Raw genomic sequence first — 461,373 nt, forward strand, 5'->3', positions numbered from 1 at the left:
AAAACAATTGGCTATTCTTTATCGAAATACTATATTTGCGCGTTAATTACAAATTGAAGATTTTTTAAATAGAAAAGAGAATGCAGAATAAAGGACTTATTAGAACATTAGCCATCATTTTTGGATTGATTTGTGTGTATTATTTATCGTTTACATGGGTAAATAACTCTATAGAAGATGAAGCTAAAGTATATAGTAATGGAGATGCTAAAAAAGAACAGGCATATTTAGATTCGATTGGCAATCTACCAATAGTCAACTACTTATATACCAAATACACACCAAAGGAAGTTCAAGATAAAGCAATAAATCTTGGTTTAGACCTTAAAGGTGGTATAGATGCTACATTAGAAATTGCAGTTAGAGACATCTTAGTCGGTTTATCTAATAATTCTAAAAACCCTGTTTTTAATAAAGCTTTAGCTGATGCAACTTCCGCTCAAACCAATAGCGATAGTGACTATTTAACATTATTCTTTGAAGCCTTTGATAAAGCTAGTGATGGTAATGTAAAACTAGGTGACCCTAGCATTTTTGGTAATAAGTCTTTAAAAGATAAGATCAACTTTAAAATGCCGGACAATGAAGTTAAAGCTGTTCTTAAAGAAGAAGTTAAAGGCTCAATCAACACTGCTTTCGAAGTATTACGTAGTAGAATTGACCGTTTTGGCGTAACACAACCTAGCATTCAACAAGTTGGCGAATCTGGTAGAATCTCAATTCAATTACCTGGTGCTAAAGATATAGATCGTGTAAAAAAATTATTACAAAGTACTGCTGAATTACAATTCTGGGAAGTATTTGAAAATACAGAAACTTCTAATTTCTTAATTCAAGCAAACACAACATTGGCTGAATTATTAAAAGATGAAACTCCAGAAGTAATACAAGACACAACCATTTCTAAAGATGCTGAAATTGATGAATTATTAGGCGAAGTTCAAGATTCCGTAGATACCAAAGCTGCAAATCCGTTGTTCTCAATAATGATTCCTAACATTCCACAGAATCAAAATCAACGTAGTTCTGCAATTGCTTATGCAAATGTAAAAGATACGGCTACAGTAAATAAGTATTTAGCAATGCCTCAAGTTAGAGCGTTATTGCCACAAAACATGACTTATGCTAAGTTCTTATGGGATGCCAAGCCAATTAATGATTCAGAATTAATCAATCTTTATGCTATTAAATCTAATCGTGAAGATGTAGCCCCTATTAATGGCGATGTAATTTCTGATGCTAGTCAAGTATTTGATCAGTTAGGTGTGAATCCTCAGGTTAGTATGAACATGAATAGTAAAGGTACTAAGCAATGGGGGAAAATGACCGAAGATAATGTAGGTAAATTCGTTGCTGTTGTACTTGATGATTATGTATACTCTGCACCTAATGTAAATGAGCCAATTCCTAATGGAAGAACTTCAATTTCAGGTAACTTTACAATAGAAGAAGCGCAAGATTTAGCAAATGCTCTAAAATCTGGTAAATTACCAGCTGCTGCCCGTATTATAGAATCTTCTGTAGTTGGAGCATCTCTGGGTCAAGAATCAATTGATAACAGTATTGTAGCCTTCTTAATTGCTTTAGGATTAGTACTGGTATGGATGTTATTCTACTATGGTAAAGCAGGTATTTTCGCTGACATAGCTTTAGTTTTAAATATCTTATTCATCTTTGGTGTATTAACTGCTTTTGGTGCAGTATTAACACTTCCTGGTGTAGCAGGTATTATTATTACAATTGGTATGGCGGTTGATGCAAACGTAATTATTTACGAACGTATTAAAGAAGCTCTAGCTCGTGGTAAAGTATTAAAAGAGGCAATTGTTGAAGGATTTAGTTTAAGAGGAGCTTTATCTGCAATTATAGATGCCAATGTTACTACATTTTTAACTGGTGTTATTTTATATGTTTTCGGTTCAGGACCAATTAAAGGTTTTGCTACTACATTAATGATTGGTATTGCAACTTCGTTAGTTTCTGCAGTATTTATTACAAGATTACTTGTTGATTGGGCTGCTAATAAAGATTATGGAATGACCTTCAATACTAATATCACTAAAGGATGGTTCCAAAATATTAGTGTAGAATTCTTAAAGAAACGTAAGCTTGCATATATCATTTCTGCTACACTAATTATAATTGGTTTAGCATCTATTTTTACACAAGGTTTTAACCAAGGTGTAGACTTTAAAGGTGGTAGAACGTATACCGTACGTTTTGATCAAGCTGTAAGTCCAGAAGAAGTAAGAACTTCGTTAAAAGAAGTGTTTGGCGATGCTCCAGAAGTAAAAACGTATGGAGGTGCTAATCAGTTAAAGATTACAACTGATTATAAAGTTGACGATAATGCAATCACAGTAAGTGATGAGATTCAAGGTTTGTTATTTCAAGGGTTACAATCGTATTTACCAGATGGCTCTTCGTTAAATAACTTTAAAATTGGTCCAGATCAAGCAGATGATAAGATTGGTATTATGAAATATTTCGAGGTAGGTCCAACTATTGCTGATGATATTAAGCAGAAAGCTGTTTGGGCAATCTTAGGATCTTTAATTGTAGTGTTCTTATATATCTTATTACGCTTTAGAAAATGGCAATATAGTTTAGGTGCTGTTGCGGCGGTTTTTCATGATGTATTAATTGTATTGGCTGTATTCTCATTGTTCTGGAAAGTATTACCATTTGATATGGAAATCGGTCAATCGTTTATTGCTGCCATCTTAACAGTAGTTGGTTATTCACTAAATGATACCGTGGTAATCTTTGATAGAATTAGAGAGTTCGCAGATAAACATCCTTCATGGCCATTTGCAAAAACCGTAAATAGTGCATTAAGTACTACATTAGGTAGAACTATTAATACTTCGTTAACTACATTAATTGTATTATTATCGATCTTTATCTTTGGTGGTGATTCTATTAAAGGATTTATGTTTGCAATGATTATTGGTGTTATAGTGGGTACGTATTCATCATTATTTATTGCTTCTCCTATTATGTATGATACAACTACTAAGTTGACAAAAAAGAAGTAATCTAAAATAAAATTTATGGCCAAACCGTTTTGCATATGCTGTTAATTCAGTAATTCAAAACGGTTTGATCATTTTAGAAATATGAGCATAATAAAATTACATGACAAGCATTTTAAGCCATTTATAACCGAAGAGCAAATTGCAGAAACGGTTAATAGAATGGTAAAATGGGTCAAAAATGATCTTGACGGAGAGATACCTCTTTTTGTTGGCATTATGAATGGATCGTTTGTATTTGCTGCAGATTTTATTAGAGCTTTTGAAGGTGATTGCGAAGTGTCTTTTGTAAAATTAACATCTTATAAAGGTGAGAGTTCTACAGGAGTAGTAAAGCAATTAATTGGAATTGACGAAGATCTTGAAGATAGAACTGTTATCATTCTAGAAGATATTATAGATACAGGTACTACTCTTGAAGAAATCTATGAAATTTTCAGAAATAAGAAAGTAAGACAATTAAAAATAGCCACACTATTTTTTAAACCTGATGTTTTCCGTAAAGGATTACCCATAGATTATATAGGTATTTCAATACCTGATAAATTTATTGTAGGATACGGATTAGATTATGATGGTTTAGGAAGAAATTTAAAAAGTATATATCAGCACACAACGCAACAAATGACAAACATAGTATTATTTGGCCCTCCAGGCGCCGGAAAAGGAACGCAGGCAGAAATCTTAAAAGAGAAATATAACTTAATCCATATTTCAACTGGTGACGTTTTTCGTTACAATATTAAAAACGAAACTGATCTCGGTATGCTAGCAAAATCATTTATGGATAAAGGTGATTTAGTTCCTGATAAAGTAACTATTGATATGCTCGAAGCCGAAGTAGATAAAAATGCTGATGCCAATGGGTTTATCTTCGATGGATTTCCAAGAACAGAAGATCAGGCAAAAGCTCTAGATGCTTTTTTAACCAAAAAAGGCGAAGCAATTAATGGTATGGTAGCACTAGAAGTGCCCGAAGATCTATTAGTAGAACGTTTATTAGAGCGTGGTAAAACAAGTGGTAGATCAGATGATCAAGATGAAAGTAAGATTAGAAATCGCTTTAATGAGTACAACACAAAAACTGCTGTTCTGCAACATTATTACCAAGCTCAAAATAAGTACTATGGTGTTGATGGTGTTGGTAGCATCGAAGATATTACTAAGCGTTTAAGTGAAGTAATTGATAAACTTTAATTAAGAGATTCCCACTTTCGTGGGAAGTAAGACATGACTGAAGGCAACTTTGTAGATTATATTAAGATTTTTGCAACTTCCGGAAAAGGAGGCAAAGGCTCTGTGCATTTACATCGTGAAAAATATATTCAAAAAGGAGGTCCAGATGGTGGAGATGGTGGTCGTGGTGGCCATGTTATTATTCGTGGTAATAAAAACATGTGGACATTGATTCACATGAAATTTAAAAAACACTTTAAGGCCGAACATGGAGGAGATGGTAGTAAAAGTAGAAGTACTGGTAAAGATGGTGAAGACATTTATATTGATGTGCCGTTAGGTACTATCATTAGAGATGGCGAAACTCAAGAACAACTTTTTGAAATAACTGAAGATGCCCAAGAAAAAATCTTGGTAGAAGGTGGTATGGGTGGTCGTGGTAATTGGCATTTTAAATCATCTACTAATCAAACTCCTCGTTATGCCCAACCTGGTATTCCTGGTCAGGAAGGTTGGTTTCAAATGGAATTGAAAATACTAGCAGATGTTGGTTTAGTAGGTTTTCCAAATGCCGGTAAATCAACATTACTTTCGGTAATTACAGCTGCAAAACCAAAGATTGCTGACTACGCATTTACCACTTTAAAACCAAACTTAGGTATTGTTGAATACCGTAATTTTCAAAGTTTTGTAATAGCCGATATTCCTGGAATTATAGAAGGCGCTGCAGAAGGAAAAGGTTTAGGTCATCGTTTTTTACGTCATATAGAACGTAACTCTACTTTATTGTTTCTAATTCCTGCGGACTCGGCAGATATTTCTAAGGAATATGATATTCTCTTAAATGAATTAAAAAAGCATAATCCTGAATTATTAGATAAAGATCGATTACTGGCAATTTCTAAATCTGACATGCTTGATGATGAGTTGAAAGAAGAAATCGAAAAAGAATTACCTAAAGATATTTCACATTTATTCATTTCATCTATAGCACAATCCGGCTTGACCGAATTAAAAGACAGATTGTGGCAAATGCTTAATGACTAAATCATTAGACTTATAGATTATCAAATTGTTAACAATAAAATTTATTAAAAAAAATACATTTTATTGAATTTCAATATACTACCTTTGCACTTTATTAATTTATTATTTTATTATCATGGGTAGAGGTACCGTAAAATTTTTTAATGACTCTAAAGGATTTGGATTCATTACCGAGGAAGAATCTGGAAAAGAGCATTTTGTACATGTTTCTGGCTTAATCGATGAAGTTCGTGAAGGAGATACTGTGGAGTTTGAACTTACTGAAGGCAGAAAAGGACTGAACGCTGTAAACGTAAAAGTAGTATAATATATTTCTATTACTGTATTGCAATTACAAGCCTATCATTAATTTGATAGGCTTTTTTATTTCTAAGAACTTAGTATCTTAGGCCATCAATCAACTAACTATGAGTAAGGATTTTAATAACCCTGCCTTTAAAAAATTACTGCAAAAACTTCAAGAAGAAAGCTGGCAATTAGAACTTCTAATTTCTGGTTTTGCCATATTCGGTTTGTTTACCGCATATGAACCTATAAACATACTCGCTAGTGAGGCTAAAAATAATGATCAAACTTATGCTGCGTTAATTTACACCTTTGTATCAATATCTATAGCAATTTTATTATTTAACCTTTTACTACATGTTATACTAAGAGGACTATGGATAGGAGCCTTAGGTCTTCGCTATGTTTCAGGAGATATTGACTATGAGGAGTTAAAGTATAGTCCAAAATTTACTAATTACTTAAAGAAAAAAATTGGCTCTTTTGACAAGTATATAGGTACGCTCGAAAATTATTGTAGCGTTATTTTTGCAATTTCTTTTCTACTCATTTTCTATGTATTAGCTTTTGCATTTACCATAATATTTTTAGTTGGCTCTATTAAATATCTAATTGACAATGACAATTTACCAGGATGGATCGGAAAGGGCATTGGCATACCTGTAGTTTTATTTATTCTTTTCGGTATGGTCTTAACTTTTATCGATTTCTTAACTCAAGGATTCTTAAAACGTAAAAAGTGGATTTCTAAAATCTACTTTCCTGTGTACTGGTTATTTAGTTTTATAACACTTTCATTTCTTTACAGACCGTTAGTCTATAATTTTTTAGATAATAAGTTTGGTAAGCGAATAAGTTTTGTTTTAGTACCAATCTATATTCTATTATTGTTTGGCACATCTATAGAGCATAAGCAATCTAATTACTTTAAGAAAAGTCATAATTCTAACGATTATATGGCGAATAAAAGGAACTATGAAGACATGCTTACAGAAAAAGGTGAGTTTATAAAATCAGTGGCTATCACTTCAAAAGTAATTAAAGACTCTTATCTAAAAGTTTTCGTTGTCTTTTCTGATGCTATCGAAGATAGAATGTTTAAAAGAAACAAAGGTTTAAAGCCCGAAAAAGATCAACGTGGATTAAACACTCAGATTACCTTTTCAAATACATTAATCAATTTTAACAAAAGAGATAGTTTGAAGAGAGAATATATAAAAACATTCAATAATACCTATAAAGTATTCATTGATACCACTCAATACAAATCTGATTTTATTCTTGGAGAAAGCAGTACTAAAGAGTTTGGCTTTGAGACTTATTTAAATATTAAAAACCTATCAGAAGGCAAGCATGTATTAAAGATAAAAAGAGATGTTTACAGAAAAAAAGATACGGTTATTCGTACTTTTACCACTATTCCTTTTTGGCATTTTAAAGAATAAATTGTCATAGAATGTATACCAAACCTACTCTACTTTTAGATAAAAATAAATGTAAAGCCAATATTAAAAAAATGGCCGATAAAGCCAGAAGAAATAATATTGATTTTAGACCTCATTTTAAAACACATCAATCATTAGAGATTGGTGAATGGTTTCGTGAAGAAGGAGTTTCAAAAATTACGGTTTCTTCTGTGGCAATGGCTAATTATTTTGCTCAAGGCGGTTGGAAAGATATAACAATTGCCTTTCCAGTAAATATTTTAGAAATTGAGGTAATTAACCGTTTAGCTTCTAAAATAACTCTGAATATCTTACTAGAATCTATTGAAGCTGCAACTTTATTAGATAACAAGCTATCTGCAAATGTAAATGCATATATAAAAATAAATATTGGTAACAACCGAGCTGGATTAGAGCCTAATGACATTGAAAACATAATCGATCTTTCAAAAACAATTAACGAAAGCAATAATATTTCGTTTAAAGGGTTTTTAGGTCATGCGGGGCATAGTTATAAATGCAGATCGAGATTAGAAATAGAAAATATTCACAAAGAAAGTATCACCAAGATATTACGATTAAAAGATCATTTAAAAAAAAAATACCCTAACCTATTAATTTCTGTTGGAGATACCCCAACGTGTTCTTTGGCCAAAGATTTTTCTATGGTTGATGAAATACGTCCTGGTGTTTTTACTTTTTATGATATCATGCAGTTACAAATTGGTGCTTGTCAACAAAATGAAATAGCTATTGCTATGGCTTGTCCAGTAGTTGCTATTCATAAAGAAAAGAAAGAAGTAATTGTGTATGGTGGTAGTGTTCATTTTGCTTCAGATGCTCTTACAGTAGAAAATGATAATAAAATTTTTGGCAAGGCTGTTGAAAATACAGCAACTGGATGGGGCCAAATAATTAATGATGTTTACCTAAAAAAAATATCGCAAGAACATGGTATTCTTAAAGCAACATCAGAATTTATTGAGGGTATTGCTATTGGCGATGTTATAAAAATAGTTCCGGTACACGCATGTACTACAGCAAATCTTTTTGATAATTATACAACATTAGAGGGTGAAAAAATTAGCAGATTTAGATTCTAGCAATCAAAACTTTAAATATCTTGAAAAGATCAAAGGATAAATTTTCAAAACAAGCTGTAATCTATAAAAGGTTTCGACCTACATATCCAACTGAGCTATACAATTACATCCTATCCTTTGTTAAAGAAAAAAATACTTGTTGGGATTGCGGCACTGGTAACGGGCAAGCTGCATTAGTACTAGCAGATTATTTTAAAAACGTATATGCTACAGACATCAGTGAAAACCAACTTAAAAATACCATCAAAAAAGAGAACATATTTTATTCCTTACAGCGAGCTGAGCAAACCAATTTTCTCGATAATAGTTTTAATCTGATCACTGTTGCCCAAGCAATCCATTGGTTTGATTTTAAGTTTTTTGGCAAAGAAGTAAAACGTGTGCTAAAGCCTAAAGGCGTGTTGGCAGTTTGGGGTTATGGACTTTTACGAGTTACTCCCGAAATTGACAAGCTCATAGATCATTTTTACACAAAAACTGTTGGAATCTATTGGAATGATGAGCGCAAACATATAGACACTAATTATCAATCTGTAGTATTAGGCCTCCAAGAAATTAATGTGAAGCAACAATTTTCTATCAGCTCGCAATGGACACTCAACCATTTAGAGGGCTATTTAAATTCATGGTCAAGCGTACAGAATTATATTGATGCGAAGGGTGAAAACCCTGTTCCAGACTTTATTAAACAACTAACTCCTTTATGGAAAGAAAAAACACAAACTATTAATTTCCCTGTCTTTTTAAGAGTTTTCAAAATTGATTAGTTTCCCTAACTTTAGGCTCCATAAATTTTTAACTATGCGCAGCTTATTTTTCCTCCTATTTCTTATTACAAGTTTTTCTCTTCAGTCTCAACAAAAAACAGTATTCAAAAATTTAGATGTTTTTGAATTAGAGTGGGCTAATAACCCACAAATATCACCTAGTGGCAATGCTATTGTTTATCAACGGAGCGGTTTTGACATTATGAATGATAAACGAGTTTCAAGTCTTTGGATGATGGGTAGTAATGGTCAAAACCACACTAAATTAACCAGTAACGATGTAAACGAATCGAATGCCAAATGGTCGCCTGACGGAACTCGAATAGCATTCACAAGTAGTACTAAGAATGGTTCAGAAATCTTTGTTTATTGGTTAAAAACGAATAAAATAGCACGTCTGACACAGCTCGAAAAATCACCTAGTGGACTTGCTTGGTCTCCTAACGGAAAACATATAGCTTTTACCATGAAAGTTGATAGCAAACAACCTTCTTTAGTAAAGCCTCCAAAAAAACCTAAAGGTGCAAAATGGGCAGATCACCCAAGAGTGACGACTAGGTTAAAGTATGAAGCCGATGGATCTGGTTATACCAAGCCAGGTTTTAGACATTTATTTGTAATTAATGCCGAAGGTGGTTCTGCAAGACAAATTTCAAGTGGTGATGTTAATTTTGGTACTCCTCAGTGGTCAAAAGATGGCAAATTTTTATTCTTTTCTGGCAATCAAAATAAAGATTGGCAGTACGAAACCAGAAATTCCGAAGTTTATGCGATTGATATCGCTTCAGGTAAAGTAAATGCCTTAACTGATAGAAACGGACCAGATTTTGGCTTAGCGCTTTCTCCTAATGGAAAACAAATCGCCTATCTAGGTTTTGATGATAAGATACAAACTTACCAGGTAAATAAAATTTATTTGATGAATGTTGATGGTTCTAACAAAAGAATGATCAGCACAAATCTAGATCGTGGTAAATCTAATTTAACCTGGAGTGCCGATGGTAAAGGAGTCTATTTTCAATATGATGATAAAGGAAATACAAAAATAGGCTACACTACCCTTTCGGGGAAAATAACTAAAGTCGCAGATAATGTTGGAGGTACTGCAATTGGTCGACCTTATGGTGGTGGTTCATATTCTATATCAAGTACTGGTAAAATAGCATATACATATGCAACGCCTTATCACCCGGCCGAAATTGCTGTAGTTTCTAAAGGGCAAAAACCACAGGTTATTTCACACCTTAATGATGATATTTTAGCCTATAGAAACTTAGGTAAAACAGAAGAAATTTGGTATAACTCTTCTGTTGATGATATTAAGATTCAAGGTTGGATCGTCTATCCACCCAATTTTGATGCTACAAAAAAATATCCATTGCTAGTAGAAAATCATGGCGGGCCGATTTCTAATTATGGTGATCGTTTTTCGCCAGAAATTCAATTATATGCTGCTGCAGGCTATGTAGTTTTTTATCCGAATCCTCGTGGAAGTACGAGCTATGGTGAAAAGTTTGGTAACCTACTCTATCATAATTATCCAGGCGAGGATTATAATGATGTTATGGATGGTGTTAATGCTGTAATTGCTAAGGGTAATATTGACGCAAACGAATTGTATGTTACTGGTGGTAGTGCTGGAGGTATTATGACAGCTTGGATGATTGGCAAGAACAATCGCTTTAAAGCTGCTGCTGTGGTAAAACCTGTAATGAACTGGATTAGTAAAACCTTAGTAGCTGATAATTATTTCTACTATGCAGACTATCGTTACCCAGGTCAACCATGGGAAAACTTTGAAACCTATTGGAAATTTTCGCCAATATCATTGGTTGGTAATATAGAAACGCCAACATTGGTAATGGTTGGTACATCTGATTTACGAACCCCATTATCTGAAGCCAAACAATTATACGGCGCCTTAAAAATTAGAAAAATACCAACTGCACTAGTAGAAATACCAGGAGCATATCATGGTATTGCTAGACGGCCTAGTCAATTAATTACCAAAGTAGATCATGTACTCGCTTGGTTTGAAAAATATAGAAAGAAATAGTGCAAACCTATATCTGTTTATTACGCGGTATTAATGTAAGTGGTCAAAAAAAGATCAAAATGGTAGAGCTTAAAGCTTCTTTTGAGGGCTTAGGTTTTACAGATGTAGTTACCTATATACAAAGCGGCAATATTGTTTTTAAGTCAAACGAGAGTGATTCTAAAAAACTAGAAAACACAATTCATCAGCTATTGTTAGATGATTTTGGTTTTGACATTACTGTAATTGTACTAACTCCAGATCAGATAAAATATGCAACCACCAATAACCCTTACGAAAAAGACGAGACTAAGGACCCAAAGAAATTTTATGTGGTGTTTTTACAAGAGCAACCTTTACAAGAAAATATTGATGTACTAGCCACTTATGACTATAGCCCAGAAGAATATCTTTTAGATGGCAAAGTCATTTTTTATTATGCCGCCAATGGCGCTCATAAGGCTAAAATGAGCAATAATTTTTTTGAAAGTAAACTTAAAGTAAGAGCTTCTACACGTAATTGGAGAACGGTAAATAAGTTGGTTGAACTTTCATGTTAAATTTTATTAAATAAAAGAATGAAAGATAAAGTTTATTGGTGTGGTATCGAATACGTATATAAAAAGGATGCACTAGATTATGAAAAACTAAATGGAGGGTTTGTTTATGCTTTTATTAAAACATTTGATGTACAAACCGCATTAAATTCTGTTTTAGATGAATTGAATATGAAAAATTTGAGCCCTGTTTTAATTGAGTTCATTACTCCTTATGAAGAGGGAATGGAATGGGAAAGTGAAGAAAAAACTCAACATTATATTCAAATCTTTGAAATAGCTTCTAATTCTAATGAGGTTGTATTTGATGACTTTTATGCATATGAAAAAGAGTAGAAAAGATTATAAATTAAAGCTTTTTATGGAATCATTAAAAAATTCAAACTCAAACTCAAATCCAGTATTCTTAATCTTATCATTTAATAGATACTGACTTTCTAGTGTAATCGCTGCCATTTCGCCTAAGACCAATTTAATAGCAAACTCAGGTACATTGGGTAGAAAAATAGATTTATTTAAGCTTTTAGCTAATGCTTTTGTAAGTTCAGAATTGCTTATCGGATTAGAGGCAACTGCATTGTAAACCCCTTCTAACTTATTTTCTATAATATGTAAAAATAGTTTTGCTAAATCTTTTATATGTATCCAAGACTGCCATTGGTTACCGCTACCAATTGCTGCACCAATACCTTGTTTAATGGGTTTGGCCATTTCTTCTAAAGCTCCACCTTTACTCGCTAAAACAATGCCTATTCTAATTTTACTTACAGAAATACCTAATTCTTTAATGGTCTCTGCTTCATCTTCCCAAGCTTTTACTACTTTTCCTAAAAATCCTTTATTAACTTTAGTCTCTGTTTCGTCATACTTTTCTGTTAATGAAGATGGATAAATACCTAATGCAGAAGCAGAACAGAACTGTGTTACTTGATGTTTGTTTTCAGAAAGTAGCTTGTATAGCGTTTGAATCGAGTCTATCCTACTTTGTAGAATTTCTTTTTTATAAGGCTTTGTCCATCGTTTCGAGATACTAGCGCCAGCTAGATTAACAATGGTATCTATTCCGTTAAGGCAATTTGTATCTACTTCCGCAGTAGCGGGATTCCAATAAAAACCTTTATAATTATCTTTAGTGACTTGTTTAGATTTATTGGTAGTTAGATAATGAACCGTATAATTTTTAGCTAAACATTGTTTAACCAATTCTGTACCCACCAAACCCGTAGCTCCTGTAATAAGTATATTCATCTTAAAAGAATCGAGCCAAGATGCTTTCTGCATTTCGCCATAAATAAATAGCTATTAATAAAGCAATAATCAATAAAAGAGGTCTTTTGCTATTAGACTTTCTTCTTTTTTTAAATCTTCCTAACTCCATAATATAAGGCAATTTAACTATTCAAAAATACGCATTTTTGTAGCTCGAATCTTATTTTGTGCACCGACTAATTTAAGTATCTTTGTGGGCTCAAAAGCCGATAGTTAAACGACGAATGAAAAATATTAGAAACTTCTGCATTATTGCACATATTGATCACGGTAAAAGTACCTTGGCAGATAGATTATTGGAGTACACCAACACTATTACCGATCGTGAAAAGCAAGATCAATTACTAGATAATATGGATTTAGAGCGTGAGCGTGGAATCACCATTAAAAGTCATGCCATTCAAATGGATTATGAGTTAAATGGTGAACAATATATCTTGAATTTAATTGACACACCTGGTCACGTAGATTTTTCATACGAAGTCTCTCGTTCTATTGCTGCCTGCGAAGGTGCTTTGCTAATTGTAGATGCTGCGCAAAGCATTCAAGCGCAAACTATTTCTAATTTATATTTAGCATTAGAGAATGATTTGGAAATCATTCCTGTATTGAATAAAGTTGACTTGCCAAGTGCTAACCCAGAGGAAGTTACAGATGATATTGTTGATTTGTTAGGTTGCGATGCCTCGGAAGTGATACCTGCTAGCGGAAAAACTGGCTTAGGTGTTGACAACATTTTAGAAGCCATTATTGATCGTGTTCCAGCTCCAAAAGGAGACCCAGATGCGCCATTACAAGCATTGATTTTTGATTCTGTTTATAATTCGTATCGCGGTGTTGAAACCTATTTTAGAGTGATGAATGGCGAGATAAAAAAAGGGCAACGCATTAAATTTATGGCTACTGATAATGAGTATTTTGCTGATGAAGTTGGTACATTAAAACTAAATCAAGTTGTTAAAAAATCTGTTAGTGCTGGAGATGTTGGTTATTTAATAACTGGTATAAAAACAGCAAGTGAGGTAAAAGCTGGTGATACTATTACCGATGCTGCAAAACCTACAGAAGCAGCAATTGATGGATTCGAAGATGTAAAACCAATGGTTTTTGCGGGTATTTATCCTGTAGACACTGAAGATTACGAAGAACTTCGTAATTCTATGGAAAAGCTGCAATTAAATGACGCTTCTTTGGTTTTTCAACCTGAGAGTTCTGCGGCTTTAGGATTTGGGTTTCGATGTGGTTTCTTAGGTATGCTACACATGGAAATTATTCAGGAACGTTTAGAACGTGAATTTAACATGACTGTTATTACTACGGTTCCAAACGTATCGTATCACGCATATACTCGAAAAAATCCAGATGAAATTCTTATTGTAAATAATCCATCAGATTTACCCGATCCTTCTAGTTTAGATAGAGTTGAAGAACCATATATCAAAGCATCTATAATTACAAAGTCTGATTTTGTTGGTAATGTAATGTCTTTATGTATTGAAAAGCGCGGACAAATTACCAATCAAACATATCTAACAACCGAACGTGTTGAATTAAATTTTGATATGCCTTTGGCAGAAATTGTTTTCGATTTTTATGATCGATTAAAAACCGTTTCTAAAGGGTATGCTTCTTTTGATTACTCGCCTATCGGAATGCGTGTTTCTAAACTAGTACGTGTAGATATATTATTAAATGCACAACCTGTTGATGCTCTTTCTGCTTTAATACATGCAGATAATGCACAAACTATTGGAAAAAAAATGTGTGAGAAATTAAAAGAATTGATCCCTCGTCAGCAATTCGATATACCAATTCAAGCTGCTATTGGTGCTAAGATTATTTCTAGAGAAACCACAAAAGCATTACGTAAAGATGTAACCGCTAAGTGTTATGGTGGTGATATTTCGCGTAAGCGTAAACTCTTAGAGAAACAGAAAAAAGGTAAAAAGCGTATGCGCCAAGTTGGTAATGTAGAAATACCTCAAGAAGCGTTTATGGCTGTATTAAAGTTGAACGACTAGGCGTTTATAGCTTTACCCATATAAACAAATTCATACCCTTTTTGGATATCGATTCCGTTTTTAGAAGTTGATATAATTTCTAGATCACCCGATTTTGTTTTTACAAATAATGGAACACTATTTTCATCTTTTCTGATTTTTTCTAGTAAATCACTATAATGTGAAGGTGAATCTATCTTGGTTTCATGAATCTTAGGAAACTCTCTTACAACACCTGAAAGTTTTACATAATCATCGGTATGAGAAAATAATCCTTCTTCTAGATTACTTTCAGGGTCATTCATTTCTGCAGAAGTAATTAAACGGAAACTACCATTTTCACCGAATTGATCTTTAAATTTATTGATGGCATAGGTATTAATTTCAGCGTTCCCTGTTAAAGCCAATAAAAAGCCTATATCATTCAACTCAATATTATTCGAAAGGTCATCAGAATAAATATCTTCTTTTGATGCTTCTAATCCTAAATCTACCGCCTTTTCTACGTTGCTAGCATTACTATCTACTAATACAACATGTCTATTATTATCTTTTAAATAGTTGGCTATTAAACGAGATAATTGACTAGCACCAATGATAAGTATTCCATCTGATTTTGACAGAAATACTCCTAAAGCCTTTGCAACAATTCTTGCAGTTGTAGCATTTAGTAATACTGTACCCAATACAACCATAAAAACGAGTGGTGTAATATATTCTGCACCTACAACATCTTCGGCCATCAATTTACTACCGAATAATGAGGCAATACCTGCTGCAACAATACCTCGCGGGCCAACCCAACTAATAAAAAGTTTCTCACTAGTATTTAAGGTAGAGTTTGTAGTGCTTAAAAAGACACCTAAAGGGCGTATTATAAAAATAACTATAGCAAATAATGCTGCTGTTTTCCAATTGGCTAATAATAATAAATTTTTGAAATTTATGTTTGCAGCTAATAAAATAAAGAGTACAGAAATAAGTAGTACACTTAATGATTCTTTAAAATATAATAGTTCTTTTAAGTAGGTAGCATTTCTATTACCTAGAACCATCCCCATTATAACAACTGATAATAATCCTGATTCGTGAGCGAAGCTATCAGATAAAACAAAAACGCCCAAAACCATTGCCAAGGCAAATACATTTATTAGATAATGAGGTATTAGTTTTCTTTTTATCAAAAAGTCGAATGCATGAGCGAAAGTAAACCCAAAGGTTAATCCAAATAAAACAATCTTACCAAACTCAACCAATGCTGTTTTGGTAAAGCCACCACCGCCGCCAACGAAAATAAACTCAAATACTAATACAGCAACCAACGCACCGATCGGATCAATTAAAATACCTTCCCATTTTAAAACTGCCGAAACATCTTTTTTAAGTGGAATATTTCTCAATATTGGTGTAATAACTGTTGGGCCCGTAACTATAATTAATGCAGAGAATAAGAAAGACAATTCCCAATCTAAATTAAATATGTAATGCACTGCTATAGCCGCACAAAAGAATGTTACTATTGACCCTAATGATATGAGTTTCGTAATAACCGGGCCAACATTTTTAATTTCGCTCATTTTAAGTGTTAGGCCTCCTTCAAAAAGTATAATACCTATTGCCAGAGAAACAAAATAATATAGACCTTCGCCAGGGAAAAGACCTTCTTCACCATTCCAAATAGGTTCAATCCATTTAGTTCCATCAGATGATAAAAACTCTGCTGCAATTGGGCCAACTAATAAACCAATTAATATTAGCGGTAGTATTGCAGGAATCTTAAATTTCCATGCAACCCATTGTGCTAGAATTCCTAAAATTATAATGCCTGCTAGCTCTAACATTTTTCAAATTTTTGTGAAAATAAGAATTTAAAGCTAAACTTAGTGAGATTAAGAAAGTTTAATAAAAAGAAAAGCATCATTCAAAAAATTTCGAATGATGCTTTTACAGTTAAGAACTGGTTAGTTTTCTTATAATTATTCTTGATTCCTTTTGTTTTCCATAACGCTATTAGCGATAAGTGCAATACCTCCAAAAAGGAAAATCATAGAAAAATAGCCTACTTCTTCAGGTAATGTAGTATACTCATCGATTAATGAACCTACCAAAATACCTAAGGCTACACCTACTAGTAACATACCAAACTTTAAAGTAAGATTTGCATAATTTCTTTTAGTAGCGAACATAGAAGCATCTGCTCCTTTTTCTATCATTGATAGACGTTCTTTATTGCGTGCTGTAAAGTATACATATAGAATTCCGAAAATAGATGCGAAAAACGCTAATGGAATTAATACCTCTTCTCCCATAATATTAGATTTAATTATTACTGATTTACACTACCTATGACGACAGCTTTTTAAAAATGGTTACATATTTAGTTTGTTTCTTATTAATTTTTCTTTGAACTTGCGCTTATCGTCGGATATAAATCATTAAAACGAATCATATCCTTAGAGTTGTGTTTAATTTAAAAAAATGATTGTAGAAGAAAATTATTTCCAAAAAGCTGGAGGAGATTCAGCTGATAATGTTACTATATCTGATATTAGAAAAGCTATATTGGAATTACCAAAAATGGACGATGAACATGGAGCATTTTGGGTTGGAATTTTTGGACCTGAAATTGATGAAGTTATTCTCGAAGTCCATAAAGATATGACCATGATTGGAAATTTTGACGGAACTGCTGAAAATGAGTTGAAAAAAGTAGCGGAAAATTGGAATGAAGTTGAATCTTGTTACGAATTATTATTGAAAGGAAATTTGACCGAATTAAAGAGTCGAATGAAAAACTAAACACAACAACGTGTATAGTTCATTGCTCGGAAATTCCTACTCGGAATTTCTCTCGCTTCTGAACAATGGGTTTCTTTTTATTTGCTAACTTAGTGCTAACGCAACGAAACCATACACGAACACGATAAGCGAAACCCTAAAAACACCTTCTACAAATTATACGTCACACTTAAAATAGCATAACGCGGTTGTACAATATAAGTCGATGTACTGTTCAATACATTTTCAACAGTATTATCACTATTTAGTGATTTAGTGTCTAAAATATTAGTAACGCTTAGTTTAAACTCCCAACTACTATCTTTCTTTTGATAGCTTAAGTGTGCATCCCAAAAGCTATAGTTATTAATGGTTCTATCTTCAGTTCTATAATTATTATAGGTATACTTTGTATTGAAAATAAAATCTCTTAAAATATAAGCATCAAAATTTATAGAAGGGCTATGCGTAAAAAATTTGTTTTGGATGTTTCCTTGGTTATAATCATTTACCATAAATGTATAAGCTATATCAAAATTAGGAGCATTTCTAAAGTTTGAACTTATTTTAGTTCGATAAGATTGTGTAAATGATTTTGATTCTCTATTTTCAGCTACTTGACTTTGAGAAGATGTAAATAAGTTATTGCTTTTACTATAAGACACATTTCCGCCTAAATTAACTTTTACTTTTCTAAAGCTCTTCTGAAAATCTGCATTTGCCGAAATACTTTCATCTGGAAACGCAGAATTAATAGAAGTAGATAGTTGATCTACACCCAATTGTTCTGTATTAGATTTTATACCATCTATTCGTTTATTATAATTTACAGAAGCAAATACATTGGTATAATTAAACATACTAAAACTAGAGTAGTTTAAATTAACATTATGAGACAATGAATTTTCAAGTGTTCTGTTACCAGCATATAATTGATTGTAATTATTTAGTACATACCCCTCGGCCAACTGATTAATATCCGTAAAACCTACTTGCATATTATAGGCTAAGCGCAAAGTCTCCGATTTTTTAAGATTTACTTTTACAAATGCGTCTGGTAATAGCTTGGTAAACTTATTAGTAAACTTACCACCTAGCTGAGTATTTCTAGCTGAATAGCCATGCAACGTAGCTCCTTGATTAAATGTAAATATACCTGAGACAAACTTATAGTGAAAACCTGCATACAAATCACTAAAAGTATATTCTATATTGTTTATTGTATTTTGCCCTAAATCAGTATTTAGATTTCCATTATCTAAAATTTGAAAAATAGTTGAGTTAAATTTCTGATTACTCTGTGTTGTGCCTAAACTCACGTTTAAATTACTTTTCTCATTTATCACATAGTAATAATCTAGGTTAGTATCTAGTTTATTGGTTTTTACACGATTGTTCTGAGAAACATTAAATTGATTCTGACCTAGGTCTAAATTCAACGTACTAGCAAAAGATAATTGCTCTAGTTGTGCATTATAAAAAGGGTCTTCATCTTGCCAAAGGTGCTGTGCTTCTAAAGCAAAAATATGTTTATCGCTCAATGTATAGTAATAGTTTAAATTCTGATTGATAGAAAAAGGTGATTGTGTTTTTTCCTCCAAAATTCCTCCGAGTTCAGACGAAAGAAAATCTTGATTCTGGCTGAGCTTAGAAATTTTACCAAAAACATCATAATCTAAATGATTGTTGCTGTTTGGCTTATAACTTGAGCTTAATTTTAGCAAGCCTAGATTATTTTCTTGTCTGGTTAAACTATTAGTAGTTTCTGTAATATCAGTATTGATATAGTTGCGTTCGCTCGTTTGTTCAATATCTGTTTTCATGCCAGAATAGATAGCAAATCCGCTTATATCCCAAGTCTTTTTTGGCGAATAACTAAAGTTTAAAGCACCAAATTCGGCTTCTATATTTTTAGCTCTATTATTACGCATTACCAAAAAGCCAAGATCATCGGTTACATTAATAGTTGTACCTCCATTTCCCAAGTTTCCAAATCCTCCAGTGAATTTATAATAGTCGCGCCATGTAAATGGAACATCACCAATATTATTAACATTAGCCATCACATTTAAACTATATTTTGGGCTATAGTAAAACAATTTGGGGTTAATGATATGCCTAGATTCATCTTTACCATCGCCACCACCAACTCTAACATCGCCAAACCAGAAGTTCTTTTTACCTTCTTTTAGTTTAATATTAAGTGCAATATTGTCTTCGTTATCGGTTACACTTCGTAATTGCCCTACCTCGTTAAAATTCTTCAATACCTCTACTTTATCGATGGCATTTGCTGGAATATTTTTGGTAGCCAATTTAGAATCGCCATCAAAAAAATCTTTGCCTTCTACCATTACCTTATCTACTGTTTTGCCTTCAATTTTAATTTCTCCTTCATCATTAATTTCAACCCCTGGTAGATTCTCTAAAACATCTCCTAATTTTTTCTCTCTCCCAGTTTTAAAAGAATCGGCGTCATAAACTATCGTATCTCCTTTTATAGTAACTGGCATCTTATAAGTAAGGTTTACTTCTTCTAGTGTGCTATCTTCTTGTAAAATAACTTCGTTTACAATATCAACTTCCTTGGTTTGCAGACTAATCTCTGCTGTTTTCATTCCAATATAGCTTACTTTAATAGTGTACCTGGCATTCTTATACAAATTCAATTTATAACGACCTTTTGCATCTGTAAACCCATGTGAATCCATTTCATTGGTGGTTTGATTAATTGCAATAATATTAGCCATTTCAAGGGCATTGCCAAGACTGTCTTTTACTGTACCAGTAACTGTAATTTGAGCAGTAGCCACCCAAGTAGTCATAAAAATGACCACAAATAAAAACTTATTCATTAATGTTTTTTGAGAGTTTAGTGGTATTCCGCTATAGCGAAAATTGTAATATTGTTAAAATGATGTATATTAAAATCTGGATCATATAATTAGCCTTGTATTTCTATACTCATGTTATGTCCGTCTTTAGATTTTCTTCTATTTCTAAAGCGTTCCATCATTTCTTTACTGTGGTCATCCATAATTTTATCAAACTTTTCTTGAGTGATTTTCTTTCCTTTAGTCGGTTCATCTATAGTTATCTTCTCAGAAGGGTTTAGAACAATTTCTGTGCAAACAATAGTTTCATTTCCTTCTTGAATTTCTAAAATCAACCCTGGTAACCCCCAATATTCTCTTGGGCCATTACTTACAGGTATATCTGGTGTATACCATGCAACAGTTTCTACAGTAACCATTTCTTTATTCTCTTTCTCTTCACCATTATTTACGGTTAAAGAAATACGTTCTTCTTCTCTAGATCTTGTTGCCTTATAACAAGTATAGTTGCCAATGTTTTTGGTTTCTCCAGACATTTTCCAATCAAGACCTTCTAGTTTATCTTGAATTAAAAAACGCTTACCGCTAATTTCCGTTTTATTCGCATAACGCTTTTCAGCTATGTTTTTATACAATAAATCAGTGCCGCCTCCGCCACCAACTTCCATAATCATAATTTGTGCGCCACCTGCTTGCGCTTTTGGTGCTTCTAATTTTTCGTTTTGTTTAAATGTTGATTCCGTTTTGGTAAAATTCAATGTATAAGTTCTTTGAAATTGTTTTTGCAATTGTGCCATTAGCTGTTTTTGAGTATCTGCATCTGGGGCGTTAGAAGAACTATCTAATTTAATATCTACTTTTCTATGCGTTTTATAAGTTGCTTTTCCAGAAAAATCTTGGGCATTAATTAATAATGAAAATAGTAAAGCAAAAAAGGTGAATGTGTTTTTCATGAGTTTAAAATTTATTATTACACCACAAATATGAGCTTGAAAAAAGACATTTTAGGTTAACGAGTGTTAACGAGTGTTAAGTGATCTCTTTTATAGCACATAACTAGCTATATTTGAAGCATGAACACCAAAAAATATAACTGGATACTGTATCTGATAACGGCAACTATTATTGCAACTATCGTAGTGCAATTGTATTGGAATTACAAAAATTATCAGCTTAACATGGACCGTGTTCAAAGTGAAATACAAATAAGTTTAGATAATTCTATAGAGCAATACTATGCTGATCTTTCAAAAAGAAATTTTTTGGCAATTGTTGAAACCGATTCTATAATAAACTATAATCATAAAAATAAAAGTGCTGTTAACAATGTATTTAAGCATATTCAAAGGGATACAGCTGATGTTGAAATTTCAACTATAGAGATAAGTACTGATACCAAGGCAGACTTTAAAGATTTCGATTCTCTTTTTAAAGGAGTAGAAGATAGATTACGAAAAAGTATTAAGGATACTTCTTTGCATTCATTTTCTAAGGTTAAAAAATTCACGCAACTTTCTAAAGATGGTAACACAGGACTTCATTTTGATTCAGAAAGTGGTGTTACAGATGTACGCGTTTTTAGAGGTAAGAGAGCTACAGATAGTTTAAAACTGATTACAGGTTTAAAAACTATTTTTGTTGCACTAGAAAATGATTCTATAGACCATTATAAATTAGACTCAATTTTAAAAAAGGAATTTAAGAATAAAAAGATTTCTACATCTTTTTATTTTAATCACAAAAAAGATGACACTCTTTTTTATTCTACGAAAGTTGAGCTTCAACCAGAATTCATCCTTGCGAGCAATGCAAAATCCACTTACTTAAAACCTAATGAGCAATTTACACTTCGTTACGATAACCCAAGTTACGAAGCTTTTAAAAGAAGTTTAACTGGAATTCTGTTATCTCTTTTATTGTCAATAGCAGTAATCTCCAGTTTGTTTTATTTGTTGAAAATCATCAATCAACAAAAACAATTAGCCGAAATAAAAAATGACCTAATCAGTAATATTACTCATGAATTTAAAACACCTATTGCTACGGTGTCAACAGCAGTAGAAGCTTTAGAAAATTTTAATGTCGTTAATGACAAAGAAAAGACAAAAAAATACCTCAACATTTCTTCAGTTCAGCTTAAGAAATTGCATGGTATGGTAGAAAAATTACTTGAAACGGCAACATTAGACAGTGAAAAATTATTACTCAATAAAGAAACTCAAGATATTATTGAATTAACTGAAAAAGTGGTTCAAAAGCATCAATTAATAGCAACAGAGAAAAATCTACATTTTTCAGCAAATACTCAATCTTTAACCATAGACGTTGATCCTTTTCATTTTGAAAATGCCATCTCAAACCTTATTGACAATGCCACTAAATACGGTGGTAATGATGTTCAAGTTACCATAACCTCTATTCTAAATACAGTCGAAATCACTATAGCAGATAATGGAAAAGGTATTGATAAGCACCAACGTGAAAAGATCTTTGATAAATTTTATCGCGTGCCAAAAGGAAACACGCATGATGTAAAAGGCTTTGGAATTGGACTATATTACACAAAAAAAATAATCGAAAAGCATGGTGGTACTATTAGTTTGAATTCAGATTCAAAAAATACTTCTTTTAAAATTTCTTTACCAAATGAGTGATACTATAAAAGTTATTTTAGCTGAAGATGAACCCAGTCTTGGGCAAATTGTTAAAGAAAGCTTAGAAACTCGCAATTTTGAAGTTTTTTTAGCAAAAAATGGTGAAGAAGCTTTACAAGCATACCATAAAGGAATACCCGATATTTTGGTGCTAGATGTAATGATGCCAAAAAAAGACGGGTTTACATTGGCGAAAGAAATTAGAGAAGAAAATTCAAATATTCCAATCATTTTTTTAACTGCAAAATCACAAACTAAAGATGTGGTAGATGGATTTAATTATGGCGGTAATGACTATCTAAAAAAACCATTTTCTATGGAAGAACTGATCGTACGCATCAATTCACTCCTTAATAGAATTAATTTAAAGCAAGACCTTTCTAATATTAGTATCGGTTCTTATCTATTTGATTATAAAAAGCAACTATTAAATTATAGAGAAGAATTCGAACCTCTTACACATAGAGAGTCTGAATTATTATTACATCTCACTCAAAAGAAGAATGAGGTACTAGATAGAGCATTTATCCTTAAAAAACTGTGGGGTAATGATGACTTTTTCAATGCCCGAAGTATGGATGTTTTTATTACTAAACTTCGCAGAAAACTAAAAAAAGATGATTCTATTCAGATTGTGAATGTTCGTGGTTATGGTTATAAGTTGATCTGTTAATCAAATAATTTAGTATTTTGCCTTTTGTGAGACTACTACTGTTTATCTTTTACTTTGCATTTATAAATGTTTCTCTTTCGCAGGAATCGATTACCACACAATTTATGGATTCTATTTCATTGAAAGCAGATGTATTTGTTGGTGTCGATGATTTTGAAAACTACTATTACACTAAAGGAAATACTTTTTATAAGAAGACTAATAAAGATATATTCTCCTACACTAATACACGAATTGGTGAAATAACTTCTGTGGATATAACAAACCCTTTAAAAATTTTATTGTTTTATCGAGATTTTAACACCATAGTATTGTTAGATAATAGATTGAATGAGTTGACAGATATTATAAATTTTTCAAGAGAGAATTTTACTAAGAATATAACATATGCTGGTATTTCTTCTAACAATAATCTTTGGTTGTATAGTTTAGATGACAATGTGCTCTCTTTATGGAATTATGAAACTAAAAAAACTGTTTTTGATTCACAACCTTTAAGTTTTTATAGCTTTAATTTTGAAGCCAATAATTTAATAAGTGATTATGAAAACTGTTGGGTATATTCAGAGAAAGAAATAGTTAAGTTTAATGAGTTTGGCAGTTATTTGACGACTATTTCTTTGCAAGAGTTTTCAAACATTCAACTATTAGATGATGATTTAACTTATTTTGAAGGTAAGGATCTATTTGTATTTAAAAACAACTCTATGATCAAGGTTGAACTCGTTAACAACAAACACTTATCAACAAATTATTTTGTTAATAAAAATAATCTTTATTTTTTCAAGGATGCCGTCATTTACAAGTATTCTATTTTAAAAAAATAAGTACCTTTAAGCTCTTTAAAAATCAAACAAAAACACCTAGAATGCACGTTGCAATTGCCGGAAACATTGGCGCTGGAAAAACTACCTTAACTAAACTTCTTGCCAAACACTATCGATGGAGCCCACATTATGAATCTGTAGAAGAAAACCCATATCTCGACGATTTTTACGCCGAGATGGAACGATGGTCTTTTAATTTACAAGTATATTTTTTGAATAGTAGATTTCGCCAGATTCTTGAAATACGTGAAAAGGGTAAAAACATTATACAAGATCGTACTATCTACGAAGATGCACATATTTTTGCTCCAAATCTACACGCTATGGGCTTAATGACCAATCGTGATTTTAGCAATTACTCTTCGTTATTTGAATTGATGGAAAAGCTAGTAGCTCCACCTGATTTATTGATTTATTTACGTGCTAATATTTCTACTTTAGTAGATCAAATACATAAACGTGGTAGAGATTACGAAAACACTATTAGTATTGACTATTTAAGTCGGTTAAATGAGCGATATGAAGCTTGGATATCTACGTATACAAAAGGTAAACTCTTAATAATTGATGTAGATAATTTAGATTTTGTAGACAAGCCTGAAGATTTAGGTTCTATTATTGATAAAATCGACGCTCAGATACATGGGTTGTTTTAATCTTAAAACCTAATCTGTAATCATTTAAATTTCTTCTCGACTTAAAGTTGTAACTTGGAATAACTATTTCTAATAAATCAACTTTATGAAAACCAACCTTATTGAAATAGCTAAAGTTTCAGAACTTAAGCCATTACAACCAACTTATGCATTAGTTAAAAAGACAGATCTAGTAATAATTAAACATGAAAAAGGCATTTCTGTTTTGTATGGAAGATGCTTACATCGCGGTGCTTTAATGGCAGATGGTCATATTGATGGTCACAATTTAATTTGTGGCGTTCACGGTTGGGATTATCGTTATGATACAGGTGTTTCAGAATATAACAATAGCGAAGTTTTACATAGGTTTCAAGAATATATTGAAGGGGATTCTTTATTGATTGATAAAGCGGAAATTGATGCTTTTGAAGCAGAACATCCTCAACCTTTTAATCGTGATGAATATTTGGGTACTTACGCCGATACACATCCAGAAGATACAGAACCTTATACTGGTTATATTAAAGAACTTGCCAAAAATGGTTTGAAAAATTTGGGGCATCATGGGTTTTCAGCTTCTATGGGTGTAGATAGAAATACACTTCCTAAATGGAGTGATATTCAATTTTTACCTGCTCAACTCGCAACCTTACCTTTGTTAGATAATGAAGAAGTTGTTACTAAAGTTGTAATAGGTCCAAAAGCTAAGAAACCTCTAGAATTAGATATTCCATTGTTTGTTTCTGATATGAGTTTTGGAGCACTTTCAAGAGAAGCTAAAATCGCCTTAAGTAAAGGAGCCGAACTCGCTGGTACTGGAATTTGTTCAGGCGAAGGAGGTATGTTACCACAAGAACAAGCGAATAATTCTAGATATTTTTATGAATTAGCTTCTGCTCAATTCGGATTTTCATGGGACAAATTAGATAATGTACAGGCCTTTCATTTTAAAGGTGGACAAGGTGCAAAAACTGGAACTGGTGGTCATTTACCTGGCAATAAAGTAAGTGCAGAAATTGCTAAAGTTAGAGGTTTAAAAGAAGGAGAAGCAGCGATTTCTCCTGCAGCCAATCCTAATTTTAAAAATGTGCAAGATTTTAAAGATTTTTCAGAAAAAGTTCGCAAACGTACTGGTGGAATTCCGATTGGTTTTAAAATCGCTGCTAGTCATATAGAAAAAGACATTCAGTTTGCATTAGATGTTGGTGTTGATTATATTATTCTTGATGGTCGTGGTGGTGGAACAGGTTCTGCACCGACCATATTGAGAGACAATATTAATGTACCTACTATTCCAGCACTAGCTAGAGCAAGAAAATATCTTGACAAACAAAACGCAAAAGACATTACTTTGGTTATAACTGGTGGCTTACGAATTGCTGAAGATTTTGCCAAAGCAATGATGTTGGGAGCAGATGCTATTGCAGTTTCCAATTCAGCATTACAAGCTATTGGTTGCCTCGGGATGCGTGCTTGTGGAACAAATAACTGCCCAGTTGGTATTGCAACGCAAAAAGAATCTTTACGTAGCAGATTAATTATTGAATCATCAGCTAAGCAGCTATATAATTATTTTGATGCAACCAATAATCTTATAAAAGTTATTGCTCGATCTTGTGGTTATGATGATATTTCTAAATTTAATCATAACGATTTATCAACCTTTGATTTTGAAATGCATAAATTATCTGGAATTAATTTCGCAGGAACTCACTAATTATGTTCAATATACTTATAGCAATTATCGCACTTGCTGCATTGTTAAGTTTTATAAATACCAAGTTTTTAAAACTCCCTGAAACTATTGGTGTAATGCTTCTTGCAATTATCATATCATTCTCAATAGGTAGTTCTATATATCTTTTTGACAAAGAATTATTTATGAAGTTATATCCTATAGTTGGTCAAATCGATTTTAAAACTATTCTTTTCGACTTTTTATTAGGAATCTTACTATTCGCAGGAGCAATTCATGTGAATTTAAAAGGCCTATTAGATGAAAAAAGTTCAGTAATTATATATGCGACTTTTGGAGTATTAGCATGTACTTTTTTTATAGGAACTGCATTTTACTTTATAACTTCTTTAATCGGATTTGAAGTTAGTTATTTATATAGCTTGGTGTTTGGCGCATTAATTTCACCTACAGATCCAGTTGCAGTATTGGCATTATTGAAAAAAGCAGGCGCACCGAAACACATGGAAATTAAAATTGTGGGTGAATCACTGTTTAATGATGGTGTTGGTATTGTGGTATTTTTATCATTATTATCATTGGCTACCATGGCTAAAGAGTTTGAGGTTGTTCATATATCTAAAGAATTTATAATAGAAGCCGGAGGAGGTCTTTTAATGGGATTTCTTTTAGGACATTTAGGAAAAATATTTATTAGAAGTGTCGCCAAAGAACCAGTAATAGCCGTACATATTTCTTTAGCTGTTGTTTTGGGTGGTTATAGTATATCATCAATTTTTCATGTTTCAGGAGCCATTGCGATGGTTGTTGCTGGCTTAATAATAGGAAATAGCTTGCATTCTCAGAAAATTTCCAAAGAACTAAAAAATCATATGAACATCTTTTGGAAAGTCTTAGATGAAATTTTCAATGCTGTTCTTTTTGTACTGATTGGCCTCATTATTATTACAGTAGATTTTAATATTCGCTATCTTTTATTGGGCGCAATAGCTATTCTTATTACTATCCTTTCGAGATATATTACTATTTATCTATCTAACTTTTTTCTAAAAAAAAAGAATCGAGCAAATGCAAAAGAACGGAACGTGTTGACTTGGGCTGGATTACGAGGTGGAATTTCAATTGCATTAGCACTTACGTTACCAGAAAGTGAAGTAAGAAATCTTATTTTATATGTAACCTATGTAGTCGTGGTGTTTTCAATAGTTGTGCAAGGATTAACGATTGAAAAACTCATTTTAAAAACGTTTAAAAAAATATAAATGGACAAAAAAATTATTTGGCATAAAGTCTTAGATAATAGAAATGAGCTTCCTGAAGGCCGTGTAAAAACCGTTACTGCAAACCATAAAGGTATTTGTTTAACACATTACAAAGGCAAATTTTCGGCACTGGATAATCGTTGTCCGCATCAAGGTGGACCTTTAGGTGAAGGTTCTATAGAAAATGGATTGCTGCGTTGTCCTTGGCATGGTTGGGATTTTGATCCTTGTTCAGGAAAACCTCCTGGAGGTTTTGACGATGGTATAGACACTTTTCCTGTTAAAGAAGAAGAAGACGCGATTTTTGTGGGTCTCGAAGAAGAGGCACCTCATGAAACCACAGTATCAGATATTATGGCAGAAACTATGGTCAATTGGGGAGTCACTAAAGTCTTTGGTATGGTGGGTCATTCCAATCTTGGTTTTGCTGAAGCCATGCGTCGTCAAGAAGAAAAAGGAAATCTTAATTTTTACGGTATTAGACATGAGGGTGCCGCCGCTTTTGCAGCTTCTGCCTATGGAAAATTGACTGGAAAGCCCGCAGCTTGCTTCTCTATTGCTGGTCCAGGTGCGACTAATATGTACACAGGACTTTGGGATGCAAAAGTTGATAGGGCCCCTATTTTAGCATTAACTGGGCAAGTAAAAACACAGGTTGTTGGAACAGGAAATTTTCAAGAAGTAGATTTAGTACAAGGTTTTAATACTGTTGCCGAATTCAACCAGCGTGTACAACATGATAGTCGTCATGCGGAGTTGATGTCCTTAGCTGTAAAACACGCTATTTTAAAACGTGATGTGTCACATTTAACGTTTCCTGATGAAGTACAAGAATTAAAAGTAAACTCAAATACGAAATCAAAAGGTCCAAAAAATAGAATTACAACATTAGAAATTGCACCTCCAAAAGAAGCCGTTAATCATGCAGTAGCATTAATTAAAACTGCCAAACGACCAGTAATTATTATGGGGCACGGTGCACGAGCGCACAAAAAAGCTGTCGTTGCTTTTGCTGAAAGTTTAAATGCTTGCGTTGTTACAACCTTTAAAGGTAAAGGATTAATTGCAGACAATCATCCACTTGGTGGAGGCGTTTTAGGTAGAAGCGGAACGCCAATCGCTTCTTGGTTTATGAATGAAAGTGATTTACTTATTGTCTTTGGAGCATCATTTTCTAACCATACAGGAATAACTCCTAAAAAACCAATTATTCAGGTAGACTTTGACCCTTTGGCTTTGAGTAAATTTCATCAAGTAGAAGTAGCAGTTTGGGGAGAAATATCAAGAACTTTAGAAATATTTAATTCAGAATTAAAAGAAAATATAAATTCTGAAGATCAACGTAGTGAAATTGCTTCTCGTTGGAAAATTTGGAAAGCAGAAAAAGCAAAACGTTTATTAGAAATATCCGATAATGGAATTAGTTCAATTGCAGTTTTTGAAGCTATGAACAAACTTACTCCAGAAAATGCCGTAATGTGTGTAGATGTTGGTAATAATGCTTATTCATTTGGTCGTTATTTTGAGCCAACAGATCAAGATTTCTTAATGTCTGGTTATTTAGGTTCCATTGGTTTTGCGTTGCCTGCAGCAATTGGTGCTTTTGCGGCCGTTGGAACGTCACGACCTATAGTAGCTGTAGCTGGCGATGGTGGTTTGTGTCAATATTTGGCGGAAATTACAACTCTTGTCAAGTACAATATGCCTGTAAAGCTAATTGTAATCAATAATCATGAGCTCGGAAAGATATCAAAAGAACAACGTGCGGGTGAATTTGATGTTTGGAAAACATCATTATCAAATCCAAACTTTGCAGAATTTGCACAATCTTGTGGTGCTTGGGGAAAACGTGTAGAAAACCAGGATGATTTAGAAGGTGCTATGGAAGAACTCTATACACAACCAAAAGCTGGTGTTTTAGAAATTATTGCAGATGTGAATTTAATTTAGCCTTTTTATATAAAAACATAAATTTTTTATTTAGAAATATTCTTAAGTAAAAAATGCGAACCATCAGGTTCGCATTTTTTTGTTTTTATGATGGACGGTAGAATCTCTATTCTTCGTGTTCTGCAATTAAATCATCCACTTTATCTCCTTCTACAGTTTCAACGGTAACTTCTTTTTTACCATTAACTTCAGTAGTTGTAATCACCGTTGCATTCTTTTCGCCATTCTCTTTCTTTACCAACACCTTCATTTCAGTATTTTCGGCTGTTACTTCATTTACAATTGTATCAGCACTTGCATGATCTTCAGAAACTGTATGACCTCCTAAAATTGGAGCAATCACTAAACCAATCAAACAAGTTAATTTAATTAAAATGTTCATCGAAGGGCCAGATGTGTCTTTAAAAGGATCTCCAACAGTATCTCCAGTTACTGCAGCTTTATGAGCATCTGAACCTTTGTACGTCATTTCTCCATTAATTTCTACACCTGCTTCAAATGATTTTTTAGCATTATCCCAAGCGCCACCTGCATTATTTTGAAAAATTGCCCAAAGTACACCAGATACTGTAACACCAGCCATATAACCTCCTAACATTTCAGCAATTGCTAAATTATCCATCCCAAATAACATTGGCACAAAAGCAATTACAAGTGGAAATCCTATAGTTAATAAACCTGGTAACATCATTTCTTTTAAAGATGCTTGTGTAGAAATAGCAACACATTTATCATATTCTGGTTTACCAGTTCCTTCCATTATTCCAGCGATATCTCTAAACTGACGTCTTACCTCATGTACCATTTCCATAGCAGCTTTACCAACAGCATTCATAGCCAATGCAGAAAATACTACTGGAACCATACCACCAACAAATAACATTGCTAAAACAGGAGCTTTAAAAATGTTAATTCCGTCAATTCCTGTAAAAGTTACATAAGCAGCAAACAATGCTAATGATGTTAATGCAGCAGAAGCAATAGCAAAGCCCTTACCAGTTGCAGCTGTTGTATTACCAACTGAATCTAAAATATCTGTACGCTCTCTTACAATTGGTTCTTGTTCGCTCATTTCAGCAATACCACCAGCATTATCAGAGATTGGTCCGAAAGCGTCAATAGCTAATTGCATAGCTGTTGTTGCCATCATTGCAGAAGCTGCTAACGCTACTCCGTAGAATCCTGCGAAAGCATAAGACGCCCAAATTGCTCCCGCAAATAATAATACTGAAGGGAATGTAGAAATCATACCTGTAGCTAAACCAGCAATAATATTTGTTCCTGCACCTGTGCTAGATTGCTGTACTATTTTTAAGATTGGAGGTTTTCCTAAGCCTGTATAATATTCAGTAACCGCAGAAATAACCCCTCCTACAATTAATCCAACTAACGTTGCGTAGAATACACGCATTGAAGAAATTTCTTGTAAGCCTTCTCCAAAGAAATTCATTTGCATTGTTTCAGGCAACATCCATGTACATAATGCAAAACAAGATATTGCAACTAATACGATTGAAGTTATATTACCAACATTTAAAGCGCCCATTACCTGCGCTTCTTTGGCGTCGTTATTTTTTATTCTTACTAACATTGTTCCTATTACAGAAATAATAATTCCTGCACCAGCAATTGCCATTGGTAATAAGATTGGACCAATACCTCCAAAAGCATCAGAGATAGCTCCACCCATATCTTTAATTACATAATTACCTAAAACCATTGCAGCTAAAACTGTAGCTACATAAGACCCAAATAAGTCAGCTCCCATACCAGCAACATCACCTACATTATCACCTACATTATCTGCAATAGTCGCGGGGTTACGAGGGTCATCTTCTGGGATACCAGCTTCTACTTTACCAACTAAATCAGCACCAACATCGGCAGCTTTTGTATAGATACCTCCACCAACACGCGCAAATAATGCAATAGATTCAGCACCTAAAGAAAATCCAGCTAAAGTTTCTAAAACAATAGTCATATCGGCAGTTGAAGTCCAAGCTCCATCCATAAAATAATTAAAGAAAAAGATGAAAAAAGCGGTTAATCCTAAAACAGCTAAACCTGCTACACCTAATCCCATTACGGTACCACCACCAAAAGAGATATTAAGCGCTTTTGGTAAACTGGTACGAGCTGCTTGTGTAGTTCTTACATTTGTTTTTGTTGCTATTTTCATACCAATATTTCCTGCGAAAGCAGAAAAGAAGGCTCCAAAAATAAAAGCAACAACTATTAGCCAGTGCGTTGTTGGCACTATAAAAGATACTGCTGCAAGTGCAATACTCACTATTACTACAAATATTGCTAGTAATCTATACTCTGCATTTAAGAAAGCTAAGGCTCCTTCGTAGATATGGTCAGAAATTTCTTTCATTTTACCATCTCCTGCATCTTGTTTCATTACCCAAGATTTCTTAATAAGCATATAAATTAAACCTGCTGCTGCCATTACTATTGGCATATAAATCATCATTGATTCCATTCTATAAATTTATTTAATTGACTTTTGTTTAAGCGATTGCAAAAGTAGTAAAAGAGAGGGGATTTAAAAAATAAAAACGCTAAGTAAACTAAGGTTTTAAGCCATATCGTTTGCTCTAATTACATTAGCTATTCATAAAACGACTTTAAATAACAAAAGCTTTAAACAAATATATTGTCAACATTCCCCAAAAGGTTCCTGTTGCCATACTCAGAATTGCTAAAATTATAGCATGAGGCATCCATTTTTTTTCATATGCAGCTGTTACCGCTGGTGCTGTAGCTATACCTCCAACATTTGCCATACTTGCAATTGGCACCCATGCCGTATTTACATTTAGTAGTTTGGCTATACCGAGCATTATAAAAAAATGACTCACTAACCAAAAAATTAAAAAGGACAAGAAATTAAAATCAAATTGGAATAAACTAAATTTTAACTTTAAACCTAAAACCGACATCACTATTAAAATTAATATTCCCCCTAATTTTAAAACAAAATTAAAATTCCATTTCTTGATTAAATTACTTAATAATAAACCAACTATTGATAAGATGATAATCTTAGTCACAAAACTATTAACTACTTGATTAGTAATAACTACACTTAGAAATAATATCAAGGAACATAAATAAGGGTTGATTACTGCTTCTTGACTGCGAGTTAAGCTTTTAGGCATAGAGAGGTTTGTAATCTTTAGTTTTTTATTAAGAAAATCACTTCTCTTAATTCCTTGAAACATAAGGATGGTCCATATATTTACCAAAATATTATCTAATATTAATACAGTTAAAAATATATCCTCAGGACACTCAACAAGCTCTTTGAGTACTAATTGACTTGTGCTTCCTCCAATCCAACTTCCAACAATTGGAGGAACTCCTTTCCAATAACTTTGATTAATAAAAGTTTCTGTAATTAATTCACTATCCACAAATAATAAAGCGAGCATTATTGGAAAGACAGCTATCCAAAAAGAACCAGACACAAAAACAATAATCGGTTTCCAACCAATAGATTTTAACTGATCAAGTGACAAGCTACTCATAACGGCTACAATTGCTAATGGAATAAAATAGAGCTTACTATATTCATGAATATTATCACCTGAAAAATCTTTTCCTATTAAAGCAGAAAGTCCAGCTGGAATTAAATAAGCTAGCAAAATTGCTGGGACCCAATCGAACAATGATTTAATATGCTTATTTTCCCATTTATCTAAAAAATAAACTGCTATAACTGTTAAAAAAACTATTATCCAAGGTGTCATTTATTATTCGCTATAGATTCACTTAAAATCGATAAACAAGATTGTATACCCTCTAAAAAATTACCCAGTCTTAAGTTCTCATTTGGGCTATGAATATTATTATCTGGATTAGGTATTCTAATTGATATTGCTGATACATTTAATGTTCTTATAAAAGCAGCTATAGGTTGAGAACCTCCAGTAGTTCTCATATTAATAAATTCATCTCCAAAAACTCTTCTCATGGCTCTATTAGCAATTATACCAATTGGAGAATCAAAAGGAGTTCTAAAAGGTTGAGAGCCTAATCTATAGTTGAACGAAGCCAATTTTGGATGATTCTTTCGATCTTCTTCTGAAGGAATTGAATCAACAAAATGAAAACCTTGATTTTGTATATGTTTTTTGAGCAATTCCATTAGTCTCTTACCATTAGATTCTGGCACCAAACGCATATCAATTTCTACAATAACGTCAGATGGAATAATAGTTCTCACATTTTTATCTACCCATGCTGCTTTTACACCTCTTATGTTTAAAGAAGGATACTGTAGTGCCTCTTGATATGTACTCCCTACAGAGTCAATAGTTGCCACTCCTATTCTTTTTTTAATAACATCTACATTTTCTGGAAGGTTATTTATTTTACTTTTCGTTTCTTCACTTAAAGCAATACCGTCATAAAATCCAGGAATAATGACCCTACCTTGTTCATCTTTTAAACTAGCAATTAACTTCGCCGCTTTAAAAACAGGATTAGGGGCAAAATTGCCATATTGTCCACTATGCAATGGATATCGTGATCCAAAAATCTTAAGGGTTGCAGTGGCAATTCCTCTTGCTCCATAAGTTAATGTGGGTAAATTAGACACATGCCTGGTGCCATCCATAATAAAGAGCATGTCAGATTGTAATAATTCTTTATTACTAACTACCGCTTCTCTTAAACTCGGAGAACTTAACTCTTCTTGAAAATCCATTATAACTTTTATGTTATATGCTGGTTTCCATCCTTTTTCCATAAAAATTTCTAATGCAGAAATAAAAGCAATTGCAGGACCTTTAGAGTCTGATGCAGATCGTGCAAAAATCCTCCAATCTTTGTCAAAATTATCTTCAATTTTAAAATAAATTATTTCCCAATCATTCAATCCTTTTCTTTTCTTTAAAACTGGCTTGTAAGGACTCTCTTGATTCCATTTTGAGGAATCTACAGGTTGCCCATCAATTTGAAGATAAAACAACACGGTCTTTGCTTTTTTATGAAACTTTTTTTGCGCAAATAACAGAGGTTCTCCTTTTGTTGTTAAAATCTTAGTCTCAAAATCGAGTGATTTAAAAGTTTTATTACACCAATTAAGATTATTTTGAATCTGTTCTGAAAATTTTCCATTATTAGGAATTTCTAAAAATTCTTTTAGTTTATAAGTAGCATCTATGAATTTTTCTTCACTCACTTTTTCAATTTCTTCCTTCGTTAAGTATTGGGCATTTATTAATTGAATAAAGAAAAATAGAAAAAACAATGTGTTAAGGGAGAAATAAAAAATTTTCATTTAAATGGTCTTGATTTATTTTGTTGTAACATATAGTGATCTACCATCTCGTCTTGGGTCTGCTGCACCAGTCCATACGTCATTTTCTTTGGCAATAGTATGCACTCCTCCAAAATATGGATTTAACCAATTTTTATTGATTAAACTTTTATCTGGAATTTTAATTGATAAACCATACTTATTGAGCATCTCTTTATTAAGCAATAAAGTGTCTGATTCTTGTTCTAAGTATAATTTATTTCTATTTACATGAGTCCTACTCGAACGTATTAGTTTCTCAATTGGCTCATTATTAATCCATCTTGCAGTTAATTGGGCAACTGTTGAGATAATTCTACTGCTGCCTGGGCTACCAATTACCAATTTATTTTTCCCATTCTTTTGAACAATTGTTGGTGACATAGAAGAATAGGCCATAGCATTGGGTCGAATAGCAAAAGGATGAAGTTCATCTTCAAAAATAAAATCATCCATATAAGTATTATAAAGAAAGCCTAACCTTTTTGACGTGGCTAATGCCCCAAAATATGCATTGATACTAGCCGTAATAGAAATGGCCGTTCCATCAGCATCAACCACAGAAAAATGTGTTGTTTCGCCTGATTTTTCATAATCTGTTATATCTATATCCGTATTAGTATCATTTAAAAGATTTAAAGCATAATCATCTGCAAGTTTAATTTCTGTAGTATTGTTGTAATTCTTTAAATTGGTTATAGGATTTTTTCTTCTATCATTTTGACCAAGATATAGTGCTTCAACAATTCTCGATAGTGAAATATCTTCTTCAGATTCATACTGCTTTAAAATATTCATTATAAGAAGTGAGGTCCAACCTCCACATGGTGGTGGTTGAGAATATATTTGATGCTCTTTATACTCTATTGAAAGTGGTTTTAGCTCTTGAGGGTCTTTGAAATTTTTTAAATCCTCTAGAGTAATCCAACCACCATTCTCTTTCATGTCTTTTGCAATTTCATCGGCAATTTCCCCCTTATAGAAATCATCCGCTCCATAAGATGCTAATCTTTTTAATGTCTTTGCTAAAATGGGTTGTCGAATAAATTGTCCTTTTGTTGGAATTTTATTTCCGTCTGTAAGAAAAAACTCCGTACCGTGATTACTATTTAATAATTTTTCTTTGTATTTATTATAGACTTTTGCTCGAAAAGGACCTACTTCAAAACCTTCCTCAGCAAGTTGGATGGCAGGTGTTATTAATTCCTCCCAAGCTAAATTTCCGCTACTATAATTCTTAAATAAATAATCAAGTACTTTAACGGTTGACGGAATGGTACTTCTTCGATGATATGTTAAAGTATCTTGAGTAATTACAGGTAATTGTCTTGGAGAAAATGTGGTTCCATTAATAGCGATCGGAGAGCTATTTCTAATAGATAACAGCACTTGTGTTCCCCCTCCAAGCCCCGACATAGCTGGCTCAGTAACAGCCAATGCAAACGACACCCCAATTGCCACATCAACAGAATTCCCTCCTTTTTTGAAAATCAATTCACCAACTTTTGAAGCTTCAGGTGTTGCAGATGATACGACTCCTAAAAACCGCTCATCTTTTTTTTGACTGCAAGAAATTAAAACAAGAATAGCTAATCCTATTAAGCTATTTATTTTTATAGAGACTCCGTCCATAATCTGATTTTTTGAATGGCTCCTACTATTTTAGGACAGTTTTTTTCTATAAATCTATGATCAAGTTCAAGTAGAGGATTTTCGTCTACAATTTTTAACAGTTCTTCTCCGTCAAAATCAACATAAGATAGTCTTGCGGTAAGGTATTCACCTAAAAGTCCAAAAGCGTCTCCAGGTAAAAGGGCTACACCTGTTTCTTCAAGTAATATATTACATAAATCCGTACTGGTGTATATATTCCTATCTTTAAAACTATCCTTCCATTTGGTAAAATTTGGAAATAAGTAAAACCCTCCCTCAGGTTTTGGCATAGTAATACCAAGATTTAAAAGTTCATTGTAAGCATAATTGCCAACAGCACGTAATATTTTTCTACAATTATTCAAATATTCATCAATAACGTAGTTTTGCTTGTAGGCTTCAATTGCAGCAAATTGTATTGGGGCACTTACTGAAGTAAAGGTTTCTGAAGCAATAACCGCCATTGCATCTTGTAGGTATCGTAACTCTTTAGGAAAAACAAGTAGGCCAAATCGCCAACCTCCTGCTCCTGCCCACTTACTTAGCCCTGTGCTTATAATTGTTCCCTCTGGGTAAAATTTTGCAATGGTACAATGATCACCTTCATGATGAACTTCTCCATATATTTCATCAGCAACTACCAGTATGTTATACTCTCTAAAAACCTCGGCCAATTCCTTTAGTTCATCTTCAGAATAAGTTATACCTAAAGGGTTTGAAGGATAATTTAAGATTATTACTCTATTTACATCTGGCGAGGTTTTGCAATGATCAAAAATTGTTTCGGCGTTTATTCTCCAATCATTCATTTCATTTGTTGGTAACCAAACTACTTTACGGCCGGTAAGTATTGCCTGAGGTTCATAGGAAACCCAGCTTGGAGAAGGCAATAGCAATTCTTCAAAATCATACACCAATTGAAAATCATATAGAAGTTCTTTAGATCCGGGGCCAATGATAATGTCTTCTGGTTCTCTATACAACTTATAATTTCTTTTAAAAAATTGAGCTATTTCACTTTTTAGAGTGGGTAAGCCTTTAGATGGCATATAATCCTTCTTACTGGCATTGTTTTTTAAAGCTTCAACTATTTCTTCTGGAACTGGAAAAGGAGATTGTCCAAATCCAAGCTTATAGATTTCTTTTCCTTCAGAAATTAATTTTTTTGAAAGCTCGTTAATTACTATGGTAGCCGATGGCTTAACTCGTTTCAATAATGGGTTTAATTTTTCCAGTGACATAATTGAAACAATTATTTAAGTAAAACTAGAATATATTAAAAGTACTATATATTTTCTATTATTTAACTAACGAACAGTCAATTAAATATTATCTTTTTTATCGTTAAGCCAGCATTGCTTTCAATTCTTAAAAAGTAAACCCCAAAAGGTTTTCCTTTAAAATCAATAAAAACTTTATCAGAAACATTATTTAGAGTCTTTACTTTTTGACCAAACATGTTATATGCTTCTACCTTTATAATTAAGCCTCCGTTAATGTTAATACCACCATTGGTAGGATTAGGGTATACAGAAATAGAAGTACTTAGGTCAAGTTCATCTACGCTTAAAGTGCTTTCAAAAACATTAGCTAAGGCATTATTCATTTTTACCCATTCAGTAGCACTATCTCTTAATTTTGTTCTTTCTTGTTCTATATGGATAAATCTTCCTGTTGTACTGACAGCTGAAGTATTACAGTAATCGGTTGAATTGTTTATCAGTCTACCTTGTGTATTTGTAAATCCGATAAGACGTGTCCAACTAGTATTAATATGTGCTATTTCAAAAGTAAGCGTATTGTCTTCTATTAATAGCGCATCTCTAATTTGAGCAGCATAATCCGTTGTTGGTGTTTCTCTTGTACCATTACTCATAATCACATAGGGGTCAGTCGAACGTTTACCGAAACCATGTAATTGAATAAATACTGAATTAGAAACTGCATTTAATAAATTCTCAGTTGTTTTTTGAAACATTGCATTAGTCACATGTGCCAGATCTGATATTCTGTAAGACTGCCCACTTGATCCACAAACGCCTGTAGTGCCAGAGCATGAAGAAAAACTGCTACTATTACAACGATGTGTTCCATTTATAAAAACTGCTCTAGCCACATTATTTTTAAAACAATATACCGCTTGCTTACCAGTATTGGTGTCAAATCTAGAATGAGGTGCTTGGATGATTAGATTATTTCTAGTAGGTGTCTTACTAAAAACATAAGTCCCCCAAAAATTTGATTGTGGACTTTTCTCTTCTAACACGTAAAATATTTGATTTGGAGATAGTGAAGTATCTGTAAATTCTGTTATTTGATAGTTAAGTGTATTAGCATTTGATCGAGCTGTAGTAATGTTTTCGTTTAATATATCAGTAACAATTCCATTCCATGTATTTAACTCTGAAGTATTTGGATTGTCATAATTATTTCCTCCACTTCCAGGAGCATTATCAATAATGTTTCCAATATACGTTTCAATATCCCCTGTTGCTGTTTGAGCAACAAGAGATATTGAACTAACTAAAACAAATATTAAAATGAAACTATTTTTAATCATATTTTACTTTCCTTTGAAAGGTGTTCAGTTTTAGCATTTTTATTGTTAAAATTCTGCATCAGCTGATACACATGTGGAATTTGTTTCTGAAAACGAGTAAGGATATCGTAAGATATATTCTCTCGGCTAAATGGTACTACCTTTACATATTCTTGAATTTCGCCTGTATTTCTACCATATTTATAATCATATGGAAAACGACCTTGTTCATCAATCAGATTATTAGCATTGTCTTTATTAGTTACACTTATATAGAACTCACTATTCTTAATATTTCCGTTAGGGTTAAATAAAGATTTCTCTTTTAAATGCTCATGTAATTCTTTAGCTGTATCTACAGCAGGGTCTATCAACTTAACATGTTCTACCATAAAATCTCTATATAAATGCTTGCCATCATTACCTTCGTAATTATACAATTCTTTTAAAATTACACCTATTTCATCGGTCATATAAGGATAATGAGTGCACCCTAAAATTATTGACTTTAATTTATTGGTAGTTTTAGATTGGCGTATTTGTTCCATTAAAGTTACTAAGTGATAACGGACATAATTTTGTGCATCATTTATTTGAAGTATTGAACAGTCATCTGTCTTTTCTGAATCACAAAGCATTTTACTATCGTCAAAATCGAAGTTATAAATATCAAATAATGTTTTATCTATTTTTATATCTCCGCCTAAGCTTGGCCCTTTGTAACTTTCTCTAGGTTTTTTAAGATTTTTATTAAAATAGTCTGGATCTTCATCCACAGCTTCAGCAATACCTACTCCACCTTGAGAAAAAACTTCTATATTGCCAGTATATCCCAACTCAGCCTTCATTTTTAAAATGGTATTGCGGTATCCCTTTGAAGCAACCGTTCCCGCGGTAGCTAAAACTCCAATAATGGCATCTTCATCTTTTTTAATCGATTGTAATGTTCCTCTAACTCCGGCATCAATTACTCCTATTACCTTAATGTCAGTATTTGCTTTTCTTAAAAATTCTTCAATATATTCTTTACCATAAGCGGTCGCAGTATTGCAAGCAATTACTAATGCTTTTACAGGTTGTTTATCTGTATTTACTAACTCATCATTTTCATCGGAATAGTATTTATTACTTAATAAAAACTGTGCATCTTTGATAATATGTTCATTCAAGAGATCAACCTTATTTTCTTTAGAATAGTTTCCATAAGGCATATTGGCTTGATCACCTAAATAGATAAAAGATTCTTTACCAAAATCTATAACCCCATCTTTTCCACCTTCATAATTATCATTATTATTTTCATCATAGTTAACAATGGCTTTTAGCACCGTTAAGCCGCCGGTACCAGAATCAAAAATACCAATGGGCAATGATGTATCTGAACTGGGGTAATTATTGAAATTAACATGATAAAAACTATCCTCATCATTGATGATAGTCTCAACTATATCCCCTTGTTGTACTTCAACTTTAGCTACCTCATCCTTTTTAGGATTCTGCTTACAACTAATTAACAGTAAAATTGTTAATGCTACAATTGTTAAACTCAATCGTTTCATAATATCTTATTTTTTTAAAACTTTGCCATTTAATTGTTCAGTAAACTTTCCGTTTTCTATGGATAATTTTCCGTTGATTATACTATACTCTAAACCTTCTGCTAGTTGAAAAGCATCTTTATAATCAGCTTTATCTTTAAATGTTTCAGGATTGAACATGATAATATCAGCGTAATAACCTTTTTTTAACTTTCCTCTTTTCGGAATTTTAAATATTTCTGAAGTTTTAGATGTGCTATTTTTGATAAATGTAGCAAGATCAATTACACTTTCTTGTTTTACATATTTATGATACTTTCGTGGAAATGATCCGTACTTTCTAGGATGACCAGTGTTACCATCTGAACCTGTAGTCACCCAAGGTTGTTTCATAAAGTTTTGAATATCATATGGGTTCATATTGAAAGAAGCAACACGCACATATCCTTTTTCTAAAACCTTAAAGACAGCCTCTTCCGGATTTACTTTAAGCATTTGAGAAACTTCTAATAGGTTTTTATTTACAAAACTAGAGTCGGGAGTCTTAACTAGTAAGAATTTTTCGGGCCCTCCACGGCGTGTAATGTTCTTTTTTGTCTCTTTTAATATTCGCTGCTTGAGTTTAGGGTTCTTTATACGTATAAATAAAGAATCTTTTCCTCCACTTTCTGCCCATCTTGGTACTACAGCGGCCTTTAATCCGGTTGCAGAAGCATCGTATGGATATTGATTTGCACTAACTTCTATACCTTCTTTTTGAGCTTTTTCAACTAGCATAACAATTGAATCGCTTTGTTTCCAAACATCAACTCCTAAACATTTTATATGTGAAATATGTATCGGCAGTTTAGCTTGACGTCCTATTTCTAGTGCCTCTTCAATTGCAGGTATAAGACCGACAGTATAGGAACTTTCATCTCTTAAATGTGTGTCATAAATTCCACTATTTTTACTCACTATCTCCGCTAATGCTATCACCTCATCGGTATTCGAATAACTTCCAGGTGAATAAAATAACCCTGTTGAAATTCCAAAAGCACCAGCATCGAGTTCTTGCTGAATCAATTCTTGCATTTTTTCAATCTCTTCTTCTGTTGCTTTTCTATCACTTTTACCCATCACTTGTTCTCGAATAGTTCCATGACCAACTAACAGAACTGTATTTGTACCTATACCGTGAGATTCATACATTTTTACATATTTAGATGTTGGATAAAAACTATCTCCATCATTACCAGTAACAACAGTTGTAATTCCTTGAAAAAGGAAAGGCATATTGTGTGATTTTAACGAATCTTTTAATTCTCTATCAGCATGCGTATGTGGATCAATAAAACCTGGAGAAACAACAAAACCAGAAGCATCGATAGTTTTATTTGCTGATATTTCTACATTTCCTGTTTCACCTATAAATACAATCTTATCACCTTTTACTGCAATGGAAACATTATTTGCTATGGAATCCATTCCATTATAAACAGTTCCGTTTTCAATTAAAATATCGGCATCTATTTTCTTTTTTGAACATGTAGAAAAAACCGTTAAAAAAATCACTAGGTATAAAATTCTTTTTATCATCATTATTTTGAGTCTATGGCTAGCATTATTTTCATCAACTGTTGAGCATACACTTTTGCTCTTTCTTTTATAATAGCTCTATCTATTTCATCTCCATCTTCATAGGTAACTGCCTCACATCCCATTTGATTAAAAAAATAGTTATAACAGTAGGGTAACTCTTGACTACGTCTTCTTGCCTCAACTTTAAACTGAGAGTTACTTTCTATGCTTTTAATCCAATTCGGAATAATTCCTTTTGTTTTAGCTTCATTAATAGAGTCTAGCACTAACATATACGCGCCAGAATGAGAAGTATGGAAGTCAAGGGCAAACTTAATTTTACTGCCCTCTTCAACTTTCTTTTCTATATACTCTTTCACCATCCGTGTTTCTGGTTGTGTAAAATCTATCCAGTCTCTATTGAGGTCAACACCATTGGCATTATGGCGCCAATTGCCCATGTCAGCCCCATCTGGGTTTAGCAATGGAAACGTAATAATATTGAATTGTTCTCTAAATGTTTTCGCAGTTTCAGAATTACTTAAAAGCTCTTCATAAAAAGCTATAAAGCCTATCGTACCTCCAGGGATTTCTGGTGGGTGTTGTCTCGCTATCAATACAATTGCTTCCTTCAAATCTTGATTAGAATTAACAACATAGTTGTCATTTCCCTTAACCGTTTTTCCTGCAATTTCTTTTTTTAGGAATAGTTTAAGCCCTAAAATTTCATCTAAGCATTCATATGTTTTTTTACTTGGTTCAAGTTCCTGGGCAGCAATGTATAATTTTTGAGGAGAGATGTTTAAGGTAAGAGTAGCATTTCCAGAAACAGTATCAATTTTAATATTTGAATCTTTAATTTTTTTCCAAGTTATTTTGTCTGAACTTAATTTAGGAATATATCGATGCTTGTATTTTCCATAATTAAGAACTACTTCAATCTCTTTTTCTTTTTCGGAGCTAACTCCAAAAGCAAACCAGGGGCTTTTATTAACTGGTTCAAAAGCTGGGTTTATGTAGGCTATATATCTATCATCACCCTGAAATACAGCACTGTCTAATCTTGCTCCAGCAAATGACGAATCAAAAACTACCTTATCTTTGACTTTATCTTTTGAACATGAAAAGCAGATAATAAAAATAATGGTTATTAAAAGTAATTTTCGCATTGTTACAAAAGATTCCTACTTACACAGGAATGACATTTTAATTAATATATCCTGGTACAGAAATATCTGCCATAGTGTGCAATCCAGGAGATGCTTTTAGTACACTTTTTATACTATTTATGGCTATAGCACAAGTAGCTATATCTCCATTAACCCCACCATCTATTTCTGAAGAAAAAGAAGGTGTTCCTTTAATGGTAATTCTATCAAAAGAACGTTGTTCTCCAATGGCGGCTTTAAAATGCATTTTTATCTTACAATCACCATTTTGATAACCATATGCTGTTTGTTCTACCCCTCTGGCATCACCAACAGCTATTTCTATTGCTTCTGTTTTAAAGGATTTTTCTGAAATAACAGGCTTAAGTTCTTCTGCTACATTATCTAGTTTTATACCTATGCTATTCGCAAGCAGATAAACTGATTCAGGTAAACCTACATGACGTAGCGAGCCTTCTTGTTCTTTGGCTTTAAATGCTTTTAAATCTAACCCAGCTCCTATTTTCTTTTGAAAAGGAATACGTCTTGGGGTAGCATCTTGAACACGTTCAACTATAATTTGTTCTACGTCTTTACAAACCGAACTCATTACTGAAGGTAAATAATCCATTAAAAACCCAGGATTAATTCCTGTCCCCAAACAAGCGATACCATTTTCTTTACAGATAGTATCTAATTGTTTACTTAAATTAGGTTGCAATTCCCAGGGATAAGAAAGTTCTTCACATGTGGAAATTACGGGAATTCCAAATTCAGCAACTTCCTTTACCTGTGGAATTAGTCTCTGCAAATCAGAAACTGTAGTAATAATAGCTACATCTGGTTTTATATCTAAAGATTTTATCGCGTCATTTACCGAACTATAAATGAGCGTATTATTAGCCAATGACTCATCTATCTTACTTAGATATTTTCCTTTAAACTCAATATTAATATCAACAACGCCAACAGTTGTAACTGTCGATTTTTCACTAATATATTTGGCTACCTGAACTCCTAAAGGTCCAAATCCAATTTGTAACACGCTTATCATAAGAGTTGTTTTAAGAAAAGAAGAGGCTGCTTAAACAGCATTTAAACAACCTCTTTACTAAACAAAATTTAGTTGGTAACTACTGATTTACCGGAGTTGCTGTAAACAAATCAGGTATCGGGCTTGGTGTATTACTATTATTGTTTATCTCATCTTGGGCATATAACAAACGTTGTGGGTTAACAGTTGTAGTTCCATTATTCAACGGAAACGGAACAATTAAATCACTATCAGAAGCTCTTAATCTTCTTGCATCATTCCAAGGTATATATGTACTGAAACCAGATACATAACGTTCTTGAATTATTTCTCTTAAAATTGCTCGTTCGGTGTCAATATTATCCATATTTTCCATTCCTCCAGCTTCAAAATCTGCTAATACATAATCGTCGTACAAAAATGGCTCTCCGTTTAAAATATTAAATGCATTACCTGATCTTAAATAAGCACGTAACTCATTTAATTTGTCGATTGCACCTTGAGCATCGTTATTCACTCTAATTAAGCATTCTGCCCAAATTAGTAAGTTTTCATAATAACTCACTAATTTCATTGGCGTATTAGCATCATCTATTCCTCCAGCTTGTTCTCCATCTCCACTTATATAAGAATAGACTCTTCGAGCAGTTTCATTGGTTTTTGCATTATTTCTACTATTTGGGTTAGCAGGGTCCAATAAATCTCTATAGAAGGTTCCAGCACCTGTCATATCTCCAGCACGACTACTATTAACAAAATTGAATAGTATATTACTATCGCCATTAACTTCTCCTTCTGGATTATAACTCATTGTTCCAGATCCACTGCTAATTCCATTAACTACATTAGCCAAAGCTTGCGCATAGTTTTTAGTTTGTAAATAATAACGCGCTTTCAAAGTATATGCAGCAGCTATCCAATCGCCTGCATTTCCTCCAAAATAATTATCTGCATCATTTGTATTAGAAGTTGTTGAACCGTTTTGTAATTTAGGAATGGCATTATCTAATAATGTTTGCATCGCAGCATAAACATCAGCTTGAGCATCAAATGTTGGGTCCGTAGATCCAGCTCCAGGATTATCAGGAACGGCAGTAGAATAAGGAATGTCTCCAAAAATTGAAGCAGCAGTTCCAACTGCTAATGCCTCATTCACATCTATAATTCCTTGCAAACGACCAACATCTGGAGAAATTCTTCGTATCTCTTTGTTCTGCACTAGTATACCATTATATAAATGACCCCAAACGGCATTAGAATCACCAGGGGTATAATCATAATTATATAAGGTTTCTTGTACTAATTGAAGGCCTATTAAACCACCTGTATAATACATGCTTGTTCTAGCCAATTGCCCTTGTTGTATTTGAGCATTTGCTAATAACGTTCCTCTAAGTAGTAAGTCTCCCGAAGGAACCGCTACCAGTTGATTTGGGTTATCATTTACATCTATGTAATTATCACATGCCACAGAAGATGTAAGAAAAACCAACGATAAAATTATTTTATATATAGATTTCATAATTTCTTACTAATTAATAATTAAACTTTATTCCAAAAGCATATGTTCTAGATCCTGGGTTAGAAAAATAATCTAAACCTCTTGCTCTACCAACACCAAATTGGTTAATATCTGGATCAATACCTACTACATCTGTCCAGATAACTAAGTTTCTACCAGAAGCTGTAAATTCAATCGATTGAAGCCCTGTCGATTTTTTCAATTTCTCTGAGTTCCAAATATAAGACAGTGATAATTCTCTTAAACGTGTCCAACTACCATCATCGACTGCAAACTCATTTAATTTACCGTCTCCAAAACCATATAATGAAGTGTAATAATCTTCATCTAATAACACATTACCTCCGCCAAAATTTCCAACATTACCTCTTACAACTGATCCTGCAGGAAATACGTCGCCGTCATAGTTTGTTAATTCTTCTGTTAAAGTAATTGTATTGCCTGTATCAGCATGAGTTCCGAAGAAAGTTGTAATAAATCTCGTTCTTTGTGCTAAATCATTACCTTGACTTGTATCAAACAATGCAGATAGTGATAAATTCTTGTAAGATAAGTCAAACTGTATACCTCCTCTCCAATCTGGATTTGGGTCTCCTACTATTAAATTTCCGCCTGTATCAACTTGAGGGAAGCCGTTAGCATCCAATGCCAGACTTCCATCCGCATTTCTAAGTGCTCCTTGAGTATACAATACTCCTAAAGGTTGCCCATCTATAGCCACAGATTGAATAGAACTTCCTTCAGAGAACTCATCAATAAATTCTCCTTCTCCCCTAGGGCCTCGAACAATATTTTTATTTGTGCTAAAGTTTACAGCAACTGAGCCTTTCCAGTCCTGCTTTTTGAGAAAGTCGTAGCGGAGCTCGGCTTCAAAACCATCATTCTCTATTGTCGCTCCATTTGCATAAATTTCTTCAAACCCTAGCGTAGGAGGTATTCTTAAAGTAAGTAAAACATCTTCTGTTTTATTTGTATAATAAGTAGTAGATAATGATAATCTATTTTTGAGAAATCTTAGATCTAGCCCAACTTCATACTCGGTTTTAATTTCTGGTTTTAGAAATGCGTTACCTAGACGCTCATCAAATTGAAAACCTCCACCAAAATCCTCTAATGCAATTGCATCAGAAAAAGTAGAAAATGTTCCAACCTCAAATACTGTCTCAGCTCTATGAGCGATAGGCACATTAGCTACCTGACCATAAGCTAGTCTTAGCTTGGCAAACGATAGCGTGCTAGTATCTTCTAATAATTTACTAAACGTCCATCCTAACTCCGCACTTGGATAAAAAACCCAATCATCATCTCTTGGTAAAGATGAGTGTCGCTCATAAGCTCCTCCTAATTGCAATACTAGTTGATCTGCATAGTCAAAATTTGCTGTACCATAAAATCGAATATTTCGAATCTTTCTTCTTGTGGTTTCTCCACCAATATTTTCTTTTGCAGAGAGTTCGGCAGCATCTAAAGGGCTTCTAAAATTGGCTATAAAATTATCTGCAGTTATATAATTGGTCTTACGTCTTCTATCATTCAAACCAAAACCAACAATAATATTGGAGTTTAAATTTTCAGTAAGTGCGTAATTAAAGTTAGTTATTAAATCACCACTAAACTCTTGATTATTAAACGTTTCATCATTTAATAAACCATATCTTCTAGCTGAACCAGCTGTATACCATGGGAAAAAATAAACTCTTGAATCTACATAAAAATCTACACCTCCACGTAAGATGGTACTTATATTATCATTCCATTGATATGATACTTCTCCACTACCAATTAAACGATTTAAGTTCGCCGTACTTTTTTGTTCGTTAATTGTCCATAAAGGATTATTGTAAATAGCATTGTCGCTATTTGCTAAGTATCTTCTATAAGCTCTATGTCTAAATGGCGTTACAGCACCTGAACTACTATGATAGTTGCCTATATAGTCAGATTGGTCAAAATCCGCTGGTGTTCTTAACAAACCTAGATATAAGCCTGCAGTATTTGATCCTTGCTGAATTCTGTTAGAACCTGTATGAATATAGTTTGCTTTGAAGTTTGTCTTTAACTTATCAGTTAAATTTTGAGTCATATTAATTGAAAAGTTAGTTTTTTTGTAAAAGCTACTTTCGATTATACCGTCTTGGGTAACGTGACCAGCACTTAAATAATAAGTTCCTTTTTCAGTTCCACTGCTCACTGTTATTCTATTATCATAAGTAATCCCGTTTCTAAAAACCTGATCAAAATTACGATCTGTGTATATCTCTCTTGAATTCTTTTGTGTTATTGGATAAATAATATTATCTGATACCAAAGATTCAAAAAACTGTCCTGAAGTATCTACACCATCGGCACCACCTGCTCTTTCTGATATTCTATCACCCCAAGATCTTTGAGCTGTCGGGCTATAACTACCATTATTACCTTGACCAAAAGAGGTTTGTAAAGGATGCTTGTATGAAATTTCATCTATTGATATCCCTGACGAAAACGTTGCACTAAATTTGCCTGCCTTTCCTTTTTTAGTGGTTATAACAATTACACCATTTAAAGCTCTCGAACCATAAAGTGCTCCTGCCGATGCTCCTTTAAATACTTGAAAAGATTCAATATCATCAGGGTTTAAGTCATTTAACCGTGATTGCTGTGAGACTCCCGCAGATTGATCACTATCTCCTGATCCAGCTAGGTTATCATTATTCAATGGAATACCATCTACAACAATTAGTGGTTGACTTGAGCCTCCTAACGAGCTTGCGCCTCTAATTGATATATTAGAACCAGCTCCAGGATCACCTGAAGTGGCATTAATACTCACACCAGCTGCCTTACCTGCAATACCATCAATGATTTTATTTTCTACGGGCTGTACTAATTTATCAGCTTCAATTTTAGAATACGTTGAAGCCATTTTGTCTCGTTTCTCAACAAAACCGAGCGCTGTTACTACAACTTCGTCTAACGCTTGTGCATCTTCTACAAGGGTAACATTAATTGTTGTTTGATTACCAACTGTGACTTCTTGATTTACATACCCTAAAAAGCTAAATATTAATACAGCTTCATTGCTTGGTACATTAATCGAATAATTTCCGTCGAAATCAGTAGTTGTTCCATTCGTAGTGCCTTTAACAACAACACTAGCTCCTGGTAAAGGCCCTGAAGCATCGCTCACAGTACCCGTTACTTCTTTTTGTGCTAGAACAATACTGCTAGATAGTAGTAATGCACACAAACATAAAAATAGTTTCCTAATCATAATTGATCGAGTTTAGTTAATAATTTATTTGTTTAGTAAAATGCTCATCATTTGTTCGGCAGTAACTTTGCCTATTAATTTTATTCTATCTCTTGGTGTTGCATCACCAATTTCATATGTAATTCCAACAGCATTATGTCCATACAAGAACCATCCTTTTGAAACTGGTTTGGTACTATTACCAGCAGCCTCATTTACTTTATAATTTGGTATACTACCCTCTAAAGCTGTAAACCAGTTTTCAATAAAATTTGGCAATGTCGTTTCTTTTCTAATTTTATTGGTATAGAAGATATCGTACCAAGTAGAATGGAAATCTAAGCCTAAAATTAGCTTAGCATTATTCTTTTTCATTTGATTTGTAATATATTTTACTGTTTGACGAATTTCGGGTTGACGATATTCAGACCAATCTCTATTAGTATCTACTCCACCCGCATTGTGACGCCAATGACCAAGATCAACCCCATCGGGATTCAAAATAGGGAATGCCAATACTCTATATTTATTACGAAATTTTTGTGAAAGTTTTGAATTATTCAAAATAGTTTGTAAAAACTCTTGAAAAGCAAAATACCCTGTAACTTCTGGTGGGTGTTGACGAGTTAATAATACTATAATTGACTTATCTTTCTTTTCACCTTTATATATATCTAATACAGGTAAATTTTTTCCTAATTTAGATTTTCCATAATTTTTAAGGTGTATATGGCTCTCTTTTCCTTTGATTAAATTAGTGTACCAATTCTTTACATCTGTTGATGATTGAATTTCCTGCGCAGCTATTATTAACGGTTGTTTATCTAAATTTACTTTTATAGTAACAATACTATCTTTTTTAAAAAAGTGAGTTGAATCTAATGCCCGCCAAGTGGCATCTTTTTTAAATTTAGGTAAATATCTATGCTTATATCCTTTAGGGTAATTAAACTCAAAATAAAAAGGTTTAGCATTGTTCGCCCATGTTTTAAAAGCAAAATATCCACTATTATTTATTGGGCTATTTTCAGGTTCAATAATTACTAATGCAGTACTATCATTGATTTTTTTGAATCCGTTTAAACGAGCTGCATCAAATTCATTGCTAGCATAAACTCCAACATCGTCTAGAGCATATGTTTGCTTTACTTGTTGAGAAATGGGCTTAGTTGTGGTGTCTACAGGAGTTTTAAAACCAACTTCCTTTACACTTCTACAACTAACTAGAGCAAAAAGTAATGTGCCTATAAATAGGTGTGATTTTATGCTATTGATTAAGGATTGCATCAATTAATTAGTTGAAAATAATATTAAAATTAACTCAAGAATACAGTATATTGCGCATACCAATTATAAACTATAAAGCATACCAATTTTGCATTTTAACATAAAAAGCATTTTAGAGAACAATGGTTTTGGGAGTAAAGAAGATTATCAAAACATCTACTTAAATCTTTATAATTCGTTGAAAAAAGCTATCATAAATAGATCTTTAGAAGAAGGTGTAAAGCTACCCCCTTCAAGAATACTGTCTAAAGATCTAAGCATATCCAGAAGTACTGTTTTAAAAGCCTATGACTTATTAGTACTAGAAAAATATGTGAAATCAATTAAAGGATCTGGCTACTTTATACTTCCTTCTAAGAGTAAAAAAATTTACTATAAACTAGGCTCAGAAAGTGTAAACGGTAAGTATCCATCTATTTCTAAAAGAGGAAAGGCTTTTAAAAAAAATATTCATGTAATTAATAAAGAATCGAATAAGGGAATTGCTTTTAGGCCTGGGCTACCTCCGTTAGACATTTTTCCAGTACAACAGTGGAAACAATTAATTAATCAATATTGGAGGTCTATTAAGTCTTCAGAATTATCATACTCTAATACGATTGGTTTACAAAGCCTTAGAGAAAATATTTCAAATTATCTAAAACTTTATAGAAATATTAATTGTAACGCTGATCAGATTGTAATTACAACTGGCTCATTACATTCTTTATATTTAATTTCAAATATATTAATTGATAAAAATGATGAAGTAATAGTTGAAAACCCAACTTATCCCCATGCTTATGGTTTATTTGATAGCCTCAAAGCAAAAATTTGTGCCGTTGACGTAGATAATGAAGGAATTGTTATTAATAAAGTTAAGTGTAAAAAACCCAAATTAATCTATACAACGCCCTCCAATCAATATCCATTAGGTATAAAAATGAGCATGAATCGAAGATTGGAATTACTTAAATGGGCTTCGATAAAAAACACATTTATTATTGAAGATGATTATGATCATGAATTCAGTAACTGGGAAAAACCATTAGCTTCTATTTATAGTTTAGATCAACAAGAGCGAATAATTTATCTAGGTACTTTTAACAAATTATTACACCCTTCTATTAGATTAGGGTATATGATAGTTCCATACTACTTATTAGATACTGTTGTCGCTTTATGTGAACAGTCAAGTAGATTTGTTTCGAGGTCTATTCAAAAAACAATGAGCTCCTTTATAGAAAGAGACTATCTAAATAAACATCTGAGAAACGTAATAGAAGTTTCCATAGAACGTAAAGAAGTATTTATCAATCACTTTATGAAAAACCTCAGTAATCAACTTTTATTAGATTCAACAAATACAGGTTTACATCTTATTGCTAATATCAGTCAAAATTTTAGAGATGTTGATTTATCGAAACAATTAAATAAAGACAATATTATTGCTCATCCTTTAAGTAAATATTTTTTAAATAAAGAAAAGAAAAACGGATTGGTTATGGGATACAGTTCGGTGAACACAAAATTAATAAAAGACAACTTATTAAAAATGGGTAAAAGTTTGGATCAATTCGTTAAAGATTCAACATAAAAAACCGAGTTAAAACTCGGCTTAAAAATGTACTCGAGGTGGGAATCGAACCCACACTCCCGAAAGAACTGGATTTTGAATCCAGCGCGTCTACCAATTCCGCCACTCGAGCATTTGAGATTGGGTTGCAAATCTAAAAAATATTTTTGCTTCTACCGCAGAAAATATATGATATGTGTAGTATAACTTTTTAAATAATTTCTACTTTTGTCATGATTTGAAAATCAACACATTTACTATCTAAAACACAACTACACAACATGAAACAAAAAGTACCTAAACCTAAACTTTTTGCTTGCTCTCAATCTTTAGAATTAGCCGAAAAAATTGCAAATGCCTTTGGTGCTGAAATTGGAAAATCTAGAAAGAATGTCTTTAGTGATGGCGAATTTCAAGTGTCTTTCGAAGAGTCAATTCGTGGAAGACGGGTTTTTATTATTGGCTCTACCATTCCACCAATGGATAATCTAATGGAAATGCTCTTGATGATAGATGCCGCTAAGCGCGCTTCTGCAAGACATATTACCGCAGTCATTCCTTACTTTGGATGGGCACGTCAAGATCGAAAAGATAAACCGAGAGTACCAATTGCCGCTAAAATGGTTGCAAATTTATTGCAAGCAGCAGGTGCAACTCGTATTATTACAATGGATCTACATGCCGATCAAATTCAAGGATTCTTTGAAAAACCAGTAGATCATTTATACGCATCAACTATCTTTTTACCAGAAATTAAAGCGATGCATTTAGATGATATTACTATCGCTTCCCCAGACATGGGTGGCTCTAAAAGAGCTTATGCTTACTCTAAATACCTTGAGAGTGAAGTAGTAATCTGTTACAAGCAACGTAAAAAAGCCAATGTAATATCTCATATGGAGTTAATAGGCGATGTAAAAGATAGAAATGTTATTCTTGTTGATGACATGATCGATACTGCTGGCACATTAACAAAAGCTGCTGACTTAATGATGGAAAAAGGTGCAAAAAGTGTACGTGCTATTTGTACACATGCTGTGCTTTCTGGTGAAGCTTATAAACGTATTGAAAATTCTAAATTACAAGAACTAATTATAACAGATACAATTCCTTTAAAAAAGCAATTATCTAAAATTAAAGTTGTATCTTGCGCCCCTTTATTTGCTGACGTAATGCACAAAGTGCAAAGTAATAAATCGATCAGTGATCAATTTTTAATGTAAAACAAATTTAAGTAATGAAATCAATTACGATCAATGGATCTCAAAGAGAAAGCGTAGGTAAAGTTTCGACTAAAGCCTTACGTAATGCTGGAAAGGTACCTTGCGTGTTATACGGAGGAGATAAACCACTACACTTTTCAGCTGATGAATTAGCCTTCAGAAATTTGGTGTATACTCCAAATGTTTACACGGCGTCAATTGAATTAGACGGTCAAAAATATGCTGCTATTATGCAGGATATTCAGTTTCATCCTGTAACAGATAAGATCTTACATGTAGATTTTTATCAATTGTTTGATGATAAAGAAGTTACCATGAATATTCCAGTAAAATTAGAAGGAAATGCACCAGGTGTTATTGCAGGTGGTGTTTTACGTTTCCCTAATAGGCATTTAAGAGTACGTGCAATACCTGCTAACTTACCAGATTTTATCAATGTAGATATTTCTAAATTAAAAATCGGAGATAAGAAGTTTGTTTCCGACGTAACAAATGAGGAATATTCTATATTGCATCCAGATAACATGGTTGTTTGTCAAGTAAGAATGGCTCGTGCCGCTGTAGTTGTAGATGATGAAGATGAAGATGAAGAAGGAGCTGAAGGTGAAGCTACTGAAGCTACTGCTGAAGGCGCAACTCCAGAAGCTGCTGCTCAAGAATAGATAATTATTCAATAAATGAATAGTAAAAAGCTTCGCTAATGCGGAGCTTTTTCATTTTTAAGAAATTGTATATTTACACAATGTCAATTATTTCTTTTTTAAAACTCTTTTTCAGGAAGAAAACTACACCAGAAGATAACATGAAAAAATACCTAATTGTCGGTTTAGGAAACATTGGAGTAAAATATGACGGTACACGCCATAATATAGGTTTTAAAATCTTAGACAAATTAGCTAAAAACGAAGATGTAACTTTTGAAACTAAAAAATTAGGCGATTTAGCTTCTTTTAAATTTAAGGGAAGAACCTTTATCTTACTGAAACCCTCAACATATATGAACTTGAGTGGTAAGTCCATTAAATATTGGCTTACAAAAGAAAAAATACCTTTAGAAAACCTCCTAGTAATTTGTGATGATCTGAATATCTTTTTTGGAACAATTCGTTTAAAAACCAAGGGAAGTGCTGGCGGACATAATGGCCTTCAAAACATTCAAGATATTTTAAATACTTCAAAATATACTCGTTTCCGTTTTGGAATAAGTGATGAATTTTCAAAAGGAAGACAAGTTGACTATGTACTTGGTAAATGGAATGATGATGAACAAAAAAAATTACCCGAGAGACTAGAAAAATCAATTCAGATAATTAAATCTTTTGGAACCGCTGGTATTGCTATTACTATGAACGAATTTAACGGAAAATAGTTATTCTACGGTAACAGATTTTGCTAAATTTCTAGGTTGATCTACATTACATTCTCTCATAACAGCAATATGGTATGATAATAATTGCAACGGAATTGTTGTTAGTAAAGGCGTAAATGCTTCTTCAGTTTCAGGTATTTCAATCACATGATCTGCAATTTCTTTTACTTGAGTATCGCCTTCTGTGACAACAGCAATAATCTGCCCTTTACGTGACTTTATTTCTTGAATGTTACTTACTACTTTTTCATAATGCCCTTTCTTAGTAGCAATTACAACTATTGGCATATTCTCATCTATCAATGCAATTGGGCCATGTTTCATCTCGGCTGCAGGATAACCTTCAGCATGAATATAAGAAATCTCTTTTAGTTTTAAAGCACCTTCTAAAGCCACTGGAAAATTAAATCCTCTACCTAAATATAAAAAATTAGACGCGCCTTTGTAAACAGCGGAAATTGCTTTAACATGCTCGTCAATACTTAATAATTTCTCAACTTTTCCGGGAATTAATTCTAATTCTTGTAAATAAAGTCGATAATCTGAGCTTGACATGGTTCCTTTTGCCCTAGATAATCGCAGAGCTATTAAGCTAAGAACTGTGATCTGTGTTGTAAAAGCTTTTGTAGAAGCAACTCCAATTTCTGGGCCAGCATGAGTATATGCACCTGCGTGTGTTTCTCTAGCTATAGAGGAACCAACCACATTGCACACACCAAAAACAAACGCTCCTTTTGACTTAGAAAGCTTAATCGCTGCTAAAGTGTCTGCCGTTTCACCAGATTGAGAAATAGCAATTACAACATCTTTCTCAGTAATAATTGGGTTCCTATATCTAAACTCCGAAGCGTATTCTACTTCTACAGGTATTCTAGCAAATTCTTCGAAAATATATTCTGCAACCAATCCTGCATGCCAAGAAGTACCACAGGCTACAATAATAATACGATCAGCATTTAAAAACTTCTTCATATTATCTTCTACCCCTGCCATTTTTATTAAACCTTCATTTCTCAATAAACGCCCTCTATATGTATCTGTAATAGCTCTTGGTTGTTCATGAATTTCTTTTAACATGAAATGATCATAACCACCTTTTTCAATTTGCTCAAGATTCATTTGCAACTCTTGAATATCTGGAGTTACTAGAGAATCATCTTTAATTTTTCTAATCTTTACGTCTTTACCTACTCGAATGATTGCCATTTCTTCATCTTCTAAATAAACAGCATCTTTAGTATATTCAATGAATGGAGAAGCATCAGAAGCAACAAAATATTCTTTTTTGTCCTTACCAATTCCTATAGCGATTGGACTTCCAAGACGAGCAACAACAATTTCATTAGGCTTGGCCTTGTCAAAAACAGCAATAGCATACGCACCTATCACTTGGTTTAATGCTATTTGAACCGCTTTACCAAGCTTTACATCATTTTGTTTTTTAACCTCCTCTATAAGGTTAACTAATACTTCTGTATCTGTATCACTTTTAAAAGTATAACCTCTTTTAATGAGTTCCTTTTTAATAGTATCATAATTTTCAATAATACCATTATGTATAATAACTATTTCACCAGACTGAGATACATGTGGGTGAGCATTAACATCATTAGGTACCCCATGGGTAGCCCAACGTGTATGACCTATCCCTAAATTTCCTTCTGTGGTAATTTCGTCTTTAACTCGTTTGAGAAGCTCGCTTACCTTTCCTTTAGTTTTAGACACTTTGACTTTCTCTCCGTTGTATAAGGCAACACCAGCACTATCATAACCTCTATACTCTAAACGCTGTAATCCGTTAATGATGATAGGATAGGCATCTCTATAACCTACATAACATGTAATACCACACATAGCAATGTTTTATTTAGTTATTATTTTGTTCTGTATAAAATATTCTAAGTTTTACTCTTTTACTGTAGTCTATATCCATAGCATCTATTTTATTTCCTTTTAACACAACTCCTTTTGGTTTCCAACTAAAATCTCTAATAATTGTATCTATAGCACTTGTAGGATTATCTGTTATATGGTGCGTTTTTATAGCAAATTTTGTTAGCGGCCTTGGATTTGTTTCTTTCAAAAGATCTGAGATATATTCCGTTATTACAAAACTATATTTTACAGGATTACCATTTTCATCTCTATCTAAAAAGCCACCCACGCCATCACCTACTGCGTCTTGAAGAGCTACTTGATCGTCTAAATTATAAATATACAACCTATTAGGTATAAGATCATTAGTAGATTTAGTATCATCTATGTAAAAATCTAATATAGCTCCATTAATAAGCCACTCTTCACCTCTAATTTGCCGAAGGTCAATCCCTTTAAAAAGCTCTAATTCAATATTAGAACCTGCAGCGCCCGAAACAAATAGTTCATTCTCACCAGTGTTAACTCTATTAGGGTTAGCAAAAGAGTTTAATAAACTTGTTGCTTGAGAATAATCTCTTTCATATGTTGCCGTTCTAATTCCTGTTAACTGAAGAATTAGATCCCTCTTAGTCTTAATTGGCACCTGCATATCATCGGTATCACCATCTCCGTTAAGATCCACAGTGGTCTCGTCTGTTAAGACCTCATTAGTATAATAGACAGTAATTGTAGCACTAGCCATGGGCAAAGTCATTATTGACCCCTCATTACCAATGGCCTCTACCATTATTCCTCTGAAATATTCATTAAACGCTTCGTTTGATTCAAAATTAGTAGAATTAATATTGTTAACAAGTAAATCCTCAAATTTTTGAGTATCTAAAGGCAGTTTAATAGATGGGCTTAAATCTTCTTTTTTTATCGTATCTATCATATTCTCTCCTTCAAACAACCTTCTTGTTATGTAAAGAACTGTATCATTAGTATTAGGTTTAAAATTCCCTGAATAGAACTCTTCTTCTACCTGATACGTTTCATCAGAAAAGTATCTTTTATTAAGAGTCGGGTCATTAGGGTTTAATGTGTTTAAAAAAGTACGAAGTCTATTTACTTTCAAAATATACTCTTGCTCAACATTGCCGAAAACAGAATCAAGTTCAAATTTAGGAGATCCATCGCTATTATTTTCAAGTTGTCTTGTAGCAAAATATGGAATATCTAGAATCACTGTATCTAAAACTGGATTGAGTCCAAAATCTATAGTTATACCTGGTCTTAGCACTTGAGAGATAAAAGATGCATTTAACTTTCCAAAATTAGGGTCATTTAAAATACCAATACTATACACCGGCAATCCATCGATCTGTTGAGTGGCCGCATTATCTCCGCTTACTTCAGATCTAATCACATTTTGATTATAAGTTATGACTTCAAATACCGAATCTTTAGTGGTGAAAATATTATTATCAACCAAATTAACTCCGACATCTTCAAAATCTTTTTCACAGGCAATGATACTTACCAATGTAAAACCAAATACAACAACAGTCTTAACACTGTTTATAATTTTACTCGTCATAAACAAATCTTAATCTTTAATAAATTTTATAAAACTTTGGTTAGGTAAAAATTGGAATATGCTTCCGCAAAATCATCAAAAGGTTGATAATCTAACACAGGTGTTTCTGAAGTTTTTATATGTTCTAAAACATCTTTAGGAAGTTCTTCACTTCCTTTAATAACAGCATCAGAATTTTCTATTGCAATTTTTATAAGGTTGGTATGATTTGCTTTATTTAGAGATTGTAACTTTTCTTCTGAAATAGAATCAAATTTAATTTTCTCTATCATTTCTTCTCCTAATGATCCTTTAAAGTCATTATTGTAAACTGATGTTACTATTTTACTTTCAGAAAATAATGGATCATTTTTATAATATTCTTTAAGATACAAAGGTAATAATGAAGCCATCCATCCATGAACATGAATAATATCTGGAGCCCAATTCAACTTCTTTACTGTTTCAACTACGCCTTTAGCAAAGAAGATTGCTCTTTCATCATTATCAGGGAATAAATTTCCATCTTCATCCGTATACAAAGCTTTGCGCTTAAAATACTCATCATTATCAATAAAATAAACCTGCATTCTCTCTTTAGGAATTGAGGCAACTTTTATGATTAGAGGCATATCCATATCATTTATAATCAGGTTCATACCTGACAACCGAATTACCTCATGTAATTGATGTCTACGCTCATTGATCACCCCGAATCTTGGCATAAAAATTCGAATTTGAGCACCGTTATTATGCATCTTTCTCGCTACTTCAAACGACATGCTTGCTGTTTCATTTTCTGGCAAATAGGGTGTTACTTCAGAAGAAACAAACAATATTCTCTTATCTTTCATAAATCCATCTATAATTAGGAATATGCAAAATTACGAAAATTTATGTAGATTTAGACGTAAAACAGTAAGTTTGCGTGCTTTTAACTTGTAATTAACACATCATTGATACGCGTTTTTCATACTACTTCAGAAACTCAAGCATTTTTAGATAAAAAGAGAGTTAACAAATCTATCGGATTTATTCCTACTATGGGTGCTTTACATCAAGGTCATTTATCATTAATTAAAAAAGCTCAAAAGGAAAATGATATTATTGTGGTTAGCATTTTTGTAAACCCTACTCAATTTGACAAAAATGAGGATTTAGAAAAATATCCTCGTATGCTTGATGCAGATATAAATTTGCTCAAGACTATAAAATGTGATGTGGTTTTTGCACCCTCAGTTACAGAAATATATCAAGGCAATCTCGAATCTCAAAAGTTCTATTTTGACGGATTAGAACATCAAATGGAAGGTAAACATCGTAAAGGTCATTTCGATGGTGTTGGCACAATAGTGAAGCGTCTATTTGAAATTGTGCAGCCTCATAATGCTTATTTTGGTGAAAAAGATTTTCAACAACTTCAAATAATTAAAAAATTAGTTGAAAAATATAACCTTCCTGTTAAAGTAATAGGATGCCCTATTCATCGCGAAGTAGACGGATTAGCTATGAGTTCTAGAAACACTCGTCTAACAAAAAAACATCGCCAAGCTGCGCCATTTATCTACGAGATTTTAAACGAAACGAAAAATAGATTCAAATCACAGTCAATTCCTTCAATCGAAAAATGGGTAAAAGAACAATACAAAAATAATTCTGACTTAGAACTCGAATATTTCGAAATTGCCAGCGTCAAAAACTTAAAACATGCTAAGCGAAAAATGAAAAAAAATAAGTACCGCGCTTTTGTGGCTGCCTATGCAGGAAAGATTCGCTTAATAGATAATATCGCATTAAATTAATTACTTTTGCTAGCGAAATTATCTTCCATTGAATCCTAAATTAAAAAAACTACTTTTCACAATCGTTCCTATTGCCTTGGGCATAGGTATTATTTGGTATTTCTTAGCTCAGTTAACATCTGAAGATAAAACAGATATTATTAATTCTTTTAAATCTGCCAATTATTGGTGGGTTGCACTATCGCTGGTCTGTGGTATATTAAGTCATTTTTCTAGAGCTTATCGTTGGCAATTTCTATTCGAACCCTTAGGCTATAAGCCAAAATTTGCAAACAGTTTTATGACTGTGTTAATGGCTTACTTGGTTAATTTAGCCATGCCTAGAGCAGGTGATGTTGCCAGAGGATCTGCTATTTCTAAATATGAAAAAATCCCATTTGAAAAAGCTATAGGTACCATCTTCGCAGAACGTATTGCAGATGTAATCCTGTTGTTTTTTATTATAGGAATTGCATTTATTTCTCAGGCAGAATTAATTAAAAGTTACCTATTTAAAGATGGTACATCTAGCGCAATAGTTGGTATTGTTCTTTTGCTAATAATAGGTTTATTGGCTTTTATTGGTTTTAAATTAATTCAAAAGGCTAAAAGTGGTTTTTTATTTAAAGTGAAAAATTTTGTTAATGGCTTATTTGAAGGAGCTATTAGTATTTTTAAAATGAAGAATAAATGGGCCTTTATTTTTCACACTTTTTTTATCTGGATCATGTATGTTCTTATGTTTTATGTAGTAACTTTTGCTCTACCAGAAACTACTCATTTACCATTTGAAGCTATTATAGTTGGATTTGTAGTTGGCGGCTTAAGCATGGCGCTTACTAATGGAGGGTTAGGCACGTACCCTGTTTTTGTTGCTGGAGCACTTGTTTTATATGGCGTTACTGAAAATCCTGCAAATGCTTTTGGTTGGATAATGTGGACCGCTCAAACGTTAATGGTGATTATTTTTGGAGGGCTATCTATGCTTTTATTGCCAATATATAATCGAAATAGAACCTAATGGATAGATTCTACAGCAATGGTAAATTATTGTTGACAGGAGAATATTTAGTTCTTGATGGTGCTAAGTCATTGGCCCTACCCACAAAAAAAGGACAATCATTAGAAATAAAACCGATAAAAGAATCTAAGCTCATTTGGGAAAGCTTTGATGAAAATAATAACCAATGGCTTCAAATTGAGTTTGACCTACCTCGTATACGTATTACTTCAGAAACATTTGATTCAGCAATTGAAAATGGAAGCGACTCGCTGGCCTTAAAACTTCACGAGATTTTATTAGTAGTTAAACAAATGAATCCAGGTTTTTTAGATTCTGGTGACGGATTTTATGTAAAATCGAAACTTGATTTTTTAAGAAATTGGGGCTTGGGTTCTTCGTCTACTTTAATTAACAATCTAGCTAATTGGGCAAATATTAATGCCTTCAGTTTGCAATTCAAAACCTTTGGTGGAAGTGCTTACGATATAGCTTGTGCTCAAAATAATTTTCCAATTGTTTATCAATTAGAAGATAAAACCCCTATAGTTGAGGAAGTTGGTTTTAATCCAGCTTTTAAAGATCAGATATATTTCATTCATCTAAATAAAAAACAAAATAGTCGAGAAGGAATTGCTCAATACAAAAATTTTAAAGGAAATATTAGCACTTATGTGAAAGAAATTTCAACATTAACTAATGAACTTTTAAAAGCAAATGCTTTAAATGGTTTTGAGAAAATTTTAGTTGAGCATGAGAAAATCATTTCTTCAATTATTAATCAAAAGCCCATTCAACGAACATTATTTTCTGACTACTTTGGGCAAACGAAAAGCTTAGGAGCTTGGGGTGGTGATTTTATTTTAGCCACAGGTAATGATGACACTACAAACTATTTTAAAAATAAAGGATTTAACATTGTAATACCATATCAAGAAATGGTTTTATGAAACAGCAAGTTATTATTATAGGTGGCGGTGCAGCAGGCTTTTTTGCAGCCATAACTATTGCTGAAACAAATTCTGATTTGAAAGTTATTATTCTTGAAAAAACTAATAAAATTCTTCAAAAAGTTAAGATTTCTGGAGGCGGACGCTGTAATGTTACTCATGCCTGTTTTGATCCAAAAGAACTAGTTGAGTTTTACCCTAGAGGGAAGAAAGAATTACTTGGACCTTTTCATCAGTTTATGACTGGAGATACCATGCAGTGGTTTCAAGATCGAGGTGTTCAATTGAAAATTGAAGCCGATAATCGCATCTTTCCTGTTACAAATTCTTCACTAACCATTATTGATTGTTTAGTTAAAAGTGCTACAAACGCTAGTGTAATATTGCAATTGAACCAAAATGTGAAGCAAATTTCAAAAGTTGATGAGCAGTTTATTGTTACAACAGATTCACAAGAATTTAGAGCTGATAAACTCATTATTGCTACCGGTAGCAGTCCAAAATTCTGGGAGTTACTATCTGGCTTAGGTCACACAATTATTCCACCTGTACCTTCATTATTTACTTTTAAGATAAACGATACTAGAATAAAAGAAATTCCGGGAATATCAGTTCCAAACGCTACAATAAAATTAGCAAATTCTTCATTTGTAGCTAACGGACCCTTACTCATTACCCATTGGGGCATTAGTGGGCCAGCAGTTTTAAAATTATCTGCTTTCGGAGCTTTATTTCTTGCCGAAAAAAAATACCAATACAATGTACTCGTCAATTGGATTTCAAAATCAAAAAATGAAGTTTTAGAAGTTTTGAAATCTGTTAAGGGTCAGCAGCAAAAAAAAGAGGCAGTTTTAAAATCTCCTTTTGAAGAAATACCAAAACGTTTATGGACAAAATTGACATCAGCTTCGCAAATTAATGCAAATCAAAAATGGGCTGAACTCAGCAATAAACAACTTGAAAATTTAGCTGAACAACTGACTAATACTTTATTTAACGCTAACGGAAAAACAACTTTTAAAGAAGAGTTTGTCACTGCTGGTGGAATTGATTTAAAGGAAGTTAATTTTAAACGTTTTGAGAGCAAGGTTCATAAAAACCTCTTCTTTGCGGGTGAGGTGTTGAATATAGACGCCGTTACAGGTGGTTTTAATTTTCAAAATGCTTGGACTGGTGGTTATATTGCAGGAAAAGCAATATCCAAAAACAACTAGATTTTTTTAGAAACTAGCATTTTATTAAAATATGAAGCCAAAATTCCACCCACAATAGGTGAAAGAATATACACCGTAAAAAAACTAAAATTTACAGCTGGAAAAGCAGCTGAATTCCACCCTGCGAAATAGGCAACAATTCTTGGCGAAAAATCACGAGCAGGATTAAATCCTCCTTGTGTAAATGGAGCAATTAAACAAATTAAAATGGTCACCGTTAATCCTATTAAAATTGGTGTTGCATTATTAATCTGTTCTGGTTTTTCAGTTAGTCTAAAAATTACAAATACTAAAATAAACGTCCCCAATCCTTCCATAACACAAGCTAGCACATGCGAAACTGATAATTTATCCTGAAAACCAGGATTTGGAAAATATTCACCAAACATCATAGCTGAACGATATGACTCGCTACTCCCTCTTATAATTCCATTGGTTTGTTCATAAAATTGAATAGCTTCCGCGAAAGCGAAATACAATATTAAAGCACCAACGAAAGCGCCGAAAAATTGACTCAAAACATAATACGGTAATTTTTTTAATGGCAATTGTTTTGAAAAAAACATGCCAACGCTTACCGCAGGATTTAAATGTGCAGGGCATATATTTCGAACAGCAAAAATGGCCATACTTACCCCTAATCCGAAAACAATAGCAACACCTAATAAGTTCAAAGCATCAAATAATACAGATACCGCAACAGCTCCGCAACCAAAAAAAACAAGTAGTAGTGTTCCTAAGAACTCACCAAAATATTCCTTTAAAACATTCATTATTGAATCATCGAAAATACATAATACATTTCAGTTGCTATTTGCAAGCTACGTTCTTGGTATTTTTCTGCTTGTATTGGTGTATTGTCGAATGCTTTAGGGTCTTCATATGTAACTGAAAGACGTTTTTCTGCATTGCTAATAAATGGGCAATTTTCTTCGGCTTCTGAACACACCATTACCGCTGCAAATTTCGATTTTGGATTAAACTCGTGATCATATGTTTTAGAGAAACCAATAACTGGATGCGAATTATCATCGAATTTTATGTTATAAACTGGGTTTCCTTTATCAGAAAGTTTTGAAATATTAAACCCGGTATTTCTTAACGTCTCCACAACCATAGGAAACATGGCAGTAGCTTCTGTTCCTCCTGAATAACAAGTCACATTTTTAACACTAAAATAAGCAGACATAATTTGTGCCCAAATCTGTGATAAATGACTTCTGCGCGAATTATGTGTGCAAATAAAGTTTAATAAAACTGATGAATTTTGATTTGTTTTATACTGAATAAAATCAACTAGAGGTTGTAATACCTTTTTTCTTTCTTCAGATATTTTAGAAATATCTAAACTTGATATTACATCCTCTAATTGATTAAAAAGTTTATTTTTCATGTACTCTTTAAATTAACAACAATTTGAATCAGAGCAACATGCAGCTTCTTCTGCTTCAGTCGCTACCAATTCTTTGTTAGGTGTTTCGCAAGTGCTTTTAGCCTTACAGTCTGTTTGCGATACAAATAACTTAATTAGTAATTTATCTGAAGTTAACTCAACGTTATGTATTTCGAGATTAGTCTTATGGAAATTATCATTACTATATTCAAAAAGTACTTGAGACTCTCTATCTATAGCATGAATTTTATCAACTTTTTCTATAATCGATAATGCCTTGCCAGCCTCCATAAAATTACGTTTACCAATTTCTTTAGGGCTCTCCCATAATTGGATGATCGTTTCGTTCCAAGCGTCGGATCTTCCACCACAGTCAACTGATTTAATTACTGTGTTTTTTACTTCTGTAATATGGTAATTTGTACCAACAAATTCTCCTTCTTTGTATTCAAAAACCAATTCTTTGCTTTGATTTTCTTTTAATAAATCTAATAAATTTTGCGTTTTCATATTTATATAATTTAATCTATTCCTATTGTTTTACTTCTTCTTTCTAGTATAATATTGTCTCGCCAAACGTCATCCATCTTCCCTATTTTTTCTCTAAATCCTATTTCTCTAAATCCTAATTTCTTGTGGATTTTTAAGCTGGCAATATTCTCAGGAAAAATACCTGATTGCAAGGTCCAAAAACCTGCTCTTTCACTTTCGTGGATTAAATTTTCTAATAATTTTGAACCAATTCCTTTTCCACCTTGAGTGATATCAACATAAACACTCACCTCGGCAACACCTCCGTATACACATCGACTTGAAACAGGAGATAGTGCTGTCCAACCAACTATGTTGTTATCTATAGTTGCTATTAGTCTGCATGTTTGCACATGTGTGGCATCCCAATGTTGCCATGTGGGCACATCGGTTTCAAAAGTGGCGTTACCTGTATCTATACCCATCTTATATATGTTGGATACAGTTTGCCAGTCTTGGGGATTCATCTTTCGTATTTCTATATTCATATCGTAATTTTACGATGATTAAATTCAAAAAAATAGCTTAGCAACATTGTATTGACTTAAAGTCTTTTTTAAACAATGTTGCAAATAAGTTCTTAGCCTTCTGCCAGTTTTCTTGATTGATACAATAGCGAATCTTAGGTGGATTAACCTCGCCATCTATTAAACCTGCATCTTTTAGTTCTTTTAAATGTTGTGAAATAGTTGATTGCGCCAACGGCAAAACCTCTACCAGATCACCAGTATAACAACAGCTCTGGTTGCTTAAATGCTTTAAGATTACCAAACGAACAGGATGCCCCAATGCTTTTGCGTAACGAGCTAACTCTTTTGAGTCTACTGAATATTCTATATGTTGTAATGTTTTGCTCATAATTCATCGCAAATATACGATAAATATTTTACTTAAAATGATTCTATATATTTGTTTTGATATAACGGTTAAGCAATATATGTGCAAATTCATCGAGAATATAATTATGAAAATCACAATCGTCATTCTTAGTTTAATCATATTTTCTTGCTCATCAAAAGAAAAGAAAACAGAAATTGTTAAGCCTACTAAAGCCCAAGCTATAACAAAAACAAATGAGGTTAAGGCAGGAATTAAACCCGAATTATCTTTTAAAAAAACACAAGACTCATTACTTAAAGAACTTCTAAAATCTAAACCTAATCAAAACCTGAAAGCAAGTATCCTTCGTGAATTATATATTAGAGGACTTGTTAACCAATCGGGTGATAAAATTTCCTTCGATCTTCCTTTTAATTTACACGGACTTGATTGTGGAGCTCCAGATTGTTACTCAACTAATATTAGTTTTGAAATTACATCTAAAAATCCAGTTGAATTTCCTGAAATTATAATGTTCAAACTTTTCGAACATGGATGTGTAGATCACGAAAAGTCAATAAATGGAGAATTTAAGTTGAGTGAAAAATCTGCGGAGTTTGTTAATTACTTTTCTAAGGAATTAAAAAGTAATCTAATTATTAAAAGAAAAGGACAAATGTATTATTATCCACATGAAGGAACCAATTCGGTAAGTATAGAAATAATAGATAGGAAATTTGAAAACAATGAATTTGAAGATTCAGAAATAGTTCCTTATCAGTCAACTATTATGACATCTCAATCTCAAAATTATGAATATTTTATAAAAACCAAATAAAACTTCTTTATATAACAATTACTTCTAAATTCACTATTCAATCACAGTAAAATCCTTAATCGCTTGGTTGGGTTCCATAATATTATAACCTTTCCAAAAATCTGGGTTGTATTTTGGCATGTAGGTTGGTAACATTTTATTATTTTCTTTAAAGGCATCAAATACAGAAATATTTACATTTTCAACATCAAAAACCACAACTTCATTTTTTTCAGAACTAGTAACTGCCATATCTAATTTTACATACAGTTCATTTTGTTTCCGTCTACCTCTAACATGTTTATTTTTCTCTATAATCTTTAAAGGGCGTCTAATGCCAAATCTACTAGCACTTTCTTTTTCTAAGTATTGTAAGTTATAACGATTGTCTTCTGCCTTATTAAATATTATTTTCCCTTTAGATTGGTAAATTCTATACGAAATGCCTAATAATTTAAAATTCTTTACTGCTTTAACATTTTCGTAATCTGCACGTATAATGGCAAAGTCTTCGGTGTTTATATAGAGTTTTCCTTTATAATCTTCAGATCGTTTAGGTTTAAATTCAAGTACGTAAACAGCGTCATTTCCTAAAAAAGTTAAATCGAGTAAGTTGAACTCATATCTGTTAGATTTATTGATAAAGTTAAGTTTTGATTTCTCATTAAAAAATAAACCATTCATCATATTAGCAAGACTTCTTCTTCTATTTTTAGCAAAATTCTTTTTACGGTCTTCCTTTCTCATCTTTTCTTCTTCTAATTGTTTGTTTAAAGCATCAGTATCTGTAGAATCTACTTTTTTATCTCCTTTAAACTCATCCATATCTACTTTATCTCCAAAAATGCCAGACTTGATTTTAAAATATGAGTTTGGTTTTACATTCTTTTCTAAGATCTTATTAAACTTATCTTCTAAAGCTGTTAGACCAACTTCATTATTTTTATCATACAACTCAGAGGCTTTAATTAATTCTATCTTTTGTTTTTCTTTGGTAAAATCACCATATAAATCTGCTAATATTTCTGTGTAATATGAGTTCTTTTTGGGTACACTATTTAACACACTATCTAAAAAAGGCTTGTTCAATTCTTTAATAGTAGATTTTTTAAGTGTATAATTAGATTTTACAAAGTTCTGATGTTGAGATTCTCTAAAAAACAGGCGCTTTTTGCTATAATCGAAATTGTAATTTTTGGTAATATTTACCTTTACTTTCTCTATAATCTCTTCGGCAGTATACTTTTTGTCCGTTAAAACCACTTCTTTTAGCTCAATAGTCTTGGGTGACATATAAATCAAGCTATCTTTAAACTGATTCAGAGGTTTTGCAACCGTTTTATAACCAATACAAGAAATGGTTAGTGTATCTGTTGGTTGCGCACCATTTTTATATAAAAAACTAAATCTACCCTCTTCGTTACTTATCATTCCTTTTTTCTTAAAAAGAATGGTGGCATACGGTATTGGTTCTTTAGAAATAGAATCTATAATCTTAGAACTAACAACTTGGGAATGTCCATTAAATGAGTAGAACGAAGTGATAAAAATAAGTCCTAAAACAACTTTATACATAGTTTCAATTATAATGAAAGCGAATTAAAGAATTCTTACCTGATTAACAATAGATTTAACCGTCTCTTATGACAATTTTATTCTTTTTTTAACGCTTTTATGGAAGCTTTTATTTGTTCAAAGACGAGTGAGTCTTTAAAAAGTAACATCTATTTTTCTTTATTTTGCAGACTAATGTTCAACAGATGATCAATAAAGTAACAACCAAAAAAGATATAAAAACCACTGCCAAACTAGCGCACAAAATTTGGAATCATCATTATGTGCCAATTATTGGTCAAGATCAAGTTGATTATATGCTTAATAAGATTCAAAGTGAAAAAGCAATAACTGAGCAAATTGATTTTGATTATGAATATTATCTACTTTATGATGAAGGTAAACCCATTGGGTATTTAGGGTTACGACCCAATCACCCTAAAGGTAAATTAATGATCAGTAAAATTTATGTAGATCATACAATTAGAGGAAAAGGATATGGCTACAAACTACTTGAATTTACTAAGCAATTGAGCTTTAAAAAAGGAATTGAAACTATTTGGCTTACGGTAAATCGACACAATGCCAATACAATTAATTGGTATAAAAAAAGAGGTTTTAAAATTACCAAAGAAAAACAATTCGATATCGGAAAAGGATATATAATGGATGACTATGTGTTAGAGGTAGACACAGAAAAATTATTGACTTAATTAGCTACTTCACCTCTATGGGGCTTAAGAGCATCTCTAACTATAACAATATCTTTTTCATCAATAATCATAAATGCTATTGACATAAAACCTGAAAGTTTTTCAGTAGCTATATCATGAGTATTAATATTTTCACTCTGAACATACTCTTTTAAATGAACTACATGGTGTTCAGCTGTTTTCTCAGCTGCCGGGCCTCTAAAATCCCAGATTAATTTTATTTTTCTATTCATCTTTTCATTTGAAGTGCAAAACTAATAATTCTATATTTGCACAAAACCAAAATAATTGGATACAAACGAATTCATCTATCAGCCTAAAGGTTCAAAAATATTATCTGATAGCAGCTTTACCTGGAAAGCACCAAGCAATATAGCATTGGTAAAATATTGGGGGAAAAAAGAGCCTCAACTCCCTAAGAATACTTCTATAAGTTTTACCCTTGACGCCTGCTATACTTTGACAACTCTAAAATTTAAAAAAAAGCAAGCAAATAAAGCTAGTTTTGAAGTTTATTTTGATGGAAAGAAAAAAGATGATTTCAAACCAAAAATCGCTACTTTTTTTGAAAGAGTTCAAAAATACATCCCATTTATTGAAGGTTATGACTTTGTAATCGAATCACGAAATTCTTTTCCACATAGTAGTGGCATCGCTTCCTCTGCCAGTGGTATGGCAGCCATAGCACTCTGTATCATGAGTATGGAAAAAGCATTAAACCAAGATATGTCTGATGAGTTATTTTATAGCAAAGCATCTTTTTTAGCTCGTTTAGGTTCAGGCAGTGCATCAAGAAGCATTAAAGGAAACTTGGTTGTTTGGGGTGAACATTCGAAAATTAAAAAAAGTTCAGATTTTTTTGGTGTTCAGTTTCCATATAGAGTTCATGGTAATTTCAAAAATTATCATGATACTATCTTGTTAGTAGATAAAGGTGAAAAGCAAGTATCGAGTACAGTTGGTCATAACTTAATGCATGAACATCCTTATGCAAGGCAAAGGTTTGAACAGGCAAATAACAATATTGAAAAGATTAGCGAAGTATTACAAAATGGAGATCTTAAAGCTTTTATTAAAATTATAGAGAGTGAAGCTTTAACACTGCATGCTATGATGATGACAAGTAATCCATACTTTATTCTAATGAAACCAAACACATTATCAATTATCAATAAAATATGGGAATTCCGTAAAGAATCAGGTTTGCATATTTGTTTTACACTTGATGCTGGAGCTAATGTTCACGTGCTTTATCCAGAAAAAGAAAAGGAACCCATTAACAAATTTATAACAACAGAGTTACTTCAATTTTGCCAAAAAAATCACTATATTTGTGATAGAGTGGGCTTTGGGGCCAAGCAAATGTAATTAGAAAACCCGCTACTAAATTTAATGTGCCCTACCATTAAATTTTGAAGATGTTAGAAACAAAAACTTAATAATACATAGTAGCTCTTGGGTCGCAAGAGAAGTTTTTGTGTTAATAGTAATTTTTAATCTTCAGAATTATGAAAACATATATTTCAATTTTACTTGTCGGATGTTTTGCTCTAGCAAACATAAATCTCAATGCTCAATCAGCAAAAGACACTATTTGGTATGATGCTAATTGGAATCCTGCTGAAAAAAAAATAGCTGCCTATTTTAGACCTGCACCAGAAAAAAAAGACAATGGCTATTGGCTAGTAGATTATTATTTATCTGGCGCTAAACAAATGGAAGCACTATCTAACGCTCCCAATACAGAATTTTTTGATGGCACTGTAACTTGGTATCATGAAAATGGTAACGTTATGCAAACCGTAAACTATAAAAATAATATTGTGGCAGGTGAGCGTAAAAACTATCATGAATCTGGGCCTTTAAAAAGCCAATATTCATATAATGATGATGGAAAAATCCATGGGGTTTGGGTAAGTTTTTTTGAAAACTCTAAGCCTGATGAAGAAGGTCAATTCGAAAATGATTTGCGTAGTGGTCTATGGAAAGAATATCATAAAAATGGCAAGCTTAAAGGTGAAGGAAAGTATAAAGATGGCAAAAAAGTAGGTGTTTGGAAAATGTACTTTTATGATGGCATCGAAGAAGACGAATAGTAAATAGTTTTAATAAATTAAAAATTTGATTTACAACAGAATCTGCTATATTTGCGTTATACTATGAAAAAACGCTAACTAAGTATATGAAGGGGCCATTATTTTATGCAAAAATTTTATTGTTTGGTGAGTATGGAATTATAAAAGATTCTAAAGGCTTGGCCATTCCATACAATTCGTATCAAGGGGCTTTAAAGACTGATACACATCAAAACGAAAATGCTAAATCTTCAAATAAAAATCTAGCAAAATTTCTTGACTATCTACAAAATTTAGATCAAGATCTTATACAATTCAGGTTGGATGAACTAAAATACGATATTGATGGCGGAATGTATTTTGATTCTAGTATTCCACAAGGATATGGTGTTGGTAGCTCTGGTGCTTTAGTAGCTGCAATTTATGATAAATACGCAGTCGAAAAAATTACCGTTTTAGAAAATCTTACACGTGAAAAATTACTCAAGCTAAAAGAAATTTTTTCTGCGATGGAATCATTTTTTCATGGTAAAAGCTCTGGTTTAGACCCATTGAATAGCTATTTGAGCCTCCCTATTCTTATTAATTCCAAAGATAATTTAGAGCCCACAGGTATTCCATCACAGAAGGAAGGCAAAGGCGCTGTGTTTTTATTAGATTCTCAACAAGTTGGAGAAACTGAGCCTATGGTCAACATTTTTATGAACAAAATGAAGAATGAGGGTTTTAGAAAAATGTTAAATGAAGATTTCGCAAAATATACAGATGCCTGTATTGATGATTTTCTGCATGGTAATGTAAAATCTTTATTAGGCAATGTAAAACAACTTTCTAAAGTAGTATTAAAGAATTTTAAGCCTATGATACCTAAGGCTTTTCATAAATTATGGCAACAAGGTATCGACTCTAACGCTTACTATTTAAAACTTTGTGGTTCAGGCGGTGGTGGTTATATTTTAGGGTTCACTCAAGATTATTCTAAAGCAAAAGAACTTCTTAAAGATTATAAATTAGAATTGGTGTATAGATTTTAATCCGTATTCTTATGGATGAGCTTAAATCTAATGTACAAAAGAAAGAATACTCAATTTTCTATAAATTTTTCAGTCTACTCTCTGTTGTAAGAGGTTACAATATTCTAATAGTTGCTGTTGCGCAAATCTTAGCTTCTATCTTTATTTTTTCTCCAGAAAAATCTTTAAAAGAGATAATTCTAAATTTAGATCTATTCCTAGTTGTTTTGGCAACAGCATGTGTAATTGCCTCAGGGTATATTATTAATAATTTTTACGATGCCGAAAAAGATAGGATCAATAGACCCTTAAAAGCAAAAATAGATAGTATGGTAAATCAGAAAACAAAGCTAAATATCTATTTTTTCCTAAATTTTCTAGGATTTGCATTAGGTCTTTTGGTATCATGGAAAGCTGCTTTGTTTTTTGGCATTTATATTTTCTTAATATGGTTCTATTCACATAAATTGACTAAATATCCATTAACAGGATTAATTGCTGCGACGATTCTATCTTTACTTCCTTTTTTTGTAATTTTTGTGTATTATCGTAATTTTTCAAAAGTTATTTTTGTACATGCGCTTTTTTTAGGAGTTATTCTATTGATTAAAGAACTTGTAAAAGAACTAGAAAATATCAAAGGCGATTTACTACAAGGTTACAAAACTGTTCCGGTTGTGTATGGAGAGAAATTTACAAAAACTTTAATCACAATCTGTGCCTTTGTAATTGCACTACCCGCTTATATTTTATGGGAATATCCAGAGATCGGTTACATGAAATATTACTTTTATTTAACAGGTTTGATATTAGTAGGTTTTGTAATTCTTCTTTGGTTTAAGTCTTCTAAAAAAAATTATGTGTTTTTACATAATGTAGTTAAATTCATTCTTATTTTAGGTGTTTTTAGTTTAGTTTTGATAGATACTTCGGTAATTATTAAACGAATTTTATAATATGGACCATCTTTTAAAAGTAGCACTTGCACAAATCTCACCGGTTTGGTTAAATAAGAATAAAACTTTAGAAAAGGTTAAGAATTCAATCGAAGATGCTGCAAAAGAGAAATGTGAATTGATTGTTTTTGGTGAAGGGTTAATTCCGGGATATCCATTTTGGTTGCCTTTAACAGGAGGTGCTGAGTGGGATACAAAAGTAAATAAAGAATTACATGCGCATTATGTAAGAAATGCTATTACAATTGAAGAGGGTGATTTAGATGCTGTTTGTCGAATGGCGAAAGAAAGTAAAATAGCTATCTATCTTGGTGTAATTGAACGACCTTTAGGTCGTGGTGGGCATAGTATTTATGCCTCTTTGGTATATATTAATGAAAGTGGTGAAATAAAATCTGTTCACAGAAAATTACAACCTACTTACGATGAGCGTTTAACTTGGGCTTCAGGTGATGGTAATGGATTACAAGTTCATTCTCTAAAAAATTTCACTGTTGGCGGATTAAACTGTTGGGAAAATTGGATGCCTTTACCTAGAGCTGCTCTGTACGGACTAGGAGAAAGCTTACATATTGCTGTGTGGCCTGGAAGCGATCATAACACAAAAGATATTACGCGATTTATAGCCAGAGAATCTCGCTCATTTGTCATTTCTGTTTCAAGTTTAATGACTAAAAAGAATTTTCCAAATGATACGCCTCATCTTGATAAAATTCTTGAGAATGCACCCGATGTCTTAGCTAATGGAGGGAGTTGTATTGCTGGTCCTAGTGGTGAATGGGTTATAGAACCTCAACTAAATAAAGAAGGATTAATTATTGAAACTTTAGACTTCAATCGAGTATTGGAAGAGCGTCAGAATTTTGATCCCGTCGGGCATTATTCGCGACCAGATGTTACACAACTGAATGTAAATAGGGTGCGACAATCTACAATTTCTTTAAAAGATTAAGGTCAACTAGTTTAAAGAAGTATCTTTGCCAAAATTTTTAATAAAAATGGCAACTAAAAAAAACTCGTCGAGAGGACGACACGCCAGCGATGCTTCTCGAAAATCAAATTCACAAAAGAAAACATTTGGCAAAAGTAAATCGAACTACAAAAAAGACATTCGAAAAATTACCGACACAAAAAAGAAACCTGAATCCGACACCATTCGGCTGAATAAATATATTGCAAATGCTGGTATTTGTTCGCGTAGAGAAGCCGATGTTTATATAAAGGCAGGTAGTGCAACTGTTAACGGAAAAGTGATAACAGAAATGGGTTATAAGGTACAACCAACAGATGAAGTTCGCTTTGATGGTTCGTTAATAAACCCTGAAACAAAACGCTACGTTTTGTTAAATAAGCCTAAAAATTATATAACCAATGTAGAAGATGAACGTGGTAGAAAAACTGTAATGGAATTAATTGCAGGTGCTACTAAAGAGCGTTTATATCCTGTAGGTAGATTAGACAGAAATACAACGGGTTTATTATTGTTTACAAATGATGGCGAAATAGCTAAAAAATTAACCCAACCAAAAGTACCTTTTAAAAAATTATACCAGGTTTCTTTAGATAAAAAATTAGCTATGAAAGATCTACAGAAGATTTCAGAAGATTTTAAAATCGAAGGTAAAACGGTATTTGTAGATGCAATTTCATATATTGATAATCAACCAAAAACCGAAGTAGGTATTGAGATTCATTCAGGCAGAAACCGCATTGTTCATAAAATATTTGAACATTTTGGGTATAAAGTTGCCAAATTAGACAGAGTCTTATTTGCGGAATTAACCAAGAAGAACTTACCTCGTGGTCATTGGCGTCATCTTACTCAGCAAGAAGTTAACAACCTTAAAATGATATAAAACCAAAAAAGCCGATCAGTTTGATCGGCTTTTTAGTGGTGGTGCCTCCAGGAATCGAACCAGGGACACAAGGATTTTCAGTCCTTTGCTCTACCAACTGAGCTAAGGCACCAGTTGCATAAATGCGGATGCAAATATATATTCATTTTTAAAATTGACAAAAAGAAACTTTATAAAAATTGCTTTTGTAAATTTACGCTATCTGTTTTTATTATGAATTTAATTATTGACGTTGGTAATACAAGAACTAAGCTTGCTCTTTTTCAAAGAGATAAACTTATAGAAGTTATTATTTCTACCCATAAACAAACCAATAAAAAAATTAAGTCCTTACTAAAGAATAAAAGTTTATCAAATATTATTGTTTCCTCTGTTGGACATCCAGATATAGTTGATGAAAACCTTTTTAAAACTCTCATGTCTTTAGATCATGATACCAAGGTTCCGTTCAAAAACAAATATAAATCCCCAGAAACATTAGGTGTTGATAGAATTGCATTGGTTTCTGCAGCAGCGATTCAATATGCCAAAAAAGATGTCTTAATTATAGATGTAGGCACATGTATTACTTATGACATTCTAACTAATAAAAATGATTATCTAGGTGGAGCTATCTCTCCAGGAATCAACATTCGATATAAATCATTACATGATTATACCGCCAATCTACCTTTGTTAGAAATTGGCCATTATTCCCTTACGGGGAAGACTACAAATGGTTCTATTCAATCTGGTGTCTTAAATGGAGTAGTTCAAGAAATTGATGGTGTTATAAATCAATATCTTAAAAAATACCCAAATTTAACAGTAGTTTTAACAGGAGGAGATGCAAATTACTTGGCTAAAAAGCTAAAAAGTAGCATATTTGCCAATCCAAATTTTTTGTTGGAAGGATTGAACAGTATTATGATACATAATTTAGACGAATGATTAAACAAATAATCGGGTTACTTTTTATACTAATTTCCCTAAACCTTTTTGCTCAAAGAAATAACAATTCCCCTTATTCTTTCTTCGGAATTGGAGATCAAGCTGGTGAAAAAACAGTAGAAGAACTTGGTATGGGTGAAATTGGAGGTGCTTTTAATAGCACATTTCAATTAAGTTTTACAAATCCTGCTTCTTTAGCTCATTTACAACTTACAAATTATTCTTTGGCTGGTCAAAATAGAGCTATTCAATTAAATGATGGTACTAATAAAGATTCAGGTTCAAACGCCGCACTTTCATATTTTGCACTAGCTTTTCCTATTGGGAATAATGCGGGTTTTGCCTTTGGGTTAAGACCTAGTACAACTGTAGGATATTCTCTTTTACAACAAATTTTTGTCGATGAAAATCTTGTAGAAATTAATCAATTTAGTGGTGAAGGTGGTACCAATAGAGTATTTTTAGCCTTTGGGCATAAAATAGGAAAAAACTTTAGCTTAGGTATAGAGGGTAATTATACTTTTGGAAGTATAGAGAATAATTTACTAAACAGAAGAGACGGTGTGCCACTAGCAACTTTATATAAATCTGACTCTGATGTTCGTGGGTTTAGTGTAAAAGGTGGTGTACAATATCAAACTGAAGTTACAGAAAACTTAACATTAAAGACAGGTGCAATTGTAGAGCTCAGTAATGAATTATCAAATGAAGGTGGTGAATATCTTATCTCTACTTTGAATATTGAGAACCCTACACCCTTTCAATATCGAGATACTACATTAAGTAATGATTTTGATAGAAATTTTAAAATACCCGTCAAAACAATCTTAAGTACAGGTATTGGTCAAGAGAATAAATGGTATGCTGGGTTAGAATATGAATTTCAAGAAGCATTAAGTGTAGACGATACATTTTCACAAGGCACAGTATCACTAAACTACAGAAGATCTAGTAGAATATCAGTTGGTGGTTATTATACTCCTAAATTCAATTCAATAACAAGTTATTGGCAGAGAGCTACTTACAGAGCTGGGCTAAAATTCAAGCAGACAGGATTGGTAGTTGGCAATACGGATATAAATGACTTTGGCATATCTTTTGGGGTAGGCTTACCAATGGGCAGACAACTATCTAAAATTAATATAGGTTTTGAATTAGGACAGAGAGGTGAAGTTAGTAATGGATTGGTTCGCGAAAATTATCTTAACTTTAGAGTTGGTTTTTCACTTAGTGACAGGTGGTTTAGAAAACGAAATATAGATTAACATAAATATTATAACCGAGATGAGAAGAAATGTTACAAATTTGATGTTGGGTTTATTCCTTTTGATAGGAATAAATCAAACTTACGCACAAGATAAGTATGGCGCTGATCCAGAAAAATGTAAAACTAATTTGTCTATCTTTTATGAATATGCAAAAGCTAAAAACTTTGATCCTGCATATGAACCATGGACTTGGGTATTAGAAAACTGTCCAAAAGGTTCAAAAAACATATATAGCCGTGGATTACAAATTGCTGAGCATAGATATAAAAATGCTTCTGGGGCTCAAAAAGAAACTGAAAGCGCTTTAATTGATAAGGTATATACGATGCGTGTTGAGCATTTTCCAGATAATCTTGGTAAAGTATATAGTGATTGGGCTACTTCATTGGAAGAAAGAGCTAAATCTAAAGGTGAAATTTTTGAAAAGTTAGAGAAAGCTTTTAAAACTGACCCTGCTAAAATGAGTATAAAGAACTTAGCAAAGTATTTTCAAGAAATGACCGATAGAAATAAAGATACTAATGCTCAAAAAGTTTTTGATACCTATGATGATGCCTTAGAAGCTGTGAATAAAAAGATTGACGTTCACTCTAAATCTGCTGATGTTTTAAATGCTAAAAAAGAAAAAGGACAAACATTATCTAAAAAGGAAGAAAGAAAACTTAAGAATGATGGTATCAACTTAAGAGGTTTAGGTCAGGTAGAAGATATTTTGGATAAAATTGTAAGTGATGTTGCGACATGTGAACGTTTAATTCCTCTATATAACAAAGGTTTTGAGGCTAATAAAACTAATGCAACTTGGTTGCGTAGAGCAGCTTCAAGATTAAATTCTAAAGAATGTACAGAAGACCCTATATACCCAAAAATGGTTGAAGCATATGTAAATGCTGAACCATCAGCTGATGCTTATATATTTTATGCAGGTATTTTAGAAGATAGAGGCAAAACTAATGAAGCGTTAGAATATAGAAATAAAGCAGTTGATCTTGAGACTGATTCATATAAGAAAGCAGATTACTTATATAGAATTGCTTTAACAATGCGTAATAGGAGTAAAGGGCAAGCCAGAGTTTATGCAAATAGAGCCTTAAAAGCAAGACCTAGTATGGGTAAAGCCTATATTTTAATTGCAAACTTGTATGCTAGTAGCGCAAATAGCTGTGGTACAGATGAAGTTAGCAAAAGAATGGTATTCGTAGCTGCTGCTAACAAAGCAAGACAAGCAAAAAATGTGGATCCAAGTTTAACATCTAGGGCTAATAGATATATCAAAAGTTATATGGCAAACGCACCATCGAAAAAGTTAATTTTCACCAAAGGATTAACTTCTGGAGCGACACATAAAGTTGGCTGTTGGATTGGTGAAACCGTAAGGATTCCATAAGGATAATCTTTAACAACATATAATCTTAAACATTATGAAAAAGCATTTTCAAAAAATCGTTCTACTAATTTGCATACTATTTTTTGGAGATGCTTTTTCGCAAGATAAGTATGGCAATAACCCAGATGTTTGTAAAGAAAAACTTTCAGAATTTTTCGAATATGCAAAGACAAAGGATTATGAATACGCTTATGAACCTTGGTTATGGTGTTTTGAAAACTGCCCAAAAGCTTCAAAAAACATCTACAAATACGGCTTAAATATCGTTGAAGATCGCTACCAAAAAGCTACGGGGAACCAAAAAGCTGTTGAAGCTAAAATGATCGACAAAATATATGAGCAGCGGATTCAACATTTTCCTGATAATTTAGGTAAGGTTTATAGTGACTGGGCATTGTCTCTCGAAAAAAGAGGTGCTTCACAAGAACAGCTATTTGAAAAGCTTGATGTAGCTTTCAAAGCTGGCCCAGAAAGTATGAGTATAAAAAATCTAGCAAAATACTTTCAAGAAGTTACCGATAGAAATAAAGAATCAAATCCTCAAGTTGTTTTCGACACATATGATGATGCTTTAGACGCTGTAAATAAAAAAATTGAAGTTCATACAAGATCTAAAGATCAGTTAGATAAAACTATAGTTGATGGTGGCACCTTAAATAAAAAACAAGCTCTTAAATTAAAAAATGACGAAATTAATTTAAAAGGATTAGGTCAAGTAGAAGGTTTATTAGATCAAATTCTTGGTGAAGTTGCAACTTGTGAAAGATTGATTCCTCTATATACTAAAAGTTTTGAATCTCATAAATCGGATGCTAAATGGTTACGTAGGGCTGCATCGAGATTAAACTCTAAAGAATGCACGGAAGATCCTATTTATCCAAAACTTGTTGAAGCATATGTTGCTGTAGAACCCTCGCCGGAAGCGTATGTTTTAATTGCAAGTATTCTTGAAGATAGAGGTGAAAAAACTAAAGCAACTGATTATAGAAAAAAAGCGGTTGATTTAGAAACTGATCCATATAAGAAGGCAAAATATCTTTATAAAATTGGAAGATCCTATATTAGAAGAAGTCCTGCCACTGCCACCTCTTATGCAAAACAAGCATTATCTCATCAACCAAGTATGGGTAGAGCATATCTCTTGATTGCAAGCGCTTATGCAGCTAGCGCTAATGCGTGTGGTACTGACGAACTTTCTAAAAGAATGGTTTTTGTAGCTGCAATGAATAAAGCTTCAATGGCTAAAAAGGCAGATCCAAGTTTGACATCTACGGCGAATAAGTATATTAAAAGTTATAGAGCTCAGGCACCGAATAAAAAATTAGTGTTCGGAAGTGATTACAAATCCGATCAAAACTACAAAATAGGATGCTGGATTGGCGAAACTGTCAAGATTCCTTAATTTTGTACTATGCGTAAACATTGTTTACATATATTAAATAAAATTGCTATCATATTTATGGTAGCATTCTTTTTTTCTTGTGAAAACAATATTAAAGAAGTTCAAGATTTTTTAGCAGATAAGAACTTACCTATTGGCGTGGCCAAGAACGTCAATTTGGTTCATACAGATTCAGGAAAAATTAAAACAAGATTGGTAACTCCTCTCCTGCACGATTTTGCAAACCGTGAAGCACATCCATATCAAGAATTTCCAGAAGGAATTCAAATCACCAATTATGAAAAAAATGGTGATTCAATAACTTTAATTGCTGATTATGCAAGAACTTTTAGTAAAACAGCTATTTCTGAAGTAAAAGGAAATGTAATAGTCATCAATCACGCTGATAATTCTAAACTCTACACCGAGCAATTATATTGGGATCAAAATACACACTATATTTATACCGAAGAAGATTTTAGGTTAATTGCAAAAACCGATACCATTAATGGTCGAGGTTTTGAATCTAATGAAGATCTTTCTAAGGTCACAATGAAAGACATAAGCGGTGCCGTTTATGTAAACGAAAACAACTAACTTACTATGGTAAAATATTTAAAATTCGCTGAAATCCTATATTTAGGATTGATTATTTTCTCTTTTTACATGTCATATAAAAGATGGAATATTGATAGAAATAATGCATACATATTTTTGTTTTTCTCTATTCTTTTAATAATAATGTTCTACTTTAAAAGAAGATTTAGAATCCGTTATGAAGAACGTAGAAAAAACCAAGATAAGAAAGAGTAAGATTTACTATATGAAACAAATAACATTTCTTGTTTTATTCTTTATTTCCTTTTACAGCTTTTCACAAATTTTATCACTTAAAGAGCGTTCTAAAGTTGAAGATGAGATTTTAAAAGATCGTTTCGATAATTTGTTGCCACAATTAATGGATCAAACAAATATTGATATGTGGATTCTAATCTCTCGTGAATATAATGAAGATCCTGTTCTACGAACCATGTTGCCTTCAACATGGTTAAATGCCCGCAGAAGAACCATCTTGGTTTTTATTAGAAATAAAGAAAGTAACACCATAGAAAAATTGGCTGTCGCCAGATATAATGTTGGTGAGAACATAAAATCTGCTTGGGATAAAGAACAACAACCAAATCAATGGAAAGCATTATTTAATCTCATAAAAAAGTATAATCCAAAAAAAATAGGATTAAATATCTCTGAGTATTTTGGTATAGCAGACGGGTTGGTAAAGACAGGTTATGACTGGTTTACAAAAGATTTACCTAAAGAATATAAAGACAAAATTGTTTCTGCAGAAAAATTAGCAATTGCATGGATAGAAACTCGAACAGTTAAAGAAATGAAATTGTTCGAAAAATTAACCAAACTAACACATGATGTTATAGCTGAAGCTTTTTCAAATAAGGTAATAACTCCAGGTAAAACTACTACAGAAGATGTGGTTTGGTTTTTACGACAGAAAGTAAATGATCTAGGTTTAAAAACATGGTTTCATCCTACCATAGATATTCAACGTAATAATGAAGTCTTAGCTAGTCATATTACCTCATTTTCAAAACGTCCAGATAAAAATATTATACAAAAAGGCGATCTTTTACATTGTGATTTTGGCATTACCTATCTTAGATTAAATACCGATTGTCAACAACATGCCTATGTGCTTAATGACGGAGAAACAAAAATTCCTTCTTATTTAGAAAAGGCTTTTAAAAAAGGAAATAGATTACAAGATATTTTAACTTCAAATTTTATTGAGGGTAAAACAGGTAATGAGATCTTATTAAAATCTCTAAATGAAGCTAAAGCGGAAGGTTTGCGTCCTTCAATCTATACGCATCCTCTAGGTTTGTATGGTCATTCTTCTGGGTCTACAATTGGTATGTGGGATTCTCAACAAGGTGTTCCGGTTAATGGAGATTATCCTTTACATAAAAATACAGCATATGCTATTGAATTGAATACTACTGTACATATCAAAGAATGGAATCGAGATATTCGAATTATGTTAGAAGAGCCTGGGTTTTTTGGTGAAGATAGTTTTAGATACATTAATGAAAGGCAAGAGCAAATTATTCCGATTAACACTAATTAAATGATTTTACAGATAAGCATAATTGTAGCTTCTATTTTACTTTCTGCTTTCTTTTCTGGGATGGAGATTGCTTTTGTATCTTCCAATAAAATGCACATTGAAATTGAGAAAAAAACCGATAATTTCTTCGCTAAAATATTAGCTATACTCACTAAAAACCCATCAAGATTTATTACAACAATGCTAGTAGGTAATAATATAGCTCTTGTGGTTTACGGCTATTTTATGGGTGAGTTATTAACACCTTATATTACCCCCTATATAACAAATAGTTTTTTAATTTTATTGATTCAAACTAGTGTTTCTACCTTAATAATTTTAGTAACTGCAGAATTTATTCCTAAAGCTATTTATAGAATTTATGCCAATGAAGCCTTAAGAACCTTTGCTTTGCCTGCGTATATTTTCTTTTTACTATTCTATTTTATTTCAGAGTTTATAATTGCTATTTCTGATTTTGTTTTACGCGTTTTTTTCAACACAAAGAAAGACCAAGCTCAGTCAGCTTTTAGCAAAATTGAGCTTGGTGATTATATTACCGAACAGTTAGAAACATCTGATGATGAGGCTATAGATTCTGAAATACAAATCTTTCAAAATGCATTAGAATTTCATAATGTAAAAGCACGTGAAGCCATGATTCCAAGAACAGAAATTGTGGCAATAGAAGTGCATGAACCAATAGAAAATCTTAAAAAACTATTTATAGAAACTGGTCTTTCTAAAGTGATGGTGTATCGAGATTCTTTAGATGATATTATTGGTTATGCACATGTTTTCGAGTTATTTAATAAGCCTAAAAACATTCGTTCTATGCTGGTTCCAATAGATATTGTTCCAGAAACGATGATGATTAACGACATTCTAAACGGACTTACTAAAAAACGTAAGAGTGTTGCTATAGTATTAGATGAATATGGAGGAACTTCTGGGTTAATAACCATAGAAGATATCGTTGAAGAGTTATTCGGTGAAATTGAAGATGAACACGATACAGTTGAACTTTTAGAACGAAAAATAAACGATCGCGAGTTTGAATTTTCCGCTCGCTTAGAGGTCGACTATATAAATGAAGAGTACAACTTAGAACTTCCTGAGAATGATGCATACGAAACCCTTGGCGGATTAATTATGCATCATACTGAGAATATTCCTGCTCAAGGTGAAATTGTAGAAATTGACAACCATCAATTTACTATAAAAGAAGTTTCATCTTCTAAAATTGAAAACATCTACTTAAAAGTTTTATTTAAAGAGGAATAGCTTTCTTTTTATCTTATTAATTTCATTGAATTTATCCTTTTTTTATTTAAAGGTAAATTGTATTTTCGCACACTAAATTTAAAATAACAGTAGAATGGCAATTTTAGGAAAGATTAGAGAACGCTCTTTATTTTTAATTATCATTATAGCAATGGCTTTATTTGCCTTTGTATTAACAGGTTTATTTGATGCCAATAGTCCTTTATTCAATAAAAGCACAAACAATATTGGTGAAATTAATGGTGAAACCATTTCACGTGAAGATTTTGCTCAATTAGTAGACCAACAACGTGCTCGTTCAGGTAACAGAACTTCACAACTACAAAATGTAAAAACTGCTTGGGATAACTTGGTACGTGAAAAAGTGTACGAAACGCAATTAGAAAAGTCTGGTATTGTAGTTGGTGAAAAAGATGTTTGGGATGAGATTTTAAAGCAACCTTTTATTCAAAGTAGCCCTTTATTTAAGAATGAAGCTGGTCTTTTTGATGAAGAAAAACTAAAAGAATATATTGCTACTCTAAAAGATAACTCCAGTGAAGATGAGCAAAGTGAAGCACAGTGGTTAGGGTGGTTAGAATATGAGCGTAATATTAAGTCTAATTTAGAATTAAATACGTACTCTAATCTAATAAAAGTTGGTCTAGGCGCTACTTTAAAAGAGGGAGAAAGAGATTATTTAGACAAGAACACAAAATTAGATTTAGAATATGTACATATTCCTTTTTCTTCAATTGCAGATAGTTTAGTTACTGTATCAGATGATGAGATTAAAGAATATGTAAAAGCTCATAAGGAAGATTATAAATCTGACGCTACTAGAAATATCAGCTTTGTAAAGTTTGATATTAAAGCTACTCCAGAAGATGAAGCTGTAATTGAGGCTGAATTACAAAAGATGATAAATGATAGAGAGGAGTACAGCACAGCAGCAAAATCAAATGTAAAAATCACCGGTTTTAAAAATGCAACTAATGATTCTCAATTTTTTAGAGATTATAGCTCTGATACTCCATTAGATGAAGCTTTTTATACAAAAACAAGAATTGTTCCTGCAATAAAGGACACTATTTTTTCTTTTAATAAAGGAGAAGTATACGGACCATATAAAGATGGTGAGTATTTCAAACTTACTAAAGTTGCTGATGTTAAGCAATTGCCTGATTCTGTTAAGTCAAGACATATTTTAATCCCTTTCCTAGGATCAAGAGGTGCTGATGCGACTATAACTCAAACAGAAGAAGAAGCTAAAAACACTGCCGATAGTTTGTTAATTATCTTAAAGTCAAATAAATCTAAGTTTGAAACATTTGTAAATGACTTTTCATCAGATAAAGCAAGTATTAGTAAAGGCGGTAAATACGATTGGTATCCATACACACAAATGGTGCCTGAATTTAGAGATTTTACTTTTGAAGGAAAAGTTGGAGATTTAGCAGTTGTTAAAACGGCTTTTGGATTTCATATAATTGAAATTGAAGGACAAAAAAATCTTCAAAATGCATTGAAATTATCAACGTTTTCAAGAAAAATTGAGGCATCTGAAGAAACTGAAAATGCAATTTTCGAAAAAGCTGAAACCTTTGCTTCTGAACTAACAGGCGGAAAAGATATTATTGAATTAGCTAAAGAAAACACCTATACAGTTCAACCTGTAAATGGTCTAAAAGAGCTAGATGAAAAAGTATCTACATTAGGTGATCAAAGGGAAATTATTAAATGGATTTTTGAAAATTCCACTGATGAAAATAACTCAAAGAGATTTGACATTGATGGTGGCTATGCAATAGTAAAGCTAGATAAAAAAAATAAAAAAGGATTGGCAATAGGTAACTCTAAGTCTAGAATAAGAAATATTCTTCTAAATGAGAAAAAAGCTCAAATTATTAAAGATAGAATGAAAAATGACGGAACTGACTTACAAGCAATAGCAAATACGTTTAACACTCAAGTAAATACGAATAACGCTGTTTCTGTATCAAGCCCTGTTTTGCCTGGTATTGGTAGAGTTCCCAATCTAATCAACATAATTTCGTCTCTTGATGCAAATAAAGTATACACTAACATCGAATCAGAAAATGCTGTATTTGCGGTTAAAATCTCAAAGAAAGAACTCCCTTCAACTTTAGATAATTTTAAAAGTTTTGCCACTACGATTCAGCAAAAGTTACAAGGTAGAGGTAGTAAGGCATATGATGTATTAAAAAAATCTGCTGATATAGAAGATAATAGAGCTGTTTTTTACTAGTATTTGTTATCTTTGAGTATACAAATATTTATTTCCGTTAAGAAAATAGTATAAGATTTTTATATTTGCACTAATAAACAAGAATTTAAACAGAAATTATAAATTAAAATTAATTAAAATGAAACATTTGAAAAAAGCGATTTTCGTTTTAGCTCTTATTGCTGGTTTAAGCATAAATGCACAAGACGAAAACAACCCTTGGTCTATTGACTTTGGTATTAATGCTGTAGATGCTTATCCAACGAATCAAACAAATTATGGTACTGGTAAATGGTTTGATGAGTTTTTTAATGTTAGCAACTATAATGTTCTCCCATCTGTTTCCAGAGTACGTGTAGGTAGATATTTAGGAGATGGTTTTGCTGTTGGAGTTGCGGCTTCAATTAACAGGATTGAAAAGCTTGGAGATGTTAGTATAAACAATTTAACTTATTATGCTGCTGATTTAGATGTCAGGTATAATTTAGGTAAATTGAAGTGGTTTGACCCATATTTGACTGTTGGTGGTGGTTATACATGGATTGACAAATTAGGAGTTGGTACTTTTAATGGTGGTGCTGGTTTCAATGTTATGTTTAACGATTTTGTAGGTTTAAATATTCAATCTACTTATAAGCATTCATTTGACGAAGCTCGTGTATTACCTCATTTCCAACATGCTTTAGGTGTAGTAATTAAATTTGGAGGAAAAGATACTGACGGTGATGGTATTTATGATAAAGATGATGAATGTCCAGATGTATTTGGTTTAGAAGCATTCAATGGTTGTCCTGATACTGACGGTGATGGCATTAAAGACGGTGATGACGCTTGTCCTAATACTGCTGGTTTAGCAGCATTGAATGGTTGCCCTGATGCTGACGGTGATGGTGTTGCTGATAAAGATGATCAATGTCCAAATGAAGCTGGTACAGCTGCAAACAATGGTTGCCCTGATGCTGATGGTGACGGCGTATATGACAAAGATGATGAGTGTAAAGATGTTGCTGGTCCTAAAGAAAATAAAGGTTGCCCATGGCCAGATACTGATGGTGATGGTGTTTTAGATAAAGATGATAACTGTGTGAATGAGGTAGGTCCTGCTTCTAACCAAGGTTGTCCTTTAGTAATCATTACTGAAGAGGCTAAAGCTAAATTAGATGAGTTTGCTAAAGCTATCTACTTTAATACAGGTAAATCTTCATTTAGAGCTGGTGTTGAAGAAAAATTAGACTTGATTGCTGACATCATGAAAGAGTACAAAGATTCTAACTTCCATGTTGAAGGTCATACTGATAGTGTTGGTTCCGCAAAATTGAACCAAAGTTTATCTGAGTCTAGATCGAAAGCGGTATTAGATTACTTAGTTTCTAAAGGTGTTGCTTCTAGCAGATTAACTTCTAAAGGTTATGGTGAAGACAATCCAATTGCTTCTAACAGAACTCGTAGAGGTAGACAACAAAACAGAAGAGTGGATATTAAATTAGCTGAATAATTTAAATCTAATCTAACAAATAAAAAAGCCGCACAATGTGCGGCTTTTTTATTACCCATTATTTGTACTTTCGTTTTATGCCTACTTTCTTATCAAATGTTGTTGATGATATACTCGAAAAAGAGAAATCTATTTCTAATCTAACTTTTATACTACCAAGTAAAAGAGCGGGCACATTTCTAAAACAAGAAATTAAAAGGAAAATTTACAAACCAATTATTTTCCCAGAAATTAAGAGTATTGAAGATTTTATATATGAATTATCTTCTATTGCTCATTTAGATAATACAACTTTACTTTTTGAATTCTATTCTGTCTATCGAGAGAATACTAAAGAAAGCCTTATTGAAGGCTTTGATGGATTCTCTAATTGGGCCTCAATAGTATTACAAGATTTTAATGAAATCGATAGACACTTAATAGACACCAAGTATATATTTAACTATCTAAAAAGTATAGATCGTTTAGAAAATTGGGACATTAAAAAAGGCTCTGAAACTAAGCTTATTAATAATCATTTTACTTTTTTTGAACGACTAGAAGTTTACTATAGAAAACTTTATGAAAGCCTTAGTTCTCGGAAGCTTGGATATCAAGGTATTCAATATCGAGAGGCTTTTGAAAGCATTCAAAACTATATTGAGAATAATCAAGATAAAAATTTAGTGTTTGTTGGATTCAATGCTTTAAACAAAGCAGAAGAAACCGTTATACAGGAGTTACTAGTAAATGAGTTAGCCACCATTTATTGGGATATAGACTCATATTATTTCAAAGATCACCCTGCCTCTATTTTTTTAAAAAAGTATAAAAATGATTGGACATATTTTCAAAATAATCCTTTCAATTGGATTCAAAATAACCTCTCCCTAAAAAAGAATATACAGGTGATTGGCTCTCCTAAAAATAATTCTCAAATAAAACATGTTGGGGAAATATTGCAGAAATTAAAAAACAAAGAAAATAATTATCAAAGTACTGCTTTAGTATTAGCTGATGAGTCTTTATTGCCATTAGTACTAAATTCATTCCCCAAAAGTATTGAGCACGTAAATATTACTATGGGTTATGATCTCAAGAACATGTCAATTAGTTCATTGATAGAGTCTCTTTTTAAATTACATGTAAACATTAAAAATAATAGTTTTTTTTACTATAAAAACGTTATTACAGTATTAAATCATCCTTTAATTAAAAAGATAGAAAGAACAGATCAAATCATCAATCAAATATTAAAAAACAACTATATTTTCTTCAATAAATCCACTTTTTTAGCAATATCAAAAAAGTCTACAATTAATGTAGAAAGCATTTCTTTTCTATTTGATAATTGGCAAGACAACGCCAACATTGCTGTTAAAAACTGCACTGAAATAATATCAATTTTAAAAGGGAAAATCAGTGATAAATTAGAGCGCGAGTTCTTATTCAAAAACCTTACTGTTTTAAATCAACTAGAGCAATTAAACGCTGAGACAAACTATATAAAAACTATTAAAACCTTACATCAGTTTTTTAAACAAATAATCAGGAATGAAAAGCTTTCGTTTCAAGGAGAGCCTCTTTCTGGGCTTCAATTAATGGGAATGCTTGAAACCAGAGTTTTAGATTTTGAAAATGTAATCCTTACTTCTGTTAATGAAGGAATATTACCAGCAGGTAAATCTGACAATTCTTTTATTCCGTTCGATGTGAAAAAGGAAGTGGGTTTACCAACCTATCAAGAACGAGATGCGATATTTTCGTATCACTTTTATCGTTTGTTACAACGAGCAAAAAATGTTTATCTATTATATAATACTGAAAATGATCAATACGGTTCTGGAGAACAAAGTCGATTCGTCACAGAGTTAGAAATTAATAAACCAGAAAACATAAATAAGTTTGTTGTTAGCCCTAAAGTAATTTCGAAAAAAACTAAACTCAAACAAATTAATAAAATCATATCTATCAATAATCGATTAGAAGAACTGGCTAAAAAAGGTTTTTCACCTACATCATTGACCAATTATATTAACAATCCTATTAAATTTTATGAGCAAAAGATTTTAGGAATTAAAGAAACTGATGAAGCAGAAGAAACTATCGCAGCTAATACGTTAGGAACTATTATTCATAAAACATTAGAGTCGTTTTACCGCCCTTTTAAAGGAAAAGTACTTCAATCAGGTGATGTTGGTAAAATGAAAAAAGAAACTCCCTTAGAAGTGAAAAAATGGATCACTAACGAATATAAAAACGGAGATGTTTCTTCTGGAAAAAATTTGTTAATATATAATGTTGCTCAACAGTTTATTATAAATTTTTTGAATAATGAATTAAAGTTATTGAATGAAGGTAAACAGCTTAAAGTTTTAGAACTTGAATATGATTTAGAAACAGAAATACAAGTAGAAGGATTAGATTTCCCTATAAAGCTAATTGGGCAAGCAGATAGAATTGACCTACTAGATGGTGTTCTAAGAATCATTGATTACAAAACTGGAAATGTTGAACAAAAAGATCTTACAGTAAAAGACTGGTCGTTAATTACCAGTGATTATAAAAAATATAGCAAAAGTTTTCAGGTATTGATGTACGCTTTTATGTATACCTGCATGAATAATTTAAATTTAGATTCTAATCAAATAGAAAGCGGAATTATTTCATTTAAAAACCTCAAAATTGGTTTTATGAAAATCAATAGAAGCTCAATAAAACAAGAAGATATAAATTGCTTTAAACAAGAACTAGAAAGTTTATTGTTAGAGATTTTTAATCAGTCTATTCCTTTTATAGAAAATGAGCATAGATATTTTTAAAAGATGAAAATCATTAAAAATCATATTATAGATGGCGAACACCAAAAGTCTATATTAATAGATTTCTTATTTAATGAAGACAACAAGCCAAAATCTATTGTCATTTTTGCACATGGTTATAAAGGGTTTAAAGATTGGGGATGCTGGAATTTAGTTGCTGAACAATTTGCCAAGAACAATTTTTTCTTTGTGAAATTCAATTTTTCACATAATGGAGGTACAATTCAACAGCCAATAGATTTTCCGGATCTAGAAGCTTTTGCAGAAAATAATTACACCAAAGAACTTGACGATTTACAATCTGTTATAGATTTTATTTTATCTACTACTAATTTTAGCGATCAAATAAACCCTAAAAACATCACATTAATAGGTCATTCTAGAGGAGGTGGAATTGCAATCATAAAAGCTTCAGAAGATAATAGAATTACAAGATTAATTACCTGGGCAAGTGTTTGCGATTTTGGAAAACGAACCGCTACAATTGGCGATCTAGAACAATGGAAAAAAGATGGTGTTAAATATGTATTGAACGGTAGAACTAAACAGCAAATGCCTCACAATTATCAATTTTATGAGGATTTTAAAGCAAATGAAGAAAGGTTAAATATTAAATCTGTAACCGAAAGATTAAAAATACCTCATTTAATTATTCATGGTAAAAATGACCCTGCTGTTCTTTTTAATGAAGCTGAATCTTTACATAAATGGAATTCTAAAAGTATTTTATCCCCTATAGAAAATGCAAATCATGTATTTGGAGCTAAACACCCTTGGGAAGAAACAAATTTACCTAATCAACTAAGTGAGGTTATCACAAAATCTATTAACTTCTTGAAAGTAAAAAATAATTTTACTCAATTATAAAGCATCAATAGCACTATCTAACCAACTTAACCTATCTACTATCCAATTTTTTAAATAATCTGATTCTTCGACATAATTAGACCCCACAAAATTATTAGGCCATATATAAGTTCCCAAAATACCCCATCTTGAAAAATTTTCATCGATAGCACCAGCTTTGGTAAGTAACTCAATATTATTGTCAATTTTTCCTAGAATACTTGCTTCTGAGAACGAGCTAGATCTTAAAGTGTTCCATCTATTTTTTAATTGAATGATAAAATTCGGATCTTCGAGTAAACGTTCCCACCAAAAAGGGACTAACCAAAAGTCTTCAGAACACCTTTCATTAAATTTATAAGCCCATACATCCGTTTTGCCTCCCGAGCAATAATCTACGTTCCCAAAAGCCAAATTAAAATCCCATATGGGGCCCATCTTTAATTTTTCGCTTTTATCCTTATGCATAAAAGTACTTAATCGATAACCATCTACATTGTTAGATAATTCGTTTAATAAAAAGAAGTCAATAAAACTAGGAACATCTATAAAAGCTGAATAACCAGTGGTAGAATTATCAAAATCATTTGAAATCAAAACGTTTTCAAAGTCTGAAACATAAGAAGATATATATTCTTTTTGGTCTTTTGTAATATCTTCAGCATCTGGATATTCATATAAAAAATAAATTTCTTGTCCAGCCGTGGCATTCAGAGGGTGATAGTTTGATTTAAATGAATTGGCATCATTATATCCGTTTCCTAAATTATTTCCTGCAGTTTTATCAATTTTCAAAATATACCCTCCTGTAACATCTTCTCCAGAATTTTCATCTTCTTTAAGCTTATTAATTGCTATTCGCTGACTATCTCTTTTTAATTTTTCCATAAAAACATAAACTCCTCTATAGTCATCATTAATCGATAATTCTACAAATTTAGTTCTGCTGGCATACATATTTATATCTCTAGATAGGTCATAGATAAGAACATTTCGCATTAAAGACTTATCACTATAAGGCCCATATAAAATCCAATCTTCCTCCTCAGGAAATTGTAATAAAGAAACATCTAAATCTTCATTGTTTTCATCTCTTGTCTCAAAGCCAAATGATTTTTTGGGAAATAATGCTTGAGAAGATGCCCCTCTAAATTCTATGCCAATAGGACCTGCGTAAGAAATAACATCTTGCTTTGTGATAGTAAGATCAGCATTAATTTTTGGTTCATCGACAATTGTGTTTCCGTTAGTATTAACTGAGATTTGAGTTAATTTATCAGCAGGGTTTACAACCACCTCATCAATTTCAGTATCATCTTTTTTACAAGAGCTAATTATTATTAACACAAGAAATAAGCTTAGGATTATTCGAACATTTTTCATTTCTATCTATTTATAATTAAAAAACCTCAATAATGAGGTTTTTATTAATTTGTTGTATGTGGAGAAGATGGGAGTCGAACCCACGACCTCTTGACTGCCAGTCAAGCGCTCTAGCCAGCTGAGCTACATCCCCAAAATTTATGCAATTCCCTTAAGAACTAACAATGGTATTCTGCTTTCAAAATACGATTTTTTAACAGTATCTTTTTCCCAAAGTCTTGCAAAGAAGCCTCTTTTTCGTCTCATAACGCATAACATATCTGGTTCTGTTATATGTAAATGTTCTAAAACTCCTTGAAAAATAGTAGCATTTTCGGTTGTCTTAAAAGTAGTGGCTAAACTTTGTAATTCTTCACTCACCTCTTTATCATCATCGGTAGCTCTAGGCGTAATAATTTGTATTAAATCTACAGTTGCATTAAACTTATTTAAAATCTTCTTAAAAGGGTCTAATAAAGTGCCTGGTTTTATTTTACCTGATTTTATAGCCATTAAAACCTTAGAAATAGATTTAAATCTATATTGTGCTGGTACTATTAATACTGGTACATCAATATCTTTAACCAAACTTCCAGCAACTTTCCCTAAATATAATGTTTCATCCGTAGAAACACTCTTAGCGGAAGACACTATTAAATCAATTTCTAACTGATCTGCCAATGCCTCAATACTATCTAACACGCTTCCTTTTATTGTTGCCTTAGCAACCTCAACTCCTTTTGTGTCAACTTGATCTAAAATGCTTTGAAGTTCTTGCTTGCTATCTTTCTCTAAAACTGCGTCAATGTTTTTTAAAGATCCCGCTACTCTAGTGCTTTCATAAATTTGAGTTACAAATACTTTTGCACCTATTGTACTCGCAAAATCTATGGCATACTGTAATGTATTTACAGCATTTCCGCTTGAACCTATTGGAACTAATAAATTTTTCATTAGCTTAAAATTTTTGCAAAGATAATTTAATTAAAATTAAAAACCCTTACTAACGAGAGTAAGGGTTTGTTTATTATGTCTAAAGAAGAATTCTTTAATATCTGTAATACTCTGGTTTATAAGGGCCTTCTACAGTAACACCAATATATTCGGCTTGATCTTCACGAAGCGTCTCCAGTTCAACACCTATTTTTTCTAAATGCAGACGGGCTACTTTTTCATCAAGATGTTTCGGCAACATGTACACTTTGTTTTCATACTTATCAGAATTATTCCAAAGTTCTATTTGCGCTAATGTTTGATTAGTAAACGAATTACTCATTACAAAACTTGGGTGACCTGTAGCGCATCCTAAGTTAACTAAACGACCTTCAGCCAATACTATAATATCCTTCCCGTTAAGGGTATATTTATCAACTTGAGGTTTAATTTCTACTTTAGAATTGCCATGATTTTCATTTAACCATGCCATATCTATCTCATTATCAAAGTGACCAATATTACAAACTATGGTCTTGTCTTTCATAGCCTCAAAATGACGAGATTGTACGATATCTTTATTACCAGTTGTAGTGATAACAATATCACATTTGCCAATAACCGTATCTAATTTTTTAACTTCGTAACCATCCATTGCAGCTTGTAATGCGCAAATTGGGTCAATTTCAGTAACCGTAACAATCGCTCCAGCACCTCTAAAAGAAGCCGCAGTACCTTTACCAACATCGCCATAACCACACACTGTTACACGCTTACCTGCAATCATTAGATCTGTAGCTCGTTTAATAGCATCTACTGCAGACTCTCTACAACCATATTTATTATCAAATTTTGATTTAGTAACAGAATCGTTCACATTAATCGCTGGCATTGGTAATGTACCTTCTTTTACTCTATCATATAAACGATGTACACCGGTAGTTGTTTCTTCAGATAATCCTTTGATACCTGGCACCAACTCAGGATATTTATCTAGAACCATATTTGTTAAATCACCTCCATCATCAAGAATCATGTTTAATGGTTGTCTATCTTCACCAAAGAATAACGTCTGTTCAATACACCAGTCGAATTCTTCTTCATTCATCCCTTTCCATGCATATACCGGAAATCCAGCTTCAGCAATTGCAGCAGCAGCTTGATCTTGGGTAGAGAATATATTGCAAGAGCTCCATGTTACTTCTGCACCAAGTGCTTTTAACGTTTCGATCAATACAGCTGTTTGAATTGTCATATGCAAACATCCTGCAATACGAGCACCTTTTAAAGGCTGCTCGTCTTTATACTCCTCGCGTAAAGACATTAAACCCGGCATTTCAGCCTCAGCTAATTCAATCTCTTTTCTTCCCCAATCCGCCAAAGAAATATCTTTAACTTTATAAGGAACATATGTGGCGGTTTTTGTACTCATATTCGTATCTTTGTTTATCTCTAAAATTAGCCTGCAAAGTTACGGAATAACTTTTTAATATGCCTATTTATAAGACAATTGACGTAAATAATACAACCAAAGTCTACATCTGGAAGATAGAAGAATCTTACGATGAACTTTCAAAAGGAATTGAATTAACGGCTATTTGTCAAAAAAGAGTAAATGGTATGAAATCTGAACTGCATCGCAGAGGGTTTATGAGTGTACGCCATTTATTAGCTGAAGCGGAATATGTAGATGCTGACCTATTTTATGATGATTTAGGAAAACCCCATTTAAAAGATGGTAATCATATTTCAATTACACATTCGTTTCATTTTTCAGCAATTATTGTAAGTAAGGATATTCCTGTAGGGATTGATATTGAGAAGCAACGCGATAAAATTGTTAGAATAGCTAATAAATTTACACCTTTAAGAGAATATAAGATCATTGCCAATCATGACGCTTTGGTTAGTAAACTAACCATTGTCTGGGGAGCCAAAGAATCATTATTTAAGATACACTCTGCTGAAGGATTGAGTTTTTTAAATAATATTTATATTGAAGATTTTTCTTTTGATGATTCACAAACAACGGGGAAAGTGAAATTTAATGGTGAAACCACAAATTATTCGATTACATTTTTAGAGTTTGAAGGATTTACCTGTGTTTACGCTTTACAATAAAATGCAAAACATTTATTCAAACATTGTTAAAGCTGTAAATGCTGGTGAGAAGTTACTTGCCATATTGATAGACCCAGATAAAGTATTATTAGAAAATTTACCTTCACTTTTTGATAAAATTCATTCTTCTATTGCAACTCATATTTTTGTAGGTGGAAGTTCTGATGAAGATCAAAAAACTGAAAAAGTTGTTGCAAAAATAAAGCAGTTAACTCATTTACCTGTCATACTATTTCCTGGAGATTATACTCAGATTACAGACTATGCTGACGGAATTCTTTTTTTAAGTCTAATTTCAGGTCGAAATCCTGAATATCTAATTGATCAGCAAATAAAATCAGTACAATTATTAAAAGATAGTGATCTAGAAATTATCCCAACAGGATACCTTTTGATTGATGGTGGTTCAGAAACTGCAGTAGAACGTGTTAGTGGAACAAAACCTATTCTACAAAACAATATTGAATTAATTGTAGATACGGCTTTAGCTGGGCAATATTCTGGCAAGCAAATCATCTATCTAGAAGCAGGTTCAGGAGCCACCGAGGCAGTGGAGTCAAAAGTTATAAAAGCAGTAAAGCGTGAACTAACAATCCCACTTATTGTCGGCGGTGGAATTCGCTCAAAAGAACAATTAAAACAAGCTTATAATGCAGGCGCTAATATGGTTGTTATTGGTACTGCTTTTGAAGAAAATGAAGATTTTTTTAATGAATTAAAGAAATGAACCAATTGTTAGACTTTTTTATTGAGCCTTATAAAAATGCCGAAACAATTAATATTGTTTTAGAGTTTATTGCAGCGCTTTTTGGTGTGATTAGTGTTTTTTATGCCAAAAAAGAAAATATTCTGGTTTACCCAACTGGTATTATAAGTACTGGTTTGTATGTTTATTTATTATCACAATGGAATCTTTATGGAGATCTAATCATAAATATTTACTACACAGCAATGAGCATTTATGGTTGGTATATGTGGAGTAAAATTATAGATGATGATAAACACCATATTCCAATTACAAGATCTAATAGAAATGACAAATTAAAAACTACTGGTATATTTATTTTTACCTCAATATTTGTAATTGCCGTTTATCGATATTACAATGTAATGCCTAACAATCTGAGTTTTTCTGAAAGCATTAATTATGCTACTTCAAACATGATTTCAGGTAATCTAGAAAATTTTAGAAAAATCACGCCATTTCTAGATACGTTTACCACTGGAATTTTCTTTGCAGCTATGTGGTTAATGGCCAATAAAAAAATAGAGCATTGGATTTTTTGGATTGCTGGTAATATTGTTTCTATTCCTCTTTATTTTGTAAAAGGCTACGGTTTTACTGGAATTCAATACACAATTTTCTTAATTTTAGCCATTCAAGGATATTTCGCATGGAGAAAAAGCTTAAGCAGCAACCTGCAAACATCATAAAAGTTGTTTTATTTGGCCCAGAATCTACTGGTAAAACAACGCTTTCAAAGCAATTAGCACGCTACTATAATACTGTTTGGGTTCCAGAATATGCCCGCGAATACTTACAAAATAAGTGGAATAATGAGCGTAAAACATGTGAAAATCATGACCTCATACCTATTGCTAAAGGCCAAATGAAGCTTGAAAATATACTTGTTAAAAAAGCAGACAAAATATTAATTTGTGATACTGATCTCTTAGAAACTAAAGTTTATTCTGAAGAATATTATGGTGGGTTTGTTGATCCTAAATTAGATGAAGCCGCTTTAAAGAATTCGTACGATCTATACTTTCTAACTTATATAGATACTCCTTGGGAAGAAGATGATTTACGTGATAGACCTGAACAGCGTATAGAAATGTTTAATGCATTTGAAACCACTTTAAAAAAATACAAGTGCCCGTATATACTGTTAAAAGGCGATAAAGAAACACGGCTAAAGACCGCTACTAAAGCTATTGATAAATTACTTAAAGAAAGAGAAAATTTAGATAGTTTCTCTGAAACATTGATTGATCTCGATTTACATTTTTTACATCATAATACCGATCATCAGAATTTTAATATGGGAGATGGATTTTGAAACCATTAAAAAAGAACTTCAATTTAAAGCCATAAGAAGTTCTGGTGCAGGTGGCCAACATGTAAATAAAGTATCTTCTAAAATTGAGTTAACGTTTGATGTTGCAAATACTTCTCATTTATCTAAAGAGGAAAAAGAATTACTTTACAAAAATCTTTCAACTAAGCTTACTAAAGACAAATTGCTTATTCTTTTTTGTGATGAAAGTCGCAGTCAACATAAAAACAAGGAGCTAGCTATTGAACGCTTTTTCGAACTTCTAAAAAAAGGATTAATAAAACCTAAGAAGAGAAAGGCAACAAAGCCAACGAAAGCATCCAAAAAAAAACGATTAGATAACAAAAAGAAGCAATCGGAAAAGAAAAGTAGCCGAAAAAAACCTAATGTTAACTAATTCAATTTGAGCTTCAATTGTATTATATTTATACCTCAGAACTAACTCCTTATGAAAACTACTATTTCCATCTTATTTATTTGCTTTTCTATTTTTTCATTTTCCCAGAAAAAAGTTTTAGACCATTCTGATAAAGAAATCTGGAACGCTATAAAAGATCAAACCATATCACCAAATGGTGACTATATTATGTATTCTCTTGAAAAAGGAGAGCGAGATAATTTCCTAAATGTAAAAAATAAAGATGCATCCTCTTTATTTGAATATGCAAGAGGTCTAAAAGGGCAATTTTCGTACAATTCTAATTTTGCCTTTTTTACCATAAAGCCTTGGAAAGATAGTATAGCAGAATTGAAACGAAAAAAGGTAAAAAAAGATAAGTTACCGAAAGATTCTTTAGGTATTCTTAATTTATCAGACAAATCATTAACTAAAATAGCTAATATAAAATCGTATAAAATCCCTGAGAAGTGGTCTGATTATGTAGCATATACTTTTGAAGAAGCGAAGTCAAAAAAGAAAGAGAAAAAAGATTCAACTCAAACAAAAAAGAAAAAGAAGTCCAAAAAAGTAGGAAAGGAAAACGGGTATCATTTAGTTCTCATAAACCTCACAACAAAAAAACAAGACACTTTTAAATATGTAACTCATTTTACATTTGCCAAAAAAGGAAAACGATTTGCTTATTCTACTACTGGTGAAAATGACAAAACTAAAGCTGGAGTTTATGTGCTTAATCTAGAAAATGAAGAATTAAAACCAATATATCAAACTGAAAAAGCGAAATTCTATCAATTAAATTTCAGCGATTCGGGTAAAAATCTTGCTTTTGTTGTTGATAACGATACTACAAAAGTTCAAGTTCGACCAAACGAACTATATCACTGGAAAGAAAATAATACTTCAGCAAAAAAATTGTTTGACAATACCTCTTCCCCGAAAGGATATTTAGTCTCTTCAGATGGCAAAACCAGTTTTTCAAAAGATGAATCTAAATTATATTTCGGATTAGCGGCTCCTCCAATAGTAAAAGACACTACGCTTATAGACGATGAAATTGTGAATGTCGAAGTATGGACTTATGATGAACCACGATTATACACGGTGCAAGAATTACAGGTTAAGAATGATAAAAAGAAATCTTATCAAACAGCAATTCATCTCAACACAAGTAAGCTAATACAGTTAGGTACAACAGAATATCCTAATACAAAATTAGCTGATGAAGGTAATGGTTCTTTTGCTTTAATTGACAACCCAGAACCTCATCAACTTGAAAGTCAATGGGATGGCCTTTGGGCTAGCGAATATGCTATTGTAGATGTAGAAAATGGTAATCATAAAAAAATACTTGCAAAAGTCGCAGGTAATGTGAACTTAAGCCCAAAAGGCAACTACGCTTATGGATATAATCGTATCGACAGTACTTGGTTTGCCTATAATATCAAAAATTCAAAATATTTACCTTTAACGAAAGGCAAAGTTTTCTATAACGAATTGCATGATTCCCCTACACCGCCTTATCCTTATGGTACAGCTGGTTGGACAGAGGGTGACAAAAATATTCTTATTTATGATCGTTACGATATTTGGCAATTCAACCCAGAAACCGGTAAAAATGTTAGACTTACAAAAGGGAGAGAGGATAAAACTGTTTACAGATATGTACAGTTAGATAAAGAAAAACAATATCTAGATTCCAAAGAAAAATGGCTGTTTACGATTTTTAATGAACAAAATAAGAATTCAGGATACTACCAATATAATCCAAAATCTAAAAAAGGAAAATTACTTTTAGAAGGACCTTATAATTATTCGAATCCTAAAAAAGCAACTTTTGCAGAAGATGTAATTTTTACCAGACAATCTTTTCAGGAATTTCCAAACATTCGTTATGCCGATCTTAGTTTTAATAATGTAAAAGTTATCAGTAGTGCAAATCCACAACAAGTACAGTATAACTGGGGAACAATTGAGTTGATAAATTGGACTTCTCTGGACGGAAAAGAATTGACAGGAATGTTAGTGAAACCTGAGAATTTTGACCCCAATAAGAAGTATCCCATGATTGTCAATTTCTACGAAAAAAGTTCTAATGGTTTGCATAGACATCGTGCTCCAACCTTTGGTAGGTCAACAATCAATTATCCATATTATGCTAGTAATGGATATGTAATCTTTAATCCTGATGTGCATTATCGCGAAGGTTATCCCGGTGAAAGTGCCTACAATTGCGTAATACCTGGTGTTACTTCTCTTATCGAAAAAGGATTTATCGATAAAGATAATATTGGAGTACAGGGGCATAGCTGGGGTGGTTATCAAATTGCATATTTAGTAACTAAGACTGATATTTTTAAAGCTGCAGAGGCCGGCGCACCAGTACCAAATATGATTAGCGCTTATGGTGGAATCAGGTGGTGGACGGGTTTAAGTCGTCAGTTTCAATATGAACATACACAGAGTAGGATTGGTGGTACTCCTTGGGAATATCCTGCTCGCTATATAGAAAATTCTCCAATTTTCAATCTTGATAAAGTAAATACTCCTTTATTAATTATGCATAATGATGCCGATGGTCATGTACCATGGTATCAAGGTATTGAGCTTTTTGTGAGTCTTAGACGTTTAGGAAAACCTTCATGGTTTTTAAACTATAATGACGAGCCGCATTGGCCTTTAAAATTTCAGAATAGAAAAGATTTTAATATTCGTTTATCACAGTTTTTTGATCATTATTTAAAAGGTTCCCTAAAACCTGTATGGATGAAACGAGGTGTGCCAGCAATCGAAAAAGGGATAAATCAAGGATATGAATTGTTAGAAGATGAAAATTAAACTGTCAATAAATTTAACCTCACAACTAGAGTTGAACATGTTTAAATTTAACTAAGATGGCTGAACCACTCAAGAACGTATATAACGACGAATTCTTCGATAAACTTACAAAAGCTTTAAATGGAGTAGTTATAGATTTTGACAAGAAAACCTTCTTAAAAGAAATCTATACAGGTAATTGGGACCAAAAAGAACTTAAAGATCGAATGCGCCATATTGCTTTATGTCTGCACAATCAGTTCACACCCAATTATCAAGACAATGCTAATTTATTAGTTCAGTTGATTGAGCAACTAAAGGAAAATGGTATTAAAGAAAATAGTTTTGAATACATGTTTCTTCCAGATTATATTGAAGTGTTCGGCTCAAATCACCTTGATGTTTCAATAAATACGATAGAAAAGGTTACCCAATTTACCAGCTGTGAATTTGCCGTTAGACCATTTATTATTAAAAATTCTGATAAAGTTCTTAAGCAAATGCTAGAATGGTCTAAGCATAATCATCCTATGGTGCGTCGTTTGGCAACAGAAGGGTGTAGACCTAGATTACCATGGGCAATTGCATTACCAGAGTTAAAAAAAGATCCTATTCCTATTTTACCGATTTTAGAAAATTTAAAGAATGATTCTTCTGAATCTGTTAGAAGAAGTGTGGCCAATAACTTAAATGATATTTCCAAAGACAACCCTGAAGTTGTTATAACTATTGCTAAAAAATGGTTGGGGAATAGTCCTGAAACAGACTGGGTAGTAAAACATGGGTGTAGAACTCTATTAAAACTAGGTCATCAAGAGGTATTGCCTTTATTTGGGTTTGGTTCTGTTAAGAATATAAAGATTGAAGATTTTAAAGTCCTTACTCCAAAAATAAAGATTGGTGATTCTCTTGGCTTTAGCTCAATTATAAAAAACACCAACAATAAAGGTGCTAAACTACGCTTAGAATATGCTTTATATTATAAAAAAGCTAATGGTAGTTTATCTAAAAAAGTGTTTAAGATTAGTGAAAAAATGTACCCTGAAAAATCGTCTACACGTATTGAAAGAAAACAACCTTTTAAACTAATTACCACAAGAAAATTTTATCTAGGTGAACATAAAGTAGCTATAATAATAAACGGCAAAGAGTTTGAAGCCTTGCCATTTGAATTGGTTTGATTTTATTAAATTAAAAACTTATTAACTTCGGTTGCTGGCACCCGGACGCCTGGTCTTCGCATTGCTTTTTTGGTTAAATCTATATACAAAAGTCAGCATGTATTTTGGCCCCAACAATTTTCTGTGTGATTGATAGGAAAAATCTTCGCCAGTTCTAGTAATTATTTGTTCTCTAGAGTCCAAAATATTGCGTGCGTTTAAAGTAATCGTCGCTTTATTGTTTAGGATGTTTTTATTGAATCCTAAATCCATAAAGTAATTAGATTTTGTAATGCTTTGTGCATTTTGGTTTTCACCATTGTATCTAAAGCTAGCCTGAAAATTAATATCAGACGGTAGTTTAATACGTGTATTTAAACGTGTAAACCAAGTGCTATCATCAAAATCAAAACTTGTAGCTTTATATCCACCGCGCTGTTCGAAAGAAAAATAATTAAACTCCCCTGATAGTTGTAACCATTTTACAGGCTGGTAATTTGCTGATAACTCAAAACCTAAACGGTCTTCACTGTCTATATTAATCGGTTTGGTTATTAAAACATCCTCATTATTTCTTTCTGTAAAAAACTGAAACGGATCATCTGTATTCTGAAAATATACAGAAGGATTGATCCGTAATTTCCCGATTCTTGTTAAGAATCCGAATTCTAACGAATTGGTCAATGCAGGATCCATATCTGGATTTCCTTGACGTTGTACATTGATTTGGGCCAATCCTCCAAAAGGATTTAAAAACCAGAATCCCGGACGATTAATTCGTCTACTATAACTTAACTGCATGCTCGTTTTCTCAGAAAAGTTATAGGTAAGGTGTGCCGTTGGAAAAAACTTAGTGTATTCTTTAGTGTCGTTAAACTCATCTTTTACATCGGTAATATCAATTTTAGTGAATTCAGCCCGCAACCCTAACTGATAACTAAACTTCTTTAGTTTACTTGAAAATTGTGCGTAAATACCACCAATATTTTCTTGATAATCTAGATCATTAGCGATATTATTAAAAATCTGCCATTCGCCGCCATCAAATGTTTCAACTTTATAATCACTGGTAATCACTCTCGTTTCTCCACGCAAACCAGTTTCAAAAGATGAATTCTCATTGAATGGATTTACAAAATCCAGCTGCACTAAGAAGTCTTTACTGCTTTCTATATCTCGGGTTCTTAAAGGGCGATCATCAACAAAGATTGAACCAGTTTGAGTGGTATTTAGAGTTTCATTTTCGTCATCATCCCAAAAGTCATACTGAAAATCTAGGGTTAGTTTTTTATCTTTTTTATCAAACGTTTTGACATAACTTAACTCTAGTTGATTATGATCTTGAGGCTCATAATATTTCTCATTTCTGAACACAGTACTCACCGAACTTTTGATATTATTAAAATAATCATAGGTATAATCAACATTATTATTTCTTTTAATAAATACATGGTAAAAAGATGCTGTTAATGTGTTTTTTGGATTGATGTTATAATCCGTTCCAAAATAGATAGTCGTTAGTTCAGAATTCCTGTAACTATCTACGTTTTGGTCCAATAAAACCTCTTCATCATTGATAACTGAACTTTGAAATACATCTTGTCTAATCTCATTATCTACAAAGCGATAACCTATAGTAGAGAAAAAGTTAAACTTTTCTAGCTTGTAGTTAAGGTTTGCATTTGTATTTACATCTGCTCTAATCGCATTGCTAACGCTGAGCGATCCGTTAAATCCACCTTGAGTACTCTTCTTCAAAATTACATTAATAATACCTGCCGTCCCAGCCGCTTGATAGCGCGATGATGGATTGCTTACCACTTCTATCTTTTCAATTTGTTGTGCCGGAATCTGATCTAAGCCATTATTAGCCACCAATACAGATGGTTTACCATTGATCAAAACAGTAACGTTATTGTTTCCGCGTAAGCTTACAGCACCGTCTAAGTCTACAGCTACCGATGGTACATTTTCAAGGATTTGCACCAACGAACCATTTTGAGAAAGTAGGTCTTTACCTACATTAAATACTTTTTTATCGAGCTTGAGATCAACTGTAGATTTTTCTGCAACTACTTCTACTTCGTCTAAGGTTTGTTCATCTATTTGCAATAAAATAACTCCTAAGTCAACATTTTTAATAAGTTTAATTGTTGTTTCATAACTTTTATAGGAAATAAATTCAACTTTAACACGATAGTTGCCTGGTTTTATATTCAAACTAAAAACACCTTGTTCATTAGTAATTGTTCCTTCAATAAGGTTTTCTCCATCAAAAATTGTGACCGTTGCAAATTCCATTACTTGTTGGGTTTCAGCATCTTTTACTATTCCAGATATATTCTTTTTTACAGTTGAGGAGTTTCCGAAAGCAAACAAAGAAATCAACATCAAACAAAGTGCTATTAATATGCGTATCATTATTTTTTAAATTTTAATTGATACTGCAAAGGATCATTTTTTATATAAGCGATTTGAAGAAAGTAGACTATTGAACCTATACAACACTCAAATAGAACTTTTCATAGAGTAAATCTAATTAAGGGGTAACTAAGCTTAATTAATAGGTATTTAAAGCGAATTTGTCTAAATAACAGTTCTCTCACTGGGATTCTCATTATTTTTGACACATGCAGAACTATTTTTCTAAAGTATTGGACTATATACAAGATCGCCGTTGGTTAGGGCATGTGCTTTTTTGGGTTCTGTTTTTTTTAATTCAGACCTTAAGTACTGGATCTGAATATTATGCAACTTATCAAGTGGCTACCCATAAGTTTATCATGCTCTTTCCTAAAATAGCAGCTGCATATTTACTTATTTACTATCAGATCCCTCAGCTTTTATATAAGAAAAAATATTTGCTGTTTGCTATATCCTTTTTAGCTACTAGCTATATCTTTTCGGTATTAGCACGTATAATGGTTGTTCATATAGTGGAAGAATTGATAAGGCCAAAACCTTTTGCGCAAGAATCTATAATGGAAATTCTTACTGATGTAAAAAGGTTATATACTAACTATTATTTGGGTGTTTATTTTCCAGCATTACTATTATATATTATAAAACTTATTAAAGAAAAATCATTTGAAAGAAATCAGTTAGAAAAGTTAGAAAAAGAAAAATTTTCGGCAGAGTTAAACTTTTTTAAAGCACAAATACATCCTCATTTTTTGTTTAATACATTAAATAACCTATATACACTAACACTTCATAAATCTGATAAGGCCTCTGAAACAGTCTTAAAGCTTTCTGAGATCTTAGATTATATGCTATATAAGTGTAATGATGATCGCGTAGCTATTGAAAAAGAACTGAATTCTATTCAGAATTATATTGATCTTGAGCAACTGCGTTATGGCGATCGCTTAGAGCTTATATTCACTAAGGATGTCGACAACTTACAGACCCCTATAGCACCTCTTATTCTAATGTCCTTAATAGAAAATGCCTTTAAACATGGGGCTAGTGGCACCATAGACAAACCATTGATTAAAATAGATATTAGTGTAAAAGATAAACAGCTAGCCTTTTCAGTATTTAATACAAAAACAGCTACCAAACAAGCAGACGAAACCAATTTTAAAAGTGGTATTGGCCTTAATAATATTAAGAATCAGTTACAACTTATTTATCCTGATAAACACCAGTTGGAAATAAATGAGCAAGAACTGTCGTACCATGTGAAACTTAACGTAGATTTGGGGTAAGAACTATTTCAAAACTACTTTTCTATTTGTTTTTATGAAAACCAAGTGTGTGATCATTGATGATGAACCTTTAGCCATAGAGTTGATTAAAAGCCACGTGTCGAAATTTCAGAATTTGGAACTCGTTGGTACAGCTGCCAATGCAGTTGAAGGCTTAGAAATATTGCAATCGAAACAAGTAGATCTGCTTTTTTTAGATATTCAAATGCCTATGCTTACAGGCATTGAATTTTTACGATCACTTAACAATCCGCCCAAAGTAATCTTTACCACGGCCTACAGAGATTATGCTTTAGAAGGTTATGAATTAGATGTAGTTGATTACCTTTTAAAACCAATTTCTTTTGATCGTTTTTTTAAAGCAGTCAATAAATACTTTAAAACGGTTGAACCGAAAAAAACGATACCTAACACCATTGAACAGGCTGAAGATGTAAATTCTTACATCTATGTAAATGCCAATAAAAAACACTTTAAAGTATTCTTTGATGACATTCTCTATGCCGAGAGTTTAAAAGATTATGTGCGTATCCATACTAAAAACAATACCATAACCACCAAAGAAAAAATCAGTGATTTCGAAAAAAAACTACCTTCAACATTTCTTAGAACTCATAGATCGTATATTGTTAACTCTAAAAAAATAACTGCTTATACGGCTCAGGATATTGAATTAGGGGAAATTGAAATCCCTATTGGTATCAGTTATAAACAACTGGTTTCAGATTTTTTAAAGAGCTAAATAAAATTATTTCAAATTAAGATTAATTTCCTTTTTCAGAAATATATACGTAACCAAAGTAGAAAGAATATCTGCTATGGGGAAGGACATCCATACACCATTAATACCAAAAAACCTAGGCATAATAAATACAAGAGGAATTAAAAATATTCCTTGTTTTAATAAGGTTAAAAATAAAGCCGGATATGCCTTTCCAGCAGCTTGAAAATAAGCTGATCCTATTAATTGCGTAGTGATTACTGGTGTTGCTAAAAAAGCAATAATTAAAGCATTTGGTGTTAACTTCAATAAGTCTTTGTCTTCAGTGAAAATTCCAACAAGTTCAGTTGGAAATATCATAATTAAGATAAAAATTAAAGCTGCAATTCTGGTTCCGAAAAGAATAGACGTATTAATAGTCTGTTTAACTCTATCTACATTATTTGCTCCATAATTATATCCTGCAATAGGTAAAAATCCTTGGGTTACTCCTAAAACTGGAAACAATGCAAACATCATTACTCTATTAATAATTCCATAGATGGCAATGGATATTTCTCCTCCATATTTAAACAAGGTGTAATTCAATACAATTACTAGTAAACTAATGGTTCCTTGTCTAGCAACTGTAACACTACCTAAAGCAAAGATTTCTTTGAAAATTGAGTTATTAATTCTAAAATATTGTGGAATGATTCGCAGCTTCGATTTCTTTGAAAGAAAGAACCATAAAACAAATAATCCTGAAACTCCATAAGAAATTGACGTTGCTAAGCCAGCGCCATACATACCCCAATCTAAATATTTTATAAAAACAATGTCTAAAATAATATTTGCAATAGCGGCAAAAATGAGGGTTAGCATAGCATAATTAGGTTTACCAACTGCTCTAATAACTGGATTTGCCATCATAGCAAATGCCAAAAAAGGAACGCCCCAAATAATAACTTCAAAATACGCTTCTGCCGGATTGACTATATTACCATTTGCTCCAAATAATTGTAGGATTGGCAAACAAAAGAAGGTGCCAAGTAGAACAAAGAAAAAAGACAACGCAATAGTTAGGCTAATCTGATTTCCAAGTACTTCAAATGCCTTTGAGGTATTCTTTCCTCCTAATGCCCTAGAAATGATTGAACTTCCTCCAACTCCAATCCCCATACCAATAGAAGAAATTAAAAATACAATTGGTAAAACTACAGTGATTGCAGCTATTGCCATTACACCAATCCAACGACCAACAAAAATGGTATCAACTATCATATTAATAGACATAATAAGGATACCAATAGAGGCAGGAACGGCTTGTTTTAATAATAGTTTACTAATCTTTTCGGTGCCCAATATATTGACCTGTCGATTCATGCTGACTTTTAGGATTTTTAAATATCAACATAATTCAAGTTCAGAAAAGAAAACAGAATGTTAATTAAGCAATAATTAACACCAAATTCTCTTTTTTTAAGATTTTCTTATGAGTTTAGGAAGGCGGAATAAAATTTATTGTAAAAGCAATTCCTTGTTATTCATTCATCTTTTGTAAAAACTCTCCCATTTTTTGATGTACAATATTCATAGCTTTTAAAGGACGTACCATAACCTTTAACGATTTTAACTGCCCTTGATCATTGAATTTAATTATATCTACACCCTCAACGGTAATACCTTCAATTTCGGTTTTAAATTCTAAAACTGCGTGATCATCTTTTGAAACTTCATTAACATAGTCAAAGCTTTCATTGGCAATTATTTGCTCAGCTGCTAGTAAGTACATTTTTACAAAAAACTTGCCTTCAATGGGTGTGAAAACTACTGGTGAATAGAGTACTGCATCTTCAGCAAGAAAATCGTCCAATAATGACACATCTCTATTTTCGATAAACTGATGCCAGGTTTTTAATCCTTTTAATTGATTCATACTATTTTATTTGGGTAATCCTAAAATATAATATCCTAACTTCTTACCGTTAGTTTTCGTAGCTGCTTCCATTTGCCAAGTATAAGAATCATCTTGTATGTCATCTAACAATTCATTTATATCATCAAAAGTATACATTCTTGGCATCGATGCTTGCCCATCCCAAGCATAAAAAATAGGGATGATCGGTATCAAATAAGTAAATATAATTTGCTTTAAAGATAATGGCTTGCAAAATGGTGTCATAAATAACACCATTACAAAGAGAATTACTAGTGAAATTGGTAATAATAACCACCATAATAACAACGGCATCTTATTTTCTGCAATTTCATAGATTAGTAAAGGCTGTCTGTTTTCTTGAGCCGATTTTAAAATTTGCTTCGCTTTATCTGGAGGCATGTGATGAAAACTATTCATCATCGTTTTTAATCCTGCTTGTGCTTGGCTAAAATTAGTCGCGTCAAGTGATTCTTCTTGATAGGCAATATGATTGAGCTGTTGATTATTAATATGATTTATATACTCTTTGTTAGGGTATAAATCTGTTAATATTAAAGAGATAGGCTTGTTATTCTCCTTATTCAAATGCTGAATTACCTCTGGCATAATACCTCCTGAGCCTGAACCAATATCTACTACCCAATCAAAAGAATACATCTCTTTGATTTTAAGTAGTAATCCTGCCAACACTTCTTTGGTGCCCATTATTTTATGGAGTACAGCAATAAGATTTGTCATACTAGAGCGTATCCAATTTGGAAACCAAGAAAAATCTTCGAATTCAAATAGTTGGATTCGTTTCATAATATCAAATAAATCTAAAGTGGAATATTTCCGTGCTTACGCTTAGGGCGATCTACTTTTTTTCCTTCGAGCATTGCAAAAGCTTTGATCAATTTTCTACGAGTTTCCTCAGGTAAAATAACCTCATCAATAAATCCTCGTTGTGCTGCGCGATATGGATTTGCAAACTTTTCAGCATATTCAGCTTCTTTTTCAGCCAATTTAGCTTCATGATCTTCCGCTTCTGCGATTTCTTTTTTAAAGATAATTTCACTGGCTCCCTTCGCTCCCATTACAGCAATTTCAGCAGATGGCCAAGCAAAATTCATGTCAGACCCTATATGCTTTGAATTCATTACGTCATAAGCTCCTCCATACGCTTTACGTGTAATTACACTCACTCTAGGCACCGTAGCTTCACTCAATGCATATAATAATTTAGCTCCATTGGTGATAATAGCATTCCATTCTTGATCTGTTCCTGGTAAAAATCCTGGTACATCTACCAATACTAACAGTGGAATATTAAAGCAATCGCAAAAACGGGTAAACCGAGCTGCTTTTTTAGAACTATTCACATCTAAACATCCCGCCAAACTCATTGGTTGATTGGCAACTATACCAATACTTCTTCCTGCCAGTCTCGCAAAGCCAACTACAATATTTTCGGCGTAGTCTTTATGAATTTCGAAGAAAGAATCAGTGTCCGCTATACCATTTATTACCACACGCATATCGTACGGCTTATTGGCATTTTCAGGAACAACAGCAGACAACTCCTCACGATACTCATCCCCTAAATCAAATGATAGCTGTTTAGCCGTTTCTTGATTATTTTGAGGCATAAAACTCAACAATGTCTTTATATCTTCTAAGCATTGTACATCATTTTCTGAGGTCAAATGTGTTACCCCAGATTTAGTTGCGTGCGTAGAAGCTCCACCTAATTCTTCTGAGGTTACTTCTTCATTTGTTACTGTTTTAACCACATTTGGACCAGTAACAAACATATAACTAGAATTCTCTACCATTACAGTAAAGTCGGTCATTGCCGGAGAATACACAGCACCGCCTGCACAAGGCCCCATAATAGCAGATATTTGCGGAATCACCCCCGAAGCCTGTACATTTCTATAGAAAATATCGGCATAGCCTCCTAAAGAGCGAACACCTTCTTGAATACGTGCTCCACCTGAATCATTTAAGCCAATTAATGGAGCGCCCACTTTTACGGCCAAGTCCATAATTTTACAAATCTTTTCAGCATGCGTTTCTGATAATGACCCTCCAAAAACGGTAAAATCTTGAGCGAAAATATAGACCAACCTTTCATCAATGGTTCCGTAACCCGTAACTACACCATCGCCATAAAACTGTTGTTTATCCATACCAAAATCAGTGGTACGGTGCGTCACTAAAATACCAACTTCTTCAAAAGAACCTTCATCTAATAAATAGTCGATACGTTCACGAGCTGTTAATTTTCCTTTTTGGTGTTGACGCTCGATTCGCTTTTCTCCTCCACCTAATTTTGCCTTAGCAATTTTATCTTGTAGTTTATCTATTTTAGATTTCACGAGTTGGTACTTTTAAGGTTTGCTGTTCTTCCAAATACATTTTCAAAGCTATTTTTGCGGCTATTTCAGCTTCTGTTTTATAGGTCTCTTCTAATAATTCTTTTGAATAGTATTTCTTTACAAAATGTGTGTCAAAATTTCCTGAAGTAAAGGCTTCATGTTCACAGACGAACTTTCCAAAAGGCAATGTTGTTTGAATTCCTATTACTTTATAATTAGCTATGGCATCTTTCATTAATTCAATCGCTTCATTACGTGTTTTTCCATAAGTTATGAGTTTGGAAATCATAGGGTCGTAATAAATAGGTATTTCCATACCTTCTTCAAAACCATCATCAACACGAATATTTTCACCTTTCGGTGGATTATATACTTCTAGAGTTCCAATACTTGGCAGAAAATTATTCAATGTATCTTCAGCATACACGCGTAATTCTAAAGCATGACCATTAATATCTAAATCTTCTTGTTTAAAGGATAGTCTCTCACCTCTTGCAATCTTAATTTGTTCTTCAACAAGGTCAAGACCAGTGATCAGTTCGGTTACAGGATGCTCTACCTGCAAACGCGTATTCATTTCGAGGAAATAGAAGTTCTTATTTTCATCCAATAAAAACTCTACAGTACCTGCACCTAAATAATCACATGCTTTTGACACTTTTACAGCGGCTTCACCCATTTTTTCACGGATTTCTGGAGTCAACACACTCGAAGGAGCTTCTTCAACCACTTTTTGATGACGGCGTTGCACACTACATTCACGTTCAAATAAATGAACTGTGTTTCCATGACTATCTGCCAATACCTGAATTTCAATATGACGTGGTGAACCGACATATTTTTCAATAAATACAGAGCCGTCTCCAAAAGCGGATTCTGCCTCAGAAATGGCCCGTTTCATTTGTTCGGTGATATCTTCTTCCTTTTCTACAACTCGCATTCCTTTTCCACCACCACCAGCAGAAGCTTTTATTAAAATTGGGTATCCTATTTCTTTGGCTATTTTTTCAGCATATCTGACATCGGTAACCGCTTCATCAATTCCAGGTACCATTGGAATATCATAATCTTTAACAGCGTCTTTAGCTGCTAATTTGCTTCCCATTACCTTAATGGCTTTTGACTTTGGGCCTATAAATATGATTCCTGATTTTTCAACTGCTTCAGCAAAATCTGAATTTTCACTTAAGAATCCATATCCCGGATGTATCCCTTCAACATTTAAAGATTTTGCTACTTCAATAATTTTATCACCCAATAAATAAGATTGGTTTGAAGGAGCAGGACCTATACACACTGCCTCATCTGCAAAACGAACATGCGGTGTATTTCTATCAGCTTCAGAAAAAACAGCTACTGTTTTAATTCCCATTTTTTTTGCTGTGCGCATAACTCGTAGCGCAATTTCACCTCTATTTGCTACTAATATCTTCTTCATCTTATTCCATTTCGATTAATAGTTCATTTTTTTCAACCTTGTCTCCTGCTTTAATTGTAATTGATTTTACAATACCATCCTTGGGAGCCACTAAGGTGTTTTCCATTTTCATAGCTTCTAATACTAAAATACCATCGCCTTCTTTCACTTCTTGTCCTTCTTTAATATCTACAGAAACTATTAATCCTGGCATTGGGGCTTTTAAATCGTTTGCCTTTTTAACTGAAGATGCTTCTAATCCTAACTCTGTAATTAACATATCTAATTCGTTAGAAATAGCTACTTCGTAACTATTTCCATTAACCTGAACGGAATATTTTTTTTGATTAAAATCAGGTGATATTATTTTAGTATCGAAAGATTGATTATCCTTTAAAATATGATAATCGTTTTTGTTTTTTTGAAAGTAATCTAAGCTTTTAATTTCTTCATCAGAAAAATCAAAATCATACGATTCATTGACCTTTACTTTAAATGATCGACTCATAAAGAATTTTGTAATTAGAATGGCTAAAATAATAATTTAAACTAGGCATTGCTAATTAAAAAATAGCTAGTAATTTTGCACTGTTCTCATAAAGGGGTGCCTATAATCGGCTGAGATCATACCCATTGAACCTAGAACAGATAATGCTGTTTAGGAAAGTGAATAAAATGAAGCCTAGCTTCATTAAATAAAACAAATTATTAATTAAGAATAATTACCTCTTTTTATTCGGTTAAAATTTTAATCGATGAAAAATTTATTTCTATTCTTGACATTACTGATACTTTCGGTCAGTATCTACGCTCAAGAGAAAAAACAAGACACAACTAAAGTTGAAAAACTAGATGAAGTTCTGGTTAAAGCTGTGCGTGTAAAAGCGAATGCACCTGTAACACATTCTAATCTCACTAAAAAGGAAATTGCTAAACGTAATTTAGGGCAGGATATCCCTATGTTATTGAATTATTTACCATCGGTTGTTAGCTCTTCTGATGCTGGGGCTGGTATAGGTTACACTTATTTAAGAGTTAGGGGTTCTGATGCAACTAGAATTAACGTCACCTTAAATGGTATACCTTATAACGATGCAGAAAGTCAAGGGACTTTTTGGGTAAACCTTGGCGATTTTGCTTCTTCAACTCAAAGTTTACAATTACAGCGTGGCGTAGGTACATCTACCAACGGTTCTGGCGCTTTTGGTGCAAGCTTGAATTTATTAACCGACGCTATTTCTGATACTGCTTTCGCAGAAATTTCAAATTCGTTCGGTTCTTATGCAACTAGAAAACATACTGTAAAACTAAGCACGGGGTTAATTAATGATAATATTGAAGTTGTTGGTCGTTTATCTAATATTTATTCTGATGGATATATTGATAGAGCATTTACAGATTTAAAATCATATTTTTTACAGGCTTCTTATATTGATGATAACACCTTAATTAAAGCTTTGACTTTTGGTGGAAAGGAAAAAACCTATCAAGCTTGGTTTGGTTTAACGGCTGAGCAGTTAGAAGAAGATCGTAGGCAAAACCCTTATACTTATGAAAATGAAACTGATAATTATGAGCAAAATCACTATCAATTTCATTGGAATGAAAGACTAAGTGATAGTTGGTCCACAAATATTGGGTTAAACTATACTAAAGGAGAGGGTTTCTTTGAGCAATTTAAAGAAGAAGAGTCAGCAGCTGATTTTGCCAATCTAATTGAAGATAATAGTGATGTTATTGTTAGAAGATGGCTTGATAATGATTTTTATGTTGCTAATTTTAATGTGAACTTTAAAAACGAGAAAATAGATTTTATTACTGGATTATCTTATAGTAATTATACTGGTGATCACTTTGGGGAAGTAATTTGGGGAAGTGATTTATCTTCAAACACAAATATTAGAGATCGATATTATTTTAGTGATGCCAAGAAAATTGATTTTAGTATTTTCTCTAAAGCAACTTATAATTTCAATGAAAAGTTAATTGGATTTTTAGATTTACAAGGTCGTTTTGTAAACTATGAAACAGACGGGTTAACTTCAGATAGAGAGCCAATAAATGTTGATGAAAATTTTAGTTTCTTTAACCCTAAGCTAGGTTTTACGTATATTTTAAACGCAAATAATAGTATTTACGCTTCTTATGCTAGAGCACAAAGAGAACCTAATCGTGATGATTTTGAAGACAATACAGCTGTTAAACCTGAAAAATTAAATGATTTTGAATTAGGTTGGAGGTTAAAAAATAAAAACATTCAACTAAACACCAATGTCTATTACATGGCCTATAAAGATCAATTGGTTTTGACGGGTGCTATTGACGATGTAGGAGCAAGAGTAAGAGCAAATAGTGATAAAAGTTATCGTCTAGGATTAGAAATTGATGCACAAATAAGAATATCTAATCAATTATCTATTAGCCCAAATATTGCAATCAGTGATAATAAAAATCAAGATTTTGTTACACTAAAGGATGGTGTTTTACAAAATGTAGGAAATACGTATATTTCATTTTCACCAAGTTTAATAGCAGGAAATGCTTTAACTTATCAACCAATAAAAAATTTACAATTTAGTTTCTTATCAAAGTATGTTGGTGAACAATATATGGGTAATATCGATGAAGAAAGTTCTAAACTAGAAAGTTATTTTATTAATGACTTAAATGCCATATATGAAATTAAGCCAAATAAGATCTTTAAGTCAATAATATTATCCGCTTTAGTAAATAATATATTTAATAAAGAATATGTTTCTAACGGATATTTCGGTTCTTTTGATTTTCCTGATGTTAACAGCCCTTCTGGTACAACAACAGGGCATTTTACAGGGTTCTATCCGCAAGCTACCACAAATTTTTTAGTAGGAGCGACACTAAGATTCTAAAATAAAAAACGAGGAAAATTCCTCGTTTTTTTATTTTTTTACAATTTCAAAATTGTTTGATTCCCAATTTAAAATTCCTCCTTTAAGGTCATAAACTGTATAGCCTTGTGAACTTAGTTTAGCAGCAGCTTTTCCACTTCTTCCACCACTTCTACAGTACAAATAAACTGGTTTAGATTTATCTAGTTCTTGAGTTATTAAGCTTATGAAGCTATCTTCATAAAAATTAATATTCTTAGCATTTTTTAGATGACCATCAGCAAATTCTTCTGGACGACGAACATCAATTAACTGAACTTCTTTATTTTTAATAGCAGATTTAAAACCTGTTGCTACTAGCTTTATATCTTCACCTTTTGTTTGTTTAGCTTCCGATTGTTTTACTTCAACTGAACCGTTTTTTTCTTCTTTACATGATAAAGAAAAAAGAATAGTTAAAACCAATAACAATTTTAGAAATTTCATTTTTGATAATTGAATTTTAATTCTTTAGAAGTACCATCCTTTTGTTTCATCAACACATAAACATTCATTTCATTATCGCTGATTTTTTCAAAGGTCATTCCATCAAAATAAACTGTTTTATCTGTAATTTTTACTAAAGGAAAATCAACTGTTTCATCCTTGGTTTCCCAACCTTTTAAATCTCCATGAAAATGTTTTAACTGAAGAATTAAAGATTCTTTTACTTGTCGGATGATTTCTATTTCATAGAAAGATACTTTACCATTGTTAATCAATTTAAAGGCAGCCATCATAGAATCACCTGATGGTTTACTCCAATTTTCTTCTGTAATACCGCCAAACGCTTCACCTTTCCAATTACCTGCTATCCAAACTACATCAGCCAATTTAGCCTTTGGAGCAGTTGATAAACTATCTAAACTAAAAATATGGTCTGTAACTTGCTTCTGTGCATTTAAATTGAATGCTAATAGAAATCCGAAAAGTAAATAAAGGTGCTTCATAATATAATCTTTACTTAAAGACGATTTACTTCAAGGTAGTTGGACAAACATAGTCTGTTTTCTTAATACCAGTATTTTTTATTGCTCCATAACCACCCGCTACATCTACCACTTTGTGAAACCCTCTTGCTTTTAAAATAGAAGCCGCAATTACAGAGCGATAACCTCCTGCGCAGTGCACATGAAATTCTCTATCCGTTGGAAAATCAGAAACATGCTGGTTGATAAAGTCTAAAGGCGTATTCGATACACCTTCTATATGTTCACTTTGATATTCTCCTGGTTTGCGAACATCATAAACCAAAGCATTCTGTTCATTAATTCTAGTTTCTAATTCAGCTGCAGAAATAGATTCCAACGAATCAATTTCTTTGCCTGAGCCTTTCCAAGAAGTAAAGTTTCCTTTTAAGTATCCAATTGTATTGTCGAAACCAACACGAGATAATCTTGTAATTGTTTCTTCTTCTCTCCCTTCTGGTGCTACTAGCAAAATAGGCTGTTCAATATCCATAATTAAAGCACCTACCCATGGTGCAAATCCACCATCAATTCCAATAAAAATAGAACGAGGAATGAATCCTTTTATAAATTCTGATTGATGACGAACATCTAACACTAAAGCGTCAGTTTCGTTAGCTAATCTCTCGAACTCATCGGGGTTTAAAGGCTTTGCTCCCTTATCAAGAATTTTGTCAATACTTTCATAGCCTTCTTTATTTAGCTTTACATTTAACGGGAAATATTGCGGTGGTGGTAACAAACCATCTGTCACTTCTTTTACAAATTCTTCCTTTGTCATATCAGCTCTCAAAGCATAATTAGTTTGCTTCTGATTACCAATTGTACCAACTGTTTCTTTACTTAAATTCTTACCACATGCAGAACCCGCTCCATGAGCAGGGTACACAATTACATCATCTGCCAAAGGCATAATTTTACTTCTTAAACTTTCATATAAAATGCCTGCAAGGTCTTCTTGAGTCATATCTGCAGCTTTCTGGGCTAAATCTGGCCGACCTACATCACCTAAAAACAAAGTGTCTCCACTAAAAATAGCGTGATCTTTTCCACTCTTATCTTTTAACAAATAAGTAGTACTCTCCATAGTATGACCAGGAGTATGTAATGCAGTAATTGTTATATCACCTATCTGAAAAACCTCATCATCCTTGGCAATATGCGAGTTAAAAGATGTTTGAGCTGTTGGTCCATAAACAATCTTTGCTCCAGTTTTTTCCGCTAAAGTTACATGACCACTTACAAAATCTGCATGAAAATGCGTTTCGAAAATATATTTGATCTTCGCGTTATCTTTTTGAGCTCTCTTTATATATGGCTCTACTTCTCGTAAAGGATCAACAATTGCCACTTCGCCATTACTTTCTATATAATATGCCCCTTGAGCTAAGCACCCTGTATATATCTGTTCTATATTCATAATCTTTTCTTTATGCTACAAATTTAATGACTATTTCTAGTTGTAAATCTGATTTTTGTCATAAAATACTGTTAATCAAGATTGACTTGATTGACATATTTGCTGTACTTTCTTTCTTTCTTTTCTTTTTTATAATAGTAATCAACACCCTCTTGAATACTCATAAAGAAGTTTTTAGCTCCAATTTTTTCGATCAAATCACTTTTAGCCAAAGCATCTCTTACTGGGCCTTTAACACTTGTGATATAAACTTCAACATCTTTATCTTTATACTTATCTGTTAACTCACTCAACGTGGAAGCGCCAGTGCTATCAATATTATTAATAACCTCAGCATCAATAATAATCGCTTTTAACCCGTCTCCTTTAGCATTGGCAAATTCGTCTATCTTTTCTTTAAAATAGTTCGCATTGGCAAAATATAAACGAGCATCAAACCGAACTATTAGTATCTCAGGATGCTCTTCTACATCATCAAATCTAGAGATGTTTCTGTAAAAATGTGTTGTGCCAGGCACTTTGCCTAACACAGCCATATGTGGCATAGATGAGTCAAAAATTACTGCAAAAATAGACACTAAAACACCAACCATTATTCCTTCTTTAACACCTATGGTTAGCGTAACTATAAATGTTACCAACATCATTAAAAAATCTTTTTTATTTGTTTTCCAAAGGAATTTAATATCGTCTATCTTTATTAAGCTAAAAACAGCGACAATAATAATTGAGGCTAAAACTGTATTGGGTAAATAATAAAATACCGGCGTTAAAAATAACAATGTAAAAGCCACAAATAAAGCAGCAAAAGCATTTGCCATTGGTGTTTTGGCACCTATTTCTTTATTCAGTGCAGATCTGGCAAAACTTCCTGAAGATGTATAAGAGTTTATCATCGATCCAACAATATTACTCATCCCTAATGCTATTAATTCTTGATTGGCATTTAATTTAGGATTAGCATAATCCTCATCTATTGCTTTAGCAATTGAAATTGCTTGTAAAAATCCTGTAAAAGAAAGTGTAAGGGCTAAAGGGATTAATTTATAAAACAGATCGTAATTTAATTTAGGAATCTCAAAAGCAGGTAATCCCTTCGGTATCTCTCTAACAATTTCTACACCACCAAAATACTCTTTAAAAGAGCTCACCAATAGAATACCTAAAACTACTACAATTAATGGTCCAGGTATTCGTCTATTTACTTTTCTTAAACTATATACTATTAAAATAGATATACCTCCAATCAATAGGCTCTTTAAGTGAATCGTAGATAAGCTGTTAAAAATATCGTAGATCAAATTTTGGATTCTATTACTACGTTCTATATTTATCTTCAATAATCCTTTAAACTGGTTAAATCCAATAATTAAAGCTGCCGCAGTTACAAATCCTGTTAAAACGGGTTTTGAAAGAAAGTTAACAATGAATCCTAGCTTAAAAACACCCACAATTACCTGAATACATCCGGTTATTAAGGTTAAAGCCAAAACAACTACGATATAATTTTCCGGATTTACCGATGCAATAGCAGAAACTCCTGCTGCGATAATTAAAGAATCTATTGCAATTGGGCCCGTTGCTAATTGCCTAGATGTACCAAAAATGGCATACATTACTTGCGGAATCAATGCTGTATATAATCCATAAATTGGAGGTAAACCTGCAATTAATGCATAGGCAATTCCTTGGGGGATTAAAATAATACCAACCGTTAAACCAGCTATAAGATCACCTTTTAAAAAAGAAAAAGAATAATTAGGGAGCCAATCTAGTATTGGTATGTATTTTTTCAATCGGTTAGTTATTATCTAACAAATGTAGCAGATTTTAATAACTTTGACTTATGAAGATACAAGTGTTATTTTTTGGTATTACACGAGATATTATTGGTAAAAGTGCAAATGATTTAGATGTTTCGGAAAGTATTTCGGTTTTTGATTTAAAACAACAACTTATTCAGCAATATAAAGAGTTAGACGCCTATAGTTTTTCGGTCGCTGTTAATGAAGCTTACGCGGAAGAAAATCAGATGCTAAAAGACAATGATATTGTTGCTTTAATACCTCCCGTGAGTGGAGGTTAATTAAACTCTTAAATACTTTTTATCAATATAAAAAGTACCAAAAGGAATAATAGAAGCTGCTAACACCCACATAAATGTTTTAGTATCCCATTGCATTTTATCTTTTATTAAATACGCTAAAACTATATAAGTTATAAATAATAAACCATGTGGCATTCCAAGTAATTTAACATAGGTTTCATCACCACCGATATATTTAATTGGCGTTGCAATAAATAGCAACAAAATATATGATAGTCCTTCTAAAATACTTATAACTCTAAATGTATTTTTCATAATCAAAAAATATGACTGCAAAAGTACAACCCGATTCGCTAACTTTGTAATAGAATCTGTTAAAAAATGACTGAAAATAGTTCGGTAAAAATTATAACGAAAGCACTTAATATACAAGAATGCTATGATTTTGTAAGAGATGCTTCATGTGGCGGCATTGCCTTGTTTGTAGGTACGGTTAGAAACTTAACGCAGAATAAAGAAGTAACTTTACTCGATTTCTCTACTTACCAAGCTATGGCTTTAAAAGAAATGCAGAAAATAGCTGATAAAGCTTTAGCCGATTTTGATATTTTAAAGATTACTATTCATCATGCTGAAGGAAAACTCAATATTGGTGATATACCCGTAATTATTTCCGTTTCTGCTCCTCACAGAAAAGCTGCTTTTGCTGCTTGCCAATTTGCTATTGACAACTTAAAAGAAACTGTACCCATCTGGAAAAAAGAGCATTTTATAGACGGTGAAGTGTGGGTAAATGCTACACCTTAATTAATATATTTTGTCCAATCATCGCTTTCTGCCACTTTCTTTAATTCTTTGTTTTTATTCTTCAAAAATTTTGTCATATAATTTTGTAGAAATAATTTATCAACTATTTTGCCTAGAACACCAAAAGGGGAATAATATTCAAATTCATCTATCATAACAGTTTTATTCCTTTGTTCCTTAAATCTATGGACATGTTGCATTGATTTAAAAGCACCTTTTAGCATTCTATCACTAAACATAGCTGGCTTATTAAATTCAGTAAGTTTTACTGTCAGTTCTTGATAGATCCCTAAATGTCTTGCTCTCCAAGTAACTGTATCTCCTAACTCTATTAAACCAGTAGTTCTTCCTGCTACAACTTCTTCATTTGTCCCAGTTGTAGAGTTCTTATGCAAATCAACACTTCTAGCCAAATCAAAAACACGATTAATAGGAGCATTTATTTCTGTTTCAAGTTTTATTATTGGCATTACTTTTAATTTTAAACTATCTCCATCTTCTTTAACAAAAATGAAGCATTCATATTCTGGCAAATGCCATCTTTTAATTTATAATCAAAATAGAGTTCGTCGTTAATGATTTCAGCGTCAAAATAATAGTTTTCTACTTCTATTAATTCTTTTTCTATTTCGCATAAACTTAGGTCGTGTGTGGCAATAATTCCTGTAGAGTTAGAGGCAACCAATTTTTGTACAAACTTTTTAGAACCAATGGCTTTATCGGTACTATTGGTGCCTTTTAATATTTCATCTAGAATGATAAAATAGTTTTCATTTTTAATTTCTTCCACTATAAACTTTAAACGTTTTAACTCTGAAAAGAAATAGGATTCATCATCAGCTAACGAGTCTGAAGTTCTCATACTAGTTATCAATTTAATTGGTGAATAGTTGAAAGATTTTGCACAAACAGGTAAACCAATATTTGCCATTAAAATCCCCAAAGAAACTGTCCGTAAAAAAGTACTCTTGCCAGCCATATTCGCACCTGTAATAATAAAAAATTGCTGATTTTCAATCTTGAAATCATTATTTATTCTATGTTCTCTTCTCAATAGTGGGTGCCCAAATTGTTCTGCCTTAATAACATCAGAATCACTATTGATTGCCGGAGAAACATATTCTGGGTGATTAAAAGCAAAGTTCGCTAATGAATTTTGTGCATCAAAAAAAGCAATCACTTCAAACCAACTTTCCACTTTAGGTGCATATTGTAAAATCCATTTCTCTACTTTAAAAGCTTCATGAGTATCTCTTAAAAAAAAGGCATTCCCTAATATGGCAATAATTACATTATTTCGTTGATCTAAAGCATCCAATACCTTAGAGAATTTTGCAAAAATTACTGAAGATTTTAACTTTTCGGTCTTAATTTCATCTTGTTTTTGCTGTAAAAGTGATGCCGAGAATGTTTCAGATTCTATTTCATTTAATAATTTGTGGTATTGCTTAAAAGTATCTTTTGCCTTATCTGCTTCTTGGTAAATAGTGTTTACTCTTTTAAGATACATTCCTGAAACCCCTAAACCTATAAAAAACCAAATAAGTACTACCGAAAAAGGAAGTAGACTAAAACTTAATAACGTAATTAAGGTTATAGAAATAATAGAGAATACTAATGCTAAATACGTAATAAATGACGGAAAAATAGCTTTGTAATTTGTCATCCATGACGTTATCGATTTCGCAGAATGCTGCACTTTTACCAAACGTGCAATTGCAGAGAATTGCTGCCTCCATTTTGGCATTGCAGATAACTCTTTAATCGCTTCTTGTTTTTCTTCAATTTCTGAAATATTGTTTGAAGTTAATAATAAAGCTAATCTCTTTCTGCCTTCATCGATAGTGGTTCTATTGGTATATTGAAAGAAAGATCCTCTACCAAAAAGGTCTATATCATAACTATAAAAGTGTGTTGGATCAATAAATTCTCTGCCTTCATCTAACTTTAAATAATTTCCAGCTAAAGCATCAATTTCAACTTGATTGATCTTAACTAATTCTGTTGTTAAATCTCTTTTGTATTGTAAATCTGTGTGGCGCAATAATAAATACACAAAAATTGAAATTCCCGCCAAAGCTACTAAACCCATTGCGGTATAATTCCCAAAAAAGAAATAGGTTCCGAAACCTGTAAGTAAAAATACCAGTAATCGCAATGAGCTTGAAGTCGTTAATTGATTCTTTAAAACAGTTAATTCGTTTGTGAATTTCTGTTTTTCTGTATTATAAAATTCTTTTGGATGCTGCATTAGTAATTAGTAATTCCGCCCTTAAGGCTCAACACATTTAGGTGAGGGTGCTTTGCTTTTATTCGTTGTGTGGCAATATAACTCGAAATACCTTTGTTGCAAACAATCACATATTCATTATCATTTGCAAAATTTTGTTGCTCAATATTTAATATTGATAATGGTGTTTTTTGATGAACCTGAAAAGGTAACTTGGTGTTTTTATCTTCTATAACAGATATTATATTTAGATTTCTAGATGCTTCGCCATGTAGTAATTTTTGCCGTAACGCTTTCGCGGAAATTAATAACGATTCTTCTTGAAGTTCACAATTAGGATCGTGGTATGTTTCTGTTTTAAACAGCTCTTCTATTTTCTCCTTACTGAAGGATTTTTTAAGTTTCATTTTAAACTGAGAGCTCTCTAAACTATTGTAGATCAATAATTCATTCGCTAACGCTTTACCTATACCAGTGACTAATTTTAAAACTTCATTGGCCTGCATTAAACCAATAATTCCAACAATAGTATTTAATGTACCAACCTCAGAACAATTGGGTACTTGTTGCTTTGACATCTCCGGAAAAGCATCTCTCAAATTGCAGCCATAGGCTGTTTTAGCAATCTTAATATTAAAACTGGAAACATAACCGTCAAACTTATAGAGAGAACCATAAATCAATGGTTTCGCTTTTAACACACAAGCATCATTGAGCAAGTATTTAATGGGTAAACTATCTGTACAATCTAGCACATAATCAGCCTTAGCAATTAAATTGAATACGTTCTTTTTAGAAACAGGTTTTTTGCTAGTGCTAACTTTTACAAAAGGAGAAATTGTGTTTATATGAGCTGCTAACACTTCTATTTTCAACTTACCAATATCTTCTGTTTTGTAGAATACCTGACGGTGTAAATTTGACTCAGAGACCTCATCAAAATCTACTAAATGTAAGTACCCTATTCCACTTGCTGCCAAGTAAACTACCGCTGCATTTCCCAGTCCACCACAACCAACCACCAAAACTTTAGTCTCTAGTAGTTTTCGCTGACCTTCTTTGCCGATTTCTTGCAAAGTGGTTTGTCTTAGATATAGCTCTTCTTTTGTAATCTTCTTCATCTATGCCAATACTTCTTTTCCTTTTTTATTTAAAAAATATACATTCTCCTTTATATCATAATAATCTTTCAAATCATTTAATCGCACTGCATATTGTAAGTCACCAAACCCATTTACTGTTTCACTCCTTTGCCAATGTAAGAGTTCTCTAATGATACATTTCTTATCATGTTTGCCGTTCTGAATTATTCTTAATGCATTATAGGCAATTGAATCCAATCCATTAGTTCTCTCTAAATTCTTTAAATGTTGCTTAATAGCTATATCTAAATATTTGAATTTGTGATTTTTCTTAAAATTAAAAGCCTCTAAATCTTCTTTGACACCTTCAACGTAAAGATTCCAGCATTCATTAACAAATAAGAGATCATTCCGCGAAAGCTTTACTTTATTTTCATACAAATTTCGGAATCCATTATTAGGTGAGTAATCTGCTAAAGTTTGCCAGCCATCTCCTCCTTTTTCTCTGCCAACGCAGATCAAGTAATATGAAATATCTTTTCTATAATACTTCAATAAATACGAACATAAAGCCATTAAATTGACTTGGCAAAAAAGATCGTATTCAAACCAAAGAACAACTTCTTTATAATTTGATAAATCCTCAATACCAACGAGTTCTTTGATTGTTTTGTCATAATATTCAAGCTTATCTACTTTTAATTCTCTTTCAAAAAAATTATAGCGTTGCATCCAAAAGTCATCACTTCCAACATCTTTTACCAAAGGACCATCACATAACATTTCTCGCCAAACAATTCGATCACCATTAAGTTTACTTTTCTCTAAAAGATACAAAGTGCTATCGCCATTTAAAATGTGAACAGCAGCATTCATAGATTAGGCTTTTTGAGCGATTTCTTTAAGTGCAGCTTCATATTCTTCAGGAGTGTTTACATTACGGATCAAATTATCATCAACCTCTACAATCTCAACATCAGAATTGATCAATGCTTTGCGTGGGCATGAATATCCTTGCGACAAATAACTCAGTAAAATAGGATAAGATTTAGGTTCATATATTGTTATAATAGGCTCTACAAATTCTTTAGATTTTCCTCTAACAGCCGTTGCAGCTTTAGAAGGATTACGATGCTTTAAGAGTTCCTTTACTAGATCATCATTTATAAAAGGTAAATCTGTAGCCAGTACCAGCCATGCTTTATTTGGGTCTTTCATAAAAGCAGAACAAATGGCCCCAAAAACACCTAATCCTACAAACTTATCTTGTATTACTTGGTAATCGTCTAAATTTTGGTCTTTAGCTAATGAAACATAAGTGTTGAGTAGGTTGTTTTCTAACAATTCAATCGTATGAGCTAATTGCGACTTACCGTAATAATTAATTTGGGTTTTGTCTTGCCCCATGCGCTGACTTTTTCCTCCAGCTAAAACCAATCCCTGAATTGGGGCAATAGTTTCTTGAATTAAATTATCAATATGTTGGGCAATTGCATCAACCTCATCTATATGATACGATTTTAAGTTTCTTATAGTAGGATATTTTTTTACTAGAAAATCAAAATAGTTCGAGTCATTATTTAATTTTACAACAAATTGAATCCGGTCTAACTGATCTAGTCGTTTTTTAACCGATACTTCTTTCTCATTATCTAAAATGAGTATTTGTTTAGCACCTTTATAATGGTTACCGTTAATAAAAAGTAGATCATAATCCGAAAAACGAATACGCTCATTATATTCATTTAAATCATGTTGAGTTGTAACCGATAAACTCCCTGAATGATGTCCTGTGAATTCATCTAAAATTGGAGCTTCAGTAGTGTCAGAGTGTGAAGCATCTAAATAGCCAATTTTAGTCCTTTTTTGTAGGTTTTTGCTCATTTTTTGAACAAAATTGGAAATAATTGAGCATTTTGAGCCTAAAATGGCAATTTCGTTAGGCGCATAATTATCATTGATTCTGCGTTCTAATTTAGCGTGTTTATAGTGTTTTATGTTATCCATGTTTAATATCCGATTTTCCGCCTGTTTTCTCCAATAATCTTACTTCTTTAATAATCATATTATGTGAAATAGATTTGCACATATCATAGATTGTAAGTGCGGTAACCGAAGCTCCTGTTAAAGCTTCCATTTCTACACCTGTTTTACCCTCGATTTCTACTGAACTAAGGATTTCTATAATTTCGTCATCTAAAATATTAATTTCAATATCCACTCCATTGATCATTAATGGATGACACATAGGTATTAAATCTGAAGTTTTCTTTACTGCTTGAATTCCAGCTATTATTGCAGTTTGAAAAACAGGCCCTTTTTTGGTCGTTAACTCATTGTCTTCAAACCTAGAAATAATTTCAGTACCTAAAAACATTTCAGCTTTAGCAATTGCTTGTCGTTTAGTGATTTTTTTATCACCAACATTCACCATTTTAGGTTGATTTTTATCTGTTATATGTGTAAAATCACTCATTATCTAAATGTTATTAAAGGGTAAACCTCGCCTGTTTTAAATTCTGTTTTATCAGATGGCAATTCTAAAAACCCATCAACGTCTACTAAATTAGCTAAATCTCCTGAACCATTGCCTATAACAGGCTTCGCGACTTTCAATCCATCATTATATTGTAATTTTACTTGTAAGAAATATGTTAATGATGGCTTAAATTCAAAATTTTCACCAAGTATTGCTTTGTTAGAACCATTAAAAGCAATTCCAACAGACTTTTTATACCACGGATAGAAATATTTTAAGCAACCTACAAATGTAGATACAGGATTTCCTGGAAAGGCAAAGACACAAACTTTTTTATCAGTTTTATTTTCATCCCATTCTCTCAAACCAATAGACGCTATGCGTCCAAACCAAAAAGGTTTACCTGGTCTTTGCGCTACTTTATGAAATAATTTTTGTGCACCGAGTTCATCTAAAACTTCAGGTAAATAATCAAACTTTCCTTTACTCACCGCGCCGCTAAATAACAAAACATCATATTCATTTAAATATTTTGCTATTTTTTGTTTTAAAATCTCTTTATCATCGTTTATATGATCAGATTTAGCTGAAATATGTAATCGCTGCAATAAAGAAATCAAAGTGAATACATTACTTTTTCTAATTTGATGAGGCAATGGTATTTCATCCGTGTCTACTAACTCATCACCAGTAGAAATAATCATTACTTTTGGTTGTTTAGCAACTTTTACTTTGGCTTTACCAACTGTACTTAAAACGCCTATTTCAGCAGAAGAAATTATTGTATTCTTTCTAATTAAAATATCGTCTTGCTCACGATCTTTTCCCTGTTGATGTACATTCTGTTTTTCGGATATTGAATCAATAGTAATTCTTGCAATTCCATTTTCTATAGCTATGTCTTCATACCGAATTACAGTGTCAGCATTTACAGGAAGTACTGCGCCAGTCATCACTTCAAGGCAGTTTTCTTTATCTTCTAAAGTCAATTGTGGACTTCCTGCTGCTTGTATTCCTTCAATCTTAAAGATTTTTCTTCTTTCATTAAAAGCGTTATAGTTAATGGCGATACCGTCCATACTAACCCTATTAAATGGAGGGAAGTCTCTATCTGCTACTACATCTTCTTTTAAAACTCTATTTTGAGCGTCTAAAAAAAGAACTTCTTCAACACCGAAATCTTGCGTGTTGTCTAGAATAATATTTAATGCTTCTTGTGAGGAAATAAGTTCCATTAGCCTCCAATTGTAGACATACTTTCAGAAACTTTTTTGTTTTGTTTTCTATTTGCTTCGGCAACAAAACCATTTTCAGGTTTATCCTTCACTATAGATAAAAAAAGTTCTTTTAAATCTTCATTACTTGCTCCTTTACGGATAAAATCTCGCACATTAAAAACTCCTTCATCAAATAGGCAATTTTTAAACATCCCTGTGGCGGTTATTCGAATACGATTACAATCTCCACAAATTGTTCTTGTAAAAGCCGGGATAATTCCGAAAGTCCCTTTATAATCTTTAACTTTAAAATTCTTAGAAGTAGATGATTTTTCAGAAACTAGAGGTTCAAAGTTCTTGATTTGAGATTTGATCTTGTCTAAGATTCTATTATAATTCCATACTTCTTTAGTTTGACGCTGACCGATACCATTAAAAGGCATTTCTTCAATAAATCGAACGGCGATATTCTTATCTCTAGTAAGTTCAACAAAATCTACAATTTCGTGAGTATTAACACCTGATTGAACTACCATGTTCAATTTTAAGTTCATTGAACTTTGCTCCAATAATCCTAGTGTTTTATAAACCTCATCGAAAATATCGCGACGAGTAATTTTTGCAAAATTATCCATGTCTAAGCTATCTATACTTAGGTTGATTGATTTAATCTTCAGCCCTTCTAATTTCTCAATATGATTCGCAATTAATGCTCCGTTAGTTGTAATATTGATCTCATCTAAAAGGTCATTAAAAGACAACATTTCTAAGAACTTGATAAAATCTTTTCGTACAAAAGGTTCACCTCCCGTTAAACGGATTTTATTCACCCCTAATTCACTCAATGCACGCGTAATACGATACATTTCTTTATAAGAGAGTAAGTCTTTACGATCAACAATATCGATCCCATGTGCAGGCATACAATACTGACAGCGTAAATTACAACGGTCAGTAACTGCCAAGCGCAAATAAGAAATTTGCCGACCAAATTTGTCTTTTAACTCACTCATAATGGAAGATGCAAGTTACGAAAGAAATTAGGAAGAAAATTATTAAAAGCTTCTTAATTTTCTAGCAAAAAAGCGAGTATTTCATCTGATGCGCCAGTGTTTTCTTTTACGTAATTGCCTGCAATTTTTCCTTTTTCTTTTGCAAAGCTTTTGTTTTTATAAAGATTCTTTATTGTAGTATTAAATTCCGATTTATTATTAACGACTAAACAAGCTCCTAACTTCACCAATTCTTTTGCTTCATTAAACTTCTCATATTGCGGTCCAATAATAATAGGCACTCCATAAGTTGCAGGTTCTAAAACATTGTGCAGCCCTGTTTTAAATCCGCCGCCTACATAAGCAGTGTTGGCATAACTAAACACTTTGGTTAATATACCGATTGAATCAATTATTAGCACTTGAGCATCATAAATTTGTTCTTTATTTCTATTGGAAAAAAGCGCTGTTTCTTTATTAAAGGATGTTTTTAATTTCTCTATGTCTTTAGGGTTTATATTATGAGGTGCAATTATAAATTTTTCATCTTCTAAAACCTCATTATTTATATAATCAATAAGTAATGATTCGTCCTCTGGCCAAGTGCTTCCCGCAACTAATACATGCTTACTATTTACAAAACTTTCAATCTCTTTGATTGAATTGTCTTGATTTAAAATATCGTAAACCCTATCAAATCGTGTATCTCCACTAATTGTGGCATTATTAAAACTAATAGTACTCAATAATTTTTTTGACGTTTCATTTTGAACAAAGAAATGATAGAAAGTATGTAATGATTTCTGCATCCATTTACCATAATATTTGAAAAATGACTGGTCTTTTCTAAAAATACCTGACACTAAAATAGTTTTGATATCTGCTTTTCTAAGTTCTCTAAGCAAGTTTGGCCAAAATTCGTACTTGACAAAAATTGCAGCTTTTGGTTTTACTAAATCAATAAACTTTTTCGCATTAGCTTTTGTATCTAAAGGTAAATAGCAAACCATATCCGCGTAAGCGTATTCCTTGCGAACCTCATATCCTGAGGGCGAGAAAAAAGTAATTAGTATTTTAAAATTTGGTCTAAGAAATTTTAGTTTTTCAATAATTGGTCTTCCTTGTTCAAATTCACCTAATGACGCGCAATGGAACCAAATTATATGGTCATCAGATGAAATTTCGTTTTTTAAATATGAAAAAACGTCTTTTCTTCCTTTAACAAAGAGGTTAATTTTTTTATTAAAAACTGCTATGAATTTCAATAAAAAAGAAGTGATATAGATAGCTATATTATATAAAAAATACATTGACGTTTGCTAAAATATAAATTTAGCCTAAGAGCACTCAAATAATTCGTATTTTTGTGCGTTTACGATTCAAAACTTACTATGAATATACCTATGGTTGACCTTAAAGGTCAGTATAAGAAAATTAAAGATCAGGTTGATAAAGCAATAATTGACGTGGTTGAATCTTCGGCTTTTATCAATGGCCCACAAGTAAAAAGTTTTCAGAAAAATTTAGAAGGCTATTTAGGTGTTAAGCATGTGATCCCTTGTGCTAACGGAACAGATGCTTTACAAATTGCAATGATGGGTCTTGGTTTAGAACAAGGTGACGAGGTAATTACCGCTGATTTTACCTTTGCTGCAACAGTAGAAGTGATTGGTTTGTTAAAGTTAACGCCTGTGCTTGTTGATGTAGAAAGAGATACGTTTAATATCGATATTGATGCTCTTAAAAGAGCGATTACTCCTAAAACAAAGGCAATTGTACCTGTTCATTTATTTGGACAATGCTCTAACATGGAAGCCGTTTTAGCAATAGCAAAAGAGCATAATTTATATGTTATTGAAGATACAGCTCAAGCAATTGGTGCAGATTATACTTTTTCTGATGGAACTAAGAAAAAAGCTGGAACAATGGGTGAAGTAGGTACTACTTCATTTTTTCCATCAAAAAACTTAGGTTGTTATGGTGATGGTGGTGCAATTTTTACTAATGATGATGAGTTAGCTCATACACTTAGAGGCATGGTAAATCATGGCATGTATAAGCGTTATTATCATGATGTTATTGGCGTGAATTCTCGCTTAGATACAATTCAAGCTGCTATTTTAGATATCAAGCTACCTCATTTAGATGCCTATTGCGATGCAAGAAGAAAAGCAGCAGAATATTATAATAATGCTTTTGCAGGAAATGACAAAATAGAAACACCAGTTACGAGTAATTTTACAACGCATGTTTTTCATCAATACACTTTAAAATTAAAAGGTGTTGATAGAGATGCTTTACATAAACATTTGTTAGATAATGGTATTGCAAATGCTATTTATTATCCGGTTCCTTTACATAGCCAAAAAGCCTATGCAGATAGTCGATATAATGAAGAGGATTTTAAAGTCACTAATGAATTAGTGCAAACGGTCATTTCTTTACCAATGCATACTGAGTTTGAAGAAGATCAATTAAGATTTATTATCAAATCCATTTTAGACTTTGTAAGCTAAATTATAATTGTGAAAAAAATTTTAGTTACTGGAGGTTTAGGCTTTATTGGGTCTCATACCGTTGTAGAATTACAAAATAAAGATTTTGAGGTTATTATTATTGATGATTTGTCTAATTCTTCAATTGATGTTTTAGATGGTATCACTTCAATTACCAATATAAAACCTGAATTTGTTCAATTAGATTTAAAAAATCAGCATGCTTTAAAGCAATTCTTTAAAGAGTATTTCGATATTTCTGGGATTATTCATTTTGCAGCTTCTAAAGCAGTAGGCGAAAGTGTGGAAAAACCTTTATTGTATTATCACAATAACATTTCTACGCTTGTTTACCTTCTAGAAGAAATGTTAAACAACAATATCACAAACTTTATTTTTAGTTCATCTTGTACAGTTTATGGGCAAGCAGATGAATTACCTATAACTGAAAATGCACCAACAAAATCAGCCGAATCTCCTTATGGAAATACTAAAAAGATAAGTGAAGATATTTTAAAAGATACAGCTAAGGCTACTAACTTAAATACAATAGCCTTACGTTATTTTAATCCTATCGGGGCACATAAAAGTTCTAAAATTGGGGAGTTGCCAATTGGCGTCCCACAAAATCTGATTCCTTACGTAACCCAAACAGCTGCTGGTATTAGGGAGCAGCTATCCGTATTTGGTGGTGATTACCCCACAGAAGATGGTACCGCAGTTCGTGATTATATTCATGTTGTTGATCTAGCAAAAGCACATATTGCGGCTTTAAATAGATTGCTGGAAAACAAGAACAAAACTTCTTTCGAAGTCTTTAACGTTGGAACAGGCAAAGGGTCTTCTGTGCTTGATGTTATTAAATCGTTCGAAAAAGTGTCTAATCAAAAACTCAATTATAAAATCGTTGAAAGAAGAGAAGGAGACATTACAGCGGCTTATGCTGATGCTTCTCTAGCCAATAAAGAGTTGAATTGGAAAGCCGATCTTACTTTGGATGAGGCCTTGGGTTCTGCCTGGAAATGGCAATTAAATTTAAAGAAATGAATAAAATATTAATTACTGGAGGAGCTGGATTTATAGGTTCACATGTTGTTCGATTATTTGTAAAAAAATACCCTGATTATCACATCTTTAATCTTGACGCTTTAACCTATGCAGGGAACTTAGAAAATATCAATGATATTACTCAATCTGATAATTATACTTTTATAAAAGGGGATATAAAAGATAGTCAGTTTTTAAATGATTTATTTGGTCAGCATCAATTCGATGCGGTAATTCATTTAGCTGCAGAAAGTCATGTTGATCGTTCAATTACTGATCCTAATACTTTTATAGAAACCAATGTGATCGGAACAGCAAATTTAATGAATGCTTTTAGAGATAGCTGTGGTGATAATTATAAAGACAAGTTGTTTTACCATGTTTCCACCGATGAAGTATATGGCTCATTAGGTAAAACAGGCTTATTTACAGAAACTACATCTTACGACCCTCAATCTCCCTATGCGGCTTCGAAAGCCGCCTCTGATCACCTGGTAAGAGCCTTTGGTAATACTTATAAAATGCCATTTATTATTAGTAATTGTTCTAATAATTATGGCGCCAATCAGTTTCCTGAAAAATTGATCCCATTATTCATTAATAATATAGAGAACAATAAATCATTGCCTGTTTATGGTGATGGTCAATATACTCGTGATTGGCTTTTTGTTGAAGATCATGCTAGAGCGATTGATCTAATTTTTCATAAAGCAAAACACGGTGAAACTTATAATATTGGTGGTTTTAACGAATGGACAAATCTTAATCTCATTCATTTATTATGTGAGCAGATGGATGAAAAATTAGGTCGTAAAAAAGGATCTTCAGCTAAATTAATCACATACGTAAAAGATAGAGCTGGGCATGATAGACGTTATGCCATTGATGCATCTAAACTAAACAAAGAGTTAGGCTGGATGCCTTCTGTAACTTTTGAAGAAGGTTTGTCGAAAACTATAGATTGGTATTTAGAAAATGAAAAATGGCTTAATAATGTAACTTCTGGAGTTTATAAAGAATACTACACTAAAATGTATTCTTAATGTCACTTAAGCAGCGTTATGTAAAAAGGGAAAAGGAGTAAAACACACAACGCCACTTAAAATGACTATATTTTTATACTATTAAAAATCAAATTTATAGGTCAGCCCTGCAAAGAACTGTAATCCTTGAACCTCAAAGTTCGTATATTTTTGGTAATTACTTCCAAAAACATTGTTAACTTTTGCAAAAGCCGTTAGTCTATCTGTGAATTTATAACCTCCGTTAAGGTTTAAATCCATATAATTTCCGTTAGTAATAGCGATTGATTCTGGCTGCATAATTACATTAGGAATTAAAAAAGTAACTTCATCTTTTCGTTCACCTACAAAAAATAAATTTGCCCCGGCAAACCATTTATCATTGGTGTAATTAGCAAAAGCTGTCGCTCTTAATTCTGGTAAATTCCAAGCTTCTGATTGATTAGTCGTAGAAAAACTATTAAACTCTACATTTCCACCAAATTTTAACGTTTTAGAAAAATCTACACTAACTTCCGCGAAAGCGTACATGGTCTTTATATCATCATAAACTACTTGAAATGAATTAGCAGCTTCATAACCTTTTGTAATCGTATTTGCTCCATCTGTTTTTGATGGATTTAACTTAAATAATGGCTTGGCTTTTTCACTTTTATAACCTCCTTTAAGATTATAGCCAACATTAGATGCTAACTTTCCTTTTAGACCACCATAAGCATTATACTGTTCGTCGGTTCTCAACACATCTAGAGTTGGCGAAACAAATGGGTTTTCACTAGTGAAGCCTCTAAATGAATTTTGATGTAAATCACCAACAACTCCCGCATAAAAAGTTAATACTTGATCTATTAAAATATAAGAAGTAGTTATTTTAGGATAAATAAAACCTTTGCTTTCACTGACTCCAGAAGCAGCACTATATACAAGATTTGCACCTAAATTAATGGTTAAATTATCTCTTAATACTTCAAAATTAGGATTGAATCCAATATTAAAGTAAGTATTACTAATATCATTTTCTGTTACTTGAAAATTTTGAAAGAATTTTGTTCTTAAAAATTCAATACGCGCTTCCGCATTAATTAATTCTGTTGCAATCGGGAATTCAATTTTTGGCTTAGCTAGAAAATGGATTTCTGAACTAGCTTCATCATCCGTAAAGCTATATGCTTCAACTGTTCCTCCTTGAAAAAAAGAGTCTTCATAATTAACCATCCCTCCAATGTAAACCTCTGTATAACTTAGATCTTCAGTTATGTTATCAATTACAAGCTGATCGTAATTTATTTGATCTGAAAGCCCATACCAATTATATTTTTGTAATCTAAAGCCACCATTTAATTGCCAGTCGAAATCGCGCTCTTCTTGTTTGTAAAACAAGTCTATTCTAGCGTCTGAAAAATCATCATCTAAAACTACACCATCAATTCCTCCTTTAGATGAATGATAGTTAATAAATCCTCCAAAATTATTATAACGATTACTACTAGTTCTAAAAAAAGCTTCTGCCTGTGGTGTACCAAAGCTACCAAAACCGCCAGTTATAAAGTTATCGTAAACTGGTGCGCTAGGGTCTACACGAAGTACTTTTGCTTTTCCTTTGGCAGGAGTAAAAGTAGACGCCACAGGAATTGAAAAAATAGAATAACTCACACTTTTCTTCTTGGTAATAGTTGAGTCGTTAATTTCTGGGTTCGCTTTTATCTTAAACGCATCTGATATCGTTGGTGAATATGGTCGAACCACATTAATAACCTCAGTATCAATTGTGTCTTTTTGTTTTTTTTGAGCAAAAGAAATTGATGCAGTTAAAATAAATATGATTAAAATTTTATGTTTCATGTTTCTTTTTGATTCTGTGTTAACACTCAGAATGACAAGTTGATTTTTAGTTTCCGTCTGGGTTTACAGACTCATTGGTTTTAGATTCTTCGGTCTTAATTCGTTGTAGTTCGGCTTTAGCTTCTTGCACAACATCATCATAATCTTTAAAGTTTTTAATAACACTTTCTAAAATATAAGTGGCCTGAAATGCATCGTCTAACTCATAAAAATTCTTAGCCATTATAATTAATCCTTTAGCACCGAAATATTTATATGCTGCGTAATCTGAAACTAATTTTTGAACTACCGTATTAGAGTTTTTGTAATTACCTTCTTTATTTTTAAAGTAAGCATCGTAATACAATGATTCTGCTTTTAGCTCTCCGCTTGCAATTCTTTCTACTTCTTTATAGGCTTGCTGCGCTTTAGCTTCATCACCTGTTTTAAAAGCTGATCTTGCAATAATGATCTTGGCATCTGAGCGCACGCGCTTTTCTAATTTTGGGCGCTTTAAAACTTTTTCGGCGTATGAAACGGCATCTTCGTAATGATCTAATGCATAATGCCCTTTCATTAAATTACTCTGCGCAAATGTGATATTTTGAGGAAAATCTGCTTGTTCTTCTAAACGTTCGAGTACTGGTATCGCTAGTTTCCAATTATCATCTTCTAAATAAACTTGCGCTAATTTTGATAGGGCTTGCTCTGTAAATTCATTGCGTTCTTGATCAACAACATATTGGTAATATTTAGTTGATGCTGCTTGTTGCTTTTCAGCAAATAATGATTCTGCTAAGTAAAAATTAGCGTTTAAAGCATGAGCTCCGTTAGGGAAACGTTCTATATACTTTGTAAATGCAGTTATTGCTCTTTTTCTATTGTTTTGTAAATATTGCTTTTCAGCTGATTCGTACATGTCATTGTCAAGATCATTATCTGTAACCTCGACAAAATCGATATCTTTTACCCAGTCTGCATATTCATCTACTCGACCTAGATCAACATATACTTGACGAGCATTTGCTACTGCCTGTTTTGCTTCATCTGTATTTGGATATTCTTTTACTACACGTCTGTACTTATCTAAAGCTTGATTGTCTTGCTCTACATTATAATAGATTAAGCCCTGTTTTAATAGCGCCTTTGGGACATACGAACTACGCTTGTAATACTTTATTAAGTTATCGTAGGCTTCAATTGCTTCATCAGTTTTATTCGCTTTAGTGTACGAATTGCCTAACTCATAATAAGCATCGTCTCGCAATGACGAACCTCTACGTGTGGCTAAAAACTCCGTAAGGTCAACTATTTTATCATCATTCCTACCTATCAATCCATAACTCATAGCACGTTGAAAGTGTGCATAATCTACTGCCCGTTCTTTTGCATTAATAACCTTGTTGTATTCATCAATAGCTCTTCTGTATTTACTATCTACAAAATACGTGTCGCCTAGGCGAACTTGACTATCGCTTAATCGCCCTTCATCACTAGGATTTGAGCTTATATAATTTCTAAATTTATTTCCAGCTTGACTGTAATCTTTCAACTTAAAGTGTACATAACCTAAGTTATAGTCTAACTGACCATTTTCTGAAAGATCGGCAACATCGTTCATGTTTTCAAACTGTGTAAAACCAACCAACGCATCATTATAATTTGTTTGCTGATAATCTGCTTCTGCTTTCCAATAGGTACTTCTAGCTGTGACTTTTGAATCTCTAGGTTCATTTAGAGCAATATCAAAATGTTCTTTCGCTCCGTCTAAATCATCTTCATTAAACAATTGCATACCTCTATACAGTGCTACTTTTTGATACGTTTTTCTATAATCGGCATCTTTTTTATCTTTTAATGCCTCAAGAGCTCCTGCAAAATCTTTTGAGGTTACATAAGCGCTAATCTGTAATGCTTCTATTTCATCTTTTGTTTCTGATTGAGGGTACAAATCCATATATTCCTGTAAAACATCTGGCACACTTTTGTACGGATTACCAACTTCATAACTCAACTTAGCATAGTTTAACCAAGCATCCTTTTTGATATCATTATTAAAATCCATTGAGGATGCGTTTCTAAATGCATTAAGTGCTTCAGTTTTTTGGTCTGTCTTCAAATAACATTCAGCTAAATGATAATAGGCGTTCTGTGCAACAGCATCATTACCTCCTACAATCTTATTGAAATACGAAATGGCATTCTCGTAATCTTTTTGTTTATAATAGGCGTATCCTAAAAAATAATAATCCGTATTCTTAAATCGACGACGCTTTCCTTTATAATCTAATAAATAAGGGATCGCTTCTTCATACTTTCCTAAATTGAAATAACTTTCGCCAATTATCTTAGATACTTCTGAATGTTGATTTCTATCCGCTTTAGCTAGAAAAGGTTTTGCTACTTCAATAGCTTCTTCAAACTCGCCAGTCTTGAATTTGATATTTGCCATGTAATATGGTACATCATGGCCTAACTCTGAGTCATCAGCTACTTCATTTAAATAGCGATTAGCATTATCGAAATCATCGGCTTGATAAGCAATGAATCCATAATAATATTTGGCTTGTGAACCATACTCAGAAGAGTTTAACAATTTCTGAAAATATTCTTTAGATCGCTTATAGCTGCGAACCGCAAATAAACCATAGGCATACTTAAAATTGTAATCTTCTTCTTGACCAATTGATAAATTTCGAGTTTCTACACGACCATACCATTTTAGAGCGTAAGGATAATTGGCATTTTTAAAATAATAATCTCCTACTTCTAAAAATGCTGTATTTTGCTTTGTACTTGTTGGATAGCGCTCTACAAAATCTCGCATCATTTTATCTCCATCACTATCTCCTAATTGAATTGTACTAAAAGCAGCATAATATTCACAATTGGCTTTGTGTTCAGAATCATTACTAAAATCAGATTTCAACTTATTAAATAGATGCCTGGTAGCAACAAAATCTCTATTGTTATAGAGTTCTACCGCGTGATTGTATTCTTTAAGTGAATTCGTATAAATATCAGATTTCTGACCAAAAACTATAAAAAAAGAGAATGCGAAAAAGATTGCCAAAAGGCGACTACTATGCTTCATTTTGAGGGTATCTTTTTAGGAATGATAAAAATATATCATACCTAAATTAAACAACGCTTAATTATTTTGAAATTGTATAATTGTTAATTAAAATAACATTTTGTTAAGAAATAAATGTTAAAATTAACGATAGTTGAAGTACATATATCGCGCCAAAGTGTCTTTACTCAGAAATTAATTGGTTCATAAAGCTATTGAAATCATCCACAAAATCTTCATAATATTTACCAGTTGCAGGCCCAGAAAAACCTGTGTGAATTCTGCGGACTTCTCCTTTTTTATCAATAAAAATAGTAGTTGGAAATGACAGAACATGGTTAAGCATTGGTAATGTTTTGGCTGCCGCCTCTTTATCGTAAACACCGGCTATAACATAGTCATAATTTACATTGTACTTCTCTTTCATTTTCTCAACACGTGCTTTTGCGTATTGAAAATCGTCTTTTGCCTCGTAGGCTAATCCAATAATTTCTACATCCTTGTCTTTATTTTTATTATACCAATCTGAATAAAATATAGTCTCGTCCATACAATTAGGGCACCAGGTTCCAAAGATTTGTAATAACACTACTTTGTTTTGATACTTTTCATCATTTAAAGCAACTGGCTTACCATCTAACCCAGGGAATGAAAACTCAATCTTATCATAACCTTCTTTTAAGTGTGTTAATTTATCTGCATCTGTGAGTTTTGCTCTCTCATCTTTATATCCTGTAAACGTAGCACGATAGTCTTTACCAGATAAAAACTCACCTTTAATTGAATCTCCCTTTACAGCAGTGTTGAATATAAAAGCATGATTTCCGTCGAATGTATATAGACTCATATAATTTTCTGATGCTTTTCCTTCCAAATAACGATAATCGCCAGTTTCGGTTAAGAAAGTTCCTGTCATTAAATCGTCTTTTTGCTTAAAAATACCTACAGCAGGAAATGTCTTACCATCATCTTCGGTAAACATAACTTGCCATTTACCATTAAATTTTGGGGAGCTTTTTAGTTTGTCAAATCGCTTCGGTTTATTATAGGTAGCCATAAAAGGAAGCTTGTAATTCTCTTTGTAATTTTTAATATAATAACCTTTTAAAGAGCCTTCATTTATCTTAGCTTTTAAGTCAATATCAAAAATGTGTAACCTTATAAATAATGAGTCATCTACTATCTCGACCTCATCTAATGGAAAATCTTCTTCGGCATTAATCAAATTGATTTTATAGTTTTCATTATTTTTTAAAATTTCGAAATTAAAAGGTAATTTTTGGTCTTGCATATGTATTTCTCCGCGCCAAACACCTTCTCTTAATTCAATTAATTTTACTTCTTTTTTACATGAAAATGATAATCCTACTAAAAGAACTATTCCTATAAATCTTCTTATTTGTTTGTCCATTCTAATAAATATACTTTGTTGCTTACTTGTTGGTTCTCTTCTATACCTCCAACAATAATTTTAGTTGAGTCGTTAATTTCTGCAATTCCTCTCAAATCCATTGGGAATTTATTTGTAAAATCTTGTTTGAGCTTTCCTTCTTTATAAATTAAATCTCGATTTGAAGGACTCACACCACCCGAGCCATTATATGCAATAGGATTATAATTATAGGTAATAGAACTACCACCAATCCAATGCGGAAAACTGTTTGCTGAAGTTGAAGCCATACGGTAACCAACTATCGCTGAATCTAAAACTGTATGAGACCAAGAAATTTCAGATGGCTTTTCTGGATTAATAATTCCTTTTCTTAGTACACTCTGAATTGGATAATGTTTACCCATTGATGCACCTCCAAAATAAAAAATAGTATCACCAACTATAGTTCCTGATGCACCAAAAGATTTAAAAGTATGGTTGTTGGGAACAGGTGTACCGTGCATCCAAGTGTTCTTTTTTGGATTATAAATCTGCACATTTGGCATATTTTCTTTACCTGACCAACCTGTAATAACAAAAATTAATTTATCTCGCCATACTGCTTGAACTTGGTCATCTATTGCAACAGGAATTGAAGCTCCATCCTCTAAAAAACGATTCTCTTTAATACTATATCGATGTACTTTATTAGAAGATATCTCATGGTTATCTTCAAAAACGTAATAACCTCCTATAATATAAATAGTATCTTTTATCCTGCTAGCTGCACTTGCAATTTTACCAAGTGTATCAGGTACATCAGCTATTTGTTGCCAAGTTTTATTAGTAACATCATATTTGTATGATCGTAAATGTATGCCAGAATATTTTTTTGAACTATCTAGTCCTGCAAAAGAATATACATAGGGTTTTCCGTCAATAAAACCTTCGGAAACAGCATTATTTGTAACTGCCTCTGGCACATTGTTTAATAACTGAACTTTCCAATTTTTTGGTAATTCTTTTTGGTCTCTTTTACAGCCTATTACACAAACTGTTAATACTACAATTACCAGTAGGTTTTTCATACTCTATAATGCTTTAGGAAATCAAATATAGAATTATTAGCATTCTAAATAATGTCTTTTAGTATTTAAAATTTTAACAGTAAGTTTGTAACTTCAAATTATAAAATTGTATGTCTAAACCTATTTTACACCTTAAAAACGCCTTTATTTTTCAACAAGAAAACATGGTTTTATCTGATATTAATTTAGATGTTTTTAAAGGAGATTTTATGTATTTAATAGGTAAAACCGGAAGTGGAAAAAGTAGTTTAATGAAAACTCTTTATGGAGACTTGCCGCTACAAAAGGGAGAAGGAAATATTGTTGGTTTTGATCTACCTAAATTAAAAGAAAAAGACATCCCATTCTTACGTAGAAAGCTTGGCATTGTGTTTCAAGATTTTAAGTTATTAAACGATAGAAACGTACATGATAACTTATTATTTGTTTTAAAAGCTACTGGTTGGAAAGATCTCGGAAAAATGAAAGTAAAGATCAACGAAGTGTTAGAAAAAGTAGGCATGAAAACCAAAGGGTTTAAAATGCCTTTTCAATTATCTGGTGGTGAACAACAAAGGGTAGCTATTGCTAGAGCTTTATTAAATGACCCTGAATTGATCTTAGCTGACGAACCCACCGGAAATCTTGATCCGAAAACTTCTCTAGAAGTGATGAGTGTTTTAGAAGATATAAGTAAAAGTGGTAAAACCATCTTAATGGCTACACATGACTATGCGCTTATCTTAAAGTACCCTCACAAGACTATAAAATGTGAAGGAGAAAAAGTTTTTGAGGTTGTTTGATCTAATCTTGTGATTTCAGTTCTCATACCAACATACAATTATAACTCCTTTGATCTAGTCAAAAAAATTCACGCCCAATTAATAAACTCTAATTTAAAGTTTGAAATCATTTGCTTTGATGATGCCTCAAATAGTAAATTAAACATAAAAAACGAACAAATAAATACATTAAATTTCTGCCAATTTAAGGTATTAAATGAAAATGTTGGAAGAAGTAGGATTAGAAACTTGTTAGCTGAGAATGCTAATTATGAAAAATTACTTTTTTTGGATGGTGATGTCATTCCTAAAAATTCAACTTTTATAAATGGTTATTTAAATAAAAAAGAAAAGCATGTTTTATGTGGGGGCGTGGCCTATAAAAATCAAAAACCTGAAAAATCAAAATTATTACGTTGGGTTTATGGAAAAAACCGGGAAGAAATAAAAACTTCTATAAGGAATACAAATTCATATCGGTATTTCTTTTCTTCAAATTTTTTAATTGATAAAGTAACTTATAATCGAATTAAGTTTAACGAGGATATAATTGATTACGGATATGAAGACCTTCTTTTTTCTAATGACCTAAAAAGTAGAGGGATAGAAATTAAGCATATAGATAACCCCGTTATGCATTTGGGTATTGAAGACAGTAATACATTTATTAATAAAACAAATAAAGGCATTAAAAATTTATTGACTCTTTATAAAAAAGGGATAATGAAAAAACAAAATGTGAAATTATTGCACCTTTATTCTAAATTGCAATCAGTCAGGTTAACTAAATCATTTGCCTTTTTCTTTAAGGTCACTAAAAATTTACTTGAAAAGAATTTAACTTCTAACAGACCATTTTTGTTTTTATTTGATTTTTATCGATTGGGATATTTATGTAGTATGGCTAAAAAATAATCATTTTAAATTATTAAATATCTCCCTTAGTTTTATCGACTCTTTTCCCCAAGTATATTTTTCAGAAGCTTTTTTTAAATTAATTTTATATTCTTCTATTAAAGCTTGATTATAAATAACATCTGAAATTTCTTTTGCCATTTTTTTAGGTTCTTGATTTTTTACAACAAAACCAATCTTGTTCTCCTTAACCAAGTTAGCCACTACTTTTCTATTAGAAACTATTAAAGGGGTTTTTGCTTGTATATAATCAAATACTTTATTAGGTAAAGCATATTCATAATTGAGGTTTGTTCCTTTATCTAATGAAAGTCCAAAATCTGCAATTTGGGTATATTTCATTAATTGGTCAAAGGGCATTTTAGCTTTAATAAAAACTTTATGCTTTAGCTTCAGTTTCTCTACTAACTGTTTTAGCTTATCAAAAACATCTCCTCCTCCAATAATATATAAAATAGTGTTTTCAAGATATTGCATCATCTCTATAGCTTCTTCTGCGCCTCGATCAATATTAATCCCTGACCCTTGTAAAATGAGCATTTTTTTATCCTCTTTAACATTCTTAGAAAAGTTTTCATCAACCTCTTTAAGCGTATACTTTAAGGCAATATTTCGAATAATTTTTACATCAACTTTATATTTACCCTTATAAATCTCTGCAATAGTTCTGTTAACCGTATATACATTTTTAAGTTTTGGGAAAATATTCTTTTCTATAAACTCCCATACCGACTTTATCCTTGGTCTATTTACAAGCTCTGGTATTTCAGTAAACAGTTCATGACTATCATAAACTAATTTTTTTCTAGAGGTCTTACTTACTAAAAAGTTAGGCAATAATGTATCAAGATCATTTGCTAATAAAATGTCTTTTTTGATAAAAAGAAGTTTTAAAAATAGCCTCAAATTATATTCAGCGTAAAATAAAAATCCTTTATTAAAAAGTAATTTTATTCTAACTGTTTTATAAGGTCTTGATATTGGTAAACTGTTCGGTAATTTTCTTCCAATAAGTAAAACTTCAAAATTCATTTCTGTTAAAACAGCGCAGACTTTAGCAACTCGTTGATCGGTAACAAGGTCATTAGTAACAGAAACTAGTATTCGCTGCAAAACAGATTGAATTGATTTAAGCGAATGTAAAAAAATTATATAAGCGAAACGTATTTAATAAAGTGGTCTACCACAAAAGTCATAGCCCTTTAGAATTTTCATTTTTCCTTGAATGTTATCTAAATGCTGTTTTGCAAAGGGTGAAAAGTTTGTGAATTTCGGTATAGATTGGTATAACTGATTTAAATTAATAATTGGAGCATATTCATTATTTACTTCTCCAAACTTCCACGTTTGTTTTTCTTCTTTTATTGGAAACTCAACATAAGAAATAAATGATAAAATTGGATTTTTATTTACCTGAGTATAAAAATTAGTTGACATGAATTTGTAATCTTCGTTTTTACTTTGCTCTAAAATTAGCGCAAAATCGTATTCTTTATCAGATACTAATTCTTGCGATATAGCAGATATAGATAAAAACAAAATAATTAAAAGGAATATAACTCTTTGCATCATTGAATTATTTGAAATGAGTATATCAAAAATCACACCATAAATCCTCTAAATCTCTGTGGTTATTATTATGAATATATTTCAAATAGATTATTATTTTTATATATTTGATAAACATTGAAGCAAAAAGTTGCTTTTTTATAGATGTTTAATTCCGACCAAAAGTCAATCACATCTTATTTATTAAAACAATTACAACACATTAAATCTACTAGTGTTATGGAGGCAATTGCGAAACAACCAGAAGTAAAGAATTTTATAAACGGAAAATTTGAAAGAAACGGCCATACTACTATGGATGTAATGAGTCCCTTAGATGGAAGTGTTATTTCAAGTTTACCCTTATCAACCTATGGTGATGTTGATGAAGCCGTAAAGGCTGCTGAAAAAGCTTTCCCTGAATGGTCTTCCATGACTTTTAAAGAACGTGTTCAGATATTTTTTAGATATCGATCTCTTTTAGAAAAGCATATAGATGAATTGACAAATCTTGTTTCTATTGAAAATGGAAAAACCTATGGAGAAGCTAAGGCTGAAGTTGAAAAAAGCATGGAGCTTTGCGAATTTGCTGTTTCTATTCCACAAATCATTGTCAATGAAATTCAGGAAGTAAGTAAAGGTGTTGAATGCAGAATCGAGCGCAAACCTCTAGGTGTAGTTGCGTGTATTACACCTTTTAATTTTCCAAATATGGTACCGCATTGGACAATGCCAAATGCTTTGGTATTAGGAAATACTATGGTGATGAAACCTTCAGAATTAGTACCCTTAAGTACGATGCGTATGGCGGAATTACTAAAAGAAGCCGGTCTTCCCGATGGTGTTTTTAATATAGTAAATGGTGGCAAAGAGGTTGTTGAGGCTATTTGCGATCATCCAAATATTGAAGCTGTTTCTTTTGTTGGTTCCACAAAAGTGGCAAAAATTGTATATAAGCGTGCTACTTCAAACCTAAAAAGATGTGTAGCGCTTGGTGGCGCAAAAAATCATTTATTGGTATTGCCAGATGCTAACCCCGAAATGACAGCAAATAATGTAGTCGCTTCTATGTCTGGCTGTGCTGGTCAACGATGTATGGCTGCTTCGGTTATGGTAGGTGTCGATAACGTACAACATATTATTGATAAAATGGTAGATGAGGCTAAAAAAATAGTTCCTGGTGATAATCTAGGCTCTGTAATAAGTGCCGAAGCTAAAGAACGAATAGAGGATTATATCGCTGAAGCGGAAAAAAATGGTGCTAAGATTTTGCTTGACGGAAGAAATACTTCCGTAAAAGGAAAAGAAGATGGTTTCTATGTTGGTCCTACAATTATTGATTATGTAACTACAGATATGTCAGTAGCCAGAGAGGAAATTTTTGGTCCAGTAATATCAATTTTAAGAGCGAAAAATCTTGATGAAGCTATTGAAATTGAAAACGGTTCTAACTACGGTAATGCTGCTGCTGTATTTACGCAAAGTGGCGGACTGGCAAAACAAGTTATGGAGCGCGCCAGTGCAGGAATGATTGGTGTAAATATAGGTGTGCCCGTGCCACGTGAACCTTTTTCTTTCGGTGGCTGGAACGAATCTAAATTTGGAGTTGGCGATATTACTGGAAGAAGTTCTATTGAATTCTGGACTCAAAATAAAAAAACAACTACTAAATGGAACCCTGAGGCTCAAACCAATTGGATGAGCTAATAATTTAATGCAATCAACTTAATGGACAACCAACAAATCTTAAAAAGCAACCTAGATTATACGTTATTCTCATGGTCTAAGCAAGGTGGATTAAACCCAATAAATGCATCTCATGCAAAAGGCTCTTATGTGTATGACCGAGATGGCAAAAAGTACTTAGACTTCTCTTCCCAACTCATGAATGTAAACATAGGTCATGGCAACCAACGTATCACGGAAGCTGTTGTCAAACAAATGCAAGAGGTTAGTTACGTGTATCCAGGCATGGCAACAGATGTTCGAGGTCAATTAGGTAAAAAAATAGCCGAAATTACTCCTGGTAATCTTACCAAAACTTTTTTCACGTTAGGCGGAGCTGAAGCTATTGAAAACTCAATCAAGTTAGCCAGAATTTATACTGGTAGGCATAAAATAATTACTCATTATAGGGCCTATCATGGTGCAACTTACGGTGCCGCTTCGGCTGGTGGCGACCCAAGAAAGTTTCCAATAGATAGTCAGGCCATGCCTAATGTAGTACATGTAGAAAATCCATATGCATATCGTTGTCCATGGAACTCTTCTTCAATAAAAGAATGTGGTGAACGTGCAATTGCACATTTAGAGCGTGTGGTAAAATTTGAAAATCCAGATAGTATTGCCGCAATTCTGTTTGAAGGAGAATCGGGTTCTTCAGGATGTATTAAATACCCACCAATGTATTTAAAGAAGGTAAGGGAATTATGTGATAAGTATGGTATTCTTTTTATTGATGACGAAACCATGAGTGGTTTTGGTAGAACCGGAAAAATGTTTGGCATAGATCACCACGATGTGGTGCCAGATATAATGGTTATGGCTAAAGGATTAACCTCAGGTTATTTACCCTTAGGCGCCATGGCTATAACCGATACTATTGCAAATCATTTCAATGAAAACCCTATGTTATTAGGATTGACCTATTCAGCACACCCTATTTGCTGTGCAGCCGCGTTAGAAAATCTAAAAATTATCGAAGAAGAAAATCTAGTTGAGAAAGCTGCTGAGATGGGCAAATATATTGAGGGTGAAGTTGAAAAGTTAAAAGTAAAGCATCCATCCATTGGTGATTTTAGGAATACAGGACTATTGGGGTGTATAGAGCTCGTGAAAAATAGAAAAACAAAAGAACCTACAACACCTTGGAATGCCAAGCCAAGTGAAATGGAAGCCACATTAAAAATGGCTGCTAAAATTCGAGAATTGGGTATGTTCACCTTTGTTCGATGGAACTGGATTTTCATTGCTCCACCGTTAAATGTATCTAAAGAAGACGTTGATAAAGGTTTAGAAATTATCTCACAAACAATTTCTATAGCAGATCAATACTGTAACTAATGAGTAAAGATATTGTAGAATTACATGAAGATGTTTCAAATTCGCCATTATATAGCGAAGATTTAGCTCCTGTTCCACCAAGTGAAAGAACCTGGAGTAAATGGCACTTAGCAGCAATTTGGGTAGGTATGGCAGTTTGTATTCCTACTTATTTATTGGCTTCATATATGATCAAAACAGGCTTGAACTGGTATGAAGCATTGATCATTATTGGGTTGGCAAATCTGATTATTACCGTACCTATGGTACTTAACGGACATGCTGGTGTAAAATATGGTATTCCTTTTCCAGTTATTGGTCGAGCATCATTTGGTACCAAAGGTGTACATCTGGCCTCTGTGGCCAGAGGCATTATTGCCTGTGGTTGGTTTGGTGTACAAACATGGATTGGTGGTCTTGCCATCTATGCTATTTTTAATGCCATTACAGGTTCAACTGGTGAATTAGGATTGTCAATTGGAAAGTTTATTGGTTTTGCTATTTTCTGGATCATTAATATGTATTTTATCTGGAAAGGAACTGAAAGTATCAAATGGCTGGAAACCTATTCCGCACCGATTTTAATTATCATGGGATTGGTACTCATCTATTGGGGATATAGTCAGGCTGGTGGTTTTAAAATTGTATTAGATCAAAGCAAGCAATTAGAGAATGTAGCTGCCACAATTACTTCTCATGAGGACGAGGGTTATTCAACCATTTCATTTTTAACGTTAGATGTGTTAAACAACAAGGATGGAAGTTTAAAAGTAAATGAATATAAAATTGTTTCGGACGAAAATAGTTCTTGGAAAAATATTGTAAATAATCCAGTGCTAATTTCTAATACTGAAAATGTAAAAGTGCAATTCAGAAATACTGAAGGTGGTTCTGAAGTTTTATCAAGTGTTGTAACGGCAAACCTTATAAATAATTCTAATTCATCTTCAGGGAGTAAACTATGGAGTTATCTGCTATGGCTTACGGCTATGGTTGGCTTTTGGGCAACCATGTCGATTAGTATTGCCGATATTACACGTTATGCTGCCACTCAAAAAGATCAAATGATTGGTCAATTTACAGGATTGCCATTAACCATGATGCTCTATTCGTTTGTGGGCATTTTTGTGACCTGCGCTGCGGTTATCAACTTTAAAGATGTTTTGATTGCCGATGATGCACCATGGGATCCCGTGTCTTTAATCGCTCGATTTAAGAATCCTACTGTAGTTATAATAGCTCAAATATTTATGATTATCGCAACTTTAAGTACCAATATTGCTGCAAATGTTATTGCTCCATCAAATGCATTTTCCAATTTATGGCCTAAAAAAATTAGTTTTAGAACAGGTGGAATCATAACCGGTATCATCGGTATTCTAATAATGCCATGGTGGCTATTAAATCAGATTTCAGGATTCCTAATTTTTGTTAGTGGATTGTTAGGCCCGGTATTAGGAATTATGATCTCAGATTACTTTTTTATTAGAAAAAAGAATATGCAATTAGCAGAATTGTATAAAGAAGATGGTATTTATTCATATAACAAAACTGGGTTTAACAGGGCAGCAATGATTGCGTTATTTGTTGGTGTTTTTTCAGCTTTGATTGGTTATTGGGTACCATCTTTAAATTTCTTATATTCATTGTCTTGGTTTACAGGTTTTATCATATCATTTATTTTATATCTACTATTAATGAAGAAAGCATAATATGTCTATAATTATAAAAAATGGCCATGTTGTTACGGCCTCCGAAAGTTATAATGCCGATGTTTATATTGAGGGTGAAAAAATTATCGCTATTGGGCAAAATCTTACGCATAAAGCGAATAAGGTAATTGACGCTTCGGGTAAATTGGTATTCCCTGGAGGGATAGATCCTCATGTGCATCTAGATATGCCATTTATGGGAACTTATTCTAGTGACGACTATGAAACGGGTACTCGTGCTGCCTTACATGGTGGCACTACAATGGTTATCGATTTTATTCTACAAACCCAAGGTGATACATTGTATAGTGCTTTAAAAACCTGGCAACAAAAATCGGAAGGAAAAGCTATTGGTGATTATTCATATCACATGGCGGTAACAGATTTTAATGATGATGTAGCCAAAGAGGTTGTTCAAATGATTGAAAAAGAAGGTATTATTTCCTTTAAGACTTTTATGGCTTACAAAGGTGCTTTAATGATCGATGATGGGCAGATGGTGCAACTTATGAAAGTGGTAAAAAAACATGGTGGACTGGTAACTGTGCATGCTACCAATGGTGATATGATAGATTCGTTAATTGCTAAAAATAGAGCCGAGGGTAACTTATCACCCTTATATCATTATCTATCACAACCAGAAGTTACCGAAGCAGAAGCCTCAGCTCGATTTACAGATATGTTACATTATACTGATTGCCCAGGATACATTGTGCATATGACATGCGAAGGCGCATTAAACGCTGTTCGTACAGCAACAAAGCGTAATCAAAAAGTGTTTGTGGAAACCTGTACGCAATATCTAATGTTAGATGCTTCACTTTATGAAAAAGATTTTGAAGGTGCTAAATGGGTAATGAGTCCTCCTTTGCGGGAAAAGAAAGATCAAGAAGCACTTTGGTCTGGTATCAATCAAGGATTGGTACAAGTTGTTGGTACAGATCACTGTCCGTTTATGTGGGAACAGAAAAAGATGGGTAAAGATGATTTTTCTAAGATTCCTAATGGGCATCCGGCTATAGAACATCGGATGGAGCTATTATACTCTGAAGGTGTTCATAAAGGAAAAATATCACTAACAAAATATGTAGAGGTAGCATGTACCAACGCTGCAAAAATCTTTGGAATGTATCCTAGAAAAGGAACCATTGCTATTGGTAGTGATGCAGATATTGTCATTTTTGATCCTAAAAAAGAGCACACTATTTCTGTAGAAACACATCATATGAATTGTGATTATTCAGCATATGAAGGGCAAAAAGTAGTCGGTAAAACAGAAACTGTAATCCTTAGAGGAGAAATTGCTATAGAAAATGAAGAGTGTAAACTAAAAGCAGGTCATGGACAGTTTATCGCCAGAGGAAAAACATCAAAAACAGTAATTTAGAAAAGAATATTATGCCAAGAAAAGTAAAATCAGGATTGATACAAATGAGTCTTCCAATGACAGAAGGTGAAGGAACGATTCAAGAAATTATGGATGCTATGTACGATAAACATATACCGTATATAGAAGAAGCTGGTAAACAAAGTGTTCAGATCTTATGCTTACAAGAAATTTTTAATACCCCATATTTTTGCCCAGGTCAAGATCGTAAATGGTATACTTCTGCTGAGTCTGTTCCAGGTCCAACAACAGAAAAAATGCAAGTACTCGCTAAAAAGTACGATATGGTCATTATAGTACCTATTTATGAAAAGGAACAGGCGGGTATTTTATACAATACAGCAGCTGTAATAGATGCTGATGGAACTTATCTCGGAAAGTATAGGAAAAATCATATCCCTCATACCACGGGCTTTTGGGAAAAATTTTTCTTTAAACCTGGTAATTTAGGTTATCCTGTTTTTCAAACAAAATATGCTAAAGTTGGTGTATATATATGTTACGATCGTCATTTCCCTGACGGAGCAAGAGCATTAGGCTTGAATGGAGCAGAAATCGTGTACAATCCATCAGCCACTGTGGCCGGATTGAGTGAATACTTATGGAAACTCGAGCAACCTGCTCATGCTGCAGCCAATGGTTATTTTATGGGGTGCATTAATCGCGTTGGTGAGGAAAAGCCATGGAATCTTGGCAAGTTTTACGGGCAATCGTATTTTGTTGATCCTCGTGGGCAAATATTTGCAGAAGCATCACGTGATGATGATGAATTATTGGTTGCTGAATTCGATCTTGATCTAATTGAAGAAGTACGTTCTACCTGGCAATTTTTTAGAGACAGAAGACCAGAAACTTATGGGCGTTTAACGGAATTGTAGCCATTAAATGATAAAGTTTTTCCGAAGAATTAGACAGCAATTACTCACTGAAAGTAAATTCAGCAAATATTTACTATATGCTATTGGGGAAATAATACTTGTTGTTATTGGAATTCTTATTGCACTTCAGATTAATAATAATAATGAAGTAAGAAAAGAACGTATAGAAGAGCAAGCTATTTTAAAACAATTGCAAGCTGATTTTAAAAGCAATTTGAAGCAATTAGATCAAAAAATTTCATTCAGAAGAGAATTTATGAGTTCTTCAAAGGAGCTTTTTAAATATATAGATGACCCAAACCTTCGAGATAAGGATAGTGTGGATTTTTATATTGCTAAAACTTTGCCATACGCAACGTTTGATCCTATTATAAATGATCTAGCAAGTTCTGGAGAATTAAGTCTTATTAAAAACATCCAATTAAAACAGGCCTTAACACATTGGTCATCTAATATAATGGATGTTATTGAAGATGAAGTTATTTGGATGAATTATAGAAATAACATTTATTTTCCATTTTTAGTTGAGAATTACCAATTAAGAACTGTTAGAAATAAAGCATATAAATCAAATATTTTAGGTAAATATTCACTTGAGATTGGAGAAAATGCTGAAACCTATGCAAAAAATGAAATAGGCATGTCCACACATGAAGAAGATTTTAATAAACTCTTAAATCATCCAGATTTAGAAGACCATTTAACGAGGTGTTATGCTATTAATAGTTGGGCAAATGTACAATCAGGTATTTTAAGAGAACGAATTGTTGAAATAATCAAATTATTAGAAAGTGAAATTAAATCTTAAAACTATAACTTTAAGGCATGGCAGAGTATAAAAGACCAACCACTCAAGAGGAGTTTGATAAAAACTTTAAGCAGAAAAAGCCGTTGATGAACGATACCGAAGCGTATTATGAAAGTTCGCGTTGCTTATTCTGTTATGATGCTCCTTGTGTACAAGCTTGCCCTACTCATATCGATATTCCTTTATTTATAAAACAAATACATACCGATAATGTTACGGGAGCAGCAAAAACTATTTTCGACGCCAATTGGCTTGGTAATGCCTGTGGAGTAGTCTGTCCAACAGGTGTTTTATGCGAAGGTGCATGCGTTTACAATCATCAAGATGTACCTCCTATTCAAATTGGTCGTTTGCAAAATTATGCAACTAATAAAACGATTGATGCTGATAAAACACTTTTTAAAGTCGGTAAGTCAAATGGAAAGAAGATTGCTGTAATTGGAGCAGGGCCAGCTGGTATTGCATGTGCTTGTGAAGCCAGAACCTTAGGTTTTGAAGTGGATATTTTTGAAGCTAAAGGAAAACCTTCGGGTTTAACAGTTTATGGAATTGCTCCATACAAAATCACAAACGAAGAAGTTCTAAAAGAAGTGAATTATTTGCAAAAGCAATTAGGTTTTAATATTAAATACAATACCAAAATAAATTCAAAACAAGAGCTATTGTCACTTGAAGAAAAATATGATGCTATTTTCGTAGGTGTTGGTTTAGGAGCAACACGACATTTAGGATTAGATGGTGAAGATAAAAAAGGTGTTGTTGGTGCAGTAGAATTTATCGAAGAACTTCGAATGAAACATCACGAGGTTAAAGTGCCTGCTAAGGTTGTAGTAATTGGTGGTGGAAACACTGCTATGGATGCTGCCTCTGAAGCTGCAAGAATGGGAGCTCGCAAGACAGTACTTGCCTATAGAAATTCTAAAGAAAAAATGGGTGCTTATGGTTTTGAATATGACTTAGCTATCAGTGCTGGTGTTGATAGTTTATTTAATGTAACACCATTAGCAATTGTGGGTAACGGAAAAGTTGAGGGTGTGAAATTTGCTAAAACTGAAGTGGTAGAAGGAAAGCTTCAAACCAATATGAATAATACTTTTATTGTTAGATGTGATCTAGTTATTAAGGCTACAGGTCAAGCAAAGCAAGAGCATTTTTATGAGCTTATTGAAAACCTAGATATTGACAATAAAACAAGAATAGAGGTAAATAAACATTTTCAAACATCAAATGCGATGTATTTTGCTGGTGGAGACGCCATTAATGGCGGTGCAGAGGTTGTAAATGCAGCTTATGATGGTAAAATGGCAGCTCAAGGAATGTTTCAACATCTAATTAAAAACTGACAACATTGTTGTCATCCTGAACTTGATTCAGGACTTTATTATTTGAATTAAAAAGTTAATGGATTCCGCATCAAGTGCGGAATGACAAAAAAGAATAATGATGATAGACTTATCTATAAATTTTGCAGGAATTAAAGCTCCTAATCCATTTTGGTTGGCATCTGCGCCACCAACAAATTCAGGATATCAGATCATGAAAGCTTTTGATGCAGGTTGGGGAGGTGCTGTTTGGAAAACATTAGGTGTACCGGTAGTAAATGTCTCAAGTCGTTATGGCTCAGTGAACTATCGAAACACCCGAATGATGGGATTCAATAATATTGAATTGATTACCGATCGTCCATTAGCAGATAATCTTAGAGAAATTGAAGAGGTTAAAAAATATTTTCCAGATCATGCTGTGATTGCTTCACTAATGGTAGAAAGCAAGGCTGAATGGGAGCAAATTATAAAAGATGTTGAAAATGCTGGGGCAGACGGAATTGAATTAAATTTCGGTTGCCCTCATGGAATGTGTGAGCGCGGTATGGGTTCTGCCGTTGGTCAAGAACCAGAAGTATTAGAAACTATAGTAGGTTGGGTAACAAATGCCGCCAATATTCCTGTTATTACAAAATTAACGCCGAATATATCTGAAATTACTGATCCTGGTTTAGCAGCGGTTAAAGGGGGAACAGATTCTATTTCATTGATAAACACCATAAAAAGTATTGTAGGTATTGATCTTGATACATATGCACCTTATCCTATTGTTGATGGCAAAGGGTCAAACGGTGGTTATTGCGGTCCTGCGGTAAAACCCATTGCTATGCATATGATTCGTGAACTGGCTCAACATCCTGAAATTAATAAAGTGCCTATTTCTGGCATCGGAGGTGTAGAAACTTGGCGTGATGTGGTAGAGTTTATTTTGTTAGGAGCAACTTCTGTTCAAGTCTGTACAGCTGTAATGCACTACGGTTTTGGAATTGTTCGTGAAATGGAGGCTGGTTTACGCCAATTTATGGAAGAAAAAAATTATAATACTATTTATGATTTTGCAGGAAAGGCTTTACCAAATGTAACAGAGTGGAAACACCTCAACTTGAAACATAAAGTTGTTGCTGAAATCAATCCAGATAAATGTGTAGGTTGTGAATTATGTTATATTTCATGTGATGACGGTGCGCATCAAGCAATTGCCTTATCAGAAGATCCATTAAATAGAATACCGAGTATTATTGAGGAAAATTGTGTAGGCTGTAATTTATGTTCTTTAGTATGTCCTGTAGAAGATTGTATTACTATGGTCAAAAAGGATGATGGAACTCAGCACATCACCTGGGATGAACGTACGCAAAACGACGACATTCCAGTAACTTTTGATGATGACAGAGCCGGAGGAAAGCATCATTATGTACCAAAACCTACAGATGCGCTAAAAACAAAATAAAAAAACCCACCTCGATTAAAAGGTGGGAAATTGCTATGAAAAAGATTGTAAATCAAGATGATTTACAAATTTTATAGTCGTAAGTTAATAAAAAAACTTACAACTTTAGTTTTCTGGTTTGTACTTGTAAGATTCTTGGTTAATTCCAGTTCCGCTCACATATTCGTTGTTGTGATATCTACCACCAATATTTACACTTTCTTTATAATAAAAGTTTGCAATACCGTGCTTTAAATTATTCTGCCAAGTTCCCTCGTAAATGGTGCCATTAGTGTAATAATAAAGCCCATAACCACTTCTTATACCATGGCTATAGTTTCCTGAATACTTAGAACCATCACTCCAAATATAGGTTCCTTGACCATGACGTTTGTCATTATTCCATACTCCAGAATAGGTGTCACCATTACTCCATGTAAATTTTCCAAATCCATGACGAAGACCATCTTTCCAATCTCCTTCATAAATCCCACTTTTATATTGCATTTTTCCTTTTCCTTCTTTACAATCACCATTTATACAAAAAGGTTTTTTGTAAACAGTTTTCTTCTGTTTAGATTCTTTAACTTTAGGTAGAGAATCTTCTATATCACTCTTAGTTACTGCAACAGAGTTTTCGTTAGTTTGTGCAGCTAAAATTAAAGGGAAAGCAAATAATAAAAATAATAGCTTTTTCATGATTACCGATTTATATATTAATTAACGCGTAATACCTTAATTTATTATACGTAATATAGTCTGAAAATGAATAAGTTATAATTCTGTTAAACTTTAACTTTTTAGATAGTAACAGATATATAAATTTTTAATTTAGCACTAATCAAAATTGAACAATGATAAAACATCTTTTTTTAGTTGCTTTTATAGCTGTATTATTTTCCTGTAAAGAAGAGAGAGAAAATAAAGAAACTTCTTCTTTAAAATCCGATTCTACCACTATTAAGACTATTGATTTTAAGGGGTTAGAAACTTTTTTAAGTGAAGATGATAAAACTTATGTTGTTAATTTTTGGGCTACTTGGTGTAAACCATGCATAAAAGAACTACCCTATTTTCAAGAACTTGAAAAGGTATATACCGATGATGAATTAAAAGTATTATTGGTAAGCTTAGATTTTCCTGAAAAACTGAATGATAAATTGATTCCGTTTGTTGAAAAACATAAAATAACTCCAGAGGTATTATTATTAGATGCTCCAAATGAAAATGAATGGATTCCAAAAATAGATTCAACATGGTCTGGCGCGATACCAGCAACTATAATCTATAATAAAAACAAAAGAGCATTTTATGAACAATCTTTTACTAAAGAAGAGCTGTTTAATGAAGTAAAAAAATTCACAAAAATTTAAATCTTATGAAACACTTAAAACTTATTTTATCACTTATAATCATAGCAGTCTTTTCTGCATTTACAATGGTTAATGAAAACACCATTATTGGAGAGGGTTATAAAGTTGGTGATATTGCTACCGATTTTAAATTAAAAAATATTGATGATAAACTCGTTTCTTTAGCTGATTTTAAAGATGCTAAAGGGTTTATTATAGTCTTTACATGTAATACTTGTCCTGTTTCTGTGGCAAATGAAGATCGTATTATTGCTCTTGACAAAAAATACAAAGAAAAAGGATACCCAGTTATTGCAATCAATCCTAATAACCCAGCAGTACAACCAGGTGATAGTTTTGAATTGATGAAAGTTAGAGCAAAAGAAAAAGGATTTACGTTTCCGTATTTATTTGATGACGGACAAACAATTTATCCTCAATATGGAGCTACAGCTACACCGCACGCTTATATTCTGAAAAAAGAGAAAGAAGGTTTACGCGTAAAATATATTGGTGCACTAGATGATAGTTCTCGTAGATCGAGCATGGTTAAAATTAAATATGCCGAAAATGCACTAGATGCCTTGCTAAGTGGTAAAGAAATAGAAACAACTTATACAAGAGCTATTGGTTGTTCAATAAAATCATAAACCAAAAAAAAGCCAAGCTAAATAGCTTGGCTTTTTTTAATTCAAATAATCTATGCTACTTAAGCAAAAAGCTTAGTTACTTTTTTTCTTCCGTACATATATTGATTTTTTACTGCTTCTAACGCTTCAAAAACTAAATCTTGTTGGTTAGACGCTAATTTAAAACCTCCGGCAATTGCCTTTTTAGTAACTTTTTGCCATTGCTCAGCAACAACTAAAGACTCAGTTACAAGTACCTCGGTAGAGTTTAGTGCAAACTCATTTGAGTTTTTTACTACATTCTTTGTTGTACTAAAAGCTTTTTTCATATCTATGTTCTTAAGAGCCTTTTCTATGTTTTTAATATTTTTTTTCATGTGTAATATCTTTAACAGATTTATTTTTTTGCTAATTCTTTAGCTTGTGCTTTCCAATCGGTTGTATTGTACATGCTAGGATTCATATCAGCATCGCTAATTACTTTATCTAAACTCTTAATAGTAGCTTTCGCCAAATCAGTAAATGAAGTAATACCACCTTTGTTTAATACGCCTTCCATTTTAGGGCCAATTCCTTTAATTACTTTAAGGTCATTTACCACAGCAGCAACTTTTTTAGCCGCTGATTTTTTAAGAGCCGCTTTTTTCTTAGCTGGAGCCTTTTTAGTTTGTGTCTTGATAGTTTTTTCTACTCTCTCTTGAACATCTTCAACTACATCTTCTACCTTGTCTTTTACATCGTCAGCAACGTCCTCAACCTTATCCTTAACGTCTTCAATAGTTTCATTTAATTCCTTTTTTAATTTATTAGCCATTTTCTCAGCCTTCTTTACTAAAGGATTCTTCTTAATCTTTTCCGCAGTTTCTTCAGCTTTTTGAGCCAAAGGGTGACCTGTTACCATTCTTTTAGCTTGTTCGATCATCTTAGGGTCATAACCTACTAAATTCTTTAAGCGATCTGTACTATGCTCTAACTGACCTTTAATATTTTCTGCAGTATCAACAACCATATTGATCTGTTGTTTAGATAAAGGTTCTGCTTTTTTAATCAACTTAGAAGTTAATTTTTGCCATTTTTCTCCAGTTTTAACTGTAGTTTCAATAGCATTGAAAGAAGTATCTATTAAATCGTTGTTTATTTTCTTAACGATCTTTTTAGCGTTCTCTAATTTTCCTGATTTTTTACTTTTTTTAGCTGTCATCATATGTTGTTTATGTTTTATTCTAACTATTTATGGCACAAAAATAAATAGTGGGAGTTACAAATGAGTTACAATAATGTTTATCAATCTTTTAGCAAAGAAAAAGGTCAAGTTTCTAAATGAAGTCTTGACCTTTTTAACTAACCTAACTCTATGAACTAATTTTTACTAAATAATGTTTTTGATCTCTTAACACCATTTAAGATATGACCTTTAGCAGTCTCTAAAGAATCAAAAATCATGTTTTGTTGTGTGTCTGCTACTTTTAATCCACCTTTTACAGCTTTAGCAGTTACTGTTTGCCATTTAGTAGCAGCATTTATCATTTCTGTTACTACTTCTTCTGTAGTTTTTAAAGCGAAATCATTTGTTTTAGTAGCTGCTTGTTTTACTGTATCTACAGTTTTAAAAACTTTGTTTGTTACTGTTTTTTTAGTTTTAGTTGCCATATCTTTTATATTTTTTAATTCTAATTTATACGTTAATAATTTTCTAATAATTCCCTCAATGAGGGTTCTGATTATTTAATCTGGGGCAAACATACTATTGGTGAGTTACAAATGAGTTGCAACGTAATTTTATAATTATTGTTTAGGAACATTTTGCTTTCGCGGAAGGAAAATTAGCTTAACTAATTTCTTCTATTTTTTTGATCAGTTTTTTAGTTTCTGGTAGCGGATCAATGCCATATTCTTCATCAAGAATATCTACACATTTTTGATATGCTTTAATTGCTTGAGGGCGATTTCCTTTAGCTAAATAAGCTTGCATTTGTATACGATAGGCATCTTCCCAAGTAGGATCAATAGCTAATGCGTTTTGCGCTAATCGAATGCTTTCTAGTGGCTTTTTTTCAAGAATAATCTCTGCCAATGTGATATAGGCTCCTAAAATTAGTAACTGAATTTTTTCACGCTCTTCAGAAGACCAATCTTCATAAATTCTATTTGGTAAGTAAATACCTTTATATAGATCAATAGCTTTTTTATATGCTTCTTTGGCAATAGCATTATCTGAGCCATAAAATTCATTACCAATAATTACATAATTTTCAAGAGCTTCAGCGTCTATCCAAACTTGATCCATGTCTAATTGATAACTCAACCCTTGCCTGACTAAATATTTTGGTTCTGTTCTTGGAGGTCTATCTGGTTCTAAAGCTTTATTGATGCCATGTAACGCAACTTTAAAATCGCGATCATCTCCTTCATCCCAAAGATGATCCATAATTTTTTCTTTGTGAAGTGCGTGTCGTTGACGGTTTGAAATTAGATATTGTAGTAATTGGATCGTTTTATCTCGTCCCCATTGTTTAGAGTCTATTTTTTCGCCATTCTTCCATACGTTGAATTGCCCTAAAGTCTGAATTCTAATTTCAGCTTTGTCATAAAAATCTTTCAATTCCTGCAATTCTGGAGAAAGCGACATAGTACAATTACTTTTTACTTAAAGCATCAACCTTACTGTTGAGTCTTTTTATTTCTCTAGCTAGTTGCTTTAAGGAATCTTGTACTTCTTTAAAATCTGATCGTGAAGCATTACGCCATTGATCTATTTGTACTTTTTCGCTTATTTCTTCACCAATTGTACTAATCTGACCCTGTAGTTGGTCTTGAATATTTGAGATTTGTTTTTTAGGGTCTTTTATGGTTTCCTTAATAATGTGAGGAGCCATTGTTTTCATGGTCTTCCACATGGAGAGGCTTTTATCTAGTATATTTTCCCTTTCTTCAGATGACTGATCTTTAGTGGCTTCACTTGTCAACTCAGATAGCTTTTGTTGCATAAATTCTAAAGCATCATTAAAATCTGAAAATCGCTTTTCATCGCCATCCTGTACATGCGAAATGCGACCACGCCACTGAACTTTAGACTCACCATCTTCTTCAAAAATACGTTGGTTAAAGCGCACCATAAATGATGCTGTTTGATCTGCTTTTTTTGCCATAATACTACTCTTTAAAACCTGTTTCTATAATATTCCATTGAACTAATTCTCCACTTTCATCAAAGTTTAATTTTAAATATTGATATCCGTTGGGATCAATTACTCCATACTTCTCTTCAATAAGATATTTTAAATATAAAGTGTCCTTTTGATGTGGTTCCCCAAGCAATTTTTTCACTTCCTTAAAATTCATCCCAAAATAAATATGATTTTCCAACAAATCATTTAACATTTCAACTCTTTTGCCGTCTAAAATCGCATCGGAAGGCAACCATTTTTTAGTACTGAATTTTGTTTCTGAACAGGAAAAAAAGAATAATAAAACTGAGAAAATAAAAAATTTCTTCATGTGCTTTTATCCTGGTTCTTTTTCTGAGCCAACTTCTATTTTTAATAAGCCTCTAAAGGCATCATTAACATTGTTTCCTTCATACAACACTTTATAAACCTCTTCAGAAATTGGCATTTCTACATTGTAATCATTTGCCAATTCCATTACTACCTTTGCTGTTTTAACACCTTCGGCAACTTCGTTCATTTCTTCTATAATCTGTTCTAAGCTTTTTCCTTGCCCTAGTTGAAACCCTACATGATGATTTCTACTTTTGGCACTAGAACAGGTAGCTACAAGATCTCCCATTCCTGCCAAACCAGCAAAAGTTCTTCGTTTTCCTCCCATCGCAACTCCTAAACGCGTTAATTCTGATAACCCTCTCGTGATAACTGCAGCTCTTGTATTGTCTCCAGCATTTGCTCCATCACCCATGCCCGAAGCGATAGCCATAATATTTTTTAATGCACCTCCTAATTCACAACCTATAACATCACTATTCGTATAAACACGAAACAAACCAGAGCTAAAAACAGGCTGTAGTTTTTTAGCAATAGTATCATCTACCATTGCAATTACAGCCGCAGCGGCTTTTCCAAAATGAATCTCTTTCGCTAAATTTGGTCCAGTTAATACCCCGGCTGGATGACCCGGCATTTCTTCCTCAATAATTTCAGTCATGCGTTTCTTAGTGCCCATTTCTAAACCTTTGGCTAAACTCACAATTGGTATCCAAGGGCGGATATGCTCTTTAGCTTCTAGCAAAACATTTCTAAAACTTTGAGAAGGAATACCCATTACAATTAAATCAGCGTTTTTAACCGTTTCTTCAATAGAATTAGATGCCTTTAATGATCTAGTTAATTTTGCATTGGGTAAATATTTGCTATTTGTATGGTGCTCATTGATTTCATTTACAGTCTTTGGATTTCTCGCCCATATTATGGCTTCTGCATTTTTTGCAACAATTGAAGCTACTGTCGTGCCCCAAGAACCTCCTCCAAGTATTCCTACTTTAAGTTTCATTTGTTATTTTTTAGTTAGTCTTCTAATTCTTTTAAAAATAAATTACGCACCTCTTCTACATATTTTTCAACATACTTAGGTTTCCATTCAGAAGTGTCTACTGGATCTAGAACTACAACTTCAATATGTGTAGGCTTAAATACTGAGCTTCCCTTTGGCAATGCCATGTATGCATTCTTAATCACAATCGGTATGATAGGAACTCCCGCTTTCATAGCTAAATGAAAAGCCCCTTTCTTAAATCTGCCCAATTCTTTACTGCCACTTCTTGTTCCTTCTGGAGCTATTGCCACTGAGGTACCCTTTTTTAAAACATTCGCGGCTTTATTTAATGATTTAATCGCTTTCTCTTTGTTTGATCGATCTATAAAAATGGCTCCTAAAGATTTTAAAAATGGTCCTGCTGGACTATATTCTAATTCTTTTTTTGCAATACCAGTAACATCTTTTCTTAGGAGCTTTAATACTATAAAAAAGTCAGCAGATGATTGATGATTAAAACAGAAAACAGCAGGCCTGTAATCTTCAAGGTTCTGTTTACCCTTTACTGCAATGTCTAATCCTGCAAACTTGGTTCCTAGATCACCTAAGCTCGAAACCGTAGTATTGATTGCTTCTTTCTTTGACATTGTTATAGCCCCTTTTACCAAACCCTTAATAGCGGAAGGATAAATACTTGCAGCTGCTAAGCCTGTTCTAAAACGATTTACAATAGGCTGATCATCCCTTTCATCAAATCGTAAGATTGGCCAACCATTTTCAAATGCAACTTGCGACAATCTACTATCTGGGTTAGTAGCGCACGGATTTCCTACAATTTCTAATAAAGGATAGTCATCAAAACTGTCAGTATAAAAAAAGCTTTTTGATAAATCTATATCATTTTCTTTTGCAAATTTCTTTCCTGCTTTTGCCTTACCCTCGCCCCAGCACATTTCTTGAATCTTACCAGTAAAACGTCCTTTTTTTACTTCCATTTCTGTACAAAAAACATCTTCAATCCTCAATTCATCTGCTATGGGTCTTATCTGATAGATCGTTGCTGCAGATACAATTACAACTTTATGTCCTTTTTCTAAATGCGATGCGATTAATGTTCTAGATTCTGGATAAATAGTGTCTGCTAAATGCTCTTCATAAACTCCTTTTCCTAAAACTTCAAACTCTTTTTCCTTGATTCCTTTTACGCCTAATGCGGATACTTTGGTTAAAACTTCAAAATCTCTATTACCAGCAGAATATAATAAGACGGTAGCAAATTGCGATAATAATTCCTTGGTGGTTGATTTTCCACTAAGTAATCTGCTTTGTACAAATTTCTTTGCCGAAAAGTCATCTATTAATGTTCTATCTAAGTCGAAGAAAGCGGCTATATGTGAACCTTCTTCTTGACGTAATATCTTTTCTGAAATAGTCTCTATATCCGAACCTGGTACGGTTTCTTTTTCTTCTTTTTCATCTTCTTGTTTTACTTCTTTTGCTTTTCGAATTGCTCTAATTTCAAGTTTCTGCAGTATATTGAATCGACTGGTTAACTCGTCTAATTCTTCCATCCAGTCATCTAGACGATCATAATTTATTTGTCCATCAATTGGAGTTAGATTACTATTCTTAGCAAAACGTAAAGCACTAGTTAAAAAAGGTTTAGAAACACTGTCTAATCGCGTAATACGAGATTGCCAATGCAATTCTTTCCCTTTAAACAAGCACAGGTCTATAAACTCTGAATCTATAAAATCATCATCTAGATCCCAAGAATTTAAGGTGTGACATACAACCTTATTCGCTTCTAAATAAATCAGTAATATTCCTTTAGAAACATATAATTCTTGACGCTTTAACAATCCATAAATATCTCCTTCTGGATTAGCAATTATAGTACGCCAATCTTTATCAAAGAGGTTTAATTCTTCCTCTATCTCACTACTAAATTGAGGCTTATTTGTATAGAAAAACTCAAACTTAAACAAGTTGCGCAATCGCATGATTTCTTCCCAGAAATGGATAATTCTGTCAGGCGACGTGTCGTCTTTAATCTTTACCAAAGCTATTTCTATAAAAGCTCTATGGTATAAATGCCCTGAAGACATATTTGCATAATAGGTAGCCGACAAATATTCGTTAGCAGCTAGGCTATATTGTGTTTTACGGCCTGCTTTACTCTTTTGAATAATGTGAGCACTCAGTAGTAAATTCAATGCTTTTTGAACGGTTACACCAATCTTATTACCACGATCTAATAAGACATCTTCTTTGCGTTGCTCAATATAATTCATGAGCTTGATCACATTGGCTTCGATCTCTTTTTTAGTAAGCGCAAAGTTGTTCAATAGCACATTACAAACCAATGAAACTGTGGTTACTGGTGTTATAGTATTTGCCTTATGAATCAATTCAAAGGCAAATCTTGGTAAAGTATTCTTATCAGCATAGCTCTGTTCTTCATCATCTGGAATAATGGCATTTCTATGAGCTGAAACATCTACTGGCTCACCAAAACGTATTGCAGCGCGACCGTATTGATAACCTAATTTTTTAATATAGTTAGCAAAAACACCTAGATCTTCTGATCGTTTACTTTTTCCTCCTTTACCTTCTTCCGTCATTTCTTTTACATCAGGAATCAAATCATATACAATAGAAACAGGTACATATTTAATATCTCTAGAGCTTTCTTGCTCGCCTTCCATAATGTATTTTAAAATACCCATTTTAGGATATACTATCTTACCAGTACGCGAACGAGTTCCTTCAATATTCCACGTTAAGTGATCTCCTTTTTCTATTAAATAAGAAATATAATGACGTAATGATGCTTTATACACCTCGTCATCTTTAAAACTTCTACGTAGAAATATTAATCCTGAGTTTTTACCTAGTTGCTTCACTCCAGGCATCGCTAAGTTTATTCCACCAAAAAAATAAGGAATTGGCATACCATATCCTGCCAAAGTATTGATTAAGACTACCGTGTCTAAATAGGTTTTATGGGTAAGAATAAATGCAACAGAATTTTTGCGCATTAATTTCATTAACCACTTGATCTCTTGAGGGTCGACGTCTATCTTATCTTCATAAGCCTTAGACATCATATATTCAAACCCCTTGAGTGTTGCCATATTTGCAAAAGGATCTTGCTTGGCATACATTTCAGTAATGCAAGCTTCAGCCTCTTTTTGCACATCTTGAAGTTTTCGCTTTTGCGACTTAGCTATTTTTTTTAGCTCTTCTTGAAATTTTGGTTGGTCAATGACTTTTTGCACTCGTTGTATTTTTAAGACTCTAATTTACAGAAATGATCCCCTCAAAAAAGGGCTTTTGTAAAAAACAAAATTAATTAATGAGTAATAAATCTCTTACAATATCTAATTTTTTTCTTTCCCAAAAACGTGGGAAAAAGATATTTTCTAGTTTAGTAATGAACCCTTTAGGAGCTTCGCCTTGGGTGTTTTTGATCAATGTATTTGCTACCGTTACCAATACAGAAGCATTAGCGCCTAAACCAATATGACTTCCATATACTTCTACATTTTTTATATCATCGCGAAGCGTTTCTGCCTCGAGACAATGCTTCCATGGTACAAGGCCATCAGTCTTTGTATAAATACAAGTGATTGGTACTTTAGGAATTTCTTCTAGTTCTTTTAAAAACTTTGCGTTGCGTTCTCTTAGTGTTTTCCCTCTAAAAAACTCAAGTACATTTACCAGTGGCGTTTGCATGTTTTTTACACCCCAAACTGGTGAGCCTATAGTGATTAATTGTTCTACTTTTTCAGGATATCTATTCGCAATAATCTTTGCAAAAATTCCTCCGCCACTCCATCCAACAAGGCTAACTTTTTCTTGATGAATTTCAAATATCTCGTCTAATCGTTCCACTAGTTTTGGTAAGTATTTAGAGTTAATCATATTAACACCCAAATCCCATTTATATGTTTTAAAGCCAATTGCTTTTAAATATTTTCTAACAAACTTAGTAGAGTGGTCATTTCCTAAATAAGGAGGCATTAATAGCACAGGTTTATCGTTTCCTTTCTTTCTTTTTGGAATTAAATGGTACAAACCAATCATTGTAGTCCATTCAATAATAGAGCGGCTTTCTAAAACTACATTAAATAAAGGTGGCGCAGGGATGTCTTTGTTTATTCTGGTTATTTCTTTACGGAAATGCTGTGTTATTTTAGAAGAAATGTCTTTTGCATCTTTTACAGACTTTTCATTATTAATACTCTCTAAAACTAAAACTAATGTTACATAATCACGATCAGGCCCAAAATCTTCACAAACCGAAATGCAATTATTTAATAAGGTAATTAATGTTTCTTTATCGAACTCATCATTTTTAATGGACTTTAAAATAAGTTTCTCAAAAGGATGATTTTCGAATTTTTGCGCTACTAAATCTTTGGCTTTTTTAAGTGTGTAGCCTTTAGATAAGGCAACTTTAATGGCTAATTTTGTAAATGATTTGTAGAGTGTTTTGTTGTTTTCCATAATTAGTTTTTAGCTTCAATTCGGTTATTGAGCCAATTAATAAAATCTCTTTCTACCTCTTCTTTGTTAATTTCATTTAGCATTTCGTGTCTACCACCTTGGTAGATTTTTAAAGTAAGGTCATTAATCCCTGCTTTTTCGTATTTCTTTGCCACCTTAACTACGCCAGTTCCCATTTCTCCAACCGGGTCTTTATCACCAGAAAAAATGTAAATAGGCAAATGTTTTGGCGTGGCTTCAAAAGTTGGCTTTTGGTTTATTTTTTTACTTCCTTTTAGAATATCAATAAATACACTTGTAGAAAAATTCTCTATCCGTAACGGGTCAGATTCAAACAAATCCACTTGTTTTTCATCTCTGCTAATCCAATCAACCTTAGTTCTGTTTGGTTTGAATTTTTTATTGAACTCTGTAAAAAACAACGATTTAAGGGTCTCACTGCTATGCTTTTTTCCTTTAAAAAATTTAACAACATTAGCACCTGCTAAGCCCACTATGCCAAGCCCTTTCATAAAACTAGCAGTTCCTGATAAAACCAAAGCTTGTAAATCATCACCGTACCTAGTAACATACTCACGGCTCAATAAAGAACCCATACTATGACCAAATAAGATGATTTTTTTATTAGAATGGTGTTCTTTAATAACATTAGTTAACTCACGCATATCTTCTACTGCGTCATTAAAATAATTTTCGCCTTCATAAAAACCTAAATATTCTTTAGATTTTACCGAATTACCATGTATTCTATGGTCATTAGCGTACACTTCGTAACCATTATCTTGTAATAAAGTTGCTATAGGAATATAACGGCCTGCGTGCTCACCAATGCCGTGCGCAATTTGAACAATCCCTTTTGGATTTTTGTTTTTCCAGTGGTAGTAAAAAATTTTCTCGCCATCATTAGCGATATATGTGTTTGTACTGTACTTCATTACTTATTCTTCAAAAAATCTTCTAGCAATCCTATCAATTTCTTTTGATGAGTTGCTGTTCCGTCTATCAATATTCGTCCTTGTATTTTGAGCTCTTCAAATAATAATTCTTTATTATATAACGCCGTCAGCACCTCATCTCTTATTTTAAGTGCTGCTTTTGGGTTTGATAACTTTTGTTTCTTTAACACGCCTTCCTTTAATTGCCATGTGGCTTCCGATCCATCGCTCAACAACACCTTAATACCATAATTATCTTTATATTTTTTAGCAATTTTAGGGTTTGCTTTTAAGTATTTTCTTAATCCGTTAAAAAAATTAGTACTCTGAATTTTGATGATTTTCTCTTCTTCTTTTTTCTTACCTTTCTTCTTAATAATTTCTTCTAGTTCGTTAGCTGACTCACGTATATATCGAGAAAATTTATCGGCATCTGGCATCGTATTCGCATCAGAAGTGGTTGTAATGGTAACCTGACCATTATAACTGAACGCTGCGATTATCAATCCAAAACCATCCAAAACAGGTGTTAATCCAAAAGTAGTTACAATCTTATGTCCTCTTAAATATAGCATTCCTTTTGGGCCAGGAACATTGGTGATTGTACAATTAAAAGGCGGGCGAATTAATTCTTTAATATCATAACGACTGTACAAACCAGCAGCTAAATTTGCAAGACCAAATGGTACACTCTCTGCCATTTTCATTAGGCTTTTTGCACCAACGGCTTTATGCTTGCTCTTACCTATTTCGGTTTGTTCTTGTATGTATTCTAATCGTTCAATAGGATCTTTAATATGCGTGGCTATTGGTATGAGCATATTAGAAATCTTATTCTCCATTTTTTGTTGCTCACCTTCAACCCTTATAGAAATAGGTACATTTGCTACTAATGATTGAGATGGTAATTTATCTTTTTCTATTAGATATCTTCTCAATGCTCCCGAGCAAATGGCCAAGACCATATCGTTAACACTTACGCCCATTATTTTGCGCAATGTATTAACTCTATTAAAAGAGAGTATGGCCGTGCCCCATGTTCTTTTTGGGGATACATTATTATTAAAAATTGTACGTGGAACAGAAAACGATCGTCGGTTAAATGCTTTTTTGCCTTTTAATTTTTTATTGGCCTGTCCTTTAATTAAAGCTAAAGCTGTTTCACCAATAGTTACAGGTGCCTTTAAGGGATCTTTTATAAATTTTGAAGAGCTCTTTATTAATAAGCTCAATTCGTCTGGTAACGGATCGGGTTCATATGGTTTTGGCAGCGGAATTGATTTTCTTCGGTCTTCTTTATCTTTATCAAATAGTAGCCCCATCAAACCTACACCAGAAGCGCCGTCGATCATAACATGATGAACTTTAGTGATAATTGCTACCGATCCTTTTGGTATCTGCGAAATTTCATCTAATCCTTCAATAAAGCTTACCGACCACAAAGGGCGCCTTAAGTCTAATGAGCCACTAAAAATAGAGGCCGTGATTTCGCGTAATGTTTTCCAATTGGCAGGATCTGGTAATTTGATTCTATCTATATGTAAATCAATATCAAAATTAGGATCATCTACCCAATACGGATAATCTAAATTGAATGGTACGTTGAGTAAGCGCTTTCTAAACTTTGGCATTAAATGCAGTTTAGAAGCTAAAATTGCTTTAAAATCTTCGAAATTAAGAGAGCCTTCTACTATAGTTAAAGAACCAATATGCATTGGGCTAGTTGGTGATTCGGCATATAAAAAAGTGGCATCTTGAGCTGAAATTTGCTCAATAGAACTGTCTAAAGCATCATCTAAAATGTCTTTAATTACTTTTTTTGCCATAAATTATTGCTAAATATTTTTGCATAAAACCACCACAGCTCTGCAATATAGAGATTTTATTATAATAATTCTGTGACAAACAAACTCTCATAAAAGTAAAAATTTGTGGAGACGGAGGGACTCGAACCCTCGTCCAAACAAGCAACCAAAGTGCTTTCTACATGTTTAGTTATCGTTTATTTTTCGATTAAAAGCTGACCGAAAACCGCCCACTTTTAACTTAGCTCCTTAAGTTTCGAATTAGTATCGAAGCACTACTAACTCTAGGTTTACTTTTACGATGCCTCTAATTAGAACGCCATAAACCAAGGCTTTCAAGAGACATAAAGCTTCTCTACCTTGTAGAGACTAGGCTAGAATCTTACTATAATTCAGATTATTAAGCAGCTAAAGCGTAGTTATTCTCGCCGTTTAAGTTTTAAAATTGATTTTTACGAGTACTATTTTATTGCTCGACATGCTTACAGTTCGATTGATCTTGCAGTCAAAACCAGTCGTCCCCAAATTTTCAAAGAACAGGATGGCAAATGTATATATTTTTTTATAAATCAAAATTTGCGAAATCCTATTATTCATGATACATTGCGGCAATTTTTATACCAAAAAAAATTAATGAATAAAGTCAGTTTAATTAGAGTTTTTGTTTCTTGTCCTAGTGATATAAAAAACGAACTTAATTCTATTAAAATAATCTGCGACGAACTAAATAAATTACAAGGCAATATCCAGAATTTTAGAATTGAGTTAATAAACTGGAAAACTGATACATATACAGATATAGCCTTTGAAGCCCAAGCTGTAATTAATCAGCAAACACTTGAAAATTATGACATCCTAATTGGAATATTAGGACTTAGAGCTGGAACCCCTACAAAAGATTACGATTCCGGAACAATTGAAGAAATTAATTTATCTATTAAGCATAAAAAAAGACAACTAGTTTTTTTCAAATCAGAACCACCAGAAAACATTTATGATTTAGATTTAAGTCAGTTTGAATTAGTAAAAAAGTTTAAAAAAGAGCTTACTAATAAAGGTTTGCTATATAAAGACTATTTGAACATAACAGAATTTGAACAATTACTTAGAGCCAATTTGTCAAATTTAATAACCAAAGAAATTCTTAATAAAGAGAGTAATAAAGTTGTTGAGCGTTCAAAAAAAGAGGAGAAAACTAGCGAAGAGCTTTTAGATATTGAAGTTTTAATTGATAAAATTGAAAATGAAGAAATTGATCCTATAGATGATGATTTATTTGAATTAGCTCAGGAATCAACTCAAAATGCCGAAAATTTTAATAGCTCTCTACAGGTTTTGAATAAAATCATTCGTGATTCAAGTAGCTTGATGAAATTAAAAACGCCTTTATTTACTAGAATATCTGCAATAAAGGATCATAAACTTAGAGAAAAAAAAGCAAAGAAAGAGATTAAGGAATTTTCTATTGATCTAGAAGCAATTAATGATAGACTAGAGGCTGAGTTTATAAATTATACGGAAAGTCAAAGTGCAATGATCGGATCAATCTCAAAAGTATTTCTAATTTCAAAAGAAAGTATTTTAGACTCTGTTAAAGATCTAGTTTTAGAAATGAAAGATGCTCTTGAAGCTACTTCAAGCTATATTAAAGCTCTGATGGAATGGCCCGTTTTAGAGAAAAATTTCAACAAAGCTAAAAACAGAGCTATTATACTAAATAAAGATTTACTCAAAGAAATGTTGAGTGGATATAAAATGTTAAAAGAATTATTATAAATGAAATTTGCTCTCATAAAAGAACGTAAAAATCCGCCAGATCGTCGGGTTGTTTTTTCTCCAGAAGGCTTAGCTGAAGCCCGTAAACAATTCCCAGAAGCAGAATTTGTAGTTGAAAGTTCAGACATTCGTGTTTTTTCTGATAAAGCCTATGAAAACTTAGGTTTTACCGTTACAGATGATGTTAGTGATTGCGATGTACTACTTGGTGTTAAGGAAGTTCCAATTGATGAGTTAATCCCCAATAAAAAATATTTCTTTTTTAGCCATACTATCAAAAAGCAGCCTTACAATCGCAAATTACTTAAAGCAATTATTGATAAGAACATTCAACTTTACGATCACGAAACTATTGTTAGACAAAATGGTTTACGTTTAATTGGTTTTGGTCGCTATGCTGGGTTGGTTGGTGCTTATAACGGATTTAGAGCTTTAGGCTTACGAGACAATCTTTTTAACTTACCAAAAGTTGAAACGCTTGCCGATCTAGATGAGGTAAAAGCTGAGTTAGATAAAATAACCCTGCCGAACATTAAAATTTTACTTTCTGGAACTGGTAAGGTCGCTAGAGGAGCAAAAGAAATCTTAGATCATTTAAAAATCAAAGAGGTAAGCGATGCCTTATATTTAACATCAAAATTTACTGAGCCAGTATATTGCTTGGTAGATGTAATGGAGTATGCCAAACGTAGTGATGGTAAAGTAGGTAATACTTCAGAATTTTATAAAGATCCTTCTGGTTACGAAAGTAACTTTATGCCTTATGCTAAAGAATCTGATCTATTTATTGCTGGTCATTTTTATGGTGATGGTGCCCCATATTTATTTACTAGAGAAGATGCAAAACATCCTGATTTTAATATCAATCTAGTTGCAGATATTAGTTGTGATATTGATGGGCCGGTAGCCAGTACCTTAAGAGCTTCTACTATTGCCGATCCTTTTTATGGATATGATCCTGTAAATGAAACCGAAGTTGCTTACGATGCTAAGGATGCTATTACAGTTATGGCAGTAGATAATTTGCCTTGCGAACTTCCAAAGGATGCTAGCGAAGGATTTGGAGATATGTTTTTAGAACATGTTATTCCTTCATTTTTTAACGATGATGAAAATCAAATTCTTGAGCGAGCTCGAATGACTAACGATAAAAAGTTAACTGATCGTTATAGCTATCTTCAAGACTATGTAGATGGTAAAGAATAATGCAGCAAGACAAACAATTCTTACTCGACCTTGCTAAAACAAAAATGCCGTATGGTAAATATAAAGATCGATATCTTATAGATTTACCTGAACATTATGTGGTTTGGTATCATGCTAAAGGTTTCCCGAAAGGAAAATTAGGAATGATGTTAGGTCTTGTTTACGAATTAAAACTAAACGGCTTAGAACATTTAATAAGAAAAATTCGTGCAAAAGAGAATCTTTAATTTTTTGTTAAATCATCTTTTTATTTTGAAATATCTGGGCTGATTTTTTTAAATTTAGAACAACAAACAATTCTAAATTTTTAAAAATGAGTACTGAACAAGTAGCCAACCGCCTCGTTGAAATGTGCCGCAATGGTCAAAATATGCAGGCGCTAGAAGAACTATATGCTGACGATATTGTGAGTAAAGAAATGCCAGGATATCCTGGAGAAGTAACGGAAGGTATTAAAGCTGTTTTTGAAAAAAGCGAAAATTGGTTTGCCAATGTAGAAGAGTTTCATGGCGCCAAAGTCTCAGATCCGCAAGTAGCAGGAGATCATTTTTCTTGTACTATGGATATGGATGTAACTTTTAAAGATAGAGGCAGAGTTCAAATGAGTGAGGTCTGTGTTTACGGAGTCAAAGATGGGAAAATTGCTTCTGAACAATTCTTCTATACCATGCCAGGCTAAAAACTTTTTTTGTAAAAAATGAAGCAGCACTAATTTAGTGTTGCTTTTTTATTCTTATCAAAAGTTAATAAACCATAGAATATATTCAACACTCCAAACCCTACAATTAAAAAAAGTATTTCATTATCGGTAATAAAAAAGGCAATTACTGCAAGTAAAATTTCAGCTAAACCTAAATATAACAACGATTTTGAATTAATTCTGCTTAAATTTATTAATAACAAACCATAAAATGATAAAAGTAAAGGAGTTGTTAAACTATAGTAACCTTTATTAGCAATTGCAATGATAATAGCACTAAGAATTAATGTTGGCAATAAGGTGTTTAATCGTTGATTTTTAGCTACTTTATTCCACAAAGCGCCGTTGTTCTTCTTTGCTTTTCGTTTAGCTCTTATCCATAAAATAAAAAGAGAAATAAGTATAATTAATACTGCAATTACAATAACTGCAATTTCTAAAAAAGCAATAGGCAAAGTTGAAGAACCATCGAAGCCTTGACCATAATCTGAGGTTAAAAAATTCACAAGATAAATTCCTAACAAAGAAAAGACTCCTATTAAAATTCCCGAAAATCCACTTAAAGAAAAATATGATTTTAGTTCTTTCATTAATTATAAAGTATTCTACAAATTACGTGAATATTTTTTGAGTGTTAAAAGTAGTACTTTTAACCTATGAATCCTGCTGAAGATTACATCTTAAATCAAGAAGAACCTTATAAGTCGATCTTATTGCATTTGCAAGTTTTGATTGAAAATAGTTTTAGTGATATTGAGTTAAAGTATAAATATAGAATTCCTTTCTACTATTTAGCTGGTAAACCATTTTGCTATTTAAATGTTCCTAAAAAAAAAGATTTTGTAGAAGTTGGCTTTTGGGCATCAGCACATTTATCTAAATTCAATGAGTTTCTAATTTCTGATGGCAGAAAAGTAGTAAAATCTTTTCGCTATAAATCAATTGATGATATTAATCAAAAAATACTTTTAGCCGTTTTAGAGGAAGCTTATAGTGTTAACCATAAAGGCTTCTGGAAATAACTATTTAGCTTCAACTTTGTACTGTAAGGCTGTTCGTCGATTTGCAATAATAAATAATTCTGTGTCCTTATTTTGAGCGAAAGGGATAGTAAAAGTACATCTTGAGCCTAAACATTTGGATTGAATTTCTTTTGGTATTCGCTCTCCTTTAAACGCATAATGTAATTTTACTGTACTTGGTATTTTACCCATTTCAAAAGAAATTTTGTTATTTGATGGTACTAAAATTTTTCCCCTTAAAGGAGAAATCAATTCTAAGTTGTGCTTAAAAAAAGCTCTTCCATAAACTGGAGAATCGTAAAATTCTTTCTTTGATAGTTCCTTTTGTGAAAAAGAAAAATCAAGTTCTGATGGTAAATGAGATAAAATGAATTCATCTGGATCTGTAAAAAAGTAGTAATCATTAAATCTTTTCACCCACTTGTTTCCATTCATATAACCAGCACCCCAAGTGGCATCAATTAAGTGCCATTTGTTATTTATACGAACGGCATTCCAAGCATGATTCCCTTGACTTGGATTGCTGCCAATATCATTTATTTCTGTCTTTGAATAGCCATCAATAAACAAACATGGTATTCCTAAATTTTCTGAAATTCGTTTAAATGTTTGTGCATAACCTTCACAAACTGCCTTTTTATTACGCAAGGTTGAATTGATAGTATGATCGTTTACAGCGGCTAATTTTCGGCGTAGATCTTCTTTATCAGTATAAGTAAAATTGATTCTTGAATTACCATTATATAGAGCTTGAACATCGTACGAAATATTAGACGTTAGCCAAGTATAAATTGCTCTAACTTTATCTATATCAGAAGTAAAGTCCTTGTTAATCTGATTAGCAATCGCCTCTGTGGAAACAAAAGATGGGTATAAATTAACCTTACTATCTACCTTTTCAAAATTTTGACTTAAACAAACCAAACTATAAAAAAGAAAAAGGATGAAAGAAAGAGGCTTCATATTATAAAGGAAACAAAAATGATGGTAAAAAATTGTTGAAGCAATGTTAAAATTAATTTACAGCGAATTCACCACTTTTCTAATGGCTACCAAATTGCTTAATAACGATTCTAAATGATCTAGGTGTAGCATATTCGCGCCATCGGATTTTGCATTTGCTGGATCAAAGTGTGTTTCTATAAATAAACCATCTACTCCAGTAGCTATGCCCGCTCTTGCAATAGTTTCTATCATATCTGGACGTCCGCCTGTTACACCAGAAGATTGATTAGGCTGTTGTAGCGAATGCGTTACATCTAAAACCGTAGTTCCGTATTGCTTCATCGTTGGTATTCCTCTAAAATCAACGATCATATCCTGATAACCGAACATCGTACCTCTATCAGTAATCATCACATTATCATTCCCTGAATCTAGCACTTTTTTTACAGCATGCTGCATACTTTCTGCACTCATAAATTGTCCTTTTTTTAGATTGACAACTTTACCAGTTTTAGCAGCGGCAACTACTAAATCCGTTTGTCGTACCAAAAAAGCAGGAATCTGCAATATATCAACGTATTCTGCGGCTTTATAAGCATCAGAAACTTCGTGAATATCAGTAACCGTTGGTACATTAAATTTTTCACCAACTTTCTTTAGTATATCTAATGCTTTTTCATCACCAATTCCAGTAAAAGAGTCTACACGAGAGCGATTTGCTTTCTTAAAACTACCTTTAAAAACATAAGGTATTGCTAGTTTATCAGTAATAGAAATTACCTTTTCTGCAATGCGCATCGCCATATCTTCACCTTCGATAGCACAAGGACCCGCAAGTAAGAAAAAATTGCCACTATTGGCGTGTTTTATATTCGGAATTGATGAAATGTTCATATATTAAAATTTTATCAAAGATACTACTTTGTTAAACTTCTAAACAGGCTTTCTAAATCTTGGTTTTTCACTTGAGACTGTAATAATTTGAGTCCGTTTTCTTGAGCAAAATCAAAAATAGCAGGACGCATATCTTTTAAGGTATTAAACGTTAATTGCCAAGTAGTATCGTGCAAATTTATTGCCTTAGTAATTTTAGATAATTTTTTAAGCAACTGTTCTTCAACTCTTAAATCGAATTCAACCTCAACTATTTGTTCTTTACCAGTTTTTAGTTCATTTAGTTTTTTATCAGTAATTATCTGCCCTTTATTTATAATAATTACACGATCACAAACAGCTTCTACCTCTTGCATAATATGTGTAGATAGTAAAACAGTTTTTGTCTTACCTATTTCACGAATCAATCCACGTATTTCTACCAATTGATTTGGATCTAAACCTGTTGTAGGTTCGTCTAAAATTAATACCTCAGGGTCGTGTAAGAGTGCTATTGCCAATCCACAACGTTGACGATATCCTTTAGATAACTGTCCTATCTTTTTATGACTTTCGGGTGTTAGGCCAACTTCGGTAGTTACTTCTTCTACTCTAGCCATGGAAATATTATGAACATCTGCATAAAAAAGGATGTATTCTTTGACATACATTTCTAAATATAATGGATTATGTTCGGGTAAATAACCCACCGACTTTTTAACATCCATTGATTGTTTTGATACATCAAAACCATTCACTAAAACTACACCTTTGGTTTGAGAAATATATGAAGTGATAATTTTCATCATGGTAGATTTTCCAGCTCCATTTGGTCCTAAAAAACCAACAATCTCACCTGAACCAATCTTAAAACTTACGGAATCTAAAGCCTTTTGATTTCCATATAGCTTTGTTACTTCTTTTACTTCTATCGACATCCTTAAAATTTGTTCTACAAAGTAACTAAATTTTGAATTCTAATTTAGAATATAACAAGCTAAAATATTTTCCTTATTTTAGCGTTATGTCATCGCTAAACATTACTAACACTTTAACCTATTCCTTCTTATGAAAATTGCCCTTCAAGGTGTAAAAGGATCGTTTCATGATATTATTGCCAATAAATATTTTGGAGATGATATTGTAATTACTGAATGTGATTCTTTTGCTGAAATTCCTGAATTAATTATTAATAATACTGTAGACGCTGCTGTAATGGCGATAGAAAACTCTAATGTTGGAGCCATTCTTTCTAATTATGCATTGATTGATCAATTCAATTTAAATATACATGGTGAAATGTATTTGCCAATGATCCATAATTTAATGGCTTTAAAAGGTCAGACTATCGATGATATAGAAGAGGTTTGGTCGCATCCTATTGCAATTCAACATTGTCAAAGGTTCTTTAAAGACCATCCTTCTATCAAAATAATTGAAGAAAAAGATACTGCTTCGGTAGCGAAAGTAATTAAAGAGAATAAATTAAAGAATGTTGGTGCTATCGCTAGTAAAAAAGCGGCAGAGATTTATGGATTAAACATTCTTGAGGAAGAAATACAAAATGATCGTTACAATATTACTCGATTTTTTATTCTAACAAAAAGTAGAGAACATCACACAGAAGATTATTTAAATAATAAAGCTTCGTTAAAGTTTATTACACACCATCAACTCGGTAATTTAGCTGAAATATTGAATGTTTGTGTTAAGCACAAACTCAACTTGTCAAAAATTCAATCAATCCCAATAACTAATGAGCCTTGGAATTATGCCTTTTTTATAGATCTTATTTTTGAAGATTATCATCAGTATTGTAAAGCTTTATTAACGCTAGAAAAAAAGGTAAGCCATTTAAAGATACTGGGCGAATACCAAGAACACAGCCTTAAAGCCAATCTTTTGACTGCTTGACGAAATCGTTATAGCAATTTAAACGTAAATATTTTATAAAAAATTTGTTTTTTAAATTTTAACATCTAGATTTGTCTTGAAATAATTCGACATGAATATATTAAACACTTGGCAAGCTTTTTTTTACTTCTTTTATTTTTATAAAATGGAGCGAGGCTTTGTTGGTGTTTATTAATTATAAAAAACAAGTACAATACAAAAGCCTCGAATATTCGAGGCTTTTTTTATACAATTAATTTAAATGAAAATAGCCATTCAAGGTATACAAGGATCATTTCATCATATTGTTGCCAATCAATATTTTGGTGATAATATTCAACTCGATGAATGTATGTCTTTTGTTGAAATCCCCGAACTTGTTAATACAGAAAAAGTTCACGGAGCGGTTATGGCAATAGAAAATTCTCTGGCTGGTGCTATTTTGCCTAATTATGCATTAATTGATGAATATAATTTATTAATTCAAGGTGAGGTACATTTGCCAATTCACCATCACTTGATGGGATTGAATGGTCAAAATCTAAACGATATAAAGGAGGTATGGTCACACCCTATGGCCATTTTACAATGTCGAAAATTCTTTAGAAAACATGCACATATTAAGTTAATTGAGGCAGCTGATACTGCAGAAGTTGCTAAACAAATTAAAGAAAAGCAATTAAAAGGTATTGGAGCAATTGCCAGTAAAAAGGCAGCTGACATTTATGGTTTATCAATTATAGAAGATAAAATTCAAACCAGAAAACACAATTACACACGTTTTTTTATACTCAAAAAGAAAAATGGTAAGTTAAATTTGTTGTCAGAAGTAAATAAAGCTTCACTAAAGTTTGTCACCAAACATCAAACTGGAAGTTTGGCAGAAGTATTAAATATATTCTCAAACTACAACCTAAACCTAACTAAGATTCAATCCATGCCAATCATAGATGAACCTTGGCAATATGCATTTTTTGTTGATGTAATTTTTGATGATTTTACCGTCTATCAAGATGCTCTAAAAAAGATTGATCAGAAAGTACATAATATAAAGATCTTAGGCGAATACAAACAAAGTAAACGTAAACATGATCTCTAAAGCAAATAGATTACATAACGTTGAAGAATACTACTTTTCTAAAAAATTAAGAGAAGTGCGAGAGCTTATTACCCAAGGAAAACCTATTATAAATATTGGTATCGGTAGCCCAGACTTAGAGCCCTCAAAAGATGTTATCTCAGCTATCAAAGAAGCTGTAGGTTTAGAAAATGTTCATGGGTATCAAAGCTATCAAGGCTTGCCTGAGCTTAGAAAAGCTATAGCTGAATTTTATCAAAGAAATTTTGGCGCCTCTCTAAACTTTGAGGATGAAGTTTTGCCGTTGATGGGTTCGAAAGAAGGTATTCTACATATTTCTATGGCATTTTTAAATGCTGGTGATGAAGTCTTGATTCCTAATCCTGGATATCCAACCTATACCTCTGTAACAAATTTGGTTGAGGCTAAGCCTGTTTACTATGACTTAACAGTAAAGGATAATTGGTTTCCTGATTTAGACTTGTTATCAAAGCAAGATTTATCTAGAATAAAATTAATGTGGGTGAATTATCCACATATGCCAACAGGTGTTAAAGCCACAAAGGAGCAGTTTGAAAAATTAATTTCTTTCGCTAAAAAACATCAAATTTTAATTGTGAATGACAACCCATATAGTTTTATTTTAAATGAAAACCCGCAAAGTATTTTGTCAGTAGATAGTGCAAAAGAAGTGGCTATTGAGTTGAATTCTCTGAGTAAGACTTTTAATATGGCGGGATGGAGAGTTGGGATGGTATTGGGCTCATCTAAAAACATAAAAACTGTAGTACAGGTTAAAAGTAATATGGATTCAGGTATGTTTTATGGCATTCAACAAGGTGCTATTGCTGCATTAAACTTAAGCAAAACCTGGATTAACGATCTCAATAAAATATACTCTGAAAGAAGGCGAATTGTTTGGCAAATTGCAGATGCCTTGAAGTGTAACTATATTAAAAGTACAAGTGGTTTATTTGTATGGGCTAAACTTCCTCAAGGAATAAAAGCTGAAGAAATAGCCGACAAATTATTATATGAGTATGGTGTGTTCTTGGCTCCTGGAACAATTTTCGGTAGCAATGGCGAAGGCTATATTCGAATTTCACTGTGCGTGTCTGAAGACAAATTAAAAGAAGTATTAAAAAGAATATCTAAATAATGAAAAAGGTAGCAGTTATAGGCTTAGGATTAATAGGTGGTTCGTTAGCATTAGAGTTAAAGAAAACAACATGGGCAACCATATATGGTATTGACAACAACCATAACCATTTACAAAAAGCGCTAGATCTAGGTATTATATTCGAAAAAGCTACCATAGAAATTGTAAAAGAAGTTGATACAGTAATTATAGCTGTTCCTGTAGATAAAATTCCAGAAATAGCTATTCAAGTATTGAATTTAATAAATGATAACGCATTGGTTTTTGATGTTGGCTCAACAAAATCTGCTGTTTGTAAAGCTGTAAAAGATCATCCTAAAAGACAAAATTTTGTGGCACTTCATCCTATTTCTGGTACCGAATTTTCTGGACCAGAAGCTGCTGTTTATGATTTATTTTCCGATAAGGTGAACATTATTTGTGAACGACATTTAAGCAGTAAAAAAGTGATCGATAAAGCTGTGCAGCTTTTTGAAATCTTAAAAATGCGCAATGTATTTATGGATTCTGCAAAGCAGCATGACGAACACATTGCCTATGTTTCTCATCTATCTCATATCAGTTCTTTTATGCTTGGTAAAACTGTTTTAGAAATAGAAAAAGACGAAAAAAATATTTTTGATATGGCTGGTAGTGGGTTTCGGTCAACAGTACGTTTGGCAAAAAGTAATCCAAAAACATGGACTCCGATATTCTTACAAAACAAAAAAAATATTTTAAAGTCATTAGATGAATACATAAAAAACCTAGAAAACTTTAAACAAATAATAGAACAAGAATCTGCTAGTAAAGTACATGCTATTATGGAAAACACAAACAAAATAAAAGGTGTTTTAGCAGGAATAAAAAACAAATGAAATTAATGAAAACAACGAACTTTTCCACATGGTTAGACGAAATGGAGCTTTCTCACCCGCTAGTAATTGCAGGTCCATGTAGTGCAGAAACAGAAGAACAAGTGCTAAAAATAGCACATGAATTAAAAAACACAGATGCTACAGTGTTTAGAGCTGGTGTCTGGAAACCCAGAACAAGGCCTGGTAATTTTGAGGGAAATGGTGCTAAAGCTCTACCTTGGATAGCTAAAGTTAAAGAAGAAACTGGTCTTTTAACAGCAATAGAGGTTGCTAATGCCCAACATGCCAAGCTTGCGCTAGAGTTTGATATCGATATTATCTGGATTGGAGCACGTACAACGGTAAATCCATTTGCCGTACAAGAATTGGCAGATGCCTTACAAGGAACTGATAAAATTGTATTGGTAAAAAATCCTGTAAATCCTGATCTTGCATTATGGTTAGGCGGCATTGAGCGGCTTCATAAGGCTGGCATTAAAAACCTAGGGGCTATTCATAGAGGGTTTTCATCGTACAAAAAAACCAAATACAGAAATAACCCGCAATGGCAAATACCTATTGATTTAAAGAACCAGTACCCTACACTTCCTATTATTTGTGATCCTTCGCATATTTGTGGTGAGCGAGAGGGTATTTTCGATATTTGTCAAACAGCTTTAGATCTTAAGTTTGACGGTTTAATGATCGAGACTCATAACGACCCTGATAATGCATGGAGTGACGCCAAACAACAAATCACCCCTAAGCGATTAGATAAGATGACAATTGATCTAAGAGTTAGAAAACCAAGATTTGAAGATAAAGAGCCAATTCAAAAACTAACAAATCTTAGAAAAGAAATTACATCTTTAGATACTCAACTTATAGAATTATTATCAGAAAGAATGGACGTGGTAGAAAAGATTGGTAATGTTAAAAAAGAAGGCAATGTTGCAATTTTGCAGCGTAGCAGGTGGCAAGAAGTAATTAAAGGCATGGTTGACCTAGGTGCAGAACATAATTTAAGTTCTGACTTTATCGAGAGGGTTTTTAAAGCAATTCATCAGGAATCTATACAGCACCAAAAGAAAATAGTAAATAGTTAGCTTATTGTTACCTTTGCACAAATTTAGCTGACACCTATGGCTCAAAAATATATTTTTTGCATGAAATGGGGCACTTTATACGGTGCTGAATATGTAAATCGATTGCATTCTATGGTTAAAAGAAATTTAACTTATGATTTTAAAATGGTATGCTTTACAGATGATGAAAAAGGTATTATTGATGAGGTAGATTGTTACCCAATTCCAGAAATAAATGTTCCAGGAAATTTACCTGAACGTATGTGGAAAAAACTAACAACGCTAAAAGGTGATCTATATGGGTTAAAAGGAACCGCTTTGTTTTTAGATCTCGACGTAGTTATTGTAGATAGTTTAGATCCTTTTTTTGATGCCGAAGGTGAATTTTTAATTATAAAAGATTATTTAAAACCTACTGGTAATTCTTCGGTTTATCGATTTGAAATCGGAAAGCATCCGTATGTGTTTGATTATTTTGTGAAAAATTTTGACTCAATAAGAAAAGAGCATCGTAATGAGCAAGAATATTTGACTCAAGCTATAAAAGGCCATGGAAATCTTAAATTCTGGCCTAAAGAATGGTGCCCTAGTTATAAATATGATTGTGTGTCAAGAATTCCTTTCGCTTTTTGGGTAACTCCAAAAATTCCTGCTGGGTCAAAAGTTTTGATTTTTCACGGAGAAATAAATCCACATAAGGCAATAAAAGGAGGTAGAGGTAAGTGGTATCGTTATGTAGCTCCTGCCCCATGGGTTGCAGACTACTGGAAATGAACAAATAATAAAAAAAGTCTCACTAATTAGTGAGACTTTCCTTTTTTCGCGAAAGCGAAATTATCCTAAGATTCCAGGATAGGAATACGTAATACTTGACCTGGATAAATTTTATCTGGATCTGTTAACATTGGCTTGTTAGCTTCAAAAATCACTGGGTACTTCATTGCGTTTCCATAATACGTTTTAGCAATTTTACCTAGCGTATCACCACTAACAACAGTGTGAAATTGAGCCTCTGGTTCTTGAACAGCTGTTGTCATTTGGTCATCAACACTAGCTATACCCTCTGTGTTTCCAACAACTAACACCACTTTTTCCCGAGTGGCTTGATTTTCTGCTTCACCGTGAATGGTTGCAGTATCATCATCTACTTGAATACTTAATCCTTCTACATTAAGACCCAAAGCTTGAACTGCATTAGAAAGCTTTGCTGCTTTTTCTGCAGCTTCTTCAGCGGCCTCTTCGGCTGTGGTTTTTCCAATACCAAAAACTTTAGCTCCTGCATTTTTAATGAAAGAAAATAATCCCATAATTTAATTTTTGTTTTAATTGATTAATAAATAGTTCTTAATGTTGTGAAGATACAATTATTTTCACAATTATTTTTGAATAATAGTCTTAGAAAAAGCTATTATTCGTGTTGAAGTTGGCAATATTTATGCCAAATTTTAATAATATTGTTGTCTAAACAAAAATCTAGTGATTGTACATAACTTAGAAGACGAAAATTCAATTTTAAACACCTTTGTTTCTCAGCTAAGAGATGTCTCTATTCAAAAAGATAAAATGCGTTTTAGAAGAAATATTGAACGTATTGGTGAAATTTTGGGTTATGAACTTAGCAAGTTTTTAGATCAAGAAGTTATTGAAACCACTACACCATTAGGTCTCAGAAAAACTACCATTCCAAAAAATGAGGTTGTTTTATGTTCAATTTTAAGGGCCGGTATACCTTTACATAATGGTTTGTTAAATTATTTTGACAATGCCGAAAACGCATTTATTTCAGCCTATAGGCATCATGAAGGTAATAATGATGATTTCGAAATTGTTGTTGAATATTTTGCAAGTCCTTCAATAAAGAATAAAACGGTAATTTTGGTTGACCCTATGCTAGCAACAGGCAAGTCCTTAGTTGCTGTTCAAGATGCCATAAAAAAACATGGTAAGCCAAAACAACTACATGTAGTTTCCGTAATTGCAGCACAGCGAGGAATAGACTATGTGAATAATCATTTTCATGATAATACTCATCTTTGGATTGCTGCTATAGATGATCAATTAAACTCTAAAGGATACATTGTTCCGGGTTTAGGCGATGCTGGTGATTTAGCTTTTGGTGAAAAACTATAAAAAATAAACAACTATAGTTAGCGTAAGCAGTGCATACAAGAATACCTCTTTAAACCATCTTTCTTCTACTATTTGCAAGTAATTTGCCAAAATCAATGCCATTGGAAAAAATAGAAATAATAATTCTGATCCATTTTTTGCCGGCCAAGGTAAAACTACAAATACTAAAATAAAGAAATGAGTAATTAATAATTGCCAAGAGCTTTTAAACTCGTTATTTATAGTTGTAATTTTTATAGTTGTAGGAAAAATAGCCCATAGCATTAATGAAATTACAATTGCTAGAGGAATTAACAATTTAAATGAATTATAATTGTCGAAACTTAATTGATAGTTAAAATTTAAAATAGTATCAAACCCTTCATGCCTATCAATTAATAAAAGATAGGTTGAATAAATAATTACTGGGCATAAGAAGCCAGCTAAAGGTATAATAACATTACGCCAAGTCCATTTATCAAAAAGAAATGCAGCAAAGTAGATAAGAAGTAAAGTTAAAATACTCCAAGGATAAATGAGCGTTGCAATGCCTATCCAAAAAGCACTATCAAATAATTTGTCTTTTGTATTTTTTTGAGTCCGTAAACTATAAATTCTTCGATAAGAGAGTAATAAGATAAAATTTACACTAACAAGTTTAAAACTAATAACCGAGAACGGAAACATCCCTAAAAACAACACAAATAATAAAAGCGTGTACGAATTGTCTTTAGTTAAATTATTCTTCTTTAAAATAAAATTTACCGTAAACAAAGTAATCAGTAAGAGTATAAAATATGTGAAACTATTAAGAATAAAAGAAAGGGAAATATCTCCTTTAAAATTTAATACTGTAGAAAAAACATAGATCAAAAACAATAAGGCTACAATTGCTAAAGTATTAATAGGTTTTGTTTTACTAAAAAAATTGGCAATCATTGCTTTATTTTATATTTTTGCTCGGTAAATATAATTAAGATATGAATGCTAACAATATTTTTAGAGCGATAGGTAATTTTTGCACAGACTATGCATTTGCTATTTACGATGCTTTTCGTTTTACTAAAGGCTGGTGGGCTTCAAACTTGGTAAATACTGTTATTATCTTAATTGGTTTTATAGCCATGTTTTATTGGTTAGGTCAAATGGCTGGGCACGCAAAGTCTAGCAATACATTATAATTCTTTTTTCTTTTTTAAACCTACATTTTGGGCAGCAAGAATAAATTGAAGCGATTTCGTGAAAATGAAACTTTTGCTAATGTAATTCAACCTTCAAGGGAAGAAATTCTTAATGATTTTCATCTAAAAGGAAGTTGGGCATCATTATTTAAAAATAACAAACCTATTATATTAGAATTAGGATGTGGAAAAGGTGAATACACTTTAGCATTAGCTATAAAAAATCCTGAGTTTAATTATATAGGTATAGATATAAAAGGTGCTCGTTTTTGGCGTGGTGCCAAAACTGCTTTAGAAGAAGGTTTAGAAAATGTAGCTTTTTTAAGAACGCAAATTGAATTGATTGATCATTGTTTTTCCAAAAACGAAATCGATCAAATCTGGATCACCTTTCCAGACCCCCAAATTAAATATAAGCGAATGAAGCATCGCTTAACAAATCCCGATTTTCTTAAGAAGTATCAGCGCATTTTAACTAAAGATGGCTTTGTTCATTTAAAAACAGATAGTGAGTTTTTACATGGCTATACTCTAGGGTTATTACAAGAAGGAAATCATGAAATAATCTATGCACATCATAACATCTATAAAAATCTACACTCACCAGAAGAAGCTACACTCACCCAAACTTTTTATGAACAACAATTTTTAGAGAAAGATAAAGCCATTACTTACGTCAAATTCAGAACAAATTACAAATAATGAATTTGGTTATCCATTTTTTATTGGGGTTTATTACTTCCTTTGTTGGCACCATTCCTCCAAGCATGCTCAATATGACTGCAGCTAAAATTAGCATAGAAAAGACGAAAAGTGAAGCGGTTAAATTTGCAATAGGCGTTTCTTTAGTAGTATTTATTCAAGCCTATATTGCTATTTTTTTTGCAAAATATATTCATAACAATGCTAATATAGAATGGTACATAACCATCTTTGGAATTATAATTTTTGCTATGCTTTCAGTTTATTTCTTTATTCAAGCAAAAACAGAAAAAAAAGAAATTAAAAAATTTAAACTAAAATCAAGTTTATTGACGGGGATAACACTTTCAATGCTAAATATGTTTGCAATTCCTTTTTTTTGCGGGGTAAGTAGTGCATTAAACATGTCTGGTTGGTTTGTTTTTAACCAATTAACTATTTTACTTTTTGTCCTAGGGTCGGCTTTAGGAACTTTTTCTCTTCTCTATATTTATGCTTATTCTGCAGTAAAAATTAGTAAAAGAGCAAGTATCTTAACAAAAAACCTTAATTTTATTTTAAGTGTTTTAACTGGTGTAGTAGCATTAATTACTTTATTTAAAATCATATGAGCGCTTCTGATAATTTCTTTGAAAAAGTTTATGAAATCGCACGATTAATACCTTATGGAAGAGTGACTTCCTATGGAGCTATTGCTAAGTATTTAGGTGCAGCGCGTTCAGCAAGAATGGTAGGTTGGGCCATGAATGCATCTGGTAGAGATGATACTGTTCCTGCTCATAGAGTTGTAAATAGAAATGGATTGCTCTCAGGTAAACATCATTTTCAAGGAACAAACCTTATGCAGCAATTACTAGAAAGTGAAGGAGTAATAGTTAAAAATAATAAAGTTGAAAATTTTGATGTCCTTTTTTGGAATCCTAGTGAGAATCTTGGTTGAATTCATAAATCTTACAATATTTTTTTATATTTTTAGTTTTTATTTAAGCTTAGTGTCTAGTAGAGATTAGCTTTGCTTTTTTTTTTATAAATTGCGCACAAAAAGGGACCAACATGAAAACATGTTCTAAATTACTATTGTTTATTTTTCTCATATCATTTACTAAATCTTTTTCTCAATTAGATCTAAGCCATGAGATAGGTATAGTTACTGGTCCGTTAAGCATGCAGACAGATTATGGAGAAAGAAATCATTTTCCAAGTAGTAATGCTACAACCTTTGGTATTGCATTAGTTCACTATTTGAGTTTTTATGGAAATAATTATAATTGGAGAAATGGTGCCAGTTATTTTTCTGATCACTTTAAGCTTAGAACAGAATTTTCTTACTATTTTAATAACAGCTTGGAGCATAAAGGAAGGTATGTCGAAGACGCGAATAATGTTGAACGAGCCCAATTGCGGGCAATGACAGGTGCTACAAAGATTTACAATGTTGGTAGTCAATTGGAATACTATTTTAAAAATTTAGAAGACTATGGTCTACTATTTAATACAGCAGATAAATTTGCGCCATATGTAAGTGCAGGTGTATATTATAGTAGATTCGACCCCGAACTTTCTAATAATTCTAGCGGTGGGTTAGATGTTGGAAATCTTCCACAAAAATGGCAAGAAAACTTCTTTGTGGAACCTGATAACACATTTTCTTTAACATTAGGTGCTGGAACTAGATATAAGCTAAATAATATTGATCTAGTTGCCGATGCGCGTTGGCAATATTTTCTTTCTGATAAAGTTGACGGGTTAGATCAAGTTGATGGATCTAGTAAATTCAACGATACATTAATTTTCTTTAGTGTTGGTGTGATATTTGATTTATCAAATATTAATAATTAAGAGCCTGCTCTAAATCTATAATTAAATCTTCTATATCCTCGATTCCAACACTTAATCGAATTAATGAATCATTAATTCCTAATTTTTCTCTTTCCTTTTCAGGAATAGAAGCATGGGTCATAGTTACTGGATGATTTACTAAACTTTCAACGCCGCCTAAAGATTCTGCAAGAGTAAATACTTTAAAACTTCCTAAAACAGTAAATGCAATTTTTTGACTCTTATTTTTTAGACGAAATGAAACCATTCCGCCAAAATCTTTCATCTGTTTTTTAGCGATTTTATGATTTTTATCAGATTCCAAACCAGGATAATAAACTTCTTCAACTCTAGGGTGCTTTTCTAAAAAATTAGCTATGACAAGCCCATTTTCACAATGACGTTGCATTCTTATATGAAGAGTTTTGATTCCTCTTAAGGCCAAAAAACTATCTTGTGGACCTGCCACCCCTCCTCCAGCAAACTGGATAAAATGTAAATCTTTAGCAAGCTGTACATTTTTTACAATTAAAGCACCCATAACTAAATCTGAATGACCACCTAAATATTTAGTGGCAGAATGCATTACAATATCAGATCCTAAATTTAAAGGTAATTGCAGGTATGGTGTAGCAAAAGTATTATCAACAGCCACTAATATATCCTTATCTATTTTCTTTGTTATGGTAGCTATTGCCTCTATATCTGCAATTTTCATTAACGGGTTTGTAGGAGTCTCAATCCAAATTAATTTTGTCTTATTATTAATATAACTTTCGACATTAGACGCTTTTTCCATATTAATAAAATGAAACTTGAGCCCATATTTCTCAAACATTCGAGTAAATATTCTGTATGTACCACCATACAAGTCATCTCCAGCTATAATCTCATCTCCAGGGTTTAATAACTTCAACACACAATCAATAGCTGCCAATCCTGATGAAAACGCAAACCCATGGCTTCCATTTTCTATAGCTGCCAAATTATTTTCTAAGGCAGTGCGAGTAGGGTTTGCAGCTCTGGAATATTCATAGCCTTTATGCTTTCCAGGGCTGCTTTGAGCATAGGTGGATGTTTGATATATTGGAGGCATAACTGCTCCGGTAGCAGGGTCATGTTTTTGACCCCCATGTATAGTTTTTGTATTAAATTTCATTCTTAGTTCAATTTATTTGTGCGTTTTTTAATGCTTTAACTATAAACTTATAGTTATAATAATTTTAAATGTTTGCTTAAAAGTATTGATTTTTACAATCAAAACAAGTTATTTTTACTTCACTAAAAATTCAAAAGCAAATGAAAAAAATATACCATCTAAAAACCTGCGATACTTGTAAACGAATTTTAAATCAGCTAAATCTTAACGGTGTAGAATTACAAGAAATAAAAACCAATCCTCTAACGGTAAATCAGCTTGAAGAAATGTATGCTTTAAGCAAAAGTTATGAAGCATTATTTAGTAAACGGGCAAAAAAATATAAAGAAATGAATCTTAAAAATCAAACTCTTTCAGAAGCAGATTACAGGCAGTTCATTTTAGATGAATACACTTTTTTAAAACGGCCTGTAGCAATTATTAATGAAGAAATTTTTATTGGAAATTCGAAAAAAACCATTGAGGCCTTAAGTGAAGTATTAGTTTAGTTAATGCTTTATCAAGCAAACTTTCTTTCTATTAAAGTTAATAAGCGTGCCTCATACTCTTCTTTGTTAGACCAGTCATAATCTGGTTTTACAGTCGAGTTTAAAAAATCTTTGGCTTCCTTTTCAGATTTAAATGTATTTAACTGAGATAATACTCTGTTAAACTCGGATTGATCATAATTAAATAAGTTATTTACAAAAGCTATACGATCATTTAAACCAACTGCAATACTTTTGCTAAGTAATTTCTCATTTAATGTTTTTTTGCTAGAATTTATATTCTCACTATCATCAAACAATGTAGCAGTTTTATCAGCAGAAATAGCGTCTCTAAATTCTTCTTTAGAACTTATCTGATTAGATTTTAATCCTTGTATATCTATTTTTACCGCTTCAAATTTAGGTTCAAATACTGTATCTTCTTTTTTAGTATCCTTTTCAGGGTTTTTCAATTCTGTTTTAGAACTCGTATCCTCTATACTTTGAGCTTCTCTAACAGGTTTATTCTTTAAAGCTTTATCAATCTTTTTTAGTAAATCTTCTTTAGTTGATGATATATTTGGCATAGTCTCAATATATTCATCAACATAAGCCAATAAAGCCAATTTTTCATAAGCTTCTCGAGCTTTATCACGCAATGCAGCAGCTTCATCTTTATTTTTCATCTGTAAAATACTGTGTGCTAAGCTCACTAATTCTGCTTCCAATTTTTTGTGCATAAGTTGAAGTCTTTAATTAAAAAAGCACTACTATTTTTAATACTTTTGTTTTTTATACTTAAAAAAGTAGTGTAGCTAATCTTATAAACGCCGAAAATTACGAAATGTTTCTCGAAAATACAGTAAATCATGCAGAACAATTTGGGTGGATCGAAGTAATTTGCGGCTCTATGTTTTCGGGTAAAACCGAAGAGCTCATTAGAAGGCTTAAACGTGCTCAATTCGCTAAACAAAAGGTTGAAATTTTTAAACCTGCTGTTGATATTCGTTATGATGAAGAAAAAGTAGTTTCTCATGACGCAAATGAGATAAGGTCAACTCCTGTGCCTGCCGCAGCAAATATTCGTATTTTGGCAAATGACGTACAGGTGGTAGGTATAGATGAAGCCCAATTTTTCGACGATGAAATTGTCTCTGTTTGCAACGATCTCGCTAATAGAGGTATTCGTGTAATTGTTGCAGGTCTAGATATGGATTTTAAAGGAAATCCTTTTGGGCCTATGCCAGCTCTTATGGCCACAGCTGAATATGTTACAAAAGTGCATGCTGTATGTACTAAAACTGGAAACCTAGCACATTATAGTCATCGCAAAGTTAAAAACGATGATGTAGTTTTTCTTGGTGAAACGGAAGAATATGAACCTTTAAGTCGTGCAGCCTACTATAAAACCCTCTTAGAAGAAAAAATACAACAAATGGAGGTGAAAGACATTGAAGAAATTGTTCCGAAAGAAAAGTAATCCATGTCTTTAGCTCAAGAAACCATTTTAGAAATTGACTTAAATGCTCTCAAGCATAATTTAGAATTTTTAAAATCTAAGATCAAATCTTCAACAAAATTCTTAGCGGTTGTAAAAGCAAATGGATATGGAAGCGACGCTACAATTATAGCTAAACACTTAGAAAAAATAGGCGTTGATTATTTTGCCGTTGCATATACCAAAGAAGGAATCACATTAAGAGATGCTGGTATTACCACTCCTATTTTGGTTTTGCATCCTCAACCAGTCAATTTTAAAACACTTGTTGAGCGGTGTTTGGAACCCAATCTTTATAACGCTCGTGTTCTAAATACATTTTTAGAAGTTGCTAAAACGGAAGGGCAAAAGGATTATCCTGTTCATATAAAATTTAATACTGGACTGAATCGATTAGGCTTTTGGGAAAATGATATAGATTACATTATTGAAAAATTAAGAAATACATCTTCTGTAAAGGTAAAATCTATTTTATCGCATTTAGCCGCTAGTGAAGATCTAAATGAAAAAAAGTTTACACTAAGTCAAATCAATGTTTTCAAAAAAATAGCAGCCAAATTTGAGCAAAAAACAGGGTACAAACCTATATTACATCAACTCAACACATCAGGGATATTAAATTATGCTGAAGAAGCTCAGTTCGATATGGTTCGTAGTGGTATTGGTTTATATGGATTTGCAAACGATAAAGAATTAACTTCAAAATTAAAAAATGTCTTTAATCTAAAATCTATCATTTCTCAAATTCATGAAATTGAACCTAATGAAAGTGTAGGCTATAATAGGGCTTTTAAAGCTAGCGGTTATATGAAAACTGCTACGATACCTATCGGTCATGCTGATGGTATTCATAGAGCATTAGGTAATGGTAAGGGGTACATAACTATAAATGGGGAAAAAGCACCAATTATAGGTAACGTTTGTATGGATATGATTATGGTTAATATTACAAAGGTTGATTGTAAAGAAGGTGATGAGGTAATTATTTTCGACTCTCAAAAAACTATAAATAATTTATCTGATAAAGCAAACACTATACCTTATGAAATTATTACCGCAATTTCTCAACGCATAAAACGCATTGTTAAATAGTATCAAATTTTAGTATATTGCACTTATTATTAACCAAATAAAAAAAACATGTTAAAAGAATTTAAAGATTTTATTATGACTGGTAACGTGATTGATTTCGCTGTTGCCGTTATTATGGCTGGCGCTGTTGGTCAAGTTGTCAATGGATTTGTAAACAATGTAATAATGCCATTTGTTGGTCATTTTGCTGGAGGAATAAACTTTGCTGATAAGAAAATTGTTCTTGATGAAGCCGTTGTTGATGCTGCGGGTAAAGTAACCACTCCAGAAAATGCAATTATGTGGGGATCTTGGGTAAATACAATTATCAATTTAATTATTGTAGGTTTTGTAATGTTTTTAATTGTAAAAGCTTACAATAAAACTAAAAAACCAGCAGAGCCTGAAGCTCCAACTGGACCATCTGAAGTAGATTTATTGACAGAGATTAGGGATTCTTTGAAAAAATAAAATCTTTATAAATACAAAATTGAACCCGAACAAAATTGTTCGGGTTTTTTTATTTTTAAATGTAACCTTTTTAAAAATACTAGGTATTTAATATAGAAACTAACCAAAATGACCAATAGTTTGAATCATTTAACAGATGAGCAAATAATGCAAAAAGTATCTGATGGTAATTTAGATCTTATGACTGTTCTGTTTGATAGATATCATATTCGGGTTTTTAATTATTTCAATAAAATGATTAGAAATAAAATGGTAAGTGAAGATCTAACACAAGATGTTTTTGTAAAAATTTTAAAATATCGTGCCTCTTATAAAAGTGGAAATTTTGCCTCATGGATTTTTACAACAGCGAGAAATATTTTTTCAAGTTATTATCAAAAGTTAAAAAAAGAGCGAGAAAATTTTGCTGACAATGAAAATATAAAAGATTCAAGAGAATTAGTATCAGAAAGTAAACAAGAAGAGTTAAATCATTTACAAAAAGCTTTGTCTTATTTAAGTCATTCTGATAGAGAGTTGATTATTATGAATCGATTTCAGGAAATAAAATATGAACAAATAGCGGAGATCATTGGTAGCAATGAAAATGCGGTTAAAGTAAAGACACACAGAGCAATAAAAAAATTAAAAGAGGTTTATTTTAAAACTGTTGCTCCTTAAAAATTAAGAATATGGATTGTAGTATGGTAAAAGATCAGTTAATAGATTTTATAGGAAATAAGTTGTTAAGTGAACAATGTACAGAAGTTACTAAACATCTAGAAACATGTGACTCTTGCACTAATGAGCTAATCGAATTACAGCAATTTTTTGAAATTCTAGATAATGAGCCTGTAGAATACCCATCAGATGATCTAAAAAGAAACTTTATACATGCTCTTAACTCTGAAAAGGGACAACAAACTAAAATTGTAAAGTTAGAGTCAAGAATCAATTACAAAATATTCTTAAAATACGCTGCCGGATTAGCTCTTTTAATAAGCACTTTTCTATTTGGTAGGCATCAGCAAACTCAACAAGTTGCATATCTTAAAAATGAGAACTTAAGTAATAAACAAACCACAATGCTAGCATTAATGGAAAATCAATCAGCCAGTAAGCGAATTAAAGGAGTTCAATATATCGAAGAATTTTCGAACCCTGACTCTGAAATTGTGAATGCATTAGTAAAAAGAATGCTGTATGATGAAAATACAAACGTTCGATTAACAGCAGCAAATGCTCTTGAAGCTTTTATAACTTCAGAAGCAGTCAAAGATGGATTTATTAAAGCTCTAGAAACTGAAAAAGATCCTACCATACAGATAAATATTATAAAATATTTAGTAAAGATTCAAGAGAAAAAAGCATTTAAGCCAATGCGCAAATTACTTGAACAAGATGAAACGCAATCATTTGTAAAAGATGAAATCAAAACAGTATTAACAAATAATATATAAATCGAAAAGCGAATAGTTATGAATACATTTAAAACAACTTTGTTATTATTTCTTCTTTGTGCCTATTCTTATGCACAAAAAGATTACACCCAATCTCTTAGCGGAATAGAATGGGTAAAAATTGAATCTAAAGCAGATCTAATAGTTAAAACTCACAATAGTAATGAACTATTGATCAAAAGTGGACCTTCTCACAAAACTCCTAGTAGAGCTAAAGGATTAAAATTAGTCGGTGCAACCGGTACAGATAATACGGATATAGGTTTTTATGTAGTTAAAGAAGGAAGCACTTTAATTGTAAAAAATCTGAGAAGATCTGAAAGTGGCGAAATTTACTTACCTGCATCAAAAAATATATCAGTAACTACAACATGGCATGGTAATATAGAAATTCATGGTTTTAAAGGTGAAGTAGAGGCAACTGCTAAACTTAACGGAGGTATTGTTATTGATGATGTTAGTGGCCCACTAACCGCCAATACACTAAATGGTGAAATTGATGTTGTGTTTACTAATGTAGCTCAAGAATCTCCTATTACTATTTATTCAACTAATGGAGCATTAGACGTTAGTTTGCCAGAAAAAACACCTGCAGATGTAACGTTAGGTACAACTAATGGCGATATTTATACAAATTTTGATCTAAGATTACCTAATAAGAATGGTTTACGAGCTGTGGCTTCTAAAAAAGTAAAAGGCTCTATTAATAACGGTGGTATAGGCATTCAGTTAAAGACTACTAATGGTAATATTTATTTGAGAAAAAAATAAGAACATCATGAAAAATTTACTAGCACTAATATTCATACTTTTTTTTAACCTTGTTCAATCGCAAAAAGTTGTAGAAAAAAATATAAACTACAACAATCAAATTGTCGATTTAGATGTGAAGTTTGCCTCTAAAATTGAAGTAAAAACATGGGAGAAATCTACCATCTATTTTAAAGCAGATATTTCTACAAAAGAAGGTAAGTATTTGGATTTTTATCAGGTTAATATAAATGAAGGTAATTCAACAATAAGTATAGAATCTGAAACTGAAACCATCTTAAAAAAGTTTTGGGAAGATCGTAAAAAAAATAACCCAAATAAAAAGAGATACTATTATAGTTCAGAAGATTGGTATGAATTTAATTACACCTTGTATGTTCCCAAAAATGCACGATTTAAGGTAAGTAGTATTAATGGTCATTTAAAATCTGAAATTATCGAAGGCAATTTTACAGCAGATTTAATTAATGGAGATATAGACATTGCTAAATATTCTGGTGATTTAGATCTCAAAACCATTAATGGTGAAATTGATATTAAAATGATCAATGCAGATTTAGTGGCTGAAACAATTCATGGTGATATTTATGCAGACGAAAAGTTGAAATTTAATTCTAAAGATCGACATGTTGGTCAAAAAATCTTTGGCAAAACCTCTTCTGGTAAAAATAGGTTGCGATTAAATACAATTAATGGAAATATGTATTTAAGGCTTTAAATTAATTTAAATGAAAAATAAAAACCCAAGCTAAACTTGGGTTTTTATTTAAACTCTAACTACAACATACCCTTTACGGGTTTTTTTGTAATATTTCCCATTCCAAGTATAATATCTTTTCCCTTTTATTACAACAACTTTATGTTGTCTAGGTACTTTTTTAATAACAACTGCATGTGTATGTACTGGTCTTGTATGTACCACACAAGAATTGCCTAAGAATAACATAGCACATCCAAATAAAATTATAACTAACTTTTTCATTTCTCTAGATTTTTAATTTTTATCTAAGACTTTGTAAAATGAAAAAGGTTTAATTCAATTAAATTTAAACTCCTTTTTGTGTTCTTTTAGAAGTATAAACTTCAGCTATAGTTGGGTTATTGGGTTTATTTTCAATAACAATTAATTCGTCGCCAACACTTACTTTACCTATTTCTAGAATTTTAAAATATACACCACTTTTAGTCGAATACCAGAAGTCTTTAATTATTTTAGGATTATTGAATCTGATTCCGAGCTTATAACACGGCTGGCGAGGTTTTGTAACTTCAATTTTTGTTTCTCCTAATTTATAGATTGAGCCAACATGAATTTCTATTTCATCAAAATTTGTAATAGTGATATTTTCACCAAACATTCCATATTGCCAATCCTGACTAGGATATAATTCTTTAAAATAGTTGTAGTGCTGTTCTCCGTATAGATAAACTGCCTGCTCTATACCACCATGATGCTCTTTATCAACAATATTATCACCATTTACATCTTCACTGTTTAAAAAAATAGGATGATCTACTGGATATTTAAAAATGCCTGTTTCTATCTCTTTTTTGCGCCATATTACTTTTTTACGCTCACCAATATTTACAGATACTACTTTCATGACTTAAATTTATTTAAAATATCAGCTATTTTACGATCATTTGATAATCTAGGCACTTTATTCTGACCTCCTAATTTTCCTTGAGACTTCATATATAATTGAAAGCCGTCCTTTTGAATCATTGTAATTTGTAAAGGTTTTAATACTTTTCCATCTATCAAATCAAAATAATAGGAATTTTGTTTTTGTAGTGATTGATCAATTCTTTTGCTGAATTGATTTAAATCTTCTGGAGGAGTATCAAATTCTATAAACCATTCATGATAAGGCAATCCTTTTTCAGGATTTATTTGTGGAGCAACCGTAAATTCATTTACAGATATCCTTGAATTTTGGATTGACTCATTCAATGCTTGTTCAACTTCTTTACCTATAACATGTTCTCCAAACGCTGAAATAAAATGTTTAATACGGCCAGTAACAATAATTCTATGTGGTTTAAGAGATGTAAATTCAATCGTATCACCAATATTGTATGCCCATAAGCCTGCATTGGTAGAAATAATCATCACATAATTTACTCCAAGCTCTACATCACTAATGGAAATTCGGATTGGATTCTCTTCAAAGAATTCATCTGCTTTAATAAATTCATAGAAAATTCCATTTTTAAGAAGCAATAACATTCCTTTTTCACCTTGCTTATCTTGAAACGCAAAAAACCCTTCAGAAGCCGGATATAATTCTATAGAATCTACCCTCTTGCCAATCAAACTTTCAAACTTATTACGATATGGTTCATAATTGACGCCTCCATATGCAAACAAACCAAAATTTGGAAAAATCTCCTTGATACTTTTACCCGTTTTAGCAATTAATTTCTCAAAATACATTTGTACCCAAGAGGGAATTCCGCTAATGAGTGTCATATCTTCTTCTATAGTCTCCTCAACAATGGCATCAACTTTAGTTTCCCAATCTTCAATACAATTGGTCTCCCAACTTGGCATTCTATTATTTTGTAAGTAACTAGGCACATAATGTGCAACAATGCCAGATAAGCGCCCGGTTTTGATACCATTCTTCTCCTCAATAATTGGACTTCCTTGTAAAAAAATTAATTTTCCATCTATAAATTCGGCATTACCTGTCTCGGCAATATACATAAGCAAGGCATTTCTAGCGGCCTTTACGTGAAATGGCATTGATGCTTTTGTAATTGGTATATACTTTGCTCCTGACGTTGTTCCTGAAGTTTTAGCAAAATATAAAGGTTTGCCTTTCCAAAGAATGTTGTCTTTACCTTCTAAAATTTGTTCAACATATGGCTTTAAACCTTCATAATCACGTATAGGAACACGTTCTATAAAATCACGATAAGTCTTAATATTGGTAAAGTCATGATCTTTACCAAAAGTTGTTGTTTTTGCTTGTCTAATTAACTTCTTAAAGACTTTTTGTTGCGTTTTATTAGGGCTATTCGCCCATCTATAAATGCGTTTTTGAACACGCTTTGCAATAGGTTTCGCAAAAATAGAATTCACCTTCATGTACTACTCAAAATCTATATAATTAGTGGGGTTTACTGGGTACCCATCATTCCATAATTCAAAATGAAGATGTGGTCCTGTAGTTAAAGTGCCTGTTGAACCCGCGTTTGCTATAACTTCACCCGATTTTACCAAATCGCCTTGCTCTTTGTGCAAGGTAGCATTGTGCTTATAGACCGTAATAAAGTTTTTAGCATGTTCTAAAATTAATACAAAACCTGTTTCCGCTGTAAATCCTGTAAAGATAACTGTACCGTCTGCTGCTGCTTTTACAGGTGCATCTTTGGTAACAGCTATATCAACAGCATAATGCTTCTCCTTTGGATTATATCTATCTGAAATTTGACCCTTTACAGGGGTAAAAAATACTAAATCAGCTTTTTTCGTTGCCTCTTCAAATAAACTATATCGATCTTCTCGTTCAATCTCTTGTCTAAAGATTGAGTCTTCAACTGTAGGTTGTAAATTAGTGTCTTCTATCTTTAATTGTTCTATAATTGAATCTTTATTGATGTTAACATCTTTAATTTTACCTGTCAATACTTCGCGAATATTATCAATATATACATCGTTTACCGCCAATTGTTGTTCAAGTGAATCAACCTTATAAACTAAGTCTGTAGCTTGTTTTTTTAATTTAGAAGAAGAATAGCCAGGTATATATTCCCTTAAAGGGGTAAACGCTATTAAAACCGCAGTTAATCCAACTAACAAAATGGAGATAATGCCAGAAAGGACAAATACATTTAATCGATTTAGTTTAAAAGAAAAGCGCTCTTCAAAAGTATCTTCATTTAATACAACTAATCGGTATTTATTAGTCAGTTTTTCTTTGAATTTGCTCTTATTTTGTTTCTTTTTTGCCATTTTGAAGGAAAACAAATATACAACGTATATTTGAGTTAATGCAATAGAGAATTTACAAATAAACTCATAGAAAACTATGAGTAAAATACCCAAAAACCACTATTGTTATTTTATTTTTTTAATCCTAACTTTATGGCTTCTAATTTAATTTTTTTGCTATGAAATATTCTCTAAGAGTTTATATTTATTTTCTATTATTTATAACATTATTATCCAGCTGTGATGGAAATATTGAGCCAATTCAAGAAATTGAAAAAAGTAACTACAAAACAGCTAGTGTTTCTGAAGTAGAAGATTTCCTTATATCTCTGCAAGAAAATTCGCTTATTGAAAAAAGTGGAGGTATAGAGTTATCTTACAACGCTGATTTGTTAGATTATGAATCTATTAATAATAGCAGTGAGCTATTGGCTGTAGTGCATGCTTCAACAAAATATGAAAATATTTATAGCAGAATATTACTGCTCAATGTAGATGGCTCTTTAGAGTCTGTTCTTTTTAATATGTTATCAGATGAGCGTGAAGATTATACAAATCATTTTTCTGGAAAAATAGCAATTACTAACCTAGAGGGTAAACTTCGAGGATTATTTCGAGTTGAAGATGGATTAATAGTTTCTCAATTTAATTTAAACGGATCTCAAAAAAATTCATCTTATACCAAAAATGATGGAGATGAATGGTGGACAGAAACAAACAATTTACAAGAAGTAATTGTTGTTGCTAGACGTGAATTTGAATTTTCTAGTGATTTTTGGAGTGGTGATAATATAAATATTAGTTCAACTGGTGGAGGGTCTACTAATGAATCTTGGGATTTCGAAGGTTCTGGTGGAGGTAGTAATAGTGGTTCTAGCACCAATAATGGAGATGAGAATAACGCTGAAGATAGTAAACCAGCTACAACAACATCTCAAAGAGAGCTTGATGAAGAAAACCCCAACCCTTTCTTTTTTGTAAATTGTAGTAGTTTTGAATATTATAAACCTCCTAACTCTTCAGTAACTGCAGCTGCAGTTGAAGGTATTTTTGAAACATTCTATGCTTTAAAGATTTACCCTGATGGTCGGTATAAATATGTTGAAACTGATGTTGAGTTTGATCACCGTGTTTATTTCACAATGCCTAGTTGGAGACGTAATGGCCAAGCTGCGAATATAACTGCAGATGTAGTGACAGCAGCTATAAATGCTACTGAGCTTTGGTATATTGCTAATCCAGATGCTACAGGGCAAGCGGTTGGTGATAAGTGGCTTCAATTTATGGAAGCAGGTATGCGGTCAGTAGGTGGGGGTGTTTCCGCTAATCCACCATTTGCAATGCGCAATGCAGGACAATACCAAGTAACCCTTCTTTCAAGTGGTAATTGTGATTAAAAATTATGAAAATATTAATTATTAAAATATTAATTATTGGTGTGATGCAAGCCAACTTTGAAACATTATTGGGAAAAAATATTGACACAATTTCATCTATAAGGATTACAAAAAATCATATGGTTGAAGAAGGTTTATATATTGTGTCTGACCCCTCTATCCTTTTTTTAGACATGCCAATAGATCAAATTGGTATTGCTACAGATGATGACAAAACTATTAAACGAATAATTATTTTTTTTCCAGAGTCAGTTAATAAATCTCTTTTTAAAAAAGTTCGTCAAAAATATGGTTGCAATTATAATGTGATGAGTATTGATAAAACACTAACTGAAGAATCTTCTTCAATAGAGAGAGGGAAAGATTCTTTTAAAATAAATACAAAACAAAGGACAATGTCTTTAAAGAGGGGAAATATAGGAGATGATAACATTAATCATGTTGTATGGAATGAAGAAGATTTTCAGATAATGTTATTTTTTAGAACAAATAATAAAATGGAGTTGCATTATGTAAAAAAATAACCTCATTTATTTTTATAAAAATTCATCTCATCTATATATTGCCAAACATTACATGGCAGCAAAGCTTTGATATTCTTCTTGTTTTTAATAGCACTACGAATAAAAGTAGAAGAAATTTCCATAATAGGTGCATTTACTTTATGCACTTTAGGGTGCTCGTCAAATTGTGTTTTGGTTACACGACCGTCATAAATTCTTGGATATACATAAATATTATGATGCTCTAGAATAACTTCAAAATTCTTCCATTTATGGAAAGATTTTAGGTTGTCTTCGCCCATAATTAAGTTAAAATTATGTTCTGGATATTTATCAGAAATATGAGCCAAAGTATTCACCGTATAATTAGGCTGAGGGAGTTTAAACTCAATATTTGAAGCTTTTAATTTGGGGTAATCTTCAACTGCTATTTGAGTTAGTTGATAACGATGATTATCATCTAACAATGATGATTTCTTTTTAAAAGGACTATGCGGCGTAACAACAAACCAAACCTCATCAAGGTTTGAAAATTCTACCATATGGTTAGCAATTGCCATATGACCTACATGAATTGGGTTAAATGTACCGAAATACAAGCCTATATTCATTTTTCTTTTTTTTTTGCACCTACAAAATCAGCTACAAGCTCTTCTGCTTCTTTTAGAGCGATATTTAAGTCATAATTTTTAATCACTTCATCAAACTGTGGCGCTGTTGCCATCTCAACCGATGCCTTAGCAACACGCATATTGATCTTATCATCACTTTCAGTACTACGTTTTTTAAGCCTTATCTTTAATTCGTCTACACTTGGTGGTTTTACAAATACTGATAATGTTTCTTCAGGAAACTTCTTCTTGATTCGTAAGCCGCCAACTACATCTATATCAAAAATAACATGCTTACCAAAACTCCAAATTCGTTCAACTTCTGACTTTAATGTTCCATAAAAATTATCACGATAGACTTCTTCCCATTCTAAAAATTCGTCTTGTTTAATTTTATCTTTAAATTCTCTTGCAGAGATAAAATAGTAATCTTTTCCGTCTTTTTCCTCACCTCTTTTTTTACGAGAAGTAGCTGAAATCGAAAATTCTAGGTTCAAATGATCAACCCCTAGTAAATGTCTAACTATTGTAGTTTTACCTGAACCCGATGGCGCAGAAAAAACGATTAATTTTCCCTTTTTTTTTGTCAAATCTATGCTTGATGTTATTTTTTGCTATAAATACTGCTTGGTGTTTTATAAAAATCTGTTTTTGTTATAATTAATTGCAAAACAAATAGTTAAGCTTAATTAAATACTAGTCAGTTTGTTTAATTCTTTATAAAATTTGCTTTAAATCTATAAAACGTTTAATAATTGCTCTTTTATTTTTTCTAATTCATCCTTCATCTGAACTACGATTTTTTGCATTGGTGCGTAATTAGATTTAGAACCAGTTGTATTGATTTCTCTACCAATTTCTTGAGATATAAATCCTAATTTTTTTCCATTTGATGTAATTCCTTTTAACTCTTCTAAAAAATAGTCTAAATGGTTTTTTAAACGGACTTTTTCTTCAGTTATATCTAATTTTTCTAAATAATAAATTAACTCTTGTTCAAAGCGGTTTTGATCTATATCTTCTTTTAGCTCATCAACAGCTTTCCTAAGTTTTTCACGTACATAACTTAAGCGTTCTTTGTCTAACTCAACAACTTCAATCGAAAGCCTTTGAATAGTTTGTACTCTATCTTTAAAATCTTGTTCTAAAACCTTGCCTTCATCTTTTCGATAAGTAACAATTGCTTGCGTTGCTTCTTCTAAACCTTTTTCAATTGCTTTCCATTCTCTCTCATCTAATTCTTCCCGTTCTGTTTTTAAAGAATCTGGTAAACGCATCGCAATTTCAAGAGTGTTTTCAGGTGATGTTTCTGCTATATTTCTTAACTGATCTATATAACTATTAACCACTTCTGTGTTAATCTTAGTAGATGTTTCTTCTCCGGTAACCTCCATAAAAATTGAACACTCAACCTTACCTCTTACTAAGTTTTTAGATAAAAATTTACGTATCTCTAGTTCTTTTTCTTTATAAATAGATGGTATTCTAACATTTAAATCGAGGTTCTTGCTGTTAAGCGATTTTACCTCAATTGTTATTTTTTTTTGAGGAAGTTGAACTATGGTTTTTCCATAGCCGGTCATAGATTGAATCATAGATTTCTATAAAAATTAAGCAAAGTTACACATTTTATGACTAGACCTTAACGGGATGTTTTTTCAACTGGATTTGCATTGCTTTTGGTAACAAGATATACACCTAAAAATATCAAAAAAGCCGCAGCAATCTTTATCCCATTTATGGAATCTGTTTGGGTTATTAATGCATAACTAGATGCAATTAATGGCTGTAGGTAAATAAAAGCACTTAAAGTAGTAGGCTTGAGTCTAGATAATGCAAATAAATTCAATAGATAAGCAAAAAATGTAGTAAATACAATAACAAAACCAACGTTAAAGTATATGTTTCGGGGTATTTGGGTCCATTCTACTTGCTGCAATTCAAAAAATCCAAAAGGTAATACCAATAAAAACCCGAATAGGTATAACCATTTAATAAGTGTGATAGAATTATATTTAGAGGTTAGTTTTTTTACTATAATCAAATATAACCCATAAGAGCTAGCATTTATAAAAATCAAAAGATTACCTATTAAAGGTTTGTCTCCAGGAACTACACTCTTTCCATAAACAATAATTAATATTGCCCCAATTAATCCAACTAATATCCCTAAAACTTTTATAAATGTTATTTTTTCTTTTAGAATAATTGCCGAAAGAATAAGCACCAAGATCGGGCTCGTAACCATTATTACTGAAGCATTTATTGGACTTGTAAGGCTTAAACCCTTAAAAAAAGCTAGCATATTTATACAAACACCAAATAAAGCTGCAAAGAAAATCGTTTTATAATCTGATCTTTCAACTTTTTGTTTAGCCATAAAAAGACTTAAAATCCAAAATAGAATAGCCGCTCCAGAAATGCGTAATAAAATAAAACCATACGGTCTTATATATGTTGGCATTACTTCTTTAGCAATTGTATAGTTTACACCATAAATAATTGCTACAATAAATGCCGCAATAATAGCTATAGTTTTACCTTGCATAGGCTTAGTTAAAAGAAAAATTGCCTGAAATTAATCTTTCAGGCAGTTTTATAATGACATTCTTGCTTTAGCAGGAATAATATTATTTAGCTTCAGCGTAACGACGCTCTACTTCATTCCAATTAATTACATTAAAAAATGCTTGAATATAATCTGGACGACGGTTTTGATAATTTAAATAATAAGCATGCTCCCAAACATCAATTCCTAAGATTGGAGTACCTCCACAGCCAACACCTGGCATTAGAGGATTATCTTGATTTGGCGAAGAACACACTTCAACTTTTCCTCCTTTATGAACGCAAAGCCACGCCCAACCAGAACCGAAACGTGTAGCTGCTGCCTTAGCAAAAGCATCTTTAAAAGCATCAACAGAACCATATTCAGCTTCAATAGCGTCTTTTAGTTCACCTGAAAGGTATCCTTTACCTTCAGGATTCATTACTGACCAGAATAGACTATGATTATAAAATCCACCTCCGTTATTTCGAACAGCTCCATTATTCATATCTAAGTTTGCTAAAACGTCTTCAATAGATTTCCCGTCAAGGTCCGTACCTTCAATAGCGGCATTTAGTTTATTTGTATAACCAGCATGGTGTTTAGAGTGATGAATTTCCATTGTTCTTGCATCTATATTGGGTTCTAAAGCATCATATGCGTAGCCTAATTGTGGTAATTCAAAAGCCATAATTTTTTATATTTTTTGTGTTAAACTTCTTTTATTTTTTGTAACTCAAAGATAGGGACTTTGAGTTTAATCTTTGAGGTAATAAGGATAGATTATTATTATGAAATCATTAATTAGAACTATTGACTTTCATCTTCTGAAATTCTTCGACTACTGCACTATGTGTTACAGGACGTTTCTTAAAATGCTCTATAATTTGTTGTTTTTCGTCTTCAGAGGCACCTAATTGATTTAAAATATTTTGCAAATGCATCTTCATGTGCCCTTCTTGAATTCCGGTGGTCACCAAAGCACGTAATGCCGCAAAATTTTGTGCTAGTCCAGCAGTAGCAACAATTTGCATTAATTCTTTAGCTGAAGGATTTTGCAACATTTCTAGAGATAATTTTGCTAAAGGGTGTAAAGCCGTTAACCCACCAACAGTACCTAAAGCAAGAGGAATTTCAATCCAAAACTTGAATGTTTCGTCATCAATCGAACAATCTGTTAAACTTTTGTAACGATCATCTTTAGCGGCATAAGCATGTGCTCCTGCTTCTACTGCTCTAAAATCATTTCCGGTTGCCAACACTACCGCATCAATACCATTCATAATACCTTTATTATGTGTCACCGCGCGATAAGGTTCTACTTTAGCTATCTGAACAGCTTGATAGAACTTTTTGACAAATACTTGTGCATTATCTCCTAGTTTATCAATATCACAACTAACTTCTGCTTTAACCAAACAATTAGGAATATAATTAGATAAAATACTCATCACTATTTCTATACCATCCTTTCTAAACTCGTTCGCTATAGCTTCTAAGCATGAGTTAATAAAATTAGCACCCATGCTATCTTTGGTTTCAAAAGTTACATGAAGCTGATAATAGCTGTCTAATTCTGATGTTTTATCTCTTAATTCAATATCTAAAATCCCTCCTCCACGTTTACGCATATTCTTAGTAATCGATTCGGTGGCTTCAAGTAATTGAGCTTTTTTAGAATTGAAATATAAATTGAGATCGTTATAACCGCCCTTATACATAAAGTGTACTTGACCTATTTTAGTGGTAGAAATTACGCTAGCTTTAAACCCTCCTCTTGTACTCCAAAATTTTGCTACTAAAGATGCGGCAGCCACTACCGAGCTCTCTTCAACTGCCATTGGTATTACATAATCTTTGCCATTGATGATAAAATTAGGTGCTACGCCATAGGGTAAATAAAAATTGGAAATGGTATTTTCTATAAACTCATCATGCAATTGCTGTAATCGTTCATCTTTATTCCAATATTTTTTCAACGTTTTTTTGGCCTCTTCTGCTTCACCAAAAAAGGTTTTTGCCAGCCAGTTGATCTTTTCTTTTTTAGTAAATTTTGAAAATCCTGTAATGGTTTTGGTCATTAATTGGGTCTTTTAAAAAGCTGATCAAAGATACTAATTATTGAAAGTTAATGTCATTAAAAAACACTTGCTAATACCATTTTATAAGCATTTTGGGATGATTTTTGATGAAATTTCCGTAAACTTGGCAAACTTTTTCGAAATATTCAATTTTTATAATGAGAAACTTTTTACTTCTTCTTTTAATATTTTCTACCACTCTTACAGCACAAAAAAAGAACATTACATTAGAAGATATTTGGTCAAAAGGAACTTTTTCAAGTGAGACATTAAAGTCATTTCACTCTATGAACAAAGGTGATTTTTATACTCTTTTAAACCTTAACCAAGGTACTCGAAGTACGAGTATAGATAAATATGATTACAAAACTTTAGAAAAAATTGAAACTGTTGTAGACAGTAAGGATTTGCACGAGCTACCTTATTTTGAAAGTTATGAATTTGACAAGAATGAAAACAAATTATTATTAGGTACAGAATCAGAAAAAATATACAGGCATTCCTCTAAAGATACCTACTACGTTTACGACATTGCTTCAAAAAAATTACAACTAGTTTCTAAACATAAAATTCAAGAACCTGCGTTTTCTCCTGATGGAAATAAGGTAGCATTTGTTTATGACAACAATATTTATGTTAAAGATCTTATTACTGATATTACAGTTCAAGTAACAACCGACGGAAAAAAGAACTTCATTATTAATGGAATAGCTGATTGGGTTTACGAAGAAGAATTTTCTTTTGTAAGAGCTTTTCAATGGAATGGTGATTCAGATAAGATTGGTTTTTTGCGATTTGACGAAACCGACGTCCCTGAGTTTTCTATGGATGTTTATGGTAAATCTTTATATCCTTCACAACAAGTATTCAAATATCCTAAGGCTGGTGAAAAAAATGCGGTTGTAACGTTACACATGTTTAATCTTAAAGAAAAATCGAGTAAACAGGTGAACTTGGGTGAACTTGCTCAACATTATATACCAAGAATTAAATGGTCTAATGAGCCAAATACTTTAGCTGTTACCACTTTAAATCGTCATCAAAATAATTTGAATTTGATATTTGTTGATGGAAATACATTGGAGTCAAAATTAGTTTTAAATGAAAAGGATGCTGCTTATGTTGATATTACCGATGATCTTACTTTTTTAAAGGATAACAGTTTTTTATGGACAAGTGAAAAAGATGGTTTTAACCATATTTATCATTACGATGCATCTGGTAAATTAAAAAATAAAGTGACAGATGGTAATTGGGAGGTTTCTCATTACTACGGTTTTGAACCTAAAACAAAACGTATTTTCTATCAATCTACTGAAGGAGGTTCTATTAACAGAACAGTATTTTCAATAAAGTTAAATGGTAAGGATAAAAAATTACTAAGTTCAGCAAGTGGAACCAATAGTGCTGCTTTTAGCAATAGTTTTAGCTACTTTGTCAATACGTTTTCTAGTGCAAATACACCAGATATTTACACCTTGAATGAGGCAAAATCAGGTAAGCAATTAAAAGAGATAAAAAACAACAAAGAGCTTTCCGAAAAATTAAATGGTTATGACATTGCTAAAAAAGAATTCTTCACATTAAAAACTGAAAATGGCGATTTTAATGCTTGGATGATAAAGCCAACGGATTTTGATCCAAATAAAAAATACCCTTTGTTAATGTATCAATATTCTGGCCCTGGCTCACAATCTGTAGCCAATCGCTGGGGTAATAACAATGATTTTTGGTATCAAATGTTAGCTCAAAAAGGTTATATCATTGCATGTATAGATGGTCGTGGTACCGGGTTTAGAGGTAGAGACTTTAAAAAGGCTACCTATATGAATCTTGTGAAATTAGAAACAATCGATCAGATCAATAGTGCTAAGGAGCTTGGTGAATTACCTTATATAGATAAAAATAGAATAGGTATTTGGGGATGGAGTTATGGTGGTCATATGGCTACAAATGCTTTACTGAAAGGATCTGATGTGTTTTCTACTGCAATTGCAGTTGCTCCTGTTACTTCTTGGCGTTTTTATGATACCGTTTACACAGAAAGATATATGAGAACTCCTCAAGAAAACCCAAGTGGTTATGATGATAATTCTCCTTTTAATTATCCCGAATTATTAAAAGGTAATTATTTGTTAATCCATGGTTCTGGTGACGACAATGTGCATTTACAACATACTATGAGAATGGTAGAAGCCCTTATACAAGCTGACAAGCAATTTGATTGGGGAATTTACCCTGATAAAAATCATAGCATTTATGGTGGTAACACTAGATTACATTTATATAAAAAAATGACTAGTTTTATTGATGAACACTTAGGCTCATCTAAAGGTCAGTTATCTCAAAAAGAACAATTAAAAAATTAAACCCTTATAATTAGATTATGTCAACACTTATAAAACAGCCACATCAAAGAGAACTTTTTGGACATCCAGTAGGATTATATGTATTATTCTTTACAGAAATGTGGGAACGTTTTTCTTACTATGGTATGCGCGCCATTTTGGTATTATATTTAGTAACAAAAACCACCGAACAAAATGCTGGTTTAGGTTGGTCTAATGCAGAAGCTTTAGCTCTTTACGGGTGGTATACAATGTTGGTTTATGTTGCTTCTATACCCGGAGGTTGGATTGCTGATAATTTCTTAGGGCAAAAAAAATCTGTAATTGTTGGAGCAATTCTTTTGGTAATTGGTCATACTGTTCTTGCTATAGAAGAAATGTGGGCATTTTATACTGGCTTAGGTTTTATAATTGCTGGTGTGGGGATGTTAAAACCTAATATTTCTACAATGGTAGGTGGTCTTTATAAAAAAGGTGATATAAGAAGGGATAAAGGTTTTACAATATTCTATATAGGTATTAATGTTGGTGCTTTTCTTTCTAGTTTAATAGTTGGATATGTGGGTGAAGTTCATGGGTGGCATTACGGGTTTGGTTTGGCTGGAATTTGTATGCTATTTGGTTTGATTCAATTTGTTGCTGGACAAAAATATCTTAAAGGTGTCGGTGATTTCTTAGGAAAATCAGAAAATGAAGAAGAAAGAGCACTTCTTAAAAAGCCATTGACTAAAATTGAAAAAGACAGAGTTATTGTTTTAATTCTATCGTTTTTAATGGTAATAGTATTCTTTGGAGCATTCGAACAAGCTGGAGGGTTAATGAATATTTACGCAAATGATAACACCAATAGAATGTTGATGGGTTGGGAAGTTCCAGCTTCGTGGTTTCAATCATTAAATGCGTTCTTTATTATAACTCTTGGTACTACTGTAGCAGCTTTTTGGGCTAATAGACAATTAAAAGGTAAACAAGCTTCTTCTCTTTTTAAAATGATAATGGGGCTTATTATTATGGGTACAGGGTTTTTGTTTATGTCTGCAGCGTCTGTAGAATATCAAAATTCTGGTTCATCTGCAATGTACTGGTTAGTTTTAGCATATTTATTTCATACTGTTGGCGAATTAAGCTTATCGCCTGTTTCACTATCTTTTGTAACAAAATTAGCTCCCGCTAAATACGCATCTCTAATGATGGGGTTATATTTTGCTACTACTGGTCTTGGGAACAAAGTAGCTGGATTACTCGGAGAGTCCGCTTCAAAATTTGGTGAGTTTTCAGTGTTTACTGGAATCGCCGTTTTCTGTATTCTATTTGGCCTTTTAATTTTGGTTTTCTTCAAAAAACTAAAAGCTTTAACTCATGGAGCTGAAGATAATGAAAGAGAAATGGACAGCTCAGAATTATCTGAAATAGCAAGTAATTAAAATTTCACAAAGCCTTACCTAATTATTTTCTGTAAGGCTTTTCTTTTTATATAATCAAAACAACTTTTATGAATACTGATATCGAAAATCTATTTAAAGATAAGGTGCTAGGGCATCCTGCTGGATTATTTATTGTCTTCTTTACAGAAATGTGGGAACGTTTTTCATTCTATGGAATGCGTATTTTATTAGTTCTATTCTTAACTGCTCCTTTTGTGAGTGATAATCCAGGTTGGGAATGGCCACGTGAGCATGCATTGGCACTAATAGGTACTTATGCTTCTTTACTTTATCTAACACCAATTATTGGTGGATGGATAGCCGATAAAATTACAGGATATAGATTGGCGGTGGTTATTGGTTGTTTGATAATGACTTTAGGTCATGGCGCTATGGCCTTAGAAACTCAATTTGGGTTTTATGCTGGTCTTGCATTATTAGTAATTGGTACAGGATTCTTTAAGCCAAATATTGCTTCCATCATTTCTGAAATGTATAAGGGTAAAGAAGAGAAAAAAGATGGTGCTTATACTATTTTTTATATGGGTGTAAATGCGGGTGCATTTTTTGGTATGATGTTGTGTGGCTATTTAGCAGAGAACTTTGGATGGTCATATGGTTTTGGTCTTGCTGGAATTTTTATGCTAATTGGTATGTTGCAATTTTGGTTAGCTGGTCCATTATTTGGAAGTATCGGTGCTAAACCAAGTAAAAAACACGAGGTTGAAATTCAACAAAATATAAATGAGGAAGCTCCGGCTGAACAAGAAGATGCTAAAGTTGATGAAAAACTGAACCCGTTTACAGTATTTGATAAAATTTTAATTGCTTTATCTTCTATTGGAGGCTTATTATATTTGTTTAATGATCCTTTAGAAAAAATTGGAGGTACAAGTTTAGCTCCATTTGAAATCGGGGGAATGAGTGGATCAAATGTAATTGTGCTCGGCGCTCTTGTATTGTTCTTAATTTTACTTGTTACCAGAATATCTAGGTATCTACCTATAGTGCGTGATCGAATTATTGCTGTATCTATTTTTGGTGTATTTACAGTATTCTTTTTTGCTTTCTTCGAGCAATCCTTAGGTTCTATGACTCTATTTGCAAGAGATTATACCGATAGAGAATTGGTGGGCTCATCTGGAATGATCTTTAAAATTGTAGATGCCATTTTAACTATTGGTCCTCTAGCAATTATTACTTGGGTTTTATACTTATTGTTTAGTAAAACATATTCAAAAATTGGTCTTTCTAATATTGTTTTAGCTATTGCTTTTGTTGGTATTTGGGCATTGGTTTTATATCGAGTTTATGATAAATTCTCAACTGATGCGGCCGAAATTGACGCCACTTGGTTTGGTATTTTAAATTCATTCTTTATCATAACATTAGCGCCATTCTTTTCTCGATGGTGGGAAAGCAAATACAACCCCAGTGCGGCTATGAAATATGGCTTAGGATTAATTCTACTTGGTTTAGGGTTCGCTTTTTTATCCTATGGAAGTTCAGATATTCCTCAAGGAGCTAAAACAGCTTCCGTTAGTATTATATTTTTAATTGTAGCCTACTTATTTCATACTATGGGTGAATTATGCTTATCTCCTGTAGGTCTTTCTTATTTAAGTAAACTTGTTCCGGCAAGGATGATCGGTTTTATGTTTGGTGTTTGGTATTTAGCTATTGCTGTTGGACAAAAAGCTGCGGGTACCATGGGGGGAATGATTGATAAGATTTCTGAACAATATTCTATGGGTACTTTCTTTTTAATCTTCACATTGATACCAATAGGTGCAGGGCTGGTTTCAATTTTACTAAACCCGTTGTTGAAAAAATTAATGCACGGTGTACGTTAGATAATATACGAAACGCTCCATATGGAGCGTTTTCTTTTTGTAATTTAGGCATGTTATTTGCGTCTGAAGAAAAGATAAAAGATAGATAATGAAGAAATTAGTTGTATTAATAGCAATAATAGGATTTTCCTTAATGGGAATAGCCCAAGATCAAAAAATCAATTGGATGACAATTGAAGAAGCTGTTTCTGCACAAAAAGAAGAGCCTCGAAAGCTAATTATTGATATGTATACTACTTGGTGTGGCCCGTGTAAAATGCTAGATAAATATACTTTTCAAAATAAAGATGTTGCCAAATACATTAATGAAAATTATTATGCCGTAAAATTTAATGCTGAAGGAAATGATAAGGTAAACTTCAAAGGGAATACATTCACCAATCCAAATTATGATGGTTCTAGAAGAGGCCGTAATAGTTCTCATGAATTAACAAGATACTTTGGGGTTAGCGCATATCCAACCATCTTGTTTCTAGATGAAAAAGCTGATTTACTTACTCCGGTTAAAGGGTTTCATAAGCCAAAACAACTCGAAATATTCTTAAAGATTTTTGCATCGAACGACTATAAGTCTGTTACTTCTAAAGAACAATGGATGGATTATCAAAAAAATTTCAAACCTGAGTTTGAATAATTCTTTGTGCTAATAAATCAAATTTATACTTACTGTAGATAGATCTGAATTAGGAAATTTATAATAATGTTTAGGATCTATTTTTAGTCCAGCTCGTTCAACCGCCTTATTAAATACTTCGATTTCAACAATATACTGATCTGAAAAACCATGAGTAACATCATAAGCAGTACACGGTGTATTGCCTAAATTCATGCTAACTTTATTCGGATCAATAGTGTGTAACTCTATAAGTAGTAATCCATGTTTTTCAACATAAGGTTTCCATTTTAATAAATGTTCAACTAAACTTTGCTCAACATCCTTATTGCTTAATAGTTGGCCTCTGTGAGCGAATGCTCCGGTAGATGTTAAATCATATTCGTTTTTGCTTTTAGGGGTGTTAAAAGGCCTATTATGATCTAAAAATGAGCGAATATTCAGTAAATCTTCGAGCTTGACTCCATAAAGATTTCCTAATTTTTCATCTATTTCTGCTGGATTGCCAATATCACCCCAAACTACCTCTGCCCAAACATCTGCCTTTTTGAGGTTTCGTTGGGTGCTCAATAATGCTTCTTTATTATAATCTGCTCCGATTAAGATTAATTTGTTTTTATCTAAATCATCACGTCTATTTGTCTGTTGCCAAATCAAATTAAACATGTGTTCTAATAAAGCTCCATTGCCACAGCCTACATCAATAATTCCTTTTGGTTGTTGTTCTAAAGGTTTGTTGAAAATATCGAGCAAAACCTCATCTATTCGCTTAAAGTAAGTAGAGTGTGAACCTCCACTTCCCCAAACGTTGATGGTTCTAAACACATGCTGTTCATTGCCATGAATATCACGTTCAAAATAATGCTGATAGTTACCTCTTAAATAATCATTAATATTTGCCATTATTGGCAGATAAGAAGTTGTAACCCCATAAGCATAACTTTTTTCTAAAAGAAATTGTCCTTTTTTGGTAAGCTGTCCGTCATTTAATAATGATAAGTTTTCTAAAAATACTTGTAACAGTTTATTTCTTGCAACAATACTCATAGTAGCAATCTCCTCATTATTAGCATTGAAATTAAGATAAACCCAAATCGGTAATAATAAAACACCTTCTAGATGAATAAGTACCTCATTTTGATAGTACGAATCATCTTTATTTTCATTTCTAATCTCACCAAGTTTTTTCGACAATTCTAATAATTGTGCATCTATTGAAAAAGATGTGTCAAACGAGGTTCTTAACAGCGCTAATTGCTCCTTATAAACTTCTGAAAAAATAATATATAGCCTTATATATTTTTGTAGTTGTTCAAACTTCTGGGTTGTGCTAATTGAAACCTCAGTATTAGATACTTGATAGTCAAATATTCCTTGTGATGCCAAACTCCGCAACGCTATATTTAGATATCCACTGTTTAGTTTAGGAAATTTTTGACTAATCTTTTGAAGTGTGCTCTGCTTTTCTTCATTTAAAAAAGAGAAAAGGCCTTTAGTCTCCAACATAGCAATTGTATTGGTGATTGCCAGTCCGTCTTGATGCTTAAATAATAATGCTCTAAATTCTTTTTTCTCTTCTCTGGTTAATTGCATAGTTATATTCCTTTAGGAATTGCATTTATCAATCTTTTAGTATATGTTGTTCTTGGAGCTGAATAGATATCGTCTGCTTCACCTATTTCTTCAATCTTTCCATTATTCATAACGATCAGTTGATCTGCCATAAATTTAACAACTGCCATATCATGTGATATAAAGATATATGAAAAATTGAATTCTTTTTTTAACTGATTTAATAGGTTTAATACCTGAGCCTGTACAGAAACATCTAATGCAGAAACAGATTCGTCGCAAATAATCAATTTAGGTTGCAAAGCGATAGTTCTAGCAATACCTATACGTTGGCGTTGACCTCCTGAAAATTCGTGAGGATAACGATTGTAATACTCAGAACTTAACCCTACCTTTTCCAAAATTTCCAGAACTTTTTCTTTTCTTTCTTTATCGGAATTATACAAATCATGAACCTTCATAGGTTCCAAAATTGCTTTCCCAACAGGTATTCGTGGATTTAATGACGAAAAAGGATCTTGAAAAATGATTTGAATCTCTTTCCTAAGTTTTTTGAGTTCAGAAATTTTTAGTTCTGTTATATCTCTGCCTTTATATATAATTTCTCCTTCTGTAGCTTTTTCTAGCTGCATAATCGTTCGGCCTAATGTAGTTTTACCACAACCTGATTCACCAATTAGTCCTAAAGTTTCACCTTTAAAAAGCTTTAAATTTACCTCATCAACAGCTTTAACTACATTCTTATTTTTTGAAAACCAAGAAGTGTCTGTATTAAAATAGGTCTTTAGATTTTTAACCTCTAATAATGGTAAATCACCGTATAACTTTTTATGATTTTCTTGTCGTTCTTTTGTTGAAAAAACTTCATTACTAACCGACTCGTTTAAAAAACTTTCAACGGTTGGTAATACTTTTAATCGTTTATCTAAATTTGGTTTAGAATTGATTAATGCCTTGGTATAATTATGTTGAGGGTTTTTAAAAACTTCTTTGACGTTACCTTGCTCTAAAATTTTACCTTGATGCATTACAACTATTTTGTCTGCAATTTCAGAAACAAGCGAGAGATCATGTGAAATGAAAATAATGCTCATTTCAGTCTCTTCCTGTATATCCTTCAATAGTTTGATGATTTCTTTCTGCACAGTAACATCAAGTGCTGTCGTTGGTTCATCTGCAATAAGAATGTCTGGTTTGCAGGCAATAGCCATAGCTATCATTACACGTTGTTTTTGCCCTCCAGAGAGTTCATGAGGGTATTGGTTATAAATTGTCTCTATTCTAGGTAACTTAACCTTTTCAAATAATTCTAAAACCTTATTTTTTGCTTGTTTTTTAGAGATAGGTTCATGCTGCAACAAAATCTCTTGAACTTGATAACCGCAGGTAAGGCTAGGGTTTAATGAGCTCATGGGTTCTTGAAAAATCATTGAAATCCTATTACCTCTTATTTTCTGATATTCTTTTTCATTAAATTCTAAAAGGTTTAAGTTATTAAAAAGAACTTTACCATTTATTATTGTTTTTGATTTAGGTAATAGTCCTAAAATTGCTAATGAAGAGACTGATTTACCAGAACCTGATTCACCAACAATTCCTAAAATTTCATTTTTATTCAAAGAAAAGTTTGCATCAAAAAGCACTTGCCTTTTTATATTTTCTGATAAAAAATAAACATTGAGATTTTTTATTTGTAGCATGAAAAGATCAATTCTTATCTATTATAAATATACATGTTTTAAATCAAAAAATATATACGTTTTAACCACAAGATAGCATTGTATTTTTAGTTACTTTGCGAAGTCTGTAAATTTTATAAATGAATTACTTATCCGTAGAAAATATCTCAAAATCGTATGGTGAACTCATCTTGTTTCAAGATATTTCTTTCGGTATTAATAAAGATCAAAAGATTGCTTTTGTAGCAAAAAACGGAACAGGTAAAACTTCACTGTTAAATATCCTTGTTGAAAATGATATGCCAGATTCGGGTAAAATAGTTTCCCGTAAAGGTTTAAATATTGCATTTTTAGCACAAAACGATCAACTAAACCCTGATTCGACCATTGAAGAAGCAATATTTGACTCGGATAATAAAACATTAGAGGTTATTCATCAATATGAAAAAGCTTTAAAAAATTCTGAAGATGCAGATGCTTATCAAAAGGCATTTGAGTTAATGGAACTAAACAATGCTTGGGATTTTGAAACACAATACAAGCAAATATTATTTAAACTTCGGCTAGAGGATTTGTCTTTAAAAATTGGTAATCTTTCTGGAGGGCAACGCAAACGGCTTTCTTTAGCCATCATCTTAATCAATAAACCAGATTTATTAATTCTTGATGAGCCAACCAATCATTTAGACTTAGAAATGATCGAATGGTTAGAAAACTATTTTCATAAAGAGAAAATGACACTTTTTATGGTGACTCACGATCGTTATTTTTTAGAACGTGTCTGTAATGAAATAGTTGAGTTAGATAACGGTAAATTACATACTTATAAGGGTAATTATTCTTACTATTTAGAGAAAAAGGAAGAAAGACAGTTAATTGAACAAACAAATTTAGAGAAAGCTAAAAACCTATTTAAGAAAGAGCTTGATTGGATGAGACGCCAGCCTAAAGCTCGTACAACAAAATCTAAATCTAGGGTTGACGATTTTTATCAGATTAAGGAAAAAGCACATCAGCGCAGAAAGGATCATAAAGTTACTTTAGAAATCAATATGGAGCGTTTAGGGAGCAAAATAGTTGAGCTTCATAATGTTTCTAAAGCTTATGATGGTAAAGTAGTTCTCAATAAATTTGATTATGTATTTAAGCGTGGCGAACGTATAGGGATTATTGGTAAAAACGGTACCGGGAAATCAACCTTTTTAAATATATTAACTTCTGCTATTTCTGTTGATGGAGGGAAAGTTATTGTGGGGGAGACGGTAAAATTCGGTTATTATACTCAAAAAGGAATTCACATAAAAGAAGGACAAAAAGTAATTGATGTTATTAAAGAATTCGGTGAGTATATTCCTCTGACTAAAGGACGTAAAATATCAGCAGGACAGTTGCTAGAACGATTTTTATTCGATCGTAAAAAGCAATATGACTATGTAGAAAAGCTCTCTGGTGGAGAGCAAAAGCGATTATATCTATGTACTGTACTCATTCAGAATCCTAATTTTTTGATATTAGATGAACCTACTAATGATTTAGATATTCTAACACTTAATGTTTTGGAAGATTTCTTATTAGATTATCCTGGAAATCTAATAGTCGTTTCACACGATCGTTATTTTATGGATAAAATTGTAGATCATTTGTTTGTATTAGACAATAGAGGAAATATCTCTGATTTTCCTGGAAACTATTCTGATTATCGTGCTTATGAGGATTCGCAACCAAAGGAAGAATCTCAAAAAGAGAAAAAAGAAGATTCTCGTGTAAAAACTTCTTCGAAAGGAAAACTATCATATAATGAAAATAGGGAATTTCAAAATTTAGAAAAAGCTATTTTAATGCTAGAAAAGGAAAAAAATACAATTGAAAAACAGTTTGAAAATAATGAAGTTGCTAACGATAACATTACAGAAATTTCAAATAGACTTCAAGAAATAATCAATGAAATTGAAACTAAAGAAGAACGCTGGCTAGAACTATCTATGAAGTTAGAAGGTTAATTAAACCCGCACTATTTCATTCTCTTTCAATAATTTCAAATTATTAAACCGTAGTAATAGTTGAGCAACGGCAATAGTGTCCTTTTCGCAATAATCAATGATTTTTTTAAGATTATTTTCATGATAATAAACTCTAGCTACATCGCTACCGTCTATGTCTTCTTTTGGAGAAGGGATGTCTAAAATATTGGTCAACAATCGCAAAGAAGTATAATGTTTGTAGTCACCAAACTTCCATAAATCTAGAGTGTCAAGGTGAGCAACTTCCCAAGGTTTCTTCCCGAAAAGATTTAGTTTAGCTGGTAATTCAATGCTGTTAATAATCATTCTTCGGGCTATATATGGAAAGTCGAATTCTTTTCCGTTATGTGCACACAATAAGTGTTGTGGTTTATTAAAATGATTTTCTAAAAGACCTTTAAAGTTCTCTAGGAGTTCTTTTTCATTGCCAGATAAAGATTTTATTCTAAAATTTCTATTTCCGTTTAAATCAATAAAATAACCAACCGAAATACATATAATCTTACCAAACTCAGCCCAAATACCAGCTTTATCATAAAACTCTTCTAGTGTAGATTCATCTTTACGCTGATAAGCAGTTTTTAAAGCAAAGAGTTCTTGTTTTTCTTCTGATAAGTCAGAGAATAACTCAACTTCTGGTACTGTTTCTATATCTAAAAATAGAATATTTTCTATATTGATTTTGTCTAACATTATAAACTAAATATATAAAATTTAGATGAAAAAAAAGCGAGCACTTGGCTCGCTAATGATAAAGGTTTGGTATATATTATCTTATTACAAGTTTTCTAGTTACCGAATATTTATCCTCTGAAATCTTTAAAATATAAACACCAGGGCCCAATTTTGATACATCCAAGCGAATTTTGTTGTTTTGTAAAGTTTTAGAAAAAATCAGTTTTCCGAGAACATCAAAGATTTGAACATTTTTCCGCCTATTCTGAAGCGTTGCTATGTATAAATTCCCATCTGATACAGGGTTTGGATACATTTTAAATCCCTCTATCTCATTTTGTTGAGCAATTTTTTCTTTATTATCTATTTGTCCATCAATACTTTGAGTAAAAGCAAATATGGTGCATAAAAAAAAGAAAATGAGAAAGTAAAGTTTCTTCATAGCTATGATTCGTTCGCAGCAAGTTGACAACGGTTAAAGTTACAAAAATCTCTTAAAAAATAAGATGCGCAACGCTGCTTTTTTTAAATTATTGTATTTTTCTCTAAAAAAAGCAACATAATAGCTTCTTGTTATCAAATTGTTAAGTTTGTAAACCTAAAGATTTAATAGTTATTTTTGATTATCAATAAACATACCAATGAAGAAAAAAGACATCAAAATTTTATTAGTTGATGATGAGCCAGATATATTAGAAATTGTTAGTTATAATTTAACAAATGAAGGTTATCAAATATTTACTGCCACTAATGGAATAGAGGCTGTTAAAGCTGCAAAAAAGATTTCTCCTCACCTCATTCTTTTAGATGTAATGATGCCTGAAATGGATGGAATGGAAGCTTGTGAAAAAATTCGTACTATTAAAGATTTAGAAGATGTTATCATTGCTTTTTTTACCGCAAGAGGTGAAGACTATTCCCAAGTTGCTGGATTTGAAGCTGGTGCCGATGATTACATAACAAAGCCCGTTAAACCAAAAGTTCTAATTAGCAAAGTAAAATCTTTGTTGAGGCGATTAAAAGATTCTGATAACGAAACTAATAATATAGTGTCCGTCGGAAATATAATTATCAATAAAGATGAATATTTTATTCAAAAAAATGATGAGCGTATTTCATTACCAAGAAAAGAATTTGAACTATTAGTGCTTCTCACTTCCAAACCTGGTAAGGTATTTAAGCGCGAAACTATTCTTGAGACTGTTTGGGGTAATGATGTTGTGGTTGGTGGAAGAACAATAGATGTACATATACGTAAATTGCGTGAAAAAATTGGAGACGATTACTTTAAAACCGTTAAAGGTGTTGGCTATAAATTTAATAGCTAAATGAAGTTAAAACGGACATATAAATTTGCATTCAAATCTTCCTTATTTTTAACACTTGGTCTAACTTTTCTGATCACAATTTCAGTTTATCTCTTTTACAATGAACTTAACTTATGGTTGATTTTTCTAGTTTCATTCATCTTCTACATTTTTTCTTTTTTAATTATTCAGTTTAGAGTTGAACTCTTTATCTACAAACGAGTAAAGAAAATCTACGATGAAGTAAAATTATTAGATGTTAGTGATTTTAATAAAACATCAATAACTTCTGATATGGAAACCCTCTCTATGGAAGTTAAAAAGTTTGCTGAAGATAAGAGATTGGAAATTGAAATGTTACAGATTCGCGAAGAATACAGGCGAGAATTTTTGGGGAATGTTGCTCACGAATTAAAAACCCCTTTATTTACAGTACAAGGATACATTCTTACGCTAATTGAAGGTGCTATAAATGATAAAACCATTAGAAGTAAATATTTAGAGCGGGCTAATAAAGGTGTAGAACGCCTAATAGATGTAGTAAAAGATCTCGATATGATCTCGAAATTAGAATCCGGAGATTTAAATCCTTCTTTTGAACAAATTAATATTGTAGAGCTAGTTCAAAATGTGTTTGATTTACTTGAAATGAAAGCAAAAAAACGGCAAATTACTTTATTATTCGATAAGCTATATTCCACTCCTATTTTTGTGCTAGCGGACATCAACAGAATTGAACAGGTCTTAATTAATTTAATAGAAAATTCTATTAAGTATGGGAAAGTAAATGGCAAATCTACTGTATCTATAGCTAATTATAGTGACAGTCAATTTGTCATAAAAGTCCAGGATAATGGTGAAGGCATAGAAGAAAGTAATTTATCACGTTTATTTGAACGGTTTTATCGAGTAGATAAAAGTAGATCTAGGGATCAGGGAGGGTCTGGATTAGGGTTGTCTATAGTAAAGCACATTATCGAAAGTCACCAACAGCAAGTATTTGTTGAAAGTGCTTATGGTCAAGGGTCAACTTTTTCGTTTACGCTTAAAAAGGTTCAATAATCCGACAGCGAACCCTGAAGCAAGTTCTTCAAAACCTGTATAATAGTTTGCCTTCTCTAATAATTTAATTTTAAAATCTTTTTCTTTAGCGTATGGAGCTATTCTTTGTTCTTCTAAATACTTCGCCAAATATTCTTGTTCGTTTTGATTTTTTGTAGGTATAAAAAATACTCTTTTCCTCAATTTCGCCATATCCATAACAGATGAATAGCCTGATCTGCAAATAATTAATTTTGATTGATTAATTTCCCTCTCTAATTGATCTGATAGTAAGTAATTATAGATTTTGAGATTTTCTTTACGGAAAGCTTTTGGATTATTCTCTACTTTCCCTTGAACTAATACTAAGTTTCCCTGGTAGTTTTCAAACTCATTTAGAAGTTTATTTTCAAGTTGTGACCTATTCGGTTCTGGACCTGAAAGAATAATAAGTATATCATTAACAACAGGGAGTTCTTTGGGTTTCAATCGACATAAAACTCCTGTAAACTTTACAGCAGCAGTTTTAAATTCAGATTGAGATAATTTTCCCGAAAGGGTTCTTTCTTTTTGATCAGGAATCCAACATTCATCAAACTTTTTGATAATGTTCCGATGTATTTTACTAGTTAAAAAAGTACACCGCCCTGATAGGACATTGATTTGATGTGTAAGATATACCGATGGAATTTTGTCGTTTCGTACTCCAAACCGATTGTCAGAAATAATACCTACAACATCTCTATGTTGCTTTACGTAATTTTTAATGATGTTATTTTCCTGCTTGACAGCAGTTAAAATTCTAGGTATTTGCAAAAATAAGCTCCATTTTAAGTTTTTTGTATAGCGAATCTTATATGATGGTAATTCTAATATCTCTAGTTTGGGAAATTCTTTTTTCAACAGATTTAAAGCACCGCCATCTGAAGCTAAAACGGGTATAAAGTCATTATCTAGCAAAGCATTAATAATAGGAATACAACGTGTGGCATGTCCCAAGCCCCAGTTTAATGGTGCAACAATAACTTTTTTAGTTTTCATGATGTAATTCTGAAATAAATTCAGAATAGCGATTAGGTTAAATCAAAGCCTATATCAGTACGATAATTCATCTTCTCGAACTGAATTTTGTTAATGCTTTTATACGATTGCTCTAGTGCCTCTTCTATAGAATTCGCCAGAGAAGTTACGGCTAACACACGACCGCCATTTGTCAAAATCTTATTATTCTCTAATTTGGTGCCTGCATGAAAAACTATAGAATTTTCTATATTTTCTAATCCTGTAATTTCTTTGTTTTTTTCATATGCTTCAGGGTAACCTCCCGAAACTAACACCACTGTTGTAGTAGTTTTTGGATTTACCTTAAATGATTTTTCATGAAGTGTTTGCGAAGCCACACCTTCAAAAAGATCTAGTATATCTGATTCTATTCTTGGTAAAACAGCTTCTGTCTCGGGGTCACCCATACGGACATTGTATTCAATAACATAAGGGTCTCCATTTACATTCATTAATCCAATAAATATAAATCCACAATAATCAATTCCATCCTTTTGTAAGCCATTTATAGTGGGTTTTATGACGCGTTCTTCAACTTTGTTTAAAAAGCTGTCATCTGCAAAAGGAACTGGTGAAATAGCACCCATACCGCCAGTATTTAAACCTATATCTCCTTCACCAATGCGTTTATAGTCTTTTGCTGAAGGTAACATCTTGTAACTTTTCCCATCAGTTAATACAAATACTGACAATTCTATTCCATCTAGAAATTCTTCAATAACCACTGTTGCTGAAGCGTCACCAAATTTTTGATTAGTGAGCATTTCTTTTAACTCATCCTTAGTCTCCTCTAACGAATCTAAAATCAAAACTCCCTTTCCTGCTGCTAATCCGTCTGCTTTTAATACATATGGAGCTTCTAAGGTTTCTAAAAAGGTATAACCTTTTTCTAAAGAATTCTTTGTAAATGATCGATATCTTGCAGTGGGAATATTATGCTTCTGCATAAATTGTTTTGAGAAATCTTTACTTCCTTCTAATAAAGCACCATCTTTTTTCGGGCCAATTACAGGAATCTCTTTTAATTCACTGTCAGATAGAAAAAAATCATGAATTCCGGCTACCAAAGGTGCTTCAGGCCCCACCACAACCATATCGATTTTGTATTCTAAAACAGTTTGCTTTACGGCATTAAAATCGGTAGGGTTGACCTTAATATTAATAGCTATTTTATCTGTGCCTGCATTACCAGGTGCAACAAATAGCTGATCAATTCTAGAACTTTCAGATAGTTTTAAAGTAAAAGCATGCTCTCTGCCTCCAGAACCTAAAATAAGGACATTCATTGTTGTATTAATTTGGGTGCAAATATACCTTCAAAATTTATTTTATCGCTTACTTAGTGATAATTTTGAAAATAACCATAAGAACAGTAAATATAGCAAGACAAATATTGAAAATAAAACCCAAAGGTTTGTTAAGATTGTTGTCAAGTACAATAAAATTAAAGAAACTATTAAACTAAAAAAACCAATCATAACACTAGTTTTTCTATGTGAATTTCCCCTTTCTAAAAGTACATGATGAGAATGATTCCTATCCGCCAGTAAAAGATGCTTTTTTTTACTAATCCTAACCATTAAAATCCTTATCATATCAAAAATTGGGAAAATAATAATAGATAATAAAACCAGTGGGGAGTTTCTTGGTACAAAATTAATTTGCTCAAGTTGTTTTGGTTCTAAATTTAGAAACTTAATAATCATTACAGATACTATAAAACCAATAATCATTGAGCCAGTATCTCCCATGAATATTTTCTTTTCTGATGATAGATTGAATCTTAAAAAAGCCAATAGTGCTCCTATTAAAGAAACACTAATAAATGTAAAAAAATAGAGTTCTAGATAATAATAAATAACTGCAAAGATTGATAAGGTTATTATACCAATAGATGCTGCTAACCCGTCTATACCATCTATTAAATTAAACCCATTTATTATGATTATAATGATTAAAATCGATAAAATAACCCCGAGGGCTATGTGAGTTTGATAAACACCTAGAAATCCGTTTAAACTAAAATTGTAAAGTTCAGAGCTATATAAAAACACAATTGCTGCAAATAATTGACCTAATAACTTTGACCGGTGGGATATAACAACTAAATCATCTTTAAGGCCTATAAACATTATAACCGTAAGACCGGCAACAATATTTACACTTAATGAATGGTCCTGTAATTTTTTAGCTAAAAGTAAGGTTAAAATCAAAATTATAAAGAAAGAAACACCTCCAAAAGTAGGTGTTAACTCTGTATGAGAACTTCTATCATTAGGAAACTCCATAAGTTGTTTATGATTTACTACTTTAATAATTTTTGGTATTAAATAGTAAGTAAATAAAAAAGTCACTAATAGAACAAAAAAAATTGATATTGTTGTATTTGAATAAATGTATCGTTCCATTTACTAGATAATTATTTAGCAGACTTCCACTTGTAAAAGTATTGAATAATAGACTTTATATGATAATAAAATAATTTTATCTTTTTTGAAGATCCTTTTTCGAAACTATGTATTATAAAATTTTCAGGATAGTATAAGCTCTTCTTTTTTTTACTAAAAATTTTTCTGCAAATATCCACATCTTCCATATACATAAAATAACGCTCATCAAATCCATTAATTTCTACAAACATTTGAGTTTTATATAACTGAAAACAACCTGAAATATACTCAGCATAAAAAGGCTTTGATAAATCTTTATCTCTATATTCTCCCCTTTCAATAATGCTTTTGAAAACAGAATTAAATAGTGGCAATCTCCTCACAATAAGTTCAAACAATGAAGGAAACTTTCTACATGAGTATTGATGCTCTCCGTTTGGATAAACAACTTTAGGTGCTATCATCACTGCATTATCTTCATTTTTTAAAACCGTGATTAAACCAGGAATTACGTTTGTTGAAAATACCACATCTGGGTTTAAAATTAAATGATAATTTGATTTACTCTTTATTTTTTCTATAACTTCATTATGCCCAGAGCCAAAACCTACATTCTTATTCAAGAATAAATATTCTATTTCATCGCTTCTAAACTTATCTTCAAAAAAGCTTGTTGGAGAATTATCTATTAGATATAACTTTTTAGCAATAGGCGTCTCCAAAAAACTATTAATTGTTTTTTTTAATACTTCAATATCATTTTTAAATAAAACAATTGAAGCTGTTAATTCTAATTTGTCTGAATTTGAGTCCATTTTTTTATAAAAAGCGTACTAAATAGAATATAAAATAAAACACCATGTATCCTAACTAAAATATTTTCTGATAGAAAGCTTATGAATAATAAAATAATAAAAGCCAGAAATAAAAAATCACGATGGTGAAAAGCTAGTTTTAGCTGTTCGAACAATAAAATTAGAAATAATATAATCCCAATTATTCCAGATGAAATAAAAATATGTAAATACTGATTATGTGTATTATATGTTGTTGTTTTATACACATCAGTATCAAATTGATCATAACATTTATTCAGTTTAGATTGAACATTTCCGTATCCAATTCCGAACAACCAATTTGACTTTAAAACATCTAGAGAACATTTATATACCCCTATTCTAATATTTACTGAATTATGTGTATTACCTATTGGCGGTCTAAGCTCCGTTTCTTTAAACTCATCTATTAATCTAGATTTTAAATAAGATATATTAGAAACAGAAATAGTGGTGATTATTATTATAACTGCAACGCTTCCGTATTTAAAAAAATTATTCTTAATTCTAAAGAAAATATAAGTTATTAAAGCAAAGGTAAATGCGATCATACTAATTCTAGCAGATAATAAAATAGTAGTTAGCAGAAAAATTAACTGAATAAAAACGATTAAAAGAATATATACGTTTTTTAGTTTTTTATGTTTTTTTATAACTAGGTCTAAAAGATATAATGCACAATACAAAAACCATAATGAAATATAAGTAGGGTGTAGATCTTTAAAGTAATTTTCTGCAAGTGCGTCCCTTATTGGTGAGTTCCAAAAAGTGGTTGGTTTAAATTCGTTAAAAAGACCTCTTGTAAAAAGATAATAATGAATAAAAAATACTAAAAAGATATTAGCCAGAACAAAACATTTATGAATAATTTCTATTGACTTATATGAGATTTTATCTATAAAAAGGAATATTGATAAGGGTATAATTAAAAGACTAATGCTACTCTGCAACTTATTAATTCCAGTGACAATATCTGGTGAGTAAAATATTGCAATTACCACCCATAAATAAAATCCTGTAACAATAAAAAACCATTTTATGTTTTTTCTTTGTAGTTGTTGCTGTTTTATAAAAAAGAAAAAAGAAACAATTGCGAAAACTATAATTGAAATAGAAATTATTCCCATTGGAAGTATCGGGAAAAATGCAATAATTGAAAGTAATATCAAATAAAGATTCTCTTTTTTGAAATATCTATTCATCTAGTATTTTATTAAATAACTCCTCCCATCCTTTTACAAAAGGTTGATCTATTTTTTTTCTTTTATTCTTATCAAAAGATAACACTCCATCGATATAATCTTTTAAAATTTGAGATAAATCGTTAGCAGAAAAAGGATTAAAAAATTTGGCCTTATTATAATCGCCTAATGTCTCATTTGCATATGGTAAATCGGATAAAAAAATAGGCTTCTCGAATTGTTTAAATTCACTTATTGGCAACCCCCATGTTTCTAACCTAGACGGGAAGATTAATCCATCAACTTTCTTATAATAATCAAAAACTTCATCTCTTCTAATCAAGCCAATAAATTGCAAGCCTTTGAACAAGCCATAATCATTAATAATTTTTCTAGCATAACTATTCAAATTATTGTCAATGGTAAAGTAGATCACTATCTTATTACGATATACTTCTGGTAATAGCGTATAAGCTTCGCAAACAACTTCTATATTTTTAAAAGACCTCGGAAAACAAGGGTAAAATAGTGTTTTATGAAATTTATGTTCTTTGTTACTATCTGTAATTAACACTCTTTCTTCATTCTCCGGATACGCAACAAGCACATTTTTAACCTTAAACATTTCTTTAAATTTATCACGTAACCAGTTTTGCTGAACTATTATAAACCTATTTCTTGAAATATTAATCTTATATACATATTTATAGAACTTAGAGAAAAGATATGTTGTAAATCCATATTTAAAATCTACATTAAGAGGTTTAAAAAAAGGTGCAGGGTTGTGACAATAAACGAACCTATTTTTACAATCTACATTAGGCGTAATATCATGCATGGACAACCAAAAATCTGGTTTGAGTTTTTTAGATAGTTTTTTAAAATAAAAGTATTCGTAATACAATCTCATAAACCACGATTTTCGTGATTTTGGAAACTCCAAAAATTCAATATTATCATGATTGTAGAGCTTTTTTGAGTTAACCAATGCTACAACTCGATAGGTATTTGAAAACTTATTAGAAAGTATATTTAAGGCTTCTGTCATTATAGTTAATGGCCCTCCTTCGTAAAAATTAATTGCAGAAATAACTATGGTTTTATTGTTGCTACGCAAAGTCAGCGATTTATTTGTTTCTAAGTTTTTTAAGTGTTCTAAAAATTATTGGCGGAGTAATATCTTCAATAAGGTTCCTTATCTTATTATACTTAACCATATCTCTATCATCTTCTGTTGCTTTAAAAATAGTGCCATGAGATTTTTTAAACTCATTTATTTCATTCTTTGGTCTTCCATTAGTATAATAATAAAGTGCAATAGATTTTCTGCTTTTACCTTCTGGGCACATAAGAGGTTTTGGTAAGCCGTGATATGATGTAGAAGTGGTGGAGAATATGGCAATAGTATTAAAATCTGGTTTTACTTTTTTAACACAAGTGATCATCTCTTTATCCCACAATTCAAAATGTCCACCATATTCATTTTTCCAATCCTTATTTAAATACACAAGTAGGTTTAATCTTCTATCTAGATTTGTTAGTCTATGTTTATTAAAATCGGCATGGATCTTTAGAAATCCTTTCGGTCGAGTCTCATGATAGCCTCCTCCAATAAAGTAAGGGTCAGGGATCAAGTTCTTTATACTCGTTAATTCTGACAAAAACTCTAAAAAGGGTTGAGAGTTTAAATAATGAACTAAGGTTTTTGTATTTGGCCCAAATAAATTTTCTCCCATTGAAACATTTTTCTTCTCATTTGGGTTATCGAACTTAGTTCCTTCATTCTTTAAATTTGGAAACTCATCTAAAACACCTTGCAAAAAGGTTGGATTGAAAAAATCTTGAAAAGAAATGTTTGGAAAAGGTTTGTTTGAGCTATAATTATTTTTGTTTTTTTTTGCAAACTTTAATAGCTGCTCTTTAGAAATTAAAATAGGCTTTATTTGATCACTTCCCATATTTCTTTTTGATCATTATATATTTTTATTGCTTTTGCAGGATTACCAACAATTATTTGATTTTTTGAAAATTTTCCTTTTACTACGGCGTTAGCTCCGACAATACATCCATCATTTATAATTGTACCGGGTAAAATAACAACATTATCTGCAACCCAAACATTGTTGCCAATAAAAACTTCTTCTGGTATAGCTCTTCGATCTCTAGGGTTGGTTTTAGGTGAGTCTTGATTTTCACCAGAATAAACTCCATGATTATGGTCTACAATAGAAATATTGCTCCCAAAAAGGGTATTATTACCTATAGAAATTTTTTTAAGAACACCAATATGAACATTAAAATTAAAAGATACATTTTCTCCAATTGTTAAAGAAGGGCTTTCTTTTAAATTAATAGGATGCCTAGCAAAATAAGAGGAAATAACTTCGATTCTTAATCTAGGGCCAGATTGAAAATCCTTCCCAAATTTTATATGTTTTTTGCCAATTATATAGAAAGGGTGCCTTACAATTCTAACATTACCATTAAACCAAAATACCGAAAGTATTTTATCTCTCGTCAAGCGTAGAATATCTATAAAAGTATAATTAGTGAGAAGTCTCTTTAACTCTTTCATTCAATTCTTTATTAGCGTAAAAATACATTAATAAAAATAAAGTGAACCCCAGCATGGTGTAATGGCCCTGTCTTAACAATCTAATTAAAATCAAAATAAAAACACCATTACTAATTAGCCAATAATTAGTTGTCAACTGTAACTTATTTAAACTATAGTCATTTTTTAATCTTTTCTTAAAAATTAGAAAAATAATAAATAACGTACCCAATATTCCAACTTCAGCTAAAAGTCTAAAAAACATACTATTTGCGTCATTTTTATTTATCTTATAGTACTTTCTAAAATTACTTTTAGGTATAACTTCATTAATATATTTGTCATAATTATGCTCATAAGTGCCTAATCCTGTACCTAATAAAGGATTGTTTTGTAAAGTTCTTAATGTAACCCTGTAATTACTGTAAAAAGCATAAGTGCTAAGGTTAATTTTATCTACATCTTTCCCAGAAACATTTTTATCAAAAAAGAGTTTAACGGTATCATCTATTCTAAACTTAATATCTGGGATTCTATAAACATAGAACGACATTATCAAAAAAATAATGCCAGCGGTAATAATAATTTTTGGTGATTTTAAAAATGAGTATTTATAAAATACAATCATAAAAATTGCTATTAGTAATCCTAAAAAACCAATTGCCGATCTTGATAGAAGAAAAGTTAATAAAATTATTATTCCTTTTTTTAAAGATATTAATTGGGTTAATCTAAAAAACCTTGCAATTACTGTAAACACTACTGGCATAAATGCATATACTAAAAATGACGGTTCATAAAACCAAGATTGAACTCGTGTGTTTGGATTAATACTGTAATAACCCATTTCAAAACCTAAATAAGAAAAATCTGATCCGAGTGAAAACCCAAACTGTTGTGATATAAATTGTATTAGGCCTATTATAGCGGCTATATAAACCAGTTCTATATAGTCTTTAAATAATTCGATTAAATTAAAATTATACGAATTAATTAAAATATAAGAAACTAAAAAGCTTATATAAATTAGAAGTGTTTGTTTAAAAACTAATAAAACTGAAGAACCCTTAATTATAGAAGTGAGTAGTGAGGTTATTATAAATACTAATGATAATAATATAAAATTTTTATTAATAAAAATCTTTCTATTTGTAATTATTGAATATAGAATATAAAGAAAGTATACTATATATGCCAGTCTAAAATCAAAGCCTAAATTGATGGGTAAATATAAATTATCTAGTAGAAAAAAAAACAGTACCAATATATTTAAATCTACTTTCAACTTATTAAAATTCTTCTATTAAAAAAATAAAATACTCTTATTAAGAGTAATATTACATCGGCAAATACTCTTGCCATTAATAATTTATAAAAATCTAAATTATTGGTAGCTATCATTATCAATATAAAAAGTATATATATTATTGACGTAATAATAAGCGAAAAATTATACTCTTTGTCGTAACCAAAAGCAATTAGTCCACATTGTCCTAGAATAAAAGATAATGGTACAACTAAGGTAATAAATGATAAAATGTTGAGTATATAAGAATATTTGGTCATAGAGGTTCCTCCAAAAAGGGCCATTAGTCTATCTGGAAAAAGATTTAAGAATAAGAAAATAAAAATTCCTGATGTGATTGAGATATAAATTAAATTTTTTAAAACTTTTTTGTTTTTACTTTTTGTCAAAAATGGCAATGCCGCCATTTGGAGCACATCAAATGGTATAAGTAAAACCAGAACTATCTTTAATGCTACATCAAAGCCTGAAACACTTTCCATTGAGACAAAAATTCCAATTAAAAATATAGTAGTTGCATTAAATAAAACCGAAGATATATTTCCTATAAAATATAGACTAGCCTTTTTAAAAATACTTCTTAGCATTTTCATTTTTGGAACAACAAATTTTAATTTAGAGTATTTTATTAAAAGAATAAAGCTAAACACCCCTAATAATATTTGACTAGCAACAAAAAAGCCAATAAATAATTTTAAATCAGTGTGAGACTTAACAAAAAAGTATGTAGACAATACTAATAAAACCTTAATTGGTATTACTACAAATGCTAAGGGTTTTAAATTATCTTTTCCTTGAAAATACCAAATAGGGTATAATACATCTCCAAAGCCAGAAATTAACAGTAAAAATATTATAGGAAAATTTGATGCTATTTGTTCAACGACCGTCAGTGTAGATAGTATTAAAAAACTCACCAAAAACAAAGTCAGTTTAGTAATAAAAACTGATGAGATTATGTTATCAATTAGCTCTTTATTATTCTTATATTTTACAATATACTTGGCGGCATAGACATTAAATCCAAAGTTTATAAAAATTATAAAATATTGTAATATTGAGTCTGACCAGGTAAGTACTCCAAATGTTTTTTCGCCAAAAATTCTTACTAAATAAATTAACAGAAGTAGCTTAGTTAAAACATTACTCACTCTAATTAAAGCAAGAAAAAAAAAGTTGTTTATGATCGATTTATAACTACTTAAAAAGTTAATTTTAATCATAAATCCTTATAGTTCAAAAACAAAATGAGTTAAAAATTAATTGCTATAGTTTATTAGGTAAATATTCAATTGTTTACCCAGAATAAAGAGCAACATTACACTAAATAGTACACCTGCCAGCTGAAACGTGTTCTTTTTAAAGATACCTCTTTCTTTTGCTCCAATCTTATTGAAAGAAGAAACTACATTTAATATTTCTGTGGTATTTGCTTTTTCTTTATTATTTTCAATCAAATCTTTACCCAATCTAAGACGTTGATTGAAAAGCTCTATTTCTCCTCTTTTTTTTGATCCTTCTGCTAAAGATATATTTGTGCCTTGTTCTATTTTTTTCGATTCAGCTAATAAAACTTCATTATAAACTTTTCGTAAGGTATCTACTTCGATTAATGATTTTTTTAAAAGTTTCTCATTCACAATTAAATTCTCATCATTAATCATTTTTTGATTCTTAAAATAATCATTGTTTTCTATTGAATTAATAATAGGGCTGCTAATCTTTCCAAAAAGGTTATTAATTTCAGATCGAACTTTTACCTTATGATATTTATAATCATAATCTGTAAAACTTCTTTTAAATTCTTTTATATCTATATTCTTAACCGTTGTGGTATCAACTTCTTCTATAAATTCATCGAAAAGCTCAAATTTTTCATTATTGTTTCTGATAGGTTCAATATAAAAACCTTTTATTTTTGATGCTTCATGATTTGAGATTCCTAAAACATTAGCTAATACTATACTATCTTTTTGTTTTACTAGTTCTTGATAAAAATTAATATTATTATATAGTTGTTGCGTACTCTTGAAATTTGGTTCAACAATCATAGTTGAGCTATATACTTTTGGTTTTGTCAAATCTAAATATAAACCTAGTGCTCCGCCAATAAGAGTTGCTAACCCAAGTTTTAAAGCGTTGCTTCTTAAAAAAAGTAATAATAGTATTAAATAATGAAAAATAGCCTTAAAAAAATTACCGATTGCCTTAAACAGATTACTAAAGCCTTTACCAATAACTTTAAATAAACTCCCTAAATCTACTTCTTCACTATTTGTTTGATTTGTTGACATAAATAATCTAATTAATCAGTCTTTGAACGTTAAAAAATTTGTTCTAATATTCTTTGAGTTATTGCATATGTTGACCCAACTCCCGAAGTTCCTAAGCCACCTGATGCTAATGTAGCTCCGGTTTCTAGAGGGTTATCAGATGCATAATATGCGTATCGCACTTTAACATTTTCTGATATATTTTCTCTAATTTTTGAAGCAGACTGTATTGCTTTTTGGTAATGTGCTCCCTCCATCTCTAATCCTATTGCTCGCCAAGTAGAGTCATGGAAAAATGTTAAAAGATCTTTATTTTGTAGTGATGTCCCTAAAACTGTTACCATAGATCCGTCATAAACATCAATACCAAATCCTTCTAAATCTTCTTTTTTGAGCTCATTCTTAAAAGGATAATTATCAGCTGTCCCTTCAAAAATATGTGCTGATGGTATCATAATATCGCCTTTACCTCCTTCTAAAATTCCTGCTTTTCCCATAATGGAAACCGAATTTACATTCATGTGATGTAAATTATTGTTTTCGCAAGTATAAGGCTTCAATAATTCATCCATTGTTTCATAGGCTTGTTCACCAAATGCATAATCCATAACAATGATAACAGGCATATTATCTTTATCCGCATTTGATAGACTATAATTGGTCTTACTTAAATCTATTTTAGAGGTATCTATTATTTGAACATTAATATTGGTGCCTGAAGTATCTTTTACATAATATAATCCTGTCTTAGATGCTTTTTCTTTTACTTTTTTTCGCAAAGCTTCATTAACGTCATCACTTAATAATTCAAATAGTTTTAATCCTTTGTGCTCATTAGCTTCTTTTGTCAAGAACATATGAGCATATATAGAGTTCATAACACTATGCATATTAGCGCTGATGATGTCAATTGGTCTGTCCATTAGACCTTGCTCCTCGAGAACTCTTTTGATGTTATTCGCCCAAATCTCTCCGTAAATATGATGGCCTATACTTTCGCGTAGTGTGGAACTGAAAGTAATTGTTCTCTTTTTGTTTTCTAAAGTTTCATTTAGTGCTAATTGACCTAACCAAAAAATGGTGTGCAAAAATTTGTAAGGTTTCTTTTTTGTTGAAAATGTCTTATCAATGTCTTGAACCTCTTGAAATGTACGGCCCAAAATTGTGGCAACATGAGTTAATAATACTTCGTGCTGTTCATTGGTAAGCTTTTTATTACTTATAACAACTTCCTTTAGATGACTCCATTCTCTTACAGTGCTCTCGTCTTCATCAATTAAAACCCTGTTTTTTATTTTATGAGATTCTATAAAAAGAAAAGTTAAATGAGTTAAAATATCATAAATTTCTGAACGTCCTCTTGTAATCTCAATGTTCATTTGATCTTTATCAATTCGATAACAATTTCGTCGTCTTTTAGAAGGAATGATCGGTTTAAAATGAGAGTCTTTATATCCTTCGTCAGCAGTTAAATTAATAAATTGACATTCTTCTATGCCTTCAGGCAAACGATCAATAACATATATTAATCCGTTTAATTCTGTTTTTTCATCAGCAATTGAACCATATATTTCTGGCCGTAAGAATAATAAAGATTCTCTTAGTGTTTTACCTGAAACACCCATTGGTTTATAGAACCCTCTATTAAATAGATGGCGCATAGTTATGTATAAGCGTTCTATAGCGTTAGAGGATTCTCTAGATTTGGTATGTACGATTTTACTCATTCAAAATAATTTGACCAAATATATCAATTCTTTAGCGAATACTATTCTGAAGATATTTAATTAAAAAGCTTAACCTATTTTAAAATACGATCGTATTGTGTAGTGTTATTTAATAGTTCAACCGCTCTTGTAATAACAAGGTCTTTATTCACTTTATTAATAAATTCGCCTTTTTTATAATAAAATCTCTTCACTATCTCATCTTGCAAGTTCCGCTTGATTTCATCCTTGTTTACAGCTAATTCTTTAATTTTTTCTGTCTTTAATTTTTTTAATAACGCAATGTAATCTTCTTCAATTGCACTTTTATACTCTTCTTCTGATGCTTTTTCAAAAGCTTCCTCAAAGAATTTTTCTGTAGACGTGTCAAAAGATGTTTTATTTGACTTTAAAAACTCAATGAAAGATTGATAATCTCCTTCTGATAGTGTAAAATCTTTAGATTCATCTATAAATGGATGAATATGATAGTATTGTGTAGCAAAATCAAAAATTGCATTAGATTTTAAAAGCGCTTCTGTTGCTTTTGTTCTATCTGGTTTATTGAATTTTATATCTGGTTGAATTCCCCCTCCATCATAAACAGTTCTTCCGTTTTTGGTCTTAAATGGGTTCCTTCTTTTATCAGAAAATTTTGGGACATCGCCATCAGTATTTCTATTGGTATAGTCAAGTTCTTGAATACTTCTTCCACTAGGTGTATAATATTTAGAAATTGTTAATTTCAATTGTGTGCCATATGTTAATTTTCGATAACGCTGCACTAATCCTTTACCAAAGGAGCGTTCTCCCATAATAACAGCACGATCCAAGTCTTGTAGTGAACCTGCTAAAATTTCTGAAGCAGATGCAGAGCGACCATCTATTAATACCACTATAGGTATTTCTAAATCGATAGGTTCTTTTCTTGTTTTATAAGTATCACTCCATTTTTTAACTTTAGCCTTAGTAGTAACTACTATTTCATTTTTAGGAATAAAAAAGTTTACAATTTCTACAGCTTCGTTTACCAGTCCTCCTAAATTTCCACGAATATCTAAAATCAGCTTAGTCATGCCTTGCTCTTTTAGATCTTCGTATGCATTTTTAACTTCAGCAGAAGCTTTTTGATTAAATTTAATAAATGAAATGTACCCAACTTCATCATTAATCATTCTATAATAAGGAACAGGGTTGATAAGAATTTTTTCTCTATTTAACTCAACATCAAAAGTTTTATCTTGCCTTTTAATCTGTAGTTTAACTTTGGTGTTTGGTAATCCCTTTAATAAAGAAGAAGCGGCATCATTTTTATTATCTGTAACTAAAATATCATCAACTTTAATAATTTGATCTCCTGCTTTTAATCCTGCTTTATCAGCGGGTGAATCTTGATGTGGTTCTACAATTATTAACTTCCCATTAATATAAGTTGAGACTGCCCCAATACCTCCATACTCTCCTGCAGCATTAATTTTAGCATTCTCAACACCTTGCTCATCATAATAGACCGTATAAGGGTCTAAGTCTTTTAGCATGTTTTCAATTGCTCTATCTGTTAGCTCCGCTGGGTTCGTTTCATCTATATAATACATATTCAATTCTTTGAATAACGTAGTATAGATTTCTATTTGCTTTGCTACTTCAAAAAAATCTGACTTATAAGAGAGAGATAATGTAGTAACAACAGCCAACAGCACAACAAGGCTTATTTTTTTATACTTTTTCATGAGGTGTTGTTTGATTATATAACCGTTAATCTGGTTTATTTCCTAGTCTTTCGATAAATTTTTTCAATAAATTTATCATTTTTCCTTCTAACACAACGTATTTATGCTCATTTTCGTCTAAGTATAAGAACATAAAAATGTATTTTTCTTCTAGTTGGTCGTATACTAAATGTTTATGTTTACGATAAGTTTCGCGCATCAGTCGCTTAATTCTGTTGCGATCAGTCGCTTTTTTAACCTTTCGTTTAGGAACAGAAACACCTGCCTGAACAGGGTACTTTCCGTTATGATCGGCTTCAATATAAATCAGTTTTAAAGGATAAATAGAGATAGATTTTCCTTCAGTGAATAATAACTCTATGAGTTTCTTACTTTTTAGTTTTTCTTCTTTATTAAACCTGAATCGCATCAAGACAAATGTAGCTAATAAAATAGTTCTCAAAAAAACTTTTGTAGTATGCTAATATTAGTATTTTTGGGAAATTTTAAACATATAAAAATGGGTCAAGATTTATTTCAAGCTCCTGATTATTATCAATTAGATGAATTACTTACCGAAGAACATAAACTAGTAAGAGAAGCTGCTCGTGAATGGGTAAAAAGAGAAGTATCTCCTATTATAGAAGATTATGCCCAAAAAGCTGAATTTCCAAATCAAATTATTAATGGTTTAGCTGAAATTGGTGCTTTTGGCCCGTATATACCAGAAGAATATGGAGGAGCAGGATTAGATCAAATTTCATATGGTTTAATTATGCAAGAAATTGAGCGCGGAGATTCTGGTGTGCGTTCTACTGCCTCTGTTCAATCTTCTTTAGTAATGTATCCTATATGGAAATATGGTAACGAAGAGCAACGAAAAAAATACTTGCCTAAATTGGCTAGTGGAGAATGGATGGGATGCTTTGGTTTAACCGAGCCTGATCATGGATCAAACCCTTCGGGAATGATTACCAATTATAAAGACATGGGTGATCATTATTTATTAAATGGGGCTAAAATGTGGATATCTAATGCCCCGTTTGCTCAAGTAGCTGTTGTTTGGGCTAAAAATGAAGAAGGAAGAATTCATGGATTGATTATTGAACGCGGCATGGAAGGTTTTACAACGCCAGAAACTCATAATAAATGGTCTTTAAGAGCTTCGGCTACCGGCGAATTGATTTTTGATAACGTGAAAGTTCCTAAAGAAAATCTTTTGCCCAATAAATCTGGTTTAGGTGCTCCGCTGGGCTGTCTAGATTCTGCTCGATATGGTATAGCTTGGGGTGCAATTGGCGCTGCAATGGATTGTTACGATACAGCATTAAGATATAGTAAAGAACGTATTCAGTTTGGTAAACCTATTGGTGCTTTTCAATTACAGCAAAAGAAATTAGCTGAAATGATCACCGAAATTACCAAAGCACAGATGCTTACGTGGCGCTTAGGAGCATTACGTAATGAAGGAAAAGCTACATCAGCCCAGATTTCTATGGCTAAACGTAATAATGTTGATATGGCAATAAATATTGCCCGAGAAGCACGTCAAATGCTTGGTGGTATGGGTATTACTGGTGAATATAGTATTATGCGCCACTCTATGAATTTAGAAAGTGTTATTACTTACGAAGGCACCCATGATATACATTTATTAATCACAGGTTTAGATATTACTGGATTAAATGCTTTTAAATAGTTTTTACTATTTTTAAGGATGAAAAAGTTCTTACTGCTATTAATATTATTAAGTTTTTGTTTAAAATTCCATGCTCAACCCGTAATTTCTGATGATGGCCACCCTGAGCACATCATTGCTGGTGCCGTAATAGGCGGAGTTGTTTCTTATTTAGTTTATAGAAAAACTGACAATAAATTTAAAGCTTGGATCATCGGTTTTGCATCTGCAACAGCAGTAGGTTATTTAAAAGAAGCTGTTGATCCAAAATGGTTTGGTGGTGTGAAAAGTGATAGGGATTTTGGCTACTCAACTCTTGGCGGAGCAATTGGGGCTAGTATTGTAATACCATTGAAGAAAAGAAAACCAAAAGAAACGCCTAATATTTCAGCCGCTTTTGAGATTAATCCGACCTTAGAATTATTATGGTTGAATTCTGAGTGATTAAGAAGCTTTTTGCAATAAATCAAAACAAGGGCATCGTTTACAACGATTGTCCTTTTTGTATTTTTTACAACACTTTGTTTTTAGCTTTTTATCAGCTTTTATTTTTTTTGAAGAATTGTTAACTGTATAATTTTCTGATAGAATTAGCATCAATAATTTTATAAAAACGACACAAATATACGCTTATTTAGATTTAATAAAAATAAGAAAACTCTTTTTGTTAAAAATTAGCTAGCACTGAAAATGAAAAATTTCGCCCTGGAGCGCTAATACCGGATGCAAATTCTCTATAATGTTGATCTAAAATATTATCTACAGCTAACTGTAAATCTATATTTTTTGTTAATCTATAAGATAAATTGACACTTAGCGTAGCCCATGAAGGTGATCCGTAGTATTTATTAATATCTTCAGTAGCGTTTGCATCCATAATTGGAGTTTGCTCTATATTATCAATACCTTCAGTTAAATTATAGTTCTTTGCTTTTTTTCTTCCGTTAAAACGGATACTAAACCCTGCTTCAAACTTATTCTTTGAATAATTGATTTCTGCTTGACCAAATAATGGTGGAATAGAAGATAAGTTTTCTTTAGTGTTGTAGGTTTTTCCTTTTGTATAAGTTAGTGAAGCTCTTGTAGTAAAATAATTTCCTAAGTGTTGTTTAAAATTAAACGTACCTCCTACGACATAAGCATTATCTTTATTAACATTGGCAACAATGTTTCCCTCTTCTCCATCAAACAAAATTGTTGAACTTCCGTTAAGCATAAAATTTTCACGAATAATATAATTATTTAACAAAGTGTAATAACCTGTAATTCCCACAAAAGAACTTTTATTTTTAAAATACTTTAGAATACCTAACTCAGCATTATAGGCAAACTCTGGTCTAAGATCTATGTTAGGGACAGTAACATCTCCAGCCTTTTCACGTACTTTTCCCACATCATCTATATTCGGAGAGCGAAAGCCTGAAGACAGTACACCGTTAATTTGCCAATTTATAGCGGGTTTATATACATATCCTATTGTAGCGGTAAAAGCTGAATTAGCTAAATAAATATCATTGTCAGGAAGTGTAATAAATGTATTGTCTATCCATTTAGCCCTTAAATAGGTGTCTGTAAAACGAACACCTGTATTTAATGTTGATTTTTTGTTGATGTCTTGACGATAATTCACATATAGGGCTGCACTTGTATATGAACTACCTCCATCAGCATAGCGTGCTTGAACAGGAAAAGTATCTGAAATTCCAGTAATCTGATTTCCACTTACTTCTATTGTTTCTCCTTTAGGTGTAGAACTAACATCATTATGGGTCAGTTCTGCTCCATATGATAATACTCGATTATTATCTTTAGTTAATGGAACAGAAAAATCTGCATTTAAACTAAAAACATCTACTTGCTCTTTTCTGCTAGTTTTATTTAAGCTTCCAAATCTTCTATTAATACGAGATTCTTCAATGTTTTGATAAGCAGTTGTTATGGTTCCGTTTTTGATCCATTTACTATCTAGATTTAATTGTAATTGGGAAGAAACTAATAAACGCTTCTGTGGGCCATAATGCCATTCAGCAAACCTTAATTTTCCATCTCTACGTTCCGTTAAACGATCAAAACGAGGGATATCTGATGAAGTACCATATTGAAAGTTAAACGTAATATCTACTTTTTCTGAAAGTGGAATAAAGAATTTTTGTAAAATATCTGTTTGGTTATAACCTGTATTTCTTTGAATTTCTGGATCAGAATTTATTATTGGATTTGCATTGAAAAAAGAATCTGTATTATTTGAGTATTCTGGTACTAATCCCCAGTCTTCAAAATCATGTGATCGTTTCTTACCCATGCGTAAATCTCCAAAATAACTATAAGACACACTTGTGAATGATGCAAATTTCTTAAGTTGTAATTCTATACCGGCTTGCATTGTTTTCTCATTGTTAACTGTACTATACCTCGATAAAAAAGAAGTATTAGCTTCTGTTTTTTCACTCGTTTTTGGTTTTCTAGTATAGTAATGAATGATTCCACCTAACGCATCTGAACCATAAATCACAGACGATGGTCCAAATATAACTTCTGTTCTATCTAGCATGTTTGGTGATACAGTAATAGAGTTTTGTAAATGTCCTTTTCTATAGATTGCGTTATTCATCCGAACACCGTCAACAACTAATAAAACTCTATTAGCTTCCATTCCTCTTAAAACTGGACTTCCGCCACCAAATTGAGATTTTTGAACTTTTATACCAGGAATCTCAGCTAACATATCTGCTGAGGTTTGTGGTGCAGTACGCTGAATATCCTTTATAGAAAAAACTGCGACTTGTTCGGCAATACGTTTTAATGATTCTTTTCCTTTTGATGCAGATAGAAATACCTCTTCTAATTGTTCTGATTTACTTTGCAAATAGACAATCTTGCCTAAGATTATACGTCTCTTTAATGCTTCGAACTCCACATAAGAAACATGAGAAAAGGTTAAAATGTCTGTATCTTCAAAAATTGAAAGATCTACCTTGCCGCTTGCATTAGAAACAACTCTTTTAGAGTTGTCTTCATTAACTACAGTTACGTTAGGTATAGAAAATTCTGACTCTCGATCTAAAATGGTAATTTGTTGTGCTATAGTAAGATGCCCGACAAACAATACAATACAAAGTAAAGCCTTCTTCATATTCACACAAATACTGCTTTTAATATGGTTAGTGATTTAGGGGTTTGAAATCCTGGCAAATGTAATTCAAAATATCGTACCAATACTTCTAATAATTGCAGTCTTTCTTTACCATTAAATTTCAATACAGAGATATTATCAAAATTTGTGCCGAGTAACTTTTTGAAATCATCTAATTTTCTGTTTGAAATAAACTCACTTAAAGGCTTTGAATATGAAAAAACACCTTGTTCTATATTAAAATAATCAAAATAACTATTTTCTTTATCAGGATAAAACCCTAAATGTTTAGTCAGATTTAGCATAAAAAGCAAATGAAAATTTGAAATTTGATCATGCGTGTCCAACCATTTTAATGATGTTTCTATAAACTCAAACAATTGAACATTAGCTTCCTCTTCTCTCAGTGCCTTATTTAAAACTTCTGATAAAAATATTACTACAGTTTGCTTAATAATATTGATATGTACTGTGATATAAGGATATAAAACCTTTGCTTCTTTAATATAATTTAAGCTCGATTTATCATTATGAGAAGCTATTAATTCTAATTGAGTTAGAGGCTGAAAGTAAGCAACTTTTAATTTCCCTTTTTTAGCCTTTAATATTCGCTTGAGTAAGTAAGATTTTAATCCTTCTTCGGTATAGCACTTTACAATTAGATCTGACTCAGCATATTTTACAGAGCTTATAACAATTGCTTTAGTTTTAACAATCATTTTTAGTTAATAATCGCAATTTTTGTAGATGAAGTTTCTGATTTATCAGGAATTGTTAGCAATACTATATAGACTCCAGATGCTACTTTACGTCCAGCAAGATTTGTTTTATTCCAAACAACTTTACCTCCCTTTAATTCTTGCCCTTCTATTACATTAGTTTCGTGTACTAAATGACCTGCTGAATCCAAGATTTTTACGTTCGTTCCTCTTGGTAAATTTGTTCCGTTTCTACCATCAATTGTAACTGTATTATGTTCTTTTCTTACTGGGTTAGGGTATGCATATACTTCTCCTAAAGTATTCCCGAAAGGAGCAACATTACTATTAAATGCTACGATACCTTTATCTGTAGCGAAAAACACCTTACCAGTACTATCATCTACTTTAATCTTTACAATTTTATTAGATGGTAAAGGCGAATTGTCTTTATTAAAATTAAAAAGCGTTTCTTGTCCCGATGGGTTTGTTGCTAACGCCCCGCCCGTATCTGTACCAAACCATTTATTATCAGCCCCATCAATAGCTACTGAATTTACAGGCTGCTCTCCTAGTAATCGTTTTGGGATTCCATCATCGTCAATAATCACAGGATTGGCATCAAAAATCTCACTATCAAAAATACCAGCTGCATTAGAAAGCACCACTAACCCTTTAGCAGTGCCAATCCAAATTCTGTTATTTCTATCTACTGCAATACTTCTTACATTAGGATCTGGTAAAGAACCTTTTGTAGCTTCAGTAACTAATGCTCTTTTTCTATTTCCTGTTTCATTAAATACTAATAATCCATTGCGTCTAGATCCAATCCATATACTACCAGATCTATCAATAACTAGCTCAGTAAGACCAAAAGCTTCATCTGTTATAATACTACTTAAATCGAAACTACTCCATGTGCCGTTTGGTGCTAGTTTTTTTAAACGATTAGCTATCCAAGCATTTGCAACCCAAAAATTTCCTTGATTGTCAAACGCAGTGCCATTTATTCTTACGCTATGATAATTGGGGTTTAAAGGAGCTAAATCTTCGAGACCACTATTTGAATCATTTAGAAATGTAGTAACCTCGTCATTTTCTACAACAAGTATACCTCCTGTTGAGCTTAGGTTACCAGGGTCTGTTTGTCCCCAAGAACTTATATAAACTTTGTTTTCTTCTTCTGGATCTATAGTTACATGTACCAGATCTCTTGCTGGATATGTTGGATTATAAGCTGTATTAATCCATTCTTCACCGTTATAATGACTAAATCCTCTAGTTAATTGTAATGGAGTAAATGCGCCATCATAGCCTCCATATACCACCCAAAGATTATTGTTCTCTGCAGTAATAGAAAACACATCATTAGATATAGGTCCTTGAGGGTGAATTTCAGTATGATCAACAGCGTTTGAGAAACTACGTTCTAAAATTCCAAAATCTGAAGTGCCTAAATAAATAGTTTGGTTTTCTGCGTAAGCTGCATTCAAATCATAATCATACTCTGGAGTAGTATTCGTTACTAATACTTGTGATAATACCGAATTAAATACTTGCGCTTGCTTATTAGTTGCAACAGTAATGTACTTAGTAGATGATTTTAAATCTTCAATTATAGATGGCTGATTATTTATTAGTTGTAAGTTTGAAACGCTTGTAATCTCAAAAAACTCGGTAGCTCTAGCTGTGAATAAGCGATCATTAAAAGTCTCAATAGCTTTGAAGTCACCTAAAAAATTACCTTGAGGCTGAGACCAATTATTAAAATCAATAAGGTTGGTGTTGTTGACATCGGCAACAAAAACACCTAGTTCGGTAGCTGCATAAATATTATTCTGAAATACTTTTATTTGGTTCACTGCAACTTCCGAAGAGCCATTACCAATAAAAAATGTGTCGCCGAATTGTAAACTCTCAAGATCATATACAACTATTGCAAATGGTGTAGCTAAGTATAGCTTATTATTAAACTCAGTAATATCATTTATTTGTTTCTCTCCAGTAATACTTAACCGCTCAATATCATTTGAAATTGTAATCTTACCATCACTATCTACAACTTCGATGAGACCTGTTTGATAACCAATAACAAGTCTTTGTAAGGCTTCACTAAAATAAATGCTTGTAGATATTTCTCCCGACAATCCTTGAACAGATGACAATTTTTCTGTTTCACGTGTGCTAGTGTCGTAGATAAAAACTGCATTATCAACTACTACATAAATTTTATTTTCAACCTTAATAAAATCTTTAACATTGTTATAAGAGTAAAAATCTTCCCAACTATTTGAAAAATCGGTTTGCGCCCATCCTGTTAAAGAAAAAATTATAAAAAGAGTATAGAAAAATTTAGTCATATAGTTTTATAATATTGGTCAAAGATATTTAATAATAGTTTAACGGTAAAAGTGTAATTTTAGCACATATCTAATAGATTATGAGTCTTGAAATAGAACGTAAATTTTTGGTGAAATCTAATGCTTTTAAAAAAGATAGCTTTCAAAAAATATATATAAGACAAGGTTTTTTAAATTCTGATAAAGAACGAACCGTACGAATACGAATTACAGATACATCTGGGTTTATAACTATAAAAGGTAAATCTAATAGGTCAGGTACAACTCGTTTTGAATGGGAAAAAGAAGTTTCTTTAACTGAGGCTAACGAGTTGTTAAATTTATGCGAAGAAAGTATTATTGAAAAACAAAGATATTTAATTAAGTCTGGTCAACATTTATATGAGGTAGATGAATTTTTTGGAGATAACCAAGGATTAATTATTGCTGAAATTGAGCTGAAAAATGAACAAGAAATTTTCGAAAAGCCTTTATGGTTGTCTAAAGAAATTACAGGCATAATTAAATATTATAATTCTAACCTTAGTAAATTTCCTTATAAAAAATGGGAAAAATAAACCTTAAATATTTAATGGTTTGAGGTTTGTTTAATAGGGCAAAATTTTTCTTTGGTATAGTAATTTCCCAAATCGGAATAGCTTTTTTAAGCAGAAGAGACATTTTCAATAGATTTAAATAACCATGAAATTCCTTTTTTAACAAAAATGACATTCTGTAACAACTCAACCTGCTTTCTTTTAATTTTTACAGTCCTTACATAAAGTGTTTCATTAACTTTTTGCTGTATGCTGCCTTCACCAACAAAACTTATTATCTGTTTCTTTTTTGAAAGTTCTTTAAGCACATCTTTATCAGATGGTATAGAGAATGAGGTTAAAGACATTTTGAGGGAGTTTTGAATTAGTTACTCAAATATACATTTTTAATAGGCCATATATTATTAAAACAAATGGCTATATAAAAATAATTAATAAACGGTTTGTTTTTTTAAACAAATGGTTTACTAAACATTTTTTGGGAATTTTAAAGTAACCTTGGTTCCTGAAGATTTTGAATCGGTTATGTCCTCTATAATAACATAAACTTTTTGATCTTCATGCAGTAGCTTAATTCTATCTTCAGAAGTTTTTAAGCCAAAAGATTTAAGCGCTCTACTAGAAGATTTTTTAAGCTGCTTTGATTGCTTGATACCGATACCATTGTCTATAATTTCGCAACGCACTTTATCTTCTTCATCATAAAGTATTAAATTGATTTTTTTGTAAGCTTCTTTATTTACAAACCCGTGCCAGATAGCATTTTCTATAAATGGCTGCATAAAAAGCGGTGGTACCATAATCTTATCTAAGTCGATATTATCGTCTACTGTAACTACATAATCAAATCCGCCTTCCATACGCATTTGTTCAAGACGAACATACAATCCTAAAATACCTAATTCTTCACTTAATGGTATTGTTAAACTCGATGATTTTTGCAATACTTCTCTTATAAGGCGTGAGAATTTAGTTATATAATCTGAAGCTTTTTCTGTATCGTTCTGAAGAACAAAATTGTTAATCGAATTTAAAGAATTATATAAAAAGTGAGGATCCATTTGGCTTTGAAGAGCTGTCATTTTTAAGTCAGCAATCTCTTTTGTTTTAAGTGCTGCTTCTACTTTTGCCTCATCCTTTGTTCTTTCTGCATAATCAGCTCTATCGCCTACTATTAAGGCAAACATAGTTACTTCTATTATGGCTCCTACATAAGTGAAAAACATAGGTTCTACTTTAATATTAATAAAGAATTCCTTCCCTAAAGCAAAAGGTAATAATAAGCTGCAATTAGCAAGAACAACATAGGTTAGTGACCCTATTATGAAAAAAGTAACATAACGTCCTTTAATTTTAGTTAAAACTATGTATGTTAATAATGCAAAAACTGTAAATACAGGTGTAACTAATAAAAATAATTTTTCTTGGTGCTGGTAGCTTAAAAACAACTGCGTAAGTACAAACACAATTGATAGTAAAAAGAAAATCTTATACTCTATCCTTAATAGAACATCCCAGTCAGGTATAAATTTTTTAGTTTGTAATAATGATCTGGCAAAAACTACATAAAAACCAAAAGCAACAAATTGCAAAGCAAAATTTACATAATCATATACCCACAGATACGGTTCGGGGCAAATATGACTAAAAAAATAAACGAATAATGCTAGTAAATACAAGCTATAAAATAAATAGTGCTTTTTCTTATTCTTGATGAATATCATAAAATGATATATGGCTAGCACTAATAGGCCTCCTCTAATCCAAGAATAAAATTCCGATGTTAGGTCTAACAACATCTTATTTATCTAAGGCAAGTCTTTGCAATAATTCCGCTTTTTTATTTCGGCTTATACCCGCAGTCATACCATTACTCATCATTAATTCTCCTCCTAAGTTTTTTATATATTCTTTAATATGATTCATATTGATCAAGTAAGAGTTATGTACTCTAAAAAACTGAGGAAAATCAAATTTCTTTTCAACTTCTTTTAAAGTTTTGGATACAAGAATATTACGTTCTTCTGTAAGAAAAATTGTTGTATAGCTCTTATCAGATTTTAACATGATTACTTCTTCTTTATCAAGTAAGTAAATTTTACCGTCAGCAGAAATATTAATTTTATCGGCAGCGGGGTTTAAATTTGAAAATAACGATTGTAGTTTATCTTCTAAATTAGAATCTTTTCTTGTAGTCTTAACTTTTTCGAGCGCTGTTATCAATTCATCTTTATCGACTGGTTTTAATAAATAATCTATAGCTGATACTTTAATTGCTTTTAAGGCAAATTCATCATGTGCAGTAGTAAATATAAGTGCAAAATCTTTATAATCTAACTCTTGAAGTAATGCAAAACCATCCATTTCTGGCATTTCTATATCTAAAAATACTAAGTCTGGTTTTTCTTTATTAATAACATCAATTCCTTGTAATGGAGAGTTACATTTAATAATTTCAACCTCATCAGATGCATATCTATTTAGCTTCCATTCTAAGGCTTCTAAGGCATTGATCTCATCGTCAATCAAGACAGTTTTTAACATGGTCGGAGAGTTAATTAATCGAAAGCAAGATACTACAAATGTGAAAATCAACAAAGAGTAATCTTATAAGCAACCTTTTTTCTGATAATCCATCTTCTAAAAAAATCAATATTATGAAGAAAAGGGTTCTGATTAGTTTTTTAGTTTTAGTAATACTCGGTTGTTCTAGCGACGATTCTAATACCACATTAGTAGGTAAATGGCAACTAATCCAAATTTACTCTGATCCAGGGGATGGAAGTGGTGATTTTAGAGATGTTGAGAGTAATAAAACAATTGAAGTATTTAGTGATGGAACCTTTATTGCGAACGGGACATTGTGCACAGTAAGTTCTCTTTCTGATAATCAATCTACTGGCACTTTTTCTGAAGAAGACCAGAAGATTTTACCTAATGATTGTGAAAATCCATTTATTAATAACCCTTTAGGTCTACCATATGAAATTAAAGGGAAATTTATGACTATTACTCACTTTTGTATTGAGGGTTGTGCCGAAAAGTATATAAAAATAGAGTAATGTTAAATTAACTCTAACATCTCTAAACCTATTGGATAACCTTCAATATATATAATAACAGTATAAAATCCTTTTGTTACTTTTTGAATAAACCTATCTGTTATCATAGAAAGATTTAAGTGGTTATTATTATAATAAGCATGTGTCATTTCTGTATATGCCAGAGTATCGCCATTATTCGCTTTAAATGTCCCTTTTCTATTTAAGATTGTTCCTTTTGGATTTTGAATAATAACATAAACATTTTTATATCCTGCATCTACATGTGGATTATTATCAACTTGAAAATTTATTCGCATAACATCTACTCTGCTTGCAGTATTTGTCAATGAATAATTTCCATTTCTTTTGATTAACATTGGTGAAATATCAATAGCATTTAGTATTAATACCTCTTCTTTTTTAAGATTCTTTGTACTTTCAATAAACTGTCTTTTAAGCTCTTCCTTTTTTAAAGCTAAATACATGTTTTTTGTTTCTGATGGCCCTGAAGAATCTGATACTACTTTTGATCTAAATCTATTACTAGTTATTGACTTATCATCATAAGACTCAAAATCATCAGTATCTGAAAATAAAGTGTTTGAAGCTGCACTAATGTTATCTTTGTCCCCAGAAAAATCTCTATTAAAGCTTGGAGCTTCTACCTCAGGCTTATCGTCGATAACTTCTGAACTTAACTCTTCCGCTTTATCAATTGTTCCATTTATTTTTTGCGGTTGTTCATTTTTTACCAATGAAGTTTCTAAAAGCACCTTTTCTTCATTTCCATGTTCCTGTTTCACCTTCTGATTAAACAATTCTATTCTATTATCTACATCATTTTCATGTTCAATATTCGATATATTTTTTATTTCATCAACTAAAATAATATTGCCTTCTTTTATTGTAGCAATTTCAATCATCTTCGGTTGAACATTCTCTTCAGCATCGTTTATTCTACCTAATTGATATGTTGAAGTTTTCGTTACACTTTCGGTTACGTTGGCATTAGCAATAGTTCTAACATCTTTTTTTTCTAGATTCTTTGTTAATGTTTCTGCAATAATTTTTACTTCTTCTACAGTATCGTCTACTTTTTTATTATTTTCTTCAACTGATATATTGCTCCCTACATTCTCAACTAAATCAATATTCTGTTCGTAGTCTATTTCTATAGCTCCTTCATCTCTAGATGATTCGGGATCGTTATCTACTTTTTCGTTAGTTAAAATAATAATTTCTCCTTTACTTGAATCATTACTAGTACCTTCTATTGCGCTTCCTTTTGGAGGTGCAGTAGTGATTTTAGGTGTAGTTACTATTTGAGCTTGTTTCTTTTTATCGACTAGCTTAGATTTTGATTCTTTAGGTAAATTAAGCGCTTGCTTATTTATTATCACAAATTCCGTTCTTCTATTCAATTTGTGTTTTTCAATGCCACAACGTACACCGTCTGCACAATTATTTAATAATTGACTTTCACCATATCCTTTAGCCGTAATCCTATCTTTTGAAATTCCTTTCGAAACAATATAATTAACTGTTGCTTTTGCTCTACGTTCAGATAACTTCTGGTTATAAGCTTTACTACCTCTAGAGTCGGTGTGAGATGCCGATTCGATGTTTAGAGCTGGATTTTCCTTCATTATCTTAACGATCTTATCTAATTCTTTTCTAGCTGCTGTAGTAATATTTGATTTGTCGAACCCGAAATAAATTGGATTTGCATTAATAACCAACTTATTATTAGCTACTTCTTTAATTTCTTTTACTAACGATTGATTGATCTCAAGTGCAGGGGCATTAAAGTAATTTGCCGTATTTACAATATGCTCTTCTTTTGTATATCTCAACTTAGAGGCCACAACAGTATATGTGTTTCTACAACTTAATGTAAAATTGTAATTACCATTTTCATCTGTTACCAGCTTCTTAATTTCGTTACCTTGATCATCTATAACTATTATAGCTGCATCAGTAATTAATGTCTCTGTCTCTTGGTCTCTTACGGTACCAACAATGTTTTGTAAACATTCTACTGGTTTATCAGGCTCAATATAAAATGAATACATATCGTCATTACCCTGACCTTGTAAACGGTTTGAAGAAAAATATCCTTTATTATCTGTATTTACAATATACCCTATATCATCATTAATACTATTAACTGGTGAGTCTAAATGTAGCGGTTCAGAAACCGTATTTTCAAAAGCTTCACTTGCATAAACATCCATATTGCCTAAACTATCTTCACGACCATTTGATGAGAAGTATAAAAAGTTGTTTTCAGCAATAAAAGGTGTTGTTTCGTCTCCTGTAGTATTTATTTTAGCTCCTAAATTAGTTGGTTCTCCAAAACTACCATCCTTATTTATATCAACAGAGAAAATATCGGTTCCCCCATAAGATGGCGTTCTATTAGATACAAAATATAGCTTTTTGTTTTCTTTATTTATGGTTGGATAGTTATTAGAATAACCTTTCTTGTTAAAAGGTAATTTTTTAATGTTGTACCAATTACCAACCGAATCTATAGAAGCTTGGTAAATTTCGTATCGTACTTTCTTCGTTTTTCTTTTAGCATATTTATTTGCAGAAAAGTAAACTGTTTTACCATCTTTAGTAAATGTAGCTCCTGTTGTACTAATACGTTTACTATTAATACCTTTCATTCTCTGCTTGTTAACAATAGCTCCATCATCATTCATCTCTCCAGTAAATAAATCTAAATGTGCATTGTATTTTTGCTGATCAATAACCTTTTCGGAGGTTGTTGTAGCAAAAACTACTTTGTTATGATCAATAAATGAAACACCGATATCTGGGTTACCAGAATTGATCTCTAAAAATTTAATATGATGTTTGCCAGAGGAGGTTTGGGCTTTAGTCAATAGACTAAAACACATTATAACTGCTAATAATGTGTACTTTTTCTTCATGATAAGTTTAGCTTACATTAATTGTTTTATCATAACGAAGAAATTTTAATTTAAGTATTAATCGCTGTTAATTACCTGTTGAAAAATAAAGAATCTAATAGATAATAAGTTAAAAAACGAATATTGTAAGCATAAAAAAAGCTCAGTGACCCTGAGCTTTTTTGTTGATTATCAGTAAATTAAATTATTTGACTGTGTCTTTTTCTGTTTTAGTAGAAGAAACTTCTCCATTTTTATAAGCATCATTTAATGCATCCACAATTTCGTCTGTAAGGTCTGATTTTAAATCACCATATAAAACAGATTTTGTTTGCTCAGAGGTTCCTAAAATGTAGGTGTAGCCATTCTTCTTAGCATAATCAGACACAAAATCTTGAATATTTTCATTGATTTCATCCATTTTTTCTTGTCCATCCTTCTGAACTTCTTGCTGAGCTAATTGCTGACGTTGATTTAAAACTTGTTGCTGTTGTTGTAATGACTGCTCAGTTTCTTGTCTTGTTTTATTTGACATTTTTTGAGCATTAGAATAATAATCTCTTACTTTAGTTTGATATTCTGCCGCTAATTGATCTAATTCTTTTTTAAGGTCAGCAGATTTAGCGTCCATTTCTTTCTGAGCATCTTTCATGCCTTTATATTCTTTTAAGACTTCTTCAACATCTACATATGCAATTTTTGTTTGATTACACGAAACCATCATCAGAGCAATAAATGTAACCGCTAGTATTTTTTTCATTTTATTTGTTTTAAAAATTTGCGCAAATATATAAAAATAGACTTCTTTGATCTTCTAAATTTTTACTATAATTAAAATTTATATAAATTAAAATTTATATAAATTATTCTTATTAAATTAGGCTTGATTACGTGGTGCTATTATGCTTGTTTTCTGGAAGGCTAGAAATCCCAACTGACATCAGCCTAAAAAGCGCTTAAATCGACTTAAAATGCGTTTTATGCCTTATTAATGATATAAATAAGTGAAGAATACTCTTTTGTAATTCTAGCTTTATAATTTGAAAGAAACCCCACCCAAAAAGATTTAATAGGGTTCATTTTACCTGTTTTATATTTTTCAGATAACAAGCTCACATAGTAGGCATCAAATTTCATCGGAATTGTTTTCATAAGTCTCATGTTCTTTTGAGCAAATAAATTTCTAATTGCTAATTGAGAGAAATGCCATAGATGTCTTGGTAAATCATATGCTGCCCAAAATTCTCTATAATACTTTGCATCAAAACTATTATGATTTGGCACTGCTATGATTAAAGTGCCTTTTGGTTTTAATAATTCTTCTAAGTGTATTACAATTTCTTCAAGGTTTGGAACGTGCTCTAATACATGCCACATTGTTATCACATCAAACCTATTATTTAAGATTTCTGAACTATCACTTTTTAGTTCAATCTTCAATTTATTTTCAGCAACTTTTTTAGCTTTAACGTTAGGTTCTACACCTGTAACTTGCCAGCCATTTTTTTGACATATCGCCAAAAAATCTCCCGTACCCGCGCCAATATCTAAAATTGACCTGTCTTCTGAATTAAAAGAGTTAATTAATTTTAACTTTCTTTTGAGTGTGTAATTTCGAACCAATTGATAAACTCTATCTAACAATGTTGTCTTAGAGTCAGTATGCGAAATATAATCTGAACTTTCGTAATAATTACTAAGATTTGAATCTTTTGGCCTCGGGGAAGTTATAAGAAAATCATTATTCTCATCTCTTAAAATTGAAAATGATTCATTAGAAACCGTATAATCTTTACAAGTTAAATAACTCCTTAATTCAGAGTCATCGATAGGAGAGGTATTAATATGTTTCACGTGGAACAAATAGTTTTTTAAGCACAATTATCTACCCATATGCACTAAAAGCACGGAAACATCGCTTGGAGAAACGCCAGAAATTCTACTTGCTTGGCTAATAGAAGTAGGCTGAATAGTCGTTAGTTTTTCACGAGCTTCATATGATAAAGATTTTACCTTATAATAATCAAAATTAGCTGGAATAGTAATATTCTCAAGTCTATTCAACTTATCTGCATTGTTCTTTTCTTTCTCTATATATCCCGCATATTTTATATGAATCTCTGCTTGCTCAATAATTTCATTATCAATATTACTATCAACTATAAAATCATTTACTCCTGGAAATTGACGTACATCATTAAAATCTAATTGTGGTCTAGCTGCAATTTTAAGCATCTTCATAGATTGATTAATATTTGCAGAATTCTTGTTTTTTAAGATATCGTTTACTTCATTAGGTTTAATACTGGTTTCTCTTAAATGGTTGACAAACATTTCTGTTTTTTCTTGCTTTACAAGAACACGATCCATTCGTTTCTTAGAGGCTAATCCTATTTCATATGCCCTAGGTGTTAAACGTAAATCTGCATTATCTTGGCGTAATAGCGTTCTATATTCAGCTCTTGAAGTAAACATTCTATACGGTTCTTCAGTACCTTTTGTTATTAAATCATCAATAAGAACACCTATATAAGCTTCATTACGTTTTAAAATAAATGGCTCTTTTTCTTGCACTTTTAACGCAGCATTTATACCAGCCATCATACCTTGCGCAGCAGCTTCTTCATAACCTGTGGTGCCATTAATTTGACCTGCAAAAAACAAGTTCTTAATAGACTTTGTTTCTAAAGTATGTGTTAATTGCGTGGGAGGAAAGTAATCATACTCGATTGCATAACCGAACCTGAAAAACTTTACATTCTCGAAACCAGCAACTTTAGATAACGCCTTATACTGAACATCTTCTGGTAACGATGTAGAGAAACCATTAACATAAATTTCCACAGTATTCCAACCTTCGGGCTCTATAAATAATTGATGTCTATCTTTAGTTGCGAAACGATCAATCTTATCCTCTATCGAAGGACAATAACGAGGGCCTGTACTCTTAATTCTTCCATTAAACATTGGCGATCTATCGAATCCATCTCGCAACAAATCATGCACTTCTTCACTCGTATATGTCATATAACATGAACGCTGTTGAGCCAATGGTTCTGTAACTGAACTATAGGAAAATTTCTCTGGAATCATATCTCCTGGTTGCTCAATCATCCTTGAAAAATCCAATGATCTACCATCCACTCTTGGAGGTGTTCCAGTCTTCATTCGGCCAGATTCAAATCCTAATTTAATTAAATCTTCAGTAATACCGATAGACGCTCTTTCGCCTGCTCTCCCTCCTCCAAAATTTTTATCACCAATATGAATTAATCCGTTAAGGAAAGTGCCAGCAGTTAAAATAACAGTTTTAGACCTAATGGTAGTACCTAAAGAAGTTTTGACTCCTATTATACTATCGCCCTCAACGACCAAACCATTAACCATATCTTGATAAAAATCAAGGTTCTTTGTTTGCTCCAACATCATACGCCACTCTTCTGCAAATCGCATTCTATCATTTTGAGCTCTAGGGCTCCACATAGCGGGTCCTTTAGATTTATTTAGCATCTTAAACTGGATAGCAGACTTATCAGTAACAATTCCACTGTACCCACCTAACGCATCAATTTCGCGTACTATCTGACCTTTAGCGATGCCACCCATAGCAGGATTACAACTCATCTGAGCAATATTCTGAAGATTCATTGTAATCAACAATGTTTTAGCGCCAAGATTGGCACTAGCAGCAGCGGCTTCACTACCCGCGTGCCCTCCGCCAACTACTATTACATCATACTCGTTACTAAACATTATCTTAACATATTAAATTTAAACGTTCCACGTGGAACAACGCTTTATTAAAAAGTTCGCAAAGATAGGTAATAATCTTCTTTCGAACGCATTAACCTCTTCTCTTCTTGAGTTTTATCCTTATATCTACAAAAATGTAAGACGCCATGAACCATTACTCTATGCAGCTCATCATCAAAAGAAACGTTAAAGCTCTGAGCATTTTCTCTAACTCGTTCTGTTGAAATAAAAATATCACCAGAAACCAGTTTCCCTAAAGTATAATCAAAGCTAATAATATCTGTTAATGTGTTGTGATTCAGATACTTAATGTTTTTTTTTAACAAATAATCATCATCACAAAACACATATGCAATATCTCCCTCTTTAAATGATTCTTGACTAATAACAACAGATATCCACTCCTGTATTAATGATTCATTCCCTAATTCAAAAAATGTTTCGCTATAAAAATTGATCATTCTTTATCTTGAAAATACTCTTGAACCTTCTTTTTATAATTATTTCGCAAAGGTAAAGGTTCGCGATTTAAAATCTCATTCAAGTTAAAGAATTGTTTCTTTTGTAGTAATTCTTGTATTTTTCGCTGTTGAAAGCTTTGCTTATTAGTATTGGCTTCTCTCTTATTATCTTTACCTTGTTTTAATTGAGCGTCTTCAAGTTTTAAAAGCTCGTGTTCTAACTGCAACATATTTTGTAATACTTCATTTGTAAAACCTTTATCTAAAAGTTGTTGTTCTAGCTCTTTCATTCTTTCTAAAGCCTTATTACCGTTAGAACCATTCTTACCCTCTTTCTCCATCATTTGCTCTAGTGCTTCGCGTAAAGCTTGTTGCTCTTGATAGATTTGATATTGCTCGCCGCTCATTTGTTCTTTACTATTTCCCCCTTTTCCCTGTTTACCCTTTTCATCACCTTCTCTTTGTCCCTCTTTTTTTCCTTTTTTAATACCGTCCTTTATTTGTTGAATCATTTCGCTTTGCTTTTTCATGATATCTGGCAACTGAAATTCATTTCCTTTTCCCTTACCTTTCCCCATACTAGGATTCATCATACTATTCAACATATCGCTTAGCATGTCAGCAAGGTTATTAGCGGCAGTCATAGTGTACTGTTGATTTGAGATGCCTTGACGCATTCTATTCTCGGCTATGTTTTCTAAAGACTTATCGATGTTATAGTGAGCATCAGTAATATCTTTTTGAATTTTAGATGTTAGACGCCTTTGTCGTAATGATAATGCATATAGGCTATCATCTATATGTTCAAAATGCTCTTTTAAAATTTGTTGTTTCTTTAACTTTTTAGGGAAAGCTGGATGAGCTGCATCCACTTCTTCTAATGAAACCATCAACTGTTCTTGGTCTACTGAAAATGTAACTAGATTTTCTAAAATAGCACGAAGTTCTTCTATATTCTCTTGCATCATCTCACCCTCCATTGCTGACATAGATTGCTGCATAGATTGGCTAATTTGCTTCATTTTCTTAGCAGCAGATTTTTGCTTCTTTGATGCAGATTTTTTTGAATCTGACTTCTGGTTCTCACTTTCAGCTTCCTTTTCGAGTTCATCAGTAGCATCATTCATTTTTTCTTGAATCAATCGCTCTTCTCTTTTTGTTTCAGGAAAATCCATTGGCTGACGTAATTGATCATTTTGATTTCTTAAATCCTCGAAGTCCCTCTTAATATCTTCAAATTCTTTATTAAGGTCTTGTTGTTTGTCCGCATCATTCTCATCACTATTAGAAAGTTTTTCCTGCTTATTAGATAAAGAGTCTAATTTTTTAGCAATATCAGCTGCTTTCTTTTCGGTATAAAAGCGTTTAGTAAGTTCTAATAGGCGTTCTAAAGAGCGTTTTTCTTGTTTCTTTTGTTCAGTGAACTTATCTAATTTTTCTATTAAACCTTCTTTATCTAGCTTTTCAGCAATCTTTTTTAATTCTTCTAGTAACTTTTTCTTTTTCTGAAGCTCTTTAGTTTCTTCAATCCGCTTTTGAAGTTCTTCTTTTTTTGTTTTTATCGTTTCATCATTCTCATTCAATTCTTCAAGATTATCTTTTAACTGATCAGTCTGTTTTTCAAACATTTGTTGATATTGTTCTTGACGCTTTATAAACTGATCAAACTCTTTTTTATCATTCCATTCCAATTCAGACTTCTTCTTTAGTTTATCTGTAAATTCTTCAAAATCTTTATTTAATTGTTCAGCATCCTTAGCATTCTTATCTAAATTATCCAAACTCTCTTTTTGTTCTTTTAATAGATCATCTGAGAGTTCTTGCTTTGTTTTATTATGAAAAGAAAATACTTGACTTTTAGTTGACTTATTTCCGTTAACAGCGTCGTTATCGTATACTTCAAAGTAAAGTTCATAATCTTTACCTGCATCTAATTCTAACTCTCCTTGAGGGATTAATAGATAGAAAAACTCTTCGAAAGAAGATCTATTGACCTCAATTGGATGCCTTTTAAGGTTTTCTTTATCATCTACATCGTAATAAACTAAATTCAGTTTAGAAATACTATAATCGTCGCTTAACTGCCCAGCAAACTGTATTGGCCCTCGTGAAACTGAATCAATATCTGACTTAACAGTAATCTTAGGAAATTCATCCTTTACCACTTGAATCGAATAATTTAATTTTTCGTAGTTCTTTAGCTCTTGATTAGACGTTGCTATTTGATAGTTAGTACTACTTCGGATGCTTTTTGACAACGAAAAGAGTCCAGGTTTATTTTCATTAAAATTATCTTCAGAACTCGCAATAAAATGAATTGAATCTGTTTGTTCAGCATTTATATTCCACGTAATACGCGTACCCTCGGGAACTATTGCGTTTCCTGTATTCTGAATATTATCATTTCTCTTTTGAGTATACTTTGGGTAATTTAAAATCATCTCAAAACCCGAAACAGATGGTATTTTAATTACATTTATTTTATATTCTTTAGATTGAACACCATTAGCCTCCACATAAAACGTTAATGATTCATTCAGGTTTTCGAAGGTATAATTAAACTTCCCTGTGCCTGCGTCTTTTAAAAAGTAATTCTCAGCATTAAAATAGATTTGAGCATTTGCAGGAATCAAACTGCCAAGCGTCTCAATTTGAAGTTCGAATGGTTTTCCTTCAATAGAACTTAAGTTTTGGTTTAAAACTTCAAAAATAAACGGTGCTGGTGGTTCATATTTTGTTTTGTAATGTACAACCCTATCTAGACTTTCTTTAAAGACTGAATTATTACCTGATACTAATGTAAAGCCCCAAATCAAAGCAGGAATCGCTAGGTATTTTAAATATTTTCTGTTTGCTGTAAAATTAATTGCTGATTTAAAAGGTATCGGTTTTAGTTGTGCCGATTTTTGTTCAATACTAGCTAAAAAAAGTTCAGATTTGTCATCAGATTCATTTAACTGTAACACGTTTAACAACTTATCATCTACTTCAGGAAAATGATTGCCTATAATTTTAGATGCCTGTTCTAAACTAATTCCTTTTTGTAAACCAATTAATTTAAATAGTGGTAAGGCTATAAAACGAACAAGTAATATAATTTCTACAATAACAAAAGCAAAAAATAACAGACTTCTCCAACCTGTACTTAACCATAAAAAGTATTCTATAAATAATGTAAGAATAAAATACAGTAAGCCAAAGGCTGAAAACAAGATGCTTCCTTTTATAAGTTCATTGGTATAATATTTTTTAATGAACTGTTGTAGTTTAGACTGTATGTTACTAAAATGCGTCACTATTTTATAAACTCTAAAAGTACTATTTTCATTGCCATACTGTATCTTTGCAGCCAAATTTTAACAGAATGATTAACAAAGTTAGGGTTCGTTTTGCGCCTAGTCCCACAGGTCCATTACATATTGGCGGTATTAGAACTGCCTTATTCAACTATTTATTTGCTAAAAAACACAATGGTACTTTTACTTTAAGAATAGAGGATACTGATCAAACTCGTTATGTAGAAGGTGCCGAAAACTATATTGTTGAAGCTTTAAATTGGTTAAACATTCCTTTTGATGAAGGTCCTGAAACTGGTGGAGATTTTGGTCCATATAGACAATCTGAACGTAAAGATATTTATCAAAAATATATACAACAACTACTAGGTTCTGGGAATGCTTATTATGCTTTTGACACTTCTGAAAAACTAGATTTTCACAGAAAGGATCATGAAGCAAAAGGTAAAACCTTTATCTACAATTGGCATAATCGTTTAAAGTTAGACAACTCTTTATCACTTGCCAAGGAAGAGGTACAGCAACGAATTAATGCGGGTGAAAAATATGTCATCCGGTTTAAATCACCTCAAGATGAAACTTTGATTTTAAACGATTTAATTCGTGGTGAAATTAAGATTGATACCAACATTTTAGATGATAAAATTCTGTTTAAATCAGACGGAATGCCGACATATCATTTAGCAAATATTGTTGATGACCATTTAATGGAAATTTCACATGTTATTCGTGGTGAAGAGTGGCTGCCCTCTTTGGCTTTGCATGTTTTACTATACAGGGCTTTTGACTGGAATACTCCAGAATTTGCTCATCTACCCTTAATATTAAAGCCTGTTGGTAAAGGAAAATTAAGCAAGCGAGATGGTGATAAAATGGGTTTCCCAGTATTCCCTTTAGAATGGAAAACTGATGCAGATGTTTCAAATGGTTATAGAGAAGGTGGTTATTTTCCAGAAGCAGTAATTAATATGCTAGCTTTATTAGGTTGGAATGAAGGCGAAGGAACTGAAAAAGAAATGTATTCTTTAGAAGAATTAATAAGTGTTTTTACTTTAGAAAATGTAAGTAAATCTGGTGCTAAATTCAACCCTGATAAGACAAAGTGGTTTAATCAACACTATTTACAACAAAAATCAGATATTGAACTCACCGGTTTGTTTATTCCAACCCTAGAAAAAGAATTACTTGAAGCTGCGGCTGATAAAGAAGCTGCAAAAGAGCAAATTCCTTTATTTATAGAAAATAACAATGGTTACGTTACTAAAGTTATTAGCTTAATTAAAGAGCGCGCTACGTTTGTTTCTGACTTCTGGGAACTCGGTAAATTCTTCTTTGTTGCTCCAACTTCTTACGATGAAAAAGTTGCTAAAAAAGCCTGGAAAGATGATACTTCTCAATTAATGTCTGAACTAATAACTCAATTAGAATATGTCGAAGATTTCTCAACTGAAAATTTAGAATCTGTTGTTAAAGAATGGATTACTTCTAAAGAAATTGGTTTTGGAAAAGTGATGCAACCTTTACGTTTAAGTTTGGTTGGTAAAATGAGTGGTCCTCATATTTTCGATATCATGGGTTTAATTGGTAAAGAAGAGACTATTAGTAGTATAGAAAGAGCAATTTCTACACTTTCTGTGTAAGTAAGCGTAATTTGAACGACTATTGATTTAAGCTAGCTTAAATCAATAATATGTCTCGAATATTACTTTTCTTTATCCTTCTTTTTTATAGTTCCTCCATTTTAGCTCAAGACGCTATTTACAAAATTGAATTTATTAGTAATTGGAGTAGTTCTACACACCCTAATATGTATCCTTCTGGATCTGCTCATTGGTCACCTCTAATTGGCACAACTCATAAAGATGCTGCCATTGTGTTTCAATTGGGTGTTACGGCTTCCGATGGGATAGAACAAGTAGCTGAAACTGGCGGGACCTCTATAATCTCCTCCGAAATTAACCTATTAATCGCTGCTGGTGTTGCGGATCAAGTAATTAGTGGGTCCGGTCTTGGATCTGGCCCTGGTACAATTACTATTAACAATATAAATCTTGATAGTGATTTTCCTTACATAAGCTTAATCACTATGATTGCTCCGAGTCCTGATTGGGTAGCAATGATTGGTAATCAAAAACTAACTGATACAAGTGGTGATTGGATCCAAAACATCTCGGTAGATGTATATGCTACTGATGCGGGTACCGATGCGGGTACAACATATAGTACTGGTGATGTTGATATAACACCTCATATTAACATGACAAGCTTACAAGGTGTAAGTCCTTTTTCTAACGAGATTATTGGAACTTTTGTATTTAATTTAGAACAGGTACTTTCTACTACTGAAGAAGATTTAGTAGATGCTATTTCATTATATCCAAATCCTGCAAAAGGAGAAGTTGCCATTTCTAATAAAGGGAATTATACTATTGAAAGAGCTGAAATTTATGCTATTAATGGTAAAAAAATACGCGAAATAAAAGAATTGAACAATCAGAAAAACATTGCTTTGAGTGGAATAAACAGTGGTGTTTATTTTCTAAGACTACAAACAGACCGAGGTAGTTTAAATAAAAAATTGGTCATTCAAGATTAGTCTTTTCTACTTTGGTTACAAAGTATTTAGTATCACCTAACCAAGCAAAAGTGTCAAAACGCTCTTTGTAAGTTAGTTTTACATTTTGACCCTGCATGTTTTTAAGTTTTTCTATCACTTCTTTCTCTGATTCTTCTACAGAAAAGTTAAACCGTTGTGATTCCGACACTCCTTGACTTATTTCTCCTTCCCAAGTTTTAAAAATGACACCTTTATGACTAATCTTAATCAATTCACCAGATCGATACCCCTCACTAAACGTTGCATAATAAATAAATAGAAAATAAATTGTGGTTAAAACAATTGCACTAGTAAGTATAATAAGTAATACCTTTTTCATCTGAGAAATTAATTTTTATAAATTTAAGTAATAATATTAAACCTGTAACTTTTTACAAAAATTGCGTCTTGTAAGTAGGTACTTTAAGTTGTATCTTTACGAGAATCATTAATCAAAATTGTTAAAAATCTAAAATTATGGAGTCATTATTCGGGTTTATACCCTTTATTTTTATCGGATTATTTTTACTTCCGTTGATCTTTTTTATTGTTAAACAACAAACCGCTGTTATTATTGAGCGTTTTGGTAAGTTTCAAAGTATTCGTCAATCTGGGTTACACTTAAAAATTCCTTTGGTAGATAGAATAGCGGGCAGGTTAAGCTTAAAAATTCAGCAACTAGACGTAATTGTAGAAACAAAAACACTAGATGATGTGTTTGTTAAACTAAAAGTTTCTGTGCAATACAAAGTAATTAAAGATAAAGTTTATGAAGCATTTTACAAGTTAGATTATCCTCATGACCAAATAACAAGTTATGTTTTTGATGTGGTTCGTGCAGAAGTACCAAAAATGAAGCTAGATGACGTATTTGTTAAAAAAGATGATATCGCAATAGCTGTTAAAACGGAATTGAATGATGCCATGATGACTTATGGTTATGATATCATTAAAACTTTAGTTACCGATATAGATCCTGATTCACAAGTAAAAGAAGCTATGAATAGAATTAACGCTTCTGAACGTGAAAAAATCGCTGCTCAATTTGAAGGTGATGCTGCTCGTATTTTAATTGTTGAGAAAGCAAAAGCTGAAGCTGAAAGTAAACGTCTCCAAGGTCAAGGTATCGCAGATCAGCGTAGAGAAATTGCGCGTGGTTTAGAAGAGTCTGTAGAAGTTTTAAATAAAGTAGGGATCAACTCGCAAGAGGCCTCTGCTTTAATTGTTGTTACTCAACATTATGATACACTACAGTCAATTGGGCAAGAAGTGAATAGTAATCTAATCTTATTACCTAATTCACCACAAGCTGGTAGTCAAATGTTAAACGATATGGTGGCGAGTTTCACTGCAAGTAATCAAATTGGTGAAGCTATGAAGAATGCAAAGAATAAGAAAAAAGATACTGAATAGTATTTCTTTAAACTAAAAAAGGCGCTTTAAAGCGCCTTTTTTACATACTATATGGTATTTATTCTTCTTTTTTGTCTTCGCCATCTTCTGTTTTAGTGGCGTCTTTAAATTCTTTGATACCTGTACCCAATCCCTTCATTAATTCAGGTAATTTTCGCCCTCCAAAAAGCAATAAAATAGCTAAGCCTATAATAATCCATTGCCATGGTCCTACAAATCCTAAAAATATCGTTGCTGTCATCATTTTATCTGTTTTACTAAGCAAATGTACTAATTAATTCAAAACGACTAATTATCCTTTGTTAATTATGTTTCCACCCATAATTTTCTTTTCGGTTACTTTACCAGGATTGCCTTTGTAATAAATATTTCCTCCAAATCTAACTTTAGCTTCAAGCATATCAGAAACTTTTACTTCTGCTCTTCCACCAGATGCTGAAGTTACCTCTGCACTGTCGGAGTCTAATTCATAACCTTCATAAACACCACCAGTTGTTATTTCTACCTCTTGGTCAGTAACTTTTCCGCGTAAGCGAATATTACCACCAGAAACAGCTTTAACAGTGGTATACTTAACATCTAAAACCAAATGAATATAAGCACCTTCTTGTGATCGAATTGTTACATTTTGTTGATTAAAGGTTTGATCTGAAAAGATGGCCGCCCCTTCGTTTGCATCTAAAATATCAAGGTCTTCTTTATAATAAAGCTTAATATTTACTTCTTTATCATTATAAATTTCTGGAAACTTTAAAAAGACTTTTAATTTACCATTGGTGTTTTTAACCGAGAGGTTTTCTTTCTTTTCACCTATTATTACAATTTTTTGTTCATCTGAGCGAATCAATTCTAAGGTAACTCCACTAAAAACTTTAAGGATGTTAAAATCGCCTAGATTAATGACCCGCTCTTGCGAAAAACTAACCGTTGAGCATAGTAAAAAAGCAAGTAAAAATAATTTCTTTGAGTTAAGTATCTGTTTCATTTTAAGAGGAGTTTGAATTCAAAGATAGCAACTTAATTTTTGACTAAAAAGTGTTTTGTATTTGTTAAAATTTGTGTTAAAACTTAATAAGAAATCAAGTCAAAATCTAAATGCTTACGTTCTAAATCCGTTTTTTTAACTTTTACAGTTACCTCATCACCTAATTGAATAAGGTTCTTTGTTGATTGGCCTATTAAAGCATATTGTTTTTCATCGTAGATATAATAATCTTCTTTAATATCTCTAATACGTACCATACCTTCGCACTTATTCTCAATGATCTCTACATAGATTCCCCATTCGGTTACACCAGAAATAACACCTTTAAATTCTTGATCTTGGTGGTCTTGCATATATTTTACCTGCATATATTTAATGGAGTCTCTCTCTGCTTTTGCAGCTAACATTTCTCTTTCTGAAGAATGTTTACACTTATCTTCGTATATATCAGCTTTAGGAGACTTTTTCCCATCAAGGTAATGTTGTAGTAAACGATGCGTCATTACGTCTGGATAACGTCTTATAGGAGATGTAAAATGGCTATAATAATCGAAAGCTAATCCGTAATGACCAATATTTTCTGTAGTATAAACCGCCTTGCTCATAGAGCGGATAGCTAATGTTTCTACCATATTTGCTTCACCTTTACCATGTACATCACTTAAAAGCTTATTTAATGAGTCTGATGTAGATTCTTTAGTTCGCGTATCAATCTTATACCCAAATTTGCTTATTATTGATTGTAATCCTGCTAGTTTTTCAGGATCTGGTTCATCATGCACACGATACACAAATGTTTTATTTGTAGGTGTACCATTATTATTTCTACCAATAAATTCGGCAACCTTTCTATTTGCTAATAACATGAATTCCTCAATTAATTTATTAGCATCTTTAGATTCTTTAAAGTAAACGCCCACTGGTTCTGCATGTTCATTTAGATTGAACTTCACTTCTACTCTATCGAATGTTATTGCGCCTTCTTTAAGACGGTTTTTACGAAGTATTTTAGCTAACTCATGAAATTTTAAAGTTGCTTCCACAATAGTATCATCAACTGTATATTCATTTCCCGTTAAAGAAACATTTGCTGGTATAATATTGTTCTTATTCTCGATGATGGCTTGAGCTTCTTCGTATGCAAAACGTTTATCTGAATATGTTACCGTTCTACCAAACCATTGATTCTTGAGTTCTGCGTTTTCATTCATTTCAAAAACAGCAGAAAACGTTAGTTTTTCTTCTTCTGGTCGTAGCGAACAAACACCATTTGATAATATTTCTGGCAACATCGGTACTACTCTATCCACCAAATAAACCGAAGTTGCTCTATGATATGCTTCTTTTTCTAAAATTGTTCCTTCTTGCACATAATGTGAAACGTCGGCAATATGAATACCGATTTCATAATTACCGTTTTCTAGTTTGGTAAATGATAAGGCATCATCAAAATCTTTTGCATCTTTAGGATCAATGGTAAACGTAAGATCGCTTCGCATATCTCTACGCTTCGCAATTTCCTCTTTTGTAATATTTATAGGTAATGTAGCGGCATCTTCTTCGACATTTTTAGGAAACTCATATGGAAGGTCATATTCTAATAAAATTGAATGGATTTCAGTATCGTGCTCGCCTGGTTTACCTAAAACCTGCGTAATTTTTCCAAAAGGATTTTTAGAGTTTTCTGGCCAATCAGTAATCTTTGCTGCTACTTTATCTCCGTGTTGAGCATCACCTAATTTACTTTTAGCGATAAAAATATCAGCATACATTTTAGGGTTGTCTGGCAATACAAACCCAAAGTTTTTACTCATTTGTAGCACACCTACAAATTCTGTTTTAGCGCGTTCTATAATTTCAATAACTTCACCTTCAAAACGATTGTTATTACGTCTTCTGTAAACATAAACTTTAACTGTATCATTATCTAAACCTGAGTTTAAATTGATAGACGGAATAAAAACATCGTGTTCTAGATCGTCTGAAATAAAATAAGCATTTCCATTAGAGGTAACATCTAAAATACCTGTATGATAATGTTCGTTTTGAATGATTTGATACTTACCTCTATCGGTTTCTTGTATACGCTCTTTGAGCTTAAGTTCTTCTAGTTTTTTTATAATTTGCTGCTTTCCGTTACCATCTTTTACATCAATATGAGCGGCTATTTGTTTATAGTTAAAAGATTTGGTTGAATTTTTGTTTAAGAATTTTAAAATTTTAGAAGCAAGGTCTTTAATTACACTTCCCTTTTTCTTATAAAAACCTTTCTTTTTTTTCCACATATATTTTATTCTGTTTAATTTAAATAAATGTACAAATAATAAATCGTTATCCTCAAGTTTTGTACTTTGCTAAATCTAATTTTTTAGCTATCGAAAATACTTGGTATATAATTGCAAATCCAACTTCTGGTAACGGTACTGTAAAAAAGAAATGGAATAAAATTTTAACTGCACTTAAAGCGAGTACATTAACTTATGAATTTTCTTTTTCAGAATATCATTTGCATGAAATCGAACTTGTTCATAAAGCTATTATAAAAGGGTATAAAAAATTTATAAGTATTGGTGGTGATGGTACTTTACATAATGTTGTAAACGGAATTATGTCTCAAAAAAAAATAAACCCATTAGATTTTAAAGTAGGAGTTATTCCTTTAGGTACTGGTAATGATTGGGTAAAAACATATAAAATACCTAAAAATATATCTAGAGCTATTGCAATTATAGAAAGTGAAAAAACTGTTTTTCAGGATATTGGTTTTATCAAATTATTAAATAGAAAAAAATCTGTTTATTTTAATAACCTTGCAGGAATGGGTTTTGATGGATTTGTAGTTAATAATATTCAAAAGTTTAAAAAATTTAAAGGTTTAAACTATCTTTTTGGTACCATTTTTAGTTTTTTAAATTATAAAAATAGTGAATTGACCATTGATGTTAGCAATCAAAAAATTACTACCAAATCATTATTAACATTAGTTGGTATTTGTCAATTTTCTGGTGGTGGTATGCAATTAACTAAAGATGTTAATACTAATGATGGATTGTTTGATATTTCTATAGCTAAAGATTTTACTATTCTCTCAATGTTACTAAATATTTCTAAATTCTTTAACGGTAAAATAACCAATCATAATCAAGTTGAAACCTATAAATCTTCTCAAATAAAAATAGAAAGTAATAACAATCAAACTTATATTCAAGCAGATGGAGAAATTATAGGTCAAGGTGGATTTATTGCTACCGTTCTTCCTAAGAGTTTACAATTTGTAACTGCATAAATAAGCCCTTAAAGAACAAACTGTAAAGGCTTAAAAGGGTATGAAATATTTGAAAAAATTCTTATTCTAAAACTATTTTTTGTTCTAATGATCCATTATTGGTAGTTAATCGTAATACATAGATGCCTCTAGGTAATCTAGATACATTAATTACATTATCATTTAATTCTACTTGTACTTGCTTACCTGTTACATCATATAATAGTGCTTGTTTTAATTCTAATCCATTTTTTAAATCAATACTTATTTTATCAGTACTTGGATTTGGATAGACAGAAATACTTGCTGTTAAATCACTTGGAGAAACATCATTACTTTTTTCTACTAACCCAGTGATTTTTCTAATTCTATTATTTCCACGATCAACTACATATAGATTATCATCTTTATCGAATGCTAACCCTGTTGGATTCTGTAATTCTGCTTCAGTAGCTAGACCACCATCACCTGAAAAACCAGCTTTTCCAGTACCAGCAACTGTTGAAATAATACCTGTAGTAATTTCTATTTTACGTATTCTATTATTTCCGCGATCAACAATATAAAGATTATTATTTTTATCAGTTACTAATCCTAATGGATTCGATAATTTAGAATCTTTAGCAAGTCTTCCATCACCAAAAAAATTATTTTCTCCATTGCCTGCAATAGTAGAAATAATACCAGAATTTAAATCTACTTTACGTATACGTTCATTTCCAGTATCAGAAATGTAAAGATTTTCATTATTATCTAAGGCTAATCCCGTTGGATTAGATAACTGTGCATTTTTAGCTAATTTACCATCACCAGAAAAACCTGCTTCACCTGTACCTGCAACATCAGAAATTTCTCCTGTAGCAAAATCTACTCTACGCACACTACTATCTCCATTTACAGAAACATATAAATTACCTGATTTATCAAAGACTACATTGAATGGGCCTGCCAAGCTTGCATTAATATTAGGTTGCTCTTTCTCAGATTTAGTACCAACTAAAGTAATGGATTTTCCAGAGTTAACGTTAACCTTTCTAATTCTAAGATTTGCCAATTCAGCAATATATAAGTTATCATACTCATCAAAAGTAACACCTGTTGGTGTTTTTAAGGCGTCTATAGCAAACTTATCTTCATTTCTAATAATGGTACTTATAATACCAGTTTCAGCATTTATTTTTCGAATACTATTATTATAAGTATCAGCTATATATAAATTTTGATTTTTATCGAATGTGAGATTAAAAGGTAAATTCAACCTTGCAGAAGTTGCTTTTTCTCCGTCACCAGAAAATCCGGTTTTACCATTTCCGGCTACTGTAGTTATTTGTTGTGTAAATAAAAATGTAGTACAAAACAAGAAAACTACTATCAAGTATTTTTTTTTCATAACTAAAAGGGATTATTTTTTATAGCAATTTTGATTGGCTAAATTACAATTATTTAAAACAGTTTTCTTAAAATTTTCTTAAAAAAAATGTAACAGAAATGTTAAAGCTTCGTCTTTATAATAAGAGAAGTACTTAAAAATGAAGAATTTCTATAAAATACTTTTAGCATTTATACTTTGCTTTTGCATCGGTTTATTTATTGGTTACTTATCAATAAATACAACCCTTTCAAAAACATCTTCAGATCATCTTGTTATTAAACCTCCTTCTACCAGTTTCCATAAGACTATTCAAGTTAGTTAAATTTACACTTTATTAACATTATTAATTAATAATATTATTTTCTTTTAAATATTTTAAAAAAGTTTAATAGTTATTATAGCTTGTTAATATGTTAAATAAAATAGTGAACATATATTTTGATATATCAGTTTTAAAAAAAGATTAAATATTAATTAACATGTTTTTTTATCTTAAGTTATTAATACTTAATAGAACTATAATAGTTATAAACATTTAGTTAATATCGAATTTAACAGTATTTCTTTAATATTTTAATTATCTAAAATTGTTAAAAAGGATTATAAATTATATAAATAACTATGCTTAAAAAAATCACAAAATAATTTGGATAGTATATTCTAATTTTTGTATTAAAAAGATTTATTAAACTTCAAAATCTTATTGTTAGAAACAATAGATATTTTATTAACATTTACTATAAATTTACATCTTATTGATAACTATAGTTTTATATTTTTTGATTAACAATAAGGTTAATTTATGTTTATAACATGGTTTTATAGTAAATTTGTAACATAATAACCTAATTATAATTATGAATATAGCTATTGGTAATGATCACGCCGGCACAGAGTATAAATTTGAAATTATTAAAGAACTAGAATCTAAAGGATATACAGTTTTAAATTTTGGAACGAATGAGTCGACGAGCGTTGACTATCCAGATTTTATTCATCCTGTAGCTACTGCTGTAGAAAATAAAAAAGCAGATTTAGGAATTATTATTTGTGGTAGTGGTAATGGTGCTCAAATGACTGCTAATAAGCATCAAAATATTAGAGCTGCCCTTTGTTGGAATAATGAACTAGTAGCTTTAGCCCGCCAACACAATAATGCAAATGTATTAAGCGTACCTGCCCGTTTTGTATCCATACATCAAGCTAAAGCATTTGTAGATATATTTACAACTACAGATTTTGAAGGTGGTCGCCATCAGAATAGAGTAAATAAAATAGCAACCACTTGTTAACTTATGCAATGGGTGTGTAAAAAGTTTGATGAGCTTACCTTAGAAGAATTTCATAATATTTTAAAATTACGAATAGATGTTTTTGTGGTAGAGCAAAAATGTGCTTATTATGAATTAGATAATAAAGATAAAAAAGCATTTCATTTATATGCTTTCGCGGAAGAAAATCCAACTCAAATAATTGCGTATTCCAGAATCTTTAAACTAGGTGATTACTATAAAGAAACTGCTTTTGGTAGAGTAGTTGTACATTCAGATTTCAGAGGAAAACACATAGGTCGCATCTTAGTTGAGAAAACAATTGATTTTATAAAAAATGAATTAAAAACCTCATTTATTAAAATTAGTGCACAGACCTATCTTAAAAATTTCTACAAATCTTTTGAATTTCAGCAAATAGGTGAAGAATATTTAGATGATGGAATTCCTCATATAGATATGCTTAAAAAAGATTATACCCAAATAATATAGAAAGTGAACTATAATCAGAATTTATAAAATTATAGTCACTTAAAATTTCCCTTTCAGTAAAGTATCTTATTTCAAAAGAGTATTTATTTGATAAATTATAACCAAAACCAAAAAGTAAATTAGGTCTTGATTTAATATCTAAATTTGGTAAAATTAAATCAAAATCGACTTCCGAATTTAAAGCAATATCTAAACTTAAGGCTGTATTAATGAATACTTTAGAGTTAGGATTTAAAAAAAAGTAATACCTCAATCCTATTGGTATTTCAATTGATTTATAATCTAAATTAGAAGTAACTTCAACAAAACTAACACCACCTACCCCTGAGGGAACATTAAAAACATTTTTAGAATTATAATATTGATAAGTTGGCTCTGTAAAAAGTGACCATTTTTTATTATTAAATGGTAATATATATTCTAGTTCTAACCCAAATTTAATATTTGATTCATTATTGTAGTTGTACTCAAAGTTATTGGATTCATTTTTTATAAATAGTCTAGAAAAATTTAAACCAGGCTTTAAATATATATTAAATTGACTTTTTTCTTTTTTTATATGTGAGGTTGTTTTTGAATCAAAACAGCTATTATATGCTGTAAAAAGTTTAACCAAACTATTTCTTTTATATTTTAAGTTATTAAAATCATTTAGATTTAAATTATCGCAATTTAAGTTATTCAAAAGCTGCTGTTTAAAACTATTGTTTTCTCCTATTTTATTATTATCAGTTAGATAATTTTTATAAACCAATTGATTTAGATTATCGTTAACCTTAAAAAAAAACCTAATTAAATCACTTTCTTTATAAATAAACAAACTTGCCTTACCTTCCAATAAAGATTTTAAGAACAGTACTTCTTCTTTAAATATTGGATTTTTCTCATTACTTAATTTACCTACCTTATTACTCGACCTATCTATTTTTACTTTAAACCTCACATATTTTGAAATTCCATTTATTCCAAATTCCTTTACTTTTGATATACTAACCTTTATTGGATTAGATTCTTTATTTAATTTATATTCAAATTCTTTTGGATTGTTTTTCCAATCTATGTTTTTAATAAAACAATCTATTTTAACCCCATCATTATTAGTAAAATAACCTTTTTCAAAATTTATTTGACTATAGATAAACAGATTTAAAAACAAGAAAATTGAAAGCAGATAAAATTTATTCATAATTGATAAAGATTTGATCTTTTAAAGAAAGATAACATGCTCAACAAATAAAAGTATTTCGCCTTAATATTCATAATTTAATAAGGCTAATTTTTGTACATTAGCATTTCTCATTTTACGAATAATTTTAAGCACGATTTATGGCAGAAGACAAAGAAAAAACAGCAAAATTAAAAGCGCTACAGCTTACATTAGATAAATTAGATAAGACATATGGAAAAGGTTCTGTAATGCGTCTTGGTGATGATGTTACCGAAGAAATAGATGCAATTTCTTCAGGTTCATTAGGGCTCGATCTAGCACTTGGTGTTGGAGGGTACCCTAGAGGTAGAGTAATAGAAATTTATGGACCAGAATCTTCAGGTAAAACAACATTAACACTCCATGCTATTGCAGAAGCTCAAAAAGCTGGAGGAATAGCAGCTTTTATTGATGCTGAACATGCATTTGATCGTTTTTATGCAGAAAGATTAGGAATAGAGGTTGGTGAACTTATTATTTCACAACCGGACCATGGTGAACAAGCGTTAGAAATTGCTGATAATTTGATTCGATCTGGCGCAGTAGATATTGTTGTTATTGACTCTGTTGCTGCACTAACTCCAAAGAGTGAAATTGAAGGCGAAATGGGTGACTCTAAAATGGGTCTTCACGCACGTTTAATGTCACAAGCTCTTCGTAAACTTACAGGTACAATTAGTAAAACAAATTGTACAGTAATCTTTATTAATCAGCTTCGCGAGAAGATAGGAGTAATGTTTGGTAATCCAGAAACTACAACTGGTGGTAACGCTTTAAAGTTTTATGCTTCAGTTCGTTTAGATATTAGACGAAGAACTCAAATTAAAGACGGTGACAAAGTTATTGGTAATAGCACTAAAGTAAAAGTGGTTAAAAATAAAGTTGCGCCACCGTTTCAAACAGCTGAATTTGATATTATGTATGGAGAAGGAATTTCTAAAGTAGGTGAAGTTCTAGATTTAGGTGTAGAATACGGAATTATTAAAAAAAGTGGTTCTTGGTTTAGTTATGGCGAAACAAAATTAGGGCAAGGAAGAGATGCTGTTAAACAATTAATAAAAGACAATCCTGATTTAGCTGAAGAATTAGAATCTAAGATATTAGAAGAAATAGGTTAGATTATTAAAATATATAAACTAAAAAATCCCACTCAATTTGAACGGGATTTTTTTTGTAATATATAATAATTAGTGTTTATTTATTCACTTGTTTAATATAACTTTCTAAAGCCATAGTCATAGAAGGTGTTTCAGGCGTTGGAGCAGCGATATCTACCCTTAAACCATTTTCTTCAGCAGCTTTTACCGTTGTGTTTCCAAAAACAGCAATTCGTGTTTTGTTTTGTTCAAAATCTGGAAAGTTTTCAAACAAAGACTGTATTCCAGAAGGACTAAAGAAAACTAAAATATCATAATAAACATTTTTAAGATCAGAAAGATCACTCACTACAGTTTTATATAGTATAGCTCTTTGCCAATTAACACTTAATTCATCTAAAATTTGAGGAACAATTGGCTTTAATTTATCCGCAGAAGGCAACAAGAACTTTTCATCTTTATGCTTTTTAATTTGCTTAGTAAGATCTTGAAAAGTACGCTCACCAACATAAATCTTACGCTTTCTATAAACAACATATTTTTGTAAATAGTAGGCAACCGCTTCAGACTGACAGAAATATTTCATATCATCTGGCACTTTAAAACGCATCTCTTCAGCTAATCTAAAATAGTTATCAACGGCATTTCTACTTGTAAATATAACAGCGGTAAAATTTGAAAAATCAATTTTTTGATTTCTTACCTCTCTAGCGCTTTCACCTTCTACATGAATAAAAGATCTAAAATCAATTTTAACTTTTTGCTTTTCAGATAAATTAAAATAAGGCGATGGTTTATCGTTGCTAGGAGCAGGCTGGGAAACTAAAATGGTTTTAACTTTCATACTCTTCTTATTATTTTAGTTTTTATAAAATGAATAACCTATATAACAGGATAATAGGTGCTATTTCAAGGGCGCAAAGGTACAAAATAAAATAGAAAAGTCTACTTAGAATCAATTTTTGATTGTTTCTAATAATAAGTACATAATAAATTAATAATAAGATTACTGCCGTAATGAATATAAAAAAAGAGATTTCAATCGAATTATATTTAAAATAAGTGGCAAAAATCAACAAAGGAAAAATCAACAAGGAAAAATTACTTAAATAGCTAATTTTTAGATAAGTAACATATTCAAATTCCTTTTCCTTTTCAAAAAGAATGGCAAATAATTTTCCTACAAAGAAGCGTACAACAAAGAAGGTAAACACACCGGTAAGAATGGTCAAAAAAAACGAAAACTCTAATTCATTAGCAACAGAATTAAAGGCTTTGTTTGATATAAAAATAGTTATAGAGAAGATAAAAACCTGTATAACACCAAAGATTATATGAAAAGAATTGGTCAATAGTGGTGTTTGCTTTTGATAAATTACCAAATAGTTTTTTGAATAAATTAAAGAAAAAAGCCTTGAAAAGCGTTCACTATTTATTTGTTTAGAAGCGACAAACAAGCCAAAAAGCAATACAAAAATTAAGGTAATCCAATCTTTATTTATAAATATACGTTCAGAGACTTCTATCATTAAAAACCGACTCTTTTAAAGGGAGAATGTTAACACAAAATTAGTAATTAAAAGTTTTATCTTTGGCAACTAAATTTATAAAATGCAAGATACACTTGTAATTATACCTACTTATAACGAAAAAGATAATATAGAGAATATTATTAAAGCGGTGTTTTTACAAGATAATTACTTGCATATTTTAGTTGTCGATGACTCATCACCTGATAAAACTTATGAGATTGTCAGGAAGTTACAAAAGATTTTTCCTGAAAGATTACATTTAGAAATAAAAAAAGAAAAAAAGGGTCTCGGAGATGCTTATATTCATGGTTTCAAATGGGCTTTAGAGAGAGATTATCAGTATATTATTGAAATGGATGCTGATTTTTCACATGACCCTCACGATTTGATAAGACTCTATAATACATGTAGAATAGAAGAAAATGACATCTCTGTCGGATCGAGATATGTTAACAATCAGGTAAATGTGATTAATTGGGATATAAAGCGCTTGTTACTTTCATATTTTGCTTCTAGATATGTACGATTTGTAACACGTATTCCTATCAATGATACAACGGCTGGCTTTGTTTGTTATAAGCGAAAAGTACTGGAAACAATTCGGCTAGATAAAATAAAGTTTATAGGATATGCTTTTCAGATTGAAATGAAATTTAAAGCTTGGAAACATGGCTTTAAAATCAAAGAAATTCCAGTAATTTTTACCGATAGAAAGTATGGAGAGTCTAAGATGAATGGAAGAATTATTAATGAAGCGGTATTTGGAGTACTAACAATGCGATTAAAAGGGTTACCTAACAAATAATGAAAAAGACACTCATAAAAAATGCTACAATCATTAACGAAGGCGTAAACTTTATTGGTGATGTTTTGATAGAGGGTAATTTTATAAAAGAAATAAACGCTGAAATTAATGACGAAAATGCAGAAGTTATTGATTCAAGTGGAAAACTACTCATACCTGGAATAATCGATGATCAGGTACATTTTCGCGAACCAGGATTAACACATAAAGGTAATATTGAAACAGAAAGTAGGGCGGCTGTTGCCGGGGGAATTACCAGCTTTATTGAAATGCCGAATACTGTACCGCAAGCAACAACGCAAGAATTACTAGAAGAAAAATTTGAAATAGCATCAAAAGTATCTTATGCTAATTACTCATTTATGTTTGGTGGTACGAATGATAATTTAGAAGAATTGTTAAAAACAGATCCTCAAAAAGTAGCAGCTATTAAATTATTTTTAGGCTCATCAACAGGTAATATGTTGGTAGATAATGAAGAAGTATTACGTAAGATATTTTCATCAACTAAAATGGTTATTGCTGTGCATTGTGAAGATGAAGAGACTATTCGTAGAAATTTATCAGAAGCTAAAGCAAGATATGGTGATGATATTCCTATTGAATTACATCCTAAAATAAGAAGCGAAGAAGCTTGTTATTTATCATCTTCTAGAGCAATAGCATTAGCTAAAGAAACAGGCGCACGTTTACATGTATTTCACCTTTCGACCGCTAAGGAAACGGAGCAATTTAGAAATGATATTCCGTTAGAAGAAAAACAAATTACTGCCGAAGTCTGTACGCATCACTTATGGTTTGATGATTCAGATTATAAAGAGAAAGGAACACATATTAAGTGGAACCCAGCAGTAAAAACAAAAGAGGATAAAGAAGGTCTATGGAAAGCCTTATTAGATGATAGAATAGATGTATTAGCAACAGATCACGCTCCACATACCATTAAAGAAAAAGATCAAGTCTATACTAAAGCACCAAGTGGCGGACCACTTGTTCAACATGCTTTATTGGCTATGCTAGAAGCACATAAGCAAGGAAAAATATTGTTAGAAAAGATTGTTGAGAAGATGTGTCATAATCCTGCAAAACTATTCCAAATTGAAAAAAGAGGATTTATAAAAGAAGGCTATTATGCCGATCTAGTTTTAATTGATCAGAATAAACCACAAACTGTTTCTAAAGAGAATATTTTATATAAATGCGGTTGGTCTCCTTTTGAGGGTACTACATTTAGTTCAACTGTTTCTCATACTTTTGTAAATGGGCAGCTTATTTATAACCAAGGAAAGTTTAATGATAATGAAAGAGGAAAACGTTTAACTTTTAACAGATAGTTTTTGAATAGAATAGTAGTCATAATAAGTGTTTTAATGATGGTTTCCTGCACCAGCAGGACAATCTATAAAAAGCCAGATGATTTGATACCTAAAGATCAAATGATTGATTTATGGACTGATATATATATTGCTTATGGAACACGTGGTGTTAAAAACAAGAAACTTGAACGAAAAATTAGCTACTTACCGCTTGTTTATACTAAATATCAGATAGATAGTACGCGCTTTATGCGAAGTAATATTTATTATACTTCTAAAGTTGAGCGATATGAAGACATGTTCAAAAAAGTAGAAAAGAACCTCAAAAGTTTACGTGATTCTTATGATCCAGATATGGTGGGTATAGACCCAAAATTGCCTATTTATAAACGTGATTCAATTCGCAGAGCAAGAAAATTTAAAAAAGATGACGAATTACAAGATGTATTGCTTGATAAAAAAACAAAACGAAAACAAATTATCAAGAAATAACGCTTTTATCATTTTGATATGATCTGCAAACATCCTCAATACCCTGCGTAATAAGCTCAAAATTATAGCCTATGGCTTTTTTCAATTTACCAGCATTATAATAACTTTTATTGTGACCAGCTCTTGCAGAATGTTTAGTTAATAAAGGTTTTCTTCCTGTTAAAGTACTTTTTAACCAGTCTAGTCTCCAAGCAATTTCACTTAAAAAAGGTGAAACTTGTATAGACGGTTTTTTAACCTGCAAACCATCAGCGATAGAAAATAATAGTGTTTTAAAAGAAATATTTTCAGAAACTAAAATAAAGCGTTCATTCTTAATATTGCTTTCCATGAGTAAAATCATTGGCTTTACTACATCTTTTACACTTACAAAACCAGTAATACCATTAGTGTAATATTTAAAACCATTTGCGATAGTCTTAAACAATTTACCTGTATTTATATCCCAAAAACCAGCTCCTAGAATTACCCCTGGATTTACAATTACAACATCTAATCCCTCCTGACTTGCACGCCAAACTTCCATCTCAGCACCATATTTTGAAATAGCGTAGCCATGATGCTTTTCCTCGGTGTTCCAATCATTTTCTTCACTTATAGGTTTATTGTTTAACGATTTCCCTACGGCTGCAACCGAACTTACAAAACAGAATTTTTTTACATTATGTTCAATAGAAAAGTTTACTATATTAGCTGTACCCGTAATATTAGTTTTACGCATTTCTCTATAATCTTTCGGATCAAAAGAAACAAAAGCAGCACAATGATAGACATGTAAAAAAGTATTTTTAAAAACTTCTTGTAATGAAGAAATATCATTAATATCAGCTTCTTTCCAGATTATTTTATCAAAAAATGCACCATCATCAGTATAATAACCAAACACTCGCTTTACCTGTTGTAAATCACTTGTTTTTCGACAAATAGCAACAATAGTATCAAACTCTAAACTAAGGTGATATAACAAGTGCGAACCCACTAATCCAGTACCTCCGGTAACTAAAATCATAGGGCGAATTTAGTCTTTTTTCTATTTGTCTTTTATCTTACTACTTATAAATATATCTTTGCCTAAATTTTAAAAAAATGACGAAGAATTTAGTAGAAGAATTACGCTGGCGTGGAATGATACATGATATAATGCCAGGCACCGAAGAGCAGTTACAGAAAGAAATGACAACAGCTTATATTGGTTTCGATCCTACTTCAGATTCGTTACATATAGGTAGCTTGGTACCTATTATTTTACTAAAACACATCTATAACAGCGGTCATAAACCTATTGCGTTGGTTGGTGGTGCTACGGGCATGATCGGCGACCCTTCTGGCAAGTCAGACGAGCGCAACTTGCTAAATGAAGAGCAATTGGCACATAATGTTAACGGGATAAAGAATACACTAGCTCGATTTTTAGATTTTAATACTGAAGCGAAAAATGCGCCGATTTTAGTTAACAACTACGATTGGATGAAAGGCTTTTCGTTTATTGATTTTGCTCGCGATGTGGGTAAACGCATTACCGTAAATTATATGATGGCGAAAGATTCAGTAAAAAAACGTGTTGGAGGAGAAGCTGGTAGCGGTATGAGTTTTACAGAATTTACCTATCAGCTAATTCAAGGATACGATTTTTACCATTTATACAAAGAGTACAATTGTCTACTACAAATGGGCGGTTCTGACCAGTGGGGAAACATTACTACTGGAACAGAATTAGTACGTAGAATGAATGCACCAGAAGAAGCTAAAGCTTTTGCTATGACATGCCCATTAATTACAAAAGCAGATGGTTCTAAGTTTGGAAAATCTGAAGGAGGTAATATATGGTTAGATGCAGATAAGACATCTGTCTATAAATTCTATCAGTTTTGGTTAAATACCACAGACGAGGATGCCGAAAAGTACATTAAAATCTTTACGTTTTTAGATAAGGCTACTATAGACACTTTGATAATTGAGCATAAGGAAGCTCCTCATATGCGCACTTTACAGAAAAAATTAGCTGAAGAAGTAACGACATTAGTACACAGTAAAGAGGAATTAGATAAGGCTATTACAGCATCAAATATTTTATTTGGAAGGTCTACTGCTGATGACTTAAAAAGTTTAGATGAACAAACCTTTTTAGATGTGTTTGATGGCGTACCGCAAGCAACAGTGCCTAAAGAGGACATTGAAAATGGATTAGACATGATAGCTGCATTAGCGGCTAAAACCAATTTTTTAAACTCCAATGGAGACGCTCGTAGAGCATTAAAAGAAAACGCTGTATGTGTAAATAAAGAAAAGGTAAGAGAAGATTATAGTATTACTACTAAAGATTTGATTGCAGACAGGTATGTGCTGTTGCAGCGTGGAAAAAAGAGCTATTTTTTACTAAAAATCGCAGATTAAGAGCTATTAATACTGTTAAAATACAAACTACTTAGTATTTTTTAAGAACAAAACGCCTTGTTTTTAGATAAAAAAACAGACCAAAAGGTATATTAGTTAAAAACTACTTTTTTTTGATTTCGCTTATCGGTTTGTGTATGGTTAGTTACGGAAAATCAGTTAGGATTTTCCGACGTACTCAAATGTAATTAATTCGAGTGAATTCCTACGAAGGAATTCCGCAGTAATTAATTATACACGTTGTTAGCCATAGTATTTTAAAAATCGAAAGGATTCTTGGTATTAGTAAAAGGACTTTCAAAGATTTTCCACTTGGTTGTTTTCAATAATTTTCCATCAATGTTCATAGGTGTGAACCTAACTTTATATTTACCTTTTTTATCAAAAGTAAAGGCTCCAGAACACATCCCATGTCCAACGTTAAGTTTTCCATTCCATTCCTTTATGTAATATGTTATTTTTCTGTTTATTTCTAAGTCAACAACTTCTGTTCTATACCAGATTTCAGAGTTCCCTTTATTTTGAGTTTTAAAAATTGCATTTGCAGATGGACCACAACCGTAATATTTTACTTCCGTTTTTTCAAATCCAACACTCAGGTTGGTATTCAGTGGGTTAATAAATTTTTTGCCTGTTGTTTTCCAAAAAACTTTTTCATGTTTCTTACTAAGGCGGTTATAATGTTTCATTTCTCTACTTTCACTCTCAGTTTGGTCAGAGAATCTTAAAAAGTAGGTGGTATTTGGCCGTAATTCCCTTACTGGTTTGAAGATTGCTTGAGTTAAATTCATTTGGCCTTTAAAGATTTCCACTAGATTTAATTCCACTAATTCTCCCCTCTCGCTCTCTAGATAGATCGTTCTATCTTTAAAGCTTTCAATCGTTTTTTGATTCATTGAATAACCTTCGATAATAAACATTGAATTCAAGCTAATTTCTTTTTGTTCAGGTAAAAAGTAAAGACCACTGAATGAACATTCAGCAATTGCTGATTTCATGCCAAAAGTTAAGACTAAAAAAAGGATGATTTTTTTCATGATGATGGTTTTACAATATCCATCAAATATCATTCCGTTCGTATTATGGCTAACGTTTAGGATATGAACCCGTTTTAATGGTTTATATCCACCGATAGCGAAGTTCGTCGAAAATTAGTTAAGAATCAAGATAAATTACTATCAAAAACACTTTGTTTTTTTTATTGTAGAAACATACTAATCAGTATGTATTCAAGGTAAAATCAATAATTTTTTAAGCAAATAAAACAAACCACTTAGGACTTTTTGTGTTCAAAGTGTTATATCAATGTAAATCTCAAACAAAAAGACGATGACACAAGAAATAAAACGAAAATTAACTAAACAAAAATTAATCGATAAAGGTTACGAACTAATCAATATGTATGGTTATCATGCAGTAAGTATCGATTTAATTATAAAAGAAGTTGGTTTAACAAAGGGCGCTTTTTACTACCATTTCGAAAATAAACATCATTTTGTTGAGACTATTATTCAAGAGCGTGTAGAAAAAGAAATTCATAGTGAGTTTATAGAACCTATTAACAAAAGAGGAAATCCTATCTTTATTTTAGGTGATTTATTACAAGATAAACTAATAAATGATGAATCTTTAAATCAAAATCTAGGCAGCCCAATAACCAATATGATTGTTGCATTAAGTTACGAACATAATGATTACAACCTAAAAAGTAAATTACACAATGTTTTAGATCAATGGAAGATAGCTATCATTAATTTACTATACCGAGGTATAGAAGACGGTTATCTAGCAAGACATATTAATACAGAACCAGTTGCAGAATTTATTATTAATTCTTTAGAAGGGGTTAGAACGCTTAAAAGAACCACTAATAATAAAGCATTGTTTTATAATTATATGGAACAGTTTAAAGCTTATTTAGATACATTAAAACCCGCAAAAGAAGAAAGAAGAACCTATTTAGAAGCTTCTTAGTTTTAAGATTTATACTTAATCTTTGCCCAGCTGGCATCAGCCTTTTTTATAAGCTTTGCAGGCATTTCTTCTTTCCAACTTTCAAAAGTATTGGTAAAATACGCATTATAGAATAAGTATAGCTTACCATTTCTAATTTCGAATGTTTTTGGATTGATACTTACTTTTTCGCCTTTATCTGCCATGGCATAAGCACACCACCCACCGTACTGAGGAACGTATTTAGAAGGGTTAGCCTTAAACTGTTCTAAGTTCTTTTGTGATGAAAAACGGTAATTAGCACCATCGTATTTATATTGATACTTTGAGCTTCCTTTAACAGCTTTATTAGAAAAATAGGATACAACATCATATCCGCTAGCAATAAAGTTCTTTTGCTCATTATAATCGATTTGCTGAGCAAATAAAATACTTGAAAGAACAAACAGAAAAGAAAAAAGATAGATTTTCATATTTAAAAATTTAGCATATGAGTCGACAGGCATATAGTTAAATTACAAAAGAGATTAAAAATAATTATAACGGTATAAAAGTTGATGAACTTTTAAAAACTCAAATATGAAGCCATTAATTATTCTACTCACCTTGCTTTTATTCTCCTCTTGTATCCCTTTAAGTATAGCTCCAAAAATTGAGAATGACAAAATAAAAATAGCCAGAAAGTTCAAAAAAGGTCTACCTAACCAACATGCATTCATTTTTGAAGACCCTAAAAATGCAGACGAATTCTACTATTTTATTAATGCCAAATTTGATCTAAATTACAAAGATGTTGAATGGAATGTTCCTTTTTTTATTGCTGGAAAAGAATATGGCTTAACTTTTTCTGAGATAGAAAAATCAACACAAACTATAAATATTTTGCCTCTTTTAGTTGATGCAGCGCTTGATAATAAAGACATAGATCCGATGCTTCAAGATTCTTATGCTTCTAGAAAAGGCCATTGGTATTTAATTTTAACGGTTTTAGACCAAGAAATGAAAGACTGTTTATCTCCTAAGTATAAAAACAGAGATGCAGTAGTTAAATATTTAAGAAATTTACGCGAAGAATATTTAACAACTAATGATTATAGAGTTGCTATGCTTAGAAATAAACTTATAAAGCATTAGTTAATCATTAAATTACAACCTCGTATATCCGAATGGTCAAAACGACCTAAAACCTCAAAAGTGCCATTTGTATAAACTTTACCTAGGTCTTGTGTTGCAATAAAAGAACATGAATTATAATTTGCAAGGTCAACAACATTAATTCCACCTGTAATATTACTTGGTAAAATGCTTAAGGCATCTTCTGTATCTCTAATTAAAACCTTCATCCATGGCGGACACTCAAAAACACCATTTCCTTTAGAATATGCTTGACTTAACAACTCTGTCATTCCATACTCTGAATGAATTTCAGAAGTGCCGAACCCATTTTTTAAAAGTGAATGTAATTCATTACGAATAAGTTCTTTTCGGCGCCCTTTCATACCGCCGGTTTCCATAATAATGGTATTATTTAACTTAAATTGATAATTTTCTATTAAGTCTAACAAAGCAAACGAAACACCAATTAACAGCACTTTTTGACCATTTTCATCTAAAAATTGCACTTTTTTTGCCAATTTGTGATGATTTCCGAGAAAAAACCCACTTTCTACGTTTTTTGAACGCATAATTAGATCATCTATCATATAAATTAATGATGACCCTTTTCGCTCCAAATAATTGGGTAACAAAGCCAACACCACATAATCTTCTATGTTACCATAAAACTGCTCGAAACCTTTCAGGTAACTTTTGGTATAAACCGAAATGTCGTTCACTAAATGTTTACTTACTGAACTTCCAGTTGTTCCAGAGCTGGTAAAAGTAATCTCAATGTAATCTTTAGATGATAAAACCTTATGCGTCTTAAAGAATTGAATTGGTAAAAAAGGTATTCTCTCAATAGTATTTATTTCAGAAGGATGAACATAGAGCAAATCGCAGAAAGAACGATATACCACATTATTCTCAAACTGATGTTCAAATACTTTTAAGGCTATATCCTTAAATTCTATTTCAGATTTTATGTTAAAAGGGTTAAAAGTCATATTTAAGATTGTAAAAATAGAATTATTTAACGCAACCAATCAAAATAGCTGCATCTAAAAAGCACAATAATTGATAAAGAAAAATGAAGAAAGTCGTTTTAAGTATTTTAATGATACTTTTACTATTAACATGTAGTATTTCTGATGATGAAGATAGTTTTGACCTTAAAACGCTTCCTATTAAGGAGGCTGTAGTACCTTCAGAATTTAATTTTGGAGAGACATATCAAATAACAATTATATTTGATTTACCTGACGGATGCCACTCTTTTCATAGCTTATTTTTTCAGCATGATGCTAATGAAAGAATTGTTGCTGCTAATTCTATAGTTGCATTAGACGTAGCATGTACTTTAGCAATCATTGAAGAAAGCTTTACTTTTGACCTAATAGCATCACAAGAAACGGACTATGTTTTTAAATTCTGGAAAGGAGTTGATAACAATGGAGAAAATATTTTTGAAGAAATTGTAGTGCCAGTGAATCAATAAATAAAGACCAACTAAAACTATGAGTTTAGAAGAACTCATTAAAAAATGTAAACAAAGCGATATAAACGCTCAATCTCAAGTTTATCAGTTGTATGCTGGTAAACTCTTTGCCTTGTGTTTAAAATACTCTAAAAATTACCAAGAAGCACAAGATAATTTACAAGATGGTTTTATTACAATTTTTAACAAAATAGAACAGTATCAATCAAAAGGTTCTTTTGAAGGATGGTTAAAGCGTATTGTTATTAATACAGCTTTACAAAAATATAGAGAAAAGAATGTATTAAATCTGGTAACCGAAGAAATTCCAGAGAATGTAATTGTAGACGTAGATGAGGAGGACGTTTCGTTAGATTTTTTACTTGATCTAATACAACAATTACCGAATCGATATCGATTGGTATTTAACCTGTATGTGCTAGACGGCTATTCGCATAAGGAAGTAGCCGAAATATTAAAAATATCTGAAGGCACATCTAAATCAAACCTTTCTCGAGCTCGAACGATTCTAAAGAATAAGCTCGAAGAAAATAAATTAAAAAAAAATAAAGTTTCTGAGTGATGGGAGACAAGAAACATATTGATAGATTATTTCAAGAAAAACTAAAAGATTATGAGGTTTTTCCTGAACCCAATGTTTGGAAAAACATTGAATTACATTTAACGAAAAAGAAAAGGAGAAGAATTGTACCGCTGTGGTTGCGTATTGGTAGCGCAGCGGCAATTCTATTATTGCTTGTAAATGGAAGTTTATGGTACTTTAATCAAGAGGATGCCTTGCCGACTGTTGATGAGAACACACCAATTGTTTTTGATAAAAATCAAAACGATGATGATACACAGGAAGTTGTTTCTGATGAGCAAATAGAACTATTAAAAGCTGCGCCTGGTTCAGTTTCAGATAATGAACAGGTAACTAGTACCTCTACAAACACAAGAGTTACACGCAATACAATAGATGAGACAACTAACGTCGAGCCTAAGAAGGGCCAAGATATAGAAAATAGTGAATTACAAAATGAAGAGGTAGAGAAGTCTGTAAATAGCATTGCTCAATTATCAAATAAAAAAGCTAATGGCAGCGATATTGATAAAAATACAGAAAATCAAAACCTAGTTAAGAAAGAAGACAATTTAGTAGTTGCAAAGAATGATGAAAAGACAAGTATAAGTCATCAATTAACCAAAAAAAATATTACTGACGCTATTGAAGAAAACCTTAAGGAAAAGGCCGTTGCTGATTTAGGTACAAATCAAAGATGGTCAGTAGGTACTACAATTGCCCCTATATATTTTAATTCTTTAAATGATGGCTCACCAATTGATCAATCATTGGCAAATAGTGAAAAAGTAGCAAACACCTCTTTGTCTTATGGAGTAAAGCTTAACTATAATTTAAATAAAAAGTTAACACTACAAACGGGTATCAATTCAGTCGAATTAGCCTATAAAACAAAAGGAGTTACAGCATTAATTTCTTCAAGTGAATTGCAACTATCAAATACCAATATTAACACCAATATTGATGGAGTTAACCTAATAGCGCTTTCTAATAACCAATTAGCAGCTCAAAGTGCGGGGATTGATAATCAAAGAGGATTTGTAAACTTAAGAGGGGACTTAAACCAATCATTGAGTTATATAGAGATTCCTACAGAAATTAAGTATGCAGTAACTAATAAAAAATTAGGTGTTCATGTTGTTGGAGGTGTAAGTACATATATCTTGTATAAAAACCAAGTGTCATTATTCAATCAAAATGGTAAAACAACACTTGGTGAAGCTTCAAATATTAATGATGTTAATTTTAGTGGAAATTTAGGATTAGACCTAGATTATAAGATCAATAAAAAATTATTTATAAATGTATCACCAATGTTTAAATATCAAGTGAATACATTTTCAAAAGATGACGGTGGCTTTAAGCCTTATTACTTGGGGGTTTACACCGGATTGAATTTTAGGTTTTAGTTGGTTAATTATATTTGGTTGGTTACCAAATATAGAAATAGCCGAACTTCTTAAAGTTCGGCTATTTTGTTTTAAAACAGACATTAATATTTGTACTTTTGACAGCACAAAATTTAATAATTACTTAAACTAAAAATATATGGAAGCAGTTGCAACTGATTTCGGAATAAAGGAAGCATTACAAGAGCTAGGGGTTAAAGATATAAATGACGGAACTTCAACAGGCTCTAATAATTTTTCTAATGGAGAGGTTATAGAGAGTTATTCACCTGTAGATGGTCAATTAATTGCTAAAGTTAAAGCTTCTACAAAAGAAGATTATGAAAAAGCCATGGATGCTGCAACTTCAGCTTTTAAAACATGGAGAACAATGCCAGCACCTCAACGAGGTGAAATTGTACGTCAGTTTGGAGAGAAGTTAAGAGAAAAAAAAGAAGCACTTGGTAAACTTGTTTCTTATGAAATGGGAAAATCGTACCAAGAAGGTCTTGGAGAAGTTCAAGAAATGATTGATATCTGCGATTTTGCTGTTGGCCTATCTCGTCAATTACATGGTTTAACAATGCACTCAGAAAGGCCTGGGCATAGAATGTATGAGCAGTATCATCCACTTGGAGTAGTAGGTATTATTTCGGCATTTAATTTTCCGGTAGCTGTATGGTCTTGGAATACAGCTTTAGCATGGATTTGTGGCGATACTTGTATTTGGAAACCTTCTGAAAAAGCTCCAGTTTGTGGTGTTGCCTGTCAAAACATCGCTGCAGAGGTTTTTGTTGAAAATAATTTACCTGAAGGAATCTCCTGTTTAATAAATGGTGATTATAAAGTTGGTGAAATGATGACAAAAGATACGCGAGTACCTTTAGTGTCTGCAACAGGATCGACTAGAATGGGTAAAATAGTAGCAAAAGAAGTGGCAGGACGATTAGGTAAGTCATTGTTAGAATTAGGAGGAAACAATGCAATTATTGTTACACCAGATGCTGATATAAAAATGACAGTTATTGGCGCTGTATTTGGCGCAGTTGGTACATGCGGGCAACGCTGTACATCAACACGTCGTTTAATTATTCATGATTCTATTTATGATCAGGTAAAAGATGCTGTAGTTGATGCCTATAAACAACTACGTATTGGTAATCCATTGGATGAAAATAATCATGTTGGGCCGTTAATTGATACAGACGCAGTAGAGATGTATAATAATGCGCTAGCAAAAGTGGTTGAAGAAGGTGGAAACATTGTAGTTGAAGGTGGTGTGCTTTCGGGCGAAGGTTATGAAAGTGGTTGTTATGTAAAGCCAGCTATTGCAGAAGCTGAACCACAATTTAAAATTGTACAACATGAAACATTTGCACCAGTTTTATATTTATTAAAATATTCTGGAGGTGTAGAAAACGCAATTGATATACAAAATGAAGTAGCGCAAGGGTTGTCATCTGCAATTATGACGAATAATCTTAGAGAAGCAGAACGCTTCTTGTCACATGCTGGTTCTGATTGTGGAATCGCTAATGTTAATATCGGAACTTCTGGTGCAGAGATTGGTGGAGCTTTTGGGGGTGAAAAAGAAACTGGAGGTGGACGTGAGTCAGGTTCAGATGCTTGGAAAATCTATATGCGTAGACAAACCAATACAATTAATTATACAACAGAATTACCATTAGCTCAAGGTATTAAGTTTGATTTATAATGTCATTCCTGCCTAGGCAGGAATCTAAAAAATAAAAGCCCTCAAAATGAGGGCTTTTTTCATTAAAAAACCTTGCTTCAATGCCGAGCTTTGTCGGGAGAAACAAGGTTATATCTTAAGTCGAATGATTTTCAACTAATTTTAAGATACAAAAGTCTAAATATGGTTGCGTTTATACAATAGGAAAATTCCTGTTTTTTAATAGGGATTTTTCCTATTAATTGAAACTTTTGAAAAACCTTTTCCAAGTAACTAATAGAATAAAAAGAATGAAAAACCGTTTTTTTAGAAGCGGTTTTTTATATTTAACAGCTAAATTGGTATGAAAGTTGTTTTTTAGAGAACGATAATATGTTAAATATCAAATATTTAATATAAAATAAACAGTATGAAGAAACAATTACTCATAATATTACTTTCACTATTGCTTTTCGGGTTCGTTGGCATTAATTTGCAACAAGACCGATGGATTGCTCCTACTGAAGCTAAGACCATTAAAAATCCTGTTAAAGGGGTAGATAAAGGCATGTCTGCAAAACGCGGTAAACGGATATTTAAAACAAGATGTATGATTTGCCATGGGCCGACAGGCGTAGGTAATGGAGCAGGAGGTAAGGCCTTATCGCCAAAACCACAGAATCTTACCTTGCCAATGGTACAAAAGCAATCAGACGGAGAAATTTTTTGGAAAATATCTAATGGTCGAAATGCTATGATTAAATGGGGGCCAATTTTATCCGAAAAAGAGCGTTGGGATGTGCTTAACTATGTTCGTACTTTAGACAATTAACTATACTTTAGCTTGCGTAAAACCCTAACAGCCTCCTTAAACTTTATATAAGCTGTTTTGTCGTCTAGTTTTTTAAGATAAGGCTTAGCTTCAGCTAACTTATTTTTAGCATTAATAAACCCGTTTAAAGAGCATATAAGGTAGGTCGTGGGTAAATGATACAGATCTAATTGTTCATTCTTAGATATTGATAGACCTTTTCTCAATTTTTCTACAATTGCATTATTACTATTGAATAGATGTTTTAATACTACAGAATCAAACTTAGGTGGTTCAAATAAGAGCTCTGTTGCAATATCATGAGTACCGTTATCCTTAAAATTAATAATAGTTTTCTCTAGTGGGTAGTATTTAAAATCGGGTTGTATACCTAATTGTATAAATTCTGTGATAATAAAAGATTGCTTATTAAATTTAATTTTTACCTCGTCTAAAGCGGAATAGAATAAACGCACCTGCTCATTTATTAATTCAATATCGACTCTCGAATAATAGATTTCTTCCTCTATCGTTTTTTGCTGACCAGCCCAACAAAGCACAAATTGATCTTTAAAGACTTTATAAGTTGGCTTTAAGTCTTCGTTGTGTGAATTCATAAAATCAAAAACACCATTTAACGTAAGCTCAATATTATTGGCAGCATTTTTTTCAATTGCTTTAACAATTGCCTTATTAGTGCTTTTTAATTTAAAGAAAGAATCTGCAGGCATAGAATTACTACCTTGACGGAAGAAAACAGTATCTCTTGGGTATTTCCAAATTGTTTTCTTTAATGATGTTACTTCGTTTATAGGATATATAGTTACTAAGCCAACAACTTTATGTCTCGACAATCTCGGAAAAGCAATATTCTCGTATTGAACCTTTGGCGGATTGATAAAATAGGCGTCAATAAGGTTTTGTATTTTACTATCATCAAAAAAATCAACTCCTACAATTTTACTGCCTTTATCTTCAACACCTACGATGATATATGAATTATTGTCTGGGTTAGAATTAGATAGCGCACAGACGTGTTTTAAGAATTTTCCTTTACCTTCTTTGGTTCCAAAATTGAGTTTTAGCTTTTTATCATAAAAACTATTTTCATCATTAAAAGCGAGCAAGTTTTTAATTAAAAGCCGTTTATTAATCATTGTTGAGAAACGAAGTATTTTTGATAAATGTACAAAAAAACCGCCTCAGAAAACTGAGGCGGCGTTGGTTGAAATTAATCAACCAAAATCAACTAACCAAACCTTATCTTTATGCTTTTACAGCTATTTTCTTTGTCTTACGATTTGTTTTAAATCGTTTGGTATTTCTTGGCTTTTGATTGGCGTCACCTTTTTTAAATTGAATGTTGCCTCTACCATCAAACTCGTACGTTGTTCCAGATGCGCGATGAAATAAACTTACTAATCCGTCGTTTATAACGCTCAATTCGAACTCTTCATTGTCAAAGAAATCATAATCTAATGTTAAAATTTTTAGATCATCTCTTCCTTCAACATCATACACCACATAATCACCTACGAAATCCCAATTAATTAATTCAATATTCGTGCCAAACTCATCTTGAGAAGACCTAAAAGTATTTGTATCGCCAGGTGTAAATTCTAAGAAGTTTTCATCATCAAATTCATTTAGGGCACCTTCTTCGCTCACAAATGTTTTTTCCCACGCTTCATATTCTTGTAAGAAATATTCTATATTATCATAGAATACTAAATCGTAGTCAAAATTGTTTGTATTGTATCCTATTAGGTAATAAGACGTATTTGTAAATGTATCTCTTAGTCTTATCTCATCTCTAGACAATTGCGAAACTTCTATATCAATGAACCCATCTAAATTGTGATCTATTTCTAGCACACCATTAAATGTATCGTAATATCCTATTTGTAAACCTAATCCGCCTCCTACAGAACCGATTCCTACTAGATTGTTATTAGCATATAAACGCCCATTTTCAAACGAAATTGTAAAAGCTTTAGATAAAAAAGGCACTTCACCATTTCCTGTAGTTCTATTAAAATCTACATACCATAAATCATGGGATGTAACTAGTTGTTCTAAAGATATGGTATCATCGAAATTATCGACAGAAACCACACAAGAACTTAAAAAGGTAACGGTTAGAAAAAGTACTGATAGTAATTTTAAAGCTTTCATAAGCACAGGGTTTTAATGTTTCTACTCATTAGAAATCAAACCCTGTGCCAAATTTTTTTATTGATAATATAAAGTCTTCTCTTTTTGAATGTCTGAAAGCTTAAAATAACGTTTTTTATCTTTTATAAAATAACTTATAATAGCCTCTTTATCACCGAGCTTAAAAGGACTTTTATATTCTTTTTTTGGAGGTTTATTACCAAATTCTTCTTTAGGGTCTCCAGATAAAATAAGGTCTCTATCTTTTGGGCTTCTTTTAATAAAGTTACCAGTTAAGATAAGTTCATCACCACTAACCTGAGACTCTAACTTTACAGCTCTTTCGTTAAAGTAGATTGAATCAAAGGCAATAGAATTATTAGTATTATCTGTAATTAACGTAACTAGCACTCCACTTGAACCTGGCCTGCCACCAACCCAATTTTGAAAATAAGTTTTAGTAAACTCTACGGGAGGTTTTTTATCAAAGGTATTTTTATCGCATTGCGAAAAACTCATAAGTATGCCAATTATTGGTAGTAGTACTAATTTCTTCATGATCTTAAATTTAAGAAATAGAAATCAATTAGAATGCCAAAATTAATAAGCTCTCTTTTTATTACCTTCATAAAAGTTGATAAACGCCCTGTTTACAACTTTTGTTCCACCAGTAGTCGGATATTTACCAGTGAAATACCAATCACCTAAATTTTTAGGACAAGCTTCATGTAAGCCTTCGATTGATTGAAAGATAACTTTAACACCTGCATTAATCTCTTCTGTTTTTAATAATTGAGCGATTTTGTCAGAAATTTCTTCAGCAGTAAATGGCTTATAAATAGCTCTAACATAGTTTTCAAGCTCATTTTCTGGAACTGTATCTTGAGCTTTACATTTTTTATATACTTCATCAACTATATGATATTGATTAGTTTCTTTTAACAACTCCAATGTGGCTTTAAAAGCTATAAACTCGTCGATTCGCGCCATATCGATGCCATAGCAATCTGGATAACGAATTTGCGGAGCTGAAGAAACCACTACAATTTTTTTAGGATTCAATCGATCCAAAATTTTGATAATACTTTTCTTTAAAGTAGTTCCACGAACAATACTATCATCTATAATAACGAGGTTATCAGTTGGTTTTACAACACCATATGTAACATCATATACGTGTGCTACTAAATCGTCTCGACTATTGTCATCAGCAATAAACGTTCTTAGTTTGGCATCTTTAATGGCAATTTTTTCAATGCGTGCACGCTCTGTTAACACTTCGGTTACTTTTTCAGAAGAAATCGAGCGCTGCCCTTTAAGAATAGTTTGTAATTTATTCTGAATTAAGTAATCATCAGCAGCTTGTGCCATACCAAAAAATGAAGTTTCTGCGGTATTAGGTATGTAAGAAAATACGGTATTATTTACATCATTTTCTATAGCGTCTAGCACTTTAGGAAAAATAAGTTTACCTAAATTTTTACGTTCTTCATAGATTTCTGCATCGCTTCCGCGCGAAAAGTATATACGTTCAAATGAACAAGATGTTTTTGGTAATTGCTCTTTGATTTGCTCAATAGAGATATCTCCTTTTTTCTTAATGATTAACGCATGAGCATGCTCCAATTCTTTAACAGATTGATAATCTACGTTAAAAACTGTTTGAATCGCAGGTCGCTCAGAAGCCACAACAACTACCTCATCATCTTTATAATAATATGTTGGTCTTATACCTGCGGGATCACGATACACAAAAGCATCACCATGACCAAATAAACCAACCATGGCATATCCACCATCCCAATTTTTAGAAGCACGTTGTAAGATATTTTTAATATCTAATTCTTCTTCAATAACAGCTGAAGCCTCTTTTTTAGAAAGTCCTCTTTCTTTACATGATTGATAAATATTTGAAACTTCATCATCAAGAAAATGACCAATTTTTTCCATCACGGTAACAGTATCAGTATTTTCTTTAGGATGCATACCAAGCTCGATCAGCTCTTCTAATAACTCATTAGAATTAGTCATGTTAAAATTACCAGCAACAATTAAATTCTTATGTTTCCAATTATTTTGACGAAGAAAAGGATGAACACTCTCAATACTATTTTTCCCAAAAGTTCCGTAGCGCACATGACCTAAAAAGAGATTACCTACATAGGGCATATTCTCTAATTGCCAATTTACATCGTTGACCTTACCAGGATGCTTTTCTAAAACATTATTTAATCTCTCATTTATCTGAGCAAAAATATCTTGAATAGGAGCTTGCTTATTTGAACGAACGCGACTAATGTACCTAGTTCCTGGGTTTACATCTAATTTTATACTAGCAAAACCAGCACCGTCTTGACCACGATTATGCTGTTTTTCCATCATTAAATACATCTTGTTAATTCCATAGAATGATGTGCCATATTTTTTTTGATAATAGTCTAGTGGCTTTAGTAATCTAACTAAGGCAATACCACATTCATGCTTAATAGAGTCGCTCATTGAGTATAAAAAAATCCGCGTTTTGAGGCGCGGATCGTTATTAATTTAATTCAATTTCAAATTGAGTTAGTTGCTTAAACGCATACAAACGTTTTTGCACCTCTTCTTTTGTTAAGTTTTGCATACGTTCTGTACCGAATTTCTCTACACAGAACGAGGCTAGATTAGAGCCGTAAATTACGGCATTCTTCATATTTTCAAACGATATGTCTTCTGTTTTAGCAATATAACCAGCAAACCCACCTGCAAATGTATCACCAGCACCAGTTGGATCAAAAACTTCTGCTAATGGTAAAGCTGGAGCATAAAACATGTTCCCCTTATTAAATAATAAAGCACCATGCTCTCCCTTTTTTATAACTACATACTGAGGACCCATTTCATGGATTTTTTTAGCGGCATTTACCAATGAATATTCACCACTTAACTGACGTGCCTCTTCATCATTAATAGTAATAACATCAATACGTTTAATTACATTTTTTAAGTCTTCTAAAGCTGAATTCATCCAGAAATTCATAGTATCTAAAATGACTAGCTTTGGCTTTATAGACATTTGGTCTAATACCGAACTTTGAGTTAAAGGGTGCAAATTACCAAGCATTACTACTGGAGCATCTTGAAAACTTTCAGGTACTACTGGATTAAAATCTTCTAGAGTATTAAGTTCTGTAACTAAAGTATCTCTAGAATTCATATCGTTATGGTAACGACCACTCCAAAAGAATGTTTTCCCTCCTTTTACGATCTCTATACCATTAGTATCAATATTCCTCTCATTGAGCATATCTAAATACTCTTGTGGCATATCATCACCCACAATAGAAATAATACCGGTCTTAACTCCAAATTGTGAAGCTGCTAATCCTACAAAAGTAGCAGAACCACCTAATATTTTATCTGTCTTGCCAAAAGGCGTTTCAATAGCGTCAAAAGCAACGGTACCAACAGCTAATAATTTACCCATTCTTGTTTTTTTAGTGTAATTTTGCCCTTTCTTAGAAACGTGGTCAATGACCGTTGCAAAAATAAGTTTAAAAAATGACTATCAAAGAAATACAGGAAGAAATTGTAGATGAATTTTCAATGTTCGAAGACTGGATGGAGCGTTATGAATATTTGATCGAAATAGGTAAATCACTTCCGTTAATTGATGAACAATATAAAACTGAAGAGAATATTATAAAAGGGTGTCAATCTAAGGTGTGGGTACACGGGCAATTATCAGGCAATAAAGTGGTATTTACGGCAGATAGTGATGCTATTTTAACCAGAGGTCTTGTAGGTCTGTTGCTGCGCGTATTTTCTAATCATTCACCACAAGAAATTATTGATGCTGATTCTAGTTTTATTGATGAGATTGGTTTAAAAGAGCATTTAAGCCCAACTCGTGCTAATGGATTGGTTTCAATGCTAAAGCAATTGAAGCTGTATGCTGTAGCTTTTCAATCTAAATTAACACAATAGTCGTATCTTTGTACTAGTAAAAAATGAATTATGACAGAAGTAGAAATTCAAGAAGTTGGAGATAAAATAGTAGGGGTTTTAAAAACAATTTTTGACCCTGAAATACCTGTAGATATATATGAGTTAGGCTTGATTTATGACGTATTTGTTAATGAAAACAAAGAGGCAAAGATCTTAATGACCTTAACATCACCAAATTGTCCTGTTGCTGAAACATTACCAGTTGAGGTAGAAGAAAAAGTTAAAGTATTACCTGAAATAGATAATGCTGAGGTAGAAATTACTTTTGACCCAACCTGGACACAAGACATGATGAGCGAAGAAGCAAAGCTTGAGTTAGGTTTTTTATAATGGCTGATGAAATTATAAATAGAGTTGCCAGTAGTAAGTTAATCACTATTGATCTAGAAGAATTTTATCCGGAAGCACAGCGTATTCTTTTAGATATTTCTCAATGGCTGTATGAAGGATTGATCTTACGAGAAAAAGACTTCCGCGAAAGCTTAAAAAATCATGACTGGTATCAGTATAAAGATGCTTATATAGCACTTAACTGTTCTACAGAAGCAATTATACCATCTTGGGCTTATCTATTAATCACCACGTATCTTTCTCCTTTTGTAAAAAAAACAGTTGTTGGGAACCTTGAATTATTAGAGACAACAATTTTTCAAGATATTATTAATGATTTAGATATATCTGAATATCATGATAAGCTCATCGTTATTAAAGGTTGTGCTAACAAACCAATTCCCGCGACAGCTTCAATTCAATTAGTCGAAAAATTACAACCAGTTGCTAAATCTATTATGTTTGGCGAAGCATGTTCTACAGTTCCACTTTTTAAAAAGAAATAACGCTATTTTTCAGTGACTTTTTTAACTAGAAGGGTCAAAAATGAAAAAAGTGTATTTTTGCGCTCAACAACAAAAAATTAAACTAAAATTTTTAAAATGAAAAAATTTGTATTTGCATTTGCTTTGATGCTAGGGGTAACATCGGCATTTGCACAAACAGAGGAAGAATTAAAAGCTGAGTTAGCCTCTAAAAAAGACTCTATTGCTAAATTACAGGGCAAAGCAGACGCTATTCAAGCTCAAATAGACGCCTTACCTGGTTGGAAATTAGGAGCCTTTGGTACTATCGGCGCTAATATCGCCGGATATGACAAATGGTATTCTAGAGGTACACCAAATACATCAACTGGAAATATAGGTGTAACCGTTAATGGATTCGCTAATTTAATTCAAGAAAAATATTTCTGGAGAAACTCTGCTAATGTAAACTTAGCATGGGTTAAGAATGATAACAAAGACGATGCTACTGACAGCGATGATTTTGATTCAGCATCTGATGTTTTCACAATTACATCGTTATATGGTTGGAAGTTAAGTGATAAATGGGCTGTTTCTGCTCTAGGCGAATACAGGTCAACAATTATTGAAAACTTTAATGACCCAGGCTATTTAGATTTAGGTGTTGGTGCAACTTGGACTCCAATTCAAGATTTAATAGTGGTTATTCACCCATTAAATTACAATTTTGTTTTCGCTGATAATGATGCAGCTTTCGATTCATCTTTGGGGGCTAAAATAGTTGCTGATTATACTAAACAGCTAGGAAAAGTGAACTTTAAAACAAATTTTACAACATTCCAAAGTTACAAGAGTAGTGATTTATCAAATTGGACATGGATCAACTCTTTTGGGTATACGTTCTGGAAAGGTATTGGCTTAGGTTTTGAATTTGGTTTAAGAGGAAACCATCAAGAGGTACTAAGTGATGCTTTAAATATGGGAAGTATTAGATATAATCCAAATGCAACGTTTGACAATATCGATAACGAGGTACAGTCATATTGGTTGTTTGGTTTAAATTACTCTTTCTAAAAAGATTAGAATATGTAAAAAAAGAGTTCTCAATTTTGAGAACTCTTTTTTTATACAATCAAATTGTTAACTTAGCTTTCAAATAAAACTTTAATGGGTTTACTGATTTTCTACGGAGTTATCTCTATTTTCTTTTCTTTCTTATGTTCAATTCTCGAAGCAGTTTTACTAAGTGTTACTCCAACTTTTATTAATGTAAAAAAGAAAGAGGGTAAGGCTTATGCTGAAAATTTAGAAACTCTAAAAAATGATGTAGATAAACCCCTAATAGCCATATTAACATTAAATACTATTGCGCATACTGTAGGCGCAATTTTAGTTGGTGTACAAGCGAAAGTCGCTTACGTGGAATTATACGGATCAAAAACTAGAACCGTTTTTGGTATTCAGTTTACTGAAGATATCATGGTAGGGGTTGTTTCAACTATTATGACAATCTTAATTTTAGTGGCATCAGAAATCATACCTAAAACAATTGGAGCTACTTATTGGAAACAGCTCGCTAATTTTACAAGTAAGGCATTAAACGTATTGATTTTCCCATTAAAATGGACAGGTATTTTATGGTTGTTGCAACTAACAACCAAGTTAATTGGCGGCAAAGGTCATCATGGTAGTGTATTGAGCAGAGAAGATTTTCATGCGATGGCAGATATAGCTCAAGAAGAAGGCGTCTTTGAAGAATCAGAATCAGTAGTGATCAAAAATTTATTAAACTTTAAATCCATTCTAGCCAAAGATGTAATGACGCCTAGAACAGTTTTGCAAATGGCCTCGGAAGACGAATCGGTTAAAGATTTTTTTGATAAGAATAAAGAGCTTCGATTTTCTAGAATACCAGTCTACCAAGAAAACAGAGATCATGTTACGGGTTATGTTTTAAAAGATGAGGTTTTTAAGGAAGTAGCAGAAGATCATGATAAAAAACTATTGTCAGAAATTAAACGCGAAATTTTTGTTGTAGAGCGCAATGTTCCAATACCAAATTTATTTGAAAAGCTCATAAAAGCTAAAGAACATATTGCTTTAGTGGTTGATGAATACGGTTCGATAAGCGGCTTGGTAACGATGGAAGATGTTATAGAAACGTTACTAGGTCTCGAAATTATGGACGAAAGTGATACCGATTCAGATATGCAACAACTGGCTCGTAAGAACTGGGAAAAACGAGCTAAACGCCTAGGTATAATTGAAGACGAATCTGGTGATTAACTATTATTCATATTCCTGATATAAGAAATCGTTATATGGAAAACGGGTAATATGAATTTCTTTAACCGCCTCAAAAACTTTTCTTCTAAATTCTTCTAAATTTTCTTTATTTAAAGCAGATATAAATAAGCAATTTTCACCTAATTCTGCCATCCACGTTTTTTTCCATTCATCTAAGGTAAAATGAGCTTTGGTTTTTTCAGTTACTAGATCATCCTCATCAATGGTTTCATGTTTATAGTTGTCAATTTTATTGAAAACCATTAGTGTAGGTTTATCTAAACTTTTTATTTCGTCTAGAATTTTACTAACAGAATCTATATGTTCTTCAAAATTAGGGTGTGAAATATCTACAACATGTAATAATAAATCAGCCTCTCTAACTTCATCGAGCGTAGACTTAAAAGATTCAACTAATTGAGTCGGGAGTTTACGAATGAACCCTACAGTATCAGACAGTAAAAACGGAATATTTTTAATAACCACTTTTCTTACAGTAGTATCTAGCGTCGCAAAGAGCTTATTTTCAGCAAAAACGTTGCTTTTACTAACCACGTTCATTAGGGTAGATTTACCAACATTGGTATACCCTACCAAAGCTACACGGACCAATTTACCACGATTTCCACGTTGAACGGCCATTTGCCTATCTATTGTAATAAGCTTCTTTTTTAATAAAGCAATCTTATCACGAACAATACGTCTATCAGTTTCAATTTCTGTTTCACCAGGACCACGCATACCAATACCACCACGCTGTCTTTCAAGGTGTGTCCACAATCCTGCCAAACGAGGCAATAAATATTGATATTGAGCTAATTCTACTTGAGTACGAGCATAATGTGTTTGCGCACGTTGTGCGAAAATATCAAGAATTAAACTTGTGCGATCTAAAATTTTACAACGTAGTATACGCTCAATATTCTTTTGTTGTGCAGGAGATAATTCATCATCGAAAATAACTGAACCTATTTGATTGGCTTCAACAAAAGTTTCTACCTCCTCCATTTTACCAGAACCAATAAAGGTTTTAGGGTTGGGTGTATCTATTTTTTGAGTGAAACGTTTTATGACTTCGCCGCCAGCGGTAAATGTTAAAAACTCTAATTCGTCCAGATACTCTTTAGATTTTACTTCGTCTTGATGTTGCGTTATAACACCGATCAATACGGTTTTTTCAAAATCTAATGTCTTTTTTTCGATCATGCGGCAAAGGTAGTAAGTTTAGTGATTTTTTGTACTTTTCGTAGTTTAAATCATTATTTTGGATAATAACTCAAAGAATTTATATACAGTAGCTTTTTATAATCTCGAAAATCTGTTTGACACCATTAACGATGAAGACGCATTGGATGACGATTTTACTCCCGACGGAAGAAAAAAGTGGAACGAAAAAAGATACCATCAAAAAATCAAAAAGCTCAGCTCAGCTATTACCGAAATAGGCGAAGATGAAACAGATAATGCACCTGTCATTTTAGGAATAGCCGAAGTAGAAAATTATCAAGTAGTAAATGATCTAATTAATAGTAAAAAGCTTAAAGATTATCATTACGGAATTGTACATTATGATTCTTCTGATGAAAGAGGAATAGAGGTAGGCTTGCTCTATCAAAAAGAACATTTTGAATTATTACATTCCGAAGCCATTCCGTTAATTTTAATAAATGATGATGGTAAAAGGGACTTTACAAGAGATATTTTATTGGTTAAGGGTCGATTAAAAGGCGAATTAGTTTATATTCTTGTGAATCATTGGCCTTCACGCAGAAAAGGAACTGAAGAAACCCAACCAAAACGTATACAAGCTGCAGAAGCAATCCATAGAATAATTGGAGGTATTAAGGCAGAAACTAAAGAGGCCAAAATTATTATTATGGGGGATTTTAATGATAACCCAGATAGCCCTAGTATAAAGCAATATTTAGTTACTGCAGAATTTTACAATCCTTATGAGTCAATATTTGCTAAGGATAGAGGTACATCAACGCATGAAAAAGATTGGCATTTATTTGATCAAATAATATTTAGTAGAAACTTCTTTGAAGAAGGTCATCAGCTAACTTATAGACGAGCCGAAATTTTTGATGACCATTTCTTAAAATCTTGGAAAGGGAAGCGAAAAGGAAGCCCATTTAGAACCTACATTGGTAAGTGGCATCAAGGCGGTTATAGTGATCATTTTCCGGTGTATATAACTTTAGAAAAATAAAAAAAGCCTCAAGATTTTCTTGAGGCTTTTTTAGTAATAAATTTTTGATTTATAATAGAAAGAAATACTATTCTTTTATCAAAATTTCAGTATTTGTTACTTCATTATTTACCACAACTTTAAGATAATATAAACCCGTTGGTAGACTTGAAGAATTTAATCTAAAATATGAATCACCATTTGACATGTTTTTAGAAAACTTTTTGATTAACGCTCCTCTCATGTCAAAAATTAGTAACTGAGCTTTTACATTATCGTTTAAAGAGTTAAGCTTAACGTTAAAGTAATTACTAAAAGGATTAGGATAAACGGAAGCAGTAACAGGGTTAGAATTTTTATAATTATCTTCATCACAAGAACCCAAAGTATCTCCATGGTTTAAATGAGATTCCACAGCACTTTGTGAAATACAAATAGTTTTACCATTGTGACAAATTAAAATTTTTGAATTGTTTGAATTATTGCCACACTCTACATTAACTACATTTATTTGAATATTAGATTGAATTTCACAACCTTTAGCATCAGTCACAGTCACAGTATATATTGTAGTTTCCTCAGGGCAAACCTCAACTGATTCTGCTGTTTCACCTGTATTCCATTCAAATGAGTAAGGCGCGGTTCCGCCAGAGACACCTGTAACTGAGATAACGCTACACGATTGAGGTGAATACCCAAAATACACTGTAGTATCCTCACTTGTAGTAACAATTAGTGGCTCAGGTTGAGCGATAGTAATTTCGCTAGATACAGAATTACCTAAATCATCGGTTACAATTACACTATAAGCTCCAGCTTCTAATTGGGTAGCTGTTGAGCTTGTTTGACCATTATTCCACTCATAACTGTACGGGGGAATACCACCAGAAACTAATATAGTTGCAGTTCCGTCTGTACCCCCATTACAACTTACATCAGTGCCTGTAATATTATTTAAAGTCAATTCACATAGTTGAAACCTAGCTGATACAGGAAAATGATCTGAAGTTGTTGTGACATAATCATTATCATAAAATTCATAATGTACAGTTGCAGATTCTTCTATATAGTTATTTTCAACCTCGTCACTTACAAGTAGATGATCAATCATATTTTCTCTAGAAACAAATGAACGAAACCCTTCATCACTTAAAATACTGGTGATAATATTATAATTACTCACGTCAGTAACATATTCTTCATATGTTGAAATGGTTGTAGATACATCAGCAACAGTTTCATCTACGTCGTCATTAAAATCGCCTAACAAAAATAATCTGGAACTTGTGAAATGAGCATCTAAACTGTCTTTCAACACTTCAACGTCATATTTGCGCATATCATATCGAGACTGAGGATCATTACTACTATTTGCCCTAGCATGTAACGCAACAAAATCAAATTGTTTTGTTTCTCCATTTATTGTTATGTCTGCTGTCATTAAAAAAGGTAATCTTCCGCTGGCATAAAAACGATCCGTTGTATTTGGATAATCTGATATTGCAGAATCATCACCGCCATTATATAAAGGGTGTATAGACTCTAATAAGACGCTAGTATTAACCAAATTAACTGTATTGGTATTATAAATAAACCCAATTTTCTGCTTTACCCCTGGATCATTAGGTCTTGAAACTGCAGGTGATAAGATATAGTCGTACCCCGGTAGCTCGCTTATCATTTGTGCAAATAAAACGTCATCAGATATTTCTTGGACAGCATATACATCAGCGTTTAATCTTGTAATAACAGTTTTTGCACTATCTTTTTGAATAGCATCTGACATTGGGTTTCCAGCTGCAGGAGAGTTAGATTCATCTCCAAACCATTCTATATTCCATGTAACAACATCTAAAGTCTTATCATTAGAGACTGTAATTGAACTTGCAGGAGGAATGTAAGGCCCAGCACATGACAAATCGACTCCTGATCTAGGGAGTAATTGAAAGGTTTCAAAAAATCTCCCAACAACACCAATAATTTCGTTACAGGTTTCAGGTTGCCCTAAGCCTACAATTTCTTCAACATCATTATCAATTCGCATCTCTCCACTACCACTAAGGTCACTAAGTAGATAGTTAGCATTACCAAATAAAATATCACCAGGCTTTGGAAAATTTGGTTCAACAATTCGAACTAATTTGGCAGGATGATCTGCTAATTCACTTAATGTTATAGTTAAGGGTTCAATAGGTTGATTCGGTAATCCGTTATTTTCAACAACAGTTACTGAACCTATTTGAATTTGGTCATTAAAAGCACTTCGAGTACCAGAGACTGTAATTGAATCTCCAATCATAAAATTACCATCGCCATGTACCTGTTCATCAAAAATTGCAATACCGCCTGTAGCATCTTGAATATATGCTGATCCAGAAAATTGATCGGCTACTGTAAGCACTCCACTTACCGTCACAATTTCACCATCTGCTGTATTTCGAGCTTCTAAAATTGAAATTGGTGCTGGTGGAGGAATAATAGCTCCATTTTCTGTTCCGGGTGAAGGTATTAACTGGCTATAAGTACTTGTATTTCTTAATCCCCCTGATCCATTTGGTATCCTTTGATTTGAATGTATATCTTTATCTCCTGCTCCACCTTCATTAATTTGGGATTGACCTGCATTTAGTAAAGGTAATAAACCTGTATCATCTCCATCATTGGTATCATATACAAAGGCATCTAATAAATTTTCATTAATAACAATTGGAGTATCATTAGGGAAGTCTGTTGCGTCTCCCATAATTAAAGCCACTGCATCTGCTCCGTTTTGAATACCATTTGTTGTAAAAGCCACTAAATCAACATTTGGAACTCCGGCGCTTCCTATTACAAAATACCCTGTTTCATTGGTTGAATATCCATCAAGATCAATGGCGTCATAACTTGCATCATCACTACCATTGTACAATACAATTACCAATCCATCCAATGAGGTATTACCAACTCCGCCATCATAAAGCTCTATAAACTCGGTAGCATCTGTTCCGGTTTGATCGGCATCTACTTCATTAATTACAACCTCAGCTGGGCCTGCAACGGTATAGCTACCCAACGGAAATGGTGTAGGTGAACTCGCATTTGTTGTCTGGCCATCAAAAACATTGATTCCACTAAAACTCCATGAGTCTAACACAAAAGTATTACCATCTGGACCCGTATTCTCATTTCTATAAGCCCAACCATCTAAATGATCCCAAGGTTGACCTGTACCATCAACATTAATGTCTCCAAAAACATCTACTACAACACCTCCTTGAAATAATTCTATAGCATCATCACCATTTATAGCCATTGCTCCGGAAGTGTAATTAGGAGCAAATCCGAAAAATGAAGTGAAGCCTGTTGTTTCTGAAGCTACATAAATAAAGCTTCCTGCAGTAGCTGCATCTGCAGGAAAAGTAAATTCTTCTCCGTCTGTACCGCCACCATTATTTGCAGAGCCTAAACCATAAACACTTAAATCTGCTATATCTTGTTTTACATATATTTCAACTCCTTTTGGAACACCTCCACTTAATGGACCATCAAAAACGCCCGTAATTACTAAAACACTTGTCCCTCCGGTTGCGTCAAGTGTAGTTACTGGTACTAATGCGCTTGCGCCTGATGCATTATTTGCTGCATCTAAGGCAATAACTGTAAATGAATACTCTGTACTTGGTGTGAGTCCTGTTAAAGTAATTGTAATATCTGAAGTAGAACCCATCAGCGAAGCTCCATCAAAAATCTGATATTCAGTAACCGCAACATTATCAGTAGATGCATCCCAAGTTAATGTTACTTCTGTATCTGTAATATTAGAAGCCATTACATTTAAAGGAATTGAAGGTGCTTCGTTATCCACTACATCGCCAACATTTTCTGTTCCGGGTGAAGGTATTAACTGGCTATAAGTACTTGTATTTCTTAATCCCCCTGATCCATTTGGTATCCTTTGATTTGAATGTATATCTTTATCTCCTGCTCCACCTTCATTAATTTGGGATTGACCTGCATTTAGTAAAGGTAATAAACCTGTATCATCTCCATCATTGGTATCATATACAAAGGCATCTAATAAATTTTCATTAATAACAATTGGAGTATCATTAGGGAAGTCTGTTGCGTCTCCCATAATTAAAGCCACTGCATCTGCTCCGTTTTGAATACCATTTGTTGTAAAAGCCACTAAATCAACATTTGGAACTCCGGCGCTTCCTATTACAAAATACCCTGTTTCATTGGTTGAATATCCATCAAGATCAATGGCGTCATAACTTGCATCATCACTACCATTGTACAATACAATTACCAATCCATCCAATGAGGTATTACCAACTCCGCCATCATAAAGCTCTATAAACTCGGTAGCATCTGTTCCGGTTTGATCGGCATCTACTTCATTAATTACAACCTCAGCTGGGCCTGCAACGGTATAGCTACCCAACGGAAATGGTGTAGGTGAACTCGCATTTGTTGTCTGGCCATCAAAAACATTGATTCCACTAAAACTCCATGAGTCTAACACAAAAGTATTACCATCTGGACCCGTATTCTCATTTCTATAAGCCCAACCATCTAAATGATCCCAAGGTTGACCTGTACCATCAACATTAATGTCTCCAAAAACATCTACTACAACACCTCCTTGAAATAATTCTATAGCATCATCACCATTTATAGCCATTGCTCCGGAAGTGTAATTAGGAGCAAATCCGAAAAATGAAGTGAAGCCTGTTGTTTCTGAAGCTACATAAATAAAGCTTCCTGCAGTAGCTGCATCTGCAGGAAAAGTAAATTCTTCTCCGTCTGTACCGCCACCATTATTTGCAGAGCCTAAACCATAAACACTTAAATCTGCTATATCTTGTTTTACATATATTTCAACTCCTTTTGGAACACCTCCACTTAATGGACCATCAAAAACGCCCGTAAGAATCAAAGCGTTATCACCTACTGGAGGCATAATATCTTCTAAAGTTGTAATTGTTACAGAATTACTATCTGCTGAACTATTACTAAAAGCATCGAGAGCTTTTATAGTATACGTATATGAAGTGTTTGGAGTTAATCCTGTCACCGTATATGTTAGGACAGAAGTAGAGCTAACTAGAGCTGTTCCATTAAAAATTTGGTAAGCGATAACACCTGTATTGTCTGTAGAAGCTTCCCAAGTTAAGGTTGTTTCTGTTTGAGTTGTATTAGATGCAATTAAGTTTGCTGGAATACTTGGTGCCTCATTATCTTCAGCTCCACCACTAAATCTATCTTCCGCCTGTGGACCCCCCCAAATAGAAGTTGCAAAAGCAGGGTTGTCTATAAACGGATTTCTATTGCCCTGAATGCCCTCAAGTAATACATTTCTATTAATTTCATATTCCGAAACAGGGTCTTCTGCGTTCCATTCTAAAAAAATATCTGGTATTTCAGCACTAAAAGTAGTGCTGCCAGTACCTACAACCGTTGGCAAACATTGATCACCATAGCGCAAATACATATACATCATCATACGGGCGACATCACCTTTCCATTCATCACCTGGATAAAATGTATTTCCATTAATCACACTAGCATCTCCATCTGCATCAGTATAAGGATAGTTATTTCTATTACTATTTAAAGTAACATCTGAAGCTCTTAGATGATGCGCGTCAGACCCAGGACCTGTACTCCCCAAATTAGGGTTACCTAATGATCTAGGGTAGGTATGTTCTCTATTCCAATCTGTTCCAGCAGTGCCTCCATTTGCATCCTTGCTTCGAGTTCTATCTGTAACATAATTTCCATCCATGTCACTATATCCATAAATTAAGAGAACATTGTCAGGGTTTGTGGGATCTAGATCTGTTTGTTTTAAAGCATCCCAAACACCTGGAGTGTAACTAAGGTTAGTAGTTTGTGTATTAATTATCAATACCGAAAGAGTGTTCTTTAATTGTTCTCCTGTAACTGTAATATCAGTTCCTGAATAGTAATTAGGTATTTGACTATAACTTACAGTTAAGTAAAAAAGAATAAGGGTCGTCAAAAACAACCTCTTTTTAAAGTAATATTTCTTCATGTGAATTAGTTATTAAATTAGCAATTTAGTAGAATCTAAAGATAGGCAATTTAGATGAATTGAACCATAGCTGATTTTAAGCTTTAACGGTTTTTAGCAAGGTTGTAAGGATGATTTTCCGATGGATATAACTTAAGAAAATTTTAAATTTCTTTATTATTCAAAATACTTGTTGAGCCCTAAAGAATATTTATCCATTTTATCACCATCTTCAAAACACCTATTTTCTATAATCTTATTTGATTCACCATTATAAACTACCTCAACAAAAAATCTATTAATAGCATATAGATTTATCATGTTGCCATTTTCTTTAATATTATCTAAATAAAGACCTTTTCTCCAAATTGTATTATACTGTTCGGTTTTATGAAGCATTCTAAACTCGTAGATTGTCATTTACTATTGATGTTTTTTCTTTTCTAAATGATGCTACAATTTAAGTAAATATTAAAGACAATCTAGGGCATAGTTTTTGTAGCTTAGCTGATAATGAAACGACTTTACTTACTCACTATTTTTTTCTTATTATCGATTATAGTTGGATTTGCGCAAAATTCTAATGAAGATTGGGTAACTTATGTTGTAGAAAAAGAAAAAGGTCCAATGACCATTACAACCAACCTTTACTACAATTTTATGGGCAAGCCCAACTACAAAAATTTATTGGTAGTTGGCACTAACACTAGAGATTGTTTAAAGAATGGTTACCCAGATGAGTTTGGATTGTCAAAATTTTACATGTTTTCTGATTCTATTTCTGCAAAATTAAATAGGCTTACAAAAAAACGTCTTGTTGGTGTACTAACATATCAATGTTCGGGTTTTGATGTCTATTACATAAAAGATACTACGAATGTAAGATCAACCATTCAACATTTTTTAGATTATAATTATGCTTTTTCTAAAAATTACTTGATGTTGAAACAAGATAAGAAATGGGGACACTATAGGGAAAATTTAATCCCAAAGGATATATCTGGAGGTTTCTTTATGGATCACGAGCTTTTAAATCAATTGATTATTGAAGGCGATGACCTTTCTAAGCCTAGAAAAATAGCTCATTGGATCAATTTTAGAAATGAAAAACGCAGACAACGATTTATGGCAAAAGTAAAACCGCTCGATTTTGCTATCGATTCTGTTAAGTATATTAAAGGACAAGATTATAGATATCAAGTACGAATATCTAGAAAAGATTCGATACATCCATCAGCTATTAATAAACTAACTAAAGAAATGGCACAGCTATCGAAACTTTTATATGGTGTTTATGAAGGTTGGGGAGCTGATCCTATTAAAGACGATTAAGTTAGGTTTAGTTTCATTAACCAATCGTTTTGTTTATCATTACCCAGCATATATAGGTGTGAATCGAATTTTTTAAAACCATGTCGTTCATAAAACCGAATGGCAGCTACATTATCTTCCCATACCCCTAACCACAAAAAGTCTACTTTTTTATTTTTAGCAATTTCTATTGTCTTTAAAAGTGCATTTTTGCCGAGTTGTTTTCCTTGAAATTCTTGTAAAATATATATCCGTTCTAATTCTATAGACGATTGCTCAAATTGTTCATTTTGAGCATCTTTTTCATTTAGTTTCAGATAACCAACAAGATCACTTTTTAAATAAATAAAATAAAATTGTGAATTAGGGTTTAACAATTCACTTTTAATATTTTCCTTACTAAAAGCTTTATCCATATACAGCTTAAAATCATCAGGATTGTTGACAGCTTTAAATGCTGAAATAAATGTTGACTTACCTATATCAACCAAAACATCTAGATCATTAATTGTACATTTTTTAAAAGATAGTGCCATAGCTTATAAAAATTCTTTCACAATAAAATAATTTAACTTCGTTACTATTAAAAACAATGCTTATGAAACCTATTAAACTTATTGTAACTTTTTTTCTATTGTTTATAATATGTAACTCTTTTGCTCAAAGAGTTCATTATAAAGATAATTATTATACCCTTGTAAATAGTAAAATATTCCATTTAGGGCATAATGTTTATGGAAGTCTTACGCCAGGTGCGCGAGATACCATTTATATGATCGCTAGAGAATTATATAATGAGAAAGGTAAATTAAAACCTCAATATAAGAATAGACGTAAGCGAGATAGGTATAAGTTGCCTGAAGGTTTTTGGGAAGCAAAGGCAGAGGAGGAAAATGTTATTGAAGAGGAATCTTCAGCGACTAAAGTAGAACAAGAGATAATAAATGTTATTGAGGATAACGAAAAGGAAGTAATTGTAAAAGAACAGGAGAGCCAGAAGGATAACCTAGAAGAGAAAAGTGAAGAAAAAGAGGAGAATTTGAAAGAAAGAGAGAAACAAAAAGAGCAAGAAAAAGCAGAAAGACAAGAACGTAAGGAAGACAAAAAAGACAAAAAAGCTGAAAAAAAAGAAAAGAAAAAAGAAAAAGAAAAGAAGCAAAGGGAAAAAGCCATTGATAGACATGAGGATGCTGAAAAAAGACTAAAGAAAGCAGAAAAGAAATATCAAAAATTAAAAGCTAAAGGAGAACTTTCGCCCAATGATGAAGAGGAATGGTTAGACAAAATAGAAAAGTTAAAAGAGAAAGTAGAAAAAGCAAAAAAGAAAGCTAAGCGAGCTTAATTAAAATAATTGTTGAAAGACATCTTCAACTTTTGAAGCCAAAACCACATTTATTTTATAGTTGGTTTTGGCTATTTTATTGAATTTAGATACTATAATAGTTGAGAAGCCAAGCTTTTCAGCCTCTAAAATTCGTTGATCAATTCTATTTACTGGCCGAATCTCACCTGCAAGACCTACTTCAGCAGCAAAACATACATCTTGTGGAATTGCCACATCTTCATTTGAAGATAAAATAGCCGCTACTACGGCTAAATCTATTGCCGGATCATCCACTTTTATACCACCGGCAATATTTAAGAATACATCCTTAGCCCCTAAACGAAACCCTGCTCGTTTTTCTAATACAGCTAAGATCATGTGTAATCGTTTTATGTTATAACCTGTAGCAGATCTTTGAGGTGTTCCATAAACAGCAGTACTTACCAAAGCTTGTACTTCTATCATTAATGGACGCATACCCTCTAAAGTAGCTCCAATTGCAGTTCCACTAAGAGATTCATCTTTTTCAGAAATTAATATTTCAGACGGGTTTTCAACTTCTCTTAAACCAGCATTTTGCATTTCATAAATGCCCAACTCGGCTGTCGATCCAAAGCGGTTTTTTTGGGCTCTAAGAATTCTGTAGGTATGATTTCTATCACCCTCAAATTGTAAGACCACATCTACCATGTGCTCTAATATTTTAGGACCAGCAATAGTTCCTTCTTTGGTTATATGACCAATTAATACAACAGGTGTATTCGTTTCTTTTGCAAATTTTATAAGTTCTGCTGTGGTTTCTCGTATTTGTGAAATACTACCTGGCGAAGCTTCTATGTAATCAGTATGAAGTGTTTGAATAGAATCTATTACAACCACTTTGGGTTGAGCTTCTTCAATGGATTTAAAAATGTTTTGCGTTTTGGTTTCGGTCAACACCAAGCAATTAGAGCTTTTGTTACTTAGCCGATCTGCTCGCATTTTTATCTGCGATTGGCTTTCTTCTCCGGAAACATATAGTACTTTCTTGGCAATAGCTAAAGCAACTTGTAACAATAAAGTTGATTTACCAATACCAGGTTCGCCACCTAACAATGTAACAGAACCTTTTACCAAACCACCACCCAAAACTCTGTTTAACTCATTGTTTTGTGTATGGATTCTATCTTCTTGTGTTATAGAAACCTCATTAATTTTGACTGGTTTTGAAACCTTTTTAGTTGTTGAAGTTTGTTTCCAAGTTCTTTTTTCTTCTTTTTGAATAACTTCTTCTACAATGGTATTCCATTCATTGCAAGCCGTACATTTACCTACCCATTTGGCATATTGAGTACCGCAGTTTTGACAGAAAAAAGAGCTTTTGGTTTTAGGCATTTTTTAATTCCGTGTTTTTTCCATCGAAAACAGCATAGGTAAAATGCGTGATCCAATCACCCGTATTGATATAGGTAGATTTTTTATTGAGCTGAATTGTCATTGGTAAATGACGATGCCCAAACAAAAAACAATCGTAATGTTTGGTTTCTAGTTTTCTCTTACAATATTGAACAAGCCATTCATTTTCTTCGCCAAGAAACTTTGCATCTTCATCGCCAGAAATCAATTTATTTTTTGTGGAGAGATAGACACCTAGCCTAATTCCCCAATCTGGATGCATCCATCTGTATAGCCATTTTGATAGCGGATTCGTAAATACTTTCTTCATGCATTTGTATCCTTTATCACCTGGGCCTAAGCCGTCGCCGTGACCAATAAGGAATACTTTATCATTTATAATGAATTCTTTAGGTTCATGATAAACAGGAATATCTAATTCCGTTTGAAAATAGTCTCGCATCCATAAATCATGATTTCCCACAAAAAAGTGGATATCAATACCATTATCCTTGAGCTCTGCTAGCTTACCTAAAACACGCACAAATCCTTTTGGAACAACAGTTTTATATTCAAACCAAAAATCAAACAAATCACCTAATAGAAAAATGGTATGTGCATTTTGCTTAATGGTATCTAACCAAGCTACAAATTTCTTTTCGCGCACCAAACTGTCTTTATGATTTGGTATACCCAAATGCTGATCAGAAGCGATATAAACTTTTTTATTAGCAGGTAGATTTATGGTCATTCTTTATTGAAGACGTTTAATGCTTTTTGATATTCGTCTAAGTGCTGATCTGAAGCAAACCACTCAGCATACGAATTCTGCGTTTCGTACAATTTCAACGAATGCAATTTAACACTTTGCGGTAAATGTTGTTGGATGATAGATGCAAAATCAGCAATCATATTCTCACTTGTAGGTTGGTAATCTACTAAAATCACTTTCGGAGAATGCTTCTTGATATCTTCAGCCAATTCTACGTGCGGTGAGTTTTTATTTAAAATTGTTGCATGATCAAAAACATCAACAATTTGAGATTTTACAATTTTTTTTAGATCACCAAAATCGAGTACCATACCATTCTTTACATGTTCTGAATCGTTAATTGGTGAACCAATGACAGTGACATATAATTGATAACTATGACCATGCACATTTTTGCACTTGCCATCGTAACCATATAATGCATGTGCAGTTTCAAAATCAAAATGTTTGGTGATTCTTATGATACTCATCTAAATTACATTTAATGCTTTCCCTACTTTAGTAAATGCAGCAATAGCCTTATCTAAATGCTCCTTTTCATGTGCTGCCGAAAGCTGAACTCTAATTCTCGCCTTTTCTTTGGGAACTACCGGAAAGAAAAACCCAATTACATAAATACCTTCTTTTAACAGTTCATTAGCCATTGATTGTGATAGTTTGGCATCGTACAGCATTACTGGAACAATAGCAGCATCTGCGCCAACTAAGTCGAATCCTGCTTCCTCCATTCCTTTACGGAAGTAGTTTGTGTTCCATTCTAATTTATCACGTAAAGAAGTATCGTTAGCTAACAAATCAAACACTTTTATGGAAGCACCTATAAGAGCTGGAGCCAAAGAATTTGAAAATAAATAAGGGCGAGAACGCTGACGTAAAATTTCAATTATTTCTTTTTTAGCTGTGGTATATCCACCCATGGCGCCACCTAAGGCTTTTCCTAAAGTTCCGGTAACAATATCTACTCGCTTTAATACATCTTTTAATTCTAAAGTTCCTCTTCCGGTTTTACCGATAAATCCAGCCGCATGACATTCATCTACCATAACCATGGCGTCGTATTTATCTGCTAGGTCACAAATTTTATCTAGATCAGCAACAATACCATCCATAGAGAAAACACCATCGGTTACAATAATTTTAAATCTAGCGCCAGCTTCATTTGCTTCTTTTAATCGAGCTTCAAGCTCTTTCATATTGTTATTTTCATAGCGATACCTTGCAGCTTTGCACAAACGCACACCATCTATAATAGAAGCGTGGTTTAAAGAATCAGAAATAATTGCATCTTCTTTGGTTAAAAGTGGTTCAAAAACACCACCGTTGGCATCGAAAGCTGCGGCATAAAGAATAGTATCTTCAAATCCGTAAAAATCAGCAATTTTTTGCTCTAATTCTTTATGGATGTTTTGCGTACCACAAATAAAGCGCACTGATGACATACCAAACCCATGCGTATCCATGGTATCCTTTGCGGCTTGAATCACATCAGGATGATTTGATAAGCCTAAATAATTGTTGGCACAAAAATTAATAACTTCTTCGCCAGTAGAGATTTCAATTACTGCCTCTTGAGGTGAAGTAATAATGCGTTCTTCTTTAAAAAGCCCCGCTTCTTTTATGTTTTGAATTTCGTCTTGTAAATGTTGCTTAATGTTTCCGTACATTGTATTCTACTTATTTTGCTATACAAAGGTAACCGAATTCTGAAATTAATTTGCTAGGAAGACTTAACTTTGTTCACCAGAAATTTTGAGTATGGCAAGAGACGAACAATTAAAAGAACAATGGAACACTTTAAAGAGTGTTTTATCAGATAAGTTTTCTGATGGAGAAGATTTAGATATTGATGGAATTATCTATATGATTGGTGTTCAAGAATTAGGGCAAGGATATCGAAAGTTCAAAAAGGATGAAAAAGTAAACTTAATGCATATTGCCATTTGCCGATTATTAGAACCACTAGGGTATTACGAATTTGATTTCTTTGATGCTGATGGATGGCCACATTATAGAGTGAAAGAGGAATTACCTTTTTTAAAAGCAGGTGAACAAAGTGTTCTAATGAAGGAGGCCATTGTAAATTATTTTATAGAAAAAGAAGTTATATAGCTTCAAAAAACTTTCCAGGAAGAGGTCGAGTTACAGATTTGAGCTCTAAATTCAATAACAAGGATGCTGTTTTATGGATAGGAAAATTACAGTGCAGTGCGATGATATCTAATTGTTGCTTACCTTCTTTTAATAGATAATCATAAATTTTTTGCTCGTCTTTGGTTAAATCAATAAATAACAGTTTCTGTGCTGTCTTTTGTCGGAACTCTTCTTTTTGCCAGTTGAGAATATATGCTAAATCTTTTGCTGATGTTAAAACTGATGCTCTATTAGTTTTGATTAGGTTATTGCAACCAACACTATAAGCATCGGTTACTCTACCAGGCAAAGCAAAAACATCTCGATTGTAAGAATTCGCAATATCAGCAGTAATTAACGAACCTCCTTTTTCTGCAGATTCAATAACTAGGGTAGCTTGTGATAAACCAGCTACAATCCGGTTACGTTTCACAAAATTTTCTCGATCGGGTTTAGAACCTGACCAAAAATCGGTTAATAGACCACCATGTTCTTGCATTTTTTGCGCTTCTTTTTTATGAATGGCGGGATAAACTCTATCTAGTCCATGTGCTAAAACTGCAATAGTTTGCAATTGATGCTCCATTGCTAATTGATGTGAGTAAATATCAATACCATAAGCTAGACCACTTACAATAATAGGGTTGTATTCTTTTAAATCATTAAATAGGTTTTTAAGAAAGTCTTTACCATATGCTGTGATCTTTCGCGTGCCAACAATACTTATTATGTGCTGGCTTTTAAGATCAATTTGCCCTTTTTTAAATAGTATAAGAGGTGCATCAAAGCATTGCTTTAATCGTTCAGGATAATGATTGTCATAGAATGAAATTGCTTCGATTGCTTTCTTATCTAAAAAGATCAATTCATCCTCGGTTCTTGAAAAGACTGATGTGTCTTTTAGAGCCTTGATAATTGAAGTGCCAACGCCTTCAATTTTCAAAAGATTACCTTTCTTTTCTTTAAAAACGGCTTCAGCACTTCCGCAATGTCTAATGAGTTTTTTGGCATTTACATGACCAATTCCATCTATCCGCGAAAGCGCCATTAAAAAGAAGTGATTATCAGTTTTCAAGCATTATTTTTTGGGATTCTGAAGATACAAAGTTTTGTTAATAAAAATTACTTGAAGCTATTGACCTGCCTACAATTTTTTCTATTTTTGTTTTTCAATGAAACTAGCCGAATATATTAGTGATCTCCTTTATCGTTATGAGTGCGTTATAGTACCAGATTTTGGAGGTTTTGTTACCAATACTAAATCAGCAGAGGTTAGTTCTTATTCGCATACTTTTCGTCCACCCTACAAAAAACTCACGTTTAACAACCATTTAAAAAACAATGATGGTTTGTTAGCAAATTATATTTCTTCGGTAGATAAAATGCCATTTAAATGCGCTATGAACTTTATTAAGTTCGAAGTAAAACAATGGAGAGAAGAGCTTTTAAATACAGATTTAGTTTTAGATAAAATAGGTAAACTTAGCTTAAAGGATGAGTCTATCATTTTTGAACCTCAGACAGAAATAAATTACTTGACAGAATCATTTGGATTAAGTAATGTGGTTTCTTCTGAAGTAAAGCGCGAAGTTTACAAAAAACAAGTTGAGCAATTAGAAGAGAAGGCTCCGATTTTAATAACAGAACAAGCAAAAGAATCGCCAGATTATTTAAAATACGCTGCTATTTTTCTTTTAGGACTTTCTGTTTTAGGTTTTGGTGGTAACCAGTTGTATAAGAATTATAAAAACAATCAACAAATTGCTGCTGATAAAGAAATTAAAAAGCGAACAGATGCTAAAATTCAAGAAGCTACTTTTATTGTTTCAGACGAATTACCATCTGTATTACTAAATGTCACAAGAACTACATATCCTTATCATGTAATTGCTGGAGCATTTCGTTTTCCAGAAAATGCAGATAATAAAGTAAATCAACTAAAATCTCAAGGTTTTGAAAATGCTCGGATTTTAGGTATTAATCAATGGGGCTTAACACAAGTTTCTTTTGATAGTTACGATTCTAGAAACGAAGCATTGCAGAACCTATCAACTGTTAGAGCGTCTATGGATAAAGATGCATGGTTGTTGGTTCAAGACCTATAATTTTTCATTATTTTTATGTTCATTTTCAGAGTATGAATTGGCTATCTTTGCCGAAACATTAACATGCTTTTTATTCCGCGAAAGCTAAAATCAAATACAATTTTATGAAAGCTAAAATGCCTAAAGAATCTTTAACCTTAGTAACCGATTTGGTATTACCAGGCGAAACAAACCCATTAAACAACCTTTTTGGGGGAGAGTTATTAGCAAGAATGGATAGGGCATGTAGCATAGCGGCTAGAAGACATTCTAGTAGAATTGTAGTAACAGCGTCTGTGAATCACGTAGCATTTAATAAAGCAGTACCAGTTGGCAGTGTACTTATGATAGAAGCTAAAGTATCACGCGCTTTTAGATCGTCTATGGAGGTGTATGCAGACGTTTGGATAGAAGATCGTGAAAGTGGAGAACGTACTAAAGCGAATGAAGCGATTTATACATTTGTTGCAGTTGATCGCACAGGTACTCCTGTAAAAGTACCTGAAATTATACCAGAAACAAACCTTGAAAAAGAACGCTATGATGGCGCTTTACGTAGAAAACAATTGAGTTTAGTATTATCGGGAAGAATGAAACCTAGCGAGGCTAACGAATTAAGGGCACTATTTACTAGCTAAAGCAACTATATTATTTCCGTTGCTAATCCATGTTTCAGGATTTTGTACTTGCGTATTTTTAAAGAGACTAAATTCTAAAATAGTTTTACCGGTAATAGCGTCGGTATGAATAGTTCCGATTTCTTGTTTTGTACCAACAGATTGCCCAGCCTTTACAGAAACGTTTTTTAAATTTTTATAAACGGAAATATAATTACCATGCTGTACAAGCACCATTTTTTTACGACCTGGCTGTAATTGGATAGCCAAGACTCTACCTTTAAAAATTGAACGAGCTTTTGCCTGTTGTTCTGTTGCTAAATGAATACCATGACTTTGAATTGTTATTCCTGGCATGGTAGGATGCTTTTGTTTACCATATCTTCTAACAACCACATATCTTTCTATTGGCCATGGTAATTTACCTTTATTTGCAACAAAATTAGAAGCTACTAGTTTCTCTTCTGGAGACATAGTAAAAGAAGAAGATTTTCTGTTTTTTGCTTTATTAGATTTAGCAATAGCCTCTCTAATTAAACGCTGAATTTGCTTATCAATAAGCGCTTCTTGTTTTTGTTTGCTTTTTATCTGAGTAAGATATTTTTGTTCTTTTTCTTTTACCTTTTCAACAAGTTGAACCTGAGAATTCTTTTCCTGTTTAATACTGTCTTGTTCTTTGCTATGCAAAGCAATTAAAAGTATTTTTTCTTCTTTTTTTACGACCAATGAATCCGTTAAAACTGCTAATTCTACCTGTTTATGGTTTATCTCCTCACCCTGTAATTTTCTATAAGAACTTATCTGTTTTAAATACTGTAGTCGTTTATAGGCTTGTGTGAAATTTTTAGAAGATAATAAGAACATTAATCGACTTTGCTTTGTCTTGCTCTTATAAGATTGCACTATCATTTGTGCGTACTCTTTCTTAAGCTGAATCAAAGATTTTTCTAAACTAGAAATTTCAGATTGATTTCTTTCAATTTCTTGAGCAAGCGTAGTTTCTTCTTGTTGAATGGTGTTGATTAATTCTGAACGAACATTAATCACCTTATTAATATCATTTAACTCAGATAGTAAAGTTTCTTCCTCCTGTTTAGACTTAAATAATAAAGATTGCGCTTCTTTAATTTCTTTGCGGAGTTGCTTTCGCTTTTTTTCTAATTGCCATTTAGTTTGAGCAGTTGCTGAAAATAACAATGCAAAAAAGAAACTCATGAAGAGGATAAAACGAAACTTCATGAACACAAATCTATCTTTTTTTTGCGATAACAAGATCATTTTAATTCAATTTCTTTATAGCCGTTTGGAATTGTAAAAGGAAAACGCACAGCTTTATTAAAATCGATCGATCGATAATCAACATCAATAGTGGTTGTGTATTTATGATCCTTAGCTGTAATTAATAATTCTTTAGGAAAATACTCACCATCTATTTTTTCGTAATTATTATAATCAATCGTTAACCTTTTTTCTTCATCAGACTGATAAACTTCTTGCTTATTAACTTTAAAATGATCACTGTTAATTAGATAAAAAATATCAAATAACTCATTCGATTTTTTTGGCATAAGTTCATAGCTTCTATCTTTTAAATCAACCGTATGTTTAGCATCTTTTAAATTTAAAATTGCTTGCCCAAATAATAGATTTTGAACTTTTTCAAAATCTAACTCAGTACCTAACCACTGGCTTAATAGTTTAAAATCTCCTTCAAAATAGGTTTTATTGATCTTTTCGTAATAACTGACTTTATTTTGAGTGATTAAAGCTTTCCCAACAGGGAAACCTAGCTTTGAGAGACTAATCCAAATAGCTTCATCTTTTTTAATCCTTAATGAAGCTGTTACACTTGGCAAGCTGGTTTTGCCTCTATATTTTACTTTCATTTTAGCTGTTATGGTCTCTTTATCTAAATCATTGTTATAATGATTCTTGATCACTTTATTAGCTGAAAGTGCTTTTACGGTATTACCAGTAGCCACAGAAGTAGTTTTGCATGATGAAACAATTACCAATAAGAAAAGAAATAAACCAAACTTTTTATACATAATTACGACTTTTTTTGACGCTTTTCTAAAGCCAGATTATAATATTTACTTGCATCAACATTTTTATGCAATCCTTTATAGCTTAAACTAAGCTCTTCGTAAAAATCTGCCTCTATATTGGTGTCATCTATTACATAATCTAGGCCATTTTTTAAAAAAGGGATAGCCTGATCGTACTTTTTTAGTTTGTTCAACGCTTTAGCATGCATTAAATAAACAAAAGGTTGCGCCGGAAATAACTCCAAACCTTCTTTACTATCTTTTTCTAAATCTAAGAACTGATTTGTGCCTAATTCTTGAGTTAATATTTCTTTTAAGATTGAAAATGTCTTTTTATTGGCATAACTTACTTTTAATTCAGTTAAAGATTGTTTTGTTAGATCTTTTGGTTGCTGATTACCTAAATTTCCTTTCGGGAAAAGAGATTGTTTAAAAGGAGCTAAACTTTCTGAAAGCAATCCCTGCTTTTCTAAGTCTATTAATAATTGGCGGGCATTTTCTATTCTATTATTACGTATATAAAGAATAATCAAATCAGCTTGATCTTGAGGTTTTTGACTAACAATCTTTAGTTGGACATCTAGCGCATCTTTGTAATTCTTTTGCTTAATGTAAATGTTTTTAAGGTGCTGTAAGATGAAAATATCATCAGGTTGTTTTTCTAATGCTTGATTAGCATAGGTGATAGCTTCAAAATACTTTTCTTGAGCGAAATAATTTTTAGAAAACTCAAAAATGACTGCAACATCACCTTTACGAATATTTTGACAATTCTCTAAAGCTTCAATAGCTTTATCATAATTACCAATTGCCTTCTGCTGTAGGGCGTCAAAAAAGAATTTTTGAAAATTCAATTCCTTTTGCTCTTCCCTCAATTCTTCCATATTTTTTTTGGCAGCAATGCTATCTAAAACGTCTTCTTGAGCATAAGAAATTCCACCATTCATCGCCAAAAGCAAAAAAAGAAAATATGTAAAAGCCCTAACCATTAATAAGTTTTAAATCAACTTAGAATAATCACCAATACTAATTGATGTGAATTCTCCATTAAACTCAACGTTATTACCTATCATTGCATTGTCTAATGTAGCATTTTTAACAGTTGTATTGGTTTGTATTAACGAATTCTTAATTGTTGAGCTTTCTACAACACTATTTGTGCCAAGCGATACATTTGGACCAACTTTAGTATTTACTAGCCTTACATTTTCACCAATATAACAAGGTTGAATAATTTTGGAGTTTTCTAATATTACTGAATCAGAAACAAGATTTTGACCTTCTTGATGAGCAAATTGTAAAATTCTACCGTTAGTTTCTACCGTAATTTCTTTATTTCCGCAATCCATCCATTCATCTACTTTTCCAGGAACAAATTGCGCCCCTTTTAGCTTCATATTTTCTAAAGCATTAGTCAATTGATACTCACCTTTCTCTTTAATATCATTATCAAGTAAATATTGGATCTCATCTCTTAACACTTCACCATTTTTAAAGTAATAGATACCAATAATGGCAAGATCAGACACAAAAGCTTCAGGTTTTTCAACAAAATCAGTTATAATACCATCACTCAATTTTATAACCCCATAAGCACTTGGATTTTCTACTTGTTTTACCCAAATAGCACCATCTTTAGAAGCGTCTAAAGTAAAGTCAGCTTTAAATAAAGTGTCTGCAAAAGCAACTACACAAGGACCATCTAATGATTCTTTAGCGCATTGTATAGCGTGTGCTGTACCAAGAGCTGTTTCTTGTACTTTCACTACACCTTTAGCACCTAAATTTTTTGCAATTTCTAACAGTTTTTCTTTGGTATCTTTAGGGAATGTTGGGCCAATAACAAAAGCAATTTCTTCAACATTTTGATCTACTACTTTTACTATATCTTCTACCAAACGTTGAACAATAGGTTTGCCAGCAATTAGTGTTAATGGTTTAGGAATTGTTAATGTATGTGGTCGTAATCGCGAGCCGATACCCGCCATTGGAACGATAATCTTCATGAGCTTTTTTCTTTTTTAATCGCACAAATATAGCTAAAATACTAACAGTTTAAGGGTTTAATCATTAATGGCATAAGCTCCTGATTTATTAGTATAATAGAACGGTATATTATATTTGATTGAAGTTTTTTGCCAACGATCAACATAGCTTTTATAATTAGAATTATCGGCTATGATTTTTTTAGGTTGAATAGTTTTAATTAATCGCTCTAAATTAATTTTTGGAGATTGAGATAAAAGAATATTTTTTGATTTAATATTTTTAAGTTTATACAAACCCAAACTATCAATTACAAAAATATCTTTTTCAAATAACAACGATTTGTTTATGGAATCAATAACTTTTAATTCATTAATATGTGCACCAATCAAATATGATTTTATAAAGCTTTCTTGTTGATTCAAACTATCAAGATTATGAAAAAGAATTAACTTATCACTATTACTTTCACCGATCACAGAAGCCCTACTTTTGCTAAAAATGATCAATTCGTTTTTAGAAGATATTTGCCATTTTTCATAGATAAAAACAGATTGTAATAGCAATAAACATAATAACCCATATCTTAATCTTATAGGTGTTTTATTCTCCATCCAGCGAAAGCTGAAAATAATCAGTAAATAAGATGAGATCATCATTAAAGCAGAAAAGAAAATATTTTGAAATAAGAAATTTTCTTGTTGGGCTATCCATTCTATAAATTGATTCATTGAGTGTATAATTAGTTGATAAGCATTAGCTAAAAACTGAGGTAATAGATTCGCAATAACTAGAAAAATAATGAGAAGTCCAAAACCTAAAATGAATCCTAAAAAAGGAATAATAACCAAATTAGTAATAAAAAAAAGGCCAGGAAATTGATGAAAATAATACAAACTTAATGGCAATACACCAATTTGAGCGGCTAATGAAACGGTAAAAATCTTCCACAAATAGTCAATAAGCTTCCAATTAGAAATCCATAGTTTATATAGAAGAGGTTGTAGCCATACAATAAAAAACACAGCTAAGTAGCTTAATTGAAACCCAACATCGAACAGGTAAAAAGGATTAAAAAGCAATAAAATAAATATGGAAATAATTAAGTTGTTGTAAATATTAGATTGTTTTTTGCCCAATAAACTAATAGCTACAGCCGTAAACATAGTTACAGCTCTAATAACTGATGGTGACAAGCCTGCTATAAAAGCAAAGGACCAAAGCAGAGTAACAGCGATAATTAGCTTAATGGTTTTACCATTTTTTAAATGCTCAATTGGCTTTAGAATTATAGATAACAACCACAGGATAATACCAACATGCAACCCTGAAATTGCTAAAATATGTATAGCGCCAGCTTTGGTATAATTTTGTAATACATCCTTTGATATTTCTTGCCGCTGACCTAGAAGCAATGCATTAATAATACCTAGTTCGTCTTTTTTGAATTGATATTTTTTAAGTGATAAGTTTACTTTTTCTCTAAATTTAAATGCTAATCCATTTAAAGAGATATTGTCATTATTTAATAGCAAATAATCATTTTTGGCAATTGATAGTTGTTTATAGATATTTTTCTTTTCAAGGTATTTCTTATAATTAAATTGATAAGGATTCTTGGGTGTATTCACATCTTTTAACAAGGCTTTCACTAAAATTCGATTATCAGCTTTTAAACCTATAGATGAGGAACCTTTTAGAATGTTTAATAGAATTTTTCCTGTAGCTTTAACGCTATCAATTTGTATAACTGTGGCCTCAAATTTATTATGAAAGAGAGTTGGTTTTAGTTCTTTGTTAATTTTTAAGACAATAGACTTATCGTTAAAATTTGAAATGTTTAAATAATGATCTTTTTTAATAGTATCTGAATGAATATGAAACGTCAACATTCCTATAAAAAAGAATAAAGTATAACTAGAAGCTGTAAATAAAAATGAAGGCTTTAGTTTATTTCGATTATTTAAAAATGTAATAATCAATATTACCAAGGAAATTATAGATGAAACTAGAATAAACTTTAACGAAAGGTTAAAATAAAAACCAATTAGAATACCTATTATTAAGAAGAGAACAAGGTGTAATGGTATGAATTTCAAGTGCTTCACATAGTTAAAAGTATAAAACTTTTCATTCAAAGCTTGTGTTGTAATACTTTAAAATGCCATTTATTGGGAAAAAGCAACCATTTGTTAGAAAATTGAGTGTAAATGTGTATTTCGTTAAAAGCGAAAGATTCTTCAACCTATATTTGACTCAACTTAAAAAAATTGCCTATCGGCGGAAAGTTACTATAAAAAGAAAAATTTAGAGTTATTTAATCAAAAAGTCTCAGGTGCTTCTCATGACATCAGGGACTTTTTCTCTTTCTACAATTATACACATTTATTTACGAACTTCGCCAATTCTTAGAAGTTTAGCTAGTTGAAACAAAAAGTTACTTTTAAACAAATCAACAAACTTGCAATACCTGCAATTATATCTGGTATAGCAGAACCATTATTGTCTATTACAGATACAGCCATCGTCGGCAATGTAGATTTAAACCCCATAGAGTCATTAGCAGCGGTTGGTATAGCTGGCTCTTTTTTATCTGCATTATTTTGGATACTAGCCCAGACCCGCTCAGCAATTTCGGCGATTATTGCTCAATATTTAGGAGCTCAAAAGCTAGAAGAAGTTAAAACATTGCCAGCTCAAATTATTGCAATTAATGTAATATTGAGTGCACTTATTTATTTTGTAACACTCTTTTTTGTTGATGAGATTTTTAGATTGTATAATGCAGAAGGATTAATACTTAATTATGCGGTAGACTATTATAAAATTAGAGCAATAGGCCTACCTTTTACATTATTTACTTTTTCTGTTTTTGGCGTTTTTAGAGGTATGCAAAACACCTATTGGCCAATGGTTATTAGTATTGTTGGGACCGTTTTAAACATCATCTTAGATTATATGTTGGTTTTTGGTATTGAAGGATTTATTCCTGCAATGCATATTCAAGGAGCTGCTTATGCTAGTGTTGTTGCTCAAGGTGTAATGGCTATTATTGCTTTGGTATTAATGCTACAGAAAACACCCTTCAATCTTCGCTTTATATTGCCCTTTAACAAAGAGATTAAACGTTTGATTGGCTTAAGTTTTAATCTTTTTATTCGTGCTGCAGCATTAAATATAGCGCTATATTTTGCCAATGCTTACGCTACAAAGTACGGAAACAATTATATAGCAGCGCAGACAATAGCTTTTCAAATTTGGTTGTTTTTTGCCTTTTTTATTGATGGGTATTCTAGTGTTGGCAATATAGTTTCAGGAAGATTATTAGGTGAAAAAGACTATAAAAATTTATGGAGACTAAGCACTGACCTCACTAAATATGCAGTCGTTATAGCATCTATTTTAGGGCTCGTTTGTTTTATTTTTTATTATCCTATTGGGAGGCTTTTCACTAAAGAAACTATTGTGTTAGATTCCTTTTATGCTATTTTTTGGATTGTTGTTTTAATGCAACCATTAAATGCTATCGCCTTTGTTTTTGATGGATTGTTTAAAGGATTAGCAGAGGCCATTGCGTTACGAAACGTATTATTAATAGCTACATTTTTAGGATTTATTCCTACATTATTGATTGGAGATTATTTTGATTTAAAATTGTACGGAATTTGGATTGCCTTTTCTGTTTGGATGTTTTTAAGAATGGGAATTTTAGTAGTAAAATTTCGAAAAAAATATTTAACAGAAGACTAAGAAATAGAATTATAAATCAGCTTAGCAGCTTTTGCACTGGCACCTTTTCCGCCCAATTTTTGTTCTAAGTCAAAATAACTTTCAAACAATCGTTCTCGATATTTTGTGTCTAATATTTTGGTAAGTTCTAGCTCTAATTGCTTTTCGTTAAAGTCATTTTGAATAAGCTCAGTAACAACTTCTTTATCCATAATTAAATTCACCAATGAAATGAATTTAAGCGTTATAATTCGCTTTGCTATTTGATACGATAGGTTACTCCCTTTATAGCAAACTACTTGAGGTATTTTAAACAAAGCGGTTTCTAAAGTTGCAGTGCCAGAAGTTACCAATGCAGCGTACGAAATAGATAGTAGATCATAAGTTTTGTTATCTACAAATTTTACATCACTTTCTTTTATAAATTGACTATAAAATTCATAATCTTGGCTTGGAGCACCAGCAATGACAAACCGATAATCCTTAAATTTTGGAACCATCTTAAGCATTACAGAAAGCATTTTAGTGATTTCTTGTTTTCGACTTCCTGGTAATAGCGCTATAATTGGTTTTTCTCCTAACTTATGTTCTTTTTTAAAAGCGATTTCATCCACTTGGGACTTTTCCGCTATGGCGTCTAATAAAGGATGACCAACAAAAGAAACGTTATAGTTATATTTTTTATAAAAATCTTCCTCAAAAGGCAAGATAACATACATGTTATCAATATCACGTTTTATTGCTTTGACTCTGCTCGCACGCGACGCCCAAACTTGAGGAGAAATATAATAATTGGTCTTATAACCTTCTTGTTTTGCCCATTTAGCAATCCTTAAGTTAAAGCCAGAATTGTCAATAAAAATAATCACATCTGGTTTGTATTGCGCAATATCTTTTTTGCAAAAAGAAATAAGGCTAAAGATTTTACGAAGATTCATTAGAACTTCGCCAAAACCCATAAAAGCACGCTCTTTATAGTGTACAACCAATTTACCATCAACAGCCTGCATAAGATCACCTCCCCAAAATCTAAATTCAGCTTGAGTATCTTCTTTTTGCAATGCTTTCATCAAATTTGAAGCGTGCAAATCACCTGAGGCCTCTCCTACAAGAATATAATACTTCATTTAGTTTATAAAAACTGAGAAATCAATATTAAAAAGGCAACTATAAAAGTAGCAAGCAGAACACCTCTTGCTTCATAATCTTGCTTTCTTTTTATAAAAGCAAAAAATGCTAATAGGTTAGGGATGGCAGCAATACTTAATACCATACCATATAATTCTTTCTGCTTAATCACTTCTAATGCTTCTAAGAAAGTACCATTTAAAGCAAACTCTACATATAGATAAAATCCAATGGCAGTTGCTAATAACCCTGTTAAAATCCCTTTAAATATTCGTTTACGCATTATAAATCCCAATTATTTAATTTTTGAATATAGTGGTGTGCTGTAAGATCAAATTGAACAGGTACAACAGAAACATAACCATTTTCTAATGCCCATAGATCAGTATCTTCACCGTGATCTTTATTTTCAAATTTACCTGATAACCAATAATAATCTTTCCCTAACGGGCTGACTCTTTTGTCGAAATCTTCTTTCCAAATACCATGTGCTTGGCGGCATATTTTCACGCCCTTTATTTCTTCCTTTTTAAGATTAGGAATATTTACGTTTAAGACAACACCTTCTGGTAATTTATTTTTTAAAACGCTTAGAGTTATATTTTTCACAAACTCTTTTGAGTATTTAAAATCCGCATCCCAATTATAATCTAGTAAAGAAAACCCTATTGCAGGAACACCTTCTATACCAGCTTCAACAGCCGCACTCATAGTGCCAGAATAGATAACGTTTATTGATGAATTTGAGCCATGATTGATTCCCGAAACGCATAAATCTGGTTTTCTGTTTAAAATTTCATTTACCGCTAATTTTACACAGTCAGCGGGAGTGCCAGAACAGCTATATTCTAATTGAATTCCGTCATCTACATTTATAGGATTGCAATACAAGGTAGAATCCACAGTAATTGCGTGCCCCATACCGCTTTGTGGGCTATCTGGTGCCACCACTACTACATCTCCAATTTCATTCATTACAGAAATTAATGTTCTAATACCGGGAGCAGTGATGCCATCATCGTTTGTAACTAAAATTAAAGGTTTTTCGTTCATAAAAATTCGTTAGTAGAGCAAAACTACTATTTTTTTATCGTAAGATTAACCATTATGCTTTAACATTTTGTTATGAAGCAAAATCGTTAAAAATCAGTATAATTGTGATTAATACAAGCTCTCAAATCATGAAAATCAAAACTGTTTTTTTAACGGTGATGCTATTTAGTATCACTACATTAGGCATTAATGCTCAAAACACAGATGAAAAACCTTGCCCGTGTTGTACTGAAGCTCATAGTCAATTTGATTTTTGGCTTGGAGAATGGACAGTGTATACTACTGAGGATAAACAAGTTGGAACCAATTCAATTACAAAAGATGAACAATATGGTAATTGTGTAATGAGAGAACAATGGAAATCAGCTGGAGTAATTAGAGGTACCAGCTATAATTATTACAATTTAGCTGACAAAACATGGAATCAGGTATGGATAGACAATTCTGGCTTTAGTTTAACGTTAAAAGGTAGTTATCTTAATGGCAAAATGATGCTTAAAAGCGAGTTATTAGATGGTAAAAAAGGAAAATATTATAACCGAATTACCTGGCAACTAAATGAAAATAAGTCTGTTACCCAGACATGGGATATTTTAAATGAAAACGACGAAGTTATCCAACAAGCTTTTAAAGGCATTTATAAAAAATCTGTTAAATAATATTTAAATCGAATAATTGGCACTATTTTAGTAGATTGAATAGTGATTGTTGAATGAATAGAATGATAATTTTTATGAAAAGAAATTATAAAATAATTGTGCCTTTGGTGCTGTTGACAGGAATCTTATTGAGTTTTACTTTAAAGAAACAACAACCGGATCCTGAAAAAGATAAAGTTTTATTAGGTCTAATTAGATATGCTCTAACACAAGGGCATTATGACCCTCAAGATATAAATGATGAATTTTCAGCTTCGGTCTTTAATGATTTTATTGATGGTCTAGATCCTACCAAGCGATTTTTTACAAAAGAAGATTTAGATCAGTTTACCTTTTATAAAGATAAAATTGACGATCAGATAAAAAACGAAGACCTTACTTTTTATAATATTGTTTATTCTAGATATGCTCGTAGATTAAGAGAAGCCCGAGGGTTTTATAAAGAAGTTTTAAAATTTCCATTCAATTTTGATAAAGATGAAGAGTTAGATTTAGACTATGATAATAGACAATATGCTAAAAATGAAGTTGAGTTAATTAGAAACTGGAGAAAACAGTTAAAATTAAACACATTAGTTCGCTTACACGATAAACTAGAATCAGAAAAAGAAAAACAGGAAGAAGACACTTCCTATAAAATGAAGTCTTTTAAAGAGTTAGAAGAAGAAGCACGTACTGCAACTCTAAAAAGCACTGAAGATTTTTTTGATGTAATGGATGATTTAGATGATGAAGATTGGTTTTCATTCTTTATCAATAGTATTTCCACAGAATTTGACCCTCATTCAAATTATTTAGCGCCCAGAGCTAAAAAATCTTTCGATACAGATATGGCAGGTAAGCTAGAAGGCATTGGTGCTAGATTACAAAAAAGAGGAGATTATACTAGGGTAGACGAATTAATTTCTGGAGGCCCAGCATGGAGAGCAGGTGAATTAGAGGTAGGAGACATTATTTTAAAAGTAGGTCAAGCAGATAAAGAACCAATAGATATTGTTGGTATGAGATTAAGCGATGCCATCGAATTTATTAAAGGTAAAAAAGGAACTGAAGTGAGATTAACACTTAAAAAAATAGACGGCTCTACAAAGCAAATAGCAATTATAAGAGATGTAGTTGAACTAGAAGAGACCTTTGCTAAGACTAGTGTAGTTAAAAAAGACAATCGTAAGTTTGGAATAATAGATCTTCCTAAATTTTATATAGATTTTAGTGAAAGAAACTTTAGAAATTCAGCTACAGATATGGCAAGGGAAGTAGAAAGAATGCGCCAAGAGAATGTTGACGGATTACTGATAGATCTTAGAAATAATGGTGGAGGTTCACTAGAAACTGCCATTGCAATTGCTGGATTATTCATAGAAGACGGACCAGTAGTTCAAGTAAAATATAGAGAAGGTAAACCCAAAGTCAGAAAAGATAGAGATGATGCTATAAGATGGAATAAACCTTTGGTAGTACTTGTAAACGAACTTTCTGCTTCAGCTTCTGAAATTTTTGCAGCCGCTATGCAAGATTACAATAGAGCAGTAATTATTGGCAGCAAGCAAACATATGGTAAAGGTACTGTGCAGAATATTATGCCATTAAATAATTATATTAAATATGGTAAGGATCTTGGAGCATTGAAAATGACAATTCAGAAATTCTATCGTGTAAACGGAGGATCAAATCAGTTAAAAGGAGTGGTTTCTGATGTCGCAATGCCAAGTAGATATACGTACATGGATATTGGTGAGCGAGATGAGGAAAATCCATTACAATGGGATCAGATTCAAAAAGCAAACTATAAGCCTTGGGATAAATACGCAAATTTTGATGAGGTAGTGAACGATAGCAAAAAGAGAATTAGAAGTAACCCGCAGTTTATGCTAATTGATGAGAATGCACGTTGGGTAAAAGAAGGTAGAGACGATAATACAATTAACTTAAAGTACTCTGACTATGTTAATGATCTTAAAAAAAGAGAAGAACAGGGTAAGAAGTTTTTATCAATATATGATTATAGAAACAATTTAAAATTTACCTCTCCAGAATACGAAAAGCCATTGTTAGAAAATAATGAGGTTTTAGCCGAAAAGAGAAAAGCATGGCATAAAAATCTAAGCAAAGACATTTATATAGAAGAAGGCTTAAATGTATTGGCTGATTTAAAACTAAAAAAACATATTACCTTAGTAAAAAATTAATTCTTTATAGTTTTTATAAAGTGTCAAATTCACTTACACAGTTAGCCCTGAAAAAGTTCAAAAAGAACCGTTCAGGGCTTTTTAGTTTTTGGTTTATTGTTTCGGTTGGAATTATAGCAGTTTTCGCCTATGTATTCGCTCCAGATAATTCTAGTAATGCTAATCAAATGCATTTAGAAATTCACTCTAAAAAACCAGGATTTACAGTACAAATGCTTACAATTCCATCTGCGAAAACTACAAAAGAGTCTTTTTTAAAAACTGTATTTTTTGGTAAAGAGAATAGATCGTCTGAGATACCTATGTCAAGCTATGCTGTTGCAAATAATAATCTAGAAATTACCGAATATTCAGAAGGTAATATGCCTAAGCAGGTTAAAACATTTCCTCTAACTATTTTTGATGGAGACCCAAAAGACTTTATTAAAACAAAGAAATTTATTCTTGGTACCGATAAGTATGGTAGAGACCTTTTAAGTAGAATGCTTATAGGAGCTAGAATATCTTTTTTTATTGGCTTTATTGCTGTGTTCATCTCTTTAATAATAGGAATTACCATTGGCTCCATTGCAGGATACTTTGGCGGAAAAAAAGATGCGTTTATTATGTGGCTTATAAATATTACTTGGTCCATACCAACCTTATTGTTAGTCATTGCAATTACGTTAGCCTTAGGCAAAGGTTTTTGGCAGGTATTTATTGCAGTAGGTCTAACCATGTGGGTTGAGGTAGCTCGTGTAGTTCGTGGCCAAATAATTAGTACAAAAGAACAACAATATGTAGAGGCAGCAAAAGCCTTAGGATATTCTAACGCTAGAATCATTTTTAGACATATTCTACCTAATATAATGGCGCCAGTTATAGTAATTTCAGCAGCGAATTTTGCAGCAGCTATATTGATAGAAAGTGGACTTAGTTTTTTGGGTATTGGCGCACAGCCACCAACACCTTCCTGGGGCGCAATGATTAAAGATCATTATAGTTATATTATTTTAGGGAAAGCCTATTTGGCAGTTATTCCTGGTTTAGCAATTATGAGTTTAGTTATGGCCTTTATGATTATAGGTAATGCTTTGCGCGACGCACTTGATGTTCGAAACTAACCGTGTATTGTCATTCCTACGTAGGTAGGATACCATAATAGCTTTATCTTTGCTTTTGTGTTAGATAAATTTCAAAAACATATCAATACTAACTTCACTTTTCTTGAAGATAAGAAGTTATTGGTCGCCATTTCAGGAGGTTTGGATAGTGTTGTATTAACCCACCTATTATATCAAAGCAGGCTAAATATTGAATTAGCACATTGTAATTTTCGCTTACGTGGAAAGGATTCTGATGCCGACGAAGATTTTGTGAAAAATCTAGCGGAGAAATTAAAGGTAAAACATCATGTCAAATATTTTGATACCGAAGAATTTGCTAGCAACAATAAACTATCAATTCAGATGGCAGCAAGAAAGTTGCGATACGATTGGTTTTATGAGTTGTTAAAAGAGAAGAAATTAGACTACATAACTACGGCACATCATTTAGACGATAGTCTAGAGACTTTTATACTTAATTTTTCAAGAGGTACTGGTTTAGATGGTTTAATTGGCATACCTGAAAAGAATGACAAAATTATCCGTCCTTTACTAAATTCTTCAAAAGAACAGATTGAAATGTATGCTAAAGAAAACGAGTTCGATTGGCGGGAAGATTTAAGTAACAATGAAATTAAGTATACCCGTAATAAAATTAGACATCAAATAATTCCATTATTAAAAGAATTGAACCCTAGTTTATTAGAATCTTATAAAGAAACATCAGTGCACCTAAAGCAAAGTCAACAAATTGTTAACGATGCTGTTACCGAAGTTAAAGAAGAGGTGATCTTAAAGCAAGAAAAAAATCTAATTAAACTAGACATTCAAAGGATTAAGAATTTATCAAACCCAAAAGCATATTTATACGAAATATTGAAAGAATATGGTTTTAATGAATGGAACGATGTTGTAAATTTATTAGATGCACAATCGGGTAAACAAGTGTTTAGCGAAAAATATCGATTATTAAAAGATAGAGATCATCTATTATTAAACTCAAACAATATAACAAAAGAAGTTTTTATAATTCAAAGAGATGAAAAAGAGGTAGTTAATGACAGCTTCTCTATTGAATTAAAAGAGGCAAATGCAAATAGTTTAAATTCTGATGACAAGCACATCATTCTAGTAGACAAAGATAAACTAGAGTTCCCTTTAGAGCTAAGAAGGTGGAAAGAGGGAGATTATTTTTACCCACTTGGAATGAATGGCAAAAAGAAGCTAAGCAAGTTCTTTAAAGATGAAAAGTGCTCTTTAATAGATAAAGAAAATACTTGGTTATTGTGTTCTAATAAAGAAATTGTTTGGGTAGTAAATAAGCGTTTAGATAATAGATTTAAAATTACAAATAATACAAAAAATGTATTACAAATAGAATTCAAGGAGCGCAAAGGGCTTTAGTATATTTGTAATGAATTCAACATTCAACAATGGATAAACAAATTGAAAAACAAGTAAATCAATTAAAAAATAAATACGATGCAATAGGTCAAGATCTAGACACACATCTTGACGGATTGTTACAAAGCAAACCAATAACATATTGGGATTATATTCAAACCGATTTACTGTTAAATTTACAGGTGCAAAGAACAGTATTGCCAGACGAAATGGTATTTATAATGTACCATCAAATCAATGAACTGATTTTTAAAATGATTCTTTGGGAGATTGACCAAATTTCTCATAATGAAAATTTAACATCAGAGTTTTTTGCATCTAGGCTTATGCGTATTAGTCGCTATTTCGATATGCTAGCAACTTCTTTTAGTATTATGCAAGAGGGCATGGAGATTGAACAATACCTTAAATTTAGAGATACATTAACTCCAGCAAGTGGCTTTCAAAGTGCTCAGTACAGAATGATAGAATTTTGCTCTACTGAATTAATCAATTTAATTGATTATCGTTTTAGAAAAACAATAGATAGAAATACTCCTTTTGAGTATGCTTTTGAACATTTATATTGGCAAGCTGCCGGTAAAAATCATAAAACAGGCGAAAAGTCATATTTCTTAGAGCAATTTGAAGAAAAATATAAAGACAAATTTATCAGAATGATGAAAAAATATAATACGATCAATCTCTGGACAAAATTTAAAACCCTACCAAAAGAAACACAAGAGAATATTGATCTCAAAAATGCGATGCGTCATTATGATCATACTGTAAATGTTCGATGGGTAATGGCACATTACAATGCAGCTCAGAAATATATTGGAGGAGAAGATATAGAAGCAACAGGAGGTAGCGAATGGCAAAAATATATGCATCCACGCTACCAGCGAAGGATTTTCTTTCCAGAATTATGGAGTGAAAGTGAACTAAAAAACTGGGGCGCAGATAATCTGAAAGAACATAAAATATTATCGTAATAATTCCGTTAAAAATTTAACTAATTATAAGCTCTTATAAATGCTCCTTTATAAGAGTTTTTTATTTTTGGAACGGTAATTGTAAATTATCAATTGCTAAACAAAAAATATGAAGAGGACACTAGTTATAGTTATATTGTTTATATCATTCTTTGTTACCGCTCAAAATGATGTTAAGGCTTTTAAAAAGGGAGAATGGCTAAAATTTAGAATTAGCTACAGCAATTTTTTAAATGCTGGTAATGCCACTATGGAAATTAAAGAGACTCTGCACAATGGCAAGGAGGCTTTTCATGTGGTGGGTAAAGGAAAAACAACTGGAGTCATAAGTTGGTTTTTTAAGGTAAAAGACAACTACCAATCTCATTTTTATAAAGAATCATTAGTACCTTATCATTTTATTAGAAAGATTAATGAAGGAGGTTATAAAAAAGATAAGGAGATCTTTTTTGACCAAAGAGAAAAGAAAGCTCTTGTTAAAGACCATAAACGAAAAACCGAAGCAACTTTTGATTTTTCTGATGATGTTCAAGACATGGTTTCTACTTTATATTATTTAAGAAATCAAGACTTAAGCAATATGAAAGTTAATGACGAAGTAGCTTTAACGATGTTTTTTGATGAGACCAGCTATAAGTTTAAACTGCGCTATTTAGGTAATGAAACCATCAGAACAAAATTTGGGAAAGTAGCATCGTTAAAGTTTAGACCAATTGTTCAAGCCGGTCGTGTTTTTAAAGAACAAGAAAGCTTAACCGTATGGGTTAGCGCAGATGAGAATAAAATTCCATTGCGCATAAAGGCATCTTTAGCTGTAGGATCTTTACGTGCTGATTTAAATGCTTATAAAGGTCTTGCTAATCCGTTTCCGATTATATTTTAACATTTCCATTTTATAGATTTTTGATATAAAATAGTAGATTTGCGCAATTGTTTAAATAAGATTGATGCAAACGAAGGCTTTACTTCCTATTTTACTTGTTTTTTTATTTCTATCCTGCGCCAAAGAAAGCAAAACTACTTCAAACGAAGAAATAGCAGAATTACAACCTAAAATTATTAATAAGTTTGGTTACACACTTAATGACTATAAGGTTGTAGAAGACACTATAAAAAACGGTGAAAGTTTTGGTGAGATATTATATAGAAATCATGTAGAATATCCACAGGTGTATAAGATAGTAGAAGCGGCTAAGAATTCATTTGATGTTCGAAAGTTACGTGCCGGAAAACCTTATACTATTTTGGCAAAAAATGATTCTACTGAGAAAGCACAGGTTTTTATTTATAGACCAAATAAGATAGAATATGTTGTTTTAGATTTTGCTGATTCAGTTGTTACTAAGCATAAACGTAAAGACGTAAAAACTGTTACCAAAGAGGCTTCAGGAATAATTACTTCTTCGCTATCTGAGGCAATGGAAGAACAAGGCTTGGATTATAACCTGGTAAATGACATGTCTGATATCTATGCTTGGACAGTCGATTTTTTCCATCTTCAAAAAGGAGATAATTTTAAGATTATTTATGAGGAAAAATTTGTAGACGATACTACTTATGTCGGAATAGGAAAAATTAAAGGTGCTTATTTTGAACATAAGAAAAGCTCTTTTTATGCATTTAATTACGTGACTGATTCCACGAAGAACATATACGATTTCTACGATGAAAAAGCAGGCAACTTAAGACGTCAGTTTTTAAAGGCTCCATTAAAATTTAGTAGAATTTCTTCAAGATATAATTTACGACGTAAAATAAAATATTACGGTCGTGTAAAGGCTCACAGAGGAACCGATTTTGCCGCGCCAATTGGCACTCCTATTAAAAGTACGGCCAATGGTACAGTAGTAGAATCTCGTTATAGAGGAGGCAATGGTAACTATGTAAAAGTAAAGCACAACTCAACTTATTCTACTCAGTATTTACATATGCGCAAACGTGCTGTTAAGGTAGGAGATTATGTTAAACAAGGCGATGTAATTGGTTGGGTTGGTATGACTGGCAATACTGCGGGGCCACATGTGTGTTATCGATTTTGGAAAAATGGTGCTCAGGTAGACCCTTTTAAACAAAAATTACCATCAGCAGAACCGATCAAAAAAGAGTTAAAAGAAGATTATTTAACATTTATTACTCCGCTCAAGCAAGAACTTGACCTTATTAATATTCCCATAATCGAAGAAGAACCCTTAACAGATATAGCTTCAGAAGTTATTCCATAAGTATCTTAGATTCTAAATCGTTCTCGTAAAATTATCGACAATGTAGCTTGTTGATTGTTATTTCTTATTTTACTTTTACCATTACTAATAGAAATGAGATGCCACTAAAGTCGATTAATCCCACCGAAACCAATGCTTGGAAATATTTAGAAGAACATTACAATAAAATTAAGGATGTTCATGTTCGATCACTTTTTATAAAAGATGAGTATAGAAAGGAGAAATTTTCTATTGATTTTGGTGAAATAGAGTTAGACTATTCAAGGAATAGAATTTCAGAAGAAACAATTCAATTATTAATTGATCTAGTCAATGAAGTAGATCTGAAAGATGGTATCAAAAAATTATTTTCTGGAGAGAAAATTAATACCACTGAAAGTAGAGCGGTATTGCATACTGCTTTGCGAAATAAGTCGAATAACCCCATTTTAGTTGACGGAAAAGATATAATGCCAGATGTAAAAACATCTTTAGAAAAAATGAAGATCTTTTCGGAGCAGGTAATATCAGGAAGGCATAAAGGATATACGGGAAAGCCAATCACAGATATAGTAAATATCGGCATTGGTGGTTCAGATTTAGGCCCTAGAATGGTAGTCGACGCACTACAGTTTTATAAAAATCACCTTGAAACACACTTTATTTCAAATATAGATGGTGATCATGTTTCAGAAATCTTAAAAGAATTGAATCCCGAAACTACTCTTTTTGTAATAGTTTCAAAAACGTTTACTACCCAAGAGACACTTACTAATGCCTTAACGGTTAAGGAATGGTTTTTACAATCAGCAAATGAAGAAGACATTCAACACAATTTTATCGCTATTTCTACCAACCTAAAAAAAGTAAAATCTTTTGGAATAGCTAATGAAAATATTTTCACTATGTGGAATTGGGTTGGAGGGCGCTATTCGCTTTGGAGTGCTGTTGGCTTATCTATTAGCCTTGCTTTAGGGTTTGAGAAGTTTGAAGAGCTACTAGAAGGGGCCTATCAAATGGATAATCATTTTAAAACAGCTGATTTTGACGAGAATATGCCTGTATTATTAGCTTTATTAAGTATTTGGTACAACAATTTTTTTGACTCGGAAAGTGAAGTGGTGATTCCTTTTTCACAATACTTAAGTCAATTGGTACCATATCTTCAGCAATTATCTATGGAGAGTAACGGAAAATCTATTGATAGAAACGGAAGAAAAACAACCTATCAAACAGGAAACATTATTTGGGGTAATACAGGAACAAATGTACAACATGCTTTTATGCAATTGGTTCATCAAGGGAGCAAACTGATTCCGGTTGATTTTATAGGTTTTAAAAAATCATTATACGGTAAAGAAGATCATCATAAAAAATTAATGGCTAATTTTTATGCTCAAGCTGAAGCTTTGTGCGTAGGTAAAACAAAGGAAGAAGTTCATCTGGATTTAAAATTTTCAGATAATTTAGAATCAATTAATTCATTATTACCATATAAAGTGTTTGAAGGTAATAAGCCATCTAATACAATATTAGTTGATCAACTTTCCCCTAAGACACTAGGGAGTCTATTGTCTTTATATGAACACAAGACATTCACGCAGGGCTACATCTGGAATATTTACAGTTTTGATCAATTTGGAGTGGAATTAGGGAAAGAAATGGCGAACAAAATGTTAAAGTAATCATTAGTTATCTCTTCAATAGACAAAAGAATTACACAGAAGTTACTATAAACCTATTTTTAAGCTCTTTTTTTATCAATTCCATAAAAATATATATATTTGCGTGTTTGGCTAAAAGTTAATGTTTTCTTAAAGTTAGAAGTAACTTTAAATATTTACATTTGCCGCGCAAAACATAAACTAATTCAATTTAAACATGAAAAAAATTACTAATTTACTAATAGTAATGATGCTATTTGCTGCATCATCTACTGTTTTTGCACAAGGTAGCACATCTTCCTCTTTAAACGGTAAAGTGCTTGACGGCGATGGTAATGTATTACCAGGCGCTAATGTAGTTGCTATCCATACCCCATCGGGTACTAAATATGGTTCAGCTACTGACTTTGATGGTTTTTACAGAATCTCAAACATGAGAGTTGGTGGGCCTTACACTATCACAATTACTTACGTTGGCTTTGAAGAATTTAAACAAGAGAACGTTTTTCTTCAATTAGGTCAGAAATTTAGAGTAAATGCTCAATTACAAGAAACAGGAAATACACTTGAAGAAGTAGTTATTTCTGCTCAATCAGGCAGCGTTTTTAATAAGAACAAAACGGGTATTGAGACAGTAATTGATAATGAAAAAATACAAACTTTACCATCTACCTCAAGAGCTGTTGCAGATTTTGTTAGATTAACACCACAAGCTTCAATTACTGAAGGAAATGACGGTTTTTCTATTTCTATTGCAGGTCAAAATAATAGATTTAACGCTATTTATGTAGATGGTGCTGTTAATAATGATACATTTGGTTTAGCTGGTTCTGGTACTAATGGTGGTCAAACGGGGGTGAATCCTTTTTCTATTGATGCAATTGAGCAGTTTCAGGTTTCAGTTGCTCCATTTGATGTAAAAATAGCTGGTTTTACTGGTGGTGCGATAAATGCTATTACAAAATCTGGTAAAAACAACTTTTTTGGAACGGCATATGCGTACTTTAGAAATCAAGATTTGGTTGGTAAAACCCCAGTAGATTTAGTTCCTTCTGGAGAGAGCAGAGAAAAAATAGCAGAATTTACAGCTCAAACTTATGGTTTTACTTTAGGGGGACCTATTGCAAAAGATAAGGCATTTTTCTTTGTTAATTATGAAAGACAAGATGATGAAACCCCTGCGCCATTTAATATTGCAAATTACACAGGTAATTCTACTCAAGGAGATTTAGATAACTTATCTAACTTTTTACAAAACACTTACAATTACAATCCAGGTACTTATACTAATCATGTAAACACATTAGTTAGTGATAGAATAGTTACTAAGTTTGATTTCAATATTAACGATAACAACAAATTATCGTTATCATATAGAATGAACAAAACTGAAAACTTAGAAGCTAGAGGTTCTGGTAATTTTGGAATTGGCTTCTTAAATGGTTCAGAATTTTTCAAACATACTGATCATTCAGCATCATTAGAATGGAACTTATCAATTGGAAATAAGTACTCAAACAATTTAATTATTGGTTACACTAAAGTTGAAGATGATAGAGATCCTTCCGGAAGTGATTTTCCTTGGGTTCGAGTTAGAGATGGCAGTGGCACTATAACTTTTGGTGGTGAACGCTTCTCTACGGCAAACTTATTAGATTCTAAGACCTTAACAATAACTGATAATTTTGAAATTTATAGTGGAGCACATACTATTACTATTGGTACACATAATGAATTTACTGACATCAAGAACTTATTTTTTGCGAGTAATTTTGGTAACTATGAGTACAACAATTTAGATGATTTTTTAAATAATGCAAACCCAAGAGTATATCAAAGAGGGTATTCTTTATTAAGTGCAGGTGCGGGAGACACTTCTAGTGGTGCTGCCGAATTTAAATTAGCTCAGTTTGGATTATATTTTCAAGATGAAGTAGAGTTTTCAGATAATTTTAAAGTAACAGCAGGTTTAAGATTTGATATGCCTAAATGGGATGATGGTAGAACTAACCCTCATTTTAATAATGTTACTGTTCCATTATTGGAAGCAGCAGGTAAAGATCTTAGAGGAGCAAGAGTTGGTAGAGGTATTAGTTCTACCATACACGTCTCTCCGAGAGTAGGATTTAACTGGAATGTAAAAGGTGAGTATAAAACACAAGTAAGAGGTGGTTTTGGTGTTTTTGTATCAAGAATACCTTTAGTTTGGCCAGGAGGAATTTATAACAATAATGGTGTTACTGGTGGTTATACTTTTGAATTTTTCCCAGACGATATTACCTTTGATCCGGATGTAAACAATCAATTTGTTGATGTAACTCCTGGTACAGGAGCAACTGGTGGAAATGTTGATTTATTTGCGCCTAATACTAAATTGCCACAGTTATTTAAAACTAATTTAGCGGTAGACCATAAATTACCAGGAGGAATTACTCTTTCTGCAGATATATTGTACAATAAGAATATTCAATCAATTTATTATGAGAATCTAAATGTTAAAGCCCCTGTAGGAAATTTAACTGGTGCAGATAATAGATCTGTATATAATAGGAGAGATGAGGTAGATGACACATATGGTAGAATAATTTTAGGATATAATACAACTAAAGGTTATTCATGGAACGCATCTACAACATTGAGCAAAAATTTTGATAATGGTCTTAACGCATCTGTATCTTATTCTTACGGTGACTCAAGAAGTATTTTTGACTTAACATCTTCGCAAAACAGCTCACAGTGGAGAAATATTCAAACGGTTAATGGTAAAAATTCAGCGTTACCAGTAACAAGATCTGACTTTGCTGCTGGACATAGAATAAATACGTTTTTAACTTATGATCTTAAATGGGGTAATTTTGCAAAAACCACTTTCAGTTTATTTTATGAGGGTCAAGAAGGAGGATCATTCTCTTATGTTTATAGAGACGGTGACGATTTATTGAATGATGATTCTAGAGGAAATGCGTTAATATATGTGCCTGCAAACCAAGGAGAAATTAATTTTACAGGAACGCCTGCTGAGCAACAAGCTCAATGGGATGCTCTTAATTCATTTATTAGTAGTAATGACTATTTAAGAAGTAGAAGAGGTAAATATGCTGAACGTAATGGCGATAGAGGACCTTGGAATCATATAGTAGATTTTAAATTAATACAAGAATTTAAATTAGGAGCAGATAGCAAGCATGCTTTAGCAGTTACATTTGATATTTTTAACGTAACCAATTTAATTAATAAAGATTGGGGTGTAAGAAAATTCATTGGTGGTGTTAACTTATTGGAAGTTGAAGGGTTTCAAGCTGATGGTACGACTCCTGAATTTAGATTCGATTCGGGTATTATAGACCGTATTGAACAAATTGACGATTTTGGTCTTCAAAGCTCAAGATGGCAAATGAATTTTGGTGTTAAATATTCGTTTAACTAAAAAAAGGACTAAATAACAATTAACCCCGCATTGCGGGGTTTTTTTATTTCCAAAAATTAGTACATTTGTTTCTATTCTAAATCGTTTTTATCATGATGAAAATGTTACACTCTTACTGGGCTTATATTGTATTTATAATATTGATTTTAGCAGTTATAAATGCTATTATGGGGTTTACATCTAAAAGAGAATTTAAAGACAAAGATTTGCGCATTTCGTTGTTTGCACTGATTGTAACTCATATTCAATTATTGCTTGGTTTAGGATGGTATTTTATGAGTCCATGGTATAAGACTTTAAAAGATACAGGTATGGGTGATACCATGAAGAATTCTGAAGTACGTTTGTTAGCAGTCGAGCACCCTTTAATGATGTTATTTGCTATAGTTTTAATAACGATAGGGTGGTCTAAACATAAAAAGCAAACAACTGATAATGGTAAATTTAAAACAATAGCTATTTTTTATGGATTAGGACTTTTAATGATGTTAATTCGATTACCTTGGCAACAATGGCTTAATCTATAGTAAAAGAATCTCTATCTTTTAAAAACATAAGTTTATTTCGATACTTTTTGATATGACTTTTATTTAAAGTCACAATTTCTGTTTGTTCTGTACTTGGTTTAATATTAGAAACTTTGACTCCTAAAACATCAAAGACAGCCGAATGTCCCGAATATTCATATTCATTATTATCTAAGCCAACTCTATTTACACCAATACAGTAGCTCATGTTTTCGATTGCTCGAGCCTTTAACAATGAATCCCAGGCTGTAATCCTTGGTTTTGGCCAGTTAGCAACATAAATTAAAAGATCATAATTTTCAATATTTCTTGACCAAACAGGAAAACGCAGATCATAACATACAAGGGGGCAAATTTGCCAACCTTTATATTTCACTATTAATTTTTCTGTACCAGCTGTATAAACTTTATCCTCTCCAGCTAATGTAAAAGTATGTCGTTTGTCGTAAGTTTCTATTATTCCATTTGAATGGACAAATAACAAACGATTATAATAGTTATCATTTTCTTTAATGACGATGCTGCCGGTTATGGCTATATCATTTTCTATTGCAAGATTTTGTAACCAACTTACTGTTTTTCCATTCATAGTTTCCGCAACTCTCTCTGGGTTCATTGTAAAGCCTGTAGAGAACATTTCTGGTAATATAACTAGATCAACTTTTTCAGAAATGGCATTAATCTTTTTCTCAAAATTTATTCGATTTAGATTTACATCTTCCCAAAGTAAAATGGTTTGTATCAATGCTACTTTTAACTCTTCTTGCATCTTAAATTGCGTTTAAAATTTCTGCTGCTTTTTTTAAGGTATCATCGGTCTTCGCAAAACAAAAGCGAAGCATCTTTTGATCTAAACCATTGTTATTAAATACTGATAATGGAATAGAGGCTATTTTGTTTTCAATTGTTAACCGCCTCGCGAAATTTATATCAGATTCATCACTAATATTAGAATAACTTAATGATTGAAAGTAAGTTCCTTTCACCGGAGTAAAATTAAAACGAGAGCCTTTAATCAGATCTAAAAACAAATCCCTTTTTTGTTGATAAAACTCAGAAAGACCTAGATAATTGTTAGGCTTTTTTAGATAATCTGCTAAAGCAATTTGCATTGGATGATTTGTTGAAAACACATTAAACTGATGTACTTTTCTAAATTCTTCCATTAATGCTTTTGGAGCACAGCAATATCCTAACTTCCAACCTGTATTATGAAATGTTTTTCCAAAAGAAGCAGTTATTATGCTTCGAGATTTTAGATTAGGAAAAAGGCAAACAGATTGATGTTTTTCACCATCAAAAATTATATGTTCATAGACTTCATCACTTAAAACAATTATACCTGTTCCATCAGTTATTTTTTCAAGAGATCTAATATCCTCGCAAGAGAAAATTGTCCCACTCGGATTTTGAGGCGTATTAATGATAATCATTTTAGTCTTATCATTAACTTTTTGTTTAACCTCGTTCCAGTTCACGCTATAATTGGGTGCTTCTAATTGTATAGAAACTGTACTGCCGCCATTAAGCTCAATAGCAGGCTCATAACAATCATAAGCAGGGCTAAACACAATAACCTCATCATCTTGCCGAATAAAGGCAGAAATAGCTGTAAAAATAGCTTGTGTAGCTCCAGAAGTAATTGTTATCTCTGATTCTGGGTGATATGATGAATTATATAAAAGATCAAACTTATTAGCAATGGCTTTACGTAAGGCTAAAACTCCTGGCATAGGCGCATATTGATTATAACCATCATTCATGGCTTGATTTACTAGCTCAATAAGCTTTATGTCACTTTTAAAATTTGGAAACCCTTGTGATAAATTAATGGCATTATGTTTTGCTGCCAAAGAACTCATTACTGTAAAAATAGTAGTACCTATATTTGGAAGTTTAGAGTGATTATTCATAGCATAAAACTAACAAAAAATCCCAAGCTTAAACTTGGGATTTTAATTTGAAAATATTTAGTGAATCTATTTGATTGAAGCTTTCATCAACTCTCTATTCATACGAGCAATATTCTCTAGAGAAATTCCTTTTGGACATTCAATTTCGCAAGCACCTGTGTTAGTACAGTTACCAAACCCTTCTAAATCCATTTGAGCAACCATATTTCTAACCCTATCCGCGGCTTCTACTTGTCCTTGAGGCAACAGTGCGTATTGCGAAACTTTAGCTCCTACAAATAACATCGCAGATGAATTTTTACATGTTGCTACACAAGCACCACAACCGATACAAGTTGCAGCATCCATAGCTTCATCAGCAGCATGTTTAGAAATAGGCAATGCGTTAGCATCTTGAGTATTACCCGAAGTATTTACAGAAATATAACCTCCAGCTTGTTGAATACGTTCGAAAGCCATTCTATCTACAACCAAATCTTTTATTACAGGAAATGCTGCCGCTCTAAAAGGCTCTATTGTAATAGTATCACCATCTTTAAACATGCGCATATGCAATTGACACGTTGTAACTCCACGGTCTGGCCCATGAGCTTCACCATTAATGTACATAGAACACATACCGCAAATACCTTCTCGACAATCATGATCGAAAGCAACAGGCTCCTCGCCAGCATTGATAAGTTGTTCATTCAAAACATCCATCATTTCTAAAAAAGACATATGTTCTGAAATATCAGTTACTTTATAATCTACCATTTTACCTTTGGTGGTAGCATTCTTTTGTCTCCAAATTTTCAATGTTAAATTCATAATGTCTTTATTATTTATATGAACGTTGTTTTAATTCGATATCATTAAACTCTAATTCTTCTTTATGCAATACCGCATCAGCAGGCTCACCTTTGTACTCCCAAGCAGCAACGTAAGCAAAGTTTTTATCATCACGTTTCGCTTCACCTTTTTGAGGGCCATCTAACTCGACAGATTCTTCACGGAAGTGCCCACCACATGATTCATTTCTATTCAACGCATCTTTAGCAAACAATTCACCTAATTCTAAAAAGTCGGCAACACGACCAGCTTTTTCTAATTCTGGATTCATTTCATTTGCAGAACCAGGCACAGTTACATTTTTCCAGAAATCTTCACGCAACTCTTTAATTTCCGTCATTGCTTCTTTTAGACCTTGTTCATTACGAGCCATTCCGCATTTTTCCCACATAATTTTTCCTAATTTTTTGTGGTAATAATCTACAGAATGCTCACCTTTATTATTAATAAAGAAATCAATACGATCTTTAACTTCTTTTTCAGCTTCTTCAAATTCCTTAGAATCTGTTGAAATTGGTCCAGTACGGATATCATCAGATAAATAATCACCAATGGTATATGGTAATACAAAATAACCATCAGCTAAGCCTTGCATTAAAGCAGAAGCTCCTAGTCTATTTGCACCATGATCTGAGAAGTTTGCTTCACCAATACAATACAATCCATCAACTGTAGTCATTAAATTATAATCTACCCAAACACCACCCATAGTATAATGCGTTGCGGGATAAATCATCATTGGTGTCTCGTATGGATTGTCATCTACAATCTTTTCATACATCTGGAACAAGTTTCCATATTTGGCTTCAACAATTGCTTGACCTAATTCATATATTTTAGTATCGGATGGATTATCGATTCCTTGAATTTTTGCTTGCTCTTTTCCGTAACGAGTAATAGCAGATTTAAAATCTAAATAAACAGCTTCACCAGTTGCATTTACCCCATAACCAGCGTCACAACGCTCTTTTGCAGCACGAGATGCCACGTCACGAGGAACTAAATTTCCGAAAGCAGGATAACGACGTTCAAGATAATAATCTCTTTCTTCTTCAGACAAATCTGTAGGTTTTTTACGACCTTCTCGGATGGCCATTACATCATCCATATTTTTAGGTACCCAAATACGTCCGTCATTACGGAGTGACTCAGACATCAAAGTCAATTTAGACTGATAATCACCCGAGCGAGGAATACATGTTGGGTGAATTTGCGTATAACAAGGATTAGCAAAATATGCTCCTTTTTTATGAATTTTCCATGCAGCAGTTGCATTAGAACCCATAGCATTAGTTGATAAGAAATATACATTGCCATAACCACCAGAAGCTATTACAACAGCGTGTGCAGAATGACGTTCAATTTCACCAGTAATTAAATTTCGAGCAATAATCCCTCTTGCTTTTCCATCAACTTTAACAACATCTAGCATTTCATGACGATTGTACATTTGTATTTTACCACGTGCTATTTGACGATTCATTGCAGAATAAGCTCCAAGTAGTAATTGTTGACCAGTTTGTCCTTTAGCGTAAAAAGTTCTTGAAACTAATACACCTCCAAATGAACGGTTGTCTAATAACCCTCCATAATCACGTGCAAAAGGAACACCTTGCGCTACACATTGATCTATAATGTTTCCGGAAACTTCTGCTAAACGATGTACGTTAGCTTCGCGAGAGCGATAATCACCACCTTTTACTGTATCGTAGAATAAACGATAAGTAGAATCACCATCTCCTTGATAATTCTTGGCAGCATTTATTCCGCCTTGAGCGGCAATAGAGTGTGCTCTACGAGGAGAGTCTTGATAACAAAATGCTTTTACATTATAACCAAGTTCGGCTAATGTAGCGGCTGCTGAACCACCAGCTAAACCAGTACCAACAACGATAATATCAATAAGACGTTTGTTAGCAGGATTTACTAAGTCAATATGATTTTTATAATCCGTCCACTTATCTTTAATTGAACCCTTAGGTACTTTTGAATCTAAAGTTGCCATATGTTATGATAATACGTGTTTAAAATGATGGTATAATGCAATAAAAATAAATCCTAATGGAATTAATATTGCATATGCTTTACCTATATTTTGTAATGTTTTCTTTCTTCCTTCAGTTGCTCCCATAGATTGAAAAACTGAAGTAAAGCCATGTAGCAAGTGCAGTGCTAAGAATACAAAAGCAATTACATAAGCAATCACTCTTATATGGCTTTCAAATTTATGTTGTAACTCATGATAATATCTAAATTCACCATTATGTAAACCAGTCCAATCACCCTGAATAAATTTTGTATTGATCTCTGGAAACCAAAAATCAATAAAGTGTAAAATTATAAATGCTAAGATCGCAACACCACTCCAAATCATATTTCTGCTCATCCAAGATGAGTTCGCCGCACCATTATTTTTAGCATAAGCAACACCTTGAGCTTTTTTGTTTTTAAGTTCTAAAATGAAACCCATTACAAAGTGAAATACTACACCAAAGATTAAAACAGGTTGTAATAAATATTGAACTGCCCAATTGGTTCCCATAAAATGGGAAACTTCATTAAATGCATCTGCGCTAAAAACTGATAAAATATTAATTGCAAAATGTTGAAGTAAGAATATCATAAGGAAGAAAGCCGAAAGTGCCATGGCAACTTTTCTTCCTATCGAAGATTTAAAAAATCCGCTCATTTTGAGTTAGTTTAATTATGTTATGCAAATGTAATACATAGGCTTAGGTCTTAAAAACGAAATAAGCCATTTTTTCTTATTTAGAATGATTTTAAAACGGTAACTTTAAAATGCAAATTTTTTAGAAAAGTAAATCTGAACGATTTTTTCGACTAAACGCCAAACAAATAAACTATGTATAGCAAAAAAATTCAGTTTAAAAATAAGCAAGGATTATTATTAGAAGGAAGTATCGATTTTCCCATAGATCAAAAACCACGAGGTTTTGCACTGTTTGCTCACTTTTTTACAGGAAACAGAAACTTTACTGCAGTAAGAAATATTTCTAGAGCTTTAACTAAAAATAGAATTGCAGTAATGCGTTTTGATTTTGCTGGATTGGGCAATAGTGAAGGAAATTTTGCAGATTCTAATTTTACAACCAATATTGACGATCTTATTTCGGCTGCAGAATATTTGAAGGGCAACTATCAATCTCCAAAAATTATCATTGGGCATTCATTGGGCGGAGCGGCAGGAATTTATGCAGCAGACGCCATTGATTCTATTGAGGCTGTTGTTACTATTGGAGCTCCGTCAAATCCATCTCATGTTGAGCATTTATTTGAAGACCATATAGAAGATATAACCCAAGATGGTGAGGCAACTTTTGAAATCGCAGGGAGGCAATTCACTATAAAAAAACAGTTTTTAGACGATATTGAATCTAAAAACATGACGAAGCTTTTGCGAAAATTAAGAAAACCATTATTGGTTTTACATTCTCCTCAAGATACTACCGTAGGTATAGAAAATGCTAAAGAAATATATAGTGCGGCATTTCACCCTAAAAGCTTTATTTCTTTAGATGGAGCAAATCATTTACTTACAAATAAGGATAATTCTTTTTATGTTGGCGAAATAGTTGCCAGTTGGGCAAAACGTTACGTCACCTTTAAAGAAAGTAAAGAATTAGAAACAGACAAGCAAACGGTAGTTAGAATTGGTCGCAGCCCTTACAGAACAGAAATTGCAGCACGTTCACATTCTATTATAGCAGATGAGCCTAAGAATTATGGTGGTCAAGATGCTGGATTAACCCCTTATGAGTTGTTACTATCTTCATTGGGATCATGCACGGCTATTACATTACGAATGTACGCCGATCGAAAAAAATGGGATCTTGATGAAGTTTTGGTTCACTTAGAGCACTTTAAGCAGCACGCAGAAGATTGTAATTCATGTAGTGATGATAGAACAGCAAAAATCGATAAGTTTGTAAGAACCATTGAACTTGTAGGAAATCTTACTTATGAAGAACGAAAAAGATTATTAGAAATAGCGAATAGATGCCCAGTTCATAGAACGCTAGAAAACAAAATTGAAATAGATACTGTTTTAAGATAAAAATGAAGATTTTTATACTTTCTGTAGGAGAGAATATCTACTCTACTAAACGCTTGGTTGATGAGGCTGAAGAACGCGGTCATAGTGTCCGTGTAATTAATCATACTAAATGCTCGATTCAACTGGGTAAAGGTAGACCACGGATAATTTTTGAAGGTGAAAATATTATAGATAAAGCAGATGTCATTATACCAAGAATTGGGGCTTCAGTAACACGTCATGGCGCAGCAATTGTAAAGGAGTTTGAAATGAATGGCGTGTTTAGTACAGCTCGTTCTTTAGGAATTTTAAGAGCACAGAATAAAGCGCGTACACTGCAAATAATGAATAGAAAGAACATACCTATACCTCAAACGGTTTTTTCTACTAACACTAAAAACATTAATGAACAAATAGGATTACTTGGAGGGCCTCCGATTATTATAAAATTACAAGAAGGCACGCAAGGATTGGGAGTTGTGTTGGCTGAAACTGAAAAATCTGCAAAATCAATTATTGATACTTTTTATACTATGAATGCCAGTTTTATGCTGCAAGAATATATCGAAGAATCTAATGGTGAAGATATTAGAGCAATAGTCGTTGGCAATAAAGTGGTAGCAGCAATGAAGCGAAAAGGCGAGATGGGAGAATTCAGATCTAATATTCATCGTGGTGGAACAGGAGAAATAGCCGATATAATGGAGAAAGAAATTAAAATTGCATTAAGAGCGGCTAAGTATTTAGGAATACCTGTTGCAGGAGTAGATATGATTCGATCTAAAAGAGGCCCTCTATTAATAGAAGTAAATGCTTCGCCTGGATTTCAAGGAGTAGAAGCATACACCAAAGTAAATATTGGTGAACATATTATTAAATTTTTAGAAACTAATGTTCGAAAAAAACTTCAGAAACGAACCCGTTGAAATTAGAGGGCAAGTTGTTGCTCTGGGTGAAAATAAACTCATAAAAGTTGAAATAGATCGATTACCAACAGGTACAGCAATTGAAATTCCTATTTATGTATTTAACGGAAAGGAAGAAGGTCCAACAGTTTTGATTCAAGCTGGCTTACATGGTGATGAAGTTAACGGCATTGAACTTGTTCGAAAAATGCTTTCTAAAGATACTTTTAAAGTAAAAAGAGGTTGTGTTATTGTAGTACCATTATTAAATGTGTTTGGATTTCTTAATTTATCTAGAGACTTACATGGTAAGGATATGAATCGTAGTTTTCCTGGTAGTAAAACAGGATCATTGGCAAGCAGAATTGCTTATTTTCATATGAAAGAAATAGCAAATAATATAGATTTTGGTATAGATATTCATACAGGAGGGTCGCAACGAAGTAATTATCCTCAAATACGTTACACTCCAGGATCGGAAGAAAGTGAAAAACTAGCCAACATCTTTAATGCACCGTTTCAATTTGCTTCAAATATGATTGCTAAATCATTTAGAAAAGAAGCGCATAAGCACAATGTTCCTATTATAGTTTTTGAAGGAGGTGAAGCATTACGATTAGATAAATTTGCCATTCGTAAAGGAACGGAAGGCGTCCTGAATATTCTAGAATATTTTGAAATGATTCCCGAAAGGGAACATAAACTAGAAAAAACACAATCTATAGAATTAACAAATAGAAAATGGATTAGAGCTAAGATTGCAGGTCTTTTTAATAGTAGAATTAAGAATGGAGATAAGGTTGAAAAAGGGCAGATTTTAGGATATATTACTGACACCTATGGCGAAACAGTTACTAGTGTAAAAGCTCCTTTTGACGGCTACATTTTTGCACTAAATCACTTTCCTATTATAAACAGAGGTGACGCCTTATTTCACATTGGTAAATAATTTAAGTCACAGTGTAAAAGATTGTATATTTACCGTCTAATTGTCGAGAATTGACCATTTTATGACTGAAACGACCACGTTACATACTTTAAATCCTGATAAATGGGTAGACCTACACTCAGATTATCTATATAACTACACCATTACTAGAGTAGACAATGATGAGTTGGCTAAAGATATAGTACAAGAAACATTTTTGTCAGGCTTAAAAGCAATGAAGAACTTTAGGGGGCAAGCAGCAGAACGTACATGGCTGATTTCTATACTAAAGCGAAAAATAATTGATCATTATAGAAAGATTAATTCTGCAAAAGGAAAGGCTGAGGTTCGTATGAACTTTTATGACGATGGTGAAAATAAAGGAAGCTGGATAGAAGAGCGAGTGCCTAAAATGTGGGATAATGAAGCAGAAAAGGATATTGAAAACATAGAGCTAAAAAAAGCGATTGATAAATGTGTTGCTAATTTACCAGATAAGTATAGAATCGTTTTTTTATTAAAGAATGTACAACAATACGAAACCGAAGAAATATGTAATGAGCTAGACATCACGCCGTCTAACTTGTGGGTAATTATCCACCGAGCAAGACACCAATTGCGTAAATGTTTAGAAAGTAATTGGTTTGCTAAATAGAATTTGAAATGAGTAAAGGATTATTTATAAGTTGCGATGAAGCAACAACCATTTGTAATAAAAATCAATATAAAGAAGCTTCTTTTTGGGAATTGATACAGCTTAATCTGCATATTTTAAGATGTAAAATTTGTGGTTTGTATTCTAAACAAAATGGTAAAATGACAGAGGCTTGTAATAAGCACCTTAAGAAGGATGATTGCGAGCATAAATTAACCGAAAAAGACAAGGTAGTTTTAAAAGAAAAAATAGCTCAAGCAGACAAATAAGAAATAGAATAAATAGATAATAGGCGACACAAACAAGTGTCGCTTTTTTTATCTTTACAAAAAAGAAAAGCATGCATTTTTTACCTCAAAATATAGATGACTATGCTGTGGCCCATACAGAAGCCGAACCGCAATTATTACAAGAATTAAGTAGAGAAACGTGGCAAAAAGTATTGGCTCCTCGTATGTTGAGTGGTCATTTTCAAGGGCGAATTTTGGCTATGATTTCTAAACTTGTACAACCCAAATCTATATTAGAAATTGGTACGTATACTGGTTATTCTGCATTATGCTTAGCTGAAGGCTTACATAAAGAAGGTATTCTTCATACAATAGATATAAATGAAGAATTATTCGATTTTCAGAAAAAATATTTTGACAAGTCTGAATATGCAAATCAAATAAAACAATATTTGGGAAACGCTTTAGAAATTATTCCAACCATTGAAGACTCGTTTGATATTGTGTTTATAGATGCAGATAAAAGTAATTATACAAATTACTTTAATGCTGTAATTGACAAAATGAATAACGGTGGAATCATTCTCTCTGATAATGTATTGTGGAGCGGTAAAGTGATCGAAAAGGTTGATGAAAAAGATGAAGACACCAAAGCAATTGTTGCCTATAATAAATTACTTAAAGAAGATGATAGAGTTGAGACAGTATTGCTACCGATACGTGACGGCTTGACAATAAGTAGGGTAAAATAATTAACTGAACGATTTTCTATTTTCTGGCAACTTCTTTAAAAATGCCAGACTTATTCTGTAAAAAATAACACCTTCTAATATACCAAGTAACATTCCAATAAAAATATCTACGGGAAAGTGAACACCTACATAGATTCTACTATACGCAAATAAAATTGGCCAAATGAGTAATAAATAAGGGTGCTTATAACACCCTCTTAAAGTAAGAATCATAAAAGTGGTTACTGCAAAAGACGTGGTTGAATGACCAGACACAAAACTAAAACTACTTGGTCGCTTTAGTATACGAATGACCTGATTGATTGTTGGATCATTATTGGGGCGTAATCGACCATAATAATCTTTAATAAAATTGACAAACTGATCTGAAAAAGTAACCAACAAAGCTGTTATTAAAACTAATACTAATCCTTTTTTCCAGCCATAGGCTCTAAAAATTAAGTAGAAGAGTAAAGCAAAAAGTGGAATCCAACTAAATTGATTGGTAACGATCATCCAAAATTGATCCCAAGACTCAACACCTAATGAGTTGAGGTATACAAATAACTCTTTGTCTTTGGTAATGATGTTATCTAGAACCTCCAATTAAAGATTGCGTTTTATTGGCCCAGTAATTTCTTCAACATCTTCTTGTATGGTATTGATCTGCTCTTCTATGTTTTTGGTCATTTCGGTATCGATACCTTGTTTTTCGGCGGTTTCTGTAATCTCGCGTTTTATCTCGTTAGTGGCATCTTTTAGTTGGCGCATGCCTTTACCCAAACCACGAGCCATGGTTGGTATTTTATCTGCCCCAAAAAGCATAAGAACGATCACTAAGATCACAAATATTTCGGCGCCGCTTATAAATAAAAAATGCATAGTCTAAAACTTGGGGTAAAGATAGTATAAAAGGTTAAGTGAGAGTAGTTAAATTTACTTCCCAGTCAACATTCGCTTAATTTCATTCAACTTCATTAACGCTTCAATAGGTGTTAGAGCATCAATGTTTGTAGTGAGAATTTCTTCTTTAATATCTTCTAACAGAGGGTCGTCTAATTGAAAAAAGCTTAGCTGTAAATCGTTGTCAGCTTCTTGTTTTAGTTTATCTTTTATTTCTTCAGAGCTATGGCTTTCTTCTAATTTTTTCAGCATTTTTTCAGCACGATGCAACACAGACGTGGGCATACCTGCCAACTTAGCTACATGAATACCAAAACTATGTTCGCTACCACCAGGCACTAGTTTACGTAAGAAAATGACATTATCTTTTAGTTCTTTAACGGACACATTAAAATTTTTGATACGCTCAAAAGTTTCTGTCATATCATTTAATTCATGGTAGTGCGTAGCAAATAAGGTTTTCGCTCTACTAGGGTGTTCATGTAAATATTCTGCTATGGCCCAAGCAATAGAAATACCATCGTAGGTTGAAGTACCTCGACCAATTTCATCTAATAAGACCAAACTACGTTCAGAAATATTATTTAAAATATTAGCCGTTTCATTCATTTCTACCATAAAAGTAGACTCGCCCATAGAAATATTATCACTAGCGCCAACACGTGTAAATATTTTATCGACTACACCAATTCTAGCTTGTTGAGCAGGTACATAACTACCCATCTGAGCCAGTAAAACGATCAAAGCTGTTTGTCTTAAAATAGCCGATTTACCACTCATATTTGGCCCGGTAATCATAATGATCTGCTGCTGATTTCTATTCAACACCACATCATTAGCAATATACTCTTCGCCTATTGGTAGCTGTTTTTCTATTACAGGATGGCGACCATTCTTAATTTCGAGATCAGTACTATCCTCCATGGTTGGGCAGACATAATTATTGCCTTTTGCAATTTGAGCGAAAGAACACAAACAGTCTAAAAAGGCAATTTGTTGAGCATTTTGCTGTACCTGCTGAATATACCCTAACATAAAATGTAGTAACTCAGTAAATAATTGCTGTTCTAGCTGCCCGATCTTTTCTTCGGCACCTAAAATTTTGGTTTCATATTCTTTAAGTTCTTCTGTAATATAACGTTCTGCACTTACCAGTGTTTGTTTACGAATCCACTCTTCAGGCACTTTATCTTTATGCGTATTACGCACTTCTATATAATACCCAAACACATTATTAAAGGCAATCTTTAGGCTTGGTATATTAGTTCGCTCTGTTTCTCGAGCTAACATACTATCTAGATATTCTTTTCCAGAATTGGCGATTGCCCTTAGCTCATCAAGTTCGCTCGAAACACCATCAGCAATAGCATTTCCTTTATTGATATTCACAGGTGCGCTGTCATAGACAGTTTTAGTAATCTTATCAATTAACTCCTGACATGTGAAAAGATTTTTACCTAAATTCTTAAGTGATTTATTGTCACTCTTTTCTGAAGCTTCTTTAACGGGAAGAATAGCTTTTAATGAATCTTTTAAAAGAACAACTTCACGAGGGCTTATTTTACCTGTAGCCACCTTAGAGATTAATCGCTCTATATCACTAATTTGTTTTATCTGATAAGTGGAAGTTTGATAAAAAGTATCATTGTTAATGAGATATTTTACGATCTCATGCCGCTTCTGTATCTGTTTTAAATTTTTTAGAGGTAAAGCTAGCCAACGTTTTAATAGTCTTCCGCCCATAGGCGAAATAGTTCTATCAATCACGTCTAATAACGTTACTGCTTCAGGAATTGAAGAATAATATAACTCTAAGTTGCGAATGGTAAAGCGATCCATCCACACATAGTGATCTTCTTCAATTCTATGAATCGAAGAAATATGCTCTAGCTTATTATGTTGTGTTTCTGATAAGTAAAATAGAATAGCTCCACCGGCAATAATTCCATGCTGTAGATCATCTACACCAAAACCTTTTAGCGATTGTATGTTGAAATGATCGGTTAAGCTTTCATTGGCATAATCTTCTTGAAAAACCCAATCATCCAAAAAGAAATTATTAAATCGTTCACCAAAAACGTCATTGAATTTAACTTTATGCTGTTTTTGAACTAACACTTCACTGGGGTTGAAGTTTTGCAATAGTTTATCAATGTATTCGTCGTTACCTTCTGCAACTAAAAATTCACCAGTAGAAACATCTAAAAAAGAAATTCCAATCTGTCTTTTACTAAAATGAATAGCAGCTAAAAAGTTGTTGGTCTTCGATTGTAAAACTTCATCATTTAGAGCAACACCAGGCGTAACCAATTCAGTTACACCGCGCTTTACAATTTTCTTGGTAAGCTTTGGGTCTTCTAACTGATCACAAATCGCCACACGCATACCAGCTTTTACCAATTTTGGTAGATAAGTATTCAACGAATGATGCGGAAATCCTGCTAAAGCAGTTTCAGTTTCGCTACCAGCACCACGTTTTGTTAAAACAATTCCTAAAACTTGTGCAGCTTTAGTAGCATCTTCACCAAAAGTTTCATAAAAATCACCTACTCTAAAAAGCAACATAGCATCAGGATATTTAGCCTTAATGCTATTGTATTGTTTCATTAAAGGGGTAACTTTTTTCTCTTTGGTTTTTGCCAATTCTAACAGTTTTAGGTTAGTTTTGCGAAGTTAATTATTACAATGTAAACCTAGCATTTTTTATGCGAAAATTGAAAAATAGCGAACTCGATAGATTATCTAATGATGATTTTAAAAAAGCGGATAAAACTCCACTGATTGTTATACTCGATAATATTAGAAGTTTGAATAATATCGGTTCTGTTTTTAGAAGTAGTGATGCTTTTTTAATTGAAAAAATTTATCTGTGTGGTATAACTGCAAAACCACCACATAAAGACATCCATAAAACAGCTTTAGGATCAACAGATTCGGTTGACTGGGAATACGTTGAAGATACCTTAACTTTAATTAAAGAACTTCAAAAAGAAAACATTTTAATTGCTTCGATTGAACAGGCCGATAACGCCGTTATGTTAGATAAATTTTATCCTGTTAAAGGCAAAAAACTGGCAATTGTTCTTGGTAATGAAGTAAAAGGAGTACAACAGCAGGTGGTTTCAGCTTCTGACTATTGTGTTGAAATTCCACAATTTGGCACCAAACATTCACTAAATATTTCTGTGAGCTGTGGTGTTGTACTATGGGATTTGTTTAACAAACTCAAGATGTAATTTTTACTAATAAAACTGGTTGAAAGATTTCAAATTTTGTAAAAACTTTAACAGCCGCTAAACAAATTTTATTTGTTCTTTGTTATAATAAAATAAACTGTTAGTTTCGGAGTTTATATTTTGACTAACAGCTAATTAATAAATGACGGAAGAGAAACAACGTAAATACGATATTGCCTATTTAAAGATGGCAAAAGAATGGGGTAAGTTATCGTATTGTAAACGTAAGCAAGTAGGTGCATTGATTGTAAAAGATAAAATGATCATTTCAGATGGTTACAATGGCACACCAACTGGTTTCGAAAATGTTTGTGAAGACGAAAATAATTACACCAAATGGTATGTGCTACATGCTGAAGCAAATGCAATTTTAAAAGTAGCCTCATCTACACAAAGTTGTAAAGGAGCAACGTTGTACATTACCATGTCACCTTGTAAAGAGTGTAGCAAGTTGATTCATCAATCTGGCATCAAACGTATGGTATATGCCGATGCTTATAAAGATGATTCAGGGTTGCGATTTTTACAAAAAGCAAGTGTAGAATTAGTATATATAGATCAAAATGAGTTCTAAAAACAAAGTATATATTCCACTATTTTTAGCTTTAGCAGTTGCTTTAGGTATTTTTATAGGGAGCACCTTAAATTATCCTAAAAAGAATACTGTAATGCTTTTTAATAGGAATCCTCAAGAAGCTAAAATAAAACGTCTTATAGATTATATTCAATACGACTATGTAGACAAAGTTGACACAGATAGTTTATTAGATGGCACTATTCGTCAGATTTTAGGCAAATTAGATCCTCACTCAGTTTATATTCCAGCTTCAGATCATGATCAGATTACTGAACAAATGAATGGTGAGTTTGTTGGTATAGGCGTTCAGTTTAGAATGCATAAAGATTCAATTACGGTAGTAAAAGTGATACCTAATGGACCTAGTGATAAAGCAGGTTTAAAAGCAGGCGATAGAATTTTAATTGCTGAGAAAGACACCCTTTACGGGAAGCAAATTAATAACGATTACGTGTTAAGGACTTTAAAAGGAAAACCTAATACTAAAGTAAACATAAAGGTTTATAGAAAAAGTGAAGATCAACACTTAGATGTTACTATTAAGAGGGGAAATATACCTATTAAGAGTGTCAATGCTCATTATATGATTAATGATAGCTTGGGTTATATTAAAGTAAGTCGATTTGCCGCTACAACTTATAAAGAGTTCAAGAAAGATTTAGATGCTTTGATCGAACAAAACATGAAAAGTTTGGTGCTAGATTTACGCGGAAATCAAGGTGGATTCTTAGGCGTAGCAACAAAAATGGTTGATGAATTTTTAGAAGATGATAAGCTAATTGTTTTTACGAAGAACAAAGGAGGAAAAGTTGACAAGTCATTCGCTACTAAAAAAGGCGATTTTGAAAACGGAAAAGTCTATGTATTGATCGACGAAAATTCAGCATCAGCAAGTGAAATTGTTGCAGGAGCATTACAAGATAATGATAAAGGTATTATTGTAGGGCGTCGCTCTTTTGGTAAAGGATTGGTACAGCAAGAAATGGATCTTGGTGATGGTTCTGCAGTTCGTTTAACTGTTTCTAGATACTATACACCAACAGGTCGTTCTATTCAAAAACCATACGAAGGCGAAGATAAAAACGAATATTATAATGATGATTTTCAAGAACGTTATCTAAATGGTGAATTGCAAAGCGCAGACAGTATTAAAGTTGTTGACTCATTAAAATATGTAACACCTAAAGGTAAAACAGTCTACGGTGGCGGAGGTATTATTCCAGACGAATTCGTCTCTATTGATACTACTGCTTATTTTGGAGCCTTTCATTTTTCTGCAATGAACAGTTTTGTGTTTAATTATGTGGATACACATAGAAAAGAATTGGAGCAACTATCATTAGCGGACTTTATTCAGAATTTTGATAAAGACGAAAAGATCTTAAATCAATATTTAGATATTATTAGAGAAGATTATAACGGAGAAGTTGGAGATACTTCTTACATTAAAATTTATCTAAAATCGTTGTTTGCTCAATTTTTATTTGATGATAGCGCTTTTTACCTAATGTTAAATCAGAACGATAAAATGTTAGAGCGTATTAAGGAATTAGAGCAGCAAGTGGATTATGTAAAGCATTGATGCTTTTGCTGCTCCTTATTAAGCAAGAGCCTACTTAATTTTATCATGAATTTTTATGTGCTCTCCGTTATTCCATTGAGTTAGAATATCTGTTGCAACAGAAGAACCACTGCCACAAGCTATAGAAAATTGACTACGCCACCCCGCTAAAGTACCTGCTACATAAATTCCTTCTGTAATTACATGATCTGTATTTTTTAATTGAATTCGCTGTTTTTCGGGCTTTGCTTTTTTATGTGGTTCGATGTAATGTTCAAGTCCTTTAATATAGAATGCATTTGTATAACCAATTGCAATAACAATTATTTTTGTTTGATATGTAGATTTATTTGTTACAACGGTAAAGTCGCCATTTTCACCTTTCACCTCTAATACTTTTTCGTTTAAAATTTGATCAACATGAGGATACAATTCAGATAATTGCTTTAAACCATTTTTAAGGATGCTTTCACCTGTAGTTTTAGGCGCCAATCCTAACACATTGTTAAACAAGGCTGTCTGCAGATGAGAAGCTCTTTGATGTGCAATAATTCCTATTTTTTTAGTTGATGCGAATGGTTTTTGACCTGCTGACCCTAAGACTAAGGCACAAGACATACCAGCTGCTCCACCTCCAATAACTAAAACGTCATACATACTAAAACAAAACCTTTATGTTTGCTGCAAATAATTTTACTGCGATTGCTAATAAAATAACACCAAATACTTTACGGATGATTTTAATTCCGTTAGGACCGATTAATCGTTCAATTTTAGCTGATGTTTTTAGTACAATGTAGATTAACAGTACATTGGCTAGAACGGCAACAATTATGTTTTCTATATGAAATTCTGCTCTAAGTGATAATAATGTGGTTAAACTACCTGGTCCCGCAATTAATGGAAATGCTAATGGAAAAACAGAGGCAGTAATTTCACCACCTTCCTCATCTTTATATAAGGTAATTCCTAAGATCATTTCTAGGGCGATAAAGAATAAAATAAAAGCACCAGCAACGGCAAATGAGTTTACATCAATCCCGATTAGGCTCAATAAACTTTGACCTAAAAACAAAAATATAATCATAATGAATCCAGCTATTAAGGATGCCTTTTCAGACTGTATATGCCCCGCTTTTTTACGAAGATCTATAATGATGGGAATGTTTCCAATAATATCGATCACAGCAAATAATACCATAAAAGCGGTAAATATTTCCTTAAAATTAAAGTTCATAATGAGTGATTTAAATTTTTGGCAAATGTATTCAATGAAAAGTTTATATTCATATTAAATAATTGTAAAGTTACTACATAAAAAACAGTTCTAAATCAATTACTTTTGTAGCATGTTTCAGCTAGGTAAAACCATTGTTTCAGAAGAAATCATAGAAAACGAGTTTGTATGTAATTTATCTGCTTGTAAGGGGACGTGCTGTGTTGACGGTGAAGCAGGAGCACCTTTAGAGGAGGAAGAACTCAAAATCTTAATGGATGTATATCCAAAAGTGAGACCGTATTTAACGAAAGAAGGTATAGATGCTATTGAAGATAAAGGATTATTTGTAACGGTTAATGGCGAATATGAAACTGCTTTAATCTCTAGTGACGATAGTTGTGTCTATATAAATTATGACGACAAAGGCATCGCAAAATGCGGAATTGAAGAAGCTTATAATGACGGAAAGATAGATTGGAAAAAGCCTATTTCATGTCATTTATATCCGGTTCGGGTGCAAGACTATTCTGAATTTGCGGCGGTGAATTATCACAAATGGCAAATTTGCGATGATGCATGTACATTAGGTAAAGAACTACAAGTACCAATTTACAAGTTTGTAAAAGAAGCATTAGTCAGAAAATTCGGTGAAGATTGGTACTCAGAATTAGAAAAAGTAGCTGAGCGGTATAGTAAGTAAAGCACTTCAACACATATTTCGTATTTTTATAAGAGTCAAACTTATATAAATATACAAACTACCCCTCATGCTTACCAGAAAAAACATAATTAAGTTCTTTTATCTTTTTCAGATAGCTCTTTTATTATGGTGTTCACAAATTGCTTTTTCTCAAACACAGATTTCATTTCGACAACTTTCAGTTAAAAATGGATTATCTCAAAATAGTGTGGTGTCTGTAGCTCAAGATAGTATAGGTTATCTATGGATGGCTACACAGAATGGATTGAACAAATATGATGGTAAGAATTTCAAAACCTATCCTTTTGATTTTATAGATATTACGAGACCAACATTTAGTCATTTAGGAAAGATTTACGTAGATAGAAAAGGAAGCGTTTTTATCATTCCTTTGAACAAGAATATATATAAGTACAATGAATTAAAGGATGAATTCGAACAGATTGAAAGTATTTCGGATGCGAGTACACTTTATCAGGATGAAAATTATAACTATTGGGTTGGAACTTATATAAATGGATTACAAGTATTTGATAGCACATTTTCAAATCTTCGACAGATTATAGCCTCTGATCAATTAACTACTACATATAATATTGCAAAACAAAATGATAAAACACTCCTTATTTCTACTGACCAGCAACTAATAGAAGTAAATATTAATAACTTCGAATACCAAGATTTTATCCCTCAAACTTTTGATGGGAATAAAGTTGAGCAGAATTTTAGTGTCTCTTTTGTTGGAGAAAACTCTACACAATGGATTGGCACTTTTGGTGACGGGTTGTATTATCGTAATACTAGTAGTTCAACAATAAATCGGTTTTCTGACGTCGAATTTAATAGCCCACTACCTAATAATCTCAATATTCTTGATTTACATATCGATTCTAACAAGCGATTGTGGATAGCTACTTATGGAAATGGGCTTTATATGATCGATCTTAAAGCTAAAGACATACAGCATTTCAGTGCTGAAAAGCATAACCCTAGAGCACTGCACTACAATGATGTTCTATGTATTCACGAAGATTATACCGGTACACTTTGGTTCGGAACAGACGGCGCAGGATTAAGTTATTATGATGAATTTCTAGAAAAATTCAATTCTTTTACCAATTTGCAAACACCAGAAAGCATAAGTATTGATGTGATCAGGGCTATAACTGTTGCTGATGATGAAAGCGTTTGGATAGGCACCTCAGGCAAAGGCTTAACTCATTATGAACCAGCAATAAATAGCTGGCAAACATTTACAACATTTAATTCGCAATTACCATCAAATAGAATAATGAGTTTATTTCTGGATGGTGATAATTTATGGATAGGAACCCAAGGAGACGGGTTAATATTTTATAACGAAAAAGATGGTTTTATAAAGACAGAAAACCTTAAAGCTAAAACAATCTGGACAATATTTAAAGATACTAAGGATAGAGTATGGATTGGTACACAAAACGAAGGGTTAATTCAGTTTGATAAATCAAAAGGGATTGTAAAACAATATACGACCAATAAAACAGAAATTTCCAGTAATATCATACGTATAATAACAGAAGACTCTGAAGGTAGCCTATGGGTTGGAACCGATGATAAAGGTTTGATAAAATTCAACCCAGAAAGAGAAGAGTTTAAAAAATACAAACATCATTTAGAAGAAAATTCTATTTCAGGCAATGGCATAAAGTCTTTGTATTATGATCAAAATGATATTTTATGGATTGGGACAAACGGGAAAGGACTTAATGCATTTGATATAAAGAATGAAAAATTCCACGTATTTACTGAAGAAGACGGTTTAGCTAACAATGTTGTGTATGCGATATTACCTGATGACAAAAACAACTTATGGTTGAGTTCAAATAAAGGGATCACTCGGTTCTCAGTTAATACTACTTTTAAAAAACCGCTTATAAAAAATTACAACAACTATGCAGGTTTAGCGACAGAATTTAATACAGGGGCTTACTTTAAAAACTCTAATGGAGATCTCTATTTTGGTGGTTTGGAAGGCTTTTATTGGTTTAGCCCAAACAATATTGGTGAGAATTCAATAGTACCAAAGACTACAATTACTTCATTAGGTGTACTTAATGAGACCAGACCAATCACTCAAAATCTAAAACTTAAGCATAATGAAAACACAGTTTCATTCACCTTTTCGAGTCTGCAGTATGCATTGCCAGAAAAGAATATGTATCAATACAGACTAGATAATTATGATGATGATTGGGTATTATCTCAAAACAACAATTCTGTTAGATATAGCAGACTTCCTCCTGGCGATTATAAATTTCAAGTAAAATCGAGTAACTATGATGGCGTATGGAATGAAACTCCTGCAACCTTTAACTTTACGATAAAAGCGCCATGGTATTTTAATTTTTATGCAAAAGCTTTATACGTTCTTTTATTCATGTTGTCAGCGTATCTAATTTATAGATACTTTAAATGGCGTTGGCAGATGAGAATGAACTTGCAATTACAAGAAAAAGAAGCTCAACGATTAAAGCAATTAAACGATTATAAGTCTAAATTATATACTGATGTTGCACATGAGTTTAGAACGCCATTAACACTAATTTCAGCACCTATTGATGCTAAGCTTACAGAAGGTAGATTATCAGACTATGACCTCGCCAATTTTTCTGGCATTAAGAGAAATACGAATCGATTGACATCACTTGTAGATCAATTGTTGCAGCTTGCCAAGCTTGAAAAAGGCAATCAACAATTAAAGTTTGCCAAGGGAGATTTAGGGCTGTTTTTAAAAACTATTGTAGAACCTTTTGAATACAAGGCTCAAACTAAAAATATTGATATTAAATCAGAAATAGATCAAATCAACAATGTTTGGTACGATGAAGATGCTATTGAGAAAATTATAAGTAATTTATTGTCTAATGCGATAAAATATACTCCAGAAAAAGGTTGGTGTACTATAAGGGTAAGGAGGGAAAATCAAGTATTGATCACCAAGGTCACAAATTCTTTAAATGATAGTTTTACAGTAGAAACCGAAAAACTATTTGATAGATTTTATCAGCAAAATGAATATAAAGAAGGTGTTGGTGTTGGGCTATCGTTGGTTAAAGAGCTTGTTAAACTATATAAGGGCCATATCAATGTAGAAACCAGTAAAGATGCTATAACATTTAATGTTGAACTTCCATTAGATATAGAACGGTTTAAGAACGGTGAAATAGAGCTAATAAATAAGCGAAAATCTAAAATAAATAAAGAATTAATCGATAGTATCGATCTTGTGGTTGATGAAAAAGCTGATAGTGAAAACCCAATTTTATTAGTTGTAGAAGATAATGATGAAGTACGTAGTTTTATTACGAGATCATTAAAACATAAATATCTAATAATCGAAGCAGCAAATGGTCAAGATGGTATTGAAAAATCCTTAGAGCATGTGCCAGATATTGTATTATCAGATATTCGTATGCCGGTAAAAAATGGCATCGAACTGTGTAACTTTTTAAAAACCGATGAACGCACAAGTCATATTCCAATTATTTTACTAACGGCAGACACAGGTGAAGAAAATGAATTAAAAGGTTTAGAATCTGGTGCTGATGATTTTATCACCAAACCTTTTAAACTTAGAATTTTAGAAAAACGGCTCGCAAATCTTGTTGATACACGAAAAGCACTTCGAAATAGGTATAGTCAAGAGTACATTTTAAAGCCAACAGATATTTCATTAACATCTACTGACGAAGTCTTCTTGAATAGGTTGCAAAAAATTATTGATGCTGATTTTCCTAACCCAGATTTTAACGCAGTAGCTTTTAGTAAAAAAGTTGGAATGAGCCGTATGCAATTACATCGAAAATTAATGGCATATACGGGCCTATCTACCTCAGCATTTATACGTTCTCAGCGATTAAAACAAGCTATTGAAATTCTTAAAAATTCTGATGCTACAATTAGCGAGGTAGCTTATTCTGTTGGGTTTAATACACCTTCGTATTTTATAAAATGCTTTAAAGACGCTTATAAAAAAACACCTTCAGAATATTTGCTTTCTATTGATAAATAGCGGTTTACTAATAAAGTTACATATGTTGTATACTTCGTTACATATGTAGGACTACCTAGAGTTATCACCCGCTATTTTTGATCTCAATAAAAAAACAAACAAACAATTAAATTTAAAATAATGCTTACGTTACTTGTTAATTTTTCTTAATCTAATAGTCAAGATAGAGTTATATATATAAAGGTAAAAAAGCATTATAAAAAATATAGGTTGGGAAAAGCAGAAAAAGAAAAAGGGAACTCTACAAAACAATAATGCAGAGCTATAAGTATTTACTACATATAATTTTGTGATGTAAGACCAAAAGGTTTTACAATATTATATCTGGTAAGAAAACCCAGAATTCCCGTCCCAATTTAATTTACTGAAAAGTAATTCAAAGTAACTGACACACAATAGTTGTATACAATAACTTTAAACGCTGCCTTATGAAAAATATACACTGTATTATTGTTTTAATTCTTTTAGGAAGTTGTATCAATCATTCAAAGCAAGAAAAATTGGATGCTGCTACTTATTTTCGAAACAAACCTCTCGAATCTCCTATTCCATATAAGAGTGAAACCATTGAATTTATAAACGTTAAGGATAGTATAGTGTTAAAAGGCACCCTTACTTATCCAGATTCAGAATCCAAATCTTATCCAGCTGTCGTACTCATGCATGGAACAGGAAAGCATGGTCGTGATTATGACGTATATGGCCATAAAACCTTTCTGGTAATGGCCGATTATTTAAGTAGGAATGGAATAGCCGTATTGCGCTATGACAAACGAGGTTCTAAAGAGTCGCAGGGCAATTTTGATGAGGCCACTTATGATGATTTTGCATCAGATGGATGGAGTGCTATGCAGTACTTGAAAAATAGGAAAGATATTGATTTTAACACCACAGGGGTTGCAGGACATAGCGAAGGAGGTAATACAGGTCCTATGATTGCAGCGGAACATGAATTAGATTTTTTAATCCTGTTGGGCGCAAGTGGAATACCTTATCCTGTGGCAGACAGTTTGTACTCTAGTGGGATGGCTAAGGCAAGGGGTTATTCAGAAGAGCAGGTATTGCGAGAATCTCAAGTTAATGATTCTATAATTTCACTAGCTTTAGATATGGAGCTCGGACAAACACTAGAGGATTCAATTTATAATTTGGTTGTTCGAAACCGTAAGGATCTTTCAGAATTGAGAGGACGTACAGGAGAAGATCTCGATGAAGCAATCGAATGGCTTTATTTAGAATATTATGCCAGACCAAGCTTCAAAGAATTCTGGGAAGGACCAACTCCGGAAGATTATCTCAAGAAGGTTCAATGTCCAGTACTATCAATTGGAGGAACATTAGACCTGAATGTTCCTGGTGTTCCTAATGTGGACGCCATTGATCAAATTCTTAAAGAAAATGGTAATACCGAGGTTACTTCTAAACTAATGCTAAACCTCAATCACATGCTACAACCAGCAAAAACTGGATTACCTAAAGAAATAGATGATATAGAAATAACCATTGCACCCGAAGTCTTAGTGCTGATGAAAGATTTTATTAAAAAACACGAAAATAATAACTACTTAAACTGAAGTAAGAGGAATAAAATTGTAGCATTATGAAAAACAAACAACACATTATATTATTATGTTTTCTAGTGTTTGGGCTGGTAAGAATGATAGCTCAAGATTTAGAAATCGTAAAATCTGAAATAAAAGCCGCTGAAGCCAAGGAACAAAATGCCTTTAAAAATGGTAACTGCGTTCAGGTGCTAAAAGCCATGGAGGATAATATTACATTCTTACCCAATGGAAGGAGAGCACCTTCCAAGGACATTATTGGTAAGTTTTGTAAATCGATACCAAGGCCTTTTCAAAAGCCGACCACAGATAAATTAGAGATATATGCTTTATCAGGTACTTCAGGTTACACCATCAAGACCCTAGTATATCCCAAGAATGATACTACAAAAATAGAAGAATTTGTAACCAAAATATGGAAAAAAACTGATGGCAAATGGAAAATCAGTCATTTGCATTCTACAGTAAAAGAAGTTCCTATTTCTAAAGTAGCGTCAAAAAAGGAGATAGATGATTTCTTAAAAAACCAACCTATTATCGATACGCACATTCATATTACCAAAGGCTATCCAGACAATGAGGATTATAATAAGGTGAATCCAGATATTGATTTAGCAAAGATCAAATGGATTAGTCAACGGTTTGATGACAATAATGTTGTTCTAGCATTAGGAGGCGGGCCAATGAAGTATTCCAAATTGTGGCAAGAAAAAGATAAGCGTCATTGGAGTGGTCCAAGATTCCCGTGTAATAAAATAAGAGAGCAGGATGAGCCTTGTAAAAAAGAATTGCCAGATATTAAGGAGTTAGAAAAGTTATATAAAGATGGAACATTTAAGTATTTAGGCGAAACGTCTTTTCATAGTATGGGACTTCATCCTGCTGATGAACATTTTGATTCGTATTGGGCTTTAGCCGAAAAGTATCAAATTCCAATCGGTTTTCATGCAGATCGAGGACCTTTTAAAAGAAATATGAAAGAAACACCTAATTGGAATGAAGAATATGCAAACCCCTTATTATTACTACCAATATTAGAAAAGTACCCCAACCTTAAAATTTACTTAATGCATTATCCAGGAGCATATTTTGAAGAATGTATCGAAGTAATGAAAAAGTATGACCAGGTGTATTGTGAAATTTCAGCAGTAAGCATGTTTGCCCCAAAAAACATGTGGGAACCAAAAGTTAAAAAACTTTATAAAGAAGGACTTGGTGACCGCTTAATGTTTGCTTCAGATTATGTGGGCACTATTCGAAAAAATATAGATATTATATATAACCTTGCGTGGTTAACTGATCTACAAAAACGAGCCATTTATTATAACAATGCCGCAAGATTTTTAAAACTTTCAGAATCTGAAATTGAAAAGCATTACAATCAAGTAAAGGTGACTAAATAGAATTAAAACAAACCTAAGGCTATATTAAAAAAAATATAAAATGAAGTGCAGGTTATATAGAATTTAGAACCACCAGTAAATGCCCTAAACAGAATGTTCTTAGGTTCATTTAAATTTAAACATCTATAATACAGCACTATATTATTCTGCCAAAGCGGTATCGAATTACACCTTTATAATTAAACAAATTGCTCATGAAAAAATATGTAACAGTACTAGCATTTTTATTGACTTCATTTGTAGTCTGCTCTCAGGCAGAATCTAATAGCACTACGAAACATCAAATAGTATCTTCTTGGTCTGAACCGAATGAAAAAGATGACTACCATGATTTTATTGTAATACCAGAAAATGTAAGTCCGGGCTATGTAAAAGTTTCACTCACCCAAGGTGATAAAGATCTAAGACCTGCAATGGTAATTTCTAGAGATTTAAATAAATCAGGAGCAATTATTTCTGGCTCTTCAGCTAAAACAAATAATGAGCTACATAGAACGGCTTATTTTTCGGCTCATCCAGGCACGACCTATTCCGTAAAAGTTTATCCATTTTTTAATGCGAAAGAGTATCCAATTAAATACACCTTGTCATGGGAGTTTTTTGCGAGAGATGACATGTATGAGCCAAATGATACTAGAAATCAGGCAAAACAGATAAGCTTTAATCAACCAATTGAAGCTTATGCTATAGTTGGTTACATAAAACATTATTATATAGGCACATATGATGAAAACACTTACGACTGGTACAAGGTAAATTTAGATGAGAATAAAAAAATAAGTGTTAAAGTTCTTGATAGACCAGATGATTTAGAATTAAACATACGTGTAATTAATGCTGCTGGCAGGCAAGTAGGAACGGTAATTACAAGAGAAAATTCTAATAGTTCTAATACATCAAAAAATGGTAAGGGATTAAAAGTTGTTACTACACGCAACAATCTTGCAAAGGGAACTTATTATTTAGAAGTGCACCCAAGAATGAAAGGAGCGAGAAAGGCTAATAATGATACGAAACCTATTCCCGATCATTTTATAACCCCGTATAAGTTTACTGTAACGAATCAAAAAGAATCTAACCCTAATCCTTTGGAGTTAAGTGGATATACCTTAGAAGATTTAGCCGGTGTTTGGGTGCGAAAAGAAAGTAATTATCCTCAATGGAATGGACTAGAGGTAAGAGTTACTAATGATAAAGGTATTTTGATTGATAAGGCAGGCTCTCGATTAAAAGTTGGTGATGTAAAATGGTCTACCATTAAAAAAACGGGCACCAGTACTTTTGATTATAAGGAGTTAGGAAGTGATTATAATTATTACAATTCTAAAATTAAATTCAAATCTAAAAATGCTTTAGAGATTATTGTAATTCATAATGGTAAGGGTAACAGTCAACAATGGGTACGAAAAGGGGCTAATATAGTAGAACCTATTAAAGGAGAATTAGCAAAAATTAAAGGTAAATGGAAACTTATAGAAAGCAATAATAGTGGTTATGATGGTATGCAAATTGAAGTAGATGGAAATGAAGCTAGAATTATTGGTAAAAAAGGTAGAATAAGTTTTAAGAAAGGGAAAATTAAGTGGAAAGGCATTACTCAAGTTGATGGAAATGAATTTGCTTTTAACGATATAAATGAAAAAGGCATTTCTACCTTTTCGGTAATACGGAGAATTGATAATAACACTCTTAAAGTAAGACTTGGATCATCAGTGGCGGGTAATAAACAAACCTGGGAGCGTATAAAAAAATCACCCATAGTCCAAGGTAGTAATACACTTCCAAAAAGAATAGCAACCGCTACAACATTAGTTGATACGCCAAGGGATATTGATTATATCGTTCCTGTGGGTCAGGTAACCGATGTAACAGCTCCTTTAACAATAGAGCAAGGAGTAGTTATTGTTTTTGAGGAGAATGCAGGTTTAGGTGTTTATGATAATGGTTCACTAAAGGCGATTGGTAGTTCAGGCAAGAAGATTGAATTAAGAGGTAAGGAAGATCTACAAGGTTACTGGCGCGGTGTTCATATAGAGACGAATAGTTCAAATAATGTTATAGAACATGCAATCATTAAAAATGCAGGTTCTAAATATGTGTATTGTTGTAATGACAAGGCGGCTTTGCTTCTTAAACAAAACGGTCGTTTAAGTTTAAAGAATAGTGTTATATCAAATAATGTAGGATGCGGTATTAATGTAGGTACTGGCACAACATTTACAGAAAGTGGTAATACATTTAGTAATAATGCAGAGGGGAATATTTGCTATGGAAAGCCTTCGTCACTTCCAAAAAGAATAGCAACCGCTACAACATTAGTTGATACGCCAAGGGATATTGATTATATCGTTCCTGTGGGTCAGGTAACCGATGTAACAGCTCCTTTAACAATAGAGCAAGGAGTAGTTATTGTTTTTGAGGAGAATGCAGGTTTAGGTGTTTATGATAATGGTTCACTAAAGGCGATTGGTAGTTCAGGCAAGAAGATTGAATTAAGAGGTAAGGAAGATCTACAAGGTTACTGGCGCGGTGTTCATATAGAGACGAATAGTTCAAATAATGTTATAGAACATGCAATCATTAAAAATGCAGGTTCTAAATATGTGTATTGTTGTAATGACAAGGCGGCTTTGCTTCTTAAACAAAACGGTCGTTTAAGTTTAAAGAATAGTGTTATATCAAATAATGTAGGATGCGGTATTAATGTAGGTACTGGCACAACATTTACAGAAAGTGGTAATACATTTAGTAATAATGCAGAGGGGAATATTTGCTATGGAAAGCCTTCGTCACTTCCAAAAAGAATAGCAACCGCTACAACATTAGTTGATACGCCAAGGGATATTGATTATATCGTTCCTGTGGGTCAGGTAACCGATGTAACAGCTCCTTTAACAATAGAGCAAGGAGTAGTTATTGTTTTTGAGGAGAATGCAGGTTTAGGTGTTTATGATAATGGTTCACTAAAGGCGATTGGTAGTTCAGGCAAGAAGATTGAATTAAGAGGTAAGGAAGATCTACAAGGTTACTGGCGCGGTGTTCATATAGAGACGAATAGTTCAAATAATGTTATAGAACATGCAATCATTAAAAATGCAGGTTCTAAATATGTGTATTGTTGTAATGACAAGGCGGCTTTGCTTCTTAAACAAAACGGTCGTTTAAGTTTAAAGAATAGTGTTATATCAAATAATGTAGGATGCGGTATTAATGTAGGTACTGGCACAACATTTACAGAAAGTGGTAATACATTTAGTAATAATGCAGAGGGGAATATTTGCTATGGAAAGCCTTCGTCACTTCCAAAAAGAATAGCAACCGCTACAACATTAGTTGATACGCCAAGGGATATTGATTATATCGTTCCTGTGGGTCAGGTAACCGATGTAACAGCTCCTTTAACAATAGAGCAAGGAGTAGTTATTGTTTTTGAGGAGAATGCAGGTTTAGGTGTTTATGATAATGGTTCACTAAAGGCGATTGGTAGTTCAGGCAAGAAGATTGAATTAAGAGGTAAGGAAGATCTACAAGGTTACTGGCGCGGTGTTCATATAGAGACGAATAGTTCAAATAATGTTATAGAACATGCAATCATTAAAAATGCAGGTTCTAAATATGTGTATTGTTGTAATGACAAGGCGGCTTTGCTTCTTAAACAAAACGGTCGTTTAAGTTTAAAGAATAGTGTTATATCAAATAATGTAGGATGCGGTATTAATGTAGGTACTGGCACAACATTTACAGAAAGTGGTAATACATTTAGTAATAATGCAGAGGGGAATATTTGTAATGAAACCTCAGTAGACAAACCAAAGGAATTACCATGTAAAATATCTAAAGAGATGACACTTGTTAATACATCTTCAGAAGTAGATTATATTATCAATTGTGTAATTGATGTAACAGCCAAGTTAATAATTGAACCCGGCGTGGTAATAGAATTTGGTAAAAATGCGGGTATGAGCTTTAACGGCCAAAGAATTTTTAGCGAAAAAAGAGTTTCTAGAAAGAAGTAATATTTAGAAAATTACTGTGCTGTTACATATGTTGTATACTTGGTTACATATTTAACAATAATCCTTACCACCTCTAAATATATTTACTGAACTAAATTAACACCCCATTGAGTCACAAATAAAATTTAGATGAAATTTTTTTTAATAATAATAGCAATTACAACATCTTTTTTAACATTGGCCCAAACCAAAACTACTAAAGAGGTTAAGGTAATTGCAGTAGTAACTAATAATACTATTACCGCGATCGAATACTTTGAGCCCTATAAAAATAATGAAGACCGTATAGTTGCTAAATACCCAGAATCAATTTTTTTTATTGGGCTATTGACAGGTAAGTATGAAGTTGAAAACGATGTAATTATTCCACAAAATGAGGCAACTATAATTATCTATACCGAAAAACAAATGTTTCATAAAACAGCAATATTTTCAAGTAAAAGCCCTAAACAGGGAGATGACTTAACAATAGGTAAAATAAAAGCTAAAGTGGTTGCTGCAAAAAAAGGACAGTTAACAATAATGATAAAATAAATTAAAGACTATGAAAAAGTTAATAACACTAAGCTTATTGCTTTTAGCAATAGGTTTAAGTTTTGCTCAGTTAACACCCGAGCAAAAGAAACAAGTAGAGGAAGCTCAAAAAAAGATTGATGAAATGATGAATAATCCTGAGTATAAAAAAATGATGGAGCAGGTAAAAAAACAGGATGCTCTTTATGAAGCTGAACGTAAAAAGAGAAAAACCCAAAAACCAAAAGAGCAAGCGCAACAGAAAAAGAAACCTGCAGTCGATTATTACTGGTACAACAAAATTGCTAGTAATACTCAAGGTAAATTTAACAATTGGTCATTTGGTAAAGCAGATCTTAAAATTGGTTTTTATGAGCGTAAAAGTAAATCCTATGAATATTTAAAAATAGGTGAGATATCAGATAAAGGGCAGGTTACTATTTCATTACCAAACATTGACTCCAGAAAATGGGCTAAAACACCAATTACTAATAGTTTCAGTGAAGGAGATGATTTATTTTATAATCTTAAAAAAACTGTAAAATATTCTAAACCAAGTGTAATGTATTTTGCTTCTCGTTATAGCTTAAATGTTATGCAGGGTGATAAAAACTTAGGGAATTTAAGTGTGGCAAACTCAGTTTTTACAGATGGAAATCTCAATGCTCCATGCTGCAGTTATAAAGCTGGCGATGGTTATATAGCTTATTGGGTATATATGACCGATGCAAATACAATGAAGGATAAAGTGAATAACGACGGTAAAATTATAGAGACCAACTTAGCATTTAAAAAAGGATGGAATATTGTATTGACCCGTGTAGAAGGTAATACGGCAAATTCTTGGAAAAATAAATACCATACAACAACAACAGCAATGCCTACTGATGCCAAATACTACTTTATGTCTGAGTTAATCAATAAAAAATAAAAAACGCTATGAAAACACTTATAAAAATTACTGTATTATCTCTAATAGTAATGTCTTTAATAGCTTGCAAAAAAGAAACACGCGAAAAGTTCAAACAGGCAAAACAAAACATTTCCAATACAACTACTTTGGTAAAAAATGCTAAAGATGCCCAGAAGAATATTGAGAGGTTAAAAGATGCCACTCCGTTAACTAATGAACAGCTAAAAGAATGGTTACCAGAATTTTTAAATACTATGAAACGTACAGGTTATAAAGCTGGTCAAGCGATGTATGCAAATTTAGCTTCGATAGAAGGTAAGTACGATACGCCAGATGTGCCTACACATATTAAAGATGACGAAGGTGAGCGGGTAGCAAACCCAGATAAAAAGTCATTTAAAGTGCAGGTAATGGATGGCGCTGGGCCAACAGGCAGCATGATGATTACTAGTTTAAGTATGATGTCTAAAATGGATTTTGAAGAAGACAATGAATATCATCACAAAAAAACAGTGACGCTGGGTAAAATTAGAGCATTACAAACGTATAAAAAGCAACGCCATAAAAGCTCTGCGCCAAAAGCAGAAATTCAGTTTGTATATAAAGATCGCTTTGGAGTTATTGTTAACAGCACAAATATGTCTTTAGAAGAAACTTGGAAAACTATTATGCTTCTAGATTTAGACAAACTAATTAAAGAAGCATCTTAATAATTTAAAATAATTGAAAAGGAAAAGTATTATGGAAAAGAGTTTGATCCTTATGCTAAGAGCCCAAGAACAAGAGGTTAGTAATTTAATTGCTATGAAAAAGATTATCTCTGTTTTAGTTCTTGGGTTTTCTTTTTTTCTAACAGCTCAAGAAGTAAAACCTATAAAAATTAATATTGAGCAAGGTATACCGGGCGAATCCTTCTCTAAAACAACTTTTGGCTTAGAACTCTGGATTCAAGAACCATCAAAAGTAATTGCCATTGATGATAAGAATACCAAAGTTGTAGTGCTAAAAACAAATTCAGCAGAGAATTTATTAGAAGCCCATAAAAATGCTATAATTAAGCATAAAGAATATGTTAAAGAGGAAGAAAAGAAAGGTAGATATATGTTTTCATCGAGATCAGAAAATGTAATTGATTTTAATGCTTCTAAATCGTTTAAGGATACCTTGGGTTTTAAATTAGTTCTAGACAGCTGGTCAATACCCTCTAAATCTGCTAAAAGTGTTGATTGTATTATAAGAGTGGTATATTTTATTCCAGAACCCGAAGGAAATTCTCAAACAAAAATGATAAATGCTATAACTTTAAATGAATCTAAAACTATTAGCTTTAATGGTAAGGATATCGATTTAAAACAAAACTATTCTTCTACATATAATGGAGATCGTTTTTTAGGTTACGAATTGAAAACTCAAGATTTAGGAGTGTTTATTGAAAAAATAGAACATGTTGATAACGACGGAAATGTTATCGGTAATCTTTTAAAATACTCGGCTGATAATAAAATAAACTTTGATGTTAAAGAAAGCTTAGTAAGTAAACCAATTAATTTGAAGTTTACATTTAAACCTTTAATGAAAAAAAGTGTCGAAATAAAGCAAATCGTTAGTATGGGGCTTTAATTTTGTGCTAATCATACAATAAACGACACCATTTATAAATAAAATTCATTTTTATCAATATTTTTTGTATATTTATAAGGCTATAAACCAACTATTTAAGGTCTTCTTAAAATCATTTGCTATGAAAGAGAAACTTTACTTACTCGTTGTTTTTATTGCTTTTGGTCTTAATGCGCAAACTATAATATCAGATGTTTCTGATAATATTGCATTTAACAATAAAGATTATACAAGCATTAATAAAACAAATTTACATAAAGGAATTGCGCCTGTAGCGTCTAGAGTGTTGGTGAGCATTTCGGTCAATGTTAAAAAAGAAACTTTGCAGGTTAGATCAACCCATTTTGTGCAAGAAGTTTCGATTAGCAATTTACAAGGTGAAAAATTGATTCAAAAAATAAATACAAATAGTATAAGTCTTTCTCAATTACCAAGAGGGGTTTATATGTTGAATGTTAAATCTGCAAATAGCACTTTTAATAAAAAAATTATTCTACAATAAAGAGCCATTTATACAATAAATACTACGAGGTATACAAATTAGTTTGTCTTAGAACAATTAAAATGAGAATTTCGTTATCGATAGGCAAATTGCTATAAAAACTGAAATAAAATTATTTCCCCTTTTTTAATTAATTTTTAATAAAAAAGAGCCAACTACTGTTGGCTCTTTTTTCATTTTACGCAGAATTAGAAAAACCTAACAAATTAAGCTCAAGCCAGAGAATAGTTTTTTTTAACTATTTAATTTTCAGTAAATTAAATGTTAAGCTTTTGTTAAGATGAAAATCGGTTTTTTTCATTTTGTTAAAAACTCACCGTTGATTGTGGATAATTATAGCTTTAATTTTTCAGTAAAAAATCGAATATTTGTTGACGTCCGATTTTAGCAAAAAATCAACCCACTCATTTTTCGTAATAAACTCTAAACAGAATGTCACAAATAGAACCAATTTTGCAGCCCAATGACAACAGATTTGTCATTTTTCCAATTCAACATGATGATTTATGGGATTGGTATAAGAAACAACAAGCGTGTTTTTGGACTGCTGAAGAAATTGATTTGCATCAAGACTTAAACGATTGGAACTCTAAATTGACAGATGATGAGCGTTATTTCATAAAACATATTTTAGCATTCTTTGCGGCTTCTGATGGTATTGTAAATGAAAATTTAGCTGAAAATTTTGTGAACGAAGTTCAATACAGCGAGGCAAAATTTTTCTATGGTTTTCAAATAATGATGGAAAATATCCATTCTGAAACTTATTCTTTATTGATTGATACCTATGTAAAAGACGAGAGAGAAAAAGATACATTGTTTAAAGCAATTGAGAACTTTCCAGCGATTAAGAAAAAAGCAGATTGGGCACTTAAATGGATTGAATCTCCAAGTTTTGCAGAACGTTTAATTGCTTTTGCTGCAGTAGAAGGCATTTTCTTTTCAGGTGCATTTTGTTCTATCTTTTGGTTAAAGAAAAGAGGCCTATTACCAGGATTGACTTTTTCAAATGAATTAATTTCTCGTGATGAAGGTATGCATTGTGATTTTGCTGTACACTTACACAATACACACATGGTCAATAAAGTGCCAAAAGAACGTATTAAGGAAATTATTATAGATGCTCTAAATATTGAACGTGAGTTTATTACAGAATCATTACCAATTAGCTTAATTGGTATGAATGCTAAATTAATGACGCAATATCTAGAGTTTGTAACAGATAGATTGTTGTTAGAATTTGGTTGTGAAAAAGTGTATGACGCTACCAATCCTTTTGATTTTATGGAGATGATTTCACTTGAAGGAAAGACAAATTTCTTTGAAAAAAGAGTGTCAGAATATCAAAAAGCTGGGGTTAAGTCAGGAGGTACAGGAGCCATTAGCTTCGATGCTGATTTTTAGACCTACTGAGTTTTTATAAATAAAATATCCGCCGAAAGGCAAAAAAATATACCTAACCTAAACCTAAATAATGTAACATATGTTTGTAGTAAAAAGAGACGGCAAGAGAGAACCAGTGATGTTCGATAAAATTACCTCTAGGGTAAGAAAAATGTGTTACGGATTAAATAAACTTGTTGATCCGGTAAAAGTAGCAATGCGTGTAATTGAAGGATTGTATGATGGCGTTACAACATCAGAATTAGACAATTTAGCAGCAGAAATTGCAGCTACAATGACCGTACAACATCCTGATTATGCTAAGCTTGCAGCGAGAATAGCCGTTTCTAATTTACATAAAAATACAAAGAAGTCATTTTCAGAAACAATGACTGATCTATATACATATGTAAACCCTCGTACTGGCAAAAAAGCCCCAATGATTGCTGATGATGTGTATAAAATAATGATGGATAATGTTGAAAAACTTGACTCTACAATTATATACAATCGTGATTTTGGGTATGATTATTTTGGGTTTAAAACATTAGAACGTTCATATTTATTAAAAATAAATGGAGACATAGTTGAGCGTCCGCAACATATGTTAATGCGTGTATCAATTGGTATTCATAAAGAAGATATCGATGAAGCAATTGCTACATATGAGTTGATGAGTAAAAAATATTTTACGCATGCAACACCAACATTATTTAATGCAGGTACCCCAAAACCACAAATGTCATCTTGTTTCTTATTACAAATGCAAGATGATAGTATCGATGGTATCTACGATACATTGAAACAAACGGCTAAGATCTCTCAATCGGCGGGCGGTATAGGTTTATCTCTGCATAATATTAGAGCTACTGGTTCTTACATTCGTGGAACAAATGGAACTTCTAATGGTATTGTACCTATGTTGCGTGTATTTAATGATACTGCTCGTTATGTAGACCAAGGAGGTGGCAAACGTAAAGGTTCTTTTGCAATGTACTTAGAGCCTTGGCACGCAGATATTTTTGACTTCTTAGATCTTAAGAAAAACCACGGTAAAGAAGAAATGCGCGCACGCGATTTATTCTATGCAATGTGGATTCCTGATTTATTTATGAAACGTGTACAAGAAGATGGTGAGTGGACGTTGATGTGTCCTAACGAATGTCCTCACTTATTTGATACTTACGGTGATGAGTTTGAAAAATTATATGAAGGATACGAACAAGTAGGTAAAGGGCGCAAGACTATTAAGGCGCGTGATCTTTGGGAGAAAATTTTAGAATCTCAAATTGAAACTGGTACACCATACATGCTATATAAAGATTCAGTGAATAGAAAAACGAATCAGAAAAACTTAGGTGTTATTCGTTCTTCTAATTTGTGTACTGAAATTATGGAGTATACGGCTCAAGACGAAGTTGCAGTATGTAACTTAGCTTCTATTGCCATGCCAATGTTTATTTCTGAAGGAGAAAACGGGAAGAAGGTTTTCAATCATAAAAAACTATTTGATGTTACAAAAAAGGTAACTCGTAATTTAGATACCGTAATTGATCAAAATTATTATCCTGTAAAAGAAGCAGAAAATTCTAATTTCCGTCATAGACCAATTGGATTAGGTATTCAAGGGTTAGCAGATACATTTATTCAGTTGCGCTTACCTTTTACTTCAGATGAAGCAAAACAATTGAATCAAGACATTTTTGAGACGATGTATTTTGCAGCGGTAACTTCTTCTATGGAAATTGCAAAGGCAAAAGAACCATATTCTACATTTAAAGGTTCACCAATGTCTGAAGGTGAATTTCAATTTAATATGTGGGGTGTAAATGAAGACGATCTTAGCGGGAGATGGGATTGGAAAAAGTTACGTAAGAATGTAATGAAGCATGGTGTGCGTAATTCATTATTAGTAGCGCCAATGCCAACTGCTTCTACATCTCAGATTTTAGGAAACAATGAAGCTTTTGAACCTTATACTTCTAATATTTATACACGTAGAGTTCTTTCAGGAGAATTTATTGTAGTGAATAAACACTTATTAGAAGATCTAGTTGAGCTGAATCTATGGGATAATAGCATGAAAGAAGATATTATGCGCGCTAATGGATCTATTCAGCACATCGAAGCAATTCCTCAAGAATTAAAAGATTTATACAAAACTGTTTGGGAAATGAGTATGAAAGATATTATCGATATGGCCCGCCATAGAGGTTACTTTATTGACCAATCACAATCGCTAAACTTATTTATGCAAGATGCAGATTTTGCGAAATTAACATCAATGCATTTCTACGGCTGGAAATCTGGCTTAAAAACAGGAATGTATTATTTAAGAACAAAATCTGCCGTAAACGCTATTCAGTTTACAGTATCAAAAAAAGAAGAAGCAAAACAACCAGTAGCTGCAGCAGAAATACCTGGAGCTACGCAACTAAACACGGTAATACCGGAAGGAAGTGAAATGACTCCTGAAGAGTATAAAGCAATGATTGCTAGAGCCAAAGAAGGTGAAGGTGATGATTGCTTAATGTGTGGTTCTTAATTAACTAATTAGGGTTTAGTTTAATTAAAAAAGGGAGAGCAATTTTGCTCTCCCTTTTACTTTTTTTATAGGTTAATTGAAACCTTTACTCAGAAATTTGAGATTCATCTTGAGCATATAATTCTAATAAGCTAATTGTAGCTTTAATTAAATCTTTAGTTTCTAATAGAATACTGAAGTAAAGCGTTGTATTTTTAGGACTTGATTCAGTTGTTCTAGTACGTTCTACTTGTTTTTGAATGTAAGATCGAACATCATCTAACAATAGTTGTTTCTCTTCTAAAATAGGCATCAATTGATCAAAAGAACGTGAATCAAAGACCGATCTTATTTTAGCGAACATTCCATTCAGTTTTATATCTATCTCTTTTAATTCTTTTGCTTGATTTACTTTTAAAGCCTTGTGATTATTATTGATATGCTTATGGCTCACTTTAGCAATAAAATTAGTCGATTGGGCCATATCTTGTAAATCACCAATAACATCTATATACAACTTACTTGCACCAACATAAGAATCATCTAAATTTTTAATGAAATAGAAAATGTTATTTTGTATATCCTCTATTTCTGTTTCTAATTTTACAACCGTTTTTCTAGCTTTTTTAAGAGCCACTAAATCTTGGTTGATTAATCCATTAATGGTGTCTTCATTAATTCTACTGATTCGCTTTAAGGCTTTAGAAATATTGTCTGCACTTTCTTCAATAACACCTTGTATAGAATTGCTTTCAGATCTATTTAAACTATCTTCAGCTTTAATTTCACGAGCTTTTCTTTTATGACTAATATAATTTTTAGCTAATAGAAAAACGGCTAAACCTAATAGAACTGCAATCATTGTTGGTCCACCTAAGTGGATAAGATAAGCAACAGTACCAGCTGATACGAAAGCAATTAAGGCTGTACCAAACCAGCCACCAATTACATTTAATACTCCTGCAACTCTGTACACTGCACTTTCGCTACCCCAAGCTCTGTCCGCCAGTGAAGTACCCATGGCAACCATAAAAGTTACATAAGTTGTAGATAACGGTAATTTATAAGATGTTGCTATTGATATTAGAACACCTGCAACCATTAGGTTTACCGCAGCACGTACCATATCAAAAGCAGGTAATTCATGTGTTTTACCTTTTGGTAATTCAATAACTGGTTTTTCGAATTGCTCGTCAATCTTTTTTAAAGCAGAATTAGGCATTATTGCTGAAAAATATTTAGATAACATCATTGAACCTCTTACTAAACCTCTAGATAAAAAATTAGGTTGAAAACGCTCTTGTGTTTCACCTTGACTAGAAAGATCTATAGATGTTTTTAAAACGCTTTTCGCTTTGCTAGAAAACCATAAAGTTAATACCATTATCATTCCTGCAATAAACAGTAGTAATGTTGGTGTTGGCACTTTTTTTCCTAAAATACCCATAGTAAATTCTGTTGCGGCTAGACTATCAACATTAACTAACGGGTCCATAAATGCTTGATATGATTGCCATGCAGCGATAGGAACACCAATAAAGTTTACTAAATCGTTACCTGCAAAAGCCAGTGCCAACGCAAAGGTTCCAACTACAATAATTAGCTTATATATATTTGTTTTAAAGAAATTTATAAATACATAAGAAAGTAATGACCAAACAACAAAACTCACAGAAACAATAGCTAATACATTGTTTTCTAAAAAGTCTTTAATTGTAGCTCCACCTATAATGTCAAAGCTTTGTTTAGCGATATCGGCTCCTTTAATCCCTTTCATTAATATAAAATAGACCATAGCTGTTAAAGCTACACCACCGAATAAGGCCCCAACCCAATTCGCTTTTTTCTCAAAATTAAAAGACAATAATAGACGCGATATATATTGAACCAGTGCACCTACTGAGAATGCAATTACAACGGACCCTAGAATCCCTAAAATGATCTCAGTTGCTTTTGCTGTATTTATATAATTAGTTAACTCAGTAAAACTTCCGCCATCAGCTCCAATTTTAATTAAAGCCATGGCAACTGCAGCTCCTAATAATTCAAATACAATAGAAACTGTTGTAGACGTTGGCATACCCAGCGTATTAAAAAAATCGAGCAAGAGTATGTCGGTAATCATAACCGCCATAAATATGATCATGATCTCATTAAAATAGAATTCGCCAGGCACAAATATACCCTTACGAGCAACTTCCATCATACCACTAGAAAAGATAGCTCCACAAGCAATACCTAAACTAGCAACAATCATAATTGTTCTAAATGAAACTGCTTTTGAGCCTACTGCTGAGTTTAGAAAATTTACAGCGTCATTACTAACACCTACTACTAAATCTGCTATTGCTAAGATTGCTAGAGCAGCAATCATCAAAATATAAATATTATCCATCTTCTAAATTTTGTTTTGCAAAATTGTTAATTATTAATTGGTTATATATTACCGAATTGTTATGTTTTACTTTAAAAATGAACATCAAATTGTAATCTGAACATCAATTCATCATTGCTTCCATCTAATGATAAATAACTAATATCCGATTGTACTTTTAGTTTATGACCAACAATATATTTAGAGACACCTAAAGTATATTGATCTTCGGGGTTTTTACCTGTAATGGTTTTATCTAATTTAATATTAGTATACCGCCCTGAAACTTCCCAACCTTTATTAAAAAGGTAACCAGTTTGTAAATTTAGCCCCTTACCAACTTGTACTTCATCTCCTGTTAATGTTCCATCAGAATTTTTAGCAAAAGGATCATCAGCATCTCTATCTGCGTATTCTGCCATAAATGAAAACCCTTTGTATTTGAACATAGCATCTATAAATAATGTGTTGATATTAGTTTCGTAAAAACCAATATCATTAGTCATGTAAGAACCTTGATTACTTCTGTTTTTAACAGCATTATTATTGTAGTCGTAAGTGGCTGCTAACATTAATTTTGGAGTATCTTCTCTTTTAAGGTCACTTCCACTATAATCTCCTTTACTTTTAAATTTTCCGAAAGGTAAAAGCTCTAATCTAGCTGTATATTGATGCCCACCAAGGTTTCCTTCAGTAATATTTCTTCCTTCTCCTTGAGATATGGCGAATTTTTCTCTAACTAAAAAGTTATCTGAAAGATTAAAATGATGTCTTAATTGAATACCCATATCACGATCTATATTGAATCGACTGTTTAGCAATGACCGATCAACTTGCTGTAAATTCCCTGAGGAGATAACACGTTCTATGTTACCAGGTAGTTTTGTTTGACCAACCCAAAGCTCAAAATTTTCATAGAAATTCCACATTACAACAGCGTCTAAGATATATCTTGGCGAGTTTCTGTTAAACTCTGAGGCACCAGCAATGTCTCTATTAGATAAACCTAGCTCTATTTTATATTTTAGCTTAGGTGTAAAAGCAAAACCATCAAATTTTAGACGGGCACGCCTTACTAAAAAATTTTGCTCAGGGTTTATATATGAACCATCTTCTTTTTCCCAATTAGCTATTGCTAGAAACTGCATACGAGTTGCAATTTTCATAGTAAAAGAACTATCTTTTCCAACAAGATTAAAGAGACCTTTACCGAATTTTGGCGCGTTCGATTCTTGGGAATATATAACTGAAACCGCAAAAAGAGAAATTGCGATTAGAGATATTTTGAGTTTCATAATCGTTATTAGTTTTTGTCGCTGCAAAGAACTAATACCAATGTTAACTAAAGGTTTCTACTATGTTATTTTTAAATGAAGATTTTAGCCATAAAGAAGTAAGGCTACTTTGGCCAAAGTAGCCTTAATATTCCAAAACCTAGTTGACAAAAACTAATTGATTATTGAAATAATACTTGTCTAAGACATGAACAAAATTATAATGTTTATCATTTTGATATGTAAACAAAACATTATCTAATTATTAAATATTTCTTATGATAATTAATTTCTTTTTTATTAAAAAAATGAAACTAAATTTCACTTTAGCCAAAACTCAACATATTGATTATTAAATTTTTACATTTTCAATGTTAATTTAATGTTAAGTAAAGGTTGATTTAATGTAAAATAATTTTTATCTTCGTAACGTTAATATTTAGATAAAAGAATCGATATGAAAAATATAATGCTACTTGTGATAATGCTTTTTGTAGGCGTTAGCTATGCACAAGAAAAAAAAGATACTTATGTGCAAAAAGGTGATTTAGTTGAAGCTACATTATATCACGATAACGGGCAAGTTGAACAACATGGTTTTTTTAAAGATAAAAAGTTACATGGCACCTGGACATATTATAACCAAGACGGAGATAAAATTTCGATTGGTAATTATGAAAATGGAATTAAAACAGGTAAATGGTTCTTTTACTCTAAGAATACATTAAAAGAAGTTGATTATAATAATGGCAGAGTGATAAACGTAAAAGAGACCGAAAGAAATTCATAAAAGAAATATTTAACATAGAAAAAGCCTGCAATCTGCAGGCTTTTTTATTTTATACTATACCCTAAGGTTTAATTATTGTCTAGCCCATCCTGCACCCCAAGTTGCAAAGTTTGTACCTGTAGCATTTGCATCAACAGTTAAAAAACCTGCCTCAGTAAATGTTTCGCCAGTATCATTCTTCATATTTAAAGTTACATCATCAAATATTACAGAAGCTACTTTAAGATCTCCATTTAGAACACCTGCACCTGTTGGACTATCACCTTGGTCACCATCAAGATCAAAGCCTTCTGCAAAACCCTGTATTGAAACATTAGTAAAGATACCTTGTGTACCAGCTCTTAAACGGACAGCTTCGTTACCTGTACCCGAACCTAAACCAATAATTGTTAAGTTGGTAACCGTCGGTTTTGAGTAGAATTTAGGATCGGCGTTATTACCTATATCAGTATTAAATCCATCAGCTTCAATACCTTTATCATGGCCTGCACCATGTTTTACATAAGCATTTGTGATAGTACCTGTATAACCTTCAGTCCAATCAATAGAATCATCTTGTGAGTTTACAACTGCTAAATAATCTACATTTACAGTACCACCAAAAAACTCTACACCATCATCTTTACCTTCAAAAGCTTGAATATATTCTACCGTTGTTCCGTTACCAACTCCATAGAAAGAGATACCGTTATTTTCTGATTGACCATCAGCTTTTCCACCAGAATATTCTACTCTTACATAACGCAATGTACCTGAATCATCATCAGACACTGAACCTCCATATGGTAAGCCAGCAATCTCAGATGTTGAAGTAGCATCACCACCGGTTACAGAATTAATAGGTGCTTTTCCTAATAAAATTAACCCTCCCCAATCACCAGCATTTGGCGTGTTAGCACTAGAAGTAAAAACAATAGGATTACTTGAGGTGCCATTTGCATTTATTTTAGCCCCTTGAGCGATTGCAATATATACATCTGCACCAGTTGCCGATGCTTTAATAGTCATGCCCGCAGGTACAGTAAGTGTAGTACCCGATTCCATAATAAGTGGACCTGTAACGATATAATCTTTGTCAGACTCTAATGTTAAGTCCACAGATTGATTTCCTGATAATTCTATGGCATCTGAGCTTCCTGTATCACCATTAATATTTATAATAATATCTGAAGTGTCGTCATTACCACATGAAGAAAATAGTAATGAAGTTAATGCTAAACCTAAGAATACTTTTTTCATTTTTTAAATTTTAATTTGATTGTAGTTATTTATTACTGATTAAAAATTATATTTTAATGAAGCGTTAATAGTAATGCCTCTTTTATAGTTTGTCACACCTTTACCATTTGCTGACGTTACGAACACGTCTCCAGCTGTGGTCTCTCTTATATATTTTATTGACGGATCTAGTAAGTTTTTTGCACTGATATTAAATTGTAACCCTTCTCTTAGCTCACTTTTCCAGACAAAATCTAAGGTTGGTACTCCTTTTTCAATTACATTACCTAATTGCCCAGACCCTAAGGCATCAATTCTATCTGAAAAATAAGAGAATACTAAACTTGCCGTTGGTTTATACTTATTGAATATTGGCTTATAGTTTACATCTGCGTTGATAATTAAAGGAGAAGATCCTTGAAGTTCATCTTCTTTTCTATCAAAGCTTGTGTTATATGTACCATTGATATTTTCAAAAAGATCTTGATTTGTATACATATAAGTTACATTTAACCCTGCAGAAAGCTTAGGTTGATCATCTTCATCTAATAAGAAATTCTTTTTAAATTCTAATTCAACTCCATAGATATTAGCCTTATCACCAGTTCTGAAATAGCGCTGAGTACCTGTAGCATCAATAGCAACAACTAAGTTGATTGGATTATGGATTTGTTTAGCAAAAGCACCTATAGAAAAGATTTCACTGCGCCCAAAAAACCACTCATATTTTAAATCAAAATTGAATACTTCAGAAAAAGAAGGATCATTCAATAGATCAGGATTACCACCAATACGTTGAGAAACTCCTTCGTAAACCATCGGAGCTAACTCCTTGAATTCAGGATTCGAAACTGTTTTACTGAATGCAAAGCGAACATTTTGGTCTTCGTTTATAGCATATCGAACACTTAAACTTGGTAAATAGAAGTTTTCGTATGATTCTCTAAAACCAGGATCATTAGGAGGTAAATTAATAGCATTATAGTCAATACGTTGATTGAAAGATTCAACTCTAAATCCAGGAACTAATAACCATTTGTCATTAATGTTAAATTCTGCATTAATATATCCTGCATAGACATCTAATTTTCCGTTGTATGTATTTTCGGGATTGCCAGGAACATTGGCAGAACCAACCTGAGGGAATACTGATCTAAACGCAACTGTAGAAAACAATCCATTACCATCTGTATTAAGATTATTAACATTAAAAATGGCATCAAGATTATTGACATCTGTTATTGCCAAATTATCATTAGCAAATCGGTACCCGTAACGGATATTTTCGAAATCACGCTCTTTCGTTCTTCCGTTATAACCAATATTTATCTTTACCTTTTCAGATGGAGAATATGTTAGGTTTATTCGACCGTTTAATTCTTCATCTTCTATATCCTGAAAATAGCGCTGGTTATCAAATTCGTTATTTGTAAAGAATATCGGGTTTGTATTAGGATCATTATCCAATGCTAGTTGATAATTTTCAATACTAATACGCTTTCTATCGGGTTCATGTGCGAATACTCTATTGTATCCAACTCCCCAGTTTAATTTTAGTTTTTCACCTATTGTATGTTCACCAAGTAGTTGATTTACGGTAATTAAATCCTGGTTAAATTGCACATTCATTTGATAAAAACCTTCATCACTATTAGCAATTGCATCACGATTTCTCCCTAAACCATCAATACCAAAATAACTTGTCTGATCTGAAGATTTATTAATAAATAAAGAATTAAACTTAAAACTATGATTCTCGTCATATCGGAATCCGATATTACCCATTACGGTTGTTGTTGTACCATATTCATATTCTTCAGCTTGTTCAAAACTTTTGTTTTCAACTAAAGTGTAATCAGTAGTTTCTCCTTTTCTATACTCGTAATTACTATCAAAAGAAGCCGTAAGAAAAAGATTTAATCTTGATTCATCACCTAGGTCGAATGACTTTCCAGCATTTAATCCAATTCCTAAGTTTATTGGGGGCATTGGAGAATTTATAGGATCAACACCGTGGGATAGTACAATTGCGAACGGGTCGTGATCATACCTTCCGTAATAACCAAATTGACCTGTACCTGTACTTTTTACAAAATCTTTACCTAGGGCTCTATTATTAAAACCACTGTTAAGAGTAGCTTCAATGAAACCATCTCCACTATAATTTTTTGAGGTTACGTCTATATTACCTGCTGCAAAATCGCCGTAGAACTTTGATGAGTAGGCCTTACTTATAGACACGTTTTCAATCACATCTGAACTAAAGATGTTTAGATCTATATTCTTTTTACTAATGTCATTTGAAGGAAGCGAAAGCCCATTAAATGTTGTGTTCAAGTATCTGTCTCCCAAACCTCTTACATAAACATTGCTAGAACCTTCTTGTTTAGAAACTCCTGCTATTTTAGTTACGGCACCAGCCGCGTCACTAATACCTTTAGCGGAAAGTTCTTCGGCACCAATAGCAGTTTTAATTTCGGTGGCTTTTTTTTGCTCTGTTAAAAGAGCTGCAACACTTTCTTTTTTAGTTGAAGCTTTTACAATTACTTCTTTAAGAGAAACACCTTCTGTGGCATTCATAACTACATTGTCTAATGTTGTTGTTTCTTCTTCTTTAACTAGAACGTTTGGCACTTCAACTTTTTGATAACCAACAAAGCTAAAAACTAAAGTATAAGCTCCAGGGTCTGCTTGAAATAGGTAAACACCATCTATATCAGATGTTGTTCCAACCTGAGTTCCCTTTATAAAAACATTTGCAAATGGTAAAGGTTCGTTACCAGCTTCTTTATCAAGAATTGTTCCTTGAATTGTTCCTTTGTTTTGGGCAGTACTTGCCAATGCTGCTAAAAATAGCAGTATAGAAATGAATAATCTCATTATGCTTTTTGAATTATCTTTTTGATCTAGCGACTTCTTCTTTTTCACCAATATCTCCAGGTAGTGTCAAGGTCATTGAGGCTAAGGATATATCTTTAAGATAAGTGATTTGATTCTTTTTAACTAGAACATTTGGCACTTCAATTTTTTTATAACCTGGGAAATTAAAAACCAATGTATATGTACCAGGATTCATTTTCAAGGTATGAACACCATCTAAGTCCGAAGTAGCGTTTATTTGTGTTCCTTTTACAGAAATTGTAGCAAAAGCTAAAGGCTCATTATTGACATCTTTATCTAAAACAATTCCAGTTATTGTGCCTTTTTCTTGAGCCAACATCAAAAAGGCATTTAAAAGAAAACAAATGGTTAAAAATCTTTTCATGATTCTTCTTTCAATTATCTGACGCAAAGAAAGAAAGTCAATGTAAAGACTGAGTTAATCATAGGTTAAACATTTGTGATGCTTAGGTTATATAAATGTTAGCTAAAAAAGCACAAGTTTAAATTAATGTTAACACAAAAAAGATTTGAAAATAATGTACATTGCACGGTCTTAAATTTTTTAGAAAATGAACTGGGAACAACTCCTTTCCTTAAAGCGTTTTGGCGATACTCAAAAGAGAAACAGAAAAGAGCAAGATGAAACCAGAATTGGTTTTGAAGTAGACTATGATCGAATTATTTTCTCTAATTCTTTTCGAAGCTTGCAAGATAAAACACAAGTTGTTCCGCTATCTAAGACTGATTTTGTTCATACACGTTTAACCCACAGTTTAGAAGTATCTGTGGTTGGACGCTCTTTAGGAAGAATTGTTGGTAAAGAATTACTAAAAAAGTACCCCAATTTAAAAGAACTAGGATACCAAGCCAATGATTTTGGAGCAATCGTAGCCAGCGCTTGTTTAGCGCATGACATTGGTAATCCTCCTTTTGGGCATAGTGGAGAAAAAGCTATTGGCGAGTATTTTAAATCGGGAAATGGATTACAGTACAAAAACAAACTCACCGAAAAACAATGGCAAGATTTGATTGACTTTGAAGGAAATGCTAACGGATTTAAAATTTTAACTGAAAGTAGAGAAGGTATAGAAGGTGGTCTAAGATTATCTTATGCAACTTTAGGTACTTTTATGAAATACCCGAAAGAATCCTTACCTAAAAAACCCACAAACAATATTATTGATAAAAAATATGGTTTTTTTCAATCAGAAAAAGTACTATTTGAAGATGTTGCTAATGAATTGGAGTTAAAACAAATTCGAAATGGTGATGACGTTACTTTTAACCGTCACCCTTTAGCATTTTTGGTAGAAGCTGCTGATGACATTTGTTACACAATTATTGATTTTGAAGATGGTATTAACCTAGGATTGATAGAAGAAGAATTTGCTTTAGAATATTTGATTAATCTTGTTAGAGATACAATCAATACAGAAAAGTATTATCAACTTAAAACCAAACAAGATAGATTAAGTTATTTACGCGCTTTAGCAATTGGCAATTTAATAAGCGAAGCCGCAAAGGTTTTCCTTGAGAACGAAGGAATCATCTTAACAGGAGATTATCATATTTCTTTATTAGATAAATGCAAATACGAAGCACAGATTAACGACATTATTAAGATCAGTATTGATAAAATTTACAGAAGTAAAGAAGTGGTAGAAAAAGAAATTTCGGGCTATAGAATTTTAGCAGATCTTTTAGATGTATTTATAACGGCAGTAAATAATTCCTTTAATAAAACAGCAACTAATTACGATAAGCTGTTGATGAATATTTTCCCAAAAAAATATGATATCAATGATGAAAGTGTTTATAACAGAATTCAAACTGTGTGCAGTTTTATTGCTGGAATGTCTGACGGTGCCGCAATTTTATTACATAAAAAAATTAAAGGAATAGAGGTTTAAAGCATTTTTTCAACAACTTCTTTTATACCTTTTTTATCTAGACCAATTGCCTCAAATAATTGCTCTATTGTTCCGTGCTCTACAAACCTGTCAGGAATCCCTAGCCTTTTAATAGTTGAGGTATAATTATGTTCTTGAGCAAACTCTAGAATAGCACTTCCAAATCCACCGACAATAGTACCATCTTCAATAGTAATAAGTTTGTTAACCTTCTTAAAAATTTTATGCAATAATTCTTCATCAAGAGGTTTTACAAAACGCATATTGTAATGTGCTATTTTTTCCTTTTCAGGAAAGCTTTCACATACTTCGATGACTTTGTTACCGATATGACCAATACTTAAAATAGCTATTTTAGAACCTTCTTTTATAACTTCGCCTTTTCCTATTTCTATTTTTTCAAAAGGTTGTTGCCAGTCTAAAATAACACCTCGTCCACGAGGGTAACGAATAACAATTGAAGCATCTAATCCGAGTTGCGCAGTATACATTATATTTCGTAACTCTAATTCATTCAATGGTGCAAAAACAATTAAATTCGGAATGCAACGTAAATAGGCTAAATCAAATACGCCATGATGCGTAGCACCATCTTCTCCAACAATGCCAGCACGATCTAAACAAAATATTACAGGTAACTTTTGCAAAGCAACGTCATGAATTACTTGATCATAAGCACGTTGTAAGAAAGTAGAATAGATATTACAAAAAGGAATTAAACCTTGCGTAGCAATTCCAGCGGCAAAAGTTACCGCATGTTGTTCGGCAATACCAACATCAAATGCTCTATCTGGAATCTCATCCAACATAAACTTTAATGAACTACCTGTGGGCATAGCCGGAGTGATGCCAATAATTTTTTCATTCTTCTTTGCCAATTCAACCAAGGTCAAACCAAAAACATCTTGATATTTAGAAGGTAAATTATCTGAAGATTGTTTGACTAACTCACCTGTTTTGGCATCAAATTTTCCTGGAGCGTGATATTTTACTTGGTCTTCTTCGGCTCTTTGTAAGCCTTTGCCTTTAGTAGTAATAACATGCAAAAACTTAGGTCCTTTAATGTTTTTTAAGCGAGTCAATTCCTCGATAAGAGCATTGAGATTATGACCATCTATTGGTCCTGAATAATCAAAGTTTAGAGCCTCAATGATGTTATGTTTTCTTACTCGTTTATTAGTTTTAATATTTGTTAAATATTCTTTTAATGCACCAACACTTGGGTCAATGCCCATAGCATTATCATTTAAAATTATGAGAATATTAGCATCAGAAACACCTGCATGGTTTAAACCCTCGAAAGCCATTCCACTCGCAATTGAAGCATCACCTATCACTGCAATATGTTGCTTTTTTGCTTCACCTTTTAATGCTGAAGCAATTGCCATACCTAATGTCGCCGAAATTGAAGTAGAAGAATGACCAACACCAAAGGCATCATACTCGCTTTCACTCCTTTTTGGAAAACCCGAAATGCCACTAAATTGACGATTGGTATCAAAAACCTCTTTACGATCAGTTAGAATCTTATGTCCATAAGCTTGATGACCAACATCCCAAACTAATAAATCATTAGGTGTATCAAAAACATAATGCAAAGCTATTGTTAGCTCTACTACACCTAAACTTGCACCTAAATGACCTTCCTTTGCTGCGACTGCATTTATAATAAATTCACGTAATTCATCTGCGAGTTTCGGTAGGTTGTTTACAGAGACTTCACGTAAATCTACAGGAGAAGAAATATTATCTAGCAAATTTTTAGACATGCTACAAATGTACGAGTTGATATTGTATTTTTACTGAAATTTTAATTGAATGGAGAATCCTTTTGATGATGCTTATTTTATGAAACGTGCTTTGCAAGAAGCAGAATATGCTTTCGAAAAAAATGAAGTACCCATAGGTGCTGTGATTGTTATAAAAGATCAGATTATTGCCAGAGCACATAATCTTACAGAACAATTAAATGATGTTACAGCACATGCAGAAATGCAGGCTTTTACAGCAGCAGCAGATTTTTTAGGAGGCAAATATTTAAAGGACTGCACACTATATGTAACACTTGAACCCTGTCAAATGTGTGCTGGAGCCAGTTATTGGACACAAATCGGTAAAGTTGTTTTTGGAGCTAGTGATCCTCAACGTGGATTTCAACATTACAAAACACAACTGCACCCTAAAACAAAAGTTGTTGGAGGTATTTTAGAAGAAAAGTGTGGAGAGTTGATAAAACGATTTTTTATACAAAAAAGAAACCTTAATTAGACCATTTTGTCTTCATCAATTTTGAAAGGGTTCTTTTTAGTTCCATCCAATACATATTTCTTGTACTTTCCTAAACGGTGACGATGGTAAATAAATAGTGGCATTAATATAAAGGACAGAAACAATATATCTACACCTATAATAGCGTCTGCTTTTTCATAATTGGTAAAATATTTCAAGTAAAAACCAATAATTAGAGTTGCTAAAAAAAGAAAGAATAATATTTTTAATAATAGTTTCATAACTGAGTTTCCAATGCGAAACTACTAAATTTATACCATCAAATAGAAAGAAGTGCGTTTATCAATCATATTAATTGTAGTTTTAGTAATTGGATGTCAAAAGCCTATACAAAAACCAATGGAAATAAAACCAAAATCGGATAAAATTGTCATTGCACATCGAGGAGCATCAGGTTATTTACCTGAACATACTATGGCAGCTAAAGCAATGGCTTACGCAATGCATCCTGATTATATTGAACAAGATGTTGTGTTGAGTAAAGACAATGTGCCCATAGTTATTCACGATATTTATTTAGATGAGGTAACGGATGTTGCTGAAAAATTTCAAGAAAGAAAAAGAAAAGATGGTCGTTACTACGTAATCGATTTTCTATACGAAGAATTAAAATTATTACAAGTAATCGAACGTTTCGATCCTAAAACAGGCAAGCAAATATACCCAAGTAGATTTCCTAAAGTGAACAGTAATTTTCAACTACATTCATTGTATGAAGAAATAGAACTAATTCAAGGGTTGAATCAAAGTACAGGTAATGATATAGGGATCTATCCAGAAATTAAGGAACCGGCTTTTTATTTAAAAGAAGGAAAAGACATTTCTAAAATAGTTTTAAATGTTTTGTCTTTATATGGCTACAAAACAAAAGGTGATAAATGCATTTTACAATGTTTTGACAAAGATGAGTTAAAACGGATAAGAGAAGAATTAAAATCAGAATTGCTTTTAGTGCAATTAATTGAAACTAAAGAAGAAGAACAATTGCTGAATGAATATATTACTTATGCTGACGGAATTGGCCCTTGGTATAAGCAAGTTTCACAAGGATTTATTGAAGATGCTCAAAAGTTAGGATTAAAAGTTCACGGATATACTTTTAGAGCTGATGATTTAGGAGATCACAAAGATTTTGACTCTTTATTAAATTTTGGGTTAAATGACCTCAATTTTGATGGTGTTTTTACAGATCACCCTGATAAAGCAGTTAAATTTATAAAAATTAAGAGCTAACCTCAATTAATTTTCTGCGATATGCCGTTAACATTTTAGATTTAGAAATAAATCCTAAGTATTTACCATCTTTGACGACAGGTAAATTCCAAGCTCCACTATCTTCAAATTTTTTCATAATGGTTTGCATTGAATCCTTTTCGTAATTAATAATATCTGGTGCATTTTGCATCAACGTATTGATGGTTAAAGAATCATAAAATTTTGCATCAAACATTATTTTTCTAATATCATCTAATAACAAAATTCCCAGAAATTCATCTTCTTCATTCACTACAGGAAAAATATTTCTATTGGATTTTGCTACTGCGTTTCGCAATACTTCGCCCAATTTCATTTCTGGCTGAATTGAAATAAAGTTTGTTTCAATAATCTTATCAAGATCCATCAATAAGAGAGCATTTTTATCTTTGTCATGAGTTAAAAGTTCTCCTCTTTGAGCTAGCTCAAGTGTATAAATGGAATGCGAAACAAAATATTTGGTAATAGCAAAAGAGATGGCCGCTACAAGCATTAACGGAACAAAAAGATCGTAACCCCCAGTAATCTCAGCAATCAGGAAAATTGCCGTTAATGGAGCATGTAATACACCAGCCATTAGACCTGTCATCCCGATAAGGGTAAAATTAGATTCAGAAACATTAAAGCCTAACCCAAGATTATTTATAACCATTGCAACTGCATTGCCTAAGGCGCTACCCATTACCAGCGTTGGTATGAAAATACCACCCACACCACCGGCTGCAAACGTAGTAGTCATGGCAATGGCTTTAAAAATAGTAATACCAATTAATAAACCAATTACAACCCAGGCATTGTTCAAATTTGCATCAAAAGGAGTGCTTCCGATAGCTGCAGCTTGATTACCCTCTATTAAATTATTGATCAACCCGTAACCCTCACCAAATAAAGGAGGGATGAAATACAACATAATTCCTATAGCAATAGCGCCAACAACAAGCTTTGCTTTTGCTGATTTAAACCGTTTAAAGAAATTAATAATTGCAAAATACATTTTCGAAAAATACACTGAGGCAATTCCGGTTCCGACACCTAAAATCACATAAAATAAAATGTCACTTATTTCAAATTTATCAACTAACTCAAAGCGAAGTAATACATCTGTTCCGGTAAAGAAATAAGAAGTGACCACTGCTGACACAGAAGCAAGTAATAGAGGCACTAAAGACGTGAAAGCTACTTCTAGACTAAAAACTTCTAAAGCAAAAATTAGAGCGGCAATAGGTGCTTTAAACATTGATGCCATGGCTCCTGCAGATGCACAACCTATTAATAACATTCTTGTTTTTGCATTCATGTGAAACAACTGAGCAACATTAGAACCAAAAGCGGCACCTGTACTTACTGCAGGCCCTTGTAAACCTACCGAACCACCAAAACCAGCTGTAATTGGCGCAGTTATTAAATTGGCAAAAATCTTATAGCGTTCTATAATTCCACTCTTTTTAGAGATTGCATAGAGCGTAGTGGAAATACCATGACCAATCTCTTTTTTTAGAAACCGTTTTTTGATAAAATAAACAATAACCAACCCAATAATTGGCAGAATAAAGTAAAGCGAAGATTGAAATGATTTGAATATTTTTAAATCTAAAAGTGACTGAATATAATAGGTGAAGTTTTTGAGTAAAACTGTACCAATACCAGCCAAAAAACCAACTAGAATACTCAGAATGTAAATAAATTGCCTTTCGGGAATATGTTTATATCGCCAAGCTAAAATTTTATTAAAGAAGGTTTTTGATTTTGGCATTTTATAAAGATAAAAAAATCCCGCTTTCGCAGGATTTTAAACTTATGATTTTAAGTTGAGTTTTAAATTCAACTCATTTAATTGCTCATCGTCTATTGGAGATGGCGCATCAATCATTACATCTCGACCGGAATTATTTTTAGGGAAAGCAATAAAATCACGAATGGTTTCTTGTCCACCTAAAATGGCTACCAATCTATCTAAACCAAAAGCGATTCCACCATGCGGAGGTGCACCATACTCGAAAGCATTCATCAAGAAACCAAATTGGGCTTTTGCCTCTTCTTGAGTAAACCCTAAGTGATCAAACATTAAGGCCTGTGTAGCCTTATCGTGAATTCTGATAGAACCACCACCAATTTCATTTCCATTTAACACCAAATCGTAGGCATTAGCTCTTACCTTACCTGGATCAGTATCTAATAAAGACATATCTTCTGGTTTAGGTGATGTAAACGGGTGATGCATCGCATGGTAACGCTCTGATTCTTCATCCCACTCTAATAATGGGAAATCAACGACCCAAAGTGGTGCAAATTCATTTGCTTTACGTAAGCCTAATCTTTCGGCTAATTCCATACGTAAGGCTGATAGTTGTGCGCGAACTTTAGTAGCGTCACCAGAAAGCACACAAATTAAATCTCCTGCTTCCGCTCCAGTAGCTTTTGCCCAATTCGCTAAATCTTCTTGATTATAGAATTTATCTACAGACGATTTATAAGTGCCATCTTCATTACAACGACAATACACCATACCTAAAGCACCAATTTGTGGACGCTTTACCCAATCAATTAATTTGTCAATTTCTTTTCTGGTATAAGAGTTTCCACTAGGAACGGCAATACCAACTACTAATTCAGCACTGTTGAAAACGTTGAAATCTTTATGTTGAGCTACTTTATTCAACTCGCCAAATTCCATCCCAAAACGAATATCTGGTTTGTCATTACCGTACTTTTTAATAGCTTCATCATAACTCATCCTTGGAAAATTGCCAATCTCAACACCATTGACCTCTTTCAATAAATGACGTGTTAATCCTTCAAAAGCATTTAAAATATCTTCCTGTTCAACAAAAGCCATTTCACAGTCTATCTGTGTAAATTCAGGTTGTCTGTCGGCACGCAAATCTTCATCTCTAAAACACTTCACGATTTGGAAATATTTATCCATACCACCAACCATTAGCAGCTGCTTAAATGTTTGTGGTGATTGTGGTAAAGCATAGAATTGCCCTTCATTCATACGGCTTGGCACCACAAAATCACGAGCACCTTCCGGCGTAGATTTTATTAAATATGGCGTTTCAACCTCAATAAAACTCTGTTTTGATAAGTAATTTCTAACCTCTTGAGTTACTTTATGTCTAAAGATCAAATTATCCTTAACAGGATTACGACGAATATCTAAATAACGATATTGCATACGTAATTCTTCACCACCATCGGTTTCATCTTCAATCGTAAAAGGAGGAATTATTGATTGGTTCAATATTTCTAATTCAGAAACTAAGATCTCAACTTCGCCAGTAGGGATATTTGGGTTTTTAGATTGACGTTCAATAACTTTCCCTGTAGCTTGAATTACAAACTCTCGACCAAGTTCTTTTGCCTTGTTGAATAAAGATTTATCTGTACGCTCTTCGTCAAGAATTAATTGTGTGATTCCGTAGCGATCACGGAGATCAATCCATATCATAAAACCTTTATCACGTACTTTTTGTACCCAACCAGATAAGGTTACTTTTTCACCAACATTTGCTAATCGCAATTCACCATTTGTATGTGTTCTGTACATCGCTCCTTTTTAAGAATGCGCAAATTTAGTGATTAAAGACTTGTTGTAAAAGATAGTTTCTATATTTGTTTTAATGAGCAAACTCTATATAGTTCCTACTCCCATAGGTAATTTAGAAGACATGACCTTACGTGCTATTAAAGTGTTAAATGAGGTAGATGTTATCTTGGCGGAAGATACACGTACTTCGGGTAAATTATTGAAACATTTTGAGATCACTACTCAAATGCAAAGTCATCATATGCATAATGAGCATAAGATGGTAGATAGATTAGTAGAACGATTAAAGTCTGGTGAAACTATTGCTTTAATTTCTGATGCTGGTACTCCAGCAATCTCAGATCCAGGATTTTTACTAACTAGAGCTTGTGTGGAGAATAAAATAGAAGTAGATTGCTTACCTGGCGCTACCGCTTTCGTACCTGCTTTGGTAAATAGTGGTTTACCTAATGACAAATTTGTCTTTGAAGGTTTTTTACCTGTAAAAAAGGGTCGCCAAACACGACTTAAGTTATTGAGTGAAGAAACAAGAACAATGATTTTTTACGAAAGTCCTCATAAGTTGATAAAAACCTTAACTCAATTTGTTGACTATTTTGGAGAAGACCGGCAGGTTTCGATATCTCGAGAATTAACAAAACTATACGAGGAAACGGTACGAGGAACAGTTAAACAGGTACTCGCTCGTTTCGAGCAAAAACCACCAAAAGGTGAAATTGTAATTGTTGTTGCTGGTAAAAAATAATACTGTCAGTTGGAGTTTTCCGAAGGAAAGTATCGAGAACTATGTAGAAGTATTCCATTTCTCGATACATTTTTCGCAAGGCTCAAAACACTCGAAATGACAAAAATTAGAATATGCAAAAACTTCTATCTGAAATAAAAAACTGTACCATCTGTGCCGAGTATTTAGAACTTGGGCCGCGGCCTGTTGTTAAAGCACACAGAGATGCTAAAGTTGTTATTATTGGGCAAGCACCAGGCACAAAAGTGCACGCATCAGGTATTCCTTGGGATGATGCCAGCGGTAAACAACTTAGAAAATGGATGAATGTATCCGATAAAGAGTTCTATGATGTTACCAAATTTGCAATTGTACCTATGGGGTTTTGTTATCCCGGAAAAGGAAAATCTGGTGACCTACCACCTAGACCAGAATGCGCTCCTCAATGGCATCGAGCTCTTTTTGATGAAATGCCAAACTTAGAATTGATAATGCTTATTGGGATGTATGCTCAAAAATACTATCTAAAAGAAGAAGCTAAAAAGACATTAACAGAAACCGTTAATCATTACAAAGACTATTTACCTAAATACTTTGTCTTACCACATCCTTCGCCCAGAAATCGATTTTGGCTGACTAAAAATTCATGGTTTGAAAAACACGTAGTACCCGATTTACAAAAAGCAATACAATCTTATATTTAAAAGAGAAGTGTTTCAACTTCTAAACATGTTTCCCCTTTTCCCAGCCATGTTTTCCTAAATATTGCTCGCCACTTTCAACTGCACCATCTTCAATTGAGGTTCCCATAGAATCATTCCAACGGTTTAGATATCCAAATAAAGAAATTACGCCGAGCATTTCTACTATTTCGCCTTCATCCCAATATTGGTGTAAACGTGTTTTTATTTCTTCGTCAACAGCATTAGGTACCATAGAAGCAGCTAATGAAAAATCTAAAGCAGCACGTTCGGCTTCATTAAACGCAGGGTGTGTTCTATATTCCCAAATATTATCTAATTGATCTTGCTCTGCTCCATAACGCTCAGCAGCTCTAATAGCATGAGCTTGGCAATAACGACATCCTGTTGAGTTACTACTCACCCAAGCAATCATCCGCTTTAGCGCAGAAGTAACACGTCCTTCATTTGCCATTACAGCTTTATTTAAATTGATAAATGCTTTGCTAATGGCCGGTCTTCGTTGCATGGTTAAAACAGAATTTGGGCAAAATCCCAATGTTTCATTAAAAAATTCAGCCAATTCTTTGGTTTCTAAATCGTGATTTGGGTCTAAAGGTGTTACTAAAGGCATAGATTAAAATTTTATGGAAGCCAAATATATAATTTATTAACTTTAATTAATAGAAAACGGAGGTATTTGGAAATCATTCTAAGAACATATGTGCTAAAATTGAAAGAGCAATTTACAATTGCCCGCGATTCTTACGATGAACAAGAAATATTAATTGTTGAGTTAAAAAATGATGGATTTTCAGGCTTAGGTGAAGCAACAGCAAAGAGTTATTACAATATCACTACTGATAAAATGATCAAAGCTATAGAAGCAGTTAGAAATACTATTGAAAATTGTAATGATTTAGAGCCAGCTTTTTTTTGGAAAAAAATGCACCCTATTTTTCAAGAAAACATGTTCGCCTTATGTGCTTTAGATATGGCTTATAATGATTTATTTGCGAGAAAGAATAATAAAAAGTTATATGAATTGTGGCAACTGCCAATTGATCATAACCCTTTAAGTAATTATACCATTGGTATTGATAGTATCGATGTAATGGTTTCTAAATTAAAAGAAACACCTTGGCCAATCTATAAAATTAAATTAGGCACACCTGATGATATCAAAATAATTAAAGAACTACGCAAACATACTAGCGCTATTTTTAGAGTAGATGCAAATTGCGGATGGTCAGTTTCTGAAACAATAACGAATTCTAAAATTTTAAAAAAACTCAGTGTAGAATTTATTGAGCAACCATTAGTAGCTGATAATTGGAATGGTCATAAAGAGGTTTTTCTAAAATCTGAATTGCCTATTATTGCAGACGAAAGTTGCTTGATAGAGTCTGATGTTGAAAAATGTTATAAGCACTTTCATGGAATCAATATAAAATTGGTAAAATGTGGAGGTTTAACACCAGCAAAGAGAATGATCGAAAGAGCAAAAAAACTGAATATGAAAACCATGGTAGGTTGTATGACAGAATCTAGCGTAGGTATATCTGCTATAGCACATTTACTACCGTTATTAGATTATGTTGATATGGATGGAGCTTTACTTTTAAAAAATGATATTGCTAGAGGAATAACAATTAATAATGGAATAATAACTTATAGTAAGCAAAAAGGAATTGGAGCGACTTTGATTAAATAAAAATAAATACAATTATGACGACAAATAAAGTAAAAACAACATGGAAGGGCGGTATGCTTTTCGAATCTATGAATCCAACTGGTAATACATTATTTATAAATGATGGTGAAGATTCAGATAAAGAAGTATACAAGCCTAAAGCATTAATGCTATCTTCTTTGGCAGGATGTTCGGGTTTAGATGTAGCGTCTCTTATTAAAAAAATGCGTGTTGATGTAACAGATTTTAATATTGATATTGAAGCAGAATTAACGGATGAACACCCTAAATATTATCATAAAGTAGATATGAATTTTCATTTTTATGGTAGTGATCTCGATGAAAAGAAACTTAATAAAATAGTAGATCTTTCAATCGAAAAATATTGCGGTGTTATGGCTATGTTTAAAAAATTTGCTGATGTAAATGTGAGTGTGAATTTTCACAATAGCTAAATATGCGTTGGACGCTAAAAAAATCACCTCCAAAAGAAAAAGTAACCCAACTTTCTAAAGAATTAGCTATTGATCAAAGTTTAGCTTCTCTGCTAGTGCAAAGAGGAATTGAAACTTTTGATGAAGCTAAAACATTCTTTAGGCCATCTTTAAATGACTTGCATGATCCGTTTTTAATGCTAGACATGCTAAAAGCTGTTGAACGGATCGAAGCTGCACTTCTTCAAAATGAGAATATATTAATCTATGGAGATTATGATGTAGATGGTACCACGGCAGTTTCGTTGGTTTCATCGTACTTGAAATCATATTATACGAATGTTGCCACCTATATTCCTGATCGTTATAAAGAGGGTTATGGTGTGTCGTATCAAGGAATTGATTTTGCCGAGGATAATAACTTTACACTGATAATTGCTCTAGATTGCGGTGTTAAAGCAGTAGACAAAGTGTCGTATGCTAAAGAAAAAGGTATAGATTTTATTATCTGTGACCACCATAGACCTGGAGATAACTTACCCGAAGCCATTGCTGTTCTTGATCCTAAAAGAGATGACTGCGATTATCCTTATGATGAATTATGTGGTTGTGGAGTAGGGTTTAAACTTATTCAAGCATTAGCATCCCGAAAGGGTCAAACAATAGGCAATCTTATTGAGTATCTAGATTTAGTTGCTACAGCAATTGCAGCAGATATTGTTCCTATAACAGGTGAAAATAGAATTCTAACGTATTATGGTTTAGAACAGATTAATACGAGCCCTAGATTAGGGATTAAAGCCATTATCAATCAGTTAGACAAGCCAAAACTTACAATAACTGATGTTGTTTTTATTATTGCGCCGCGTATAAATGCAGCTGGTCGCATCAAGCATGGTAATCATGCAGTTGAGCTTTTAACTTCTACAGACTTGGAACAAGCTTTAGAATTTGCTGCTGCCATTGAAACCTATAATACGAGTAGACGAGATTTAGATAAACAAATTACTAAGGATGCATTGCAACAAATAGAAGCAAATAACGAGCAAGAACATTTTACAACCGTAGTCTTTGATAAAAATTGGCACAAAGGAGTAATCGGTATAGTAGCGTCTCGTTTAACCGAAACATATTATCGCCCTACACTTGTTTTTACAAAAAACGAAGATAGGTTGGCTGCTTCAGCTCGTTCTGTTTCTGGTTTTGATGTGTACAATGCTTTGGAAGCTTGCTCAGAATATATTGAGCAGTTTGGAGGTCATAAATATGCAGCAGGGCTAACGCTGTTACCTAAAAATTATGATGCTTTTAAGGAAAAGTTTGAGGAAGTTGTAAAGGATACAATTCCCGAGGAGTTAAGAACTCCAGAAATTAAAATTGATGCTGAAATAGATTTAGCTGATATTACACCAAAATTTTATCGAATATTAAAGCAATTTGGTCCTTTTGGCCCAAAGAACATGAAGCCAGTATTTTTACTAAAAAATGTATATGATACTGGTTATGCTAGAAAAGTAGGAGGTGATGAAACACATTTAAAACTAAAAATAAGCGATGGAACACATAGCTATGACGCTATAGGTTTTGGTTTAGGAAACTGTTGTGAGCAACTAAAAAACAAGCAAGCTTTTGATTGTATTTTTACCATAGAAGAGAACGTATGGAATGGTAAAACTTCGTTGCAATTAAACGTGAGAGATATAAAAATTGAAGCTTAGCTTTTCACTTCAGTATTTACAATAAAATTTAAAATAGAATCGTAAATTATCTCTTGAAGAGTAGAAGATGCATCTTCGATATGTACTTTATTATAAAATTCTTCCGATTTTAATAAATTATATAAAGTACCGAAAATTGTTTTCGCACTTTTTGTTGTCATTGCAACAACTCCATTGAAGTTGACTTTGACAGTACTACCAGCTTCAACCAAATCTTTTAAATCATTATATATCTCGTCACTTTCTTCATCTGAAATGATTGGGCCATATTTTTCATGTAAATTATAATTCATTCTTAATTTGATGAGAAATTTATTCTTAAATCTAAATCTAAATTCTTTCGTGATTTTTTTAAAATATCCCCAACATCTATGCCAAGTTTAAAAGGAAGTTTTAAATAAATAATAGTGCCGCCCCAGTATGGAGAATTATTGGTTGATTCTTTACCAAATTTAATAGAAAAATTTGACTTTGAAGAAAAGACTTCAAGAAAACCATCATATTTCTTTACAATTTCCTTAACAAACCATAGACCATAACCCATATGATTAGAATCAGGTTTGGATGTTACTCCTTGGTCAAAAGCGATCTTCATCAAAAAATTATCTTTTAAATCTTTATACTTCTCTACCTTTCTTAAGGTATTAATTAAACCGTCGGCCGTATCGGCACATGCTATTTCTATAAAACTTTTTGTGCCCCGGGCTAATATTATTGACTTAGTATCATCAGTTGCATGGCTATAAAAATTTGAAGAAATTTCACCCCCACATATCATAATTGCTTCAATGAAAAGTTTAGCATTATTTCCATAAAAATTATTTAATTCATTATTAAAATTTTTATCAAAATCTTTTTTTGACTTTATTTTTCCCCTTAATAAAGCCTGTGGAGCAATTAAAAAAGTTTGGGTTTTTTCAATTTTTAAACTATCAAAAGTCTTTGTTAAGGGTCTATTCTTCACGTAAGCGTTCATAAAATTTTCAAACCCATACTGAGGTATAAAATTATTAATTGGTGCCTGACTTGGTCTATGAATTTTTGGACGATTAAAACACTTTTTTTCTATAGAGAATTCAATAAATTTATAGAGTACGAGCATACCGATAATGTCCACCTCTATAATCTTTTCAAGATTGAGAAAGAAATTCGGTTTTTCCTTTCCAGTATAATTAAAAATAAAATTGAATTTGCTTATTATTCCAAATAGCGCATTTGCTATTAACTTTTTAGGAAGAGTAACTACATGATTCATATAAAAAAATTACCCTTGGTCATTTAGTGCCTTTTTCAATAAATAGAAAAAACTTTTCTCTTTAAAAGCGCTTTTATTCTTTGAATTTTCCGCGACATTGATAATATAATCTCTAAACTTCTTTATATTACTCGCAGAATCCTTATCTAAGAAAATCATCTGATCTGATAAAATTAAATTATTCAACTCTTCAAGCTCTTGTGGAGTAATAGGTGTACTTATTGGGTTTTTTTTACAAAGCTTATTAAATAATGAGTTGGCCTTAGGAATAAATTCAATTATTTTATCCGCTTTATTCTTTTGTATATGGGCTTTTACCTCATATTCCTTTGCCTTCCTTTCTATTCTATCATTTATAAAAAGAGCAACGATTATACTCACGATAATATTTACGACAAGCAAGATATTTGTAAAATTATCGTCGTTAATCATTTCTACTTGAATTTTTTCAGGCAAATCTTGCAGTATAAAATATTTTAGGATTAATGATTTCAAATTTTCTTCAGATTGGCAATGGTTTCAGTTGGGTTTTCACTTTTAAACACAAAGCTTCCAGCAACTAGTACGTCAGCTCCGGCAGCTAATAATTTCCCAGCATTTTTATCATTAACGCCGCCATCAATTTCAATCTTTGCAGATGAACCAGATTTGTCAATTAAATCACGGAGTTGAATAATCTTTTTATAAGTGTTTTCTATAAATGATTGACCTCCAAAACCAGGATTTACGCTCATTAAACATACCAAATCGATATCTCTAATAATATCTTCTAAAACGGCAATTGGCGTATGTGGATTTAATGCAACACCAGCTTGCATACCTTCAGCTTTTATTGCCTGAACAGTTCTGTGTAAATGTGTGCAAGCTTCATAATGTACAGTTAATATATCTGCACCAACTTTTTTAAAATCAGAGATAAAACGATCTGGATCTACAATCATTAAGTGCACATCCATTGTTTTTTTAGCATGCTTTTTAATGGCTTGTATTACTGGCATCCCGAATGAGATATTCGGAACAAAAACACCATCCATTACATCTATATGAAACCAATCGGCTTCACTGTTGTTGACCATTTCAGAATCGCGCTGTAGGTTGGCAAAATCGGCAGCTAAAATAGAGGGAGCAATTAAATGAGACATACTAAAAATGTTATTTTAATAAGGTTTTGGCAAATATAGCTAAAACCAAAGAGCCTATGGCTCAAAAAGAAAACTCTCGCAAGGCGAGAGTTTTCCATTCATTAATCAAAAAACGAATAGTTCTTGACTACTCATGTTGATAAAAGTATAAAATCGTTAGGTGTTAACCTAAATATGTTCGTAAAATTTTACTTCTTGAAGTATGCTTTAATCTTCTGATTGCCTTTTCTTTAATTTGACGAACTCTTTCGCGAGTTAAATCAAACGTTTCACCAATCTCTTCTAATGTCATTGGATGTTGATCACCTAATCCGAAATATAATAATACTACATCTGCTTCACGTGGAGTTAACGTTTCTAAAGCACGCTCAATTTCCACTTTAAGTGATTCATGTAATAAACTTCTATCTGGGTTCGGAGATTCTCCAGAACGCAATACATCATATAAGTTAGAATCTTCACCTTCAATTAAAGGAGCATCCATAGAGACGTGACGACCAGAATTCTTCATAGATTCTTTAACATCATTTACTGTCATATCTAACTCTTTTGCAATTTCTTCTGCAGAAGGTGGTCTTTCATTTTCTTGCTCTAAACGCGCAAATGTTTTATTGATCTTATTAATAGACCCAATTTTGTTCAATGGTAAACGAACAATACGAGATTGTTCAGCTAGTGCTTGTAAGATAGATTGACGAATCCACCATACAGCATACGAAATAAATTTAAAACCACGAGTTTCATCAAAACGTTTTGCCGCTTTAATTAACCCCAAGTTACCTTCATTTATCAAATCAGGTAATGTTAAACCTTGATTTTGATATTGTTTGGCCACAGAAACAACGAATCTTAAATTTGCTTTTGTCAATCTTTCTAAAGCAACTTGATCACCAGCTTTGATACGTTGAGCTAACTCAACTTCCATATCAGCAGTAATTAAATCTACTTTACCTATTTCTTGCAAATATTTGTCTAGCGATGCGGTTTCTCTGTTAGTAACCTGTTTTGTAATTTTAAGTTGTCTCATATAATTGTTTTATATTAATACTTGCTTTAATTCTTGCTCGTACCTATATATACGTAAGTCTTTGCAAGAATGTTACAAAACGTATAAAAATTATATTAATTATATAAAATAGTACATCCATAAAACAATTAAAGAAGTTTAATTCCTAAAAAAGTTAATTTTAAGTATAAAAATTGTGTGACCTAATAAATATTATTGTGTCATATAATATGAAAAAGGGAAAGAAGTATTGAAAAGTTGTTATGAAAGAGAGAAACACAGATTTGAGTTAAGATAAAGCAAGTGAATTTTCACTTGCTTTTGTTTTTATACTATAATAATAGTATCTTTTTTAAGCTTAATGTGACCTGTTAGATATTTGTGTGTCTTATGGTTGTAAAAAGAAACCTAACTAATTGAATACCCTTAATAACATTCATCAATTGAGTGATGAAGAATTGGTGAAAGATATTGTGCTGACCAAAGACAGTACCTTATTCGCTGAACTATATGATCGATTCGCATCTACGGTTTATAACAAGTGTTTAGGGTTTGCAAAGTCTAAGGTTGAAGCAGAAGATCTAACACATGATATATTTATTAAGCTTTTTGTAAAGCTTGATACTTTTAAAGGAAACTCCAAATTTTCAACTTGGTTATATTCTTTTACGTATAATTTCTGTGTAAACTATATTCAAAGAAATTCATATAAAAATAAAGAGCAAGTAAAAGAAGTTGTTGTTAGCGAGAATTCTGTAGAAGAGGTTACAGATTATGACATTTTTCAGATTAAAACTGATAAATTGAAAAGAGTATTATCGGTTATTGATCCGAGTGATAAAATGATTTTGTTATTAAAATATCAAGATGACCTTTCGATAAAGGAAATTCAAACGATATTAGACATAAAAGAAAGTGCGGTGAAGATGAGGTTGAAAAGAGCAAGAGAAAAAGTAATGGAAATCTATAAAAATATGTAATATGGAGAACCCGTTCAAAAAAATATTACATCAAGAAGAACTTCCTAAAGTGTTAAAGGATAGAGTAATGAATGATATTTCACTCATTAAATTAAGCATTGATATGGCTGACCTTTTTGCAGTTAAATACCCAAATACTATCGAAAGTTTATTGAAAACTCCGAAAAAACCTGACTAATCTAATAAAGTATAAAATGATACCCTCGCAAATTGAAAAAATGAATCTATCGACAATCCAAGATTTTGGTAAAGACTTATTAGTTTATTTACCAAAAATATTAGGTGCCTTAGCTGTGTTAGTTATAGGTTGGCTAGTGATAAAAATAGTTGTTTCACTATTAAGAAAAGTGTTAAATAAAACTAAGATTGATACTTGGGCAGATAAGTTGAATGAAATTGAAATTTTCAGTAACTCTAACTTTACTTTTAAGCCAGCCAACTTTATTCTTTACATAGTAAAATGGTTTTTATTTTTAATATTAATAGTTGTAGCATCAGATATTCTGGGCCTAGAAATGGTTTCTAGAGAAATAGGGAACCTAATTGGCTATTTACCTCAATTATTTAGTGCAATAGCAATTTTTATGATAGGTATTTACATTGCCAGTATTGTTAGAAATGCAATACAGTCATTATTTAAATCTGTTGGACTGAGCGGATCAAATGTAATAGGCAATATTGTGTTTTATGCAATTACGGTTATTGTATCTATCACAGCGTTAAATCAGGCTGGAATTAACACTGATATTATCACGAGTAATTTAACAATAATCTTAGGTGCTTTGTTATTAGCATTTAGTGTTGCTTTTGGATTAGGCTCAAAAAACATTATTGAGAGATTGCTTTTCGGATTTTATTCTCGAAAGAATTTAACAGTGGGACAAAGAATTAAAATTGGAGATACTGAAGGAATTATAGAGTCATTGGATAATATAAGTGTTGTATTAAATACGGACAACGGGCGATTAATGATTCCAATAAAAGAGATAAACGACAATATTGTTGAAATAAAAAATTAAAATACTCTTGATGTCTTTTTTATGAAGGAGAAATTGTGTGAAAAAGATAAAAAACATTTGAATTAATCAAAAAACGAATAGTTTTCGACACAAGAGTATTTAATTTAAAAATAGAAGTTTAGTTAGGTTCTATTTTGAGAGGTGGTAGTATGACTCCTCAAACAATTACTATCATTTTCTCAACCGATAGTACAATCAATCATAAGAAGGGTAAAGATTGTATTATCAAAAAAGCTCCTCGAAAGAGGAGCTTTTGATTTTTAATTATTTAGCTATTATTATTAATTATGCATAATTAATAATAAACTTTGGTAGAATAATGAAAGTGTTTTAAGCAATGATTACCCACCTTTGTATTTAAGATATAATAAAATCTACTTAATGATTTTCTAAATTGAAAGATCTAACTTATATACTATTAATTATTATTTGTTTCTCGTGTTCTAATGATGACGATATTCCTGATAGAATATTACCGAAAGAACTTATTGGATTATGGGAACCGCAACTTTATAAAAATATTTGCCCACCAAATCCAGAAAACACTATCTATTATTCAAACTGTAGAAAGAATGAGATTATAGAATTTTTAAGTGATGGAACTTTTAAAGAACAAACATGGGTTACAAACGATGATAGTTGTAATAAAGTTTTAGACGTTTCGGGATCTTGGTATGTAAAATCTAATGTTTTAATTATTTATAGAAGTCTAGGTTTTGGTTATCATACCGATTATGAATTTTGGGAGGTTTCCTCAACTCAATTAAAACTAAGAGACCCCTTAATATTTGGCTTTTGTGATGATAATATTACGGGAAATAAAGGTTATACACTTTATTTAAAAAAGATTTAATTTTTAAATGGGAGAATTATATAAGCTAAAGATTATACCTATCTTATTATAAATAAAAAACCCTCAATTGAAAATTGAGGGTATATACTTTTTAAAAAACAAAAATTAATCTCTTTTAGCTTCTCTAGGTTTTCTATCGTCTCTGCGATTATCACGCCCACGATTATCTCTGCCATTATTTCTATTATCTCTAGGAGGTCTAGCAACATAACCTTCAGGTTTTGGTAAAATTGCTTTACGAGACACCTTTTCTTTACGAGTACGTTTATCTATACCAAAGTATTTTACATCAAATACATCTCCCATGTTTACAACATCAGATACATTTTCTGTACGTTCCCAAGCTAATTCACTTACGTGTAGTAATACTTCGTTTCCTGGAGCTTCTATGTATTCTACAACAGCACCAAAATCTAACATCTTGATTACTTTTACTTCATATACACTTCCAACTTCTGGCTTAAATAATAAAGAATCAATTTTCGCCATAACAGCATCAATACCCTTACTACCAACACCTAGAACCTCAACAATACCTTCTTCTGTTACAGGGTCTTCATTAATAACAATGGTGGTCTCAGTTTCTTTTTGCAATTCTTGAATTACTTTTCCTCCAGGACCAATTAAAGCACCAATAAATTCGTTTGGAATTCTTCTTGTCACCATTGTAGGAGCATGCTCTTTAACATCTGCATTAGGAGCAGAGATTGTATCAGTCAATTTTTCTAAAATATGTAAACGACCATCACGCGCTTGTTTTAGTGCGTTCACTAAAATCTCGTAGCTTAATCCTTTTACTTTAATATCCATTTGGCAAGCAGTAATACCATCAGCAGTACCAGTTACTTTAAAGTCCATATCTCCTAAGTGATCTTCATCACCTAAAATATCAGATAATACAGCATATTTTCCAGAATCTGCGTCAGAAATTAATCCCATAGCGATACCTGAAACTGGTTTTTTCAACTGAACACCGGCATCCATAAGCGCCATAGTACCAGAACATACAGTAGCCATAGAAGATGAACCATTAGATTCTAATACTTCTGAAACCACACGTACGGTATACGGACAATCATCAGGAACCATACCTTTCAATGCGCGCTGTGCTAAGTTACCATGACCCACTTCACGACGTGATGTTCCACGAATAGGTCTAGCTTCTCCAGTTGAAAAAGGAGGGAAATTGTAATGTAAATAGAAACGTTCTTCTCCTTCGAAAGATGGCATATCTATTTGATTTGCTTCTCTAGATGTTCCTAAAGTTACAGTTGCTAATGCTTGTGTTTCACCTCGTGTAAAAATTGACGAACCATGTGTTGAAGGTAAATAATCTACCTCACACCAAATTGGTCTTATCTCATCGGTTTTACGACCGTCTAGACGTAAACCTTCGTTAAGGGTTAAATCTCTTACAGCAGCTTTTTCAGCTTTACTATAGTATTTAGAAATTAAACCTCCTAAATCTTCTAATTCTTCTTCAGAAAATGTAGCTTTAATTTCTTCTTTAATTTCAGAAAAAGCAGCATTACGTTCATGTTTTGCAGAACCAGCTTTTGCAACGGCATATACTTTATCATACGCCATATCGTGAATTTTCTTTGCCAATTCTTCATCTTCTCTCTCTGGCTCATACTCACGTACTTCTTTTTTGCCAAAAGCTTCAGCTAATTTTACTTGAGCGGCACATTGTACTTTAATAGCCTCATGAGCAAACTTAATAGCTTCAGTCATTTCTTCTTCAGAAATCTCATCCATCTCACCTTCTACCATCATTACAGAATCAGCAGAAGCACCAATCATCATATCGATGTCAGACTCTTCTAATTGAGCTCTTGTTGGATTGATAATAAACTCACCATTCACACGACCTACACGGGCCTCGGAAATAGCGCACTCAAAAGGGAAATCTGATAACTGAATAGCGGCCGAAGCTGCTAATCCTGCCATTGCATCTGGCATTACATCTTCGTCATGAGACATTAACTGAATCATCACTTGAGTTTCTGAATGATAATCTTTAGGGAATAATGGACGTAACACTCTGTCCACTAAACGCATTGTTAATACTTCACCATCACTTGGCCTTGCTTCTCTTTTAAAGAAACCGCCTGGGTATCTTCCTGCAGCAGCAAACTTTTCACGATAATCTACCGTTAATGGTAAAAAATCTACATCAGCTTGTTTGTAATTGGAAACAACTGTACATAATAACATACATTTTCCTGATTGCACCACAACACTACCATGAGCTTGTTTTGCTAATTTTCCGGTTTCGATAGAAATTTCTCTACCATCACCTAGGTCAATGACCTCTCTAAATACTTTAGGTATCATAAATTTTAAATTTTAATCTACATATAGCAGATTAATTAAACATTGGTTTGTTGTGTTGTAGTTGTTGTTAACCAATGAAAAACTATAAATAGCTTCTTCTAAAAATGTAGTTTAGACTCTTACAAGAGTATATTAAAAATAAAAAAGAGGCGCAAGGCCTCTCTTTTGTTATTTTCTTAACTTTAATTCTTTAACGATTGCACGATATCTCGTAATATCGTTTTTCTTTAAATAATCAAGTAAGCTTCTTCTTTTACCAACTAATTTCACTAATGAACGCTCAGTATTAAAATCTTTACGATTGTTTTTTAAGTGCTCAGTTAAGTGATTAATTCTGTGAGTAAATAAAGCGATTTGCCCTTCTGAAGAACCTGTGTCTTGTGCAGATTTTCCGTGTTTTTTGAAAATCTCTGCTTTCTTTTCTTTTGTTAAATACATGCTAACATTAACTTTTATTAATAATTTTTATGTATCGATCTCTAAATCGAGCGGCAAATATATAACTATTATTTTGATTAACACAGTTTTATTAGTCTTTGTAAAATTATTTTCAGGGGATATTAAACCTTTTAAAATTCTGAAAGTCAAAGAGACAGAACTTTTAAAAATTTGTGTGATGAAAAAACAAAAACTGAATTTTGGAATTATTGCTTTATTATTAATTGGCTTGGTATTTACTAGTTGTAGTAACGATGAAGCCTTAATCGACGACAATGCGTCGTCAGAAATAGATTTAAAAGCTGCTGAAAGTGAAGCAGAAATAGATAAGATTTCTGATGAAACAAGCGCTATTATAGAGGAAGTTTATTTAACCGAAGAATTTCCAGAAACAAAATCACTTTCAACAGATCGTTATTTACCCGACTGTGTTACTATTACCATAGTTTTAGAACAAAACATGAAAACGGTTACTATTGATTTTGGTGATGGTTGCGAACTTAGAAATGGTAACATTGTAAGTGGTAAGATCATATTACAATACGAAAAGGATCCAGGAGCATCTGTTATGAAGTCGTTTGAGTTTGATGGATTTACATTTAATGATAAAGATGTAGCTGGAGGAGGATCTATTTTAAGAGAAAAAGAGAATGGTAACGGCAATCCACAATCTACAAAAACATTCGATGTTACTGTTACCTGGCCAGATGGCGCGTCTGCAAATAAGAACGGAACTAAAGTTAGAGAAATGATTGAAGGCCAAGAGACTTCAGCTTGGGGAGACAATGTATTCTTAATTACTGGTAATTGGATGTTTACAAGAAGAAATGGAACTGTACTATCGGCTGAAATTATTGAAGCTTTGCGCAGAGAATTAGCTTGTAAATTTATAGTAAGCGGAATTGTAGAATTGAATAAAAACGAAAATAACGCTGTGCTGAATTATGGTGATGGAGCTTGTGATGACTTAGCTACCGTTAGTATTAACGGAGGCGAAGAACGAGAAATTCATTTAAGTAATTTGAGATAAAAAAGGGAAAGATAAAAGAGCGGCAAATTAATTTGCCGCTCTTTTTTTATGATCTTATCGGTTGATTTAGAATTAAATCTAGATATAAATTAATTTGCTCTTTTAAATTTTTTCGTTCAATAATCTTATCTAAAAAACCGTGTTCTAAGACAAACTCAGAACGTTGAAACCCTTCTGGTAAATCTTTACCTACGGTATCTTTCACAACACGCGGCCCTGCAAAGGCAACCAAAGCATTAGGCTCGGCAACATTTATATCACCCAACATAGCGTAAGAAGCAGTTGTACCTCCAGTGGTTGGATCTGTACATAGTGAAATGTATGGAACTTTTACTTCAGCTAATTGAGCTAATTTTGAAGAAGTTTTTACCAGCTGCATTAATGATAACGATGCTTCTTGCATACGGGCACCACCAGATTTAGAGATCATTAAAAAAGGAATCTTATTTTTAATGGAATAATCAATAGCTCTAGCTATCTTTTCACCAACTACACTACCCATAGAACCTCCGATAAAGGCAAAATCCATACAAGCAATTACCAAATCTTTACCATAAGATTTACCAACTGCAGTTCGTACAGCGTCTTTAAGTTTCGATTTTTTTTGAGCCTCTTTTAATCTGTCAGTATATTTTTTAGTATCAACAAATTTTAAAGGATCTTTTGCAGTTATATTAGCATCTAATTCTTTATACTTATTGTCGTCGAATAAAATCTCGAAATATTCATTACTCCCGATTCTGACATGATAGCCATCTTCAGGACTTACATATTGATTTTCTTTTAACTCTTCAGTATCAACAACTTTACCACTAGGTGTTTTATACCAAAGCCCTTTCGGTACATCTTTTTTTTCTTCTGTAGGAGTTTGAATTCCTTTGTCTTTACGTTTAAACCAAGCAGACATATTAAATTATTTGGGCTGGCAAGTTACTAAAAAATTAAGTTTGCTAAACTTATAAAGTATTTACATTGTTTAAATCTTCAAAAGCTCTTTTTAAACGTGCTTTAAAAGTAAGCTCACCTTCTCTAAGCCATTTTCTTGGATCATAATACTTTTTATTAGGAACATCGTCTCCATCAGGATTACCTATTTGATTTTGTAAATAAGCATTTTTATCAGACATATAATCTCTGATACCAGTCATAAACCCGTACTGAAGATCAGTATCTATATTCATTTTTATAACACCATATCCTATAGCTTCACGAATTTCTTCAAGTGTAGAACCTGAACCTCCGTGAAAAACAAAATCTATATGATTATGATCCACTCCATATTTTTTCGAAATATATTCTTGAGAATTTTTTAAGATTTTAGGAGTTAATTTTACATTACCAGGCTTGTAAACACCATGAACATTGCCAAATGCAGCTGCAATCGTAAATTGATCACTTACTTTGCTTAATTCTTCATAGGCGTAAGCGACCTCTTCTGGTTGAGTATATAGTTTAGAGTCATCTACATCAGTATTATCGACGCCATCTTCTTCACCACCTGTAATACCTAATTCAATCTCTAAAGTCATTCCCATTTTACTCATACGATCTAAATATTGCTTACATATTTCAATATTCTCTTCTAAAGGTTCTTCAGAAAGATCTATCATATGAGAGCTATATAAAGGTTTACCGGTTTCAGCAAAATGTTTCTCACTCGCATCTAATAAGCCATCAATCCATGGCAATAATTTTTTTGCACAATGATCGGTATGTAATATTACAGGAACACCATAAGCTTCTGCTAATAAGTGTACGTGTTTGGCACCGGCAACAGAACCAGCAATCGCAGCTTTTTGATCTTCGTTCGATAGACCTTTTCCAGCATTAAATTGAGCCCCACCATTTGAAAATTGAATTATTACGGGAGCATTTAAGTCTCTTGCGGTTTCTAAAACTCCATTGATACTATTAGAGCCAACTACGTTTACCGCAGGTAAGGCAAATGCTTTTTCTTTTGCTAATCTAAATATTTCTTGAACTTCTTTGCCTGTAGCTACACCAGCTTTGATAGTATGTGCCATTTTATATAAATTTTTGAAGATCAAAATTACTAAATTATTACTATTGAAGAATAAAAAAGGTCGAAATCGTTATAGCAAATAATCTAGAAAGGATAGTTAATGCCAATGTTATAGATAGCATTTCTAAAATTATAGTTTTTAAACCATTTATTTGTAGAGTTTAAATAGGGTTCATAGGTCTTAAAACCAATATCGAATCTAAAAATTAAAAAACTAAAATCATATCGAGCACCGATACCAGACCCAACAGCGATATCTTTAAATGAATTGAAACCAGTAAATTTTGCTTCAGAAGAAGATAGAGGAGAGTTAGCTATATCCCAGATATTACCAGCATCTATAAATAGAGCGGCATTTAAACTGTTTATTAGTTTAAACCTATACTCAAGATTAGATGTGAATTTAAAATTACCAACGTTAAATTCAAGCGTGCTTAATTCAGAACCAGGACCGAGATCAAATGTTCTCCAAGCACGAATATCATTTGAACCACCTGCTCGATAACTTCTACTAAAAGGAATTTCATCAGAATTTCCAAAAGGAACGGCAATACCAACAAAATTTCTAAAAACTAATGTGCTATTTTGGTTAAAAGCCCAGTACTTTTTATGTTCAATTTCAGTTTTAATATATTGAGCTACATCTAGTCCAAAAAGTTGTTTTCTTGAACCATCAGATGGCTTTTTTAGAAAAGTTGAAGTAATACTACCCGAAGATATTAACCTTGCGTTAAAAGTAGAGAAGCTATTATCTCTAAAGTTCTCTCGATTGTTATAATTTATACCATATGAAACTACAGGCACTAAGACATCTTCTACTAAAATATCTCTTTGTTGTTTTATATTGTTAGCAATATCAAATTCTATAGGATTAGTAGTGAGAAAATTTTCATTTTCTAAAATATAACTAATGTAATTTAATGGGATTAAAATAGGATTTCCTGTTTCTTTATCTAAAATAGGATTATTATTCTCATCTAATTCAACAGTTTGTATTTCAGTACTATTTAAAGGGTCAATATTATTAAATTCGGAATTATAAGCAATATCGTTTAACTTATTAAACTCAGATCTATAAACATTAAAATAACTTCCAGGATTTCGATTGTTTATGTACTGAATGTTTAGCAGTTCAAATTTATGGCTTGTTTTACTAGAACTTTGCCAGGTATAATCTAAACTACCTGTAATATTTTGCCTATCTAAACCAATATTTTCTTGAAATCCAAGACTTAAACTAATGTTAGTCTTTGGAGCCATATGCTTTGGTATTATTGTATTAGTTTTTATAGGGAACAAAATTCTTGGGACTTTTAAGGATACACTAGCTCCAATTTCTAAGGCATTCAAGAAGGCGCTATTATTTGAATTGGCAGCTATTGAAGAGTTCAAAAAAGAACCTTGAAAGGCTAGTTCAAAAATTTCAGCGCCTTTAAAAACATTACGATTTAAAAAGGAAAATTTCCCTAAAATGCCAAAAGGCTTAATATTAGATGTTGTGAATTCTGCATCCCACCCGAAAGAATATTTTTTGAGCGGTGTTAGATAAATATCTGCCGTGAGTGATTCGTCTTCATTTTCCGTATATTTAATATCTATAGAAGGTCTAAAATTTTGTAAATCTCTTAAATATTTTCTAGTAAGATCTCTTTCGGAATCTTTATAAACACTATCAGGTTGAATAATAATAGAATTTGCTAAGTATTTGGGATTGTATTTTAATTGATCAATTGCGTAGAAATTAATTTTATTATATCTCGCTGAATCTTTTGGTTTTTCATCTTTGGTATTGAATGAAAAATCTGTATGTACATTTACATTTTTTATTTTATGAACTTTATAAGGAATGCTATAAATACTATCATTTCTTTCTATAATTCGGTTTGGAATTACTAATTCAACGTTTTGTTGGTGTTCATCATTAGAAGTGGTGTCTACCTCAAAACTCAAGATGTTTTTGGTAAAATAGTAAACGCCAGAATTTCTAAAAAGATTAACCAGCCTGTCTTCTTCATTTTCAAAATTAGCTACCCTAAACTGCTTTTCTTGTTTTATGAATGATTTACTTTTATTTAATAGATAAAGTGAATCCAATGCAGGCGATTTAATACTCGAAGAAATAGTGTCTAAAAAATAGGGATCTCCTGTGATTACAAAATAATCTACACCAATTCGTTTATTCTCTTTTTTATTTTCTTTAAAACTTGATGTAGCATCCCAAAAGCCATTATTTTGATAATACCTTTCTAATGCCAAAGTAGACCTTTCTATTTTTTTAATATCTGAAATTACAGGAGGGTTGCCACTTTTTAAAAGCCATTTATTGAAGCCTTTAGAAAATCTACTTAGCCCTTCTACTTGTTTTTTAGAAAAAGTATTCGATAACCATTTTTCTGTTTTAGGTTTATTCTCTGGCCAGCCAATTTTAAGAGTATCAGGATTGCCTAGATTATAGATATGCAATGAAAAAGGGATTCCAAGTATTTTTTGATTGGGTTTTTGATGTAAGTAACTTTGAAGTTCTGGAGATGTATTTTTTTTATCATTAACTAGAATTGTATTTTTTTCTAGCAAATACTCTCCCTCAGAAACATGCTTAACCACATTACACGAAAAATTAATTAGTAGCAATAGGATAAATAATACTATTTTCGTGAAAATCTTAAGCAATAGAGCCAGTTTTTAAATTTTTTGAAAGCAAAAATATTCAAATAATACCAAAAGTAATATTATTTAAATGCTAAGCAAAAGCCAAGCAAAATTAATAACGAGTTTACAGCAAAAAAAGTACCGAATTAAACAAGGTTTATTTGTAATTGAAGGTATTAAAGGGGTGAACGAATTTTTAAATTCTAAGTTTAAGTGTGAATATTTATTGTATACACGCCAATATAGTTGTGAATTAATTAATGAAAAATCTACAATAATATCTGAGACTGAATTAAAAAAAATTAGTTCATTAAAAACACCTAATAAAATCCTAGGCGTTTTTAAAATACCTAAAAATATGATGATAGAAAGAGGCGGGTTAGTTTTGGCTTTGGATGGCATCAATGACCCTGGCAATTTGGGTACAATTATAAGGCTCTGTGATTGGTTTGGTGTTAAGCAAATAGTTTGTTCAAATGAAACAGTAGATTGTTATAATGCTAAGGTGGTTCAATCTACCATGGGTTCATTGACAAGAGTTTCAATTATTTATATGGATTTAATTCCTTTTATAAAAGATTACGAACTGCCAGTTTATGGTGCAGTTATGAATGGAGAAAATATTTACAAAAGTAGTTTAAGTGAAGAAGGAATGATTGTTATGGGTAACGAGTCTAATGGGATTTCAAGAGAAGTACTAGAGTTAGTTTCATCAAAATTGACGATTCCAAGACATAGTGAATTACAACAAACAGAAAGCTTAAATGTAGCTACGGCTACAGCTATTGTACTGAATGAATTTAGAAGAAATTAACTATTCAAAAGTGAAGTTTAGAAATATACCTCGAGTTCCAAAATAGTTTATAGGAGCTGTGTAAGGGCTAATAGACCCAAAAGGTAAATTGTCGCGTACTAACTCATCATTAATAGCAAAAACACCTCTAATAGAGGGAGAGAATTTAAAGAAATAGAGATATAGATCAACTCCTACGCCGATTTCATACATAAAATTATTCGTTTTCATTCTAAATTCACCACTTATATTATCAGCAGGGTTATTTTGATTACTAGAAAAATTATAATCATAAGATAATCCACCAATTACAAAAGCACGCATATTATGTATTCTATTTGTACTAAACTTTAGCAACAATGGAAAACGCATATATGTACCTGAAATATCTCTAGTATTTCCTGCTAAATCACCTGAATCAAGAGTATTGTAAGTTATTGTTTTGGTATTACTAGATAAACCAGGCTCAAAACGTAAATTAATGTTATTATGTAATTTATAATCAACTACAAGTCCAATATTAAAGCCAAATGATTCTTCTACAGATATATAATCTTGTAATAACCCATTAGTATCAAAAGTATCATTATAACTTATTTTATACCCTTTTTTATTTAAACCTAAATAATAACCAAAGTGTAATTTCTTTTTATCAAAATTTGGGAGGTATTCTATTTTGTCTTTTTTTTGGGCAAAAAGAGAAGAAGAAAATAAGACTACAAAACCTAATAAAGGGACAAAAAATCGTTTCATTTATAAATTACTTTGTTGCTGTATACATGGAAGTAATTCCAAAAGTTAAGGGTTTGTTAGTTGTATTTATAAACCGATTTTTCTCTAAAATATTGTTGAAGGCATTACCATAAGGAAAAACAGCTGCGGATTCAGGCAAATAATCATATGCTCTTTTGTCTTTAGAAAATATTTTTCCTACCGTTGGAATGACATATTTAGAGTAGAATTTATACAGCGGCTTCATAATAAAACCTTCTGGTTGAGAAGTTTCTAGAACAACTAAAATGCCATTTGGTTTTAGAACTCTGTATATCTCTTGAAGTCCTTTATCTAAGTTTTCAAAGTTACGGACACCGAAGCCTATTGTAATGGCATCAAAAGAATTATCTTCAAAAGGTAGACTTTCTGAATCACCTTGAATCATTTCAATCAAGTCTTCTAAGCTTTTTTTCTTAACTTTTTCAATACCAATATTTAGCATCCCTTGAGAAAGGTCTAAGCCAATAATTTTTTTAGGATTTAACTTAGAAAGCATTATTGCAAAATCACCAGTGCCAGTGGCAATGTCAAGTAAATATTTTGGATCCTTTTTTGCAACGGTTTTTACTACTAATTTTCTCCATCTAATATCAATACCAAAAGTCAAAAGCCTATTTAGAAAATCGTATTTATAAGAAACATTGTCAAACATTTCGGCAACCTGTTCTTTTTTACTTCTACTATCTTTATATGGAGTTACTTTGGCAGTCATAAATTAATTTTCGGCAAAGATAAGTAATCAATTGTCAAGCCTAAATTAAATATTCATTAAAATACTTGACAAGGCCTGTTTTGATATTGTATATTTGCCCTCATTTTTGATAAAAAAAGCTCATTAAACACATGAAATTATCACATTTTAAATTTGATTTACCAAATGAATTATTAGCTGAGTATCCATCTGAAGTTAGAGATGAAGCTCGTTTGATGGTATTGAACCGAAAAGATCAAACAATAGAGCATAAACAATTTAAAGATCTTGTAAATTACTTTGATGAAGGTGATATTATGGTCTTTAATAACACAAAGGTTTTTCCTGCCAGATTGTATGGTAATAAAGAAAAAACAGGTGCGAGAATTGAGGTTTTCTTATTGAGAGAATTGAATAAAGAAAGTCGTTTATGGGATGTGTTGGTCGACCCAGCTCGAAAGATACGTATAGGAAATAAATTGTTTTTTGGAGATAATGATGATTTGGTAGCAGAAGTAATTGATAATACTACTTCACGAGGGAGAACACTTCGCTTTTTATTTGATGGTAGCTACGAAGAGTTTCGTAAAAAACTACAAGATTTGGGAGAAACTCCGTTACCAAAATATATTAAAAGAGAAACTGAACCAGAAGATGCTGAACGGTATCAGACAATTTATGCCAAGCATGAAGGTGCTGTAGCCGCACCTACGGCAGGATTACATTTTTCTAAACACTTACTAAAACGTTTAGAAATTAAAGGTATTGATCTTGCTGAAGTTACTTTACATGTTGGTTTAGGCACTTTTCAACCAGTAGAGGTAGAAGATCTTTCGAAGCATAAAATGGATTCGGAAGAAATTATTATACCAGAGACTGCAGCCAATGTAGTTAATTCTGCTTTAGACAATAAAAGAAGAGTATGTGCTGTTGGAACCACAGTAATGCGTACTATGGAAAGTTCAGTTTCTGCTGACAAGAGATTAAAGCCTTTTAAAGGGTGGACTCATAAGTTTATTTTCCCTCCTTACGATTTCAGTATAGCTGATAGTATGATTACGAATTTTCATACACCACAATCTACTTTAATGATGATGACAGCTGCGTTTGCAGGACATGATTTCTTAAAAGAAGCTTATGCTGAAGCGATTAAAGAAAAATACAATTTCTATTCGTACGGAGACGCAATGTTAATTTTATAAACTACTACTATAAATAAAACAAAAGAGCTTTAATAAAATTAAGGCTCTTTTGTTTTAAAAGCCCTATATTTACTGTCCTTTTTAAAAAATTTTAAAAACATGAAAAGAACATTACTTTTAATTTATATCTTATTTTTTACTTTAACTTTTTTTGGACAAGTTACGAATGAAGGAGAACCTGTAAGTTGGAGTATAAGTGGTGACACAAAAAATGAGATCAAGTCTATCAAACTTCCTGAGTTTAATTTAGAAAAAATAAGAACAGAGGATAAGATAAATGATAAATTATTAACAAAACCTTATCGCTTTGGGTTTAATCATCAAGTTAATTATGGGCTTAAAAATTCTGGCCAGTGGATTGAGTTAAATAATGGGGATCGAATTTGGAGGATACTTTTTGAGTCTAAAAATGCTCTTAGCTTGAATTTTATTTTTGACAAGTTTTATATGCCTAAAGGCGGTAAAGTATATTTATATAATGATAGTAAATCAGATTTACTTGGTGCATATACAAGCATTCAAAATCAAAAAGAAGAAACCTTAGGAACCTGGCTTGTTGAAGGAGATAAAGTTTGGATTGAATACTATGAGCCTGAAGAAGTTAGAAACCAAGGAAAACTGAATATAAGCGTTGTAACTCATGGCTATAGATCTAAGCCTAATGCTCAAAAAGCTTTAGGAGATTCTGGCGATTGTAATTATGACGTTGATTGCTCAATAGGACCAGATTTTGAGAATCATAAAAACGAGCTTAAAAAATCAGTAGCATTAATACTTATTAATGGTAATGGACATTGTACAGGGACTTTAATAAATAATGTAAGGCAAGATAAGAAACCATATTTTCTTACTGCTAATCATTGTCTAACTGGGCCAACAACAAATTGGGCATTTAGGTTTGGGTGGATTAGTCCTAATCCAGTTTGTGGATCTGAAACCGCAAGCACAAATGGCCCTACCGATATGACAATTAGCGGGTCTACCCTTATCGCTAATAACTCAAACTCTGATTTTGCACTACTTGAATTAAATGGTGCTATTCCTAGCGGATGGAATAGAGTTTGGGCAGGTTGGGATAGAACCGATAACATCCCGTCTTTTACAGTAGGTATTCATCACCCTTCTGGAGATATTATGAAAGTTTGCCGAGATAATAATCCACCAATTAAACTAGCACAAAATGCTGGTGGTAATTCACCAGTGGCTCAGACTTGGGATATAACTGGTCTTACTTCTTCTACCCCTACTGGTGGAGGTTTAGGATGGGAAATAGGAGTCACAGAGGGAGGTTCATCAGGATCAGCTTTATTTGATCCCAATGGAAGAATAATAGGTCAATTGTATGGTGGAGCAGCAGCATGTTCAGATACAAATGATAATAATGGGCATGATTATTACGGAAGGTTTGCTGTTTCGTGGAACTCAAGAAATGAAGATTCTAGATTAAGAGACTGGTTAGATCCAGATAATTTAAACCCTATCACCTTAGATGCTTTAGATAATAATACACTTGCCACTAATGATGAGGTGTTAGAAGCATCATTATCGTTGTTTCCAAATCCAACAGATGGAATTCTGCAAGTACAACTATCAAATTCTGTTGGAGAATTAAAATACGATGTGTTTAATGTACTAGGTCAAGTATTAAAATCAAATAGATTAGACAATAATATTATTGATTTGAGCCTACTACCTAATGATATATATCTAGTTAAAATAACGGACTTAGATAGAAACGCTAGCATAACAAAAAAGATAGTTTTAAATAAATAAATTTTTAAATAGAATAGTATTTAAAGTCCCGCCTTGGCGGGATTTTATATTTTTGCATAAATGGTAGAAAAGAAAGATATACGGGCGTTAACAAAAGAGCAACTCCGAAATTTTTTTGTGAAAAATGGCGATAAAGCTTTTCGCGGGAATCAGGTGTATGAATGGCTATGGAGTAAAGCATCTCATTCTTTTGATGATATGACAAATGTTTCTAAGGCAACGCGTGAAATGTTAGATGCAAATTTTGTTATAAATCACATAGAAGTTGATCAAATGCAACGCTCGAATGACGGAACAATAAAAAACGCCATTAAACTACATGACGGATTAATTGTTGAGTCAGTTTTAATACCTACTGAAACTAGAACAACAGCCTGTGTGTCAAGTCAAGTTGGCTGCAGTTTAGATTGTAATTTTTGCGCCACTGCTCGTTTAAAGCGAATGCGAAACCTAAATCCTGATGAAATTTATGATCAAGTTGTCGTTATAAATCAGCAAAGCAGATTTTACCATAATCATAAATTGTCGAATATTGTTTTTATGGGCATGGGAGAACCATTGTTAAACTATAAAAACGTAATAAGTTCAATTGATAAGATTACCTCTGATGAAGGCTTAGCTATGTCGCCAAAACGAATTACACTTTCCACTGTTGGTATTCCTAAAATGATTAAGAAAATGGCTGATGATGAAGTGAAATTCAATCTAGCCGTGTCCCTACATTCTGCGATTGATGAGGTCCGTTCTAAGATGATGCCGATTAATGAAAAAAGCAATCTCGCTGAACTTTTGGAGTCACTACGATACTGGTATACCAAAACGAGTAAAAAAATTACTTTTGAATATGTGGTTTGGAAAGGTATTAATGATACTCAGAAAGATGCAAACGCCTTGGTAGATTATTGTAAAAAAGTGCCTTCTAAGGTTAATTTAATAGAGTATAATACCATTGATGGTGGTGAGTTTCAGCAAGCTTCTCCTGAAGCCACAGATATGTATATCAGAACGCTAGAAGCAAACAGAATTGTGGTAAATGTACGCCGAAGTAGAGGTAAAGATATTGATGCTGCTTGTGGGCAATTAGCAAATAAAACCTCTTAAACTTTACTCGTTCAATAAATCATTAATTGCATCTAAATTTGGAGCTAGAATAATTTCTATCCGTCTATTTTTAGCTTTTCCAGAAACTGTATTATTACTAGCTACTGGTAAAAATTTACTACGTCCTGCAGCAGTTATCTGTTTTGGAGAAACATTATTAGAAGTTAAAATTCTAGCTACAGCAGTTGCTCTTTTTGTAGACAAATCCCAGTTATCTTGAACAACACCTTTTCCACCGAAAGGTACATTATCGGTATGTCCTTCAATCAATACATCGATATCAGGATTTTGACGCAACACTCCCGCTAAATTCACAACCGCTGAGCGGCCTTGAGTTCCAACAGCCCAGCTTCCTGAACTAAACAACAACTTATTTTCCATAGAGACATAAACTTTGCCATTTCTACGTTCTACGGTAAGGCCTTTACCTTCAAATCCGCTTAAAGCGGCAGAAACAGCATCTTTTAAACGTAACATTTTGGCTTCCTTTGCAGCAATTAACCCTTCTAGTTCATCAACGCGTTTAGAACGTGCATCTAAATCACCTTGCAATTTTTCAAGACGTCCACTTTCTTTAGCTAATTGAGCTTCTTTTTCTTGTAATTGCAATAATAATTCTCTGTTTTGTTTCTCCTTTTTAGAAAGTTGCTCAGCGCTCATTTCAGAAAGCTCATTATATTCCTTTTCAAGCTTTTCTTTTCTATCTGCTAATCGAGCAACGTCATCATTCAATTTACTTTTATCTGAGTTGAGCTTGTCAACTTCAGATTGTAATTTAAGTTTATTAGCTTCTAATTCCTTTTTAGTATCTATTAGACCTTGATTTTCATCAAATAGCTCTGAATTATTATCTCGTAGGCGATTGTATTTATCTTCTAATTCGGTATATATTTTCTTAGAAACGCAAGAGGTTAATAGGCTAGTTACAATTAGAATAAAAACTACTTTTTTCATGATACTTTAGTTTAATCTATTTCAACACCAACAGGGCAATGATCAGAATGCTTTGCATCAGGTAAAATATAAGCTCGTCTTAATCGATCTTTTAATGATTCTGCTGCCATACAATAATCTAAACGCCATCCTTTGTTGTTATTTCTGGCATTTGCACGATAACTCCACCAACTATAATGATGAGGCTCTTTATTAAAATGTCTAAAGGTGTCTATAAAACCACTATCAATAAACTTGCCAATCCATTCTCGCTCTACAGGCAAAAACCCAGAAACTCCTTTCATTTTAGGATTATGAATATCTATTTCTTCATGACAAATATTATAGTCACCACAAATGATCAGATTAGGAATTTCTTTTTTAAGTTGATTCACATACTCTTGAAATTCATCCATATAGTTGAGTTTGAAATTCAATCGATCATCATTACTGCCAGAAGGTAAATACAAACTCATAATAGATACTGTATCAAAATCTACGCGAAGATTACGACCTTCAAAATCCATTGATTCAATACCAGTTCCGTATTCAATATGATTAGGTTTTATTTTTGATAATACAGCAACACTACTATATCCTTTTTTCTGCGCAGAGAACCAATAATGATATGGATATCCTGCTTTTTCGAAAACTTCTAAATCTAATTGTTCTTTATGAGCTTTTGTTTCTTGAATACAAATTACATCTGGATTTGCAGATTGTAACCAGTCTATAAATCCTTTTTTTAAGGCAGCACGAATGCCGTTTACATTATATGATAGTATTTTCATTATAACGACATTTCAGGAATATCTCCATTTACAATTAAAGTCCCTTCAGTAGCATTTTTGATGTCTTCAATTGAAACTCCTGGGGCGCGTTCTAACAAATGAAAAGCTCCATTTTTTACTTCTAAAACAGCCAAGTTAGTAACAACTCTAGTAACGCAACCAACTCCTGTTAACGGTAATGAACATTCTTTCAGTAATTTAGATTCTCCTCGCTTATTAGTATGCATCATAGCTACAATAATGTTCTCTGCAGAAGCTACTAAATCCATAGCACCACCCATACCTTTAACCATTCGTCCTGGAATTTTCCAATTAGCAATATCACCATTTTGTGCAACCTCCATGGCTCCTAAAACAGTTAATTGAACATGTTGACCACGAATCATAGCAAAACTTGTAGAGGAGTTAAAGATAGAACCACCATCTAAAACGGTTACGGTTTGTTTGCCTGCATTAATCAAATCCGCATCAACATTTTCCTCATATGGGAAAGGACCCATACCTAGCAAACCATTTTCACTTTGAAATTCGACATCAATTCCTTTAGGGATATAATTGGCTACTAATGTAGGAATGCCAATACCTAAATTTACGTACCAACCATCTCGTAATTCTTGAGCTATTCTTTTTGCAATACCTACTTTGTCTAAACTCATCTTCTTAATTTTTAGGTGTTACAGTTCTGTTTTCAATACGTTTTTCGTAGCGTTCGCCTTGAAAAATTCGTTGCACGAAAATCCCAGGAGTATGAATTTGATTAGGGTCTAATTCACCAGCAGGTACTAATTCTTCTACTTCGGCTACTGTAATTTTACCAGCCATAGCCATCATAGGATTAAAATTTCTAGCTGTTCCTTTAAAAATTAAATTACCAGCTGTATCACCTTTCCAGGCTTTTACAAAAGCAAAATCTGGATTAAAAGCATGTTCTAAAACATACATTTTACCATTAAATTCACGTGTTTCTTTTCCTTCTGCAACTTCAGTTCCATAACCAGCTGGTGTATAAAAAGCAGGAATACCAGCACCAGTTGCACGACAACGTTCTGCTAAAGTCCCTTGAGGGATAAGATCAACCTCTAGCTCTCCACTTAGCATTTGACGTTCGAACTCATCATTTTCACCTACATACGATGATATCATTTTCTTTATTTGACGTTTCTGAAGTAATTGTCCTAAACCGAAGTCATCTACCCCAGCATTGTTAGAGATACATGTTAACCCAGTAACCCCTAGTTTTACTAACTGGGCAATACTGTTTTCTGGAATACCACATAAGCCAAATCCACCAAGCATAAAAGTCATATTACTTTCTACATCTTGTAAAGCATCTTCAACATTATTAACAACTTTATTTATCATATTCTTTGATTAAAATTCAGGATCTTCTTCAACAGGATCTTGATCTCCTTCTTCTGGATTTTTATATTTTTCACAATCTAATTCTATACTCAGGTTTTCAGGTTTTTCAAAACCTTTATCACTAATCTTCAAGTCTTTATTTGCATAACATTTCTGCATATACAACGCCCATATTGGCAATGCCATTGATGCTCCTTGTCCTCTTGCTAAGTCAGGAAAGTGTACCGCACGATCTTCCGCACCAACCCAAACACCTGTTGTTAAATTTGGCACAATACCCATAAACCAACCATCTGATTGATTTTGTGTAGTACCTGTTTTACCAGCGATTGGGTTCGTAAATTTATATGGGTAACCAGAAGCTATACTATCTGGATATTTCCCTGCAGAGCTTCGTAAGCGAACGCCAGATCCATATTGTGTTACACCTTCTAAGAGGTTAATAACCGTATAGGCAGATTCTTCACTTAAAACCTCTTTGGTCTTAGGTGTAAAATCTTCTAATACAGTTCCATTTTTATCTTCTATCCGTAAGATCATCATAGGTTCTACATACATTCCTTTATTTGCAAAGGCATTATATGCACCGACCATTTCGTATAATGTTAAATCGACACTACCTAATGCTATTGATGGTACGGGAAGAATTTCATTTTTAACGCCTAAATTTTCTGCTAACCTTACAACATTCGTAGGTGTTACTTGATCAATAAGTGTAGCCGTTATGACATTTGTAGAATTAGCAAGAGCATTTTTTAGTGTCTTTGTGCCACCATATTTTAAGCTCGAATTTTTAGGAGTCCAGTCTTCGGGTAATCCATATTTACCTTTTGGTATTGTATAAGGAGTATTATTGAACTCCTGACATGGAGAATACTGTAATTGATTAATGGCTGTGGCATATACAAAAGGCTTAAACGTTGAACCAACTTGGCGTGAACCTTGTTTTACCTGATCATATTGAAAATGTTTATGATTAATACCACCTACCCAAGCTTTTACATGGCCTGTCTGTGGGTCGGTTGATAAAACGCCAGCGCGCATTATATGTTTATAGTAACGTATAGAATCTCTAGGAGTTATTAAGGTGTCTATTTCACCTTTCCAGGAAAAGATTCTCATATCTGTCTTTTTATCAAAAGAATCTCGAATTACTTTTTCTGACTTCCCTTGTTTTTTCATCCGTTTCCAACGATTAGAACGTTTCATAGCTCCCTCCATGGTACGATTGATTTCTTTTTTTGTTAGATCATAAAAAGGGGCGGTTCTATTTCTTTTTTGACTTTTAAAGAATACTCTTTGAAGATTGGACATGTGTTCTTCCATTGCCTCTTCAGCATATTTTTGCATACGAGAATCTATGGTCACGTAGATCTTAAGACCATCTCTAAAAATATTATAATTTGTTCCGTCCGGCTTTTGATTATCCTTGACCCAGTCTTTCATAAAACCTCTCAGATACTCTCTAAAATAGGTAGCCACACCAAAACTGGTGTCTTCGGGAGAATAATCTAATGTCAATGGTAAATTCTGTAATGAATCTTTTATCTTCTGTGTTAAAAAATCATATTTGCCCATTTGAGCTAAGACAACATCACGTCTATTTTTCACCATTTCTTCGCGTCTAAGCGGATTGTAAAGAGAAGAGTTTTTGAGCATACCAACTAACATGGCTGATTCTTCTTGTTTTAGGTCAATAGGTTCTTTATTAAAATAAATTCTTGAAGCAGAACGAATACCTACTGCTTGATTTAAGAAATCATACTTATTAAAGTACATAGCAATGATTTCTTCTTTTGTGTACTGACGTTCTAAACGAATTGCAATAACCCACTCTTTTACCTTCTGAAGTATCCTCTGAGCAATATTAGCAGAAGGACGCTCGGTAAATAACATTTTCGCTAGTTGTTGAGTAACGGTACTAGCTCCTCCATCTCTACCCATTTTAATAATGGCTCTAGCAGTCCCTTTAAAATCTATGCCAGAGTGTTTTTTAAAACGAATATCTTCGGTTGCAATTAACGCATTAACCAAATTTTCGGGTAAATCTTTATAACCAATAGGAGTTCTATTTTCTACAGCATAGGTACCAATTGTTTTTCCGTCAATTGAGATTACCTCAGTTGCTAAATTACTTTTAGGATTCTCTAATTCTTCGAAAGTAGGAAGCTTACCAAACGCACCAAAACCTGCTAACAGAAATATTAAAATAACCGCAGCAATACCACCAAAGAATAATCGCCATATCCAGCGTGTATATTTTTTGAACGAGGTTTGTTGTTGTGTTGCTTTTTTAGTCATTTGTTTGCGCTTTTTCTATACTTAATCCTATGTCAGTAATTCCGTTAAGGTTTGTAATTCCATCTATATCGCCACTTTTACGCATGGCTTGCTGAACATTAATATTATATTCTCCTGATTTAGGAAAAGTCACATTAGTTTTATACTCTAATTTATTCTCTTTTAAATCTGTGAACCCAGTTCCTAAAAACCTACCTTCTGCATCTGTCATTTCATATTCCAACGTATCTACAATGCTTGTATTGTCAGGAAAATCAATACCAACGATTAGAAATAAATTACTGTATTGATAATCATTATTATTTCTTAGGTTAACAAAAATATTGTTTCTAGATAGTGTATCGGTTGGAGAGAATTTAAAATTAAAGATCGAGTCTTTATGCCATTTTGCATCCGCAACGGGTTTGTATTGATCAAATACCTTTGAATTACTACACGAAACAATTGTAGCCGCCCCAAATATTGTTATTAAAAATTTACGCATTCTTGCGAGATTTTTTTCTTCTGTTATTATTCCTATTTCTTCTTTTTTGTTTCTTTTTTTTATCAAAACGCGTAAGACTATCTTGGCCTACAACATCACTAAAAATGACATCGTCAGTTTTTGTCATTTCATATTCAGCAGCATATTCTTCTAAACTAGCCACTTTCTTTTTTGTAGCATTTATTTCTATAATCTTATTAGCTTGTTCAACTTTTAGTTGATGCCAATTCATAGGGTTCTCTTTATAAGCATACCAAATTAGTCCTTTAAAAATATCCATTTTCTGAAAAACGCCAACCCCTTTTTCTGTTTGCAACCATGTGTCAGTATTTGGAAACTCTTTCAAAGCATCCATATAAGAATCTAACTCATAATTCAAGCAACATTTTAACTTACCACATTGACCAGCTAATTTTTGGGGATTTAAAGATAATTGCTGGTACCTTGCGGAAGAAGTGGTTACTGATCTAAAATCAGTTAACCATGTAGAACAACATAATTCGCGCCCACAAGAGCCAACGCCCCCTAAACGAGCAGCTTCTTGACGCAAGCCAACTTGCTTCATTTCAATCCTAATTCTAAAAGTAGAGGCAAGCTCTTTTATTAATTGTCTAAAATCTACACGATCATCTGCTGTATAGTAAAAGGTAGCTTTATTTGCATCACCCTGAAATTCTACATCAGACAATTTCATTTGCAATCCTAGCCTGCTTATAATCAAACGAGACTTTCGTTGAACCTCTAATTCTTTACCTCTAGCTTCTTGCCAAATATCGATGTCTTTTTGAGATGCTTTTCTGTAGATTTGTTTGATTTCTTCACTATCTATTGCGACATTTTTTTTACGCATTTGAATTTTGACTAATTCCCCTGTTAAAGAGACTGACCCTATATCATGACCTGGTGAAGTTTCAACAGCCACAATGTCTCCAATATTAATCGATAAATTTTTAGTATTTTTAAAAAAATGCTTTCGTCCGTTTTTAAAACGGATTTCTATAATATCAAATTTAGATTGACCGTTTGGTAAGGTCATATTTGATAGCCAATCGAAAACAGTTAATTTATCACAGCTTCCGGTACCACAACTTCCATTGCTTTTGCAACCTTTTGGAATGCCGTTAGCATCTGTAGAGCAACTATTACAGCTCATATATGTTTTATATTTTGAAACTGAACAATGTCAGTTTTAAATTCGTAAATCTATTATCAAGGGTAAAGATAGTGATAATTGACAAAAGAAAAATAAGCGGTTGAGGTTTCACTTTACTATATTTGCTCTATGCTATTTGCAGATATTATTGGGCAAGAAAAAGCCAAAAAACAGTTGATTCAATCTGTTAAAAACGGAAGGATACCTCATGCGCAATTATTTGTAACTCCAAAGGGTAGTGGAGCTTTACCATTAGCAATAGCTTATGCTCAATATATTTTATGTCAGAATACTGACGGAGAAAATATTACGGGTAACGAAGCTTGTAATTTAAAGTTCAATAAACTGATGCATCCTGATATGCATTTTGTATTTCCCGTAGCTGTTAATGTGAATGTTAAGAAGCACCCTGTTAGTGATTTATTTATTGGAGAATGGCGAGATTTTATTGCTAATAACGCTTATGGAGATTTATTCGATTGGTACCAGCAACTTGGTATAGAAAATAAACAAGGACAGATAGGAGTAGATGAAGCAGATAGTATAGTTAAAAAGTTGTCGCTTAAAGCTTATGAAGGTAATTTTAAAGTGATGTTGATTTGGATGGCTGAAAAGATGAATATTGCTGCTTCAAACAAGCTACTAAAGCTTATTGAAGAACCACCAGATAAAACAATTTTACTTTTAATTACTGAAGAAGAAGATAGTATACTAGATACTATTAAATCTAGATGTCAGGTAGTTAAACTATTTCCTTTAAGTGAAAACGAAATTAAGAGCGAACTATTAAAATTAGAACATGTTTCAGAAAATGAGGCAATTAAAGTTGCAAATCAAGCAGATGGTAACTGGAATAAAGCTCTGCAGCTAGCCCATAATAAGGATGTAGATGAGCAATTTGAACAATGGTTTATTACTTGGGTAAGAACTGCTTTTAAAGCTAAAGGTAATGCAGCTGTTGTTCAAGATTTAATAGGTTGGAGCGATGCGATAGCCGGTTCTGGACGTGAAGTTCAAAAAAACTTTTTACAATACTGTTTACAATTTTTTAGACAAGCTATGTTGAAGAATTACAAAGCTGACGAATTGGTTTTTTTAGAGCCGAAAACTTCTAATTTTAATCTAGAAAAATTTGCGCCTTTTGTTCATAGTGGCAATGTATTAGAAATTAGCAATGAACTCAATGATGCGATTTATCACATTGAACGAAACGGGAATGCTAAGATCATACTTCTAGATCTTTCGATAAAGCTTACGAGACTGCTACATCAAAAAGAAACTGTTTAATGCTTTAAGACATAATAATAAATTGCCATAAAGTGTGAAAAACTACCAAGTAATACAAAAACATGAAAAATAGCATGGTTATATTTTATTCTTTCAATACTATATAAAATGGCACCAACTGTATAAAAGACACCTCCAGAAGTTAACCAATACAGTCCATTTAAAGGCAAATTTTCTATAAGTGGTTTAATTGCAAAAATGATAATCCAACCCATTGCTACGTAGACAATGGTTGAAATTTTATCATAGCGCCCTGTATAGAAAAGTTTAAAGAAAACTCCAACAAGAGCAATTCCCCAAGTAACTCCAAAGATGGTCAAACCTAACCATCCTTTTAAAGTGACTAAAGTAAAAGGAGTATAGGTTCCAGCAATTAAAACATAGATAGCTGAATGATCTAAAATATTTAGCTTCTTACGTAGTTCAGGTTTTTGAGTATAGTGATAAAAAGTAGAAGCAGAATATAATAAAATGAGGCTAGCACCAAAAATAGTAAAGCTTACTATATGTTTTACATCACCATTTTTACTAGCATGAATAATTAATAAGATCAATGCTAAAATACTTAAAAGAAGACCTAAACCATGAGTGAGTACATTTAGTTTTTCTTCTGTTTTTGAATAGTATGTTAGATGTTTATCATCCATTTTTCTTCATGTCTTCAACAAGTTCGTTATAAATCAAATCAAAGGCTTGCTGTTTTAAAAACTCCATATTGTCTAAAGTCAATCCTTTAGTTTCTATAAACTTGTGAACCTTGACACGAAGTTTACCGGGCCAACCACTAAAGAACGCCCAAGAAAAGCGTTTCTTAACATCATAAAAAGTCATTGGTACAATTGGAATTTGATGCTCAATCGCCATTCTAAAAGCACCATTCTTGAAAGGAGCTAATGTTACACTTTCTTCAGGAACTAATCCTTCAGGGAAGATACAGATACTTAAACCTTGGTTTAATCTTTTTTGAGCACTTATGTAGACTTCTTTACGACTATTGGCATTACCGCGATCTACCAGTATACTTGTTTTTCTAGCTACGTAACCAAACACAGGAATTTTTTCTACTTCCTTTTTTCCTACAAAAACAGCAGGATTTTTCATTACAGAAAGCATCAACATTACATCAATGAGCGAGGCATGATTTGCAATGAACATATAATTTTTGTTTGGTAAAATCTCTTGCTCGTATTCTACTACTGGTTTAAAACCCATTACAAAAACAATGGTTTTACCCCATGCTATTGCAATCTTAAAAAAGGTTTTATAATAGCGCTCATCATAAATTACAAACACTAAAAGAGGTAACGCAAATAGAATGGTAAAAAAGACCCATCCATAAAACCAAGCTCGCCAAAAGATGCGAAAAATGTTTTTGAAAAACTCCATTGCAGCCAAAAATAGTAATTAATTATTAGTAAATATTTTTCCTTTTTAAATCCCTATTTTTGCGGTTAAAGACCGATTTATTATCTAATTAAAACAGGATAAATAAAATTATTTAATGGCAAGAATACTTACAGGCGTACAAAGTACAGGAACCCCACATTTAGGGAATTTATTAGGCGCAATCATCCCGGCAATTGAAATGGCAAATGACCCAAAAAATGATTCTTTTTTGTTCATTGCCAATATGCATACGCTTACTCAGATTAAAGATGGTGACGTTATAAAAGAGAACACTTATAGTACAGCAGCGACGTGGTTGGCATTTGGTTTAGATATAGAAAAAACGGTTTTTTATCGCCAAAGTGATATACCAGAAGTATCGGAATTGTCATGGTATTTAAGCTGTTTTTTTCCGTATCAAAGATTGACATTAGCTCATAGTTTTAAAGATAAATCGGATCGTTTAGAAGATGTAAATGCTGGATTATTTACATATCCGATGCTTATGGCTGCTGATATTTTATTGTATGATGCTGATATTGTACCAGTAGGGAAGGATCAGTTGCAGCATTTAGAAATGTCTCGTGATGTAGCTAATAGGATTAACCATCAAGTGGGAAATATTTTAGTACCACCTCAAGCAAAAATTCAAGATGATACCATGTTAGTTCCTGGTATAGATGGTGAAAAAATGAGCAAATCTAGAGGGAATGTAATCAATCTGTTTTTAGATGATAAAAAATTGCGAAAGCAAATCATGAAAATTCAAACAGATAGTACGCCATTAGAAGAACCAAAAAATCCAAATACTTGTAATTTATTTGCACTTTATAAATTAGTTGCAAATGAAGATCAAATAACTGATATGCGTGCCAATTATTTAGGAGGTAATTATGGTTATGGTCATGCTAAGCAAGCTTTCTTTGAGCTGTTAATTACTAAGTTTGGTAAACAACGTGAGCTATATAGTCATTATATGAATAACTTAAATGAAGTTGATGACGCACTAGCAATTGGAGCTGAAAAAGCCCGAATAGTTGCACAAGAAGTTTTGGAAAGAGTTCGAGAAAAATTAGGGTATTAAGCGGCTGGGTTCGGCATTATAGCATGTACAGCATTAATTTCATCAATGATTTTTTGGGATAATTCTACATTAATACTACCAATATTTTCTTTTAGCTGACTCATTTTTGATGCTCCAATAATATTACTAGTTACAAACGGTAATTGATTTACAAAAGCTAATGATAATTGTGCCAATGTAAGATTATGTTTATCAGCAATGCCTTTGTAAGCGATTACGGCTTTTTCTGATTCTTTACTGCTATACCTGTTATAATTAGGGAACAACGTAACACGGGCATCACTTGGCATATTGCCATTTAAATATTTGCCAGAAAGTACACCAAATGCCAATGGAGAGTAGGGAATAAGACCAATATTTTCGCTCAAACAGACTTCAGAAAGATTGGTTTCAAAACTTCTATGTAGTAATGAATATGAGTTTTGTAAAGTAATCATTCTTGGTAATCCTTTTTGTTTAGATTCTTCAAGATATCGCATAACTCCCCAAGCAGATTCGTTAGAAAGACCGATATGTCTAATCTTGCCGGCCTTCATATGTTCTTCAAGCGACTCTAATATTTCTGCAAAATTATCATGCCATTGAGTCTCTTGATGATATGGATAATCTCTAACACCAAAACAATTTACAGGCCTTTCGGGCCAATGTAATTGATACAGGTCAATATAATCTGTTTGTAAGCGCTTTAAACTGCCTTCAATTGCTTCTGTAATAGCACGTTTACTAAAACCATCTTTACGTATATGTGCAGTATAAGGTCCTGCTCCAGCAATTTTACTTGCCAATATCACCTTATCACGGTTACCGGTTTTTTTAAACCATGTGCCAATAATTTTTTCTGTCGATCCGTAAGTCTCGGCTTTAGCAGGAACTGAGTAAAGCTCTGCCGTATCAAAAAAATTAACACCTTGTTCTAAGGCATAATCCATTTGTTCATGACCTTCTGCTTCTGTATTCTGCTGACCCCAAGTCATAGTGCCAAGGCATATTTTACTAACTTTTATATCCGTATGTGGTAATGTTGTGTATTTCATATAATAATTCAGATTAGATTTTTAGTGAAAACCCAGTATTTTTTACCCAGTCTTTGAACTTCTTTTTGTCTCTTAAAACCCATTTTTTCATACATGTTTCTGGCAACATCCATGAATTCTGATGTATGTAACGCTATTACTTTTTCGTTGGTTTCTTTGGCATAATCAATACATAAATGGGTAAGTTTTTTTCCAATTCCTAAGCCTCTAAATTTTGGTATCACACCTAATGAACGAATATAGCAAACATCGCTAGAATATAAATCAGTAGGATTACCGCTAGAGAAAAAATAAATAACTCCTGTAATTTGATTATTTATTTCACAAACGAAAAGGATGCTTTTATCAATCAAGATTTTTACATTATCGTCATCGTTTAATATCTGACTAAGTTTCTTCCAGTTTTTATGGTCTAAAATTTTAGAATACTCAGAATAAGATAGTAATCCAACATCTTTACATTGTTCTAAATCACTAATATTTCCTTTTCTGAAAATCAAAATTAACTCAGTATAGCTTCAATTCCTGGTAATGTTTTCCCTTCTAGCATTTCCAGCATAGCGCCTCCGCCAGTAGAAACATAACTTACTTTATTTTCAAAACCGAATTGTTTCACAGCAGCTACAGAATCTCCTCCACCAACTAATGAAAAAGTTCCTTCTGAAGTAGCGTCTGCAATGGCATTACCTAATTCGATGGTTCCTCTGGCAAATTTTTTCATTTCAAAAACACCAAGAGGGCCATTCCACAAAATGGTTTTAGAATCAGCAATAACAAATGAAAAACCAACATTTGTTTTAGGCCCAGCATCTAAGCCCATCCATCCATCGGGAATTTCATTTGCAGGAAATATTTGGGTATTTGCTTCCTCACTAAAAGCATTTGCAGCAACAACATCAATTGGTAAATGAATCCTTGTGTTTTTTTGTTTGGCTAAATTCAGAATGTCTTGTGCAAGATCTAATTTATCATCTTCAACTAAAGAATCACCAATTTTGCCTCCCTTAACTTTAATAAAAGTGAATGCCATACCACCACCAATAATAATATTATCTACTTTATCTAAAATGTTTTCAATTACATCTATTTTAGAAGAAACTTTAGCACCACCAATAACAGCTGTTACAGGCTTTTCACTATCATGTAATACTTTTTTGATGCTTTCTATTTCTGCTGCCAAAAGATACCCAAAACATTTTTTTTCTTTAAAAAATTGAGCAATAATTGCCGTTGAAGCATGTGCTCTATGCGCAGTACCGAAAGCATCGTTTACATAAATATCACCAAGTTTAGATAATTGCTCTGCAAAAGCAACATCACCAGCTTTTTCCTCCGCAAGAAAACGTAAATTCTCAAGCAAAAGGACTTGGCCTGCTTGGAGTTCATCAGCAGCTTTTTCAGCAATTTCTCCCACACAGTTTGATGCAAACTTTACTTTTACACCGATAATTTCACTTACAGCCTCGATTATATGGCTTAATGAAAACTTATCTTCTATACCTTTTGGGCGACCCAAATGAGACATTAATATACAACTACCACCATCTTCTAAAATTTTAATAATGGTTGGCTTTGCAGCTTGGATGCGAGTGTCATCTGTTATAATAAACTCATTATCCAACGGAACATTAAAGTCTACACGGATAAGTGCTTTTTTATCTTTAAAGTTAAAATCATCTATGGTTATCATTGCCTAAATTTTTGAGAAGACCAAAGATACTAGTTATGACTTATTTTTTACTGAACTCAATTTGTTTTTTTATAATGATAGCATCATTAACTACAAAAGGCATTGGCATCATAATTTCTGAACGAGGTGTGATATTAAAATTCGGATTTTCTAGTAGATCATAGCCTACTTCATAAAGGGTTAATTTAGGAATATCTTCTTTTGGAATTGAGAATTGAATATTTAATATAGAATCTTTAGATGTAAGATAATAGGAAAGAATTTTGCTATAGTTTTTAGTATCAAAAACAAAGTCTTTACCCTTTTTATTCTCTAATTTAAATTTGTTGATAGATAATGTCTTAATTATGAAATCTGAATTAGCTATTATTTCAATACGATTAGCTTTGCGTTGAGGTTTAATAGAAAACTCTATAAAACGTAGCTCATTAGTAATAGTGTCTTTATTAATATCAATTACTGGTTGTAAGATTGGTTTGACGTCTGCTTTTTTATGAAGTTTTATTCCTCTATTGTACTTACTGCTCGTTGTGTTAGAGTCATAGCCTCCTTTTACAGAATTTTCCCCTAAAAACTGTTTTGTATATTCATCTAAAGAATTGTTATAAGTAGCCCAATAGGCTTCGTTTTTATCGACATCTAATACATAATTTATACTATTGGGCTTTTTTCTATCAACAGTATAGGATGATTGAAAAGATGCTGTTATGAATAAAATAACCGAAAGCAATAAAAACAAACGACCTAGTTTAATCTTTTGATAATTTGAAAAAATAGGAACTAATAATCCGAATAACAAAACTATAAATGTAGTGCTAACCATTAAGATTTTTAAACCTAAGCCTACTGGAAACATTTGTATCATGGGAACAAATAAGATAAGAATAGGTATTGATAAAATAGTAGTCCACAATAATTTGCTTTTTTCTGAAGCATTAGAAAATAAAAGTATTGCTAAACAAATAACCCCAAACAATGCTGCTGTTATAAAATAGGCTGCTCCTTTAAGATATAATGCAACGGCTATATTAATGGCAATCCATAATATAATTGGAGTAATAAATAAGTTAGATGATTTGTATTTTTTAAAATATCTTTTATAAACGATAAAACAAATAGCCAATGTTAATACAGAGAATGCGGCAATATATAAGTGCCCATTATATGTAAACCCATGTTGAATATCATTGTATTGAGGGTGGGTTACTTTTAAGAATTCCCAACCATACTTTGCTAAAATTCCTGAAATAATAAGTGAAAGTAATAACGGTATAAATCCTTTAAAGATTTCTTTTCCATTTAGTTTTCCTTGTGATAATCCATAAAATAATAATCCTAAGAAAAGAATTATCGTAATAATTAAAGAAGGTACAATCCAAGAAAACGGATAATATACCATTCCTATAAAAGGAAAATTAAAATAAACATAATCTTCCTGAGATTTTAAGTTTGACAAATCAGCATCAGCAAAATAATTTAATAAGGGCATTAAATAGGTACCTTGATGTTCTAGCGTATTTTTATCTAACCGTTCATGGCTGTCTTGTACCGTATGGTAATCGAAATGATCATCGATAAAAGCAAAATTAAACCCATCTATGTCACCCTTTTCTCTAAAAACAGTTAGGTCTGTATCGTTAGGTAACATTTTATATATACTATACATTAATGAGGTAGCCACAGGGTATTTAGAATTTCCTTTTTGGAATTCTTGAATTAAATTTTTGTTGCCACCATTAGTTTCCATTAGCATATAGCTTGGCCCACCGCTACCGCGCGCTTCAAAATTTAAAACCAGTCCAACATCTTTAGCCCATGGATGTTTTTTTACAAAAACGTGAGCTCCTAATAAACCTAACTCTTCGCCATCAGAGATAAGAATAATGATATCATTCTTTGGTTGTTTACCAGAAGCGAGATAGGCTCTTAAACCTTCTAAAATTGTTACAATGCCGCTACCTGCATCACTGGCCCCAATTGCTGAATGTGGATCGGAATCATAATGTGATAACAATAGCAAGGCTTTACTACTATCGGCACCTTTAATCTTAGCAAGAATATTTTGCACAGTAGTACCTTCTCGCCATTTTTTCTCTATAATTATTTCCTCTTGAACTTCAGTTTCTAATCCTAATTTCTCGAGTTCAGTTATAATATAATCTCGAACATTTTTATGATCTTTTGAGCCTACATAATGAGGTTCTTTAGAGATTTCTTTCAATTGTGCTAAAGCTCTTTCAGTAGAGAATTCTGTTAATGGTATCGAAGCATCTGAAATAGATTGGGGCATCAATGAATAAAAACTAAAATAGATAGTTGCAGTGAGAATCAGAAAAGAAATAGCCAGCGCATATTTTTTCATTGTATAAATTTAGAGTTGGTTAAAAGTAGCTAAAAATGCGGAAATCAAATTTTGTCAAGGGTTTAGTAATGTCAACTTTAAGAAATATTACCTATATTTAAAAGGTATAAATTACTATTGTTATGGGTATTAAAAGTTTTCAGGGGCGTAGAAGTCCAGCAAAAAAGGAAGAGTTAAAACCAGCGATTGTTTCTGATTATATGACAAAAAAGCTGATTACGTTCAAACCAGATCAATCTGTTTCTGATGTTATGCAAACCTTAATCAAAAATAAAATTTCTGGAGCACCTGTTGTGAATGAAAAAAATGAATTGTTAGGAATTATTTCTGAAGGAGATTGTATCAAACAAATATCTGAAAGCAGGTATTATAATATGCCTATGGATAATGATACCGTTGATAAACATATGGTTAAAAATGTTGAAACTATAGATGGTAATTTGAATATTTTTGATGCGGCCAAGCAATTTTTAGAATCGAGACGAAGACGATTTCCGATAGTTGAAGATGGAAAGTTAGTTGGGCAGATAAGCCAAAAGGACATTTTAATAGCTGCTTTAGAGCAAAAAGGACAGAATTGGAAATAAAAAAAGTCCACTGTTAAGTGGACTTCCAAGAATAACTAACAAATACTACTATGTTAGTTAACACTTCCTTTAAAGGGGATAAAAAAGGAAGTAAGAGTTTTCTCCAGTCTTCAGGAACTATTAAACAACTTAACTTAAGAATTTCCTAGTAATAATTTTTTCTTCTGGCGAATTTTATAAACTCTACTTAAGAGTAAAAGTTAATCACTTTTTACTAATAAGTACATTTCATTTTCTAATGGTAAATAACCCTGATCGTATATGTAGTAATATGTGTTGCCTGTTTTTGTAGTATATATTGAAGTGAAAAATCGAAAATTAAAACCTTTATCGTATAATTTATTTCTACTTACTTTGGTTTTACCCGTTTTATTAAGATCAGAAAGCACTTTGTAATTTTTTCGTAAACGATTATTTATGTTTCGTATAAGGTTTTTACTTTCTTTATTAACCTTGTTGTTATAGGTATTACGGCAATAGTCTGAGCAGAATTTCTTATCGATTCTGCCCACTACTTTCTCACCACATTCTAAACATTTTCTATGAGACATTTCATGTATATAGATGCCTACAAATATATAAAATATTCAATTACATTCATTTACAATCGAAAGTAAACGTTTAACAACTGATAATATTTTTCTTTCTCATACATCTTTGCATTGTTGAATTGAACAAATGATATTCAATAGACTTAACTGTTAAACGATAAATTAAAATTATGAACACACTTAGAAACAAAGTACAGTTGATTGGTAACTTAGGAAATAACCCAGAAATTCTAACTTTAGACTCTGGTAAAAAATTAGCAAAATTCTCTATTGCAACAAACGACATTTACAAAAATGCAAAAGGAGAAAAAGTAATAGATACGCAATGGCATAATGTTGTGGCTTGGAATAAGACTGCAGAAATAATCGAAAAATATGTGGTTAAAGGGAATGAAGTTGCTATAGAAGGTAAATTGACTTCAAGAAGTTATGAAGATAAAAATGGCGAAAAAAAATATATAACAGAAATAGTTTGCAATGAATTATTAATGTTAGGTGGGAAATAGTTATTTGAAAAAGTTTAGAATTAAAAAGAGCGACCATTTGGCCGCTCTTTTTCTTTAATTCTTCTTTATTTTTTAGATTAATTACCTGCTTCTTTTTTGGCATCGTTAATCATTTTATCGCCGGCTAGAATAACAATATTTACTCTTCTGTTTTTTGCTCTACCTGAAGCAGTGCTATTATCCGCCATTGGTTTGTCTTCACCAAACCAGTTTACATTTAATCTAGAACCACTAATACCGCTATTGTTTCTAAAGTAATTAGATACTGCATTAGCTCTATTTTTCGAAAGTGTCATATTATAGCCACCGTCACCTGTACTGTCTGTATGACCAACAACTAACAACTTGGTATCACTATACTCTTTAAAAACATTTGCCAATTTATTCAGCGTTTGTTGAGAGGTATTATTTACTGCATATTTATTCGTGTCAAAATAGATACCACCACCTTTGTTTTCATCAAAGGTTACAACAATAGCTTCATCAATTCGCTCAACTTCAGCACCAGGTACTTCATTTTCAATTTTCTGAGCTTGTTTGTCCATTTTACGACCTATCAATACACCAGCCGTTCCACCAACTACACCACCAATTATAGCACCAAGTTCACCGTTACCACCTTTACCAACATTGTTACCAATTATAGCTCCGATAACGGCACCACCAGCGGCTCCAATAACACCACCTTTTTGCGCATTATTTGCATTTTGAATTGCCTTACAGTTAATTAAACTAAACACAATAACTAAGGCTAAAGTTGTTGAAAATAGTTTTTTGCTTATTGTTTTCATAGTATTATTTTTTAGAAAAATTCATATTAATTTTAAATGGCTTACCATCTACAGAAACTGTTTGTTGCCATTGCATATTGGTATCAGAAATTTGCGTTAATTGTAGTCTAAAACCTTCGTTAGTTTCTGACTTTTTCTTTTCATTAACTGGTTTTAATAAAAATCCTTGATAACCAGTTGCACCATCCACATCTTCTACTGTAAAGATGAAATTTCTAGTACCAGATGTACATCCATTACTTGTAATAGCATAGGTGCCGGAATTATTGTTAGGTATAAACTGCCAGTTACTACCTTCAAAACATTCTTTTGAAGCATCTTTTAACAACTTAATACTATAGGTGCCAGTTTCGCTATAGGTTATTGTATTTAAAACCCAATCACCTTTAATAGTTTTTTTAGATTGTTGTACTTGTTTTGAAGTACCACAAGAAAGCATTGCTAAAGCAATTACACTTAAAATTATATTTTTCATATCGATTTAATTTAAACGCAATATGACTTAAAAATCTAAAGAATTTCTAAAGAAATAAATTTTTGCAATAGCCTGATTTCTTTAGATTTACTTCAGATTTATATATTATTTTTGACCCAGAAATCAACCATTAGTAAAACTAATGTTCCAAATAAAAGTCTCCTCCCGTACAGTTCGGCATTGGAGGCTTTTTTATTTATGTAGTTTCAACTGAATTCGCTTTCTAGCGATATCTACTTGCAGAACTTTTACAATAACTTGCTGATGTAAGCTCACATGCTCATTTACATCTTTTACAAAAGTATCTGATAAGTTTGAAACGTGTATCAAACCACTTTCTTTGATGCCGATGTCTACAAAACAACCAAAATTGGTAATATTATTTATAATACCTGGCAATAATTGACCTTCTCGCAAGTCATTAATGGCTTTAATGTTTTGATCAAAAGTAAAAACCTTCGCCTTTTCTCTAGGGTCTAATCCTGGTTTTTCTAATTCTTTAATAATATCTTCTAATGTTGGTAAACCAATTGCTTTAGTACAATACTTTTCAAGATTTACTTTTTTTAGAATAGCTGAATTTCCGATTAAATCAGAAATAGATACATTTTGATCTTTAGCAATTTGTTCTACAATAGAATAACTTTCAGGATGTACAGCCGAATCATCTAACGGGTTCTTCGCGTTTTTAATACGTAGGAAACCAGCACCTTGTTCATAAGCTTTTCCACCCAATCGAGTCACTTTTTTAATTGATGATCTAGAAGTAAATGCACCATTTTCATCGCGGTGATTTACAATATTTTCTGCTAGTTTTGCACCAATACCAGAGACATAACTCAATAGAGATTCACTGGCAGTATTAATATTTACACCAACCGTATTCACACAACTTTCAACTACGGTATCGAGTGATTTCTTCAATTTAGTTTGATCAACATCGTGTTGATATTGCCCTACACCAATAGATTTTGCATCAATCTTTACCAATTCGGCTAAAGGATCTGCTAAACGACGCCCAATAGACACTGCGCCTCGAACGGTAACATCGTAATTAGGGAATTCGTCACGAGCAATTTTTGATGCAGAATAAATAGAAGCACCTGCTTCACTTACTACAAATACCTGAAGTTCATTTTTGAACTGAATACGTTTTATTAATTGTTCAGTTTCTCTTGATGCCGTACCATTTCCGATGGCAATTGCTTCAATTTTATAAGCATCAACTAACGAACTTATCTTTTTTATAGCACCTTTGCGATCGTTTTGTGGCGGATGAGGAAAGATAGTTTCATTATGTTTTAATCTACCTTGAGCATCTAAACAAACCACTTTACAGCCAGTTCTAAATCCTGGATCAATAGCCAAAATTCGTTTTTCACCCAAAGGAGATCCTAGCAACAATTGCTTTAGGTTTTTAGCAAAAACAGTAATGGCAGCTTCGTCGGCTTTTTCTTTAGCAACTGATAGGGCTTCGTTTGATAATGCAAGAAACAACAATCGTTTATAAGCATCTTCTATTGCTAAAAGAATTTGCTTAGAACAATCGTTATTAGAACGAATAATTCTATCTTCAATTTTTGTTAAAGCTCTTTCGTTGTCTATTTCAATTTTTGCACGGATAAACCCTTCGTTTTCAGCTCTCAAAATAGCTAATAAACGATGTGAGGGAATTCTACTTAATGATTCGTTCCAGTCAAAATAGTCTTTAAATTTTTGAGCTTTTTCGTCATCAATTTTGGCTTTTATCGCTTTTGTAGATATGGTTGCAAAACGTTCTAATTGATATCTAATATTATTTCGAATATCCGTTCTTTCGTTAATCCATTCTGCAATAATATAACGAGCTCCTTGTAAAGCATCTTCAACAGATGTAATATCTCCTTTTACATATCTAAATGTGATAGACTCAATATCATTCGCATTTTGAGCCATAATAATTTTAGCCAAAGGCTCTAGGCCATTATTACGTGCAGTTTCCGCTTTGGTTTTGCGCTTCTTTTTATAAGGTAAGTAGATGTCTTCTAAAGAAGTGATATCAGAACAGTTATAGATTTTTTGTTTTAACTCATCAGTTAGAACATCTTGCTCTACCAAAGCTTTTAAAATACCTTCTTTACGCTTTTCAAGAGCTTCGAATTGCTCTTTGTGCTTTACTATATCACCAATTTGTACTTCATCTAAATTACCTGTACGCTCTTTTCGATAGCGAGCAATAAACGGAATAGTACAATCTTCATTTAATAATTCAATGGTGCTTTGAATTGATTTTTGAGGAAGACTAGTTTTCGAAGTAATGAAGTGAATCATAACTAACTTATCTGCTGTCCGTTAGTAACAGCTCTTTCAGGCTCAACAAAAGCTAATTTTCCATCATGTGTATCGGCCATAAGAATCATGCCTTGACTCTCTACACCTCGAATTTTTCTAGGAGCCAAATTACACAGTACAGTCACTTGTTGCCCGATAATGTCTTTAGGTGAAAAAGTTTCTGCAATACCAGAAACAATAGTTCTAGTGTCAATGCCTACATCAACTTTTAATTGCAGTAATTTTTTGGTTTTTGGTACTTTCTCAGCTTCTAAAATAGTACCAACACGTATATCGAGCTTGGTAAAGTCATCAAACTCAATAGTATCTTTTTGAGGTTCTACAGTTTTATTAGCCTGTTCGTTTGCTTTTTTAGAAGCTTCTAATTTGTCTAGTTGTTTTTGAATCTCCGCATCTTCAATTTTTGAGAACAACAATTCTGACCTGCCTATTTGGTGACCAGAAGAAATAAGTTCTTTGTTTTCTGGAACATCAGACCAACTCAATTCATTTTCTAAGTTTAGAATAGATTTTAACTTCTTTGATGTAAACGGTAAAAAAGGCTCACACAAAACAGCTAAACCAGAAGCGATTTGTAGCGCAATATTCATAATGGTTTTTACACGCTCTTCATCTTCTTTAATTACCTTCCAAGGTTCTTCATCAGCCAAATATTTATTTCCTAAACGAGCGAGATTCATTAATTCATTTAACGCTTCTCTAAAGCGATAACGTTCTATAGATTTAGTAATAATCTGAGGATATTTTCGCAGTTGTTCCAAAGTTTCTTCATCAACTTCAGATAACTTACCTTGTTCAGGTACAACTCCATTGTAGTATTTGTTAGTTAGCACCACAACACGATTGATAAAATTCCCAAAAATGGCAACCAGTTCATTGTTGTTTCTTGCCTGAAAATCTTTCCAAGTAAAGTCATTGTCTTTTGTTTCTGGTGCATTTGCTGTTAAAGTATAACGCAATACATCTTGTTTATCTGGAAACTCTTCTAAATATTCATGCAGCCAAACTGCCCAATTTTTTGAAGTCGATAATTTATTTCCTTCAAGGTTTAAAAATTCATTAGCTGGTACATTATCTGGCAATATATAATTGCCATCTGCTTTTAACATACTAGGGAAGATGATACAGTGAAATACAATATTATCCTTACCAATAAAATGTAATAGCTTGGTATCTTTATCTTTCCAATAAGGTTCCCAATCTTTGCCCTCGCGTTCTGCCCATTCTTTAGTAGCCGAAATATATCCAATAGGTGCATCGAACCATACGTACAATACTTTGCCTTCTCCACCCTCTACCGGAACAGGAATTCCCCAATCAAGATCGCGAGTAACTGCTCTTGGTTTTAGTCCGTCATCTATCCAAGATTTGCATTGCCCGTATACATTTGGTTTCCAGTCAATTTTATGACCTTCTAAAATCCATTCTTTTAAAAATCCTTCATATTGATCTAAAGGTAAAAACCAATGTTTTGTTTGTTTTAAGGAGGGAACATTCCCAGTAATGGCAGATTTCGGATTAATTAAATCTGTTGCATTATGACTGGTACCACAATTCTCGCATTGATCGCCATAACTTTCTTCGAAACCACATTTTGGACAAGTACCCACAACAAAACGATCTGCTAAAAACTGATTTGCTTCAGCGTCATAAAGTTGTTGATTGGTTTCTTCTACAAACTGCCCATTTTCGTACATCTTTTTAAAGAATTCAGACGCGGTTTCGTGATGTACTTTGGCAGAAGTGCGCGAATAGTTGTCAAATGAAATTCCGAAATCTTCAAAAGACTTCTTAATGATTGTATGGTATTTATCAATGATCTCCTTAGGTGATACACCTTCTTTTTTTGCACGCATCGGTATAGCAACACCATGTTCATCACTACCGCAGATGTAGATAACATCTTTTCCGCGCAAGCGTAAATAACGTGCATAAATATCAGCAGGCACATAAACTCCAGCCAAATGACCAATATGAATAGGGCCGTTAGTGTAAGGTAATGCAGCTGTAATAGTATATCTTTTCGGTGTAGTCATCTTCAAAAATTGTAAGGGCAAAAGTAAGAAAAACGCGCTACACCAAATGAGTTTTGAAATGGTAATAAAGAAATTAGAATATTTTTTTGATGGTCTAGGCAAAAAATTTCAGCATAGCACTAGCTACGGTTAAATTTTTTAACGAAGAATAGCGGCAAAAGAAGTGATTTCTTGCAGCTGTTTTAATACTTATTTGGTGTTAAGTACGTTTATAGATAAAAATGTATTTTTACAAAAAGTAGCATAATGATTAAAGGCAAATTTTATAGAAATTTATTCATTGTTGTGCTAATGTTTAACATGACATTTTGTTTTTCGCAAAAGCGTAAGGCAAAAATTATCAATTCGCCACTTATGCAAGCCCCCTATTTACAAAAAGGTGACACAGTAATGATTTTGGCTACCGCAGGAATTATTTCTGATTCTACCATTATTGATAACGGTATTGAACTCTTAAAAAGTTGGGGATTAAAAGCAAAGCTTGGTGAAAATTTATACAAACCGAATGGTCATTTTGCAGGAACAGATGAAGAACGCGTCAAAGACTTTCAAAAGGCATTAGATGACCCTTCTATTAAAGCAATTTGGTGCGCTCGAGGCGGATATGGAACCGTTCGTATTGTCGATCATTTAGACTTTTCTAATTATGAAAAGAACCCGAAATGGATCATTGGTTTTTCTGATGTTACCGTAATACATAATGCTATACATAATAGAGGTGGAGAATCGCTGCATGCCTTGATGCCTTCTACATTAAAATTAGGAAACGAAGAGCAACAAGCATCGCAAGAATCGTTGCGAAAAGCGTTGTTTGGAGAGGAAATTGAGTATGAATTTGAAAGCTCTAAATTCAACAAAAAAGGAAAAGCGAAAGGGCAGTTAATCGGAGGAAATCTTTCCATTTTATATAGTGTATTGGGTTCTGAAACCTCAATGAACACTGACGGAAAAATCCTCTTTGTTGAAGATCTAGGAGAATATGCATACCATATTGATAGAATGATGCGTAACCTAAAGCGTAATGGTTATTTCGACAATTGTTATGGCTTAGTTGTTGGCGGTGTTACTAAGGTAAGAGAAAATGATGTTGAGTTTGGTAAGCCCGTAGAACAAATCATTTTAGATGTTATAGAAGAATACGATTTTCCTGTAGTTTTTGACTTCCCTGCTGGGCATATAAGAGATAATAGAGCGTTGATTTTAGGTAGAGAGATTTCATTAAAAGTTCGTGATAATAAAACCATTGTTAAGTTTAAGAACTAGTGGCACAACATAACGAACTTGGTAAAAAAGGCGAACAGCTTGCTTTAGAATTTTTACAGAGTAAAGGCTATACTATTTTAGATAAAAACTGGCGTTACCAAAAAGCTGAGGTTGATATTATTACTCAAAAAGAAAACACGTTGGCTGTTATTGAAGTAAAAACACGTTCTACTTCAGATTTTGGTAACCCTCAAGATTTTGTAAACCCCAAGAAGATAAGATTACTGGTTTCTGCAATTGATGAATATGTAATATCTAAAGATTTAGATGTAGAAGTGCGGTTTGATATTATTGCTATTGTTAAAAATGGTAATAATTTTTCTATTGAGCATTTAGAAGATGCTTTTTTGCATTTTTAATTACTTATTTAAAAATGCCTTTAATTCCTTTACGTCATCAGGTTTTGCAAGAATCTTCTTTTTAGAATCTAAAAAATAGAAAGAAGGTGTAGCATTGACACCATATATATTAGCAAACTTATTTTTCCATTTGTCTTTGCCATACACATGTGTCCAATTAGGGTATTTAGCAATTTCTTTTTGCCAGTTAGCAGTACTTTGCTCATCTTCTAAACCAACAGCCACCACATGCACATTCGGTTTGTCTTTTAAATATTCTTTAAGTAATGGTAATTCTTTTAAACAATGTGAGCAGCCAGAACTCCAGAACACCACCAAATAATTAGCTGAACCATATAATTTGTGTAGAGTCTTTTGCTCGCCATTTTCATCCCATAAAATATTAGGTGCTATATTACCTAAAGCAGTACGCAATTGCCCTTTTATGTCATTTATAAATGCTGCATCTTGTAATTCTTTTGGTAGTTGTAAGTAGTGATTGATCATATAATTGGTCATTACCACATCTTGTTGTTGCGCAAAATTATACAACAAACTTTCTTGAACATCTTTAGAAAAAGTCTGATTCGATTTAATTTTTTCTAACACCAGATTAATGGCTTCTTTTCTTAAAGCAGTTTGTGTTTCGGAGTCATCGGTACTATTCAGATAAAAAATAAAATCATTGATCTTATCGTGTTTAAATGTAGAATTGTCTAGCGCCGCATTATTAAAATCTATATTGTCAAAAAAATGTGTTTGAGTCTCTTTTAAATAATCTGTCGAAGATTTTATTGGCTCAGGAGCATTATATCGAGCACTTGCTTTAATAAAATGACTGGCTAATTGCCCTAGAGATTCACGCTCAAAAGTAGTTTGAATTTTATCTAACAAAGCTTTATTTTTTTGATATGCAGCTTTTATTTTGGTATCATCTAAAGAGGTAGAACTAAAATAAGCTACCTGTAACGAATCTAATTTTTTTTCTGTTTTTGTAATTGCTCGTAGATAATCAGAATATAGCTTGTTATTTTTCGATTTGTGAAACTGAACCAAACTGCTAGGATGCTTTGGATGAAAGTTAAACTCGATGTCTTCATTATCATAAATTACATCTACAAATAATTGGTTTTGATTGTCATAGATCAATCTGTAAACTCCACTTGTTGCACTTTTGGGTACTGTTATTTGAAACTTACCATCTTTTATAGAATCATAAGCTACAAAATCTTGTTTAGCACCTTGCAGTTTATATAATAGCATCCAAGGATAATTTTCTGCAGGATGCATTTCACCTTTTATAGTGTGTTGTGCATTACTAAGAAATGCTGTAAAAACAAAAAGACAAAATAATTTTTTGATCATAGTAGAAGATTTACAAAAACCGAACCAAAAATACAGTTTTAAATCAATTAAGTACATTTGTTCAAAATCGAATTTTATGAGTTTTAAAGACAAAGTTGTTTGGCTTACTGGAGCTTCTTCGGGTATTGGTAAAGCAACCGCGTTAGCGTTATCAAATCAAGGTGCTAACGTAATTATTTCTTCTAGAAATATTGAAAAACTAGAAGAAGTTCGGCTATTATGTGAGTATCCTGATAAAGTAAAAGTATTACAGGTTGACCTTGATGATTATAAGAGTTTAGATAAGTTGGTGAAGGAAGCTATTTCCCTTTACGGAGAAATTGATATACTTATTAATAATGGAGGTATTAGTCAGCGTTCTTTAGCTATAGATACTGGTATGGTAATTGACGAACGGATTTTTAAAACTAATTATTTTGGCACGGTGGCGCTAACCAAAGCGTTACTACCATATTTCGTTGCAAAAAAGCAAGGACATATTGCAGTAGTTACTTCTGTTGTAGGAAAATTAGGAACCCCTTTACGATCTAGCTATGCCGCATCTAAACATGCATTGCATGGCTTTTTTGATAGTTTGAGAGCAGAAATTCATAAGGATAATATAGATGTAACATTGGTATGCCCAGGTTATGTAAAGACAGAAATTTCTATGAACGCATTAACCAGTGATGGTTCACCTCAAAATAGTATGGATAAAAAAACCGAAGCAGGTTTACCACCAGATTATTTTGCAAAAAAAATGTTGAAAGCAATTAAATACAAAAAGCATGAAGTTGTAATTGGTGGATTTTTAGAAAAACTGTCGGTGTATGTAAAACGGTTCTTCCCAAGAGTATTATCTACTATGATTCGTAAACTGGCTGTAACTTAAATGGCTATTAATTTTAGAGATTCCTTTTCGTTATATTTGTAATCCTCGCACTTAAAGCAATCGATTATGAATATATTTTCTTCTGAAAAATTAGAACAATTCTTACCAAAAGTTAAAACAATTTTAGAAGAAAATTTATTCCCGTTAGAACTAAACTATTTAAATCAACCATTTAGCAAAGTTGAGCCAGAATTAGCAAAAATTCGCTCACTGGTTAAAGAAAGAGGCTTGTGGAACCCACATTTATCAGAATCTCACGGTGGGCTAGGTTTTAACTTAGTAGAATTTGGACAGATAAGCGAATTGTTAGGTCAATCACCTTACGGACATTATTGTTTTAATTGTAATGCGCCAGATATTGGTAATCAAGAGTTGTTATTAAGTCATGCTTCAGGTCATATTAAAGAAACCTATTTAGAACCCTTAATAAATGGCGAAATTAGAAGTTGTTTTTCGATGACCGAACCGGATTTTGCAGGTTCTAACCCTGTAAATATGGGAACAACAGCAGTTAAAGAAGGAGATCATTACATCATTAATGGTAAAAAATGGTTTACAACTTCAGCTGACGGAGCATCCTTTGCGATTGTAATGGCAAATACCAATCCCGAAGCAGATAACAAGTACCAAAAAGCGAGTATGATTGTCGTACCAACTATTACGGAAGGCTTTTATTTAAAACGGAATATCCCCATTATGGGAGAAACGAACGACACCTACTTTAGTCATGCAGAAATAGAATATAAAGACTGTAAAGTGCCCGCAGAGAATTTAATTGGTAATGAGGGAGATGGATTTTTGTTAGCACAACAACGCTTAGGCCCTGGTAGAATTCATCATTGTATGCGTTGGATTGGCATTTGCGAACGCGCTTTTGATATGATGTGTAAAAGAGCAGCAACTAGAGACTTAGGAAATGGAAACATGTTAGGCAACAAACAAACCATTCAAAATTGGATTGCTGAAAGTAGAGCTGAAATAGATGCTTCTAGGTATATGGTACTTCATACGGCTCAAAGAATAGATGAAGTTGGCACAAAAGCTGCGCGATTAGAAATTTCTACTATTAAGTTTTATGTTGCCAATGTGCTGATGAAAGTGCTAGATAGAGCAATTCAAGTACATGGAGCGTTAGGAATCACGGATGATACTATTTTGTCTTTTTGGTATCGACATGAACGAGGCGCTAGAATTTATGATGGACCTGACGAAGTGCACAAATCTACTTTAGCAAGACAGATTTTAAAGAATTACGGATTAAACGCGAAGAAGTAGATGAGTGATGTGATAGATAAAGCGTCTGAAATTCGTAAAGGTGAAGAGTTAGATACACAAAAGCTAATTACATATTTAAAACAAAATATATCTGGCTTTGATAACAAAATAACTATAAAACAGTTTCCTGGAGGGTTCTCTAACCTTACTTATTTAATTACTTCTGGTTCTAATGAATACGTATTGCGTAAACCACCTTTTGGAGCCAATATAAAATCTGCTCACGATATGAGCAGAGAGTTTAATGTATTGAGTTTATTGGAGCCTGTTTATGCTAAAATTCCTAAGCCGATTATATATTGCGAAGATGATTCAGTTTTAGGATCACCTTTTTACTTAATGGAACGTGTTAAAGGAATAATCTTAAGAAACCGAATACCTAAAGGATTAGATTTAACTCCGAACCATTTTCAGAAATTATCTAATCAAACTATTGAAAATTTAGTTGATCTACATAATCTAGAATTAGAAAAATCTGGTTTAATTTCTTTAGGGAAACCAGAAGGTTATGTAAAACGGCAAGTGGAAGGCTGGACGAAACGCTATTTTAAGGCTGAAACAGATGAGATAAAGTCAATGAATGAAGCTGCAGAGTGGATGCAAAGTAATCTACCAGAAAATGAAAGAACTTCTTTTATTCATAACGATTATAAGTATGATAATTTGGTTTTAGATATTGATTCATTACAGATAAAAGCTGTTTTAGATTGGGAAATGGCTACAGTCGGCGATCCTTTAATGGATTTAGGAACTTCACTAGCCTACTGGGTAGAAGCTAAAGATCATCCTGCTTTGCAAGCTTATAATTTAACATGGCCAGAAGGCAATTTAACACGACAAGAAGTTATTGAAAAATACGGATCGCTTAGAAATATTAATGTAGAAGATATTCTCTTTTACTACGTTTTTGGATGCTTTAAATTAGGTGTTATTGCTCAACAAATTTATGCCCGTTATAAAAAAGGATTTACTACAGACGAACGTTTTGCTCTTTTAATTCATATTGTAAAGGCCTGTGGTAGTAATGCTAAGAATGCTATTCAATTTAATCGAATCAATAATTTTTATTAGAATATGAAAGAACTTAAGGATATAAAAAATGTATTGATATTAGGTAGCGGTACTTTAGGATTACGTATAGCTTTAGCAAATGCCTTAAATGGCTATAAAGTAGTCGTATATGATATACGAGAAGAAGCCTTTAAGCAGGCAAAAAAAATACAGTCAGACTTAATTAGTTTTTTGATCAAGAATGAGACTATTACTAAACAACAATCAGAAAAGGCTTTAGCGAATCAAATATTTACAACTGATTCAAATTTAGCGGCTAAAAATGCAGACCTAGTTAGTGAATCTGTAACCGAAGATTTAGGGTTAAAGAAAAAAGTATGGACTCAATTTGGTAAATTATGCCCTTCAGAAACTATTTTTACTACCAACACTTCATCATTGTTACCATCACTTTTTGCTCAAGAAACAGGGCGGCCAAATTTATTTTGCGCATTGCATTTTCATGATGTTTTTTATGCAAATGTGGTAGATATAATGCCCAATCCTAAAACCGAATCTTGGATAATTCCGTTACTAAAAGAATATGGTGAAAGTATTCAGCAAACGCCTGTAATAATTAAAAGAGAAAACCCAGGATATATTTTTAATACTATGTTAATTTCACTAATTGGAGCTGCAGGCGCTTTAGTAACTTTTGATGTGGCAAGTATAGAAGATGTAGATCGTTCTTGGATGGGTAATTTTAAAATGCCTATGGGCCCATTTGGTATTTTAGACGAAATAGGTTTAGATACCGCTTGGCACGTAGTACATGTGTTTAAAGACGAAAAAAGTAAAAGATTCTCTAAGCTTTTAAAAGAATATATAGATAGAGGAGAGCTAGGGAAGAAGGTCGGCAAAGGTTTTTATTCGTATCCAGGCCCTAGATTTCAAGATGACGAATTTGTAAAGGGATAGTCTACTTATTTTTACTCGATTGAATACTTTCTATTACTACAGTAGACAGTATTAAAATTCCTCCAATAATAGTTTTAGAAGAGGGTATTTCACTTAAAAATAACACTCCTAGCAAAATACCATATATAGGCTGTATACTGCTCATAATACTTGCACTCGAGATTGAGAAATTTTTAAAACTCTTTACAAATAGGGTATGCCCTATAGCAGTTGTGAGCAATGCTAAAATCATGAGTGCTTTCCAATCATTTGCGCTAGGTTGCACCTCAAAAAGGAAAAGCACTGGTGATAATACAAAAGCTAACGCTATTAATTGATAGAGCATTAACATTGAACCATTATAAGTTGAAACTTTCTTTTTGAGAATCATGTTTCTAATGGCATAAAAAATAGCTGAAAGTAATCCTAAAAGTATGCCTTTGGTATAATTGTTTTCTAGGTTTAATTCTGGAGTTAGAAAATATATACCAACTAAAACGATGATACCAAGTAACACGTGTTTTTTGTTGAGCTTAGTATTAAAAAAAACAGGTTCTAACAAGGCTGTAATTACCGGATATGTAAATAAAGAAAGCATTGCAATTGCCACATTAGATAATTGTAAGCTATAGAAATAGGTTATCCAATGAGCACCTAAAAAAATACCACTTAAAACAATTGTTTTCCAGTCTTTTTTGCTGGTAATTTTTAAATCTATCTTTTGATACCAGCAAAAAATTCCAAGTATAACCATAGCCAATAAACATCGAATCCAAATAGTGACTGGTGGCGGCATCGAAATATAACGACCTAAAACACCTGAAGTACTAATAAATAGCATCGCTAAATTAAGCTCTACAAGATGTTTTAAATGTTGATTTTTCAAGTCAATATTTTTTTCAGAATAGTAAATGCTTTATCCACAGAATTTATGTTATCAAAAGAAAGCAATAAACGTAAACCTAATTTGGTTTCTTTCTCTTTCATTTTACAAATAGCAGAATTGTGTTGTACAAATTGTAAAATTTTGGTAAAAATTTCTGTTTGATAAAATGGTGATTGTTGATCAGAAACAAAATAACCAATCATTTTGCCTTTCTTTAAAATCAATCGAGTTATACCTAATTGTTTAGCAACCCATTTTAATCGAACACTATTTAATAAATCTTGAGCTTGCACTGGTAATTCACCAAATCGATCAACTAATTGTAACTCATAAGTCATTAACTCTTCTTCATCCTTTAGAGCACTAAGATCATTGTATAAACTTAATCGTTCCTTAATTGAATTGATATAATCGTCTGGGAAAAGAATTTCAAAATCTGTATCTATTTGCGTATCCTTTACAAATACTTTAGGCGTATCATCATCGTCTTTATATAAGTCTTTAAACTCATTTTCCTTCAATTCGTCAATAGCTTCATTCAATATTTTTTGATACGTTTCAAAACCAATATCATTAATAAATCCGCTTTGTTCACCACCTAATAAATCACCAGCACCACGGATTTCTAAGTCTTTCATTGCAATATTAAATCCACTACCTAAATCAGAAAATAATTCTAACGCTTGTATACGTTTTCTGGCCTCATCCGTCATCATATGGTATGGTGGTGTAATAAAATAGCAGAATGCTTTTTTATTAGAACGCCCCACGCGTCCTCGCATTTGGTGCAGATCAGACAAGCCAAAGTTGTTTGCATTATTAATAAAGATAGTATTGGCATTGGGTACATCAAGACCGCTTTCCACAATAGTGGTAGAAACTAAGACATCAAATTCATTACTCATAAAACTAAGCATCAATTGCTCTAGCTTTTTTCCTTCCATTTGACCATGACCGATACCTACTTTTGCATCTGGAAGTAAACGCTGAATCAAGCCAGCAACTTCTTTAATGTTTTCAATACGATTATGAATAAAAAAGACTTGACCACCACGAGAGATTTCATACTGAATAGCATCTCGAATGGTTTCTTCGCTAAAGCGGATAATATTAGTTTCAACAGGATGTCGATTTGGCGGCGGTGTATTAATAACCGATAAATCACGAGCTGCCATTAGCGAAAATTGCAACGTTCTTGGTATTGGTGTTGCCGTTAAGGTCAGTGTATCTACATTCTCTTTTATGGTTTTCAATTTATCCTTTACGGATACGCCAAACTTTTGTTCTTCATCAACAATTAATAGTCCTAAATCTTTAAACTGTACACTCTTATTTACTAATTGATGTGTACCAATCACAATGTCTACAGCACCACTTTTTAATCCATCAATAACTACATTACGCTGTTTGGTAGTTCTAAATCTATTTAAATAATCTACCGTTACCGGAAAGTTTTTTAAACGCTCACTAAAAGTTCTAAAATGTTGAAATGCTAAAATGGTGGTTGGTACTAAAATAGCCACTTGCTTACCGTTATCAACTGCTTTAAAAGCTGCGCGGATGGCTACCTCAGTTTTACCAAAACCTACATCTCCACATACTAGCCTGTCCATAGGTTGTTGGCTTTGCATGTCTAATTTTACATCAGCAGTTGCTTTAGATTGGTCTGGAGTGTCTTCGTACATAAAACTAGACTCCAACTCCAATTGCATATAACTATCAGGATTGTAAGCATACCCTTTTTGCATTTTACGCTTAGCGTAGAGTTGAATTAAATCGTATGCAATCTGCTTTACACGAGTTTTGGTCTTTTGTTTGAGTTTTTTCCAAGCTCCAGAACCTAATTTAAACAACTTAGGAACCTTGCCATCTTTACCGTTATATTTAGAAATTTTATGGAGTGAATGAATGCTAATGTAGAGTACATCTCTATCTCCATAAATAAGCTTAATTGCTTCTTGCTTTTTGCCTTCTACATCAATTTTTTGGAGTCCGCCAAACCTACCAATACCATGATCAATGTGTGTAACATAATCACCAATTTGTAAACTATTAAGTTCTTTTAATGTAATAGATTGCTTTTTAGCAAAGCCACTTTTTAACCTGAATTTATGATAACGTTCAAATATTTGATGGTCTGTATAGCAAGCAATTTTATGTTCTGCATCAATAAACCCTTGATATAATGGAAAAACAATGGTTTTATAAGTGACATCTTCATCAACATCATCAAAAATATCATGAAAACGTTGTGCTTGTTTTTCATTGGCACAGAACAGATAATTCTCTATGCCGTTTTTAGTATTTTCATTGAGATTTTCAATCAACAAATTGAATTGTTTATTGAAAGAAGGTTGAGGAACCAAATCAAAAGAAATTGAATTAGAAATATTAGAATTGCCTAATTCTACAAAACTATACTCCTCTAATTGTTGCTTGATAAGGTTACTATTACAGAATAAAGCTTCTGGTTCAGATAATTTTAACTCACCTTTTGTTTCGGCAAAAGCCGCTTGAGCTTTATTAAATAATTTATCTAATCGACCAAAGAGTAATTCACTATTCTTCGAAAAAACGACCGTTTTATTTGAGATGTATTTTATAAAACTCTCACGCTTTTCTTGTAGTTTTTTATTTTCAACATTTGGTAGAATGCTAATCTTTTTTTCTTTTTCTGTTGATAGCTGAGTTTCAATATCAAAAGTTCGAATACTATCGACTTCGTCACCAAAGAATTCGATTCGATAAGGTTCTTCGTTAGAAAAAGAAAAGACATCTATAATACCGCCACGAACGGCGAATTCTCCAGGTTCAGTAACAAAGTCTACACGATTGAATTGATATTCGAACAATACCTCGTTTACAAAATCGAGGGAAATCTGTTCACCTAAACTTAGTTTTAATGTGCTTCGTTCTAGTTCACTTTTAGTAACTACTTTTTCGAATAAAGCGTCAGGATAGGTTACAATAACCGCTGGTTTTTTACGTGAATTGATACGATTTAAAACTTCTGAACGCAGTAAAACATTGATGTTATCGGTTTCTTCTATCTGATAAGGACGACGATAAGAACCTGGATAAAATAACACATTTTTATCGCCTAACAATTGCTCTAAATCGTTTAAATAATAAGCTGCTTCTTCTTTATCATTAAAGATCAGTAGATAGGGTTTTTCAACTTGTTTAAAGCTACTAGAGATTACAAAAGACAATGAAGATCCTGCCAAATGCTGTAATTGAAGCTTTTGGTTTTCTTGTTGAAGTTGTTGAACAATCTGCTTTATTTTAGGTGACTGCTCGTAAAGAGAAACAATAGTTTGTTTACTCAATTGTTAAAATTTTGGGCAAATATATTTAACTTATTTGTTTCTAAATACGGGAATGGAGTAAAATATAGAAACTTTTTTATTTCTCTGAGTAGCTGGAATAAATTTGGGCAAAGACTTAATTATAATTGAAAGCTTTTCCTTAATAAACTGTGTTTCTAAACTTTGAGGTTTGATGTTGTGAAATCTAGAAACCCCTAAAGTGTCTATTTTAAAACTAACATAAAATTTAGCCTTAATTGAATCTTTTAAGTTTGAATTTTCAATACTTTTTATAAAATGATCTGAAATTTTCTTTCTAAAAGATTCTAAATTCTCTTTTTCTGTTAGAAGTGAATCTTTAATAAATCTTGGCTTTGTTTCAGGTGGATTGACAAATGGTGAAAATTTTTTTTGCGAAAAAGAAAAAATGACCGAGAAGGTAAAAACTATTAAAAGAACTTGTTTCATAAAATTGATGCAACAAAAAATATTCCAAAAGCTATTTAAAACAATCAATTAATTTCTCAAAATCCAGCTCATCATTATAGACATTTGATGAAATCCGTATCGCATTACCACGAAATGAAACATATACATTATCCTTGTAGAACGTAGTTTTAAGTTTTTCTAAATCAACATGTTTTGGTAGATAGACACCAAACAAATGTTTTCTTCTGTAGGCATCTTCTTCAATAAAACAACCTAATTCTCTTAATTTTTCAATGGCAGATTTAGAAATTGAATGGCAGTATTGTTGTATATTTTTTGGTTGCCATTCCATTATTTGTTCTATACTTTTTGTCATCATTGGGGTAGCAATAAATTGTGAGCGTTCCCCCATATTATAACGACCAGCTTTTGGCTGGTATTCATCTTGATAATTCACCAAGTTTCTAAAGTCTTCACTGCCCTTTCTATTAATCCAGTTTTCTTCGAGAGGCACACCATCATTAAATCGATCAGAATAATATGCCATTCCCATAGAGTATAAACCTAATAACCATTTATAACCTACTGTAATTAAAGCATCAGGCTCAATCTCTTTAACAGAAAATGGTACAGCTCCAATATTTTGAGAGCCGTCTATAATAAGCAATGCATCATTTTGAGTTGTTTTTTCTCGAATTGGTTTTAAATCGAAAATGGTACCATCTGCCCAATGACAAGGGCCCATGGCTACAACCGCAGTGTTTTTATTAATTGCTTGTAAGATACTGTCATTCCAAAGCTTACCTCTGTTCGAGAATTCAAATGGAGCTTTTACAGTTACGAGCTTTGTGTCATACTGATCTGTTAATCTTTTCCACACATAATAATTACTCGGAAACTGCTCATCTATAACTAAAACTTCATCTCCAGCTTTTAGTTTTATATTATTTGCAACAGTAGATAAACCGTAAGACGCAGAAGGAATAATAGCCGTATTATGATAATCTGGAGCATCAATAAAGTTTGCAAAAGTTTTACGAAGTTCCTCAGTATGTGTAAAAAAGTCTTCAGATTTTATTAAGTGGGGTAAAGCTTCTTTTGTAATCAACTCATGACCAAGTTTTTCAACTGTTTTTAATATTGGAGAACGCGAAGCTCCGTTAAAATAAGTAATGTCTTCGGGTAATTTAAATTTGGCTTTTTGACAAGCGAGTATTTCTAATGTTTCCATATTCAAATGTATGGGTTTTGATTAACAATTTAAATTTTTAGACATGTCTAAAAATTTATTTATATTTGTCAAAAATTAATTGATTGTGTTTTCACAAGCCGAAGAAAATTACTTAAAAGCTATTTACTCATTAGAAACAATTGCAACTAAAGGAGTAAACACCAATTTGATTGCTAAAAAAATGCAAACAAAGGCTTCTTCGGTTACAGATATGATCAAGAAATTATCTGATAAGGGACTTGTAGATTATAAAAAATACCAAGGAGCTCAATTGTCAGAAAAAGGAAAAAATATCGCCGTATCTATAGTACGTAAGCATCGTTTATGGGAATGTTTTTTGGTCGATAAACTCAATTTTTCCTGGGATGAAGTACATGATATTGCTGAGCAATTAGAACATATTAAATCAGAGACATTAATAGATAATTTAGATGCTTTTTTAGAATTTCCTACAGTTGATCCACACGGTGATCCTATTCCCGATAAGGAAGGAAACATTACCTCAAGAAAGAAAGTGAAACTATCTACTTTAAAGCCACGAGAAGAAAGTATTTTGCTAACTGTAAAAGATTCTTCTGATGCTTTTTTAAAATATTTAAATAAAAAAAATATTGCTATTGGTGACCAAATAAAGGTATTAGGTGTTGAGCCTTTCGATAAATCAATGCAGATAGAAATTAACAATAAAGAATTATTAATAACAGACGAAGTTGCCAAAAATTTATTGGTAAAAGAATTAGAATAATAGATGAAGAAACAAAATTACATTGTCGTACTATTTTTATTAGCAAGTATTGTATTCGCTAATGCACAAGAAGAAGCTAAAAAACAAGATTATGGTACTATATCAACCGATAGACCAGATCAAACTGAAGCTTCTAACTTGGTGCCAAAGAAATTTTTACAAGTAGAAACTGGTGCTTTTTATGAAGAGTTACAGAATGTTAAATCTACTACCTATAATACAACTTTGTTACGTTACGGATTACTAGATAATCTTGAATTGAGATTAGGATTTGATAATACCGAAGTTACATTTAACTCTAACACAATTGCTAGCGGATTTTCACCATTATTGTTAGGGGTAAAAATTGGTATAACTGAAGAAAAAGGAGCGTTGCCAGAGATTGCTTTTATAGGTCATGTAAATATGCCTTTTTTAGCTTCAAATGACTTTGATACAAAAAGTACAGGAACAGATTTTCGTTTTTCTTTATCTCATACATTGAGTGAAAAATCTAGTTTAGGTTATAACCTCGGTATGGCTTGGGATGGAGACATTACCACTGCAAATTATATATATACTATTGCTTATGGTTATAGTATTTCTAATAAAGTAGGTGCTTATGTGGAATTGTATGGAGAGCTACCAGAGGATAGTAGCTTTGATCATAAATGGGATGCTGGTTTAACTTATTTAATAAGTGATAATATTCAATTAGATGTTTCTGGTGGAACAGGGATTACAAAAAATGTTCAAGATTTATTTTTAAGCGCAGGTATTAGTTTTAGAATACCAGAATAAAACAAGTAAGATGAAAAAAATAATAATAATATTTCTTGCCTTAGCTATAGTTAGTTGTAAGAATAAAGAAAAAAAACCAAATGATAAATTACAGATAGTTACTACAACTACAATGATTACTGACCTTTTAAGGAATATAGGAGGCGATAAAATAGATGTACAAGGATTGATGGGAACAGGTGTTGATCCGCATTTATACAAAGCCAGTGAAGGTGATGTAAGTAAATTATTTAATGCAGATGTAGTCATCTACAACGGGTTACATTTAGAAGGAAAATTAGAAGATGTATTTGAAAAAATGCGTCATCAAAACAAAAAAGTAATTGCAGTTTCTGATGTGATCGATAAGAATACATTGATTAGTTCAGAATTGTTTTCTTCAAGTTATGATCCTCATATCTGGTTTGATATTTCTAATTGGGAAAAAGTAACCTTATATGTTGTTACTAAATTATCAGATTTAGATCCAAAAAATGCAGTGACATATCAGGCTAATGGTAAAGCCTATTTAGACCGTTTAGCTATATTAAAAACAGTAATTGAATTAGCAATAAATCAGTTACCTGAAGAAAAACGAATTCTAGTTACAGCTCATGATGCCTTTAATTATTTCGGGAAAGCGTATAATTTTCAAGTAGTTGGCTTACAAGGATTATCTACGGCTACAGAGGCAGGTGTTCAAGACGTACAAAAAATGGGCGAGTTTATTATTAATAACAAGGTAAAAGCAATTTTTGTTGAGAGCTCAGTACCTAAACGAACAATCGAAGCGTTACAGGAAGCAGTGAAATCAAAAGGGATTGAAACTGTAATTGGAGGTACATTATATTCAGATGCTTTAGGTAACGACGGAACTGAAGAAGGTACTTATGTTGGCATGTATAAACATAATGTAAAAACCATAGTTGACGCATTGAAATAATTAAGTCATGGAAAAAAAGCTAGCAGTAACCGTAGATGATTTAACAGTAGCTTATAACTATAAACCGGTTTTATGGGATATCGATTTGGCAATTCCAGAAGGTGTGCTAATGGCAATTGTTGGGCCTAATGGAGCAGGAAAATCTACTTTGATAAAATCTATTTTAGGTATTATTGAGCCTATTGCTGGCAGTATTTCAATTTATGGGAAATCATACGATGAACAACGCAAATTAGTTGCTTATGTACCGCAAAAAGAAAGTGTAGATTGGGATTTTCCAACCACAGCTGTAGATGTTGTAATGATGGGTACGTATGGTAGCTTGGGTTGGATAAAACGCCCTGGACAAAAACAAAAAAAAGCCGCACTAGAAGCACTTGAAAAAGTAGGGATGCTGGCTTTTAAAGATCGTCAAATATCTCAATTATCGGGAGGACAACAACAGCGTATTTTTTTAGCAAGAGCTTTAGTTCAAAATGCATCTATTTATTTTATGGATGAACCATTTCAAGGTGTAGACGCAACTACCGAAATAGCGATTGTAAATATTTTAAAAGAACTCCGTAAAGCAGGAAAAACAGTAATTGTAGTACATCATGATTTACAGACAGTGCCAGAATATTTTGATTGGGTTACTTTTTTAAATGTAAAGAAGATTGCAACAGGCCCTGTAAAAGATATTTTTAATGATGACAATCTTACAAAGACTTACGGAATTAATTATAAAGTAAGTGTGCAAGAATAATGGATTTTCTTGAGTATTTTAAACTTGTTTTTACTGATTATACGTTGCGTACAATCACCTTAGGTACTGCTATTTTAGGAGCTATATGTGGTATGTTGGGTAGTTTTGCTGTATTGAGAAAACAAAGCTTATTAGGAGATGCTATTTCGCATGCTGCTTTGCCAGGAATTGCTATTGCATTTTTAATTACTGGAACCAAAGAAACGAATGTATTGTTGCTAGGAGCATTGATAAGTGGTCTCATTGGCGCATTCTGGATTCGCGGTATTATTCGAAATACACATCTAAAATCTGATACAGCTCTAGGCTTAATTTTATCACTCTTTTTCGGATTTGGGATGTTGTTATTGACTTACATTCAAAAACAACCGAATGCTAATCAATCTGGTTTAGACAAATTTTTATTTGGTCAGGCAGCAACCTTATTAACTAGAGATGTTTGGTTTATGGCAATTGTTACCGGCGTCTGTTTAATAGTGCTATTATTATTTTGGAAAGAATTCAAACTCTTATTATTCGATGCTGATTATACTAAGACTCTTGGTTTTGATATAAAATTTATTGATATTTTAATTACCTCTTTTATTGTTTTAGCTATCGTTTTAGGCTTACAAACCGTAGGTGTTGTATTGATGAGTGCTATGTTATTAGCGCCAGCCGCAGCTGCTCGACAATGGACGAATAGTTTAAGTGTAATGGTGATATTGGCAGCAGTTTTTGGAGCTTTTGCTGGGGTGATTGGGACAGGTATTAGTGCTAGTCAGAGTAATTTATCTACTGGGCCAGTGATTGTTTTAGTAGCGGCTGTATTTGTAATTTTTTCATTTATTTTTTCTCCTTCAAGGGGTTTGTTATTTCGTCAAATTCGACTGATCAAAAATCGTAGAGATTTACAATTGCATAAAACATTAGCTTTTATGTTTGGTATTGCGGAAACACATGAAGACAAATCACATCCACATGCTGTAAAAATCTTAAATAATTTTCAAGGATACACAAGAGGCACTTTAAAGAAATTGGAAGATCGCAACTATATATCGGTAAAAGGACAAATGTGGTCAATGACTACAGAAGGATATGATTTTGCTGGTAATTTATACAATCAACAAGTAACTCTAAAGGATGAGTAGCGCACAATTAGAAATACAATTAATTGCAAGCTTGGTGGCAATTGCTTGTGCCATACCAGGAACATTTTTGGTGCTTCGAAAAATGGCATTGATTAGTGATGCAATTAGTCATTCTATTTTGCCAGGCTTGGTAATAGGTTTTTTTATCACGCATGATCTAGGCTCTCCTATATTAATTTTACTAGCTGCATTATCTGGTTTACTTACTGTTGTTTTGGTAGAGTTTATTCAAAAAACAGGTTTGGTTAAAGAAGATACTGCTATTGGGTTAGTATTCCCAGCATTGTTTAGTATCGGAATTATATTAATTGCTAAAAATGCCAATGATGTGCATTTAGATGTAGATGCAGTTTTATTAGGCGAATTGGCTTTTGCCCCTTTTGATAGATTATTGATCAGTGGGGTAGATTTGGGACCTAAGTCTATGTGGATTATAGGTGTAATTCTTCTAATTACTTTAGGATTATTAGTTGCTTTTTTCAAGGAATTAAAAGTGAGCACATTCGATGCAGGCTTAGCTACAGCTTTAGGGTTTTCTCCAGCTATTATGCATTATGGATTGATGAGTGTAGCTTCAATTACAACAGTCGGTGCTTTTGATGCAGTTGGCGCTATATTGGTAGTAGCTCTTATGATTGCTCCAGCGGCAACAGCTTATTTATTGACAAACGATCTCAAGAAGATGTTGACCTTGTCGGTTATTTTTGGCGTATTTTCAGCTATAGCTGGATATTGGGTTGCTCATTGGTTAGATGCTTCGATTTCTGGATCAATGACAACCGTTTTAGGATTGGTATTTTTATCCGTGTATTTATTTGCACCAAACAAAGGATTAATTTCAGTATTGTATCGCAATAAACAACAACAAATAGAAGTACAATTACTTACTTTTTTATTGCATTTAAATAATCATAACGAAGAAAAAGAAAGACATATCAATCACTTAAATGAACATATTAATTGGCATAAAGTGAAGTCACAATCGGTTGTAGAATTAGCTTTAAAGAACAATATGATTACCATAGAAAGTAGTATTATTTCTCTTACCGAAAAAGGAAAATCGTTTACTGATAAAGCCATAGATTATATCATCACAAATGATGATACTGGTATCGAATCTATGAAAGAAGATTTCTTCTTATTTAGAGGTTAATTTTCGTATTTTGCATAAAATTCTACGGTGCAAAATTCTTCAACATTTAAAGTATATAATGCCTCTGCTGGAAGTGGTAAAACATTCACTTTAGTTAAAGAGTACCTTAAGATTCTGCTGAGTACTTCAGATTCAAATCGTTTTCAGAATGTTTTAGCTATCACCTTTACAAATAAAGCTGCAGCTGAAATGAAAGAACGTGTTATTTCTAATTTGCGTTATTTCTCTAAAGCGGAGATTTTACAAGATAAAACGGCTATGTTTTTGCAAATAGAAAATGACACAGATATTCAGGATGGTATATTACAACAACGATCAAAAAAAGTATTGCAAAGTATTCTTTACAACTATTCTGCTTTTAATATTACAACCATAGATAGTTTTACCCATAGATTGATCAGAAGTTTTGCTTTTGATTTGGGATTATCGCTGAATTTTGACGTGGAGATGGATACTAAATCATTGCTAAATGAAGCTGTTGATTTATTGATTTCAAAGATTGGCGAAGACAAAGAATTAACCAAAGTGCTGATCAATTTTTCGTTACAAAAGGCCAATGAAGATAAGTCTTGGGATGTGTCTAGAGAGTTAAAAGAAATTGCTCAAATCTTATTGAATGAGAATGATCTCTTACATGTACAAGAGCTAAAAGATAAATCACTAGAAGATTTTATTGATCTAAAAGAAAACTTGCAAAATAAATTGAAGTTACTTGAAGATGAGTTAAAAGAAATAGGGAAAACAAGTCTTGAAATTATCAATGATGCAGGCTTAATTCCTGAAAATTTCACGCGTCAAACCTTCCCCAATTTCTTAAGAGATCTAAGTATTTTTTCTAAAAAGTTTAATTATATAAAGCGAAGTGAAACTATAGAAAAAGCAATATTAAATCATAATTTTTATAACAAGACAACACAAGATGATATAAAGAATAGAATTGAAGATATTTTACCAGAACTCATTGAATTATTTAATAGAAGTAAAAAAGCTTTTGGAGAAAAACAACTTTATGAATTATTTCTTAAAAATATTATTCCGTTAGGAGTTTTAAACAAAATAAATCAAAGTCTAGATGAGCTTAAAGAAGATAAAAATGTGCATTTAAATGCAGAATTTAATCAGATTATCAGTCAACATTTACGTGAACAACCAGCAGCTTTTATTTACGAACGTATTGGCGAAAAGTACAAGCATTACTTTATTGATGAAATGCAAGATACATCGAAGTTACAATGGCAAAATCTAATTCCGTTAATCGGTAATGCTTTATCACAAGAAAATTCAAGTTTATTGCTAGTTGGTGATGCCAAACAGTCTATTTATAGATGGCGTGGAGGTGAAGCAGAGCAATTCATTAATTTGTCAAAAAAAGAGAATCCTTTTTTTATAGATAAACAGATAGATTTATTAGAAGTCAATCATCGTAGTTTTTCTGAAATCATTGAGTTTAACAATGGCTTTTTTCAGTTTGTTTCTAACTATTTTAAGAGAAAGGAATATTCTGAAATTTACTTTAAAGAAAATCATCAGCGACTAACAGATAAAAAAGGAGGGTATGTCAACTTGTCCTTTATAGAGGAAGGCTTGCTTGCTTCAGAAAAAGATGAAGTTTACCCTGAAAAAGTTTTAGAGATAGTTAACGGCCTAAAAAGTGATTTTGACCTAAACGAAGTATGTATTCTTGTTAGATATGGAAAGCATGGCGTGACAATTGCAAATTATTTGACTGAGAATGGTATCGATATTATAAGTTCAGAAACCTTGTTATTGCAGAATTCTCCAAAAGTGCAATTCATTATTGACTTACTCGTTTATTTACAACAACAATCCAACAAGGAAGCACAATTAGCCATTTTATATTTTCTATCTGATCATTTGAGTATTCAAAAAGATAAACACGATTTTTTAAGTGATTTTATTGCTTATGAAACGGAGCAATTCTTTAATAATTTAAAAGATTATGATGTTGATTTTAGTTATTCAACTTTTTCACAATTGCCATTTTATGAAAGCATAGAATACATAATTAGGAGCTTTGAACTAACTAAAACATCAGATGCCTATTTACAGTTTTTTCTAGACGAGGTATTACAATATTCTATTAAAAAATCAGAAGGGCTACAAGGTTTTCTAACATTTTGGGAAGAAAAAAAGGATAATTTAAGTATAGTAGTACCTGAAGAAAAGAATGCTGTACGTATTATGACCATTCATAAATCAAAAGGATTGGAATTTCCAGTTGTAATTTTTCCTTATGATTTAGATATTTATTATGAAAAAATAGCAAAAAAATGGTTTCCTGTAGAAAATAGTTCAACTTTTAAGGGTTTTGATAACTTATTGATTACAAATAAAAATTCATTGAATGTTTTAGGCAAAACAGGTGAAAAAGGAGATGTTTTATTGAATAATCACGAAGCAGATTTACAATTAGATAACATCAACTTGTTGTATGTAACATTAACCAGAGCAGTTGAACAATTGTATATTATTTCTGAAAAAAGAAAAGAAACGGACGAACCTAAATGGTATTCACAATTTTTTATAGAATTTCTAAGATCTCAAAACCAATTTGAAGAAGATAGATTTGAATATGAATTTGGTTTAAAAAAGAGAGTTTCTAAAAAGAAAGAAATTACTAAAAATAGTTACGAATTAGAACAGTTTATAAGTTCTCCATGGCAAGATCATAATATAAATATAGTCGCTACCTCAAGTTTATTATGGGATTCTGAAAAGGGAGCATCTATACTTTATGGAAACTTGATTCACGAAATTTTGGCTAAGATTAAAACAAAGACTGACATAGATGATGCAATAGACTATTATTTAATTAATGGAACAATTAGAATAAGTCAAATTGAAGATATTAGAATGATTGTTAGAAATGTAGTTGAACATCCTGAATTAAAAGAATATTTTCAACAGAACGTTAAAGTTTATAATGAACGTGAAATTTTGACTTCCGATAAGGAAATTATTATTCCAGATAGGTTGGTATTAGATGAAAATAATCAAGCAACAATCATAGATTACAAAACAGGAAAACCTGATAAAAAATATCATCATCAGCTTAATAAATATGCTCAATCAGTCAAAGAGCTTGGATTAGAAGTAGAGAGGAAACTATTGGTGTATATAGGTGAAGAAATTGAAATAGAAGAAGTACATTAAAAAGTAATATCTTTGACAATCTTATCAAATTAATTGAATGAGTACTATAGACATTATCCTTGCCGCAATATTACTTTTTGGTTTGGTAAAAGGATTTATGAAAGGACTATTTGTAGAGATAACTTCACTAGTAGCGTTAGTATTAGGGCTTTATGGGGCTATTCATTTTTCATATTTCGCAGCGAATTTTTTAAATTCAAAAGTAGAATGGTCGCAAAAGTATATTCAGATCATATCTTTTGCAATTACTTTTGTAATTATAGTATTGTTGATTTCCTTATCAGGAAAACTGCTAACGAAATTAGCAGACGCTGCGGCTTTAGGAATTATGAATAAAGTATTTGGAGCGGCCTTTGGAGT

Annotated in this window: 415 protein-coding genes, 3 tRNA genes and 1 other RNA gene (1 of these 419 cut by a window edge); 208 read left to right on the forward strand and 211 right to left on the reverse strand. The window is 32.3% G+C overall.

Annotated elements, in window-relative coordinates; translation table 11 throughout:
• Positions 1–80: 80 nt before the first annotated feature.
• The 10 genes from secDF (at position 81) to AC1EUV_RS02485 (ending at position 11,786) form a co-directional block, all read left to right on the forward strand.
• On the forward strand, positions 81–3,038 hold the full coding sequence (gene secDF, locus AC1EUV_RS02440; protein WP_480197070.1) for a protein translocase subunit SecDF: 2,958 nt from the start codon (positions 81–83) through the stop codon (positions 3,036–3,038).
• Positions 3,039–3,119: 81 nt separating this feature from the next.
• Positions 3,120–4,232 carry an adenylate kinase gene (locus AC1EUV_RS02445; RefSeq protein WP_480197071.1) on the forward strand — a complete coding sequence of 371 codons (1,113 nt, stop codon included), beginning with the start codon at positions 3,120–3,122 and terminating at the stop codon, positions 4,230–4,232.
• Between the two features lie 33 nt (positions 4,233–4,265).
• Positions 4,266–5,258, forward strand: a complete 993-nt coding sequence (obgE, locus tag AC1EUV_RS02450) for a GTPase ObgE (RefSeq protein ID WP_480197072.1) — start codon at positions 4,266–4,268, stop codon at positions 5,256–5,258.
• A gap of 115 nt (positions 5,259–5,373) precedes the next feature.
• Positions 5,374–5,565, forward strand: a complete 192-nt coding sequence (locus AC1EUV_RS02455; RefSeq protein ID WP_480197073.1) for a cold-shock protein — start codon at positions 5,374–5,376, stop codon at positions 5,563–5,565.
• A 100-nt stretch (positions 5,566–5,665) separates the two neighbouring features.
• Positions 5,666–6,988, forward strand: a complete 1,323-nt coding sequence (locus AC1EUV_RS02460) for a hypothetical protein (protein ID WP_480197074.1) — start codon at positions 5,666–5,668, stop codon at positions 6,986–6,988.
• A gap of 11 nt (positions 6,989–6,999) precedes the next feature.
• A complete protein-coding gene (locus tag AC1EUV_RS02465) occupies positions 7,000–8,091 on the forward strand; it encodes an alanine racemase (protein ID WP_480197075.1) in 1,092 nt (363 codons plus the stop codon).
• A gap of 20 nt (positions 8,092–8,111) precedes the next feature.
• Positions 8,112–8,858 (forward strand): class I SAM-dependent methyltransferase, encoded by a 747-nt coding sequence (locus tag AC1EUV_RS02470; RefSeq protein ID WP_480197076.1) that lies wholly within the window; start codon positions 8,112–8,114, stop codon positions 8,856–8,858.
• A 34-nt stretch (positions 8,859–8,892) separates the two neighbouring features.
• The gene (locus AC1EUV_RS02475; RefSeq protein ID WP_480197077.1) at positions 8,893–10,914 is read left to right on the forward strand and encodes a prolyl oligopeptidase family serine peptidase; all 2,022 of its coding nucleotides are present in this window, start codon (positions 8,893–8,895) and stop codon (positions 10,912–10,914) included.
• On the forward strand, positions 10,914–11,453 hold the full coding sequence (locus AC1EUV_RS02480) for a DUF1697 domain-containing protein (protein ID WP_480197078.1): 540 nt from the start codon (positions 10,914–10,916) through the stop codon (positions 11,451–11,453). Before AC1EUV_RS02475 ends, AC1EUV_RS02480 begins: the two co-directional genes overlap by 1 nt.
• 18 nt (positions 11,454–11,471) lie before the next feature.
• A complete protein-coding gene (locus tag AC1EUV_RS02485; RefSeq protein ID WP_480197079.1) occupies positions 11,472–11,786 on the forward strand; it encodes a hypothetical protein in 315 nt (104 codons plus the stop codon).
• Between the two features lie 6 nt (positions 11,787–11,792).
• On the opposite strand, the gene AC1EUV_RS02490 is transcribed toward AC1EUV_RS02485, so the two are convergent.
• Complete coding sequence (locus AC1EUV_RS02490) at positions 11,793–12,731, reverse strand: TIGR01777 family oxidoreductase (protein ID WP_480197080.1); 939 nt, start codon at positions 12,729–12,731, stop codon at positions 11,793–11,795.
• Positions 12,732–12,943: 212 nt separating this feature from the next.
• Between AC1EUV_RS02490 and lepA the strand changes: the two genes are divergently transcribed.
• The gene (gene lepA / locus AC1EUV_RS02495; RefSeq protein WP_480197081.1) at positions 12,944–14,740 is read left to right on the forward strand and encodes a translation elongation factor 4; all 1,797 of its coding nucleotides are present in this window, start codon (positions 12,944–12,946) and stop codon (positions 14,738–14,740) included.
• Here the strand turns inward: lepA and AC1EUV_RS02500 are convergent.
• Both AC1EUV_RS02500 and AC1EUV_RS02505 read right to left on the reverse strand, forming a co-directional pair.
• Positions 14,737–16,560: a cation:proton antiporter gene (locus AC1EUV_RS02500; RefSeq protein ID WP_480197082.1), complete on the reverse strand. Its 1,824-nt coding sequence runs from the start codon at positions 16,558–16,560 to the stop codon at positions 14,737–14,739. The two genes, lepA and AC1EUV_RS02500, sit on opposite strands and share 4 nt — an antisense overlap.
• Before the next feature lie 135 nt (positions 16,561–16,695).
• Positions 16,696–17,028, reverse strand: coding sequence for a DUF6249 domain-containing protein (locus AC1EUV_RS02505; protein WP_480197083.1), 333 nt, complete (start codon positions 17,026–17,028; stop codon positions 16,696–16,698).
• A 169-nt stretch (positions 17,029–17,197) separates the two neighbouring features.
• Between AC1EUV_RS02505 and AC1EUV_RS02510 the strand changes: the two genes are divergently transcribed.
• Entirely contained in the window at positions 17,198–17,518 is a 321-nt protein-coding gene (locus AC1EUV_RS02510; RefSeq protein WP_480197084.1) for a hypothetical protein, read from the forward strand.
• A gap of 149 nt (positions 17,519–17,667) precedes the next feature.
• On the opposite strand, the gene AC1EUV_RS02515 is transcribed toward AC1EUV_RS02510, so the two are convergent.
• Both AC1EUV_RS02515 and AC1EUV_RS02520 read right to left on the reverse strand, forming a co-directional pair.
• The gene (locus AC1EUV_RS02515) at positions 17,668–20,352 is read right to left on the reverse strand and encodes a TonB-dependent receptor (protein WP_480197085.1); all 2,685 of its coding nucleotides are present in this window, start codon (positions 20,350–20,352) and stop codon (positions 17,668–17,670) included.
• 89 nt (positions 20,353–20,441) lie between these two features.
• Positions 20,442–21,284: a GLPGLI family protein gene (locus AC1EUV_RS02520; protein WP_480197086.1), complete on the reverse strand. Its 843-nt coding sequence runs from the start codon at positions 21,282–21,284 to the stop codon at positions 20,442–20,444.
• A gap of 120 nt (positions 21,285–21,404) precedes the next feature.
• Between AC1EUV_RS02520 and AC1EUV_RS02525 the strand changes: the two genes are divergently transcribed.
• From AC1EUV_RS02525 to AC1EUV_RS02555, 7 genes are all read left to right on the forward strand, one after another.
• The gene (locus AC1EUV_RS02525) at positions 21,405–22,985 is read left to right on the forward strand and encodes a sensor histidine kinase (RefSeq protein WP_480197087.1); all 1,581 of its coding nucleotides are present in this window, start codon (positions 21,405–21,407) and stop codon (positions 22,983–22,985) included.
• A complete protein-coding gene (locus tag AC1EUV_RS02530) occupies positions 22,978–23,658 on the forward strand; it encodes a response regulator transcription factor (RefSeq protein WP_480197088.1) in 681 nt (226 codons plus the stop codon). Before AC1EUV_RS02525 ends, AC1EUV_RS02530 begins: the two co-directional genes overlap by 8 nt.
• A 104-nt stretch (positions 23,659–23,762) precedes the next feature.
• Complete coding sequence (locus AC1EUV_RS02535) at positions 23,763–24,485, forward strand: hypothetical protein (protein ID WP_480197089.1); 723 nt, start codon at positions 23,763–23,765, stop codon at positions 24,483–24,485.
• Between the two features lie 41 nt (positions 24,486–24,526).
• On the forward strand, positions 24,527–25,141 hold the full coding sequence (locus AC1EUV_RS02540; protein ID WP_480197090.1) for a deoxynucleoside kinase: 615 nt from the start codon (positions 24,527–24,529) through the stop codon (positions 25,139–25,141).
• A gap of 85 nt (positions 25,142–25,226) precedes the next feature.
• The gene (locus tag AC1EUV_RS02545) at positions 25,227–26,840 is read left to right on the forward strand and encodes a glutamate synthase-related protein (protein ID WP_480197091.1); all 1,614 of its coding nucleotides are present in this window, start codon (positions 25,227–25,229) and stop codon (positions 26,838–26,840) included.
• A 2-nt stretch (positions 26,841–26,842) separates the two neighbouring features.
• Complete coding sequence (locus tag AC1EUV_RS02550; RefSeq protein ID WP_480197092.1) at positions 26,843–28,081, forward strand: cation:proton antiporter; 1,239 nt, start codon at positions 26,843–26,845, stop codon at positions 28,079–28,081.
• The gene (locus AC1EUV_RS02555) at positions 28,082–30,031 is read left to right on the forward strand and encodes a thiamine pyrophosphate-binding protein (protein ID WP_480197093.1); all 1,950 of its coding nucleotides are present in this window, start codon (positions 28,082–28,084) and stop codon (positions 30,029–30,031) included.
• A 106-nt stretch (positions 30,032–30,137) separates the two neighbouring features.
• On the opposite strand, the gene AC1EUV_RS02560 is transcribed toward AC1EUV_RS02555, so the two are convergent.
• The 13 genes from AC1EUV_RS02560 to AC1EUV_RS02620 all read right to left on the reverse strand — a co-directional run bounded on the left by AC1EUV_RS02560 (position 30,138) and on the right by AC1EUV_RS02620 (position 50,851).
• On the reverse strand, positions 30,138–32,516 hold the full coding sequence (locus AC1EUV_RS02560; RefSeq protein ID WP_480197094.1) for a sodium-translocating pyrophosphatase: 2,379 nt from the start codon (positions 32,514–32,516) through the stop codon (positions 30,138–30,140).
• A gap of 145 nt (positions 32,517–32,661) precedes the next feature.
• Positions 32,662–33,786 (reverse strand): DUF819 family protein, encoded by a 1,125-nt coding sequence (locus AC1EUV_RS02565; protein WP_480197095.1) that lies wholly within the window; start codon positions 33,784–33,786, stop codon positions 32,662–32,664.
• A complete protein-coding gene (locus AC1EUV_RS02570; protein WP_480197096.1) occupies positions 33,783–35,321 on the reverse strand; it encodes a M20/M25/M40 family metallo-hydrolase in 1,539 nt (512 codons plus the stop codon). Before AC1EUV_RS02570 ends, AC1EUV_RS02565 begins: the two co-directional genes overlap by 4 nt.
• A 15-nt stretch (positions 35,322–35,336) precedes the next feature.
• Positions 35,337–36,971, reverse strand: a complete 1,635-nt coding sequence (locus tag AC1EUV_RS02575; RefSeq protein ID WP_480197097.1) for a gamma-glutamyltransferase family protein — start codon at positions 36,969–36,971, stop codon at positions 35,337–35,339.
• Positions 36,953–38,206, reverse strand: coding sequence for a pyridoxal phosphate-dependent aminotransferase (locus tag AC1EUV_RS02580; protein ID WP_480197098.1), 1,254 nt, complete (start codon positions 38,204–38,206; stop codon positions 36,953–36,955). The genes AC1EUV_RS02575 and AC1EUV_RS02580 overlap by 19 nt, the downstream gene beginning before the upstream one ends.
• A 104-nt stretch (positions 38,207–38,310) precedes the next feature.
• Positions 38,311–39,552 (reverse strand): T9SS type A sorting domain-containing protein, encoded by a 1,242-nt coding sequence (locus AC1EUV_RS02585; protein WP_480197099.1) that lies wholly within the window; start codon positions 39,550–39,552, stop codon positions 38,311–38,313.
• Entirely contained in the window at positions 39,549–41,090 is a 1,542-nt protein-coding gene (locus AC1EUV_RS02590; RefSeq protein ID WP_480197100.1) for a glutamate racemase, read from the reverse strand. The genes AC1EUV_RS02585 and AC1EUV_RS02590 overlap by 4 nt, the downstream gene beginning before the upstream one ends.
• A gap of 6 nt (positions 41,091–41,096) precedes the next feature.
• A complete protein-coding gene (locus AC1EUV_RS02595; protein ID WP_480197101.1) occupies positions 41,097–42,647 on the reverse strand; it encodes an N-acyl-D-amino-acid deacylase family protein in 1,551 nt (516 codons plus the stop codon).
• A gap of 2 nt (positions 42,648–42,649) precedes the next feature.
• Positions 42,650–43,798, reverse strand: coding sequence for a M14 family metallopeptidase (locus AC1EUV_RS02600; protein WP_480197102.1), 1,149 nt, complete (start codon positions 43,796–43,798; stop codon positions 42,650–42,652).
• 37 nt (positions 43,799–43,835) lie between these two features.
• Positions 43,836–44,831, reverse strand: a complete 996-nt coding sequence (locus AC1EUV_RS02605; RefSeq protein WP_480197103.1) for an NAD(P)H-dependent amine dehydrogenase family protein — start codon at positions 44,829–44,831, stop codon at positions 43,836–43,838.
• Between the two features lie 79 nt (positions 44,832–44,910).
• Complete coding sequence (locus AC1EUV_RS02610) at positions 44,911–46,332, reverse strand: SusD/RagB family nutrient-binding outer membrane lipoprotein (protein ID WP_480197104.1); 1,422 nt, start codon at positions 46,330–46,332, stop codon at positions 44,911–44,913.
• 13 nt (positions 46,333–46,345) lie between these two features.
• Entirely contained in the window at positions 46,346–49,585 is a 3,240-nt protein-coding gene (locus tag AC1EUV_RS02615; RefSeq protein ID WP_480197105.1) for a SusC/RagA family TonB-linked outer membrane protein, read from the reverse strand.
• 24 nt (positions 49,586–49,609) lie between these two features.
• Positions 49,610–50,851 carry a M14 family metallopeptidase gene (locus tag AC1EUV_RS02620; protein WP_480197106.1) on the reverse strand — a complete coding sequence of 414 codons (1,242 nt, stop codon included), beginning with the start codon at positions 50,849–50,851 and terminating at the stop codon, positions 49,610–49,612.
• 88 nt (positions 50,852–50,939) lie between these two features.
• Here AC1EUV_RS02620 and pdxR point away from each other — a divergent pair, with 88 nt between their 5' ends.
• The gene (pdxR, locus tag AC1EUV_RS02625; protein ID WP_480197107.1) at positions 50,940–52,427 is read left to right on the forward strand and encodes a MocR-like pyridoxine biosynthesis transcription factor PdxR; all 1,488 of its coding nucleotides are present in this window, start codon (positions 50,940–50,942) and stop codon (positions 52,425–52,427) included.
• Positions 52,428–52,457: 30 nt separating this feature from the next.
• On the opposite strand, the gene AC1EUV_RS02630 is transcribed toward pdxR, so the two are convergent.
• Positions 52,458–52,539: transfer RNA gene (locus AC1EUV_RS02630), tRNA-Leu, on the reverse strand.
• Between the two features lie 148 nt (positions 52,540–52,687).
• Between AC1EUV_RS02630 and AC1EUV_RS02635 the strand changes: the two genes are divergently transcribed.
• The 3 genes from AC1EUV_RS02635 to pth all read left to right on the forward strand — a co-directional run bounded on the left by AC1EUV_RS02635 (position 52,688) and on the right by pth (position 54,998).
• Positions 52,688–53,629, forward strand: a complete 942-nt coding sequence (locus tag AC1EUV_RS02635) for a ribose-phosphate pyrophosphokinase (protein ID WP_480197108.1) — start codon at positions 52,688–52,690, stop codon at positions 53,627–53,629.
• 14 nt (positions 53,630–53,643) lie between these two features.
• Complete coding sequence (locus AC1EUV_RS02640) at positions 53,644–54,291, forward strand: 50S ribosomal protein L25/general stress protein Ctc (RefSeq protein WP_480197109.1); 648 nt, start codon at positions 53,644–53,646, stop codon at positions 54,289–54,291.
• Between the two features lie 140 nt (positions 54,292–54,431).
• A complete protein-coding gene (gene pth, locus AC1EUV_RS02645) occupies positions 54,432–54,998 on the forward strand; it encodes an aminoacyl-tRNA hydrolase (RefSeq protein ID WP_480197110.1) in 567 nt (188 codons plus the stop codon).
• On the opposite strand, the gene glmS is transcribed toward pth, so the two are convergent.
• From glmS to AC1EUV_RS02660, 3 genes are read right to left on the reverse strand one after another with little or no spacing between them, the layout of a single operon-like run.
• A complete protein-coding gene (glmS, locus tag AC1EUV_RS02650; RefSeq protein WP_480197111.1) occupies positions 54,999–56,852 on the reverse strand; it encodes a glutamine--fructose-6-phosphate transaminase (isomerizing) in 1,854 nt (617 codons plus the stop codon).
• Positions 56,853–56,865: 13 nt separating this feature from the next.
• The gene (locus AC1EUV_RS02655) at positions 56,866–58,455 is read right to left on the reverse strand and encodes a DUF4270 domain-containing protein (protein WP_480197112.1); all 1,590 of its coding nucleotides are present in this window, start codon (positions 58,453–58,455) and stop codon (positions 56,866–56,868) included.
• Between the two features lie 26 nt (positions 58,456–58,481).
• Positions 58,482–59,288: a glycogen/starch synthase gene (locus tag AC1EUV_RS02660; protein WP_480197113.1), complete on the reverse strand. Its 807-nt coding sequence runs from the start codon at positions 59,286–59,288 to the stop codon at positions 58,482–58,484.
• Between the two features lie 105 nt (positions 59,289–59,393).
• Between AC1EUV_RS02660 and panC the strand changes: the two genes are divergently transcribed.
• Genes panC through AC1EUV_RS02680 form a run of 4 tightly spaced genes read left to right on the forward strand, consistent with a single transcriptional unit; the run spans position 59,394 to position 63,379 of the window.
• The gene (gene panC, locus AC1EUV_RS02665; protein ID WP_480197542.1) at positions 59,394–60,236 is read left to right on the forward strand and encodes a pantoate--beta-alanine ligase; all 843 of its coding nucleotides are present in this window, start codon (positions 59,394–59,396) and stop codon (positions 60,234–60,236) included.
• A 28-nt stretch (positions 60,237–60,264) separates the two neighbouring features.
• On the forward strand, positions 60,265–61,236 hold the full coding sequence (locus tag AC1EUV_RS02670; protein WP_480197114.1) for a lysylphosphatidylglycerol synthase transmembrane domain-containing protein: 972 nt from the start codon (positions 60,265–60,267) through the stop codon (positions 61,234–61,236).
• A complete protein-coding gene (locus tag AC1EUV_RS02675; RefSeq protein ID WP_480197115.1) occupies positions 61,236–62,165 on the forward strand; it encodes a GYDIA family GHMP kinase in 930 nt (309 codons plus the stop codon). Before AC1EUV_RS02670 ends, AC1EUV_RS02675 begins: the two co-directional genes overlap by 1 nt.
• Positions 62,162–63,379, forward strand: coding sequence for a BaiN/RdsA family NAD(P)/FAD-dependent oxidoreductase (locus AC1EUV_RS02680; protein ID WP_480197116.1), 1,218 nt, complete (start codon positions 62,162–62,164; stop codon positions 63,377–63,379). The genes AC1EUV_RS02675 and AC1EUV_RS02680 overlap by 4 nt, the downstream gene beginning before the upstream one ends.
• Here AC1EUV_RS02680 and AC1EUV_RS02685 read toward each other — a convergent pair.
• The 5 genes from AC1EUV_RS02685 to AC1EUV_RS02705 are packed head-to-tail and all read right to left on the reverse strand — an operon-like array spanning position 63,376 to position 66,161.
• Complete coding sequence (locus AC1EUV_RS02685) at positions 63,376–64,152, reverse strand: MIP/aquaporin family protein (protein WP_480197117.1); 777 nt, start codon at positions 64,150–64,152, stop codon at positions 63,376–63,378. The two genes, AC1EUV_RS02680 and AC1EUV_RS02685, sit on opposite strands and share 4 nt — an antisense overlap.
• The gene (locus AC1EUV_RS02690; RefSeq protein ID WP_480197118.1) at positions 64,152–64,772 is read right to left on the reverse strand and encodes a low molecular weight phosphatase family protein; all 621 of its coding nucleotides are present in this window, start codon (positions 64,770–64,772) and stop codon (positions 64,152–64,154) included. The genes AC1EUV_RS02685 and AC1EUV_RS02690 overlap by 1 nt, the downstream gene beginning before the upstream one ends.
• A gap of 12 nt (positions 64,773–64,784) precedes the next feature.
• Complete coding sequence (locus AC1EUV_RS02695) at positions 64,785–65,282, reverse strand: DUF6428 family protein (RefSeq protein WP_480197119.1); 498 nt, start codon at positions 65,280–65,282, stop codon at positions 64,785–64,787.
• A gap of 11 nt (positions 65,283–65,293) precedes the next feature.
• Positions 65,294–65,791, reverse strand: coding sequence for an N-acetyltransferase family protein (locus tag AC1EUV_RS02700; RefSeq protein WP_480197120.1), 498 nt, complete (start codon positions 65,789–65,791; stop codon positions 65,294–65,296).
• A 37-nt stretch (positions 65,792–65,828) separates the two neighbouring features.
• Positions 65,829–66,161 carry an ArsR/SmtB family transcription factor gene (locus tag AC1EUV_RS02705; RefSeq protein WP_480197121.1) on the reverse strand — a complete coding sequence of 111 codons (333 nt, stop codon included), beginning with the start codon at positions 66,159–66,161 and terminating at the stop codon, positions 65,829–65,831.
• 106 nt (positions 66,162–66,267) lie between these two features.
• On the opposite strand from AC1EUV_RS02705, the gene AC1EUV_RS02710 reads away from it, so the two are divergent.
• Positions 66,268–66,960 carry a hypothetical protein gene (locus AC1EUV_RS02710; protein ID WP_480197122.1) on the forward strand — a complete coding sequence of 231 codons (693 nt, stop codon included), beginning with the start codon at positions 66,268–66,270 and terminating at the stop codon, positions 66,958–66,960.
• Positions 66,961–66,993: 33 nt separating this feature from the next.
• Here the strand turns inward: AC1EUV_RS02710 and AC1EUV_RS02715 are convergent, their stop codons facing one another.
• Positions 66,994–68,514: a carboxypeptidase-like regulatory domain-containing protein gene (locus AC1EUV_RS02715; protein ID WP_480197123.1), complete on the reverse strand. Its 1,521-nt coding sequence runs from the start codon at positions 68,512–68,514 to the stop codon at positions 66,994–66,996.
• Between the two features lie 185 nt (positions 68,515–68,699).
• Here AC1EUV_RS02715 and AC1EUV_RS02720 point away from each other — a divergent pair, with 185 nt between their 5' ends.
• On the forward strand, positions 68,700–69,206 hold the full coding sequence (locus AC1EUV_RS02720) for a GNAT family N-acetyltransferase (RefSeq protein WP_480197124.1): 507 nt from the start codon (positions 68,700–68,702) through the stop codon (positions 69,204–69,206).
• Here the strand turns inward: AC1EUV_RS02720 and AC1EUV_RS02725 are convergent.
• A complete protein-coding gene (locus tag AC1EUV_RS02725; RefSeq protein WP_480197125.1) occupies positions 69,203–69,439 on the reverse strand; it encodes a hypothetical protein in 237 nt (78 codons plus the stop codon). The two genes, AC1EUV_RS02720 and AC1EUV_RS02725, sit on opposite strands and share 4 nt — an antisense overlap.
• Positions 69,440–69,494: 55 nt before the next feature.
• Between AC1EUV_RS02725 and AC1EUV_RS02730 the strand changes: the two genes are divergently transcribed.
• From AC1EUV_RS02730 to AC1EUV_RS02755, 6 genes are all read left to right on the forward strand, one after another.
• A complete protein-coding gene (locus AC1EUV_RS02730; protein ID WP_480197126.1) occupies positions 69,495–70,574 on the forward strand; it encodes a diphosphomevalonate decarboxylase in 1,080 nt (359 codons plus the stop codon).
• A gap of 140 nt (positions 70,575–70,714) precedes the next feature.
• Positions 70,715–71,302 (forward strand): toxin-antitoxin system YwqK family antitoxin, encoded by a 588-nt coding sequence (locus tag AC1EUV_RS02735; protein WP_480197127.1) that lies wholly within the window; start codon positions 70,715–70,717, stop codon positions 71,300–71,302.
• A gap of 86 nt (positions 71,303–71,388) precedes the next feature.
• Positions 71,389–72,315: a mevalonate kinase family protein gene (locus AC1EUV_RS02740; protein WP_480197128.1), complete on the forward strand. Its 927-nt coding sequence runs from the start codon at positions 71,389–71,391 to the stop codon at positions 72,313–72,315.
• An 11-nt stretch (positions 72,316–72,326) separates the two neighbouring features.
• Positions 72,327–73,250: a geranylgeranylglycerol-phosphate geranylgeranyltransferase gene (locus AC1EUV_RS02745; protein ID WP_480197129.1), complete on the forward strand. Its 924-nt coding sequence runs from the start codon at positions 72,327–72,329 to the stop codon at positions 73,248–73,250.
• 1 nt (position 73,251) lies between these two features.
• Complete coding sequence (locus tag AC1EUV_RS02750) at positions 73,252–74,202, forward strand: carbon-nitrogen hydrolase family protein (RefSeq protein WP_480197130.1); 951 nt, start codon at positions 73,252–73,254, stop codon at positions 74,200–74,202.
• Between the two features lie 46 nt (positions 74,203–74,248).
• The gene (locus AC1EUV_RS02755) at positions 74,249–75,106 is read left to right on the forward strand and encodes a pseudouridine synthase (RefSeq protein ID WP_480197131.1); all 858 of its coding nucleotides are present in this window, start codon (positions 74,249–74,251) and stop codon (positions 75,104–75,106) included.
• Positions 75,107–75,142: 36 nt separating this feature from the next.
• Here the strand turns inward: AC1EUV_RS02755 and AC1EUV_RS02760 are convergent.
• Positions 75,143–75,218, reverse strand: a tRNA-Phe gene (locus AC1EUV_RS02760).
• Between the two features lie 101 nt (positions 75,219–75,319).
• Here AC1EUV_RS02760 and AC1EUV_RS02765 point away from each other — a divergent pair.
• From AC1EUV_RS02765 to AC1EUV_RS02815, 11 genes are all read left to right on the forward strand, one after another.
• Positions 75,320–76,036, forward strand: a complete 717-nt coding sequence (locus tag AC1EUV_RS02765) for a type III pantothenate kinase (protein ID WP_480197132.1) — start codon at positions 75,320–75,322, stop codon at positions 76,034–76,036.
• Positions 76,033–77,301: a BamG family beta-barrel-assembly machinery protein gene (bamG, locus tag AC1EUV_RS02770; protein ID WP_480197133.1), complete on the forward strand. Its 1,269-nt coding sequence runs from the start codon at positions 76,033–76,035 to the stop codon at positions 77,299–77,301. The genes AC1EUV_RS02765 and bamG overlap by 4 nt, the downstream gene beginning before the upstream one ends.
• Before the next feature lie 19 nt (positions 77,302–77,320).
• A complete protein-coding gene (locus tag AC1EUV_RS02775) occupies positions 77,321–78,691 on the forward strand; it encodes a tetratricopeptide repeat protein (protein WP_480197134.1) in 1,371 nt (456 codons plus the stop codon).
• A 34-nt stretch (positions 78,692–78,725) separates the two neighbouring features.
• The gene (locus AC1EUV_RS02780; protein ID WP_480197135.1) at positions 78,726–80,093 is read left to right on the forward strand and encodes a tetratricopeptide repeat protein; all 1,368 of its coding nucleotides are present in this window, start codon (positions 78,726–78,728) and stop codon (positions 80,091–80,093) included.
• A 9-nt stretch (positions 80,094–80,102) separates the two neighbouring features.
• Complete coding sequence (gene lptC / locus AC1EUV_RS02785) at positions 80,103–80,669, forward strand: LPS export ABC transporter periplasmic protein LptC (RefSeq protein WP_480197136.1); 567 nt, start codon at positions 80,103–80,105, stop codon at positions 80,667–80,669.
• Between the two features lie 226 nt (positions 80,670–80,895).
• Positions 80,896–82,215 carry a M24 family metallopeptidase gene (locus tag AC1EUV_RS02790; RefSeq protein WP_480197137.1) on the forward strand — a complete coding sequence of 440 codons (1,320 nt, stop codon included), beginning with the start codon at positions 80,896–80,898 and terminating at the stop codon, positions 82,213–82,215.
• A complete protein-coding gene (locus tag AC1EUV_RS02795) occupies positions 82,216–83,478 on the forward strand; it encodes a hemolysin family protein (RefSeq protein WP_480197138.1) in 1,263 nt (420 codons plus the stop codon).
• A 94-nt stretch (positions 83,479–83,572) separates the two neighbouring features.
• A complete protein-coding gene (locus AC1EUV_RS02800) occupies positions 83,573–85,726 on the forward strand; it encodes a peptidylprolyl isomerase (RefSeq protein ID WP_480197139.1) in 2,154 nt (717 codons plus the stop codon).
• 118 nt (positions 85,727–85,844) lie between these two features.
• Entirely contained in the window at positions 85,845–87,200 is a 1,356-nt protein-coding gene (locus tag AC1EUV_RS02805; protein ID WP_480197140.1) for an OmpA family protein, read from the forward strand.
• A 77-nt stretch (positions 87,201–87,277) separates the two neighbouring features.
• The gene (locus tag AC1EUV_RS02810; RefSeq protein WP_480197141.1) at positions 87,278–90,001 is read left to right on the forward strand and encodes a PD-(D/E)XK nuclease family protein; all 2,724 of its coding nucleotides are present in this window, start codon (positions 87,278–87,280) and stop codon (positions 89,999–90,001) included.
• 3 nt (positions 90,002–90,004) lie between these two features.
• Positions 90,005–90,868, forward strand: a complete 864-nt coding sequence (locus AC1EUV_RS02815; protein WP_480197142.1) for an alpha/beta hydrolase family protein — start codon at positions 90,005–90,007, stop codon at positions 90,866–90,868.
• On the opposite strand, the gene AC1EUV_RS02820 is transcribed toward AC1EUV_RS02815, so the two are convergent.
• The 4 genes from AC1EUV_RS02820 to ahcY all read right to left on the reverse strand — a co-directional run bounded on the left by AC1EUV_RS02820 (position 90,863) and on the right by ahcY (position 94,574).
• Complete coding sequence (locus tag AC1EUV_RS02820; RefSeq protein WP_480197143.1) at positions 90,863–92,230, reverse strand: CotH kinase family protein; 1,368 nt, start codon at positions 92,228–92,230, stop codon at positions 90,863–90,865. The genes AC1EUV_RS02815 and AC1EUV_RS02820 overlap by 6 nt on opposite strands.
• A gap of 59 nt (positions 92,231–92,289) precedes the next feature.
• Positions 92,290–92,363: transfer RNA gene (locus tag AC1EUV_RS02825), tRNA-Ala, on the reverse strand.
• Positions 92,364–92,368: 5 nt separating this feature from the next.
• A complete protein-coding gene (locus tag AC1EUV_RS02830) occupies positions 92,369–93,163 on the reverse strand; it encodes a universal stress protein (RefSeq protein WP_480197144.1) in 795 nt (264 codons plus the stop codon).
• A gap of 94 nt (positions 93,164–93,257) precedes the next feature.
• Positions 93,258–94,574 carry an adenosylhomocysteinase gene (gene ahcY / locus AC1EUV_RS02835; RefSeq protein ID WP_480197145.1) on the reverse strand — a complete coding sequence of 439 codons (1,317 nt, stop codon included), beginning with the start codon at positions 94,572–94,574 and terminating at the stop codon, positions 93,258–93,260.
• Positions 94,575–94,633: 59 nt separating this feature from the next.
• On the opposite strand from ahcY, the gene AC1EUV_RS02840 reads away from it, so the two are divergent.
• The 7 genes from AC1EUV_RS02840 to AC1EUV_RS02870 are packed head-to-tail and all read left to right on the forward strand — an operon-like array spanning position 94,634 to position 101,715.
• Entirely contained in the window at positions 94,634–95,263 is a 630-nt protein-coding gene (locus AC1EUV_RS02840; protein WP_480197146.1) for a 4'-phosphopantetheinyl transferase family protein, read from the forward strand.
• Position 95,264: 1 nt separating this feature from the next.
• Positions 95,265–95,990, forward strand: coding sequence for a phosphoglycerol geranylgeranyltransferase (locus tag AC1EUV_RS02845; RefSeq protein WP_480197147.1), 726 nt, complete (start codon positions 95,265–95,267; stop codon positions 95,988–95,990).
• Positions 95,987–96,697: a nicotinamide riboside transporter PnuC gene (gene pnuC, locus AC1EUV_RS02850; protein WP_480197148.1), complete on the forward strand. Its 711-nt coding sequence runs from the start codon at positions 95,987–95,989 to the stop codon at positions 96,695–96,697. The genes AC1EUV_RS02845 and pnuC overlap by 4 nt, the downstream gene beginning before the upstream one ends.
• On the forward strand, positions 96,658–97,323 hold the full coding sequence (locus tag AC1EUV_RS02855) for an AAA family ATPase (RefSeq protein ID WP_480197149.1): 666 nt from the start codon (positions 96,658–96,660) through the stop codon (positions 97,321–97,323). The genes pnuC and AC1EUV_RS02855 overlap by 40 nt, the downstream gene beginning before the upstream one ends.
• Positions 97,313–97,717 carry an alternative ribosome rescue aminoacyl-tRNA hydrolase ArfB gene (gene arfB / locus AC1EUV_RS02860; protein WP_480197150.1) on the forward strand — a complete coding sequence of 135 codons (405 nt, stop codon included), beginning with the start codon at positions 97,313–97,315 and terminating at the stop codon, positions 97,715–97,717. Before AC1EUV_RS02855 ends, arfB begins: the two co-directional genes overlap by 11 nt.
• A 51-nt stretch (positions 97,718–97,768) precedes the next feature.
• Positions 97,769–100,555, forward strand: a complete 2,787-nt coding sequence (locus tag AC1EUV_RS02865) for an alpha/beta hydrolase family protein (RefSeq protein WP_480197151.1) — start codon at positions 97,769–97,771, stop codon at positions 100,553–100,555.
• 56 nt (positions 100,556–100,611) lie between these two features.
• Complete coding sequence (locus tag AC1EUV_RS02870; protein ID WP_480197152.1) at positions 100,612–101,715, forward strand: DNA alkylation repair protein; 1,104 nt, start codon at positions 100,612–100,614, stop codon at positions 101,713–101,715.
• 21 nt (positions 101,716–101,736) lie between these two features.
• Here AC1EUV_RS02870 and AC1EUV_RS02875 read toward each other — a convergent pair whose 3' ends face one another.
• Positions 101,737–104,115, reverse strand: coding sequence for a TonB-dependent receptor (locus tag AC1EUV_RS02875; protein ID WP_480197153.1), 2,379 nt, complete (start codon positions 104,113–104,115; stop codon positions 101,737–101,739).
• Positions 104,116–104,324: 209 nt separating this feature from the next.
• Here AC1EUV_RS02875 and AC1EUV_RS02880 point away from each other — a divergent pair, with 209 nt between their 5' ends.
• Both AC1EUV_RS02880 and AC1EUV_RS02885 read left to right on the forward strand, forming a co-directional pair.
• Positions 104,325–105,404: a sensor histidine kinase gene (locus AC1EUV_RS02880; RefSeq protein WP_480197154.1), complete on the forward strand. Its 1,080-nt coding sequence runs from the start codon at positions 104,325–104,327 to the stop codon at positions 105,402–105,404.
• Positions 105,405–105,438: 34 nt separating this feature from the next.
• Entirely contained in the window at positions 105,439–106,146 is a 708-nt protein-coding gene (locus AC1EUV_RS02885) for a LytR/AlgR family response regulator transcription factor (RefSeq protein ID WP_480197155.1), read from the forward strand.
• Positions 106,147–106,152: 6 nt separating this feature from the next.
• Here the strand turns inward: AC1EUV_RS02885 and AC1EUV_RS02890 are convergent, their stop codons facing one another.
• The 6 genes from AC1EUV_RS02890 to AC1EUV_RS02915 form a co-directional block, all read right to left on the reverse strand.
• Positions 106,153–107,490, reverse strand: a complete 1,338-nt coding sequence (locus AC1EUV_RS02890; protein ID WP_480197156.1) for an MATE family efflux transporter — start codon at positions 107,488–107,490, stop codon at positions 106,153–106,155.
• A 157-nt stretch (positions 107,491–107,647) separates the two neighbouring features.
• Positions 107,648–108,043 carry a nuclear transport factor 2 family protein gene (locus tag AC1EUV_RS02895; RefSeq protein ID WP_480197157.1) on the reverse strand — a complete coding sequence of 132 codons (396 nt, stop codon included), beginning with the start codon at positions 108,041–108,043 and terminating at the stop codon, positions 107,648–107,650.
• 6 nt (positions 108,044–108,049) lie between these two features.
• A complete protein-coding gene (locus AC1EUV_RS02900) occupies positions 108,050–108,850 on the reverse strand; it encodes a hypothetical protein (RefSeq protein WP_480197158.1) in 801 nt (266 codons plus the stop codon).
• A gap of 14 nt (positions 108,851–108,864) precedes the next feature.
• Positions 108,865–110,406 (reverse strand): acyl-CoA carboxylase subunit beta, encoded by a 1,542-nt coding sequence (locus AC1EUV_RS02905; RefSeq protein ID WP_480197159.1) that lies wholly within the window; start codon positions 110,404–110,406, stop codon positions 108,865–108,867.
• Positions 110,396–111,844 (reverse strand): acetyl-CoA carboxylase biotin carboxylase subunit, encoded by a 1,449-nt coding sequence (gene accC, locus AC1EUV_RS02910; protein WP_480197160.1) that lies wholly within the window; start codon positions 111,842–111,844, stop codon positions 110,396–110,398. Before accC ends, AC1EUV_RS02905 begins: the two co-directional genes overlap by 11 nt.
• Before the next feature lies 1 nt (position 111,845).
• A complete protein-coding gene (locus AC1EUV_RS02915; RefSeq protein ID WP_480197161.1) occupies positions 111,846–112,331 on the reverse strand; it encodes an acyl-CoA carboxylase biotin carboxyl carrier protein subunit in 486 nt (161 codons plus the stop codon).
• A 247-nt stretch (positions 112,332–112,578) separates the two neighbouring features.
• Here AC1EUV_RS02915 and AC1EUV_RS02920 point away from each other — a divergent pair, with 247 nt between their 5' ends.
• The gene (locus AC1EUV_RS02920; RefSeq protein ID WP_480197162.1) at positions 112,579–114,711 is read left to right on the forward strand and encodes a TonB-dependent receptor; all 2,133 of its coding nucleotides are present in this window, start codon (positions 112,579–112,581) and stop codon (positions 114,709–114,711) included.
• A gap of 30 nt (positions 114,712–114,741) precedes the next feature.
• On the opposite strand, the gene AC1EUV_RS02925 is transcribed toward AC1EUV_RS02920, so the two are convergent.
• From AC1EUV_RS02925 to AC1EUV_RS02940, 4 genes are all read right to left on the reverse strand, one after another.
• A complete protein-coding gene (locus AC1EUV_RS02925; RefSeq protein ID WP_480197163.1) occupies positions 114,742–115,176 on the reverse strand; it encodes a rhodanese-like domain-containing protein in 435 nt (144 codons plus the stop codon).
• Positions 115,173–115,679 carry a DUF6265 family protein gene (locus AC1EUV_RS02930; RefSeq protein WP_480197164.1) on the reverse strand — a complete coding sequence of 169 codons (507 nt, stop codon included), beginning with the start codon at positions 115,677–115,679 and terminating at the stop codon, positions 115,173–115,175. The genes AC1EUV_RS02925 and AC1EUV_RS02930 overlap by 4 nt, the downstream gene beginning before the upstream one ends.
• 25 nt (positions 115,680–115,704) lie before the next feature.
• Positions 115,705–117,117, reverse strand: coding sequence for an MBL fold metallo-hydrolase (locus tag AC1EUV_RS02935; RefSeq protein ID WP_480197165.1), 1,413 nt, complete (start codon positions 117,115–117,117; stop codon positions 115,705–115,707).
• Between the two features lie 71 nt (positions 117,118–117,188).
• Positions 117,189–118,913: a SulP family inorganic anion transporter gene (locus AC1EUV_RS02940; RefSeq protein WP_480197166.1), complete on the reverse strand. Its 1,725-nt coding sequence runs from the start codon at positions 118,911–118,913 to the stop codon at positions 117,189–117,191.
• 50 nt (positions 118,914–118,963) lie between these two features.
• On the opposite strand from AC1EUV_RS02940, the gene AC1EUV_RS02945 reads away from it, so the two are divergent.
• Positions 118,964–119,203, forward strand: coding sequence for a MoaD/ThiS family protein (locus tag AC1EUV_RS02945; RefSeq protein WP_480197167.1), 240 nt, complete (start codon positions 118,964–118,966; stop codon positions 119,201–119,203).
• On the opposite strand, the gene AC1EUV_RS02950 is transcribed toward AC1EUV_RS02945, so the two are convergent.
• Positions 119,204–119,479, reverse strand: a complete 276-nt coding sequence (locus tag AC1EUV_RS02950) for a DUF3817 domain-containing protein (protein ID WP_480197168.1) — start codon at positions 119,477–119,479, stop codon at positions 119,204–119,206.
• Between the two features lie 66 nt (positions 119,480–119,545).
• Between AC1EUV_RS02950 and AC1EUV_RS02955 the strand changes: the two genes are divergently transcribed.
• Complete coding sequence (locus AC1EUV_RS02955; protein ID WP_480197169.1) at positions 119,546–119,971, forward strand: molybdenum cofactor biosynthesis protein MoaE; 426 nt, start codon at positions 119,546–119,548, stop codon at positions 119,969–119,971.
• Here the strand turns inward: AC1EUV_RS02955 and AC1EUV_RS02960 are convergent.
• From AC1EUV_RS02960 to AC1EUV_RS03000, 9 genes are read right to left on the reverse strand one after another with little or no spacing between them, the layout of a single operon-like run.
• Entirely contained in the window at positions 119,968–120,441 is a 474-nt protein-coding gene (locus AC1EUV_RS02960; RefSeq protein WP_480197170.1) for an SRPBCC family protein, read from the reverse strand. The genes AC1EUV_RS02955 and AC1EUV_RS02960 overlap by 4 nt on opposite strands.
• Before the next feature lie 11 nt (positions 120,442–120,452).
• A complete protein-coding gene (locus tag AC1EUV_RS02965) occupies positions 120,453–122,222 on the reverse strand; it encodes a MutS-related protein (protein WP_480197171.1) in 1,770 nt (589 codons plus the stop codon).
• The gene (locus AC1EUV_RS02970) at positions 122,222–123,322 is read right to left on the reverse strand and encodes a HesA/MoeB/ThiF family protein (protein WP_480197172.1); all 1,101 of its coding nucleotides are present in this window, start codon (positions 123,320–123,322) and stop codon (positions 122,222–122,224) included. The genes AC1EUV_RS02965 and AC1EUV_RS02970 overlap by 1 nt, the downstream gene beginning before the upstream one ends.
• Entirely contained in the window at positions 123,323–124,159 is an 837-nt protein-coding gene (locus AC1EUV_RS02975) for a DUF1835 domain-containing protein (RefSeq protein ID WP_480197173.1), read from the reverse strand.
• Positions 124,160–124,162: 3 nt separating this feature from the next.
• Entirely contained in the window at positions 124,163–125,290 is a 1,128-nt protein-coding gene (locus tag AC1EUV_RS02980; RefSeq protein WP_480197174.1) for an NTP transferase domain-containing protein, read from the reverse strand.
• Complete coding sequence (moaC, locus tag AC1EUV_RS02985) at positions 125,283–125,759, reverse strand: cyclic pyranopterin monophosphate synthase MoaC (RefSeq protein ID WP_480197175.1); 477 nt, start codon at positions 125,757–125,759, stop codon at positions 125,283–125,285. Before moaC ends, AC1EUV_RS02980 begins: the two co-directional genes overlap by 8 nt.
• On the reverse strand, positions 125,759–126,997 hold the full coding sequence (locus AC1EUV_RS02990; RefSeq protein WP_480197176.1) for a molybdopterin molybdotransferase MoeA: 1,239 nt from the start codon (positions 126,995–126,997) through the stop codon (positions 125,759–125,761). The genes moaC and AC1EUV_RS02990 overlap by 1 nt, the downstream gene beginning before the upstream one ends.
• Positions 126,997–127,992: a GTP 3',8-cyclase MoaA gene (moaA, locus tag AC1EUV_RS02995; protein ID WP_480197177.1), complete on the reverse strand. Its 996-nt coding sequence runs from the start codon at positions 127,990–127,992 to the stop codon at positions 126,997–126,999. The genes AC1EUV_RS02990 and moaA overlap by 1 nt, the downstream gene beginning before the upstream one ends.
• Positions 127,993–128,045: 53 nt before the next feature.
• Positions 128,046–129,281, reverse strand: coding sequence for a 3-deoxy-D-manno-octulosonic acid transferase (locus AC1EUV_RS03000; RefSeq protein ID WP_480197178.1), 1,236 nt, complete (start codon positions 129,279–129,281; stop codon positions 128,046–128,048).
• Between the two features lie 93 nt (positions 129,282–129,374).
• On the opposite strand from AC1EUV_RS03000, the gene AC1EUV_RS03005 reads away from it, so the two are divergent.
• Genes AC1EUV_RS03005 through rfbB form a run of 3 tightly spaced genes read left to right on the forward strand, consistent with a single transcriptional unit; the run spans position 129,375 to position 132,556 of the window.
• Complete coding sequence (locus tag AC1EUV_RS03005; RefSeq protein WP_480197543.1) at positions 129,375–130,487, forward strand: DegT/DnrJ/EryC1/StrS family aminotransferase; 1,113 nt, start codon at positions 129,375–129,377, stop codon at positions 130,485–130,487.
• A 9-nt stretch (positions 130,488–130,496) separates the two neighbouring features.
• Complete coding sequence (gene galE, locus AC1EUV_RS03010) at positions 130,497–131,513, forward strand: UDP-glucose 4-epimerase GalE (protein ID WP_480197179.1); 1,017 nt, start codon at positions 130,497–130,499, stop codon at positions 131,511–131,513.
• Complete coding sequence (rfbB, locus tag AC1EUV_RS03015) at positions 131,510–132,556, forward strand: dTDP-glucose 4,6-dehydratase (protein WP_480197180.1); 1,047 nt, start codon at positions 131,510–131,512, stop codon at positions 132,554–132,556. Before galE ends, rfbB begins: the two co-directional genes overlap by 4 nt.
• 81 nt (positions 132,557–132,637) lie before the next feature.
• On the opposite strand, the gene AC1EUV_RS03020 is transcribed toward rfbB, so the two are convergent.
• The 4 genes from AC1EUV_RS03020 to AC1EUV_RS03035 all read right to left on the reverse strand — a co-directional run bounded on the left by AC1EUV_RS03020 (position 132,638) and on the right by AC1EUV_RS03035 (position 139,889).
• Positions 132,638–134,377, reverse strand: coding sequence for a porin family protein (locus AC1EUV_RS03020; RefSeq protein ID WP_480197181.1), 1,740 nt, complete (start codon positions 134,375–134,377; stop codon positions 132,638–132,640).
• Between the two features lie 46 nt (positions 134,378–134,423).
• Positions 134,424–137,450: a tetratricopeptide repeat protein gene (locus AC1EUV_RS03025; protein ID WP_480197182.1), complete on the reverse strand. Its 3,027-nt coding sequence runs from the start codon at positions 137,448–137,450 to the stop codon at positions 134,424–134,426.
• A 163-nt stretch (positions 137,451–137,613) separates the two neighbouring features.
• Positions 137,614–138,840 carry a peroxiredoxin family protein gene (locus tag AC1EUV_RS03030; protein WP_480197183.1) on the reverse strand — a complete coding sequence of 409 codons (1,227 nt, stop codon included), beginning with the start codon at positions 138,838–138,840 and terminating at the stop codon, positions 137,614–137,616.
• Entirely contained in the window at positions 138,825–139,889 is a 1,065-nt protein-coding gene (locus AC1EUV_RS03035; RefSeq protein WP_480197184.1) for a Kelch repeat-containing protein, read from the reverse strand. The genes AC1EUV_RS03030 and AC1EUV_RS03035 overlap by 16 nt, the downstream gene beginning before the upstream one ends.
• A 110-nt stretch (positions 139,890–139,999) precedes the next feature.
• Here AC1EUV_RS03035 and AC1EUV_RS03040 point away from each other — a divergent pair, with 110 nt between their 5' ends.
• Both AC1EUV_RS03040 and AC1EUV_RS03045 read left to right on the forward strand, forming a co-directional pair.
• Positions 140,000–140,671 (forward strand): cell division ATP-binding protein FtsE, encoded by a 672-nt coding sequence (locus AC1EUV_RS03040; RefSeq protein ID WP_480197185.1) that lies wholly within the window; start codon positions 140,000–140,002, stop codon positions 140,669–140,671.
• 9 nt (positions 140,672–140,680) lie between these two features.
• Positions 140,681–141,565 (forward strand): glycosyltransferase family 2 protein, encoded by an 885-nt coding sequence (locus AC1EUV_RS03045; RefSeq protein WP_480197186.1) that lies wholly within the window; start codon positions 140,681–140,683, stop codon positions 141,563–141,565.
• On the opposite strand, the gene AC1EUV_RS03050 is transcribed toward AC1EUV_RS03045, so the two are convergent.
• Together AC1EUV_RS03050 and AC1EUV_RS03055 are read right to left on the reverse strand one after the other, a co-directional pair.
• A complete protein-coding gene (locus tag AC1EUV_RS03050) occupies positions 141,566–142,678 on the reverse strand; it encodes a glycosyltransferase (RefSeq protein WP_480197187.1) in 1,113 nt (370 codons plus the stop codon).
• 54 nt (positions 142,679–142,732) lie between these two features.
• Positions 142,733–143,137: a hypothetical protein gene (locus AC1EUV_RS03055; RefSeq protein WP_480197188.1), complete on the reverse strand. Its 405-nt coding sequence runs from the start codon at positions 143,135–143,137 to the stop codon at positions 142,733–142,735.
• Positions 143,138–143,353: 216 nt separating this feature from the next.
• Between AC1EUV_RS03055 and AC1EUV_RS03060 the strand changes: the two genes are divergently transcribed.
• From AC1EUV_RS03060 to preA, 8 genes are all read left to right on the forward strand, one after another.
• Positions 143,354–144,820, forward strand: coding sequence for a CoA-acylating methylmalonate-semialdehyde dehydrogenase (locus tag AC1EUV_RS03060; RefSeq protein ID WP_480197189.1), 1,467 nt, complete (start codon positions 143,354–143,356; stop codon positions 144,818–144,820).
• A 21-nt stretch (positions 144,821–144,841) separates the two neighbouring features.
• Positions 144,842–146,176: an aminotransferase class III-fold pyridoxal phosphate-dependent enzyme gene (locus AC1EUV_RS03065; RefSeq protein WP_480197190.1), complete on the forward strand. Its 1,335-nt coding sequence runs from the start codon at positions 144,842–144,844 to the stop codon at positions 146,174–146,176.
• Positions 146,176–147,867: an NCS1 family nucleobase:cation symporter-1 gene (locus tag AC1EUV_RS03070; RefSeq protein WP_480197191.1), complete on the forward strand. Its 1,692-nt coding sequence runs from the start codon at positions 146,176–146,178 to the stop codon at positions 147,865–147,867. Before AC1EUV_RS03065 ends, AC1EUV_RS03070 begins: the two co-directional genes overlap by 1 nt.
• Before the next feature lies 1 nt (position 147,868).
• Positions 147,869–149,254: a dihydropyrimidinase gene (hydA, locus tag AC1EUV_RS03075; protein ID WP_480197192.1), complete on the forward strand. Its 1,386-nt coding sequence runs from the start codon at positions 147,869–147,871 to the stop codon at positions 149,252–149,254.
• 11 nt (positions 149,255–149,265) lie between these two features.
• Positions 149,266–150,132: a nitrilase-related carbon-nitrogen hydrolase gene (locus AC1EUV_RS03080; RefSeq protein ID WP_480197193.1), complete on the forward strand. Its 867-nt coding sequence runs from the start codon at positions 149,266–149,268 to the stop codon at positions 150,130–150,132.
• 7 nt (positions 150,133–150,139) lie between these two features.
• Positions 150,140–150,940: a DUF6090 family protein gene (locus AC1EUV_RS03085; RefSeq protein WP_480197194.1), complete on the forward strand. Its 801-nt coding sequence runs from the start codon at positions 150,140–150,142 to the stop codon at positions 150,938–150,940.
• 17 nt (positions 150,941–150,957) lie between these two features.
• Complete coding sequence (locus AC1EUV_RS03090) at positions 150,958–152,283, forward strand: FAD-dependent oxidoreductase (protein WP_480197195.1); 1,326 nt, start codon at positions 150,958–150,960, stop codon at positions 152,281–152,283.
• Positions 152,284–152,380: 97 nt separating this feature from the next.
• Positions 152,381–153,715: an NAD-dependent dihydropyrimidine dehydrogenase subunit PreA gene (gene preA, locus AC1EUV_RS03095; RefSeq protein WP_480197196.1), complete on the forward strand. Its 1,335-nt coding sequence runs from the start codon at positions 152,381–152,383 to the stop codon at positions 153,713–153,715.
• A gap of 105 nt (positions 153,716–153,820) precedes the next feature.
• On the opposite strand, the gene AC1EUV_RS03100 is transcribed toward preA, so the two are convergent.
• On the reverse strand, positions 153,821–154,393 hold the full coding sequence (locus tag AC1EUV_RS03100; protein ID WP_480197197.1) for an MORN repeat-containing protein: 573 nt from the start codon (positions 154,391–154,393) through the stop codon (positions 153,821–153,823).
• A gap of 155 nt (positions 154,394–154,548) precedes the next feature.
• On the opposite strand from AC1EUV_RS03100, the gene AC1EUV_RS03105 reads away from it, so the two are divergent.
• On the forward strand, positions 154,549–155,067 hold the full coding sequence (locus AC1EUV_RS03105; RefSeq protein ID WP_480197198.1) for a TlpA disulfide reductase family protein: 519 nt from the start codon (positions 154,549–154,551) through the stop codon (positions 155,065–155,067).
• Between the two features lie 5 nt (positions 155,068–155,072).
• Positions 155,073–155,696: a thioredoxin family protein gene (locus tag AC1EUV_RS03110; RefSeq protein ID WP_480197199.1), complete on the forward strand. Its 624-nt coding sequence runs from the start codon at positions 155,073–155,075 to the stop codon at positions 155,694–155,696.
• Between the two features lie 59 nt (positions 155,697–155,755).
• On the opposite strand, the gene AC1EUV_RS03115 is transcribed toward AC1EUV_RS03110, so the two are convergent.
• The 12 genes from AC1EUV_RS03115 to ssrA all read right to left on the reverse strand — a co-directional run bounded on the left by AC1EUV_RS03115 (position 155,756) and on the right by ssrA (position 167,938).
• Positions 155,756–156,052, reverse strand: a complete 297-nt coding sequence (locus tag AC1EUV_RS03115) for a hypothetical protein (protein WP_480197200.1) — start codon at positions 156,050–156,052, stop codon at positions 155,756–155,758.
• Between the two features lie 20 nt (positions 156,053–156,072).
• Positions 156,073–156,876: a hypothetical protein gene (locus AC1EUV_RS03120; protein ID WP_480197201.1), complete on the reverse strand. Its 804-nt coding sequence runs from the start codon at positions 156,874–156,876 to the stop codon at positions 156,073–156,075.
• A gap of 158 nt (positions 156,877–157,034) precedes the next feature.
• Entirely contained in the window at positions 157,035–157,325 is a 291-nt protein-coding gene (locus tag AC1EUV_RS03125; protein WP_480197202.1) for a hypothetical protein, read from the reverse strand.
• Between the two features lie 178 nt (positions 157,326–157,503).
• Positions 157,504–158,304, reverse strand: a complete 801-nt coding sequence (locus tag AC1EUV_RS03130) for an AfsR/SARP family transcriptional regulator (RefSeq protein WP_480197203.1) — start codon at positions 158,302–158,304, stop codon at positions 157,504–157,506.
• A 7-nt stretch (positions 158,305–158,311) separates the two neighbouring features.
• On the reverse strand, positions 158,312–158,824 hold the full coding sequence (locus tag AC1EUV_RS03135; RefSeq protein WP_480197204.1) for a hypothetical protein: 513 nt from the start codon (positions 158,822–158,824) through the stop codon (positions 158,312–158,314).
• Between the two features lie 4 nt (positions 158,825–158,828).
• A complete protein-coding gene (locus tag AC1EUV_RS03140) occupies positions 158,829–159,173 on the reverse strand; it encodes a hypothetical protein (RefSeq protein ID WP_480197205.1) in 345 nt (114 codons plus the stop codon).
• 6 nt (positions 159,174–159,179) lie between these two features.
• Positions 159,180–160,181, reverse strand: coding sequence for an NAD(P)H-dependent glycerol-3-phosphate dehydrogenase (locus AC1EUV_RS03145; protein ID WP_480197206.1), 1,002 nt, complete (start codon positions 160,179–160,181; stop codon positions 159,180–159,182).
• 14 nt (positions 160,182–160,195) lie between these two features.
• Positions 160,196–163,444: an HAD-IB family hydrolase gene (locus AC1EUV_RS03150; RefSeq protein WP_480197207.1), complete on the reverse strand. Its 3,249-nt coding sequence runs from the start codon at positions 163,442–163,444 to the stop codon at positions 160,196–160,198.
• Between the two features lie 70 nt (positions 163,445–163,514).
• Positions 163,515–164,675, reverse strand: a complete 1,161-nt coding sequence (locus AC1EUV_RS03155) for an alpha/beta hydrolase (protein ID WP_480197208.1) — start codon at positions 164,673–164,675, stop codon at positions 163,515–163,517.
• A gap of 2 nt (positions 164,676–164,677) precedes the next feature.
• Positions 164,678–165,610, reverse strand: coding sequence for an alpha/beta hydrolase (locus tag AC1EUV_RS03160; protein ID WP_480197209.1), 933 nt, complete (start codon positions 165,608–165,610; stop codon positions 164,678–164,680).
• Positions 165,610–167,436, reverse strand: a complete 1,827-nt coding sequence (locus AC1EUV_RS03165) for a WS/DGAT/MGAT family O-acyltransferase (RefSeq protein ID WP_480197210.1) — start codon at positions 167,434–167,436, stop codon at positions 165,610–165,612. The genes AC1EUV_RS03160 and AC1EUV_RS03165 overlap by 1 nt, the downstream gene beginning before the upstream one ends.
• 103 nt (positions 167,437–167,539) lie before the next feature.
• Positions 167,540–167,938: a transfer-messenger RNA gene (gene ssrA / locus AC1EUV_RS03170) on the reverse strand.
• 110 nt (positions 167,939–168,048) lie between these two features.
• Here ssrA and AC1EUV_RS03175 point away from each other — a divergent pair.
• The 4 genes from AC1EUV_RS03175 to AC1EUV_RS03190 all read left to right on the forward strand — a co-directional run bounded on the left by AC1EUV_RS03175 (position 168,049) and on the right by AC1EUV_RS03190 (position 171,076).
• The gene (locus AC1EUV_RS03175) at positions 168,049–169,191 is read left to right on the forward strand and encodes a hypothetical protein (RefSeq protein WP_480197211.1); all 1,143 of its coding nucleotides are present in this window, start codon (positions 168,049–168,051) and stop codon (positions 169,189–169,191) included.
• The gene (locus tag AC1EUV_RS03180) at positions 169,192–170,397 is read left to right on the forward strand and encodes an NAD(P)-dependent oxidoreductase (protein ID WP_480197212.1); all 1,206 of its coding nucleotides are present in this window, start codon (positions 169,192–169,194) and stop codon (positions 170,395–170,397) included.
• Positions 170,397–170,624: a DUF3820 family protein gene (locus AC1EUV_RS03185; protein WP_480197213.1), complete on the forward strand. Its 228-nt coding sequence runs from the start codon at positions 170,397–170,399 to the stop codon at positions 170,622–170,624. The genes AC1EUV_RS03180 and AC1EUV_RS03185 overlap by 1 nt, the downstream gene beginning before the upstream one ends.
• Positions 170,625–170,710: 86 nt before the next feature.
• The gene (locus AC1EUV_RS03190) at positions 170,711–171,076 is read left to right on the forward strand and encodes a SnoaL-like domain-containing protein (RefSeq protein ID WP_480197214.1); all 366 of its coding nucleotides are present in this window, start codon (positions 170,711–170,713) and stop codon (positions 171,074–171,076) included.
• 29 nt (positions 171,077–171,105) lie between these two features.
• On the opposite strand, the gene AC1EUV_RS03195 is transcribed toward AC1EUV_RS03190, so the two are convergent.
• Positions 171,106–171,687, reverse strand: a complete 582-nt coding sequence (locus tag AC1EUV_RS03195) for a hypothetical protein (RefSeq protein WP_480197215.1) — start codon at positions 171,685–171,687, stop codon at positions 171,106–171,108.
• Positions 171,688–171,753: 66 nt separating this feature from the next.
• On the opposite strand from AC1EUV_RS03195, the gene AC1EUV_RS03200 reads away from it, so the two are divergent.
• Entirely contained in the window at positions 171,754–172,119 is a 366-nt protein-coding gene (locus AC1EUV_RS03200) for a DUF1801 domain-containing protein (RefSeq protein ID WP_480197216.1), read from the forward strand.
• On the opposite strand, the gene AC1EUV_RS03205 is transcribed toward AC1EUV_RS03200, so the two are convergent.
• From AC1EUV_RS03205 to gldA, 3 genes are read right to left on the reverse strand one after another with little or no spacing between them, the layout of a single operon-like run.
• Positions 172,120–173,082, reverse strand: a complete 963-nt coding sequence (locus AC1EUV_RS03205) for a transglutaminase domain-containing protein (RefSeq protein WP_480197217.1) — start codon at positions 173,080–173,082, stop codon at positions 172,120–172,122. It lies immediately after the preceding gene.
• A 57-nt stretch (positions 173,083–173,139) separates the two neighbouring features.
• Positions 173,140–173,958, reverse strand: coding sequence for a 3-deoxy-8-phosphooctulonate synthase (gene kdsA, locus AC1EUV_RS03210; protein ID WP_480197218.1), 819 nt, complete (start codon positions 173,956–173,958; stop codon positions 173,140–173,142).
• Between the two features lie 23 nt (positions 173,959–173,981).
• Complete coding sequence (gene gldA, locus AC1EUV_RS03215; RefSeq protein ID WP_480197219.1) at positions 173,982–174,875, reverse strand: gliding motility-associated ABC transporter ATP-binding subunit GldA; 894 nt, start codon at positions 174,873–174,875, stop codon at positions 173,982–173,984.
• Positions 174,876–175,005: 130 nt separating this feature from the next.
• Here gldA and AC1EUV_RS03220 point away from each other — a divergent pair, with 130 nt between their 5' ends.
• From AC1EUV_RS03220 to AC1EUV_RS03245, 6 genes are all read left to right on the forward strand, one after another.
• Positions 175,006–175,851 carry a prephenate dehydratase gene (locus AC1EUV_RS03220; RefSeq protein ID WP_480197220.1) on the forward strand — a complete coding sequence of 282 codons (846 nt, stop codon included), beginning with the start codon at positions 175,006–175,008 and terminating at the stop codon, positions 175,849–175,851.
• A 241-nt stretch (positions 175,852–176,092) separates the two neighbouring features.
• The gene (locus AC1EUV_RS03225; protein WP_480197221.1) at positions 176,093–176,929 is read left to right on the forward strand and encodes a prephenate dehydratase; all 837 of its coding nucleotides are present in this window, start codon (positions 176,093–176,095) and stop codon (positions 176,927–176,929) included.
• Complete coding sequence (locus AC1EUV_RS03230) at positions 176,919–178,067, forward strand: pyridoxal phosphate-dependent aminotransferase (protein WP_480197222.1); 1,149 nt, start codon at positions 176,919–176,921, stop codon at positions 178,065–178,067. The genes AC1EUV_RS03225 and AC1EUV_RS03230 overlap by 11 nt, the downstream gene beginning before the upstream one ends.
• A complete protein-coding gene (locus AC1EUV_RS03235; protein WP_480197223.1) occupies positions 178,067–178,924 on the forward strand; it encodes a prephenate dehydrogenase in 858 nt (285 codons plus the stop codon). The genes AC1EUV_RS03230 and AC1EUV_RS03235 overlap by 1 nt, the downstream gene beginning before the upstream one ends.
• A gap of 5 nt (positions 178,925–178,929) precedes the next feature.
• Positions 178,930–180,009, forward strand: a complete 1,080-nt coding sequence (locus AC1EUV_RS03240; RefSeq protein WP_480197224.1) for a chorismate mutase — start codon at positions 178,930–178,932, stop codon at positions 180,007–180,009.
• Positions 180,010–180,069: 60 nt separating this feature from the next.
• A complete protein-coding gene (locus tag AC1EUV_RS03245; RefSeq protein ID WP_480197225.1) occupies positions 180,070–180,762 on the forward strand; it encodes a glycosyltransferase in 693 nt (230 codons plus the stop codon).
• A gap of 65 nt (positions 180,763–180,827) precedes the next feature.
• Here AC1EUV_RS03245 and lysM read toward each other — a convergent pair whose 3' ends face one another.
• A complete protein-coding gene (lysM, locus tag AC1EUV_RS03250; RefSeq protein ID WP_480197226.1) occupies positions 180,828–181,295 on the reverse strand; it encodes a peptidoglycan-binding protein LysM in 468 nt (155 codons plus the stop codon).
• A 169-nt stretch (positions 181,296–181,464) separates the two neighbouring features.
• Here lysM and upp point away from each other — a divergent pair, with 169 nt between their 5' ends.
• Complete coding sequence (gene upp / locus AC1EUV_RS03255) at positions 181,465–182,118, forward strand: uracil phosphoribosyltransferase (RefSeq protein WP_480197227.1); 654 nt, start codon at positions 181,465–181,467, stop codon at positions 182,116–182,118.
• Here upp and AC1EUV_RS03260 read toward each other — a convergent pair.
• On the reverse strand, positions 182,113–183,036 hold the full coding sequence (locus AC1EUV_RS03260; RefSeq protein WP_480197228.1) for a DUF6427 family protein: 924 nt from the start codon (positions 183,034–183,036) through the stop codon (positions 182,113–182,115). The genes upp and AC1EUV_RS03260 overlap by 6 nt on opposite strands.
• Before the next feature lie 41 nt (positions 183,037–183,077).
• On the opposite strand from AC1EUV_RS03260, the gene AC1EUV_RS03265 reads away from it, so the two are divergent.
• The 5 genes from AC1EUV_RS03265 to AC1EUV_RS03285 all read left to right on the forward strand — a co-directional run bounded on the left by AC1EUV_RS03265 (position 183,078) and on the right by AC1EUV_RS03285 (position 185,819).
• The gene (locus AC1EUV_RS03265) at positions 183,078–183,278 is read left to right on the forward strand and encodes a DUF6341 family protein (protein WP_480197229.1); all 201 of its coding nucleotides are present in this window, start codon (positions 183,078–183,080) and stop codon (positions 183,276–183,278) included.
• Positions 183,279–183,305: 27 nt separating this feature from the next.
• Positions 183,306–183,980 carry a tRNA (guanosine(46)-N7)-methyltransferase TrmB gene (gene trmB, locus AC1EUV_RS03270; RefSeq protein ID WP_480197230.1) on the forward strand — a complete coding sequence of 225 codons (675 nt, stop codon included), beginning with the start codon at positions 183,306–183,308 and terminating at the stop codon, positions 183,978–183,980.
• A 74-nt stretch (positions 183,981–184,054) separates the two neighbouring features.
• Positions 184,055–184,591, forward strand: a complete 537-nt coding sequence (locus AC1EUV_RS03275) for a LysE family transporter (RefSeq protein ID WP_480197231.1) — start codon at positions 184,055–184,057, stop codon at positions 184,589–184,591.
• Positions 184,588–184,920 (forward strand): MGMT family protein, encoded by a 333-nt coding sequence (locus tag AC1EUV_RS03280; RefSeq protein WP_480197232.1) that lies wholly within the window; start codon positions 184,588–184,590, stop codon positions 184,918–184,920. Before AC1EUV_RS03275 ends, AC1EUV_RS03280 begins: the two co-directional genes overlap by 4 nt.
• A gap of 113 nt (positions 184,921–185,033) precedes the next feature.
• The gene (locus AC1EUV_RS03285; RefSeq protein ID WP_480197233.1) at positions 185,034–185,819 is read left to right on the forward strand and encodes a THC0290_0291 family protein; all 786 of its coding nucleotides are present in this window, start codon (positions 185,034–185,036) and stop codon (positions 185,817–185,819) included.
• Here the strand turns inward: AC1EUV_RS03285 and AC1EUV_RS03290 are convergent.
• Positions 185,809–186,957, reverse strand: coding sequence for a cystathionine gamma-synthase (locus AC1EUV_RS03290; protein WP_480197234.1), 1,149 nt, complete (start codon positions 186,955–186,957; stop codon positions 185,809–185,811). The genes AC1EUV_RS03285 and AC1EUV_RS03290 overlap by 11 nt on opposite strands.
• A 140-nt stretch (positions 186,958–187,097) precedes the next feature.
• Here AC1EUV_RS03290 and AC1EUV_RS03295 point away from each other — a divergent pair, with 140 nt between their 5' ends.
• A complete protein-coding gene (locus AC1EUV_RS03295) occupies positions 187,098–187,445 on the forward strand; it encodes an arsenate reductase family protein (RefSeq protein WP_480197235.1) in 348 nt (115 codons plus the stop codon).
• Positions 187,446–187,456: 11 nt separating this feature from the next.
• Here AC1EUV_RS03295 and AC1EUV_RS03300 read toward each other — a convergent pair whose 3' ends face one another.
• Positions 187,457–188,164, reverse strand: coding sequence for a hypothetical protein (locus tag AC1EUV_RS03300; protein WP_480197236.1), 708 nt, complete (start codon positions 188,162–188,164; stop codon positions 187,457–187,459).
• Between the two features lie 104 nt (positions 188,165–188,268).
• Between AC1EUV_RS03300 and AC1EUV_RS03305 the strand changes: the two genes are divergently transcribed.
• From AC1EUV_RS03305 to AC1EUV_RS03335, 7 genes are all read left to right on the forward strand, one after another.
• Positions 188,269–188,904 (forward strand): thymidine kinase, encoded by a 636-nt coding sequence (locus AC1EUV_RS03305; protein ID WP_480197237.1) that lies wholly within the window; start codon positions 188,269–188,271, stop codon positions 188,902–188,904.
• Positions 188,905–188,907: 3 nt separating this feature from the next.
• Positions 188,908–190,014: an alanine racemase gene (gene alr, locus AC1EUV_RS03310; protein WP_480197238.1), complete on the forward strand. Its 1,107-nt coding sequence runs from the start codon at positions 188,908–188,910 to the stop codon at positions 190,012–190,014.
• A gap of 48 nt (positions 190,015–190,062) precedes the next feature.
• A complete protein-coding gene (mscL, locus tag AC1EUV_RS03315; protein ID WP_480197239.1) occupies positions 190,063–190,464 on the forward strand; it encodes a large conductance mechanosensitive channel protein MscL in 402 nt (133 codons plus the stop codon).
• Between the two features lie 108 nt (positions 190,465–190,572).
• Positions 190,573–191,124 (forward strand): RNA polymerase sigma factor, encoded by a 552-nt coding sequence (locus tag AC1EUV_RS03320; protein WP_480197240.1) that lies wholly within the window; start codon positions 190,573–190,575, stop codon positions 191,122–191,124.
• An 11-nt stretch (positions 191,125–191,135) separates the two neighbouring features.
• The gene (locus tag AC1EUV_RS03325) at positions 191,136–191,903 is read left to right on the forward strand and encodes a HEAT repeat domain-containing protein (RefSeq protein ID WP_480197241.1); all 768 of its coding nucleotides are present in this window, start codon (positions 191,136–191,138) and stop codon (positions 191,901–191,903) included.
• 18 nt (positions 191,904–191,921) lie between these two features.
• On the forward strand, positions 191,922–192,674 hold the full coding sequence (locus AC1EUV_RS03330; protein WP_480197242.1) for a DUF4097 family beta strand repeat-containing protein: 753 nt from the start codon (positions 191,922–191,924) through the stop codon (positions 192,672–192,674).
• 7 nt (positions 192,675–192,681) lie between these two features.
• The gene (locus AC1EUV_RS03335) at positions 192,682–193,392 is read left to right on the forward strand and encodes a DUF4097 family beta strand repeat-containing protein (RefSeq protein ID WP_480197243.1); all 711 of its coding nucleotides are present in this window, start codon (positions 192,682–192,684) and stop codon (positions 193,390–193,392) included.
• Positions 193,393–193,440: 48 nt separating this feature from the next.
• Here AC1EUV_RS03335 and AC1EUV_RS03340 read toward each other — a convergent pair whose 3' ends face one another.
• The 4 genes from AC1EUV_RS03340 to AC1EUV_RS03355 all read right to left on the reverse strand — a co-directional run bounded on the left by AC1EUV_RS03340 (position 193,441) and on the right by AC1EUV_RS03355 (position 196,635).
• Positions 193,441–193,656: a DUF6515 family protein gene (locus tag AC1EUV_RS03340; protein ID WP_480197244.1), complete on the reverse strand. Its 216-nt coding sequence runs from the start codon at positions 193,654–193,656 to the stop codon at positions 193,441–193,443.
• Between the two features lie 64 nt (positions 193,657–193,720).
• Positions 193,721–194,278 carry an MOSC domain-containing protein gene (locus tag AC1EUV_RS03345; RefSeq protein ID WP_480197245.1) on the reverse strand — a complete coding sequence of 186 codons (558 nt, stop codon included), beginning with the start codon at positions 194,276–194,278 and terminating at the stop codon, positions 193,721–193,723.
• Complete coding sequence (locus AC1EUV_RS03350) at positions 194,275–195,768, reverse strand: GH3 auxin-responsive promoter family protein (RefSeq protein ID WP_480197246.1); 1,494 nt, start codon at positions 195,766–195,768, stop codon at positions 194,275–194,277. Before AC1EUV_RS03350 ends, AC1EUV_RS03345 begins: the two co-directional genes overlap by 4 nt.
• A 3-nt stretch (positions 195,769–195,771) precedes the next feature.
• The gene (locus AC1EUV_RS03355; protein ID WP_480197247.1) at positions 195,772–196,635 is read right to left on the reverse strand and encodes a M23 family metallopeptidase; all 864 of its coding nucleotides are present in this window, start codon (positions 196,633–196,635) and stop codon (positions 195,772–195,774) included.
• A gap of 158 nt (positions 196,636–196,793) precedes the next feature.
• On the opposite strand from AC1EUV_RS03355, the gene AC1EUV_RS03360 reads away from it, so the two are divergent.
• Both AC1EUV_RS03360 and AC1EUV_RS03365 read left to right on the forward strand, forming a co-directional pair.
• Entirely contained in the window at positions 196,794–198,011 is a 1,218-nt protein-coding gene (locus AC1EUV_RS03360) for a hypothetical protein (protein WP_480197248.1), read from the forward strand.
• A gap of 5 nt (positions 198,012–198,016) precedes the next feature.
• Positions 198,017–198,535 (forward strand): hypothetical protein, encoded by a 519-nt coding sequence (locus AC1EUV_RS03365; protein ID WP_480197249.1) that lies wholly within the window; start codon positions 198,017–198,019, stop codon positions 198,533–198,535.
• A gap of 2 nt (positions 198,536–198,537) precedes the next feature.
• Here the strand turns inward: AC1EUV_RS03365 and nadD are convergent, their stop codons facing one another.
• From nadD to AC1EUV_RS03395, 6 genes are all read right to left on the reverse strand, one after another.
• Positions 198,538–199,125 carry a nicotinate (nicotinamide) nucleotide adenylyltransferase gene (nadD, locus tag AC1EUV_RS03370; protein ID WP_480197250.1) on the reverse strand — a complete coding sequence of 196 codons (588 nt, stop codon included), beginning with the start codon at positions 199,123–199,125 and terminating at the stop codon, positions 198,538–198,540.
• Positions 199,122–199,715 (reverse strand): guanylate kinase, encoded by a 594-nt coding sequence (gmk, locus tag AC1EUV_RS03375; RefSeq protein WP_480197251.1) that lies wholly within the window; start codon positions 199,713–199,715, stop codon positions 199,122–199,124. The genes nadD and gmk overlap by 4 nt, the downstream gene beginning before the upstream one ends.
• Before the next feature lie 147 nt (positions 199,716–199,862).
• Positions 199,863–200,720, reverse strand: coding sequence for a YicC/YloC family endoribonuclease (locus AC1EUV_RS03380; RefSeq protein WP_480197252.1), 858 nt, complete (start codon positions 200,718–200,720; stop codon positions 199,863–199,865).
• A 47-nt stretch (positions 200,721–200,767) separates the two neighbouring features.
• Positions 200,768–201,673, reverse strand: a complete 906-nt coding sequence (locus tag AC1EUV_RS03385) for a DMT family transporter (protein WP_480197253.1) — start codon at positions 201,671–201,673, stop codon at positions 200,768–200,770.
• Positions 201,674–201,755: 82 nt separating this feature from the next.
• Positions 201,756–202,364 carry a superoxide dismutase gene (locus AC1EUV_RS03390; protein ID WP_480197254.1) on the reverse strand — a complete coding sequence of 203 codons (609 nt, stop codon included), beginning with the start codon at positions 202,362–202,364 and terminating at the stop codon, positions 201,756–201,758.
• Between the two features lie 109 nt (positions 202,365–202,473).
• The gene (locus AC1EUV_RS03395; protein WP_480197255.1) at positions 202,474–203,754 is read right to left on the reverse strand and encodes a hydroxymethylglutaryl-CoA reductase, degradative; all 1,281 of its coding nucleotides are present in this window, start codon (positions 203,752–203,754) and stop codon (positions 202,474–202,476) included.
• Between the two features lie 158 nt (positions 203,755–203,912).
• On the opposite strand from AC1EUV_RS03395, the gene AC1EUV_RS03400 reads away from it, so the two are divergent.
• From AC1EUV_RS03400 to AC1EUV_RS03415, 4 genes are all read left to right on the forward strand, one after another.
• Positions 203,913–206,123, forward strand: coding sequence for a S9 family peptidase (locus tag AC1EUV_RS03400; RefSeq protein WP_480197256.1), 2,211 nt, complete (start codon positions 203,913–203,915; stop codon positions 206,121–206,123).
• Between the two features lie 17 nt (positions 206,124–206,140).
• Positions 206,141–207,526 carry a peptide MFS transporter gene (locus AC1EUV_RS03405; RefSeq protein ID WP_480197257.1) on the forward strand — a complete coding sequence of 462 codons (1,386 nt, stop codon included), beginning with the start codon at positions 206,141–206,143 and terminating at the stop codon, positions 207,524–207,526.
• 68 nt (positions 207,527–207,594) lie between these two features.
• Positions 207,595–209,379 carry a peptide MFS transporter gene (locus AC1EUV_RS03410; protein ID WP_480197258.1) on the forward strand — a complete coding sequence of 595 codons (1,785 nt, stop codon included), beginning with the start codon at positions 207,595–207,597 and terminating at the stop codon, positions 209,377–209,379.
• An 88-nt stretch (positions 209,380–209,467) separates the two neighbouring features.
• Positions 209,468–210,013 carry a thioredoxin family protein gene (locus AC1EUV_RS03415; protein ID WP_480197259.1) on the forward strand — a complete coding sequence of 182 codons (546 nt, stop codon included), beginning with the start codon at positions 209,468–209,470 and terminating at the stop codon, positions 210,011–210,013.
• A gap of 9 nt (positions 210,014–210,022) precedes the next feature.
• Here the strand turns inward: AC1EUV_RS03415 and AC1EUV_RS03420 are convergent, their stop codons facing one another.
• Together AC1EUV_RS03420 and AC1EUV_RS03425 are read right to left on the reverse strand one after the other, a co-directional pair.
• Positions 210,023–211,585, reverse strand: a complete 1,563-nt coding sequence (locus AC1EUV_RS03420; protein WP_480197260.1) for a class I SAM-dependent methyltransferase — start codon at positions 211,583–211,585, stop codon at positions 210,023–210,025.
• 2 nt (positions 211,586–211,587) lie between these two features.
• Positions 211,588–213,264, reverse strand: coding sequence for an ABC transporter ATP-binding protein (locus AC1EUV_RS03425; protein ID WP_480197261.1), 1,677 nt, complete (start codon positions 213,262–213,264; stop codon positions 211,588–211,590).
• A gap of 119 nt (positions 213,265–213,383) precedes the next feature.
• Here AC1EUV_RS03425 and AC1EUV_RS03430 point away from each other — a divergent pair, with 119 nt between their 5' ends.
• A complete protein-coding gene (locus AC1EUV_RS03430) occupies positions 213,384–215,243 on the forward strand; it encodes an ABC-F family ATP-binding cassette domain-containing protein (RefSeq protein ID WP_480197262.1) in 1,860 nt (619 codons plus the stop codon).
• Here the strand turns inward: AC1EUV_RS03430 and AC1EUV_RS03435 are convergent, their stop codons facing one another.
• Both AC1EUV_RS03435 and AC1EUV_RS03440 read right to left on the reverse strand, forming a co-directional pair.
• Positions 215,244–215,957: a 3'-5' exonuclease gene (locus AC1EUV_RS03435; protein WP_480197263.1), complete on the reverse strand. Its 714-nt coding sequence runs from the start codon at positions 215,955–215,957 to the stop codon at positions 215,244–215,246.
• 76 nt (positions 215,958–216,033) lie between these two features.
• Positions 216,034–216,381, reverse strand: a complete 348-nt coding sequence (locus tag AC1EUV_RS03440) for a T9SS type A sorting domain-containing protein (protein WP_480197264.1) — start codon at positions 216,379–216,381, stop codon at positions 216,034–216,036.
• Between the two features lie 199 nt (positions 216,382–216,580).
• Here AC1EUV_RS03440 and AC1EUV_RS03445 point away from each other — a divergent pair, with 199 nt between their 5' ends.
• Positions 216,581–217,267 carry a response regulator transcription factor gene (locus tag AC1EUV_RS03445; protein WP_480197265.1) on the forward strand — a complete coding sequence of 229 codons (687 nt, stop codon included), beginning with the start codon at positions 216,581–216,583 and terminating at the stop codon, positions 217,265–217,267.
• A complete protein-coding gene (locus AC1EUV_RS03450; protein ID WP_480197266.1) occupies positions 217,268–218,308 on the forward strand; it encodes a sensor histidine kinase in 1,041 nt (346 codons plus the stop codon).
• Here the strand turns inward: AC1EUV_RS03450 and AC1EUV_RS03455 are convergent.
• From AC1EUV_RS03455 to rnpA, 14 genes are all read right to left on the reverse strand, one after another.
• Positions 218,273–219,328: a glycosyltransferase gene (locus tag AC1EUV_RS03455; RefSeq protein WP_480197267.1), complete on the reverse strand. Its 1,056-nt coding sequence runs from the start codon at positions 219,326–219,328 to the stop codon at positions 218,273–218,275. The genes AC1EUV_RS03450 and AC1EUV_RS03455 overlap by 36 nt on opposite strands.
• 32 nt (positions 219,329–219,360) lie before the next feature.
• Positions 219,361–220,635: a phosphoribosylamine--glycine ligase gene (gene purD, locus AC1EUV_RS03460; RefSeq protein ID WP_480197268.1), complete on the reverse strand. Its 1,275-nt coding sequence runs from the start codon at positions 220,633–220,635 to the stop codon at positions 219,361–219,363.
• Between the two features lie 42 nt (positions 220,636–220,677).
• Positions 220,678–221,757: a glycosyltransferase family 4 protein gene (locus tag AC1EUV_RS03465; RefSeq protein ID WP_480197269.1), complete on the reverse strand. Its 1,080-nt coding sequence runs from the start codon at positions 221,755–221,757 to the stop codon at positions 220,678–220,680.
• A gap of 11 nt (positions 221,758–221,768) precedes the next feature.
• A complete protein-coding gene (locus AC1EUV_RS03470) occupies positions 221,769–222,554 on the reverse strand; it encodes a glycosyltransferase (RefSeq protein ID WP_480197270.1) in 786 nt (261 codons plus the stop codon).
• A complete protein-coding gene (locus tag AC1EUV_RS03475; protein WP_480197271.1) occupies positions 222,530–223,777 on the reverse strand; it encodes an O-antigen ligase family protein in 1,248 nt (415 codons plus the stop codon). Before AC1EUV_RS03475 ends, AC1EUV_RS03470 begins: the two co-directional genes overlap by 25 nt.
• A complete protein-coding gene (locus AC1EUV_RS03480) occupies positions 223,770–224,873 on the reverse strand; it encodes a glycosyltransferase (RefSeq protein ID WP_480197272.1) in 1,104 nt (367 codons plus the stop codon). Before AC1EUV_RS03480 ends, AC1EUV_RS03475 begins: the two co-directional genes overlap by 8 nt.
• A 10-nt stretch (positions 224,874–224,883) precedes the next feature.
• On the reverse strand, positions 224,884–225,714 hold the full coding sequence (locus AC1EUV_RS03485) for a 2OG-Fe(II) oxygenase (protein ID WP_480197273.1): 831 nt from the start codon (positions 225,712–225,714) through the stop codon (positions 224,884–224,886).
• Positions 225,696–226,331: an LbetaH domain-containing protein gene (locus AC1EUV_RS03490; RefSeq protein WP_480197274.1), complete on the reverse strand. Its 636-nt coding sequence runs from the start codon at positions 226,329–226,331 to the stop codon at positions 225,696–225,698. Before AC1EUV_RS03490 ends, AC1EUV_RS03485 begins: the two co-directional genes overlap by 19 nt.
• Complete coding sequence (locus tag AC1EUV_RS03495; RefSeq protein ID WP_480197275.1) at positions 226,303–227,157, reverse strand: O-antigen ligase family protein; 855 nt, start codon at positions 227,155–227,157, stop codon at positions 226,303–226,305. Before AC1EUV_RS03495 ends, AC1EUV_RS03490 begins: the two co-directional genes overlap by 29 nt.
• 434 nt (positions 227,158–227,591) lie before the next feature.
• Positions 227,592–228,839: an oligosaccharide flippase family protein gene (locus AC1EUV_RS03500; protein ID WP_480197276.1), complete on the reverse strand. Its 1,248-nt coding sequence runs from the start codon at positions 228,837–228,839 to the stop codon at positions 227,592–227,594.
• Between the two features lie 36 nt (positions 228,840–228,875).
• Positions 228,876–229,910 (reverse strand): hypothetical protein, encoded by a 1,035-nt coding sequence (locus AC1EUV_RS03505; RefSeq protein WP_480197277.1) that lies wholly within the window; start codon positions 229,908–229,910, stop codon positions 228,876–228,878.
• A gap of 29 nt (positions 229,911–229,939) precedes the next feature.
• Complete coding sequence (locus AC1EUV_RS03510; RefSeq protein WP_480197278.1) at positions 229,940–231,616, reverse strand: DUF6909 family protein; 1,677 nt, start codon at positions 231,614–231,616, stop codon at positions 229,940–229,942.
• 74 nt (positions 231,617–231,690) lie between these two features.
• A complete protein-coding gene (locus AC1EUV_RS03515) occupies positions 231,691–233,325 on the reverse strand; it encodes a S41 family peptidase (protein ID WP_480197279.1) in 1,635 nt (544 codons plus the stop codon).
• Positions 233,326–233,350: 25 nt separating this feature from the next.
• A complete protein-coding gene (gene rnpA, locus AC1EUV_RS03520) occupies positions 233,351–233,734 on the reverse strand; it encodes a ribonuclease P protein component (protein ID WP_480197280.1) in 384 nt (127 codons plus the stop codon).
• Positions 233,735–233,824: 90 nt separating this feature from the next.
• Here rnpA and AC1EUV_RS03525 point away from each other — a divergent pair, with 90 nt between their 5' ends.
• Entirely contained in the window at positions 233,825–235,003 is a 1,179-nt protein-coding gene (locus AC1EUV_RS03525) for an acyl-CoA dehydrogenase family protein (RefSeq protein WP_480197281.1), read from the forward strand.
• A gap of 18 nt (positions 235,004–235,021) precedes the next feature.
• Complete coding sequence (locus tag AC1EUV_RS03530; RefSeq protein ID WP_480197282.1) at positions 235,022–235,426, forward strand: hypothetical protein; 405 nt, start codon at positions 235,022–235,024, stop codon at positions 235,424–235,426.
• 223 nt (positions 235,427–235,649) lie between these two features.
• Here the strand turns inward: AC1EUV_RS03530 and AC1EUV_RS03535 are convergent, their stop codons facing one another.
• Genes AC1EUV_RS03535 through porZ form a run of 3 tightly spaced genes read right to left on the reverse strand, consistent with a single transcriptional unit; the run spans position 235,650 to position 241,173 of the window.
• Positions 235,650–238,115 (reverse strand): TonB-dependent receptor plug domain-containing protein, encoded by a 2,466-nt coding sequence (locus AC1EUV_RS03535; protein ID WP_480197283.1) that lies wholly within the window; start codon positions 238,113–238,115, stop codon positions 235,650–235,652.
• A 2-nt stretch (positions 238,116–238,117) separates the two neighbouring features.
• Positions 238,118–238,834, reverse strand: a complete 717-nt coding sequence (gene recO, locus AC1EUV_RS03540) for a DNA repair protein RecO (RefSeq protein ID WP_480197284.1) — start codon at positions 238,832–238,834, stop codon at positions 238,118–238,120.
• Positions 238,835–238,836: 2 nt separating this feature from the next.
• A complete protein-coding gene (gene porZ, locus AC1EUV_RS03545; protein WP_480197285.1) occupies positions 238,837–241,173 on the reverse strand; it encodes a type IX secretion system anionic LPS delivery protein PorZ in 2,337 nt (778 codons plus the stop codon).
• Between the two features lie 80 nt (positions 241,174–241,253).
• Between porZ and AC1EUV_RS03550 the strand changes: the two genes are divergently transcribed.
• Positions 241,254–241,730 carry a CYTH domain-containing protein gene (locus AC1EUV_RS03550; RefSeq protein ID WP_480197286.1) on the forward strand — a complete coding sequence of 159 codons (477 nt, stop codon included), beginning with the start codon at positions 241,254–241,256 and terminating at the stop codon, positions 241,728–241,730.
• A gap of 86 nt (positions 241,731–241,816) precedes the next feature.
• On the opposite strand, the gene AC1EUV_RS03555 is transcribed toward AC1EUV_RS03550, so the two are convergent.
• The 3 genes from AC1EUV_RS03555 to AC1EUV_RS03565 form a co-directional block, all read right to left on the reverse strand.
• Complete coding sequence (locus AC1EUV_RS03555; protein ID WP_480197287.1) at positions 241,817–242,056, reverse strand: hypothetical protein; 240 nt, start codon at positions 242,054–242,056, stop codon at positions 241,817–241,819.
• Positions 242,057–242,176: 120 nt separating this feature from the next.
• The gene (locus AC1EUV_RS03560) at positions 242,177–243,508 is read right to left on the reverse strand and encodes a sensor histidine kinase (protein ID WP_480197288.1); all 1,332 of its coding nucleotides are present in this window, start codon (positions 243,506–243,508) and stop codon (positions 242,177–242,179) included.
• 1 nt (position 243,509) lies between these two features.
• Positions 243,510–244,253 carry a LytR/AlgR family response regulator transcription factor gene (locus AC1EUV_RS03565; protein WP_480197289.1) on the reverse strand — a complete coding sequence of 248 codons (744 nt, stop codon included), beginning with the start codon at positions 244,251–244,253 and terminating at the stop codon, positions 243,510–243,512.
• Between the two features lie 113 nt (positions 244,254–244,366).
• On the opposite strand from AC1EUV_RS03565, the gene AC1EUV_RS03570 reads away from it, so the two are divergent.
• Positions 244,367–244,771, forward strand: a complete 405-nt coding sequence (locus tag AC1EUV_RS03570; protein WP_480197290.1) for a hypothetical protein — start codon at positions 244,367–244,369, stop codon at positions 244,769–244,771.
• Between the two features lie 2 nt (positions 244,772–244,773).
• On the opposite strand, the gene AC1EUV_RS03575 is transcribed toward AC1EUV_RS03570, so the two are convergent.
• The 6 genes from AC1EUV_RS03575 to AC1EUV_RS03600 all read right to left on the reverse strand — a co-directional run bounded on the left by AC1EUV_RS03575 (position 244,774) and on the right by AC1EUV_RS03600 (position 255,238).
• A complete protein-coding gene (locus AC1EUV_RS03575; protein WP_480197291.1) occupies positions 244,774–247,692 on the reverse strand; it encodes an OmpA family protein in 2,919 nt (972 codons plus the stop codon).
• A 184-nt stretch (positions 247,693–247,876) separates the two neighbouring features.
• Positions 247,877–248,431, reverse strand: a complete 555-nt coding sequence (locus tag AC1EUV_RS03580) for an OmpH/Skp family outer membrane protein (protein ID WP_480197292.1) — start codon at positions 248,429–248,431, stop codon at positions 247,877–247,879.
• 218 nt (positions 248,432–248,649) lie between these two features.
• Positions 248,650–249,525: a class I SAM-dependent methyltransferase gene (locus tag AC1EUV_RS03585; protein ID WP_480197293.1), complete on the reverse strand. Its 876-nt coding sequence runs from the start codon at positions 249,523–249,525 to the stop codon at positions 248,650–248,652.
• A 27-nt stretch (positions 249,526–249,552) separates the two neighbouring features.
• Positions 249,553–251,424, reverse strand: a complete 1,872-nt coding sequence (mnmG, locus tag AC1EUV_RS03590; RefSeq protein ID WP_480197294.1) for a tRNA uridine-5-carboxymethylaminomethyl(34) synthesis enzyme MnmG — start codon at positions 251,422–251,424, stop codon at positions 249,553–249,555.
• Positions 251,425–251,471: 47 nt separating this feature from the next.
• A complete protein-coding gene (ybeY, locus tag AC1EUV_RS03595; RefSeq protein WP_480197295.1) occupies positions 251,472–251,885 on the reverse strand; it encodes an rRNA maturation RNase YbeY in 414 nt (137 codons plus the stop codon).
• Positions 251,882–255,238, reverse strand: a complete 3,357-nt coding sequence (locus tag AC1EUV_RS03600) for a DUF4175 family protein (RefSeq protein WP_480197296.1) — start codon at positions 255,236–255,238, stop codon at positions 251,882–251,884. Before AC1EUV_RS03600 ends, ybeY begins: the two co-directional genes overlap by 4 nt.
• An 11-nt stretch (positions 255,239–255,249) precedes the next feature.
• On the opposite strand from AC1EUV_RS03600, the gene gltX reads away from it, so the two are divergent.
• Both gltX and AC1EUV_RS03610 read left to right on the forward strand, forming a co-directional pair.
• Positions 255,250–256,821 (forward strand): glutamate--tRNA ligase, encoded by a 1,572-nt coding sequence (gltX, locus tag AC1EUV_RS03605; RefSeq protein WP_480197297.1) that lies wholly within the window; start codon positions 255,250–255,252, stop codon positions 256,819–256,821.
• Between the two features lie 50 nt (positions 256,822–256,871).
• Complete coding sequence (locus AC1EUV_RS03610) at positions 256,872–257,777, forward strand: T9SS type A sorting domain-containing protein (RefSeq protein ID WP_480197298.1); 906 nt, start codon at positions 256,872–256,874, stop codon at positions 257,775–257,777.
• Here the strand turns inward: AC1EUV_RS03610 and AC1EUV_RS03615 are convergent.
• A complete protein-coding gene (locus AC1EUV_RS03615) occupies positions 257,764–258,117 on the reverse strand; it encodes a 6-phosphogluconate dehydrogenase (protein WP_480197299.1) in 354 nt (117 codons plus the stop codon). The two genes, AC1EUV_RS03610 and AC1EUV_RS03615, sit on opposite strands and share 14 nt — an antisense overlap.
• Before the next feature lie 137 nt (positions 258,118–258,254).
• Here AC1EUV_RS03615 and AC1EUV_RS03620 point away from each other — a divergent pair, with 137 nt between their 5' ends.
• On the forward strand, positions 258,255–259,190 hold the full coding sequence (locus tag AC1EUV_RS03620; RefSeq protein WP_480197300.1) for an SPFH domain-containing protein: 936 nt from the start codon (positions 258,255–258,257) through the stop codon (positions 259,188–259,190).
• A gap of 58 nt (positions 259,191–259,248) precedes the next feature.
• Here AC1EUV_RS03620 and tatA read toward each other — a convergent pair whose 3' ends face one another.
• The 3 genes from tatA to rnr form a co-directional block, all read right to left on the reverse strand.
• Positions 259,249–259,434 carry a twin-arginine translocase TatA/TatE family subunit gene (tatA, locus tag AC1EUV_RS03625; RefSeq protein ID WP_480197544.1) on the reverse strand — a complete coding sequence of 62 codons (186 nt, stop codon included), beginning with the start codon at positions 259,432–259,434 and terminating at the stop codon, positions 259,249–259,251.
• 48 nt (positions 259,435–259,482) lie between these two features.
• The gene (locus tag AC1EUV_RS03630) at positions 259,483–260,175 is read right to left on the reverse strand and encodes a head GIN domain-containing protein (RefSeq protein WP_480197301.1); all 693 of its coding nucleotides are present in this window, start codon (positions 260,173–260,175) and stop codon (positions 259,483–259,485) included.
• Between the two features lie 83 nt (positions 260,176–260,258).
• Positions 260,259–262,460: a ribonuclease R gene (rnr, locus tag AC1EUV_RS03635; protein ID WP_480197302.1), complete on the reverse strand. Its 2,202-nt coding sequence runs from the start codon at positions 262,458–262,460 to the stop codon at positions 260,259–260,261.
• 59 nt (positions 262,461–262,519) lie between these two features.
• Between rnr and AC1EUV_RS03640 the strand changes: the two genes are divergently transcribed.
• Positions 262,520–263,461: a diacylglycerol/lipid kinase family protein gene (locus AC1EUV_RS03640; RefSeq protein WP_480197303.1), complete on the forward strand. Its 942-nt coding sequence runs from the start codon at positions 262,520–262,522 to the stop codon at positions 263,459–263,461.
• 61 nt (positions 263,462–263,522) lie between these two features.
• Here the strand turns inward: AC1EUV_RS03640 and AC1EUV_RS03645 are convergent, their stop codons facing one another.
• Positions 263,523–264,830 carry an NHL domain-containing protein gene (locus tag AC1EUV_RS03645; protein ID WP_480197304.1) on the reverse strand — a complete coding sequence of 436 codons (1,308 nt, stop codon included), beginning with the start codon at positions 264,828–264,830 and terminating at the stop codon, positions 263,523–263,525.
• 839 nt (positions 264,831–265,669) lie between these two features.
• On the opposite strand from AC1EUV_RS03645, the gene rpiB reads away from it, so the two are divergent.
• Both rpiB and AC1EUV_RS03655 read left to right on the forward strand, forming a co-directional pair.
• Positions 265,670–266,104 carry a ribose 5-phosphate isomerase B gene (gene rpiB / locus AC1EUV_RS03650; RefSeq protein ID WP_480197305.1) on the forward strand — a complete coding sequence of 145 codons (435 nt, stop codon included), beginning with the start codon at positions 265,670–265,672 and terminating at the stop codon, positions 266,102–266,104.
• Between the two features lie 3 nt (positions 266,105–266,107).
• Positions 266,108–266,575 (forward strand): GNAT family N-acetyltransferase, encoded by a 468-nt coding sequence (locus tag AC1EUV_RS03655; protein ID WP_480197306.1) that lies wholly within the window; start codon positions 266,108–266,110, stop codon positions 266,573–266,575.
• Here the strand turns inward: AC1EUV_RS03655 and AC1EUV_RS03660 are convergent.
• On the reverse strand, positions 266,547–267,761 hold the full coding sequence (locus AC1EUV_RS03660) for a porin family protein (protein ID WP_480197307.1): 1,215 nt from the start codon (positions 267,759–267,761) through the stop codon (positions 266,547–266,549). The two genes, AC1EUV_RS03655 and AC1EUV_RS03660, sit on opposite strands and share 29 nt — an antisense overlap.
• Before the next feature lie 140 nt (positions 267,762–267,901).
• On the opposite strand from AC1EUV_RS03660, the gene recA reads away from it, so the two are divergent.
• The gene (recA, locus tag AC1EUV_RS03665) at positions 267,902–268,900 is read left to right on the forward strand and encodes a recombinase RecA (RefSeq protein ID WP_480197308.1); all 999 of its coding nucleotides are present in this window, start codon (positions 267,902–267,904) and stop codon (positions 268,898–268,900) included.
• A 76-nt stretch (positions 268,901–268,976) separates the two neighbouring features.
• Here the strand turns inward: recA and AC1EUV_RS03670 are convergent, their stop codons facing one another.
• Entirely contained in the window at positions 268,977–269,723 is a 747-nt protein-coding gene (locus tag AC1EUV_RS03670) for a uroporphyrinogen-III synthase (RefSeq protein WP_480197309.1), read from the reverse strand.
• Positions 269,724–269,745: 22 nt separating this feature from the next.
• Positions 269,746–270,408 (reverse strand): DUF4271 domain-containing protein, encoded by a 663-nt coding sequence (locus AC1EUV_RS03675; RefSeq protein ID WP_480197310.1) that lies wholly within the window; start codon positions 270,406–270,408, stop codon positions 269,746–269,748.
• Positions 270,409–270,490: 82 nt separating this feature from the next.
• On the opposite strand from AC1EUV_RS03675, the gene AC1EUV_RS03680 reads away from it, so the two are divergent.
• Genes AC1EUV_RS03680 through AC1EUV_RS03690 form a run of 3 tightly spaced genes read left to right on the forward strand, consistent with a single transcriptional unit; the run spans position 270,491 to position 273,024 of the window.
• Entirely contained in the window at positions 270,491–271,216 is a 726-nt protein-coding gene (locus tag AC1EUV_RS03680; protein WP_480197311.1) for a polyprenol monophosphomannose synthase, read from the forward strand.
• Positions 271,216–272,550 carry a dihydroorotase gene (locus AC1EUV_RS03685; RefSeq protein ID WP_480197312.1) on the forward strand — a complete coding sequence of 445 codons (1,335 nt, stop codon included), beginning with the start codon at positions 271,216–271,218 and terminating at the stop codon, positions 272,548–272,550. The genes AC1EUV_RS03680 and AC1EUV_RS03685 overlap by 1 nt, the downstream gene beginning before the upstream one ends.
• 3 nt (positions 272,551–272,553) lie before the next feature.
• Positions 272,554–273,024, forward strand: a complete 471-nt coding sequence (locus AC1EUV_RS03690) for a DUF4296 domain-containing protein (RefSeq protein WP_480197313.1) — start codon at positions 272,554–272,556, stop codon at positions 273,022–273,024.
• Here the strand turns inward: AC1EUV_RS03690 and AC1EUV_RS03695 are convergent.
• Positions 273,014–274,033 carry an NAD-dependent epimerase/dehydratase family protein gene (locus AC1EUV_RS03695; protein ID WP_480197314.1) on the reverse strand — a complete coding sequence of 340 codons (1,020 nt, stop codon included), beginning with the start codon at positions 274,031–274,033 and terminating at the stop codon, positions 273,014–273,016. The genes AC1EUV_RS03690 and AC1EUV_RS03695 overlap by 11 nt on opposite strands.
• Positions 274,034–274,110: 77 nt before the next feature.
• Here AC1EUV_RS03695 and tyrS point away from each other — a divergent pair, with 77 nt between their 5' ends.
• On the forward strand, positions 274,111–275,418 hold the full coding sequence (tyrS, locus tag AC1EUV_RS03700) for a tyrosine--tRNA ligase (protein ID WP_480197315.1): 1,308 nt from the start codon (positions 274,111–274,113) through the stop codon (positions 275,416–275,418).
• Between the two features lie 257 nt (positions 275,419–275,675).
• On the opposite strand, the gene AC1EUV_RS03705 is transcribed toward tyrS, so the two are convergent.
• A complete protein-coding gene (locus AC1EUV_RS03705) occupies positions 275,676–276,455 on the reverse strand; it encodes a hypothetical protein (protein WP_480197316.1) in 780 nt (259 codons plus the stop codon).
• A 292-nt stretch (positions 276,456–276,747) separates the two neighbouring features.
• Here AC1EUV_RS03705 and AC1EUV_RS03710 point away from each other — a divergent pair, with 292 nt between their 5' ends.
• A complete protein-coding gene (locus AC1EUV_RS03710) occupies positions 276,748–277,392 on the forward strand; it encodes a TetR/AcrR family transcriptional regulator (RefSeq protein ID WP_480197317.1) in 645 nt (214 codons plus the stop codon).
• A 2-nt stretch (positions 277,393–277,394) separates the two neighbouring features.
• Here the strand turns inward: AC1EUV_RS03710 and AC1EUV_RS03715 are convergent, their stop codons facing one another.
• Positions 277,395–277,844 (reverse strand): YHS domain-containing (seleno)protein, encoded by a 450-nt coding sequence (locus AC1EUV_RS03715; RefSeq protein WP_480197318.1) that lies wholly within the window; start codon positions 277,842–277,844, stop codon positions 277,395–277,397.
• 106 nt (positions 277,845–277,950) lie between these two features.
• Here AC1EUV_RS03715 and AC1EUV_RS03720 point away from each other — a divergent pair, with 106 nt between their 5' ends.
• Complete coding sequence (locus AC1EUV_RS03720) at positions 277,951–278,505, forward strand: hypothetical protein (protein ID WP_480197319.1); 555 nt, start codon at positions 277,951–277,953, stop codon at positions 278,503–278,505.
• Here the strand turns inward: AC1EUV_RS03720 and AC1EUV_RS03725 are convergent.
• Positions 278,502–279,476, reverse strand: coding sequence for a LuxE/PaaK family acyltransferase (locus tag AC1EUV_RS03725; protein ID WP_480197320.1), 975 nt, complete (start codon positions 279,474–279,476; stop codon positions 278,502–278,504). The two genes, AC1EUV_RS03720 and AC1EUV_RS03725, sit on opposite strands and share 4 nt — an antisense overlap.
• A gap of 83 nt (positions 279,477–279,559) precedes the next feature.
• On the opposite strand from AC1EUV_RS03725, the gene AC1EUV_RS03730 reads away from it, so the two are divergent.
• From AC1EUV_RS03730 to AC1EUV_RS03750, 5 genes are all read left to right on the forward strand, one after another.
• The gene (locus AC1EUV_RS03730) at positions 279,560–279,967 is read left to right on the forward strand and encodes a hypothetical protein (protein WP_480197321.1); all 408 of its coding nucleotides are present in this window, start codon (positions 279,560–279,562) and stop codon (positions 279,965–279,967) included.
• Between the two features lie 19 nt (positions 279,968–279,986).
• A complete protein-coding gene (locus AC1EUV_RS03735; RefSeq protein ID WP_480197322.1) occupies positions 279,987–280,529 on the forward strand; it encodes an RNA polymerase sigma factor in 543 nt (180 codons plus the stop codon).
• Positions 280,529–281,938: a hypothetical protein gene (locus AC1EUV_RS03740; RefSeq protein WP_480197323.1), complete on the forward strand. Its 1,410-nt coding sequence runs from the start codon at positions 280,529–280,531 to the stop codon at positions 281,936–281,938. Before AC1EUV_RS03735 ends, AC1EUV_RS03740 begins: the two co-directional genes overlap by 1 nt.
• Positions 281,939–282,077: 139 nt before the next feature.
• Positions 282,078–283,631 (forward strand): L-piperidine-6-carboxylate dehydrogenase, encoded by a 1,554-nt coding sequence (amaB, locus tag AC1EUV_RS03745; protein ID WP_480197324.1) that lies wholly within the window; start codon positions 282,078–282,080, stop codon positions 283,629–283,631.
• A 388-nt stretch (positions 283,632–284,019) separates the two neighbouring features.
• Positions 284,020–284,421: a c-type cytochrome gene (locus tag AC1EUV_RS03750; protein ID WP_480197325.1), complete on the forward strand. Its 402-nt coding sequence runs from the start codon at positions 284,020–284,022 to the stop codon at positions 284,419–284,421.
• Here the strand turns inward: AC1EUV_RS03750 and AC1EUV_RS03755 are convergent.
• The 5 genes from AC1EUV_RS03755 to AC1EUV_RS03775 all read right to left on the reverse strand — a co-directional run bounded on the left by AC1EUV_RS03755 (position 284,418) and on the right by AC1EUV_RS03775 (position 290,020).
• Positions 284,418–285,557 (reverse strand): DUF5929 domain-containing protein, encoded by a 1,140-nt coding sequence (locus tag AC1EUV_RS03755; protein WP_480197326.1) that lies wholly within the window; start codon positions 285,555–285,557, stop codon positions 284,418–284,420. The genes AC1EUV_RS03750 and AC1EUV_RS03755 overlap by 4 nt on opposite strands.
• Positions 285,558–285,666: 109 nt before the next feature.
• Positions 285,667–286,575 (reverse strand): hypothetical protein, encoded by a 909-nt coding sequence (locus AC1EUV_RS03760; RefSeq protein ID WP_480197327.1) that lies wholly within the window; start codon positions 286,573–286,575, stop codon positions 285,667–285,669.
• Between the two features lie 57 nt (positions 286,576–286,632).
• On the reverse strand, positions 286,633–287,112 hold the full coding sequence (locus AC1EUV_RS03765; protein ID WP_480197328.1) for a hypothetical protein: 480 nt from the start codon (positions 287,110–287,112) through the stop codon (positions 286,633–286,635).
• Positions 287,113–287,154: 42 nt separating this feature from the next.
• A complete protein-coding gene (locus AC1EUV_RS03770; RefSeq protein WP_480197329.1) occupies positions 287,155–289,053 on the reverse strand; it encodes an amidophosphoribosyltransferase in 1,899 nt (632 codons plus the stop codon).
• Positions 289,054–289,093: 40 nt separating this feature from the next.
• Positions 289,094–290,020, reverse strand: a complete 927-nt coding sequence (locus AC1EUV_RS03775) for a PfkB family carbohydrate kinase (protein WP_480197330.1) — start codon at positions 290,018–290,020, stop codon at positions 289,094–289,096.
• A gap of 74 nt (positions 290,021–290,094) precedes the next feature.
• On the opposite strand from AC1EUV_RS03775, the gene AC1EUV_RS03780 reads away from it, so the two are divergent.
• The 5 genes from AC1EUV_RS03780 to AC1EUV_RS03800 all read left to right on the forward strand — a co-directional run bounded on the left by AC1EUV_RS03780 (position 290,095) and on the right by AC1EUV_RS03800 (position 293,621).
• A complete protein-coding gene (locus tag AC1EUV_RS03780; RefSeq protein WP_480197331.1) occupies positions 290,095–290,520 on the forward strand; it encodes a SufE family protein in 426 nt (141 codons plus the stop codon).
• A gap of 30 nt (positions 290,521–290,550) precedes the next feature.
• Positions 290,551–290,871: an iron-sulfur cluster assembly protein gene (locus tag AC1EUV_RS03785; RefSeq protein ID WP_480197332.1), complete on the forward strand. Its 321-nt coding sequence runs from the start codon at positions 290,551–290,553 to the stop codon at positions 290,869–290,871.
• Positions 290,871–291,377: a DUF2480 family protein gene (locus tag AC1EUV_RS03790; RefSeq protein WP_480197333.1), complete on the forward strand. Its 507-nt coding sequence runs from the start codon at positions 290,871–290,873 to the stop codon at positions 291,375–291,377. Before AC1EUV_RS03785 ends, AC1EUV_RS03790 begins: the two co-directional genes overlap by 1 nt.
• Before the next feature lie 96 nt (positions 291,378–291,473).
• Positions 291,474–292,409 carry a DUF3078 domain-containing protein gene (locus tag AC1EUV_RS03795; protein ID WP_480197334.1) on the forward strand — a complete coding sequence of 312 codons (936 nt, stop codon included), beginning with the start codon at positions 291,474–291,476 and terminating at the stop codon, positions 292,407–292,409.
• A gap of 93 nt (positions 292,410–292,502) precedes the next feature.
• A complete protein-coding gene (locus tag AC1EUV_RS03800; protein ID WP_480197335.1) occupies positions 292,503–293,621 on the forward strand; it encodes a CNNM domain-containing protein in 1,119 nt (372 codons plus the stop codon).
• A 3-nt stretch (positions 293,622–293,624) separates the two neighbouring features.
• On the opposite strand, the gene hflX is transcribed toward AC1EUV_RS03800, so the two are convergent.
• Positions 293,625–294,827: a GTPase HflX gene (hflX, locus tag AC1EUV_RS03805; protein WP_480197336.1), complete on the reverse strand. Its 1,203-nt coding sequence runs from the start codon at positions 294,825–294,827 to the stop codon at positions 293,625–293,627.
• A 58-nt stretch (positions 294,828–294,885) separates the two neighbouring features.
• Here hflX and AC1EUV_RS03810 point away from each other — a divergent pair, with 58 nt between their 5' ends.
• Entirely contained in the window at positions 294,886–295,833 is a 948-nt protein-coding gene (locus AC1EUV_RS03810; protein WP_480197337.1) for an endonuclease/exonuclease/phosphatase family protein, read from the forward strand.
• Between the two features lie 67 nt (positions 295,834–295,900).
• Here the strand turns inward: AC1EUV_RS03810 and AC1EUV_RS03815 are convergent, their stop codons facing one another.
• Positions 295,901–301,855, reverse strand: coding sequence for an endonuclease (locus tag AC1EUV_RS03815; protein ID WP_480197338.1), 5,955 nt, complete (start codon positions 301,853–301,855; stop codon positions 295,901–295,903).
• A 156-nt stretch (positions 301,856–302,011) separates the two neighbouring features.
• Complete coding sequence (locus AC1EUV_RS03820) at positions 302,012–302,254, reverse strand: hypothetical protein (protein ID WP_480197339.1); 243 nt, start codon at positions 302,252–302,254, stop codon at positions 302,012–302,014.
• A gap of 93 nt (positions 302,255–302,347) precedes the next feature.
• Between AC1EUV_RS03820 and AC1EUV_RS03825 the strand changes: the two genes are divergently transcribed.
• The gene (locus tag AC1EUV_RS03825; RefSeq protein WP_480197340.1) at positions 302,348–303,166 is read left to right on the forward strand and encodes a DUF695 domain-containing protein; all 819 of its coding nucleotides are present in this window, start codon (positions 302,348–302,350) and stop codon (positions 303,164–303,166) included.
• Here AC1EUV_RS03825 and AC1EUV_RS03830 read toward each other — a convergent pair.
• Positions 303,163–303,681, reverse strand: coding sequence for a GNAT family N-acetyltransferase (locus AC1EUV_RS03830; RefSeq protein ID WP_480197341.1), 519 nt, complete (start codon positions 303,679–303,681; stop codon positions 303,163–303,165). The genes AC1EUV_RS03825 and AC1EUV_RS03830 overlap by 4 nt on opposite strands.
• Before the next feature lie 62 nt (positions 303,682–303,743).
• On the opposite strand from AC1EUV_RS03830, the gene AC1EUV_RS03835 reads away from it, so the two are divergent.
• Positions 303,744–304,487 carry a hypothetical protein gene (locus AC1EUV_RS03835; RefSeq protein ID WP_480197342.1) on the forward strand — a complete coding sequence of 248 codons (744 nt, stop codon included), beginning with the start codon at positions 303,744–303,746 and terminating at the stop codon, positions 304,485–304,487.
• Here the strand turns inward: AC1EUV_RS03835 and radA are convergent, their stop codons facing one another.
• Genes radA through kbl form a run of 4 tightly spaced genes read right to left on the reverse strand, consistent with a single transcriptional unit; the run spans position 304,488 to position 308,279 of the window.
• Positions 304,488–305,843, reverse strand: coding sequence for a DNA repair protein RadA (gene radA / locus AC1EUV_RS03840; RefSeq protein WP_480197343.1), 1,356 nt, complete (start codon positions 305,841–305,843; stop codon positions 304,488–304,490).
• Complete coding sequence (locus AC1EUV_RS03845; RefSeq protein ID WP_480197344.1) at positions 305,836–306,594, reverse strand: UDP-2,3-diacylglucosamine diphosphatase; 759 nt, start codon at positions 306,592–306,594, stop codon at positions 305,836–305,838. Before AC1EUV_RS03845 ends, radA begins: the two co-directional genes overlap by 8 nt.
• Entirely contained in the window at positions 306,591–307,085 is a 495-nt protein-coding gene (locus tag AC1EUV_RS03850) for a 6-pyruvoyl trahydropterin synthase family protein (RefSeq protein ID WP_480197345.1), read from the reverse strand. Before AC1EUV_RS03850 ends, AC1EUV_RS03845 begins: the two co-directional genes overlap by 4 nt.
• The gene (gene kbl, locus AC1EUV_RS03855; RefSeq protein ID WP_480197346.1) at positions 307,086–308,279 is read right to left on the reverse strand and encodes a glycine C-acetyltransferase; all 1,194 of its coding nucleotides are present in this window, start codon (positions 308,277–308,279) and stop codon (positions 307,086–307,088) included.
• A 91-nt stretch (positions 308,280–308,370) separates the two neighbouring features.
• Here kbl and AC1EUV_RS03860 point away from each other — a divergent pair, with 91 nt between their 5' ends.
• Positions 308,371–308,724, forward strand: coding sequence for a hypothetical protein (locus AC1EUV_RS03860; protein WP_480197347.1), 354 nt, complete (start codon positions 308,371–308,373; stop codon positions 308,722–308,724).
• Here AC1EUV_RS03860 and dprA read toward each other — a convergent pair.
• Complete coding sequence (gene dprA / locus AC1EUV_RS03865; RefSeq protein WP_480197348.1) at positions 308,717–309,820, reverse strand: DNA-processing protein DprA; 1,104 nt, start codon at positions 309,818–309,820, stop codon at positions 308,717–308,719. The two genes, AC1EUV_RS03860 and dprA, sit on opposite strands and share 8 nt — an antisense overlap.
• A gap of 97 nt (positions 309,821–309,917) precedes the next feature.
• On the opposite strand from dprA, the gene AC1EUV_RS03870 reads away from it, so the two are divergent.
• On the forward strand, positions 309,918–310,850 hold the full coding sequence (locus tag AC1EUV_RS03870; RefSeq protein ID WP_480197349.1) for an HU domain-containing protein: 933 nt from the start codon (positions 309,918–309,920) through the stop codon (positions 310,848–310,850).
• Between the two features lie 104 nt (positions 310,851–310,954).
• A complete protein-coding gene (locus AC1EUV_RS03875; RefSeq protein ID WP_480197350.1) occupies positions 310,955–311,467 on the forward strand; it encodes an acyl-CoA thioesterase in 513 nt (170 codons plus the stop codon).
• On the opposite strand, the gene AC1EUV_RS03880 is transcribed toward AC1EUV_RS03875, so the two are convergent.
• Genes AC1EUV_RS03880 through AC1EUV_RS03900 form a run of 5 tightly spaced genes read right to left on the reverse strand, consistent with a single transcriptional unit; the run spans position 311,453 to position 317,579 of the window.
• Positions 311,453–312,685 carry a murein hydrolase activator EnvC family protein gene (locus AC1EUV_RS03880; protein ID WP_480197351.1) on the reverse strand — a complete coding sequence of 411 codons (1,233 nt, stop codon included), beginning with the start codon at positions 312,683–312,685 and terminating at the stop codon, positions 311,453–311,455. The two genes, AC1EUV_RS03875 and AC1EUV_RS03880, sit on opposite strands and share 15 nt — an antisense overlap.
• A gap of 35 nt (positions 312,686–312,720) precedes the next feature.
• Positions 312,721–313,494 carry a lipoprotein insertase outer membrane protein LolB1 gene (lolB1, locus tag AC1EUV_RS03885; RefSeq protein WP_480197352.1) on the reverse strand — a complete coding sequence of 258 codons (774 nt, stop codon included), beginning with the start codon at positions 313,492–313,494 and terminating at the stop codon, positions 312,721–312,723.
• Between the two features lie 2 nt (positions 313,495–313,496).
• Positions 313,497–314,483, reverse strand: a complete 987-nt coding sequence (locus AC1EUV_RS03890) for a tetratricopeptide repeat protein (RefSeq protein WP_480197353.1) — start codon at positions 314,481–314,483, stop codon at positions 313,497–313,499.
• Positions 314,484–314,492: 9 nt separating this feature from the next.
• A complete protein-coding gene (locus tag AC1EUV_RS03895) occupies positions 314,493–315,500 on the reverse strand; it encodes a sugar phosphate nucleotidyltransferase (RefSeq protein WP_480197354.1) in 1,008 nt (335 codons plus the stop codon).
• Positions 315,501–315,557: 57 nt separating this feature from the next.
• Positions 315,558–317,579, reverse strand: coding sequence for a ComEC/Rec2 family competence protein (locus tag AC1EUV_RS03900; protein WP_480197355.1), 2,022 nt, complete (start codon positions 317,577–317,579; stop codon positions 315,558–315,560).
• Between the two features lie 325 nt (positions 317,580–317,904).
• Between AC1EUV_RS03900 and AC1EUV_RS03905 the strand changes: the two genes are divergently transcribed.
• The gene (locus tag AC1EUV_RS03905) at positions 317,905–319,230 is read left to right on the forward strand and encodes an MATE family efflux transporter (protein ID WP_480197356.1); all 1,326 of its coding nucleotides are present in this window, start codon (positions 317,905–317,907) and stop codon (positions 319,228–319,230) included.
• On the opposite strand, the gene lpxB is transcribed toward AC1EUV_RS03905, so the two are convergent.
• The 3 genes from lpxB to surE are packed head-to-tail and all read right to left on the reverse strand — an operon-like array spanning position 319,227 to position 321,390.
• Positions 319,227–320,336 (reverse strand): lipid-A-disaccharide synthase, encoded by a 1,110-nt coding sequence (gene lpxB, locus AC1EUV_RS03910; protein WP_480197357.1) that lies wholly within the window; start codon positions 320,334–320,336, stop codon positions 319,227–319,229. The two genes, AC1EUV_RS03905 and lpxB, sit on opposite strands and share 4 nt — an antisense overlap.
• Positions 320,337–320,341: 5 nt before the next feature.
• A complete protein-coding gene (locus AC1EUV_RS03915; RefSeq protein WP_480197358.1) occupies positions 320,342–320,620 on the reverse strand; it encodes a hypothetical protein in 279 nt (92 codons plus the stop codon).
• Positions 320,620–321,390, reverse strand: coding sequence for a 5'/3'-nucleotidase SurE (gene surE / locus AC1EUV_RS03920; RefSeq protein WP_480197359.1), 771 nt, complete (start codon positions 321,388–321,390; stop codon positions 320,620–320,622). The genes AC1EUV_RS03915 and surE overlap by 1 nt, the downstream gene beginning before the upstream one ends.
• A gap of 128 nt (positions 321,391–321,518) precedes the next feature.
• Between surE and AC1EUV_RS03925 the strand changes: the two genes are divergently transcribed.
• The 10 genes from AC1EUV_RS03925 to AC1EUV_RS03970 all read left to right on the forward strand — a co-directional run bounded on the left by AC1EUV_RS03925 (position 321,519) and on the right by AC1EUV_RS03970 (position 335,520).
• Positions 321,519–322,049, forward strand: coding sequence for a hypothetical protein (locus tag AC1EUV_RS03925; RefSeq protein ID WP_480197360.1), 531 nt, complete (start codon positions 321,519–321,521; stop codon positions 322,047–322,049).
• A 74-nt stretch (positions 322,050–322,123) separates the two neighbouring features.
• On the forward strand, positions 322,124–324,238 hold the full coding sequence (locus AC1EUV_RS03930; protein ID WP_480197361.1) for a carboxy terminal-processing peptidase: 2,115 nt from the start codon (positions 322,124–322,126) through the stop codon (positions 324,236–324,238).
• A gap of 20 nt (positions 324,239–324,258) precedes the next feature.
• On the forward strand, positions 324,259–325,341 hold the full coding sequence (locus tag AC1EUV_RS03935; protein WP_480197362.1) for an ABC transporter permease: 1,083 nt from the start codon (positions 324,259–324,261) through the stop codon (positions 325,339–325,341).
• 57 nt (positions 325,342–325,398) lie between these two features.
• Positions 325,399–326,727: a tRNA lysidine(34) synthetase TilS gene (gene tilS / locus AC1EUV_RS03940; RefSeq protein WP_480197363.1), complete on the forward strand. Its 1,329-nt coding sequence runs from the start codon at positions 325,399–325,401 to the stop codon at positions 326,725–326,727.
• A gap of 29 nt (positions 326,728–326,756) precedes the next feature.
• On the forward strand, positions 326,757–327,701 hold the full coding sequence (locus AC1EUV_RS03945) for a tryptophan 2,3-dioxygenase family protein (protein ID WP_480197364.1): 945 nt from the start codon (positions 326,757–326,759) through the stop codon (positions 327,699–327,701).
• A gap of 109 nt (positions 327,702–327,810) precedes the next feature.
• A complete protein-coding gene (locus AC1EUV_RS03950) occupies positions 327,811–328,584 on the forward strand; it encodes a DUF3108 domain-containing protein (protein ID WP_480197365.1) in 774 nt (257 codons plus the stop codon).
• A gap of 64 nt (positions 328,585–328,648) precedes the next feature.
• Entirely contained in the window at positions 328,649–329,923 is a 1,275-nt protein-coding gene (locus AC1EUV_RS03955; RefSeq protein ID WP_480197366.1) for a peptidoglycan DD-metalloendopeptidase family protein, read from the forward strand.
• A 98-nt stretch (positions 329,924–330,021) separates the two neighbouring features.
• Positions 330,022–331,587 (forward strand): glucose-6-phosphate isomerase, encoded by a 1,566-nt coding sequence (gene pgi, locus AC1EUV_RS03960; protein ID WP_480197367.1) that lies wholly within the window; start codon positions 330,022–330,024, stop codon positions 331,585–331,587.
• A gap of 196 nt (positions 331,588–331,783) precedes the next feature.
• The gene (locus AC1EUV_RS03965; RefSeq protein WP_480197368.1) at positions 331,784–334,993 is read left to right on the forward strand and encodes a TonB-dependent receptor; all 3,210 of its coding nucleotides are present in this window, start codon (positions 331,784–331,786) and stop codon (positions 334,991–334,993) included.
• A gap of 95 nt (positions 334,994–335,088) precedes the next feature.
• Positions 335,089–335,520 (forward strand): hypothetical protein, encoded by a 432-nt coding sequence (locus AC1EUV_RS03970; protein WP_480197545.1) that lies wholly within the window; start codon positions 335,089–335,091, stop codon positions 335,518–335,520.
• Here the strand turns inward: AC1EUV_RS03970 and AC1EUV_RS03975 are convergent.
• From AC1EUV_RS03975 to AC1EUV_RS03995, 5 genes are all read right to left on the reverse strand, one after another.
• Positions 335,510–336,289, reverse strand: a complete 780-nt coding sequence (locus tag AC1EUV_RS03975; RefSeq protein ID WP_480197369.1) for an amidohydrolase — start codon at positions 336,287–336,289, stop codon at positions 335,510–335,512. The two genes, AC1EUV_RS03970 and AC1EUV_RS03975, sit on opposite strands and share 11 nt — an antisense overlap.
• A gap of 1 nt (position 336,290) precedes the next feature.
• Positions 336,291–337,433, reverse strand: a complete 1,143-nt coding sequence (locus AC1EUV_RS03980; protein ID WP_480197370.1) for a methionine aminotransferase — start codon at positions 337,431–337,433, stop codon at positions 336,291–336,293.
• 66 nt (positions 337,434–337,499) lie between these two features.
• A complete protein-coding gene (locus AC1EUV_RS03985) occupies positions 337,500–338,243 on the reverse strand; it encodes a succinate dehydrogenase/fumarate reductase iron-sulfur subunit (protein ID WP_480197371.1) in 744 nt (247 codons plus the stop codon).
• Positions 338,244–338,253: 10 nt separating this feature from the next.
• Positions 338,254–340,269 carry a fumarate reductase/succinate dehydrogenase flavoprotein subunit gene (locus tag AC1EUV_RS03990; protein ID WP_480197372.1) on the reverse strand — a complete coding sequence of 672 codons (2,016 nt, stop codon included), beginning with the start codon at positions 340,267–340,269 and terminating at the stop codon, positions 338,254–338,256.
• A gap of 3 nt (positions 340,270–340,272) precedes the next feature.
• Positions 340,273–340,953: a succinate dehydrogenase cytochrome b subunit gene (locus AC1EUV_RS03995; protein WP_480197373.1), complete on the reverse strand. Its 681-nt coding sequence runs from the start codon at positions 340,951–340,953 to the stop codon at positions 340,273–340,275.
• A gap of 174 nt (positions 340,954–341,127) precedes the next feature.
• Here AC1EUV_RS03995 and AC1EUV_RS04000 point away from each other — a divergent pair, with 174 nt between their 5' ends.
• From AC1EUV_RS04000 to AC1EUV_RS04025, 6 genes are all read left to right on the forward strand, one after another.
• Positions 341,128–342,339: a bifunctional alpha/beta hydrolase/OsmC family protein gene (locus AC1EUV_RS04000; protein WP_480197374.1), complete on the forward strand. Its 1,212-nt coding sequence runs from the start codon at positions 341,128–341,130 to the stop codon at positions 342,337–342,339.
• 2 nt (positions 342,340–342,341) lie between these two features.
• Positions 342,342–343,244 carry a RimK family alpha-L-glutamate ligase gene (locus tag AC1EUV_RS04005; RefSeq protein WP_480197375.1) on the forward strand — a complete coding sequence of 301 codons (903 nt, stop codon included), beginning with the start codon at positions 342,342–342,344 and terminating at the stop codon, positions 343,242–343,244.
• Positions 343,210–344,172 carry a succinylglutamate desuccinylase/aspartoacylase family protein gene (locus tag AC1EUV_RS04010; protein WP_480197376.1) on the forward strand — a complete coding sequence of 321 codons (963 nt, stop codon included), beginning with the start codon at positions 343,210–343,212 and terminating at the stop codon, positions 344,170–344,172. The genes AC1EUV_RS04005 and AC1EUV_RS04010 overlap by 35 nt, the downstream gene beginning before the upstream one ends.
• A 61-nt stretch (positions 344,173–344,233) precedes the next feature.
• Positions 344,234–344,806, forward strand: coding sequence for a sigma-70 family RNA polymerase sigma factor (locus AC1EUV_RS04015; protein ID WP_480197377.1), 573 nt, complete (start codon positions 344,234–344,236; stop codon positions 344,804–344,806).
• A gap of 8 nt (positions 344,807–344,814) precedes the next feature.
• On the forward strand, positions 344,815–345,075 hold the full coding sequence (locus AC1EUV_RS04020) for a hypothetical protein (RefSeq protein WP_480197378.1): 261 nt from the start codon (positions 344,815–344,817) through the stop codon (positions 345,073–345,075).
• A gap of 71 nt (positions 345,076–345,146) precedes the next feature.
• Complete coding sequence (locus AC1EUV_RS04025) at positions 345,147–345,788, forward strand: O-methyltransferase (RefSeq protein ID WP_480197379.1); 642 nt, start codon at positions 345,147–345,149, stop codon at positions 345,786–345,788.
• On the opposite strand, the gene AC1EUV_RS04030 is transcribed toward AC1EUV_RS04025, so the two are convergent.
• The 3 genes from AC1EUV_RS04030 to mutS are packed head-to-tail and all read right to left on the reverse strand — an operon-like array spanning position 345,789 to position 349,313.
• Positions 345,789–346,373: a phosphatase PAP2 family protein gene (locus AC1EUV_RS04030; protein ID WP_480197380.1), complete on the reverse strand. Its 585-nt coding sequence runs from the start codon at positions 346,371–346,373 to the stop codon at positions 345,789–345,791. It abuts the gene before it with no gap.
• Positions 346,374–346,649, reverse strand: a complete 276-nt coding sequence (locus AC1EUV_RS04035; protein WP_480197381.1) for a Sec-independent protein translocase subunit TatA/TatB — start codon at positions 346,647–346,649, stop codon at positions 346,374–346,376.
• A 54-nt stretch (positions 346,650–346,703) separates the two neighbouring features.
• Positions 346,704–349,313, reverse strand: a complete 2,610-nt coding sequence (gene mutS, locus AC1EUV_RS04040) for a DNA mismatch repair protein MutS (RefSeq protein WP_480197382.1) — start codon at positions 349,311–349,313, stop codon at positions 346,704–346,706.
• A 62-nt stretch (positions 349,314–349,375) separates the two neighbouring features.
• Here mutS and AC1EUV_RS04045 point away from each other — a divergent pair, with 62 nt between their 5' ends.
• The 3 genes from AC1EUV_RS04045 (at position 349,376) to AC1EUV_RS04055 (ending at position 352,065) form a co-directional block, all read left to right on the forward strand.
• Positions 349,376–349,906: an RNA methyltransferase gene (locus AC1EUV_RS04045; protein ID WP_480197383.1), complete on the forward strand. Its 531-nt coding sequence runs from the start codon at positions 349,376–349,378 to the stop codon at positions 349,904–349,906.
• A 142-nt stretch (positions 349,907–350,048) separates the two neighbouring features.
• Entirely contained in the window at positions 350,049–350,480 is a 432-nt protein-coding gene (locus tag AC1EUV_RS04050; RefSeq protein WP_480197384.1) for a deoxycytidylate deaminase, read from the forward strand.
• Positions 350,470–352,065 (forward strand): S41 family peptidase, encoded by a 1,596-nt coding sequence (locus AC1EUV_RS04055; RefSeq protein WP_480197385.1) that lies wholly within the window; start codon positions 350,470–350,472, stop codon positions 352,063–352,065. Before AC1EUV_RS04050 ends, AC1EUV_RS04055 begins: the two co-directional genes overlap by 11 nt.
• Before the next feature lie 30 nt (positions 352,066–352,095).
• Here the strand turns inward: AC1EUV_RS04055 and AC1EUV_RS04060 are convergent, their stop codons facing one another.
• Both AC1EUV_RS04060 and AC1EUV_RS04065 read right to left on the reverse strand, forming a co-directional pair.
• On the reverse strand, positions 352,096–352,701 hold the full coding sequence (locus AC1EUV_RS04060; protein WP_480197386.1) for an FAD-dependent oxidoreductase: 606 nt from the start codon (positions 352,699–352,701) through the stop codon (positions 352,096–352,098).
• Position 352,702: 1 nt separating this feature from the next.
• The gene (locus AC1EUV_RS04065; protein WP_480197387.1) at positions 352,703–353,281 is read right to left on the reverse strand and encodes a MarC family protein; all 579 of its coding nucleotides are present in this window, start codon (positions 353,279–353,281) and stop codon (positions 352,703–352,705) included.
• A 112-nt stretch (positions 353,282–353,393) separates the two neighbouring features.
• Here AC1EUV_RS04065 and AC1EUV_RS04070 point away from each other — a divergent pair, with 112 nt between their 5' ends.
• The 12 genes from AC1EUV_RS04070 (at position 353,394) to AC1EUV_RS04125 (ending at position 372,471) form a co-directional block, all read left to right on the forward strand.
• Positions 353,394–353,963 carry a DUF3109 family protein gene (locus AC1EUV_RS04070; protein ID WP_480197388.1) on the forward strand — a complete coding sequence of 190 codons (570 nt, stop codon included), beginning with the start codon at positions 353,394–353,396 and terminating at the stop codon, positions 353,961–353,963.
• Positions 353,964–354,030: 67 nt separating this feature from the next.
• Complete coding sequence (locus tag AC1EUV_RS04075; protein WP_480197389.1) at positions 354,031–358,014, forward strand: hybrid sensor histidine kinase/response regulator transcription factor; 3,984 nt, start codon at positions 354,031–354,033, stop codon at positions 358,012–358,014.
• 428 nt (positions 358,015–358,442) lie between these two features.
• The gene (locus AC1EUV_RS04080; protein ID WP_480197390.1) at positions 358,443–359,588 is read left to right on the forward strand and encodes an alpha/beta hydrolase family protein; all 1,146 of its coding nucleotides are present in this window, start codon (positions 358,443–358,445) and stop codon (positions 359,586–359,588) included.
• Between the two features lie 26 nt (positions 359,589–359,614).
• The gene (locus AC1EUV_RS04085) at positions 359,615–360,979 is read left to right on the forward strand and encodes an amidohydrolase family protein (RefSeq protein ID WP_480197391.1); all 1,365 of its coding nucleotides are present in this window, start codon (positions 359,615–359,617) and stop codon (positions 360,977–360,979) included.
• Between the two features lie 194 nt (positions 360,980–361,173).
• On the forward strand, positions 361,174–364,995 hold the full coding sequence (locus AC1EUV_RS04090; protein WP_480197392.1) for a right-handed parallel beta-helix repeat-containing protein: 3,822 nt from the start codon (positions 361,174–361,176) through the stop codon (positions 364,993–364,995).
• A 129-nt stretch (positions 364,996–365,124) separates the two neighbouring features.
• A complete protein-coding gene (locus AC1EUV_RS04095; RefSeq protein WP_480197393.1) occupies positions 365,125–365,529 on the forward strand; it encodes a hypothetical protein in 405 nt (134 codons plus the stop codon).
• Between the two features lie 10 nt (positions 365,530–365,539).
• Complete coding sequence (locus AC1EUV_RS04100; protein ID WP_480197394.1) at positions 365,540–366,439, forward strand: hypothetical protein; 900 nt, start codon at positions 365,540–365,542, stop codon at positions 366,437–366,439.
• Positions 366,440–366,447: 8 nt separating this feature from the next.
• On the forward strand, positions 366,448–367,131 hold the full coding sequence (locus AC1EUV_RS04105; protein ID WP_480197395.1) for a hypothetical protein: 684 nt from the start codon (positions 366,448–366,450) through the stop codon (positions 367,129–367,131).
• Positions 367,132–367,162: 31 nt separating this feature from the next.
• A complete protein-coding gene (locus AC1EUV_RS04110; protein ID WP_480197396.1) occupies positions 367,163–368,041 on the forward strand; it encodes a hypothetical protein in 879 nt (292 codons plus the stop codon).
• A gap of 121 nt (positions 368,042–368,162) precedes the next feature.
• Positions 368,163–368,543, forward strand: coding sequence for a T9SS type A sorting domain-containing protein (locus AC1EUV_RS04115; RefSeq protein ID WP_480197397.1), 381 nt, complete (start codon positions 368,163–368,165; stop codon positions 368,541–368,543).
• Positions 368,544–368,975: 432 nt separating this feature from the next.
• Positions 368,976–369,947, forward strand: a complete 972-nt coding sequence (locus AC1EUV_RS04120) for a ribonucleotide-diphosphate reductase subunit beta (protein WP_480197398.1) — start codon at positions 368,976–368,978, stop codon at positions 369,945–369,947.
• A 79-nt stretch (positions 369,948–370,026) separates the two neighbouring features.
• A complete protein-coding gene (locus tag AC1EUV_RS04125) occupies positions 370,027–372,471 on the forward strand; it encodes a ribonucleoside-diphosphate reductase subunit alpha (RefSeq protein ID WP_480197399.1) in 2,445 nt (814 codons plus the stop codon).
• An 85-nt stretch (positions 372,472–372,556) separates the two neighbouring features.
• Here the strand turns inward: AC1EUV_RS04125 and AC1EUV_RS04130 are convergent, their stop codons facing one another.
• Together AC1EUV_RS04130 and AC1EUV_RS04135 are read right to left on the reverse strand one after the other, a co-directional pair.
• Positions 372,557–374,845 (reverse strand): inorganic phosphate transporter, encoded by a 2,289-nt coding sequence (locus tag AC1EUV_RS04130; protein ID WP_480197400.1) that lies wholly within the window; start codon positions 374,843–374,845, stop codon positions 372,557–372,559.
• Positions 374,846–374,916: 71 nt separating this feature from the next.
• Positions 374,917–376,119 carry a porin gene (locus tag AC1EUV_RS04135; RefSeq protein WP_480197401.1) on the reverse strand — a complete coding sequence of 401 codons (1,203 nt, stop codon included), beginning with the start codon at positions 376,117–376,119 and terminating at the stop codon, positions 374,917–374,919.
• A gap of 436 nt (positions 376,120–376,555) precedes the next feature.
• On the opposite strand from AC1EUV_RS04135, the gene AC1EUV_RS04140 reads away from it, so the two are divergent.
• A complete protein-coding gene (locus AC1EUV_RS04140) occupies positions 376,556–376,888 on the forward strand; it encodes a toxin-antitoxin system YwqK family antitoxin (protein ID WP_480197402.1) in 333 nt (110 codons plus the stop codon).
• A gap of 72 nt (positions 376,889–376,960) precedes the next feature.
• On the opposite strand, the gene AC1EUV_RS04145 is transcribed toward AC1EUV_RS04140, so the two are convergent.
• From AC1EUV_RS04145 to AC1EUV_RS04155, 3 genes are read right to left on the reverse strand one after another with little or no spacing between them, the layout of a single operon-like run.
• Entirely contained in the window at positions 376,961–378,127 is a 1,167-nt protein-coding gene (locus AC1EUV_RS04145) for a multidrug transporter (protein ID WP_480197403.1), read from the reverse strand.
• 39 nt (positions 378,128–378,166) lie between these two features.
• Positions 378,167–380,986: a TonB-dependent receptor gene (locus AC1EUV_RS04150; RefSeq protein ID WP_480197404.1), complete on the reverse strand. Its 2,820-nt coding sequence runs from the start codon at positions 380,984–380,986 to the stop codon at positions 378,167–378,169.
• Positions 380,987–380,999: 13 nt separating this feature from the next.
• A complete protein-coding gene (locus AC1EUV_RS04155; protein ID WP_480197405.1) occupies positions 381,000–381,371 on the reverse strand; it encodes a carboxypeptidase-like regulatory domain-containing protein in 372 nt (123 codons plus the stop codon).
• 187 nt (positions 381,372–381,558) lie between these two features.
• Here AC1EUV_RS04155 and AC1EUV_RS04160 point away from each other — a divergent pair, with 187 nt between their 5' ends.
• Positions 381,559–382,899 carry a deoxyguanosinetriphosphate triphosphohydrolase gene (locus AC1EUV_RS04160; protein ID WP_480197406.1) on the forward strand — a complete coding sequence of 447 codons (1,341 nt, stop codon included), beginning with the start codon at positions 381,559–381,561 and terminating at the stop codon, positions 382,897–382,899.
• On the opposite strand, the gene dxs is transcribed toward AC1EUV_RS04160, so the two are convergent.
• Complete coding sequence (gene dxs / locus AC1EUV_RS04165) at positions 382,896–384,668, reverse strand: 1-deoxy-D-xylulose-5-phosphate synthase (protein WP_480197407.1); 1,773 nt, start codon at positions 384,666–384,668, stop codon at positions 382,896–382,898. The two genes, AC1EUV_RS04160 and dxs, sit on opposite strands and share 4 nt — an antisense overlap.
• 49 nt (positions 384,669–384,717) lie before the next feature.
• Here dxs and AC1EUV_RS04170 point away from each other — a divergent pair, with 49 nt between their 5' ends.
• Complete coding sequence (locus AC1EUV_RS04170; protein ID WP_480197408.1) at positions 384,718–385,167, forward strand: nucleoside deaminase; 450 nt, start codon at positions 384,718–384,720, stop codon at positions 385,165–385,167.
• Here AC1EUV_RS04170 and AC1EUV_RS04175 read toward each other — a convergent pair.
• Positions 385,164–385,409 carry a hypothetical protein gene (locus AC1EUV_RS04175; protein WP_480197409.1) on the reverse strand — a complete coding sequence of 82 codons (246 nt, stop codon included), beginning with the start codon at positions 385,407–385,409 and terminating at the stop codon, positions 385,164–385,166. The genes AC1EUV_RS04170 and AC1EUV_RS04175 overlap by 4 nt on opposite strands.
• Positions 385,410–385,461: 52 nt before the next feature.
• Here AC1EUV_RS04175 and glpQ point away from each other — a divergent pair, with 52 nt between their 5' ends.
• Positions 385,462–386,421 (forward strand): glycerophosphodiester phosphodiesterase, encoded by a 960-nt coding sequence (glpQ, locus tag AC1EUV_RS04180; protein WP_480197410.1) that lies wholly within the window; start codon positions 385,462–385,464, stop codon positions 386,419–386,421.
• Here glpQ and AC1EUV_RS04185 read toward each other — a convergent pair.
• Entirely contained in the window at positions 386,411–388,195 is a 1,785-nt protein-coding gene (locus AC1EUV_RS04185; RefSeq protein WP_480197411.1) for a chloride channel protein, read from the reverse strand. The two genes, glpQ and AC1EUV_RS04185, sit on opposite strands and share 11 nt — an antisense overlap.
• A 42-nt stretch (positions 388,196–388,237) precedes the next feature.
• Positions 388,238–389,992: an aspartate--tRNA ligase gene (aspS, locus tag AC1EUV_RS04190; protein ID WP_480197412.1), complete on the reverse strand. Its 1,755-nt coding sequence runs from the start codon at positions 389,990–389,992 to the stop codon at positions 388,238–388,240.
• A gap of 73 nt (positions 389,993–390,065) precedes the next feature.
• On the opposite strand from aspS, the gene rsmI reads away from it, so the two are divergent.
• Both rsmI and AC1EUV_RS04200 read left to right on the forward strand, forming a co-directional pair.
• On the forward strand, positions 390,066–390,737 hold the full coding sequence (gene rsmI / locus AC1EUV_RS04195; protein WP_480197413.1) for a 16S rRNA (cytidine(1402)-2'-O)-methyltransferase: 672 nt from the start codon (positions 390,066–390,068) through the stop codon (positions 390,735–390,737).
• A 113-nt stretch (positions 390,738–390,850) separates the two neighbouring features.
• Complete coding sequence (locus AC1EUV_RS04200; protein ID WP_480197414.1) at positions 390,851–391,420, forward strand: uracil-DNA glycosylase family protein; 570 nt, start codon at positions 390,851–390,853, stop codon at positions 391,418–391,420.
• A gap of 19 nt (positions 391,421–391,439) precedes the next feature.
• On the opposite strand, the gene AC1EUV_RS04205 is transcribed toward AC1EUV_RS04200, so the two are convergent.
• Positions 391,440–392,030: a carboxymuconolactone decarboxylase family protein gene (locus AC1EUV_RS04205; protein WP_480197415.1), complete on the reverse strand. Its 591-nt coding sequence runs from the start codon at positions 392,028–392,030 to the stop codon at positions 391,440–391,442.
• A 66-nt stretch (positions 392,031–392,096) separates the two neighbouring features.
• Between AC1EUV_RS04205 and AC1EUV_RS04210 the strand changes: the two genes are divergently transcribed.
• From AC1EUV_RS04210 to recJ, 3 genes are read left to right on the forward strand one after another with little or no spacing between them, the layout of a single operon-like run.
• The gene (locus AC1EUV_RS04210) at positions 392,097–393,110 is read left to right on the forward strand and encodes a dipeptide epimerase (RefSeq protein WP_480197416.1); all 1,014 of its coding nucleotides are present in this window, start codon (positions 392,097–392,099) and stop codon (positions 393,108–393,110) included.
• Between the two features lie 14 nt (positions 393,111–393,124).
• Positions 393,125–393,544: an OsmC family protein gene (locus tag AC1EUV_RS04215; protein ID WP_480197417.1), complete on the forward strand. Its 420-nt coding sequence runs from the start codon at positions 393,125–393,127 to the stop codon at positions 393,542–393,544.
• Between the two features lie 2 nt (positions 393,545–393,546).
• Positions 393,547–395,241, forward strand: a complete 1,695-nt coding sequence (gene recJ, locus AC1EUV_RS04220; protein ID WP_480197418.1) for a single-stranded-DNA-specific exonuclease RecJ — start codon at positions 393,547–393,549, stop codon at positions 395,239–395,241.
• On the opposite strand, the gene AC1EUV_RS04225 is transcribed toward recJ, so the two are convergent.
• From AC1EUV_RS04225 to AC1EUV_RS04245, 5 genes are all read right to left on the reverse strand, one after another.
• On the reverse strand, positions 395,238–395,534 hold the full coding sequence (locus tag AC1EUV_RS04225) for an STAS-like domain-containing protein (RefSeq protein ID WP_480197419.1): 297 nt from the start codon (positions 395,532–395,534) through the stop codon (positions 395,238–395,240). The two genes, recJ and AC1EUV_RS04225, sit on opposite strands and share 4 nt — an antisense overlap.
• A gap of 2 nt (positions 395,535–395,536) precedes the next feature.
• Positions 395,537–396,496: a hypothetical protein gene (locus AC1EUV_RS04230; RefSeq protein WP_480197420.1), complete on the reverse strand. Its 960-nt coding sequence runs from the start codon at positions 396,494–396,496 to the stop codon at positions 395,537–395,539.
• A 9-nt stretch (positions 396,497–396,505) separates the two neighbouring features.
• Positions 396,506–396,991: a hypothetical protein gene (locus tag AC1EUV_RS04235; RefSeq protein WP_480197421.1), complete on the reverse strand. Its 486-nt coding sequence runs from the start codon at positions 396,989–396,991 to the stop codon at positions 396,506–396,508.
• On the reverse strand, positions 396,988–397,638 hold the full coding sequence (rpe, locus tag AC1EUV_RS04240) for a ribulose-phosphate 3-epimerase (RefSeq protein WP_480197422.1): 651 nt from the start codon (positions 397,636–397,638) through the stop codon (positions 396,988–396,990). Before rpe ends, AC1EUV_RS04235 begins: the two co-directional genes overlap by 4 nt.
• Positions 397,639–397,801: 163 nt before the next feature.
• Positions 397,802–398,665 (reverse strand): sigma-70 family RNA polymerase sigma factor, encoded by an 864-nt coding sequence (locus tag AC1EUV_RS04245; RefSeq protein WP_480197423.1) that lies wholly within the window; start codon positions 398,663–398,665, stop codon positions 397,802–397,804.
• 395 nt (positions 398,666–399,060) lie between these two features.
• Here AC1EUV_RS04245 and AC1EUV_RS04250 point away from each other — a divergent pair, with 395 nt between their 5' ends.
• From AC1EUV_RS04250 to AC1EUV_RS04265, 4 genes are all read left to right on the forward strand, one after another.
• A complete protein-coding gene (locus AC1EUV_RS04250; protein WP_480197424.1) occupies positions 399,061–399,624 on the forward strand; it encodes an RNA polymerase sigma factor in 564 nt (187 codons plus the stop codon).
• Between the two features lies 1 nt (position 399,625).
• Complete coding sequence (locus AC1EUV_RS04255) at positions 399,626–399,802, forward strand: hypothetical protein (protein ID WP_480197425.1); 177 nt, start codon at positions 399,626–399,628, stop codon at positions 399,800–399,802.
• A gap of 40 nt (positions 399,803–399,842) precedes the next feature.
• The gene (locus AC1EUV_RS04260; protein WP_480197426.1) at positions 399,843–400,643 is read left to right on the forward strand and encodes a mechanosensitive ion channel family protein; all 801 of its coding nucleotides are present in this window, start codon (positions 399,843–399,845) and stop codon (positions 400,641–400,643) included.
• Between the two features lie 394 nt (positions 400,644–401,037).
• Positions 401,038–401,496 (forward strand): hypothetical protein, encoded by a 459-nt coding sequence (locus tag AC1EUV_RS04265; RefSeq protein WP_480197427.1) that lies wholly within the window; start codon positions 401,038–401,040, stop codon positions 401,494–401,496.
• Positions 401,497–401,601: 105 nt separating this feature from the next.
• Here AC1EUV_RS04265 and AC1EUV_RS04270 read toward each other — a convergent pair whose 3' ends face one another.
• Both AC1EUV_RS04270 and rpsO read right to left on the reverse strand, forming a co-directional pair.
• A complete protein-coding gene (locus AC1EUV_RS04270) occupies positions 401,602–403,833 on the reverse strand; it encodes a polyribonucleotide nucleotidyltransferase (RefSeq protein ID WP_480197428.1) in 2,232 nt (743 codons plus the stop codon).
• Positions 403,834–404,001: 168 nt separating this feature from the next.
• Positions 404,002–404,271 carry a 30S ribosomal protein S15 gene (rpsO, locus tag AC1EUV_RS04275; protein WP_480197429.1) on the reverse strand — a complete coding sequence of 90 codons (270 nt, stop codon included), beginning with the start codon at positions 404,269–404,271 and terminating at the stop codon, positions 404,002–404,004.
• A 178-nt stretch (positions 404,272–404,449) separates the two neighbouring features.
• Here rpsO and AC1EUV_RS04280 point away from each other — a divergent pair, with 178 nt between their 5' ends.
• The gene (locus AC1EUV_RS04280; protein ID WP_480197430.1) at positions 404,450–405,301 is read left to right on the forward strand and encodes a hypothetical protein; all 852 of its coding nucleotides are present in this window, start codon (positions 404,450–404,452) and stop codon (positions 405,299–405,301) included.
• A gap of 46 nt (positions 405,302–405,347) precedes the next feature.
• Here AC1EUV_RS04280 and accD read toward each other — a convergent pair whose 3' ends face one another.
• The 3 genes from accD to tamL all read right to left on the reverse strand — a co-directional run bounded on the left by accD (position 405,348) and on the right by tamL (position 409,994).
• Positions 405,348–406,208: an acetyl-CoA carboxylase, carboxyltransferase subunit beta gene (accD, locus tag AC1EUV_RS04285; RefSeq protein ID WP_480197431.1), complete on the reverse strand. Its 861-nt coding sequence runs from the start codon at positions 406,206–406,208 to the stop codon at positions 405,348–405,350.
• A 49-nt stretch (positions 406,209–406,257) separates the two neighbouring features.
• Positions 406,258–407,325: a class II fructose-bisphosphate aldolase gene (gene fbaA / locus AC1EUV_RS04290; RefSeq protein WP_480197432.1), complete on the reverse strand. Its 1,068-nt coding sequence runs from the start codon at positions 407,323–407,325 to the stop codon at positions 406,258–406,260.
• A gap of 83 nt (positions 407,326–407,408) precedes the next feature.
• Positions 407,409–409,994, reverse strand: a complete 2,586-nt coding sequence (gene tamL / locus AC1EUV_RS04295) for a translocation and assembly module lipoprotein TamL (RefSeq protein ID WP_480197433.1) — start codon at positions 409,992–409,994, stop codon at positions 407,409–407,411.
• 67 nt (positions 409,995–410,061) lie between these two features.
• Here tamL and AC1EUV_RS04300 point away from each other — a divergent pair, with 67 nt between their 5' ends.
• Positions 410,062–410,787, forward strand: a complete 726-nt coding sequence (locus AC1EUV_RS04300) for a TrmH family RNA methyltransferase (protein ID WP_480197434.1) — start codon at positions 410,062–410,064, stop codon at positions 410,785–410,787.
• On the opposite strand, the gene porT is transcribed toward AC1EUV_RS04300, so the two are convergent.
• Together porT and ubiE are read right to left on the reverse strand one after the other, a co-directional pair.
• Entirely contained in the window at positions 410,788–411,519 is a 732-nt protein-coding gene (porT, locus tag AC1EUV_RS04305; RefSeq protein WP_480197435.1) for a type IX secretion/gliding motility protein PorT/SprT, read from the reverse strand.
• A gap of 7 nt (positions 411,520–411,526) precedes the next feature.
• Positions 411,527–412,252: a bifunctional demethylmenaquinone methyltransferase/2-methoxy-6-polyprenyl-1,4-benzoquinol methylase UbiE gene (gene ubiE / locus AC1EUV_RS04310; protein WP_480197436.1), complete on the reverse strand. Its 726-nt coding sequence runs from the start codon at positions 412,250–412,252 to the stop codon at positions 411,527–411,529.
• Positions 412,253–412,383: 131 nt separating this feature from the next.
• Here ubiE and queA point away from each other — a divergent pair, with 131 nt between their 5' ends.
• The 3 genes from queA (at position 412,384) to rlmN (ending at position 416,307) form a co-directional block, all read left to right on the forward strand.
• A complete protein-coding gene (gene queA / locus AC1EUV_RS04315) occupies positions 412,384–413,433 on the forward strand; it encodes a tRNA preQ1(34) S-adenosylmethionine ribosyltransferase-isomerase QueA (protein ID WP_480197437.1) in 1,050 nt (349 codons plus the stop codon).
• A gap of 99 nt (positions 413,434–413,532) precedes the next feature.
• Entirely contained in the window at positions 413,533–415,206 is a 1,674-nt protein-coding gene (locus AC1EUV_RS04320) for a T9SS type A sorting domain-containing protein (RefSeq protein ID WP_480197438.1), read from the forward strand.
• A gap of 60 nt (positions 415,207–415,266) precedes the next feature.
• Positions 415,267–416,307 (forward strand): dual-specificity RNA methyltransferase RlmN, encoded by a 1,041-nt coding sequence (gene rlmN, locus AC1EUV_RS04325; RefSeq protein WP_480197439.1) that lies wholly within the window; start codon positions 415,267–415,269, stop codon positions 416,305–416,307.
• Positions 416,308–416,310: 3 nt separating this feature from the next.
• Here the strand turns inward: rlmN and AC1EUV_RS04330 are convergent, their stop codons facing one another.
• Genes AC1EUV_RS04330 through AC1EUV_RS04360 form a run of 7 tightly spaced genes read right to left on the reverse strand, consistent with a single transcriptional unit; the run spans position 416,311 to position 423,331 of the window.
• The gene (locus tag AC1EUV_RS04330) at positions 416,311–417,261 is read right to left on the reverse strand and encodes an OmpA family protein (protein WP_480197440.1); all 951 of its coding nucleotides are present in this window, start codon (positions 417,259–417,261) and stop codon (positions 416,311–416,313) included.
• A gap of 11 nt (positions 417,262–417,272) precedes the next feature.
• Positions 417,273–418,031, reverse strand: coding sequence for an exodeoxyribonuclease III (locus AC1EUV_RS04335; protein WP_480197441.1), 759 nt, complete (start codon positions 418,029–418,031; stop codon positions 417,273–417,275).
• Positions 418,031–418,687 carry a 3-oxoacid CoA-transferase subunit B gene (locus AC1EUV_RS04340; protein ID WP_480197442.1) on the reverse strand — a complete coding sequence of 219 codons (657 nt, stop codon included), beginning with the start codon at positions 418,685–418,687 and terminating at the stop codon, positions 418,031–418,033. Before AC1EUV_RS04340 ends, AC1EUV_RS04335 begins: the two co-directional genes overlap by 1 nt.
• A 4-nt stretch (positions 418,688–418,691) precedes the next feature.
• Complete coding sequence (locus tag AC1EUV_RS04345) at positions 418,692–419,393, reverse strand: CoA transferase subunit A (protein ID WP_480197443.1); 702 nt, start codon at positions 419,391–419,393, stop codon at positions 418,692–418,694.
• A gap of 9 nt (positions 419,394–419,402) precedes the next feature.
• On the reverse strand, positions 419,403–421,694 hold the full coding sequence (locus tag AC1EUV_RS04350; RefSeq protein WP_480197444.1) for a transglycosylase domain-containing protein: 2,292 nt from the start codon (positions 421,692–421,694) through the stop codon (positions 419,403–419,405).
• Entirely contained in the window at positions 421,687–422,178 is a 492-nt protein-coding gene (locus AC1EUV_RS04355; protein WP_480197445.1) for a gliding motility lipoprotein GldH, read from the reverse strand. Before AC1EUV_RS04355 ends, AC1EUV_RS04350 begins: the two co-directional genes overlap by 8 nt.
• Positions 422,171–423,331, reverse strand: a complete 1,161-nt coding sequence (locus AC1EUV_RS04360; protein WP_480197446.1) for a PSP1 domain-containing protein — start codon at positions 423,329–423,331, stop codon at positions 422,171–422,173. Before AC1EUV_RS04360 ends, AC1EUV_RS04355 begins: the two co-directional genes overlap by 8 nt.
• A gap of 129 nt (positions 423,332–423,460) precedes the next feature.
• Between AC1EUV_RS04360 and AC1EUV_RS04365 the strand changes: the two genes are divergently transcribed.
• Complete coding sequence (locus AC1EUV_RS04365; protein WP_480197447.1) at positions 423,461–424,618, forward strand: DNA polymerase III subunit; 1,158 nt, start codon at positions 423,461–423,463, stop codon at positions 424,616–424,618.
• Here AC1EUV_RS04365 and trhA read toward each other — a convergent pair.
• Both trhA and AC1EUV_RS04375 read right to left on the reverse strand, forming a co-directional pair.
• Positions 424,615–425,265, reverse strand: a complete 651-nt coding sequence (gene trhA / locus AC1EUV_RS04370) for a PAQR family membrane homeostasis protein TrhA (protein ID WP_480197448.1) — start codon at positions 425,263–425,265, stop codon at positions 424,615–424,617. The genes AC1EUV_RS04365 and trhA overlap by 4 nt on opposite strands.
• A complete protein-coding gene (locus AC1EUV_RS04375; RefSeq protein WP_480197449.1) occupies positions 425,258–426,004 on the reverse strand; it encodes a lysophospholipid acyltransferase family protein in 747 nt (248 codons plus the stop codon). Before AC1EUV_RS04375 ends, trhA begins: the two co-directional genes overlap by 8 nt.
• A 115-nt stretch (positions 426,005–426,119) precedes the next feature.
• On the opposite strand from AC1EUV_RS04375, the gene trpS reads away from it, so the two are divergent.
• Positions 426,120–427,088 carry a tryptophan--tRNA ligase gene (gene trpS / locus AC1EUV_RS04380; protein WP_480197450.1) on the forward strand — a complete coding sequence of 323 codons (969 nt, stop codon included), beginning with the start codon at positions 426,120–426,122 and terminating at the stop codon, positions 427,086–427,088.
• Here trpS and AC1EUV_RS04385 read toward each other — a convergent pair.
• The 4 genes from AC1EUV_RS04385 to AC1EUV_RS04400 are packed head-to-tail and all read right to left on the reverse strand — an operon-like array spanning position 427,085 to position 432,174.
• Positions 427,085–428,122, reverse strand: coding sequence for an NADP(H)-dependent aldo-keto reductase (locus AC1EUV_RS04385; protein ID WP_480197451.1), 1,038 nt, complete (start codon positions 428,120–428,122; stop codon positions 427,085–427,087). The genes trpS and AC1EUV_RS04385 overlap by 4 nt on opposite strands.
• Before the next feature lie 8 nt (positions 428,123–428,130).
• Positions 428,131–428,622, reverse strand: coding sequence for a GNAT family N-acetyltransferase (locus AC1EUV_RS04390; protein WP_480197452.1), 492 nt, complete (start codon positions 428,620–428,622; stop codon positions 428,131–428,133).
• A 2-nt stretch (positions 428,623–428,624) separates the two neighbouring features.
• Positions 428,625–429,812 carry a phosphoglycerate kinase gene (locus AC1EUV_RS04395; RefSeq protein ID WP_480197453.1) on the reverse strand — a complete coding sequence of 396 codons (1,188 nt, stop codon included), beginning with the start codon at positions 429,810–429,812 and terminating at the stop codon, positions 428,625–428,627.
• A gap of 40 nt (positions 429,813–429,852) precedes the next feature.
• On the reverse strand, positions 429,853–432,174 hold the full coding sequence (locus tag AC1EUV_RS04400; protein WP_480197454.1) for a M28 family peptidase: 2,322 nt from the start codon (positions 432,172–432,174) through the stop codon (positions 429,853–429,855).
• 122 nt (positions 432,175–432,296) lie between these two features.
• On the opposite strand from AC1EUV_RS04400, the gene AC1EUV_RS04405 reads away from it, so the two are divergent.
• A complete protein-coding gene (locus AC1EUV_RS04405; protein WP_480197455.1) occupies positions 432,297–432,761 on the forward strand; it encodes a CBS domain-containing protein in 465 nt (154 codons plus the stop codon).
• A gap of 200 nt (positions 432,762–432,961) precedes the next feature.
• Here AC1EUV_RS04405 and AC1EUV_RS04410 read toward each other — a convergent pair whose 3' ends face one another.
• On the reverse strand, positions 432,962–433,312 hold the full coding sequence (locus AC1EUV_RS04410; protein WP_480197456.1) for a hypothetical protein: 351 nt from the start codon (positions 433,310–433,312) through the stop codon (positions 432,962–432,964).
• Positions 433,313–433,482: 170 nt separating this feature from the next.
• On the opposite strand from AC1EUV_RS04410, the gene AC1EUV_RS04415 reads away from it, so the two are divergent.
• Positions 433,483–433,818, forward strand: coding sequence for a single-stranded DNA-binding protein (locus tag AC1EUV_RS04415; RefSeq protein WP_480197457.1), 336 nt, complete (start codon positions 433,483–433,485; stop codon positions 433,816–433,818).
• Between the two features lie 77 nt (positions 433,819–433,895).
• Here AC1EUV_RS04415 and AC1EUV_RS04420 read toward each other — a convergent pair whose 3' ends face one another.
• The 4 genes from AC1EUV_RS04420 to metG all read right to left on the reverse strand — a co-directional run bounded on the left by AC1EUV_RS04420 (position 433,896) and on the right by metG (position 439,451).
• Positions 433,896–434,609 (reverse strand): YiaD family glycine zipper/OmpA-like lipoprotein, encoded by a 714-nt coding sequence (locus AC1EUV_RS04420; protein ID WP_480197458.1) that lies wholly within the window; start codon positions 434,607–434,609, stop codon positions 433,896–433,898.
• 4 nt (positions 434,610–434,613) lie between these two features.
• Complete coding sequence (locus tag AC1EUV_RS04425) at positions 434,614–435,084, reverse strand: lipocalin family protein (protein WP_480197459.1); 471 nt, start codon at positions 435,082–435,084, stop codon at positions 434,614–434,616.
• Positions 435,085–435,276: 192 nt separating this feature from the next.
• On the reverse strand, positions 435,277–437,394 hold the full coding sequence (locus AC1EUV_RS04430) for a Tex family protein (protein ID WP_480197460.1): 2,118 nt from the start codon (positions 437,392–437,394) through the stop codon (positions 435,277–435,279).
• A 2-nt stretch (positions 437,395–437,396) separates the two neighbouring features.
• Positions 437,397–439,451 carry a methionine--tRNA ligase gene (metG, locus tag AC1EUV_RS04435; protein ID WP_480197461.1) on the reverse strand — a complete coding sequence of 685 codons (2,055 nt, stop codon included), beginning with the start codon at positions 439,449–439,451 and terminating at the stop codon, positions 437,397–437,399.
• 246 nt (positions 439,452–439,697) lie between these two features.
• On the opposite strand from metG, the gene AC1EUV_RS04440 reads away from it, so the two are divergent.
• Together AC1EUV_RS04440 and AC1EUV_RS04445 are read left to right on the forward strand one after the other, a co-directional pair.
• A complete protein-coding gene (locus AC1EUV_RS04440) occupies positions 439,698–440,714 on the forward strand; it encodes a S66 peptidase family protein (protein ID WP_480197462.1) in 1,017 nt (338 codons plus the stop codon).
• Complete coding sequence (locus tag AC1EUV_RS04445; RefSeq protein WP_480197463.1) at positions 440,714–441,073, forward strand: YraN family protein; 360 nt, start codon at positions 440,714–440,716, stop codon at positions 441,071–441,073. The genes AC1EUV_RS04440 and AC1EUV_RS04445 overlap by 1 nt, the downstream gene beginning before the upstream one ends.
• Here the strand turns inward: AC1EUV_RS04445 and AC1EUV_RS04450 are convergent, their stop codons facing one another.
• On the reverse strand, positions 441,074–442,417 hold the full coding sequence (locus tag AC1EUV_RS04450) for a thioredoxin-like domain-containing protein (protein ID WP_480197464.1): 1,344 nt from the start codon (positions 442,415–442,417) through the stop codon (positions 441,074–441,076).
• Positions 442,418–442,493: 76 nt separating this feature from the next.
• Between AC1EUV_RS04450 and AC1EUV_RS04455 the strand changes: the two genes are divergently transcribed.
• The 4 genes from AC1EUV_RS04455 (at position 442,494) to AC1EUV_RS04470 (ending at position 446,531) form a co-directional block, all read left to right on the forward strand.
• Positions 442,494–443,288, forward strand: a complete 795-nt coding sequence (locus tag AC1EUV_RS04455; protein ID WP_480197465.1) for an SDR family oxidoreductase — start codon at positions 442,494–442,496, stop codon at positions 443,286–443,288.
• A gap of 66 nt (positions 443,289–443,354) precedes the next feature.
• Positions 443,355–444,563 carry an acyl-CoA dehydrogenase family protein gene (locus AC1EUV_RS04460; RefSeq protein ID WP_480197466.1) on the forward strand — a complete coding sequence of 403 codons (1,209 nt, stop codon included), beginning with the start codon at positions 443,355–443,357 and terminating at the stop codon, positions 444,561–444,563.
• On the forward strand, positions 444,564–445,634 hold the full coding sequence (locus AC1EUV_RS04465) for a phosphotransferase family protein (RefSeq protein ID WP_480197467.1): 1,071 nt from the start codon (positions 444,564–444,566) through the stop codon (positions 445,632–445,634).
• A gap of 3 nt (positions 445,635–445,637) precedes the next feature.
• Positions 445,638–446,531 carry a 3-hydroxyacyl-CoA dehydrogenase gene (locus tag AC1EUV_RS04470; RefSeq protein ID WP_480197468.1) on the forward strand — a complete coding sequence of 298 codons (894 nt, stop codon included), beginning with the start codon at positions 445,638–445,640 and terminating at the stop codon, positions 446,529–446,531.
• A gap of 1 nt (position 446,532) precedes the next feature.
• On the opposite strand, the gene AC1EUV_RS04475 is transcribed toward AC1EUV_RS04470, so the two are convergent.
• The 4 genes from AC1EUV_RS04475 to AC1EUV_RS04490 are packed head-to-tail and all read right to left on the reverse strand — an operon-like array spanning position 446,533 to position 452,364.
• A complete protein-coding gene (locus AC1EUV_RS04475) occupies positions 446,533–447,396 on the reverse strand; it encodes a DMT family transporter (RefSeq protein WP_480197469.1) in 864 nt (287 codons plus the stop codon).
• Positions 447,393–450,725: a transcription-repair coupling factor gene (mfd, locus tag AC1EUV_RS04480; RefSeq protein ID WP_480197470.1), complete on the reverse strand. Its 3,333-nt coding sequence runs from the start codon at positions 450,723–450,725 to the stop codon at positions 447,393–447,395. The genes AC1EUV_RS04475 and mfd overlap by 4 nt, the downstream gene beginning before the upstream one ends.
• A 30-nt stretch (positions 450,726–450,755) precedes the next feature.
• Complete coding sequence (locus AC1EUV_RS04485; protein ID WP_480197471.1) at positions 450,756–451,220, reverse strand: hypothetical protein; 465 nt, start codon at positions 451,218–451,220, stop codon at positions 450,756–450,758.
• Positions 451,204–452,364, reverse strand: a complete 1,161-nt coding sequence (locus AC1EUV_RS04490) for an aminotransferase class V-fold PLP-dependent enzyme (protein ID WP_480197472.1) — start codon at positions 452,362–452,364, stop codon at positions 451,204–451,206. Before AC1EUV_RS04490 ends, AC1EUV_RS04485 begins: the two co-directional genes overlap by 17 nt.
• 85 nt (positions 452,365–452,449) lie before the next feature.
• Here AC1EUV_RS04490 and AC1EUV_RS04495 point away from each other — a divergent pair, with 85 nt between their 5' ends.
• The 8 genes in view from AC1EUV_RS04495 to AC1EUV_RS04530 are tightly spaced (at most 37 nt apart) and all read left to right on the forward strand, a layout consistent with a single transcriptional unit that may run on beyond the window.
• Complete coding sequence (locus AC1EUV_RS04495; RefSeq protein WP_480197473.1) at positions 452,450–453,109, forward strand: metal-dependent transcriptional regulator; 660 nt, start codon at positions 452,450–452,452, stop codon at positions 453,107–453,109.
• A gap of 3 nt (positions 453,110–453,112) precedes the next feature.
• Entirely contained in the window at positions 453,113–453,889 is a 777-nt protein-coding gene (locus tag AC1EUV_RS04500) for a transporter (RefSeq protein WP_480197474.1), read from the forward strand.
• 10 nt (positions 453,890–453,899) lie between these two features.
• Positions 453,900–454,811, forward strand: a complete 912-nt coding sequence (locus AC1EUV_RS04505; RefSeq protein ID WP_480197475.1) for a metal ABC transporter solute-binding protein, Zn/Mn family — start codon at positions 453,900–453,902, stop codon at positions 454,809–454,811.
• A 7-nt stretch (positions 454,812–454,818) separates the two neighbouring features.
• Positions 454,819–455,556, forward strand: coding sequence for a metal ABC transporter ATP-binding protein (locus AC1EUV_RS04510; RefSeq protein ID WP_480197476.1), 738 nt, complete (start codon positions 454,819–454,821; stop codon positions 455,554–455,556).
• A complete protein-coding gene (locus AC1EUV_RS04515) occupies positions 455,556–456,686 on the forward strand; it encodes a metal ABC transporter permease (protein WP_480197477.1) in 1,131 nt (376 codons plus the stop codon). Before AC1EUV_RS04510 ends, AC1EUV_RS04515 begins: the two co-directional genes overlap by 1 nt.
• Positions 456,679–457,839 carry a metal ABC transporter permease gene (locus tag AC1EUV_RS04520; protein ID WP_480197478.1) on the forward strand — a complete coding sequence of 387 codons (1,161 nt, stop codon included), beginning with the start codon at positions 456,679–456,681 and terminating at the stop codon, positions 457,837–457,839. Before AC1EUV_RS04515 ends, AC1EUV_RS04520 begins: the two co-directional genes overlap by 8 nt.
• A 27-nt stretch (positions 457,840–457,866) precedes the next feature.
• Positions 457,867–461,013 (forward strand): UvrD-helicase domain-containing protein, encoded by a 3,147-nt coding sequence (locus tag AC1EUV_RS04525; protein WP_480197479.1) that lies wholly within the window; start codon positions 457,867–457,869, stop codon positions 461,011–461,013.
• Between the two features lie 37 nt (positions 461,014–461,050).
• Positions 461,051–461,373: the 5' portion of a CvpA family protein gene (locus AC1EUV_RS04530; protein WP_480197480.1), read on the forward strand. 184 nt of this gene lie beyond the right edge of the window; the window shows 323 of its 507 coding nt (coding positions 1–323); it begins with the start codon at positions 461,051–461,053; the stop codon falls past the right edge of the window.

This window comes from Maritimimonas sp. 2304DJ26-3 (assembly GCF_056591635.1).

Bases quoted from the DNA above. Each gene is read 5' to 3' on its own strand.
- secDF (WP_480197070.1), top strand. From the start codon at position 81: ATGCAGAATAAAGGACTTATTAGAACATTAGCCATCATTTTTGGATTG.
- AC1EUV_RS02445 (WP_480197071.1), top strand. From the start codon at position 3,120: ATGAGCATAATAAAATTACATGACAAGCATTTTAAGCCATTTATAACC.
- obgE (WP_480197072.1), top strand. From the start codon at position 4,266: ATGACTGAAGGCAACTTTGTAGATTATATTAAGATTTTTGCAACTTCC.
- AC1EUV_RS02455 (WP_480197073.1), top strand. From the start codon at position 5,374: ATGGGTAGAGGTACCGTAAAATTTTTTAATGACTCTAAAGGATTTGGA.
- AC1EUV_RS02460 (WP_480197074.1), top strand. From the start codon at position 5,666: ATGAGTAAGGATTTTAATAACCCTGCCTTTAAAAAATTACTGCAAAAA.
- AC1EUV_RS02465 (WP_480197075.1), top strand. From the start codon at position 7,000: ATGTATACCAAACCTACTCTACTTTTAGATAAAAATAAATGTAAAGCC.
- AC1EUV_RS02475 (WP_480197077.1), top strand. From the start codon at position 8,893: ATGCGCAGCTTATTTTTCCTCCTATTTCTTATTACAAGTTTTTCTCTT.
- AC1EUV_RS02485 (WP_480197079.1), top strand. From the start codon at position 11,472: ATGAAAGATAAAGTTTATTGGTGTGGTATCGAATACGTATATAAAAAG.
- AC1EUV_RS02490 (WP_480197080.1), bottom strand. From the start codon at position 12,731: ATGCAGAAAGCATCTTGGCTCGATTCTTTTAAGATGAATATACTTATT.
- lepA (WP_480197081.1), top strand. From the start codon at position 12,944: ATGAAAAATATTAGAAACTTCTGCATTATTGCACATATTGATCACGGT.
- AC1EUV_RS02500 (WP_480197082.1), bottom strand. From the start codon at position 16,560: ATGTTAGAGCTAGCAGGCATTATAATTTTAGGAATTCTAGCACAATGG.
- AC1EUV_RS02505 (WP_480197083.1), bottom strand. From the start codon at position 17,028: ATGGGAGAAGAGGTATTAATTCCATTAGCGTTTTTCGCATCTATTTTC.
- AC1EUV_RS02510 (WP_480197084.1), top strand. From the start codon at position 17,198: ATGATTGTAGAAGAAAATTATTTCCAAAAAGCTGGAGGAGATTCAGCT.
- AC1EUV_RS02515 (WP_480197085.1), bottom strand. From the start codon at position 20,352: ATGAATAAGTTTTTATTTGTGGTCATTTTTATGACTACTTGGGTGGCT.
- AC1EUV_RS02520 (WP_480197086.1), bottom strand. From the start codon at position 21,284: ATGAAAAACACATTCACCTTTTTTGCTTTACTATTTTCATTATTAATT.
- AC1EUV_RS02525 (WP_480197087.1), top strand. From the start codon at position 21,405: ATGAACACCAAAAAATATAACTGGATACTGTATCTGATAACGGCAACT.
- AC1EUV_RS02530 (WP_480197088.1), top strand. From the start codon at position 22,978: ATGAGTGATACTATAAAAGTTATTTTAGCTGAAGATGAACCCAGTCTT.
- AC1EUV_RS02535 (WP_480197089.1), top strand. From the start codon at position 23,763: ATGGATTCTATTTCATTGAAAGCAGATGTATTTGTTGGTGTCGATGAT.
- AC1EUV_RS02540 (WP_480197090.1), top strand. From the start codon at position 24,527: ATGCACGTTGCAATTGCCGGAAACATTGGCGCTGGAAAAACTACCTTA.
- AC1EUV_RS02545 (WP_480197091.1), top strand. From the start codon at position 25,227: ATGAAAACCAACCTTATTGAAATAGCTAAAGTTTCAGAACTTAAGCCA.
- AC1EUV_RS02550 (WP_480197092.1), top strand. From the start codon at position 26,843: ATGTTCAATATACTTATAGCAATTATCGCACTTGCTGCATTGTTAAGT.
- AC1EUV_RS02555 (WP_480197093.1), top strand. From the start codon at position 28,082: ATGGACAAAAAAATTATTTGGCATAAAGTCTTAGATAATAGAAATGAG.
- AC1EUV_RS02560 (WP_480197094.1), bottom strand. From the start codon at position 32,516: ATGGAATCAATGATGATTTATATGCCAATAGTAATGGCAGCAGCAGGT.
- AC1EUV_RS02565 (WP_480197095.1), bottom strand. From the start codon at position 33,786: ATGACACCTTGGATAATAGTTTTTTTAACAGTTATAGCAGTTTATTTT.
- AC1EUV_RS02570 (WP_480197096.1), bottom strand. From the start codon at position 35,321: ATGAAAATTTTTTATTTCTCCCTTAACACATTGTTTTTTCTATTTTTC.
- AC1EUV_RS02575 (WP_480197097.1), bottom strand. From the start codon at position 36,971: ATGGACGGAGTCTCTATAAAAATAAATAGCTTAATAGGATTAGCTATT.
- AC1EUV_RS02585 (WP_480197099.1), bottom strand. From the start codon at position 39,552: ATGATTAAAAATAGTTTCATTTTAATATTTGTTTTAGTTAGTTCAATA.
- AC1EUV_RS02590 (WP_480197100.1), bottom strand. From the start codon at position 41,090: ATGAAACGATTGAGTTTAACAATTGTAGCATTAACAATTTTACTGTTA.
- AC1EUV_RS02595 (WP_480197101.1), bottom strand. From the start codon at position 42,647: ATGATAAAAAGAATTTTATACCTAGTGATTTTTTTAACGGTTTTTTCT.
- AC1EUV_RS02600 (WP_480197102.1), bottom strand. From the start codon at position 43,798: ATGCGAAAATTACTTTTAATAACCATTATTTTTATTATCTGCTTTTCA.
- AC1EUV_RS02605 (WP_480197103.1), bottom strand. From the start codon at position 44,831: ATGATAAGCGTGTTACAAATTGGATTTGGACCTTTAGGAGTTCAGGTA.
- AC1EUV_RS02610 (WP_480197104.1), bottom strand. From the start codon at position 46,332: ATGAAATCTATATATAAAATAATTTTATCGTTGGTTTTTCTTACATCT.
- AC1EUV_RS02615 (WP_480197105.1), bottom strand. From the start codon at position 49,585: ATGATTAGGAAACTATTTTTATGTTTGTGTGCATTACTACTATCTAGC.
- AC1EUV_RS02620 (WP_480197106.1), bottom strand. From the start codon at position 50,851: ATGCAATCCTTAATCAATAGCATAAAATCACACCTATTTATAGGCACA.
- AC1EUV_RS02635 (WP_480197108.1), top strand. From the start codon at position 52,688: ATGAAACAAAAAGTACCTAAACCTAAACTTTTTGCTTGCTCTCAATCT.
- AC1EUV_RS02640 (WP_480197109.1), top strand. From the start codon at position 53,644: ATGAAATCAATTACGATCAATGGATCTCAAAGAGAAAGCGTAGGTAAA.
- pth (WP_480197110.1), top strand. From the start codon at position 54,432: ATGAAAAAATACCTAATTGTCGGTTTAGGAAACATTGGAGTAAAATAT.
- glmS (WP_480197111.1), bottom strand. From the start codon at position 56,852: ATGTGTGGTATTACATGTTATGTAGGTTATAGAGATGCCTATCCTATC.
- AC1EUV_RS02655 (WP_480197112.1), bottom strand. From the start codon at position 58,455: ATGACGAGTAAAATTATAAACAGTGTTAAGACTGTTGTTGTATTTGGT.
- AC1EUV_RS02660 (WP_480197113.1), bottom strand. From the start codon at position 59,288: ATGAAAGATAAGAGAATATTGTTTGTTTCTTCTGAAGTAACACCCTAT.
- AC1EUV_RS02675 (WP_480197115.1), top strand. From the start codon at position 61,236: ATGGATAGATTCTACAGCAATGGTAAATTATTGTTGACAGGAGAATAT.
- AC1EUV_RS02680 (WP_480197116.1), top strand. From the start codon at position 62,162: ATGAAACAGCAAGTTATTATTATAGGTGGCGGTGCAGCAGGCTTTTTT.
- AC1EUV_RS02685 (WP_480197117.1), bottom strand. From the start codon at position 64,152: ATGAATGTTTTAAAGGAATATTTTGGTGAGTTCTTAGGAACACTACTA.
- AC1EUV_RS02690 (WP_480197118.1), bottom strand. From the start codon at position 64,772: ATGAAAAATAAACTTTTTAATCAATTAGAGGATGTAATATCAAGTTTA.
- AC1EUV_RS02695 (WP_480197119.1), bottom strand. From the start codon at position 65,282: ATGAAAACGCAAAATTTATTAGATTTATTAAAAGAAAATCAAAGCAAA.
- AC1EUV_RS02700 (WP_480197120.1), bottom strand. From the start codon at position 65,791: ATGAATATAGAAATACGAAAGATGAATCCCCAAGACTGGCAAACTGTA.
- AC1EUV_RS02705 (WP_480197121.1), bottom strand. From the start codon at position 66,161: ATGAGCAAAACATTACAACATATAGAATATTCAGTAGACTCAAAAGAG.
- AC1EUV_RS02710 (WP_480197122.1), top strand. From the start codon at position 66,268: ATGAAAATCACAATCGTCATTCTTAGTTTAATCATATTTTCTTGCTCA.
- AC1EUV_RS02715 (WP_480197123.1), bottom strand. From the start codon at position 68,514: ATGTATAAAGTTGTTTTAGGACTTATTTTTATCACTTCGTTCTACTCA.
- AC1EUV_RS02720 (WP_480197124.1), top strand. From the start codon at position 68,700: ATGATCAATAAAGTAACAACCAAAAAAGATATAAAAACCACTGCCAAA.
- AC1EUV_RS02725 (WP_480197125.1), bottom strand. From the start codon at position 69,439: ATGAATAGAAAAATAAAATTAATCTGGGATTTTAGAGGCCCGGCAGCT.
- AC1EUV_RS02735 (WP_480197127.1), top strand. From the start codon at position 70,715: ATGAAAACATATATTTCAATTTTACTTGTCGGATGTTTTGCTCTAGCA.
- AC1EUV_RS02740 (WP_480197128.1), top strand. From the start codon at position 71,389: ATGAAGGGGCCATTATTTTATGCAAAAATTTTATTGTTTGGTGAGTAT.
- AC1EUV_RS02745 (WP_480197129.1), top strand. From the start codon at position 72,327: ATGGATGAGCTTAAATCTAATGTACAAAAGAAAGAATACTCAATTTTC.
- AC1EUV_RS02750 (WP_480197130.1), top strand. From the start codon at position 73,252: ATGGACCATCTTTTAAAAGTAGCACTTGCACAAATCTCACCGGTTTGG.
- AC1EUV_RS02755 (WP_480197131.1), top strand. From the start codon at position 74,249: ATGGCAACTAAAAAAAACTCGTCGAGAGGACGACACGCCAGCGATGCT.
- AC1EUV_RS02765 (WP_480197132.1), top strand. From the start codon at position 75,320: ATGAATTTAATTATTGACGTTGGTAATACAAGAACTAAGCTTGCTCTT.
- bamG (WP_480197133.1), top strand. From the start codon at position 76,033: ATGATTAAACAAATAATCGGGTTACTTTTTATACTAATTTCCCTAAAC.
- AC1EUV_RS02775 (WP_480197134.1), top strand. From the start codon at position 77,321: ATGAGAAGAAATGTTACAAATTTGATGTTGGGTTTATTCCTTTTGATA.
- AC1EUV_RS02780 (WP_480197135.1), top strand. From the start codon at position 78,726: ATGAAAAAGCATTTTCAAAAAATCGTTCTACTAATTTGCATACTATTT.
- lptC (WP_480197136.1), top strand. From the start codon at position 80,103: ATGCGTAAACATTGTTTACATATATTAAATAAAATTGCTATCATATTT.
- AC1EUV_RS02790 (WP_480197137.1), top strand. From the start codon at position 80,896: ATGAAACAAATAACATTTCTTGTTTTATTCTTTATTTCCTTTTACAGC.
- AC1EUV_RS02795 (WP_480197138.1), top strand. From the start codon at position 82,216: ATGATTTTACAGATAAGCATAATTGTAGCTTCTATTTTACTTTCTGCT.
- AC1EUV_RS02800 (WP_480197139.1), top strand. From the start codon at position 83,573: ATGGCAATTTTAGGAAAGATTAGAGAACGCTCTTTATTTTTAATTATC.
- AC1EUV_RS02805 (WP_480197140.1), top strand. From the start codon at position 85,845: ATGAAACATTTGAAAAAAGCGATTTTCGTTTTAGCTCTTATTGCTGGT.
- AC1EUV_RS02810 (WP_480197141.1), top strand. From the start codon at position 87,278: ATGCCTACTTTCTTATCAAATGTTGTTGATGATATACTCGAAAAAGAG.
- AC1EUV_RS02815 (WP_480197142.1), top strand. From the start codon at position 90,005: ATGAAAATCATTAAAAATCATATTATAGATGGCGAACACCAAAAGTCT.
- AC1EUV_RS02820 (WP_480197143.1), bottom strand. From the start codon at position 92,230: ATGAAAAATGTTCGAATAATCCTAAGCTTATTTCTTGTGTTAATAATA.
- AC1EUV_RS02830 (WP_480197144.1), bottom strand. From the start codon at position 93,163: ATGAAAAATTTATTAGTTCCAATAGGTTCAAGCGGAAATGCTGTAAAT.
- ahcY (WP_480197145.1), bottom strand. From the start codon at position 94,574: ATGAGTACAAAAACCGCCACATATGTTCCTTATAAAGTTAAAGATATT.
- AC1EUV_RS02840 (WP_480197146.1), top strand. From the start codon at position 94,634: ATGCCTATTTATAAGACAATTGACGTAAATAATACAACCAAAGTCTAC.
- AC1EUV_RS02845 (WP_480197147.1), top strand. From the start codon at position 95,265: ATGCAAAACATTTATTCAAACATTGTTAAAGCTGTAAATGCTGGTGAG.
- pnuC (WP_480197148.1), top strand. From the start codon at position 95,987: ATGAACCAATTGTTAGACTTTTTTATTGAGCCTTATAAAAATGCCGAA.
- AC1EUV_RS02855 (WP_480197149.1), top strand. From the start codon at position 96,658: ATGGAGAAAAAGCTTAAGCAGCAACCTGCAAACATCATAAAAGTTGTT.
- arfB (WP_480197150.1), top strand. From the start codon at position 97,313: ATGGATTTTGAAACCATTAAAAAAGAACTTCAATTTAAAGCCATAAGA.
- AC1EUV_RS02865 (WP_480197151.1), top strand. From the start codon at position 97,769: ATGAAAACTACTATTTCCATCTTATTTATTTGCTTTTCTATTTTTTCA.
- AC1EUV_RS02870 (WP_480197152.1), top strand. From the start codon at position 100,612: ATGGCTGAACCACTCAAGAACGTATATAACGACGAATTCTTCGATAAA.
- AC1EUV_RS02875 (WP_480197153.1), bottom strand. From the start codon at position 104,115: ATGATACGCATATTAATAGCACTTTGTTTGATGTTGATTTCTTTGTTT.
- AC1EUV_RS02880 (WP_480197154.1), top strand. From the start codon at position 104,325: ATGCAGAACTATTTTTCTAAAGTATTGGACTATATACAAGATCGCCGT.
- AC1EUV_RS02885 (WP_480197155.1), top strand. From the start codon at position 105,439: ATGAAAACCAAGTGTGTGATCATTGATGATGAACCTTTAGCCATAGAG.
- AC1EUV_RS02890 (WP_480197156.1), bottom strand. From the start codon at position 107,490: ATGAATCGACAGGTCAATATATTGGGCACCGAAAAGATTAGTAAACTA.
- AC1EUV_RS02895 (WP_480197157.1), bottom strand. From the start codon at position 108,043: ATGAATCAATTAAAAGGATTAAAAACCTGGCATCAGTTTATCGAAAAT.
- AC1EUV_RS02900 (WP_480197158.1), bottom strand. From the start codon at position 108,850: ATGAAACGAATCCAACTATTTGAATTCGAAGATTTTTCTTGGTTTCCA.
- accC (WP_480197160.1), bottom strand. From the start codon at position 111,844: ATGAAGAAGATATTAGTAGCAAATAGAGGTGAAATTGCGCTACGAGTT.
- AC1EUV_RS02915 (WP_480197161.1), bottom strand. From the start codon at position 112,331: ATGAGTCGATCATTTAAAGTAAAGGTCAATGAATCGTATGATTTTGAT.
- AC1EUV_RS02920 (WP_480197162.1), top strand. From the start codon at position 112,579: ATGAAAAATTTATTTCTATTCTTGACATTACTGATACTTTCGGTCAGT.
- AC1EUV_RS02925 (WP_480197163.1), bottom strand. From the start codon at position 115,176: ATGAAATTTCTAAAATTGTTATTGGTTTTAACTATTCTTTTTTCTTTA.
- AC1EUV_RS02930 (WP_480197164.1), bottom strand. From the start codon at position 115,679: ATGAAGCACCTTTATTTACTTTTCGGATTTCTATTAGCATTCAATTTA.
- AC1EUV_RS02935 (WP_480197165.1), bottom strand. From the start codon at position 117,117: ATGAATATAGAACAGATATATACAGGGTGCTTAGCTCAAGGGGCATAT.
- AC1EUV_RS02945 (WP_480197167.1), top strand. From the start codon at position 118,964: ATGAAGATACAAGTGTTATTTTTTGGTATTACACGAGATATTATTGGT.
- AC1EUV_RS02950 (WP_480197168.1), bottom strand. From the start codon at position 119,479: ATGAAAAATACATTTAGAGTTATAAGTATTTTAGAAGGACTATCATAT.
- AC1EUV_RS02955 (WP_480197169.1), top strand. From the start codon at position 119,546: ATGACTGAAAATAGTTCGGTAAAAATTATAACGAAAGCACTTAATATA.
- AC1EUV_RS02960 (WP_480197170.1), bottom strand. From the start codon at position 120,441: ATGCCAATAATAAAACTTGAAACAGAAATAAATGCTCCTATTAATCGT.
- AC1EUV_RS02965 (WP_480197171.1), bottom strand. From the start codon at position 122,222: ATGCAGCATCCAAAAGAATTTTATAATACAGAAAAACAGAAATTCACA.
- AC1EUV_RS02970 (WP_480197172.1), bottom strand. From the start codon at position 123,322: ATGAAGAAGATTACAAAAGAAGAGCTATATCTAAGACAAACCACTTTG.
- AC1EUV_RS02975 (WP_480197173.1), bottom strand. From the start codon at position 124,159: ATGAATGCTGCTGTTCACATTTTAAATGGCGATAGCACTTTGTATCTT.
- AC1EUV_RS02980 (WP_480197174.1), bottom strand. From the start codon at position 125,290: ATGGATAACATAAAACACTATAAACACGCTAAATTAGAACGCAGAATC.
- moaC (WP_480197175.1), bottom strand. From the start codon at position 125,759: ATGAGTGATTTTACACATATAACAGATAAAAATCAACCTAAAATGGTG.
- AC1EUV_RS02990 (WP_480197176.1), bottom strand. From the start codon at position 126,997: ATGGAACTTATTTCCTCACAAGAAGCATTAAATATTATTCTAGACAAC.
- moaA (WP_480197177.1), bottom strand. From the start codon at position 127,992: ATGAGTGAGTTAAAAGACAAATTTGGTCGGCAAATTTCTTATTTGCGC.
- AC1EUV_RS03000 (WP_480197178.1), bottom strand. From the start codon at position 129,281: ATGTATTTTTTATATAATATAGCTATCTATATCACTTCTTTTTTATTG.
- AC1EUV_RS03005 (WP_480197543.1), top strand. From the start codon at position 129,375: ATGGTTGACCTTAAAGGTCAGTATAAGAAAATTAAAGATCAGGTTGAT.
- rfbB (WP_480197180.1), top strand. From the start codon at position 131,510: ATGAATAAAATATTAATTACTGGAGGAGCTGGATTTATAGGTTCACAT.
- AC1EUV_RS03020 (WP_480197181.1), bottom strand. From the start codon at position 134,377: ATGAAACATAAAATTTTAATCATATTTATTTTAACTGCATCAATTTCT.
- AC1EUV_RS03025 (WP_480197182.1), bottom strand. From the start codon at position 137,450: ATGAAGCATAGTAGTCGCCTTTTGGCAATCTTTTTCGCATTCTCTTTT.
- AC1EUV_RS03030 (WP_480197183.1), bottom strand. From the start codon at position 138,840: ATGGACAAACAAATAAGAAGATTTATAGGAATAGTTCTTTTAGTAGGA.
- AC1EUV_RS03035 (WP_480197184.1), bottom strand. From the start codon at position 139,889: ATGAAAAACCTACTGGTAATTGTAGTATTAACAGTTTGTGTAATAGGC.
- AC1EUV_RS03040 (WP_480197185.1), top strand. From the start codon at position 140,000: ATGTCTAAACCTATTTTACACCTTAAAAACGCCTTTATTTTTCAACAA.
- AC1EUV_RS03055 (WP_480197188.1), bottom strand. From the start codon at position 143,137: ATGATGCAAAGAGTTATATTCCTTTTAATTATTTTGTTTTTATCTATA.
- AC1EUV_RS03060 (WP_480197189.1), top strand. From the start codon at position 143,354: ATGGAGGCAATTGCGAAACAACCAGAAGTAAAGAATTTTATAAACGGA.
- AC1EUV_RS03065 (WP_480197190.1), top strand. From the start codon at position 144,842: ATGGACAACCAACAAATCTTAAAAAGCAACCTAGATTATACGTTATTC.
- AC1EUV_RS03070 (WP_480197191.1), top strand. From the start codon at position 146,176: ATGAGTAAAGATATTGTAGAATTACATGAAGATGTTTCAAATTCGCCA.
- hydA (WP_480197192.1), top strand. From the start codon at position 147,869: ATGTCTATAATTATAAAAAATGGCCATGTTGTTACGGCCTCCGAAAGT.
- AC1EUV_RS03080 (WP_480197193.1), top strand. From the start codon at position 149,266: ATGCCAAGAAAAGTAAAATCAGGATTGATACAAATGAGTCTTCCAATG.
- AC1EUV_RS03085 (WP_480197194.1), top strand. From the start codon at position 150,140: ATGATAAAGTTTTTCCGAAGAATTAGACAGCAATTACTCACTGAAAGT.
- AC1EUV_RS03090 (WP_480197195.1), top strand. From the start codon at position 150,958: ATGGCAGAGTATAAAAGACCAACCACTCAAGAGGAGTTTGATAAAAAC.
- preA (WP_480197196.1), top strand. From the start codon at position 152,381: ATGATGATAGACTTATCTATAAATTTTGCAGGAATTAAAGCTCCTAAT.
- AC1EUV_RS03100 (WP_480197197.1), bottom strand. From the start codon at position 154,393: ATGAAAAAGCTATTATTTTTATTATTTGCTTTCCCTTTAATTTTAGCT.
- AC1EUV_RS03105 (WP_480197198.1), top strand. From the start codon at position 154,549: ATGATAAAACATCTTTTTTTAGTTGCTTTTATAGCTGTATTATTTTCC.
- AC1EUV_RS03110 (WP_480197199.1), top strand. From the start codon at position 155,073: ATGAAACACTTAAAACTTATTTTATCACTTATAATCATAGCAGTCTTT.
- AC1EUV_RS03115 (WP_480197200.1), bottom strand. From the start codon at position 156,052: ATGAAAAAAAATATTAAAAACATAGAAAAGGCTCTTAAGAACATAGAT.
- AC1EUV_RS03120 (WP_480197201.1), bottom strand. From the start codon at position 156,876: ATGACAGCTAAAAAAAGTAAAAAATCAGGAAAATTAGAGAACGCTAAA.
- AC1EUV_RS03125 (WP_480197202.1), bottom strand. From the start codon at position 157,325: ATGGCAACTAAAACTAAAAAAACAGTAACAAACAAAGTTTTTAAAACT.
- AC1EUV_RS03130 (WP_480197203.1), bottom strand. From the start codon at position 158,304: ATGTCGCTTTCTCCAGAATTGCAGGAATTGAAAGATTTTTATGACAAA.
- AC1EUV_RS03135 (WP_480197204.1), bottom strand. From the start codon at position 158,824: ATGGCAAAAAAAGCAGATCAAACAGCATCATTTATGGTGCGCTTTAAC.
- AC1EUV_RS03140 (WP_480197205.1), bottom strand. From the start codon at position 159,173: ATGAAGAAATTTTTTATTTTCTCAGTTTTATTATTCTTTTTTTCCTGT.
- AC1EUV_RS03145 (WP_480197206.1), bottom strand. From the start codon at position 160,181: ATGAAACTTAAAGTAGGAATACTTGGAGGAGGTTCTTGGGGCACGACA.
- AC1EUV_RS03155 (WP_480197208.1), bottom strand. From the start codon at position 164,675: ATGGAAAACAACAAAACACTCTACAAATCATTTACAAAATTAGCCATT.
- AC1EUV_RS03160 (WP_480197209.1), bottom strand. From the start codon at position 165,610: ATGAAGTACAGTACAAACACATATATCGCTAATGATGGCGAGAAAATT.
- AC1EUV_RS03165 (WP_480197210.1), bottom strand. From the start codon at position 167,436: ATGGCAAAAAAAGTAATTAAAGACATTTTAGATGATGCTTTAGACAGT.
- AC1EUV_RS03175 (WP_480197211.1), top strand. From the start codon at position 168,049: ATGAATAAAGTCAGTTTAATTAGAGTTTTTGTTTCTTGTCCTAGTGAT.
- AC1EUV_RS03180 (WP_480197212.1), top strand. From the start codon at position 169,192: ATGAAATTTGCTCTCATAAAAGAACGTAAAAATCCGCCAGATCGTCGG.
- AC1EUV_RS03185 (WP_480197213.1), top strand. From the start codon at position 170,397: ATGCAGCAAGACAAACAATTCTTACTCGACCTTGCTAAAACAAAAATG.
- AC1EUV_RS03190 (WP_480197214.1), top strand. From the start codon at position 170,711: ATGAGTACTGAACAAGTAGCCAACCGCCTCGTTGAAATGTGCCGCAAT.
- AC1EUV_RS03195 (WP_480197215.1), bottom strand. From the start codon at position 171,687: ATGAAAGAACTAAAATCATATTTTTCTTTAAGTGGATTTTCGGGAATT.
- AC1EUV_RS03200 (WP_480197216.1), top strand. From the start codon at position 171,754: ATGAATCCTGCTGAAGATTACATCTTAAATCAAGAAGAACCTTATAAG.
- AC1EUV_RS03205 (WP_480197217.1), bottom strand. From the start codon at position 173,082: ATGAAGCCTCTTTCTTTCATCCTTTTTCTTTTTTATAGTTTGGTTTGT.
- kdsA (WP_480197218.1), bottom strand. From the start codon at position 173,958: ATGAACATTTCATCAATTCCGAATATAAAACACGCCAATAGTGGCAAT.
- gldA (WP_480197219.1), bottom strand. From the start codon at position 174,875: ATGTCGATAGAAGTAAAAGAAGTAACAAAGCTATATGGAAATCAAAAG.
- AC1EUV_RS03220 (WP_480197220.1), top strand. From the start codon at position 175,006: ATGAAAATTGCCCTTCAAGGTGTAAAAGGATCGTTTCATGATATTATT.
- AC1EUV_RS03225 (WP_480197221.1), top strand. From the start codon at position 176,093: ATGAAAATAGCCATTCAAGGTATACAAGGATCATTTCATCATATTGTT.
- AC1EUV_RS03230 (WP_480197222.1), top strand. From the start codon at position 176,919: ATGATCTCTAAAGCAAATAGATTACATAACGTTGAAGAATACTACTTT.
- AC1EUV_RS03235 (WP_480197223.1), top strand. From the start codon at position 178,067: ATGAAAAAGGTAGCAGTTATAGGCTTAGGATTAATAGGTGGTTCGTTA.
- AC1EUV_RS03240 (WP_480197224.1), top strand. From the start codon at position 178,930: ATGAAAACAACGAACTTTTCCACATGGTTAGACGAAATGGAGCTTTCT.
- AC1EUV_RS03245 (WP_480197225.1), top strand. From the start codon at position 180,070: ATGAAATGGGGCACTTTATACGGTGCTGAATATGTAAATCGATTGCAT.
- lysM (WP_480197226.1), bottom strand. From the start codon at position 181,295: ATGGGATTATTTTCTTTCATTAAAAATGCAGGAGCTAAAGTTTTTGGT.
- AC1EUV_RS03260 (WP_480197228.1), bottom strand. From the start codon at position 183,036: ATGATTGCCAATTTTTTTAGTAAAACAAAACCTATTAATACTTTAGCA.
- AC1EUV_RS03265 (WP_480197229.1), top strand. From the start codon at position 183,078: ATGAATGCTAACAATATTTTTAGAGCGATAGGTAATTTTTGCACAGAC.
- AC1EUV_RS03275 (WP_480197231.1), top strand. From the start codon at position 184,055: ATGACTGCAGCTAAAATTAGCATAGAAAAGACGAAAAGTGAAGCGGTT.
- AC1EUV_RS03280 (WP_480197232.1), top strand. From the start codon at position 184,588: ATGAGCGCTTCTGATAATTTCTTTGAAAAAGTTTATGAAATCGCACGA.
- AC1EUV_RS03285 (WP_480197233.1), top strand. From the start codon at position 185,034: ATGAAAACATGTTCTAAATTACTATTGTTTATTTTTCTCATATCATTT.
- AC1EUV_RS03290 (WP_480197234.1), bottom strand. From the start codon at position 186,957: ATGAAATTTAATACAAAAACTATACATGGGGGTCAAAAACATGACCCT.
- AC1EUV_RS03295 (WP_480197235.1), top strand. From the start codon at position 187,098: ATGAAAAAAATATACCATCTAAAAACCTGCGATACTTGTAAACGAATT.
- AC1EUV_RS03300 (WP_480197236.1), bottom strand. From the start codon at position 188,164: ATGCACAAAAAATTGGAAGCAGAATTAGTGAGCTTAGCACACAGTATT.
- AC1EUV_RS03305 (WP_480197237.1), top strand. From the start codon at position 188,269: ATGTTTCTCGAAAATACAGTAAATCATGCAGAACAATTTGGGTGGATC.
- alr (WP_480197238.1), top strand. From the start codon at position 188,908: ATGTCTTTAGCTCAAGAAACCATTTTAGAAATTGACTTAAATGCTCTC.
- mscL (WP_480197239.1), top strand. From the start codon at position 190,063: ATGTTAAAAGAATTTAAAGATTTTATTATGACTGGTAACGTGATTGAT.
- AC1EUV_RS03320 (WP_480197240.1), top strand. From the start codon at position 190,573: ATGACCAATAGTTTGAATCATTTAACAGATGAGCAAATAATGCAAAAA.
- AC1EUV_RS03325 (WP_480197241.1), top strand. From the start codon at position 191,136: ATGGATTGTAGTATGGTAAAAGATCAGTTAATAGATTTTATAGGAAAT.
- AC1EUV_RS03330 (WP_480197242.1), top strand. From the start codon at position 191,922: ATGAATACATTTAAAACAACTTTGTTATTATTTCTTCTTTGTGCCTAT.
- AC1EUV_RS03335 (WP_480197243.1), top strand. From the start codon at position 192,682: ATGAAAAATTTACTAGCACTAATATTCATACTTTTTTTTAACCTTGTT.
- AC1EUV_RS03340 (WP_480197244.1), bottom strand. From the start codon at position 193,656: ATGAAAAAGTTAGTTATAATTTTATTTGGATGTGCTATGTTATTCTTA.
- AC1EUV_RS03345 (WP_480197245.1), bottom strand. From the start codon at position 194,278: ATGAAAGTAGTATCTGTAAATATTGGTGAGCGTAAAAAAGTAATATGG.
- AC1EUV_RS03350 (WP_480197246.1), bottom strand. From the start codon at position 195,768: ATGAAGGTGAATTCTATTTTTGCGAAACCTATTGCAAAGCGTGTTCAA.
- AC1EUV_RS03355 (WP_480197247.1), bottom strand. From the start codon at position 196,635: ATGGCAAAAAAGAAACAAAATAAGAGCAAATTCAAAGAAAAACTGACT.
- AC1EUV_RS03360 (WP_480197248.1), top strand. From the start codon at position 196,794: ATGAAATATTCTCTAAGAGTTTATATTTATTTTCTATTATTTATAACA.
- AC1EUV_RS03365 (WP_480197249.1), top strand. From the start codon at position 198,017: ATGAAAATATTAATTATTAAAATATTAATTATTGGTGTGATGCAAGCC.
- nadD (WP_480197250.1), bottom strand. From the start codon at position 199,125: ATGAATATAGGCTTGTATTTCGGTACATTTAACCCAATTCATGTAGGT.
- AC1EUV_RS03380 (WP_480197252.1), bottom strand. From the start codon at position 200,720: ATGATTCAATCTATGACCGGCTATGGAAAAACCATAGTTCAACTTCCT.
- AC1EUV_RS03385 (WP_480197253.1), bottom strand. From the start codon at position 201,673: ATGCAAGGTAAAACTATAGCTATTATTGCGGCATTTATTGTAGCAATT.
- AC1EUV_RS03390 (WP_480197254.1), bottom strand. From the start codon at position 202,364: ATGGCTTTTGAATTACCACAATTAGGCTACGCATATGATGCTTTAGAA.
- AC1EUV_RS03395 (WP_480197255.1), bottom strand. From the start codon at position 203,754: ATGACCAAAACCATTACAGGATTTTCAAAATTTACTAAAAAAGAAAAG.
- AC1EUV_RS03400 (WP_480197256.1), top strand. From the start codon at position 203,913: ATGAGAAACTTTTTACTTCTTCTTTTAATATTTTCTACCACTCTTACA.
- AC1EUV_RS03405 (WP_480197257.1), top strand. From the start codon at position 206,141: ATGTCAACACTTATAAAACAGCCACATCAAAGAGAACTTTTTGGACAT.
- AC1EUV_RS03410 (WP_480197258.1), top strand. From the start codon at position 207,595: ATGAATACTGATATCGAAAATCTATTTAAAGATAAGGTGCTAGGGCAT.
- AC1EUV_RS03415 (WP_480197259.1), top strand. From the start codon at position 209,468: ATGAAGAAATTAGTTGTATTAATAGCAATAATAGGATTTTCCTTAATG.
- AC1EUV_RS03420 (WP_480197260.1), bottom strand. From the start codon at position 211,585: ATGCAATTAACCAGAGAAGAGAAAAAAGAATTTAGAGCATTATTATTT.
- AC1EUV_RS03425 (WP_480197261.1), bottom strand. From the start codon at position 213,264: ATGCTACAAATAAAAAATCTCAATGTTTATTTTTTATCAGAAAATATA.
- AC1EUV_RS03430 (WP_480197262.1), top strand. From the start codon at position 213,384: ATGAATTACTTATCCGTAGAAAATATCTCAAAATCGTATGGTGAACTC.
- AC1EUV_RS03435 (WP_480197263.1), bottom strand. From the start codon at position 215,957: ATGTTAGACAAAATCAATATAGAAAATATTCTATTTTTAGATATAGAA.
- AC1EUV_RS03440 (WP_480197264.1), bottom strand. From the start codon at position 216,381: ATGAAGAAACTTTACTTTCTCATTTTCTTTTTTTTATGCACCATATTT.
- AC1EUV_RS03445 (WP_480197265.1), top strand. From the start codon at position 216,581: ATGAAGAAAAAAGACATCAAAATTTTATTAGTTGATGATGAGCCAGAT.
- AC1EUV_RS03450 (WP_480197266.1), top strand. From the start codon at position 217,268: ATGAAGTTAAAACGGACATATAAATTTGCATTCAAATCTTCCTTATTT.
- AC1EUV_RS03455 (WP_480197267.1), bottom strand. From the start codon at position 219,328: ATGAAAACTAAAAAAGTTATTGTTGCACCATTAAACTGGGGCTTGGGA.
- purD (WP_480197268.1), bottom strand. From the start codon at position 220,635: ATGAATGTCCTTATTTTAGGTTCTGGAGGCAGAGAGCATGCTTTTACT.
- AC1EUV_RS03465 (WP_480197269.1), bottom strand. From the start codon at position 221,757: ATGGAACGATACATTTATTCAAATACAACAATATCAATTTTTTTTGTT.
- AC1EUV_RS03470 (WP_480197270.1), bottom strand. From the start codon at position 222,554: ATGGACTCAAATTCAGACAAATTAGAATTAACAGCTTCAATTGTTTTA.
- AC1EUV_RS03475 (WP_480197271.1), bottom strand. From the start codon at position 223,777: ATGAATAGATATTTCAAAAAAGAGAATCTTTATTTGATATTACTTTCA.
- AC1EUV_RS03485 (WP_480197273.1), bottom strand. From the start codon at position 225,714: ATGGGAAGTGATCAAATAAAGCCTATTTTAATTTCTAAAGAGCAGCTA.
- AC1EUV_RS03490 (WP_480197274.1), bottom strand. From the start codon at position 226,331: ATGAAAGAGTTAAAGAGACTTCTCACTAATTATACTTTTATAGATATT.
- AC1EUV_RS03495 (WP_480197275.1), bottom strand. From the start codon at position 227,157: ATGGGTTATTACAGTATTAATCCAAACACACGAGTTCAATCTTGGTTT.
- AC1EUV_RS03500 (WP_480197276.1), bottom strand. From the start codon at position 228,839: ATGATTAAAATTAACTTTTTAAGTAGTTATAAATCGATCATAAACAAC.
- AC1EUV_RS03505 (WP_480197277.1), bottom strand. From the start codon at position 229,910: ATGTCAACAAATCAAACAAATAGTGAAGAAGTAGATTTAGGGAGTTTA.
- AC1EUV_RS03510 (WP_480197278.1), bottom strand. From the start codon at position 231,616: ATGAGTAAAATCGTACATACCAAATCTAGAGAATCCTCTAACGCTATA.
- AC1EUV_RS03515 (WP_480197279.1), bottom strand. From the start codon at position 233,325: ATGAAAAAGTATAAAAAAATAAGCCTTGTTGTGCTGTTGGCTGTTGTT.
- rnpA (WP_480197280.1), bottom strand. From the start codon at position 233,734: ATGCGATTCAGGTTTAATAAAGAAGAAAAACTAAAAAGTAAGAAACTC.
- AC1EUV_RS03525 (WP_480197281.1), top strand. From the start codon at position 233,825: ATGGGTCAAGATTTATTTCAAGCTCCTGATTATTATCAATTAGATGAA.
- AC1EUV_RS03530 (WP_480197282.1), top strand. From the start codon at position 235,022: ATGAAAAAGTTCTTACTGCTATTAATATTATTAAGTTTTTGTTTAAAA.
- AC1EUV_RS03535 (WP_480197283.1), bottom strand. From the start codon at position 238,115: ATGAAGAAGGCTTTACTTTGTATTGTATTGTTTGTCGGGCATCTTACT.
- recO (WP_480197284.1), bottom strand. From the start codon at position 238,834: ATGATTGTTAAAACTAAAGCAATTGTTATAAGCTCTGTAAAATATGCT.
- porZ (WP_480197285.1), bottom strand. From the start codon at position 241,173: ATGACTAAATTTTTCTATACTCTTTTTATAATTTTTTCTTTAACAGGA.
- AC1EUV_RS03550 (WP_480197286.1), top strand. From the start codon at position 241,254: ATGAGTCTTGAAATAGAACGTAAATTTTTGGTGAAATCTAATGCTTTT.
- AC1EUV_RS03555 (WP_480197287.1), bottom strand. From the start codon at position 242,056: ATGTCTTTAACCTCATTCTCTATACCATCTGATAAAGATGTGCTTAAA.
- AC1EUV_RS03560 (WP_480197288.1), bottom strand. From the start codon at position 243,508: ATGTTGTTAGACCTAACATCGGAATTTTATTCTTGGATTAGAGGAGGC.
- AC1EUV_RS03565 (WP_480197289.1), bottom strand. From the start codon at position 244,253: ATGTTAAAAACTGTCTTGATTGACGATGAGATCAATGCCTTAGAAGCC.
- AC1EUV_RS03570 (WP_480197290.1), top strand. From the start codon at position 244,367: ATGAAGAAAAGGGTTCTGATTAGTTTTTTAGTTTTAGTAATACTCGGT.
- AC1EUV_RS03575 (WP_480197291.1), bottom strand. From the start codon at position 247,692: ATGAAGAAAAAGTACACATTATTAGCAGTTATAATGTGTTTTAGTCTA.
- AC1EUV_RS03580 (WP_480197292.1), bottom strand. From the start codon at position 248,431: ATGAAAAAAATACTAGCGGTTACATTTATTGCTCTGATGATGGTTTCG.
- mnmG (WP_480197294.1), bottom strand. From the start codon at position 251,424: ATGTTTAGTAACGAGTATGATGTAATAGTAGTTGGCGGAGGGCACGCG.
- ybeY (WP_480197295.1), bottom strand. From the start codon at position 251,885: ATGATCAATTTTTATAGCGAAACATTTTTTGAATTAGGGAATGAATCA.
- gltX (WP_480197297.1), top strand. From the start codon at position 255,250: ATGATTAACAAAGTTAGGGTTCGTTTTGCGCCTAGTCCCACAGGTCCA.
- AC1EUV_RS03610 (WP_480197298.1), top strand. From the start codon at position 256,872: ATGTCTCGAATATTACTTTTCTTTATCCTTCTTTTTTATAGTTCCTCC.
- AC1EUV_RS03615 (WP_480197299.1), bottom strand. From the start codon at position 258,117: ATGAAAAAGGTATTACTTATTATACTTACTAGTGCAATTGTTTTAACC.
- AC1EUV_RS03620 (WP_480197300.1), top strand. From the start codon at position 258,255: ATGGAGTCATTATTCGGGTTTATACCCTTTATTTTTATCGGATTATTT.
- tatA (WP_480197544.1), bottom strand. From the start codon at position 259,434: ATGATGACAGCAACGATATTTTTAGGATTTGTAGGACCATGGCAATGG.
- AC1EUV_RS03630 (WP_480197301.1), bottom strand. From the start codon at position 260,175: ATGAAACAGATACTTAACTCAAAGAAATTATTTTTACTTGCTTTTTTA.
- rnr (WP_480197302.1), bottom strand. From the start codon at position 262,460: ATGTGGAAAAAAAAGAAAGGTTTTTATAAGAAAAAGGGAAGTGTAATT.
- AC1EUV_RS03645 (WP_480197304.1), bottom strand. From the start codon at position 264,830: ATGAAAAAAAAATACTTGATAGTAGTTTTCTTGTTTTGTACTACATTT.
- rpiB (WP_480197305.1), top strand. From the start codon at position 265,670: ATGAATATAGCTATTGGTAATGATCACGCCGGCACAGAGTATAAATTT.
- AC1EUV_RS03655 (WP_480197306.1), top strand. From the start codon at position 266,108: ATGCAATGGGTGTGTAAAAAGTTTGATGAGCTTACCTTAGAAGAATTT.
- AC1EUV_RS03660 (WP_480197307.1), bottom strand. From the start codon at position 267,761: ATGAATAAATTTTATCTGCTTTCAATTTTCTTGTTTTTAAATCTGTTT.
- recA (WP_480197308.1), top strand. From the start codon at position 267,902: ATGGCAGAAGACAAAGAAAAAACAGCAAAATTAAAAGCGCTACAGCTT.
- AC1EUV_RS03670 (WP_480197309.1), bottom strand. From the start codon at position 269,723: ATGAAAGTTAAAACCATTTTAGTTTCCCAGCCTGCTCCTAGCAACGAT.
- AC1EUV_RS03675 (WP_480197310.1), bottom strand. From the start codon at position 270,408: ATGATAGAAGTCTCTGAACGTATATTTATAAATAAAGATTGGATTACC.
- AC1EUV_RS03680 (WP_480197311.1), top strand. From the start codon at position 270,491: ATGCAAGATACACTTGTAATTATACCTACTTATAACGAAAAAGATAAT.
- AC1EUV_RS03685 (WP_480197312.1), top strand. From the start codon at position 271,216: ATGAAAAAGACACTCATAAAAAATGCTACAATCATTAACGAAGGCGTA.
- AC1EUV_RS03695 (WP_480197314.1), bottom strand. From the start codon at position 274,033: ATGATTTTAGTTACCGGAGGTACTGGATTAGTGGGTTCGCACTTGTTA.
- tyrS (WP_480197315.1), top strand. From the start codon at position 274,111: ATGACGAAGAATTTAGTAGAAGAATTACGCTGGCGTGGAATGATACAT.
- AC1EUV_RS03705 (WP_480197316.1), bottom strand. From the start codon at position 276,455: ATGAAAAAAATCATCCTTTTTTTAGTCTTAACTTTTGGCATGAAATCA.
- AC1EUV_RS03710 (WP_480197317.1), top strand. From the start codon at position 276,748: ATGACACAAGAAATAAAACGAAAATTAACTAAACAAAAATTAATCGAT.
- AC1EUV_RS03715 (WP_480197318.1), bottom strand. From the start codon at position 277,844: ATGAAAATCTATCTTTTTTCTTTTCTGTTTGTTCTTTCAAGTATTTTA.
- AC1EUV_RS03720 (WP_480197319.1), top strand. From the start codon at position 277,951: ATGAAGCCATTAATTATTCTACTCACCTTGCTTTTATTCTCCTCTTGT.
- AC1EUV_RS03725 (WP_480197320.1), bottom strand. From the start codon at position 279,476: ATGACTTTTAACCCTTTTAACATAAAATCTGAAATAGAATTTAAGGAT.
- AC1EUV_RS03730 (WP_480197321.1), top strand. From the start codon at position 279,560: ATGAAGAAAGTCGTTTTAAGTATTTTAATGATACTTTTACTATTAACA.
- AC1EUV_RS03735 (WP_480197322.1), top strand. From the start codon at position 279,987: ATGAGTTTAGAAGAACTCATTAAAAAATGTAAACAAAGCGATATAAAC.
- AC1EUV_RS03740 (WP_480197323.1), top strand. From the start codon at position 280,529: ATGGGAGACAAGAAACATATTGATAGATTATTTCAAGAAAAACTAAAA.
- amaB (WP_480197324.1), top strand. From the start codon at position 282,078: ATGGAAGCAGTTGCAACTGATTTCGGAATAAAGGAAGCATTACAAGAG.
- AC1EUV_RS03750 (WP_480197325.1), top strand. From the start codon at position 284,020: ATGAAGAAACAATTACTCATAATATTACTTTCACTATTGCTTTTCGGG.
- AC1EUV_RS03755 (WP_480197326.1), bottom strand. From the start codon at position 285,557: ATGATTAATAAACGGCTTTTAATTAAAAACTTGCTCGCTTTTAATGAT.
- AC1EUV_RS03760 (WP_480197327.1), bottom strand. From the start codon at position 286,575: ATGAAAGCTTTAAAATTACTATCAGTACTTTTTCTAACCGTTACCTTT.
- AC1EUV_RS03765 (WP_480197328.1), bottom strand. From the start codon at position 287,112: ATGAAGAAATTAGTACTACTACCAATAATTGGCATACTTATGAGTTTT.
- AC1EUV_RS03770 (WP_480197329.1), bottom strand. From the start codon at position 289,053: ATGAGCGACTCTATTAAGCATGAATGTGGTATTGCCTTAGTTAGATTA.
- AC1EUV_RS03775 (WP_480197330.1), bottom strand. From the start codon at position 290,020: ATGGGTAAATTATTAGCTGTTGGTACCGTTGCTTTTGACGCTATTGAA.
- AC1EUV_RS03780 (WP_480197331.1), top strand. From the start codon at position 290,095: ATGACTATCAAAGAAATACAGGAAGAAATTGTAGATGAATTTTCAATG.
- AC1EUV_RS03785 (WP_480197332.1), top strand. From the start codon at position 290,551: ATGACAGAAGTAGAAATTCAAGAAGTTGGAGATAAAATAGTAGGGGTT.
- AC1EUV_RS03790 (WP_480197333.1), top strand. From the start codon at position 290,871: ATGGCTGATGAAATTATAAATAGAGTTGCCAGTAGTAAGTTAATCACT.
- AC1EUV_RS03795 (WP_480197334.1), top strand. From the start codon at position 291,474: ATGAAAAAATTTGTATTTGCATTTGCTTTGATGCTAGGGGTAACATCG.
- AC1EUV_RS03800 (WP_480197335.1), top strand. From the start codon at position 292,503: ATGGGTTTACTGATTTTCTACGGAGTTATCTCTATTTTCTTTTCTTTC.
- hflX (WP_480197336.1), bottom strand. From the start codon at position 294,827: ATGATCGAAAAAAAGACATTAGATTTTGAAAAAACCGTATTGATCGGT.
- AC1EUV_RS03815 (WP_480197338.1), bottom strand. From the start codon at position 301,855: ATGAAGAAATATTACTTTAAAAAGAGGTTGTTTTTGACGACCCTTATT.
- AC1EUV_RS03820 (WP_480197339.1), bottom strand. From the start codon at position 302,254: ATGACAATCTACGAGTTTAGAATGCTTCATAAAACCGAACAGTATAAT.
- AC1EUV_RS03825 (WP_480197340.1), top strand. From the start codon at position 302,348: ATGAAACGACTTTACTTACTCACTATTTTTTTCTTATTATCGATTATA.
- AC1EUV_RS03830 (WP_480197341.1), bottom strand. From the start codon at position 303,681: ATGGCACTATCTTTTAAAAAATGTACAATTAATGATCTAGATGTTTTG.
- AC1EUV_RS03835 (WP_480197342.1), top strand. From the start codon at position 303,744: ATGAAACCTATTAAACTTATTGTAACTTTTTTTCTATTGTTTATAATA.
- radA (WP_480197343.1), bottom strand. From the start codon at position 305,843: ATGCCTAAAACCAAAAGCTCTTTTTTCTGTCAAAACTGCGGTACTCAA.
- AC1EUV_RS03845 (WP_480197344.1), bottom strand. From the start codon at position 306,594: ATGACCATAAATCTACCTGCTAATAAAAAAGTTTATATCGCTTCTGAT.
- AC1EUV_RS03850 (WP_480197345.1), bottom strand. From the start codon at position 307,085: ATGAGTATCATAAGAATCACCAAACATTTTGATTTTGAAACTGCACAT.
- kbl (WP_480197346.1), bottom strand. From the start codon at position 308,279: ATGTACGGAAACATTAAGCAACATTTACAAGACGAAATTCAAAACATA.
- AC1EUV_RS03860 (WP_480197347.1), top strand. From the start codon at position 308,371: ATGGCAAGAGACGAACAATTAAAAGAACAATGGAACACTTTAAAGAGT.
- AC1EUV_RS03870 (WP_480197349.1), top strand. From the start codon at position 309,918: ATGAAACTAGCCGAATATATTAGTGATCTCCTTTATCGTTATGAGTGC.
- AC1EUV_RS03875 (WP_480197350.1), top strand. From the start codon at position 310,955: ATGAAAGCTAAAATGCCTAAAGAATCTTTAACCTTAGTAACCGATTTG.
- AC1EUV_RS03880 (WP_480197351.1), bottom strand. From the start codon at position 312,685: ATGAAGTTTCGTTTTATCCTCTTCATGAGTTTCTTTTTTGCATTGTTA.
- lolB1 (WP_480197352.1), bottom strand. From the start codon at position 313,494: ATGTATAAAAAGTTTGGTTTATTTCTTTTCTTATTGGTAATTGTTTCA.
- AC1EUV_RS03890 (WP_480197353.1), bottom strand. From the start codon at position 314,483: ATGGTTAGGGCTTTTACATATTTTCTTTTTTTGCTTTTGGCGATGAAT.
- AC1EUV_RS03895 (WP_480197354.1), bottom strand. From the start codon at position 315,500: ATGAAGATTATCGTTCCAATGGCGGGTATCGGCTCGCGATTACGACCA.
- lpxB (WP_480197357.1), bottom strand. From the start codon at position 320,336: ATGAAGTATTATATTCTTGTAGGAGAGGCCTCAGGTGATTTGCACGCT.
- AC1EUV_RS03915 (WP_480197358.1), bottom strand. From the start codon at position 320,620: ATGCGTAAACGAATATTTAAAGGGATTTTAACAGGGTTATTAGCAACT.
- surE (WP_480197359.1), bottom strand. From the start codon at position 321,390: ATGAACGAAAAACCTTTAATTTTAGTTACAAACGATGATGGCATCACT.
- AC1EUV_RS03925 (WP_480197360.1), top strand. From the start codon at position 321,519: ATGAAAATCAAAACTGTTTTTTTAACGGTGATGCTATTTAGTATCACT.
- AC1EUV_RS03930 (WP_480197361.1), top strand. From the start codon at position 322,124: ATGAAAAGAAATTATAAAATAATTGTGCCTTTGGTGCTGTTGACAGGA.
- AC1EUV_RS03945 (WP_480197364.1), top strand. From the start codon at position 326,757: ATGGATAAACAAATTGAAAAACAAGTAAATCAATTAAAAAATAAATAC.
- AC1EUV_RS03950 (WP_480197365.1), top strand. From the start codon at position 327,811: ATGAAGAGGACACTAGTTATAGTTATATTGTTTATATCATTCTTTGTT.
- AC1EUV_RS03955 (WP_480197366.1), top strand. From the start codon at position 328,649: ATGCAAACGAAGGCTTTACTTCCTATTTTACTTGTTTTTTTATTTCTA.
- pgi (WP_480197367.1), top strand. From the start codon at position 330,022: ATGCCACTAAAGTCGATTAATCCCACCGAAACCAATGCTTGGAAATAT.
- AC1EUV_RS03965 (WP_480197368.1), top strand. From the start codon at position 331,784: ATGAAAAAAATTACTAATTTACTAATAGTAATGATGCTATTTGCTGCA.
- AC1EUV_RS03970 (WP_480197545.1), top strand. From the start codon at position 335,089: ATGAAAATGTTACACTCTTACTGGGCTTATATTGTATTTATAATATTG.
- AC1EUV_RS03975 (WP_480197369.1), bottom strand. From the start codon at position 336,289: ATGCAAGAAGAGTTAAAAGTAGCATTGATACAAACCATTTTACTTTGG.
- AC1EUV_RS03980 (WP_480197370.1), bottom strand. From the start codon at position 337,433: ATGAATAATCACTCTAAACTTCCAAATATAGGTACTACTATTTTTACA.
- AC1EUV_RS03985 (WP_480197371.1), bottom strand. From the start codon at position 338,243: ATGAATTTAACATTGAAAATTTGGAGACAAAAGAATGCTACCACCAAA.
- AC1EUV_RS03990 (WP_480197372.1), bottom strand. From the start codon at position 340,269: ATGGCAACTTTAGATTCAAAAGTACCTAAGGGTTCAATTAAAGATAAG.
- AC1EUV_RS03995 (WP_480197373.1), bottom strand. From the start codon at position 340,953: ATGAGCGGATTTTTTAAATCTTCGATAGGAAGAAAAGTTGCCATGGCA.
- AC1EUV_RS04000 (WP_480197374.1), top strand. From the start codon at position 341,128: ATGTATAGCAAAAAAATTCAGTTTAAAAATAAGCAAGGATTATTATTA.
- AC1EUV_RS04005 (WP_480197375.1), top strand. From the start codon at position 342,342: ATGAAGATTTTTATACTTTCTGTAGGAGAGAATATCTACTCTACTAAA.
- AC1EUV_RS04010 (WP_480197376.1), top strand. From the start codon at position 343,210: ATGTTCGAAAAAAACTTCAGAAACGAACCCGTTGAAATTAGAGGGCAA.
- AC1EUV_RS04015 (WP_480197377.1), top strand. From the start codon at position 344,234: ATGACTGAAACGACCACGTTACATACTTTAAATCCTGATAAATGGGTA.
- AC1EUV_RS04020 (WP_480197378.1), top strand. From the start codon at position 344,815: ATGAGTAAAGGATTATTTATAAGTTGCGATGAAGCAACAACCATTTGT.
- AC1EUV_RS04025 (WP_480197379.1), top strand. From the start codon at position 345,147: ATGCATTTTTTACCTCAAAATATAGATGACTATGCTGTGGCCCATACA.
- AC1EUV_RS04035 (WP_480197381.1), bottom strand. From the start codon at position 346,649: ATGCATTTTTTATTTATAAGCGGCGCCGAAATATTTGTGATCTTAGTG.
- AC1EUV_RS04045 (WP_480197383.1), top strand. From the start codon at position 349,376: ATGCGAAAATTGAAAAATAGCGAACTCGATAGATTATCTAATGATGAT.
- AC1EUV_RS04050 (WP_480197384.1), top strand. From the start codon at position 350,049: ATGACGGAAGAGAAACAACGTAAATACGATATTGCCTATTTAAAGATG.
- AC1EUV_RS04055 (WP_480197385.1), top strand. From the start codon at position 350,470: ATGAGTTCTAAAAACAAAGTATATATTCCACTATTTTTAGCTTTAGCA.
- AC1EUV_RS04060 (WP_480197386.1), bottom strand. From the start codon at position 352,701: ATGTATGACGTTTTAGTTATTGGAGGTGGAGCAGCTGGTATGTCTTGT.
- AC1EUV_RS04065 (WP_480197387.1), bottom strand. From the start codon at position 353,281: ATGAACTTTAATTTTAAGGAAATATTTACCGCTTTTATGGTATTATTT.
- AC1EUV_RS04070 (WP_480197388.1), top strand. From the start codon at position 353,394: ATGTTTCAGCTAGGTAAAACCATTGTTTCAGAAGAAATCATAGAAAAC.
- AC1EUV_RS04075 (WP_480197389.1), top strand. From the start codon at position 354,031: ATGCTTACCAGAAAAAACATAATTAAGTTCTTTTATCTTTTTCAGATA.
- AC1EUV_RS04080 (WP_480197390.1), top strand. From the start codon at position 358,443: ATGAAAAATATACACTGTATTATTGTTTTAATTCTTTTAGGAAGTTGT.
- AC1EUV_RS04085 (WP_480197391.1), top strand. From the start codon at position 359,615: ATGAAAAACAAACAACACATTATATTATTATGTTTTCTAGTGTTTGGG.
- AC1EUV_RS04090 (WP_480197392.1), top strand. From the start codon at position 361,174: ATGAAAAAATATGTAACAGTACTAGCATTTTTATTGACTTCATTTGTA.
- AC1EUV_RS04095 (WP_480197393.1), top strand. From the start codon at position 365,125: ATGAAATTTTTTTTAATAATAATAGCAATTACAACATCTTTTTTAACA.
- AC1EUV_RS04100 (WP_480197394.1), top strand. From the start codon at position 365,540: ATGAAAAAGTTAATAACACTAAGCTTATTGCTTTTAGCAATAGGTTTA.
- AC1EUV_RS04105 (WP_480197395.1), top strand. From the start codon at position 366,448: ATGAAAACACTTATAAAAATTACTGTATTATCTCTAATAGTAATGTCT.
- AC1EUV_RS04110 (WP_480197396.1), top strand. From the start codon at position 367,163: ATGGAAAAGAGTTTGATCCTTATGCTAAGAGCCCAAGAACAAGAGGTT.
- AC1EUV_RS04115 (WP_480197397.1), top strand. From the start codon at position 368,163: ATGAAAGAGAAACTTTACTTACTCGTTGTTTTTATTGCTTTTGGTCTT.
- AC1EUV_RS04120 (WP_480197398.1), top strand. From the start codon at position 368,976: ATGTCACAAATAGAACCAATTTTGCAGCCCAATGACAACAGATTTGTC.
- AC1EUV_RS04125 (WP_480197399.1), top strand. From the start codon at position 370,027: ATGTTTGTAGTAAAAAGAGACGGCAAGAGAGAACCAGTGATGTTCGAT.
- AC1EUV_RS04130 (WP_480197400.1), bottom strand. From the start codon at position 374,845: ATGGATAATATTTATATTTTGATGATTGCTGCTCTAGCAATCTTAGCA.
- AC1EUV_RS04135 (WP_480197401.1), bottom strand. From the start codon at position 376,119: ATGAAACTCAAAATATCTCTAATCGCAATTTCTCTTTTTGCGGTTTCA.
- AC1EUV_RS04140 (WP_480197402.1), top strand. From the start codon at position 376,556: ATGAAAAATATAATGCTACTTGTGATAATGCTTTTTGTAGGCGTTAGC.
- AC1EUV_RS04145 (WP_480197403.1), bottom strand. From the start codon at position 378,127: ATGAAAAAAGTATTCTTAGGTTTAGCATTAACTTCATTACTATTTTCT.
- AC1EUV_RS04150 (WP_480197404.1), bottom strand. From the start codon at position 380,986: ATGAGATTATTCATTTCTATACTGCTATTTTTAGCAGCATTGGCAAGT.
- AC1EUV_RS04155 (WP_480197405.1), bottom strand. From the start codon at position 381,371: ATGAAAAGATTTTTAACCATTTGTTTTCTTTTAAATGCCTTTTTGATG.
- AC1EUV_RS04160 (WP_480197406.1), top strand. From the start codon at position 381,559: ATGAACTGGGAACAACTCCTTTCCTTAAAGCGTTTTGGCGATACTCAA.
- dxs (WP_480197407.1), bottom strand. From the start codon at position 384,668: ATGTCTAAAAATTTGCTAGATAATATTTCTTCTCCTGTAGATTTACGT.
- AC1EUV_RS04170 (WP_480197408.1), top strand. From the start codon at position 384,718: ATGGAGAATCCTTTTGATGATGCTTATTTTATGAAACGTGCTTTGCAA.
- AC1EUV_RS04175 (WP_480197409.1), bottom strand. From the start codon at position 385,409: ATGAAACTATTATTAAAAATATTATTCTTTCTTTTTTTAGCAACTCTA.
- AC1EUV_RS04185 (WP_480197411.1), bottom strand. From the start codon at position 388,195: ATGCCAAAATCAAAAACCTTCTTTAATAAAATTTTAGCTTGGCGATAT.
- aspS (WP_480197412.1), bottom strand. From the start codon at position 389,992: ATGTACAGAACACATACAAATGGTGAATTGCGATTAGCAAATGTTGGT.
- rsmI (WP_480197413.1), top strand. From the start codon at position 390,066: ATGAGCAAACTCTATATAGTTCCTACTCCCATAGGTAATTTAGAAGAC.
- AC1EUV_RS04200 (WP_480197414.1), top strand. From the start codon at position 390,851: ATGCAAAAACTTCTATCTGAAATAAAAAACTGTACCATCTGTGCCGAG.
- AC1EUV_RS04205 (WP_480197415.1), bottom strand. From the start codon at position 392,030: ATGCCTTTAGTAACACCTTTAGACCCAAATCACGATTTAGAAACCAAA.
- AC1EUV_RS04215 (WP_480197417.1), top strand. From the start codon at position 393,125: ATGACGACAAATAAAGTAAAAACAACATGGAAGGGCGGTATGCTTTTC.
- recJ (WP_480197418.1), top strand. From the start codon at position 393,547: ATGCGTTGGACGCTAAAAAAATCACCTCCAAAAGAAAAAGTAACCCAA.
- AC1EUV_RS04225 (WP_480197419.1), bottom strand. From the start codon at position 395,534: ATGAATTATAATTTACATGAAAAATATGGCCCAATCATTTCAGATGAA.
- AC1EUV_RS04230 (WP_480197420.1), bottom strand. From the start codon at position 396,496: ATGAATCATGTAGTTACTCTTCCTAAAAAGTTAATAGCAAATGCGCTA.
- rpe (WP_480197422.1), bottom strand. From the start codon at position 397,638: ATGTCTCATTTAATTGCTCCCTCTATTTTAGCTGCCGATTTTGCCAAC.
- AC1EUV_RS04245 (WP_480197423.1), bottom strand. From the start codon at position 398,665: ATGAGACAACTTAAAATTACAAAACAGGTTACTAACAGAGAAACCGCA.
- AC1EUV_RS04255 (WP_480197425.1), top strand. From the start codon at position 399,626: ATGGAGAACCCGTTCAAAAAAATATTACATCAAGAAGAACTTCCTAAA.
- AC1EUV_RS04260 (WP_480197426.1), top strand. From the start codon at position 399,843: ATGAATCTATCGACAATCCAAGATTTTGGTAAAGACTTATTAGTTTAT.
- AC1EUV_RS04270 (WP_480197428.1), bottom strand. From the start codon at position 403,833: ATGATACCTAAAGTATTTAGAGAGGTCATTGACCTAGGTGATGGTAGA.
- rpsO (WP_480197429.1), bottom strand. From the start codon at position 404,271: ATGTATTTAACAAAAGAAAAGAAAGCAGAGATTTTCAAAAAACACGGA.
- AC1EUV_RS04280 (WP_480197430.1), top strand. From the start codon at position 404,450: ATGAAAAAACAAAAACTGAATTTTGGAATTATTGCTTTATTATTAATT.
- accD (WP_480197431.1), bottom strand. From the start codon at position 406,208: ATGTCTGCTTGGTTTAAACGTAAAGACAAAGGAATTCAAACTCCTACA.
- fbaA (WP_480197432.1), bottom strand. From the start codon at position 407,325: ATGGCACATACTATCAAAGCTGGTGTAGCTACAGGCAAAGAAGTTCAA.
- AC1EUV_RS04300 (WP_480197434.1), top strand. From the start codon at position 410,062: ATGCTAAGCAAAAGCCAAGCAAAATTAATAACGAGTTTACAGCAAAAA.
- porT (WP_480197435.1), bottom strand. From the start codon at position 411,519: ATGAAACGATTTTTTGTCCCTTTATTAGGTTTTGTAGTCTTATTTTCT.
- ubiE (WP_480197436.1), bottom strand. From the start codon at position 412,252: ATGACTGCCAAAGTAACTCCATATAAAGATAGTAGAAGTAAAAAAGAA.
- queA (WP_480197437.1), top strand. From the start codon at position 412,384: ATGAAATTATCACATTTTAAATTTGATTTACCAAATGAATTATTAGCT.
- AC1EUV_RS04320 (WP_480197438.1), top strand. From the start codon at position 413,533: ATGAAAAGAACATTACTTTTAATTTATATCTTATTTTTTACTTTAACT.
- rlmN (WP_480197439.1), top strand. From the start codon at position 415,267: ATGGTAGAAAAGAAAGATATACGGGCGTTAACAAAAGAGCAACTCCGA.
- AC1EUV_RS04330 (WP_480197440.1), bottom strand. From the start codon at position 417,261: ATGAAAAAAGTAGTTTTTATTCTAATTGTAACTAGCCTATTAACCTCT.
- AC1EUV_RS04335 (WP_480197441.1), bottom strand. From the start codon at position 418,031: ATGAAAATACTATCATATAATGTAAACGGCATTCGTGCTGCCTTAAAA.
- AC1EUV_RS04340 (WP_480197442.1), bottom strand. From the start codon at position 418,687: ATGAGTTTAGACAAAGTAGGTATTGCAAAAAGAATAGCTCAAGAATTA.
- AC1EUV_RS04345 (WP_480197443.1), bottom strand. From the start codon at position 419,393: ATGATAAATAAAGTTGTTAATAATGTTGAAGATGCTTTACAAGATGTA.
- AC1EUV_RS04350 (WP_480197444.1), bottom strand. From the start codon at position 421,694: ATGACTAAAAAAGCAACACAACAACAAACCTCGTTCAAAAAATATACA.
- AC1EUV_RS04355 (WP_480197445.1), bottom strand. From the start codon at position 422,178: ATGCGTAAATTTTTAATAACAATATTTGGGGCGGCTACAATTGTTTCG.
- AC1EUV_RS04360 (WP_480197446.1), bottom strand. From the start codon at position 423,331: ATGAGCTGTAATAGTTGCTCTACAGATGCTAACGGCATTCCAAAAGGT.
- AC1EUV_RS04365 (WP_480197447.1), top strand. From the start codon at position 423,461: ATGCTATTTGCAGATATTATTGGGCAAGAAAAAGCCAAAAAACAGTTG.
- trhA (WP_480197448.1), bottom strand. From the start codon at position 425,265: ATGGATGATAAACATCTAACATACTATTCAAAAACAGAAGAAAAACTA.
- AC1EUV_RS04375 (WP_480197449.1), bottom strand. From the start codon at position 426,004: ATGGAGTTTTTCAAAAACATTTTTCGCATCTTTTGGCGAGCTTGGTTT.
- trpS (WP_480197450.1), top strand. From the start codon at position 426,120: ATGGCAAGAATACTTACAGGCGTACAAAGTACAGGAACCCCACATTTA.
- AC1EUV_RS04385 (WP_480197451.1), bottom strand. From the start codon at position 428,122: ATGAAATACACAACATTACCACATACGGATATAAAAGTTAGTAAAATA.
- AC1EUV_RS04395 (WP_480197453.1), bottom strand. From the start codon at position 429,812: ATGATAACCATAGATGATTTTAACTTTAAAGATAAAAAAGCACTTATC.
- AC1EUV_RS04400 (WP_480197454.1), bottom strand. From the start codon at position 432,174: ATGAAAAAATATGCGCTGGCTATTTCTTTTCTGATTCTCACTGCAACT.
- AC1EUV_RS04405 (WP_480197455.1), top strand. From the start codon at position 432,297: ATGGGTATTAAAAGTTTTCAGGGGCGTAGAAGTCCAGCAAAAAAGGAA.
- AC1EUV_RS04410 (WP_480197456.1), bottom strand. From the start codon at position 433,312: ATGTCTCATAGAAAATGTTTAGAATGTGGTGAGAAAGTAGTGGGCAGA.
- AC1EUV_RS04415 (WP_480197457.1), top strand. From the start codon at position 433,483: ATGAACACACTTAGAAACAAAGTACAGTTGATTGGTAACTTAGGAAAT.
- AC1EUV_RS04420 (WP_480197458.1), bottom strand. From the start codon at position 434,609: ATGAAAACAATAAGCAAAAAACTATTTTCAACAACTTTAGCCTTAGTT.
- AC1EUV_RS04425 (WP_480197459.1), bottom strand. From the start codon at position 435,084: ATGAAAAATATAATTTTAAGTGTAATTGCTTTAGCAATGCTTTCTTGT.
- AC1EUV_RS04430 (WP_480197460.1), bottom strand. From the start codon at position 437,394: ATGATTCACTTCATTACTTCGAAAACTAGTCTTCCTCAAAAATCAATT.
- metG (WP_480197461.1), bottom strand. From the start codon at position 439,451: ATGACTACACCGAAAAGATATACTATTACAGCTGCATTACCTTACACT.
- AC1EUV_RS04440 (WP_480197462.1), top strand. From the start codon at position 439,698: ATGATTAAAGGCAAATTTTATAGAAATTTATTCATTGTTGTGCTAATG.
- AC1EUV_RS04450 (WP_480197464.1), bottom strand. From the start codon at position 442,417: ATGATCAAAAAATTATTTTGTCTTTTTGTTTTTACAGCATTTCTTAGT.
- AC1EUV_RS04455 (WP_480197465.1), top strand. From the start codon at position 442,494: ATGAGTTTTAAAGACAAAGTTGTTTGGCTTACTGGAGCTTCTTCGGGT.
- AC1EUV_RS04460 (WP_480197466.1), top strand. From the start codon at position 443,355: ATGAATATATTTTCTTCTGAAAAATTAGAACAATTCTTACCAAAAGTT.
- AC1EUV_RS04465 (WP_480197467.1), top strand. From the start codon at position 444,564: ATGAGTGATGTGATAGATAAAGCGTCTGAAATTCGTAAAGGTGAAGAG.
- AC1EUV_RS04470 (WP_480197468.1), top strand. From the start codon at position 445,638: ATGAAAGAACTTAAGGATATAAAAAATGTATTGATATTAGGTAGCGGT.
- AC1EUV_RS04490 (WP_480197472.1), bottom strand. From the start codon at position 452,364: ATGGAAACATTAGAAATACTCGCTTGTCAAAAAGCCAAATTTAAATTA.
- AC1EUV_RS04500 (WP_480197474.1), top strand. From the start codon at position 453,113: ATGAAGAAACAAAATTACATTGTCGTACTATTTTTATTAGCAAGTATT.
- AC1EUV_RS04505 (WP_480197475.1), top strand. From the start codon at position 453,900: ATGAAAAAAATAATAATAATATTTCTTGCCTTAGCTATAGTTAGTTGT.
- AC1EUV_RS04510 (WP_480197476.1), top strand. From the start codon at position 454,819: ATGGAAAAAAAGCTAGCAGTAACCGTAGATGATTTAACAGTAGCTTAT.
- AC1EUV_RS04515 (WP_480197477.1), top strand. From the start codon at position 455,556: ATGGATTTTCTTGAGTATTTTAAACTTGTTTTTACTGATTATACGTTG.
- AC1EUV_RS04520 (WP_480197478.1), top strand. From the start codon at position 456,679: ATGAGTAGCGCACAATTAGAAATACAATTAATTGCAAGCTTGGTGGCA.